We start from the raw sequence: 450,306 nt of genomic DNA, 5'->3' as shown, positions 1-450,306 counted from the left end.
CTCGGCACCATCGAACCCGCCATCGGTTACTTCGCAAGAGGTAAAAACCTTCGCGCCGTTCTCCATCGCCTGACGCAGGTAAACATGGGGCGCGGACCACGGATCAATGAGACTTTCGCCGGGGACATGGACCGCCCCCAAAGCGTTCCGACTGAGGTTTGGTTCCCGTGCGCGCAAGGTTTCCGCGTCGACCAGTTCGACATCAGTCACACCGTTGAGATGCGCTTTGGCCTTGATGCTTTCGAGGTTGCGCAATTCGTCTTGGGTCCACGCAACGACATAGGCCCCCGCATTGTCCTGCACCAATCCCAAGCTGTCGCGAATGGTCTGGTATTCCGCATATCCGTCACGAATACAGGCCAGTTCCAACGAGCCTTCGGGGGCATCAAAGCCGGTGTGCAAAATCGCGCTGTTTGCCTTACTGGCACCGTCCAGAATGTCGGTACTTTTTTCCAGCACTGCGATGCGCGCACCTTCCAAGGTGAACCTTCGCGCCACTGCGCAGCCAACCACACCTGCACCGACCACCACCACATCAAACAGTGATTGATCCAAGTTTGCGCCAAAATTTCCTGATGATCGCTGTTGATGTATTGACAATCCGTGACCAATTATTGACCGTTTGCTGACCACTTTTGTAGATTTTGTGACCACGTTAGTCAATATCATCGGAAAACTATGAAAAAGCACAAAAGGCAGGCCAAGCTGATCGAATTGGTCAGAAAGCGGGAGGAAGTGTCAGTCGAAGAGCTGGCACGGCTTCTTGAGGCATCGCGTGAAACTGTGCGCCGTGATCTGACACAGCTGTCCGATCGGGGCAAAATCCAAAAGGTGCATGGCGGCGCGACCCTGCCCCGCGCCCTTGGTGAAGGGCATTTCCAACAGCGAATGTCTGAAAACGTCGACGCCAAAATGAAAATCGCGAAACTGGCCGCCGGGATATTCAAGCCGGGCGAGACGTTGTTGTTGGACACCGGCTCGACCACGTTATTTCTGGCCGAGGAACTGGCCAAGTCCGCAGGGCTGACAATCGTTACGAACTCTACCGAAATTGCCCGCACCATTAGCAAAGGAAATAGCGGCAACCGCGTGTTTTTGTTGGGGGGCGAGTTTAGCGCGGCCAACAACCAGACACTTGGGGCGATGGCGACAGCGCAGCTTCGTGCATTTCGTGCCCATCACGCTGTCTTGACCGTTGGCGCAATGGATGCGCGAACTGGGGCGATGGATTTCAATTTTGACGAAGCACAGGTAGCGCGGGTAATGATCGAGCAGTCAAACGAGGTCACCGTGCTTGCCGATGCTTCCAAATTCGAGGCATTGGCATCGTTTGAAGTGTGTCCGCTGTCCTCGATCCATCGTATCGTTAGCGACGGCCCCGTCCCGAATGACATCCGCGAGGGACTTGTTGCCGCTGGCAAGCAAGCCGTGATCCTCGAATGAGCCGCCCTGTGACCTCCAAACTCCTAGACCAATCCGATGGGCCAGCCTTCGAGGTGATCAACCGAAGCGGCCAGAGCCCCGTTGTGCTGGTCTGCGAACATGCTGCCAATCGCGTGCCGGCTGGGTTAGACAACCTAGGCCTGACCGAAGAACAACTTGAGGCGCATGTGGCATGGGACCCCGGGGCTTCGGCGTTGGCCAGACGACTTAGCGACACGTTCGACGCACCTTTGGTCGAAGCGCGGTTCTCGCGTCTGGTTTACGACTGCAACCGCTCCCCCGACGCCCCCAGTGCAATGCCTGCAGATACCGAATTCTGCACGATCCCTGGCAATGCACATGTCACCGAAGCCGACCGCGCGGCGCGCACCAAAGACATATACGAGCCGTTCCACGCGGCGGTTGCCAAGGTTCTTGCTGAGACACCCGCGCCCGTTCTGGTGACCATCCACAGTTTCACCCCCGTTTTCCACGGCAAGACCCGTGACGTCGAAATCGGACTCCTGCATGCCGAGGACACCCGTTTGGCGCATGCGATGATGCCAACGCTTGAAAGCTCTGCTTACGACGCCCGTTACAACGCGCCCTATGGGCCGGAAGATGGCGTGTTGCACAGTATCGAAAAGCACTTGTCGGATCGGCGGCTTCCTTATGTAATGATAGAAGTCCGCAATGATCTTCTCGCGACTGACGCTGGCCTGTCCGACATTGCCACCCTACTCACACGAAGCCTCACTCATGCGCTCTCGAGCATGGGTGTTCCCCATTCCCTAGCCAATCCGGATGTATCTGATGCCAAATAAATTAACCTTCGACGCACTCAAAAAACAAGTGAAAGCCGGAGAGATCGACACGATCCTTGTCTGTCTGGTCGATATGCAAGGGCGCTTGATGGGCAAGCGCTTTCTAGCCCAGCATTTCGTCGACAGTGCGTATGAGGAGACCCATTGCTGCAACTATCTGCTGGCGACCGATCTGGAGATGGCGACGCCGGACGGCTACGCCTCCACCAGCTGGCAGTCGGGCTATGGCGACTATGTGATGAAGCCGGACTTGGAAACCTTACGCCCCGTGCCTTGGCTTGAGGGAACGGCGATGGTGTTGTGTGACGTCCTTGATCACCACACGCATGAGGCTGTTCCGCATTCCCCACGCGCCGTGTTGAAAAAGCAGCTCGAGCGTTTGGACGCGCTTGGATTTAGTGCGGCGATGGCGACCGAATTGGAGTTCTTCCTCTTTGAGAAAAGCTACGACGAAATCCGCAAAGGCGGCTTTCGCGACCTGACCCCGATCAGCGGCTACAACGAGGACTACCATATCTTCCAGACCACCAAGGAAGAGCATGTGATGCGGCCCATTCGCAACCACCTCTATGCGGCGGGTATCCCGATTGAGAACACGAAGGGCGAGGCCGAAGCCGGTCAGGAAGAGTTGAACATTCGATATGACGCGCCGATGAATTGCGCCGACCACCACACGATTGCCAAACACGCGATCAAGGAGATCGCTTGGCAAAATGGCCATGCGGCATCGTTTTTGCCGAAGTGGCATCAAGACCGCGTCGGCTCGTCCAGCCACATTCACCAGTCACTTTGGAAGGACGGAAAGTCCGCGTTCTACGACCCGGACGCCAAGCACGGGATGTCCGACCTGATGCGCCACTACATGGCTGGCCTGATCAAATACGCGCCGGACGTGACCTATTTCCTCGCGCCATATGTGAACAGCTACAAGCGGTTCCAGAAGGGCACCTTCGCGCCGACCGGCACCGTGTGGTCCATCGACAACCGAACCGCGGGCTTCCGGCTATGTGGCGAAAACACCAAGGCCGTGCGTGTGGAATGTCGTGTTGGCGGGTCTGACCTGAACCCGTACCTGGCCATGGCCACGCAATTGGCCGCGGGCATCGCGGGCATCGAAGAAAAGCTGGACCTGCAACCTGCGTTGACCGGTGATGCCTACGAAGACACAGGCGCAAAGCAAATACCTGCCAACCTGCGCGACGCGATGGTGACGTTGAAAGGCTCCGACATGCTGCGTGCGGCGCTTGGCGACGTGGTGGTGGATCACTATCACCGCTGCGCAGAAGTGGAACAGGAAGATTTCGAGCGCGTTGTCACCGACTATGAAATTGCGCGCGGATTTGAGAAAGCCTGAGGGGGAAGACCAGTGACCAAAACTTTAAAATGCATCTCTCCGATTGACGGATCGGTGTTCGCTGAACGCCCCGTATTGAGTGCCCCCGAGGCCGAGGCCGTCGCCCGCACCGCGCGCGACGCCCAACCCGCGTGGTCCGCACACCCCTTGCAAGACCGCATTGATCTGGTGATGGCGGGCGTCGCCGCCGTTGGCGCGATGAACGACGAGATCGTGCCAGAGCTGGCCCATCAAATGGGTCGTCCGATCCGCTATGGTGGCGAGTTCGGCGGGTTTAACGAGCGCGCCAGCCACATGGCCGAGATCGCGCAGGGCGCATTGGCAAACATCGAAGTCTCCGACGATGGCGACTTCCACCGCTATATTCGCCGCGTGCCACACGGCGTCGTTTTGGTCGTGGCCCCGTGGAACTACCCCTACATGACCGCGATCAACACCGTGGCCCCTGCCCTGATTGCGGGGAATAGTGTGGTGCTGAAGCATTCCACCCAGACCTTGCTGGTTGGCGAGCGCATGGCGGCGGCCTTCCACAGCGCTGGCGTTCCGAAAGAGGTCTTCCAAAACATCTTCGTCGACCACGTCACCACGTCGCATCTGATCGGCAATCGCAGCTTTGATTTCGTCAACTTCACCGGCTCTGTCGGTGGAGGTCAGGCCATGGAACGCGCGGCAGCGGGCACCTTTACTGGCGTCGGGCTGGAACTTGGCGGCAAGGATCCTGGCTATGTGATGGAGGACGCTGATCTGGATGCAGCGGTCGATACGTTGATCGACGGGGCGATGTTCAACTCCGGTCAGTGTTGCTGTGGGATCGAGCGGATTTATGTGGTGGAGGCCCTTTATGACCAGTTCGTCGAGAAGGCCGTATCTATCGTGAACGGATACAAGCTTGGCAATCCGCTAGACCCTGAAACCACCATCGGCCCGATGGCCCATACCCGCTTTGCAAACGAGGTGCGCGGGCAAATCGCGGAGGCAATCTCTGGCGGCGCGAAGGCGCATATTGCCCCATTCGCAGAGGATGACGGCGGCGCATATCTAACCCCGCAAATCCTGACCGAAGTGACCCATGATATGCGCGTTATGCGCGAAGAAAGCTTCGGGCCTGTTGTCGGCATCATGAAGGTTAAAGATGACGCCGAGGCGATTGCGTTGATGAATGACAGCGAGTTCGGCCTGACCGCGTCGCTTTGGACAAAAGATATTGAGCGCGCCCAACGGGTCGGTGACCAGATAGAGACGGGCACGGTGTTCATGAACCGCGCCGACTACCTTGATCCGGCATTGTGCTGGACCGGCTGCAAGAATACCGGACGCGGCGGGGGCTTGTCGGTCATAGGCTACCACAACCTGACACGTCCGAAATCCTACCATCTGAAGAAGGCACACTAAGATGAACCTGACTGGCAACTGGTCCTACCCGACCGCTATCCGTTTTGGCGCAGGGCGCATTTCCGAAATCGCTGACGCGTGCAAATCCGCTGGCATGTCCAAACCGTTGCTGGTCACGGACAAGGGGCTGGCGTCGATGGAGATCACCACGCGAACGCTTGACCATCTGGACGCGGCGGGGTTGGGGCGCGGGCTGTTTTCCGAAGTCGACCCGAACCCCACGGACAAGAACGCCGAAGCTGGCGTCGCAGTCTACCGCGAGGGCGGGTATGATGGCGTCGTAGCGTTTGGCGGCGGCTCCGGACTTGATCTGGCGAAAGTTATCGCGTTTTGGGCAGGCCAATCCCGCCCGCTGTGGGATTTCGAAGATGTCGGCGATTGGTGGACCCGCGCTGACCCCAACAAGATCGCGCCGATCGTCGCCGTTCCGACCACGGCTGGCACTGGCTCTGAAGTCGGGCGCGCCAGCGTGATCACCAATTCGGAAACCCACGAGAAGAAGATCATTTTCCATCCCAAAATGCTGCCCACTGTGGTGATCTGTGACCCTGAGCTGACGGTTGGCATGCCCAAGTTTATCACCGCAGGTACCGGCTTGGATGCCTTCGCCCATTGCGTCGAGGCCTTTAGCAGTCCGCATTACCACCCGATGAGCCAAGGGATAGCGTTGGAAGGTATGCGACTGGTGAAGGAATACCTGCCCCGCGCCTATGAAAATCCGACTGACCTAGAGGCCCGTGCGCATATGATGTCCGCCGCCGCCATGGGAGCCACTGGTTTCCAGAAGGGTCTGGGCGCCATTCACGCGCTGAGCCACCCGATTGGGGCGGTCCATCACACCCATCACGGCACGACCAACGCGGTATGCATGCCTGCGGTGCTGCAATTTAACAAAGACGCGATAGCGGCGCGGTTTGATATGGTTGCAGCCTATCTTGGAATCGCTGGCGGTTTTGACGGGTTCTGCGCCTATGTGGACGAGTTGAACGCATCGATGTCGATCCCGAAAACGCTGACGGAGCTGGGCGTCAAAAACGCGGACCTAGACCTGTTGACCGACGCCGCCTTGCGCGACCCGAGCACGGGCGGCAATCCGGTCGAGATGACGGCTGCGAACACCAAAGCGTTGTTCGAGGCCATTCTCTAGCCGCCACGTTAAAGGCGTTGGCGGCGTTCCCTGCGCCGCCAACTTCGCACTACGCCTTCACACGCTCCATTTTTGGATCATACAGCGGTGCCAAATGGACCGTACACGGAACCCGTTCGGTCGCGACCTCCAACTCGTAGTCGCCATCCATCACATAGTTCGCATCAATGGCTTCATCCGAGCGGACATAGCCGTAGCCGATTGATTTGTTGAGCGTGTAGCCAAACCCGCCGCTGCTCAGCCAGCCGACCCGCTTGCCGTTCCGGTAGATGGTTTCCCGACCGGACAGCACAATATCAGGGGCCGCGGTGAAGCCTGCGAGTATCTTCTTCACCCCATTGTCACGCTGCGCCTCGGCTGCTTTGCGCCCTTTGAAGTCGATGTTCTTTTTCAATTTCACTGCCCACGCCAAACCTGCTTCGGCGGGCGTGTGGTCGGGGCCGATATCTGCCCCCCATGCGCGGTAGCCCTTTTCCAAACGCATACTTTCAATCGTCCGGTATCCTGCGTCTCGCAACCCGAACTCCGCGCCTGCTTCCGCTAGTGCGGAATAAACCGTGGTGGCGTATTCCACCGGCAGGTGAAGCTCCCAACCCAGTTCCCCCACATAGGTGACCCGCAAAGCGTTCACCGGGCATCCGGCTATGCCGATGGTCTTTGCCGTGCCGAACTTGAACGCTTCATTCGAGACGTCCGCATTGGTGACCTTTTCAAGAATGTTGCGAGCCTTTGGACCCATGAGTGACAGCACCGCATATGCGGAGGTCACATCGACCAGTTGCGCGTTCATGCCGTCAGGGATGTTGCGAGATATCCATTCGAAATCATGGGTCGCGAAGCCGGTACCGGTGACAATGTAATACTCGTCCCGTGCCACGCGGACTGTGGTCAGGTCGCACTCTATGCCGCCACGATCGTTGAGCATTTGGGTGTAGACCAGCGAACCCACCGGCTTCTGCACGTCATTGGCCGCAATCCAGCTAAGCGCCGCCTCGGCGTCCGGCCCCTTGAGAACAAACTTGGCGAAGGAGGTCTGGTCGAACAAAACCGCAGCTTCACGGCCGGCTTTGTGCTCCTCTCCCACGACGTCGAACCAGTTCTGCCGCCCGAAGCTATAGACGTCTTTAGGCTCCATTCCCGAAGGCGCGAACCAGTTTGGCCGCTCCCATCCCAGCTTCTCGCCAAAGCAGGCCCCTTTGCCTTTCAGCGTCTCGTACAATGGTGACTTCCGGCAGGGCCTGCCGGAGCTGTGCTCCTCGAACGGCCATGCCATCGTGTAATGTTTGCCATAGGCCTCGACGGTGCGGGTGCGGACCCAATCGGTGTCGAAATGCGGGCGGCCAAAGCGGCGGATATCCACGGGCCACAGATCAAATGGAGGCTCGCCCTTGGCGACCCATTCCGCAAGCGCCATCCCTGCCCCGCCGCCAGCGGCGATGCCGTAGGCGTTGAAGCCTGCACCGACGTAGAAGTTCTTCAACTCCGGCGCTTCGCCCAGAATGAAGTTCCCGTCCGGCGTGAAGCTTTCCGGCCCGTTCACCAGTTGCTTGATGCCAGCGGTCTGCAAGGCTGGCACGCGCCCCAAAGCAAGTTCCACGATCTGCTCAAAATGGTCAAAATTGGAGTCCAGCAACGTGTAATGGAACCCTCTCGGAATGCCATTGAGCGCCCACGGGATCGGGTTCGGCTCATAGCCGCCCATAACCAATCCCCCGACCTCTTCTTTGTAATAGGTCAATCTGTCGGGGTCGCGCAGCGTCGGCAGGTCTGACGTCACGCCGTCGATCTGTTCCGTGACCATATACTGGTGCTCCATCGGAACCAGCGGCACATTCACCCCGACGGTCGCCGCGAAATCGCGGGTCCATTGGCCGCCGCACAGAATGACCTTTTCGCATTCGATGAAGCCCTTTACCGTCATCACACCTTTGATCACGCCGTCTTCAAGCTCGATCTTGGTGACCTTTGTGTCCTCGAAAATAGAGGCCCCCGCCATGCGGGCGCCTTTGGCAAGTGATAGCGTGATGTCGGACGGGTTGGCCTGACCATCGGTCGGCATGTAAGCTGCGCCGACCACATCATCGACATTCATCAAAGGCCACAAATCTAGCGCTTCTGTTGGTGTGAGCAGCTGCATCTCCAGACCGAACGAGTGTGCGGTCGTTGCCTGCCGCTTGACCTCGGTCCAGCGTTCCTCGTTACACGCAAGGCGCAGGCCACCATTCATTTTCCAGCCGGTTGCTTGGCCTGTCTCCTTCTCCAACGTGTTGTAGAGATCAACCGAATAGCCCAGCAATTGCGTAATATTGGCGTTGGACCGCAACTGCCCAACAAGCCCCGCGGCGTGGAAGGTCGTGCCGGATGTCAGTTTCTGCCTCTCCAGTAAGACAACATCGGTCCAGCCAAGTTTCGCCAGATGATACGCGGTGGAGCAGCCCACGATACCGCCCCCGATAACGACGGCCTTTGCACTGGTTGGGAAGGTGCTCATGGTGTTCCTCACATTGCTTTGAAGTCAGAGAGCGCGGCATTAAATCGCGACATGTTTTTTCGGGTGTATTCGGCGTAGTCGAAGTCGATCTCGGAGTGGATTTCCGACACCATGCTCCACATGGTTTCGCGCAGCAGGGAGGCGCATTTCATCGCCTGATAGCGATTGCGTAGCTGGTCCGTCACAGGGGTTTCGAAATAGGTTTCCAACAGCCAACTCTCTTGCCGTTGGTTCAGTTCATTGTTGGATGCGAGCCCTGCGAGATCGAACAGCGGGGAGTTGAAACCGCCATATTCCCAATCCAGCAGCCACAACCGTTTTCCATCATCTATGAAGTTGGCCGCGAGCAGATCGTTGTGACCCAGAACTATCTGAACCGGCCCGACGGACCGCTCCAGTTTGTCTGCGGTTTCCAGCAGGTCCGGCAATATTTTGGTGTAGCTTGACCGGCCATGTTTCAATGTCGCCGCATAGTCACGCAGGACATGGAAAACCCAGAATGTCAGAATGGGGCCACGCAGGAACCGGACCGCATCGGAGTGACAGGTTTTGAGCAATGGAACGATCCGTTCCAGCATCGCGTCTTGGCGTATTGCTTTCTCGTCCAATGTGCGTCCTTCGACGAAGTCCAGCACCATGATGCCGGGCTCTGTATGCACAATAGCTGGTGCGATCCCCGCCGCATGTGCCGCTGCATGCGCGGCCTGCTCGTTAAAGCGCATGATCTGGTGCAGTACGATGTCCTCACCTACACGCACCACGTAGCGCTTGCCCTGATCCCAGACCGAGACGTTGAAATTGGTGATTCCGCCACCCAAAAACTCGATCCCCTCCGCGGCGTTCCAGATGGGCAAATTCGAGACCTTGTCCAAGGCTCTTTGTTCAGCTTCGGTCATGTTGCCATCCCCATTTTAGTGCGTGCCCTGGTGGCGAAAGCGGACAATATGCGATCGGCAATGATGGCGATGAAGGCCACCGACAGCCCCGCAACAATACCTTGTCCGGTGTTGGCTTTAGTCAGGGCGATATAGACCTCCTGCCCGAGGTCACGCGTGCCGACCAATGCGGTGATCACCAGCATGGACAGCGCCAGCAAGATGGTTTGGTTCAGGCCCAGCAGCAGCTCTGGCAAAGCCATGGGCAGCTTGATCCGCCAAAGCAGCTGCCTTGGGGTGCAGCCGGACACCAGCCCGGCCTCTATGAGTTGTGGATCGACGCTGCGTACGCCATGCGCCGCGTAGCGGACAGCAGGGGCCATTGCATATAGCACCACTGCGACCATGGCCGAAAAATCGCCGACGCGGAACAGCATCACGACGGGGATGAGATACACGAAACTTGGCAGGGTTTGCAGCGTGTCGATGAACGAGCCGATGATGCGGTTTGCCCTATCGTTTTGGGCGGCAAAGATGCCCAAGGGGATACCGATTGCCGAAGCGACCAAAACCGAAACCCCGCAAAGATAGACGGTGACCATCGCTTTGTTCCAAAGGCCGACGGCCGCGATGAATGCTGTCAGCACCCCGCTGAGAAGCCCAAGTCCGATACCGCCGACCCGCCAGCCGATCAGCGTCATCACGATGATGCCCCACGCCCAAGGTATCCCTACGAAGAAGCGTTTCACGGGCAAGAGCAGGTAGGTCAGGAACACGGTTTTGACCGCCTCGAAGGCTTCGAAGAAATTGACGTTAATATAGCCGATGACGTCCGACCAGAACGTGCCGGTCGAAAGGGTCATGCTTTTGGGGTAGTCCTGAACGGCAGGGAAGATGTAGGACAGCAGGAAGGTCCCAACCGCCACGACCACCACGGTCACAAGCCAAGGATGACGCTGCGCGAAGTTCTTGGTGGTGTGGTTCGCCACCTCGTCGGGAACCCGTGTGGCGAAGGCCTGACTGAGCCGGTCCAGCGCGATTGCCATAACCACGATGGCGACGCCTGCCTCAATTCCGCCGCCGATATCCAGACGGCGCAACGCGGTCAAAACGTCATACCCAAGCCCGCCCGCGCCGATCATCGAGGCGATGATGACCATGTTCAACGACAGCATGATCACCTGATTGACCCCCACCATCAACGTGGGCGCAGCCGAGGGGATAATAACCTTCCACATCAGCTGTCGTTTGGTGCAGCCGACCATAACGCCGACGTCGTGAATTTCGCTTGGCACCCCTCTCAGGGCGACGATTGTGACGCGCACCATCGGGGGCATTGCGTAGATGATCGTTGCGACCAATGCCGCGACCGGACCGAAACCGAACAGAAACAGGATTGGCACCAAGTAGGAGAAAACCGGGACGGTCTGCATCAGGTCCAACACGGGCCTGATCATGGTTTCAAAAAGTGGCATGCGATACGCAAGTATGCCCAGCAGCAAGCCCCCGACTGCCCCGATAGGAACTGCGATCAGAACCGAGGCCAGCGTCACCATTGCGCTGTCCCATTGGCCAAAGATTGCGAGGTAGCCGAAGCATCCCGCCATCAACGCGGCCAGTTTCCAGTCGCGCGCATAGTGGCCCATTGCAACCAAAGTGACGATGACGGCAACCCAGCTAAGCGACGGCGCCACATCCACCGCATCGCTGCCCAGCCCGACTGAAAAGCCGTCGATCAGCGCGTTCCGCGCGAAGCTGTATGGCGCTTCTATCAGCGCGGATATGAACCGCGTTAAATCGCGAAAGCTGAACAGGCCGAAACTGGCATCCTCGACAAGCCATTGCATGAAGGCGCTAATATTGGCTTCCAGATGCAGTTGCGCTTGGGCGGGGTATTTGATGATCCAGCGCGCACCAAGGGCCTTGTAAAGAGGAAAGGAATAAGCCGACAGCGCCCATGTGACCGCAAAAATTGGCAGCCAGAACAGGGCCGCCTTTTGCAGGAATATGCGGCGCAACAGGTTCATTTCTTCAGTACCCGACCGACCAACACGTCAATGACAGCTTGCCTGCCAATCGTCCCGACCGCGTTGCCATCGTCATCGAGCACCCTGAACGGCATATCACTTGCCTCAAGCAGGTCCGCGACCGCTTCGATGCGCTGGCCGATGCCCACTTCGCCTGATGTTTCGATGTCGGCACCTCCGCCTGTCATCACCGCACCAACAGTGAGTACTTTCGAGCGCGACACATGGCGGGTGAATTCTTCGACGTAGTCTGTCGCGGGGTTCAGAACCAACTCTTCAGGGGTGGCGACCTGAACCACTTTGCCGTCCTTCATGACGGCGATCCGGTCAGCCAGTCGAATGGCCTCGTCAAAGTCGTGGGTGATGAAGACGATGGTTTTATGCAAAAGATTTTGCAGACGCAGGAACTCATCTTGCATCTCACGACGGATCAACGGGTCAAGCGCCGAGAACGGCTCGTCCAGAAACCACAGGTCAGGCTCGACCGCCAGGGATCGCGCGATCCCGACGCGCTGCTGCTGACCGCCTGACAGTTGACGCGGATAATATGCCTCGCGGCCCTTCAACCCAACCAGTTCTATGACCTCCCGCGCCCGCGCCTCGCGCGCAGTCCGCGGGACACCTTGCACCTCCAGCGGGAAGGCCGTGTTCTGCAGAACGGTCAAGTGTGGAAGCAAGGCGAATTGTTGAAACACCATGCCCATTTTCTTGCGGCGGATTTCAATCAGCTCGGCTTCGCTTGTGGTGAGAAGGTCTTTGCCTTCAAACAGAATCTCGCCACCCGTCGGCTCCACCAATCGCGACAAGCACCGCACAAGGGTGGACTTCCCGGACCCCGAGAGCCCCATAATCACGAAAATCTCTCCCTGCCGGATTTGCAGGTTCACCGCACGGACAGCCCCGATCAGCCCGTTGGCCTTTAGCGTATCTGAGCTGGGATTTCCGTTATGCTCGCTGTGAATACGTGATGCCTGAGAGCCATAGATTTTCCAGACGTTCTTGCAGTCCAGTATGATGGGTTTTTCCATAACATCCTCAGATGCAGGCAAATCGGACCGGGAAAGCCGGAGATATCGCGCATGATAGATTTGTCGGGTGGGCTCGTGCGCCCACCCCTTTGTCGCGGGGCTTAGTTGGCGATCCAAGTGGACCAAGCCGCCTCATTGGCCGCGAGCCAAGCATCGGTCACCTCGTCAACCGATTTGCCGTCCAGATCGACAGCTGCAACCATATCACCCATATCGTCATTATTGACCGAGAAGGCTTCGATTGCCTTGGCAGCACCCGGCCAAGTTTCGGCAACGGTTGAAGACGCAACTTTCCAGATCGGACCGGTTGGCTTGCCGCAATCATAGGCCATCGAGGTGTTCATCCCGACAGACGGATCATTATAGCACTCGGTCGAGTATTCAGGGAATTTTACGAAGCTGCCTTCATACTTGGTCGGTGCCCAGTGTGGGGCATATATCCAAAGCACGATCGGTGCCTTGCGCTGGTAGGCACTTTCAAGTTCGGCGAACAATGCGGCGTCGGTGCCTGCGTGAACCACCTCGAAATCCATACCCAAAGCTTCGACGCGTTCATCATCAAAGCCTCCCCATGTCACCGGTCCACCCAGATAGCGGCCCATCGGTGCAGTCTCGGGCGTGGCGAATTCGCTGGCACAATCGTTCAGCGCTTTCCAGTCGGGCAAGCCCGGGCAGACCTCTTCCATATAAGCCGGATACCACCATTCCTCGATGGCAATCATGCCGGTTTCGCCCATGTTGACCACCTTGCCTGTCGCCGTGGCCTCGTCCATGGCTTCGCGGCCGGTGGTTTCCCAAATTTCCATGGCAACGTGCAAATCGCCCGTCTTCAGGCCCGCAAACTGTGCAATGTAGTCGGCCTGTACATATTCGACGTTATAGCCCGCTTTGGACAATACCTTGCCCATGAGGGTCGTTGTGACCAGTTGACCGGTCCAGTCATGCATCGTCAGCTTGATCGGTTCTTGAGATTCAGCAGCAGCCAAGGCTGCGCCAGCAATGCCAAGCCCTGCGACGGCAGCCGCGCTAAAAGTGAAAATACGCATAGAATTCCCCTGTCTTGTTCGAGTTACAGACCCAGAGCCCCCCAAGAACGCTGGATTCGGTTTGTTCTTAACATCGAAGTTTCAACACTCAGCGCCACATATCAATAGTAAAACCACATTTGTGTGGTTTTTATTGTGGCTGAACCGTGTAATTTGTGGCTTTCTGTATAAATATTCTACGATTCCTGAAAGACCCGCTTATGAATGCGCCCACCTCATCCCATGCCAAAACCAGCCAAGATGCGCAGATTTCGCACCGTGCGAAGGAGATTTTGGACCTGATCACGGTGGCGGGCGGCAACATGCGGATTCAATCCATTGCGACTGCGCTGGATGTTTCCGAAGAAACGGTGCGCCGGAATCTCAAGCCCCTCTCGGAAGGAGGGTTGGTGAAGCGGGTGCACGGAGGGGTCTATCTCCAGCAAAGCTCCAGCGAGTTGAGCTTTGCACAGCGCATGGACGAAAACCCCGTCCCAAAGCAACGCATTGCAGCCCATATCGCGGGTTTAATCAGCGACGGCAGCTCGCTATTTCTCGATATCGGTTCAACGACTGCATTCATCGCAAAGGCCTTGCGCACCCACAAGGAACTGCTGGTCGTCACCAATTCTGCGGCGGTTGCCCATACATTGGCCGCGCATAACAACAACCGGGTTTTCATGCCAGGTGGGGAACTACGCGCCCATGACGGCGGCATTTTCGGGGCGCAGGCCATTGAGTTCATCCGTCCATTCCATATGGACTTTGCTGTCCTTTCGACGGCGGCGATCAACGCGACCAACGGGTTCATGCTGTTCGACCTTGAAGAAGCATATTATTCCCGCGCGATCATCGAGCGCGCTCAAACGCGGATCATTGCGGCCGATAGTTCCAAGTTCGGGCGCACGGCGCCCATCTCGATCGGACCCGCGTCCGATGTAGAGTTGTTGATTACCGATGCCGCACCACCGCCCGACATCACAAATGCAGCGCGCGGTTGGTCTACTGAAATCGTCGTCGTTGGCTAGAACATAAACAAAGGACGCACCTACATGCCCGATACTCTTGATACGCGCCTTGAAACGGTGCTCGGCATCACCGAGGACGCCGGCCGCATCTCACTCGCGCATTTCGAAGGTGCTTTGCGTATCCACACCAAAGACGATGCCAGCCCCGTTACAATCGCGGATCAGGAAACCGAGCAGTATATTCGGCGCCAACTCGAGGCCGCATTTCCCGAGGACGGGATTTTCGGCGAGGAGTTCGACAACCTGCGGCTGGACAGCAAGATCATCTGGGTGATCGACCCAATCGACGGGACCAGATCCTTCATCGCGGGTGTTCCATTGTTCGGGATGTTGTTGGCTATGGTTCAGGATGGCAGCCCTGTCCTGGGCGTCTGCCGCCTTCCCGCATTGAGCCAAGTGTTTTCAGCAGCCAAGGGCATGGGGGCGACGCGGAACGGGGTCGCCATGCAAACCTCCGGCCAGACCAAGCTGCGCGACGCGATGCTGTTCATCAACGAGGGCGAGAATATCTACGCCAACGAGCCGGATGTTTTCGAGCGCCTCACCAAAGCAGGCAAGCTGCGGCGCCTGTCTTACGACTGCCAGCCCCACGCATTGGTCGCGTCAGGGCAAATTGATGCCGTGGTCGACTACAACCTGAAGCCATATGACTACCTCGCCATGGTTCCGATCATCGAAGAAGCCGGTGGCGTGATCACCGACTGGCAAGGGGCAACCTTGGACTTCAACTCTGACGGTCGCGTCGTTTCGGCAGCGACGCCTGAGCTACACGCCGAGTTGTTGACGCTGCTCAACGCGGACTAGCCGCGAACAGCGCTCAAGTGGCCTGAAAATTCGGGCGAGGTCATCAACGCCTTGCACCGCTCGAACCGCCCGACCGAATAGGCCCAGAAGTCCTCTGCCGGATTGCCATCCGCATGTTGGATCAGCCCCCAAAGCGTCCAGAGCAGATCACACATCGCTTTGTAGATCACCATTCGCCCCATTTGCGCGGCGGTTGGCGGCGCGCCGAAATAGGCAGTCAACATTTCAACGTCTTGGGAGGCAGTCAAACCCGCCTCAACCGACAAATCGCCCAAATCCCACAGGGCGTCATTCATGCCCGAATACTCGAAATCAACGATCCACATTCTGTCGCCGTCATCCAAAAAATTCTCACAAAGCGGGTCGCAATGGCTCGGCACCAATTTCCCCGGTTTGTCCGAAAGCAACTGCTTGATCGGCTGCGCTTCGGCCACAACGGTGTGATAACCGTCCGGCAGGTTTGTGTCCTTTTGGGACAGCACGTCCAGATACTCGTCAATCATGGCGAACAATTCAAAACGGAATTGGAAGGCACTCGGTGCGTGATGTAGCTGGCGCAACGCTACCCCTGCCCTTGCGGGAGCCCCCGCACGACTTTGAAACAGATCGGGGGTCATGGTTACAATGTCTTCGATGCACTCATTGACCATGACACCACTTGCGCTGTCAGCCCATAGAACCGCAGGTGCAACACCGGCCTGATGGGCCACACGCGTGTTGTGAATCTCGACCTTGCGGTCGATGTAGTCCTCGGTCCCTTGCCCGGGAATGCGTACCACCACGCTACGACCCGCAGTCTCGACGCGATAGACAAGATTGGTCAATCCGCCCATGCGTTGGATGTCTACATCCGCGGCATCAATACCGGCAAAGCCGTCGACCTTCCGCAGCACCTCAAGAATTCGGGTTTCGTTTTCGTCTGTCATGTCTTGATCCCCCTATTCAGGCCTTCAGCCGCGTATTCTGCGGGTCATACTGTGGCCCGAATACGCGCGTGATTTTGTGTCGTTCTCCAAACACTTCCAACTCAAAATCGCGCTCTTCTGACAGATCAGACGGCAGGTAGCCAAAGATGATCGTCTTACCCACGCTATACCCGAACCCGGCACTTGTCGCGACGGATACGGTTCTGCCGTCTTTTACGATGGTTTCACCACCCGTGGTGGGCAGTTGGCTGTCGCAAACAAATGTACAAAGGTGCTTGTCAGTTCCGTTGGCCTTTTGGTGTTCAAGCACCGCGCGCCCTATAAAGTCGGATTTGGTTTTCAGATGCACCCGAAAGCCCAGCCCTGCCTCGATTGGTGTATAATCTGGAGTGATGTCGGCGCTCCAATAAAGATAGCCTTTCTCCAAGCGCAAGCTTTCAATGGCGCGATAGCCAACATCGCGAATGCCATGCGCCTGCCCTGCTTGCTTTAATGTATCGTAGACATGCCGCGCAAACTCGGTGGGGATGTGCAATTCCCAGCCCAGCTCTCCGACATATCCAATTCGTGCTGCCAGAACTGTGGCAGCCCCGACGACGATTTGCTGCGCCGTGCCGAAGGGAAACGCACCGTTCGACACGTCCTGTTCGGACACGCTTTGCAGCACATCACGGGCCTTGGGGCCGCATATATTTACGACGGCACGGGCCGAGGTCACGTCGATCAGATGAGCCGACCCATCGGTAAGCAAAGCGCGCCTGATCCAGTCGCTGTCATGCACGCCGAAGCCTGATCCGGTCACGATATAGAACCGGTCGTGCGCCGTGCGCGTGATCGTCACGTCGGCTTCAATTCCACCCTTCTTGTTGCACAGCTGCGTGTAGATGACAGCGCCCACCGGCTTATCCATGTTGGACACAGCGATGCGTTGCAAAGCTGGCAAGGCGCCTGCACCGATCAACTCGAACTTGGAGAAACTGGACTGATCTATAAGAGCAACGCCTTCGCGGACCGCCTGATGCTCTTGCGCCGCATATTGCTTCCAGCCCGGATTGATAAACGCCAGTTGGTCAACCGGATCGACCCCGTCCGGTGCAAACCAGAGCGGACGCTCCCAGCCGTTTTTAGAACCAAAGATTGCGCCGCGTTGCTGCAGCCGCTCATGAAGTGGACTTAGTCGCAGGTTACGCGCCGTTTCCGCTTCCTGTCCCGGATAGCGCATCTTGTAGTGATGGGCGTAGTGTTCGACGGCGCGGGGATACATGAATGCCTTGGTGGCGTGATGCGGGCTGAAGCGGCGCACATCCAGCGGCCAAAGATCAAGGCTGGGGCTACCGTCGAGGATCCATTCCGCGATCATCTCGCCCGCACCACCACCCGCCGCAATCCCGTAAAGGAACCCCGTCGACAGCATCAGGTTTTTCAGGTTCGGGGCCCAACCCATGACAAAGTCACCGTCTGCGGAATACGGGATCGGTCCGTTGATGACTTGGCGGATGCCCACCTCGTTGACGACCGGCGTCACCTGCCCCGCCATTTCGGCCAATGGTGCAAAGCGGTCCAGGTTGTCGGGTAAAAGCTGGCGGATGAATTCTCCGGGAATGCCCTTGTCGCCGAACGGCAAGGTGTCGTCTTCGTAGCCGCCGATGACCAATCGCCCACCGGCATCGGGCTTGTAGTAAACCAACCGCTCCGGGTCGCGCAGTGTCGGCAAGCCTTTCACCAGCTCGGGATCGGGCAAAGGCTCGGTGACAATATACTGGTGCTCCACCGCGCAGGCCGGGACGATCACGCCGAGCTTCGCCGCCAGCTCGCGGCTCCACATACCCGCGGCCAGAACGACCGTTTCCGCCTCGTAGTCGCCTTCGGTGGTCATCACTTTTGTAATGCGGTCGTCTACGATCTTAAAATCGGTAACTTTCACACCTTGCAGGATTTTCACCCCATGCATCCGCGCCCCGCTCGCGATGGCTTGGCACAGGCTGGCCGGGTCAACATGCCCGTCGGACGGGATAAACGCAGCGCCCTCCAAACCTGTCGCGTCAATATAAGGGAACAGCGCTTTCGCCTCGTCGGGCGAAATCATCTCCATTTCGAGATCGAAGCTGCGGGCCATTGTCGTCAAGCGCTTGGCTTCCAGCATCCGCTCTTTCGTTGCAGCAAGACGAAGGCTGCCGACTTTCTTCCAGTCAAACGCCATCCCCGTCTCGGCTTCCAGCTGGTCATACATCGCGACGGAGCGTTTTAGCATCCTTGTTGTATTGCGTGACGAACGTAGCTGTCCGACCAGTCCAGCGGCATGCCATGTCGCCCCTTCAGTCAGCGACGCCTTCTCTAGAAGAACCACGTCTTTCTCGCAGGACTTTGCCAAATGATACGCAATCGAGCAGCCGATGATGCCGCCACCAATGATCAGATGCTTCGCTGAATGTACCGCCATGACACGCCTGTTTTGCTAATTTCCCCTCCTATGAGGCTTCCACTCAAAGCAACATTTAGCAACATATTTTTTGCTTTTTGTTGAATTTCAGCCTTGAGGCACGATTTCGCATCCCATATTTTAGCTGAAATCTTAACACGGGCGCCCAATGTCAAAGCACGAGCAAGAAATCCTGTCCCTCGTAAACCTGCGGGGAACCATCACCGTGGTTGAGCTGGCTCAGACATTGGATGTCTCTGACCAGACGATCCGGCGGATTGTGAAGCCGATGGAAGAGCGCGGCGTGGTTCGAAAAGTCCATGGCGCGCTCATCAGTACGCAGGAAGTTATGGACCCGCCGTTCCTTGCGCGGATGAACAAGAACCGCGCGGCAAAGGTTGCGATTGCCAATTGCGTTGCCGATCTGGTGCAGGACGGGTCGTCACTGGCCATAGATACCGGCTCCACGTCAGGGTATGTTGCTCAGGCTTTGCGGCGGCGGAAAAACCTGACAATTGTGACCAACTCGGCCTATATCGCCAGCACCTTGTCGATGATCGAGGGAAACCGCGTGTTCATGGCTGGCACCCAGTTAAGAAACCATGACGGCGCAGCGTTTGACCGTGCGGCCTTTGACGTTATCGCAAGTCTCACGGTCGAGCATGCAATTCTCTCGGCCTCCTCGGTTCACCCGACACGCGGGTTTCTGGCCTTCGATCAATGTGAAATCGACATCGCACGCGCGATGATAGATATCTCTGCACGAACAGTTATGGCCGTTGATGCGACGAAGTTCTCGGCAAGCGGCTCTCTGCCCTCACTACGCATGCCGGAACTGCGCGCGGATGATGTGGTTGTTGTCGACCAATCTCCGGGAGCGGCGTTCTCGGATTTGATTGACCCAACGCAGCTGGTTGTTGCGGCAGGCCAATAGGCTACACGCGGCGACCTTTGTCATTGAACGCCATCTCGTCGTCAGCGCCCCAATCCACGCCGACCGGATCGCCCGCAACCGGAAGAGGCATCGCACCATCCTGCCTGACCGTGAAGGTCTCGGTTCCCGAATCCATACGCAGGTGAACAAGGGTCTCGGCCCCGAGCGCTTCGGTGAACACCACGTTTCCGCCCAGCTTGCCTTGCCCCGAGGGCAGCAAGGTCACATGTTCTGGCCGTATGCCGATTTTGGAGGCCCCCTTTGGCGCGTCCGGCACCAACGCCGCGTCGATGAAGTTCGTGGCGGGTGAGCCGATGAAACCGGCCACAAACTCGGTCTGCGGGTTGGAGTACACTTCTAGCGGCGCGCCGATCTGGTCGGCCACGCCACCGTTCATCACCACCATGCGGTCGGCCAGTGTCATCGCCTCCACCTGATCGTGGGTCACGTAAAGCGCGGTGATGCCAAGGCGCGATTGCAATTCCTTGATCTCAAGCCGCATCTGCACGCGCAACTTGGCGTCTAGATTGGACAACGGCTCGTCGAACAAAAACACCTTGGGCTTGCGCACAATCGCCCGCCCCATGGCAACCCGCTGGCGCTGCCCGCCGGACAACTCGCGCGGCTTGCGTTTCAGGTAGGGTTCCAGTTGCAACATCCGCGCGGCCTCGGCCACCCGCTCGGTGATCTCGTCCTTCGGAGTCTTGGCGATCTTCAGGCCGTAGGCCATGTTTTCCTCGACCGACATATGCGGGTAGAGCGCGTAGTTCTGGAACACCATGGCAATGTCGCGGTCCATCGGCTCGACCCCATTGACCTGCGCTCCGTCGATCAGGATCTCGCCAGAGGTCACGGATTCCAGCCCAGCGACCATGCGCAGAAGCGTGGACTTGCCGCAGCCGGAAGGACCGACGATGACGATGAATTCGCCATCCTCGATGTCGATATCCACGCCATGAATGACATCGGTCTTGCCGAAGGATTTCTTGATATTGTCGAGCTTGATCGTTGCCATTTATTTCTCGCTATCCACAAGTCCGCGTATGAAAAGTCGCTGCATCGAGACCACCACAATCACCGGCGGCAGCATCGCCAGAATGGAGGTCGCCATGATCACCGGCCAATCGGCATAATCGTCGCCGCTGGGGAACATTTGCTTGATGCCCATGACGATCGTGTTCATCGACGGGTCCGTGGTGATCAGCAGCGGCCACAGGTATTGGTTCCAGCCATAGATAAACAGGATCACGAACAGCGCGGCGATGTTGGTGCGGCTCATCGGCAGCAGGATGTCCCAGAAGAACCGCATCGGTCGCGCGCCATCGACGCGGGCGGCCTCTGCCAACTCGTCCGGCACGGTCATGAAGAACTGGCGGAACAGGAAGGTCGCCGTGGCCGACGCGATCAGCGGGAAGATCAGGCCGCTATAGCTGTTGAGCATCCCGAAGCCCGCGACAACCTCGTACGTCGGCACGATCCGCACCTCTACGGGCAGCATCAGCGTCAGGAAAATCAGCCAGAAGAACAGTCGCCGACCGGGGAATTTGAAATACACGATGGCGAAGGCCGAAAGCAGCGAGATCAGGATTTTTCCAAGCGCGATGCCCATGGCCATGATCAACGAGTTCATCAGCATCAGCGCCACCGGCGCGTTGATGCCGGAGGTCAGCGCCTTGGAATAGTTGGTCAGGAACTGGTCACCGGGCCAAAGCGGCATGGGCGGGCTGATGATATCCGACTGGGTCACAGTGGACGCGACAAAGGCCAGCCAGATCGGGAAGAAGATGACCAGCACCCCGATGATCAGCCCCACATGGGTGAAGTAGTGGCCGATGCCACGTTTCTCGACCATGCCCTCGTCCAGAATACGCGCCATCAGTAATGCACCCTTCGTTCGATGAACTTGAACTGCACGATGGTCAGCGCCCCCACGATCACCAGCAAGATCACCGATTGCGCAGCGGAGGAGCCAAGGTCCTGACTCACGAACCCGTCCGAGAAGACCTTATAGACCAGAATGGTCGTCGCCTGCTGCGGCCCGCCGGAGGTGATGGTGTGGATTACCCCAAAGGTTTCGAAGAACGCGTAGACTATGTTGACCACCAGCAGGAAGAAGGTGGTCGGGCTGAGAAGCGGAAACACGATGGTGCGGAACCGCGTCCAGAAGCGCGCACCGTCGATGGCGGCGGCCTCGATCACCGATTTCGGGATAGCTTGCAGCCCAGCAAGGAAGAACAGGAAGTTATAGCTTACCCGACCCCAGCTTGATGCGACGACGACAAGGCCCATGGCCTCAGCCTCGTTCAGCACGTGGTTCCAGTCATAGCCCAAGAGGCCCAGATACCATGACACCACGCCCACGCGGGTGTTGAACATGAAAAGCCAAAGCACCCCCGCCACGGCAGGGGCCACGGCGTAGGGCCATATCAGGAGCGTGCGGTAGACGCCGGAGCCTTTGATCAGCCGGTCCGCCAGCACCGCCAGATACAACGCGAAGCCCATGGACGTTACCGTGACCAACAGTGAGAAAACGGCGGTCGTCACGAAAGACGCGCGGTAGTAGGGATCGCCCAAAAGGTATTCGAAATTCCCCAGCCCAACCCACCGCATGGACAGGCCGAACGGATCAGGGATGAACAACGACTGATAAATCGCCTGCCCCGCCGGGTAGAAGAAAAACACCGCCGTGATGATGATCTGCGGCATCAGCAGGCACATCGGCAGAAGCCAGCCTTTAAAGGTGACGCGCTTTTCCATTCAGAGTATTCGCCCCTTCAATCAGTCGCAAGTGCAAGGCGCTGGAGTATGTCCAGCGCCTTGCAAATTTGGTTTAGCGGTTTGCTTGTTCAAAGCGGCGTAGTAACGCGTCGCCGCGCTCTTTGGCGCTATCAAGGGCAGTTTGCGCGTCCTTGTCACCGGCCCAAACAGCTTCCAGCTCTTCGTCGATGATCCCGCGGATCTGGTCGAAGGAGCCCAAACGCAGACCTTTGGAATTGCCGGTTGGGGCTTTTCCGGTCATCTGCATACCAGCAATCTCGGTGCCTGGGTTCGCGTCATAGAACCCTTCTGCCTTGGTCTGCTCTGCAGCTTCTGTAGTGATTGGCAGGTAACCGGTGTTCTGGTGCCATTTAGCCTGAACGTCGGAACTGGACAGGAAGGACAGGAACTGGGAGACGCCTTTGTATTCCTCGGCGTCATGGCCAGCCATGACCCAAAGAGACGACCCGCCGATGATGGTGTTTTGTGGGGCGTTGCCCGCACCTTCCCAATACGGAAGCGAGCGAATGTCAAAGTCGAACTTCGCCTCTGCCTTCACACCCGCATAGCCAGCAGAGCTTTCGGTGAACAGCGCGCATTCGCCTGCGCGGAAGTTGGCGCCGCCTTCGTTGCGTCGTCCGGTGTAGATGAACTTAGCGTCTTTGGCCCACTGCCCCATCGCTTCGATATGGGCGACCTGCACAGGCCCGTTCAGCATCAACTCTGTGTCGAGACCGGCAAAGCCGTTCTCCTTGGATGCGAACGGCACGTCATGCCATGCCGACATGTTCTCCAGATGGACCCAGCTTTGCCAAGCGGTGACCAGTGGGCAATCCTCGCCGCCGGCCTTCAGGCCGTCGAGCGCCTCGCCCACATTCTGCCATGTGGACAGGTCCATGTCAGGATCAAGGCCCGCAGCGGTGAACGCGTCGCGGTTCACATACAAAACCGGCGTAGAAGAGTTGTAAGGAAGTGACAGCATGTCGCCATCGGTGGTCGTGTAGTACCCTTTGACAGCGCCCATGTAAGCGTCGGGGTCAAACGGTGCACCGCCTTCTGCCATCACTTCGTAGACCGGGTTGATCGCACCTTTTGCCGCCATCATGGTGGCTGTGCCAACCTCGAAAACCATCAGAATATGCGGCTGCTCACCGGCGCGGAATGCAGCGATGCCCGCGTTCAAAGTCTCGGAGTAGTTGCCCTTGTGGCTGCCAACGACAACAAAGTCTGACTGGCTTGCGTTGAACTCTTCGATTTGCTCAGCAAGCAGCTCTCCTAAGCGTCCGGTGAACGCATGCCACCACTGGATTTCTGTTGCAGCATACGCGTTTGATGACAGCGCGATGGTCGACGCGAACGCGCCGAGAAGTGTTCTGATCTTCATGATGTCCTCCCAGACTCACTAATGATTTCTATTCGATACCACCAGCTTAGCGGTACGGTTGCGAGCGTGGCAAGTCTGTTGGGCCACACTGGCCTAACCCCAGCACCCGCTTGCCTCGCGCAAGCTCTAGGTCTTGAAAGTAACAGGAAAAAGACGGCTGGTCACAAATCTTGCATCCCGTCGCCTCGCCTCTTCGTAAGCGGTGCTTTCATGTCAGGTAAGCCCGAACGCGTTTGAAGGTCACTATCCCACTCAAAACCAAATCCGGCGGATTTAGCTTGTTCGTGGCTGCCGCCAGCGTGTTGCGCGTCGCTCGACCACACCGATGACGCCGTATTCAAGGACAAGCATCAACGCCACAAAGCTCAGCGCGTAAGCGAGCACGTATCCGGTTTCAAACAGCTGGAAGTATAGATGTATCTGAAAGCCGACCCCGTCACTGCGACCCAGAAATTCAACGACCAGCACGATCTTCCAGATGATCGCCAACCCATTGCGGGTGCTGGACGCGAGATACGGCCATAGCTGAGGTAGGATGACATGACGCAACCGCGTTAGCACCGACATGCGATAGGCCTGCGACATCTCTTTAAGTTTGGGGTCAAGCGCGTGCACACCTTCGCGAACGGTGACCGCAACCATCGCTGTCTTGTTCAAGGCGACCGCCGTAATGGCCGCCACTTCATTAAGCCCGATCCACAAGTAGCACAGCACGATCACCACCAATGCCGGCACATTCAGCAGCACCACCAACCACGCCCCGAACCAGCGATTAAGCGTGCCGTTCATCCCCATGGAAATGCCAATAACGATGCCAAACGCCATGGCCAGTATGAACGCTAGTAAAACGCGTCGCAGTGTGGCGAGCACATGACGGGGCAATTCGCCCGAGGCAGTTTCGCTAACAAAAATGCTCCAAACCTCACTCGGACTTGGCAACACTGTCGGGTCTGCCCCCCACCACGCGGCAACAGCCCAAAGGGCAACCAGTCCGGCAAGGGAGATCATAACCACAATGGTTTGATTTTGAGGTGACGGGCTCGACATTGCCGTCAGACTGTCACGGAAAGACCTGTGCGCCCAAGGGCTAATCAACGCGCTTATACCTTAGTCGAATAGGGAGCGCGCCCGCGCCCACCTAATCTGCAGTTATGTTGGGAGGCAAATCACTCACTGCGCTGGTTTGGGGCGCGGCCCTTTGGGTCGCTTGCGCCGTGTCGGTTATTGCGGAACCGTTGACCCGCGAAACGCTAGCGCCCTATATCGTGCCGCCCATGTCGTTGGGTGAACCGCTCAATGACCAAGGTGTCTGGCAATTGCTGAACTCTGGCGGGGCGGAAGCCGGATACGTCTTCGAGACAGAACCCATGGCCCCGCTTCCCGGCTTTTCCGGTGCCCCGATCAACATGCTGGTGGTTCTTGATCTGGACGGCCGGTTTCTGGACGTCAAACTCATCTCCCACAACGAGCCCATTTTCGTGTCGGGCCTCGGCGAAGCTCCATTTCACAAATTCTTCGAGCAGTATCGCGGGCATTCCATCTCGGACAGTTTGGTGGTCGGCACGCCATACGGCGGCGACGGAGGCGGGTCAGCCCTTGTCTATCTGGATGGGGTGACCAAGGCGACGGCCTCGGTGCGGATCGCCCATGAGAGTTTGCTGGCCGCGGCCTTGAAGGTGGCGCGCGAGAAGATGAACGGCATCTCGACCGGTCCGCCAGCTTATCCTAATCTCGAGTATTCCGAACCGCTGGACTGGGCCGCGTTGGTCGAGCAAGGCATCGCGACCCGCAAAGTGGTTACCAACGCCGAACTCAATGCTGTCTTTGAAGGTACCCTTTGGGAAGATGACGACCCGGAAGCGCAGGATGATCCCAACGGAACATATCTTGATCTTTGGATCATCGACCTCGGCCCGCCGTCCATTGCAAAGGCGGTTTTGTCCAAGGACAGCTACGAAGAACTGCGCGAGTTCATGTCGATTTCAACGACGGACGAACCCGTATTGCTGGTCGAAACTGCCCGCCATGGGCTTATCACCGAAGACTTCGTGCGAAATACGGCGCCTGACCTCATCAGCGCCGATCAGGGGGGCTTTCCCGTAGCATTCCGCGACGCCGATATCTATGTCGAGATGAACAAAGACCTGCCCGAAGACATTCAAGATGGCGCCGCGCTGATTTTGCGCACGGACCGACGCCTCGGGTTTGATCCGGCAGCTGACTGGACCCTGCAAGTCAAAGCCCTTCGGTCCCATGGCGTGTTCCAACCCGAAGTCGGATCCGTCACGTTGACCGCAACCCACACAACGCCGGAGCGGTTCTATTCGCGCCCCGAAGTCGTCAAACCCACGCCGCCTTGGGTTGACGCCTTGCGCAATCGGGCCACTGATCTGGTCATACTTTGCGTTTTTCTGGCGGGGCTGGTCGCCCTGCTAGGCCTGCGCCTCAACCGCTTGGCAGGACACAAGTTCTTCACCCCGATCCGGTTAGGCATTCTGGCCTTCGTGACGGTGTTCATTGGCTGGTGGGGACAAGGGCAGTTGTCCATCGCAACCCCAATGGCGGTTCTTCGCACTGCGAAAGACAGCGGAAGCTTCGCATTCTTGCTTTATGATCCGTTTTCTTTGGTCATCTGGGCCGTCACCATTCTTGGCTTTGTCCTCTGGGGTCGTGGGCTTTTCTGTGGCTGGCTGTGCCCATTTGGCGCGATGCAAGAATTTGCGCATCATTTGGGGCGTCTATTACGTCTGCCGCAGATCGAGCCGTCGGTGAAATGGGATCACCGTTTGAAATGGCTGAAATACGCGGTGCTGGCGGGGCTAGTTGCGATCATTTTCACCACCCCTGCCCGCCTCGACAAAGCCATTGAGGTGGAGCCGTTCAAGACCGCAATCACCACCTACTTCATCCGTGAATGGTACTACGTAGCCTACGCCGTTGGCCTTCTGCTCTTGTCGATGGTGCTGTTCAAAGGTTTCTGCCGCTACCTTTGCCCGCTTGGGGCCGTCATGGCGATTGGTGGGTTGGTCAGGGGTCGCGACTGGATTGCACGCCGCACCGAGTGTGGCTCTCCGTGCCAGCTGTGCCGCGTCAAATGCAACTACGGGGCGATCAAGAAAACTGGTGAGATCGAGTATTCAGAGTGTTTCCAGTGCCTGGACTGCGTCACGATCCACGATGACGAGACGCAATGCGTCCCGCTGATCCTCGCCGCCAAGGGACGCAAAATCGGGATGGCCGCCGAATGAAACTGACACGCCGCCGCTTTCTTACCATCTCTGCCTCCTTCGCCGCCTTCCCTGCGCATGCGAATAGCTGGCAGGGACGCGCATTCGGGGCCGATGTCAGCATCACGATCAACGGCCCGAGCGATTTGGCAAAACCAGCCCTCGCCGAAGCCCGACGAACCATTCGCGAAATTGAGCAATTGTTCAGCCTGTATGATCCAGCATCCAGCCTGTCCCGTTTGAACAACTCTGGCGCACTCGTCGATCCGGGCCGTCGCTTCCTTGCGCTCATGAGAGCCTCCGATGATGCCTACCGGATCACCGGTGGTCTGTTCGATCCAACCGTGCAGCCATTGTGGCACGCGCTTGCAGAAGGGCGCGATCTGACCGCCGCGCAGGTCGCAATCGGATGGGAGAGAGTCAGCTTCGACACTGATCGGATCACCCTTGATGCTGGCCAATCATTGACGTTCAACGGAATCGCGCAAGGCTTTGCCACTGATCTCGTCGTCGACGCACTAACGCGCAGCGGCTTGACGAATACACTGGTCAACATTGGAGAGTATCGCGGCGTCGGCGGGCCATGGAGCATCGGGTTAAGCGATCCTGATCACGGCTACTTCGGGTCACGCGCACTCTCTACGGGTGCTGTGGCGACCTCTAGCCCCTCAGCGCTTAGTCTGGGTTCGCAAGCTCATATTCTACACCCCACCGCGCGCCCTCAATGGTCGACGGTGTCGGTCGAAGCCGAGACCGCCACGATGGCCGATGCCTTGTCCACTGCGCTGGTATTGGCACCGCGTAACATGGTTGGAAGCATCGCCCGCGCCGCGGGGCTTCGTCGGGTGACACTGGTGACGTTCGACGGCGATTTGACCACGATTTAACCAGGCACGAAATAGGCCCCGCCAAGGTGGCGGGGCCTGCCAATCACTCAATGAAAATCGGGCTACGACGCAGCCGCGACTGCCCGCTTGGTCATCACTGAAACCAAATGCGCGCGATACTCTGCCGAGCCGTGCAAGTCCGCGATCAAGTCGTCGGCGCTCACGGTGAGACCATCCAAAGCACCCGCCGAGAAATCTTTCGACAGCGCCTCTTCGGCAGCGCTCCAGCGATGCACACCCTCGTTGGAGGCCCCTGTGACAGCCACCCGAACTCCATCCGCCGTTTTCGCCACGAACACACCGACCAGCGCGAAACGCGAGGCAGGCTGCACGAACTTTTGGTAGTTGGCTTTCTCGGGGATCGGAAACTTGACGGCGGTGATGATCTCACCCTCGCCCAGTGCTGTCTCGAACATGCCGACAAAATAGTCATCCGCCGCTATCTCGCGTTCATTGGTCACGATGGTCGCGCCAGACCCCAAAGCCGCCGCCGGATAACACGCAGACGGGTCATTGTTGGCAATGGAGCCGCCAATCGTGCCGCGACTGCGCACAGCCGGATCACCGATATTCGCGGCCAACTCCGACAGCGCCTTGTAGCTACCATCCGCCGCAACATCGTCGTGGGTGGTTCCACCGCCAACGGTGAGAATACCACCCGCAGAGGATATCCCCTTCATTTCAGCCACGCCAGTCAGCGAGACCAGCTTTTCTGGGCTGGCCAAGCGTTGCTTCAGCGTGGGAATCAGGGTTTGCCCGCCCCCCAACGCTTGCGCGTCTTCATTGCTCAGCGCGGCTACGGCCTCGGCCACGGTTGCGGGACGCTCTATGTCAAATGCATACATGTGCTCTCTCCTCTCAAGCGTTCTGCATGGCCGACCACACACGATGCGGGGTCATTGGCATGTCGATATGGGTGACGTTTTTGCCGCCCGATTGCAACGCGTCGATCACTGCGTTCACCACTGTCGGAGGTGAGCCAATCGCGCCCGCCTCGCCACAACCTTTCACACCCAACGGGTTATGCGTACAGGCATTCCCTTGGCTGTGATCGACGGTGTAGAAAGGCAGGTCATCTGCGCGCGGCATGACATAGTCCATGTAGGACGCGCTCAGCAACTGGCCGTTCTCGTCGTAGGTGGTGTTTTCCAACAGTGCCTGACCGATGCCTTGGCCCAAGCCGCCATGCACCTGACCGGTTACGATCATCGGGTTGATGACGTTGCCGAAATCGTCCACGGCGGTCATGCTTTCCACCGTCACCTTGCCGGTATCGGGGTCGACCTCGACCTCGCAGCAATAGGCGCCCGACGGATAGGTGAAGTTGGCCGGATCGTAGAACGCGGTCTCTTCCAAGCCCGGCTCGATATCTTCGAGCGGGAATTCATGCGGGATGTAGGCTTTAAGCGCCACCTCCCCGAAGGTCACCGATTTGTCCGTGCCAGCAACCGAGAACACACCGTCTTTCAGCTCGATGTCGCCATCGGACGCTTCCAACATGTGGGCCGCGATCTTCTTGGCTTTGTTTATGATCTTCTCGGTGGCGCGCACTACGGCGGAGCCACAGACAGCCAGCGAACGCGAGCCATAGGTGCCCATCCCGAACGGGATTTTGGAGGTATCACCATGCACGATATCGATGCTTTGCGGATCAATGCCCAGCATTTCTGCCACCACTTGCGGGAAGGCCGTCTCGTGGCCTTGGCCGTGAGAGTGAGCGCCCACCATGACGGAGAGGTTCCCGGTCGCGTTCACCCGAACAGTCGCAGCGTCATAAAGACCCACGCGAGAGCCCAGCACACCCACAAGGTTCGACGGAGCGATGCCGCAAGCCTCAATATAGGCGTTCACGCCGAAGCCGCGCAGTTTGCCCTTCTTCTCGCTCGCTTTGCGGCGGGCCTCAAAGCCGGCCATATCGGCGACCTTCTCCATCTGGTCCATCAGCGCGTCATAGTTGCCGCTGTCATATTCCAGACCCGCCGCACTCGCGAAGGGGTACTGATCCGGCTTGATGAAGTTCTTCCGGCGCAACTCAATCGGGTCCATCCCGATCTCGCGGGCCGCTTTGTCGATGACACGCTCCAGCGAGAACGTGGCTTCCGGCCGTCCCGCGCCGCGATAGGCGTCAACGGGCGCGGTGTTGGTGAAGACCGCCTTCACGTTCACATAGACGTTGGGAACGGTGTAGTTACCCGCCATCAAGGTGCCGTGCAGAAAGGTTGGCGTCGCGGTCGAGAAGTTCGACAGGTAGGCACCAACATTGGCCATGGTTTCGGTGCGGAAGGCGAGGAAGTTGCCGTCTTTATCCAGCGCCAACTCGATCTTGGTGACGTGGTCACGACCATGCGCGTCCGTCAGGAACGCTTCGGTGCGATCTGCCGTCCATTTCACAGGGCGGCCAATCTTTTTGGCCGCCGCCAGCACCAAGGCCTCTTCGCCGTAGTGGTAGATCTTGGAGCCAAAACCCCCGCCCACATCAGGTGCGATTACGGTCAGCTTATTCTCTGGAATGCCGAGCACAAACGCCGAGATCAAAAGCCGGGTCAGGTGCGGATTCTGGCTTGTGGTGTGCAGCACGTATTCGTCGTTGGCGCGGTTGTATTGCGCCATGGAACAGCGTGGCTCCATCGCGTTTGGCACCAGACGGTTGTTCACCAACTCCAGCGTCGTGACGTGATGCGCACCTTTGATGGCAGCATCCGTTGCGGCGCGGTTGTCTTCGATCCAACCCCAGTCGAAACACTGGTTGGTGCCGATCTCGTCATGCACAAAGTGGTCGGCCGCCAAAGCGTCCTTCATGTTCACAATGGCAGGCAATTCTTCAATGTCGGCCTCGATGGCCTCAACCGCGTCTTTAGCCTGTTCAATTGTTTCAGCGATAACTGCCGCATAGGCGTCACCAACGTGACGGACTTTGCCGTGCGCCAAAACTGGGCGCTTGGGCTCGTGCATCGGCGTGCCGTCGCGCGAGTTGATCAGCCATCCCGCAGGGTTGCCGCCGACCTCAACGAAGTCTTCGCCCGTGAACACCGCCAACACACCGGGCATGGCTTCCGCCGCCGAAGTGTCGATGCTTTTGATCACACCATTGGCCACGGTCGAGCGCGCAAATACCGCCGCCGTCTGGCCGAACATATTCATATCATCGCAATACTGACCGGTTCCGGTCAGGAAGCGGACGTCCTCGCGGCGGCGCGTCGGCGCGCCAATTCCACCATCTTTGGGCATGAAAATTCCTCCCTAATTATCTGTATTATTCGGCGGCGATGGCGCTGACGTCCTGTCCGGACGCGGCCATGATTGCCTTGACGATGTTGTGGTAGCCCGTGCAGCGGCAGATGTTGCCTTCAAGATACTCGCGCACCTCGGCCTCTGACGGCTTGGGGTTGTCCTTCAGCAAAGCTGCCGCAGACATCACCATGCCCGGTGTGCAGAAGCCGCATTGCAACCCGTGATGCTCTTGAAACGCCGCTTGGATCACGTTCAGTGAACCATCCGCGTTGGCCTGACCTTCGATGGTTGCCACATCAGCCCCGTCGGCTTCCGCCGCGAACATGGTGCAGGACTTCACCGGCTTGCCGTCCACATGAACAACGCAGGCCCCGCATTGCGAGGTGTCGCAGCCGATATGTGTACCGGTCAGGTGCAGGTCTTCGCGCAAGAAAGAGGACAGCAGCGTGCGCCCCTCCACCTCACCCGAGACGGACTTGCCGTTGATGGTCATCGTTACTTTGGTCATCCTATCCTCCCTTGGATATCTTTGTCTTGCAGGCGCGATCCGTCAGCTTACCAGCCGTTTGAACCAGCCCTTTTTCTTTGTCTCATCATTGCCACCTGCGGCGTCTTCCTCTTCGCCCGCGACGGGTGCGCCAACGGCGTCCTGGAAATTATTGAAGAACTGATCCGCCATCTTCTTGGCGAACCCGTCAATGATGCGAGAGCCAAGTTGCGCGAGCTTGCCGCCAACCTTGGCCTCCACCTCATAGTGCAAAATGGTGCTATCGCCCTGCGCCTCTAGACGCACATCAGCGCCACCCTTGGCAAATCCAGCGGCACCACCTTTGCCTTCGCCCGAAATCGTCATGCTCACCGGCTCGACAATCTCGCTCATCTGCACGGCACCTTTGAAGGTCGCCTTCACCGGCCCCACCTTCTGCACGACTGTCGCCTCAAAGCCTTCGTCGGCAGAGCCGGTCATTTCCTGGCATCCCGGCACGCAGGCTTTCAAAACTTCTGGGTCCAGCAATGCGGCCCATACGGTGGCCACATCAGCGTTGATTTCTCGGCTGTCACTCAAATTCATGGCAGATTCCGTTTCCTTGTTGTGGCTAATCTACGTTCACGTCCTGCCCCCGCCTATGAGACTAAGGGCGTAGAAGCGCTTGCAGCATCAGCGATCCGGGGGCTGAAAACTCAGCCCGAAACTTTCGTAAATTTTCGCGATGCGACCGTCTTGCAGCGCGTAATTGATGGCGTCATCAACAGCGTAAGACAAGGGGCGGTAGCGAAAATTCACTGCCACACCCAGCGTCCACTTGCTTACAGCGAAGCCTGCGAGAGGTGGTTGATGCACCGCAGTGCTGTCGTTTAGTCCAAATTCCAGTTGCGCCAACGGGCCCATCGCAGCCTTGGTCTGACCACCCACGAGCGCCTCCATAGCAAGTCCCATATCCGCGAAGCGCTGCACGTGATTGGCAAGCTGACCACCCGCAAAGGATGACAGGTAGAAGTCAGAAATCGAGTCGTTCTCCACTGCAACAGGATCAAACCTGAAATAGGCGGGCACCGGCTTTTCGTCAGGGTAGCTCTGTTTGTCGTAGGCAATCGCAATGGACTCGGACGCGTATTGCCCTGTGAACACCACTTGCTCTACGCGGCACTTGAAAGCGCTGTCATATGGGATCCGCATCATCACGTTGGAAATGCGTCCCCCGACGATTGGCCCCACCCAGATATTGTTGCGCAGGTCGGCTTCTAGATTTTCACCGGCGGCGACAAAATTAAACCGCGCCTCAATACCCAAATCTGCCGCAATCAATTTGGCGATCTCGACATCTACGCCTTGCGCCTTGCCAGCCTCCTCCCAACTGTAGGGTGGATAGTCTGCATAAACGGCAAAAAGCATGTGTCCTTGATCCTGCAGCACATCTAGTTCTTGCCCGACAACATCGCGCCCGACATTTTGCGGGCGCTCTTGCGGGATATAGTCTGCGCAGGGATCAGCAGCGTGGGCCTGCCCCGCCAAGAGCAAGCCCACAACCACCAGGGAGAGACGCTTTACGCCGCGCATCATTGTCAGTGCGCTGCAGACAGGCCGATGGTCAGCGTTTCCGCTGCCGATTTATAGGCATCAGTTGTGCCATCAATGAGGTTCGCCGCACGATACGCGACCGAGTCAGCAACAGGTGCGCCCGACAGGGTTTCGATACTGCCTGCGATTTCGGTCAAGCGCGCTCTGATCGCATCTGCGTCTGCGCCATTCGCATCGGTCGCATAGCCCGCCAACTGGTCACGCAATTCCTTGAGCTCGTCCGAGACCTCTTCCATCGCATCGCTGTCAGGACGGGTCTCAATATAAGTGCGGATGGCCCAGGCTGCATCCTGTCCCAGCAGTTCGCCGAATGCCGGCATTTTGGTAATGCCGTTTTGGGTATAACCAGTGCGGAACCGCTCAACGTACCATTCGTCGCCGTATTCTTCAGCCTCAAGGAACCGCAAATCCGGGGCCAAGCCACCTGAAACCACTTCCAAACCGTGGCAGCGCGCGCAGTTCTGGTTGTAACCGGAAGAGCCGATCTCGACAGCTTTCCGCCAAACCTCTTCCCCTACTTCGGAGGCGCGGTAAGGGTTTTCTGTCAACCATTCCTCACCCGTCTCCGGCAAGCCTGCGGTATCAACGGGCTGCGGGTTCACATCCCCATGTGCATAGGCCAAAGTGGTTGCCGCAAAGACGGCACCTGCAGTCAATAAACCTTTGAACGAAGTGTTGTGCATTCCTGTCCTCCCAGAACGGCGCATTTCCCTTTAACTGCTTTTATGACAGGCCCGATGCTCTGCGGTATTGGACTTTGGTTGTGGTCCGCCGGACTTCGCGACCAAAGTCTCATTCGACCGCTCGTAAGTGGCTTGTTAGCCTCAACGGTAAGGGAGGACACTTTATGCATCGGGTCATAATTCTGGCAACCGCCTTGCTTTGCGGGCAAGGCGCATCGGCTGACGTTGCGCTGAATGTTGGGTATCTCAGTGTCGAAGCGCCCCGCCCTCCGACACTGTCTAATCTCGATCCCGTTCCTGCCAACATTGGCTTGGCAGGCGCACAAACTGGTCTGCAAGACAATCTGACCACCGGCAAGTTTCTTGGCCATGGTTATCGCCTGACCGAAGTCGAAGTGGCCATTGGAGAAGACCCTTTGGAGCCCGCCCGCGATCTCCTGCAATCGACCTCATTCATTCTATTGGACGCCCCCGCCGAGACGCTCACCGCAATCGCGGATCTGCCCGAGGCGCAGGGCGCTATCTTGTTCAACACATCTGCCGGGGAGCTTTCATTGCGTGACACAGAGTGTCGTGCCAACCTTCTGCACAGCTTGCCTTCCGACGCGATGCGTACCGACGCGTTGGCGCAGTTTTTCGTCCAAAGACGCTGGGACGATCTGGTGATGATCTCTGGCAGCTATGCGCAAGACCAAGCCTATGCCGAAGCCATGCGCCGCTCTCTCAAGAAGTTCGGGATGGCGCTATCCGAAGAAAAGTCTTGGGCGTTTGATGCCGACATGCGCCGCACGGCGTCTCAGGAAATTCCTTTGTTCACGCAAGACCTCGGCGACTACGACGCCTTGATCGTGGCGGATGAGTTGCACGATTTCGGTCGCTACGTTTTGTATAACACTTGGGAGGCGCGCCCTGTTGTGGGTTCCGAAGGGTTGTCTGCCGTCACGTGGTCCCCCGTGATCGAGCAGTGGGGTGCGGCGCAACTACAAAGCCGTTTCTCCGAGGCCCACGCACGCGACATGGCTTCGCAAGACTATGCCGCTTGGGCCGCCATGCGCAGCTTGGGCGAAGCCGTGACACGCACCAATAGCGCGGACCCCGACACGCTGCGGAGCTACATTCTGTCTGACAGTTTCGAGCTTGCCGGTTTCAAAGGCCGCCCGCTCACCTATCGCGCATGGAACGGGCAACTACGCCAACCCATCGCCATCGCCCACCCGCGCGCCTTGGTGGCCCAAGCCCCGCTTGAAGGGTTTCTGCACCAAACGAACGAACTTGATTCACTGGGGCTCGATCGCCCCGAAAGCCAATGCGAGGCCTTCCAATAATGCTCCCCATCTCAAAACATGTCATCGCAGGCGGCACCGCCTTCTTGCTCTGCTCAACGACGACCCACGCCGGTGAAATCTGGGTCACGAACGAGAAAGACGATACCGTCTCGGTCATCTCAACCGAAACCTTGGAGGTCATCCAAACCTACGAAACTGGCGAGCGCCCGAGGGGGATTACATTCTCCAAGGACTTCTCACGCGTATATATATGCGCATCAGACAGTGACGCGGTGCAAGTCATGGACCCGAACACTGGCAAAATCCTTCATGACCTTCCGTCCGGCGAAGACCCGGAACAATTCGTCCTACACCCAGATGACAAACACCTCTATATCGCCAATGAAGACGACGCGATTACCACGGTGGTCGACGTAGAAAGCCGCAAGGTCGTTGCGCAAATCGACGTCGGCGTGGAGCCGGAAGGAATGGCTGTTTCCCCCGATGGCAAGGTCGCGATTACCACCTCCGAAACCACGAATATGGCGCATTGGATCGACACCGCGACCCAGCAGTTATTCGCAAATACCTTGGTCGACAGCCGCCCGCGTCACGCCGAGTTCGTCAAGGATGGCTCCGAGATGTGGGTCAGCTCGGAGATTGGTGGCACGATCACTGTTTTCGACACGGCGACGCAAACCGAGAAGGCGAAAATCAGCTTTGAGGTTCAAGGCGTTCATCCTGATCGCGTTCAACCAGTCGGCTTCGAATTTACCGAAGGCGACACACACGCCTTTGTTGCTCTCGGCCCCTCAAATCACCTCGCTGTTGTGAATGCTGCGACGTATGAGGTCGAAGATTACATCCTTGTCGGCCGCCGCGTCTGGCACATGGCCTTCAACGCCGACAGATCGCAACTGTTCACGACGAACGGCGTGTCCGGCGACGTCACCGTTGTTGACGTCGCTTCACGCAAAGCACTCAAATCCATCAAGGTTGGTCGTTTTCCTTGGGGCGCAGCGTTTCGCCCCTAGGGACCACCTTCCTGAATTTCCTCACCAACTTCGAAAGGAAACTCCATGCGCTCAGTTCTCCTGGCCCTCATCCTCGCCACCTCCGCAGTACATGCAGAAGGCTTTGGCGCAGCCGGACTGCTCTCCGGCAAGAACAAAGAAGACCTGCCACCAATTATCCTGTCATCGGGCGCACCACTATCCGATGCCCCTTGGGTTCTGAAATCCGGCACATATTACGAATTCGAGATCCAAGGTGACGGATCGCAGGAACTGGCTTTGGTCGGGCCAGAGTTCTTTCGGGCGATCTGGATCGACGAAATTGTGGTGGAAGGATTGGAAATCCGCCCTCTCGGCCTCGACAGCATCGAATTTGACGAAGCTGGTGAAATGGAAATAGGGTTCGTGGCAATCAAGCCGGGACGTTATTATCTGAAAATACCGGGGACGACTGGCGAAACCCAACGCGTTGAAATCACCATCGAATGACTGGACTGAAGGTCTCCAATCTTAGCTATCACTACGGCGCGAAGACCGCGTTGGACGAGGTGAGTTTCGAGTTGGAGAAAGGCAAGTTCTGCGCCCTGCTGGGTCCGAACGGAGCTGGAAAATCCACGCTGTTCAACTTGCTGACGCGACTGTTCGTGTCACCGAACGGGCAAATTGAGATCGCAGGTCACGATCTGTCACGATCGCCGCGCAAGGCATTGGCACAGCTTGGGATTGTCTTCCAGCAAACCACTTTGGATCTAGACCTGACAGTGCGCCAGAACCTGTCTTACTTCGCAGCGCTCCATGGCATATCCGGCGCTGACGCAACGCGCCGCATTGATGCATCACTGGACCGACTAGGCATGCTGGAACGCGCCGACGAGAAGGCCCGCACGTTAAACGGTGGCCACAAACGTCGCGCAGAAATCGCACGAGCTTTGATCCATAACCCCATGGTTTTGCTGCTTGACGAGCCAACGGTCGGCCTTGATGCCGCCGCACGGGCCTCCATCACAAGTCACGTTCATGACTTGACCGCTGACGGTACAACAATCCTTTGGGCGACCCACCTAACCGATGAAGTGCGCGATGACGATAGGCTCATTATCCTCCATCAAGCACGTATTCTGGCCGATGGAACAGCGCGTGACATAAGCGGTAAAGCCCCGCTGCAAAGCAGGTTTCTAAACCTCACCGCGGCGACAGTATGAGCCCCTACCTGACCTCCCTGCGCGCCATCGTTACCCGCGAGGCGTTGCGTTTCATCCACCAGCGCGAGCGCTTCGTTGCAGCACTTGTCCGCCCGCTCATCTGGCTGTTGGTGTTCGCCGCTGGGTTCCGCGCTGCACTTGGCCTGAGCATTATCCCGCCCTACCAGACCTACATCACCTACGAGACTTACATCGTGCCCGGATTGTGCGGAATGATCCTTCTTTTCAACGGGATGCAATCCTCTCTTAGTTTAGTTTACGACCGCGAAATGGGCTCGATGAAACTCCTTCTGACTAGCCCGTTGCCACGATGGTGGTTGTTGTTTTGCAAGCTCCTCGGCTCCACCATCATCTCGGTTCTGCAAGCCTATGCATTTCTGGCAATTGCAGCCGCTTTCGATATCACCATGCCTGCTATCGGATATGTCACGGTCCTGCCCGCGCTGGTCGTGGCAGGGGTCATGCTTGGGGCGCTTGGTCTGCTTTTGTCGAGCTTTATCAAGCAATTGGAAAACTTTGCTGGCGTGATGAACTTCGTAATATTCCCGATGTTCTTCCTCTCTTCCGCACTTTACCCACTTTGGAAAATGGCGGAGTCCTCGGAACTGCTCTACACAATTTGCGCGTTTAATCCGTTTACACACGCCGTGGAGCTAATCCGCTTCGCGCTTTATGCCAGCTTCAACGGACCTGCCTTCCTTTGGACAGTGCTCGTGACAAGCATGTTCACCGCAGCTGCGCTGTGGGGATATAACCCCGCCCGAACCGGAATAAGTCGCAGAGGCTGACCTAATCTACGACCATGACGTGGGTGAAATTCAGGCGGGGTTTGCTATTCTAGCCACAACAACTTGGGAGATGTGCAAATGAACAGACTTGTCCTCATTGCTGCTTGCCTGCTTGTTCCAGTGTCTGCCGTTTCAGGCGAAACAGCTTCGCGGACCATTGAGGGACAGCACGGAACACTGAACCCGCAAGACACGGGGATTGGCATGCTCAAGCGTAAAATCGAGCTAGGAATGACCGATACGGTAACTTGCGCGATGGGCTATTACGTCACCAAATCCGGAAGCCACGATCTTGCGCGCAAGTTCTTCAAACAATGCGCGGAGGCGGGATATACCGGTGCGATGACGTGGATGAGCCAGCTGGAAAACAACGGGCTTGGTGGTGAATACAATCCGGACGCCGCCACCGCATGGGACAAGCGCGCAGCCGATGCGGGGGATCCTGTTGGCAAATTCAACTACGGCATCGGTTTAATCCGTGGCTACGGTGTTGACCGGAATGAAGACCTTGGGCGTCAGTATGTCGACGAGGCGGCCAATGACGGGCTACAGATTGCAAAGCGGCTGCAAGGCGCGGACTATGATTTGGATGAAGTGACACCGGACGCCGACAATTGGAAATACGCGCCCTTGTTCTGAACATCGCTGATCACCTTGGCTGGCGTTCCCCCTAAAGTAACAATGCGGCCGGCGAGCTTTCGGGCTTCCTTTGCGACATGGGTAACCAGAATTGTGGTCACCTGATGCGCTGCTCTCAGAGTGGCAAACAGCTCCATCATCTCCGCAACCAGCTCGGGGTCGAGTGATACGAAGGGTTCATCCATCAACAACAAGTCTGGTTTGACAGCAAAAGCTCTGGCCAGTGACAGGCGTCGTTGCTGCCCAAGGGACAATTGCGACGGAAAATCATCTTCCCTGCCCGCAAGACCGACATCCGCCAATGCCTGATCCGCTTCAGTCACCGAGACTCCGGACGCGATGCAAATGTTGTCGCGCAAGGATCGCCACGGCAGCACGGTCGGCTCTTGAAACACCATCGCAACCACGCCTTCGACATGGCACTGACCGCGATAGTCGCGTTCCAATCCGGAAATGATCCGCAGAAGGGACGTCTTCCCGATGCCGGATGGCCCCACCAGTGCCAGCGTCTCGCCTCGCTTGACCTGAAGCGACAACTCTCCCAAAATCGGCAAGCCGCCAAAATCCAGCGAGGTGATCTGTAACTTCAAAACCGGTCTCGTTGTGTCCGGCCCTGAGGTGGTGTTGCTGGTCACCGCGCGCAGCACATCAGCTGCCGCTCTGCAAGAACGTGCCCTCGGGCAACTCTGTTGCTTTGCCCAACAAGTCTTCGCCCCCTAGCTTGACCATAAGCGCGAGCATGCGGGCTGCCGCCGCCTCGTCAACGGGACCCGCGTCCGGTATGCCCGCGCGGAAGCCCGCTTTCAGCGCCTCAAATTGGGCATCCGTCTTCGCGTTCATATTCGGGCGCAAGCGGTCCCACTCGGCGTCGTCCGCGGCCAGAATTTCCTTGGCGGCGCGCGACGCCGCAGCCATCCCGTTAACCAGATCTGGGTGATCCCGTAGCAATTCGCCTTTCACGACATAGCCCAATAGCGGCGTGTTGGGGTCGAGCCCCAGATCGCTGGCTGCATCTGCAACGTCCACCAGTTTGCGCATCCCTGCGGCTTCCATCTTCGCCATGAAGTGCCAGAAATTGATCGCGCCGGCGGTCTCGCCAGACAGCGCTGTTTTGAAGATCAGCGGTGGGGCGCCGAAGACCTGCTCGGTCTCTGCGGCCAGATCCAAACCGTAGTTCTTTTCGGCATAGGCGCGCAAAATTAGCCAGCTTTTATCCAAAGGCCCGCCCGCGATACCGATCTTGGTTCCTTTGAGGTCTGCAAGTGTTTGCGCCGTGCTGTCCTTGCCGACCAGCAAACCGCCGACCGCCTTGGAATACGGGATGAACACATAATCTTTCCCCGACGCCCTTTGCCGCGCGACCCAAAGCCAGTCGGAGACGATCACATCGGCCTCACCGCCCTGAAACGCGACTTGCGCGGCAGAGCTGCCCGCCATGCCCTGCACCTGCAGATCAAAGCCGTTCGCGGCATCCAACCCGTTTTGTTTGATCGTGTTCAACTCCCAATTCACGGTGCCAAACTTCAAAACGGCAGCCCGCAATGCCGGAGCCTCTGCCCAAGCTGCCGTCGTCAAAAGGGCCGCGACCATAGCGCCACCGAGCGATTTAAAGAATGTCATGTATGCCTCCCGTTTGTCGCAAGACTACCACTGGTCAGCCCTGCTGAAATACGACCAAAGGATAACGTGAGAACCGCCGAGAGCTTGATGCAGATCAACTTAGCGCATCCCGGACACATGCATCCCTTACACGACCTAAACAGGAGATTTGATATGGGACGCACACAATTTTTCAGCAGCCTCGCTTTTGCAGCAGGACTTGCCAGTAGCGCAGCCTTCGCCGGAACTGCCTTTGAGAACGTAAAGGTCGAAGCGGGTAAAACCCTGTTCGATGCCGAGTGTCATAGGTGCCATGCGGATAATTCATCTGACCCGTCATACGGCCCCACTCTGATCGGCATTGTTGGCAGGCATGCCGGTACTGTCGCCGATTACGAGTATTCAGAAACGCTCGCCAATGCTCCAATCGTTTGGACGCCCGCCGCCCTCAGGGCGTGGATGGAAGATAATCAAGGCTTCATGCCCGGCACGAAAATGCGTCACGTGGGCATCACCGACCGCACCGTTCAAGACTTCATATTGTCCTATTTGGCCACGCTCAAGAACTGAAGCGCCGATCAAAATCCGGCGCGGCGGCTTAAGGCTGTCCGCGCCGAGCGCCTGTGAGTCGCATCAAAACCATGATGCCGCCTCGCTGTGTCAAGGCGCTTGGGGTCTTACGACCAATGTTCAATATCTAGAAACAGTCTTTCTAAGAATACTCGCCCTCGGGTCGGTCTGCGCTCTGGATTGGTGCGCGACCTTATTGGAACGGCAAAGGGAGGAACCACAATGAACAGGTTCGTAATGGCCGTGACAGCCGCAGTTTTGGCAACAGGTGTTGCACATGCGGAAGTCACCGAAGAAATGCTTCTGAACGACACGGCGTCGACTGGCGACGTGCTAACGAACGGTATGGGGCGTCATCTGCAACGCTACTCGCCGCTGGAAACGCTCAATAAGGACAACGTCAAAAATCTGGTTCCTGCGTGGGCCTTTTCGCTTGGTGGCGAAAAACAGCGCGGGCAAGAGACACAACCGTTGGTCCACGAAGGGGTGATGTATATCACCGGATCGTATTCACGCATGTATGCGATCGACATCAAAACAGGCAAGGAAATCTGGCAGTATGACGCCCGTCTGCCTGAAGGCATCCTGCCTTGCTGTGATGTTGTGAACCGTGGGGCCGCGATCTTTGGCGACAACATTTATTTCGGTACGCTTGACGCACGGATGGTGGCGCTGAACGCGAAGACCGGCGACGTCGTCTGGAACAAAAAGATTGCCGACTACAAAGCGGGTTATAGCTACACCGCTGCGCCGCTGATCGTCAGAGGCTTGGTCATCACCGGCAACTCCGGCGGTGAATTTGGCATCGTTGGCGAAGTGCAAGCCCGCGACGCTGAAACGGGTGATCTGGTTTGGACGCGCCCCGTGATCGAAGGTCACATGGGCACCCTGAACGGTGAAGAATCTACCATGACGGGTGAGCTGAACGCGACTTGGCCCGGTGACATGTGGAAGACAGGCGGCGGGGCCACATGGCTTGGCGGATCATACGATGCCGACACGGACACTTTGGTGTTTGGTGCAGGCAACCCTGCCCCTTGGAACAGCCACCTGAGGAACGCCGGCACACCGGTTGAGGGCAACAAAGGCGACAACCTGTATGCCGCTTCCCGCATCGGCATCGACCCTGCTACGGGCGAGATCAAGTGGCACTACCAGACCACCCCACGCGAAGGCTGGGACTATGACGGCGTGAACGAAGTGGTGGCCTATACCGACCGCTCCGACAACAAGCGTTGGGCCACGGCTGACCGGAACGGCTTTTTCTATGTGCTGAACCGTGAGGACGGTAAATTTGTCTCGGCTGTGCCTTTCGTGAAAGACATCACTTGGGCGGAAGGCATCGACGACACCGGTCGCCCGATCTTCATCGAGGAGGGTCGCCCGGGCGATCCAACGGCAGCAGCCGATGGCAAGAAAGGCGAAGTTGTCTTTGCGTCTCCGTCCTTCCTTGGTGGCAAGAACTGGATGCCGATGGCGCACTCGCCCAAGACAGGGCTGTTCTATGTGCCTTCCAACGAATGGGGCATGGATATCTGGAACGAGCCGATCACCTACAAAAAGGGGGCTGCCTATCTGGGCTCCGGTTTCACCATCAAGCCGAACTACGAAGACCACATCGGCAGCTTGAAGGCCATCGACCCCGACACGGGTGAAATCAAGTGGGAGTTCAAGAACGACGCTCCTCTGTGGGGTGGTGTAATGACAACCGCAGGCGGTCTTGTTTTCACCGGTACTCCAGAGGGTAACTTCATCGCATTTGATGACGAGACAGGCGAAGAGCTTTGGTCCTTCCAGACCGGCTCCGGCATCGTTGGTCAACCAATCACGTGGGAGCAGGATGGCGAGCAATATGTCACCGTGATTTCCGGTTGGGGTGGCGCTGTTCCACTTTGGGGTGGTGAGGTCGCCAAGAAAGTGAACTACCTCAACCAAGGTGGTCTGCTATGGACATTCCGTCTGCCAGCACAGCTTGCGGCTAACTAAACCGATCAAAAAATATTGGACGCCCCCTTCTATAAAGGGGGCGTCTTTCTTTTCTTGGACTAAGACCTTTTGGTAAGTGACCGCGACCGTGTCAACGCGCTAGTCTATCCTCATGACACCACATGGCTTGCCCACATCTGATCCTATCAAGCAGCAATTGCAGCAAGGCTGGGCTTTGATCATTGACGATCATCCCCTCTTTTGCGACGCGTTGGAACTCACGCTGAAGTCGGTCGCAGATTTCAGCGAAGTGGCAACGGCCGATTGCCTTGAAGCCGCGCTTCAACGGCTCGACGGGCAAACGCCACCTTCGTTGATCCTGCTTGATCTCAACCTGCCAGACGTGAGCGGCCTTGACGGGTTGATGCGCTTAAAGCGTCGCGCCGAAAAGTCACCGGTCGTGATCGTGTCTTCTATGACTGACAACTCAATCATCAACGGTGCCATCGTCGCCGGAGCCTCGGGCTTTGTTCCAAAACATAGCCGCCGCTCGATCTTCAAAGAGGCGATAGAACACATCGCAAATGGGGGCATATACAAGCCATCCGGTTTCGTTGAAGGAAGCGCCTCCGAGGAAACGGGAGAGACCGTCTCGCGCCTTTCCTCGCTGACCAATCAACAGGCCCGTATTCTGGAGCTGATCTGCGAGGGCAAGCTCAACAAACAGATCGCCTACGACCTGTCGATTGCGGAGACCACGGTCAAAGCTCATGTCACTGCGATTATGCGCAAACTCGGCGTTCAAAGCAGAACACAAGCCGTATTAGTGGCGCAGGATGCTAAATTTGCAAGGGTCTTGCCAAGCTCTGATTGAGCACCGTATCGTCGGGCTCAGGGAGATTAATTCAGCATGTTGGTTGACGGTGGGACTGCAGACGTAACCGCATTGAACGACCGTTCTCATTCGGGCATTTTGTGTACTGCGCAAGTGCCGTGGACGAACACGTCTCCTGTGACTCAGATACACAAAGAGCTTGGTTCGACCCATTTCAGCGCAGTCGCGTTGTTCGTCAGCCCCCTTGCCGATTTCAGCTATGTGGTTGCCGAAGCCGAACAGTGTTTTCCCGATACGGATGTTCTCGCCTGTACGACGGCCGGAGAGATTGGCAACACCGGGTATGACGAAGGGCTCATTGTTGCGGTCGGCTTTCCCAAGTCAGGGTTTGCAACCAAATCCCTGCTGATTGAGGGCATTCAGGACCTGAACGCCCAACCCGTCATCGACCGTATCGCTTTGGAACGTGTTGCTTTGCAGGATCAAAATCCTGACATGGAACACGGCTTTGCCTTCCTTGTGGTCGACGGGCTGTCACTTAGCGAAGACACCTTGGCCGCGACAATCTCCCCTGCCCTGCGTGACCTGCCAATCTTTGGCGGTTCGGCTGGCGACGGGATTGATTTCAGTGAGACGCTCGTTGCCTTGAACGGCAAAATTTCCAGCAATGCGGCTGTTCTGACCTTGATGAAAAGCCGCCACAAAGCTCGTGTCTTCAGTCTTGACCACCTTGTGCCCACCGAACGGCAAATGGTGGTGACCGAAGCTGATCCGGACCGGCGTATCGTTAAGTCGATCAACGCAGAACCCGCCGCTCGTGAATACGCGCGGATTGTCGGCAAGGACCCCGAACAACTCGACCGGTTCACTTTTGCCTCGCATCCTGTCGTGGTGCGGATCGGCGGCACCCATCATGTTCGGGCAATTCAGCAGGTAAACGATGCGGGTGAATTGGTTTTCTTCTCTGCTATCGACGAAGGAATGGTTCTGACGGTCGCGAAACCGGACAACATGGTCGAACACCTTCGCCGCAAGATGGAAGAACTGTCCAAGGACGGTGTTCCTGCCAACATCATAGGGTGCGATTGCATCTTGCGGCGGATCGAGGCCGAACAAACTCAGATGAGCCGAGAGCTTTCCGATATCTTGTCCTCCTTTCGGGTAACCGGATTTTCGACCTACGGCGAACAGATTGGGCCTTTGCACGTGAACCATACGATGAGCGGCGTTGCCTTCTACCACACCGAGCCATCTTCAGAGTGACCTCAGATGTCGTTGATTAACCCCGCCGATTCAATCGAGCGCCAGAACGAGAAGCTGTTGCAGATCGCGCAGTCTCTCATGCGACGTGTGGAGCAAAAGAACGAGCAGTCCGGCCTTGCCTATCAACAGTTCGAACGCGCCGCGTTGCTGGAGACGCAAGTTCGCGAGCGCACGCGTGCGCTGGAGCGAACGCTTGATTTGCTTCAAGATTCAAACGCTCGCCTTGAGGTCGCAAATCTTGAAACGGAAACTGCGCGCGCCAACCTGACTGAAGCGATCGAAACGATCAACGAAGGGTTCGCACTCTTTGACACCGAAGATCGGCTGGTTCTCTCCAACAGTCGTTTTTGTCGCGACTTGCTGGATATCGAGGAACGGCTGGTCGCGGGACTTCCGTTTCAAGACTATGTTTCTTTGATCTCCAGCAGTCGCTTCCTTGCTCTGCCCGAGAAACAGCAGCCCCAAGAATGGGCCCAGAAACGGATGCAGCGCCACGGCGACGAGCATGTTGTGTTTAATGTCCGGCTTCTTTGGGACCGTTGGTTGCAAGTCAGCGAACACCGGACATCTCGTGGCGGCACCGTTATCTTGCAAACCGATGTGACTGACATCATCCGGCTGGAGCGTCAGGAACGCGACAAGATGCGCGACCAGCAGGCCAAGATGCTGCAAGCCACTTTGGATCATCTGAACCAGGGGGTCTGCATTTTCGACCACAACCAAATTCTTGTCGGTTGGAACAAGAAAATGGACGGTATGCTCGCCCCCCCGCGCAGGCGCGCAGCGATAGGTATGGAATTTTCCACGCTGTTGGACCGGTTACGGGATGATCTGGTTTTCCATGACGGATTTGACGCCGAACATCTCAGCAAATGGGCCAACCATTCCATCAGGCGTCGGCCCATGGCGTTCGAAGTTAGTCGTGGTGGCACTCAAATTTTCAACGTCTTCGCGCAGGAAATGCCGGATGGCGGGTTTGTGATCAGCTTCACAGACGTCACCGCAGAGCGCGAAACCGCGCGGGCGCTGTACGAGATGAACGAGTTTCTTGAACGTCGCGTTCAGGACCGCACGCAAGAACTGGGCGTTGCACTGGCAGAGGCCGAGCGGGCCAATGCCTCTAAAAGCCGGTTTGTGGCAGCGGCAAGCCACGACCTCTTGCAACCGCTTTCCGCAGCAAAACTCTTCATCTCCTCGTTGCCCGACAAGGTCGAAAATCCGGAAGCACTGGAGGTTATCGCAAAAACCGAAACCGCATTGATGGGCGCGGAACAAATCATTGAGGCCCTGCTCGACATATCAAAACTCGATGCAGGCAAGGCGGTCTTTAAAGTTCAGCCGCTCAGCCTGTCGCGCATCTTCGCCCCGCTTCGCGACGAGTTGTCTCCGCTGGCAGACAAAAAGGGTATCGAGCTTAGGATTGTAGATTGCGATTTGAGCGTGCGCAGCGATCCGGGCTATCTGCGCCGGATCGTTCAAAATCTCGTATCCAACGCGATCCGCTATACCAGCCAAGGTCGGGTACTTGTCGGTGTAAGACGCGTTGGGGAACGTGCAAAAATCGAGGTCTGGGACACCGGACGTGGCATCCCAGAAAGCGAACAGCGTACGATTTTTCAAGAGTTCCACAGGCTTGACGCCACCAATTCGGAGGCGGGGCTTGGGTTGGGTTTGGCGATTGTTGAGCGTGCCTGCAAGGGTCTGGAGCACGAGTTGAACCTATGGTCCGCACCAGGTGTCGGGAGTTGTTTTTCACTGATGGTTCCAGTCAACGATGCGAAAACGGAGCGTGCGCAACCTGAAGAAGCCCCTCAATCCCGAGACGCAAAGAACCTGCATGGCCTTTTATTCATGCTTGTTGAAAACGACCCCCAGCTGGCAAGTGCCATGTCGATGATGATCGAGGGCCATGGCGCGTCGGTTATCCATGCAAATAGCGCTGAAGAAGCGACCGCCCTGCTTCATGAAATCGAACTGATACCCGATGCGATGCTTTTGGATTACCACCTCGGCTCCGGTCGGACAGGCACCGAATTCTACGAATCTCTGTCCGCTGATTATCGGGACGTCCCAACCGCCATCGTATCAGCCAACCGCTCCAAAGAGTTGAAAGACACATGCAAACGCTTGTCGCTGCGCCTGCTTGAAAAGCCGATCAGCAAAGAGAGCCTGAGAGGCTTCCTGTCCCAAATCCCGACGGCGCGCCACGTAGAGTTTTAGGCCATTCCCGATGTCATTAGGCGTCGCGGTCCATGATCCACTTCACCTCCGGTGCTGGTAGGAAGCGCCATTTCCGAAGCGGCCCGGCCATCACGTTCAGATAGTACATTTCGAACCCATAAGGCGCGCCGCAAGGATGGTGTCCACGCGGCACCAGAACCACATCCCCATCGGCCACCGCCATCGTCTCGTCCAGTTGCCCGTCGTCAGTATAAACGCGCTGAATACCAAACCCGTTGGCCGGGTTTAGCCGGTGGTAGTAAGTCTCTTCGAGGTAGGTAATCCGTGGGAAGTCATCCTCGTCGTGGCGATGACTGGGATAGGAGGACCAGTGTCCCGCTGGCGTGAATACTTCGGTCACGAGCAAACTATCCGCGTAGTCTTCGTTCTCCATTGCTATGTTGTTGATGTGGCGTGTGTTGGTGCCTTTACCGCGCTCTGTCAGCGTGATGCCATCCGGCCCGATCCGGCGCGCTTCATGTCCGCCCTGCCCCGGTGCGGAGCAGACCGCGATGATGCACTCGGTTTCAGCCACCGCCGCCCAATCGGTTCCGTTCGGCAGGTAAAGACAATGCGGCGGCGTCTTTTCAAACACGCTCATCCGGTCCCCTAAAACGCCCCAATCACGGTCGGCGCCGTGTATCGCAGCCTTTCCTTCAACCATGACAAGGATCACCTCGCGATCACCCGTCGCTTCCGCGATGCGTTCACCGACCCGCAAACGATGAAGCGCGAACCCGACATAACGCCAGCCAGCCGATTCAGGCGTGATGTCATGCACCTTGCCGTGGGTGCCGAATGGTTTTCGCTGAAGATCCGCCATATCGGGGCTACCTTTCGTTTTGATCAAGAACCTGAACTACATCAGCGCGTGCCGACTGCCAGAAACCCTGCCTCTAACCTTGTGCCACCATATGGCGCATTAGGATAGGGCCGGGCTCAGTACACTGGCTAATAGTCTTTCTCGAAGAACACACCGATCCCCGTGTCGCCGTCACTGCTCAGGCGGCCGCGAACAGTCACTGTCGGGCTGACCTCAAGGTTGAGGTTGATCTGGCTTTCTCCGTCACTCTTGACGGTGACATCCGTGTAAATGTTGTCCGAGATATACTTGCCCGCTTTCGCTTGCGTGTTGCCGTCCGCGTCGGTTCCTATATCCAGATCGTCGACACCAAGCTTGTCGCGGAGGCCGTCGGTCAGACTAGTCCCGCTCCGCCCCGCCAGCGTCTGAACGGCCAAAGCCAATTGAACCGCCTGAAATGCCGAGATTTGCGTTACTTCCCGTCCAAACAGCAACAAGGACAGCGCTTCTTCCTCTGGCAGCTCTGGCGACGAGGTTACTGTCACTTCCGGCTCGGATGCCAAGCCCTCCAACAGAAGACCAACCGTGACGTCCTCGACCTGAGACGTCGCGGCGAACTTGATTACCGGATCAAAGTCACCGCGCAATCGCACAGACCCTTCGGTCAGGTTTAGCCGTCTTCCCAACAAATCCAGACGACCGCGGATCAAATCAAATCCACCGACGGGATTCACGTTATTGGTGGTACCTGTCAGGCCCAAAGTGCCGCCCAGTTCCGCATCTAATCCTCGTCCGCGTACGAACAGGCGGCTTGGAATGCGTAAAGTCAAATTCAGTGGAAACCCCGGGGAGCCCCTCTCTGCGGTATCGTTTTCCTTGTCCAAACCCGCAAAGCGAAGCGTTCGTCGAACATCTTGCGACGGGTTCAAGTGGCGCAGTCCTTCCAGTGCGGAATAGGAGGGGCCAAATTGCGGTATCCTGATCTCTGCTGTTTCGACGTCAATTACACCCCCAATTGCGGCTCCACCAAGCAGCGCCCCATTTACAGTCAAGCGCCCCCCAAGGGTGGTTTCAAACAAGGACGCATCGCGCAAGGTGACGCGCTGCAGGTCGGCAGCTAACTGGGCGTTGTAGGGGGATGTGAGCGAGACCGGTCCGCTCAACGTTACCCTCCCGCCGGTAGACACGCCCGCTTCAAACGACAACTGCGCCTGTCCACCAGAGAGCCGGACCTGCCCGTTGATTTGGTTTAGCGCCGTGCTTCGCGCCGGAATGGCCAAGCGGCCGTCAACAAGGCTCACTTGTCCGGATACGGATTGCAACGCCGGTGGTCCGTTCACCTGAAGATCGAACCGCGCAAGTCCGGTCAGGTTTTGCCCCGGTAGACGCGCATTGATCAATGCCAGAGGGGCCGAGCCGTTCAATGCGACGGCGACCGTCGAAAAATCCTCTGCCACACGACCGTTGGCCGCAACGGCAACGCCACCGGGACCTTGTCCTGAGGCATCAATAGCCCAGGACTGCTGCTGCTTCACCGCAGTCCCGCTGACATTTGCCGGTCCGGGAAAATCGGGGACGATCAAGCCCAGATTGGCAAGTGACACGCGGTAGTCCAGTTGCCCCGACTCCGGCCCGAAGCTTCCACTTACCTGAGCATCAATGGCCGACCCGTCGACTTCCAGACTTCGAATGAGTGTGACGCCCGCGACATCGCGCGTTGCGGATAAATCGAACCGCGTGGCCCCTCGTAACAACGGCTCGAGCGTTGGTTGACCAAACGCAATTGATTGCGTCTGACCGCTGGTCGAAAGATCGAAACTGCCTCTCAAAATGTCCGCATTTCCCGACGCTTCGAGGTTTATCCCACCAGAAAGCCCCTGCCCTGCCAGCTTGGAGAATGCCGACAGGCTTTCAACAACTGCTGTAACCGTGCCATCTACAAGAAGGTTGTCATCTTTGAAGCCCCGCACCGTGCCGCGATAATCTGCCTGCGTTCCGCCGGGCAAGGACGCGGTTGTAGCAATGGTCCAAACGTCGGCGTCTTGCGTCGCTTCAACCGTAAGGTCGGCGGCACCACTCAGCTCGGGGAGGGCTTTGGCAACATCAGGCAATTTCGCACGCAACATGGCCACGCTTCCGTCTGTCTGTAACGTGGCGCTTGCGTCTATGCTTGCGTGGTCCGTCGCTATTTTCAGAGGCTCTGCCTTCAGCCCGTTCTCGTCACGCGAAAGCCCCAAGGTCAGCTTGCCCTCACCCGATAACAATGGGTCGAGTTGGGCGATACCGGTGGCAAGGTTACGCGTTGTCCCGTCGAAATTAAGATCTAGAACACCGGTCAAAGGTTCCAGTGCCCCGGCAACGGCGAGATTCGCAGCGCCCGATAGATCAAACTGAGCAAGTCCGGCAAAACGAGACAGATCCTCGGCGATCACCTGTAGGTCAGGGATAACTTTAATAGCCTCAACGCTGTCGGTCGCATCGACCGAAAGCGCACCCGTCAGGCCATAGTCGCTGCCCGACAGGTCAATTTCACGCACACTCAGCACGCCGCTATTGGCCCACTCAAACAGGAGCCCGCCGCGCAGTCGATCCCCGACAGCTTGCGCGAGCGCCGCATCTTGTAAAGCGATGCCCTCAACCTCCAGCTGCAAGGTTCCGTCAACACTTCCGGCAACTTTTTCAATGGTGCCCGCAGCATCGAACTTGGCCAAGTCCAGCCGCAGACCGGTTTGTTCCACCCCGCTGGCGCGTCCCAGAAGTTGCCAAGCCTCACCAGCCTCGGCATCAAATGTTCCGAATAACTCAACTCGCTTAACCGACGTCGCAGGTCCGGGAAGCGGCAAGACGACGGTGACGCCTTCCGGTGGCACAATTTCACCATCCAGTTTCAGTTTATTGGGCCAGCCATCCGCACCGATTTCGGCGGATCCCTTTATTTGCATTGCAGCGGTTTGGAGGTTCAATTCATCAAGGTTGATACCGCCATCCACCGAACGGTCCCCTCGTGCTATAAGCTGGATATTGGTGCCAAGAAACTCGGCGAATTCCGGCACGAAGACCGGCGCCACGTCTCCGCTCAAATCCACTGCGAAGCCGGTGCCACCGTCGGCATCCGTTTTCAGCTCAACCACGCCTTGAAGGCGATCTTCACCATCGGTCGCAAGCAAAATATTCGCACTGAAATCAGTGACCGGATCATCGCCTTGAACCGTGAGTGTGATCGACGGGTGGCCGGGTATGTTGAGCAATTTTACCGCGATCCCGTCCGCAGGTTCAGACAGGTTCAAATCCAGTAACAGGTCGCGCGAGGTGTTGTCGAACTCAGCCGCCAGACTGAAATTCCCAGCTTGGTCCAAGCGTTCGATTTCAAGCACAGCAACCCCGGCACCGTTGGCCAAACGTGCATTTCCCGAAACGGATACTTGCGCCGCTTCCCCGAACACCCCGGCAGCGACGTTGACAGCCCCGATCTTGAGGCTGTCGACATTGACCGACACAGGCAGGTCGGGCAGCGAAAATGCCCCGCGCGCCTCTGGAGTAGGTAATGTTGTGTCTGGAGCTACCGGCTGCCTGATCAGATCAATTGTATCAACTGATATTTCGGCAATCTCGATTTGACCGCGCAACAACGCGGAACGGTTCCACGCCAGAGAAACACCGTCTGCGCTGAGCCAAACCCCTTCCGTATCGGCAACGGTAATACGCTCGACAGTCGCACGCGCACTGAGCGCACCCTCGAACCCTTCGAGCGTGACCTTCCCGCCATCGCTGGACAGCGCGTCCTCCAGCAAGCCCTGAATATAGCCGCGGTCGCTGTTTTCCTGCTGTGCGAACGCCGCAATCGGGGCAAACACAAGCAGCAAGCAAAGAAGCAGACCCCGCATCAGAATGCCTGCCCTATGCCGATATAAATTTGAACGCCATTTCCAGTGTTACCAGCAACAGGGGCAGCAACGTCCAGCCGGATCGGACCCACCGGTGTTTTGTAGCGCAGGCCCAGGCCTGCCCCCGCGTGCCAGTCACCATTGCCTAAACTGTCCGCGCCAACATATCCGGCGTCCACAAATGCAACGACTCCGATCGTGTCGGTGATCGATTGGCGCACTTCACCGGACAGGCCCGCGAAAGAGCGGCCTCCCAAAGATCCACCGGCGACAGGTGTTGCGAGTGATTGGTAGGGTTGGCCACGCACCGTACCACCACCGCCAGAGTAAAACAGAAAGTCGGGTGGCGCGTCTTGCGCTGTCACGCCGATCAACGAGCCCAGCTGCAATCTGCCAGCCAAAACCGTCCTCTTTTCAGCGCCAACCGCATAGTAACCTCGTGCATCGAAGCTCAGATGAGCCCCGCTTCGGCCCTGAACTGACTCGTAAAACGGTGTCGCCTTACCTTTCAGATATATCCCTTGGGTTGCATCCAGCCGGTCATCCCGCCCGTCATAAGTCAGCGCAATCGGGAAGCTGAACATCTGCAAGGTCCGCTTGGTATTCGGGGTGGCGTATAGGTCGGTCACGCGCGAATAACTGTACCCGATCCCAAGCTCGCCCGTCAGCCGCTCGCCGAATTCATGCGAAGCACCGATAGCCAGCTCGACCTTCTTCTCGATATAGGCTTCTTCGTCGGTGTAGTAGGTCCCGAATTCGGCAAAGAACAAGGTGTCAGGGCCATACACAGCCGGTTTTTCAAGGCGGAAGGACAACGCATAATCTATGCCGCTCGACGTTCCGCCGATCTGGGCGATCTCCGAGTCGATGCGAAACAGTTCCGCCCCACCCAGAAAGTTCCGGTGCAGCCAATACCCAGACACGGTTAGACCGTCCAAACTGGACAGCTCCAACCCGCCACCGATGCGACGTGGCTTTCGGTCGATGACGTTGATCTGCATATCAAGCGTGCCATCTTCAGATATCTCGTCGGCCTCTGTCACCTGAACCGACTTGAAAGTGCCGACTTTACGCAACCGCGCGGCAGCCTTTTTCACAGCGTCAGGGTCAAAGACCTTACCGCTCGGCAGGCCTGCGATGTTTCTGACGCGCTTCTCGCGCACGGCTGTCTCGCCAGTGACCGCGACTTTACCGAAGGTGGCCCGCCGCCCTGTCGCGATCGCTACGTCCACATCAAGCTGTGCCGTATTGTGCCGCGCCAACACCGACTGATCGGCAACCTCCGCTTTCGCGTAGCCAACTTGTCGCCAGTCTTCGACGACCTCTTTCACCGTACTGCGGACGACATCTGCAAGCGCAGGCGCGCCCGTTTTGAAACCGGACTTCAATGGGCTGGTGTCAACCAACGGACCGATATTCGCTCTCCCGAACCGGAAAGGACGTCCGGGTTCTACGCGAATTTGCACAACGTCCACGCGCGCAGGTTCACGAAATGGATCGATGAGCGCCGCCTCGCGGCCGTCCACAAGCACGCTCACGACCGATGAATAATACCCTTTTGAGTACAACACTTCGATGAGTTGGGCATATTCCGACCGTGCGGCCGTGATCACATCACCGGTCGTTACATTCCCGTCCAATGTCCTCATGACTGAATTTGCCTGCAGGCTTTGCTGCAACTCGGCGTCCGCGCTGCCGATCAACTGCACATCCACGCGCTCAAGCGCGCTCGCACTTCCGGAAAACACTATCCCGAAAATGCCAGCGGTTAAGAGACGAATTAGTTTATACTTGATCATCGACGTTGCACCCTAGACCCAGACTATCCGAGGCGCGCGCAAGCCACCATCGCTTTAGCGCATCTCGGCATCAATCGTGCTTGACCCGACCAGCCGAACACGCGCTTCTCTTTCAACGCGCGCCGCTTCTTTTTTGTTCCCAATCAATGCTGCCATTTGCGTTGGTCAAGCTGCACTTTCTCCGGTCTCTTCGCGCTTTATTTCAACCTCTGCAAGACAAAGCGCCACGGCAAACACAAGTGTGAACATGGCTCGCAAAATCTCCGCCCAACTCAACTTTTGAAATTCAGAGCAACCATGACGGAGGTTCAATACCCGCATGCCCTGTGACCGCGGCTTGCACGCACTCTTCCAGACTTCCAAATCGCACTTCGCACCCTGTCAGACCGTTAGCGTAATGGGAGTATTTCCCCGAGTTGGTCATGAGAATTTTGGTTTCAGGAGGGAACACAGGCTCCGTGATCGAGCACCAGCAAATATCGGCAATGACTTGAGCGCCAGCACACCGAAGCACGTCAACTATGCCCTCCAACACCGCGTCTTCCAACACTTTTCGACCGACTGTTACGATCATGGCAGTCTGTGGGTCACAGGTCTTTCCATGCAGAAATTCTGCGAGCTTCCGGCATTCTGAGAGCGAGGCATGAGGGCTTCCGATCGCGACAAGGTCGACCTCTGCATCGCCCGTATTGAACTCCTGCCAAACCAAAGCCAAATCGCGCGGTGTAATATCGAAAACCGCCGCGTGGGCCACGAGCGGTTGCTCACCCTCTGGCGTATGACCACGGACATGCAGCATCGGAGCCGCCGAGGTCGTGCCAAACGCCGCGCATAGTGCTTTCAGGTCATCGGAGGATGGCGAGGCATGCTCCAATCCCGTCAGAACAGGAATGCCGCTGGGCGATTTGCAACCTGCCAACCATCCCAACATCGGCCACAGGGCGTCATCATAGGTCTCGGGCAACACGACGCGCAATTCACACACAGGCGCGCGATTGGCGTCGAGATACACGCCGGTATTCGGTGCGCGACCCGTCATGGCTATGAACAAGTCCAGGTAATCCGGGTGTTTCTCGGTTCGTGCGCCGAGCACGGAATTTGCATAGATCACAGCATTCGACTCGGACCAGCCAATGGCCTCGCCCAATTGTGGCGTGTCGTCCAAAAGGTAGGGGGCGCAGGTAAAGGTCGCGCGCGCGCCCATATTCACATAGGCATCTGCAAGACGGCTGGCTTTATTGCCAAAATCAGGTACCACCCCTTGAGATGACCAATTTTTGCGGTCGACCGAAATCGCGTTGATCGTGGTGGGTATGCGGGTCTTCGCCCCCATCTTGTGCATCTTTTCTGCGAAGTCGAGATTGGCATCATGGGCAAGAATACAGCCGTCGATATGCGCGCGGCTCACATCGACAAGATCACACGCGACTTGCGACGCCGCCATCATGCACAAGACTTCCATCGCAACTTGCAGCGCTGGCCCTTCTTGACCGGTCAGCATGGCTCGGTCGGTGTCATTCAAAACCAATTCATCCAGATCAGGATGTGATAAGGCCACTGCCTGCCCGTCAAAAAACAACTCGTTCCCGCTAATTTTTGCGACGGTTGCTTTGGACAAGTCGTCGTAGACCATTGGGGAGAGCCGTAATATGGCGACCGGACGGTCGAAAAGGCGCTCGGCGATCATCGCGCCCAGTGTCAGGATGTCCTCATCTTCGCGAAACACGAGCGCGGCAGGGGCGCAGCCATTCCGGGCCAATTGCAACAAGACCCCACTGCCGCTGCACGACCCGCGCGAGCTTGGCATCAAAACAATTTTTCCGGCAAGGCAAGCTCCGTGATCGGGATGGTGAGCATCAATGATCACCCCCGTATCAGGATCGACTCCGCCCCAAAAACTCAGCCCCTCCACACAGGTCAGGACGTCCCCTTCGGCGTTGTTTTGGACAAGGATCATCGCAGTGGGTGCGTCGGGCACTTTCAACATCCTCGCTCACAGCTTTGAAGATCACTATCCCGGCGACAACCCACGAAGGCGCTCGGACCGGCGGCGTAGCATTTCTAGGACGAACAGCAGCGCGACCGAAACTGCGATCAGGATCGTTGCCACGGCTAGAATGGTCGGGCTGATTTGCTCACGCAAACCGGTGAACATTTGCCATGGCAGCGTTTTTTGTCCGGCCGAGCCCACGAAGAGAACAACCACAACCTCGTCAAACGACGTGATGAAGGCGAACAAGCCGCCCGAGACGACGCCCGGCAGGATCAATGGCATCTGCACGCGGAAGAAGGTAGTGACCGGTCCTGCGCCCATGTTGGCCGCAGCACGGGTCAGGGATTGATCGAAGCCCACCAAAGTTGCGGTCACGGTAATGATCACGAAGGGAATGCCCAACGCTGCGTGCGCAAGAACAACGCCCCAGTAGGTACCCGTCAGCGTGAAGGGCAGCTCAAGCTTTCCGTAGAACGGGATCGGGATATAGGGGTTGGAATAGAAGAAATACATGCCCGTCGCCGAGATGATCAGAGGCACAATCATCGGTGATATCAGCACCGCCATAATCGCCCGCCGGAACGGCACATGGCTTTGGGACAGACCGATGGCGGCCAAAGTCCCCAAGGATACGGACAACAGAGTTGCCACAGGTGCGATCTTCAACGAATTGCGCAAGGCCAGTTGCCAGTCGGAGTTGGTGAAGAAATCCTGATAGTGCTTCGTAGAATAGCCCGCAGGATCAAATGCCAGCATCTCTGGCGTGAAGGTAAAGAAGTTCTCTGCGTTAAACGACAGCGGGATGATCACAAGGATCGGCGCGATCAGGAAGAAGAAAATCACCCCGCAAATAACGCGGAAACTATAGTACCAGACGCGCTGGCCGGTTGATGCATATGGTGGCAATCCAGACATGTCTCAGCCCCCCAGCTTTACGTTATCAATGCCAACGATCTTGTCGTAGACCCAGTAGAGAAGCAGCACCACTGCCAGCAGTATGGATCCCAAGGCCGCCGCTAGACCCCAATTCAGAGAACTGGAAATGTGGTAGGCAATCCGGTTGGAGATGAAGACACCTTTAGTGCCCCCCACCAGTTCCGGTGTGATGTAGTAGCCAATCGACAGGATGAACACGAGAATGCACCCTGCTCCGATCCCCGGCACAGATTGCGGGAAGTAAACCCGCCAGAACGCCGTCCAGTCGGTTGCGCCCAAAGACTTGGCCGCCCGCAGGTAACTAGGCGGAATTGTCTTCATCACCGAGTAGAGCGGCAAAATCATGAACGGCAACAGGATATGCGTCATGGCGATGATCGTACCCGTCTGGTTGTTGATCAGTTGCAGTCGCCCGTCATCGGCAACGAGGCCAATCCAGACCAGAACGTCATTGATCACGCCTTGCTGTTGAAGCAGTACTTTCCATGCCGATGTCCTGACCAGCAGCGACGTCCAGAACGGCAGCAACACAAGGATCATCAGCAGGTTGGCCGTGCGATCCTTCAGGTTCGCCAGCAACCATGCAATCGGGTAGCCCAAGAGCACGCACATACCCATGATCGACAGTGACATGATCATAGTGCGAATAAACAACACAACATAGATTCTCTCGCTCTCGGGCCGCGCCTCGGCGCCATCAGGACCTTTGAGCAAATCAACGGAGTTCAGGAAGTAGCCATTGGTGTATTTTGGCGCGTAAATCTTGATGGTTTGCCAAACATCAATATCCAGCCAATTCTTGTCGACTTCCACGAATTGTTCGCGCAGCGAAACGGGCTCTACCCCCGAAACATCGACCGCAACGGGTAGTGAAGCTCCGGCGACTGCCTCGTTGTAGAGGGAGGTGTAGACAAAATCCCATGGCTCTTCTTTGGCCGGATCGTCGTTGTCGACCTCCACGATCATTTTGGCCCAAGCATCATACGTCGCCGCAGTGACAGGCACAGCGGCGCGGACGGTGTCGTCACCCATCCAAGCGGCCCACTGGCTTGGGTCGGCATAGGCGGGGTCGGCATCGCGGAAAGCATCGGCATATACGTCGGTATCGAACCGCTTTACGCGGCGACCGGACTTGCGAAACAGCGATGAAACGCCAGTGAGTTCATAATTCAAGCGACTGCCCAATCGCGTGTGGGATTTGTATTCAGTGGCAAGCGCCATATCGGTGTAGAGCGCGTTAAAAACCGCCTCGCCCGGCGCTTCTCCGCTGGAGCTGTCCCAGCTCTCAAGCGCTTGGACAGTTCGGGGCAAGGTATCCGACACGATTTCGTTTTCAACGGAGCGGAACAACATGTCAGCGATTGGCATCACGAAAGATACCAGGATGAATATCAGCAAGGGGGCGATCAGGGCCAGCGCGCGCAACTTCTGACGGCGCAGGGCGCGGTTAAGTGAGGCCTTCAGGGGCCGTCCATCTGCTGCCAAAACCTCTGTCACGTTTTCCGCCCCAGTCTTTGAAAAGTTCGTTCAAGTGAAATGGGGCGCAACACACGGTCGCGCCCCATAACAATCATTTTATTTAGACAACCATGCCTGGAATTTTGCGTCCAGATCATCACGGTAATCAGCCCACCACTCGTAGTTATACAAGAAGGTGTTCTTGGCGTTGTTTGGATCGGTTGGCATATGTGGTGCCATCTCGATACCCAAGTCAGCGTGCTTGCCGACCAGCGGTGCAGAAGACGCACGTGCAGGACCGTAAGCGATGTACTTGGACTGATCCGCCAAACGCTGTGTATCCGTTGCGAACTTGACGTAATCCAGCGCACGCGCTTCGCGCTCTGGGGTCAGGCCTGCGGGGATGATCCAGCCGTCGAGGTCGAACACCTGCGCGTCCCAAAGCATTGCAACGGGCTGCTTTTGCTCTTCGATCAAGCTGAACAGACGACCATTGTAGGTCGAGCCCATGACGACTTCTCCATCAGCCAGAAGCTGCGGCGTATCGGCACCGGCCGACCACCAGATAACATCGTCTTTGATAGTATCGAGCTTGGCAAAGGCTTGAGCCTGACCTTCTTCGGTTTCCAGAACGTCATAGACTGCGTCCTTGGCGACGCCGTCACACAGCAACGCCCATTCCATGTTGTTGATCGGACGCTTTTCGAGCGAGCGTTTGCCCGGATATGCATCGGTGTCGAAGATCGCACAGATGTCGGTAGGAGCAGTGTCACCCACAAGATCCGTGCGGTAACCAACTGTGGTCGAATAAACGATCTGCGGAATGAAGCATTCGGAGACCAGCAAGTCGCCAAAATCGTCCGAAGCTTTGGATCCGTCATCGCCATCTGCCAGTTGCGTGTCAGCGTCAATTTCCAACGCCAGACCTTCGTCGCACAGGCGGATCGCATCAGATGCAACAACATCGACCACATCCCACGTCACGTTGCCCGCTTCGTTCATCGCACGCAGCTTCGCCACGGCTTCGGCAGAGCTTTCATCGTTGATGATATTGACGCCGGTATTCTCCATATAGGGTTCGTGATAAGCTTTTTGCTGCGAGTTGGAATACGCGCCGCCCCAGCTTACGATCGTCATTTCATTGGCCATATGCCCGTCAGCAAAGGCCATTGAGGCCGTCAGCGTCAGGCAAGATGTAGCCATCAGTTTCAGTGTCGTTTTCATGTATTTCTCCCAGTGTTTGCCCGGTCTTTTGTCGAAGGTTGGAGCGTTCCGGGCGACCGCTCCACCGCATGCATCAGGCGTCGAGCGCCCGGCAATCTTCAGGCATCCAGCCAATTTCGATCGTTTGACCCGGCTTTAGACGGGCTTGATCGGGTGCGTTACGTGTCTTGATCACAAACTCGTCCGTGCCAGCGACGCGCAACCGTGTTCTGAAAATATCACCCATATATATGAACTCAAGCACTTCGGCTTTCAGCGTGTGGGCGTCGTCGTGCAAGCGATCCCGATTGAATTCCACGCGTTCGGGTCGGATCGAAACTCTCGTGCGCTCCCCGACCTTTGTGACGTTGACAGGGACAGCGTCGATGATGTCACCGCTGTCCAATTTCACAATGCAGGTATCGCCTTTGATCTCTTGAACAACGCCATCCAAGGTGTTGTTTTCACCAATGAATTGCGCGACGAAGCTGTTCTGCGGCTTCTCGTAAAGCTCGTCTGGCGGGGCCAGTTGCTGGATACGTCCGTCATCAAAAACCGCGACCCGGTCAGACATGGTCAATGCCTCGGTCTGGTCGTGGGTGACGTAAACCGTGGTGATCCCCAGCTCATGGGCAAGGTTCGTAATCTCAAACTGCAATGTTTCCCGAAGCTGCTTGTCGAGGGCGCCCAAGGGCTCGTCCATCAAGACCAGTTCCGGCTCGAACACCAAAGCACGTGACAGTGCAATCCGCTGCTGCTGACCACCCGAAAGCTGTGCGGGGCGGCGTCCTGCGAAATCGCCCATCTGGACCATGTCCAAGGCCCGCTTCACTTTCTCTTCGCGCTCGGACTTGCCGGTTTTGCGAACTTCCAGTGGAAAGGACAGGTTTTCAGCGACGGTCATATGCGGGAACAGCGCATAGTTCTGGAACACCATACCAATGCCACGCTTGTGCGGCGGGATATTGTTGATCGAAACACCATCAAGCAAAATATCCCCGTGGGTGGCTGTCTCGAACCCTGCCAACATCATTAGGCAGGTGGTTTTGCCCGATCCTGATGGGCCAAGCATTGTTAGAAATTCGCCCTTGGGCATGGACAGATTGAGGTCCTTTACGACCAAGTTTTCCCCGTCATAGCTTTTCTGAACGCGTTCAAAAGCTACGAATGCGGACTTATCTTCAACCATCGAGACCATTTCCCCCAAATGACGTCTCACGCACGACACGCGAGTTTGTCGAATTTCGGCAATCCTGTCTGCTCAAGGTCCAGAACACAACCGGAATTCCAGAGAAAGGCCGTAAAGCCTTTCCCTGAGAGCATTTTTAGCCAACGACATTAAAGTCAGGACCGTAAGGATAGCCCGTGATATTGTCGTTTCCGTCCTCGGTAATGACCAGAATATCATGCTCTCGATATCCCCCTGCCCCAGGTTGGCCATCGGCGATCGTCAGCATTGGCTCCATGGAGATTACCATGCCCGGCTCCAACACCGTGTCGATATCCTCGCGCAATTCCAGCCCAGCTTCACGGCCGTAGTAGTGTGAGAGTACGCCGAAGGAATGCCCATATCCAAATGTGCGGTATTGCAGCAAATCACGCTCCGCAAAGAAGGTGTTGATTTTCTCGGTCACCTCCGCGCAGCTTGCACCGGGCTTGAGCAGGCTCATTCCGTATTCATGGGCGGCCACGTTGGCCTCCCAAATTTTCAGGCTTGCCGGATCGACTTCTTCGACAAACAGGGTCCGCTCCAACGCAGTGTAGTAGCCCGAAATCATCGGAAAGGTGTTGAGGCTGAGGATATCCCCCCGCTCCAGCTTGCGCGATGTCACCGGATTATGAGCCCCATCGGTGTTAATCCCTGATTGGAACCACACCCAAGTGTCGCGGTACTCGGCGTCAGGAAAGCGTTTGGCAATTTCCAGTTCCATCGCATCACGGCCTGCCATGGCAACGTCGATCTCACGCACGCCCGCTTTGATGGCGTCCTTTATAGCGTAGCCGCCGACATCGGCGACATTTGCACCGGCGCGGATCAGATCAATCTCTGCCTTGGACTTGTGCATCCGCTGGATCATTGTTGCGGGTGCAATGTCTTTGGATGATTTCGGGCTCAGGAACTCATCCAGTAGCGCCTTTTGCGCAAGACTGATGTGATCCCCTTCATATCCGATGGTTTTGCCCGATCCGGTGACAGACTGAATAGCGCGCCAGTAGTTGTTCCGCTGCCAGTCGGTATAGGTGATGTTGTCGCCATACCCACGGCGCCACGGTTGTGCTGCATCAATGCCCGCGCTGAATGTCACGTTTGCGTCGGCAGTCACGACCAAGGCGTAAGGCCGCCCGAAGGAACAATACAAGAAGCCGGAATAATAGGCGATGTTGTGCATTGAGGTGAACACGCAGGCATCTACATCTTCTGCAGCCATCGTGGCGCGCAGCTTGGTCAGGCGCGCCTCGTATTCCGCATCAGCGAAAGGAAGAACTCTCTCTCCCTGGTGAAACCGGTAGCTTTGTGGACGGTCCATTTGGTACTCCTTCGTTCCGCAAACCGAGAGAGAATGAAGGAAAAGATCCTTCCTCTCCGCAGCAGCGGCTAAGCAAGATCCCGGCGTTCAGGACGAAAACTCAGGGGTGCACCATGTGCAATGACGACGCCATCGTCAGCCCAACGCCTGCAATCTGTTCAAGTTGGGGGATTCGGGCAAGATTTTTTTTCGGGTTTAGAATTCTCGATGCAGCCTCAGAATTTTTCAGGGATCAATCCCTTTTCAACACCCAATTCCTGATCTTGCGCAAGCAACCTGGCTTCGCTTGCGAATTCGAAATCCAGTTTCCACGCGCTTGCATAGCGACTGCCGTGTCGGGCATGGATTCTATCTGTCGTGCAGGATCCAGAAGGTTTTCTGAGTTGGCAAATCCCATGTGACTCTGCGACCAACCAGTTTGAAGCACTCACCTGTTCACGTTCAACGACACGCTGTGTTTTTTGGCCTCGCGCCGGAAGTTCGGCTAGGGTTTCGCGGGCTCATAATATCGACCGAATTGCTGTCTGATTTTACTCAATTTTGGATCGATGTAGGCGGTGCAAAAAGGCTTCTTGGTATTTGATCTGTAGTAATCCCGAAACTGTTCTGGCGATGGTTTGAACCCGTCAAAGGGAAGCATCATTGTGATAATGGAATAATCTAAGTCACTTTGCGAGGCAATGATATGGCACCCAACCACGTCTGCCTGGCTATCGCTATATTGTTACACCGCACTGCGATATTAGCCGTGCAGCATGATCGACAAGAAGACTGTCATTGAGACACAGGCGAGCAGTTCCTGTTCGCCGGGAAAGTCGAATTCGTCCATCATGATCAGGGTAAATAGGATAAAGGCCAAACCTCTTGGCCCGAACCAGCCCAGAAACAGTTTTCCCGCAAGGCAAGGCCGGTTCCCAATAGCGACAGCCAGATCGGCAAAATGCGCACAACAGTCAGGAACAACACGGCCAGCGGCTTCGGCCATCAGATCGCGGTTCTGGGCAAAGGCATTTGCGCGGTGTCACTTTCAGGTGCTCGAAAGAAACGATTTCGGCGAATCTAACCCTAGCCCCTTTTTGGCGAACGGATACCTCACCTATCGATTTCGCCAAGCCTGAGTGCGGCTAAGAATTCCGCGCGAGGCAATTAAGTGAAATATCCGCGCGCCAGCATTCGTATAGAAAATCATCATCCCCATCGCCGCGGCCGGAGCAATATCACCGGCGTCGTCCATGTTCAGAACCGCAATTGATGCGAGAGACGTTGTCGGTGAGTAAAGAAACACAACAGCAGAAACCGTCGTCATCGCGTTTACAAACAAGTAGATGGAAATATCAAGAATTGACGGCAGGCAGACAGGAACAGTTACCCGACCAAATAGCTTAAGCGTCGGCTGCTTGAGCGAAGCTGAAACCGATTCAAACTCCCGATCCATCTGCTGGAGCGCCGTCGTCGCCGTAAGATGCGACACAGTATAAAAGTGGGTCACCGTGCACACGACAAGGATCGCCATCGTCCCGTAGATCGCGTGCAGCGGATTGGCGGGATTGTTGAAGAAGAAAATGTAGGCAAGCCCCAGAACCATCCCGGGAATGGCCATAGGCAGCATTGCAAACATCTGAAAAATCGCGCGGCCGGTCCTAAACCCATTGGATTTCTCGACGAGGTACGCCCCGAAAAAGATTATCGCAGTACCGACAATCGCGGTAAGTAGTCCCAGTTTGATCGAGTTGTAATACGCCCCCCAACCACCGCCGTCCATGCGGTCGAATTGGTAGTTATTCAGGCTAAAGCTCAGGTCATACGGCCAAAACTTTACCAACGCGGCGAACTGGCAAACAGCAAGCATCCCAATGATGAAAATGCCAATGAGGCTCGCATAGCTGAACAGAATCCAATCGGCCTTTTTGTTTGGTTTTGGCTGATAAGGAACCGACCGGGCCGAAAGCAGCGCGACCTGCTTGCTTTGGACAAAGCGGTCAATTGCAAACGCAAGGATCGCGGGCAGAACTAGGACCACCGACACCACGGCGCCCATCTCAAAATTCTGCTGACCGATAACCTGTTTGTAGATATCCACCGCCAACACATTGAACTGTCCGCCAATGACTTTGGGCAGGCCGAAGTCGGTAATGACAAGGTTGAAAACCACGAATGCCGCCGAGACCAAACCATACCGCGCGCCGGGAATAGTCACAGTCCAGAAGGTCCGCCACGGCGTCGCACGCAGCGAGGTCGCAGCTTCGTAAAGCCGTCCGTCCGAGATCGCCAAGGCCGTCGATATAATCAGAAACGCATGTGGGAAGGTGAAGAACACTGATCCGATGACGATGCCAATCGGGCCGTAGATGCTGGCCCCGAACAGAAGTTCCTTCAGCATGCCTTGGTTGCCAAACAGATACACCAGCGCGATGCCCGGCAACAACGACGGCACCAGGATCGGGGCCATCGCTATCAGCCGAAATAACCCCTTGAAGCGCATGCAGGATCTGCTCAAAGCGAATGCAAACCAGAACGCAAGCGTCACTGTGACAATTGTGCTGATGGTGGCGATCAGAACCGAGTTCTTGATCGAATTTGAAAGCGCAGGTGTGTCGAAGTAGGATTGAAAGTTTCCGAACCCGATGGATTTGACGGGCCGAAGCTGGACGCGTCGAAAGGTATTGCTGTCCAATTCGACCCAATCAGTACTGTCAGTCAGCGTGGACCCGACCAGAAACCGGCCTTCATCGGTGGTGTTGCGGATGCGGTATTTGACGGGGCTCCGGAAGCTGAAGTCAGGAAAGAACTGGGTCACCCCAAGTCGACCGTCAGACCCTGCGATCATGTCGCTGTCTTCCAAAACCTTCAGCTGCTCATTGAGGTCGTTCAAGGAGATCGGGTTCGAAAATGTGGTCCCGGTTTCGTCACTGACCTGAACCTCGTAAGAGGACAGGTCGAATTGAAACGTCGAAAAGGATTTCGACAACATTGCATAAAGGGGGAACACCATCGTTATTAGCAGGTACAAGCCGATTACGACCATGCTGCCGCGCATGATGATGTCATCGCGAGAGAGCTTCCCCTTGATGATTGGGCCGGGGGGAAGGTTGTGCTGGGTCGCGTCGGTCATTCCACCGCCTCCGGTCGCTCAAAAGCCATCAAACGGTTCTTTGGAAGTTCCACAGTCATCGTTCCGCCCTCGGCGAGGCTAAGCCTGCGCACGGCGTTGATCGAGAAATCTGCGATTAACTCACTCTCGCCGAAACGCTTGTGTTGTAACCGGCAGCGCCAGAACGATCCGAGGAATTCCATCTCGCTCACAACGACTTCAAGGGCGTTCTCCTCGGTTTCGACCACGTCGTCAGACCCGAGTACATGCGCCTCATCTCCGTGAGGAATAACGTCTTCAGGGCGAATAGCTGCGATAATCGGGTGACCCTCAGGGAAGTTATGTGACAGGGACTTCATCGTTCCATTGCCAAAGCTAACGGCACCACTTGGACCCGCCGTCGCCGGAATCTGGTTCATTTCACCGATAAAATCGGCCACGAACAGTGTTTTGGGGGTGCTATAAATTTCGGTCGGTGTCCCAACCTGCTCTATCACACCATCTTTCATGACCACGATACGGTCGGCCATCGCAAGGGCCTCTTCCTGATCATGTGTCACCATAACTGTCGTCACACCGAGTTTGCGTTGCAGTTCCTTGATCTCGTGGCGCAGATAGACGCGTACCTTTGCATCAAGCGCTGAAAGCGGCTCATCAAGCAGCAGCAGTCCGGGGTTGGTCGCGATTGCGCGCGCCAAAGCAATCCGCTGTTGTTGCCCGCCGGACAATTGCGCCGGATATTTTTTGCTTTGGTCGGCAAGCCCTACCATCGCGAGAAGCTCGGATACGCGATCAGTTATCTCGACCTTTGATCGCCCGGTATTCTCAAGTCCGAACGCCACATTCTTTTCAATCGTCAGGTTCGGGAACAGCGCATAGGATTGAAATACAATCCCGAAATCACGTTCAGAGGGCGGGAGGTTTGAGACATCCTTGCCGCCTTGATGCACACTGCCTTTGGTCTGCAGGTCCAGTCCCGCGATAGCACGCAGCAATGTTGTCTTGCCGCAGCCCGATGGCCCCAAGAAGCAAATCAACTCACCTTCATGGATCTCAAGCGAGACGTCCTTGAGTGCGAGGAATTTTCCGAAAGCTTTCCAGAGGTTTTCAATTTTGAGATAGGGTTCTGATCCGTCAAAAGGCACGGGCAAAGATCCTTTTTGCTGAGCTAAACAAATTCCGCGAAAGGAACCTGTCGTCTGGAAAGGGGGAAGTTGAAGCTTATGGGAGCGAAGGGCGCCTTCTCTGGCACCCTTCATTAGTTAAGATCGCTTACTTAGGATCAGACTTGCCATCATAGCGGCTTGCCCATTCCTTCAAGATTGCAGCCCGATTGTTCGCTGCGAACTCGAAATCGTTGTCGATCATGGCGTCCAACAGGTTTGTTGGGAAATGCTCAACCGGTTTGGCGATGCCCGGATACGCCACAACCGCGTAACCGACATTGTACATTTCGTTGGCTTCTTTCGTGATCGTGAAGTCAACCAACTTCTGCGCGGCTTCCAGATCGTCGGTACCAGCCACGATGGCAGTGGCTTCCATATCCCAGCCCACACCTTCTGAAGGTACGATGATTTCTAGGGGCGCCCCAGCAGCTTTGGATTTTGCTCCGCGGAATGCGAAGGAAACACCGATGGGAATTTCACCCGAAGCGGCAAGTTTACAGGGTGCTGAACCAGAATGCGTATACCGCGCAATGTTCTCGTGAAGTCCGTCCATGAAGGCCCAGCCATCATCTTCACCGAAAATCTGCAACCAGCTGGACACGTCAAGAAAACCTGTGCCTGACGATGCAGGGTTGGGCATGATCACGTGGCCCTTGTATTGGGCGTCCGTAAGGTCTTTCCACGACGTTGGCGGGGTCAAGCCAAGTTTCTCTGCTTCCACGGTGTTATAGCAGACAGATGCGACCCACGCGTCCATGCCGACCCACGCAGGAGTTTCATCCTTGTCGACGAATTTCGGATCAAGCTTTTCGACGCCAGCAGGCGCATATGCTTCCAGCATCCCTTCGGATTTGAGCAGCAGCAGCGATGTTGCAGCCAGCCCCCAGACAACATCGGCCTGTGGGTTATCCCGTTCCGCCAGCAGTTTTGCGGTGATAACGCCGGTTGAATCGCGGACCCAATTGATCTTGATGTCCGGATGGCTCGCGTTGAACGTCTCCGCGTAGCGGGCCAGATCTTCGGCCTCGATCGCTGTGTAAACCGTCAATTCCGCCTCGGCGAAAGCGGCAGTGGCGCTGATCGCAAGAGCAGCGACGCTTGTCATAGTTTTTTTCAGTATAGTCATGTGTTGTATCCTCCCATCGGATTAACCGAAGACATTCTTATGTGCTTTCGGCGATATCACTTTACACTCGCAGAATTCATTAACAAGCCAAATTGATATTTCCTTTGAACGCATAGGAATTGCTTATGCATAAAGAGTGCCCGAAGCCGTGCTTTTAGAACGGAGGGCTGCGCTACCGTTCTGAGTGTTAAAATCCTTATGCTACGTTGATGTGTCAGCGGTTGGCACTTAACCATTGACCAACTTCGCACCATTTAGCCCTCCGCGCGGACTCGTTCTGATTTCGGATCGTAAGGCGTACGAAGATGAGCCGTAGCGGCACACCGTTTCCCCGCCACATCAACTTCAAATGAATGGCTCTTGATAAATTCCGCCTTCACCGGTTCGGCCGCATTGATCTCGCATAGCGCGACGGCCGCTCCCAGCGTGTGCCCGTATCCGGCGGAGCGCACCTCACCTATCTCCACGCCATCGCACAGGACCGCTTCACCGCCCCAAAGTTGAACTTCTTCATCCTTGACGACCAGCTGAATGATCCGCTTGTTAAGGTGATCGGGATCTGCCTTCGCGGCAACAAGTGCCTCCCTTCCGATGAAACCACCAGGCTTTTCGAAATCGACAGCAAAGCTGAGTCCGGCTTGCAAAGGCGTTATGTCGGGCGTCAACTCACGGCTCCAAGCGCGGAAGCCCTTTTCAAGGCGCAAGCCATCAAGCGCGTAATACCCAGCGTCAACAATGCCATGATCCTGCCCTGCCCGCTTCAAGTCTTCGTAGACCCCGACAGTGAACTCAACCGGAACAATCAACTCCCATCCAAGCTCGCCAACATATGTCATGCGGTTGGCCCAGACGGTGGCGTAGCCCAAGTCAATCTTCTGAACAGTGCCAAACGGGAATGCAGCGTTGGACAGGTTGGCCTTGGTGAGTTTTTGAAGGACTTGGCGTGATTTAGGCCCCATGACGGCCAAGACGGACCAAGCCGCCGTCACGTCAGTCAGAAAAACATGGGCATCTGCCGAGAAGTTCTTTTCGATCCAGTTAGCATCTCGGACGGCCTGCGCCGATCCGGTAATCAACAAGAACTCCTGCTCTTTTAGCCGCAAAACAGTCAGGTCGCTCTCATACCCGCCCCGTGCATTCAAAAGGCCCGTGTAAACTGTGCCGCCGATAGCCACGTCAATGTTGGCCGCGCAAATTCTGTTGAGTTCCGCGCAAGCATCCCGCCCTTGAACAAGCAGTTTGGCAAAAGAGCTTTGGTCAAACACGGCAACATCTTCGCGCGTCGCCTTGTGTTCTGCGGCCACTGCGTCATGCCAATTCTGGCGACCGAAGCTGTAATTGGTTTCAGCCGCGGTGCCCTCCGGCGCGAACCAGTTTGCCCGCTCCCAACCCATCTTGGATCCGAACACTGCATTCTTCGCAGCTAGCCGATCATAAAGTGCGGAACGGCGGAAGGGCCGTGCAGTGTCCAACTCGCGATTGGGCCATGGCATCGCATAGTGCAATCCCAGCGTTTCTTTGACGCGGTCATGAAGCCAGGTCGGGTTATTGTTGAAATCAGCAAAGCGGCGAATGTCGACGGCAAAGAGGTCCGATGTGGGCTCTCCTTGCACGATCCACTCGGCAAGGGCGCGGCCTGCCCCGCCGGCACTCGCGATCCCCATCGAGTTGAAGCCGGCTCCGACGAAGAAGTTCTTCAGTTCAGGCGCTTCGCCAAGCAGGTAGTTATTGTCAGGGGTAAAGCTTTCGGGGCCATTGTAGAATTTCCGCACGCCTGTGGTTTCCATTTCCGGAACCCGGATCAGGGCATTTTCGAGCAAAATTTCGAACTGGTCCCAATCATCCGGCAACAACGAGAATTCAAATTTGTCAGGAATACCATCCATACCCCAGGGCTTCGCCTCTGGTTCAAACCCGCCCATGACCAGCCCGCCGGTCTCTTCTTTGAAGTAAACGAAGCCATCGGGATCGCGCAAAACCGGAAGGTCGGGATTCACGCCTTTCATTGTTTCGGTCACGATATACATGTGTTCTGCCGAATGAAGGGGCACGTTTACACCGCACATCAGGCCAAGGCGGCGTGCCCATTGGCCCGCACAATTCACCACAATTTCAGCCTCGATCCGACCCTGATCTGTCTCGACGCCGGTTACCCTGCCCTCCTTCGTCAGAATATCCGTGACTTTGATCCCCTCAATCACCTTTGCGCCGCGCATTCTGGCACCTTTGGCAAGGGATTGGGTCAAATCGGTGGGGTTGGCCTTGCCATCACCGGGCATCCATATGCCACCTTTGAGGTCATCCACCTGCATGACCGGCCACTTTTCTTGTGCTTGCTGCGGAGTGAGAACGTCAACATCAACACCTTGCGCGCGGGCCGCTGCCGCCGTGCGCATCAACATCGTCATGCGATCTTCGGAACGCGCTACCGTGACTGACCCGCATTGCATCCAACCCGTTGCAAGCCCTGTCTCTGCCTCAAGGTCGGCGTAGAGTTGTGTCGAATAGCGGATCAGATTCGTCATGGCAGGTTGGCTGCGCAGTTGGCCGACCAATCCGGCGGCATGCCATGTGGTTCCGCAACTCAACTGCCCCTGTTCAAGCAGCACCACATCGTTATGGCCCATTTTTGCAAGATGATAAGCAACAGAGCACCCGACGATGCCGCCGCCCACGATTACATATTGCGCTCTTTCGGGAAGTTCAGTTTTGGCCATGCCAACTCTCCAATGCAAATTCGCTTTGCATTAGATTGCGTTACTTTGCAAAACTTGGCAAACTAAATCTACGCCTCGGAAGCGATATCAAGCCGATATCCTCGTTGCGATATCGCGCGCCGGATATCATCATCTGGCGCAATATCCGTCACGATACGTGTCGACTTCGGAGGTGCTTGAAATACTACATGCCCGACGACACCAAATTTTTGGCTATCGGCCACCATAATCGGATGTTGTGATTGGGACAGCATCAGGTGGCGCATGCTGGACGCCTCGCGGCTGAAGTCGGTCAAAAACGCTGACGGGCTAAGGCCACCCGCGCTCACGATGGCAAAATCTGCGCGGTATCGCGCGACGCTTTCCAGCGCCTCAACACCCTGTACGGCCATTTCGGTCACATCGACTTTGCCACCAATGATCACCAGCTCGGCTGTTGCTTGGGCGATCACCTCAGCAACTTTAAGATCATTGGTATAGACGATCAGGCCGCTATGATGTGTCAGGGCTTTGGCCAGGGCGAGTACGGACGACCCGTTGTCCAAGAATAGCGAAGCTCCGTTTGGAATTTGCGACGCTAGAAACTGGGCGATCAGGGACTTGCCCTGAATATTCAGCTTGGACCTGCGGGTTATGGGCAGTTCGCTGGTGCGGATCTTGGTCGCGCCGCCGCGTATCTTTTCAAGCTTTTTATGTTGGGCCAGAAGCTCGATGTCTTTGCGAACCGTTTCACGCGACACGCCAAGCTGTTCTGTCAGTGCCCGGATAGAGACCGTCGGCTTTTGGTCAAGCCGCTCAAGAATAATCGCGTGTCGCTCTGTCGCCAACATCGGTGGCTTTTCCTATCGTTCCGCTGATCAGGTGGAAAACAACAGCCTAACGCTGACGCACGTCAAGGTCATCATAGTCCTGCTCAATCAGGCGTGTTTCAAGCAGCTGGCCGCCCCTGTGAAGGAGCGGATAAGCAGCCGAGGCTATGTGGCTGTTAAAGTCACGCAACGCGCCGACGGTTTCAAGATGAATGTCGCTGGAGTCGAAACTGATCTGGACCCCTTCGCTCAGACGCTTCAAATGGCGCTTGCGACTTTTACGCTCCAGCCGCGCCATTTCCTGTTTTTCCTCCAACAGCAAGCGCGCACTTTCAAGATCATCGGAAACGAGAAGGTTAGAGGCCAGCAGCAAGTTCGCTTTGGTCCGCTCATGCATATTTGTAATTTCTGAGGCCCCGTCTTGGGAAAACCGGATGCCCTTTTCGTACATCTCTTTCGCGAGGGGGATCATGCGTTTTGCCACGATGTCCCCCGCAGTTTCCACAGCAATCGCATATTCGGTGATTTCGCGAACCCGTTTATTTTCCTGCTTGGAAAGGCCCGTGTTTTGCAGCGTCGCTGCATAGCGCCGAACATCGTCCAATGCCGTGTTCACGAAAGTATCTTGCGATAGAACCATGCGGGCCCGGTCAGGATCATACTTTGTGTAGATATCCATAACCGGAGTCACCATGGTCTCGACCAATTGGATCATGCGCAACACTTCACGCTTGAGGTTCGTGATCGCCAGATGCGGCTTGTCCAGAACGGCTTCGTCAAGCGTCGTTTTATAGAGCGGAGATTGTTCTTCTGCGGTAGGAAGGTCGTCAGGCAGAAATTTCAAAAAAGGGCGTTCCAGCCTGTGCGCAAAGATCAATACCATCAACAGAAGCGCGTTAAACAATATGTGTGTGTTGATTAACGTCTGTGCGGAGGTCTCAGATCCGAAATATTGCAAAAGGCCAAACTTGTTGATCACATACAGGGCAATCAGGGCACCGCTCCCGCGCACCGCCAAATTCGCCACTGGAACCCGCCTTGCCGCGTTTTTCATTCCCCGACTGAGCCACACAGGAATGATAGCGCTGCCCAGATTGGCACCAAGCACCAAAGACACGCCAGCAGCAACCGGGATCGCGCCAATCGAGACCAGCGTCACACACATCAAGATGACCGCTACACTCGAATGCATCAAGAAAGCCAATAAGGCCCCGACGATAAATGCCGTCAGGAAATCCGTCGCAAGATAGTCTGCAATTACTGGCAAGAAAGTGCTGTCGCGAATGGGGTCCATCGTTTCTCGAAGGTACCGGAGCGAAATCAGAATGAAGGCAATGCCAAGTATTATTCGGCCCGCTTGGCGAAGCTTGCGTTGCTCTGACTTGACAAAAAGACCGCCGCCGACCGCCAGTAGAACTGGGACCAACCACGCCAGATCGAAAGAGAACACCTGAATCAAAAGTGCTGATCCAAGGTCTGCCCCCAACACGACGGACAAGCCGACACCGAACGAAATCGCGCCGGTCGCGGAAAATCCGGCGACCAACAACGCCACCGCAGCGGAGCTTTGCAAGATAATGGCAAGCACAAGGCCCGTTGCACCGGCGCTCACACGGTTGCGGTTCTCGGTGACGACACGCTTGAAAGACGACCCAAAGGCGCGCTCAATACCGGTCCTCACCATGCGTACCGCAAACAGCAGCAGCATTGTGGCGCCCATCAACTCAACAATGAATGAGATAATGATCATTGTTAGACATTCACCCCAGCGATTGTCGCGATGCCCAGGCCCACGATTAGAGCAGCGAGCAAACGATCGCGACGGGGGCCTTCGGAGAACCAAAACACGCCCATCAGCGCAGCAAAGATTACGGATGTTTCACGCAAAGCTGAAACGACACCCAACGGGGCTTGCGTTTTTGCGTATAGAACCAGCCCGTAAGCCGCCCCAGAAACGACCCCGCCAAAAAGACCAATCGCAATGGCGCGGCCAGACATATTCTGAAGTCTCTCCCATCGGCTTGTGAAAACGAATACCACGACGAAGAGTTCGGACACGAATAACCAACCGATGTAGCCCGTCGGACTGCCCGAGACGCGGACTCCAACTCCATCCACGATGGAATAGCTTGCAATAACAACGGCGACACCGACGGATGCGACCAGCCCGGCACGGGAAATGCCAGACGTGAAAACACCTCGCGCCAAAAGCAGGATGCCTGCAGAGACCGCGAGAACACCCAGCCAAACAACCAAAGGCAGCTCTTCGCCCACCCAAATCAATGCGCCAACGGCAATCAACACGGGAGAAAGGCCACGCGCGATAGGATAAACGATGCTCAAATCTCCGGTCCGGTACGCGATGCTCAACAGCGCGTAATACCCCCAGTGAATGACCGTCGAGGCAACAATATATGGAATCGCGGCCGAGGATGGGGCTGCGCTAAACGCCAAAAGCGCAAATCCCGGGATAACATGCCCCGCAGCGACAAGGCCCAGCACGATCGTCCTGTCACCTGCGCCCTTTACGATGGCATTCCATAATGCGTGGAGAAACGCAGCGAAGATGACAATGAGGAAGATGCTCAGGCTCAAGGTTTGCAACCCTGCACCGCATTTTCGACAATGCTGAGCGCCTCGTCCAAATCATTGCGGGAAATCGTCAACGGCGGTGAAAGCGTTAGCACGTTTCCCGCGCTGATCTTGAAACTCAGACCGTTCGACAGGCAGGAATAATAGATCTGTTCAGCCAGTTCAGGCGCCGGCGTGCGGGTGTCTTTGTCTGATACGATCTCGATGCCAAACATCAAGCCTCGTCCCCTGATATCACCGACATTGGGATGGGCGCCCAAGGCTTCACGCAAACGATCTTGTGCGTGGGTGCCAAGCGTGGCGGCACATTCGACGAGCCCTTCGTCCTCGATGATATCCAGTGTCGTTAAGGCGGCCCGTGCCGTCACGGGGTTTTTCTCGTGAGTGTAGTGGCCGATCGCAAAGTCACCCGCCACATCCAGATCACGTCGCGCCACGACTGCGGCTATCGGCAAAATGCCCCCGCCAAGCGCTTTTCCAAGCGTGACAATATCAGGAATAAAGTCGTCATGCTGAAACGCAAACATCTCGCCTGTTTTGCCAAGGCCCGTCGGAATTTCATCCATGATCAGCAATGTGCCGTGACGGTGGCAGGCCTCTTGAACTGATTTCCAATATCCCGCCGGAGGCACCACAGGAACCGCGCGCATCGGCTCGGCTATGACAGCGGCCACATCCCCTTCGCGTTGCAGGACGTAGTCGACCATCTTGGCGCAGGCCAACCCGCAGTTTTCCGGCCCCGAATGACCGTAGGCGCAGTGATAGCAATGGAATGGTGCGACGTGTTCGGCACCCGGAAGCAATGGGCCGGCAATATGGCTGCGGAAAGTGGCCTCGCCACCGACCGACGCTGCACCAAACCCCGCGCCATGAAAGGAATCCCAAAAGCTCAGCGTTTTGAATCGTCCTGTTGCGGCCCGTGCCAAACGCAGAGCAACTTCATTCGCGTCAGATCCACCGGTGGTAAATAGCGTTTTGCCCAGATTTCCCGGCGTGATCTTCTCCAGCCGTTCGGCCAGCGCGACGGAGACGTCATTGGTAAAGCGCCGTGGAGAGAAGGAAAGCTGGTCCAGCTGATCCTTGATCGCGGCAACCAAACGAGGGTGACCGTAGCCGATATGATGAACTGAATTGCCATGGAAATCCATGAAGCGTCGCCCGGCCACATCTTCGATCCAGATGCCTTCCGCCTTTGCGATCGTGGAGACGCAAGGGCTGGATAGACTCTGATGAAGAAACGCGTCGGCGTCACGTTGCAACAAGCCAATGGCCGCGGCATCGGTTTCTTTCGATGACCAACCCTTGCGGGCTGCTGATGTGTTTGGCTCGCCTTCTGTGTGGATCGTCGCGGGCATTTGCGGTCCTAATAAAAAAGCAGGGCCAACGTGGCCCTGCAGTTAAGGGAGAGGTATGCCCTAGCCCGGCCAAGGCAGGGAGTATGTCTTGACGTTTGTGAAGAATTTCATCGCTTCAATCACGCCCTCCTTCACACCGTTGCCACTGTCCTTGATGCCGCCAAACGGGGACATTTCGATGCGGTAGCCCGGTTGTTCCCAAATGTTGCAAGTCCCGACGTCCAGACCGTTGATATAGGCAATCGCGCGGTTCAGGTCGTTCGTGCAAACACCTGAGGAAAGCCCGAAATCGGTCGAGTTGGAGATCGCCATGACTTCTTCGTCATTATCCGGCACCCGAACGATAGGGATGATCGGGCCGAAAGTCTCCTCCATCACCAACTCGCTATCGTGGGGGACGTGGTCCACAACAATCGGAGGCAAGAGTGCACCTCGACGCTCGGGGTGGTACAGGATTTTGGCTCCCTGCTTCTCGGCCATATAAACACGATTTTCAAAAAGTTCCGCGGCCTGCGCATGGATGACGCAACCCAGTTCCGTTTCAGGATCCTGCGGGTCGCCAAACTTGATCTTCTTGGCTTTCGCCAGCACCATGGGAACAAATTTTTCCGCAACAGATTCCTGCACAAGAATACGCTTGATCGCTGTGCACCGCTGGCCAGAGTTTCCAGTCGCGCCAGCCACCGCGATTGTCGCGGCTTTCTCAAGGTCGGCGTCGGTCAGGTCGTTGCAAACAATCAAAGGGTCATTACCGCCCAGTTCTAGCGCTTGGCGTTTATAGCCGGCTTTGCTTGCGATAATTTTGCCAACTGGCACGCCGCCGGTGAAGGTGATGATATCAATGTTTTCATTGGTGATCATCTCGTCGCCAATGTCCTGCGGCATCCCCGTGACGATCTGGAACATCTCTGGAGGCAAACCTGCCTCATAGAGAATATCCGCAAGCGCAATCGCTGTCAGTGGCGTCAGTTCGGTGGGTTTGCAGACCATGCAGTTATTGGTTGCAATGGACGGCGCAATCTTATGGCTCACCATATTAAGCGGGTGGTTGAACGGAGTGATCGCACTGATCGCCTTCACCGGCTCGCGGGTGGTGTAAATCTTGCGCTCTTTGCCATTGTGGGTCAGGTCGCAAGAGAATATCTCGCCGTCATCATTCATCGCCTGACTGGCGGCAAATTGATAAACGTCCTGCGCGCGTTTGGTCTCGTAAATTGCGTGCTGATGGCAGATGCCAAGCTCAAGCGTCAGCCACTTGGCCAGATATTCCCGCCTCTCACCAATCAGCTCACCTGCGCGTTGCAGGATTTGACTACGCTCATAACGGCTGAGCTTAGGCTTGTAATTTGCTGCAATTTCAAATGCTTTTGCAGCATGTTCAGCTTTGCCTGCCGGAACTGTGCCAATCACTTCGTCGGTGTACGGATACTTCACCTCTACAACATCATCGGTAAACACGATTTCCCCGCCGATGCGCATGCCTTCATGGCGTATGTCGATTTTGTCCGTAGTGGTCATGCTTCTACCTTTTCCATCGCTGCGGCTTGAGCCGCATAAAAGAACGCGTCGAAATTGCGCAACACAGGTGCCGACGGCAAGTCGAGTACACGGTTGCAGATAAACGGCACCTCTTGTTCTGTCAGGCCACCATGGCTGCGCAGTGGTTCGTTCAGCGCAGCAAGGTCATGGCGGTGGGCAGAAGTCCCGATTGTCATATTCTCGGTCGAGATCATCACGATGTCACCAATGCGGTCACCGGGCAATTCGAAACGGCGGACTGCTTCGGCTTTGTCCATCACTTCGAGAATTTCAGGACGGGCAGCCAAACGGGCAATGATGTCGGCTTGGTCTGTACCTTCTGGCAGATAGGCTGTGCCAAAACCGCCAAGCGCACCATGGTGCACCACATAGGGGTCGGTGATCGGCAGGATCACCCGGGCAGCGGCCTCACCGAGCCATTGATCAAGCAAATCTTGTACGTAAATGACCTGTGGGTCGCCGTTCGCGTCGTGCTTCGGCTTCATCCCGTGATCGGCAGTCACGACAATCGCGGCGCCAAGTGCGTCCAGCTCTGTCAGATACTTGTCAAACATCTCGTAGAACGATTTTGCTTCTGCTTGGTCGGGGGAATATTTGTGCTGCACATAGTCGGTGGTAGTCAGATACATCACGTCCGGCTTCCACTCTTTCAGCAGCTTCACACCCGCGGCGAAAACAAACTCGGAAAGTTCGGCGGAATAAACCTCTGGTTGTGCCATACCCAACCATTTGCTGGCGGCATCTTGGCCGTGTTCAGCCTTGGTTGACGTGTCAGACCGTTCCGCCGAGAAACACTTTGCCCGGTCGTCGTCAAACTTCAAACCAGCCCCCAAAAGGGCGCGCAGTTTGTCTTTCGCAGTCACAACGGCGACCCGCGCACCAGCTTCGTAGAACTTGCTGAAAATCGTAGGGGCCCGCAGGAAACGGACATCGTTCATCATAACTTCTTCGCCCGTCTCGGGCTCGTATAGATAGTTGCCGCAGATTCCGTGCACAGATGGCGGACGGCCGGTTGCAATCGACAGATTGTTGGGATTGGTAAAGGATGGAATAACAGAATGGGCAAGCCGATCAGTGCCTGTCTCACGCATGCGCTTCAGCGTTGGCATCAGGCCATCGGCGATGGCTTTTTCCAGATACTCTGGTTCACACCCGTCTAGACAAATTGCAATGGCACAGGTTTTGGGCGTTGCATAAGTGCGGTCATTCGCGACGACAGTTTTTGTAATTGGCATCAGTTTTTCCTTCTGCGCTATGCAGCTAGTTTTTTGCGTTCATCAAGTGCCGCTTGGGGCGGCGAGGCATCATTTACACCCATTTCAGCAAGGGCCTGCGCAGCGGCCTCGACCACCTTGCGCATGACGTGCTCGTCCATTTGGCCAATACAGCCAATGCGGAAACTATCCACAACCGTAAGTTTTCCCGGGTAGATGATAAATCCACGTTCTTTCATCAATTCATAGAATTTCTGAAACTCAAACGCAGGGCTGGCAGGGCAGAAGAATGTAACAATAATCGGGCTTAGCCAGCGGTCGGCAAGTAGGGTTTCAAAACCCAACTCACGCATTCCCTCAACCATCACGTCACGATTTCTCGTATAGCGTGCCCCGCGCCCCTTCACACTTCCCTCTTTCTCGTGGGCGTCGAGCGCCGCAAGAAAGGCTGCGACCACATGGGTCGGTGGCGTAAACCGCCATTGGCCGGTTTTTTCCATCGCGGCCCATTGAGCGTGAACATCAAGCGACAACGAATGGCTGTTACCTTTAGCAGCCTCCAGTTCATCGGTTCGCGCGATCACAAAACCGAAACCCGGAACACCTTCGATGCATTTATTGGCCGAAGACACCATTGCCGCATATTTGGTTCGCTCTACGTCCAAGGGAACTGCCCCGAAGGCAGACATGCTATCAATCAACACTTTCCGTCCGGCAGCGTGAGCAACATCTGCAATTTCCTCGACAGGGTTCAAAATCCCGGAGCTGGTTTCACAGTGAATGATCAAAACATGGGTGATCGCCGAATCATCAGCGAGGATGGCCGCAACTTCATCACCGCGTGGTGGTAGATAGTCACCCTTATCAAGCAGTTTGAATGCACGGCCGAGGCACTCCATCGTTTGAGCGGCGCGCAGACCGTAAGCACCGTTGGCCAAAACCAGCACTTTGCCGTCTTTTGGCACAAAGGATCCAAGCATTGCCTCAACACAATACGAACCTGAGCCTTGAATGGGCACACAATCGTACTCGGACTTGCCGGAACCCAGAAGCGCGAGCAACTGCGTTCGCATCTTGCGTGTCATTGCGCGAAACTCGTCATCCCAACTGCCCCAGTCGCGCAGCATGGCCTCTTTCACGGCATAAGATGTTGTCAGTGGCCCGGGCGTCAGGAGATAGGGTTCTCCGAGTCTTGGCGGCTCAATAGTCTCAGTTTCGCTAACCATTTCAAGCTCCTTGGGCAACCTTGCCTTACCCTTTGTCTAGAGGTGACCAGTCCATATGGAAAATTGTTAATTGCGATGATATCAAAAGTTGTGCTTATAGGTGAGAGTAGCAGAAAAATCTCAACTTCAAGAGGTCATCAATGCGATATAGCCAAATAAGGGCATTTCACTATGTCGCCATCAGTGGCGGGTTTTCCCGTGCTGCCGAGGCCCTGTCTTTAACCCAGCCAGCAGTGTCCGAGCAGGTCAGGAAATTGGAAGGCGATCACGATGTCTTGCTCTTCAATCGCGATCGCAAGCAAGTCACATTAACGCCAGCAGGTGAGCGGTTGTTGCTTGCGACCAAACAGTTTTTTGAAGTTGAACAACAGATTTCCGATGTACTGTCTGAAAACCGGGCAGCGCTGGACGGAACTCTTCGAATTATCGCTGATAGTGCCTTCCACCTTACCCACCGCCTAAAAGCTTTTCGATCCAAGCATCCCAAAGTGCTTGTCTCGGTTCAAACCGGTAACACTGCGGACATATTGACCGCATTGCGCAACTATGACGCCGAGATCGGTTTGGTCGGCAGCTTGAATCCCGGGCCGGACATGGAGATCACAAACCTGGGCACATCCCCAATCGTCGCCTTTGCGTCCAGAGACCTTCTGAAAAATCCGACTAATAAAATAACTATTAAGGAACTATCACAGTACCCTCTGGTTTTTCGCGAGAAGGGGTCGAAAACGCGACAGAAGCTGGAAGAGGAAGGTTTGCGCCAACGCGTCGAGCTCAAACCTGCTTTTGAAGTTGAAGGTCGTGAAGCCGTACAGGAGATCGTAGCAGCGGGCGTGGGAATTGGTTTTGTATCGGAGGCAGAATTGGGACGTGACGAGCGCCTGATAAAGTTGCAGTTAGATTGCCCGCAATTGACAATGTCCGAGTCATTAATCCACCTGAAACAGCGCAGCGACGTGCTACTGATAAGAGCGTTTATGGCTTGTTGAAACACACTTGGCTTTGGTCGCGCTACCTAACCTCAGTCCGATGACCGCATCTCTCTTATCAGGTAACGCTATTTGGACCCGTGGCCGTAACCGCATTCTTCCTGCTTGGCCTCACTTGGATCAACCCCTGCCACTACACTCGACCGCGCTGCGTCCTTAGCCTTGCGGGCCTGCACCAAGCTCACGTGGGTATAAGCCCAAATAAAAAGAAGCCGCTCCTTACCGTCTAACCCGTTCTCGAACAGCCAGTGCTTTCACCGCTAATATTGACCAATGCAAAAGCCCTTCGAGATCCGACACTTAATAAGATTCATCGCGTGGCTTTAGGTTTCTGACCAAAATATCTGACAAGGGCATGTTGGGGGATCGCGTCAAACGCTATCAAGCGACGCTGGACAACAAAGCATCGCAAAACCCTTATAAAACAGGGCTTTTCGGATGTCTTTGGAGTAATTCGGATGATAAAATGGTGCCCCCACACGGACTCGAACCGCGGACCTACTGATTACAAATCAGTTGCTCTACCAGCTGAGCTATAGGGGCACTGCGCGCGCTTATAATGCGATGGGATGTGATTTCGCAAGGCCGTAAATGCAACATTTGCCCCTTCAATTTGCTTTCGCGTTTGATTGCCTGCCGACAGGTCGATAAACAGGCGTGAACCCGCAGACATTCGCAAGGCCTCGCTCGCATGGAAATCGTTCTACACGTCGGCGCGCACAGCACGGACGAAGATAACCTTCTGAAATGCCTATATAAAAATAAGGCGGGGCTTGGGCAACGCGGGATTATCATTCCTGAACCCTCGCGCTACAGGCCGGCCATCCGTGAAACCATGCAGGCCTTGGTGGGCGATGTCGCGCCGATCGAGACGCAAGAAGCGTTGCTTGATAGCATCATGGACGAAGACCAGGCGGAACGTGTCGTCCTGAGCCACGAGAGTTTTTTTTGTGTGCCAGGACGCAGCATCGGCAATGGTGAGTTTTATCCAACAGCCAGCTTAAAGGCCGCAAGATTGCGCAACCTGTTTTCGCGTGAAGACGTGCGGTTCTGCATTGCCGTGCGCAACCCTGCCACCTTCATTCCAGCGGTGTTTGAGCGCGCCAAGGACCCCAATTTCGAGCACTTCCTCGATGGCTCTGACCCGATGGCGCTGCGATGGTCCGGCCTTATCACGCGCATCCGGTCCATGGTGCCGGACGCCCCCATTACGCTCTGGTGCAACGAGGATACCCCGTTGCTTTGGCCGCAAATCCTCAAGGCAATCGCCGGTACCGATGACGGTTTCCGGTTCGAAGGCGTTAATGATTTCCTCGGCACGATTATGGGCCGCGGCGGGTTGAACCGTTTGGAAAGTTATCTGGAAACCCACCCGCCCCAGACCGAAAACCAGCGCGAACGTATCATCGCGGCTTTCCTCGACAAGTTTGGCGCGGCTGCGTTGGAGCAGGAAATCGACCTTCCCGGCTGGACCGAGGCCTATGTAAACCAGCTGTCAGAGTTCTATGACAGGGATCTGGAATTGCTTGATGCAATGCCCGGCGTCACGTTTTTGACGCCGTAGCCCACCTACATTCCAAGCGCTTCTTTATACAGTTCCAGAACGGCCTCTTCTTCCGAGATATCCTGCGGATCACGCTTGCGCAGCGCCATTACCTTCCGCAGCACCTTGGTGTCGTAGCCTCGGCCTTTCGCCTCGGCCATCACCTCTTTTTGTGCCTCGGCGATGTCTTTTTTTTCCTGATCAAGGCGCTCGTAACGCTCCACGAATTGGCGCAGCTCATCTGCGGTGACACGGTAGGTGCTATCGACGACGGAGGTGTCAGACATTGGCGTGGTTCCTTGACGCTTGAATGGATCAGAGCCCAAGGGGATACTAAGCCCCGCCCCTGCCTTCAAGGTGCAAACGGTTGCGACATGCGCCGGAACGGGCTAGTCCACCGCCACAGACACCAAGGAGCGTATACCATGTCCAATCTGATCCCCCTCGGGGCTGTGATTACACTGATGGGTCTTCTTGGCCTGATCTGGTGCATCTACAAAGTCGCGCGCGCGCGCAAACAGGGTCTCAGCGACGAAGATTTGCGGGCCGTCATGCAAACAACCGTCGGGTTAAACCTTGGCGCGCTGCTCTTGTCGGCGGTTGGTCTGATGATGGTCGTGCTTGGAATTATCCTTGCCTGAGGTCTAGATCGAGCCTGCTTCAACCATAAAGTTGTTCGCCGTGCACATCGCCGCATCGTCGGAGGCCAGAAACAACACCATGCGCGCCACATAGATCGGGTCGATCAGGTCGGGCAGGCATTGGCGGTCGCGGTGCTTCTCGATGGATTCGGCCGTGACCCACAATTCCTTCTGTCGCTCGGTCATGATCCAGCCCGGCACGACGGTGTTTACCCGGATACGGTGATCCCCCAGATCGCGGGCCATTGTGCGGGTCAGCCCGTGCACTGCAGATTTGGCGGTCGCGTAGGCAGGGAAACCACCCCCCGCCTCCATCCAAGAGTTCGACCCCAGATTGATGATGCTGCCTTGTCCTGCCTCGATCATGCCCGGCGCCACAGCTTGGATTGCAAAGAACATGTGACGCAGGTTGTTTTGCATGCGTTCATCCCAATACTCCGGTGTCACGTCGCGCCAGTCATGGCGGTCGTCGCGGGCAGCGTTGTTGACCAGAACGTCAAACCCGCCGAGTTCCTCAGCCAATGCTTCAATCGCAGTTTGCATCGCTGATATATCGCGCAGATCGCACAAGGAATGGGACGCGCCGGTTGCTTGCGACACCTGCGCGCTTGCCACCGCATCACGGTCCAGAAAGGCCACCTTCGCTCCCTGACCGGCAAAGGCCGCGACCGTCAAAGCCCCGATCCCCGACGCGCCGCCAGTTACCAAAACGCGTTTGCCTTTGAGGCTGGGGTAAATGGCGAATTCGGACATAGGGGAACTCCTAGAGACGTTTGCTTACGACGGTCGAAATCTGACCTCACACTCCCGCGCCAAGAAAGAATATGCAACGGGCAAAGACCATCATATGGGGATCGCAGGCGTGGGTTTGATTAAGCACGGCATGGCCAACCCGATGGGCGGCGCGATGACCACTGGCGGCGACGGCCCGAGGACGACGTGCAAATCAGGTCGGTTACGTCGCCAAAGCCTAGCCAGCGTTCAGGTCGGCGAATTTCTGGCGCTCCTGCGCCAGCATCGTCAACACAGGTGCAGCGCCCCACAAAGCCGGCTCTTCGGGTTCCAACACTGACAGGCGCGATGCGATGATCGACGGCGTTGTCGCGTCGGCGTCCATCATCGGGCCGCCCCTGCTGCGCGGGTAGCCAAAACCAAGCATCATGACAACATCAATGTCGCTGGGTCGCGCCGCCACACCTTCGCCCAACAAGCGCGCACCTGCATTCACGATTGCCAGCAATATGCGGTCACGAATGTCACGATCCGAAAACTTGCGTGGGGTGATCCCTTTTTGCGCGCGGTGCTCCGCAATCAGTTTCAGCACATCGCCATTCGGCACGCCTTGGCGTTGCCCTTCGGCGTAAATGTAGTAGCCGCGTTTGGACTTCTGACCCAGCCACCCATGCTCGACCATCTTATCGGCAATCTCGACATACCGCGCATCGGGATCGCGCGGCTTGGACTGGCGACGTGCATAAGCAATGTCGAGGCCAGACAGGTCTGCCACCTGATACGGCCCCAATTGAAACCCGAATGACCGCATCGCGCCGTCGATCTGCGCCGGCGTTGCACCGTCTTCCAGCATAATATCAGCTGCGTGGCGGTAAGCTTCCAGAATGGAATTGCCGATATATCCCGCTCCGAACCCGGCATGAACCCGCGCCCGCACCGGCGTTTTTCCCAAAGCCCGCACAAACCCCTGCGCCGTCATCACAGACTGCGCAGAAGCGGCGTCATGCACCCCGACCTCAACCAACTTGTTGACTTGCGCCGGTGCAAAGAAATGCAGCCCGACTATGTCTGCGGGACGCCCGCTCGCCTCGGCGAGGGCAGCAAGGTCCAGATAGGAGGTGTTCGTGGCAATTACCGCGTCAGGCCTCGCCAGCGCGCCAATCTCTGCCAACATTTGCGCTTTGAGGTCGAAGTCTTCCGCAATGGCCTCAACAATCAAATCCGCCTCGCCCAACGTGTCGAGCTTGTTGGTCAGTTGTAAATGCGTCAGGGCAGCAGCACCTTGCGCCTCCGACAACCGCCCCTTGGCGACGGAGCGCTCGTAATACGCGCCAATGCGCTCCAGCGCCGCGTTCACACCGCTCTCACCCTGCTCGACCAAAGTGACAGTAAACCCGCTTTGCAGCGCCGCGATGGCGATACCTGATCCCATCATCCCGCCGCCGACGATTGCCACACGGTCTACCTGCGCTGGCTTGGCCTCAGTTGCTTCGGGGAACTTCGCGGCGGCGCGCTCTGCGAAAAATGCGTGACGCAGGCCTTCGCTTTCACGCGACGCGATGCAGTCCTCGAACGCGGATCGCTCCACCTCCAAACCCGTCTCCATCGGCAGCAGCAAAGCGGCTTCGACGCAATCGACAATCTTGTGCGGTGCGAGCGCGTTTACGCCCAATTCCATCGTGACCTGTTCACGTCGCGCCGCGACCGACGCCATATATCCCACACCATCGACAAGATGCGTCCTATTGGCGCTGGTCGGTCGCGTCACAGCGACGGAGCGGGCATAGGCCACGGCTTCCGTGCGCAAGTCATTGTCGGTGACAAGGTCTATCAACCCCATCTCTACGGCAATACCCGCGCCGACCTGATTGCCCGTAAGCATCATATCAAGCGCCAGTTCCGGTCCGATCAGTCTGGGCAGCCGCTGCGTACCCCCGGCCCCGGGAAGGATGCCAAGGTGAATTTCCGGCAATCCCATTCGGGCAGATTTCGCTGCAATGCGGTAATGCGCAGCCATCGCAAGCTCCAGCCCGCCACCCAGCGCGGTTCCTTGAATTGCCGCCACCACAGGTTTCTGCGCCCGCTCGATAAGGTTGCACAACTGCCCCAAAGACGGCTCTTGCGGTGCCATATCGAATTCGCGGATGTCCGCCCCCACCGGAAATGTGCGTCCATTGGCGGCAATCACAACCGCGTCGGTTTTGTCATGCGCCACTGCAGCATTTAACGCAGCCGCAATCCCGCGGCGTACAGCAACCCCAAGCGCGTTGACCGGCGGGTTCTCGATCACAATAAGCGCGACATTGCCTTGGCGCTCGAGCCGGACGGGGTGTTTTGGGGCCTGTTTCATATGGCTTTTTCGCTTGGTTCATGGGCGATGTCTACTGCCTGTTTGATCAGCACCGGTATCGCAGCCGCGTATTTTTGTGCGGCCTCGGGATTTGAGGCATTGCCCCCCTGCGCCCGCGCCACGACACCTTGCAAAATGGCGGCCAGACGGAAGTAGCTGAACACCAGATAAAACGGCCAGTTTGCGGGTGGAGCGATCCCGCGCTTGTCACAATATCGCGCTACATAGGCGCGCTCCGATGGCAGGCTCAAGCTTTCGCGGTCCAGTCCGCCCAACCCGCGCATTCCGCCCTCATAGGGCAAACGCCATTGCATGCATTGATACGCCAAATCCGCCAGCGGGTGCCCCAAGGTGGACAATTCCCAGTCCAGCAAGGCGATCACCTCCGGCGCATCTTGCGCGAACATCATGTTGTCCAACCGGTAGTCCCCATGCACCAATGCCACCTGCCCGTCATCATCGGGCAAATGCAGCTCCAACCATGCCATGATGCCTGTCATCCCGCGATCCGGTGTATCGACCGAGGCAAGGTATTGCCGCGACCAACGATCAATCTGCCGCGCAAAGTAATTCCCCGGCTTGCCGAAACTGCTCAAGCCCACGTCAGCGACATCGACGCTATGTAATGCCGCCAGCGTATCGGCCATTGCGTCATATATCGCGCCACGTTCGTCCGAAGTCGCCTCAGGCAAGCTCGGGTCCCAGAAAATGCGGCCCTCCAGATATTCCATCACAAAGAAGGCGCGCCCCAACGGGGACGCCTCGTCAGTCGCCATGTGCAGCATCTTCGGCACGGGAACAGGGGTCTGGGCCAAACCCGCCATGACTTCGAACTCCCGCTCGACCAGATGCGCGGATTTCAGCAAAACGCCCGGAGGTTTTGACCGCAGCACAAAGCTGCCCGTGTCGGTAATCATTTTGTAGGTCGGGTTCGATTGACCAGTCCCGAATTTTTCAAGGCGTTTGATATCCCCTAACTCCGGCATCTGCGCGGCAAGGTAGGGGTTCAAGCTGGCAATCATTAAATCTGTGGTCCCGCCCATATGCCGACATTACCCCGCTTTGCGCGATTGACAAGCGCCGCTCTGCCGCCGACCCTCTGCACAAATCTCAGGAGGCACATTATGGATTTAGGGATCAGCGCCAGACTGCGCCCCATCCGCGACGCGGTGATCGAAATGGTACGCGATGACATCGCGCCCCTTGATGCCAAGTATTTCTCTGAAGTCGAGGTCGGCAATCGCTGGGAATTCACCCCACGCCAAAGCGAGATCATCGAAGGGTTGAAAGCCAAGGCCAAGGCGGCGGGCCTGTGGAACCTGTGGTCGCCCGTCACAGGCCACGCGCTCTCAACCGTCGAATACGCCTATCTGGCCGAGGAAATGGGCAAAGCCCACCTTGCCCCCGAAACCTTTAATTGCAACGCCCCCGACACTGGCAACATGGAAGTGTTCGAGAAATACGGCTCCGACGCCATGAAGGCGCAGTGGCTGAAGCCGCTGCTGGCGGGGGATATCCGCTCCGCCTACCTCATGACCGAACCTGATGTGGCCTCCTCCGATGCGACCAACATCGCGCTGTCCTGTGTGCGCGACGGTGACGACTACGTGCTCAACGGCGATAAGTGGTGGGCAACGGGTGCGGGCGATCCCCGCTGTGCAGTTTACATCGTTATGGTGCGAACGTCCCACGACGGACCGAAGCACCAACGGCACTCGATGATCGTTATGCCCTCCGACACGCCCGGCATCGAAAAACTCCGCGCGATGGAGGTCTACGGCGATGACGAGGCCCCGCACGGCCATATGCATATTCGCTTCACCGATGTCCGCGTCCCTGCCGAAAACATGCTGTTGGGCGAAGGGCGCGGTTTCGAAATTTCGCAAGGTCGTCTTGGCCCCGGCCGCATCCACCACTGCATGCGTGCCATCGGCATGGCCGAAAAAGCGCTGGAGCTGATGATCCGCCGCTCGCTATCGCGCGAGGCCTTCGGCAAACCGCTGGCGCAGCTTGGCGGCAACTACGACTATATCGCCAATGCGCGCATGCAGATCGAACAGGCTCGCCTGCTCTGCCTCAAGGCCGCATGGATGATGGACCAAGGCGACGCCCGCGCCGCCGCGCCGTGGATCAGCCAGATCAAGGTCGAGGCGCCGCGTATTGCGTTGGAAATCACCGACCAAGCCGTGCAAATGTTTGGCGCGCAGGGTATTTCCCAAGACACCCCCCTCGCCCGCCAATGGGCACATCTACGCACGCTGCGCCTTGCCGACGGTCCCGACGCTGTACATCGCCGTCAAGTCGCCCGCGCCGAGCTTCGCAAATATACGCAGGAGAAAGTCTGATGACCGAACTTCGCTACACGGCCAAAGACACCGAGTGCATAGGCTACGTCGCCCGCCCCGAAGGCGCAGGCCCGCACCCCGTCGTGATCGTCACCCCCGCCTATCACGGTCTTGATGATTTCGCCCGCAGCAAGGCGGACTGGCTGGCAAGCTTGGGCTATATCGGCTTCGCCGTGGACTATTACGGCGAGGGCCGCACCGCCCACGACGACGCGCAAGCCTCGGAGATGATGCATGTCCTGCAAGCCGACCGCGCAACGCTCTTGATGCGGATGCAAGCCGCGCTGGACACCGCTCGCGCCCTGCCGGACGCAGACAAATCGAACATTGCGGCCATCGGCTTCTGTTTCGGCGGCAAGGCGGTGCTGGACCTCGCCCGCTCCGGTGCCACACTCGCGGGCGTCGTCCCGTTCCACGGCATCTTCGACGCGCCGCCATCCGGCTGTTCCAAGATGAACACCTCCGTTCTGGTGCTTCACGGCTGGGACGACCCGCTCGCCACGCCGGATCAGGCAGTGGGTCTTGCCAAAGAACTCACCAAGCATTGCGACGACTGGCAGATGCTGGCCTTCGGCCATACCAGCCACGCCTTCACCAATCCGGCCGCGCAAAGCCCCGAAGCAGGCATGGCCTATGCACGCTCCTCAAACGACCGCGCCTTCGCCGCATTGCAAGCCTTCCTCGAAGAACGCTTCGCACAAAGCTAGACGCGCGCCTCAACCCGAAGTAACTGGTAGCCATGGACATTCGCACACTCTCCCCCGACTTCGCAGTAACACCTCAAATCCACATCTCGGACATCGAGGCGATCAAAGCCGAAGGCTTCACTCATATCATCTGCAATCGCCCCTCGGCCGAAAGCGCCCCTGGCGACAAGCCCGACGATATCGAGGAGGTCGTGTTAGCCGCTGGTTTGACTTTTTGCGACAATCCCGTGGTTATGGGGCAGCTTACAATGGACAATGTCGAAGCACAGAAAGCTGACGGCAAAGCGCTCGCCTATTGCGCTTCCGGCACGCGCTCCGCCATCGTCTGGGCCTTGGCAGAGGCGGGCAAACAACCCACTGCCGACATTCTGGATGCGCTGGACAAGGCAGGCTTCCCGATGCCGCAGCTTGGCCCCCAGATCGACGCACTCGCGAAAGACTAGCACATGGATGATCCGCAACACCGCTGGCACGATATGGGCGGCGACGCCGCTGGTCCCGTCCCCATGGATGGCCACGACTTTGCCATCTGGGAAAAGCGCGTCGATGCGCTGGTAATCCTTGGGCAGCAGCGCGGCCATTTCACCGTCGACGGGTTGCGTCGCGCTTTGGAGGACATGGGCGAGCAGGCGTTCGAGAGCATGACCTATTACGAGCGTTGGGTCACATCCCTCAATCAAAACCTGATCGAGGCGGGCGTCTACTCACTGGAAGAACTCGGCACCAAGATGGAAGAGGTCAAAGCCCGCGGTGATACCTACGGCGCGGTGCAGTCGTGACCCTGTCACCAGGCACCAAGGTCCGCATCAAGACCATGGCCCCCTTGGGCCACATCCGCACGCCACATTACCTGCGCGGCAAAACCGGCGTTGTGGAGCGTGTCCTCGGACCGTTCAAGAATCCCGAACAACTGGCCTACATGGTCCCTGCCCCAACGCGCACCCTCTACCGTGTGCGCTTCGAGATGGGTCATATCTGGCCCGACGCCGAAGCCCCGCAAGACACGCTGGACGCCGAAATCTACGAGCATTGGATCGACCAAGATGCCCCATGATCATCACGACCATGACCACCTGTCCCCCTCCGGCCACCCGTATCGCAAGGACAATGACGGACAGCTGACCTATTGGCAGACCATGGAAATCGCCATCCGCGAGCTAATGGTCGAAAAGGGCGAACTGACCCCTGCGCAAATCCAAGCGCAGATCGACGCGATGGACGCCCGCTCCCCCGCCAACGGAGCCGCCGTGGTCGCCCGCGCATGGACCGATCCCGAATTCAAGCAACGCTTGCTGGAAAACGGTTCCGACGCCGCCCGCGAAATGGGCTTCGACATTGGCCCAATGCATCTGGTGGCAGTCGAGAACACGTCAGACACCCACAACCTGATCGTTTGCACGCTCTGCTCCTGCTATCCGCGCAATCTGCTTGGCCTGCCGCCTGACTGGTACAAGACCCGCGAGTACCGCTCCCGCGCGGTGCGCGAACCACGTGCGGTGCTGCGCGAGTTTGGTGTCGAGCTACCCGCCGACATGACTCTACGCGTCCACGACAGCACCGCCGACATGCGCTACATCGTGCTGCCCGCGCGCCCCGAAGGCACCGAAAACCTGACCGCCGAGGACCTCGCCAAGCTGGTCACCCGCGACAGCATGATCGGCACCGGACTGCCTAAAGCGCCCTGATGGCGGAAAACAACGTCGCGCGGGGCATCGCCTTGATGATCGCGGCCACCCTCATGTTCACCCTGATGGATGTCTGCGCCAAGGCGCTCTCCACCCGCGTGGACACGGTGCAAACGCTTTGGGCACGCTACACGGTGCAGATGGTGGTCGTCGCGCTCATCGTTTTGCCGCGACTGCGCTCGGTGGTCCATACGCAGCGCCTTGGCCTGCAAGTGTTTCGCGCCTTTGCACTGCTCGCCACCACGGGATTTTTCTTCTTCGGTTTCAAGAAGATGTCGCTTATCGAGACCACGGCCCTCATGCAAATCAGTCCTATTTTCATCATGGTCGGCGCGGCGGTGTTCCTTGGCGAAACTTTCGGCTTTCGCCGTGCAGCGGCGGCGGCGGTTGCCCTTCTCGGCGCGATGATTGTTCTGCGCCCCGGCACGGATGCCTTCACCCCCTATGCGCTGCTGACGCTCTGCGGCACCATCTGCTATTCCAGCTACGCGCTCGCCACCCGCTATGCGGGGCGGGGCGAGGATGTCTGGACGTCGCTTTTCTACACCGGCACCGTCGCCACGCTGGTTCTGTGCGTCATGGTCCCGTTCTTCTGGCAACCACTGGAGGCCTCCGACCTGCCCTACATGCTTGGCGTCGGCCTGCTTGGCACCATGGGCCAATTGCTGCTGATCCGCGCGTTGTCCATGGCCCCCGCGTCGCTCCTTGCACCGTTCACCTATGTGGCATTGATTTTTTCAACCGTCTGGGGCGTGGTGTTCTTCGACAATTACCCCGACGGCCCCGTCTATATCGGGGCGCTTGTTATCGTCGGGGCCGGGCTTTATGTCTGGCACCGTGAAACACGGGTTAAAACCAGCTAACACATGGCATTAGGCAACACAGCAACAGCGCGCCGCGGCGTGGGCGAATTCGTCTCCTATCTGGCCATTCGAGGCGTGATCGGCATTGCACTCGCTGTGCCCTATCGCTGGCGGGTGCCACTGGCGGGCTGGATCGTGTCGCGCATCGTGGCCCCCTTGGCGGGCTATTCCAAACGGGTGCGCGAGAACCTCGCCTATGTCTGCCCCGACATGCCGCAAGCCGAGGTGGACCGCCTCGCCCGCGCAGTCCCCGACAATGCTGGCCGCACGCTGATCGAGATATATTCCGGCAAAGGCTTCACCGACCGTTTCAAACACGCGCCCCTTACTGGAGAAGGAGTGGCGGCGCTTCGCCAAGCGCATGCAGACGGGCGACCCGTCGTCCTCGTCACCGGACATTTCGGAAATTACGATGCCCCGCGCGCGGCGCTGATTGCAGCAGGGTTCAACGTCGGCGCGCTCTACCGTGAAATGAACAACGGGTTCTTTAACCCGCATTACGTCGCCGCGATCAGCAAGGTCGGCACGCCGGTCTTCCCGCGAGGGCGTCAGGGATTGGCAGGATTAATCAAATTCCTGCGGGGCGGCGGCATGGCAGGCTTTCTGGTCGACCAGTACATGTGGGACGGGGAGGATTTAACCTTCTTCGGCAAGCCCGCCCCGACGGCCTTGTCCGCCGCGGATCTGGCCTTGAAATACAAGGCTTTGGTCATTCCCGTTTACGGAATACGCCAACCGAACGGTCTGGATTTCGAGGTGGTTTGTGAAGCGCCCATCCCCCATTCGACACCCGTTGAGATGACGCAGGCGCTCAACGATTCACTGGAGGCATTGGTGCGCAAACACATGGATCAGTGGTTCTGGATTCACCGCCGCTGGAAGCCCGAGCAAGCAGAGCTGCGTCACTCGATTCTCGCCGCAGCCAAGATGGGGCCGGACGATCCGTCCTGAATAAGAACCACCGCCGGGTGATCCCCCGGTGCGTCCGCCTGCATGTTCAGGTCTGCATCACCATTCCAGTCGCCGACCGAAACCATGCTTTCCACCACATTATGGTAGGTCACATCCTTGCCCGCGTTCTCGCCGGAGCGGATGCTAACAACCCGTTCGCGCATGTAGCGCACGACCTGAACCAGCATGTCGCTTGGCAGGTCCCCGATCCGTCGGGCTGAAATTTGCAAAACGCCAGAGCCGTCACGGCTTAGCTTCAACGAAACCATCTCCGGCGCATTCTTGTGCTGGTCAATGAATTTGGCCAGTTGCATGGCCTTGGTGCCAACGATCTGATCCGTTCCACCAATGACCATCTGGGGCGTGTAGATCATCGTACTTTTGGCCGCACGGGCATAGCCGCGCTGTCGCGCCGTATGTGCGGGGTCGGCAAATTCATCAACCCAGCCAAGGTAGTCCCAATAATCCACATGCAGGCTCAACGCGATGACGTCTTCGCGGTCTGCCAACTCGCCCAATATCGCATCAGCCGGCGGGCAGGACGAGCAGCCTTGCGACGTGAACAGCTCTACCACCACAGGTCCACCGGCAAGGGCTGGCGTGGCGCTGGCCAAGGTTAATGAGGCAAGTGCGGCGGCGGTTAGGCGTTTGATCATATCAATCTCGGATTTCCATATGCGACGTCTTCCTATCTAGGCTGTCACTCCATCGCGCGCCAATCAAGCCTTTGCGAGCAGTGTGTCAGAGCCATCGCCGTGTGGCTTGCATATAAGTCTCGGCCTCGGCCCCGAACACCGCCCGAAGGGAGGCTTCCTCCGGCACAATGAAACGCTTGTTTATGATCATAACGAAAAGCGGGATCAGGATCAGGCACAAAACTTGCCCCCGCCCCACCACGGCGGCGGCCAGAATAATTGCCATGCCCACATAGATGGGATTGCGCGATAGCTGGTACGGTCCTTCAACGATCAGGTTTTGGGGCGTGTGATGTGGCTCGATTGTGGTCTTGCGCAGCCAGAACCAAACCGCCGACCACGCGATCAACACCAGTCCAATGGCGATCCCGCCCCAACTCACAACTTCAAGCAGGGGCGCATCGACGCGCCATGGCAAAAAGCGCGCGGCAACCCAGTTCACACCCATAAACAACAGCAGCCAAATCGGCGGTAGGTCGGGGAAATTCTTCATGCCTTGATACTGCCTTTAGCGCGGCTCGAAAGGAACCCTTGCCACATAAAAAAGGCCCGCCGCGATGATCTCGCGGCGGGCCGAATTTTCAACTCAGATGGTTAGGACACAGCCAAGTCACGCAGCACGTAGTGCAAAACGCCACCATGCTCGATGTATTCCTTTTCGATGGCTGTATCGATCCGGCATTTCAGCGTGATGTTTTTAACCGTGCCATCCGCCATGGTGATCTCGCAAGGCACGTCGGATAGCGGCTTCAGATCGCCTTCAAGGCCAGTGATATTCACTGTTTCCTCGCCGGTCAGACCAAGCGATTTGCGGCTGTCGCCACCGGTGAACTCGAACGGGATCACACCCATACCAACAAGGTTGGAGCGGTGAATACGCTCGAAGCTTTCCGCAATGACGGCTTTGACGCCCAAAAGTGCGGTGCCTTTGGCAGCCCAGTCACGCGAGGAACCAGCGCCGTATTGCTCGCCCCCGAAGACAACCAGCGGTGTCCCTTGCTCTTGGTACGCCATCGCCGCGTCAAAGATCGACGCTTGCTCGCCGTCCGGCCCTTTGGTGTAGCCACCTTCGACCCCGTCCAGCATCTCGTTCTTGATGCGGATGTTGGCGAACGTGCCGCGCATCATGATCTCGTGGTTACCACGGCGCGAGCCGTAAGAGTTGAACTCGCGTGGGGCCACTTGACGCTCGATCAGGTACTGACCCGCAGGGCTGCTTTGCGCAAACGAGCCCGCAGGGGAGATGTGGTCGGTCGTGATCATGTCGCCCAGAACGGCCAGAACTTTGGCCCCTTCCACGTCCGCGATCACGCCCGGCTCTGCCGACATGTCTTGGAAATAGGGCGGGTTCTGCACATAGGTGGACGTCGCAGGCCAGTCATAGGTCAGGCTGTCCGTCGTCTCCACGCCCTGCCACTTTTCGTCGCCTTTGAACACGTCCGCATATTTTTCGCGGAACGCTTCGCGGGTGACGGTTTGCTCGACCAGATCGGCGACTTCCTTTGAGGTTGGCCAGATGTCCTTCAGGTAGACGTCATTGCCATCCTTGTCTTGGCCCAACGGATCTTTGGCGATGTCGATATTCATGTCGCCAGCCAGGGCATAGGCCACAACCAGCGGAGGCGAGGCGAGGTAGTTCGCGCGCACGTCGGGACTGATGCGCCCTTCGAAGTTGCGGTTGCCTGACAATACGGAAGTGGCGATCAGGTCGCCCTCGTTGACGGCTTCGGACAGTTCCGGCGCAATGGGGCCAGAGTTGCCGATACAGGTGGTGCAGCCGTAGCCCACAAGATTGAAGCCGATGGCATCCAGATCCTCTTGCAGGTTTGCGGCTTCCAGGTAGGCCGAAACCACCTGAGAGCCGGGCGCCAGCGAGGTTTTCACCCAAGGCTTGCGGGTCAGACCCAGCGCACGCGCCTTGCGTGCCACAAGCCCTGCCCCGATCATCACATAAGGGTTCGAGGTGTTGGTGCAGGATGTGATCGACGCGATCACGATGGAGCCGTCATGCAATCTGTAATCCTGACCTTTAACGGCATGGGATTTGTGATGACCAACATCACCCGGAATGTGCGTCGGAGCCGGTTGTCCGCCCTCGCCCGTCCATTCTTTTTTCTCGTCTGTCGGCGCACTTTTCTCGGGGCGCTGACCTTTGATGTACTCGCCAAAGGCTTTTGCGGCTTGATCAAGCGAGATGTAGTCCTGCGGGCGTTTCGGGCCAGAGATGGCCGGAACGATGGTGCCCATATCAAGGCTTAGCGTATCGGTGTAGATCGGGGCATAATCCGCACCTCGCCAGAAGCCGTTCTCTTTGGCATAGGCTTCAACCAGCGCGATGGTCTCTTCCTCGCGGCCGGTATTGGTGAGGTAGCGCAGCGTCTCGTCATCAATCGGGAAGAAGCCACAGGTCGCACCGTATTCCGGTGCCATGTTGGCGATCGTCGCACGGTCTGCCAGTGGCAGATTGTCGAGGCCCTTGCCGTAGAATTCCACGAACTTACCAACCACGCCCTTCTCGCGCAGCATCTCTACCACTTTCAGCACGAGGTCAGTGCCGGTGGTGCCTTCGACCATGGCCCCTGTCAACTCGAAGCCCACAACTTCAGGGATCAGCATGGAAATCGGCTGGCCCAGCATCGCGGCCTCGGCCTCAATGCCGCCAACGCCCCAGCCCAGAACAGCAGCCCCGTTAACCATGGTGGTGTGAGAGTCGGTGCCGACAAGCGTATCAGGATAGGCCACCATCTCGCCACTTTGGTCCTTGTCCGACCAAACGGTCTTGGACAGATACTCAAGGTTCACCTGGTGACAGATGCCGGTGCCGGGCGGCACAACGCGGAAGTTGTTAAACGCGGACTGACCCCATTTCAGGAAGGTATAGCGCTCCATGTTGCGCTCGTATTCACGGTCGACGTTCATCTGGAACGCGCGCGGGTTGCCAAACTCGTCAATCATGACCGAGTGGTCGATAACCAGATCAACAGGGTTCAGCGGGTTGATTTTTTCAGGATCACCCCCAAGGTTTTTCAACCCGTCGCGCATCGCAGCCAGATCGACCACGGCAGGCACGCCGGTGAAGTCTTGCAGCAGGATGCGGGCGGGACGGTAAGCGATTTCCTTGGGGTTCTTGCCGCCTTGCTTGGCCCAGTCCGAGAACGCCTTGATGTCGTCGACATGAACCGTTTTCCCATCTTCAAACCGCAGCATGTTTTCCAGCACCACTTTCAGCGCGGCGGGCAGTTTGGAGAAGTCGCCCAAGCCAGCTTCTTCAGCCGCCTTGATCGAATAATAAGCGAAGGTTTTGCCACCGGCACTTAAGCTGCGGCGGGTCTTGGCGGTGTCTTGTCCGACGACGATAGGCATAGCTGGGACTCCCGTTTGGATATGGAAAGTGAATTCTGGAGCGGTCATGCCCCAAGTTTTACAGGCGATCAAGGGGGCATAACACCCTTCTACCACTTTTTGTATACTATTGCATACATTTTTACCTGTTTTCGCCACGCAACCGATGCGCTAGGCGTGTTTCGATGAATTTTGGTGTCGAAAATCTGGCCTGCCGACGTGGCGAGGTAACAGTGCTCACTGGCGTAACTTTCGAAGTCGCAGCGGGTGAGGCGCTGATCTTACGTGCGCCCAATGGTGCGGGCAAGACTACACTGCTGCGCTGTTTGGCGGGCCTGACACCACCCGTTTCTGGCGTGCTCAATTTCTCGATCGAGGATGTCGCCTACGCCGCCCATGCGGACGGGTTAAAGGCGCAACTAAGTGTCGAAGAAAATCTGCAATTCTGGGCCGATATCTTCGGCACCCACAATATAACCCCCGCCGTTGAAACCTTCGATCTGGAAAGCCTGCTCACGCGCCGCGCCCAAGATCTCTCCGCCGGTCAAAAACGTCGCCTGTCACTGTCGCGCCTGATGCTCACAAGACGCTCAATCTGGGCGCTGGATGAACCCACGGTCTCGCTCGACACTGAAAACGTCGCCCGCTTCGCCGCCGCCATCACCGCGCATCTGGCACAGGGTGGTTCCGCCATCTTGGCCACCCATATCGACCTCGGCTTGCCCTCCGCGCGCACGCTCGACCTCTCGCCTTACCGCGCAATCCTGCAAGACACCCCTTCTGATGATCCCTTTCTGGACGAGGCGTTCCTATGATCGCCCTCCTCCGCCGCGACCTGAGACTCGCCATCCGCGCGGGCGGTGGCTTCGGCCTTGGCCTCGCCTTTTTCCTGATCCTCGTGGTGCTGGTGCCCTTCGGCGTCGGGCCAAACTCCGACATCCTGTCCCGCATCGCCCCCGGCATCCTGTGGGTTGGCGCGCTGTTGTCCTGCCTGCTGTCGCTCGACCGCATCTTCCAGCTTGACTACGAGGATGGAACGCTCGACCTGCTCGCCACAGCACCCCTGCCGCTGGAGGCCGCTGCAACACTCAAGGCGTTGTCCCACTGGCTGACCACCGGACTACCATTGACTATCGCCGCCCCATTCCTTGGCGTTTTGCTCAGCATGCCAAGCGGCGCAACCCTCTGGTTGGTGGCCTCTCTCGCTATCGGCACCCCCGCCCTTTCCATGCTCGGCACCTTCGGCGCGGCGCTGACCGTAGGCCTGAAACGCGGCGGGTTGCTGGTCTCTTTGCTGGTGCTACCGCTCTATATGCCGACGCTGATTTTCGGCGCCGAGGCCGTGCGCCGCGGGGCCGAGGGCTTGCCCGCCACCACCGCCCTGCTCCTGCTTGCGGCTATCACTGCGGGCTGTGCGGCGTTGCTGCCCTTCGCCTCCGCCGCCGCCCTTCGGATGAACCTGCGCTAGAACACGCGCGAATGTGACATTTGGCCCGCCGCAAATCCCATTGCCCCGCGCGAAAGCATCCCATAACAGTAGCCCATGTCGATCTGGGAATACGCAAATCCGACCCGCTTCATGCAGACATCTGGCAAGCTATTGCCAACGGTGGCTGTGTTGTCTTTGCTGTGTCTGGTCATTGGCCTGATCTGGGGGTTCTTCTTTACCCCGGACGACTACCGCCAAGGCTCCACCGTCAAGATCATCTATTTGCATGTGCCCAGCGCGCTGATGGCAATCAACGCGTGGCTGATGATGCTGGTCACCTCGCTGATCTGGCTGATCCGTCGCCACCATGTCTCCGCCCTTGCCGCCAAGGCTGCGGCACCGATTGGCCTGACCATGACACTTATCGCATTGATCACCGGTGCGATCTGGGGCCAACCGATGTGGGGTACCTATTGGGCATGGGACCCGCGCCTGACGTCGTTCCTGATCTTGTTCCTGTTCTACCTTGGCTACATGGCGCTTTGGGCCGCGATCGAGAATCCCGACACCGCCGCCGACCTCACCTCGGTCCTGTGCCTCGTCGGCTCCGTTTTCGCGCTGCTGTCACGCTACGCGGTCAATTTCTGGAACCAAGGCTTGCACCAAGGCGCGTCCCTGTCGCTGGATAAGGAGGAAAACGTCGCCGACGTCTTCTACCTGCCGCTGCTCGTTTCAATCGCCGGATTCGTGCTTTTGTTCCTTGCGCTGGTCTTGCTGCGCACCCGCACCGAAATCCGTATCCGCCGCGCGGGCGCCTTGATCGCGCGCGAGCGCCTTAGCTAACCGCAGCCCTCTAAAGGACGCATCATGCCCGATCTTGGAAAATACGCCGACACCGTGCTGTCCGCCTATGCCATCACCATCGTGATCCTGATCGGCCTTGTCGCACTGTCCGTCTGGCAATCGCGTCGCGCGCGCGCCCGCCTCGCCGAGATCGAGGCACGCCGCGATGCTGCGAAATCCCGTTGATTTCATCTCAATAGATATATCTGATCTGATCTGACCAATACCGCTCCATCCGGTGCAGCGAATGATTGATGGTATCAATCCCGTCATTGCCGAGGATGCCGTTTTCTTCCAGACCAATCGCGTGCCGTTCGAACAGATCGGTCACATGCTGGCGCACCTCGCGGCCCTTTTCGGTCAGGCGCACGCGCACCGAACGCCGGTCAATCTCGCAGCGCTGATGGTGCATATAGCCCATCTCCACCAGCTTCTTGAGGTTGTAGGACACGTTCGATCCCTGGTAGTAGCCGCGCGATTTCAACTCGCCTGCGGTCACTTCGTTCTCGCCGATGTTAAACAGAAGCAGCGCTTGGACCGAATTGATGTCGAGGACACCCAACCGCTCAAACTCGTCCTTGATCACGTCCAGCAGAAGCCTGTGTAACCGCTCTACCAAGGCAAGGCTTTCCAGATATCCGGTCATAAACATGCGAGCCTGTGGGCTGGCGACGGGGTTGTGCATACTCATATTTTGTTCTCCGACTGCGGGTGCTCGCATAGCCGGAATAGTCGGAGAATCACCAATAAACGGTTAAATGCGGGAAAATCTTCGCTAAAAGATCTTCGATCCCTTAACCGCTTGCTCAATCAGCCCTGCGAACCGCTCCGGTGCTGCTGCCTGCCCCGAGGCCCATTGGTACATGTCGTGGTCGCTCTCGCTCAGCATCTCGTCATAAAGCGCCAGATCGGCATCCGACAGCCCGTCAAGCCCATGCGTAGCAAAGCCGCCAAGGATCAAATCCATCTCCTTGATGCCGCGCCGCATGGACCGAAGCTTCAGCCGCCGCAGCTTCGTCTCACGCGGCTCGCCTTCGGGACCAAGCTCCTTCATTCCGGCGTCCGCAACAGGGTGCCCAGACGCTTCTCCAGCCGCCCCAGATGATCCGCCAGCCGCGCGAATTCCGCCTTGGTCCGGCGCATTTCCAAAAGCACATCCTTGACGTCACCCGACAATTCCACCTCACCCACAGGCGCGTCCAGACCGTCCCCCTCGCCGGTCAACAGCCAGCGCATGGAGACATTCATCATCCCCGCCATCATCGACAAACGGTTCGCGCGCGGTTCGTCCACGTCGTCTTCCCAGCCGCGGACCGTCTTCAGCTTCACACCCAACTTCTTGGCAAAATCTTCCTGCGTCAGCCCCTGCGCGTCGCGCGCGGCTGCGACCCGATCCCCGAATGTGGCGTTATCGTTGCTGAAATAGGTGTCTTGGTCGTCCATTTCCGGCTCCTTGCAAGGGCGTTATCGCTTGATTGCGTTCGGGCCTATCCGTAAGACCCTCTTGTCCATTGTTCAACCTGACGAGGCGTCACATGTCCTTCCTTTCCGAGACTCTTTCCCGCGTAAAACCGTCACCGACCATTGCCGTGACCCAGAAAGCCGCAGAGCTGAAACGCGCAGGCAAGGACGTGATCGGCCTTGGCGCGGGCGAGCCGGATTTCGACACGCCCCAGAACATCAAGGACGCCGCCGTGCAGGCCATCGCCGACGGCAAGACAAAATACACCGCCCCCGACGGCATCCCCGAGCTGAAAGAGGCGATCTGCGCCAAGTTCAAGCGCGACAACGGGCTGGACTATACCCCCGCCCAGGTTTCGGTCGGCACTGGCGGCAAGCAGATCCTCTACAACGCGCTGATGGCGACCCTGAACGAGGGCGACGAGGTCGTGATCCCCGCCCCCTATTGGGTCAGCTATCCCGACATGGTGCTGCTGGCGGGCGGCACCCCCGTGATCGCCGAAGCGTCCCTTCAGACCAATTTCAAGCTGACCGCCGACCAGCTTGAGGCCGCGATCACCGACAAGACCAAATGGCTGATCTTCAACTCGCCGTCGAACCCCACCGGCGCGGGCTATTCGTGGGACGAGCTGAAAGAGCTGACCGATGTGCTCATGCGCCACCCCCATGTCTGGGTCATGTCCGACGACATGTATGAACACCTCGCCTATGACGACTTCAAGTTCTGCACCCCCGCGCAGGTGGAGCCCGCCCTCTACGACCGCACGCTGACGGTCAACGGGGTCTCCAAAGCCTACGCCATGACCGGCTGGCGCATCGGCTATGCCGCTGGCCCCGAAAAGCTGATCGGGGCTATGCGCAAGGTGCAGTCGCAATCCACCTCCAACCCCTGCTCCATCAGCCAGTGGGCGGCGGTCGAGGCGCTGAACGGCACGCAGGACTTCCTTGCCCCCAACAACGAGACCTTCGTGCGCCGCCGCAACATGGTCGTCGAAATGCTGAACGCCGCCGAAGGCATCACCTGCCCGACGCCGGAGGGCGCGTTCTACGTCTACCCCTCCATCGCGGAATGCATCGGCAAGACCACCGCCGCAGGCACCAAAATCGAGGATGACGAAACCTTCGCCACCGCCCTGCTGGAAGAACACGGCGTCGCAGTCGTCTTCGGCGCGGCCTTCGGCCTAAGTCCCAACTTCCGCGTCAGCTACGCGACCTCGGACGAGAACCTCAAAGAGGCCTGCACCCGCATCCAGACCTTCTGCGCGGCGCTTAAGTAGCCATTTCCAAGACCGCGCCACACCCGGCGCGGTCTCGTCTCCAGCTTGAAGCTATGCAAGTTGTTTGGCCCGCATTTTATCTAGATTTTCTACAAACTCCTTTGCACTCAACCCCTTAACAATGGAACGCGAGAACAGCGCTTGTTGGGTTTCAGGTGCAAGCCCGTCTTTGGGGGGATCGCGGTCCAAATTGGTCGGGAATGAATATCCTTCCGCAGTCGCAGCAATTGCAGCCTCTAGGGCTAAAACGCCCAATGTACTGTTCTGGTGTGCGGCCAGCGCATGGGGATACAGCAATTTGCACATCTTATCGCGGTCTACCGTTTCCATGGCACGCCCGAACGCAGACGACACCTGCAACAAGTTGGCCATCCGGTGAACATCACTGCTCGTATTTGCGCCGGCTGCATGAAAGAGCGCAGGGTTGAAAAATAAAGCATCCCCTTTCGCCAGCGGCAATTGAATGTAACGCTCCTCAAACAGCGCCCTAAAATCGTCCCGTCGCCACGCGGCATAACCTGCGCGGTAAAGTTGCGAGAACGGCAAGAGCTTTGTCGGGCCACTTTCAACCGGCATGTCACAATGTGCGACGGCACCTTGCAACGTCAAAGCAGGTGAAAGGTCGTGAACATGCGCAGGATATTCCGCACTAATCTCGGCCGTTTGAAAGCCGAGGTGATAGTCTCTGTGGGCTTGCTGCGCCGCACCGCCGGGATGAACCAGATTGATCTGGGCTGTCATCTGATAATTCGGACCAAGCCATGCCTCGCACGCCGTAGTGATAGATGTATTAGCGAAATATCGTAAAAATACATCCGGAGCCTCTTCGCACAGCTTTTGCAAAGAATTCCATATCCTGTCATTGGACCCCGACGCCGCGAAATGGTCACCTCCGCCGCCGCTTGCCAGTTTTTCTGATGCAATGATCTGCTCGTAGATCGCAGTGGCCTCGTCCAGGACGACAGTGTCGGCGTAAGCCTCGCGCAGAACCAGAACACCCGCGCCCGCCTGAAGGACGCGCGCCCATTCGGCCATAATTGTCCGACGCCGTTCTTTGTCCTCAAGCGATGGACGCAATCTGGACATGTCATAAATCGGGACATTCTTTTGGATGTCGTCGGCGTTCGGAACCGTTGACGCGTCCGCAGTTTGATCGATGAGCGCAGTGAATGCGTTCAGATCACATGCCGCACTATCAAAAAACCCTGCATCAGTTTCGATCTCGTGCTTCATTAAATTTCTCCCTCTGTCGCGCTCATTATGCAGAAACGAGCCTTGATTGGTTCTGCAAAAAACATCAGAAACACATCAAATGACACATCGGTTTCCAATTAAAGAAGTTGCCAGACAGTCGGGACTCAGCACCGCGACAATTGACCGTGCGCTAAACAATCGCGCGAATGTCAGCCCGCAAACCAAGGCACGTGTTGCTGCAGCCATTTCAGAACTTGAAGGACAAGAGGCACAATTGGCCGCCCGCGGGCGACGTCTGTTTTTTGATTTTGTGATCGAAGCGCCAACGCGCTTTAGCCGTGAAGTACAGCAAGCCGCAGAACAGGCGTTACCACGTATTGGGAGCGCCGTGTGCCGTCCAAGGTTCCAAGCGCAAGAGGTTATGAACGAAGACGATGTCACCGCGGCTTTGTCGCGCATCGCCAAACGTGGCAGCCATGGCGTGTGCATCAAAGCGCGTGATCTGCCGATGATCAGAGCGGCAGTGGATCAATTGATCGCATCAGGCATTCCTGTGGTCACGTTGGTTACTGACCTGACCACGACGAAGCGCCTTGCCTATGTCGGCCTTGATAATCAAAGCGCAGGGCGCACGGCGGCCTATCTGATTGCGAAAACAGTCGGCGACAGTGAAGGAACAGTCCTGACCTCAAGAAGCAATGATCGGTTCTTGGGGGAGGAAGAGCGAGAAGTGGCGTTCAAGGCGACTCTGACACGACTGTGTCCAAACCTGCGCATCATAGATGCAAGTGGCGGCAGCGGCGTGTATTTTGAAACATCGCGCATCACGCAGAGTATTGTCGCAGGTCTGGACCAGATACGTGCCGTGTATTCGATGGGCGGCGGCAATTCGGCGATTTTGAATGCCCTCGAACAGAACGGGTCACTGCCTGATGTTTATGTGGCCCACGATCTGGATCACGACAACAGACGGTTAATCGAAGATGGCCGTCTCAGTTTTGTACTGCACCATGACCTTCGCGTGGATCTACAGAACGTGTTCCAAGCCTTCTTGCATCATCACAAGCTCACGCTCGTTCCGCTTTGCAACACGATGTCTCCTATTCATGTCGTTACGCCCGAAAATATTCCACCCCAAAACAAACGTCTCTAGACGCGGACATTGCGCAAGGTCAGGCGCGCATATCTTGCAGCTGACCAAGTATATTTTGATAGTTGTCAACGCCCTGCGCACCAGTCACCAAATGCTGGCGATCAAAGACCATCGCCGGAACACCGCTGATGCCTTGTTGTGCCCAGAACGCCTGTTCTTGGCGAACTTTGGCTGCAAACCGTTGATCGACAAGCACAGCAGCGGCCTCTGCCGGATCCAAACCAATCTCAGCGGCGATATCAACCAACACCGCGTCATCAGACAGGTTGCGCCCATCGGTGAAATGCGCCGCAAAAAGGGCCTGTTTCAGGTCGTGCATACGGTCTTGTGTTTTCGCCCAATGCAGCAACTGATGCGTTTTGAATGTGTTGTGCATCCGAAATCCGTCTTCAAATCGGAATGCAAAACCAAGCTCTTCACCGCGCGCCGACATATTCGCCTGGTTCGCATCTGATTGTTCCCGCGTCGTTCCGTATTTTTCAACCAGATGCTCTCGCATATCCTGGCCCGTTGCGGGCATGTTTGGGTTAAGCTCGAACGGATGCCAATGGATTTCATGATCCACGCCTCTCGATTCCAAAGCAATGGCAAGTTGGCGGTAGCCGATGACGCACCAAGGGCACATCACATCGGAAACGATGTCGATACGAAGTGGTGTGTTTTGATCCGTCATGGTTTTTTCCGTTCGAAATATGCGTTGCAGGCAGGTGTTACGACTTTGCAGCTTCCAGCAAAGTGGTCGCCGATAGCCGACCAAAACCATTGGCCGCCTTTGGGCTGGCACCCGTAATCAGGCGGCGGTCGACGTGACATGAACTATCCGCTTTGGTGTTTATGATCTGTGCGCCGAAGCCGGTCAATTTCTCGCAAACCCACCATGGCATCGGCCCGGGCAAATACCCGATCATTGGGGTTTGTTTGTCCACTGAATCCGGGAACACAGTCATTTTGTAGCCCGCATATAGAAAACCCTCATCATTCTTTGCAGCCAAAAGCGCAGCAGGTCCATGGCATAGCGCGAGAGTGAACAAGTCATTCCTATCGGCCCAATGCAGCACTTCGCCAACATCAGTATTGTCTGGCAGCCCGAGCATAGCACCATGGCCTCCGGGAATAAAAACAGCAGCATAAGACACCGTATCGTCCATCGTGTTCGCAACAAAATCTGCGAGACTGCCGGGGTTTGCAAAGGCATCTGCGTAATCGCGAAATAGCCCTTTCACGTCTGCATCATACGCAGGCATTGCCCATTCCTCGATCGCGACAGGTGCGCCGGTGGGCGTTACAATATCAATTTCAAACCCCGCGTTCATAAGGTGAAACATAGGCAGGCCCATCTCGACGGGATGGTTGCCCGTCTAGAACTTTTTGCCGTTGGCCATCATCATATCGCGTTCTTCGGTGCAGATCATTAGCACACGGTTTCTGTCACCCGTATAAGGTTCGGCATAAGCCCCACCGTCGTAATCCGTGGTGGGCGACGTTCCCAACTTTATCGCTAATGGTGAAGGGCTGAATGCGCCGTCGGTTGTGGGTGTCGGTGTCGCGCGGAACAGTTTGCGTAGAATACCCAAATCAGTTGACCTCCGTGACGATTCTGTCGCGGGATTTGCGGACTTTTTCCATTGGAAGCAACCAGTCGCCAGTCTCGGCGCGATAGCCCAAAGGCATCAACACAACCGACCGTTGACCGCGCTCTTTCAAACCAAGGATCGTGTCTACGGTATCGGGATCAAAGCCTTCCATTGGTGTGCTGTCGCGTGTTGGCGACCGGTGGAGCGTACTTGTCGTGATCTCTTTGGCCGAATACGGGACGCTGCGGTTCAATGAGCTCAAGCGCAATCTTGGTATCTCGCAACGGATGCTTAGCCTGACCTTGAAAGAGTTAGAACGCGACGGTCTTGTTAACCGAACCTATCACCCAACAATCCCGCCGAAAGTCGAATACAACCTCACTAAAATGGGTCAGTCATTCAGAGAGCCGGTGAGTGCCTTGGGCTATTGGGCACTGGAAAACCTGTCCAGGATCGATGCCGCCCGCGAAACCTATGACGAGGCCAGCGTAAACTAGGTACCCATCCGAAGAGCCATGATCGCGTCAAAGAATGCAGACACCGGCGCAACTGTAGCGCGTTCACTCTTCGTCTGCGTTGGGTAGGTTTACCCACCACCTGACTTTGCGGTTGCAGTGAAAGTCTGGGCCGCCGAAAGCCCAACTTGTGAATTCACTTTCGTTCGGCGCACGTCCGTCAATTACACTAGCTTTGACAAGTTTCATTGATGACCGTCTGGACAGGTCATTCGCCGTACGCGGCCGTGACGATAATCTCGACCTTCAATGTATCCCGCGCAAGGCGGGCCTCTCCGCAGGCGCGGGCCGGTGCGTTTCCGGCTGGCACCCATGCGTCCCACACTGCGTTCATCTCATCGAAATCTGCCATGTCCGACAGCCAGATAATTGCCTGCAAGATGCGGTCGGGCGATGATCCCGCCTTCACCAGCAATGCCTCAACGCGCGACAAGCAGTCTTTCGTTTGCTCCGTTACAGTCGCGCCCTCACCGACCTGTCCGCATAGGTAGGCAACGCCGTTATGCTTAACGACTTTGCTCATGCGCTGCGCGGTATCAATACGTTCAACCATGTAAATCCTCGCTTGTTTCCGATGCCGCCATTGCGGCAATTTCACCCAATGTCACAGGTTTGATTGGCGGGCGAATACGGTAGTGGCCGGTGATGTCAGGGGCAGTTCCGTGCGCGTCGGACAATATCTGCGTCACTGTAAGTCCACAGTAGCGCCCTTGACACGGACCCATCCCCGCCCGCCCGAAGGCTTTGGTCTGGTTTGGCCCGAGGCATCCCAGATCAGCTGAACGCCTGATGTCACCGGCGGTCACCTCTTCGCAGCGGCAGATGATGGTCGTATCTTGCGGGGAAAGCGCACCCGCATAAGCGGGATAGGCGGTGTCGATAAAGGCGCGCGCGGCGCGCTCTTTGCTCAGTCCCGCCCTGAGCGGTTGCGCTGCTGTATCGCGCTCCGATTGAGTGAGTGTCTCAAGCTCGTGCGCGATTGCCAGTGCTGCAATTTCGCCTGCAAAGGCTGCAGCCTTTGCTCCTCCAATTCCGGCTCCGTCACCGGCGATGAAAACTCTGGGAACGTCCGTGCGCCCCCAATCGTCGCAGTCCGGCACGAAACAGGCTTGGAGATTGTCCCAGTGATGGCGAACGTCGACGGATCGTGCCGTTTGCGTATTCGGCACAACGCCGTGATGCAGCAAAACAGTATCGCAGGCGATGCGCTGCGTCTTGCCACCACTGCTGAAGGTTACAGCCTGCGCAAACTGATCACCCTCGATGGCGATATCAGTCGCAGCCGCGTAGCGCGGAATCCTCCCACGGCGCAAATCCCAAAGCATCTTTTGCCCCTTGAGAAGATAACGCCAACCACGCAACGCACCGCCAAGATGCCGGAGGGATCCAATAAAATCCTGACGCGTCTGGGTTTCGACCAGCGCGAGCGGCGGAACACCAGCCCGCACCATTTGCGATGCGATCAGGTAAAGCAGCGGTCCGGACCCGACCAACACAGCACGCTCGCAGGCAACACCAGATTGTTTGAGAAGGATTTGCGCCGCGCCTGCAGTCATGACGCCCGGCAAGGTCCATCCGGGCAAAGGCATCGGCCGCTCCAGCGCGCCGGTGGCGAGCAAAATACGTTTGGCACAGGCAACCGCCCCGATACCCGCTTGCGTGTAGGACACCTGTGATCCGTCTTCGATCTGCCAGACGACGGCCCCTTTCAGGTGGGTGATGTTCTCGTGGTCAAGGCGCTGCGTCAGTTTTTGCCCATCGGTAAAGTCCTTGCCGAGGATATTACCGCGCAGGGCGCTGACACGCTCCACGTCACGGTATATTTGCCCGCCCGCGGCAGGCTGTTCGTCGAGTATCAAGACCGTAAGGCCGCAATCTGCCGCGCGTCGGGCAGCGGACATCCCTGCAGGGCCAGCACCGACAATGATCAGATCGGCTTCACGCATTGCGGTCCCCTTTTGCGGATGGCATTTTGATTTCCATACCCGCTGTCACGGCCAGCATGCAGGCCTGCTGCGTCACGCCGTCGATTTCCACCAAACAGTCAAAGCAAGCGCCCATCATGCAAAACGGCCCTCGTGGTGCGCCTGAAACCGGTGTTTGACGAAACGGCATGATGCCAGCGACCAAAAGAGCTGCTGCAAGGTTCTCCCCGGTGGGCAGACGCAAATCCTGTGTGCCAAAACGAACGTCGACCAGAGCCGCATCCGGCGCGGGGGTTAACTCGCGGAAACTAGAATCGGGCTTCACTGAACATCTCCAAATCCGGGGCTTCGTCCGCTGCTTCCAACCAGTGCGGCAGGAAAAGGGCATGGGCAGCCGCAAGCGTGATGCCGCTGTGACAAGTCACAAGATAGGCACCGGGCATTTCGGTGCTTTGTTGATAAATCGGCAAGCCATCGGGCGATAATATCCGCAGCGCGCCCCAACTGCGCACAAGTTGTGCCTTGGCCAAGGCAGGAAAGGCTTCAATGGCTTCTGCGGCCAGACCAGACAGACCCGGCTGGGTTACGCCATCGTCCAGTCCGACCTCCTCATTGGTCGCCCCAATCTGGATGCCGCCTTCGTCGACCTGACGCGCAATCAGCGAGGGGCGGTTGATGAGCTTTGGCATCTTCTCTGTAATCAATACCTGCCCGCGTTGCGGCCTGATTGGCGCTTTGAACCCCAATTTTGGTCCAAGCGACATGGCACCCAGTCCGGCGGACAACACGGTTTTCCGCGCGCGTATTTCGGTTCCGTCGGCGCAGGTAATGTTGAAAAGATCAGTCTTGGTGACATCCGTCACCTGTTTGCCATTCAGAATGACCCCGCCCAGCCGACGCACATCATCGGACAACGCACGCAACAGCTTCAGCGGATTTGCGTGACCGTCCTGATGGTGCAGGATCGCGCCTGCCACTTTGGGGCCGATGGCCGGTTCTTCGCGCCGAAGCGCGTTGTGGCCAAGCACCTCGTAAGGATAATCGCCACCAAGTTCGGCTTTCAGCCTTTCATACTTAGCGACCATGTCCTCGAGGCTCTGTTCAGAGAAATGGAAATCATACCCGCCGCGTTGTTCAAGGCCGAGGTCAAACCCAGTTGCATCTGACAGCTCTGCTGCAAAGTCTGACCATGCGGCCGCTGAACGTTGCGACCATCTGGCATAACCCGGCGCGCCCATGCCCTTGCCTTGCACCCAGACCAGACCGAAATTGCCCCGACTGGCACGGAACGATCCATCGTCGCCGTCCAGAACGGTGACCCGCAACCCGCGCTTGAGCAAGCCCCAGGCCGTTGACAGGCCGACAATCCCGCCTCCGATAATGGCATAGTCTGATGTCATGAAAATTCTCTCGGGCGTGTCGGGGCGACATTTGATGCCGCCCCGATAGTTACAATTACTTCGCCGCAGCTGCAACTTGGTCCAGGATCGCCTGACCCCAATCCACACCAACGTCTTCCAGAACAACAGGCCAGACTTCAGCGCGAACTTTTGATGCCATCGCGGCAAGATCGTCCTCGGACAGCTCGGCAACGGTTGCGCCAAGATCGTCAATCAAACGCTGTTCGTTGCGTGCTTGATCGTCCTCAGCCACGGTCCAGCGCGTGGCCTCGAATGATGCGGCCTCCTCTTTGAGAGTGGCCTGATCTTCGTCGGAAAGAGCAGCAAAGCTTTCGTTGGAAATGATCATATACCAGACTTCAAAGTGGGTGTTGGCCGGAACATAAGTTGTCGTCACATCGCGGAAGGATGCGTAGTAGCCTTCGGCACCCGAACCGATCACACCGTCAACAACGCCCGTTTGCACGGCAGTGAAGGCTTCGGAAAACGGGATCGGGGACGGGATGTAGCCCAATGCTTCGCCCAACAACTGGAACGCTTTGATGCCCGGTACGCGCACTTTGATGCCATTTGGCTCGGTGCTGGCCGGATTGGGGTTCTCAACGTTAAGTGCGATCCCGCCAAAGTAGACAGGATAAGCCGCAAGCACGGTGATATCCTGCTCGGCATACAATCCGTTCATCACTTCGCGGACTGCACCGCCCGGCCCGTAGATCGTTTGAGCCTGCGCCCAAGTCGCCGCAAGATACGGGAACGAGGAAATCTGCATGCGCCGGTCTGCGGCAGCGGCAGCTGGCTGCGTCGCCATATCAAGCGCGCCAACGCTGATACGTTCCTGCACGGCAGTGTAGTCACCAAGCGCAGATGCCGGGAACAGTTGAATATCGATCTCGCCGCCCGTTGCCTCGGCAACCGATGCGGCAAAGGTGCGCAGTTCAACGTCGATAGTCGTGTCCTGTGGGCGCACGTGGCTCATCTTGAGGGTTTCGGCGATTGCTGGTGAAACCGCCATCAGGGTTGCCAGCGCAGTTGCGAGAAGTTTCGTTTTCATGGGTTTTCCTCCTTGTTAGGTGTCGTTTGGTAGTCAGGTGAATGCCGGTGATTAGTAGCCAAAGAGGCGTGGCAAGAAGAGAGACAGGTCAGGCCAGAACGAGGTCAGAAAAACGACGGGGACATAGCCGGTCACGATCAGGAACATCGCGGGCGGAATGACTTTCGTGACTTTAACCTTTCCGATCCGCGCGCCGAGATACAGGATCGAGGCATAAGGCGGTGTCACACCGCCCATCGCGGTGTTGACGCCCATAATCGCGGCAAACTGTACCGGCGTAATCCCGATGGCAGTCATCAGGGGCAGCAGAAGCGGCGCAATCAGGATAATCGCCGTGATGTCGTTGACGACCATGCCAACCAGAAACAAAAGGATGTTGATGAAGATCAGCAGCACGATCTTGTTTTCTGTGATGGCAAAAATGCTTGATACAATCTGCTGGGGGATGCTCTCGTAGACGAACATCTGGCTCAGGATCATGGAAAAGAGGATCATGAACATAATCGCGCCCACCGCCGTGGCGGCCTCTTTGCCCGCTTCAAAAAAGTTCGACAGACGCAGACCCTTGTAGATCAGAAACCCGACCGGCACCGAATAGATCACGGCAACGGCGGCCGCTTCTGTCGGCGTCATGATCCCGCCATAGATACCGCCAAGAATGATGATCGGCATCAACAAGGCTGGAAACGCATGGACGCCGCGTTTGGCGACTTCTGACGAAAGTTCGCTGAAGGTTGGTTTGTCATCGAGAATGAGGTTGAACTTGCGGCTCATCCAGAGGTTCATCACTGAAAAGCTGAACATGATCAGCAGACCCGGGCCGAGGGTGGCAAGAAAGCAGGCCAAAATCGAGGTGTCGGTGACCCAGCCATAGACGATCATCGTTACGGAAGGCGGGATCAAAAGCCCAAGGATCGACGAGTTTGCAATCAGCGCCGTTGCGTATTCCCGCGGATATCCGCGTTTCTCCATTTCAGGGATCAGAATGGGGCCGATGGCGGCAATTCCCGTCAGGCCCGACCCCGATATGGCACCAATGACCGCACAACTCACAGCCGCAACCACGCCGAGGCCGCCACGGATATGGCCGACAAAGGCGTTCACGAACCGCAAAAGCGACGCGGCAATCCCGCTCTCGGCCATGATCGTGCCTGCCAACACGAACAGCGGAATGGCAAGGAGGATCGGGTTGCCCAGCTGCTGGACGCCCCATAGCATCATGCCTTTCATGGTCACATCACCGATGAAATACATCACCATCAGCGCCGCGCCAAAGCAGTAGGGCAGCGGCACGCCGAGCGTCAGCGTAATCACCAGAATGGCAATGGCGAGGAGTGCAATCTCAATCATGCGACTGTTCCGTTCTTCAGGCTGAGGATGTGTTTGACGAGATGCCAAGCGGTGTAAGCCATCATCAATGTGACCCCTACTACCAGTGCTACGTCCGAGTAGAATGTGGGGATGTAGAGCGTCGGGCTCTCGCGCCAGACCCGCCAGGCATATTGGGTATAGTCCCAGGCCCAGCTGAGTATCCACAGACCCACGATCAGGCTGATCACCTCGCCGACGATGGCGAGTATTGTATGTGCCCGCTCGGATGAGATGAAAATCTCCAAGACGTTGGCGCGAATGTGAGAGTTTTCTCGCGACGCGTTGATCGCCCCGAAAATGTAAAGCCAGATCGTTGGATACAGCATCGTTTCCTCAAGTCCCATGACCGGGATCTGAAGAACGTAGCGCGTGATCACCTGAAAGAACTGACCCAGTGCCACGAAACAGATAAGCGATGTAAGCAAGATAGCCGCGAAACGATCCATGGTGCCCCCCACATGAATTTCAGTTGACGTCACATCACCGATCTCTTGCTATAAATTCAAATCGAAAATATCACTGAATCCATAACAAGGATTTATGGCATGCTTCCCAACTTAACGCTGCGGCAACTTGATACCTTTCGCGAAGTGATGCGAAGCGGTTCGATTTCAGAAGCAAGCCGCACCCTGCTCCGAACCCAACCGGCAGTCAGCACAATGATTGCGAACATTGAAAAAGAGCTTGGTTTCAAGCTGTTCGTTCGTGAGCATGGACGGCTTACTCCCTCACCGGAGGCCTTCTACCTGCTCGAAGAAACCGAAGAGGTGCTCGACCGGATGGGGCGCACAGTGCAGACAATGGCAGAGTTCGGCACGCTTGACCGGGGCCACCTGAGAATCGCATGCCACCCCGCCGCGTCCGGATTTTTTATGCCAAGAACGCTTGCTTCTTTTCTGAAAGGACGACCAAACGTCAAGGTGGACCTTATGATGCGTGCGTCTCACGTCGTTGAGGATCTGATTGCCTCGCAGCAATTCGACATCGCTCTTGCGGAAACCCCTCAAGAGCGTGGATCAATAGACATTGAAGTATTTGAGCCCAAATGCGTGATTGCCATCTCCGAGCACGACCCGCTTGCTGCAAAGGATGTTCTGACCCCAAACGACCTGCGCGATTACCCCATTGCGACCCTGTTCGCAGACCATCCCGTAACGATTGCAACCAATGATGCCTTTGCCCAGTCGGGCACTCCGTTAAACCGACGGTTCGTGCTGCGGACATTCCTTCCGGCGCTTGAACTGGTCGGCGCCAATCTCTGTGCTGCGGTCGTCGACCGCATTACGGCACTAACCAGCCCGGTTGAAGGGGTCGTATTTCGCGAATTTGATCCCTCGATCATCAGTAGCGTGGCGATACTTGTCCCTGCGCACCGTCCCCCATCCGTAATGACGAACGCTTTTCGGGACCATTTGCGTGAACAGTTAAGCCAAATCGAAAGCCACATCGTAGGAAACCAGCATGGATTACAGAGCTGACCCGTCCAACTACCGCAGCGAATGTCCGGTTCTGAGACGGTGTTAGATTGTGGACTTCTCGTTCTAAGAAAACGTTCCTAGTACGCATCACAGCTACATAAACAAGCAAACGTTGTTTCTTACCAAGGCATGTTCCCGAAATATGCTCTTCTTGCGACGACATCATGAGCCATGGTTGCCAGGGTCGTAAGATCGAACACTGGCAACTGCAATTCTTGCTGGAGCCGTGCGGCGTAAGGCGGCATGTCCGTACACTCCAGAACCAATGAACGAATGTTCGGCGCGTGGGTCATCAGCTTGCGTGCGGCTTCCATGATCTCTGCCTCTATCAGGTCGGTGTCCATCGCAGTTCGTTGGTACTCCAAGATAACTTCGGCGAATTCGGTGCTGTCCTCCATGCCCTGAACAACTACCGGAATATTGTCAGCGCCGATGGCTTTGAAATGGGCATCAGTGAGAGCCGAGGCATCCGCCGTCAAAATGCCGACGGGGCCGGATGCGCCTGTCATGTGGAAGGCCAATGGCACTTGGATCAGGCTGGAGGCAAAGACGGGGATGTCTACGGCGGCAGCAAGCTCTTGTTGGAACAGGGCCAAAAATCCGCAACTGCCGGTGATCGCGCGGACCCCTTCACGCTCAAGTTTTCTCGCGCCTTCCAAAAAGGGTTCTAACAGGTCTGGCGTCGGATTGTTCAGCAAGTCGGGCACTGTGACGCCGTCGATCATCTCGTAGAGAACGGGGAATGGCAGGCTGGAAGGGTTCTTTATGTGGCCGGGCGGTTTCGGGAAATAGCTCTCTAAGCACAAGACGCCGATGGTTGCGCCGCATATGTTTTGTCCGCCTTGGTAAAGGGTCATGATGTGTGCTTTCGGGTTAGAACCTGAGCGGTTCAAATGGGGAGAGGTCTGTGTTTGGGGCGACGCCTGCGACGAGATCGGCGATCAACTCGCCGGTTTTTGGGGCCATCATCAGTCCGTAATGCGAGTGGCCGAAGGCGGCATAGAGACCGGGGTGGTTTTTGATTTGCCCAAGTGCGGGGAGGCTGTCGGGGAAGGACGGACGACGGCCCATCCATGTGGTCATCGCGCCGGTGTTTAGGTCGGGCAGCATCGCGTGGGCCTGCTTGGCCAGCAGCTTTTCCTTGCGCGGGTCGGCGGGGGCATCGATGGCGGCGAACTCGGATGAGCCTGCGACGCGGATACCGTCGAGCATGGAACTGGCGACGATCTTGGCGTCCACATCCATGACGGAATTGTTGAGCGTGACATCGGGGTTGGCGAATGCGACATGGTAGCCGCGCTCGGCGGCGAGTGGCATTTTGAGGCCAAGGGGTTTGAGTAGATCGGCGCTCCAGACGCCCGCGGCGAGGATAAGTTTGTAGGCTCTGATCATGCCGGTGGAGGTGGTCAATTGCCAGCCCGTATCGTCTCTTTGCAGGGCCGTGATTTCAGCACGAATGATTTCTGCACCTTGAGCGAGGGCCTTTTGGGCCAGAATTTCCGCGATTTGGCCCGGAGCGCGTGCGCGCGCTTGGCCTTTGATCAGGACCGCCGCCTTGAAGTCGGGAGAGAGGGCGGGTTCTACCTGCTTGATTTGGTCGCGGCCGATAAGTTCAAGCTCCGCGCCTTTTTCCCGGCGGATCTGGAAGCCGAGGTCACGCAGGCTGGCACTGTCTGCATTGCGGAATGCATGCACATACCAGCTGTCGGCTACGAGGTTTTCATGGCCTGTGCCCTCAAGATGGCGGCGGTAGAGCATCACGGAGGGTTGGCAGAGGACCTCCATCGCGTCGGATGCGGCGCGGGCGGAGGCCTCGCCGGAATGGGATAGAAAGCGCAATCCCCATGGGATCATCTTGGGCCAGAAGCTTGGTCTGACGGACAAGGGCCCATCCGCGCTAAGCAGCATCTTGGGGATGGATTTCCAGATGCCCGGCATGGCTTGCGGGATGATGGACCAAGGCGAGATGACACCGGCATTCCCGAAAGAGGCTTCCTGCCCGGGCGCGCCGCGGTCGATCAACCGGACCTTCACGCCGCGTTCCTGCAGGGACAAAGCGCAGCAGATGCCGACGATGCCAGCCCCGATGATGGTGACGGGCTCCTCCACTTCAGGCAGGGGTCGGCGTGGACCGACGGGCGAGCATTTGCGTGATAATCACGGGTGATGCGATGATCAGCGCGACCATGTCAGCGGCCAGCGACGGAGCCACGAAGACCAAGCCTGCAACGGCCATCAGGATGCGTGACAGTGTTCCCATCGGGGCAAACCAATAGCCCACCACAGCTGTCGATAGCGCAATAACGCCCGCGATACAGCTGGTAGCGGTGTAGCTGAACTCCCAGATATCGAAGCCGGTGGAGGAGACGAATAAAAGCACCGGCGCGTAGACGAACGCCATTGGGGCCACAACTTTGCCGAGCCCGAGCGAGAAGGCCGAGAGCCCTGTTCTGAACGGGTTCGAATTTGCAATCGCGGCGGCGGCATAGGCCGAGGTACAGACCGGCGGTGTGATTTCGGACACGACGCCGTAATAGAGCACGAACATGTGGCTGGCGATGGGTGGCACGCCAAGCTGCGCAAGTGCCGGCTGCGCGACGGAGACCAGCATGATGTAGAGCGCTGTGGTCGGGATACCCGCCCCCATCAGGATACACGCAATCGCGATGAAGACGAGCGAGATGAACAGTTGCAGATCCTGCACCGTGAACCACTCGACCAAACCGCCAAGCGACAGGAAGCCGAACATATCTGAGGCCAGATTGCCCGCACCTTGCGTGACCATGAAGCCGATGCGAAAGCCGATGCCTGTTGTGTTGATGACGCCAACAACGATGCCGACGGCGGCGGAGGCTGCGCCCACAGCCAGCGCATATTTCACACCAAGTTCCATCGCTGCAGACATTTCAGGGATCTTGATACGGTCCTGCGGGTTGAGCGTGGCGATGGCCGACCCCGCACAAAGGATCACGGTCATGGACAAATCGAACCCGCCGCCAGAGAATTTCCATAGGACAAAGGCAATAAAGGCAGCAGAATAGATCAGTGTCGGCGGTTCGCGCAGGCGCGACATGCCTGCGACGACAGCCAGCGAGATTCCGCAGAAGGCCGACATGAACGGTGTGTAGCCAGAAAAAAGAACCACGAGCAGGCCGATCAAAGGCACGATATTGGCCCATCCTTCAGCCCAGACGGATTTGAAGTGCGGCAGTTGTTCCTTGGTCAGACCTTTCAGGTCCAGCTTGCGGGCCATCAGGTGAACAACGGTGAACACGCCCACATAGTGCAGCAGTGCGGGGAAGATCGCGGCGATGACGATGGTGGTGTAAGGCAGCTCAAGGAACTCCGCCATGATAAAGGCGGCGGCGCCCATGATCGGGGGCGTGATCTGGCCCCCTGCCGAAGATGCAGCCTCCACCCCGCCTGCGAAATGGCCGGGATAGCCCAAGCGTTTCATGTTGGGGATGGTCAGCGCTCCGGTTGAAACCGTGTTGGCAACCGATGAGCCCGAGATCGTGCCGAAGAAGGCGGACGAGACGACGGAGACCTTGGCAGGCCCGCCGGTATAACGGCCTGCGAGGATCGTGGCGTTGTCGATAAACAGCTGCCCCAGCCCTGTGCGTTGCGCGATGACGCCGAACAGGACGAAGTGGAACACGATTGTGCTGACGACCCAGAGAGTGACCCCGAAGATGCCCTCTTGCGGGAAATACATCGATGAGACGAAGGTTTTGAAATTCACGCCGGGATGTTTGAGCAATCCGGGGAAATACTGACCAAACAAGGCGTAGCTGATGAACAGACAGATGATCAGCGGCAAGACCCAGCCCAAGGTGCGCCGCGCAATGTCGAGAACCAGTACGATGATGATGACGCCGAAGAAGACGTCATAGCTGTTGGGATTGCCCATCCGGAAGGTCTGTTCTTCGATGCCCAGCATCGGCACGCCGCGCCATGCAAAGCCCACATACAGCGCCGAGGCGACACCGAGGATCATGAAGACAAGGTCGTAGATCGGTATATTGCCGATGCGCAGCGCGCTTGCCTTCATCGCAAACAGGCTTTTCGCCCCGACAATGGGAAAGAACGCATAGGTGAGGATGAACAGGCCGGTCAGGTGCCAGCCCATATGCCAGTGATCTGCGGGCAGGCCAAAGCCTGCGGTGATGTAATGGTAGATTGCGAAGCTCAACGCGACGGCGCGCAGGATCATTCCCGTGGTGGGGCCAACGGCGCGGGTAGCGGAGCCTTCGTCGTATTTTTCTTCAATCGCGGCAAGCTCTTCGGCGGTCAGCTCATGGGTCTCGGTCTGGTTGGTGTTCGACATGACAGATGCCCCCTTGGCGCGCGTGCAGTTGGAGAATGGGGTGCCCCACGCTTGAGGGGGCACCGCCGGTCCTAGTGACCAGTTTGGTCAGTGAGACTTACTTCAGAAGGCCAGCTTCTTTGTAGAACTTCTCTGCACCCGGATGTAGAGGCACGCCCAAGGCGGCGACGCCGTCAAGCGCGGTTTCTGCCGTGATCTGCTTGCCTTTGGCATGGCCGTTATCGAGCAGTTTGCGGGTGTTGTCGTTCCACAGCGCCTTTGTCAGACCGTAGACCAGCTCTTCCGACAGATCGGACGACACGACCAACATTGCCGACACGGCTGGGGTCATGATGTCCTCGTCAACGCCCTCATAGACGCCGCCCGGAATTTTGGACGGGATGTAGGCGGGGACGATCTCGTTGATCTTGGCAAGGTCGGCTTCGCTGAAGGAATGCAAGCTCATGCCCTTGGTGGAAGACAGTTGCACCATGGCGGCCACAGGCCAGCCTGCGGCATAGAAATACGCATCAATCTGACCATCTGCCAGACGTTCTGCGGACTGGCTGTTGTTGAGTTCTGCTTCTTCCATGTTGTCACGGGTCACACCCCAGGCTTCGAGCATTTGCAGCACGGCGACTTGCGTGCCGGACCCTGCTTGCGCGATGCCGACACGTTTGCCCGCCAGATCACCAAGGTCATTGATGGATGCGCCTGCGGGCATGACGAGGTGAAGGTCCTCGGGGTAAAGGTTTGCGACAATGCGTAGTTTGGGATGCTCTTTGCCTTCAAACTTGCCTTCGCCCAGATACATCGATCGGGTGACGTCAGCGGCGGCAAGTCCAGCTTCCAACTCGCCATTTTGAACGGCTGCGTTGTTGAATACGGAGGCTGTGGTCGATTGCGCAATCGCGATCAGACCGGGCACGCCGCACTGGCCGCCGTCATCGCAGGCCCGCGAACCGGGAGGGGCGGAGATGCCGTTGGCGATGGTGCCGCCGATGGGGAAATAGGTGCCGCCTGCACCGCCGGTGCCGATGCGGAAAAAGGTCGGGTCTTGTGCGACCGCTGGCACTGCCAACGCGCCGGCCAATGCGATGCCCGCTAAGGTTTTGATCATATTCATTGTCTTCTCCCAGTTGATGAATTCAAGATTCGGTTCAGCCGAATTTTGTTTCCATCAGGTTATGGAAAAATCACATAAAGACAAATTTGTTATATTTCACAAAAGGAAAGTTTTCCTTATACATCTCGTATGAACTTTACCCAACTCACCGTCTTTCGCGAGGTGATGGAGTCCGGCTCCATCTCTCAGACCGCCAAGAAACTGGGGCGCACCCAGCCAGCGATCAGCCACGCAATCAAAAACCTGGAACAAAGCTTAGGGCTGTCCTTGTTTGAGCGGCGCGGCAGGCGCTTGGTGCCAGTTCCTGAGGCGCAATACCTTCTCGTCGAAGCGACCATGGTACTTGATCGGCTGTCGACCATTTCGGGCACGATGAAGGGACTGAGGTCAGCGGAGACAGGAAGCTTGAACGTGGCGGTGATGCCCGGTCCGTCCGCATTCATTTTCCCCAAATTTATCAGCAATAACATCGGGGAAGATGCCAATTTTCAGACGACCATTTCTTCGAGAAGTTCTCCGCAGATACGAGAGTTGGCCAGTACGCAAAGCATCGACTTCGGCTTTTCAGATTTCGATGGGCAAGAAGGGAAGCTGCCGCAATACAGATCGGAAACCATTAGCTCGGATTGCTTTTGCGTTTTGCATCGGGATCACCCGCTCGCCCAGGCTGATGCTGTCACCATTGCGGATCTGGATGGTGAATCCATAGGGACGCTGCACGGCAATCATCCTTTCCCGCGCAAGCTGGCGCTGGCATTCGAGCAGGAAAACGCTTCATATGTGTCCCCTATTGAAGCGCAGTTCTTCCTGCCTCTGATACCATTCATAAGTCTTGGACATTGCTGTGCGATCGTGGATCCGCTGACTGTAGTGACAGAGCGAGAGTTGGATATTTCCAGGGGTCAGGTCGTCGTTGTGCCTTTTGACGCGCCCATACGATATGAATATGCAACTTTGACACCGCTGTATCGCCCTCTTTCGCAATTGGCGACACGGGTGAAGGAAAGCTGGATGGAGAGCCTTTTCACGATGATAGACGACATCGGCGCACGCGCGGAACTCGGGGTTCCGTAAACTGACGCCTTGCGCCTTAGGGTATCCCGTTAGCGGCCTATATCGGCCCCCTCACCGCTTCCTCCCCAACCGCACCAGCGCAATCGCCGCCACGGCGGCCACAACCACCGCTGTCAGCAAGCCTCCCCAATCAGCGGCCAGAGTCGCCAAGGCTTCCAGATTTGACCCGAACGCATACCCGAGCGTCACATATGCGCTGACCCAGATGGCCTCGCCCAGCGCATCGAGAATGGTAAACGACAAACGCCCGTATCCGGCGGCACCTGCCGCGAAATTCACCCACGGCCCCAAGGGCGCTACGGCCCACGTGCTGAAAAACACCGCCACGCCGCCCCAGTTGCCGACAGCGTCCTGCGCCCGTGCATACAGCGCCGCGCGCCTTGGCTTGGCCTCCAGCCGCTTGGTCAGCCAGCTTCCGCCCCACCGGCCCATCTGGAATCCCGTCTGGTCCCCTGCCAATGCCGACACATAGGCGACCGAGATGACCTGCCACAGTACCAGATCCCCTGCGGCGGCAAATGCGCCCCCCGCCAGCATCACGGCAGAGGTCGGGACAGGCACAGCGAGGCAGGAGAAATAGGCCGACAAGGCGACGATTACCAAGCCCCATCTGGCAACAAGCTCAAAGAAGAATTCGGTCATGGGTGCTTGGCCTGATGCGCTGCAATAGCCGCCTCCAAGATCGCGATGATCTCCTCGACGTCGACGCCCCGCGCCTCGGCAATTTCTTCCAGCGAGGTGCGCGGCGTCCCGCCCTCGATCCTGTCACCCAGCGCGTCCGAGACAACTTTCGGCGGTACTTGCCACGAGCGCACAACATAGCGCGGCGACATCCATCCATCTATGGGCTGAAACTGATTGGCCTCGTCTTGCCAGAATATAAAGGACGCTACCGCGCGAAAGCCGAACACCCCGATGAAGGCCAGCGCGATACAAAGCACCCCGATCAAGGCGTAGCGCAGAAGTTTCGTGCCGTGATCCGGTTCAGCCTGATCCTTACCCATCACCCGCGTCGCTCCTCTGGCCGCTATTGTCAGCGCCAGCAAAGCAGAGCCTTGGTCAAACTTCCAGTGCCGCACCTGCGGCCAATCTTCGCTGATGGTGCGGGTGGGGTGTCGCCGCTGCTTGTCCTGCGGCAATCACCGTCGCAAGATATCTCCCAAACCAAAGCGGAGGCCCCCATGTCCGACTACGAAACCCGTTTCGACGCCGCCCTGTCAGAGCTTGAGGTCGCCGGCATCTGGCGCTCCAACGCCCAGCCGCCCTACGTTTGGGTCATGCGCAGCGTGGGGCTGCACCCGCGCCTGCCCCACTATCTTCCCTTCTGGCGGGCGGCCTTGGGCCAAGGCCTGTTCTTCGGCGCATTCTGGGGTCTCATCATGTACGCCACCACTTGGGGGCCACAAAACATGCCCATGGGCGTCATGCTTGTCTCCTCGGTGATCGCGGGCGCCTTCTTCGGGCTGTTTATGGCGTTGTATTACAAGCACTGCCGACGCCGCTATAACCTGTCGGATTGGAAGGACCTGCATAGCGCGCCCAAGGGGGAATTTGCCGGGTAAATCCCTGTTTCCTCAATGCCCTGCCCTGTGTTAGCGTCCCCCAAACCAAAACAAGACGGGTCAAACCGAGCATATGTCAGCCGAGCTTCCAGAGTTTTATTTTCGCGTTCGTGAGAACGGGGCCACCGTGTTTCGGGTGGATACCGAGAACCGCCAGCGGCGCATCGAGATGTCCGAAATCGCCGTCGTCAATATCCGCAATGGCCAGATCAAGCCCCATGGTGACCACGAGATCAGCGCCGAGGAGCTCGAGGTCATCGAGGACTGGATGGACGAGCGGACAACCGTCCTCGCCACTCGCGAAATCGACGATATCTACCGCGCCATCGACTATCTCAACCTGACCACCCACTGGGCGCAAACCCGCGCCGAGGAGGACCAATTGGACGAGGTCACCGACGCGCTGCTGCTGGCCATGCACGATCTGCGCACGGTGCTGGTCCGCAAGAAAGCCGACCGGCTGCTGAAGGAAGACTAGCCGCCCTTCCCCCAAAAAACCCGCCTGTCGCAAGCCCGCCTCGGCAATCCGCCGCCGTACCGGACCGCGCACCGTAGCATCGGCCAATCACCGCTGGCGTGGTCCGCCTTTGATCGCAAGGATTGGCTCAAAACGCGTCGCAGCCCCCGTGGCCGTTTCCCCACGCTCCTTCCTGCGTCATGACCTCGGTCGAGGCAGATCGCAACTCAAGGAGACACACCATGGCAATTGCCACAGATCTCGAGCGCTACATGCTCGACCTGATCAACGACGAGCGCACGTCCCGCGGCCTCGACACCCTGCAACTGGAGCAAAACCTGAACGCTTCGGCCGATGCGCATTCCGAATGGATGCTGGAGGCCGACGTGTTCTCACATACCGGCGCGGGCGGCTCGTCCGCCACGCAACGTATCGAGGCCGCCGGTTTTGATCTCGACGGCAGCTGGCAGACGGCGGAAAACATCGCCATCCAGTCCGAGCGCGGCGACCCCGGATACGAGGACGACGTGGCACAGCTGCATGAAAACCTAATGGACAGCCCCGGCCACCGCGCCAATCTGCTGGACCCTGATCTGGACTATATCGGCATCGGAATTGATGTCGGTGACTTTGACTACGGCAGTGGCGAATACAATTCGGTGATCGTGACCCAGAACTTCGGCTCCACGCAAGGCGAGGTCGATCTGGACACAGGCAGCGCGCCCGCCCCAGAGCCAACCCCTGAGCCAACGCCAGAACCGACACCGGAGCCAACACCAGAACCGACACCGGAGCCGGAACCAACACCGGAACCAACGCCGGACCCCGAACCGACACCGGAGCCGGAACCTGAACCCGCGCCAGACCCGGCCCCCGCACCTCCCGCCGACCCCTCCGGCGGCTTTAACCTGGACGAGCTGCTCGCCAGCCTAGAGAACGGCGATTTTTTCCAGTTCGCCTTCGACTGCGATCCTGATACAGGCAAACGGGCGGATGAAACGATCGCACAGCTGGACACGGAATTTGCAGGCACACCTGCAACGAACTGGTTCGACATGGCGGCTTTCGATATCGGCGGCGCGCAAACCATGCTCGACACCTTCGACTTCAGCTTCGACTTTATCTAGATCAACGAGGGGGCAGGCGCAGACCAGCGGCTGCCCCTCCCGCTAGGCGGCCTTCAGTTCGGCATACCGCCGCGCAAAGCGCCACCACAGCGCGCCCGCCGCAAACATCAACCCGATCACCAAACCAAGCCAGACGCCGACGCCGCCATAGCCCAAACTCACCCCCAGCACGTAGCTCGCCGGAATGCCCAAGCCCCAATAGCTCAGCGCCGCCGCATACATCGGCCAGCGGGTGTCCTGTATGCCGCGCAACAAGCCCAGCGCCATCACCTGCCCCGCGTCGACCAGTTGGAACAGTGCCGCAACGGCCAGCAAGCCGGCACCAATGGTCAGAATGGCGGTGCGGTCAGGGCTGTCGGGGTCAAGGAAGCCCGTCATTAACAGCTCCGGCACCGTCAGGAAGGCGATGGTTGCCAAGACCACGGCCCCCATCGACAGGATCACCACGGCGCGGGCGCCCAAGGCCAGCCCGTCCCAATCCTTGCGTCCCAAGGCACGCCCCGCGCGCACGGTGGCCGCTTGGCTCAGCCCCACATGGACCATAAAAGTCGCGGCGGTGATTTGCAGCGCAATGCCATGTGCCGCCAAAGGCAAGGTGCCAATCAGCCCGATGATCAGGGCCGAGGCCGAGAACATCCCGCTCTCTGCCAGATTGGTCAGCCCGATGGGCCAGCCCAGACGGAACACTTCGCGAAATGCTTCGGGGTCCGGTCGCCAGATGCGCTGGAACAACACATGCTCCCGCGTCGCCGATCCGCGCACCACGTAGACGCCCAGCACCGCCAGCGTCACCACCTGCGAAATCACCGAGGCAATCGCGGCCCCGCGCAGCCCGAGTTCCGGCATCCCCAAATTGCCGAAAATTAGCGCGTAATTCACCAGCACGTTCAAAAACACGGCCATAATGGTGACCCACAGAACAACGCCGGTGCGCTCCAACGCGGCAAGGTAGCTCTTGATCACCATGACCAACAGGGCCGGAAACAACCCGAACCCTGCGATCCTCAGATAGTTCTGCGACAGCGCCGACAATTCGGGATCCTGCCCCAAGGCCCGCAACAACGGGTCTGACCAGATCATCAACGGCAGGAACGCCAGCGCATAAAGCGACGACAGCCAAAGCCCCATGCGGGTGACGCGGCGGATACGGGTGCCATTCTCCGATGCTGCAGCCTCTGCCACCATCGGCATCACGGCGAAGGAGAAGCCCGCGCCCATTATGAACACCACGAAAAAGAACGACGTCGCCAGCACGCTCGCCGCCAGCGCGGTCACGTCATACCACCCCAGCATGATCGTATCGACCATATGCACGGCAAATTGGGCCAGATGGGACCCGACCAGGGGCAGTCCCAAAATCAGGACGGCGCGGAGATGCTGCGGAAATGTCATCCGTCCAGCCTTAGAAGCAAGACCGCGAAGGGGCAATCCAAATAGCGCGAAGCTGCCATTTCTGGCGGCCTGAAATGCCATACCGATGTCGTGTTTCGGTCAAGCTGCGGCTCCAATCAGGCGCCAAATCACGTAAAGTTAACTTCAAACCGGGCTGTTTCATCGTGGCCCGCCTCGCAAATGCGAAACCAGTAACAAGAGCAGTGTTAAAAATGACCGAACAGTTAAGTAAGCAGCCCCCGCGCCGCACGATCTCCCGCTTCCTGCGTGATACCTCCGGCGCGGTGGTTGTCGATTGGATCCTCCTGACCGCCGCAATCGCGGGCATCAGCATGGCCGTGGCCACCACCATCAACACAGGGATGGAAAACGCCTCCACCGACATCAAACGCTGCATGAAAATTCAGGGCAAGATGTGGACCCGTGACAATGGCGACGATTACGCCAGACGGATGAAGCGCATCAAGAACCGCTGTAGCAAACTGTAACGGACAAGGGCGCGAAACCGCCCTTCCCCCTCCTCCGTCACTCTGCCATAATCACGCTCAAACCAACAAAAACGAGCAGCGGTATGAGCGACCTTCTTTCCAGTGGGCCAGATGACTACAACGCCTCCTCCATCGAGGTGCTGGAGGGGCTGGAGCCCGTCCGCAAACGTCCCGGCATGTATATCGGCGGCACCGACGAGCGCGCGCTGCACCATCTGGTGGCGGAAGTCCTCGACAACTCCATGGACGAGGCCGTCGCCGGGCACGCCAACCGCATCGAAGTCACGCTGAACGCCGACTACTCCGTCACGATCAGCGACAACGGGCGCGGTATCCCGATTGATCCGCACCCCAAGTTCCCCGACAAATCCGCCCTCGAAGTCATCCTCTGCACGCTCCACGCAGGCGGCAAGTTCTCCGGCAAGGCCTACCAGACCTCCGGCGGTCTGCACGGCGTCGGCGCCTCCGTGGTCAATGCGCTCAGCGACAGCATGGTCGTCCAGGTCGCCCGCAACAAGGAGCTGTTCGAGCAACGCTTCTCCCGTGGTCTGCCCCTTGGCCCCATCGAAAAAATCGGCCCCACCCAGAACCGCCGCGGCACCACGGTGACCTTCCACGCCGACGCCGAAATCTTCGGCAACCACCGCTTCAAGCCCGCCCGCCTGTTCAAGTCCATCCGCTCCAAGGCCTATCTGTTCTCCGGCGTGGAAATCCGCTGGAAAACGGAAATCGACGACGGCGAGACCCCCGCCACCGCCACCTTCCACTTCCCCGGTGGCCTGTCGGATTACCTTAAGGAAACGCTCGGCAAATCCACCACCTATGCCGACACCGCCTTCGCAGGCACCGTCGACTTCAACGAAAAGTTCAACGCCGCGGGCAAGGTCGAGTGGGCGATCAACTGGACCCCCGCCCGCGACGGCTTCATCCAGAGCTACTGTAACACCGTCCCCACGCCCGAGGGCGGCACCCATGTCACCGGCTTCTGGGCCGCGATCCTCAAGGGCATCAAGGCGTATGGCGAGCTGACCAACAATAAGAAGGCCGCGCAGATCACCCGCGACGACCTGATGTCCGGCGGCTGTGCGCTGGTGTCGTGCTTCATCGCCGACCCCGCTTTCGTCGGCCAGACCAAGGACCGCCTGTCCACCGAGGCCGCCGCCAAATATTGCGAGGCCGCCGTCCGCGACCACTTCGACAACTGGCTCGCCTCCGACACCAAATCCGCCGGTGCCATCCTAGATTTCCTCGTGCTCAGGGCCGAGGAACGCCTGCGCCGCAAGCAGGAGAAGGAAACCTCCCGCAAATCCGCCACCAAGAAGCTGCGCCTGCCCGGCAAACTCACCGACTGCACCAGCAAAACCCGCGAAGGCACCGAGCTGTTCATCGTCGAGGGCGACTCGGCGGGCGGCTCCGCCAAGGGCGCGCGCAACCGCGTCACGCAGGCGCTGTTGCCGCTCAAGGGCAAAATCCTCAACGTGCTGGGGGCCGCTTCCGGCAAGCTGCACTCGAACTCCGAGATCAACGATTTATGCGAAGCTTTGGGCGTCGGCATGGGCACCAAGTTCAACGTCGAGGATTTGCGCTACGACAAGATCATCATCATGACCGATGCCGATGTCGACGGCGCGCATATCGCGTCGCTGCTGATGACCTTCTTCTTCATCCAGATGCGCCCGCTGATCGACCAGGGCCACCTCTACCTCGCCTGCCCGCCGCTCTATCGCCTGACCCAAGGCCCCAAACGGCTCTACGTCGCTGATGATGTCGCGAAGGAAGCCGCTATGGCGAAGGGCTTGGGCGGCAAGGGAAAAATCGACGTGCAGCGCTTCAAGGGTCTGGGCGAGATGGATGCGAAGGATCTGAAAGAAACCACAATGGACCCCGCCTCCCGCGTCCTCATCCGCGTCACCGTGCAAGAGGACGAGCCGGGCGAGACCGGCGACCTGGTCGAACGCCTGATGGGCAAAAAACCGGAACTGCGGTTCGAGTATATCCAGCAGAACGCCAAGTTTGTTGAGGATGTGGATGTATGATAATTTACTTGAGACAAAATTTCTGTAGCGAATTAAAGCATATAGGCAGGCCCTAGAATTGGTAAGAATAACAGCCGTTGATTGTACATTCTCTGGAAACTTCGGCAATTCCCTGCCCGCCTTCTGTTCGAATTGCGGACCAACTTCAATTTCTGTTCCTTTTTCAGGGGAAGGCATTGAGAGCATATCATTGAGCAACACCACTCATTCGTGCCAGAAGTGTGGTCAATTGCTTAGAGTAAAAGATGCCTACTATGAGTTCAGAGAACGGGTTGTTGAGACCCTGTCGCAAGCTAAGATCACACGACAACAGGCGAGGCGCTTTGCACTAAAGGCAGACAAGTACACAGATATTTCTACTCTAGAGTTTCAAAGTCAATTCATCAATCCAGCTTTCGCTGAATTAACGAGAGCCGCAAAATCAGAAAAAGACACAAAAACTGCAATTGAAATAATCAAGGATGTTGCCAAAATTTGTGTATTGATTGCTGGAACAGCTGCGGCAGTGGGAGGCGGGCTCATCACAGCTGATGATGTCTGGGATCGATACCAGAAAGATGAACTATTTGAGCCTCATCCGGAGACCCCACTAGATCAAGTTAAAGACAGTTTCCAAGAAAAAACCGAAGAAGAATCCAACCACTCCGAGCAACAGGAAATTCCTAGAAGTGGCGAAAGCGGCACAGAAGTGTAACATCAAAATTCCTGATTTTCAGCTTGCGCTATCTAGCACATGTTGGCCTGTGTTGCGACATCTCACATTCTCAGGCCGCTCGCTTAACCAACCTGTAAGGTGGGTGGTTCCGAGCCAACGGCGAGGGTTCACCCACCACGCCGCCAATCAAACACCGCCTCCCCGCGCTCTCCAGTCGGTGGGTGAACCCCTCCGGCTTTGCCGTCGGGTACCACCCACCCTACATGCTCGGCCCCGACCACCCCGCGCGCGATGTCGCGGTGGATCGACGAATACGGCCACTCCGCCGCCCGCACCACATATCCGTGCTTCACTGGATTGATCCAACAATACTCCACATGCGCGCGGTAATCGGCCTCGTCGCGGATGCAATGCTCCCAAAACCGCCGCTGCCACACCTTGCCCTCTTGGCGCATGACCTTCGATCTCGATCGTAGGGTGGGGTTCCACCCCACCACTCCACCACCATTACCTGCGCCACCGGTGGGTTGAAAACCCACCCTACCAACCGCCCGTGTAAACCGCCCCTTGATCGCGCCCCACCGCGTCGAAAAATCCGCGTCCCCTTCCGGCAATGTCCACACCGCATGCAAATGATCTGGCAACACCACCATCGCATCCACTTTGAACGGACGCTCCGCCCGCGTCTGGCGCACCGCGTCGCGCAACACATCGACATGCTCCACCAACAACCGCCCACGGCGGTCGGCGAGGTTCACTGTAAAGAAATAGCTGGCCCCTTTGGACCACAAGCGGCGGTAATTCGGCATGGGGGGCACATTGCCCCAAACCGGTTAAGCAAGAGTAACCCCTACTCCTGTACCCCTTCCAAATACCCCACCAGATCAATCACCGGCTGGCTGGTCATGATCATCACCCCGTCCTCGCCGCGGATGGTCTCGCCACGGCCCTCGAAGAACTGCCCAAAAACCGGCATCGGGCTGCCATGCGACACCAGCGGGTCCCGCCCGTCGATCCGGCTGATCGCACGGACACGCGGAAAGACCCCGTCATTCTCGGACGCAAGCCGGGTCAGGTCCGTCGGCTGGATCACCAAGACCGAGTTCATCGGCCCGCCCCCCTTCGCGTCCACCCCGTGGCAGGTGGCGCAGTATTGCATGAACAGGTCGCCACCCGCCTCCACGTCCTGTGCTGCGGCGGTGAGTGGGGCCAGAATTGCGACGGCCAAAGCGATGGATCGGATCATGATGTGCACTCCTCTGCTGACACGTCCAAGTCTACAGGGCGACCGCCCCTCACGCCTTGATATGCGTCAACCGCGCTTCAATGCCCGACGCAAAGCCGACGCTTTGCCGACCGTTTGCAGACCGCAAAAATCACTCCGTTTGAAGGCTTCGCAGATACTCCGCCACCAGCAGCAACGGCTCCGGCACAGGCGTCATCACCCCGTCCAGTTCGATCTGGTCCATCGGCCCCGAAAAGAAGCTGCCAAACTCCGGCATCGCCGTCTCGAACGCCGGATTCCGGTGGAAACCGTCAATGGTGCTCAACACCCGCTCCATAGGGAAAACGCCTTTGTTACGGGCACTTAAGGTCGTCAGGTTCGCTGGCTTGCGCTCCAGACCCGACGCCACCCAGCCCGATCCGGTGCCATCCGCGCCATGACACGCCGTGCAATTATCCGCAAACAACTGCGCCCCTGTGGGCGGCTCCTGCGTGCATCCTGCCAACAGGCCAAGTGCCAGTAAATAAACAATTTTCATCTGCGCCTCCATTCGTTTTGCGGTAAGACTAACAGCTTCAACGCCCCTCGTCTTGCGCCAAGTCAAACCCTCTTGCCCTAGTCGCGAAGACTTGCCACTGTGCGCCATGCGCACGCTAATTCTCCTTGCTTTCCTGAGCCTTACCGCCTGCGGTCGCCCCCTGTCCGAGGCCGAGATGCGCTTCGCGGCCGAATTCCACGGTCCCGATCTCGACACCTCCAAAGTGCGCATCCGTCAGGCCCCTGTCCTGAAGCTTTATAACGCCACCTACCCGACCCCGCCCCGCACCACCTGTGCGCAGAAAATCCTGCCGCCAGTGACCGAGCCGACCATCACCAGCGCCCCGGGCGCCACAGTTTTATTCAATACAATCAACGTGAACCCGGACTACATTGCCCGAGACTACCTGCCCGCCTACCCGGACGCGGCCTTGCTTCTGGCGTCGATGTTTCTGGCCCATGAGTTGGTCCATGTCTGGCAATGGCAAAACCGCGCGGCCACCGGCTACCACCCGCTCAAAGCCGCGCAGGAACACCAAAGCCACCCCGACCCCTACCTGTTCGAGCTGTCCAACACCGCAGAGTTTCTCGATTTCGGCTACGAGCAACAAGGTGCTATCGCCGCAGAATACGTCTGCTGCGCCGCCCTCGCCCCCAAGGCCCCACGCACCACGCGGCTGGAGCGGCTAATGCAACCCCATTTCGACCTTGCCGCCATGACAACCCGCCTCGACAACGCCAAGATGGTGCTACCATGGAAAGGGGTAGAGTTGGACGGCATCTGCGATTAGCCTGAACAACTGGAGGGATTCTTGATGAACACATACGATTTGTCCGGCCGCGTAGCCGTAGTCACCGGCGGCGCTCAAGGTATCGGGCTGGCTGTGACCGAACGCCTTCAGGCCTCAGGTGCAAAGGTTGCGGTCTGGGACATGCAGGACGCGACCTCCGGTGACTTCAATACCATATGCGACATCTCGGATATGGCATCAGTCAAAGCCGCACTCACCTCCACGGAAGTCGCGCTTGGGCCTGTCGACATTCTGGTCAATTCCGCAGGCATTGCAGGCCCAAACGCCCCGATCCAAGACTATGACGACGACGCATGGGCACAGATCGTCGCCATCAACCTGACCGGCACATACAACACCAACAAGGCGGTGCTGCCGGGCATGCAGGCCCGCGACTATGGCCGCATCCTAAACATCGCCTCGATTGCGGGCAAGGAAGGCAACCCGAACGCCTGCGCATATTCGGCGTCCAAGGCGGGCGTCATTGGCTTCACCAAATCCGCAGGCAAGGAAAACGCAGGCCACAACATCGCAGTGAACTGCCTGACGCCCGCCGCTGCCCGTACGCCGATCTTCGACCAGATGAGCGAGGAGCATATCGGCTACATGCTTTCCAAAATTCCCCGCGCGCGGTTCCTGGAGGTCGAGGAAGCTGCCAGCATGATCGCGTGGATCGTCTCCGCCGAGAACTCGTTTACCACTGGTGCTGTGTTTGATCTGTCCGGCGGTCGGGCGACATATTGAGCGCAACCCCACGGACCATTGTCAGCATCATCGGCTATTCGCTTGTTGCACTCTTAATTGTGGTTGGCGGATCTGTAGCTATCCTTTCGAAATTCGAGCCGCAAAAATCCGTTATGTACCAAACAGTTAAAATCACAGCACGCGGTCCCTCGAGCGTGAACGACGCCTCTGCGGCGAGAAGTGAACCAATTATCGAAATACGGCTGGCAGATGGACAAACGCGCCACCTGCCCAGCCTGTATTACGCCATACACTCCGAGCTTGAGATCGCCTGTCTCAACATTAGCAAAGGCCGGTTCAGCGGCGCTCAAAAGCTGGCACTGGTGCCGATAGAGATGTGCAAGCCGAGGTGACATGACCCAACTCAGAAAGCTGCATTTTTTGCCCCACTGCACCAATAATGCCCGCTTGCCCCGCTATCGCGCCCATGTTTCACTTTGGCACAAATATTCCCGCCGGAGGCTCCGCCCGTGAGCAACACATCCTACGCCCTGATCATGCTCGCCGCGGGTATCGGCATCCCCGTGCTCGCAGCACTGAACGCCAGTTTGGGGCGCACTATCGGCGCACCTGCGGCGGCGTCTGTCGTGCTGTTCGCGGTGGCGTTAATTAGCGCGCTTGTGGTGGTTCTGATCACCGGTCCTGCGGCGATTGCCAGTGTCGCCAGCGCTCCCAAGCACCTCCTGTTCGCAGGTGTGCTTATCGCATTCTACGTGTTGACCATCACCTATATCGCGCCGCATTTCGGCATCGGTAACGCGGTGTTCTTTGTGCTACTGGGCCAGCTCATCTCTGCTGCGCTAATCGACCATTTCGGCTTGTTCGGCGCGCTCCAAACGCCACTCACGCTGACGCGGGCGACAGGTATCGCCGTTATGGCAGCCGGCGTTTTCCTGACCCAGATAACAGGCCGTGCCTAAGCGAGCTGTGACAGCTTGCTCCAAAGCTCGTCTGCGACCTGAACAACCGTCGCTTCCGCGCGCGATGCGCCAGGGATACGCGCGCCGGACTGCTCTGCAACCGCGTCGACCACACCTGCCACGCGCGCATCGAAGGCATCCGTGTAAGTACCCGGATCGAGCAACAGGTAGAACTGCCCCAACCCGTGCGGCGGGCCATCCGCCAGCTTCAATCCGCCTACATCCAGCGAGTTGACAGAGCCTGTCATGGCCGCGGCCATCACCTCGCCCATCAGACCAAAACCCCACCCCTTATAGCCGCCCGCAGAGACCAGAGCGCCTTCCAGCGCGGCTTCCGGATCGGTGGTCGGCTGGCCCTCCGCGTCCACAGCCCAGCCCAAAGGAATGCTCTCCCCTGCGGCCTTGGCCATGGTGATTTTACCCAAAGCCACAGCGGAAGTGGAAAAGTCGAAATGCATCGCCGGCGCGTCCTGCCCCGGCACCGTCATGGCCATCGGATTGGTGCCGATCACCGCTTTGTTGCCCCCCGGAGGGGCCACAACGGGCGACGCATTGGTGAAACCGATCCCCACCAGCCCATGTGCCGCGATCTGCTCGGTAAAATACCCCAGCGAGGTGCAGGTATGAGCGTGGGCGACCGCCAGCGATGCGGTGCCGTTTTCCTTGGCCGCCGCAATGGCCTCTGGCAACGCGCGGGCAAAGGCCGCTTGCGCAAAACCGAATTTCGCATCCGCCTTGACCGATGCAGGGCGCGGGCGTGTGACCACAGGCTCCACATCACCTTTTACGCGGCCGGAGGCCAGTTGCAGACAGTAGCTTTCCAGATAGTAGAGGCCACAAATGACGTTGCCGGTCTCCTCGGCGCGGCGCACCGCGCGGGCGACTTCCGCCGCCACCCAAGGGGCCGCCCCGTGACGGGTCAGGGCCGCGACACTTAGGGTTTCAATCTCGTCAAGTGTCACTGCAGCCATTATCTATCCCGCCTTTTCTTCCAGCATCATCCATTCTTCTTCGGCGGCGTCGAGGACAGCCTGCCGCTCCACCAGCGCATCCGTGGCCTTTTGGAACTTGGCCGGATGGTCGGTGAACAGGTTCGGATCAGACAGGAACTCGACCAGTTTGGCAATCTCTGCCTCCAAACGTTCCATTTCGGCAGGCAAGGCTTCCAAGCGGTGCTTCTCGGTGAAGGACAGCCCACCGTCGGATTTCTTTTCCTCGGCTGCCTTACGCCCCTTTTCTCGGCGCGTCTGCACGGGCTTGTCGGACAGGACCGTGTCGTCCCCGCCTTCGATGGCCTGCGATTTGTAGTCTGACCAGCCGCCCGCATAGACGGTCGCTTTGCCATCTTTCAGCGCCACAGTGGTTGAAGCGACGCGGTCCAGAAAGTCACGGTCGTGGCTGACCAGAATGACCGTGCCGTCATAATCGCCGATCAGCTCCTGCAACAGGTCCAGCGTCTCGATGTCCAGATCGTTGGTCGGCTCGTCGAGGATCAGCAGGTTGCTTTCCCGCGCCATGATCCGCGCCAGCAGCAGGCGGGCTTTCTCGCCGCCCGACAGGGATTTTACCGGCGCGCGGGCCTGTGCTTCGTCGAACAGGAATTCCTTGAGGTAGCCCACCACATGCTTGGGCGTGCCGCGCACCATGATGTGGTCGCCCTGCCCGCGCACGCGGGTGGTCGGGTCTTCGGTCAGCGACGCCCACAAGGTCGCCTCGGGGTCCAGCGCCGCGCGGTTCTGGTCGAACACCGCCATTTCCAGATTGGTGCCGATCTTTACCGTGCCGGAGTCGGGGGAGATTTCGCCGGTCATCAGCTTAAGCAAAGACGTCTTCCCCGCCCCGTTCGGCCCGACCAAAGCGATGCGGTCGCCACGGTTCACCTTCAGCGAGAAGTTCTTGACGATGGTCTTGTCATCTAAGGACAGCGACACGTCCTCCATCACGAACACCTGCTTGCCGGATTTCGGCCCCGCCTCCAATGCCATCGCGGCAGAGCCTTGCCGTTGAATCTGGCTGGCGCGTTCCGCCCGCAAATCCTGCAACGCCCGCACGCGGCCCTGATTACGCTTGCGTCGCGCCGAGATGCCCTCGACGGCCCAGCGGGCCTCGGCCTTGATCTTGCGGTTCAGCTTGTGGCGTTGCTGGTCTTCCTCTTCCCACATCTTGTCGCGCCATTCCTCGAAACGGTCAAACCCCGTTTCCTGACGGCGCACCTGCCCGCGATCCACCCACAGGGTCGCGCGGGTCAGCGCGCGCAGGAAGGCGCGGTCGTGCGAGATCAGGATAAATGCAGCGCGGGTCGAGGACAGGTGCGATTCCAGCCAGGCAATCGCCTCGATATCCAGATGGTTGGTCGGCTCGTCCAGCAGCATCAACTCCGGCGCTTCGGCCAGCAGCTTCGCCAAGGCGGCACGACGACGCTCCCCGCCAGAGGCCGCGGACACTTCGGCCTCAAGATTCAGCTTCAACCCTTCAGCCGCGCTCAAAAGCTTGTATTCCTCGCTTGGGTCCATCTCGCTCAATGCGAAATCGCCCAACGTCGCAAAGCCCGTCAAATCAGGGTGTTGCTGCATGTAGCCGGTGGTCACGCCCGGAGCGAGGAACCGTGCACCCGCATCAGGCTCGATCAGACCGCCCATGACCTTCATCAAGGTCGACTTGCCCGAGCCGTTGCGGCCCACAAGGGCCACGCGGTCACCGGGCTGAACCACGAGGCTCAGGTCTGAAAACAAGGGATCACCGCCGAAGGTCAGCGATATATCGGTGAGTTGTAAATAAGGTGTACGTGCCATGGGACCACCCGCTACGGCGTCGCGGCAATGGCGTCAACACATCACCCTGCGATGGCACGTAAAAGCTTCTTGCGGGCGGGGGGAATCGCGCTGATTTCCAGCCCCGTAAAGACATGCAGGGTGTTCAGGTCGCGATCGACCACCGCATGATCGCTGCCCCAGCCACCCATCATCAGGTAGGTGCGCAACAAGGGCGGCATCGCACTCATCGCGGCCTTCAGGTCAGGTCGCATCAACCGCAGCTTGCGGGCAAACGGAAACACGAAAGGCGCTTTGACCCGCGGCAACCAGCGTTTGGGGGCCAAGTGGCGGTCTTTTAGCAACGAAAACGCGTCCAGATAGGCCACCTCCGAGGTTCCTTTGAAGGATGAGCAGCCGAAAAGCATCTCCACCCCTGCCTCGTCCACATATTTGGTCAGCGCCCCCCACGCGACGCGCAGGATGTCGGGATCGGCATGGTCCGGGTGCACGCAAAACCGGCCCATTTCGACCATCGCACCTTCGAATTTTGCCAGTTTGGACAGGCCGTAATGCTGGGCGGAATAGCTCTGCTCGATGGCGCGTCCGTTATCCAGTGGCATCAGGCGGAAGCAGCAGACCAGCGTATTGCTCGACACGTCTTCAACCAGCATGTGCAAACACTGGTCGTCAAAATCGTCGGCATCAAGTCCGGCGGGCGCGTTGCGAAACACCAGCGCGCGCAGACGTTGGGTTGCGTCGACATCGGCGGGGCCTTCCGCAAAGCGGGCGACATAGCGGCCTTTGCTCAGCAACGGCATATCTATCGACCTCCGGCACCAGTGACCCCATTGGTGAGGCCACTTTCTTCCAATTACCTAAGTATCATACAAGCACTTACGCAAGGACGCGTCGGTCTGGAAGGCCGGTTAGGGCAGGATTAGTTGTCGCCCAGCGCCTCACCCAAGTCGATCCGGCCGAAGTTGCGGATGATCTGGCGAATGAAGGTCACATCGCGCACCGTGGTTTCGGTGACGCGGCGCGACAGCGTAACGACACGACCGTCTTCCAGCCCGAACCGTTCCACATTTTGCAGCACATCATCACCGCTAAAGCGCAAGGCGACGACCTGACGATCAATTTCCTGAGGCTTCTTGTAGGCGTAGTGGCGCATTTTGCTGCCCACATAGAACCAGTCACCACCGCGTAAGACACCGGACGAGGACGGCTTGCCAACAAGCTCTTCAACGGTTCCGCGTGTGTCGACGCCGACAGTCAGCGACTGCAGGTCCTCTTCAATCGGGATATACCCGTGATTGCGGATGATCTCGGAGCAGCCTGCCACGACCAGCAGTACCGTCGCTGCGACCAGCTTCACCAGCCGCGAGGCCTGCTTGTTCTCACCGTGCCGCATGCGCGACCCCCGTTTTTTGTTCGTGTCTTGCTCTACTCGGGCCCAAAGGCTTAGAGAAGGACTTACAGAAGGACGCGCAAGTGATCAAGAAAGATAGCTCTCCTATGGCTAAGACAACTCTCCTACGGCTCGCAGACCTGCCCAGCCGCAAAGCCACCCAGATCAGTTACATCCCCGATACCGACGCGATGGCGCAGTTGGCCGAGGAGATGGACCTGAGCGCCCTGCGCAAAATGCGGCTGGAAGGAACGCTCCAGCCGCTTGGTAACAAGGACTGGCGTCTGGAGGCCCGTTTTGGTGCAACGGTCGTGCAACCCTGCGTTGTAACGCTGGAGCCTGTGACCACACGCATTGAGGAGCCGGTGTTGCGCCAGTACCTGTCTGACTGGCAGCCCCCGACAGATGCGGAGGCCGAAATGGATGGCGACGACGTCTCCGAGCCGCTGCCGGACGCGATCGACATCGCAGAAGTCGCGGCCGAGGCCCTTGCGCTGGCCGTTCCGCGCTACCCACGCATTGACGGCGCGAAACTTGCCCAAACTGATTTCACCGAACCCGGTGCGGAAGCAATGACTGACGAAGATGTGAAGCCTTTTGCGGGTCTTGCCTCGCTGAAAGCCAAGCTGGAAAACCCAGACAAACACTAGTCCCGCACATAAGCGTCGCGAATCTCTTGCCAAACGCAACGGAATGGGTATTTTCCGCGCTTCTTGAGATTATGGCTCTGGACGTGCCGCGCCTGAGGCGTTAGACGCCCACGGAACGCCGTCGACAGACGCTACATTGACACACGGGCCAACGATGGCCCCTTAAACACCAAAGGTTGAGACATGGCCGTCCAGCAGAATAAAGTATCCAAGTCGCGCCGCAACAATCGCCGCGCCCATGACGCGCTGGTGGCTGCGAACCCGAACGAGTGCAGCAACTGCGGTGAGCTGAAACGCCCACACCACGTTTGCCCGTCTTGCGGCCACTATGCAGAGCGCGAAGTTGTCGCTCTGGCGAACGAAGTCGATCTGGACGACGACGCCGCTTAAGCCTAGGCTGCGTCGCAACAATAATGCGGCAAACAGGCAGGCTTCCGGTGAGTTCAACTGACACAGTCATTTCTATTGACGCTATGGGCGGGGACTTGGGCCCCGCCGTTGTCGTTGAGGGTATGGCAAAGTCTGCCGCAATAAACCCCGATCTTCGCTTCATCGTGCACGGCGACAGCGCCGAGCTGGAGAAACACATCGCAAAACGCGGCATCACGGACCGCTGCGATATTCGCCACACCGATGATGTGGTCACCATGCATGAGAAGCCGTCCCATGTGATGCGGCACGGCAAGAACACGTCAATGTGGTCGGCCATCGACGCCGTGCGCGCGGGTGACGCCACTGTCTGTGTCAGCTGCGGAAATACCGGCGCGCTGATGGCGGTCTCCATGATCCGGCTGCGCAAGGTGGCAGGTGTAAACCGCCCCGCCATTGCCTGCCTCTGGCCGTCGCGCAATCCCTCCGGCTTCAACGTGATGCTTGACGTCGGCGCCGATATACGCGCCGATCAGGATGATTTGCTACAATACGCCCTTATGGGTCTCAGCTACGCCCGCAACGGCTTCGGCCTCGCCCGCCCGCGCATCGGGCTGCTGAATGTGGGCACCGAGGAGCATAAAGGCCGCGCAGAACTTAAGGTCGCCCACGAGATGATCGAGGCCGCGGCAAAGTACAATGACTTCGAATATGTCGGCTTCATCGAAGGTGGCGACATCCCGTCTGACCGCGTCGATGTGATCGTGACCGACGGATTTACCGGCAACGTCGCCCTTAAAACCGCCGAAGGCACGGCGAGCCTGATTTCCGGCAGGATGCGTGAGTCGTTCCAGCATTCGGTCTTCTCGCGCTTCGCGGCCTTGCTCGCTTATCCGGCCTTGCAGCGGCTCAAAAAACGTATCGACCCGCGTCAGGCGAATGGCGGGGTGTTTTTGGGCCTCAACGGCACCGTGGTAAAATCCCACGGGTCGGCGGATGCCACTGGCGTATCGGCGGCGATCAAACTGGCGGTGCAGCTGGCTCAATCAGGTTTTGGTGAGAAGCTGGCGGCGCGGGTTGCATCCATTACCGAAGCGGGTCAATCTTCAGAACCGGCTTTGAAAACGCCGGATGCGACAAAGGGCAAATCCAACACATGAGCATGATCCGGTCCGTTTTGCGTGGCATGGGCCACGCCCTGCCCGAACGCGTCGTCGAAAACGCCGAGTTTGAAACTTGGATGGAAACCAGCGACGCGTGGATCAAGTCCCGATCTGGCATTGAGCGCCGTCACTTCGCTGCCGAAGGGCAAACCACCTCCGATCTGGCCACCGAAGCCGCGCGCGCAGCGCTTGCAGATGCGGGCATGGACCCCGAAACGCTGGACGCGATCGTCGTCGCCACCTCGACCCCCGACACAACTTTTCCCTCTGTCGCGACCATGGTCCAAGGTAATCTTGGCATGAAAAGCGGCTTTGCCTTCGATGTGCAAGCCGTCTGCGCGGGCTTCGTCTTTGCCATGTCCAACGCCGACGCGCTGATCAAATCCGGTCAGGCCAAGCGGGTGCTGGTCATCGGTGCGGAGACCTTCTCGCGCATCATGAACTGGGAAGACCGGACCACTTGCGTTCTGTTCGGCGACGGTGCCGGTGCCGTGGTTCTGGAAGCCGTAGAGGGTGATGGGACCCCGCAAGATGCAGGCATCCTCGCCACTGACCTGAACTCTGACGGAACCTACCGCGACCTGCTTTATGTCGATGGCGGCGTCTCCAAGACCCAGACCACCGGCGTATTGGTGATGCAAGGCAAGGAAGTCTTCCGCCACGCCGTCGAGAAGCTCGCGAAAACCGCCGAAACCGCGCTTGGGAAAGCCGGATTGAGCGACGCGGATGTCGATTGGGTCGTGCCACACCAAGCCAATTTGCGCATCATCAAGGCGACTGCCACCAAGATGAATATCCCCATGGATCAGGTCGTCGTGACCGTTCAGGACCACGGAAACACCTCTGCCGCATCGATTCCCCTTGCCCTGTCGGTGGCCAAGTCCGAAGGCAAATTTGCACCGGGACAGTTGCTTGTAATGGAGGCGATTGGTGGCGGATTGGCATGGGGTGCCGTGGTTTTGCGCCTCTGAACGGGGAAAACCCGCCTAAAGCGCGCATAAAGGGTGCAATACAAGCCCTTGATATTGACTCGGAAATTCCCCCAAGCCTATCGTCTTGAAAACAACGACAAGGGGGACGACATGACTGCCAAAACATTGACCCGCATGGATTTAAGCGAAGCCGTGTTCCGAGAGGTCGGCCTATCGCGCAATGAAAGCGCCGATTTGGTCGAAAGTGTGCTCAAGCACATGTCAGACGCGCTTGTCACCGGACAGCAGGTTAAAATTTCGTCTTTTGGCACATTCTCGGTCCGTGAAAAGTCCGCAAGGGTCGGCCGCAACCCCAAGACGGGCGAAGAGGTTCCGATCCATCCCCGCCGCGTGCTGACATTTCGTCCGTCGCATTTGATGAAAGATCGCGTGGCCTCTGGCAACAAGTCCTGACCCGCCGATAAGGGAGGTCTGATTTTATGGCGACCAAAGCCCGCGATGCGTTCCGCACCATTTCAGAAGTGGCAGACTGGCTAGATGTGCCGGCTCATGTGCTGCGCTTTTGGGAAAGCAAGTTCAGCCAGATCAAACCCGTAAAGCGCGCAGGTGGCCGCCGCTACTACCGCCCTGACGACATGCTGCTGATTGGCGGCATCAAGAAGCTGCTGCATGACGACGGCATGACCATTCGCGGCGTGCAAAAAATGCTCAAAGAAGACGGCATCAAGGTTGTTGCAGCGCTGTCGCCCTCCCTTGATAGCGTTGACGAGGCGGCCTCTCCACGCACCGCACAACGCAAAGCCGCCGTTCCGGATGTCGAGGACGCGGTGGAGGAGACACCGGCCGAGGAAACACTTCCCGCCGAAGATCAAGAGGCCGTCGCCGCTTGGGACGCCGATGCGAAAGAGGAAACTCCGGCTTCGCAAGAGCGCGCGCCGCTAGATATTGAGCCACCCGCCGAGCAGGACGTACCGGAAGATGCACCGGAGGCCCCGTTCATCGACGTGGAAGAAGAACCGCAGTTCGGCGGCGACAATATCGTTGAGCTTCCACCGCGCACCGATCCGGAACCGGAGCCTGAAGTCGCAGCCGCGCCAGAGCCAGAGCCAGAGCCAGAGCCAGAGCCAGAGCCAGAGCCAGAGCCAGAGCCAGAGCCAGAGCCAGAGCCAGAGCCAGAGCCAGAGCCAGAAAATGCCGCCGCGACGCCCGACGCGCAACCGCAAGTCGAGCCGGAAGAGCCTCACCCAGAGGCCGAAGAAGAGCCTGTCGCCGACAAAGAGCCCACACCAGAGGTGGCCGCGCGGGAGAAAACCCTTCCGCCCCCCGCCGACGCGGCCCCGCCTCCCGAGCCAACGCAGGAAGGCTTCCAGCTTTCCGACGCGCAATTGGCGGCGCAAGCACTCAAACGCAAGCTGCGCGGCACGCCTGCGCAAAAGCTAAGCGCACAGGGGCTTGCACCGCATGTTGCCCGCCTGCAAGCGCTGCGCGACCGGCTTGCCCGCGATCTGTCCGGCCAATAGGCCGCTGTGCGCCGCGATGTTTCCTCCGGCTCCGCAATATTCTGGCCAAAGCCCTTGCCACCGCTTGGAATTTGGCTATGACATGACGCCATTAGTCGGGCTATGGCGCAGCCTGGTAGCGCGTCCGTCTGGGGGACGGAAGGTCGCAGGTTCGAGTCCTGCTAGCCCGACCAATAACAAAACGCCCGTGTGCTCAAGCGCCGGGCGTTTCGTGTATCCAGGGGGAAGATAGTGGTTGATTTCAATCGTGGCGTGCTCGCCGATCACCAAATGCAAGCAATGGTCGAGTCCGGTGCGATTACCGCCGAGGAGCCGATCAGCGACGGCCAGATCCAGCCCGCATCCCTTGATTTGCGCCTTGGCACCCATGCCTACCGGGTCCGCGCCTCTTTCCTGACGGGCCGTGACCATCCGGTGGAGCGTCGCCTTCATGATTTCACCATGCACAAGATTGACCTGACCAACGGGGCCGTATTGGAAAAGGGCTGCGTCTATGTCGTCCCGCTGCTCGAACACTTGGCTCTGGCCGAGGATATGTCCGCCGCCGCTTCCGCCAAGTCCTCCATCGGGCGTCTGGACCTTCTGACCCGTGTAATTACCGATTATGGCGTGGAATTCGACCGCGTCCCTGCGGGCTATATCGGGCCGCTTTATGCGGAAATCTGCCCGCGTTCCTTCTCGGTCGTGGCGCGCACGGGCCAAATGCTCAACCAAATCATCTTCCGCGTCGGTAAAACCGTCATGGACGACGACGAACTTCGCAGGTTGCACGCAACCTCCCCCATCGTCTCGGGCGAGGCGGTGATCTCTGACGGTCTCGGCTTCTCGGTCGATCTGAAGCCCGAACGCGGTGATCTGGTCGGCTACCGCGCCAAGCCGCATACAGGCGTGATCGACCTAGACAAGCTGGGCCACTATGATCCGTCGGACTACTGGGAGGAGCTGCGCACCGATGAGGGCCGCATCATCCTTGATCCCGGTGCATTCTATATCCTCGTCAGCCAGCAAAGCATTGTTATTCCACCGAATTGTGCCGCTGAAATGGCTCCCTACCTTGCAATGGTTGGCGAGTTTCGCGTGCATTACGCGGGCTTCTTCGACCCCGGTTTCGGCTATTCCGCCGCAGGTGGAACAGGCTCGCGCGGGGTGCTGGAAGTGCGCTGTCATGAGGCCCCTTTCGTTTTGGAGCACGGTCAAACCGTGGGCCGTTTGGTTTACGAACATATGTCCGAGGTGCCGACGCAGCTCTATGGCACCGACATCAAGTCGAATTACCAAGGCCAAGGCCTAAAACTGTCGAAGCACTTCAAGACGCCAGCATAACGCAACACGGGCAGCCCGTTAGAGCCGCCCGTGGAAATAAATCGGTGTCAGACTAGGGCCAAGAAAACCCTATTTCATCGAGTTGAAGCCAACCATGTTGCCCTCGGTGTCTTGGCACAGGGTAATCCAGCCGAACTCTCCGATGGAAAACTTCGGTCGGATGACCACTCCTCCGGCTTCAGCGACCCGCGTTTCTTGCACTGCGGTGTCTTCCACCATGAAATAGACGATCGTGCCTCCGACGCCCGGCGAGGCGTATTCAGCCTTGGTCAAAGCGCCACCGGCCCCGTAAGCCCCCATATCGGCAGGAAAGCTCATCATCTGTGACTGACCTGTGGGATCATCCATTTTTTCAAGCGTCTGGCCCAATACGGTTTCGTAAAAAGCCACGGCACGGTCCAAGTCGTCCACGTAGATATCAAACCATCCGACTGCGTTCATTTTAGACATCTTCAACTCCATTATTTGTCGATCATGTCCTTGATCTAACAAAGCCGAGTTGCCGCGTATTGTAGATATCAGACATCAAACTTTCGGGAGTACTTTCCTGGCGTGTAGCCTGTAGCCTTCCGAAATGAATGGATAAAATGCGACTGGTCCGCATAAGACCACGTGTCCTTGCCGTTCAATGCCTGCTGTAATCGCAGAATCTTGAGGAAGTCATGCGGAGCAAATCCGGTGGTCCGTTTCAGCGTTCGCTGTAGTTGTCGCGTCGACAGGTCCGAAAGCTCGGCCATGTCTGCTACTGTGTGAATGTCGTCGAGATGCTGGAATACCTTCTCGGTAACGGGGTTTGGCGCAACCAGCTTGGCGTCAATCAAAGCCTCGACAAGCTGCGACAAGATCGCTTGCTGGTCGACAAAACCGCAATCCGACAGGTCACGGTTAATGTCGAGCAGGGGCAAATCTCCCGCATAGGGCGCGTCCACCATTCCGTGAGAGACCTGCGCCTCATCGCCCTGCCAAACACCAGGCAAGAAGCGGATGTTTACGAAGTGGAACCGCTTGCCCAAGTTGAACTCTTCGGACTCGGCGCGCAGCTTCGATACCCCCGCGACTTTTCGATCTAACTGGTCGAAAACGATATAGGCACAGGCATCCGGCAACGCATGAAAACGGTAGTCTGCAAGCAGTGTACCATCCGTCTTAAGCTCCAGAAAACGGTGAACAATTCCACGCAAGTGGCTTGGTGGCTCTGCCTCGACAAACTGCACTTCCGGCACAGCTTTGTCTTTGCCGTTTCCTTTGGGATCGTACATGAGGCTGTTTTAAAACCGCCCGATCCGGCGGCTCATCCGCACCGCTTGCTTGGCGCGTTTGGTTTGCTGTCCGGCCGCTTGGCGTTGCTCGGGCGTCAAATCCTTGCCGCCTTTCCCGCGTTTGGCAGCCACGTCGATGCCCTTGTTGATCCCCAAATTGACCATGCGGCGCATGACCATCCGGATCACCATGTTTATTATCTGGTTCATCTCGCCTCTCCTGCGTTGCCCCTTATAAATAGGGCTTAATCCTCGAAAAGCTCGTTCTGGCCTTCCGGGCTTTCATCTTCGTCGTCCACGTCGTCGCTGCCCATCGCGGCACCGGGCAGAGGTCGGTTGTCCAGCAATCCGGCAGACCGCAGCTCTTTCAGCCCCGGCAGATCGCGGGCATTTTCCAGACCGAAATGGTCTAGGAAGCCTTGCGTCACCACGAAGGTCACGGGCCGCCCCGGTGTCATGCGACGACGCCCGAACCGGATCCATTCCATCTCAATCAACTGGTCCACAGTGCCACGCGACACGGACACACCGCGAATTTCTTCGATTTCGGCGCGGGTGACGGGCTGGTGATAGGCCACAATCGCCAAAGTCTCGATCGCCGCGCGCGACAGTTTACGCGTCTCGACGGTCTCTTTCTGCATCAAAAAGCCCAGATCGCCCGCCGTACGTATCGCCCAAGCGTCGCCCACGCGCACCAGATGCACGCCACGCCCTTCATAGCGCTTCTTGAGGTAAACCAGTGCTTCCGCAGGGTCCGCCCCATGGGGCATACGGTCGGACAATTCCCTGATCGTCACAGGCTCGACCGAGGCAAACAAAATTGCCTCCACCATCCGCTCCTGCTCGCCCATGGGCGGGGCTTCGAACAGGGATTCTTCTTGTTCTTCAGACATCTAACTGCCCTTCTTGCGAATTTGTATGGGGGCGAAGGCGTCGCCCTGCCGCAGTTCAAGTTGCCCCTGCTTGACCATCTCAAGCGAGGCTGCAAAGGTCGCAGCCGTCGCGGAGCGGCGCTTCACCGGGTCCGTCTCCCAGCCATCCGGCAGCCACGAATTCAGATCCGACCAGTCACCCGCATAGCCGATCAGGCTGCGCATCCGGTCCAAAGCCTGTTCCATGGTGAACACTTTCTCGCGGTCCATCACAAAGGGGCGGAACTCATCCTTGGTCTTAATCCGCGCATAGCCTTGCATCAGGTCGAGCAACGTCGCCGTATAGGTCACCTTGCGCACCCGCGTGACGTCTTCGGGCAGGCCACGGGCAAAGAAATCACGCCCCAACTGGTCGCGCGCCATCAGCTTGGCCGATGCCTCGCGCATCGCGCTCAAGCGCTCTAGCTGGAAAGCCAGATGCGCCGCAAGCTCTTCCCCCGACGGTCCTTCTTCTGACGGATCAGGGGGCAACAACAGGCGGGATTTCAGGAAGGCCAGCCATGCCGCCATCACCAGATAATCCGCAGCAAGTTCCAACCGCAGCGCCTTGGCGCGTTCGATAAAGACCAGATATTGCTCGGCCAATTGCAAGATCGAGACCTTGCGCAGATCGACTTTCTGCGTCCGCGATAGGGTCAAAAGCAGGTCCAGCGGGCCTTCAAACCCGTCGACATCGACGATCAACGCCTCGGCGGCCAAGCGCGCTTCGACAGTGCCCTCGTCCCACTCTATTCCGGTCTGGTCCTGCTCGCTCATGCGCTACCTTGCAACTAGGGTGCGAAACTCCGCTTCAAGCGCCGAAATGTCAATATCTGTTGGGGTTTTGCGATAGGCGATTGCCCGCGTTGCGCGCGTGACCATCGCGTCCGTCATCGGTCCGCATACATCCGCGACAGCCTGCATTTCCGCCATCTTCCCGTTGCAATGCAGCGCAATATCGCAGCCCGCATCCAGCGAGGCCCGCGCCCGCTCCGCCACCGTGCCAGACAGCGCTTCCATGGAGATGTCATCGGTCATGATCAGATTGTCGAACCCGATATTTTCGCGGATCATCTTCATCGCCTTGGGAGAGGTCGTCGCGGGCAGATCATCAATGCACGGGAAAACGATATGCGCTGTCATCCCCATCGCCATATGGGTCAGCCGTTTGAATGGCGCGAAGTCCAGCGCGTCGAGCTCGTCGCGCGAAACATCGACCCGTGGCAAATCCTTATGCCCGTCAACCACCGCACGGCCATAGCCAGGAATATGTTTGAGCACCGGAAGCACGCCGCCGTCCAACAAGCCCTGCTCGGTCGCAAGACACATCTCCACCACCGTATCGACGTCCGAGCCATAGCACCGGTTGCGCAGCACAGGGTGGCTTTCGGGCCAGATCACATCTGCCAACGGCGCACAGTTCACGTCGATCCCGACCTCGAACAGCTCCTCGGCAATCATCCGGTTGCGCAGATACATTGCGCGCGCGGCGTTCGGTCCGGCCATGTCCATCTGGTCCAAGGCCGGTGGATATTCCCGCCATTCCGGCGCCCGCATCCGCTGAACGCGCCCGCCCTCCTGATCGATCAAGACCGGAGCATTCCAGCCCACAGCATCCCGCAAATCCGCCGTAAGCGCCGATAATTGGTCGCGATTTTCCACATTTCGGGCAAAAAGGATAAATCCCCAAGGGTTTGCGCTTGCAAAAAAGCGACGTTCCGCGTCCGAGAGCTTCACCCCCTCGCAGCCAAAAATGTATGCGCCTGAGGGCATTGCTTGAACCTCTTAAACTAGGCTCGCTTCGTGCACTTGCACAAACCGAACAAAGGACCGTTTAACGGGCCAGTACGGGGATACACGCGGCTTTTCCGGCCACAAGGACCGCACAAAAGCGGCGCGAGGCGTTCAGATCGTCGAAACCGACCGCGCGAAGGCGGTAGAATTTCCGCCCACCAGAGGTGGCTTCCTGAATGACCCGCGACTTGCCGTCGATATAGTTCTCGAACCGCGCAGCGATTTTATCCCATTCGGCGCGTGCGGTTTCCGCGTCGTCAAACGCGCCCAACTGCACCAGTCGTGTTCCCGATACGATGCTCGCCGGATCGACGTCTTCCGTCGCTCCGCCACCCACTGCCGATACGGCGGAGGCGACGGCAGCCTGCGCTTGCAACGCTGCCAAATCAACTTTCGGCTTTCGGGCTGGCACGGGAGAGCGGCTCACACCCGGAACTTTCGGGTCAAGAATGGGGCGCGCAAGGTTCAGCGCGGCCTTGTCTTCGGCAGGGGCCGTACTTTCCAGCGGCTCCACGCCGTCGGCCATTCGGTCCGCCAGCGCCAAAGCGGAGGCCACATCATCATCGTCGCGCAGCTCGCCGTTCAGCGACACCATCGTGCCTACGGCTTCTTCCACGACGCCTTCGGCTTCGACTTCAATTTCGCTCGGTGAGGCAACAATCGCGTCTTCCTGCGTCAAATCAATCGGCTCTGGCGCAAGGATCACTTGCGGTGTCGGCCCTTCGGCCTCGCCTTCGGATTGCACAGAATTTACAGCCAAACCAGTATGTTGCGCCAATTGACCACCGGGATCAGCGGGTTGCACACGGGCCGGTCCTTCCAGCGCGCGGATCACAGGCACATCGGTGACGTCGCGCACGGTCAATTGATAGCCCCAAACGGCCAACCCAAGCACCAACACCACGGAGCTGCCAGCGCCCACAAGGTTCATCATACGCGAAAAACCCCCTTGTTGCGGGGTCGCAGGCGCCTCAAACGCGCCGAATTCCATATCTGCCATACTCGCCTCTCCGCCCCCGAATTGGTTTCGGGTGGTCTGTCTTTAAGCCTGCTCGTGGCTCCTGGACCGGGCGCGGATCATTAGACGTCAGCGCATCTCTTCGGCAGGAGCCACGCCTAGAATACCAAGACCTGCGGAAATAACAATCGCCGTGGCACGTGCGAGGGCAATTTTTGGCAAACTCGCGCTTTCACTGTCCTGCAAAAAGCGCAGTTCCGGTACATCGTTGCCCCGGTTCCACAGCGCATGCAGCTCTCCGGCCAGCTCATAAAGGTAGAACGCGATGCGATGCGGCTCGTTCGTGCGGGCCGCGATCTCCACCAAACGCGGCCATTCCGCCAGCTTCGTCGCCAGCTTCAGCTCCGCCTCGTGGGTGTTGCCCGACAGGTCCACCTTGGCCAGCACCGCATCAGAGGTACCCCAGCCTTCAGCCTGCGCCTTGCGCAGCACCGAACACACCCGCGCATGGGCATATTGCACGTAGAAAACCGGGTTATCCTTGGACTGTTCCAGCACCTTGGCAAAGTCGAAATCCAAGGGGGCATCCTGCTTACGGGTCAGCATCACGAAGCGCGTCACATCCGCACCGACCAGATCGACCACATCGCGCAAGGTCACAAAGGTCCCTGCCCGTTTCGACATCTTGAACGGCTCGCCATTTTTGAACAAGCGCACCAGTTGCGTCAGCTTGATATCCAACGGCACGCGGCCATCCGACAGTGCCGAGACCGCCGCTTTCATCCGCTTCACATAGCCGCCATGATCTGCGCCGAACACGTCGATCAGCTCGTCAAACCCGCGCTGCACCTTGTCGTAGTGATAGGCGATATCCGGTGCGAAATAGGTCCATGCTCCGTCAGATTTCTGGATCGGGCGATCCACGTCATCGCCATGCGCAGTGGAGCGGAACAGCATCTGTTCGCGCGGCTCCCAATCTTCCGGCACCTTGCCTTTGGGCGGCTCCAGCGTGCCACGGTAAATAAGGTCTTTGCCTTTAAGATCAGCAATCGCCGCCTCGATCTGGCCAGTGCCGTAAAGCGATTTTTCCGAGTAAAACACGTCCATCTCGACGCCCAAAGACGCCAAATCGGCACGGATCAGCTCCATCATCGCGTCCGTGGAAAATTCGCGCACGTCGTCTAGCCAGACGTCTTCCCCTTCGCCCACATACGCATCGCCAACCTTGGCTTTCAACGCCTCGCCCACTGCCACCAGATAGTCACCGGGATAAGTCCCATCCTCAAACGCCACGTCTTGTCCATGCGCTTCCAGATAGCGCAGATAGACAGACCGCGCCAAAACATCGACCTGCGCGCCACCGTCGTTGATGTAATACTCGCGGGTCACATCGTAGCCCGCATAGTCCAGCAGCGAGGCCAGCGCGTCCCCGAACACAGCACCACGGGTGTGGCCCACATGCAAAGGCCCCGTCGGGTTGGCCGAGACATATTCCACGTTCACCTTCCGGCCCGCCCCCATGTCGGAGCGCCCGAAATCCGTCCCCGTCTCGAGTGCACCCTGAACCACGCCCGACCAAACACCCGTTTCCAAACGCAAGTTCAAGAACCCCGGTCCGGCCACTTCGGCCAAGGCCACACGGGCGTCAGCCATCAGCTTGGCCGCCAAAGCCTCCGCAATCTCTCGCGGGTTTTTCTTGGCAGGTTTCGCCAACACCATCGCCGCATTGGTCGCCATGTCGCCATGCGCCGCGTCACGCGGCGGCTCGACCGCCACATTGGCAAAGTCCAGCCCCTCGGGCAACGTGCCCGCTGCCACCATCGCGTCAAGCGATGCAATCACAACAGCACGAATATCGGAAAACAGGTTCATCATCTCACCTCATCAGTCCCGCGCGGTTTACCATGCCCAGATGCACGGTCCACCCCCATCATTGCTTCAAAAATACCTCGGGGGTTTGGGGGCAGCGCCCCCATCAAAACTTCAAGCGCGCGCAGCGCCCATTCTTGCTACCCGCGTTCCACCACATAACTGTCCGCCGCAACGCCGCCAATCAGCCGCTCGTGCTCCTGCAACGCAAAGCGGTCCGTCATCCCCGCAATGTAATCCGCCACAATCCGCGCCAACGCGGTCTCGTCATCCGCGTCTTCCACATCCTTGCGCCACTGTTTGGGCAGCAGGTCCGTTTGCGTCATGAACAGCGGGAACAGCTCATCGACCACTTGGGTCACCTGCACGCGCATTTCCACCACGGCAGGGGCGCGGTACATGCGGGTGAACAAGAACGCACGGATCACTTTTAGCTGGGTCCAAACTTCCGGCGAGAACTGCACCATAGCGCGCCCGGCTCCGCGAATATCAGACACCGATGTCGGCCCCAACTCCTCCAACCGCGCTTTCGCCACGGCGATCACATCCTCGACCAATACACCAAAGAACCGGCGCAGCGCCTCATGGCGGCGGCGGTAGTAATTCAACCCCGGATACAGCGCATCCACCCGCGCAAAGCACGGTCCAACCAGCGGCAGCTCTGCCAATTCATCCGTCGAGAACAGTTCGGCTCGCAACCCGTCATGGAGGTCGTGGTTGTTATACGCGATGTCATCCGCCAAAGCCGCCACTTGCGCCTCGGCGCTGGCATAGCTGCCCAGTTCCAGATCGTGGCGCGCGGAGTATTCAGTCAGCGCAAACGGCAATTTGCCGGTTACCGGCCCGTTATGCTTCGCGATCCCCTCCAGCGTCTCCCATGTCAGGTTCAGCCCGTCCCATTCGGCATAGTGACGCTCCAGCGAAGTCACAATCTTCAGCGCCTGCGCGTTGTGATCAAAGCCACCATAGGGCGCCATCAACGCATCCAGCGCCTCCTCGCCGGTATGCCCGAACGGTGTGTGGCCCAGATCATGCGCCAAGGCGACAGCCTCGGTCAGCTCCTCGTTCAGCCCCAGCACCCCCGCAATCGTCCGCGCCACCTGCGCCACTTCGATCGAATGGGTCAGCCGCGTGCGGAAATAGTCCCCCTCATGCTCGATAAACACTTGGGTTTTGTGCTTCAGACGCCGGAACGCGCTGGCGTGAATAATCCGGTCCCGGTCGCGCTGGAAGCAGGACCGGAACGTGCTTTCATCCTCCGGATAAAGCCGTCCGCGGCTTTCACTTGGATGGCAGGCAAAGGGGGCGAGCATTGCGGTGTCCTCGTTCTTCTTTTCGCCTATGTCCTACACCACCGTGCCCCCCGTGACGAGAGCGCGCACCCCGTTGCGGATCGCCGCAGCCAAGCCCATATATGAGGGGCGAACAGGACTACCTTACCCCTGCCCGAAAGGACACGAGACCATGTTCACCGTTGAGACCCTTGCCCCCGACCTTCTGAAAATTGAAATTGGTGGAAAGATCACCGCCGAGGAAATGTCGAGCGGCCTTGATACCTTGCTACCATTGACCTCCGCCATGGCCGACGGCCGGATGCTGGCGCTATACCACGACATCGAATTTCCTGAAGCCGGCGCGATCCTTGAAGAAATGAAACGACTGCCCCAGTTGTTCGCCGTGATCGGCAAGGTAAAAAAGGTGGCCCTTGTGTCAGACCAGAAATGGATCCGCGACATGGCGATGCTGGAAGGCAAGATCATTCCTGGCATGACCATCCGCAGCTTCGAGTTCAAGGACCGCGCGCAGGCCGAAGCCTATCTTGACATGGCCGACACCTCTGCCTCCGACGATGACGACACCGAGAATTTTCCGGTCTGACGCCTGAACGTCTTGAGATACCCCGTCGCTCGCCTTACCTTCTAGACAAACGCGCACTCATATAGGATGCGAGCGATGGAACTCACCCTGCCCCCCAAAGTCACTGACCGCGCTTTCGAGCGGTTGGCCGAAATCGGTGCGTCCGGTCAAGGCCAGGCCCTGCGCGTCGCCGTAGATGGTGGCGGTTGTTCGGGTTTTCAGTATGACATCAAGCTCGACACGCCCGCCGAGGACGATCTGATCCTGTCCAAAGACGGGGAAACGGTGGTGGTGGATTCCGTGTCGCTGCCCTTCCTGTCCAATGCAGTTATCGACTTCTCGGAAGAGTTGATCGGTGCGCGCTTCGTGATCGAAAACCCCAACGCCACATCATCTTGCGGCTGCGGTACGTCTTTTTCGATGTAGCCAAACACAAAAAAGGGGCGCCGCTTTTCAGCGCGCCCCGACCTGCCGGCATTTCCCAGAAATTACATCTCGCGTTTGTACTCTTCCAACGCCGCGTCCCAAGCCGGAGAATTCTCCAGAATTTCGGGGTCAAACGGGATGAAATAGAGCCCCTGTATGGCTCCTCGCGAAGCCTGCACGTCCTCGGATTCCGGGACTCCGCAGGCTGTCAGCGCCAACATTGCGCCCAGTACCAGAACTACTCTCATTGTCTGCCTCATGCAGTGTATTGTTTTTGTTTATTATTTGGTTCTTTTGTAGAAACAAAACACAGCAATGGGGCGCAATTATGTCATTGCCCCCGAATCAGTAGATCCGATGTGTCCTTTCAGCCACAGAAAACCGGGCCGAAAGGCTATGGATTGTCGCCCTAGCGCAGGTTGGACCGCAACAGCGACCGCTCAAGCGACGCGCGGGTGACTTGCACTTCTGAAGGCACACGCACTTTGGTGATCGTCACAACTTGCGAGCCGTCCGCGCGCGTCACAGTTTCCACATAGGTCACTGTTTTGGCGCTTGCTGCACCGGCCAGTGCCAAAGCGGCAACCGCAGCGAGGGGTATCAGACGTTTCATAGCGTTAACCTTCTCAAACTTGTTAACGCCATGCCTGACCCGCAATCGCGGCACCAATGCGGCACGTCAGCGGCGTGGACGCGGTCATTTAGCGGTCAAGATCGGCCACTTTCCTGCAATGTGAATAAAAATCGGCCACGCCGGTGCACCCAGACGTGGCCGTATAGGGGTCTCCCGCAGCTTGACCTGTCAGGCGACTTTCGTCTCCGCTGCTTGCGTCACAGCCTCTGGTGTCTCGTTCGCCGATGTCGCATCACCCTCCGGCGCAGGCAAGGCCAGCGCTTCATCGGGCATATGCTCCGGCAGGTGCAGGGTGATATGGCCGCTTTCAGGATCAAGCGTCACGCTTGGCTTGACCGGCAATGCGTCGATTGCCTCGTTCAACTCGGACACAATGCGTTCGAAGCTTTGACGTTGGGTTTCCACCACAGCATCTTTATCGCGGCCCCGAAACAAAAACTTGAACATTGCGTCTCCCACTTCGCGATTGATCGATTCATCACGATCTATACCGGTTTTGTCCGGTCTCTACAGCGGGGAAAACGCCTGCCCTTGGCGCAATTCCGCCTCTTGCCCCCCAGCACGCCATGCGTGATACCTTTTGCACACGAAGGGGGCCACTTTATGAAAATCGCCACGTTCAACATCAACGGGATCAAGGCACGCATCAATGCGCTGACCGACTGGCTGGCGGAAACTCAGCCCGACGTCGCCCTGCTGCAAGAGATCAAAACCGTCGATGAAGGCTTCCCCCGCCAGCATTTCGAGGACATGGGCTATAATGTCGAAACCCACGGCATGAAAAGCTTCAACGGGGTGGCCATCCTGTCCAAGCTGCCCTTGGAGGACGTGACCCGCGGCCTTCCCGGCGACGACAGTGACGAACAAGCCCGCTGGATCGAGGCGACAGTCATGGGCGATCAACATGCGGTGCGCCTATGTGGCCTGTACCTGCCCAACGGCAACCCCCGCCCGGGTCCGAAATTCGACTACAAGCTCGCATGGATGGAGCGGATGTATACCCGCGCCCAAAAACTCATGGCAGACGAGATGCCCGCGATGATGGCAGGGGATTACAATATCATCCCGCAAGCCATCGACGCCGCCCGCCCCGAGGCATGGCGCGAGGATGCCTTATTCCACCCCGACAGCCGTGCCGCCTATCGCCGGATACTGAACCTCGGCTTCACCGAGGCCTTCCGCACCCGCAACCCTGCGCCAGAGCAATACAGCTTCTGGGACTATCAAGCGGGGGCTTGGAACAAAAACGACGGCATCCGCATCGACCACCTGTTGTTGACCCCACAAGCGGCAGACTTGCTGAAGGATTGCCAGATCGACAAGGAATATCGCGGGCGCGAAAAGCCGTCAGATCACGTACCCGTCTGGGTGGAGCTTGCCGCCTAAAAGGCGCTCCACGCGGCCAAGCCGACCACCGCCAGCATCGCCAAGGCCATGCCGACATTGATCACCCGCTGCGTGCGCGGAGGCAGGGCCATACGTTTGACGGCGCTCCCCGCCCAAAGCCACACGAAGTGGATCCCCAACCAGATCACGTTGATGATCGCAAACTTCGCGGCCACCTCCAGCCCGTAGGCATCGGGGAAAATCGGGAAGCCGGAAAATAGCGTGGTGTTGACCACGTAAGCCTTCGGGTTCACCGCCTGTAGCAGCAATCCGTCGCGGACGCCGGGCTGTCGGCGCGCTGGTGAAAAGGCGATGTTGGAGCCCGCCAAGGCGATCCGCGCCGCCAGATACAGCAAATAGCAGGTCGACGCGCCCAGCAGGACCAGCCGGATCGTGGGGTTCGCCAACACCAACGCCCCCAGCCCGCTGACGACCGCCAACGCCACAAGGTTTCCACCGATGAAAAGCCCTGTGAGGTAGCGCAGACCGGACTTGAACCCGAACGCCGCCCCCACGCCCGCCAAAGACAACACGCCCGGTCCGGGGGTGCTGATCAGCAGGAAAATGGCCAAAGCGAAATTCAGCATCCAAGACCCGTAAAGAAAAACCGCCGAAACCTTGCGGCACCGGCGGCGTTTGCAGTGTGATTGTGATCAGACCTGATCACGTATCGCGGTGGACTTTTTCGCGGCGCTCGTGACGCTCTTGCGCCTCAAGGCTCATGGTTGCCACCGGACGCGCATCAAGACGCTTCAGCGAAATGGGCTCGCCGGTCTCGCTGCAATATCCGTATTCACCTTCGTCAATGCGGCGCAACGCGGCATCAATCTTGGAGATCAGTTTGCGCTCCCGATCACGGGTACGCAGCTCCAACGCCATATCTGTTTCTTCCGACGCACGGTCCGCGACGTCCGGAATGTTGCGTGTACCGTCCTTCATGCCTTCGATGGTTTGGGCGGTCTCTTCCATAATGGAAGCCTTCCAATCCAGCAGCTTGCGACGGAAATACTCGGTCTGACGGTCGTTCATGAACGGCTCGTCTTCTGCCGGGCGATAATCATCGGGTAGAAATGCTTCGGCTTTCATCCCAGTTCCTCACTCTAACTCAGTCCGTGTTCTCAAGTCCGACTCAAAAACACGTCATGCTTTAACTTCCCTGCGTCCTCGTAACCGAAGCTCCCCCCCTTGTCACGCATATAAGGACCGTTAAAAGACCCTTAGCACGATCAATTATACGTTAATCAACTCCACGTCACAGAGGCTTGTTTTGTTTATGGATTCCACGACGCCCCCTACCCGCCCGCTGAAGTTCACAGGCACCAAGAGTTACGTGGCAACCGATGATCTGACCGTTGCCGTCAACGCCGCCGTCACACTGGAGCGCCCGTTGCTGGTCAAGGGCGAACCCGGCACTGGTAAGACAGAGCTTGCCCGTCAGGTCTCCGACGCGCTCGGGCTGGAGATGATCGAGTGGCACATCAAGTCTACCACAAAAGCGCAGCAAGGTCTGTATGAATACGATGCCGTCTCCCGCCTGCGCGACAGCCAGTTGGGCGACGAGAAAGTCCATGATGTCGCCAATTACATCAAGCGCGGAAAGCTCTGGCAAGCCTTTGAACGTGAAGAGAAATGTGTCCTGCTGATCGACGAGATCGACAAGGCCGATATCGAGTTCCCGAACGACCTGCTGCAAGAACTCGACCGGATGGAATTCCATGTCTACGAGACAGGCGAGACGGTCAAAGCCCGACAACGCCCCATCGTCATAATTACCTCCAACAATGAAAAAGAACTGCCCGACGCCTTCCTGCGCCGCTGCTTTTTCCACTACATCCGCTTCCCCGATATCGACACCATGCGGGCCATCGTCGACGTCCACTTCCCCGGCCTTAAGCCCGCCCTGCTAACCGCCGCGCTGACCCAATTCTACGAAATCCGCGAGACCAACGGATTGAAGAAGAAACCGTCGACCTCCGAGGTGCTGGATTGGTTAAAATTGTTGCTGGCAGAGGACTTGTCCGCCGAAGACCTCGCCAAAAAAGGCACATCCGCACTGCCGCGTCTGCACGGGGCCTTGTTGAAGAACGAGCAGGACGTCCACCTTTTCGAAAGGCTGGCCTTTCTGGCACGGGGTCAACGCTAACGCGCCAACCACCGAAACAGTCGCCTGCAAAATGCCTAAATCGTCCCCAACTCGCGCCTTAATGAATCGGTTAACAGATCGGTAATCGAGCAATAAGGCGGGACAAGTCCGTGAAGAGCAATTCAGTGCGCCCATCGCGGGCCGAAATTATTGACCCTGTTTTCGCGTCAATGCACAGCCCTCGGCGGCATTGTGTCCACAGGGCCACGATAACCGACCTTTGCATTAATTTCGCACCAGATCGCGAAAACGCGGGTATAACGCTCTAATGCGCCGCTTAGCTATTCCGATTCTGTGCCTCATGGCCGCCTGTGTACCCTCGACGAAGAACGAGGTCCCCGGCCGTAATTCACCCGTTGCAACGGCCCTGCCGCCGATGAAAACCTTTGCCACCCAACGCGGTGGCGGTGTGAACAGGCCGAATTCGCAAATCGCACAGGATTTTCTGGACCTGACGTTCCAAATGGAAAGCGGTCGCCCGCTGCCATGGCTCACCAAGTTCGAAGGCCCGATCAAAGTCGCCGTCACCGGACAGGCCCCCGGCTCGCTTGAGGGTGATCTTGCCCGCTTGCTCGCACGGTTGCGCTCCGAGGCTGGTATCAACATCTCGCGCGCTGCGCGTGGCGAAGATGCCCAGATCATCATCGAGGCCATTCCGCGCAAGACCTTGCAAAAAGCCGTCCCTCAAGCCGCGTGCTTTGTGGTGCCGAACGTCTCCGGCTGGTCCGAGTTCAAGCGCAATCGTGGCAACGGCAAAACCGATTGGACCCGCCTGTCCAACCGCAAAAAAGCGACCGTCATCATTCCAAACGATGTGTCCCCGCAGGAAGTGCGCGACTGCTTGCACGAGGAAATTTCGCAGGCCCTCGGCCCGCTGAACGATTTGTACCGCTTGCCCGACAGCATCTTCAACGATGACAACTTCCACACCATCCTGACCGGCTTCGACATGCTGATCCTGCGTGCCTACTATTCGCCGGAATTGCGCAACGGCATGACACGCGGCCAAGTGGCCCGCGCTCTGCCGGCTGTCCTGAGCCGACTGAATCCGCGCGGCAACCGCGCCAGCAATGCAGGGGCTAATCGCACGCCCAAGCAATGGAACGACGCCATCACCTCGGCGCTGGCCATGCGCACATCGCAATCACAACGCGCGGCCTCCGCCGCCAAGGCGGTGAAAATCGCCCAAGCGCAGGGCTGGAAAGACAACCGCCTCGCGTTTTCCTTGTTCGTGCAAGGCCGTGTCACATTGGGCTCCAAGCCGGAAACCGCGATTTCCGCCTTTGTGCAGTCCGGCAATATCTACAAACAACTCTACGGTGCCTCCGTCCACGCCGCCCATGTCAACACCCAAATGGCCGCTTTCGCGCTGTCCTCCGGCCAGCTTGAGGTGGCGATCCGTCTCACCGACGAAGGCATCCCCGCTGCACGCAACTCATCGAACGCAGCGTTGCTGGCGACGCTTCTGATGATCAAAGCCGAGGCGCTTCAAGCCGCTGGCCGCGACGAAGAGGCCCGCCGCGTCAGGCTCGACAGTCTGGGTTGGGGCCGCTATGGCTTCGGCTCGGAACGCAATGTGCGGGCGCGGCTCAATGAGATCAAAGCATTGGCCCCCCGCCGGGTACGGAGCTAGGCACTAAATGGCCCCTCTCATCGGTATGCTTCTGGGCGCGCTTCTTGGCGCGGTCGTGGCAAAACGCAAAGGCGGCAACCGCCTCGACATGGCGCAATATGCGGGCGGTTTCGCGATCATCTTCGGGCTGATCGGGCTGTTCATCGCCATCTATCTGGCCCGCGCCGCCGTCGCAGCCTGATGTTTCTGCCCTTCTTCGACAACCTGCGGGCGGCCAAAATCCCCGTCAGCTTGCGCGAATATCTGGCCTTCCTTGAAGGTATGCAGGCGGGTCTCGTCACCTATGACATCGACGGGTTCTACTACCTCGCCCGCACGGTGATGGTGAAGGACGAGCGGCATCTGGACCGCTTCGATCGCGCTTTCGCGCATACATTCCAAGGGCTTGAAAAGATCAGCCCCGAGGACGTGCTGGAGGCGATGGACCTCCCCGAAGACTGGCTGCGCAAGATGGCCGAAAAGCACCTTAGCGAAGAAGAACGCGCGGAAATCGAAGCCTTGGGCGGTTTCGACAAGCTGATGGAGACGCTGAAAAAGCGTCTGGAAGAACAAAAAGGCCGCCACCAAGGCGGCAACAAATGGATCGGTACCGCTGGCACCTCCCCCTTCGGCGCCTATGGCTACAACCCCGAAGGCATCCGCATCGGCCAAGACGGTTCCCGCCACCAGCGCGCGGTCAAGGTCTGGGACAAACGCGAGTTCCGCAATCTTGACGATACGATCGAACTTGGCACCCGCAACATCAAAGTCGCCCTGAAACGCTTGCGCAAATGGGCGCGCGATGGCGCGGCCGAGGAGCTGGACCTGAACGGCACGATCCAAGCCACTGCCGAACACGGATATCTCGACGTCAAAACTCGCCCCGAACGGCGCAACGCCGTCAAAGTCCTGCTGTTTCTCGATATCGGCGGCTCCATGGACCCGCATATCCGCGTTGTAGAAGAGTTGTTCAGTGCCGCGCGCACCGAGTTCAAGCACATGGAGCATTTCTACTTCCACAACTGCCTCTATGAAGGTGTGTGGAAAGACAATTCCCGCCGCTGGAACGAGCAAATTCCGACCCACGAAATCCTGCGTACCTACGGTTCCGATTACAAATGCATCTTCGTCGGGGATGCCTCCATGTCGCCTTACGAGATCGCCTATCCCGGTGGCGCGAACGAGCATATGAACGCGGAGGCCGGACAAGTCTGGCTGGAACGCGCCCGCGACCAATGGCCAAGCCACCTGTGGATCAACCCGCTGGAACAACGCTTCTGGCGCTACACCCAGTCAATCACGATGATCCAAGCCATCTTCGGCGCGGACCGCATGGTGCCGATGACCCTGCAAGGTATTGAGGCAGGCATGAAAGCCCTTACCCGCGGCTGAAAGCCAAGCACCGTTCAGTGCAACGGAGTTGGCTGGTGAATAATAAGTGACCCCTCATCGTGGAGTTTGGAGCAAAGAGGTCGAGGTTGTAGGCTCGGGCTTCAGTTAAAGTCCGCTATGCGGGACAAAGTGTGAATTCGCTGCGGCTGCGCCAAGGTCCGCTTACAGAAACACCAATCAGTCAGTCAGGGTTATTATCCATGGTAATTCGAGCGATAAAATCATTGATGGACTATTGTCCGCAGCATCTGTCGATATTTTTGCTCTGCTAAATCGACCTGAAGCACCGTAAACAACGCCTCTTCTCGATTGGTCTTGTCCTGTGATCCGACCTGAAGCTTTTCTACACGCAGATTTGGAACGTCTGCCGTAGTATCCTGCAGCCAAGCCAGTGAGGCGCGCCATTTGTCGTCGTTTTTGTAGGAGATGTAGACATCAACGTGCTTTCGGCCTGCGATCATATCGCCGCCGGTCTTTACACCGTTCTTGACTTGATTTTGGGATAAGTCGAACTCCGAGCAAGTTCGCAGAAAGACCTGTTCAAGTATCTCTCGGGCTTCTGAATCCTTTGGACCAAATACTTTTGTTGCTGCACTCGGTGAAACACTCCGCAGCCGTTCTTCAATCAATTGAATGAGATCTTCGCGCTGCACCTCATCAATGCCCTGAAACCGTTCGACATTCTCATGAAACCGCAAAAGAGCCTTCGGGTCGGATAGCGAAGAGATACGCTCTTTGGCAACCGCTACCTGTTTGTCAATTTGTTTCTTTTCTGAAGTCAATTCAATTCTCCCAACAACCGGCGCGAGATCGTAGATCGTCATATGCAAGGGAGCAACCAGATAGCTTATGTAGCAGTTAATGCACATTCGCCGCAGCGCAGAAACAAGGTACAGGTCGGGCTCAAAGCAGACACTCCGCACAAAAAAGCCCCCCCGTTTCCGGAGGGGCCTTTGGCCTTGGGAGAAGAGCATCAGTGAACTTAGTAGTTAACGCGCTCGGCGGCCGAGTCGTTGCTCAGTGCGAAGAAGGACAGCAAGTCGGAGCTTGTGCGGGTTGCTTGACCAGCTGTCACGTCCACGGTGCTTTCAACAGCGGAGTCGTTGGCCTGAGCGCCAGCCAGTTGCGCTTGGAATACATCGCCGGTTGATGTGTCGGAGATTACGCGCTCGGCGGCAGAATTGTTACCCAGAGCGAAGAATGCGGCGGCGTCTGTCACTTGAGCAGCGAATGCAGGAGCAGATACGGACAGGGCGATGACGGTTGCGATGACAGTTTTCATTTTAAGTTCTCTCTTTTGTTTGTTTTCAGGCTGTTGACCGATATGTGTGTTGGCGTGTCGCCGTTTGATGAGACCAATATGGGGCATACAGATCGGCGCTTCAACGCAACTATTATCGCATTTTGGTGATCTATCGTGCGTTTGCGCACACACTTCAGCTCCCATCCGCGCACCACGTAACGCCCCCGTGAGAAGCGGATCACAGAGTGTGAGATCACTGAAATATCCGGTGGAATCGTGATTCCGTCTTGGGCCTTGCCTGCATGTGTCCCACGCCCCATATCAAAGGGTATGCTGAAGCTGACCCCGATCCTGATCGCCATCATCTACGCTTTGGTGATGTATAAATTCTCCGCGTGGAACACCGCGCGGACGCTGGATCAGCAATCCTCGCTGCTCAATGATCCAGAATTGGACCTGCTCAACCTTGATATGGCCGGTGCGTTGGACCTGCCCAAGATCAAGGTCCATATCTACGAGATCGAGCCGATCAACGGCCTTGCCGCCCCTGATGGGCGCATCTTCATTACCCGTGGGTTTTTCAACAAGTATAAAGACGGCTCTGTTAGTGCCGCCGAAATGGCCTCGGTCATCGCGCATGAGCTGGGTCACGTCGCCTTGGGCCATTCCCGTCGCCGGATGATCGACTTCTCTGGCCAGAACGCCATTCGCGTTGCTTTGGCCACCGTTCTGGGCCGCTTCCTGCCCGGCATCGGGGTCTGGATCGCCAATATGCTCACCACCATGCTCGCCGCCCGCCTGTCGCGCAGCGACGAATATGAAGCCGACGCCTATGCCTCCGCCCTGCTCACCAAGGCGGGCATCGGCACAGCACCGCAAAAATCGCTGTTTCTGAAACTGGACAAGCTGACGGGCAGTCTTGGCGCGGGAACGCCTGCGTGGCTCCTGAGCCATCCGAAAACCGCAGAGCGCATCGCCGCCATCGAGGCGCGCGAGGCCAAGTGGGGCGTGACCGAAACCTAGCTGATCGCCTTGCCCAGTCGCGGCAACCGCGCGCGCTTCATCAAGGCACGCAACTCCAGCGCTTCCCCCGACATATCGCACGCAACTTTATGGACGCCTCGCACCACCTGTTCGACGGCTTCCGGCGTCTCGAACCACAGCTCCATCATGAACTCGTCGGGGCTGAGGCGTTTCAAGCCCTCAAACGCCAGTGTCTGGCGTGGAAAGTCTTTGGCGTTCATCGTCACGATCACATCCGCTGATCCGGCAATCGCAGCAGCCAAAACATGAATGTCGTTCTCGTCCGGCAAATGCAGCCGCGCCATGTCACCATCCCGCGGGCGCACACAGGCATTTGGGAACTGCGCTTTCAGCACCGCCACCTCACCCCGCGCTTGCACTTCGGCCTCCGGCCCCAGCTTGACCGTCGCCCGCGCCCATTCCTCCAGAATACGCTCGGACCACAAGGCCTCGTACAAACCCAACCCCGCGCAACCCACCAGCACTTCGCGAAGTACGGTGGGGTAAATCACGCAGGCATCAAGCAGCGCGCGCATCAGTCGAGACGCAGGAAGATGGCCTTGAGATATCCGCTTTCCGCCAAGGCGGGATGCAGCGGGTGGTCTGCACCGGCAGAGCCTGTGTGGATGATCTGCGCCTGACGTCCCGCCTTACCGACGCCACGCAGTGACGCTTGGCGGAACTTGGTCAGGTCCGCCGCGTGGGAACAGGAGCACAGCACCAGATACCCGCCCGGCTTCACCAGCTTCGCCGCCATCGAGCCGACGCGGCTATACGCCGTCAGCCCGTTCGACAAAGCTTGCTTGTTGGGTGCAAAGGCCGGCGGGTCGGCGACGACTAAATCGAACAACTCGCCTTCGCTGGCCAGCGCTTCCATCACCTTGAACGCATCGCCCTTGCGGGTCGTAAATTTGTCTGCCACGCCAGAGGCTTGTGCGCCTTTTTCGGCCAGTGCCAAGGCAGGCTCCGAGCCGTCAACCGCCAAAGCAGAGGACGCCCCCGCCGCCAAAGCCGCCAGCGAGAAGCCCCCCACATGGGAGAACACGTCCAGTACGCTCCCGCCGCGTGGCAGCTTTGCCGCCCATGCGTGGTTGTCGCGCTGGTCAAAGAACAGGCCGGTTTTCTGGCCATCCACCACATCCGCCATATAGGTGGCACCGTTCATCGGGACGTCGATCAGCCCTTCATGAGCGCCGACCAAGGTTGTCGACACGTCGTCCAACCCTTCCAGCCCGCGCGCTCGGCCCGCAGCATTCTTGATAACCGTGGAAGCACCCGTGACATCGACCAAAGCCGCGGCCAAACCTTCGCAGGCCGTCTCGGCCCACGCGGCGTTCGGTTGCAACACCAGTACGTCGCCAAAGCGGTCGACGATCACACCCGGCAACCCGTCGGCCTCGGCGTGGATCAGGCGGTAGAACGGCGCGTCATACAGATGTTCGCGCAGCGCCAAGGCTCGGCGCACGCGGGTGACCAGCCAGTCCTGATCCAGCACGGCGGCAGGGTCGCGGTCCATGACGCGGCAGATGATCTTGGAGTCGTTGTTGATGGTGACCACGGCGATTGGCTCGCGGTCGCTATCCTCCAGCACAGCCAGCGATCCGGCCTCAAGGCGGCGGGCGCGGCGGTCGGTGACCAGCTCGTCTGAATAAACCCAAGGGGCGCCGCCACGGATGGTCAGGGCGTTGGCCTTCGGCTTCAGGCGGATAACAGGATAGGGTGAGGCGGAAAAAGGGGAGGATGTCATATCCTCCCCTTAGTCGGTATTTTCGTCAGGCGAAAGCCCGACTGTGCGTCGTGCTGTTACTGAGTGGCGCCGCTATTGACGTCCAGCGGTGCAACCGCGGCCTGTGCAACAACGCGCATTTCCTGCCCGCCATTGAAGGCTTGGCGCATCAGGCTGGCCAAATGGGTCTGGATACGCACCTTCTGGGTCTGGCCACGACGCTCTGCTTCAAAAGCTTGGTCGCCGCCGAAAGCCTTCAGGGCAATTTCCATTTCAATCGGGCCATGCAATGCAACGCCGGTCGCCGCATCAACCACGGTCAGGGTGTAGATGATGTTGTGAACACCACCGATTGAAACACGGGTCTTTTCCGACAGCGAGTGGAAGCGGCTTAACTCGATGTCGAAAAACACCGGGCGGTCGCCCTTAAGATGGGTCAGGCCGCTGGTCAGACCATCATCAAGAATCTTCGCGACTTGGGCGCGGCGGTCCCCATACGGGTCTTCACGCCAGACAATGTCTGCGATCGGGTAGTAGCGGTTGGCCTCCGAGACCTTCAGGTCCCCCGAAACGTTCACCCGCACATCGGCCAAACGCCAGTCGGCGCTGCGGGCGGTCAATTCAGCCGCCACAACCGGGGCAACATCAGGCGTGTTACGTGTTGCAGTCTCGGAAATCGGGCCGGAGGAAGCGCAAGCGCTCAATCCAACGGCAACAGCAAGTCCGGCGATCAGCTTCGTAAACTTCATGTTCTCAACCTTTCCGGCGCTCCGTCATCGGGCGCGTGTTGCTTAAGATTGAGTAAATATGGCTTTGAAATCAGGCTAAAATGAGAAAATCCCGGTCCGCTTTGATGGCGGAACCGGGATTTTTGGCACTCGGCGGCGGCCCAATTCAGGGCCAAATTGCCGGAATTAGGCGGTTTTGGCAGTGGCAGGCACAGATGTGGAGAACTTCGATGCAATCCACGCGCGGGCAGATGCCATAAGCTGTGCGGTGTATTCAGCGCGCAATTTGCGGGCTTCAAGTTCGATGGCGTGCATGTCGATCGGGGCGTCGTTGAGATGTGTCATAACAATTTCCTTTGGTTCGTTTGTTGACCTACAGATAGGTCAGCCCCCGCCCCAAGACATCACCCAAAGGCGAAATGCCGCCATGCAGCATTTGCATAGCGACCCCTTAAACCTTTGACCTTAGGTCATTCCTTTCGCATCTCCGCAACAGCCGCCTTCGCGCCTGCCAGCATCCATGAATGCTCCGACCCCATCACGAACATAGTGAAGCCGTAGCTTTCCCACGCCTTGGCCGCAGCGGCGTTCGGCACCCAAGTGACAAACCCCACGCCCGCACGCCGCGCTGCGTCCCCGACGCGCTGCATAGCGTCCTTGACCTTGTCATTGTCCACCGAGGTCTCGCCATAGCTCACCGTCAGGTCGGCCGGCCCGATGAACACAGCGTCCACCCCTTGTGCTCCGGCGATGCCGTCAATCTCGTCGACGGCCTCCGGCTCCTCGATCTGCACAATCACCACCGTCTCCGATTTCGACTGCTCCAGAATGTCGCCCATCGGTCGCGTCGCATAGCCCGCCCAACGGGTCGAGCCTGCAAAGCCGCGCCCGCCATGACCGAACCGCGCCGCCTTGGCGACCGCGCGGGCCTTCTCGGGGCTGTCTACATGGGGCACCACAATGCCCACAGCGCCTGCGTCCATCGCCTTCAGAATGTCATCCGCCCCGCCCGATGTCACCCGCACCAGCGTTGGCAGATCGAGCGCCCGCGCCACCGCAAGGCAGGCATCCATACGCATCCGGTCCCATGCCGCATGTTCGGCATCCAGACAGATGAAATCGAGACCCGATTTTGCCAAAACCTCGACAATCTCTACCGAGGGCGTTTTCACAAAAGTCCCCAGCAGCCGTTCTCCCGACTGCATCCGAGCCTTGAACCCTGCAAACCCCATGCCGTGATGCTCCCCGTTATCCATCACATTCATAAGAGCGCGAAAATCCGGCGCTGGCAACCGGACCTGTCGCTGCTAGGGTGAGGTCTATGAAAATGCTGCTCTGCCCACCCGCGGTCGCGCCGGAGACCGCCACATGACCTCTTTGCCGCAAAAGCTGTTCAACGGCTTTGCCCGATATATCGAGAAACCGCTGCTGGCGCATATTGCGAACCAGACCACGCTGGCCCGCGTGCTGGACGCTCTGGCCGTCACCGGCATGCGCCCGCTGCGTGGCACCAAATGCGCCTTCTTGCAAACCCCGAATTTCCGCATCCGCCGGATGATCCCCCGCGCCGCGCAGGGCAATCTTATGCTCTATTTTCACGGCGGTGGCTTCACCGTCGGCTCGTCCTACACCCATCGCTGGCTCGCCGCCCGCATCGCCGCGGGCATCGGGGCGGAGGCGTGGTTGCCCGACTACCGCCTCGCGCCTGCGCATCCCTACCCCGCAGCCCCCGACGATTGCATCACCGCCTACAAGCTGGCCCTGACCTGTTTCCCGCCCGAGCGGATCGTGCTGGGTGGTGACAGCGCGGGCGGCACGCTGGTGCTCAACACGGTAACCCGCCTCGCGGCCCTCGGCCTGCCCCAACCCGCAGCGCTTGCATTGCTGTCGCCGCTCACCGATCTGGCGCATACCAACCCAAGCCGCACGGCGTTCCGCGACACCGACATGCTGTTGCCGCATAAATGGGTCACACGCTGCATGCCCGCCTATCTGGCGGGCCGCGACCCGAAAGACCCCGACATTTCCCCCGCCTATGCCGATCTGTCCATGGCGCCGCCGGCAGCGCTGCACGTGGCGACCGGGGAGGTGCTTTACGACGACGCCGCCCAATTGGCTGAAATCCTGCCGGATGTCGACTTTCACACATGGACCAATGTGCCCCATGTCTGGCAGCTTGCGGCAGGCTGGACCACAGAGGCCGACGCATCGATCGGGCAGCTGGCCGAAAAGCTCCGCACGCACCTGCCAGAACATCCCGTGCAGCCCGAGAATTGACGCCACGTCCCGCTTGCGCGATCCCCGATCCCGCCGCCAAAGTGACGCGAACGTCATCCTGCCGGAGCCCCCTCGCATGACCACTCATCTCGACACCCTGACCGCCCTGCTGCATGAAAAAGCCAAAGGCGCCATCAAAGGTACCGCCAAGCTGGTCATCACCGATCAAGGCTCTGTGTTGCTGACGGAAGACGGTGCCGTGCAATCAGACGCAGAGGCGGATGTGACCCTGAAGGCCAGCGAGCAGGTGTTCCGTGCCATTCTGGACGGCAGTCAAAATCCTATCACTGCGGTGATGACGGGGAAGCTGAAGGTTGATGGCAACCAGATGCGCGCCTTGAAGGTCAGCGAAATCCTGACGTCCTGACGCTAGGCCGACTTCAAAATTTGTGGCCGCTCGCCTGCGGCCCATTGCGCCGCCGCCTCCCCGAAGGCCTTGAACAACGGCCTGGAAACCGGATCTTGCGCCGCGCGGTATTCAGGGTGCCACTGCACCGACAGGCTGAACCCCGGCGCGTCCTTGATATAGATCGCTTCCGGTGTGCCGTCCGGCGCGAACCCGTCAATCACCACCCGCTCGCCCGCGGCCTTGATGCCTTGGCCATGCAGGGTGTTGGTCATCACCTCGCGCGCGCCCAGCAATTTGTGAAACGGCCCGCCTTCGGAGAAGGTCACCGCGTGGCGCAGCTCGAATTTTTCTTCCAATGTCCCGTCGGGCGGCATGCGGTGGTTCATCCGCCCCGGCAGATCGCGAATTTCAGGATATAGCGTGCCGCCCATGGCCACATTGACCTCTTGAAAGCCGCGACACACGCCAAAAATCGGCTGCCCCCGTTCGATGCAGGCCCGGATCAGCGGCAGCGCGATGCGGTCACGCGACCGGTCAAACGCGCCATGCGCCTCGGTCTCCGCCTCGCCATATTCTTCGGGATGCACATTCGGGCGACCGCCAGTGAACAAAAAGCCGTCGCAGGTATCCAGCAGGTCTTGGACCTCAATCAGCGAAGGACAGGAGGGGACAATCACCGGCACCGCGCGCGACACTTCGGCAATCGCCTGACAGTTCATGCTGCCAGCCGCATGGGCGGGATATTGATCGTTGATCAGATACGAGTTGCCAATAATACCAATGACCGGACGCACCATAAACCTTAAACTCCGCTGACTGCTCGAAGTATATCTACTCCAAGTTTCAAGGCATGAATAGCCACTCACACGCACAGCCGGCCTGCAGAAATCCAAAGCAGACTCACGAGCCCCCATCATTGCTTCACAAATACCTCGGGGTGTGGGGCAGCGCCCCACAAAAATCACGAGTGTGGGGCAGCGCCCCGCAAAAATCGGGGGTGCGGGGGCAGCGCCCCCGCGGATCGGCACGCCGCAGGCGTGGCGAAATCAGCTGGCTTTCAGCTCCAGACGCCGCGCATGCAGCACCGGCTCGGTATAGCCCGACGGCTGGACACGCCCCTTGAACACCAGATCACAGCAGGCCTGAAACGCGATCCCGTCAAAGCCCGGTGCCATCGGAGTATAGCTCGCATCGCCCGCGTTCTGTCCGTCCACCACAGCGGCCATCTTCTTCATCGCACCCATCACCGCCTCTTCCGAGACGACACCATGCAGCAACCAGTTGGCCAGCGCCTGCGAAGAAATCCGGCAAGTGGCGCGGTCTTCCATCAGGCCCACATCGTTGATGTCCGGCACCTTGGAGCAGCCCACGCCCTGATCAATCCAGCGCACCACATAGCCAAGGATGCCTTGGGCGTTGTTCTCGACCTCGCGCATAACCTGCTCGTCATTCCACATCTGGTAGGTCGCCAGCGGAATGTCGAGGATCGTCTCCACATGCGCGCGCCGCCCGCCTGCCTTCAGCTTTTCCTGCACCGCAAACACATCGACCTTGTGGTAATGCAGCGCGTGCAGGGTCGCGGCGGTCGGCGACGGCACCCATGCGCAGTTGGCACCGGCTTTGGGGTGCTCGATCTTCTGCTCCAGCATCGCGGCCATCTGGTCGGGGATCGCCCACATGCCTTTGCCAATCTGGGCGCGGCCCGACAGGCCGCATTCCAGACCGATATCGACATTGCGGTTCTCGTAGCCGCCGATCCACGCCTTGCGCTTGATGAAGTCCTTGCGCGAGAATGCCCCCGCCTCCATCGAGGTGTGGATCTCGTCGCCGGTGCGATCAAGGAAGCCGGTGTTGATGAACGCCACGCGCGATTTGGCGGCAAAGATGCACTGCTTGAGGTTGACCGACGTGCGGCGCTCCTCGTCCATGATGCCCAGTTTCACGGTGTTGGCAGGAAGCCCGAGGATGTCCTCCACGCGGGTGAAAATCTCGTCGGCGAAAGCCACCTCTTCCGGCCCGTGCATCTTCGGCTTCACCACATAGACCGACCCTTTGACGGAGTTCCGCAGACCTTCGGTCTTTTGCAAATCATGCATGGCGATCAGCGTCGTCACCATCGCATCCATCAACCCCTCGTAGACCTCGCCGCCGTCACGGTCGAGCACGGCGGGGTTGGTCATCAGGTGGCCCACATTGCGCACCAGCATCAGTGCGCGGCCCTTGACCACCAACTCGCCGCCGTCCGGCGCGGTGTAGGTCATGTCATCGCGCAGCTTGCGGGTGATGGTCTTGCCGCCCTTCTCCACGCTTTCCTGCAAGTCACCCTGCATCAAGCCCAGCCAGTTGGAATAGGCCTGCACCTTGTCCTCGGCATCCACACAGGCCACGGAATCTTCGCAATCCATAATAGCCGACATAGCGCTTTCCAGCCGCACATCGGCAAGGCCCGCCTGATCATGCTTGCCGATGAAATGCGAACGGTCAAAAACCAGCTCCACATGCAACCCGTGGTTGCACAGCAGCACCGCGTCGGGGTTGCCCGCATCGCCCTTGTAGCCGACGAATTTCGACGGGTCCGCCAGCGGTTTGCCATCGGCCATCAACGCGCCGTCGCGCACTTCGTAGATTTTCACGTCAGCGTGGCTGGTGCCTTCCAGCGGGAAGGCCTCATCCAGAAACACCCGAACACGGGCCACCACACGAGAGCCGCGGCCCTTGTCGTAGCCACCTTTCGGCGGCAGCGTTCCCATGGCGTCCGTGCCGTAGAACCCGTCATAGAGGCTGCCCCAGCGGGCATTGGCGGCGTTCAGCGCGTAGCGGGCGTTGGTGATCGGCACCACCAGTTGCGGACCGGGCACCGAGGCGATCTCGGGATCGACATTCGCGGTGTCGATCTGGAACTCTCCGCCCTCGGGCAGCAGATACCCGATCTTGCTCAGGAACGCCTTATAGGCCGCGTGGTCATGCGGCTGGTCGCGGTTGGCGATGTGCCACGCGTCAATCTGCGTTTGCAGCGACTCGCGTTTGTCCAGCAGCGCTGCGTTTTTGGGCCCCAGCTCATGCGCCAGTTCAGAGAATCCTTTCCAGAAATCATCCGCCGCAACGCCTGTGCCGGGCAGTGCTTTGGTTTCCACGAAGTCGGCCAGAAGGCTGTCTACCTGCAAACCGTGCTTATCTTGACGCGTGGCGGAGGTCTTGGTCATCTCGGGGTCCCTTTCGATGGGCGGGGGCGTGTCTGAATACAATCGTATGCTGTCTAGAAAAAAAGTTTCCGATAGGCAACACGCTTGGGTGCAAACACCCGCCGGTTTCAGTCCTTGGCGTTGCGGCACCGCTCGGAGCAATAGCGCACCTCGTCCCAGACCTGCGCCCATTTCTTGCGCCACGCGAACGGCTTGCCGCATGTCGCGCAAATCTTCGTAGGCAGGTCTGATTTCTTTCGCATTCTAGCCATATCCCACACCGTGGCAGCAAAAAACCGGCCTGCCAATGGCAGACCGGTCCCGCGTTGCGTCGATAGCCGAGGGGACTATTCGGTCGCAACCACGGAAGCGTCTCCGGTGCGCCCGTCGATTTGAACCTCGGCACCCTGCGGCTCGCCGCCCTGGTACACGGTCCAGCCGATCAACGCGGCAAGCAGAACACCCGCAAAGACAAGGACGCCCGCGATGCCGGTCAGCGGCCCTTTGTGCTGGCGCTGCTGCTTCTCCAGATTTGTATTTGGTGAGGACATTGTCGCTCTCCTTCCAATATGGCTATCGGGCGCGCAATCCGGTTGCGTGGCCCGCTTCACAAACCTAACGTGCCAGCGCGACATAAGTTCCCTGATTTGTCGAACGGAGCCCCCATGAAAGACGCCAGCCCTGCCAACGCCCCTTTGGAAATCTTCCTCAGCGACTACACCCCACCTGCCTATCTGGTCGACACGGTCGAGCTGGTGTTCAAGCTACACCCCACCGCCACGCGGGTGATCTCGAAGATCGCGTTTCGACCCAATCCAGATGCGACGGACCGGACGTTTTACCTGCATGGCGAGCAGCTTAAACTGATTTCCGCTACCATCGACGGCACCGACGCGAACGCCAAGGTTACCGACCTAGGCCTGACCGCGCAGGCTCCAAACGCGCCGTTTGTCTTCGAGGCGGAGGTGGAAATCAGCCCGCAGACCAACACCGCGCTGGAGGGGCTTTATATGTCGAATGGCATGTATTGCACCCAATGCGAGGCCGAGGGTTTCCGCAAGATCACCTACTATCCTGACCGCCCCGACGTGATGGGCGTCTTCACCGTGACCATCGAAGGTGACGAGGTGGTAAAGCTGTCCAACGGCAACGACCTTGGCGGCGGCAAATGGCACGACCCATGGCCCAAACCCGCCTACCTGTTCGCGCTGGTCGCAGGCGATCTGGTCAACCACCCTGACACGTTCACCACAATGTCGGGGAAAGAGGTCGAATTGAACATCTGGGTCCGTCCGGGCGACCTGAACAAATGCGCTTTCGGCATGGACGCGCTGAAACGATCCATGAAGTGGGACGAGGAGGTCTATGGCCGCGAATATGACCTCGATCTGTTCAATATCGTCGCCGTGGACGACTTCAACATGGGAGCGATGGAAAACAAGGGCTTGAACATTTTCAACTCTTCCGCCGTTCTGGCCAGCCCTGAGACCTCCACAGATGCAAATTTCGAACGTATCGAAGCAATCATCGCCCATGAGTATTTCCACAACTGGACCGGCAACCGCATCACTTGCCGCGACTGGTTCCAGCTGTGCCTGAAGGAAGGTCTGACCGTCTATCGTGACAGCCAGTTCACCGCCGACGAACGCTCCCCCGCCGTCAAGCGTATCGAGGACGTGATCGCTCTGCGCGCGCGGCAATTCCGCGAGGATAACGGACCATTGGCGCATCCGGTGCGCCCCGAGAGCTTCGTCGAGATCAACAACTTCTACACCGCCACCGTCTACGAAAAAGGCGCCGAAGTCATCGGCATGCTCAAGACCCTGATCGGGGATGACGCTTATTATAAAGGGTGCGATCTGTATTTCACCCGCCATGACGGGCAGGCCTGCACAATCGAGGACTGGCTGGCCTGTTTCGAGGAGGTCACAGGCCGCGATTTGACCCAGTTCAAGCTGTGGTATTCCCAAGCAGGCACGCCGCGCGTGGCGGTAAAAGAGGCTTGGAAAGACGGCACTTACACGCTGACCTTCACGCAGCACACGCCCCCCACACCGGGGCAGGACACTAAGGACCCCAAGGTGATCCCGATCGCCGTGGGCCTGCTGAACGACGCGGGCGAGGAGGTCCACGCGACCCGCATCTGCGAGATGACGGACGTGGTCCACGCCTTCCGCTTTACTGGCCTAGACACCATGCCGATCCCGTCGATCAATCGCGGCTTCTCCGCCCCAATCATTCTGGAGCAGGACCAAGACAACGCCACCCGCGCCTTCCTGCTGGCCCATGACACCGACCCGTTCAACAAATGGGAGGCAGGCCGTGCGCTGGCCCGCGACGTGATGATCCGCATGGTGACCGAGGACGCGACGCCGGACCAAGCCTATCTGGACGCGCTGCTCGCTGTCGCCCGAGACGACACGCTGGACCCCGCGTTCAAGGCGCTGGCCTTCTCGCTGCCGTCGGGCGACGACATCGCGCAAGCCTTGTTCGACGGCGGCATGACGCCGGACCCGACCAAGATTTACCTGACAGCCCAGACCCTGAGCCAATCCATCGCGCAGGCCATGCAAGACACCCTGCCCCGCATCTATGCGGAGATGCAGGTGGACGGCCCGTTCGATGCGGGTGCAAAGGCCGCAGGCAAACGCGCGTGGGGCAATGTGGCTTTGTCGCTGCTGTCGCGCTTGGACGGCGGCGCGCAGGCCCGCGCGCAGTTCGACAGCGCGGACAACATGACCCAGCAACTGTCCGCACTCGGGGCGTTGCTGCGCGCGGAGGTCGGTGAAGAGGCATCGAACGCCTTCTACACCCAATGGAAAGACGACCGCTTGGTCATCGACAAATGGTTCGCCATGCAGGTGGGTTACGCCAAGCTGGACGCCGCCCCCGCTGTGGCGGCAAGCCTGACCACGCATCCGGACTTTGCGCTGACCAACCCCAACCGCTTCCGCGCGGTCTTTGGCGCGCTGGCGGGCAACACGGCGGGGTTCCACTCGCCCGACGGCTCCGGCTACGCGCTGCTGGCGGACTGGCTGATCAAGCTGGACGCGATGAACCCGCAAACCGCCGCGCGTATGTCCACGGCCTTCGAGACGTGGACGCGCTATGACGCGGACCGGCAGGCAATGATGCGCGAGGCGCTGGAGCGGATGAAAGCCGCCCCGAACCTCAGTGGCGATCTGTTGGAAATGGTGACCCGAATTTTGAACGCATAGCAGTCATAGTTCAGCCAAAATCCACGCTATAACTGGCGCAAATCAATAACGGGTCGAGACCTATGCCTATTCTTATCGCCATCATCGGGGCCTTGGGCGCCGCCGCCTACTGGTACTTCCGCATGCGTGACATCGGCGTGGCCGGTCGCGATTTGGTCAATGTTGCCAACGACGTGCGCCTCGCCGCGCGCCGCTTTGGCTTCAAACGCAACGCCAATGTGCACCCCGCCGAAAGCATCGAGGACCCGAAGGTCGCCATTGGCGCGCTCGCGGTTGCCTTTCTAGAGCTCGACGACCTGCCCTCGCAAGAGGCCCGGATCGCCATGACCCGCGAATTGCAGCAAGCCACCAACGTCACCCTTGAGGACGCGGAGGAGTTGGCAATCCTTGGCCGCTGGATGATGAGCGAATGTGGCGGGCCGGAGCAAACCGTGACGCGCCTGTCCAAAAAGCTCTACAAACTGGGCGGTAGCGAGCACCTCGCGCCGCTGATGCAGGTCCTCAACGCGATTGGCACTTCTGGCAACGGCACCTTGTCGGAGCGCCAACGCAGTGCGCTCGACGATATAAAATACGCCTTCAAACTCTGATCATACCTGACACTGAGTCGCGACAGGCATACCCTAAGCGACTGAAACCGCCCACTATCAGGGACGTGCATCCCGCCGCGATCCATGACATGCTGCGCCGCAGCACAATTCACGGATGGAACACCCCATGTCAGGCTCAGTGATCACGATTGCCCAACAAAAGGGCGGCAGCGGCAAAACCACGCTAACCGCAAATCTGGCCGTGGCTTTCACCAAGCTCGGCAAGCGGGTGGCGATCATCGACACCGACCCGCAAGGCAGCCTTGGCCGCTGGTTCATGGCACGCCGCGACGTGATGGAGGATCCGGGGATGGAGTTCTCGACCGCCTCCGCGTGGGGGATCGAATACGAAATTGGCAAGATGCTCGGTGATGCCGACATCGTGCTGGTGGACACACCGCCCAAGGCCGACAGCGACCTGCGCCCTGCCCTGCGCAAGGCGGCATTAACCCTTGTGCCGGTGGCGACCAGCCATGTGGACCTGTGGGCGACCGAAGGGGTGCTGGATCTGTGCCGCCGCGAAGGCACGCCCGCGCTGATGGTGCTGAACCGCACGCGGGCTGGCACGCGGCTGGGCCGTGACATCGCCGAAGCCGCCGCGAAGATCGACGCAGGTTTGGCCACGGCGAGCCTTGCCAACAGGGTCGCCTATGCCGAAACTTTCGGGCAAGGCCGCGCCGTGCAGGACGCGGCACCGAACAATCCCGCAGCACTTGAAGTGGCCGCCTTGGCCAAAGAAGTGCTGGCGCAGCTGTCCTAACCGAAAGCATCCAGTGGTAGTCTGCCCAAAGCTTTAAACTTGCCTGCGCCGCCATAAATCCGCCAGAGTTCGGCTGTTGAACCCGTCCAACACCGCAATCAAGGAGATGCCCCAATGGCTCGCAAAACCAAAACCGTTCTGATCACTGGCGCAAGTTCCGGCATCGGGGCAGCCACTGCCGTTCTGGCCTCCAAAAGCGGCTATGACGTAGGCATACAATACAACAGCGATCTGAAGGGCGCGCAGCTGGTCGCGCAGATGTGCGAGCAGGAAGGCGCGATCACCCACATGTTTCAAGGCGATGTGTCGGTCGAGGCCGACGTGGAGCGCATCTTCGAAGAGTTCGACGCGGCCTTCCCGCAGATGGACGCGCTGGTGAACAACGCAGGCATCGTCGACAAGCCGCAGCGGGTGGAGGAAATGTCCTACGAGCGTTTGCGCCGGATGGTCGACGTCAACCTGATCGGGGCAATGATGGTGGCCCAACAGGGCGTTTTGCGCATGTCCAAAGCCTTTGGCGGCGATGGGGGCGTGATCGTCAATACCAGCTCTGCCGCGGCGCGACTGGGATCGGCGGGTCAATATGTGGACTATGCTGCGACCAAGGCCGGCATCGACATCTTTACCAAAGGCTTAAGCGACGAGGTGGCAGCGGACGGTGTGCGCGTGGTGGCGATCCGCCCCGGCCTGATCGAGACCGCGATCCACGCCAAGGGCGGCCTGCCCGACCGCTGCGACGACCTTGCTGACACCGTGCCGATGAAACGCTCCGGCGAGGCCGAGGAATGCGCCCATGCGATCTTGTTCTTGATGGGGGAAGGTGCCAGCTACATCACTGGCACAACGTTGGACATTTCGGGCGGGCGCTAAATCGACGGCGTGCCTAGTCTGTGGTCGCCAGCGGACGTGCGGCAGGCTTGATGTCGACAAGCCGCTTTTCGAGCGGCAAACGCTGGGTAATTTCGCGCGGACGCGGGATCGGCTTGGTGTCGCTCAGCAGCTTGCAGTATTTCTGCTTACGCAGCCACGACGCCATTTCATTGCGCTTGCCCGCTTTGATCATCGGGCCCCAATCAGCCGCCACGCCCCCCAAACGGCCATTGGCCTTGCGGGCCACGGCATTGTCGCGGACCACCGTGTGGGCCATGATCCGCACCGCGCAGCTGAGATTGTCGGAGCCGTTCTTCAACGCCTCCCCCGAGCCGACGCGGCATTTATAGCCGCGCGCCGTGCCGGGTAAAATCTGGGTCAGCCCGTACCAGAGGCCCCCGCCGCCCACCGCGCGGGGCTTCCATGTGCTTTCATGCTTGGCCAGCGCGCTGAGAAACCCGTTCCAGAACGCCGCGCGCTTGTCCAAACCGTTGGCTTCGTAGCTCGGACACCAGTCGGCCATGTCGCGGGGCACCATTGTTAGAAGCGGCAGGCCGTGGCCCTTCAACGCCTCCAACGTGGTGCGGGTCCACAGCCGGCCTTCGGGGCGGAAGTCCCAGCGGGCACGGGGTATGTGGTCTTTACGGGGGATAGGCCGCACGATATCGGGCGATGCAACCGTCAACGACGCGGGCACGACATTGTCGGCGCCCGAATTTGGGGTACCTTGATCCTGAGCAAATGCGGATCCTGCCGCGAAACAGGCGGCGATTATAAGTGCGTGGCAGCGCATGGCGATTATGACAATCAGAGATAAGGAACGCTGACAACAACATTGTAGGTTCCGCCCCCTAACTGTCTCCAATCTCGCAACAATCCGCTGAATTTCGCGGGACTACACACCTGTTAAGCCGATTCAGGGGCTTGGACGCGACTTCAACAAAGCAGGCCGATACGCCTTTGTCACCTTGCCCGACCCTTGGAATTTCACTAGAACGCGGACGACCTAATGGAGACCCCCATGCTTGATTTGACCTACGAGACCCCGAAGCCCAAAGTGATTGCTGGCGCCAAGCAGGATTGGGAGCTGGTGATTGGCCTTGAGGTGCACGCGCAGGTGTCCTCCAACGCCAAGCTGTTCTCGGGGGCGTCGACCAAATTCGGAGCGGAGCCGAACTCCAACGTGGCCTTTGTGGACGCAGGCATGCCCGGCATGTTGCCGGTTATCAACGAGGAATGCGTCGCCCAAGCCGTGCGCACCGGCCTTGGATTAAAAGCAAAAATTAACCTTTATTCGGCCTTCGACCGGAAGAACTATTTCTACCCTGACTTGCCGCAAGGCTACCAAATTTCGCAGCTGTACCACCCCATCGTAGGCGTCGGCGAAGTGCTGGTTGAAATGGGCTCCGGCGTTGCGCGCACCGTGCGCATCGAGCGTATCCATCTGGAGCAGGACGCGGGCAAATCCATCCACGACATGGACCCGACGATGTCTTTCGTGGACCTGAACCGCACCGGTGTCGCGCTAATGGAGATCGTCTCCATGCCCGATATCCGTGGGCCGGAAGAAGCCGCCGCCTATGTCTCCAAACTGCGCCAGATCATGCGCTATCTGGGGACATGTGACGGGAACATGCAAAACGGCTCCATGCGCGCCGATGTGAACGTGTCGATCTGTGCGCCGGGGCAATACGAGAAGTACCAAGAGAGCGGCGATTTTTCCCATCTGGGGACGCGGTGCGAGATCAAGAACATGAACTCGCTGCGGTTTATCCAACAGGCGATTGAGGTCGAGGCGAAGCGCCAGATCGCCATCGTTGAGGGTGGCGGCACGGTGAGCCAAGAGACCCGTTTGTATGATCCCGACAAGGGCGAGACGCGGTCGATGCGCTCCAAGGAAGAGGCGCATGACTACCGCTACTTCCCCGACCCCGACCTGCTGCCGTTGGAGATCGAGCAAGCTTGGGTTGACGATCTGAAAGCCCATTTGCCGGAACTGCCCGACGAAAAGCGCCTGCGCTTTATGGAGGAGTTCGGCCTGTCGGATTACGATTCAGGCGTGCTGACAGCGGATACCGCTGATGCGGCTTACTTCGAGGAAGTAGCCAAAGGTCGCGACGGCAAAATAGCCGCGAACTGGGTGATTAACGAGCTGTTTGGGCGTCTGAAAAAGGACGACGACAAGGCGATTGGGGACAGCCCCGTTTCCCCCGCCCAGCTGGGTGGCATCATCGACCTGATCGCGTCGGATGCCATCTCCGGCAAGATCGCCAAGGACCTGTTCGAGATCGTTTACTCTGAGGGTGGCGACCCCTCTGAGATCGTCGAGGCCCGCGGCATGAAGCAGGTCACGGACCTCGGCCCGATCGAGGCCGCTCTGGACGAAATCATCGCCGCCAACCCCGCGCAGGTGGAGAAGGTGAAAGAGAACCCCAAACTGGCAGGCTGGTTTGTCGGTCAGGTGATGAAGGCGACGGGTGGCAAGGCCAACCCGAAAGCGGTGAACGAGTTGGTGGCGAAGAAGCTGGCTGGGTAGCGAGTTTTAGCGCATGAAAACTAGTCATCCGACAACGATGTCGGGCGGCTGGTTTGACGGCTAATTGTATTTATCTGCAAGCCTACCCCTACCATCAAAGCCAATGCGCAGTTATTTGACCTTGATCTGACCTTTCATCTTGGGGTGGATTTTGCAGAAATAACCGAACGAACCGGACGAAGCGAAAGTAACCGTGCTTTGTGCGTTCCGCGCCAGACGACCAGTATCGAAGGCACCCTTTTTTGCTGTGGCCGTATGAGGCGCACCGTCTTTGTTGATAAAAGTTACGCGGTCGCCCGCCGCGATGGTCAGATTGGCAGGTTGAAAGGCGAATCCACTGATAGTGACAACATGGTCAGCTGCATTTGCGATGGTTGTCGAAGCCAACAGAGCGCCAGCAATAAGAATTGATCTAAAAGTCATGGCAAAGTCCTTTGATGAATTGTGCCAGCATTACGCAAGCAGCAAACCTAAAAGATGAGACGAGCGCCTCAATAGCACTATACCTGAACATCAAAGAATATTCCCAAGCCTTCAAAAAAAGTAGGACTTCGTATTTGAGGCTTTGCGCGTTCAGGTCTTTGGGTCGGCTCATTGCCCATCACTTGGTGTCCGGAGGGATCCAGTCGCAGCTTTAGCAACTTTCATTCGGAGCCATACAGGTATCCGACGCACCTCCACCCACCAACGGCTGGGATGCCGTGGCGGGGGAAAGCGTCTCGCATATTAAGTTAGCGAAATGGTGGCGTCACCGAAGTCAGACGGCCATGATCCATGCGGTTCCCCCAAAAGGTTTCCCTTCCGGCGGCCATTGTTTCGCGAAACGCAAGCAGCCCGAACGGACTGCCGCATGTTTCTGATGTCTTGAGTGCGGAGGGTGTCACCCCGCCGCGCGGTACCGAGGGCAGGATTTAGCCGCAAGGCGTTAGCAATCTGGAAAGACAGCGCGCGCAGCCCGGGGAACGTTTCATTCACACTTGTTTCACTCGCTTTCACACACGCCCTTCGTGCATGATGCTTCTACAGTAGTAACGAGTAACCTTTTTCCCCGGAGCCCCACCGTCATGGACCCAGCGATGCTGTATCAAGTTATCGGAGTATGTGGTTTCATCGCCTATATGACGGGATTTGCGGGGCTCCAACTGGGCTGGCTGGACGGCAATGGATGCGCTTATTGCGTGAGCAATATTATCGGTGCGTCCTTGGTGTTGGTCAGCCTGTATCACGCGTTCAACCTTGCCTCCGCGTTGATTCAGGTGGCTTGGATCGTCCTTGGACTGCTTGGCCTTTATCGCAGGCGGCTTGCCGTGGCGTCCGCGCACCAGTTGGGCTGACAGCGCGGCTTTCGCTGGACTCGGATGCAGGGCTTTTGTAACACAAAGCCTTCTGCTGCAGGGGGTATAAGCGATGCCAAATTTTGAATACCAAGTTGTTCCGGCGCCGCGCAAGGGCAAGTCCGCGCGTAAAATTCGTGGCTCCGAAGCCAAGTTTGCCAACACGATCAGTGAGTTGATGAACGAAATGGCGGCAGAGGGCTGGGAATACCAGCGCGCCGAGACCCTGCCCTGCGAAGAGCGTCAGGGCTTTACCGGCAAGACCATCAAATACCATTCGATGCTGATTTTCCGCCGTGAAATGTCCGCAGAAGAAGTCATCGCAGACGCGCCCGCGGCCGCGGTGGTTGCTGCGCCTGTGGTCGAAAAGGTCGTTGAGACCCCGGTCGAGAACGCCCGTCCAGAGCCGGTTCTAAGCCGCACGGAAGGACCCGCCTCCGAAGGGTTCATGAGCGAGACCGAGACCGAGACGCCGTCCGAGGATCGCAAGGGCGTCGCCGCCGAGTAAGTTTCGCGGAAATCAGCCCGAGATATCCAAAGCCAGCGCATGAATGCGCCCGATCAGTTCGGGCCCTAACGCCGCGTGCACCGCACGGTGCCGTTGCAAACGCGACATGTCGGCGAATGCAGGCGCGCGGATGGCCACGTTGAAATGGCTCTCGCCCCCCTCGCGGTATCCGCCATGCCCACGGTGACTTTCGCTGTCATCGACCACCTCTAGATGCGTCGGCGCGAAGGCTGTGCGCAGTTTGTCGTCAATCTGCTGAGTTATTCCCATATTTTTTCCAATCTGCCCTTCACCTCGCTGCTCAAAACCCTAAAGTGTCTTCTCCGAGTCTAAAAGGTTAAGTCATGGCCCGTCCTCCGTTTGATCCGTTTGAATTCGATATTTCCGCTAAAACCGACAAAGCTCGTCGCGCCAAAGGGCGTCGGGGTATGTCAGGTGCCGTGGAGACATCCCAGCGGACCTGCGAGGCACCGGACTGTCAGGAGCCCGGCAAATACCGTGCACCGAAATCGCCGGATGTGCTGGATGATTTCTATTGGTTCTGCCAAGCGCATGTCCGCGAATACAACCTGAAGTGGAATTTCTTCGAGACCCACACGCAAGAAGAGATGGAGCGCCAGATGTCCTCAGACAAGGTCTGGGAACGCCCGACCAAGCCGATGAAAAAAGGCGAGGAGCAACGCGCGTGGTCGCGCCTTGGCGTCGATGATCCGATGGCCGTGCTGGGCGAAAACGCCACCCGCAACCCGGGCCGCAACCCCAATGGCGCAGGGCGCAAGCTGCCCGCGATTGAACGCAAGGCGCTGGAGATTCTGGAAGGCACTGTTCACATGAGCAAACCCGACCTGCGCAAGAAATACAAAAGCCTGATCAAAGAGCTGCACCCCGACATGAATGGTGGCAACCGCACCGACGAGGAGCAGTTGCAGCAGGTTGTCTGGGCATGGGACCAGCTCAAAGACAGCCGCAACTTCTCGGGTTGATAAAACGCGGCGTCGGGTCGTCTGTGAATTCAGATCCGGCGCGGGCCTTCCCCTTGCCCTTCCCCGCGATATGTTGCATCCCGATGGGGTTATTCTGAGGGAACGAAAATATGGCCGACGGCAGCATGGATTTGAACGCGAAACCAACCGAGGATATCTCGGTTCGCGAAGTTTTTGGCATCGACAGCGACATGAAGGTCAAAGGCTTTGCCGACCGGACGGACCGCGTGCCGGAGCATGACAGCACCTACAAGTTCGACCGCGACACCACCCTCGCGATCCTTGCGGGCTTCACCCATAACCGCCGCGTGATGATCCAGGGCTATCACGGCACGGGCAAATCCACCCATATCGAGCAAGTCGCCTCGCGGCTGAACTGGCCATGTGTGCGGGTGAACCTCGACAGCCATATTTCGCGCATCGACCTGATCGGTAAGGACGCGATCAAGCTGAAAGACGGCGTGCAAGTGACTGAATTCCAAGAAGGCATTCTGCCTTGGGCGCTGCGCACCCCGACCGCCATCGTGTTCGACGAATACGACGCGGGCCGCGCTGACGTGATGTTTGTGATCCAGCGCGTGCTGGAAGTGGACGGCAAGCTGACGCTGCTGGATCAGAACAAAGTGATCAACCCGCACCCCTATTTCCGCCTGTTCGCCACCGCCAACACGGTCGGCCTGGGCGACACGACGGGGCTGTATCACGGCACCCAGCAGATTAACCAAGGCCAGATGGACCGTTGGTCGCTGGTCACCACGCTGAACTACCTGAGCCATGACGCGGAGGCCGCGATCGTGCTGGCCAAGAACCCGTATTACAACACCGAAGAACGCCGCAAAATCGTGGGCCAGATGGTCACCGTGGCCGACCTGACCCGCACCGCGTTCATGAATGGCGACCTGTCGACGCTGATGTCGCCACGGACCGTCATCGCATGGGCGCAAAACGCGTTGATCTTCAACGACGTGGGCTACGCCTTCCGCCTGAGTTTCCTGAACAAATGCGACGAGCTGGAGCGCGAAACCGTGGCCGAGTTCTACCAGCGCTGCTTTGACGAGGAGCTTCCGGAGAGCGCTGCGAGTGTGAGCCTTGGCTAACAACGACAACCCCGCCGACCCGTTCAAGAAGGCGCTGGCTGAGGCGACGAAGACGCTCGCCAACGATCCTGATCTGGGTGTGGCCTTTTCGGTCGACCCTCCGGGGATGACCAACGATCAGGTGCGCCTGCCACAGGTCACACGGCGGATGACGAAGGCCGAAGTGCTGCTGGCGCGCGGCACGGCGGATGCATTCGCGCTGCGCCGCCGCTTCCACAACGACACCACAGCCAACCGCTATCTGCCGCAAGGCAACATGGCGCGGGAACTTTACGACGCGATGGAAACCGCCCGCTGCGAGGCGATGGGCGCACGCACCATGCCCGGCACCGCAGGCAATATCGACGCCAAAATCGGCGCAGAGGCGGAACGCAAGGGCTACGGGCAAATCACCGAAGCCGGCCAGGCGCCGCTGTCTGTCGCGGCGGGCTATCTGATCCGCCACTTGGCAACAGGGCGCGAGTTACCAGCAGATGCCGCCAACGTGATGAACCTGTGGAAGGACTTCATCGAAGGCGCCGCAGGCGGGACGCTGGAAAACCTGCAAGACGTTCTGTCCGATCAGACCAGTTTTGCCAAATTTGCACGCCAGATCATCGACGATCTGGGCTATGGCGACCAGCTGGGCGACGATCCTGACGACATCAACGAGGATCAGGAAGACGAAGCCTCCGAGGACCAGCAGGAGCAGGACGAGAACGACGACGCGAACCCCGATAAGGAGGACAACTCCGAGGATCAGGACGCGTCGGCCGAGCAGTCGCAAGAGCAGCAGGACGACGCCTCTCAGGCGACGGTGCAACTTGACGACATGGCCGATGCCGAAATGGGCGACGAGGCGGAACTGCCCGAGGGCGAGGCCCCGATGGACCCGCCGCCCCCCGCGCCGCATTCCGACGCGGACCCGAATTACACGGTCTATGCCACAGAACATGACGAGGAAATCCGCGCCGAGGAGCTGGCAGAACCCGCCGAGCTGGAACGCCTGCGCGCCTATCTCGACCAGCAGCTGGAGCCTTTGAAAGGCGCAGTGTCGCGGCTCGCCAACAAGCTGCAACGCCGCTTGCAGGCGCAGCAAAACCGCTCGTGGGAGTTCGATCTGGAGGAAGGCATCCTTGATGCAGGCCGCCTCGCCCGTGTGGTCGCCAACCCGACGACGCCGCTCAGCTTCAAGCAGGAAAAGGATATGGAGTTCCGTGACACCTGCGTGACCCTGCTCATTGACAATTCCGGCTCGATGCGCGGCCGCCCGATCTCCATCGCGGCGATCTGCGCCGACGTGCTGGCCCGCACGCTGGAGCGCTGCCAGGTGAAGACCGAAATCCTCGGCTTCACCACCCGCGCGTGGAAAGGCGGCCTTAGCCGCGAAGGCTGGCTGGCCGATGGACGCCCGCAGCAACCGGGCCGCTTGAACGATCTGCGCCACATTATCTACAAATCCGCCGACGCCCCGTGGCGCCGGTCGCGCGACAATCTGGGCCTGATGATGAAAGAGGGCTTGCTGAAAGAGAACATCGACGGCGAGGCGCTGGAATGGGCGCATAAGCGCATGATCGGCCGCCCCGAGGCGCGCAAAATCCTGATGGTGATCTCCGACGGCGCGCCTGTCGACGATTCAACTTTGTCGGTTAACCCCGCGAATTATCTGGAAAAACACCTGCGCGACGTGATCGCCATGGTGGAAAAACGCAAAGCGGTGGAGCTGATCGCGGTCGGTATCGGCCATGACGTGACCCGCTATTATGAACGCGCGGTGACGATTACCGATGTCGAACAACTGGCTGGTGCGATGACCGAACAGCTGGCTGCGCTGTTTGACAGCGACCCGCGCGCCCGCGCACGTGTCATGGGCATCAAACGCGCCAGCTAATCCCCTATCATTGCTTTAAAAATACCTCGGAGGGGTCCGGGGAGGCAGCGCCTCCCCGGCGTGGCGACGCGCCAAAGGCGCGGCGCAAACCCTTGCTTTCCACTTGCACCAAGCCCCGTTTCCCAACACCCTCTTTCCAAACCAAATCGAAAGCTTCCCATGTTCCAACGCTTTGACGATACCACCTCCCCCGACCAAGGCCCTCCGCGCTTGAAAGCTTTGCGGGAAATCATGGAAAAGGACGGCTATGACGCTTTCATCGTTCCCCGCGTCGATGTGCATCAGGGCGAATACGTCTCCGAGCGCGACGCGCGGCTCTCATGGCTCACGGGCTTCACCGGCTCCGCCGGTTTCTGCGTGGTTCTGCGCGACAAGGCCGGGATATTCGTCGACGGGCGCTACCGCGTTCAGGTTAAAAATCAGGTGGATACGACCCTTTTCACCCCCGTCGATTGGCCAGAACATCAGCTTGGCCCATGGTTGGCCGACAATCTAGAAGCGCATGCTCAAGTGGTATACGACCCGTGGCTGCATAGCATAGCTGACATCGAGCAGCTTGACGCAACTATGGCCAAAGCGGGCATCACATTGGTCGCAACCGACAATCTAATTGACGAGGTTTGGCACGACCAACCTGCCCCGCCGCAGGGCAAGATCGAATTCCAACCGATTGAATTGTCCGGTGAAAAATGCGGCGATAAACGCGCACGGATCGCCAAGGTTTTGAAGGAGCAGGGGCAAAGAGCCGCCGTTCTGACCCTGCCAGATTCCATTTGCTGGCTGCTGAATATTCGCGGCACTGACATCCCGCGCAATCCCGTGGTCCATGCCTTCGCGCTGCTACATGACACTGGCAAGGTGGATCTGTTCGTTGACCCCGCCAAAACTGATCACCTGCCGCCAGACCCCCACATCACACAACATCCGCCGGAAGCCTTTGAACACGCTTTGGGCGCGTTGGAAGGTCCTGTGCGTGTAGACAAATCCACAGCGCCCATGGCGGTCAAATGGGTTCTCGAGGCTGAGGGCGAGCAGATCGAAATCGTTTACGCAGACGACCCGTGCATTCTGCCCAAGGCCTGCAAGAACCCCACGGAAATCGAAGGCGCTCGGACCGCCCATATCCGTGACGCCCATGCGATGGTGAATTTTCTGGCATGGCTGGACGAGCAACAGCCGGGCTTGACGGAAATCGACGTCGTGACCGCGTTGGAAAGTTTCCGTGCCGAGACCAACGCGCTGCGCGACATCAGCTTCGAGACGATTGCCGGGGCTGGGCCGAACGGGGCCATTGTGCATTACCGCTGCACCAAAAGCACCAACCGCGCGCTCCAAGACGGAGAGCTTCTGCTGGTCGACAGTGGCGGGCAATATGTGGACGGCACCACCGACATCACCCGCACGGTGGTCATGGGCAGCCCAACACGGGAGCAACAAGAGTGCTACACGCTGGTGTTGCAAGGCATGATCGCCCTGTCGATGGCACGGTTTCCGCGCGGGTTGGCCGGGCGCGATATTGACGCGCTGGCCCGCGCGCCCTTATGGCGGCACGGGTTGGACTATGACCACGGCACAGGCCACGGCGTCGGCTCTTATCTGAGCGTCCATGAGGGTCCGGCCCGCATCAGCCGCCTCTCGGATGTCGCACTTCAACCCGGCATGATCCTGTCGAACGAGCCTGGCTATTACCGCGAAGGAGCCTTTGGCATCCGCATCGAGAATCTGATCGTCGTGCAAGAGGCACCCCAGATCGGCGACAAGCGCGACCAGTTGAGCTTCGAGACCCTGACATGGGTGCCGCTGGATCGCCGTCTGATCGCGGTGGATATGCTGTCACCGCCCGAGCGGGATTGGATTGACGGGTATCACGCGACAATTGCTGAAAAACTAAGCGTTCAGGGCAAGGCCCGCGACTGGTTGGAGGTTGCGACACAGCCGCTGTAACGTCACGGCTTTCCAAAGCGCCATGAACATGCAATGTTCCGCGATCAGCAGATAATGACCGTTCACAGAGGGGCTTTCAACATGGCCAACCAGATCAAATTGCGTAATGCACCCGGTAAATACTCCATCCGCGCAGCAGGAGCCGTGCTGGGTGAAAGCAGCAATGTGATTGAACTGTCAGAGGGTGATCTGACTCCGGTCCTCTATGTGCCGCGTGCCGATCTGGCTATGGCGTTTTTCGACAAGACAGACACCAGCAGCCACTGCCCGCATAAGGGCGACGCCACCTATTATACGCTGGAAGCCAAAAGCGGCCCGATCCCTGATGCGGCATGGTCCTATGAGGCCCCGAAAGCAGGGCTTGAAGACATCGCGGGGCATTTGGCGTTCTACACAGACAAGGTCACCGTCGAAGAGGTCTAGGCGCGCCGGACTTTCGCGGAAAGTCTGGACCCATATCCTCGGCGAGGATTTGGCGGCGGCGTCAGGAATGCTCCTCGGCCGATGTGGCGGCCAAGGCGCGGTTATATTGCTTTAACGCATCCATCTGAAACAGAGCGCCCAGAATTGTGGGCGGCTTGCCTTCTTCGCCCATCGTGGCGACGGGGATGAAGACATCATTGTTGCGCTCGAAAAGCGGCATGGCGTCTTCCAGCGTCGCGTTGGGGTCGATGTAGATGCCTTGCTCGATCATTGCCCAAATATCGTCTTCGGCGGCTGCGTGCAGATGATCCTCGTCGCGCATGACGTTGCGCACCCGAAACATCGACAGCAAGTAAGCTTGAGGCCCTGCGGCCAAGTGGACATCGCGCCGCTCCAGCTGCGTGAGGAAGAACGACCTATCGACCAGACGGCTGGCCAAGGCCGTCGACAATGATACCGCGACCATCACGGCGAGGCCCGTTTGCCAATCCCCCGTCAGCTCGAATACGATCAGAGTTGTCGATATCGGCGCACCCAGCACCGCCGCGGCGACCGCGCCCATACCGGCCAGCGCATAGAGCGTCTCGGAGCCGGACACGTTCGGGAACACGCTTGTCGCGATCCCGCCGAATGCCAGCCCCGTCAACGCCCCGACCATCAGTGACGGCGAGAACACCCCGCCCCCCATCCGGCCCGCCATGGTGATAGCCACGGCGGCCACTTTGAGGATCGTAAAGATGATCGCCTCGAACAGCAGCAACTCGCCGGTGAGCGCGGCGGAGGTGGTGCCATAGCCCACACCGATGATATGCGGGAACCAGATCGCCATCACGCCCAACAGCCCACCGGCACAGGCGGGGCGCAACCAACGGGGCATTTTGGTGAGAGTTTGGACATGGTTGCCCACGTCCTCGGCCCAGAAAATCGCCCGCATCAGTGCGACGGCGACAAGGCCACACACAAGGCCCAGCATCAGGAAGGCGGGCAGCTCAACATAGAAATCGAGGGTGGTGTTCACCGGAAGAATGAATTCGGTCACATCGCCAAAGGCCAGACGATTGATCACCGTACCCGCGACCGAGGCGATAACGATGGGCGCAAATGCGTGCACGGCGAAGTGGCGCAAGACCACCTCTAGCGCAAACAGCGCACCCGCGATGGGCGCGTTGAACGAGGCGGAAACGGCGGCGGCAACGGCACAGCCCAGCAAGTCGCGGCCGGTGATGCCATTGGCCTTGATCAGCCCGCAGACCCAGCTTGAAATAACGGCGGCAAGGTGGACAACCGGCCCCTCCCGACCGGTCGAGCCCCCCGTACTCAGCGTGATGATCGACGCGGCGGCGGAGGCCAGCCCTGCGCGCTTTTCCACCCGCCCGTCATAGAGCGCCGATCCTTCGATCACGTCGGCCACGGTGCGAACCCGCCCGTCATCGGTGAATAGATGCAGTATCCAGCCCGTCAACAACCCGCCCAGAATGGGGATCAGGACGATCCAGTACCAATCCACATCGGTGACGAATTCCTGCAAGGCGCGGACGTCTTTGGAGTTGTAAACCACGCCCTGGATGATCGAAATGCCCTTGCGAAACAGCAGGGCAGCTAGGCCCGCCGCGATCCCGACAAGCAGGGCGATGAACCAGAATTGCAGCTGAGAAGGGCCTCTGTGGCGCAGAACATGGAATGCGCGGCGCAGCTCGCTGAGGCCGGTCGTGACTTGGTCGCGGAGAAAGCCGCGATCTTCGTCGTTTTGTGGTGGTTGCTCGGCCATAAATCCCCGACGCCTCGCGCTGCGTTCATTCCGTCTTAGGACAATGGATGGAGAGGGTCTAGGGCGCTAGACTTTCAACAAGGATCGTGCGGCGTCCTTGGCGGCATCGGTCACGGTGTCCCCCGACACCATGCGGGCAATCTCGTTGATGCGGGCGGCCTCGTCGAGCGGGATGACGGTGGAGAAAGTCTGCTCGTCGCGCACCTGCTTTTCAACGCGCCAGTGATGCCCACCCAATGCAGCCACTTGCGGTGAGTGGGTGACGACCAGCACTTGTGCGCCATCTGCCAGCGATTTCAGGCGGCGGCCTACGGCGTCGGCCGTCGCGCCACCGACGCCACGGTCAATCTCGTCAAAAATCATGGTGACACCTTCGGCGGTGCCGGACAGGCAGACCTTAAGGGCCAGCAGGAAGCGCGACAGCTCGCCGCCGGAGGCGATTTTGTTAAGCGGGCCGGAGGGTGCACCGGGGTTGGTGGCGACAGTGAAGGACACATCGTCTTGGCCTTCCGGCCCAGCAGTTTCGGGGGTGACGTCGGTTTTGAACACCGCGCGCTCCATCTTTAGCGGGGCGAGTTCCGCCCCCATCGCCTTGTCCAGCTTGGCGGCGGCGGATTGGCGGGCTTTGGTGACGCGGTCGGCTTCTTCCTGATAGGTCGCAGTCGCATCGTCTAGCGCTTTGCGCAGGTCCGCCAGCTCCACCGCGCCCCCGTCGAGCGCGGCAAGGCGGATGCGCAGACCTGCGGCGAACTCTGCCAGATCATCGGCCAACACGTCATGTTTGCGGGCAAGGCCGCGCAGGGCGAAGAGCTGCTCCTCGACCTGCTCCAACTCCATCGGATCGAATTGCAAGCGCTCCAGCACGGCTTCGACCACTTGCTGGGCGTCGCTAAGCTCATTGACCGTGCGCTCCAACGCAGACAGCGCGCTGTCCAGTTGGCCTTCCGCCTGATCGGCTACGCCGTCGAGCCAGCGGGCGGCGTCGTTGACCAGTCCCTCCGCCCCGTTTAGGCCAAGCCCTTGCAATGCCTTGGCAATATCGTCGCGGATACGCTCGCCCGCCTGCATCTGGCGGCGTTTTACGTCAAGTTCGGCCTCTTGGCCCGGCTGCGGGTCAATGGCGTCCAGCTCGGCCACCGCGTGGCGCAGGAATTCTTCCTCGGCGCGGATCTCGTCCAGCGCTTTCTGGGCGCGCTTCAACTCGCGTTTGGCGGCGGTGAGCGCCTGCCAGCGTGTGCCAAGTTTGGACAGGTCCAGACCCGCGAAACTGTCGAGCATTTCGCGGTGGGCCTTGGGGTTCAGGATACCGCGGTCGTCGTGCTGACCGTGTAATTCGACCAGCGTTTCGGACAAGCTGCGGAGCAATTCGCCAGATGTCCGGCGGTCGTTGATATAGGCTTGCTTGCGCCCGTCAGGATAGTTGGTGCGGCGTAGAATCAATTCGCCGTCATGCTCGAACCCTGCGTCTTCCAACACGACCCAAGCGGCATGGCCCGACGGCAAATCGAACTGCGCAGTCACTTCGCCCTTCTCGGCCCCTGCCCGCACCAGCTCCGCGCGACCGCGCCAGCCAAGGACAAACCCGAGTGAATCCAATAGGATAGACTTACCCGCACCGGTCTCGCCGGTGAGCACGTTGAGACCGGGCTGGAACTCTAGCTCCAGCCGGTCGATGATCAACATGTCGCGAATTTCAAGCGTGCGCAGCATCTACACCACCTGTGGGGCGAGGATGACCCCGCCGCCCGTTACAACCACTTGCCGCGGATTACCTGACGATAGATGTCCTGCAACCAGCCTTTGCCCGCCGCCTCCGGCTCCAGACCACGCCCTTGGAGCAGGTTGTAGCTGTCCTGATAGAAGCCCGTGGACTGGAAGTTGTGGCCCAGAATGGCCCCAGCGGTTTGCGCTTCGTCGGTCAGACCCAGCGACAGGTAGGATTCCACCAGACGGTGCAGCGCCTCTGCGGTGTGGGTTGTGGTTTGGAACTCCTCGACCACCACGCGGAAGCGGTTGATGGCAGACGCATAATGGCCGCGCTTGAGGTAATAGCGCCCGATTTCCATTTCCTTGGAAGCCAGATGGTCAAATGCCAGGTCGAACTTCAAAATCGAGGATTTGGCGTATTCGCTTTCGGGGTAGCGCTCGATCACCGTGCGCAGGGCTTGCAAGGCTTGGAACGTCAAACCTTGGTCGCGGCCCACTTGGTCAATTTGGTCGTAATAGCTGATCGCCAGCAGATATTGCGCATAGGCGGCATCTTCGTCGGCGGGATAAAAGTCGAGAAAGCGTTGGGCGCTGGCGCGGGAGTTTTCGTAGTCACGGTCTGCGTGGTACGAGAAGGCTTGCATGATCAGCGCGCGCTTGGCCCATTCGGAATAGGGGTACAAACGCTCCACCTCGCCAAAAAGGCGCACGGCTTCGTCAATATCGCCGTCTTCCAGCTGGAATTCGGCGCGCTTGTAGATTTCTTCGGGTCCGAAGGTCTCGAGTGGCGCTTCTGCCTTGGAGCCCCAAAAGTTAGCCAAAAATCCGTCTCCGCCGCGATTACCGCATGCAGATAGGCTTGATGCCAGCGCGAGCGCTGTGACTGTTCTTAGGATAATCCCGCTGCGCCCTGTCATTGACCGCCAACCTCATTGCTTGACCGTCCCGGTATCCGGTTCACGGCCTCTTTGGGCTGGTCTAACACATCTCTTTGCAGGGCAAAACGCCTTTATGATGGTTTAGGCAACCAGTGCCAGATCGGCCTTACGTACGCCAACACCGGGCAGACGTGCCGCCTGCTCGGGCGTGCAAGGCACAAAACGGTAGGATGACGGGTTGGCAAACAGCTTGCGCAGCAGTTTGTTGGTCATCGCGTGACCCGCTCTCACACCTGTATAACGGCCCAAAATCGGCGCGCCGGCCAAGGCCAGATCGCCCAAAGCGTCCAGCATTTTATGGCGAACAGCCTCGTCCACGTGGCGCAGGCCACCCGGGCTGAGAACGTCGTCTCCATCCACAACCACGGCATTGTGATATGTGCCACCAAGGGCCAAGCCGTTGTCATGCATCATGTCGATATCTGCTTTGCGGCAGAATGTGCGGCTATCGGACAGCTCGCGCACGAATGTACCGTTGCGCATATCCAACGCCATGTGCTGGCGACCGATTGCAGCATCGGGGAATTCAATGTGGAAGTCGATTTCGAGACCGCCCGCAGGGGTCAACATCGCCATAGCGCCGTTTTCCTCAACCATCACAGGGGAGAGGACTTCGATCGCATAAAGCCGCGCCGCTTGCTTGCGCGCGCCCACTTCGACGATGGCCCGAACGAAATCAGCGGAGCAGCCGTCCATGATTGGAACTTCGGGACCGTCCAGCTCGATCAGTGCGTTGTGGATGCCGCAGCCTGCCAGCGCTGCCATGATATGTTCGACGGTGGATACGCCCACGCCATCATCATTGGTCAATTCGCTGCAAAGAGGTTTAGCGCCCACGGCGGAATAGATCGCACGCACCATGTTGTCTGCATCCGACACGTCGGTGCGTTTGAACCAGATGCCAAAACGGGCAGCCGCAGGATGCACATCCATGCGAACCGGCTTGCCGGAATGAAGGCCCACGCCCTCAAAGCTGATCGTCTGTGTCAAAGTGGCTTGCACGCAAGGCCCCCGATAAAGCCGTTACTTGGGCTTCGTTGTTTCTGCTCAATCCATCAAGACGCATTGGTCTGTCCGGGTTGAGTGTAAAATATGGGGTTGGAGGGCGTGTCACAACTCACTCTTTATGACCGTTTGCAACATAACTGTCATATTTCGCTGCAACGCGGCAAGTGTGTTGAAATATAAAGGTAAAAACAATGAAGGCCGGGCAGAGCCCGGCCTTTTGACGTTGCGTTACAACGTTTGTTTTAGTTGGCCTGACGGCGCAGGAAGGCAGGAATTTCGATCTTTTCCTGCTCTGGATCGGCCTTGGCTTGCTGCGGCTGAGACGCCGGAGCTTGCGACAATTGTGGCTGCTGACGCTGTGGCGCGGAGCCGTGGTGTCCTTCGCCTTCCGCAGCACCCGTCATGCGACCGATCAGCGAATTGATCCCGAAGCGTGGCTTCTCCGCATGCGTTTCTGCAACTTCGGGCTGGTGCTGTTGGTTCTGCTGATGGTCGTGACCGGGGTTGCGACCGACGGCGGCGCGCAAACGCTGCATTGCTTCCGGTGTTGGTGTGCCCGGCTGTTGGCGCGATTGGAACACCGGTTGTGCTGGCTCTGCTTCGGCAACGGGCTGGAAGGCTGGCTGCGGTGCAGGTGTATAGACCGGCTGAGGCAGACCATCTTCGGTTTCCGTGTCGTCCTGCTCGATCTCTTCGAACAAGGAAGGCTCTGGCGCTTCGGTGGCGGTCTGCTGATAGGATGGTGCGGCAGGGGCCGCTGCAACTTCAGTTTCCGGCATTGGCTGCGGGGCAGGTTCGGCGCGATCCAAAGTCAGCGGTGCCGCCAAAGAGCGGCGCGCAACTGGGTGGGACAGCAATTCTTCGGAGGCTTCGATACCTGTCGCCACGACGGAGACGCGCATTTTGCCGTCCATAGTGGTGTCCAGCGTGGAGCCGACGATGATGTTCGCCTCTGGGTCCACTTCCTCGCGGATACGGTTCGCGGCTTCGTCCAGTTCGAACAAAGTCAGGTCGTGACCGCCGGTGATGTTGATCAGCACACCTTTGGCACCGCGGAGCGATATTTCGTCCAGCAGCGGGTTGGCGATGGCTTTCTCGGCGGCTTGAACGGCGCGATCTTCGCCCTCTGCCTCGCCGGTGCCCATCATGGCTTTGCCCATCTCGTCCATCACGGCGCGCACGTCGGCGAAGTCGAGGTTGATCAGGCCAGGACGCACCATCAGATCGGTGACGCCTTTGACACCTTGGTACAGCACGTCATCGGCCATGGAGAACGCCTCGGTGAAGGTCGTTTTCTCGTTGGCGAGACGGAACAGGTTCTGGTTTGGAATGATGATAAGCGTGTCGACAACTTTCTGAAGGGCTTCAACGCCTTCTTCAGCTTGCTTCATGCGCTTGCCGCCCTCGAACTGGAACGGCTTGGTGACGACGCCAACGGTCAGAACGCCAAGCTCGCGGGCTGCTTGTGCGATGATCGGCGCAGCGCCCGTCCCCGTGCCACCGCCCATACCGGCGGTGATGAAGCACATGTGAGCGCCTGCAAGGTGGTCGACGATTTCTTCGATGGTCTCTTCGGCGGCGGCGGCACCGACCGAGGGGCGCGCGCCTGCGCCCAGACCTTCAGTAACTTTCACACCCATCTGGATCTTCGCGGGGGCCTTGCCTTGTTGCAGGGCTTGCGCGTCGGTGTTGGCGACCACGAACTCGACACCATCAAGCTCTTTCTCGATCATGTTATTCACGGCGTTACCGCCTGCCCCGCCGACACCGAATACGGTGATGCGTGGTTTGAGATCTGCTTGTTCTGGCATCCGAAGATTAAGTGTCATGTGCTGGTCCGCCCGCTTAGAATAAAGGTGTATGTACTTTTCACGAATGAGCCATTGCGGCCCTTATGGTTATGCCCCGTTTCGGCAAATCCTATCGACACTCTCACCATAGGTCACGTGAAAAAGGCAATTTTGCCACAAAATATGGCAATTTCCGGTCCATTTTCGGCAGCATTTCGCTTAGTTGGCTATATCTCGCGGAAACCGAGACCGCAGACACAAGACAAAGCAAGAACACTCCATGCGCAAGCTATTTGCATGGAATCAGTCTCGGGTTCTGGGGGCCAACTGCTCGGCCTATGGTCTGCCTCTATTGGGCACTGCATTCAGGCTATCAAATCGTGATGCGCCTGTCACCAGCAGAAGCGATCTGTCTTGTCGGAATTTACGGGCAACCAAAAGGCACGAAGGTGCTGGCCATCCCCTCGCTCATGGTCATGACGGTGAGCATATCGGCCAGTTCCAATTCTTTGACCGATTGCGGACAAAGGCGAATTTGCTCGGTGCAGCCACTTGCGATGAACCGTGCGTTCCCGTCGGTGAAGCTGTCGCTTATCCCGTCGGAGCCGAGCATCACCCGCGCATCTTCGAACGCTGCGCGGTAAAGCTCACACTTCTTATCGCCCCACGCGTCAGCTGATGCGGGTGTCCCTGACAATATAAGTGCGACGGCGAGCCGGAGCATCTCGACGGATTACCAGTTGTCCTTGAACCACTTCACCGCGCGCTTCAGCGAGCGGGCGGGATAGCCTTCCACCGGAATGTCGAAATCCCACCATTCGTCTTGCGGATGCGCTGCGAAGAGACATGTGCCAACGGCGGAGGCAAATCCCGGTCCAGTGACCGATTGGGGCAGCCCCTGAACCCGAAGCGGGCGACCAAGGCGAACCTGTTGGCCAAGGATGCGCGATGCCAAGCCGTCGAGGCCCGGAAGCTGGGACGCGCCGCCGGTCAGCACGATGCGCTGGCTTGGCAAATGCTCGAACCCTGCGGCGTCGAGACGGACGCGGACCTCTTCCAGAATTTCCTCCATGCGTGGACGCATGACGCCGATCACCTCGGCGCGGCTGACGGTGCGGCGGTCATGCTCCCAATCTCCGGTATCAGAGCTGAGGTCGATCATGTCGCGGTCATCCATACCAGTGGCCTGCACCCCGCCGTAGAACGTCTTAATCCGCTCGGCTGTCGGCATGGGAACCTGCAAACCTTGGGAGATGTCGGAGGTTACGTGATCGCCACCCATGCGCACGGTGTCAGCGTAGATCATGTGCTTCTTGATGAAGATCGAAATCCCCGTGGAGCCGCCGCCGAGATCGATACAGGCCGCGCCAAGTTCCTGCTCGTCCTCGACCAGCGAAGAAATACCGGCGGCGTAGCTGGAAGACGCGATGCCCGCCAGTTCCAGATCGCAGCGCTTTATACAATAGAGCAGATTTTCGATGGGGGCGCGATCGACCGACAGCATGTGCATGTCGACGGACAGCGCATTGCCCGCCTGCCCGCGTGGATCACCAAGGCCGGACCGGTGGTCGACGGCGAAGTTCACCGGTTGGGCGTGCAGGATTTCGCGGTTCTCGCCGTAATCGGGAATGTCGCAGGACGACAGAACGCGGGCGATACAATTGTCGCTGACGGCGCCGTCATGCAGATCAACGCTACCTGCCAGACCGTAAGAGCGGGGCTTGGCCCCTGCAAAACACGCGATGACGTGGTCGACCCGAACGCCTGCCATCTTTTGTGCTGCTTGCACGGCGGTGCGAATGGCGCGTTCGGTTTCGTGCATGGCATCGATTTCGCCAAACCGCACACCCCGCGACCGGGTGGTCGCCGCCCCGATGACGCGGAAAGAGGACTGCCCCGCCATGGAGCCGATGCCGTCGCTGTCGCGGAAACTGTCAGGGCCGTCAAAACGCAGAACCAGACAGGCGATCTTGGAGGAGCCCACATCCAGCACGGCGATCACGCCCCGCTGCATGGCAGCTTGACGCTTGTTTCTCATGGCGCGTTGAGATTGATAAAGATCGGTCATGGGACGTTTGTCTCTCGTTATCAGTTGTTGTTCACTTTGATGCCCTGCATTTCGCGCATGGAGGCAAGCGCGTCAGAGGTCATACGCAGTGTCGGACGGTCGGGGTTGCGGATGTCGATATGGGTCACGTCGCGCTTGAGCAGGTCTTGCGCCTCGTTCAACGCCAGCACGCGATCAAGGGCAAGCTCGGGCTGCTTGGGTGGCAGCATGATACGCTGCGCACGGTCGAGGACCAGATCCCAGCGACGCTCGGAAATGCGCACGACACCGATCACACGGTCGCGGATCGGGGCGGCGGTTTCGAGCAAGGCAAGCGCTTCGGCGACGGCTGTGTTCGCGCCCTCGCCCGCAATCAATGGCAGGTCAGGACGCGCGGCGCGGCTTTGCAACGCGGATACGCGGTGGCCACCGATGTCGAGCAGTTCCAACCCGTCCGACCCACGCCAGACGACAGCTGGCACGCGCTCTTCCACATTGATCTGCAACAGGCCCCCTGCCCGCACGCGCACATCTACGCGCTTGACGGCATCAAGGCTTTCGACCTGTTTGCGCATGGCTTCAAGATCAAGATCAAAACTGGACAGCGGCAGGTCCACCGGCATGACTTCGCGGATCGCGCTGTTGAGACCAGCCGACGCGCCGTCGATGGCCATCAGTTTGACCATGAACTCGGGACGCTCCTCAACGGAGCGACGGATTTCAGTGTATTTGTCGGTGATCGCCTGCTGACGCTTCGCATCAGAGAAATAGAGGCCAAGGGATGCCACAACCAAGAACGAAGGCATTCCGACGCGCACGATTTTGCGGAAGGACGGCGTCAGCCACAGGCGTTCCATGCGATAGGACCAGCGGCTTGGGGCCGGATCGCTGTTCGCGTGCTTTTTGGACAGCGGGTTCAACGATCGCATGAGGCGTCCTCCACCATCCATTTGCACAGCTCGGCCATGGACATTCCGGTTTTCAGCGCCTGTTCGGGCGTCAGCGATGTCGGCGTCATACCAGGCTGGGTGTTGGTTTCCAGCAGGATCAGACCGGCGACCCCTTTGCTTTCGTCCCAACGAAAGTCGGTGCGGCTCACGCCGCGGCAGCCCAGCACGTTGTGGGCGCGCAAGGCATAGTCCATGCAAAGTGCGGTGATTTCTTCGGGGATGTTGGCGGGAACCACATGGCGCGAGCCGCCTTCGGCGTATTTCGCTTCGTAGTCGTACCATCCATCCGTCAGGATATCGGTCACGATCAAGGCGCGGCCACCAACCACAGAGGTTGTCAATTCGCGACCGGGCGCGAAGGCCTCGACCATCACGGTGTCGGGCATATCGTCGGAGAGTTTCGGCGGGCTGTTGGCCCCCTCTTTGACCAGATAGACGCCAACGGAGGAACCTTCGTTATAAGGCTTCACCACGTAAGGCGCGGGCAACACATGCGCGGACATCACGTCGGCCTTGGAGGCCAGCACGCTATAGACAACGGGTAAGCCTGCCTCGCGGTAAATCTGCTTGGTGCGCTCTTTGTCCATGGCGGTGGCCGAGGCCAGCACGCCGGAATGGGTGTAGGGAATACGCATCCATTCGAGCAGGCCTTGGACGCAACCGTCTTCGCCCCAGCGACCGTGGAGCGCATTGAAAACCACATCGGGTTGGAGATCAGACAGGCGTGCAGCCAGATCCGGACCTGCGTCCAGCTCTGTCACCTCATAGCCCGCCTCGCGCAACGCGGTGGCGCAATCGCGCCCGGATGACAGCGAAACCTCCCGCTCTACGGAGGGGCCGCCCATCAGTACCACCACTTTGCGAATTGTCCTGCTCGACATATCCGCCTCAAATGCCCCTTTTTGGGGCTTATTTTGTGTATGGGGCCTTTGTGACCCCTATATTTGGTTAGTCCCTGCTCAGGTTAGCGTTTACCTACCCGAAGCACCTCCCATTGTAGCTCTATTCCACTGTGTTTGAGAACCCTTTTCCGCACCAGCTCGCCCAAATCTTCCAACTCTGCTGCTGTGGCGCCCCCTGTGTTGATCAGGAAGTTGGGATGCTTCTCGCTCATCTGAGCGCCGCCAAGGGTTTGGCCGCGCAGGCCCGCCTCGTCTATGACCTTCCATGCTTTGAGCTCGTGGGTGTCGTCGTCGCGACCTGTCGAGGAAAATCCGGCGGGGTTACGAAAGGTGCTGCCAGCGGTGCGGTCCTTGGTGGGTTGGGTCGCGTCGCGCTTGGCTAGCTGGTCGGTCATGCGTTGGTGCAATGTGTCGGAGTCGCCTTTCGGGGCCTCCAGCGTCACCTCGGTGATCACCATACCGTCGGGCAGGTCGGAGGAGCGGTAGGCGAAGTTGAGGTCGTCTGCTGTCAGGGTGATCGTTTCGCCGTTGCGGGTAATGGCGGTCGCTTCGACAAAAACATCAGCAATATAAGAGCCATAGCAGCCTGCGTTCATCCGGACCGCGCCGCCGATGGCGCCCGGAATGGTGCGCAGGAAGGTCAGATCAAGCCCCTGATCGGCGGCCTTGCGGGCAACGTGGGCGTCCAGCGCGGCCGGGCCGCAGATCACGCGCGTGCCGTCGAATGTGATGCCGTTGAAGCCGCGCCCGAGGCGGATCACCACGGCGTCAAGCCCGCCGTCGCGCACGATCAGGTTGGAGCCGACGCCCATGGGAAAGACGGGAATGGACGGGTCTAGGTCACGCAGGAAGGTGGCCAGATCGTCGTGGTCTGCGGGCTGGAATAGCGCCATGGCGGGGCCGCCGACGCGCAGCCATGTGAGGTCCGCGAGGGGGCGATCCGGCGTCAGCGTGCCGCGAGGGGTGGGGAAATTGGTCATGGATTCCGTGCTAGGGAAACGCCGGCAAATGGGCAAGAGGAAAGGCCAAAATGGCAGTCTGCAAAGCGTCGGCAAAGCGTCGGACTTATGTCGGGCATCGGGTCGACCGCAGATTTGTCCTTAAAGCACAGTTCGGGCGTGGCCTATGCGCGGTAGGGACAATGGGGAATTTAAACCGATGGATGGTAATGTGGGACTAAGTCGCCTGCCCCCTATCGCAAGCCAAGGGCCGTTTTTCAACTGCACCTTTTGCATGAAGACGCGACTCAATCACCGTCAGTCTGCGGCTTCATTCGCGCCAAGGTGACAGATGTGTCGGGCGTGTTATGCTGGCTGCGAAGGAGCTTGGCATGGAATTTGAAGCTGTAAGCGCGACCAGAATGATCGCCCTGATGTTGGTTGGCGGTGCTTTTGCGTTTGCAGGGCTATATATGATGCTGCGTCCGAGACCTGAGGGCGCGGCGAAAATTGAACTGTTTGGGTTAAAATTCGAAAGCTCGTCCGCAGGGTTGTTGGTGTTCTTGGTTGGGGCGGCGTTTTTGTCAGTCACGTTATTTGTTCCAGAACGTCAAACGGTATCGACCCAAGTTGACATTGTGCCAGTCGCAGGCGACTCAAAGGACGCGCCTGAGCCAGTTGCGCCTGAGGAATCCAATCAGGTATCTGAAATAGCGGTCTTGGAAGAATCCGAGCCAAATGATGGCATTCGTGATGCTGATCCGCTGCAAATTGGTCAAGTTGTGGCTGGAAGATTCAAGAACCAAGCTCGCGACGTGGATTGGTACAGCGTATCTTTTGACAGTGGCAATATTGCGCAACATGAAATCAAACTCCGGCACGTAAACGGCAACAGTGTCGCCGTCACGGTATATGATTTGCGCGAGCAAGAGATTGGTCGAATTTCGACGAATTCTGGCGTAGCTTATCTTCCGTTGAAAGATCAAACGACCTCTAAGATTTTCTTGAAGGTCACCGGAGCAATCGGTGGTTGGAACACCGATACTTACGAAGTCTCAGTTGAACTCAAATAGCCGTTTCGTTGGAAAGAAAGCCACAACTTGAACAGCGTGCTGCTTCGGTAAAGACGGGTTCAAGCGGGCCATTTGAACGCAGAGATTTCCTAAACGGAGAGTTGAGCTACCCCAGACTCGCGCGGCGGTGTGAACCCCGCCCTACTCCGCAGGTTCGCCGATTGTTTTGCTGCGCATCCAGCGGCCGAGGTAGCGGACGGGCCAGCGTAGGAGCGAGACACCTGCGGCAAGGCAGATCAAGCCGATCAGGGGGCCATTCTCAAATGTGACCCAGCCGAGCAATGGCACGCCGATGGCGATCAGAGCGTAAGCCCTGCGCCACAGATTGTCGTTCGAGGGAAGCATTGCCGCCACGTTCGCCGCAATAACCCAGATGAAGGCTGCTACCAGTGAAATGTTCATGCCAACCCCGCCAAACCTTTAAGAAAACACGTCTCGACTGGCCCTATAGTGACGCCAGGGCATTCAAGTTGAAAGTCAGTCATTTCCCACCTTTTCCAGCCAATCGCGCGGGAAGGGCGTTGGCCCAAGCGCTGATCGTGCCTGCGCCCAAAAGCACCACCATGTCGCCTTCGCGGGCTTGTTCGCGGACGAGGCGCAACAGGTCGTCTTCATCAATCACGGCGCGGGCGTGGCGGTGGCCGTGGCGCAGGAGGCCTGCGACCAGATCGTCGCGGGAGGCGCCCTCGATGGGCTCCTCGCCTGCGGCGAAGATATCGGCGATGCCGACGACGTCGGCGTCGTTGAAGCAAGAACAGAAGTCATCGAACAGCGAGTGCAGCCGCGAGTAGCGGTGCGGCTGGTGGATGGCGATGACGCGACCTTCGGTGGCCTGGCGGGCGGCCTTAAGGACAGCGGCGATTTCCACGGGGTGGTGGCCGTAATCGTCGATGATGGTGACGCCGTCGACCTCACCCACCTTGGTGAAGCGGCGGTTTACGCCGCCGAAACTGGCCAGCGCCTCTTTGATTTCGTCGGCCTTCATGCCCAGGTGGCGGGCGACGGCCACGGCGGAGAGCGCGTTGGAGACGTTGTGATCGCCGGGCATGGGCAAGCTGCAGTCTTTGATCACGATACCGTCGTTTTGCAGCGCGATGTCGAAATGCGCGACGCCTGCCTTGTAGGTCAGGTTGACCGCGCGGACGTCAGCTTGGGCGTTGAAGCCGAAGGTGACGACGCGGCGGTCGGTAATTTTGCCGACCAGCGTTTGCACCTCGGGGTGGTCGGTGCAGCAGACGGCGAGGCCGTAGAACGGGATGTTGGAGACGAAGTCGAGAAAGCCTTGGCGGAGTTTGTCGAAGTCGCCCCAATGCTCCATATGCTCGGGGTCGATATTGGTGACGATGCCGATGGTGGCGGGGAGGCGGTTGAAGGTGCCGTCGCTCTCGTCGGCCTCGACCACCATCCACTCGCCCTGCCCTACACGGGCGTTGGAGCCGTAGGCGTGGATGATGCCGCCGTTGATGACGGTGGGGTCGATGCCGCCTGCGTCCAGCAGGGCCGCAACCATGGTGGTCGTCGTGGTCTTTCCGTGGGTGCCTGCGACGGCGATGTTGGATTTCAGGCGCATCAGCTCGGCCAGCATTTCGGCGCGGCGGACGACGGGCAGGCCTTTGAGGCGGGCTTCGTCCAGCTCGGCATTGCCGGGTTTAATGGCGGAGGAAATGACGACGACGTCGGCGTTCTCAAGGTTTTCGGCGCTTTGGCCTTCGAAGATCGTGGCGCCCAGCTTTGCCAGCCGGTCGGTGATCTTGGAGGTCTTCATGTCGGAGCCTTGGACCGTATAGCCCAAGTTCAGAAGCACCTCGGCGATACCGGACATTCCGATGCCGCCGATGCCGACGAAGTGAATGGCCCCAAGCTCGAGGGGGAGTTTTGTAGCTGCTGCGTTCATGGGCTCTTCTTTGCGAGAGTTTCTACGATGTCTACCAGCCGTTCCGTTGCGTCAGGGCGGGAGACGGACAATGCCGCGAGCACCATTTGCAGCGCCCCTTCGGGATAGGTGAGGACGGTTTCGATGCTGGCGGCCAAGGTGTCGGCTGTCAGCTTGCTTTCGGGGATCATGATCGCCGCGCCTGCGTCGACCAGCCCGCGCGCATTTGCGGTTTGGTGGTCGGCGGTTGCTGCGGCAAAGGGGATCAGGATGGACGGACGGCCGATGACGGAGATATCGGCGACAGAGGATGCACCTGCGCGGGAGATCACCAACTGCGCCTCGGCGAAGCGGGCGGGGACGTCTTGGAAAAAGGGTTGCACATCAGCGTCGATACCGGCTTCGGCGTAGGTTTGCTGTGCGGTTGCGGCGTCCTCGTCGCGGGCTTGGTGGGAGATGCGCAGGTTGGCCTTGAGCCCGTCGGGAAGCTGCGCGATGGCAGTCGGCACCACATCCGACAGGATGCGCGCGCCTTGGGAGCCGCCGACGACGACGATGCTCATCGGGTAGTCACCGGGGGAAATATAGGGGGCCTCGGCCCGGTCCAGCACCGCCCCGCGCACGGGGTTGCCGGTGAAGATGCCGTCGACACCTTCGGGCAGTGCGGTCGGCCAAGTGCCACAGGCCACCGCGTCGACGCGGGTGGCAAACACCTGATTGACGCGGCCCAACACGCCGTTTTGTTCGTGGATCGCACGCGGCAACCGCATGAGATAGGCGGCTGAAATGGCAGGAAAGCTGGGATAGCCGCCGAAGCCTATGACGACCGTGGGGCGGTCGCGGCGGAACCCCATCATCGCAGAGAGAACACCAGAGGCCAGCTTGAACGGGGCGGTGAGTTTTCCGGCGAGGCCGCCACGTGCGAAGGTGGCAGATTTGACCTGCTCGATCTGGACAGAGTGAGGAAAGCCGCCCGTGTAGCGCGCACCGCGCGCATCGGTGGACAGCTTCACGCGCCAACCTCTTGCCAGCATCGCCTCGGCCAAGGCCTGAGCCGGGAACATATGCCCGCCCGTGCCGCCCGCAGCGATGACCAGAAGTGGCGCGCCAGACATTATTGCCCCCTGCGGCGCAGAAGGATGTCGCGCATCTCGTCTTGCGGGCGCTGGCGCGTGAAGGCCAGAAGCATTCCAAGGGCGATGCCCCCCGCAATCAGCGACGAGCCACCGTTGGAAACGAACGGCAGCGTCATGCCCTTGGCAGGCAGCAAACGCACGGCGACGCCCATGTTGATCACCGCCTGCATGGCGAACATGGCGACGAGGCCGGTGCCAGCGAGGCGGATGAACGGATCACGCTCTTTCATCAAACGGTGCAAGCAGCGCACGGAGAAGATCGCATAGAGCGCGATGATCGCCAGCACCATGACGAGGCCGTATTCCTCGGCGGCGACGGCGATGATGAAGTCGGTATGCGCATCCGGCAGAGACCATTTCACCGAGCCCTCGCCCACGCCCACACCGAAATAGCCGCCTTCGCGGATGGCGTTGGTGGCGTAGCCAAGCTGGGTGGTGGGGTCGACTTCGGCGCTGAGGAAGCCGTCAATGCGGCGGGCGAAGTGTTCCGACATGGAATAGGCGGTTACGCCCGCGAATGTCACAAGACCGGCCATGCCGATCAGCAGGATCATGGGCGCACCGGCCACGAAATAGACGACGCCCCAGCCGAACAGCACCAGACAGGCCTGCCCGAAATCGGGCTGCATGGCGAGGAACCCCACGACCACCAGCGTCAGGATGAAGGAATAGAGCTTGCCGGGCGGGCCGTTGATTTCCTGACTGCCGGCGATCAGCCATGCGGAGGTGACGATGAATACCGGTTTGAGGAACTCTGACGGCTGGAAAGAGCCGAAGCCCATCGAATACCAGCGCGTGGCGCCTTTGCCAAAATCGGTGCCGAAGACCGGCAACAGCATCAGCGCGACCAATGTGACCATGAAGAACAGCGTGGCGAGGCGGCGGACCATATGGGTCGACATCATCGACACCGCGATCATCACACACATGGCCACGCAGCCGAAGAAGGCCTGACGGGATACGTAGTGGAACGGGTCGAGCCCGTTCTTTTCGGCCAAAGGCGGCGACGCCGCGAGACCCAACAAAAGTCCGATACCAAACAGCGCGAAAACGCAGGTCATCGACCAGCGATCCAAAGTCCGCCACCATTTGGGTAAAATTGGCTCGCCTGGATGCACCAGAGCGGTGCCATACACCATCTCAGTCATGAGAATTACCGCCTTAACTACCTCGATCGCCCGATTGTTCGGGTCTATACGCGGACTCTAACGGGAAATTGCCGTGCAATCCAGTCTCTAGTTGGTGCTATGTTCGGCGTAAATCGGCTTGGAGGGCGGGAAATGAGCAATGATGTGATGGTGAGCTGCCAATGCGGCGCGTTTCAGGCGCGATTGCGCGGGGCAGATGCGACGAATGGCAACCACGGGTTGTGCTATTGTACCGACTGTCAGGCCTTCGCGCGCCATCTTGGTCAGTTTGGCGTGGCTACCGATGCGAAGGGCGGGACGGAGATTTACCAGACCCAGCCCGCACGGGTGGAATTTCTGGCGGGCAAGGACCAACTGGCGCTGCTGCAACTTGCGCCGAAGGGGCTATATCGCTGGTACGCCAAGTGCTGCAACACGCCCATTTGCAACATGGTGGGCAATCCGAAATTCAGCTTTGCGGGGTTTCTGGTGGCCAATGTTGTCGAGCCGGAGGCGCTTGGGCCAATCCGGTTCCGCTACAAGTCCGAGCATGCGTTGGAGCCTGTGTCTGAGCCGTCCGGCAGCATGATCGGCTTCATCGCCCGCACCGTCCGCGCGATTGCAGCGGAGCGGCTTTCAGGGCGCTGGAAGAAGACGCCGTTCTTTGGCGAGGACGGACGGGCGATCGTGAAGCCGTATGTGTTGAGCGAGGCGGAGCGGGAGAAGGCTTACGTGATTTGACGTGCTCGTTTGAATATATCCGTTCGTAGAGAAGGTCGGCTTTGAGCCCAAAGTACCGGTTACTGCATCACACATGAACGACCGCTTTCGGCAGATGGCTATCCAACGACCTTGATAGGTGAGATATGCCGGCCATGAGTCAGCTCGCTTGCGGAATTGACCAACGCGTCGGCGTCGATCCGAAAGTGCCGATATAGGTCAGCGATCGAGCCCGTTTGCCCGAAATGCTCGACCCCGTGCGAGATCGTTTGATGCCCCCACACGCCGCCAAGCCATGACAGCGTCGCGGGATGGCCGTCGATGACAGTGATCAGGACGCAGTTGCGTGGTAAGCCTTGCAGCACAGTTTCAATGTGCGAGGTGGCGGCCTTGTTGCCGTTTGCCCGCGCCCTTTGTGCCGCCGTCCAACCTGCGTTCAAGCGGTCAGCCGATGTCACAGCAAGGACGCCGACATCGCGGCGGCCTTCCCCGATCAGGCCCGCTGCTTTGATGGCTTCGGGGGCGACAGCGCCTTGGTATGCAATGACAACTTCGCAGTTGGGACCGGGTTCGCGCAGCCAGTATGCGCCGTCGATTGCGCCTTGTCGAAACGCGTCATCGACGCGCTTGCCAGGCTGTTCGATCGGGTTGGTGGTCAGGCGCAGATAAACTGACCCGCCTGTTTCATCGCGCAGCCATGTCCGCTCGTCGGGGTCACTTTCGCCGTCCTTTTGGAGATAGTTGAACGACCATTCCATGATCACGGCTAATTCGTCCGCAAAGGCAGGTTCGAACGCGGCGAGGCCGTCTTGGGACATGCCGATCAACGGGGATGCGATGGATTGGTGCGCGCCGCCTTCATAAGACAACGTGACGCCCGATGGCGTGCCGACAATCATAAATCGTGCGTCTTGGTAGCAGGCGTAATTCAGGGCGTCCAAACCGCGAGACACGAAGGGATCATAAACGGTGCCGATCGGAATAAGGCGTTTGCCGAACATCGAATGCGACAGGCCAGCCGCCGCCAAAAGCAGGAACAGGTTCATCTCTGCGATGCCCAGTTCGATGTGTTGGCCCTCTGGCGTGAACTCCCATTTCGCGGTCGACGGGATGTTTTCTGTTTTGAACGTGTCCTCCTGATGGTCACGTGCAAACAATTTGCGACGGTTCACCCATGGGCCAAGGTTGGTTGTGCCGGTCACGTCAGGCGATGTTGTTACGATGCGTTCGGCGAGCGTGCTGTCGCCTTTGGACAGGGCGTCGAGGATCTTGCCAAACGCCATTTGCGTCGAGATTTCGCGATCTGACGTCAGTTCGATCGTTGGGACGTCAATGACATCGTCTTTAAAGCGACGCGGGCCTTTGGCAAAGAAGGGTGTCTTTTCCAGCTTGGCTTGAAACGCGGCAGGGTCGGCAATTGTTGCGAATTTGTCCCACTCCTGGCCCTGCGCCACGCCCATGTGATCCTGCCATTCAGCCATCTGGGTCTTGTTCATCAGGCCGCCGTGGTTGTCCTTGTGGCCTGCAATCGGCGTGCCCCAACCTTTGATGGTATAAGCCAGAAAACAAACGGGGCGGTCGTGATCGATAGACGCGAATGTGTCGGCCATCGTTTGCACACAGTTGCCGCCTAGATTTTCCATCAATTCGGCAAGCTCTGCATCGCTGCGCCGTTCAATCAATGCCGTGACATCGCCCTGATCACCAAGCGCATCCATCAGGCGCGCGCGCCAAACGGCACCGCCCATGAACGTCAGCGCGGAGTACAATTGGTTCGGGCAGTCATCAATCCATTGGCGCAGTTTGTCGCCGCCGGTTTCCTCGAAGGCCGCACGTTGCAAATGGCCGTATTTGACACGGACAACATCCCAACCGAAGGCGTCAAAAATTTGCTCGACCCGCTTGAACAGGCCTTCGCGCACAACGCCATCAAGTGATTGACGGTTGTAGTCGATGATCCACCAGCAGTTGCGCAGGTCGTTCTTCCAGCCCTCTTGCAGGGCTTCGTAGATGTTGCCTTCGTCCAGTTCTGCGTCGCCCACCAGCGCAATCATGCGACCCAAGTCCCGATCAGAGCCCCAAGATTTGGCTTGGATGTAGTCCTGCACAATTGACGCAAACGAGGTGACTGCAACGCCCAGACCAACCGAGCCCGTCGAAAAATCGACGTCGTCGATATCTTTGGTGCGCGATGGGTAACTCTGCACGCCGCCATAGCCGCGAAAGTTCTCCATTTTTTCGCGCGTCTGATTGCCCATGAGATACTGGATCGCGTGGAAAATCGGGGACGCATGCGGCTTGACCGCGACCCTGTCTTCTGGCCGCAAGGTTTGGAAATAGAGTGCCGTCATGATCGACACCATCGACGCAGATGATGCCTGATGCCCTCCGACCTTGATACCGTCCGCCTTGGGGCGAATGTGATTGGCATTGTGGATCATCCAGTGGGACAGCCACAAAAGACGTTGTTCAATGGTCTTGAGATGCGTGGACATATCGACGTTTCCTTAGGCTGCGGTCTTGATCGAAGACTTGGGCAAAGCTTGCGCAAGATCGGCAAGCAAGTCATCCACGCCTTCAAGGCCAACCGACAGACGCACAAGGCCTACGCTGATGCCATGTTCGGCCAGTTCTTCAGTCGTATAGGTTGAATGTGTCATGCTTGCAGGATGTTGGACCAAAGTCTCGGCGTCGCCGAGCGAAACCGCGCGCGAGATCAGGTTCAGCCTGTTCATCATGTCAATGCCAGCCTGTTTGCCGCCCGTCAGTTCAAAGGCAATCATACCGCCAAACTGGGACATCTGCTGTTGGGCCAGATCGTGTTGCTCAAAGCTCTCCAGTCCCGGGTACCATACCTTTTGAACGGCGGCGGAGGCTTCAAGCATCTGCGCGACCGTTGCTGCACTGCTGCAGTGACGGTCCATGCGTAGCTCAAGCGTTTTGAGGCCGCGCAAGATCAACATCGCATTGAACGGCGCAATCACCGCACCGGTCATATCCTTCATCCCTTGAAGTCGGATGTCCTCGACCATTTCCGCAGACCCCACCAGAAGGCCCGCCACGACATCGCCGTGGCCGCCAAGATATTTCGTTGCAGAATGTAGAACGACGTCGGCGCCAAGTTTGATCGGTTGGGTCAGATATGGCGTGGCGTATGTGTTATCGACAACCACATGTGCGCCGCCAGCATGGGCAATGTCAGCAACAGCGGCGATATCGACCAAGCGCATGTTTGGGTTGGCGGGCGTTTCAAAATAAACGACTTTTGTTTTGTCGGAAATCGCCGCCTTAAGGTTCTCTGCCTGCGTCAAGTCAACATGAGTGACCGTGACCCCAAACTTGGCCAAACCGTGGTGCATGAATGAAAACGTGCAGCCATATAGCGTCTTGTCCAAGATTATTTCGTCCCCCGGCGCGAGCAGCGTCCACAAGGTCGCCGTAATCGCCCCCATGCCCGAGGCCAATGCAAGCCCAGCCTCGGCCCCTTCAAGCACTGCGATACGACGCTCAAGCAAATCGCTCGTCGGGTTCGAGATGCGCGAATAGATGTGCCCGGCTTGCTCCCCTGCGAACATATTTCCACCAGCTTCTGCCGTTTCAAAAACAAAGGTCGATGTCAGATGCAACGGCGGCGTCAAAGCCCCTTCGTTGTTCATAGGGTTATATCCATGATGGATTGCCATCGTTGAAAAGCTGTTTGGGTGATTGCGCATGTCGAGTCTCCGCGAGTGTTTCCAGAGTAAATTAGGACAGATCCACGGCTTGCGGATTGCTATTGATGCCTCATATTGGTAAAAAATTAGCAGATTATGCCAGTGAGGCTCAAAAATGGACGCCAAAGATCGCCAAATCATCCGGGCACTGCAACGCAACAGCCGGATGACGAATCAAGATCTCGCCGCAGAGGTAAACCTGTCGCCGTCACCCTGCCTGCGTCGTGTGAAGCTGCTTGAGCAAAGCGGCGCACTCATGGGGTACACGGCTGACATCGATGCCGAAGCCTATGGTTTGCCCGTGACCGTCTTCGTGCGGGTCAGCCTGACAGGACATACCGAGAAAGTCGTTCAGCAGTTTGAGAAACAAGTCAGCCGCTTGGATCAGGTGCTTGAATGTTTTGTGATGACCGGCACGTCCGATTACCTATTGCGGGTGGTCGTCGCGGACCTCGCCGGTTACGAGAAATTCGTGCGTAAGTGCTTGCACCCTATTGGCAGTATCGGATCAATCGACAGCAGCTTTGTTTACGGGGTGGTCAAGAAAACTGGCGTATTTCCAATTGTTGATTGACGCGAAGCTTAGCTTTTCGTGAAACGGGAAAAATTGAAAGCCGACCTTGGCAAGTCCGAAGGCAATGACTTCTTTGTCCTACACAGCAGACCTTAGCTAGCATTTATTCTGCGCTTTGACCTCAGGTTGTTAACTCGACCTCTACCTGCGCGATGAAGTCCTCGCCGCGGCGCTCGAAGCTGTCGTATTGGTCGAAGCTGGCAGCGGCGGGTGCCAGCAGGACTGTGTCACCCTTGACTGCATCCGCGGCGGCGCGGGCGACGGCGGTGGCCATGTCGGTGCAGACCTCGTGGGGCAGATCGCCCAGTTGCATGGCGAAACTCGCGGCCTCGCGACCGATCACATAGGCCTTGGTGACGCCGCCCAAGTGGGGCAACAGACCTCCCAAGCCGCCCTCTTTCTCCAACCCGCCGCAGATCCAGCGGATGTTGGTGAAGGCCTGCAACGCCTTGGCGGCGCTGTCGACATTGGTGGCTTTGCTGTCGTTGACGAATTTCACACCGTCCCTCTCGCCCACCAGTTGCGAGCGGTGCGGCAGGCCTGCAAAGCTGTGGAACGCGGCCTCGATCACGCGGGGGGCGAGGCCCACGGTGCGGCAGGCGGCGTAGGCGGCGCAGGCGTTTTGGTGGTTGTGGGCGCCGGGCAATCCAGGCACCGCGCGTAGGTCGATGGAGGCCATTTGCTTGCCCTTGCGCCATTCGGCGAGGAAGCCCTTTTTGGCGAAGACGTTCCAGCCGTCACCGGTCAGCTTGCGCCCGCTGGAGACGCGGATCACGCGGTCGTCGGTAACGCCTCCGGCCATCTGGTTGGCGAGATATTGCCCCTCGTCCTCGTCCACGCCGATGATGCAACGGTCGGGGCCACCTTCGGAGAACAGGCGGCGTTTGGCGGCGAAGTAGCCACCCATGCCGTGGTGGCGGTCCAGATGGTCGGGGGAGAGGTTGGTGAAGACCGCGACGTCCGGCGTCAGGGATCGGGCGAGGTCGGTTTGGTAGCTGGAAAGCTCCAGCACCACGACTTCGCCGTCTATGGCGGGGTCCATGTCCAGCACCCCGCGCCCGATATTGCCCGCAAGCTGGGTGGGGCGTTGGGCGTGTTCAAGGATGTGGTGGATCAACGCGGAGGTGGTGGATTTCCCGTTGGAGCCGGTGACGGCGATGATTTTGGGGATACGCTCGAAATTGTCCCACTCGGAGGTGGCGAAGGAGCGGAAGAACAGCGAGATGTCGTTGTCGACGGGGACGCCCGCGTCCCACGCGGCGCGCACGACCTTGTTGGGTTCGGGATAAAGATGCGGGATGCCGGGGGAGACGATGAGTGTGGCGACGCCTTCAAACGCGCCTTGTTTGGAGAGGTCGCGGATGGTGAAGCCTTCCGCCTGCGCTGCGTCGCGGGCCTTCTCATTGTCGTCCCATGCGGCCACCTCTGCACCGCCTGCGCGCAGGGCGCGTGCGGCGGACAGGCCGGAGCGGCCAATTCCCAGAACGGCGACAGTTGCGCCGGAATATCCTTGAACGGGGATCATGTGGCAGCCCCTTGCAGGTTGTCAGTGTGATAATAGGGGCCGTTGAAGGCCAATTCGAGCGAGAAGGCGCAAGGCTGGTCAACAATGGCTTTCAGCCCTGACGACAAATCCCCCAGCAATGCGGTCATGAAATCCGGGTCGCGATGCGCCTTGGGCAGCATCGTGATGTTGATGATCACATGGGTGTGGAGGAAGTCGCTGATTTGGAAGGCGCGGGATTTGACCGCCCCTGCCCCGCTGTCATGGTTGGCAATCGTGGCCTCGATCAACGCCATCATGGCTTGCGTGTCGAGCGTCATGTCGGCGGAATATTTGATCTCGGCATGGGGCATGGGGCTACCAGTCTATCTGTTTGCGGTCGCGGAAGAAGCCGCCTGTGGGGCCGGTGTCCGGCAAGGTGGCGAGCCAGATTGCGGTCTCTGCCCCCTCCTCCGGCGAACGGGTCGCGCTGGCACCACCCATGCGGGTTTTCACCCAACCGGGACACATGGCGTTGATTTTGACGGTCGCGGGCAGGTCTTGTGCCGCGCGCATCGTCAGGGCGTTGAGGCCTGCCTTGGCGACCGCGTAAGCCCCGCCACCGCCGAGCCCTTCGGCAAAACTGCCCCAGCCTGAAGACACGTTAACGATGCGCCCGTAGCTGCGGAGCTTCATGCCGGGAAGCGCTGTGCGGATCAGCTCGTAGGGGGCTTGCAGCATGGTTTGCATGCTCCGCTCGAAATTGGTGCCATCGTCGAAGAGCGGCACATCTTCGAGGATACCCGCATTGTTCACCAGCACGTCGACATGGCTGACCCAAGGACGCGCCTCGTTAATGGATGTCGGATCAGCCAAGTCCAGACGCTTGAACTCAACGCCAAGCTCCGCCGCAGCGGCTTGCCCCTGATCCGGATCGCGAGCGCCAATAATGACGCGCAGCCCCGCATCGCGCAGGCCCGCGGCAATCGCCTTGCCGATACCGCGGTTCCCGCCGGTGACGAGCGCGCGCTTCACCGGACTTTCAAGGTCGCGAGGCCGATCATCGCGAGGATCAGCGAGATGATCCAGAAGCGGATGACGATCTGCGGCTCGGCCCAGCCCTTCTTTTCGAAGTGGTGGTGGATCGGGGCCATCAGGAAGACCCGCTTGCCGGTTTTCTTGAAGTAGAGAACCTGAATGATAACCGAGAGGGTTTCGACCACGAAGAGGCCGCCGACGATGCCCATGACCAGCTCGTGCTTGGTCAGAACGGCGATGGTGCCAAGCGCGCCGCCCAAGGCGAGGCTGCCAGTGTCGCCCATGAAGACCGCCGCCGGAGGGGCGTTATACCACAGGAAACCGAGACCGCCGCCGATGAGGCCCGCCATGAAGATCAGCAACTCGCCGGTGCCAGGGACGTAGTGCAGACCCAGATATTCGGTGAAGTCGACGCGGCCAACAGCATAGGCGATAACGCCCAAAGTGGCAGCCGCGATCATCACCGGCATGATGGCGAGGCCGTCGAGGCCGTCGGTCAGGTTGACGGAATTGGCCGCCCCCACGATCACGAACATCGCGAAGGGGATGAACATGAAGCCTAAATTGACCAGAGTGTCCTTGAAGACAGGCAGCGCCAGTTGGTTGACCAGTGCGTCAGGGTGCATGATCGTCGCGAAATAGCCCGCGATGCCCGCAATGATGAAACCGATTAACAGGCGAATGCGCGCGGACAGCCCTGCATGGGAATTGGAGGTAACCTTGGCGTAGTCATCGACAAAACCGATTGCGCCGAAGCCGACGGTCACCGCAAGCACGATCCACACGAAGCCGTTGTCGAGCCGCGCCCAGAGCAGCGTCGAGAAGATCAACGCACCGAGGATCAGCACCCCGCCCATGGTGGGGGTGCCTTGCTTGGTCAGAATGTGGCTTTCGGGGCCATCATCGCGGATTGGCTGGCCGTTGCGCTGCTTGCGCTTGAGCAGATTGATCAGGGGACGGCCAAACAGGAAGCCGAATATCAGCGCTGTGAAGAACGCCCCACCCGCACGAAAAGTGATGTAGCGAAATAGGTTAAAGAAATCGCCGCCATCTGAAAATGCGGTGAGCCAATACAACATGTAGCGGTGTCCCTCTTAGTTATCTGCTACGGATTGGCCCAAATTTGTGATGGCGTCAACGATCAGTGCCATTTTCATCGACAAAGATCCCTTTGCCATGACTACATCACCTGCTTTCACCAAGGCCAGCGGGCTGTCGGCCAGCTCGGCGCTGGTGGCGGCCCACAGACCTTGCTTTGAGGTCGGCAGCGCCTCGTAGAGATGCTTCATCAGCGGTCCGATGCAATGAACCTGCTGTATTTCCTCCATCGCGGGGTGGGAGGCGAAGCCCGCGTGAAGCGCGTTTTCGGTCGGGCCAAGCTCTTTCATGTCGCCCAGAATGGCAACGCGGCGACCAGCTGGCGCGGGCGGCATCGCGACGGCCAGCACGTCGAGCGCAGCCCCCACGGACGCAGGATTGGCGTTGTAGGCGTCATCGAACAGGTCAATCCCCTGCTCGGGCATTTGCGCATCCAGATGGATGAAGCGGCGCTGACCGCGACCGGAGGGCGGGGCCCAGTCCCCAAGTGCCACCGCCGCGCGCCCCAAATCGGCCCCCGCCGCCGAGGTTGCTGCGAGACAGGCCAGTCCGTTCATCGCAAAATGCCGACCGGGGGCGCCCAGCTTGAACACCAACGCATCACCGTTATTGCTGGCGCGGCACACGGTGGAGGCATCGCCGGAGGTCGCCTCGAGAAGGTGCCAATCCGCGCCGTTGCTTTCGCCGAAGGTTTGGCAGTTGGAAGGCGCAAGCGAGAGGAGCAGGTCAGTCGTGGGCAGGTCCGCGTTGATGATGGCGGTGCCGCCGTCTTCCAAGCCTTCGAAGATCGCGGCCTTCTCGCGGGCGATGTCTTCGACGGAGGCGAAGGCCTCAAGATGCGCGGGGGCGACGATGGTGATCACTGCCACATGCGGGCGGGCCATCTTGGTCAGCGGTGCGATTTCGCCTGCGTGGTTCATACCGATTTCGATCACAGCGAAGTCGGTATCTTTCGGCATCCGCGCCAAGGTCAGCGGCACACCCCAGTGGTTGTTGTAGCTTTTCTCGGCGGCATGCACGTGGCCTTGGCCGGTCAACGCGGTGCGCAGCATTTCCTTGGTGGAGGTCTTGCCGACAGAGCCGGTGACGCCGATGACGCGTGCGGAGGTGCGGGCGCGGGCGGCGCGGCCAAGGGCTTCGAGACCGGTTAAGACATCGTCAACGACGAGCAGGGGAGCGTCCGCAGGCAGGCCGTCGGGGATGCGGGAGACCAGCGCGCAGGCGGCCCCGTTCGCCAAGGCTTGCGCCACAAAGTCATGCCCGTCGCGCACATCCTTGAGGGCCACGAACATGTCACCGGCTTGCAGCGTGCGCGTGTCGATGGACACGCCTGTGGCTTTCCAAGGCGTCGCGGAGGTGCCGCCTGTTGCCGCGATGGCTTCGTCTGACGTCCAGAGCGTCATAGCTGCCCCTCCAACGCGGCGACGGCCACGCTTGCTTGTTCCACATCGTCAAAGGGCAGCACGTCGTCGCCCACCGTTTGGCCCGTCTCGTGGCCTTTGCCCGCGATGAGCAGCGTATCGCCCGGCCCGAGCGCGTCGACGCCGCGCAGGATCGCCTCGGCGCGGTCGCCCACTTCGGTGGCGCTTGGGACGGCGTCCATGATGGCCGCACGGATCGAGGCCGGATCTTCGGTGCGCGGGTTATCGTCGGTGACGAACACCACGTCGGCATTGTCGCGCGCGGCGGCGCCCATCAGCGGGCGCTTGCTTTTGTCGCGGTCGCCGCCTGCGCCGAAGACCACCACCAAACGGCCCATGACATGCGGGCGCATCGCCTTGAGCGCGGTCGCAAGCGCGTCGGGTGTGTGGGCGTAGTCGACGAAAACCGCAGCCCCGTTGGCGCGGGTCGCGGCTTTTTGCATGCGGCCCCTGACCGTGGTGAGCATCGGCAGGGTTTGGAACACATCGGCAGGTTTCGCCCCTGCCCCGATCGCCAAACCAGCGGCAACCATGACGTTGGAGGCTTGGAAGCCACCGATCAGATCGAGGCGGGCCTGATGGACCTCGCCGCCGAAAGAAAAGCGCAGGTCCTGACCTGTTGCATCGAAGCGTTGACCAAGGAGTTGCAGATCGCAATTGTCAGACGCACCGACCCGCAGCAGACGGTGGCCGCGTTCGTTTGCGATGGCGGCCATTTCCGCACCTTTGGGATCGTCCATATTGATCACCGCCACGCCATCCTGCGCCAGAACGCGGCGGAACAGGCCCGCTTTGGCGTTGAAATAGTCTTGGAAGGTGGCGTGGTAGTCGAGGTGATCTTGGGTGAAGTTCGTAAATGCGGCAGCCACCAGATGCACCCCGTCAAGGCGGCGCTGCTCCAACCCGTGGGACGATGCTTCCATCGCGGCGTGGGTGACGCCTTGACCTGCCATTTCCGACAGCAGTTTGTGCAGTGTAATCGGCTCCGGCGTGGTGTGGGTCATGGGTGCTGTGAACACGCCTTCTACGCCAGCGGTGCCGAAGTTCACGGCCTCCAGCCCCAGTTCCAGCCAGATTTGGCGGGTGAAGCTGGCGACGGAGGTTTTTCCATTGGTGCCTGTCACGGCGACCATGGTGCCGGGTTGCGCGCCGAACCAAAGCGCTGCGGCATAGGCGAGCGCTTGGCGGGGGTCTTCGGTGACGATGAGGGCGGCGTTCGAGGCACCGACCTCGTCCTCGGCGATTGAAGCGCCTTCGGGATCGGTCAGGATCGCGGCGGCGTCCATGCGCAAGGCGTATTGGATGAACTCTGCGCCGTGCATGTTGGAGCCGGGCAAGGCCGCGAACAAATGACCCGGCTTGACCAGACGACTGTCCACCGACAGGCCTGTCACTTCGGCCTCGGCCCCACCTTGGGCTGTGAGCCCCAATTCATTCAGGCTTGCGCGTGTGCGTGCCATACTGCCCCCCGGGTTGTCGTCCCAGTACGGCCTTCGGGCTACTCGGACGCCGTGTTTACGACTTTGCTCAATTCACCGCGATCAAGCTCTGGCCGCAAGCCCAAAAGGGGTGCAGTACGCCGGATCATTTCAGCGGCGACTGGAACAGCGGTCCAACCCGCCGTGCGGCGCGGCTTTTTGCCGGAGTTTTCAGAGGGCTCATCAAGGGTGACGATCAGCACATATTTCGGGTCGCTCATCGGGAAAGCGGAGGCGAATGTCGCGATGACCTTGTCTTTGTAATAGCCGCCTTTTGGCTTGGGCTTGTCCGCAGTGCCGGTTTTGCCGCCAACCTCATAACCCGGAACGCGCGCAAACGAGGCCGTGCCGCGCTTCACGACTTCACGCAGCATGGTGCGGGCTTGGGCCGAAGTGCGTTCGGAGATCACGCGCGGGCCTTTTTCGACGGTCTGCTGCTTGAGGAGCGTTGGCTTCACCAAGGTGCCACCGTTGACCATGGTCGAATATGCAGCGGCCAGATGCAGTGGGCTCGCAGCCATGCCGTGCCCGTAAGACACTGTCATCGTGTGAATATCTGCCCATTTCTTGGGCAAGAGCGGCTTTGCACCATTTGCCTCGACCAGCTCCACAGGAGTGGAATCAAAGAAGCCCAGTGACTTTAGGAACTCTTTCTGACGCTTCGCGCCAATGTCGAGGGCCATGCGTGCGGTGCCGATATTCGAAGACTTCACGATGATGTCGGTCACACTGAGTTGCGGGCCATAATTGTGGAAGTCGCGGATGCGGAAGCGGCCCTTTTGCATCGGACCTTTGGTATTGATCATGGTGTTCGGGTTCACCAAGCCAATATCCAGCGCCTGCGCTGCGGCGAAGATTTTAAAGGTGGAGCCAAGTTCATACACACCTTGCACCGCGCGGTTGAACAGCGGGCTGTCGGACGGATCGCCCTTGATCAGGCCATTGGGGCGGGTGTTGGGGTCGAAGTCCGGCAGGGAAATCATCGAAATGACCTCGCCAGTGTGGACGTCCATCAGGATGCTTGTGGCGCCTTTGGCGTTCATCAGCTTCATGCCGCCTTCCAGCACCTGACGTGACGCGGCCTGAATGGTCATATCGAGCGACAAACGCAGGGGCGCGCCATCCATGGCGGGGTCGCGCAGATAATTGTCGAACGCCTTTTCTACGCCAGCGGTGCCGATAACTTCGGCGGAATGAACACCCTCGCGCCCGAAACTTGCACCACCCAGCACATGTGCTGCGAGTTTGCCGTTTGGATAGAGACGCATCTCGCGCGGGCCAAACAACAAGCCGGGGTCACCGATATCGTGCACGGCCTGCATTTGCTCGGGGCTGAGTTTCTTCTTGATCCACAGGAACTTGCGGCTGCCGCTGAAATCCTTGTTCAACCGCTCCAAGTTCAAATCGGGGAAAATCGCGACCAGCTCTTTGGCGGCGCGTTTCGGCTCGATCATCAGATGTGGTTGGGCGTAGAGCGAATTGGTGATCAGGTTGGTCGCCAGTACGCGGCCATTTCTATCTACAATATCAGAGCGTTGCGCGACGATGTTCGCGCCAGACGTGGAGGCGCGGGGTTCAACCGCCTCCGACGACGCCAGCACGGTCATCCGTGCCCCGACCATTGTGAAGGCGAGAACGAAGAACACGCCCACGAACAGCAGACGGCTTTCGGCGCGTTGGCGCATCTTGTCGCGCATTTCCTCGTGGCGCAGGCGGATATTCTCGCGCTCGATGCGGTCGGGGTTTTCGCCCTTCTGTCTTGCTTGCAGAATTCGCGCCAAAGGGCGCAGCGGGGTGCGGATCATGGGTACTGCTCTCCGTCCTCGGCCAAATAGTTGCCGCGCACATCGACAGCGCCGTTGATCTCGTTGATGTCCAACTCGACTTCAGGGGCCGGGAAGGTGACCTGCGCCACATCGCCGAACTGATCTGGGGTGATGGGCAGCAATTCGAGATCGGGGAAGTTCAGGTCTGCCAAATCGCGCAGGCGTTCGGGGCGGTTCAGATAGGCCCATTCGGCGGCCAGCACCGAAAGCGTTTCACGAGACGAGCCGATTTCGCGTTGCAGGCCGGATGCCGTGCGCAGCGCATCCTGCGTTTCGTAGTTTTCGTAGTAAGCCCAATATCCAAGGCCCATGACCGCGAGGGCCGATACGGTGTAAAATAGTCCACGCATTACAATAGCTCCTGTCCTGTCAGTTTGGGCAGGCCCAAGCCCGCCCTCCCCTTATCTGCTGCGGGGGCGTCTGTGCGCCGCCCTACTCTTAGCTTGGCCGAGCGCGAGCGCGGGTTGCGCGCCAGCTCGTCCTTGTCAGCCGTCACCGCTTTGCGGGTGATCAGCTCGAATGTCGGGGCGTCGGCCAGCTGCTCGGGGGCATGGCGTGACCCGCCGCCCGTGCGACCTGCGCGGGCTTGGAGGTATTTTTTAACGATGCGGTCTTCGAGCGAGTGGAAGGTCACGACGGCTAGTTCTCCACCGGGCTTAAGCGCACGCTCTGCGGCCTCCAAGCCGCTGATAAGTTGACCAAATTCATCGTTCACCGCGATGCGGATAGCTTGGAAGCTACGGGTCGCGGGATGACTTTTACTAGGGTTGCCTTTGGGCAAAACGCTTTCGATGACCTCGACCAGTTTGGCGGTTGTGGTAATGGGCCGTGCCGCGATAATCGCCTTGGCGATACGACGCGAGGCGCGTTCTTCGCCGTATTGGAACAGGATGTCCGCCAGCAGGGCTTCGGAGCCTTCGTTGACCAGATCAGCGGCGCTGAGGCCGTCTTGGCCCATGCGCATATCCAGCGGCCCGTCGCGCAAGAAAGAGAAGCCGCGCTCGGCTTGATCAAGCTGCATGGAGGAGACGCCGAGGTCCAGCACCACGCCATCGACAAGCTCGCCCGCAAGGGTGTCGAGTTCGGAGAATGTGCCGCGTTTGAGGATGAGGTCGGGGTAGCCGCCTGCCCATGTGGCGGCCATCTCGAAGACCAGCGGGTCGCGGTCGATTGCGATGACTTTGGCCCCCTTGTCGAGGAATGCTTTTGTATAGCCGCCCGCGCCGAAGGTGCCGTCGACCCAGACACCCTGTGGGGTCACATTATCAAGGATAGCATCAATGAGGACCGGCAGGTGCGGCGCATCAGGGTTGGTCTCACGCGGCACTTTAGCAGACATGGGCCTACTCCGCAGCGGATGGCTCTGGAGCCATCTCCAACAATTCTAGAGGATCAAAGTCGTCGCCCTGCTCGACGAGCCAGTCTTCGATGTCGGAGTTCCGCGCTTCAAACGCATCTGGTGCCCAGATCTGGAAGGTATCGCCCATCGCGACGAACTTCGCTTCGCCCTTGAGGCCGATTTTCTCACGCAGTTTCGCGGGCAGCACAAGGCGGCCTGTGTCGTCGGTTTGCGTGGGTAGGGATTGTGCGTTGAACAGATGCTCCAGCGCGCGACGGGGCTTGGAGCCACGTGGCAGGCGAGCGATCTTCTCGTCGACCTCTTTGATGGCCTCTTGCGTATAGGCCTCAAGATAATTTTGAGATTTGCCACCATAAACGATGACGACGTTGGGGCTTAAACCTTCGGTCCAGTCGGGGTCGGAGGCCTCCAGAACACGGCGAAACAGGGCCGGGATAGACACCCTGCCCTTGCTGTCCACCTTGTGGACGCCTTCACCTCTGAACCGTTGTGCCACTGTCCGCGCCACCCTTTTACAAACTCGGGCCCTTAAACGGAAAACGGCAAGTTGATCTGCTGCCACTGATCAACCTGCCGCCCTCGTTCCCGTCTAGGGAGATGTTTGACCCGCGCCACCTGGGGGGATGTCTGCTCGCGCAGGGCCAAACGTAGTTAGATAAAGTCGGTGCCTGTATGAAACCATTTGGTCGCCTTGGGGTTCTTAGTCGCCCCTTGTTTTTAGTTGCCGTCTTTATCGTAGAAACTTTGTGCCATGGGACCACATGGTAATCAATGGGTTTTTACGGGAACTGGTGGGAAAAGAGGTTGGCGCGATCCACACAAGCAGTAGATTTTCCACGAATTTTAGCTTCACTGGTGAGTGAGGCGATCGACACCACTAGATGTAGTGCCATATTTTTTTGAAACTTTTTCCCACAATTTCCCATGAATCCGTGATTTTTCGGCGAATTCCCATGCCGATCCCATGAAATCCCATCCGAATCACCGCCTTTTGAGCCGATTTTGATTCGCAAAGCAAGTTATCCACAGGCGATGCGCGAAAACCCGCGCGATATTGCCATCGCGCGGGTCTGTAGGGCCTCAAAGCGGGCTGTTTAGGGCTTTATCACCAGATGCGGCACACCATCGGACCGCTTGCCGGTGCTTATCCCGTGAGAGTCGACCGTCGCGTTTATCCGTTGGCGAAACGACGAGAAGCTGTCGAACGTGACAACATCCACCGCCTCGTCCAGATGCAGCGTTATCCGGTAGCGCCCGCCTGTCACGGCAGACAGCGACAGGATGCGCCCCGAGCAGGGTTGGTCCAAGTAACGCCCGCGCACGAAATCGCCCACAGCCCAAGGCGGGCGGTGGTTGGAGAGCGCCGAGGCGCGGGCTTGGAGGGTGTTCCAGTCGCGCAATCCCATTTGCTGAGCCAAAAGCTCCAGCGACTGGGAGTGAGAGACGGGAGTATTCAAAACGGCCATTTGCGTTCGTAAGCGCTTGGCTTGGGCCTTCAGGTCTTCGACCGAGGGCATTGGGTCAGGAGTGGTCATGAGATCACCTTATACAAGATGACGCGGTTTCGGCTTGATGGAGCCCGCATTGCCATCACCCTGCGCGTCAGTTGCAGATGTGATCTTGGTCGGTACAGGATTTCACCAAAGGCCAAGCCTTGCGGGCGGCGGGCATCCTGCTGCCCTGCCGCTTCCTACGCCGCCCTGCCCGCCTTGGTCAAGCCATGCCGCCTTTGACCAACCCCTCGGCCAATTTGGCGTAGGCTTGCGCCACGGGACCGTCACCTGCGGCAATTGGCGTGCCGCTGTCGCCGGACAGGCGCACGTCTATATCAAGGGGGATTTCACCAAGAAACGGCAGGCCCATCTTCTCGGCCTCGGCCCTCACGCCGCCATGGCCAAAGATATGCGCCTCTGTCCCGCAGGTGGGACATATATACATAGACATGTTTTCCACGAGCCCCAGCACCGGGGTTTTGAGCGTGTTAAACATATCAATGGCTTTCTTCGCATCCAGCAGCGCGACATCCTGCGGGGTGGAGACGACGATAGCGCCGGTCAGCTCCGACTTGGTGCAGAGCGTTAGCTGCACGTCGCCGGTGCCGGGGGGAAGGTCGACGATGAGCACGTCCAACTCGCCCCACTCCACCTGACCCAGCATCTGCTGCAACGCGCCCATCAACATGGGACCGCGCCAAACGATGGCTTTGTCAGGGTCCATCATCAGGCCAATGGACATCATGGTGACCCCGTGGGCTTTCAGGGGAATGATGGTTTTACCGTCGGGGGACGCGGGGCGTTTGCTGACGCCCATCATGCGCGGCTGGGAGGGGCCGTATATGTCGGCATCCAACAGGCCCACTTTGCGGCCTTGTTTGGCCAGTGCCACGGCGAGGTTCGAGGACAAGGTGGATTTGCCCACGCCGCCCTTACCGGAGGCGACCGCAAGAATGCGCGCCACACCTTTGGGCTTGGTCGGGCCGGCTTGTGGTTCGGGATGTTTGCCGACCTTCAACGACGGTGGTTTCTTGTCAGAGTGCGCGGTGAGCAGGACCGATGCGCCTTGGACACCGTCCATACGCTCCACGATCTGTTGGGCCGCGGCGCGCAAAGGCTCCAAGTGTTTGGCCACCTCAGGTGCGGCCTCGATCACGAAACGCACAGTGCCATTGTCGACCGCCAAAGCCCGGATCATATCTTTGGCGACGACGTCTTCGCCGTCCGGAAGCTTCAACACACGGAGGGCGTCAAGAATTGAGTCGCGGGTCACGGTCATGGAGGCTTCCTGTCTTCGATCAAATTTCGTCCCTGTCTAAGTGAGCGCACATGCCGCGAAGGGCAACCCCGCACGCCAATCCGTCGCAAATGTTTTCAGCCCGCCCATTTGTAGAGCATCCCGATGAAAGCGATGACAGCGGTAACAGGCTTCACAAAAACGTCATAATTTGACTGACGTAAGGTAACAAAAACAATGCGTTAAGCCATGCGTTCGCTGCATAGCGGCATTGTAAATCTATCTATTGTTGCAGCGCAGCAATTCACTAGATTGAGGTCAACAGAGACGAGGGCGTCAGATCGCTGACAGAGAAACCCTGGACTGAAAGGTAGATGAAAATGGCTTACACAACGAGCATCCGCACCGCGCCGACCCTGATTGAACGTCTGGTCGCATTCAAAAACGATTTGGCAGAACGCCACACGAAACACCGCCTGTACCGCCAAACTCTGGATGAGTTGCAAGCGCTGAGCAATCGCGAATTGGCTGATTTGGGCCTGTGCCGCGGTAACCTGAAAGCAATCGCACACGACGCGGCTTTCAAGAATTGAGTTTGCGTTCCCGGCTTTCCTCCTCCCTTAAGCCGGATTCGCTTTAGTGGCGGCACCTTCCTCCTCCCTTAGGTGCCGCTACTAACCAGATCGGAGCAACTTCACCTCCTCCCGAGGTTGCCCGAAATACGGCGATGATCTTCCTCCTCCCTGATCGGAGCCGCACATAAGAACGGTGATGCATCCTCCCTGCATCACCGTTTTTTTTGTGTCTGCGGTGGTGGTGTTTTGAGGGCAAGACCTTCTCGGCAACCTAAATTCGCTCGCCATTCTTGAAATCATGGCCCACAAAGCGTCTGAATTGACCTTACCGCTGGGCCGACTGCTCCAAGATTATCCGCCATGACTTATGAACTTCTCACCGCGCTGATCGTTTTCGCCTTCGTCTCCTCGGCCACACCGGGGCCGAACAACCTTATGCTGATGGCGTCAGGCGCAAATTTCGGCTTTCGCCGGAGTGTTCCCCACATGCTGGGGATCAGCGTTGGATTCATGCTTATGGTGTTTCTGGTCGGCATCGGGTTGGTGCAGGTGTTCGACCTTTATCCGCTCAGTCACACGATCCTGAAGGTCGCCTCGGTCGCCTATATGTCTTGGCTTGCGTGGAAAATCGCCAACGCCGCGCCGCCAAAACAGGGCGAGGCTGGAGGAACGCCGATGACATTTCTTCAGGCCGCTGCGTTCCAGTGGGTGAATCCAAAAGCATGGGCGATGGCGTTGACGGCTGTCACGGTCTACGCCCCTACGCAATCGGTGGCTGCGGTCGCCCTGGTTGCGGCAATCTTTGGCGCGGTCAACGCTCCGTCGGTGTCGGTATGGACAGTTATGGGGCAACAAATGCGCCGTATTTTGACAAACCCGATGCGATTACGCGTCTTCAACTGGGTGATGGCGGCCTTATTGATGGCGTCGCTCTATCCGCTGCTGAGCCAAACCGCCGTCTAGAACGGCACATCGCCCGCGCTGTCAGCGGAAACGAGGAACTTGCCGACCACTTTCTTGTCGCCAGCCTTGTCGAAGGAAACGTCCAGCTTGTCGCCTTCCACGGCCATGATCTCGCCATAGCCGAACTTCTGGTGGAACACCCGCTCGCCCACGATGAAGGACGACACGGCTTGCGCATCAATCACCATGTTCTTGCTTTCGCGCGGCTGCGACATGCCGCGACTAGATTGGCGTTCTTGCAACCGTCGCCAGCCGGGGGAGTTGTAGACATTGGCCTTCGCGGCCGCCTCGTGCAGGTCACTGCCACCCAGCGCATCCATCATATCGCCAACAGTGCTTGCCTGATGACCATAGAGACCGGGTGGCGTTAGGATTTCAACATGGCGTTCGGGCAGCTCGTCCACGAAGCGGGACGGCAAAGCACTTTGCCATTGGCCATAGACGCGGCGGTTGCCTGCGAAGGAAATTGTGCACAGCTCTTCTGCCCGCGTGATGCCGACATAGGCAAGGCGGCGCTCCTCCTCCAAGCCTTTGAGGCCGGATTCGTCCATGGAGCGTTGTGACGGGAACAGCCCGTCCTCCCAGCCCGGCAGAAACACGGCGGGGAATTCCAAGCCTTTGGCGGCGTGCAAGGTCATGATCGAGACCTTCTCGGTCGCGTCTTCGCTGTCATTGTCCATGACCAGCGCGATGTGTTCCAAGAAGCCTTGAAGGTTCTCGAACTGCTCCAATGCCTTGACCAGTTCCTTAAGGTTGTCGAGGCGACCGGGGGCTTCGGGGGTTTTGTCGTTTTGCCACATCTCGGTGTAGCCGGATTCCTCAAGCGCCATTTCGGCGATCTCGATATGGGACATGTCCCCGATCCGCGCCGCTGCGCCCCAGCGGTCCAGCCCGTCGACCAGCTTGGCCAGCTCAACCGCGCCTTTGCCGCCGAGGCCCTTGGCTTCAAGCAGCAGACGTGCGCCGTCGAGCAAGGACACGCCGTTGCTGCGCGCCATCACTTGGATTTTCTGCACGGCTTTGTCGCCAAGACCGCGTTTGGGCGTGTTCACGATCCGCTCGAACGCGAGGTCGTCTGCAGGGCTGGTGATCAGCCGGAAATAAGCCATGGCATCGCGGACTTCCAAACGCTCGTAAAAGCGTGGTCCGCCGATGACGCGGTACGGCAGACCGATCGTCAGGAACCGGTCCTCAAAGCTGCGCATCTGGTGCGAAGCGCGCACGAGGATCGCCATTTGGTTGAGGCCGATGGGCTTCATTCCACGGGTGCCGCTTTGCATGGCCTCAATCTCGTCACCGATCCAGCGGGCCTCTTCCTCGCCGTCCCAATGGCCGATCAGGCGGACCTTTTCGCCGCCCTTGGCCTCGGTAAACAGGGTCTTGCCCAGCCGCCCCTTGTTGCCAGCGATGATACCGGAAGCGGCACCAAGGATATGCTCGGTCGAGCGATAGTTTTGTTCGAGTTTGACAATTTTTGCGCCCTCGAAGTCCTTTTCGAAGCGCAAAATGTTGCCCACCTCGGCCCCGCGCCAGCCGTAGATTGACTGGTCGTCGTCGCCCACACAGCAGATATTCTTGTGCGATGCGGCCAGCAAACGCAGCCACATGTATTGGGCGACGTTAGTATCCTGATATTCGTCCACCAGTATATAGCGGAACCAGCGTTGGTATTGATCAAGCACATCAGGGTGCTTTTGAAAGATCGTCACCATGTGAAGCAGCAGGTCGCCGAAATCGCAGGCGTTCAGCGTGCGCAGGCGCTCCTGATACTGGGCGTAGATCTTGCCGCCCAGATTGTTGTAGGCCCCTGCCTCCGATGCGGGCAATGCATCCGGTGTCCACGCACGGTTTTTCCAGCTGTCGATCAGCCCTGCCAGCATCCGTGCGGGCCAGCGTTTGTCATCGACGCCTTCGGCAACAATCAACTGCTTGAGCAATCTGATTTGGTCATCGGTATCGAGGATGGTGAAGTTTGATTTCAGTCCGACCAGTTCGGCATGGCGGCGCAGTTGCTTCACGCAGATCGAGTGGAAGGTGCCAAGCCATGGCACACCTTCTACCGCTTCGCCCAGCAACGCACCAACGCGGATCTTCATCTCCCGCGCGGCTTTGTTAGTGAAGGTCACCGCCAGCACTTCGTTGGGCCGCGCAGAGCCTGTCGTTAACAGATGCGCGATGCGCGCGGTCAGGGCCTTGGTTTTGCCCGTGCCAGCGCCTGCAAGCATCAGGACGGGGCCGTCCAGCGTCTCGACCGCTTCGCGTTGCGCGGGGTTCAACCCATCCAGATATGGAGCCGCACGTGCACCCATCGCAGCCCCCATCGCGCGTTGGGACAGGGGCAAGCTGGCGGCCTCGAAGGCATCTTCGTCGTTAAAACTGCTCATGGCGCGCAAGATAGCGCGAACCCAACTATAGGGAAAGAGGTGTTCTTATTTCGTTCTGCGTTTTGTTGAAAGCACCTGTGACGGCTCAAGCTGCTTCGGGCTTAAAGTCCAAAGACGCGCCATTGATACAATGCAGCATTGCGCCCTCAATGATGAGCAAGTGCCCCAGATGGCTGCCACAACGGCGGCAATGTACCTCAGTAAATGCGGCGTCTTCGGCCATGGCGCCATATTCCGGCACTGGTCCATCGATCGCGGTGAGAACTGAATCCGACTGCGAGTGTTCAAAGAAGACCCAGCCTTTGTCCAGGATCACCTTGAAGCTAGCGTCATAGTTGTGCAGATCGCAGCCTTTGCAGTGATATGTGCCTGCGCGTGTTTCCTCCCATAACGGGCTGGATTTTCGGGCCTCGGTGAAGCCTTCGCGCATCACGGCGTAGCTCTGCTCCCCCAGTCGGGTATACCATTCGTCGATGGTCCGCACGACCTCGTACTTGAAGTCCGACGCACTTCCTGCTGCGACGCTGGCCGATGCGGGTGAGTTTGCTACAGTGAATGCCGCGGCACCGGTGCTGGCGAAAAAACCGCGGCGGGTAAGGTTATGAGCTGCGTGTTGTGTCATGGGGAAGCCTTTCGGGGTTGTCTGCGGTACATGCGCGTTTTGGCGTTGCCTCAGAATGATTTCGGGCGGGTGACGTCTCCGAAGCCCGCCCGAAATGGTCATCGCGTTATGCGGAGTTAGTTTCCCGCGGACGCTTCAATTTCGGCGGACATTTCTGCCGCGCTGTTGCTATCGCCGAACAGCTGGATGTTCTTCAGAATGCGTTGGCGAGTAACCGTGTCGGAATCAAAGAACGTCTGGCGTTCTGCAGCGCTCATATTCCCCAGCGCTAGACGCACACGGGCGGCTGTCGTGTCACCCATGGAGGTTTCGCGGACGATTGTTTCGGCAGCGGAGGCGTTGCTCATTGCGAACAATTCAGCGGCCGAGGTATCGGCAAGGGATGGGGCTGCCATGGCCAATGTCGCGGCGGCGGCTGTGAGAAAGAGTTTCATGATCGTTATCTCCGAATTATGCAGGGTTTGGCCCAGACCCGGTCTGGACATCCGCGGAGGCTCAGGTGTTCATCGTTTCTGTGTCCTAGAGTTCCACCCTTTAAATCCTAGGCACACCCGGCTTGCGCGATAGGGCCGCCCGTCCTGATTTACTTGCAGATCGTCCAAAGCGACGCGCATCGTCGCGCAAACGTGTAGGGTTTGACGCCAACGTGTTTGAGGGGCTTTTTTCCGTCGCGCCAACGTGTTGCAGGTCGCACCGACGTGTATAGCGCGTGATCAACTTCTTCGAGATCAAGGGAGTATGAGCCAAGAATCCCCAGAACTCCTTGATCTGATGCGTGTTCGGAGCACCGCCTGTGTTGGTGAGCATCTGACTTTTCCTTGGAGCGTCCGCATGGACCAAGGCGCCGACACGGCGCGTTTTTTGCTGGTTTTAGAAGGGCGCAGCAGGCTCAACGTTGAAGGTGTGAAGAAGGACATTCAGCTCTTTGCGGGGGACATTGCGATACTCCCGCGCGGGGACGCCCATATCTATTCCGACATGCCGGAACACGATTTCAATGGCGGAGACGTGCCGCATAGGGATGCGCATATATTCAGCGGTCATTTCCAGTTTTCCGACATAACGCCCCCTGCGATCATTTCGCGCCTTCCAAACATTCTGGTCGAACGCAGCAGCGACGGGCACCGTGCGCAAAAGCTCGACCTGTTGGTGCAACTCATCAACGTGGAACTCGGCAGGCCTTCAGACCCGCTGCCAGGCACGTTGAGCCGTCTAACGGAGGTTTTGTGTCTTCAAGCGATGCATAAATGGATGCAGCAGACCATCACCCATGACGAGGCTTTGCAGGCTTTGGCCAACCCACGCATCAAAAAGGTCATCGATTGCATCCATTCCGAACCGGCGGCGGCTTGGTCGGTAGAGAGCCTTGCGAAAGTTTACGGGCAGTCACGCACCGCCTTCGCAGCGCATTTCAAGTTCGCAACGGGGCATTCGCCGATCAACTACGTAAGACAATGTCGCATCAGGCAAGCGTGCAAGATGCTGCAAGATACGTTCTTGTCGGTGGGCGAGGTCGCGTATAATTCCGGCTATGCCGACACCAACGCATTTAACCGCGCGTTTCGGCGCGAGGTTGGCGCCTCGCCCGGAGCCTATCGTCGGATGCCACGTGCGTAGCTAACGTTGCTCCGTGCGCCAGTTCGGGTGAATCCACGGCTCGGAATTGTCTGCTGGAAGTGGGTCACGACCAAGGATGTGATCGGCGGCCTTTTCCCCCACCATGATCGACGGCGCGTTCAGATTGCCATTGGTGATCCGCGGGAAGATTGAGCTGTCTGCGAGGCGCAAACCGTCGACACCAATTACCCGACAGTCCGGATCGACCACCGCCATCGCGTCATTGCTGCGGCCCATGCGGGCGGTGCCACAAGGGTGATACGCGCTTTCGGCATGCTCCGCGATGAAGGCGTCGATTTGCGCGTCTGTCCGGACACCCTCACCGGGCTGGATTTCATGACGGGTGAACTCGGCGAATGCGTCTTGCCCGAAAATCTCACGCGTCAGACGTATGCAGGTGCGGAAGTCCTCCCAGTCATCGGGATGGGACATGTAGTTGAATTCGATTTTCGGCGCTTCCGCCGGATCGGCAGAGCGCAGCGTCACTTGCCCGCGCGACTTGGACCTCATGGGGCCGACATGGGCCTGATAGCCATGCCCTTCTGCCGCCGCCTGCCCGTCATAGCGCACGGCGATGGGCAGGAAGTGGAACTGGATGTCAGGATAACGCACGCCCGCCTTGGAGCGAATAAAGCCGCCAGATTCGAACTGGTTGGAGGCCCCGAGGCCCAGCTTTGCCAACAGCCATTGTGTACCGACCCAGCCTTTGCCGGGAATGTTCCAATAGCGATACAAGCTAACCGGCTTGGAGGCCGCCATTTGCAGGTAGATTTCCAGATGGTCTTGCAGGTTTTGGCCAACGCCCGGACGATCCGCGACGACCTCGATCCCGTGGTCACGCAAGTGTTGCGCGGGGCCGATACCGGACAACATGAGCAGTTTCGGGCTGTTGATGGATGACGCGGCAAGGATGACCTCTTTGCCTGCGGATATGATTTCCGCTTTGCCACCACGAAGGACCTCGACGCCCGTCGCGCGGCCACCCTCGATGATCACTTTTTGGGCCAAGGCCTGAACAAGTGTGCAATTTTCACGCTTCAGAGCGGGTCGCAAATAAGCGTTCGCCGCCGACCAACGCCGCCCGTTCTTGATTGTGGCATCAAACGGCCCGACGCCCTCTTGCTGCTTGCCGTTGTAATCAGGCGTGACTTGGTATCCGGCCTGCTTGCCTGCTTTAATAAATGCTTTCGTTAGCGGGTTCTTGCCCGGCCCGCGTGTCACATTCAACGGGCCGGTCTTGCCGCGCCAGTCGTGGTCACCGCCGCGTCCACCATCCGACCAGTTTTCCATACGTTTGTAGTAGGGCAGCACATGGGCATAGGACCAACCGTCCGCCCCCTGCTCTGCCCAGTGGTCGAAATCGCCCGCGTGGCCGCGCACGTAAACCATACCGTTGATTGAAGACGACCCGCCAACGACCTTGCCGCGTGGTGTTACCAACTCGCGGTTGTTGAGATGCGGTTCGGGTTCGGAATGGTAGCCCCAATCATAGCGCGACATGTTCATCGGGTAGCTGAGCGCGCCGGGCATCTGGATGAACGGCCCCCAGTCGGTGCCGCCATGCTCGATCACCAGCACAGACTTCCCTGCTTCCGCCAAACGGTAAGCCATGGCACATCCCGCAGAGCCGGCGCCGACGATGACGTAATCCGCTTGCATTAGAACTGCGCCTCGACCGGAGTCATGGCGACATAGACGGTTTTGACTTCCGTATAGTGATTGATTGCCTCTTTGGAGTTTTCCCGTCCAACGCCCGATGCCTTGGAGCCCCCGAACGGGGCCTCCACGGGTGCAAGGTTGTAGGTGTTGATGTAGCAGGTGCCCGCCTCGAAGCCAGCAACCACGCGGTGCGCGCGGGTCAAATCGTTGGTGAAAACGCCCGCTGCGAGACCGAACTCGGTGTCATTGGCGCGCGCCATGACCTCCTCCTCGGTATCAAAATCGAACACTGCCATGACCGGACCGAAGATTTCTTCGCGCGCGATGGTCATATCGTCGGTGACATCTGCAAAGACGGTTGGTTCGATGAAGAAGCCGTCACGTTCAGCCATCTTGCCGCCCGCCACCAGGGTTGCGCCTTCATCTGTGCCCTTGTTGATGTAACCCAACACAATATTCATCTGGTCGGCGGATACCATCGGGCCGAAATTCGTGGCCTCGTCCAGCGGGTCGCCCATCACCGCCCCTTGCAGCCGTTCTTTGAGACGTTTCAGAAAAGCCGCCTTGATATCCTTTTGAACGAACACGCGAGTGCCGTTGGAGCAGACCTGCCCTGACGAATAGAAGTTGCCGAGGATCGCGCCGGACACCGCGTTGTCGATGTCAGCATCCTCGAACACGATCAGGGGAGACTTGCCGCCTAATTCCATCGTGACATGCTTCATCCGTTCTGCGGCTGCGGCATAGACTTTGCGGCCTGTCGGGACGGAGCCCGTCAGCGACACCTTGGCGACCCGCGGGTCGGTGACCAGCGACGCCCCGACGGCTCCACGACCTTGAACGACGTTGTAGACGCCTGCGGGCAAGCCCGCTTCGTGCAGGATTTCAGCGACTTTCAAAGCACATAACGGGGTCGTCTCGGACGGTTTAAACACCATGGAGTTGCCGCAGGCCAATGCAGGCGCACCCTTCCAGCAGGCGATTTGCGTGGGGTAATTCCATGCCCCGATGCCCACACATACGCCCAAAGGCTCGCGGATGGTGTAAACCCAATCTTGACCCAGTTGGATATGCTCCCCGGTCAAGGTTGCGGCCAAACCGCCGAAATATTCCAGCGCATCCGCACCGGAAGTTGCATCAGCGACCAGCGTTTCTTGCAGGGGTTTGCCCGTATCGAGGGTTTCCAGAATGGACAGTTCGCGGTTGCGGTCGCGGATGATGTCGGCGGCACGGCGCAGGATGCGGCCCCGTTCGGTTCCGGTCATTGCCGCCCAGATTTTCTGGCCTGCATGCGCAGCACTCAGCGCTTGATCGATGATCGCGGGCGTCGCCTCGTGCAGGGTTGCGATTACCTTCCCCGTTGCGGGATAGATGCATTCGATTGCCGCACCTTCGGTGTCTTCGACATAAGCGCCGTTGATGAAGTGGCTGGCAGTGGGTTGTGCGTTTTGCATGGGGTCAGGGCTCCTGCAGAGTGATCTTTGAAATGGGTTTATTCGCCCCGGGGAAAGCGCTGGCTTTCCTCGAGAATGTTGAGGTCCATGTGGTTGCGCATATAGCGCTCGGACGCTTTTTGCAGGGGTTGGTAATCCCATGGGTAGTAGCCGCCTTTGCGCAGCGCCTCGTAAACCACCCAGCGGCCCGCTTGGCTGTGGCGCACGGCGGCGTCATAGGCATCCAGATCCCAGCGGGCCTCGGCCTTGGCTTGCAGGGACGCGAGCGTGCCAGCATGTGCCGGATCAGCGGCAAGGTCGGTTAACTCTTGCGGGTCCGCCTCAAGGTCGAACAACTGGTCGGGGTCCAAAGCGCAGCGATTGTATTTCCATTTGCCGTATCTCAACGACACCAGCGGCGCGTAGCTGGCCTCGGCGGCATATTCCATGGCGACGGGGGCGTCGCGCCCCTCACCCTTGCCCAAGGGAGCTATGGACTGGCCGTCGGTCCACGGCATGACCTCGGACATATCGACCCCCGCGAGGTCGCATAGCGTCGGGCAAAAATCGATATTGGAGACAGGGTCGGTCACCAGGCCCGCCTTCATTTCCGGCGATGACACCATGAACGGCACGCGCGACGAGCCTTCATAGAAGCTCATCTTGAACCACAACCCACGCTCTCCCAGCATATCGCCATGGTCCGAGACGAAGAGGATCGTTGCCTCCTGATGTGTGGCTTCCAGCGCCTCCATCACCTCGCCGATTTTGTCGTCGAGATAGGAGATGTTGGCAAAATACGCACGGCGGGCGCGACGAATGTGGTCTTCTGTGATGTTGAAGTTATCGCGATCATTGGCGTCGAGGATGCGCTTGGAATGGGCGTCCTGCTCCTCGTAGGGGATCGGGCCGACGTCGGGCATCAAATGCTCGCAATCCTCGTAGAGGTCCCAGTATTTCTTGCGGGCCACGTAAGGGTCATGCGGGTGGGTGAAGCTGGCCATCAGGCACCAAGGACGTGCGTCCTTACCGCGCGCCAGATCGTAAATTTTGCGGGTCGCGTGGTAGGCAACCTCGTCATCGTATTCCATCTGGTTGGAAATTTCCGCAACGCCAGCCCCCGTGACAGAGCCCATGTTGTGATACCACCACTCTATCCGCTCACCGGGTTTGCGGTAGTCCGGCGTCCAGCCAAAATCGGCGGGGTAGATATCGGTGGTCAGGCGTTCCTCGAACCCGTGCAACTGGTCAGGGCCGACGAAGTGCATCTTGCCCGACAGGCATGTCTGATAGCCCGCGCGACGCAGGTGGTGCGCGAAGGTCGGAATGGCTGAGGAGAACTCCGCCGCGTTGTCATAGACCCCCGTGCGAGACGGCAACTGGCCGGACATAAAGCTTGCCCGCCCCGGCGCGCACAATGGCGATGCTGTATAGGCGCTTTTGAAACGGGTGGATTTGGCAGCCAACTTCTTGAGGTTCGGCGCGTGCAGCCAATCGGCAGGGCCGTCGGGAAAGAAAGTACCGTTAAGTTGATCAACCATGAAGATCAGGAAATTGGGCTGGGTCATTGCTCGTCCTCAAGATGGGGGGCGGTGAACGCAAGGATCGTGGCGGCGGGGTCGCGAGAGATGGGCGCGCCAAGGGCCGCGCGAATATAGAGCCCGTCGATCAGGGCCGCGATAGCGTCGGCAAGTTCTTCCGGTTGGCGGGCAATCGGGCGCAAAGCATGGATCAGGTTGGAGCGCAGACGGCGCTGGTACACCCGCAAGAGACGCATCGCATCAGGACTGCTATGGGCTTTGACGTAGAAGTTGAGCCAAGCACTGATGACTTCGGGATCAAAACAGGACCGCGCGAAACTCGCTTCGACCAGCGCCTTGAGACGGTCGCGCGGCGTGTTGGCCAAACTCAGACGGCTGTGCACTTCAACAGCAAAGCCCGCAAGGATATGGCGCATGGCGGCAAGAAATATCTGGTCCTTGTTGCCGAAGTAATGATGCGCCAAAGCCGACGACATTCCCGCCCGCTTCGAGATTGCACTGACAGTTACGTCAAGCGATCCTGCCGCCCCGATTTCGGCAATCGCGGCGGTAACAAGAGCCTCGCGGCGTATAGGTTCCATTCCAAGCTTGGGCATACATCCACGCTTGCTGGTTTTTAATTGACTCGTCAATCAATAAAAATTTCGCATATCAGGACTAGACCTTCGTCGCCGGAACAGGCGGCGTGGTTGCGCGTTTCAGCATGGCCTCTCGCCAAGTTATGAAACTGACCGCGGCAAGGATGATAAGCCCGCCGAAAATGACCCAGCCGTCAATTGCCTCATCGAACACAAGCGCTCCAAGCAAGACCGCCCAAAACAGCTGTAGGAATGTCACCGGTTGCGTCACCGTTACCGGAGCGGCCTGAAACGCCAATGTCATCGTGTAATGTCCGGCTGTGGCAAAGCAGGCCAGCAAGAACATCCAGCCCAGTTGCTCCAATGTCGGGGTCACCCAGACCATTGCGGCCAACGGGGCCAAGCCGATGGTTACGGTGATTGAAAGCATACCGACGACGACTGCAGGGCTGACCTCATCGGCCATAACCTTGGCCGATAGGTAGGAGCCCGCAAACATCACCGCGGTTATGAGCATTGCGAAGTGGCCGGGAGACAACTCCCGAAAACCCGGACGCAGGATGACCATGGCACCAACAAGCGCCGCGACGACCGCCAGTATCCGGCGCAAGGCCAGCTTTTCACCCAAGAAAAATGCTGCACCGATGGTGACATAAACAGGTGCCAAGTAGTTCATCGCGGTCACTTCGGCGATAGAGATTTGGGTCATCGCGTAGAACCACAAAGTTACGCCAAGCGTGTGCACCACCCCGCGAAAGCCGAACAGTTTTAACGCACGCGGGGTCAGTTTCGCCCTGCGGATCGGGCCAATCATCGGGATCAGGAAGACCAGCCCTAGAAGATACCGAAGGAACGCCGCCTCAGCCGCAGGAAGATCGGAGCCCACGAATTTCACGATCGCCGTCACCGCCACGAACATCACGCCCGTGACCAGCATCCAGATAACGCCCGCAACGGGCCTGTTTTGAGTTTGTGCCATTGCGCCACCTGAAACCTGTGCGCAGGCGAGTGCAAGCCCTATCCGTTGAAGATCAGGCTGATCGCAATCGTCCACATGGTAGCCCCGACCAGCCCGTCGAGTACCCGCCACGCCTTGGGACGGGCGAAGAGCGGCGCAAGCAGGCGTGCCCCGAAGCCCAGCAAAATAAAGAACACGAAGGACCCGGCTATTGCCCCTGCCCCGAACACCGTGCGCTGCTCGCCGTATTGCGCAGCAATGGAGCCGAGCAGGATCACCGTATCAAGATAGACATGCGGGTTGAGCCATGTCAGCGCCAACAAGGTTGCGGCCACCTTGCGCCAGTCGCTGCGGGCGCGGCCCTCTACGTTGAGAGCCTCTGTGCTGGTGAGAGCGGACCGGAACGCCATCGCGCCGTAGGCCAGCAAAAACAAGGCCCCGCCATATCGCATGATCGGGCCAAGCCACGGCATTTGCGCATTCAGGACGCCGAAGCTGGTCACCCCGATGGCAATGAGCAGCGCGTCCGACGTTGCACAAATGAAGACACACAGGGCGACATGCTCGCGTCGCAAGCCTTGGCGCAGAACAAACGCGTTTTGTGCACCGATTGCCATAATCAGCGAAAAGCTAAGGAGGAGACCGGATAAAAAGATGCTCATATTCAAGACCTTGCGAATTGACTGCGCGCTCTGCTTAACGACAACTCCAAAAAGAAACTAGCTAATCTTCCTAAAGACTGATTAGAATTTCTAATGCACGACTATAATCAACTTGAAGCCTTATGTGCCGTCATCAGAACCGGCAGCTTTGACGCCGCCGCTGCGCAGCTTGGCGTGACGCAATCTGCGGTTTCGCAACGCATCAAACAGCTGGAGGAACGGGTCGGAACCGTTCTGGTGAAGCGCGGACAGCCGTGCACAGGGACGAATGCGGGCAGGCAGCTGGCGACCCACACCGATCAGGTGCGGCTTATGGAAAAAGCGCTGGAGTTCGGATTGCCGTCGTCCGAGACGCGGACCCCGCTGCGCATCGCGGTAAACGCCGACAGCCTTGCAACATGGTTGCTGCCGGCCTTGGCGGAGCATGACGACTACCTTTTCGACTTGATCGTCGATGACCAAGATCACAGCGCGGACTGGTTGCGCGCGGGCGAGGTCGCAGCAGCAGTCACCGGCCATCCTGGCCCCGTGCAAGGGTGCGACAGCCATGCCCTTGGTGCGATGCGCTATTTTGCGACGGCCTCGCCGGATTATATGGCCCGCCACATGCCCGATGGACCAACCGCTGAGGCCTTGGAGCGCGCACCGGCGATGACCTTCAATGACAAGGACCGACTCCAATCAGATTGGGCGAACATCATCGCCGGACGCACAGTAATCTTGCCAAAACACCGTCTTGCCTCGTCGCACGGGTTTGTCGTCGCCGCCTGTCTGGGCTTGGGCTGGGGGATGAACCCCGATAGTCTGAGCCGCTCTCAACTGGACGCTGGAACGCTTGTGGAGGTGGCACCAAACGCACCTATGGACGTCCCGCTCTTCTGGCAGGTATCCCGATTGACGGCGGAACCATTGCGCCTGCTCAGCCGCTCCGTGATGCGGCACGCACGGCAAGCGCTGATCCAAACCTGACCCACGAAAAAGGGCGCAGCCATTGGCCACGCCCCAGTCAGTAACCGTGCCGCGCCGCAGGCGCGTCCGTTAGGTCAAAGCTGCGACATGACTTCGTCGCTGGCTTCGAAATTGGCCGTGACGTTCTGGATGTCGTCGTCATCCTCAAGCGCGTCGATCAGCTTCATCAGCTTGGTCATGCCTTCCAGATCCAGCTCGGTGGTGGTGGTCGGCTGCCAGATCAGCTTGGTCGAGTCGCTTTCGCCCAACTCGGCCTCCAGCGCCGTGGATACCGTGTTCAGATCCGTATCCGCACAGATAATCACGTGACCGTCTTCGGAGGAATCGACATCCTCGGCACCGGCCTCGATCGCAGCCATCATCACTGTATCGGCGTCACCCACGGAGGCCGGATAGATCACCTGCCCCTTGCGGTCGAACATGAAGCCCACGGAGCCCGTCTCGCCCAGATTTCCACCGTTCTTGGTAAAGGTCGAGCGCACGGTCGACGCGGTGCGGTTTTTGTTATCTGTCATCGTCTCGACGATGACAGCCACGCCACCGGGGCCGTAGCCCTCGTAGCGGATTTCGTCATAGTTTTCAGCGTCGCCGCCCTGCGACTTCTTGATCGCGCGGTCGATCACGTCCTTGGGGACAGATTGCGACTTGGCCTCTTTCACCGCCAGACGCAGGCGCGGATTTTTGTCGGGGTCGGGATCGCCCATCTTGGCTGCCACGGTAATTTCCTTGGCGAGTTTCGAGAACAGCTTCGAGCGCAACTTATCCTGACGCCCTTTGCGGTGCTGGATGTTTGCCCATTTTGAGTGGCCGGCCATGGGTCTCTCCCCTTACATGCGGTATCGGGCTGCTTTTATGCAAGCGGCCTGCAATCTGCAAGATGTCGCCGCCCATTCCCGCTTCCGGCCCGCGTGAAAGGCCGATAACATGGTCCAATGACACAGGATCAAATTACGCTTTTCGCCCTCTTCGGACTTGTTTTCGCGCTGCTTCTCTGGGGCCGCTGGCGTTACGACGTGATTGCGTTCTCTGCCCTGATGGCGGGCGTCGTGCTAGGTGTCGTCGAGACCAAGAACGCCTTCGACGGGTTCGGCCATCCGGCGACACTGGTGGTCGCGCTGGTGCTGGTCGTCTCGGCTGGTTTGGTGCGATCCGGCGCGGTCTTCCTGATCACTCGTACCTTGGTAGATAGCGCCCGCTCGCTCGGCGCACATATCGCGCTGATGGGGCTGATCGGAGGGGTGCTCTCAGCCTTTATGAACAACGTGGCGGCCTTGGCCTTGCTGATGCCTGTGGACATACAAACCGCACGCAAAGCAGGGCGCGGTCCGGGGCTGTCTTTGATGCCATTGTCTTTTGCCACCATCCTTGGCGGCATGGCGACGCTGATTGGCACCCCGCCCAACATCATCATCGCCTCGATCCGCGAGGACATGTTGGGGGAGCCGTTCAAGATGTTCGACTTCGCGCCAGTTGGCAGCGTGACGGCGATTGCCGGTCTGATTTTTGTCGCGTTGATCGGTTGGCGGTTAATCCCGCAAGGCGAAGACGAAGGGCGGCGCGGCAACCCGATGGACGACTACGCGGCGTATATCGCGGAATTGACCGTGCCCGAGGACTCGAAACTGATCGGCAAGCGACTGGGCGAACTGCTAGAGGATTCGGAGAAAGCGGACGTGGCGATCCTTGGCCTCGTGCGCGACGGGAAGCGGCGTTACGGCACTGCGCAAAACGCGGGCCTGCGGGCTGGCGACGCCTTGGTGCTGGAAGCCACGCCCGATGCGTTGGACGAATTCCGCTCGGCCCTGTCGCTCGACTTCGCCGATGCCAAGCGCGAGGAGCATCTGCGTGCGGATGGCGACGGTCTGAAAGTCATCGAGGTTGTGGTCACCGAGCAAAGCCGCATCAACGGCAAGACCGCGCAAAGCATTGGTTTGGCATGGCGGCAACGCTCTGTCCTGATGGGCATTTCGCGCCGCGGCAAAAACATCAAAAAAGAGGTTCGCAAAACGGTGGTAGAGACCGGCGATATCCTCCTTATTCTTGTTCCGCAAGATAACGCCAATGACGTCACCGAATGGCTTGGGTGCCTGCCGCTTGCAGCGCGCGGGTTGGCAGTCACCGAAGACAAGAAGACGTGGTTGGCAATTGGACTTTTCGCGGCAGCAGTCGCCGCCGCATCAGTCGGGATTATCTACCTACCCGTGGCTTTAGGTATAGTTGTGGTGGCCTATGTTCTGGCGCGCATCGTGCCATTATCTGAGCTTTACACACATATTGAATGGCCCGTCGTAGTGCTGCTCGGGTCAATGATCCCGTTGGGCGCGGCGTTGGAAAGCTCCGGCGGGACGGAGCTTATCGCAGGGGCGCTTGTTGAGCTGACCGGCGGCATGCCCCCATGGGCCGTTCTGACGATCCTGATGGTGGTGACAATGACCCTATCGGACGTTCTGAATAACACCGCCACCGCAATCGTCGCCGCCCCCATCGGTATCACCATGGCGCAGACCATGGGTGTCAATCCCGACCCTTTCCTGATGGCCGTGGCCGTGGCCGCGTCTTGTGCGTTCCTGACCCCGATTGGCCATAAGAACAACACGTTGATCCTGGGCCCGGGCGGCTACAGCTTCGGGGATTACTGGCGCATGGGGCTACCACTGGAGATTCTGGTGGTTGCGGTGTCGATCCCCGCAATCCTGACGTTTTGGCCGCTGTAAAGTCGCTGGCCGCGCTTTAGAAGCCAGCGCTGCTCTCGAAGCGATAGGATTGGCCAATCGCGTCGGTAACAGTGACGACCGCCAAAGGTCTGAATGGCACGACTGTCTCGTCGATAATCGTCGGGCCGATTACTTCTTGCAGAACGACCCGTCCGGGCAATGTGCCAGCTGCCAACACCACTTCGTAGGTGTATGGGTAAGGGCATTCTGCGAGCGTTCCCGTCCAGCCATTGGCACGACCGGCAGCGCCCGCGGCCCCCAGACATTGGGTGGTGTCATCCATGCCAACCAGCACCGCATCCGCCTCCAGCGCGACCAGCACGGGCCGCGTTTGACGCTCGGGCTGAGGTGCAGGGGTTTCGAAAGGTTGGCCGCGATCAAAGAACATATCACGCAGGAATTCGCATCCGGACACCGAGAACGCCATAACGGCAATCAGACTACAGGTTGTGGCGCGCATAGGTCCTCCGCGAGTGTTACTTATCCACAGCTTACACTGCTCTCCATGGGCATGGAATGCCCAAAGCTGGTGCTGGGCAAATTGAGTAGCTCAGAGCGGCCAGATCATCGGGATAACAAATGATGCCAGCAACCCGATTGACAGGTTGAGCGGAATACCCACCCGCATGAAATCTGTGAACCGGTACCCGCCGGGGCCGTAAACCAGCATGTTGGTCTGGTATCCAATCGGCGTGGCGAAACTTGCCGATGCCGCAACCATAACCGCCACAACCAGAGGCCGTGCGTCCAGCCCCATCGCAGTGGCCAACCCGATTGCGATGGGTGTCACGACCACGGCAACGGCGTTGTTGGATACCAGCTCGGTCAGCACAGACGTGAGAAGGTATATCCCCCACACCACAAAGAAAGGCGGCAGGTTCATCATCCACGGGGCGAGCGCCTCTACGATCAAAGTGACCGCGCCCGAGGCCTCGAGAGCTGCACCAATGGCGAGCATGGAAAAGATCAACGCCAGCAGACGCCCGTCCACATGGGAAAAGGCTTCATCCGCGTCGATGCAGCGTGTTAGCAGGACGATGGCGACCGCGAGGATGGACAACAGGAAGATCGGGGCAACGCCGAAACCTGCCAGCGCCACCAATGCCAGCAGCGCCACAATGGCAATCGGCGCGTGAGAGCGGCGGAACGCACGGGCGGACGGGTGAGAGACGTCAACCAGCTCCATATCATTTGCAAGCCGCGATATGTCTTCCTGCGCGCCCTCAAGAAGTAGGGTGTCCCCGACCCTGACGATCAAATCATCCAACTGACGCCCGATGTTCTGGTTTCTGCGATGCACGGCCAGCGGATACACCCCGTAGCGACGGCGCAAACGCATGGAGCCGAGCGACCGGCCGACCATTTTGCAACCCGGAGTGATCAGCACCTCGACAGTTGAGGTTTCGACCGCGGACAGTTGGTCCACGCGCTTCAGCTCTTTGTTGTTTTGCAGGGATAACAGCTCTGTCATTTCGGTGCGCAGAACCACGCGGTCACCCGTTTGCAAGGTCACGTCTTTCAAGTTGCGGCGCAAAGAGGTGTCACCGCGCACAACGTCGACCAGCCGCACACCTTCGCGTTTGAACAGCTGGACATCCAGAACTTCGCGCCCGAGCAGGTTGCTCTCTGGTGGAATTGCAGCCTCGGTGAAGAACTTCATCTTGGAGCGATCAGAGAGCATCATCGCCATGCTGTCACGGTCCGGCAAGAGCCGTGGGGCGATGAAGCGCAGATAGAACATCCCCCATGCCACCAGCACGATGCCAAGGGGTGTCACTTCGAAAATCGTGAACGCGGCAAGGCCGTTCGCCCGCGCTACACCATCCACAAGAAGGTTGGTCGATGTCCCGATCAGCGTAAGCGTGCCACCCAATATTGCGGCATAGGACAAAGGGATCAGCAATTTGGACGCAGAGACCCCGAGGGTGCGCGACAGTTGCACAAAAACTGGGATCATCACGACCACAACAGGCGTATTCGATACGATCGCAGAGGAAATCACCACAAAGGCAAACATCCCCGCCAGAGCGAAGGCAGGTCGCTTTGCGGCGTTACGGTCCGCGATCCGTGTGAACCAGTCGAGCGCCCCTGTCCGCACCAGCGACCCCATGATGATAAACATCGCAGCGATGGTCCATGGCGCGGGGTTTGACAGAACTGACAGGGCCGCTTGATACGGCAGCACGCCCGTCGCAAGCAGGACAGAGGCTCCGCCGATGGCGACAACCTCCGTCGGATATGTTTCGCGCACGAACAGCGCAAACATGCCGACGACGACAAGCAAGGCCAGCACGGCACGCGCATTTTGGGACAAATCTAGAAGTTCCATCAGGACTCCGTTGGTTCAATATCCAAGGGCGGGCGTGGTTGAACCAGCGCCAGCCCAATGAGAAGTATAGCGAAGGCAGCCCAGACCCAAAGCGAATACCGCTCGCCCAAGAGCCACATGGCCCAAACGACACCGAAAGCCGTCACCAGATAGCTGACCTGTACCGCAAAAACAGGACCCGCGCGCCCGACAAGCCAAACATAAGACGAATAGACCCCCGCATGGATCACTGCGGACCCGATCAGCGCCCACTCTGCCAGGCCATAAGGGCGTCCAAACGGGTCGATGAACTGCCCATACCAAACGGCCAATGGCCCCGAGATGAGCGCTGCAATCGCGCTCGCACCGAAAAGAAGCTTCAACGGGTCCAGCCCCGCAATGCCCCAACGGGCGACGTAATTGCCCTCCATCGCGTAGAACAGCGGCGCGATGAGGGCGATGGGGATGTAGACGACCATTGCGCGGTCGGGCAAACTTGCCTCGGGCAAGACGATCAACAACACGCCACACAGCCCCAATGCCAAGCCCGTCAGCCGAGACCACGCGAAGTTTTCATTTCCCAACAAAACCGCGACCGGAAACGCCATCATTGGCACTAGAGACAGCAAAATCGAAACCAACCCTGACGGCAAGTAAACCAGCGCAGTGTATGACGCGGCACCGGGCAGCACGGTACCGACCAAGGCAATCACCAAGCACGCCCAAAGCTGCGCCCTGTTCAAGAGCAGCGGCTTGCCGCGTAGCAAGCACAGCAGTCCCAAAATCGCACCGGAGATTACGGCCTGCCAGAATACCAGACCGAACAGGCGATACCCGCCTTCCACGGCGAGCTTACCCAGCGGTTGCGTGAGCCCCCAGCCTGCCCCCATGACAATCAACGCCCCAAAGAGGCTGTTACGCTCGTTCATCAGAGGTGCGTGCTCACGCGGGGCCGGCCTGTGCCAGTCGTCCGCCTTGACGCACCATCTCGATACGGGTTGCGGCACCGGTACGATCATCGGTTTCCACGTAAAGGCCGGAGAGTGTCGCCTCCTCCATTGCGGGGGTAAACCGCCCCTTCACCATACCGGTCACAAAGCGTCGCATGGGCTCGGCTTTTTCCATTCCGATCACCGACCGATAATCGCCACACATACCGGCATCCGACAGATAGGCACAGCCTTCGGGCATGATCATGGCGTCAGCGGTCGGCACATGGGTATGCGTTCCCACGCAGACACTGGCCCGCCCGTCGCACCAATGACCCATAGCCATTTTCTCGGATGTGGCTTCGCAATGAATATCCACGAGTGACGCCTGAACCATCCCGCCGCGCGGATGGGTTTTGAGAACTTGTTCCAGCTTCCCGAAAGGATCCTCGAACGGGCGCTTCATGAACACCTGCCCCAGAACCTGCGTCACCAGAATTTTACGGCCCCGACCGGCTTCGAATATGCCATGCCCACGCCCCGGAGCATCTTTGGCGAAATTGATCGGGCGAATGATGCGCGGCTCTTTTTCGATGAACTGCAACATATCGCGCTGGTCAAAGGCGTGGTCGCCCAAGGTCAGACAATCTGCACCTGCGTCGAGCAAAATCTTGGCATGGGCCGCAGTCAGCCCAGCGCCGGAACTGGCGTTTTCGCCGTTGACCACGACAAAATCCAACGCCCAATCCGCCCGCAATTTGGGCAACCTATCCACGATGGCAGCGCGCCCAGCGCGCCCCATTACATCCCCGAGAAACAAAATTTTCATGCGAGAGACCTAGGGCCATTGCCTGCGAGGTGCAACACACCCTCGTCCGTCACGATGGCGTCCAGCGGTTGATCGGTCGGCTCCAGCGGAATGTCGTCGGCTTCCTGAGCCGCGAACGCATAGCCGATGGCGAAAACCTTGCCGCGGGCGCGCAGCCCTTCGAGGGTCCGGTCGTAAAACCCGCCACCATAGCCCAAACGCCCACCGTTGCGGTTAAATGCGACGAGCGGAACAATCAGAACTTGCGGCACGACGACTTCCGCCGTGGTCGGAATGAAAGTGCCAAACCCGCCGTCTTTCATATCGCAACCCGGCTCCCAGCGGTGAAATTCCAGCGGATGGCCTTTGGACTTGATAACAGGCACACAAACCGGCCCCCACGCAGCCATTGCCGCCATCACCGGAACAGGGTCCACTTCGGTGCGGATCGGCAAATAGCCGGACAGCGCGCTGCCCTTGTGGGGCAAAATTGTCTCCAGAAGGTTGGTTATCGCAGCGGCGTCGCGTTCCGGCGATTTTGCTGCGCTGCGACGTGCGAAGGCGGCTTGGCGCGCGGTGGCTTTGGCTTGGCTAAGATCATCCATAGGGTTGTTGTTGCCTGACGCTGCCCTCTTGGCAAGTCCCTGTCGACACGCCTATCGTGCCGCCATGAACCTTTTAAGATTAGATCACCTCGCCCTCGCGGCTGAAACCTTGGATGCGGGCCGCACGCATGTCGAGGAAGCGTTTGGCGTTGACCTCGCGACACGCGGAGAGCATCCGCAAATGGGAACGCATAACCATCTGCTCTCGCTCGGGCCAGAGATCTATTTCGAGGCGATCGCCATCAATCCGGATGCCGAAGCGCCGAACCGGCCAAGGTGGTTCAACCTTGATAATTTCCGAGGCCCGCCGCGTCTGACGAATTGGATATTGGCCACCGACGACCTTGATGCGGCCTTGGCTGCGCTTCCAGACGGGTTCGGGCGACCAATTTCGCTGCAACGAGGGGATTTTCGCTGGTCCATGGCTGTGCCAGACGACGGCATCTTGCCGTGGAGTGGCTGGGGGCCTGCGCTGATCCAATGGCATGGCGATTTGCATCCGGCACCATTGTTGCCCGATCAGGGCATCAGATTGGGCGGGGTCGTGTTACATCATCCGCAGGCTGCGGAGATGGCGGAAACTCTCGCCCCGCTATTGCCGCGCGACACCTTGTTGTTTCAAGAGGCGGAGACACCAAGCTTTTCTGCCAGTTTCGACACGCCACAGGGACGGCGCGTTTTGACATGACCTTGATCCGCGCGGCGCGGCCAGAGGATGCCAAGGGAATATTGTCCGTTCTCAATCCGATCATTTCTGAAACCACGATTACGTTCTCCCCCACCCAAGTGACGGAAGCCGAATTATGCGCTGCGTTGGCTGATCATCAACGACGGACTGATCCTTATCTTGTGGCGGATATGGATGGGGTTATTGCCGGTTATGCAAAATACGGCCCGTTTCGCGCGGGCGACGGGTATGCGCGCACAGCCGAGCTCACGATCCACCTCTCCCCGACTGTGCGCGGGCAAGGACTTGGACGGCGGTTGTTCAACGCGTTGCACGATCACGCAGGTGGCGCTGACATTCACAGCCTGATCGCAGGCATCTCCGCAGAGAACGCGCCGGCAATCGCATTTCATGGCAAGTTGGGGTTTGAGAAAGTGGGGCTGATCCCTCAGGCGGGCTATAAATTCGGGCGCTTCATCGACCTTGTGCTGATGCAGAAATTTGTCTGACAAGCTGAACCGAATAGTTTAGCCTATTGCCCATGTCAGTTTGGACCCGCATATCAAACGCGCTCTCGGCGCTAGCCGCTGGTGAAAGCCTCTCGGATGTTTTCGCGCATCTTCGAACCCCGCCCGAACGGCGCGTGGGATTTACCATTGCGGTGATTGCACTTGGGGCCAAAATGGCAAAGGCCGACGGTCGCGTCACACGCGACGAAGTTGCAGCCTTTCGCGAAGTGTTCACAATTGCACCAGAGGACGAGGCACAGGCCGCCAAGCTTTTCAATCTGGCGCGTCAGGACGTGGCGGGATTTGACGATTACGCCCGCAAGATTGCGACGATGTTCGAGGACAATCACTCGACCTTGTATGATTTGATGGAAGGTCTGTTCCACATCGCCGTCGCGGATGGCAGCTACCACCCGTTGGAAGACGAGTTTTTGCTGAGTGTGGCGGCCATATTCAAGATTACCGAGCCGGAATTCCGCTGCCTACGGGCGCGGTTTGTGGCTGATGCGACGCCCGACCCCTACGCAGTGCTGGAGGCGACGCCGGAAATGGCCTTGGAGGACGTCCGCAAGCGCTGGCGGCAACTGGTCAAGGACACCCACCCGGATGTGATGGCCGCACGAGGGGTGCCCCATGAAGCGGTTAAGATGGCGGAAAAACGCCTTATCCGCATCAACGCCGCGTGGGCCGAAATTTTGGCAGAGCGCGAGCCTGTTGCATGAGGATTGCAACCTATAACGTCGAATGGTTCACCTATCTGTTCGACGACGCAAACAACCTGATCCAGGACGGCACATGGTCGTCGCGCTACAACGTCACCAAAGCCATGCAAGCACAGGCGCTAGGGCTTGTGTTTCAATCAATCGACGCTGACGCGATTATGGTGATCGAGGCCCCCGACACGTCGCCTAGCCGTTCGGGTCGCGTTGCGCTGGAAAACTTTGCTGAGCATTTTGGACTGCGCACCACGAAAGCGCTAATCGGCTACGACAACGACACCCAGCAGGAAATCGCCCTGCTCTATGATCCGAACGTCGTAAGCGCGGTCCATGACCCGCGACAAAGCGAGGCTGCTCCGCATTTTGACAACACGTTCCGGATGGATCTCGATATTGATGCAAAAATGGATGACGTGGTGTTCTCCAAGCCTCCACTGGAAGTCGCGTTTACCACCAAGAGTGGCGCCGAGCTTCGGTTGATCGGCGCGCATTTGAAGTCAAAGGCGCCGCACGGGGCACGAAACGAAGCGGATGCCATGCGCATATCCATCGCGAACCGGCGCAAGCAATTGGCGCAATGTATATGGTTGCGCGCGCGGGTGACCGAGCATCTGACGGCTGGTGACTCGGTGATTGTTCTGGGCGACTTCAACGACGGCCCCGGATTGGACGGCTACGAGAAGCTGTTTGGGCGTTCGGGTGTGGAGATTGTATTGGGCCAATCCGACGACCCGAGGCAAACGCTGTTTGACCCGCACGCACAGGAGATCATGACCCACCCTTTCGGTGCGCGCCCAACCACGTCGCGCTTCTATGTGCGGCCAGAGAAGCGCTATCTGAATGCCATGCTGGACTACATCATGGTGTCGTCTGATTTGGCTGCCAAGTCACCAAAATGGCATATCTGGCATCCGTTTGATGATCCCGAATGCTGGAACGCGCCAGAACTGCGAGAAGCGTTGCTTATCGCTTCGGACCATTTTCCGGTCACGCTGGACATTGATCTCTAGGGTTTGAATTGTTGCGGGATTGCCCCCATATTCGGGGGATGAAACAGCTTTTATTGATATGCAGTCTGGCACTTTCATCGCTTCCCGCGGCGGCCCAAGAGAAGTCGCCTCCATTCGGGTTAGGTGACCTCGCGCCGTTGGCCGAGAACTTCAGAGAGCTGTTTGAGGGCTTCGCAGACGACATGATGCCCTTGATGGAGCAATTGGCCGACAAAATGTCTGACCTGAATGCCTATGAAGCCCCAGAGGTCCTGCCAAACGGCGATATACTCATCCGTAAAAAACCCAAGACAGAAGACGATCCTGACGCCGAACCCAAGGTCAATCCGGATGGCAGCATCGATCTATGATAATATTTTTTGCGCTTGGTCTGAATTTCTCTCTTGCAGCCCACGCGCACCGTCGCTAAATCACGGCTCACCAACGGATGCGGGCGTAGCTCAGGGGTAGAGCATAACCTTGCCAAGGTTAGGGTCGAGAGTTCGAATCTCTTCGCCCGCTCCAATTGGTCTCAAGAAAAAGCCTTGGCTCACGCCGAGGCTTTTCTGCTTTCTGGGGTATTTGGTGCGTTTACGCGGCCAAAACATGCGCCAGCGTTCCGGAAATACTTTGACGTGCCGATTGCCCGTACTGCGCCGGATTCGAGCGTAGCTCAGGGAAAACTGCGAACATTTCTTCGCGGGCTGCGTCATGCAAGCCAGGCAAACTGAAATCACCGGGCTGATAGCTTTCGCTGGCGATTCCGTTGGCCGTGATGATTTGGTGGCGATCAAACATCAGATGATAGTAACTCACGCGCCCACTGGCCAACTGACGCACATTTACGCCGTCCACCAAATGCCGCGCGGCGACGAGAACCTCCTCCTGACCGAAGTAGAGCTGCGCCAAAGAGCCAGCGCGCACAATCCGGTGTTGCGGCGACACTCGAAGCGGCAACCTGTTCTCCATAACACCAGCTGCAATTTCGATAGGTGCATGTCGCGCACTGGCGTACATATCACGACTGCTGATCCACCGGATGGGTTGCGGGCCCTCATCCCGGGTCAGCACTAGGTCACCGCTTCGAAGTGTCTCCACCGCCCGCGGTCCATTTGGTGTCTCGATCAGCGTCCCATCACAATAACAGATGGGGGAAGCGTCGAAGGTCACGAATGCGCTGTCGGTGTTTCCGTCTGTATCGGCCACCGTGTAGCTGAACGAAGTTAAACCGGTCTGACCGCCCGTGTTCACAAGCGTAATCGTCCCGTTCGGGTTCAGTGTAATCGCCTGCCCTGATGGCAGCGTCACCGTCTGGCCGGAAACCACGTTCACACCGTTGATTTGCGTGATTGTCAGCGCCTGTGAAGTTGGATCAGTATCATTTGCCAGAATATCGACTGTCTTGGGATTGCTACCCCATGTCTCGATTCCTGTATCATCTGTGGCAATCGGATCTGTGTCCGTCGCGCCGGGCACATTGTTTGATGCGATGACGATAGCACTATCATAGGACGAGTCTCCGACATCCGCGATGCCGATCATCAAGGTCTGCGCCACACCGGGCGTGACGGGAATATCGAGCGACAGGGTTACCGTGAAGCCGTCCATCTCGGTTGCGTAAGCGCCACCCGAATTATTGACGTACAGGTTGGGGTTTGCACTATCGAATTGGCCGTTGCCCGGGTTCGGGTCGTTGTTCTGGTTTCCGTTCGACGGGTTATAGGTGCCAGCATCGTTGATGCCATTTACTGAAATCTCGCCGGATCCGACCGATATCGGCTGGGTCACACCATTCAGCTGAACCAACGCAATATCATTGAAGTTCGAGTAGACGTATTCGTTGTATTCCTCTGAATAGAAACGAAATTCTATATTGATTGATGTTTGCCCGGGCTCCGGAGTGAAGTTAATCTCCAGAAATGATGCGTCAAAAGTGGATTGACCTGCCGCAGCATTAAAAGCCGCGTTTCCGTCTATGCCAGCGGTGTCCGCCGTCGTGCCCCCACCTGTGTTGTTTGCACCCGAAGCATTGGCAAAGGTCGATACATTCCCCGTAGAAAATATGACACCCGTGTCAGAAGGCAGAACGCCCGGGTTCGTGGTGCCGCCGTCAGTGTAGATCGCGGAAGACCCAGTCGCACCAGAATAGGTCGCAGAGTTTATCGTAAACCCCGCGCCCAAAATCTCCGACGCCATTGCAACGGCGCTGGCGGATGTGTTTGCTGTCAACGCAGCCATACAGGCATGCCTCTTCCTAAAACCTGTTCTGGATCAATCGTCTGGAGATGTTGGAAATGTGGCGAAGTGCGGGAAATTTTGCGGTTTAGCCCTCAGACCCAGAGTTCCTTTTCAAGTAGCTCGCTACATCTGCGGCGTCCCGTTGTCGGCGGCGGCACAGCATTTTCGCGACATCTGCCTGCTCGCAGCCTGCGCCCCCCCTTGGCCTGCTCGACCGCCCTGCGTATAAGGCAGCCAGTTGCCTGAAGGAGAACCCCATGCGGTCCGCTAAAATCACTCGTAGCACGGCTGAGACGAATATCTCTGTCGAGATCAATCTTGATGGCTCTGGCGTATATGACAACCAGACCGGTGTGGGCTTCTTTGACCATATGCTGGACCAACTGGCCCGCCACGCGCTGATCGACATGAAAATCCGCGCCAAGGGTGACCTGCATATCGACGACCACCACACCGTCGAGGACACGGGGATTGCACTGGGTCAGGCACTGGCTGAGGCATTGGGCGACAAGCGTGGTATCCGCCGGTACGGCGAATGTCACCTTGCGATGGACGATGCTCAGGTGCGCTGCGCATTGGACTTATCCGCCCGCCCATTCCTGATCTGTAACCTGGACATTCCGACCCAGAAGATCGGCGCTTTCGATACCGAACTGGTGCGCGAGTTCTTTCAGGCGTTTTCAACCCATGGTGGCATTACGCTCCACATTGACCGGCTGCATGGCTTCAACAGCCATCACATCGTGGAAGCGGCGTTCAAAGCTGTGGCGCGCGCGTTGCGCGATGCGCTCGAGACCGATCCGCGCAAATCCGACGCCATACCGTCCACCAAGGGCACACTTTGATGGCGCAACACCGTACCGCCAAAGCCTTTTGATCCTTATCGGAGCATCCCCATGCTGACCGTTCTCGTCGACTATGACAGTGGCAATCTGCACTCCGCAGAAAAATCCTTTCAACGCATGTCTGCGGATGTCGGTGGCGGTGACGTCATCGTGTCGTCCAAGCCCGAAGATGTTGTGCGGGCGGACCGGATCGTGTTGCCCGGTGATGGAGCCTTCCCCGCCTGCCGGAATGCCCTCACCCGTGACCGCGCGGCCTTGTTCGAGGCGATCGTTGCGTCGGTCATAGTCAAGGGCCGCCCGTTCATGGGCATTTGCGTCGGAATGCAAATGATGGCGAGCTGGGGTCGCGAATATGAAGACACCAAAGGGTTTGACTGGATCGAAGGCGAAATCGCCAAAATCACCCCGGCCGACCCGTCGCTGAAGGTCCCGCATATGGGATGGAATGACTTGGTTTTAGATGGCTCCAACCCCAAGCATCCCGTACTGGACGGCATAAATACCGGCGACCACGCCTATTTCGTCCACTCCTACAGCTTTCGTGTCACTGATCCGGCCCATCGGTTGGCGCATGTGGATTACGGGGGAGATATTACCGCCGTTGTTGGCCGCGACAATATGATTGGAATGCAGTTCCACCCTGAAAAGAGCCAGCAGACAGGCCTTCGGATGATCGCCAACTTCCTGAACTGGAAACCGTAAGCGACTACCAGTTCATCAACAGCAGCGGGACTCCTTTGGCGTTGCTGTCTGATAGTATTTGCATCCACCCGTCCGGCCCAGACAGAGGTATCGCAACTGCGACCGGCGAACAGCCAGCCGCAAGGAATCCGACACATATCAATGTAAAACACAACTTCATCGAAATCTCCTGACATCAGGCCACATGTTGACCTGTTGGAGACTTTCAGGTGCAGAAGATAACAACTCCTGAATTAGGCACGAAAAAAGGCCGGAGATTCCTCCCCGACCTTCGGCAACTTTGGTAAAAACCGTTTACTTGATACGTGTCCAAGTCTGCTTGGAACACAGCAGACCACCAGCAATACAACCTGCGAGTTTCAAGCTGCTGCCGCCGAGGTCGATCTTGCCATAGTAGATTTTGTTATTGGACGGGCGCCAAACCTTGCCTTCGTACTTGCCACCGCCAAGCGGCTTCATGGAACGCACAATTTGTTTGCCAAGATTTGGTGACTTGTATTCACCAGACGCGTTAAACGTCCGCGAGATGGTGCCGCACACGGCAGAGCCGCATTTCTTCATGGTGACATGGGCATAAGCGCCGTCATCCACTTGTGTTTTCCAGACGCCTTCTGCCGGATCAGCCAGTGCCTGACCTGCAAATGCAACGACAAACGCAGCTGCGAATTTAAGTGTTTTCATTATTTCCTCCCTGTTCTGCCGACCATGGTGCGAAAATCAGGGCGCAAATCAAGCGTGACGTTGGGGCGCGGATGTGGAATAGACCGCGCAAATCCGGAATAAACGAAGGCGAGACGCTATGATCCTTTACCCCGCAATCGACCTCAAAGATGGCAATTGTGTACGTCTATACAAAGGCGAAATGGAGCAAGCGACGGTCTTCAATGACAATCCCGCCGCGCAAGCCATGGCCTTCGTGGAGGCCGGTTGCGAATGGCTTCATCTCGTTGACCTGAATGGCGCATTTGCCGGGGAGCCGGTGAATGGTGCAGCCGTCGACGCGATATTGGCGCAAACCAAAGTTCCCGCCCAGCTTGGCGGCGGCATTCGGGACATGGCCACAATTGAACGCTGGTTAGATAAGGGGCTCGCCCGTGTGATCCTTGGCACCGTGGCCGTTGAAAACCCCGACTTAGTACGCGAGGCTGCCCGCGCCTTTCCCGGCCAAGTGGCTATTGGTCTGGATGCGCGCAATGGCATGGTTGCCACCCGTGGGTGGGCCGAAGAGACCGATATTGAGGTCACCGCGTTGGCACAGCAGTTTGAGGACGCGGGCGTCGCAGCCTTGATCTATACTGACATCAACCGCGACGGCGCGATGCAGGGCCCGAATGTCGAGGCAACAGCGGCCTTGGCCCATGCGGTCTCCATTCCTGTCATCGCATCCGGAGGCGTCTCCTCGCTGGACGATCTGCGCGCGCTCAAGGCCACGGGGGCGCCGTTGAACGGCGCGATCTCGGGTCGCGCCTTGTATGACGGAGCCATCGACCTGAAAGAGGCGCTGGACCTGTTGAAAGCCTAAACTGCTACTTCACAGCCGCTCCTGTGAGCTTGCCCAATGCACCCTGCATCGTTTTCACGAACGGGGCGTCCTCGGGTATATTCAGGTCACCGAACGTATCTGCCGGATCCTCATAGACCAACACAGAGCCACCATTGGCCTCGTGCACAGCGATCTTCAGCGGCAAATACAATGACGCGCGGATATCCGCATTCATTGCGGGCGTCCCAAGCTTGGGGTTGCCGAAGATCAGAACTTGAGCTGCCGGCATTTGCAAATCAACACCCGTCGCCCCTGCTTGATGATCGACACGCGCGAAAACGGTCGCACCTGCGTTACCCACGGCGGCTTCCAAGGCATCCATGGTTTCAGCCACCGGCTTGCTGGATTTGACGGTGATCAGGTCGGCAGATGCAGGCATGGCTACACTCGCAAGTAGGGCCATCGACAAAGCTATTTGGCGCATGGTGGGACTCCTTTTCAAATTATGTGAACAGAACACGACACCTTGGGATCAAACGCCAATCACATCGCTGGCATCGGCAAGGGATTGCCGTTAAACCATGCTCGCAAACCGGAGCTACGTTCATGCTAAAAACCCGCATCATTCCCTGTCTCGACGTCAAAGACGGCCGTGTGGTCAAGGGCGTCAACTTCGTAGACCTGATCGACGCCGGTGATCCCGTCGAAGCTGCTAAGGCATATGACGCAGCAGGCGCGGATGAACTTTGTTTTCTCGACATCAACGCGACTCATGAAAACCGTGGCACCATGTTCGACGTTGTCACCCGCACCGCCGAAGCCTGCTACATTCCATTGACCGTAGGCGGTGGCGTGCGCACCCATGAAGATGTGCGCAAACTGCTGCTGGCGGGGGCCGACAAGGTCAGCTTCAACTCGGCTGCCGTTGCCAATCCCGATGTCGTCGCCGAAGCCGCTGACCGCTTTGGGTCTCAGTGCATCGTCGTGGCCATTGATGCCAAAACTGTATCCCCGGGAAAGTGGGAGATTTTTACCCATGGAGGGCGGAAATCCACAGGCATTGATGCCGTAGAATTTGCCAAGACTGTTGTTGCCAGGGGTGCTGGAGAAATCCTGCTGACCTCGATGGACCGCGACGGAACGCGCGCGGGGTTTAACCTGCCTTTGACGCGGGCCATTGCCGATGCAGTGGCCGTCCCGGTGATCGCCTCCGGTGGAGTGGGAACATTGGATCACTTGGTGGAAGGGGTGACTAAAGGACATGCGGACGCAGTTTTGGCCGCGTCGATTTTCCACTTCGGGGATTTCACCATTGCAGAAGCAAAGGCCCATATGGCGAAGGCCGGGCTGAACATGAGGTTGGGTGCATGACACTGGAAGAATTGGAAGCCATCATCGCATCTCGCAAAGACGCGGACCCGAATAGTTCTTGGACTGCCAAGCTGCTTGAAAAAGGCCCAGAGAAATGCGCCGAGAAGTTCGGTGAGGAAGCGATCGAAGCGATCATCGCCGCAGCGAAGAACGACCGCGACAACCTTACGTCAGAAGCCGCAGATGTTCTGTATCACCTGTTGGTCATGCTGGCTGCGCGCGGCGTTGCCATCGCGGATGTTATGGCGATCCTCGAAGCCCGCACGCAGCAATCCGGCATCGCGGAAAAGGCGTCCCGCAGCTAAGTTCTTACCTCATCCAAAGCTTGGCGCGTTTGATCTGGTTTCGAATGGCCTGTTCGCGTCGCGGCAGTTTCTCGCGGTCGAACATTTCGCGGACTTTGTGGCCTTTTCGCTGATACACCATGCGCCTGATCGGCTCATATTGCTTCAGCACCTTCTTGAGTTTGTTGGGAGCCGCAGCCTCTTCCAGAATGCGTACCACCTCGTCGCGCTCGCGCGCATAAAGAAGCGGCAAAACGCGGTAGTGACAGGTCACTTCATGGTCCATCATGTCAGACACCTCTGGCACACGCCCGCCGCCAAAGGAATGAATGGTCAATGGCAATGCCACCTGATCCAGCCATGGCTTCATTTCCTGGCAAACAAGCTCTTCCGGCGGCTCGTCGCGGATCAAGCGTGCGTATTCCAAGAAGCGATCGCCGAATTCCTTCGGACACCGGAAATAGAAGAACCCGGCATTGAAATAGAGATAGCGGCGCCAGTATTCGTCCGGATAGCTGGTATCGAGCGAGCTTTCAAAATCGAGCCCGAATTTGTCATAGAGCGAGCCCCAGATCTGGTTATAGCCGGGCCCGTATAATTCCTGCTGTGGCCACGTGTTTTCCCGCTTCATCGACGCGGTGGGACGGTCAAAGTCAAACGGCACCTTGCTCAGGTCGCCGGTGATTAGGGTGTCGGTGTCCAGAAATAGAAATGGCTCACCTTCAGGCAAGACCTGCAAGGCTTCGATCTTGTTGCCATATGGGTAACCGCACCCGAATATCTGATTTTCAAATGGCACGATTTCCGCGCCCAGCGCGACAAGCGCTTCGCGAACATCATTATTCGCCATCCGAGGGTCAGCGTCCCAGCGGTGATTGTTTTGTGGCTCCGCGATGATCACCCGTCCCTTGAAGTCAGGGTTGGTGTGTCGCAGTGTCGCCACTTGTAACAACGCCTCAAATTGCAACCTGCCGCCCTGCCCCACCATCATGATGTTGAAGCTCTGGGTCTTCGGCTTGGCGGGTACCTTTGTCTTTTTGGGCTTCGGCTTTGCCGTTTTGGTTTTGGGTTTGCTGCTCTTGGCCATGTCGTCACTTCTTTTTACTTGCACTCAGCATAGGCCCAAAGCGATGGCACCGGAAGCCATACAGCATCAGGACCGTGAAAAGTTTGCGTATGGTGCACAACTCGCGCGATACTGCGCGAAAGCCCCAACTTGGAGACGCCAGCATGCGCGCCTTTCTCATCGCCTTAATATTCTTGATGCCCCTTCCCGTTTCCGCGCAAAACTTCACAACCTCTGCGGGCGTAAAGCCCATTCTGGAGTTGATCCGCCCACAATGGATCGCCATCCGGCCCTATGAAGGACAGGACTTGCTCTACATGTCGACTCTGCTGACCTATCGCTGCGGGATCGAGCAAATCCGCTTTGCTTATAACGGAGGGGAGTTGCAAGTTTGGGAGGGTGAACCGTGCTATCGGGGCGAAGCCTCCCCGATGGCGTTAAAGATGGAAACACACCTTCCTTACGCAGTCGCGCCGCTCGATAGCCTGCAAACCGTGACGATTAACCTGCTATTTGACGATGGCACGACGTTGGAGCACAGTTATTTGCGCAAAGATGTGCAAATAAACTGACCGACGCGGCTAACAATCGGTCGTGGCCTTCTGCGACAGTTTACAAGAGGTTAAGTGGTGGTGGCCCAGTCTCAATCGAACACGTCTCTACTCAAAAACTTCCTGCCAACATGGGAAATTGCAGGTTAATTATGAAATCCCACGTATTGAGGCCGTAATTGGCTGAGTTTTTTCATGGGGGACAGGCACATCATCTGACATTTGAAGATACTGGTGCAGGGACGTAAAAAACATGTGAACGGCTCGAGGACGCAAATCAGGCAACGAGTCCAAAACTGAGGAAGCTTGTCTCGTCGCAGCCGAACGAGGTCGTGAACAACGGTGAAATCCGCACTGCGAGATAGTCTTGTCGTAAAATACGTTGGCAGATCCGGATGAAGCCTAGCTACTCGCGTCAGAGCATCTCACCATGGGGAGCGGCGTGAACTATCTGTAGAGGGAGGCGGAATTTATCTTATGTAACGCATGTTTTGTTTTCTGTATTTGGCTGGGAGTATTTTCCGCGACTGAACAAAAAATTCATAATTTTACAAAGAAACCGATCGTCAAAGCGCCACTAATCTCTTTGCACTCTCAATTTGGTCCCTGCACCGAACTGTCTGGCTTTTGAGCGCATTCAAGGAAAACCCTCAGCTTACAATCTTTGCAAATGTCATCGTCAGCGGCTGCAACGGCGGCCGCAATAGCCTCGGCTTTGTTGTTGTGAATATTACTGGCTCCAAGCTCGTCGAAGACATGCAATCGCTTCAGGATGGTTAAACTGGGGGCATTCGTCGTGAAAATATGAAAATCAGCACCCGCCTTTCGGGCCCGTCTGATTTCTTTCAGCAAAAGCCCTGCTCCGGACAGGTCGATTTTCCACAGACCCTTCAGCCCCATGAGCTTGGTCTTGGGGACCCGGTTTCCGCCCTCGACCCTGCGGAACTGTTGCTCCACATTTTCGACTGATGCGAAGAACAATGGGCCGTCCACCCGTATGACGGAAATTTGCGGGCATTCGGGCAGGTTATACCTTGCCGCATTTTTGAACACCCGCCTGCCATTCACGTCCGTCGGTGCCCCCACCGCGACGATCGGATGCGCGCTGTCATACAGAAACACGCAAAGCGACGTGATCACACCAACAACGATTGCCAAATCCAACTCGGTAAAGATGCCGGTTAGAAAGGTCGCCGCCAGGATCGCGGTTTCGCTTCTGTTGGATGTCAGGACGTGGCGGATCTCTGCGAAATTTATCAGGCGGTAGGACACGAAAAGGATAACACCGGCCATGGCAGGGACCGGCACGAACTCGAGGTATGGGGCCAAGACCCAAAGCAGGATCACCAGAAACCCTGCCGCAAAGATCGTCGAGACCGGCGTCTGCGCCCCCGCATCCGCGTTCAGGCCGGAGCGCGTGAACGAGCCGGAGCCTGCATAGCATTGGAAAAAGGAGCCGACGGCATTGGACAAGCCTTGCCCGACCATCTCTTGGCTGGAATCGTAGGGCTCGTCGCGGCGAAGTGCGAAGGATCGCCCGATAGAAATTGCCTCGAGCAAGCCGACAAAGGCCACCGTCGCGGCGGCGGGCAGAAGCTCGGCGATCAGACCCAAAGACAAGTTGGGTGCGCCAAGGGTCGGGATGATGGACTGAAGCGGGGCGAACATCGCCACGCCTTTGTCCGATGCGCCTAGAAGATAGGCCACCCCGGCCCCAATCGCGAGAGCAATGATGTAGGATGGCACCTTCTTGCTGAACTGTGACAACACCATAAGAGACAGGACCGTGGCGCCCGAGATAATCAGCGCCGTTGCGTTGACCTGACCAAAATGAGCCGCGACATGGATTAGCCGCTCGAAAACGCCGCCGCCGCCGCCTTCAATCCCCAATGCGCCACCGATCTGGCTGGCGGCAATTAACAGCGCCGCGGCGGCCGTAAACCCGATCAGCACGGAATGGGAAATGAACGAGATCAGCCCGCCCATTTTGAAAACGCCGGCAATGATCTGTATCGCCCCGACCATGAAAGTCAGGGTTAACACCATCGCAATGTATGTCTGGCTACCGGGGGCTGCGAATTGCGACATGGAGGCAAAAATGACCGCCGAAATCGCAGTGGTGGGGCCGGACACCATTATCATGGACGAGCCCCAAACTCCCGCGATCAACGCCACGAACACGGCGGTAAACAGCCCGAATTCCGGTGGCAGTCCGGCAATGATCGCAAACGCCACCCCTTGCGGCAAAACGATTGCCGCGTTGGTCACGCCAGCGATTGCGTCAGCCTTCAGGGTGCTTGTGCTGACCTGCGCAAACCACGGGCGGACCGGGTTCAGCGAGGACAGCAATGCGGTCAGTCGATGGTGCATTCGAAAATCCTGAGCGCTCGCGGTTGGTTTACCTTTCTAGCGTCGTATCCGAGACAGCGTTACTCTTTTTTCACGACGTCAGCCGCCGCAAGCGCTGTCCGAAAGTCTTCCTCGGTGGCAAATCCGATCACCACTCCGGCTTTCGCTTCACTCAGATCAACCCCGCGGGCTTCGATCTGGGCGTTGGACATTGTAGTGCGTTGGCTGGTGCGGCGGCTCCATTGGAACAGCAGGTCTTCCAGCCGGCGACACTCGCCTGCGAAGTCGGGATTGCCCCCCAAATCGTCGAGTTCATCCGGGTCGGCGTTCAGGTCGAACAGCATCGGGCGGAAGCCTTCGGAAAAGATGTATTTCCAGCGCCCGTCAAACAACATGGTCAGCTTCGCATCCGCAACATCGACACCCAACCGGCGACGCGCCTGCCGGAAAGAGTAGTCATATTCCGAGATGACAAAGTCCTTCACGGTCTCACGCTCGCCATGCAGCAACGGCAAGAGCGAGCGCCCCTCAATGATATGATCGACTTGGGGGCCGTCGAAGTAATCCAGAATGGTCGGCACCACATCAATCGCCTCGACCAGTGAGGTCGATACCGTGCCGCGCGTGGGGTCGGCCTCTTTACTTGGATCGACGACGATCAATGGAATACGGGAAGACGGGTCGTGGAAAAGCTCCTTTTCCCCCAGCCAGTGGTCCCCCAGATAGTCGCCGTGGTCCGAGGTGAACACGATCATCGTGCTGTCGGTCAGTCCTTGGGCATCAAGGAATTTCATCAACTCGCCCATCTGGTCGTCGATCTGCTTGATCAGACCCATATAGGCGCCGATAACTTTCGTGCGGGTCGTTTCATTCGTGAAGGCCTTCGACACACGTTCCTCCATGAACGCGCCGAATACCGGATGGGGATCTTCGCGCTCCGCTTCACTGCGTACAACGGGCATATGCGTCTCAGTGGGGTACATGTCGTGGTAGGGCGCGGGTACAATGTAGGGCCAGTGCGGCTTGATATAACTCAGATGAAGGCACCACGGGCTGTCACCGGCTTCCCGGATAAATTCCATGGCCCGGCGGGTGATATAGGGCGTTTCGCTGTCCTCGTCCGGTGCGCGCGCGGCTATGTCGGAGTTGTCCAGAAACCACCCGCTGAGGATGTTTCCGTCGTCGTCCTCGCCGCTATTGGCCACACTGTCCCAAGGGTTTTCATCCTCCCAGCCGCGCTGCTTCATATAGTCGTCGTAGTTCTTGTTGCGCGTGCCGTAGTTGGAATTCGGGTGCAGCCCGTCGTCACGCTCGTAGGGCTCAAAGCCACATTCCGACACCAGCGCGCCGATCTGGCTGTCCGGGGCCAACCCCAGACGTTTCATGCCCTCCACGTCAGCGGCCATATGTGTTTTGCCGCAAAGTGCCGTGCGAACTCCCAGCGGGCGCAAGTGATCGCCCAGCGTCATCTCGCCAACTTTCAAGGGAACATTGTTCCACGTCGAGCCGTGAGAGCTGACATAGCGTCCAGTATAAAACGACATCCGGGACGGGCCGCAAATCGTTGATTGAACATATGCGCGATCAAAGCGAACGCCACGTTGTGCCAGTGCATCTATGTTGGGCGTATGCAAATCAGGATGGCCCGCGCAGGACAGATAGTCCCACCGGAGCTGATCACACATTATGAAAAGCACATTCTTCGTCATGATTTTCCCTAGGATTTGTAAGCGAATTTGGGTCATTGGTCGGGGTCACACAGACCCCGACCAATATTGTTTAGGCGCGCGCAGCGTCCGGAATGTCGACGCCAAGCTCTGTCAACGCACGTAGTGCGCCGGGGTGGAGCGGAAGGTTGATGTCTTGAACAGCAGCAGCAGGTGTTACCGCTTTCAACCAAGGTGAACTATCTCCCGCTTCTGCAACACCAGCATAAAACGCTTTGGTCATCTGATAGATCATGTCTTCGTCGGCTTTCTCATTGGACACAATCCCGACAGTGACACCTAGTGTTGTCACATCAGACTCATTGAGCTGGTTTTCACCATAAGCACCCGCAGGTAGAACTGCCGCACTGAAACCTGGGCGGCCCACCAGCTTTTGCACCGCCTCTGTCTCAAGCTTGTCTGCCGGAATACCCAAGAAACGGATCTGGTTTGTTACTGCGATCTGGGTCAGTGCCGGGCTTGGGGCGTTGGTCGGGTTGCAATAAACGTCCAGATTGCCGTCCTGAAAGGCTGCTGCTGCTGCGTCCCATCCCAACTTAACTGCTTCGTAATCCGTACCTTCTTCAAAACCGGCCACTGCTTTGAAAAGCCGCTCCATGGTGGCATAGGCTGCACCACCGGGGGGACCAAGGAAGACGCGTTTGCCTTTGATTTGGTCGATAGATGTAATGCCGGACGATCCGTATACCGCAATGTGGTAAACACCCATTGGGAAGTTCAGCACGGTGCGCAACTTTTTGACCAGCTCCGGGGCTTGATCAATCTTGGCAAACATCGCCGCCTTGTTGCGCATCAACGCGTGAATGGCAGGGGAAGACATACAAAAATCGCTTCGCCCCATGGCCACTTCCAGCACATGGCGGGTGGCAGCACCCGTCGCGTTAAGCTGGATTTCATAGTCCGGCAGCGACTTGTTTATGATATTTGCGAAGGTCGTCATCACAAGGTTCGGGCTGGTGCCCCGTCCAAGCGTCGACATACGCAACAGCTCCTTGGCGAATGCCATTTTTGGCAGCGCGGCAAGGGCGGCTGCCCCGACCGTTGTCCCAAGAAACCCACGGCGTGTTAGGTTCGTGTCAGTCATGAAAAAATCCTCCTCTGGATCATGAATTTTCTGGGATCAGGAAGTTTCCAAACCTGACCAAGTAAAACAGTGCAATGGTGGCAGCGACAGCGACCCACGAGACCCAAGGTCCGAAGAATAAGAGCGCCATCGCAAGAGCAAGCCCTACGGGTACGTAGCGTTTTTTCCCTTTGGCCGGGTAGCAAGCCCGCGAGATCAGCAGCACTGCAAGCGTAACAAACAGAATGGACTGTGCTGAATCCTTCAGGTCATATCCCGTGCCCAAAAGCATTGCGGGTTGGTAGATGAACGCGAATGGGATCACGAAGCCCGGCAAGGCCAGACGCGAGGCCTCGACCGCGGTGCGCATCGCGCCTGCCCCCGCAATGGGTGCCGCGGCGAAGGCCGCGAGTGCGACCGGCGGCGTGACCGCCGACAGAACGCCGAAATACAGAACAAACATGTGGGTGTGAATGATCGGCACGCCAAGTTTCTGCAGCGCCGGTCCCATCACGAGAACAATGATAAGATAAGCTGGCACCGTCGGCATACCCATGCCCAGCAACAGGCAGGCAAGGGCCATAAGCAGCAGCGATACGACCAACTGCCCCTCGGCATAGCTGGCAACAAGCGACGCGAACCGCAATCCAACGCCGGTCAGGTTCAAGATGCCGATGATGATGCCCACTGCACCAACAATCACCACCAGTTGGGCCGAGATCATTCCGGCAGAGCGGACGAATTTTAGCCACGACGATATGTTGGTGAGCAAATCGGGTTTCAACGCGAACCCAAGGACGGCCGCAAAGGCGACACCAATAAAGCCGGAATAGGCGGGTGACGAGCCCCCAACCATGGCGACGACGATGGCCGTAAGCGAGATCATGAACACAATAATCTGAGCGACTTCACGCCACGCAAAATTCAACTTCGGCTGCTCCGCGGTTTCAAGGTCCATGTCCCGCGCGGCGCTGGAGATCGACATGAACAGCCCAGCATAATACAGGATTGCGGGAATGGTCGCGGCGGCACAGATCGTCAGATAAGGCTGGCCCGTGACGTCCGCCATGATGAAGGCCACCGCCCCCATAATCGGCGGCGTGATTTGCCCGCCACTTGACGCGGCGGCTTCCACCGCGCCCGCGAAATGCGGCTTGAAGCCTCGCTTCTTAATCAAGGGGATCGTGATCACACCCGTTCCGACGACGTTGGCAACCGCGCTTCCTGAAATTGTGCCGAACAACCCGCTTGCGACCGTGGCCGCAGCGGCAGGCCCGGACCGCACGCGACCCGTGGCGGCCAGCGCGAGTTTTACCAGCACCAGATCAATTGTCAGCAGCTCCAGAACCGCGCCAAAGATGATGAAGATGAGGATGGTCGAGACAACGGTTGCCATAGGCCGACCGAACACACCATCAAAGGAAAACCACAGCACTTGCACCAGTTCTTCCGAGGTCATCCCCGCATGGCGCATGAATCCGGGCGCAAGATGCCCGAAAGCGCCGTAAATCAGAACGATGGCCGCGACCGCCGCCATGACCATTCCCACCGACCGGCGCGTCAGCTCGATCACGGCAATCAGGCCCAACAGACCCAGCCAGATATCCGCTGATGTCAGGAAATACAGCCCGGTTTCAATCTCGGATGCTGCTCGAAAATACTGATAGACCGCGACACTAAGGCAGGCCGCGACGACCAATGCCAGCAGCTTCCCTATGGGGCTTTCGCTTCGCTCGATTTGCGACAGCAGGATCAACAGTCCGCCGACCAGCAACATGCCCACGCGAAGATAGGATTCGCTGAACACACCAAAAACAGAGACGTAAAAAACCACGACGATGATCAAACTAGCCAACGCCAGATTCAATCCGTTCACGGACGAGGAAAGCCTGTTTGGCATCGTGTTCTCCCTATTTAACGCTGTCTGGCGGCTGCGGTGTCGTTAGGGTTCGCCACATATCATCGTTTTATTTATGCTAGACATTGATTGGTTTCTGGTCGAACTTTCGTTTCACTAGGTGGAACGAAGATGGCCAAATTAAATCGCTCTGTCGAGCGCAGCATGAAGATCGTCGAAGCCATTTCGGTTAATGGCGTAAGCTCATTAGCCTTTTTGGCGGACCGAACTGATCTGCCCAAAGCCACTATATTGCGGATTTGTGCAACGCTGGTCAGCCAAAGGTGGCTGTCCCAAAGCCGTAGCGATGGCAGGTACCGGATTGGCCCCGGATTTCCGCACTTGGGCGGTGAGCCGGATTCGATTGGCGCGCTGATTGAAGCGGGCAAGGCAGAGATCGTCGAACTATCCGAACACACCGGTCATGGCGTGGATTTGGCGGCCTCCATAGGAGACGGGCGCGTGGAGATCGTCGACACAACACGACAATTTTCTCGTCACGGTATTTTCCCCGACTGCATCGGATACCGCCCCTCGCCGTTTCGATCCGCCTTGGGAAGCGCTTTTCTCGGCGCACTGGAGGCGAACGACATCGCCAGATTTTCAGCCGAGTTATCTCGGCACACTAGCGGGAAGGATCGGGAGGCGACATTGAGCTTCCCGCAGAAACTTAGGGATATGCGAAAGAATGGCTATGCCGCCCGGGAGGCGGGGTATTGGGGGCGTGCGGTCGACTATGGCGGGATTCCCCGCGCGATCGGCGTTGCTATTCGGGCAGATAGTCGGGTCGTCGGTGCAATAAATCTGGTTTGGCTTGCCGAACGGTCTAGCGTGGAAGCCGTAGCTGGCGCGCATCTTGAGCGCCTCAGCCTCGCCGCCAAGACAATCGGGGACAACCTAGCGGCGGGCGCCGAAGGCCTTACCTCACCAACGTGATGAACAGCCGCGCACCGACGGGCTGTTCAGCAACTATGCCCCGTTAGACCCAAGGAAAGACCTCGCCTTTTCCCTGCTCTCGTAGATGTGGGTGCGCGCATCGGGGAAAACCTCACCCAGTTTCATCCGCATGAAAGCCGAGCCAGAGTAACGCGATACGTTTCGGTAAAAGCGCTCTGTCAGGCCGTTCACCATCTCGGCCCAGTTGCTTTCGAGCACCTCATCAATGCGAAATCCATCGTAGTTGACGACAACATCGACCGGTTTGCCATATGCGACACAGGCTTCCGACACCAGACGTTCAACAAGTTTGATCTCGTCGAGCGTGCGGATGCGCATTTTCTCGAAGTTAAGGAACAGCAGACCTAGATTAGGATCAATCGCAATGCGGTCCGGCAGATCGAGATGCAGAAGATCGGTGCGCAAGTCCATCTCGCCATTACGGAAGATGCGAGCGTCCATGAGGCTTACTTCATTCACAATCGGGCGCACGTCCATGAGACCCAAAATATCGCGATCAAGATCAATCCCGGGGGCGATTTCTTTCAACTCCAAACCATTTGTCGTCAGCTCGAATACGCAGCGTTCCGTTACATAAAGAACCGGTTGCCCAAGCCGTGCGGCACGCGCGCCCGAGAACGAGATCTGCTCCACATGGTCAAGGAACTTGCGTGCCCGCCCCTCTTTGCGGATCTCGACCCCGCCTTCGCCAATATGCACATCCAGCCCCTGCGCCGTGAAGGTGCCTGCGAACACCACCGCGCGGGCGTTCTGGCTGATGTTGATAAATCCGCCCGCCCCCGCAAGCCGAGGCCCGAACCGCGACACGTTCACGTTGCCCACGGCATCCGCCTGCGCGAGGCCAAGGCAGGCCATATCAAGGCCACCGCCATCATAGAAATCAAACTGGTTGTTCTGCGGGATCACCGCGTCCGTATTGACCGCCGCGCCAAAATCCAGCCCCGAGGCGGGTTGTCCACCGATCACACCCGGCTCCGCCGTCAGGGTCAGATGCTCCAACAGGCCCTCTTCAGCCGCGACCGAGGCGACCCCTTCGGGCATCCCGATGCCCAGATTGACCACGCCGTTGACCGGCAACTCGAACGCACAGCGACGGGCGATCACCTTGCGGGCATCCAGCGGCAAGGCAGGGATTTCGCCCGCAGGTGGGCTGATGCGGTTGGTAAAGGCTTGGCTGAAGGCCGTGCTGTAGGTTTGCAGGTGGTTTTCAGGCTTGGAGACGACAATGGCATCTACAAGAATGCCCGGAATATGGACGTCCCGCGCAGGCAGTGACCCCGCCCGCGCCACGCGTTCAACCTGAACGATGACCACGCCGCCCGCATTATGGACGGCCATGGCCTGCGCAAGGTTGTCGATGGTCAGGGCTTCGCGCTCCATCGTGACATTGCCTGCCTCGTCGGCGGTGGTGCCGCGCAGCAGCGCCACGGTCAGGTTATGCGACGGGTAGAACAGGATTTCTTCGCCACCGATCTCCATCAGCTCGACCTGAGGGTCCATAGAGATGGAGTTGATCGCCCCCCCACCCTGTCGCGGGTCAACAAAAGTTTCCAGACCCACCTTCGACAACATCCCCGGCTTGCCCGCTGCAATATCGCGGTAAAGCTGGCTGATCACGCCTTGGGGCAGGTTCCAGCCCTCGATCTTACCCTCGGTGGCCAGCTTCGCGACTTTCGGGATCAGACCCCAATGGCCGCCGACGACACGTTTCAGCAGTCCCTCATGGCCCAGCCGGTTCAGTCCACGATCCTTGCCGTCGCCCTGCCCTGCGGCAAAAACCAGCGACAGGTCGCGCGGATGATCCGTTTCCAGAAATCGGGCCTCAATGGCAGCGAGCAATTCATCAGGCACACCAATCCCGACAAAGCCGGACGTGGTGACGGTATCGCCGTCTTTAACCAAAGCTGCGGCCTCAGCGGCGGAAACGACCTTGCCAGCCCTCATGTTGCTGTCCCGGTGATGTTCATGACCACGTTTGCGCGTGCTTGCGCAAACCCGCGCTCCAGCCCCAGCCCAATGCCAGAGGTCGAACCTGTTATCACTGCCGTTTTGCCAGTCAGGTCAGTCATGAATCCGTTTCCTCAAGTTGTGAACATTTGACGTGCTGCGGCGCGCGAGTGTCGTATTGATGTCGCCTCACCCAAGCAGATCACTACGTGCCTCAATATCCATGGGCGGACGATTCGCAGCTTCAGGGTGCTTGTCCAACGCATCATGCAGACGCTCCATCAAGACGTATAACTGATGCCTGTCGGCCTCGGAGAACTCGCCTAAGATATTCTCCTCAAACGAGCGGGCCTCGCGGGTGATGCCCTTCAGCACGTCAAATCCTGCCTCGGTCAATTCGATCTCAACCAACCGCTGATCTTGCTCACTTGCGGTTTTGGCAACCAGCCCAGTGTCCTCCAGCTTGGACACGGCCCGACTGACCGTAGGCTTTTCAAAATTAACGCATTTGTGGATTTCGCGAACCGACATCTTTTCGCGTCGTGCCACATGCACAAGCACTCTCCATTCGGGGATCGAAAGACCGTAGCGGTCACCGTAAACCTTCGACAGCAGCTTGCTGATACGGGACGACAGAATGGCAAGCTGATAAGGCAGAAAATATGATAGGTTAAAATCGTCGGATTTCATGGCGGCACAAGTTCCGGACTTTTCGTTTCATAAGAAATGATATTGACATTATTGCTTCATGCAAGGAAAACGTTTCCAATGAAACGATTTCGCTTACCTTACGGCAGGCGACAGCCAACAGCAACTGACCCGTAGCGTATGATCCGGGTCAATCCAAAGCAGGAGAATCACCCATGGCCAAAGCATTCGCATCTCAAGGAGACATGGGTGAGAAGAACATCAGCTTCACAGAAGTAGGCGACGGGCTTTGGGCCTTTACCGCTGAAGGTGACCCCAACAGCGGTGTGATCATCGGCGACGATTCTGTGATGATCGTGGAAGCACAGGCCACCCCACGGCTGGCAAACAAAGTGATCGAAAAGGTGCGCGAGATCACCGATAAGCCGATCAGCCATGTGGCTTTGACCCACTATCACGCCGTGCGTGTGCTGGGCGCGTCGGCCTTTGGTGCGGACCAGATCATCATGGGCGACACCGCCCGTGCCATGGTCGTGGAGCGTGGTCAAGAAGACTGGGACAGCGAGTTTCAACGCTTCCCGCGCCTGTTTGAAGGCCACGAAAGCATCCCCGGCCTGACATGGCCGACCACCACATTCAGCGACAGCATGACCGTCTATCTGGGCAACCGCCGCGTTGATCTGATGCATCTGGGCCGGGCACATACGGCGGGTGATATCGTCATTCACGTCCCCGACGAGAACGTCATGTTTACCGGCGATATCGTGGAATACCATTCCGCCTGCTATTGCGGCGATGGCCATTTCGGCGACTGGGGCCATACGCTCGACAACATCGCATCCTTCGATGTGGACGCGATTGCGCCGGGGCGCGGTGACGCGCTGGTCGGCAAAGACATGGTCAACGCGGCGCTGGAAAACACACGCGATTTCGTTGAAAGCACCTATTTTCCGGCCGCGCGTGTCGCCGCCAAAGGCGGCAGCCTGAAAGACGCATGGGACGCGGTGCGCGAAGTCTGCGATCCGAAATTCAAGGACTATGCGATCTACGAGCACTGCCTGCCGTTCAACGTTGCGCGCGCTTACGACGAAGCGCGCGGGATTGACACGCCGCGCATCTGGACGGCGCAGCGCGATCTGGAGATGTGGGACGCATTGCAGGGCTAAAACGCCCCAAGGGAGGATGCATTACTATGTTTGACGACCGATATACTTTGGCCTTCAAGGCCTATCCTTATGAGCGCTCGTCCGATCAGGATCAGGAGGCGCCAGTACGTCATCCCGTTGTCGTCATGGGCGGCGGCCCGGTGGGCATCGCCACGGCTCTTGATCTGGGGCGGCAGGGCATTCCGGTGCTGGTGCTGGACGACCACGAAGGCGTCGGAATGGGCAGTCGGGCGATTTGTTTTGCCAAGCGCAGCCTTGAGATCGCGGACCGCTACGGATGCGGTGACGAGATGCTGGATAAGGGCGTTGTCTGGAACGTCGGCAAGGTGTTTCATCAGGACCGACAGGTGTTTGAATTCAACCTTCTGCCCGAGGAAGGCCACAAATTCCCCGCCTTCATCAACATGCAGCAGCCCTATTTCGAGCAGTTCATGATTGAACGGGCCCGCGCGTTGCAGGCCGAAGGAGCGCCCATCCAAATCCGCGGCAAGAACCGCGTTGATACGGTGCAGGTCAAGGACGATCACGTCGTTTTGACAGTCATGACCCCCGACGGCCCCTACACGCTTGAGGCTGACTGGCTGATTGGCTGCGACGGGGCAGCCTCTCCGCTGCGGCGGATGTTGGGTCTGGATTTCACCGGACGGGTGTTTCAGGACAGCTTCCTGATTGCCGACATCAAGATGAAGGGCAACACCAAGTTCCCGACCGAGCGTTGGTTCTGGTTCGATCCGCCCTTCAAGTCGGGGGCGTCTACCTTGCTGCACAAGCAGCCCGATGACGTTTGGCGCATTGATTTCCAAATCGGCTGGGACGTCGATCGCGCCGAAGAGATGAAAGAAGAAAACATCCGCGCACGGCTGGATGCGATGCTGGGACCAGATGTCGAATACGAGATGGTCTGGTCCTCGATCTACACCTTTCAGTGCAAACGGATGGAGCATTTCCGCTCTGGCCCTGTCCTGTTCGCCGGAGACGCGGCACATCAGGTGTCACCTTTCGGGGCACGCGGCGCAAATTCGGGCATGCAGGATGCCGACAATCTGGGTTGGAAACTGGGATTGGTCATCAAGGGCAAGGCACCTGAAACGCTGCTGGACAGCTATGACACAGAGCGGGTCTACGGCGCGGACGAGAACATCCTGAACTCCACGCGCTCCACCGATTTCATCACGCCGAAATCCGAGATCAGCCACATCTTCCGTGACGCTGTTCTGACCCTCAGCGAACATCATGAATTCGCCCGTCCCCTGGTCAACTCTGGCCGACTGAGCGTGCCTTGCACCTATGATGGTTCGGCGCTGAACTCTGCCGATGCACTGGCTGGACCCGCCCGCACACGCCCCGGATCCCCCTGCCCTGATGCCCCGTTGGGTGACGGGTTCCTGTTGTGCCATTTGGGAAATGATTTCACCCTGCTGACGATTGACGCAGACGCGCCGGACACTCTGGAAGAAGACGGCATCACCATCCGCCGCGTCGCGGTATCAGCCAAAGACGATGCGTCCGGTCAACTGGCCGCGCGCTATCTGGGTGACGCTGGCTCCGCCGTTTATCTGATCCGTCCGGATCAGCATGTCGCCGCGCGCTGGACCAGCTTCGACGAGGCATCAGTCCGGCAAGCCCTGCGCCGCGCGACCGGAAAGGACAACTGATATGAGCACTCTGAACCTCAAAGCGAATATCGACCGGCCAGATGATTTTTATGAGGCGCTACTGAACGCTCATGACGGGATGTCCAAAACCCAAAGCGATGCCTTCAATGCGCGGCTCATATTGATACTCGCCAATCATATTGGCGACCGCGAGGTGCTCAACGAAGCCCTCGCAAAAGCCGCAGAATAAAAAAACTTCAAGGGAGAACTACACTAATGACAATCAAGAACAAAATGCTCGCGCTGCTTGCTGGGGCCGCTTTCGCGACCACCAGCTTTGCAACACTCGCCTCTGCCGAAACCCAACTGGCCCTTTCAAGCTGGCTGCCCCCGCGGCATCCAATCGTGGTGGGCGCGATCAAGCCTTGGGCCAAACAGGTCGAGGAAGTCACCGAAGGCCGCGTTACCGTGCGGGTTCTGGCAAAGCCAATGGGGCCACCCCCCTCTCACTACGATATGGCCGCCGACGGGATCGCCGACATAACTTATGGCCTGCACTCTTTCACTACCGACGACCGGTTCAGCCGCTCCCGCATCGGCCAGTTCTCGTTCATCGGGGACGATGCTGTATCTGGGTCGAAGGCGTTCTGGAACGTTTATTCCGGACCACTTGAAGCCCAGAAAGAGCACGAAGGCGTCAAGTTGCTGGGCCTGTTCGTTCATGGGCCGGGCATCTTTCACAATAACGCGCGCAAGATCGAAAAAACCGAAGACTTTGCCGGACTGAAAGTTCGTGTGCCCGGCGGTTATGTATCGGAATTGCTGACCGATCTGGGAGCCACGACGCTCTTCATGTCCTCGACTGAGGTCTACGAGAAGCTGTCGCGCGGCGTGATTGACGGCGTTACATTTACCTACGAAGCGTTGACCGCGTTCAAACTGACCGACGACATCAAATACTCCATGCGGGTTCCCGGCGGGATCTATAACACCACATGGTTCATGGTGATGAACGAAGGCAAGTGGAACGAGATTTCCGAAGAGGACCGCGCCGCGATTGACGCCATCTCCGGCGAAGCGTTTGCCGAACTTGTGGGCACCGCGTGGAATGATGCCGATACCAAAGCGCTGGACGCGATCGACGCCGCTGGCATCGAAGTTTATGACGCACCCGACGCGGTTCTTGCCAACATCAAGACGCTCGCTGCCAAGCACGAAGCGGCATGGGCCGAAGCGATCAGTGGTGACGGCTATGACGGCGTCGCGGCGCTCGCAGATATGCGTAAGCAATCCGGCGTGGACTACTAAGCAATGGAAAAGCTGCGACACCGGTTTCCAAACCAGCCCCCTCAGGACGGGGGGCTGGATATCGGCCTTTTGCTGAACCGGACTCTTGGGGTCGGTGCCGCGGTTATTCTGCTTGTGCTCGCCCTTATCACCTGCATCGACGTGATCGGGCGCTACTTCCTTGACGCCCCGCTCTCAGGCGCTTTCGAGATGACGGAGTTGCTGCTTGCGGCCCTCGTCTTCATGGCCCTGCCCCTGACCACGGAACGCAACGAGCATGTCGAGGTTGATCTGCTAAACATGGCGCTTAGCCCACGGTCCCAGCGGTGGTTGTCGGCCTTTGCCGGACTGTTCTCGGCGGCTTTGCTGGCGACATTCTCATGGCGGCTATTCACCCACGCCTACCACTCTGCATTAGACGGGGCGGTGACCAACGCACTGGAAATCCCCCTCGCGCCCTTTGGCTACTTGGCGGGCGCAGCCTGCCTGTTATCGGCATTTATCGCGTTCCTGCGCGGGGTGCAGCCGCCTTTCGACCATCCCGGTGACGAGGATCATTTAGAGGGCGCACCATGACTGAATCACTGATCGGTTTTGCCGTTTTACTTGCGCTCATCTTGCTGCGGGTTCCGATTGCCTTCGCAATGTCGGCCGTCGGCGGCATCGGGTTTGCCTTATTACGCGGGTGGGAGCCTGCTTGGGCAATGACAGGCCAAGTGGCCTTTGATACCGCGCTCTCCTACAGCCTGTCGGTTATTCCACTGTTCATCTTCATGGGCAACATTCTGGCCGGATCAGGTGTGGCACAGGGCCTGTTCGCGGGGGCTAACCGCCTGTTTGGCCGAATGCGCGGAGGGCTGGCCATGGCGTCCGTGTTTTCCTGCGGCGGCTTTTCTGCGGTCTGCGGATCGTCGCTCGCCACTGCCGCAACCATGTCCAAGGTCGCCATGCCGTCCATGCGGCGCTTCGGGTATGACGACAAACTTGCCACCGGGTCGATTGCGGCTGGCGGCACGCTGGGCATCCTGATCCCGCCCAGCGTCATCCTCATCATCTACGGCCTGCTGACCGAAACCAACATCGCCAAGCTGTTCATTGCGGGCATCATCCCCGGAATAATCGGGGTTGCGCTCTATCTGGGTGCGGTGATGGTAGCCGTGCGGCTGAACCCCGCGCTGGCCCCCAAGCAAGCTGACCCCGAACCCCTCACCCGGACCGATATGATTGGCCTGTTCAGCGTTCTGGGCCTGTTCCTGTTTATCATGGTCGGCATCTATGGCGGGTTCTTTACCCCGACCGAGGCGGCGGGTATGGGTGCCGGTGCATCCGTCGTGATCGCGGCTGTATTGCGCACTATGTCGTGGCGCGAATTCTTTGACGCCACGATGGACAGTGTCAGGGCCACAGCGATGATCTTTGCCATCATCATCGGTGCCGAGCTGTTTACGAACTTCATCAACTTTGCAGGTCTGCCCGACGCGTTAGCCGGGTTCGTCGTCGACAACGAACTTCCCGTCTGGGCGGTTATCGCCTTTATCATCGTGGTCTACATGGTCCTTGGCTGCGTGCTGGAAAGCCTGTCGATGATCCTGCTGACAGTGCCGGTGTTCTATCCACTGATGTTTGAGCTGCAATTCGCCAACGAGCTGCTGCTGGACCCTGAAAACGCGCTGATCTGGTTTGCCATTGTCGTGGTTGTCGCCACCGAGATCAGTTTGATCACGCCACCTGTCGGCATGAATGTTTTTGTGCTGAAGGGCGTTTTGAAAGACGTCTCGCTGGGCACGATCTTTAGAGGTGTGTTTCCGTTTTGGGTCGCTGACATTTTGCGTTTGACCCTGCTGATCCTCGTCCCCTCGCTGTCGCTGTGGCTGGTCGGGGCAATGTAGACCCGCGCGGCCAAGTGGTCGCGCCCTAAATCTCAACCTATCTGTCTGCTCGGAAAGGAAAATCAAATGAAAATCGAACAAATTCATCATGTTGCCTACCGTTGTAACGATGCCAAAGAAACCGTCGAATGGTACGGCAAGATGCTGAACATGGACTTTATTCTGGCGATTGCCGAGGACAAGGTTCCATCCACCCATGAGCCGGACCCCTATATGCACCTGTTTCTGGATGCGGGAAACGGCAACGTGCTGGCCTTCTTTGAATTGCCGACAAAGCCGAAAATGGGCCGCGATCCCAACACGCCGGTCTGGGTGCAGCACATCGCCTTCAAGGTGAAAGACCGCGATACCTTGATCGAATTCAAAGAGCATCTTGAGGCCAATGGCGTCGAGGTTCTGGGCATCACCGACCACTCGCTGTTCCACTCGATCTACTTCTTCGATCCCAGCGGTCACCGCGTCGAGCTGGCCTGCCCCGATCCCGAAGAGGAAGCAATGCTGGCGCGTATGGACGAAGTGAAATGGGATATGCTGGAAGAATGGTCGCAGACCAAGAAAGCCCCCAAGCACGCGGACTGGTTGCACGCCAAAGAGCTTGAGAAAGATACCTGAGCATTCGCAACCGCACTGAAGATCGCTTCGGTGCGGCGCATCACACATACGAGGAGACCCGCCAATGAAAGACGCAGTTACCAGCCCCTTAGTCCAAGCTGATGGCTCCCTGACCAATCCCGGTTACATGCCCGGGTTCGGCAATGATTTCGAGACCGAGGCCCTGCCCGGCGCTCTGCCCCAAGGCATGAACAGCCCGCAGAAGTGCAACTATGGTCTCTATGGCGAGCAGTTGTCCGGCACCGCCTTTACCGATGTTCGGCCTGAGCGGACGTGGTGCTACCGCATCCGTCCGTCCGTGAAACATAGCCACCGCTATGAGAAGGTCGACCTGCCGCATTTCCGTTCCGCCCCGGACATTCACCCCGATGTCACATCGCTTGGCCAGTACCGGTGGGATCCGATCCCGCACACAGATGAGCCGCTGACATGGCTGACAGGCATGCGCACCATGACAACGGCGGGTGACGTGAACACTCAAGTCGGCATGGCGTCTCACGTCTATCTGGTGACAGAGTCCATGCAGGACGAATACTTCTTCTCTGCCGACAGCGAAATGCTGGTGGTGCCGCAAGAAGGCCGCCTGCGCTTTGCAACCGAGCTGGGGATCATTGACCTTGAACCCAAAGAAATCGCCATTATTCCGCGCGGCCTTGTTTACCGCGTCGAGGTGCTTGATGGGCCTGCGCGCGGCTTCGTGTGCGAAAATTACGGTCAAAAGTTTGAGCTTCCGGGCCGTGGTCCTATTGGTGCCAACTGCATGGCGAACCCACGCGATTTCAAGGCACCCGTAGCGGCGTATGAGGACCGCGAAGTGCCGTCGACCGTCACAGTGAAATGGTGTGGCCAATTCCACGAGACCAAGATCGGGCAAAGCCCTCTCGACGTTGTGGCGTGGCACGGCAACTACGCGCCCTATAAGTACGATCTGCGGAACTATTGTCCCGTCGGCGCGATTCTGTTTGACCACCCTGACCCCTCCATCTTCACCGTTCTGACTGCCCCTTCAGGCCAGCCCGGCACGGCGAATATCGACTTTGTGCTGTTCCGCGAACGCTGGATGGTCATGGAAGATACGTTCCGCCCCCCATGGTATCACAAGAACATCATGTCCGAGATGATGGGCAACATTTACGGCGAGTATGACGCGAAACCGCAGGGCTTTGTTCCCGGTGGCGTGAGCCTGCACAACATGATGCTGCCCCATGGTCCTGACCGTGAAGCGTTCGAGAAAGCGTCCAACGCCAACCTTGGCCCCGACAAGCTGGACAACACTATGTCCTTCATGTTCGAGACCCGCTTCCCGCAGCAATTGACCCAATTCGCGGGCAAAGAAGCGCCGCTTCAGGATGACTACATTGATTGCTGGGCGGACATGGAGAAGAAGTTCGACGGCACGCCGGGCAAGAAGTAGCGACAATGTTGACGCTTTATTCTTACTGGCGCTCCACCACATCCTACCGGGTGCGGGTGGCGCTGAACCTTAAGGGTCTGGCCTATGACACGGTGCCAGTGAACCTTGTGGCGGGCGAGCAGCGTGAACCAGACTACGTCGCAAAGAACCCCGTCAAAGGGGTTCCGACGCTTGTGCTGGACGACGGCACGGTGTTGACCCAATCGCTGGCAATACTGGACTATCTGGACCACCTCGTCCCTGACCCTGCCCTGTTGCCAAGTGACCCGTTGCTGCGGGCACGGGTGCAGGCGGCGGCGCAGGTCATTGCGACGGATATCCATCCGGTGAACAACCTCAAGGTCGTTGGCCACCTGAAGTCCGAATACGGGCTGACGGCGGATCAAGGCACCGAGTGGATGCGCCACTGGATGACCGAAGGTTTCCACGCCTATCAGGCGCTATTGCCTGACCGCAACTGGTTCAGCTTTTCGGACACCCCGCTGCTGTGTGACATCTGCCTAGTCGCCCAGCTTTATAACGCACACCGCTGGCGGGTCGACATGACGCCCTTCGCCCGACTGCTCGAAATAGAAGAACACGCCATGAAACTGCCGGCTTTCGAGGCTGCACGCCCCGAAAACCAGCCAGACGCTACCTGAAGGAATTCATATGACACAGCTACTCCGCTCTTGGGTCGAGACCGCCAATTCGGCAGATACCGACTTTCCGCTCAACAACCTGCCTTACGGGGCCTTTCGCGTCGGCGGCGGGGATCTGCACGCAGGCGTGGCCATTGGCGATCAAATCCTTGACGTAACAGTCCTGGAAAAGGCCGGTCTGTTGGACCTGCCCGAAAGCGGCGTGTTTGCCCGTGGCACATGGAACGACTTCATGGCCTTGGGGCAAGATGTCTGGGACAGCTTCCGCACGTTCCTGACAGACGCCCTAAGCGAAGGCGCTGCACAGAAGTCCGACCTTGAAGGCCACCTTGTCGCCATGACTAAGGCGACGCTGGAAATGCCGTTCACCGTCACCGAATTCACCGACTTCTACGCAGGTCGCCATCACGCCTTCAACGTAGGCTCGCTGTTCCGCGATCCGGCCAATGCCCTGCCGCCCAACTGGCTGCATATCCCGATTGGCTATAACGGTCGCGCCTCCTCCGTCGTGGTCAGCGGCACGGATGTGACCCGTCCCAACGGCCAGCTGAAATCCCCTGATATGGACATGCCGGTCTTCGAGGCGTCCAAGCGCTTTGATCTGGAACTTGAGATGGGCGCCATCGTCGGCAAGCCGTCAAAAGGCCGCGTCAGCGTGCAGGAAGCCGACGACATGATCTTCGGCTATGTGTTGCTCAACGATTGGTCCGCGCGCGACATTCAGGCATGGGAATACCAGCCGCTCGGCCCGTTTCAGGCCAAGGCGACCGCCACCACAATCAGCCCGTGGATCGTGACGAAACCGGCGCTAGAGCCCTTCCGCGCCTCAACCCCGCCGCGCGAGAAAGAGCTGCTGCCCTATCTCAAAGAACCCGGCCCGATGCTCTATGACATCGATCTGGAGGTGGGCCTCGCCCCCGACGGCAAGGCCGAGACGATCCTGTCGCGCACCAATTACAACGTGATGTATTATTCTGCCGCGCAGCAGTTGACCCACCACACCACCAGCGGTTGCCCGATGCGGGTTGGCGATTTGTTGGGGTCGGGCACGATTTCGGGGCCGGAAAAGGACAACCGTGGCAGCCTGCTGGAACTCAGCTGGGGCGGCAAGGAACCCCTGACGCTGGACACCGGCGAGACCCGCACCTTCCTCGATGACGGCGACACCTTGACCCTGCGCGGCGTGGCCAAAGGCGACGGATACCGCATCGGCTTCGGCGACTGCGCAGGCACGTTGCGGCCAGCGCCCGCTTTGGACTAAACAAAAAGATCGCCGCAGTTTTCACACCTGCGGCGATCATCCACGGTTTTTCAAATCCGCATACGCGGCACGTCATGCGGATCAAGCCGGAGTTCGATCAAAATCGGACCTTTGCGACCCTCTAGCGCCGTCAGCGCGGCTTCAAGGTCTGCGTTCGAATGCACCTCAAGCCCTTCTCCACCCAGCGATTTGGCGATCTCCGCGAAGGAGGGCCAGTGGAATTCCGTCAGGCTCGGGTCCATCTTCCGGTCAAGAAACTGGATATGCTCCGCGCCGTAAGCAGAGTCGTTTGCGACGATAACCACCAGATCAAGCCCAAGGCGCACGGCGGTGTTGAACTCGTTGATACCGCCCATCATGAACCCGCCATCACCGCTAAAGACCACCACGGGCCTGTCCGGCGCGGCAACGCCCGCGCCGATGGCTTCCGCCAATCCAAGCCCGATGGAGCCAAAGTTCGCCGTAACCACAAAGCTGTGCGGATCAGGGGCGGAAATGCGGCACCACACTTCGGTCATGAATCGCCCGCCGTCGGTGACTAGGACACGGTCACCCGGCAGGGCCTTTTCCAGCCGTTCCAGCGCTTGGACATAGTTCACAAAGCCGTCGGCTGTCTTGTTCGCCCCCGCAGGATGCGCCGTCAGCACCTCGATATCCAATTCGCGGGTGAAGCCGCTTGCTGGGATTTCTGCCTCATCCAGCCAGTACAGAATGGTCTCGGCGGTCAGGCCCGCATCGGCCACAAGTGCCGCGTCGGGATGCAGCCCGCCGCCGATGGCGGTCGGGTTCACGTCCACCTGCACGACGCGCTTGTCCTTCATCAGCTTGCCGCGATCGGTGGTGAAGTCGTGCAGTCCGGTGCCGAAACACACAATGCAATCCGACTGGGCAATCAGGTCATACGCCGCGGGCGTGGACAGCGTGCCGAAAATGTCGATGTTGTAGGGATGATCGTTGAACAACCCCTTTGCCTTCAACGTCGTGGCCAGCGGCGCTTCCAGCCGGTCGGCCAGCCGGATCAGCTGGTCGCGCGCCGTGATCGCCCCGCCACCGGCCAAAATCAGCGGACGCCGCGCCGAGGCGATCATGCCGATGGCCTCGTCCAGAATGTCGCCCTCCGCCACGCCACCCGGCGCGGTGAAAACGTCGAGCACATGCGGGGTGTGGTCCATCTCCTCCCACATGAAGTCGGCGGGCATGTTCAGCACGATGGGGCGGCGTTCGACCTGCGCGCGGTAGAAGGCGCGCGCGACGTCCATGCCGACGGTGTCGGGGGCGCGCAATTGCTCGAACCCCGCGCCGGTTGCCTTGACCACCTCACGTTGGTCGATGCCTTGCAGATGGCGCGGGTTGGCCACGGGCGTATCGCCCGCAAGAAGCACAATCGGGATATGCCCCCGCACGCCTTCCGTCAGCGCAGTCATGCAGTTGGTCAGCCCCGGGCCGTGGGTCACCGTGGCAACGCCGGTCTTCCCCGTGACATGGGCATAGGCCAGCGCCATCAGCACCGAGCTGCCCTCATGCGCGGACGGGACAAACCGCCCCTCGCAGTCGCGCACGAAGCTGTCCACCATGAACAGGTTGGCGTCGCCCATCAGGCCGAACATCGTATCAACCCCGTGATCGCGGGCACATCGGGCAATCGCTTTGTAGACGTGCATTTTACCAGTCATCTGGGGTTCACTCCTGTCGCGGTTTCATCCTTAATAGCCTAAAACTCTGGTGCGCGGTGCACAATCCGCGAGTGCGGCCAGACTAGTTTTGATACCGAAGTAGACCGCGCGCTGACGGCTACCTGCTGCGTAGTGCAAGACACCCACAGGAGACATCCCATGAGCTGGAACCCGACCCAAAACCCCGAATGCCCTGTATCGGACACCAACAGCATTGAAACGCTGATTATCCCCCGCGCCCGCGATCTGGGCGGGTTCGAGGTGCGTCGTGCCCTGCCCTCGCCCGACCGGCAGATGGTCGGCCCGTTCATTTTCTTTGACCAGATGGGCCCCGCCGAATTCATCAACGAAGGCGGGATCGACGTGCGACCGCATCCTCATATTGGCCTTGGCACTGTGACCTATCTGTATGACGGCGAGTTCGAGCACCGCGACAGCCTTGGCACCCACCAGATGATCTACCCCGGCGAAGTGAACTGGATGACCGCCGGTCGCGGCGTCACCCATTCCGAACGCACCAGCGAAGATACCCGCGCGGGGCGCAGCAAGCTGTTTGGCATCCAGACATGGATCGCCCTGCCCGAAGACCGCGAAGAGATGGAGCCCGATTTCGAGCACCACAAAGAAGCCGCCCTGCCCGTCATCACAGACACTGGCATGACGGCCCGGCTGATCCTCGGCAATGCGTACGGCGAAACAAGCCCCGTCACCATGCAATCCGAGACGTTCTATCTAGATGTCGTGCTGGATGCGGGCAAATCGTTCCCCTTGCCCGACAACCACGAAGATCGCGGCGTCTACGTCACCGAAGGCAGCATCGAAGTGGCTGGCGACGTGTTTGAGGCAGGCCGGATGATGGTCTTCCGCCCGGGCGACAAAATGACCCTCAAGGCTGGTCCTCAAGGCGCACGTCTGATGGCGCTTGGCGGCGCAACGTTGAACGAAAAACGCTACATTTGGTGGAACTTTGTGTCATCGTCCAAGGACCGGATCGAACAGGCCAAAGAGGACTGGAACGCGGCGGATTGGGCAAATGGGCCGTTCAAGCTTCCCCCCGGCGATGACGCCGAATTCATCGAGATCGACCCGGCAATGAACAGAACAAAACCCAAGGAATGGACGTAATAGCATGATGAAACTGGTTCGCCTTTTGGCTATTGGATTGACCGCAATCACGGCCCCTGCGGGCGCGGACACAACGCTGTCACTGGCTTTTGAGCTCGACGACACGGATAGCGTGACATCTGTCATCTACGATTGCGGTGATGGTGATGCGTTTACCGTTCAATATGTGAACGCAGGTGCCAATGCGCTGGCGTTGATGGAAGTGGGCGACGAGGACCGCGTTTTCGTCAATGTCGTGGCGGCATCCGGCGCGCGTTATGTGTCTGGGGCTCTTGTCTGGTGGTCAAAAGGCGATATGGCCACTTTGGAAAACGAGCTGTCGGATGGCAGCACACGGACCTGTCAGACGCAATAAACCCCGCCAACAGGCGGAGGCGGGGGTGTCGATAATCAAAAGGCCGGCGGCGGACGTGTGCCGCCAGCCTTTTACTTAGTCGGCAAGATCGAAGAACAGGAATTCGGCGTCCTGACCGGCATCGAAGGTCAAAGTTCCACCGCCCTCAATCGCCAGCCCGTCCCCTTTGGACAGGGCCACGCCGTTCACTTGCAACGACCCGTCAGCAACCTGAACCCAACCTTTGCGGCCTGCGCCCAGATCGGTGGTGATCGACTGATCGCCCCCTAACGTGGCCGCATAAACGCTCGCGTCCGCTTGCGTGGTCATCGACCCGTCGCGCCCGTCGCGCGACAGGAACAATTTCAGCGTGCCGCTCTTGTCCGCGTCCGACAGATCAATGGTGTCATAGGCGGGCTTGGTGTTCTGTTCCTCGGGCATCAGCCACACTTGCAAGAACCGCATCTCATCGGTTTGCGATGGGTTGAACTCGGAATGGGTCACACCGGACCCCGCGCTCATATATTGCACCCCGCCTGCGCCCACGATGGAGCCGTTGCCCATGGAGTCCTTGTGCTCCAGCGCGCCGCCCATGACGTAGGAAAAGATTTCGGCGTTCTGATGGGGGTGTTGCCCGAACCCTTTGCCACCCGCGACAAGATCGTCATTGATGGCACGAAGGTTGCCAAAACCCATGTGCTTTGGGTCATAGTATTCGCCAAAGCTGAAGCTATGGGCGGATTTCAACCAGCCAAAATCGGCCTTGCCGCGCTCAGCTGCGGGGCAACGTGTTAGCGTCTGTTGAATCGTCATTTTGATTATCCTTCTAACGTGTGTCTAAGTCAGCTGGATGGCGACTTGCCCGCGAGCGCACGGGACGTCTCAACCAGTTGCGTGACCGTTGTTTTCAGCAGGTTCGTATGTGGCTCGGACGCGAGCGCACCGTTTTCGTCAAACGCGCTCAGCCCGTTCGATACAGCGACCTGACTGGGCACGACGGTGACGCCGATATTGCCAAGCATCATCCGCAAGGGCACGAGACCGCGCAAACCACCCAAAGCACCGGGGGCAACGGCCCCAAGGGCGGCAACCTTGCCGCGATACGCCCAAAGGGGTGGTTCGTTTTCGGTGTGAGGCCGTGAAATCCAGTCCAGCGCGTTTTTCAGCAGGGGCGAGATCGAGCTGTTGTATTCCGGCGAGGCAATGAAGAACCCGTCGTGGTCCACAAACAGCTGCTTCAGACGCTTTGCGTTCTCCGGCAGGCCCGTGGCCTCTTCAATATCGCCGTTGTAAATCGGCATATCAAAATCGGCGAGGTCAATCAGGGTGACCTGTGCACCGGCCTCCTTTGCGGTGCCCGCAGCCAAGGCTGCGAGCTTTCTGTTGGTGGATGCTTTGCGGGCACTGCCAGCGAACATGAGAAGTTTGGTCATGATTTTGGCTTTCTTGTCATTACGAGTGTGTCCGGTCTCAGGCCTTTAAAGCCTGCGGAATGAACCCGTCGATGACCGGCAGTTTGCGCAGCGCGAATGCTCCACCGCCCTGAAGGGCGACTACGGTCGCAAGCGCGACAAGCAGCAACGGGAATTCCCAACCGCCATTTGGCGCGCTGAACAGCCAGCCGTTGCCAGCATGCGCCCAGACCGAGCCGATCAACAACGGCAAGGAGAGCAATGCCGCCAATCGGGTGTAGAGACCCAGAATGATGGCGGTACCGCCTACAAGTTCGGCGAAGATGGTCAGATAAGCTGCCATGGCTGGCAGGCCAAGGCTCTCGAAATAGCCAACGGTGCCGGGGATTGTGAATACAATCAGCTTCAAAAGGCCGTGGGCCAAAAGGACGCCGCCCAAGGAAACGCGGGTGACGAATGCGCCGTAGTTCATATCAGTATGCTGTGTCATGGTCTTGCTCCAGATGTGTGTGTCGTTGTTCTGGACCCTATATTGCATGCAGCTCAATAATTGATAATACTAGTATTTAGAAGATGACTCATTCCATTAGGTTGATAATAAAGATGGACCACATATCCCGCATTGGCGTCTTTATTGCCGTAGTCAAAGCCGCAAGCTTTGCCGGCGCCGCCCAGTCTTTGGGTTTTACCAGTTCTGCAGTCTCAAAGCAGATCCAGAACCTTGAGCAGGATTTGCAGGTCAAACTGCTGAACCGCACGACGCGGAATGTGTCGGTCACCGAAGAAGGCGCGATTTATTACGAGCGCGCCGCCCGCGCGTTGGAGGATTTGCAAGAGGCCGAAGAGGAAATCAATGAACTGAGATCTCATCCGCGTGGGCCGCTAAAGGTCAGTTTTCCACAAAGCCTCGGCAGCAAGTATTTCAGCGAAGCTATCGGGTCTTTCGCCGCGCAGTATCCAGAAGTCGAACTAGACGTCAGCCTCGATGAACGCTTCGTCGATATCACGGCTGAAGGCTTTGATCTTGCCGTGCGGATCGGATCGCTCAAGGACACGTCGTTGATTGCGCGGCGTATGGCGGCTTGTCCGTTCATTTTGTGCGCAAGTGCGGGTTACCTTGAAACAAACGGCACTCCGCAAACACCGAAAGACCTCGTCGACCACAATGTCCTCGCCTTTTCTGGGAATAGTGGGGTACATGAATGGCGTTACTGCGACCGTTCTGGCCGAACTGGTCAGATCAACTTGCATGGGGCATTCAGGTCGGATTCTGGAGATATCTTGTGCAGCGCTGCGGTTCAGGGCGTTGGCATTGCGGTTCTTCCGATCTTCTATGTTGCCGAGCACCTCAAAAATCAAAACCTACAAGTTGTTTTGCCTAGATACGTCACGTCGCCAGAACGTGACATCTACGCAGTGTTCCAGCCAAATCGTTTCCAATCCGCGCGTTTGCGACTATTTGTCGACCACTTGGTCGAGGTTTCCAAACGACTTCCATGGGAAATTTAACTACTGGCAATGGAGGACCAGTGATCGTTGAGAAAGACTGAGTGGTGGGCGACCCTGGAATCGAACCAGGCGTGCGTCTCCGCGAGGGAGTTACAGTCCCCTGCCACACCTTGCGGCCTGTCGCCCACTGGGGCGCTGGATATTAGTCATCTACTGCCCCGTCAACATGAAAACACGCCGCCGCTTGCGCTTTTCTCCATCAGATGATCTAGACCACGTTATGAAGCAGAAAAAACCCACTTGGGTCGTCCAGAAAGAGCGCGACCGCCGCGCAGCAGCAGCCGAGACCGTTTGGCTGTTCGGTATCCACGCCGTGCGCGACGCGCTGTCCAACCCGATGCGCGACCGTTTGCGCCTTGTAGTGACTAAGAACGCGGCAGACCGTTTGGCCGAAGATATTGCAAAATCCGGTATGGAGCCGGAGATCAGCGACCCACGTAAATTTGCGGCACCGATTGATCCGCAATCTGTCCACCAAGGGGCTGCACTTGAGGTCAAACCTCTGGACTGGGGAAACCTCTCGGGGCTATGTGCGCCGCGCGGTCAGAACTCGCGTGTAGTCTTACTGGACCGCGTGACCGATCCTCACAATGTCGGTGCCATCCTGCGATCCGCCGAAGTTTTCGGAGCTCGTGCCGTCATCGCACCACACCGTCATTCCGCACCCGAAACAGGCGCCTTGGCCAAAACCGCGTCAGGCGCGCTTGAGCGGCAACCCTATTTGCGCATCAAGAATCTTGCCACCACGATGGAGGCCCTGCGCGAGATGGGTTACCTATTGGTCGGGCTAGATGCGACAGGCGACACCACGCTGGAAGACATTCCGCAAGACCAGCCGATTGCCCTTGTTCTTGGTGCCGAAGGTCCGGGCTTGCGCGACAAAACCAAGGAAACCTGCGACAGATTGGCCAGAATCGATCCAGCGGGAGAGTTTGGCTCGCTCAATGTCTCGAATGCGGCGGCGGTCTCCCTATATGCAGTGGGACGCCCGATCTAAGAGGACCAATGCGCACCAATATCAAGATTGCCACCTGTTGTTATTGCGGTCGTCGTACGATGTTGAAGCCTACTGCGCGTGGTGGCCACGAATTGGCTTGTGGAAGTTGTGGCGCGCCCTTGCACGAGATGAAGTGGCTAAAAGCACCAGCGCGCAAGCAGCCGAAAACTTCTCCGTTGCTTCAATCCACGGCGTTCAAGCGGTCCCGCAAACGAAAACCTCGCAAGCCGCTATGGCGTCGCGCCTTGGAAGAAGTTTGGGACGAGGTCGAGGATATCTTCGACTAGTTCACGTTTTTGTAAGAACTCTGGAAAACCGAAGCCAGACACCCCACCTTTTATTCATGGGCACAGCAACGGAACTGCGTGCCCAATTACACTGTCCCTCGTTCCGTGACTGCGCCCGTGGCCCCCCCGCCATGGGCGCCTTTTTTTGGCTTGTCTGACACCCGTTCGGGTTTCATAAATCAGCCATGGAATATACTGACGCCCATCTCAGCCAGATACTGCAAACCACCAAGGTTATTGCTTGCGTCGGGGTTTCGACCAACCCCGTGCGCCCCAGTTATTATGTCGCCCGCTATCTGACGCTGAAAGGCTATACCGTGATTGGTGTGAACCCCGGACACGCTGGGAAAATGCTGTTCGGCCAGACGATTGCGGCGAGTTTGTCAGACATCCCGCACACCGCGCAAGTTGACATGGTCGACATTTTCCGAAGACCCGACGCCGTCCCTGCTATCGTGGACGAGGCGCTCGACGTATTGCCCCAACTCAGAACCATCTGGATGCAAATCGGGGTTACTCACCCGGAGGCCACTGAACAGGCCAAGGCCGCCGGAAAAGTCGTCATTCAGGACCGTTGCCCGAAAATCGAATATCAGCGGCTCTTTGGGGAGCTCCGTATGGGCGGGTTCAATACCGGCGTCATCTCTTCGAAATTGTAAGCGGGCTAGCCTGCAAACACGCCTGACAGATCACGGAATCCTTTGATCTCGATCGGATTTCCGGACGGATCGCGGAAGAACATTGTCCATTGCTCCCCCGGCTCGCCTTCAAACCTCACTGATGGGGCCAGAACCCAATCGGTGCCCGCGTCTTCCAACCGGTCGGCCAAGCCACGCCAGTCGTCATAGCCAAGGACCAACCCCAGATGCGGCATAGGCACCATGTGATCCCCGACCTTTCCCGTCAGGTCGTTGGCAAAGGGCTGGCCAAGATGCAGCGAGAGTTGGTGTCCGAAGAAATCAAAATCCACCCACGTGTCTGTCGACCGTCCTTCGGCGCAGCCTAGAAGCGCGCCATAGAATGCGCGGGCCTCATCAAGGTCGGTTACGTGATAGGCGAGATGAAATGGCGTCAACATGATGATGATTTACATACCATTGTAGCAGGTCTGCCAACCCACTAGTGTCCACAACAACAAATTTTCTCAGGGAGACACAAATGTCTGACACAGCAAACTACGGCTTCGACACACTGCAAATCCATGCGGGCGCCCGCCCGGATCCTGCAACCGGTGCGCGCCAGACGCCAATCTATCAAACCACCGCTTATGTGTTCCGCGACGCTGAGCACGCGGCGGCGTTGTTTAACCTGCAAGAGGTTGGCTACATCTACTCCCGCCTGACCAACCCGACAGTTGCCGTTTTGCAAGAGCGTATCGCGACCCTTGAAGGCGGCGTTGGCGCGGTCTGCTGCTCGTCCGGTCACGCGGCACAAATCATGGCGCTGTTCCCGCTGATGCAACCGGGCTGCAATATTGTGGTCTCGACGCGTTTGTATGGCGGCTCCGTCACGCAGTTCTCGCAGACGATCAAACGATTTGGCTGGAGCGCCAAGTTCGTGGACATTGACGACCTTGATGCGGTCAAGGCCGCCGTGGACGATAACACCCGCGCGATCTTCGGCGAGGCCATCGCCAACCCCGGCGGCCATGTTATGGATGTGCGCGCCGTCGCAGACATTGCTGACGAGGCTGGCGTTCCGCTGATCATCGACAACACCACAGCCACGCCTTACCTGTGCAACCCGATCAAACTGGGCGCGACTTTAGTTGTCCACTCGACGACCAAATACCTGACAGGCAACGGGACCGTCACGGGCGGCTGTGTCGTCGACAGCGGCAAATTCGACTGGACGGCATCGGACAAATTCCCCTCCCTTTCCCAGCCAGAACCCGCTTATCACGGCCTCAAGTTTGCGGAGACTTTCGGACCGCTCGCCTTCACCTTCCACGGTATTGCCATCGGGCTTCGTGACTTGGGCATGACCATGAACCCGCAGGCCGCGCATTACACCTTGATGGGGATCGAGACGCTTTCCTTGCGTATGGAGCGCCATGTCTTCAACGCCGAGAAGATCGCCGAGTGGCTCGAGAACGATCCACGGGTTGATGCAGTGACCTATGCGGGCCTGAAGTCATCGCCCTACCATGCGCTGGCTAAGAAGGTTTGCCCAAAAGGGGCGAGCGGCTTGTTCACCTTCGCGGTCAAAGGCGGGTACGATGCCTGCGTCAAGCTCGTGGACAGCCTCGAGATTTTCTCTCACGTGGCGAACTTGGGCGACACGCGCTCCTTGATCATCCACTCGGCCTCCACAACCCACCGTCAACTGTCCGAAGAGCAGCAAGCTGCGGCAGGGGCTGCGGCAAACATGGTGCGGGTCTCAATCGGCACCGAGAACGTCGAAGACCTTATCGCTGATCTTGATCAGGCATTGGCAAAAGCAACGGCCTGATACGTTTCCGCCCCTGCGTCGTGCGCGCGGGGGCGGTTTAACTTTCTTCCGCCTCCAATGTGATATATCCTTGGGCTATCAGGGCTTTTGCCACTGATGCCGCAGGATAACTGACGAGATGGCTCGCGTCGTATGACACCAAATTTTGCCCTCAACCTATCAGAGGACGGTATCGTCCTTCTGCACCGCCACCCTTCCGGTGCCGGCTGGGTTAAGGTTGGTGAGGCTAATTTGGACAGTGCCGATCTTGGATCTGCCCTTTCCAGCTTGCGCGACAAGGCGGAAGCAATTGAAGGGCCTGGGTTTTCCACAAAGCTGATATTGCCACCCTCGCAGCTGCTTTACGCGACAATCACCGTAGAAGGTGACGTCACGGCCAGCGTTGAGGAGGCCTTGGAAGAGCGCACGCCCTATACTGTGGCGCAACTCAACTACGACATTTCCGGTGAGGCCCCCGATGTTCAGGTCGTTGCTGTTGCCCGTGAAACGCTAGAAGAGGCCGAGGGATTTCTTGCCCCATATGGCTTTAACGCGGTGGGCTTCACAGCCCTTCCCGATCCGGCCCATTTTGATGGCGCGCCGAACCTTGGATCGCTTCCGTCTGCCGGCGAAGGAAACACCGCGGCAGACGATGACCCGATAAAGGTTCTGTCACCCGAGGACATTGCGGTGCTTGAGGCACCAAGTGCTGAACCGGAGTCTGATGTTGCAGCCGCGCCAGAGCCAGAGCCAGAGCCAGAGCCAGAGCCAGAGCCAGAGCCAGAGCCAGAGCCAGAGCCAGAGCCAGAGCCAGAGCCAGAGCCAGAGCCAGAGCCAGAGCCAGAGCCAGAGCCAGAGCCAGAGAATGAAACGGTTGAACTTGCACTTGGCAAGCCCTCAAGCGAAAAACTCGACGATGCGCTTCCAGACGAAGTCCCAGCCGTTCCTGAAGACCCGGTCGCTGTATCCACTGACGAACCTGCATTGCCCGTGACGCCGCCCGCGGCGTTTTCATCGCGCCGCAATCCTGTTTTAGGATCAGCAACAGGCTCTGAAGGTGATCTTGTCACGTCGCGCGCACCACGCATTGCCATCCCGACCGATGATCTGCGAAAAGCGCCTGCACCCAAAAAGCCGCCGAAGGTGGAACCCCGCATCAAAACCGGCGAGGCGGTAAAGAAAAAGGCACCTCCTCCGATTGTGCCGCCATCCGTCGCCCCCCCCGCCAAGGCGAAGCCTGCAAAAACGGCGCCATCGCGATTGGGGCAAGGCGTTGCGGCATTACGCACGAGAGCGAAAAACGCGGCGAAACGCAGCACGACAGAAAAACCAGCCAAGGTCGTGGAAGTCCGCGAAGTTGCCGAGACGCTCATCTCCAAGCCTGACCCGATTGCGGAACTTGCCGCGCGGCAGGCCGCTGGAAAACCACGTTTCCTTGGATTGATCCTGACGGGAATTCTGATTCTGGTTTTGCTGCTTTTCGCTGCGTTTTCTTCGTACCTGCTACCCGATAATGCCGTCACACGGTTCTTTGGAGGCGACGCGCCGCAGAACGCACAAATCGACCCCGATCCGGCGCAACCACAAAGCTCAACGATTGAAGATGAGGAGCGCCTGGCGTCCCTTCCGAACCAACCCGAAGGAAGTGTCTTTTCGATCCCTTCGGAAGAGGAAATTGCCGAGTCAGAAACACCGGAACCTGAAATCCTCGCCCTTCCATCGATGACGCAAACCGAGGCTGAAACTGCCTATGCGGTCTCTGGCATCTGGCAGATGGCGCCTGATTTGCGAACTGCAATTGTGCGCGAGGATCTGGACGAGCTTTATGAAAGCTCTCTAGACCCTGATCTGGCCTTCGAGGATGCACCGGCCTTGGCCAGTTTCGATGCGACGGCACAGGCGTTGGAATTCGACATTCCCGCCTCACCACCGGCCGCCTCCATTCTGTTCAGCTTGGACTCGCGCGGTCTTGTTCGACCATCGCCGGAAGGAACTGAGAACCCTGATGGCATCTTGGTCTTCTCTGGCAAGCCACCGGTTGTTCCCCGTCAACGTCCAGTCGGGTTAGCGCCTGAAACACCCGCCGGTGAAATAGAAGTTATTGAACAGGCCGCTCCTGTCTCAGTCGACAATCCTCTCGCTGGTTTCAAGCCAACGCAACGGCCGGGCGATTTACAAGAGCGGTTTGAGCGTGCGACCCAAGGGGGCCGATCCCGTGCGGAGCTTGCAACAATTCGTCCCCAGATCCGTCCCGAGTTACCACAGGCCAAAGCCCGCGCAGACGCCATCGCCCGCGCGCTGGCAGAAGCTGCAACCGATGCTCAGGACGCAGAAGCGCGCGCTGCTGCAGAAGCCGCCGCTCAGGCAGAATTGGATCGGCCCACCGCTCAAGCCGTCGCGCGATCACTTCGCCCTAACAGCCGTCCACGCAATTTTGCCCGTGTTGTAGCTCGAGCGCGGAAGGTGCCCTCGGAAGAGCGCAATCCAGCGGCCACGGCCTCAACAGCCGCGATTTCGCGCGGGAATGGACCAGCAGTCGCACGGAACAGCCGCGCAGCGCCCACTGGCAACACCCGCGCGTCAGTCGCGCGGGCTGCGACCGACAACAACGCAATTTCGCTTGGAAAAGTGGCCTTGGTCGGTGTGTTCGGGACATCGTCCAACCGTCGCGCATTGGTTCGCATGCCCAATGGCCGGTTCAAAAAAGTGGGTGTTGGCGACAGGGTCGACGGAGGCCGCGTCGCGGCCATCGGTGAAGGTCAGCTAAAATATACCAAAGGCGGGCGCACGCTGACGCTGCAAATGCCGAAGGGCTAAACGAGCAGAACGGCGGCCAGTCCAAGGAAAGCGAAGAAGCCAACCACATCCGTCACCGTCGTCACAAACGCGCCGGAGGCGAGTGCCGGGTCGATGCCAAGCTTTTCCAAGCCCACCGGAATAAGAATACCCGCCAAAGCCGCCACAACCAAGTTTATCACCATCGCAACCGCGATCACGGCCCCAAGCAACGGCGTGCCGAACCAAATGATACCAACGACCCCCATGATCACCGCAAAGATGATCCCATTAACCAAACCTGCGACGGCTTCACGCCGGACCACACGCCACATGTTCGAGCCTGTCAGGTCCTTCGTCGCAATCGCGCGCACGGCAACGGTCAGCGACTGCGTGCCAGCGTTGCCGCCCATGGAAGCCACGATCGGCATCAGAACGGCCAAAGCGACGATCTGCGTCAGCACCGCTTCGAATTGGGAAATCACCATGCTGGCCAAAATCGCGGTGAACAGGTTTACACCAAGCCAAGGTAGCCGCTGCCGCACGGTCTCCAGCGTCCTGTCCGACAGGCTTTCCTCACCGCTCACACCCGCTAGGCGCAAAATATCTTCTTCGGCCTCGTCGTCCAAAACGATCATGGCGTCGTCAATCGTAATGACGCCGACCAGCCTGTCATCTTCGTCGACAACAGGGGCCGAAATCAGGTGATACTGGTTGAAGGCATAAGCCACATCTTCTTCCGGCTGGGTCACCGGGATCGTCCGAAAGCTGTCTTCCATGATTGCTTTCAGCGCAACCGCGCGCGGGCTGCCTAGCAGCTTGCCCAGTGTCACGTAGCCGGTTGGATGGTAGCCCGGGTCGACCAGAATTATGTGATAAAATTGGTCCGGCAGATCGTCTTCGCGGCGCAGGAAATCAATGGCCTGCCCCACATTCCAGTGCTCGGGTGCCACGACCAGCTCGCGCTGCATCAGGCGACCGGCCGAGTATTCAGGATAGCTCAGAGCGCGTTCGACAGCGACGCGGTCAACGTCCTCCAGCGCCCCTAGAATGCGTTCCTGCTGGTCATCTTCCATGTCCTCGACAAGGTCGACGACGTCGTCTGACTCCATGTCCCGAACAGCTTCGGACAGCACCCCGTCTGAAAGGTAGCCGATGACTTCTTCGCGCAGGTTTTCATCAAGTTCTGACAAGACCTCGCCGTCGATACCCATCGACCAAAGACCCAGAAGCGCGCGCCGCTCACCGGAGCTGATTTGCTCCAAAAGGTCGGCAATGTCAGCAGGGTGGAGCGGGTCCAGCGCTGCGTCGATGGCGTTGGCATCCATCGCCTCAATCGCAGCATACACGGCCGAAATGACCGAGCGTTCCAGCTTGTATCCACTTTCGGTGACCTCGGGCATCTCTGTCAGATCATCGACCATGATGTGAATCCTGTGGCTAATACTGCGATCAGGTCTTCATAACTAAGGCAACGTCCAAGCAACAGCCGCAATCTTCAATTCACTTCCGAGATGGAGCGCGTTACCAAAATAGGTATGGGCAAACCGACACATATCCTACTGGGCCAGATCCTGAGTTTTTCTGACGACCCGTTTCTGACACCCCTCCATGATGCCGTGAACTTTGAACGCCGGGGCGCGGTTGTTATTGGTGATGGCAGAATACTTGCGGTCGGTCCGGCTGAGGAAATCTCACGACCCGTAGATGCCAAAGTGACAGACTACGGTGACGGGTTGATTATGGCTGGTTTCGTCGATGCACATCTGCACTATCCGCAAACCGGCATCATCGCGAGCTGGGGCAAACGCCTCATCGACTGGCTCAACAGCTACACTTTCCCCGAAGAGGCTCGGCTGGCTGATCCGAACTACGCCCGAGAAATCGCAAAACGCTATTTCGATCTGGCCTTGGCAAACGGGACGACGACATCGCTGAGTTACGCAACGATCCATCCATCCAGCGTCGACGCCTATTTCACCGAAGCCCAATCGCGCGGGCTGCGTGCGCTGGCTGGCAAGACCTGCATGGACCGCAATGCGCCCGACAACCTGCGTGACACGGCGCAAAGCGCCTATGACAACAGCAAGTTGCTGCTTGAAAAATGGTACGGTGTCGAACGTCTCGGTTATGTCATCACGCCCCGCTTTTCCCCCACTTCGACACCCGAACAACTGTCTGCCCTCGGTGCCCTGTGGGCAGAGCATCCTGAATGCCTGATGCAAACTCATATCTCGGAGCAGCATGAAGAAATCGCGTGGGTTTCGGAGTTGTTTCCCGATGCCCGCGACTATCTAGACACCTATGAATCCCACGGACTTCTAGGGGAGCGCGCGGTCTTCGGTCACGCGATCCACCTGACCGAACGCGAACAATCCCGTATTAAAGAAGTCGGTGCAGGGCTGGTGCATTGCCCGACATCGAACACGTTTATCGGATCAGGCATTTTCGAGACGGCGCGAATGAAGGCCGAGGGGCAACGCGTTGGGTTGGCAACGGATACCGGTGGCGGATCCTCGTTTTCAATGTTACGCACCATGGCGGCGGCCTATGAGTTGAGCCAGTTGAAAGGTCAGCCGTTACACCCCGCCCAATTGATGTGGCTGGCCACATGCGGGTCTGCGGATGTGCTGCACCTCAGCGATAAAATCGGCAATCTTGCGGTTGGAATGGAGGCTGATTTGGTCGTGCTGGACCTATCTTCCACGCTTGCAATTGCGCAGCGTAGTCAGCGCGCAGAAGATATCTGGGAGGCCGTTTTCCCGACAATCATGATGGGCGATGACCGAGCGACAAAAGCGGTCTGGGTTGGCGGATCGCTCGTGCGTTAAGCCGTTTTCGGACAAACGCGTCGAGATGGTTTTCTCAGCAACCGGCTCGTCCGAAAACCAGAACCCAATAGTCACCCGCAGCCCGTGCGGCCCCGTATTCACTAGGCTTTGACGAAAGGTTATTGCGGCGATGCCCGGGGCTGTCCATCCAACCTTGCATAACCTGCTCAGGCGTTTTCCAACCTTGGGCGATATTCTCAGCCACATAGCAATAGCGGTAACCTTGGGCGCGAACCCTTTGGGATGGCGCGGATTTGTCGGACCCTATATGGTCGAAGAACCCACTCCGAGACATGTCCTGAGCATGCGCACGTGCGGCAGCGGCAAGTTTCGGGTTCGGGCTTAAAGCTGGAAGGCCGTTCTTTACCCGTTCTGCGTTCAATAAGGCCCCCACATCAGCACGCGAGACCGCATTCGCATCTGAGGTGACAGTCGTGGCTACGGCTGGGGATGACGCGACAGGATCATCTGGGGTGCACGCTGTCAGAAACGCGATTGCTATCGCGGTCGTTCCGAACATTCTGAGCATATTCTACACCCTTTTAGATCACATTCTCTCTGCCAGCTTTTGTGCCAGAACATTTTGTTTTGCCACCGTAGCAGCAAGGTCGAAATTCTCAAACTGGCCATCGCGGATAATTTCGCGACCCTCGACGATCAGATCACGGACGCGCGTCGGACCTGCAAGCAGCAACGCAGCCGGATCCCATGAGCCCGCGCTTTCCACACCTGAAACGTCCCAAATCGCAATATCCGCACGGTATCCGGTGCGGATTTGCCCGCACTCCGCCCCGCGGCCAAGGACCTGCGCACCACCACGTGTGGCAATTTCCAAGGCCTCGCGTGCCGACATGGCATCTGCCCCGCGCGCGACCCGTTGCAACAACATGGCCTGACGGGCCTCACCGATCAGGTTGCCAGCATCGTTGGACGCAGAGCCATCAACGCCCAGCCCGACCCGAACGCCCGCATCGCGCATATTGCGAACCGGAGCGATGCCAGAACCAAGGCGGCAGTTGGAGCATGGGCAATGCGCAACACCAGTGCGGGTGCGCGCGAATAGATCAATCTCCGCGCTGTCGAGTTTCACACAATGTGCATGCCAGACATCTTCGCCAACCCACCCAAGGTCTTCGGCGTATTGCCCCGGGCGGCATCCAAATTTCTCGAGGCTGTAGGCAATGTCCTCGTCATTTTCCGCCAAATGGGTATGCAGCATCACGCCCTTGTCGCGGGCCAGAAGGGCTGCATCACGCATCAACTCGCGGCTCACCGAGAAGGGTGAACACGGTGCAAGACCGACCCGCACCATGGCCTCTGGCCGCGGATCATGGAACCGGTCGACCACGCGAATGCTGTCCTCCAGAATAGAGCGTTCCGCTTCGACCAGCGTGTCGGGGGGCAGGCCGCCGTCACTTTCGCCAATGCTCATCGCACCACGTGTCGGATGGAAGCGAAGCCCGACTTCAAGAGCAGCCGCGATTGTATCATCCAAGGTCGACCCGTTCGGAAACAAATACAGATGATCAGATGTCATGGTGCAACCCGACAAGGCCAGTTCTGCCAGTCCGGCTTGAGCGGAGGTGAACATTTCCTGAGGCCCGAAACACGACCAGATCGGGTAAAGCGTTTGCAGCCACCCGAACAACAACGCGTCCTGACCGCCTGGCACGGCGCGGGTCAGGGTCTGGTAGAGATGGTGATGCGTATTCACCAAACCCGGGGTGACAACGCAACCATCGGCAGTAATTGTTCGCCCAACGGTCGTAAGCCCCTGCCCAGTTTCAACGATTTCACCATTTCGGATCAACACATCTGCGCCGCGCAACTCGCGACGCGCATCATCCATTGTCAGGATTGTATGGGCGTTCTTGATCAGCAATTCAGACATAGTTGGTTAACACCTTAAGCGCCTTGGCATGGAGCTCGGAATTGGCCGCGGCGATCACCTGACCGCCCTGATCGGCGGGCCCACCTTGCCAATTGGTCACGACTCCTCCGGCGGCCTCGACCACGCCAAGCGGTCCTTGAATATCGTAAGTGGCCAGCCCCGCTTCGACCACCAAATCGATTTGCCCGATTGCAAGCAGCGCATAGGCGTAGCAATCCATGCCATAACGCGCCAGTTGGCATTGCCCTGAGAGGTCCTGAAATGCCTTTGCATCGGACGCGGTTCCGACCTCGGGGAATGTCGTGAATATCGTCGCCTGCTGAAGTTCGTTGACCGCCGAGGTTTGCAAAATGCCCGTCCCATGGGGGCCGGAAAATTGTGCCTGCCCAAGCCCGCCAATAAAGCGTTCTCCGATATAGGGCTGATCAACCAATCCCAAGACGACGCGTTTCCCGTCGTGCAAACCAATCAATGTGCCCCAGGTCGGAGTGCCGGAAATGTATCCTCGCGTCCCGTCGATCGGGTCGAGCACCCAGGTTAATCCTGATGTGCTGGCCTTGTTGCCCAACTCTTCGCCTAAAATTCCGTCGTCGGGGCGCTCCGCCTCGATCAGTTGGCGCATGGCCTGTTCTGCGGCGCGGTCAGCAACCGTCACAGGGTCGAAACCGTCGGTGAGCTTGCTAGATGTCTGCAAGCCGCCACCACGGAAATAGCGCAGGGTCTCGTTGCGCGCGGCGTCAGCCAGCTTGTGTGCAAGAGCCGCTAGCTCAATTTGTAACGTCTCGTTCATTCCGGCCCCGTGCTGCGTAGCTTTTTGATGCTACCCTTGTCGCTTGGCTCGGCAACGGGATCAAGCGTGTATCAAGATGACGCTGATACTGGCACCCGAAGGCCAGCTGCCATTTCGCGCAACCTGCGACGTTCGTCGTCCGGCATTGTGCGGTAGAACTGAATTAGGGTCTCAGCCTCCAGAAGCTCATCCGGCAAACCGTCGCGATGCCCTTCAAGCCCTTGGAAAAAGTAGGCAATAGGCACCTCCAGCACCTGCGCGATATCCCAAAGGCGCGAAGCCGACACGCGGTTGGCACCGGATTCGTATTTCTGGATTTGCTGGAACCGAATTCCCAGCGCGTTTGCCAATTCGCCTTGCGTCATGCCCAGCATCCAACGCCGATGGCGCAAGCGCTTGCCCACGTGGATATCAACCGAATGCGCCATGTCGCACCTCCTCTGAATTACTCGCCCCAGTCTGAACCCCAGTGTGCAAATAAACGATTAATTTTAGGGAATGTGTCCGCTCCAGATTTCCGATGGCCTCCGGCACACAGCCCCGCTAGGTTCTGCGGAATCGAACACAGGAGCCCCCGATGCGCGCATTTCAGGTCACAGAATTTGCTACCCCTCCGGTTTTGCAGGACATCCCGAAGCCCAAAGCCGGCCAAGGTGAGGTCTTGTTGAAAATTGAGGCTTGTGGCTTGAATTTTGCCGACTTGCTGATGGTGAAAGGAACCTATCAGGAACGCCCGCCCCTGCCCTTTACCTTGGGCATGGAAGTTTCCGGAACCGTTGTGGCCCAAGGCGAAGGCGTCACCTCACCCGCGATTGGTGATCGTGTGGCAGTTTTCGGCGGCAATGGTGGCTTGGCAGAGTTCGGGACGTTTCCAGCTAACCTTTGCGTAATTTTGCCTGACGAGATGCCATTTGAACATGCGGCGGCGTTTCAAGTCGCGTATTCCACTTCCCACGTCGCCCTCGACTACCGTGCGCAGCTTCAACCGGGCGAAACGCTTCTGGTGCTTGGGGCGGCCGGTGGTGTCGGGCTAACGGCCGTGGAGTTGGGCAAATTGATGGGGGCTAAAGTCATTGCTGCGGCCCGTGGAGAAGACAAGTTGGACGTCTGCCGCCAAGCAGGTGCGGACCATGTGATCGACACAGGATCAGAGGATTTGCGCGAAGCCGTCAAATCATTGGGTGGCGCCGATGTGGTCTATGATCCGGTCGGTGGTGACTTGTTCACAGCCGCGCTGCGGGCCTGCAAGCCGGAGGCACGGGTCCTGACCATCGGCTTTGCATCTGGCACTGTTCCACAGATTGCAGCCAACCACCTGTTGGTGAAAAATATCAACGTCATCGGCTTTTACTGGGGCGGGTATTTGCGTTTCAAACCACAGGTTTTAACCGATAGCTTGAAGCAGCTGTCGCTGTGGTACGCACAGGGCAAGCTTCATCCGCATATCAGTCACACTCTGCCTCTGGATCAGGCAAGCGAAGGACTTGAGCTGCTTCGCTCGCGTCGTTCTACCGGTAAAGTTGTGATTACGCCCTGAGTTGTATGGTTTCCTGCGGGGACCATTCCGATAGGTAGGCTTGGCGGATCATATCGCGCAGCGTTGTCAAAATCGGGTCATCATCCGCCTGAAGATACAGCACGATGCGCGATTGCCCCGGATCAGGAAGCACACCGTCATGCGCTATGGGCCCCGTTTGGCGTGGATAGACACCCTTGATCGCAGCGTGAATGGCCAGATCAGCGCTGACCACCGCCTCTACCGCATTATCGAGGTCGGAATCCACGACCATGTCCCAATCAATCTCGGCGTCATCCAGTCGTTTCAGGACGCCAGACCGGAAAATACAGTTCTTACAAAAAGCAACGGGCAACGGGCGTTGCTTCCAAGCAGAGCCACCTGTCGCTCCGATCCAGACCAAGGGCAATGTGACCAAAGCCTCGCCACCCGGTCCGGGATGTTCCTCGGTTGTCAGGATAACATCGCATTCACCACGCCCGAACATTTCGCGCAGGCGTTTGGTTGGCGCTGACACCATCCGCATCCGCACGCGCGGAAAATCTGCCGCGAAGGCGCGCAGGATTGGTGGAATGTAGGGATAGATGATGTCGTGCGGCACGCCGAGGACGATTTCGCCCTCATACTCTTTTGCGGTAAGGCGTGTGTAGATCTCGTCATTCAACGCAAGCATTCGGCGCGCATAGCTCAGCAATTGCTCACCCTGCGCGGTAAGTGAAACGGAGCGGTTAGAGCGGTCGAGTAACGAGACATCAAGAGCCTCCTCTAGGCGCTTGAGCTGCATGGAAACAGCCGATTGCGTCAGGTGCAGGTAACCCGCGGCTTTTGTGACTCCGCCGCTATCTGCAACAGCGACAAAGGATCGAAGGGAGGTGATGTCCAGATTCCGCGCCATATCAATTCCTGTGATGTGTTATCTCAAAACCATTCATTTTCCATATGAACCACAGCATGGCATATAGATCAATATAAATGATCCAAAATCGGATTTTCATCACACATAACGAAGGCTAGACCCATGACCGACTTCACATGCACCACCGCGCACACGCGTCCCGCACATCGCAAAACTGGCCTGATGGGGTATGTTGACCTCTACAGACAGCGCCGCGCTCTGGCGGCACTTGATGACAGCCGGCTTGCGGATATCGGTTTGAGCCGCCGTGAAGCAGACGCCGAAGCACGTCGCCCTGTTTGGGACGCGCCTGCTTACTGGAAATAAGTATCAGATCTTCGGTTGCCCGCCACGTATCAGTGACGGGTTTCAATCATCGCGTAGAGGCGCCGGATCATCTGACTGGCCGTTCTTTCGAACAAGGCTGGAAGGACAGCATGTACCAACGCGGCCCCAGCCGCCGCAAAAAGCAGCCCCGCAAACCGCAGCGCGAAGCGCATATGTCCGAAGTAACTTTCCCCGACCGAGGCGGGATGTGACCGCATGGCGCTGAAGAATGATTGCTTTTGCGAAACTTGGGTGCTGTCGGACATCGGCCTCTCCTAGGTTGATTTCAGCCAGTCTAGTTGCATCGCTTGGGTATGATCATCTCAAATATCATTGCATATTTGCCAATTATTGAGATATTATCCCATTTATGACTGATAATATAGACGAAACAGACCGCTCCATCCTGCGTCTTCTGCAAAAAGATGCCACTCTCAGCGTCGATGCGCTGGCAGAAAGCGTCCACCTGTCGCGCAATGCATGTTGGCGGCGCGTCAAACGGCTGGAGGAAACTGGCGTGCTTCGTGCGCGCGTAGCTTTGGTCGATCCGGCAAAACTGGGGGTGGGGCAGTTGGTCTTCATCCTGATGCGCGCGGCGGATCACAGCCCCGACTGGCTCAAGGCGTTTGATCGTGCCGTCCAGACCCTGCCCGAGATCACCGGTGCCCACCGGATGAGCGGGGATCTGGATTACGTGCTTAGGGTTCAGGTCGCGGATGTCCCAGATTACGACAGATTTTATAAGCGGTTGATTTCAATGGTTCCGGTCCACGATATCTCGGCCAGCTTCGTTATGGAAAACCTTAAAGACTCTACGGCGGTGCCTATTTGAGGGACCAACAATTATTTGTGACCAAAATACTGCGGAATAGCTTGAAAACAGGGGCCACCTGCCCCACTTTAAGGACATAACCTGCCGGACTATGTCTGGCTCTGTATCAACCTGCCTGAAAGGGAGTGTTTTCATGGCTGAATATGAGACGATGGGGACTGTCGGCACAGGTAGCCGCGCAAACGCCGCCATCGACGCGGGCCTCAAAGCCCATATGAGCAAAATCTACGGCCTGATGTCGATCGCGATGCTGATCACTGGTGGCGTAGCTTTTGCTGTCGGCACCAACGAAGCTTTGTTGGCTGCCATCTTCGGCACGCCCCTTCGCTGGGTCGTAATGTTCGCACCGCTGGTAGTGGTGTTTGCATTTGGTGCAATGATTAATCGCCTGTCCGCAGGCGCAGCACAGCTTGTGTTTTGGGGCTTCTCCGCCCTGATGGGGCTGTCGATCAGCTACATCTTCGCAATCTATACTGGCATTTCAATCGCGCAGACCTTTATGGTCACCGCCATTGCCTTCGCGGGCCTTAGCCTGTGGGGATACACCACCAAGAAAGACATCTCCGCATGGGGGTCCTTCCTGATCATGGGTGTGATTGGTCTGATCTTGGCGTCAATCGTCAACATCTTCCTGGCGTCCTCTGCGGTACAATTCGCGATCTCCAGCATCGGTGTGCTGATTTTCGCAGGCCTGACTGCATATGACACGCAGCGCCTGAAGAACGAATACATCCAGATGTCCAGCTACGGTGAAAGCGAGTGGCTTGCCAAATCCGCGATCATGGGTGCGCTGAGCCTCTATCTGAACTTCTTGAACATGTTCATGTTCCTGCTTCAGTTCATGGGTGGTCGCGAGTAATCGCTTCCCCATTCTAAATCGAAAAGGGCCAGCATTTTGCTGGCCCTTTTTTGTTCAATTTTGTTTATGCAATCTAACTACAGGTCAGCGCATAGACCGTCTGGGTGCCGATATTGAACGGCCCCGCCGCCTTCGAACAGCCCGTCAATTGCGGTAGAGCGGCCTCAAGCGATGGTCCCGTTGACGCGCTCATTCGCCCGGACGTGCGGTTGAAAACTGCGTAGGAGGCGCTTCCGACATCGACTTGTGCCACTTCCATAGACTGGCCAGCCAATGTGACGCGTGTTCCCGTTCCTGCATTCTGCGCAGCAACAGATGCGTTCGCCTGATGGGAACTTCCAGCAACGCCGGATGCCCCTGCAAAATTCGCCGTGATGAATTCGCCGGTGCGCGACGATGCGGTCCCCTGACGCAGAACACCATCACTTGAAGCCGCGCCAGCCGCTATGCGCTGCTGCTCTGTGTAAACAGAATAACCGCTCGGTGCTGGAAAGACCCCGGGTTCGCCACGTAGCGCTCGGGCGCGATACTCTGTGGCGGAGCTTGGCGCAAAGCGAGCCCCCTGCGCCCAATCCCCATGGACGCCACGCGCCTCTGTACAAGCCGCAAGTCCAAGCACTGACAGTAGTAATAGTTTATTCACGTCAAACACCCCCAATATGTTGTGGGCAGGGTAATGGTGCTGCCTGAGTCCATCAAGGGAAAACCCAGTAAAAACTTCAGCTCATTGGAACGGAATAGGTTCGCGCGCCCTATAAGAGAGAATTCTATCGGTCCCCCAAACACTTATTAGGCACTAGCGATGCAAAACCTATGCCCGAAAAGCAAAAAACCGCGCTCGGAGGCGCGGCTTCTTCAGTCTTTCAAGCAGGTAAGATCTTACTTGATCTTGCCTTCTTTGTATTCGACATGCTTGCGCGCAACTGGGTCGTATTTGCGCACTACCATCTTCTCGGTCATGGTGCGGGCGTTCTTCTTGGTCACATAAAAGTGGCCCGTGCCAGCGGACGAGTTCAGGCGGATTTTGATCGTGGTTGGCTTCGCCATCTCACTTCTCCTCTGGGTCGGGCACGCAGAAAAAGAGCGCCCGGAAATTCGGTTGAAGCCGCCTTTTACGCGGTTGGTAGCCCGAGTCAACCGCGAAAGCGGGTCTGGTCATTCGCACTTGCAAAACGTAGGTGCAAAGTCATGATTGAGGCAGAATTACCCACAAAGGAAGCCCCAATGCGCCTCTTACCACTCATCACGCTCCTCCTCACCGCCCTGCCCGTCTCAGCACAAGACGCCGCAGACGCATTCGCACCAGAAGCCGCATCTGCGCAAACCACCAAAGACAGCGGCGCCCCTGTCGCAGCGTCCGAATGGATGGTGACAGCTGCAAATCCGCTGGCAGTACGCGCTGGTGCGCGGGTTTTGTCAGAAGGTGGCACCGCGGCTGACGCCATGATCGCCGTTCAGTCGGTTCTGGGTCTGGTCGAGCCTCAAAGCTCCGGTCTAGGCGGCGGGGCTTTCCTTGTCTGGTATGACGGCGCATCGGGAGAAATGACGACACTGGACGGGCGGGAAACTGCACCAATGGCGGCCACGCCGCGGCTGTTCCAAGACGAGTCCGGAGAACCTCTTAAGTTCTTCGATGCAGTTGTTGGCGGCCTATCGGTTGGTACTCCGGGCACGCCAGCGTTGATGGAGAAGGCACATGCCAAATGGGGGCGTTCGGACTGGCCCATGCTGTTTGCGGAAGCCATCAAACTGGCTGAAGACGGCTTCGCAGTGTCCCCACGCCTCGCGGCGCTGGTGGACTCGGATCAAGAACGGTTGGCGCGGTTCCAACGTACAGCCTCATATTTCGTACCGGAAGGCACGCCTTTGGTCGAGGGCAGTACACTCAAGAACCTTCCCTATGCTAAAACCCTGCGCGCAATCGCGACCGGAGGGGCCAAGGCGTTTTACACAGGGCCGATTGCGCAAGGCATTGTCGACACTGTAGTCAACGCACAAGGCAATCCGGGCGTTCTGTCGATGACCGATCTGTCCATCTACAAGGTCAAGGAGCGTGCCCCTGTTTGCGCCACTTATCGCGCCCATGACGTCTGCGGCATGGGGCCGCCCTCGTCGGGGGCTCTGACGGTTGGTCAAATACTTGGCATGCTCGACGGCTTTGACCTCGCCACATTGGGCAAAGACAGCCCAGAGGCGTGGCGGCTTATTGGTGATGCCTCGCGCCTCGCCTTTGCCGATCGCGGGCGATACATGGCGGATAGCGATTTTGTCCCGATGCCGACAAAAGGATTGGTTGATAGCACCTATCTGACATCACGCGCAGGCCTTCTGACAACTGATAAGGCGCTGAGCGAAGTGACCCCTGGCGAGCCGCCCTTTGACCACGCCCTTTTGTGGGCCGATGACGAAAGCATCGAACTGCCGTCGACCTCGCATATCTCTATCGTGGACAAGTATGGCAACGCGCTCAGCATGACGACGACCATCGAGAACGGCTTCGGCTCCCGATTAATGGCACCCGGAGGATTTTTGCTAAACAACGAGCTGACCGATTTTTCCTTTAAAACACACTCTGACGGCGTCCCCATCGCCAATCGGGTGGAGCCCGGAAAACGGCCCCGTTCGTCTATGGCGCCAACAATCGTGCTGAAAGATGGCAAGCCTGTTCTCGTCGTCGGCTCCCCCGGCGGATCACGGATCATCGGCTATGTGGCCAAGACCATTATTGCGCATCTGGATTGGGGGTTAGACCCACAAGCCGCGATTGCATTGCCGCATTTGGTGAACCGCTTCGGGACCTATGATCTGGAGGAAGACACCACGGCCACCCAATTCGGCGAACCGCTAACGGCCATGGGATTCGAGACCGGTGCGCGCGCCTTGACCTCCGGACTTCATGCCATCGCCGTGACGCCGAACGGGCTGCTCGGTGGTGCTGACCCAAGACGCGAAGGGATCGCTTTGGGGGATTAATGGTGTTTGGGGGATTAGTAGTGAAGGACTGAAATCAAATCCGCTGGTGGGACCCGAATTTAAGGTCGAAGCCTCCGGCGGGAATATTTTTGCCAAGATGAAATTATAGGGCTGGCTTCGGACGCAGCGGCGCGATCGGTCAGGAAAATATGCGCGGAGGGCCTGTAAGCCGGATTCTGTCCAAGGGGTTGCCCCCTCTGGATGACCATTCATCTTTGGCCACGGTTACCCGCGACCCTCTAGCTGCCAACCCGAACCTGCTGGGGACAAAGCATCCCCGGAGGCAAGCCTCCACGCGGTTCCTATTTGGCATTGCTCCCGGTGGGGCTTGCCGTGCCACCCCTGTTGCCAGCGGCGCGGTGGGCTCTTACCCCACCGTTTCACCCTCACCCCCGCATGCGAGGGCAGTTTCTTTTCTGTGGCGCTTTCCGTCGGATTGCTCCGCCCGGGCGTTACCCGGCACCGTTGCCTTGTGGAGTCCGGACTTTCCTCGAACCCGAAGGCCCGCGGTCATCCGGCCCTCCGCGCAGTGCCTCGCCTACGCGCCCGCTGCCATCCGGTCAATCCCGAACTCGCGCGCCAGCGCTTTTACCATCGCCACGTCGCGCGTTGTGACAGGTCCTTCAGCCGTTGGATTGAACCGAAGCCGGAAGCTTGCCAATACGGTTTCAGGGTCCACATCATCGGGATAGCCGAATGCGATCGCAGCGCTGGTGAACTGGGCCAAGTCGGCATCTGCGGGTTCCAGCGGCGTCGGCCAAATGGCCAAGCCCTGCCGCGCCAGCCGCTGCCAGTCGAACCTGCGGCCCGGGTCAATCTTACGCCCCGGGGCAAAATCCGAATGAGCTATTACACCAGCGGCCGGAATATGCCATCGGGTCATAATTCCGCGTAACAGAAGTTCCAGATTGTCGAACAGCGGTGCCGAGAAGGGTGTAAAGCCCGTGTTTGAGAGCTCGATCCCGATGGATCGGGAGTTCACATCCCCCCGCCCCTGCCACGTTCCGGCCCCCGCGTGCCATGCGCGCGCGCGCTCGTCCACCATATGGACAACCTGACCGTCCTTGCGGATCAGGTAATGCGCCGAAACTTCGTTGTCGGGATTGCACAGCGTTCGACATGCCGCATCGCAGCTTTCCATCGCCGTGTAATGCAGCACGATAAGCTCAGGCGTAGCACCGCCCTTGCGCGCGCCGAAATTGGGCGAGGGTCGCCAGTCCGGCGTCACCAAACTAGCCTTTATTTACAAGGCCGCGGAATTTCGCTGGATTCCATCCGCAGGCGTAGCCGTCGCCGTCAGGATCCACGCCCAACTTGTCTTTCTGCGGGCCACCTGCCTTCAGGAAAGCATCTTGCGCCAACTCGACCGAGCTGAAGCCTGCACACGCTTTGGCAGCTTTGCTCGCGGAGAATACAGAGCGGCGATAAACCTTCTGGCCAACGGGATGGCTGGTTTGCAGGGCAAACTCGACCGGAGTTGGAGCACCACCACCCGGGCGGCTGGGGACGGCCTTCGGCGCAATAACTTGGTATTGCGCGCTTTGGGCCTTGCGGCGCTCGGCGTCGCTTTCAATGCTTTGACGGCTGGAGACTGCCTGAAAGTCCTGCTCGTCAGAAATTGACGGGTTGTTCAAATCCGGAACGGGCGCGTTAGGCGAGGTATTCTGGATGCCCGCGGGCACACTCTCGCCACGAGCTTGCTGGCTAGAAGATCCCCGCACTGCGGCTACCGCGTCGCTAGCCGTTTGCTGTCCCGGTGTCGGCGCGGTTGTTTGCCTGCCGGAGCGCTGAGCGCGAAGCTCCGCGTCGCGCGCCTGCTTTTGCGACCGATAGGTGTCGTAGTCGTCGAAACCGACACCGGCCCCGCTATCAGGCACAGTCGGGCCACACGCCACCAATCCTGCCACGACAAACACTGCATACAAACCACGCATAACAAGCCTCACTTCTCTAAGTTGCTTGGAAGATTACCACCATTTGGCAGGCTTCGCCACAAAACCGGCTGCCCGCTCCAGCGCATAGGCTGTGTTGAGCAAATCGCCCTCTTCCCAAGGACGCCCGATCAGTTGCAACCCCAACGGAAGCCCTTGTTTATCAAGGCCAGCAGGAACTGCGATGCCCGGAAGGCCCGCCAAGTTGACTGTGACTGTAAAGACATCGTTGAGATACATTTGCACCGGATCAGCATTCGCCATCTCGCCTAGGCCGAAAGCCGCCGACGGGGTTGCTGGCGTCAGGATCGCGTCAACGCCTTCGGCGAAGACGTCCTCGAAATCTTTCTTGATCAAAGAGCGCACCTTGCGGGCGCGGTTGTAATAGGCGTCGTAGAAACCGGCGCTCAGCACGTAGGTGCCGATCATCACGCGGCGCTGCACTTCGGGGCCGAAGCCCTCAGCGCGGGTCTTTTCATACATCTCGGTGATGCCGTCGCCATGGCCAATCTTCGCGCGATGGCCAAAGCGCACGCCGTCATAGCGCGCAAGGTTGGACGAGGCTTCTGCCGGAGCCACCACATAGTAAGCTGGCAGGGCGTATTTGGTGTGCGGCAAGGATATGTCGATGATCTCTGCACCCGCGTCTTTCAGCATCGCCGTGCCGTCAGCCCATAGCTGCTCGATCTCGGGCGGCATACCTTCCATCCGGTATTCCTTCGGGATGCCGATCTTCTTGCCGCGAATGTCGCCTGTCAAAGCGGCCTCGAAATCCGGTACAGCCAGTTCGGCACTGGTCGAATCTTTCGGGTCATGCCCCGCCATAGCGCCCAGCATGATCGCCGCGTCACGCACCGATTTGGTCATCGGCCCGGCTTGGTCCAGCGAAGAGGCGAAGGCGACAACGCCCCAGCGCGAGCAGCGTCCGTAGGTCGGTTTCAGGCCCGTGATGCCAACAAAAGCCGCAGGCTGACGGATTGAGCCACCCGTATCCGTTCCGGTCGCAGCCAAACACAAATCGGCCGCAACAGCGGACGCGGAGCCACCGGACGAGCCGCCGGGCGTCAACGGTGCATCGTCATTGCCACGGCGCCACGGGTTGACCACATCGCCATATACGGACATCTCGTTGGACGACCCCATGGCGAATTCGTCCATGTTCAGCTTGCCCAGCATGACAGAGCCCGCATCCCACAATTGCTGTGTGATGGTGCTTTCATACTCCGGCTTAAACCCTTCCAAAATACGTGACGCAGCTTGTGACGGCACGCCCTTGGTGCAGAACAAATCCTTGATACCCAACGGGATACCGCACATATCCGGCGCATCACCCGATTTGATCCGCGTATCAGCAGCTGCGGCTTGCGCGCGGGCAATATCGGGCGTGTTGTGCACAAAGGCGCTCAACGCGCCCGCATCTTCGATAGCGCCCAGACAGGCTTCGGTCAGCTCCATAGAAGTAACATCACCCTTGCGCAGCGCGTCGCGGGCTTCGGCGATACCGAGTTTATTAAGATCAGCCATTATTCCACCACCTTCGGCACTGCAAAAAAGCCTTCCCGCGCGTCGGGTGCATTGGCCAACACAGCCTTTTGCTGACTGCCATCCGTCACCACGTCCTCGCGGCGTTTCAGGCGCTGCGGCGTCACGGAGGTCATAGGCTCGACACCCTCTACATCCACCTCGTTAAGCTGCTCCATGAAGGCAATGATGCCATTCAGCTCGTCGGCGAGCTTTGGCAATTCTTCTTGCGGCACCGCAATACGGGCCAGCTTTGCCACTCGGGCGGCGGTTGCTGTGTCGATGGACATGAAGGTCTCCTTGCCAAACTTGCCCCCGTTTAACGTCGCACTTGGCTGGCTTCAAGCGTCAGAGTCGCGGGGCGAGGGCCGTCATACGAGTGAGCTGATCTAAACTAGATGTGCTGACGAAGTTATTCAGTGGCCTTCTGACCTGCGTTGCAGTCGCGCCTTACCGCCGCGCAGCGAAAAACTCGGTCAACAGCGCCTCGCACGCCTTGGCATCAATGCCGTCATAAATCTCTGGGCTATGGTGGGATTGCGGATGGGAAAACACCTTTGCACCATGGGCCGTGCCACCCGATTTCGGATCGGATGCGCCATAGTAGATGCGCGCGATCCGTGCCGCTGCGATCACACCAGCACACATCGCACAAGGCTCTAGCGTCACATAGAGGTCGCACCCAACCAGCCTCTCCGAGCCTAAATGCGCGCATGCCTCGCGGATTGCCAACATTTCAGCGTGGGCTGACGGGTCGTTCAATTCCCGCGTGCGGTTGCCCGCTTTCGCCAGCACTTCGCCCGTCGCTGACACAATGGCCGCACCCACGGGCACTTCGCCGCGCTCGGCTGCCAGTCGCGCTTCTTCAAGCGCCAAATCCATATGCGAGGTGAATACCATGATCCCCGATACCCCCTTCACAAGCTCCCGCCAAGGGCGTAGGCCCTGCTCTATGAGCAACGAGACACCCAAGGGCGACCGCATCGCCAAAGTTCTGGCCCGCGCGGGCATCGCCTCGCGTCGTGCATCCGAAGCGATGATCGAAGCCGGTCGCGTCACTGTGAATGGCAAGCAGATTCTGTCCCCTGCCCTCAACGTGACCGATGCGGATGAGATTGTTGTTGACGGCAAACCCCTTGCCGCGCCCGAGCCGACACGCCTTTGGCGCTATTACAAACCCATCGGGCTGGTGACCTCCGAATCCGACGAAAAAGGCCGCGACACGGTCTTTGAAGCGTTGAAAGATACCTTGCCGCGCGTCGTCAGCGTCGGGCGTCTCGATATCAATTCCGAAGGACTGCTGCTGCTTACCAATGATGGCGCGATCAAACGCCAGTTGGAGCTGCCGTCTACTGGCTGGTTGCGCAGATACCGCGTTCGCGTGAATGGCACGCCCGAGGACAGCACGCTTGAGCCGCTGCGTCGGGGCGTGGTCTCTGAAGGTGAAAAGTTCCAGCCGATGGAGGTCACACTCGACCGCCAGCAAGGGGCTAACGCCTGGCTTACTGTCGGCATCCGCGAAGGTAAGAACCGTGAAATCCGGCGCGCGATGGGCGAGGTCGGCCTGAAGGTGAACCGCCTGATCCGCGTCAGCTATGGTCCGTTCCGCTTGAACGAGTTGAAGCCGGGGGAAGTCGAAGAGGTCAAAGGCCGCGTCTTGCGCGAGCAGCTTGGTCTGCGCGAAGACAACGAAAAGCCGATGTTGAAGAAAAAGACGCCGCAAAAGCGTCGCCGCCTGTAACGCGCCGAGCCTTGCCCCCTGAGGCATGTGCTGTATTTGATAGCTCCGACACAAAAATAAACTGCGGGGGGCATTATTCATGGCCGACCTTTTCACCATAGAAAACTTCTTCAACCTGCTGATGCTGTGCTTTTTGCAAGCGGTGCTGGGCTTCGACAACTTGCTCTACATCTCGATCGAGAGCCAACGCGCGCCCGTGGCGCATCAGAAGGCGGTGCGGTTCTGGGGCATCATCCTCGCCGTGGTTTTGCGCATCGTCTTGCTGTTTGCGATGGTCGAACTCCTCGGCTCGCTCACAGAACCCTTCTATGTCTTCGCGTGGGAAGGCATCCTGACTGGTGGTGTGAACTTCGCGACCTGTGTTTTCGTCTTCGGCGGGATGTTCATCATGTATACGGCCGTCAAAGAGATCAGCCATATGCTGTCCGTGGAGCATTTGGGCAATGACGTCGAAGCCAAGTCGGGCAAGTCTGCGGTAAAGGTCGTCGGCCTTATCATCTTCATGAATTTGATCTTCAGCTTTGACTCGGTCCTCTCGGCCATTGCAATTACCGAAGTCTTCCCCGTGCTTGCCGCAGCAATCCTGATCTCTGGTCTTGCCATGCTGTTGCTTGCTGACGGCGTGACGGCGTTCCTGCAAAAAAACCGGATGTACGAGGTCTTGGGCCTGTTCATTTTGCTGATCGTCGGCGTTGTCTTGTTAGGCGAGGCAGGCGTCGCAGCGGCGCATGCTACCCATAATGACGATCTGGCGCTGCATGTTTTCGGCTACCCGATCATTCCGATGTCCAAATCCACCTTCTACTTCTCGGTTGTTGTGTTGTTCGTCGTGGAATTCATTCAGTCGGGTTACGCCAAAAAGCTGGCAGCCGAACGTGCCAGCACGCAAACAAGCGGTCACTGAACTTCTGGTAAGTTGCGCGGCAAGTGCCTATGTTTGCCGTGCACGATTTCTCTAGAACGGCCATCGGGGGTGGTATGTCTGCCAGCGCACTTCAAAAAATCGCATATGTGTTGCTCTTGGCACTCGTGGCCATGGCGTCGGCGGGCGCGATCTGATGGCGCAGAAATTCGGCGGGCAGTTTAGTCCGGACGGGACCGGTCCGACCGCGCCCAAAACCTCCCCATTGAGTGGCAAGCAACCTGCCAAGGGACGGACCCGCGCCAATTTGCTATTCCTCGTGGCCTTGCCCATCCTTTTCACCTCCATCGGTGACGGTGCCCGCGACATGGCCGTAGCCATCGGTGCGTTCGCCCTTATGGCGCTTGGGGCTTGGCTGACCCGCGAAGGCATTGACGCGCAAAACGCCTATGAAGCGCGGACCATTGCCCGTCGCCCTGCCATTCCGCGTAAGATTTTTGGCGCGATCGCCCTCGGGTTGGGTGTTGGCGTTGCCACACTTGATACCAGCCTGATGGATGGCGTCCTTTACGGCATCATCGCCGTAATCTTGCATTTGGCATCGTTCGGGCTGGACCCGATGCGGGACAAAGCACTCGAAGGCGTGGACACGTTCCAGACCGACCGCGTCGCGCGTGCCGTCGACGAGGCCGAGCGCCACCTGCGCGCGATGACCGACGCGATCGCAACAGCGGGCGACCGCACCATGATCGCCCGTGTCGAGCAATTCCAAGCCACCGCGCGGTCCTTCTTCCGCACGGTGGAAAACGATCCACGCGACCTGACTACCGCGCGCCGCTATCTGGGCGTGTATTTGCTGGGGGCCAAAGATGCGACGATCAAGTTTTCCAAGCTATACGCCCAAGGCCGCGACCCGTCCGTAAAAGCGGACTACACCTCGCTTCTTGACGACCTTGAGGCAAATTTCACCGCGAAAAATCAGGCGCTTCTGTCGGATAATCGCACCGATCTAGATATTGAAATCGACGTGCTGCGCGACCGTTTGCAGCGCGAAGGCATCCGCCTGAACGAAGGGGAATAACTTATGTCCGATACTGTCCGCCAAAAGGCTGAACAATCCACCCAAGCTCTGGCAGAGCTGACGGCGGTGGTGCTTAAAGAGCCCTCAACCGATCTTGTGCCATTGGCAAAAGCCGAAGCACCTGTTGCCGCCGAAATTCGCCGTCGCATGGACGAGATTGACATGACCGACACGAACTCCATCGTGTCGTTCGGGTCGGGTGCGCAAGCCGGCTTGCAAGAGATCAGCCAATCGATGCTGGCCGACGTGAAGAACAAAGACGTTGGCCCCGCTGGCGGCAGCTTGCGCGACATCGTCACCACCATTCGCGGGTTCTCGATCTCCGAGATGGACATGCGCCGCGAGCGCTCTTGGTGGGAAAAGCTGCTGGGCCGCGCGGCACCTGCTGCAAAATTCATGGCGCGCTATGAAACCGTTCAGGGCCAGATCGACAAGATCACCAACAATTTGCTGTCGCATGAACATACGCTGCTCAAGGACATCAAGTCACTCGACGTGTTGTATGACCGCACTTTGGATTTCTATGACGAACTGGCGCTCTACATTACCGCCGGAGAGGAAAAGATCGCAGAGCTCGACAGCAAAGATATTCCGGCCAAAGAAGCCGCTGTGAAAAAGGCCAAAGAAAACGATCAAGTCATGGTGGCCCAAGAATTGCGCGATTTGCGTGCGGCCCGCGACGATCTGGAACGGCGCGTTCACGATCTGAAGCTGACCCGTCAAGTAACCATGCAATCGCTGCCGTCCATTCGCTTGGTGCAGGAAAACGACAAGTCGCTGGTTACCAAGATCAATTCCACCCTCGTGAACACCGTGCCACTTTGGGAAACTCAACTGGCACAGGCACTGACGATCCAGCGCTCCTCCGAGGCTGCCGCCGCCGTGCGGGACGCGAACGATCTAACCAACGAGCTGCTGACTGCCAACGCCGAAAACCTGCGCACGGCCAACAAGGCGGTTCGTGAGGAAATGGAACGCGGCGTGTTCGATATCGAAGCAGTCAAACAAGCCAACGCGGATCTTATCGGGACCATCGAGGAAAGCCTGCAAATCGCCGACGAAGGCAAGCGCAAACGTGCCGAGGCCGAAGTGGAGTTGCAACGCATGGAAGGGGAGCTTCGCGATACGCTTGCATCCGCCTCCGCACGGGGCACCGCGTCGGGCCACAATATCGGCTCGTCCACAGGCTGATTGATGCGGGCTTCGCTCCATATCGCACTTGCAGGGCTGATGGCGGTGACGCTGTCAGCCTGCGACGCACCTGTGTCCAGCCCGCGCCCGGAGCAGCGCGTGGCCCCTGCCCCGAAGCCAGCCCCCAAACTGGTCGAGCCTTCCGAGCGGTCGAAAGAGTTGTCGGCCTATTATGCCCAAGTCCAACGCAGTTTGCTTTCGCAAGGTTTGCTGCGCACGGATGGCGGCGGCATCGACACGCCGTTCTCCAAGCGCCAATTGGTGAATAACTTCATACAGATCGGGGTTTTCAACGAGTTCACCCTTGTTGACGGGCTCTACACGAACCAGCGGTCGGAAGGCCGCGTTCAAAGGTGGGAAAAGCCGATCAACATCTCGATGCAGTTCGGCCCCGCTGTTCCCCAAAGCATCCGAACCAAAGACCAGCAAACCGTCGCAAATTATGCCCGTCGCCTTTCGAGAGTGTCCGGTGCAAAGGTTGGCGTGACACGCGGCAAAGGCAATTTCCACGTGGCTGTCCTGACCATCGACGAAATCGAAGCGTTCGGCCCTCAACTCATGAAGCTGATCCCCGGATTGGACGCTGGCATTGCGCGGCAGATCACCAGCATGCCGCGCCCCATCTATTGCGCCGTTTATGCCTTCTCGGATGCGGACACGCCTAACAGCTTCCATTCTGCTGTGGCCATCGTGCGCGCCGAGCATCCCGATCTTTTGCGTCAAAGCTGCTATCACGAGGAAATCGCCCAAGGACTGGGCCTTAGCAACGATAGCCCTGCCGCGCGACCTTCCATTTTCAACGATGACGACGAATTCGCGCTGCTGACGCGCCACGACGAAATCTTGCTCCAGATATTGTATGACCAGCGGCTTCCGCTTGGAACATCCCCCGCCCGCGCCCGCCCGATCGTTGAAGTAATCGCGTCGGAGCTGTTGGGCGGTGAAAGCTAACCCGAAGACCAATTAGTGAGGACCACATGGGTATTTTTGATTTTCTGACCGGCGAGTTTATCGACGTCATTCATTGGGTTGATCACACCCGCGATACCATGGTCTCCCGCTTCGAGCGTGAAGGTCACGAGATCAAATATGGCGCAAAGCTGACCGTACGCGAGGGGCAGGCAGCGGTGTTCGTGCATGAAGGCCAGCTGGCCGACGTGTTCACGCCGGGGCTGTATATGCTCGAGACGAACAACATGCCGATCCTCACGACGCTGAACCACTGGGATCACGGCTTCAAATCGCCGTTCAAATCCGAGATATACTTCGTCAACACCACCCGTTTCAACGACCTGAAATGGGGCACCAAAAACCCGATCATGCTGCGCGATCCCGAATTCGGCCCCCTGCGCATCCGCGCCTTCGGCACCTATTCCGTCCGCATCACCGACCCTGCCGTCTTCCTGCGCGAGATCGTCGGCACTGACGGTGAATTCACCATGGACGAGATCAGCTTCCAGATCCGCAACATCATCGTGCAAGAGTTCTCCCGCGCGATTGCATCTTCCGGCATTCCCGCGCTGGACATGGCTGCAAATACTGGTGATCTGGGCAAGCTCATCGCAGCGGCCATCTCGCCGATTGTTGCGCAATACGGCCTGACGATCCCGGAATTCTACATCGAAAACATATCACTACCGCCAGCGGTTGAGGCCGCTTTGGACAAACGCTCCTCCATGGGCATTGCGGGCGATTTGGGCAAGTTCACCCAGTATTCCGCCGCCGAAGCCATGACCGCTGCTGCCTCGAATACGAGTGCCGCCGGCGGTGGCATGGGTGCAGGTATCGGCGCGGGTCTCGGTATGGCGATGGCAGGCCAGATGGGCCATGGCGGGCCTTGGGGTCAAGCGGCACAAGCCGCACCAGCCACCCACGCCGCCCCGCCCCCGCCACCGGTCGAACATGTCTGGCACATCGCAGAAGCTGGCGAGACCAAGGGACCGTATTCCAAGGCGGCCATGGGACGTATGGCAGCGGATGGCGCATTGCAGCGCGAAACACTTGTTTGGACAGCAGGCCAGGACGGATGGATGCCCGCCGAGGATGTGCAGGAACTTGCGCAGCTTTTCACAGTTCTGCCGCCTCCGCCGCCGCAAGCCTGATGATCGATTTGGCGGCGGGACGAACACCCTGCCACCTGATCCATCGCATTGCCATTAACGCTGAACCTGCGGACATACCCACGTCATGAGCGATAACCCACTCGACAAGACAGCTCCGGAAATCGAGCACAGGTTTCCGTGCGACACCTGCGGTTCCGACTTGCGGTTCGATCCGGATGACAACGCGCTCAAGTGCGACCATTGCGGCAATGTGGAGCCCATGCTGGAAGCGGTCCAGTCCAACATCCGCGAATTGGATTTCCAATCGGCAATTCGCGGCACGCTTCAAGATTCCGAACTGGAGGAGACGCGCGTCTCCAGCTGCCCCAACTGCGGGGCGCAGGTCGAGTTTGACCCCGACAGCCATGCTGCAGAGTGCCCGTTTTGTGCCACCCCCGTCGTCACTGACACCGGAACACATCGCCACATCAAGCCTCGTGCCGTACTGCCGTTCGAGATCGCAGAGCGGGACGCGCAACAGGCCATGGTCGATTGGCTGGGCAAGCGTTGGTTTGCTCCGAACGGTTTGCAGGAATACGCCAAGAAGGGCCGCAAGCTTAGCGGTATCTACGTGCCATTCTGGACGTATGACGCGGACACCAAGACCAGCTACACCGGTCAGCGTGGCAAAATTTATTATGAAACCCGCACCGTGATGCGCGATGGCAAACGCCACCAGCAGCGCGTCGCCAAAACACATTGGTCTGCAGTTGGTGGGCGCGTGGCGCGGTTCTTTGACGATGTGTTGGTTCTGGCCTCGACCTCTCTGCCAAAAAGCTACACCGACGCGTTGGCGCCTTGGAAGCTGTCCCAGCTTGCCCCTTACACGCCCGAATATCTCGCCGGATTTCGGGCCGAGGGCTACACCGTCGACCTGGAAACCGGGTTTCTGGAGGCACGCGCCAAGATGGACGCGATGATTACCCGCGACATCCGCTTCGACATCGGTGGCGACAAGCAGCGCATCACCTCGGCCAACACCACCGTCAAGGACGTGACCTTCAAGCATATTTTGCTGCCCGTCTGGATGGCCGCCTACAAGTATCGCGGCAAGACGTATCGCTTTGTCGTCAACGGTCAGACTGGTACTGTAAAAGGCGAACGCCCATACTCTTCCGCCAAAATTGCGATTGCGGTCATCATTGGCTTGCTGGTGGCTTTGGCTGTTGGGTATGGAATGGCCCTGAACCAATAACCCAAGGTGGCAATAATGATCCTGTGCTGCGGCGAAGCCCTTATCGACATGTTGCCCCGCGTCTCCCAAGAGGGAGAGCTGGCTTTCGCCCCCTATGCGGGCGGTGCTGTCTACAATACCTCCATCGCCTTGGGACGTCTGGGCGCTGCCCCTGGGTTCTTCTGTGGTCTGTCTACCGACTTGTTTGGCGAGATGCTGGAAACCAAGTTAAGTGAGGCAGGCGTTTCCTCAGATCTGGCGTTCCGGTCCGCGCGACCGACGACACTGGCCTTCGTGCGCCTAACCGATGGCCACGCCACCTATACCTTTTACGACGAGAACAGCGCCTTGCGGGTGATGACCGAGGCCGATTTGCCGGTCTTGCCCGCTGACATCACGGCCCTGTTCTTCGGTGGCATCTCGTTGGTCGGGGAGCCGTGCGGTTCCGCCTACGAGGCGCTGATGGCCCGCGAGGCTCCGTCCCGTGTGACCATGATCGACCCGAATATCCGCCCGTCCTTCATTACCGACCGAGACGCCTATGTCACGCGCATCAAATCGATGATGGCGATTTCGGATGTCGTAAAGCTAAGCGACGAAGATCTGCACTGGCTGGAAGGCGAAGGCGATCTGGACAGCCTCGCTGCCGATCTTATCGCACGCGGCACCAAGGTTGTTTTGATCACCCAAGGCTCCGAAGGCTCGATTGGCTACACGCCTGAACACCGCGTTGCTGTTCCCGCACTTAAAGTTGACGTTGTCGACACGGTTGGCGCGGGCGACACTTTCAACGCGGGCTTTCTTGCAGGGCTACAGCAAGAAGGCGCATTGGATAAAGCAACGCTCGCCGCCTTGCCTGCGGACACGCTTCGTACGGCAATGGCCATGGGCAGCAAAACTGCCGCAATTACGGTGTCGCGCGCGGGCGCAAACCCGCCTTGGGCGTATGAGTTGTGAGGGCGCTCGTCCAACGGGTTTCGCGCGCGTCGGTTTCCGTTGACGGCGAACAGGTCGGGGCGTGTGGCGCAGGCCTGTTGATTTTAATCTGTGCAATGGCAGACGACGCACCTGATCAGACCGCTAAGCTGGCCTCCAAAATATCCAAACTGCGAATCTTCAAGGATGATGCCGGCAAGATGAACCGATCCTTGGTGGACATCGGAGGCTCCGCGCTTGTCGTCAGCCAGTTCACATTGGCAGCGGACACGCGCAGTGGGAACCGCCCGGGCTTTTCGGCCGCTGCCCGCCCGGACGAAGGGCGCGCACTTTACGAGAAGTTTGCAAAAGATTTAGCGGCCTGTGGTGTCGCGGTAGAAACTGGTGAATTTGGCGCAGACATGGCGGTCAGCTTGGTAAATGACGGTCCCGTCACGATCTGGCTGGATGACGCGCAATAGGCCCATTGGCGGCGCGCGATCTAGCGCGTAGGTTCTCAATATCAGGGAGGACAACACCATGACCAACAGGCGCCCTATCGGTGGGCTTTCGCATGTTTCCGGCGTAGCCGATACGCCGCTGCTTGATCTGACTATTCCGGCCCTGCTTGCCCGAACCGCCAAGCGCTTGCCTGACCACGAAGCTTGTATCTTTCCCAAGCAAAACATCCGCTGGACCTATGCGGAGTTTGCCCAGCAGGTGGACCGTCTTGCGGCGGGTTTTCTCGATCTCGGCCTTGGCAAGGGTGACCGCGTCGGCATCTGGTCGCCGAACCGTGTCGAGTGGTTACTGACACAGTTTGCCACTGCGCGCATCGGAGCCATTCTGGTATGCATCAATCCGGCCTACCGCCAGTCAGAGCTTTCCTATGCGCTGGACAAAGTCGGCTGCTCGGCTCTTGTCACCGCCCAAAATTTCAAATCGTCGGACTACATTGCAATGATCCGCGCGGTCGATCCAAAGCCGGACACTCTGCGCCACCTCATTGCCATGGGGGACGCGCCGGACGGGTTTCTGGCGTTCGACGACATCTTGTCCGATGATACCGAACGGCTCGACGCGATTTCGGCAACGCTCGCCCCCCATGACACGATTAATATTCAGTACACCTCGGGCACGACGGGGCACCCGAAGGGCACCTGCCTGACGCACCACAACATCGTGAACAACGCCTATTTCACCACCGCCACCATGGCCTTCACCAAGGCTGACCGGCTTTGCATTCCGGTACCGTTCTACCATTGCTTCGGCATGGTGATGGGCACGCTTGGCTGTGTGGCCCATGGGGCAACCATGGTGATCCCCGGTGAGGGGTTCGAGCCGCGCGATACGTTGCAAGCCGTGCATGACGAGAAGTGCACAGCACTTTTCGGCGTACCCACCATGTTCGTCAACGAGATGGCTTTGCCGGAATTTGACACGTTTGACCTGAGCCACCTGCGGACGGGGATCATGGCGGGCGCGCCCTGTCCGCGCGAGATTATGAAAAAGGTGCAACGCGACATGCACATGACCGGTGTGACCATCGCTTACGGAATGACGGAGACCTCGCCCGTATCGTTCCAGTCCGGCCTTGATGATCCGCTGGACAAGCGCGTCGGCACCGTGGGGCGCATCCATCCTCATGTGGAAGTAAAGATCGTGGACGAGAACGGGCAAACAGTGAAAGTCGGAACGCAGGGCGAGTTGCTGACACGCGGGTATTCGGTGATGCAGGGATACTGGGGCGAAGACGCACAGACCTCCAGCGTCATTCGCGACGGCTGGATGCATACCGGCGATCTGGCAACCATGGATGATGAGGGCTACGTGATGATTACTGGGCGGGTCAAAGACATGATCTGCCGTGGTGGAGAAAACATCTATCCACGCGAAATAGAGGAGTTCCTGTTCACCCACCCCGACGTGTCTCAAGTGCAGGTGTTCGGCATCCCCGATGACACCTATGGCGAGGTGGTCTGCGCGTGGCTCGTATTGCGTGACGGAGCCCAAACGACCCACGATGACATTCGCGCCTTTTGCAAAGGCCAGATTGCCCACTACAAGTTGCCGACCCATATTCGATTCAAGGACGAGCTTCCAATGACGGTCACAGGTAAACCCCAAAAATTCATCATGCGGGATGCCATGGTGGCAGATCTCGGCAAGGCTTCTGCCCCATGACGAAAAGAGACGCTTTTGAAATTGGTGGTGTCTCTATCGACGCTGGAACCCGCAAGACGGTGAACCTGCCGATATCGACCTTGTCGGATCATACACCCGTCACCATGTCCGTGCATGTGATCCACGGGAAAAGGCAGGGACCGACGATGTTTGTGTCGGCGGGCATTCATGGCGACGAGGTGATTGGCGTCGAAATCTTGCGCCGCCTTTTACGCACAAAATCACTGGGTTCCCTGCGGGGTACCTTGCTGGTGGTTCCGATTGTGAACGCTTTCGGCTTCCACAACCATTCGCGGTATCTACCGGACCGACGCGATTTGAACCGCTGTTTTCCCGGCACGCCCACCGGATCATTGGCGTCACGCCTTGCGCATGACTTCATGAGACATGTTGTCGAGCGGTGTAGTTTTGGCATTGATCTGCACTCTGCCGCCATTCACCGCACCAACCTGCCGCAAATCAGGGTCTCCGGTACCTCCCGCAAGAAAATGGAACTCGCTGACGCGTTCGGAGCACCAGTTATCCTGACCTCCGCGCTGCGCGACGGGTCACTGCGTGCAGCGGCGCGGGATCGCGGAATTGACGTGCTGCTTTATGAGGCCGGCGAAGGTCTGCGATTTGACGAGATGTATGTGCGGGCCGGTGTCGCGGGTATCCTGCGGGTGATGGCCACGCGCGAGATGTTGCCGCGTAAGGCGGTGACCCCGGCCAAGGCCAACTCCATTCTGTGCAAGTCATCGAAGTGGGTGCGAGCACCCGCAGGCGGACTTTTACGTGCGTTCAAAAGCGAAGGGGATGTGGTCGAAGATGGAGAGTTGCTTGCGGCGGTCTCTGACCCGTTCGGCGAAAACGAAGTGGAGTTGTTCGCATCCTTCGACGGGATCATCATCGGTCGCGCGGTGATGCCTATCGTGAATGAAGGCGACGCGATTTATCACATCGCGGAGGTCGTCTCCAATGCCCGTGCGGAAACCGCCGTAGAGGATTTGTCCGTGCAATTGGAAGAAGACCCGTTGTTCGATGAAGACGAGATTATCTAGGCATCGTTAACGATATGCGTGGCGTTGACCGCGCTTTGCATCACCACCTGTGCGTTGGGCAGGTCGTTCAATTCAGCTTTCGTTAACGCTTCCGCTTCTGAATAGCCGTGGTCGCGCCAGCGTTGCAGCAGACGCTCGCGCAGCATTTCGGGCGGCACATCAAGGAAAATGCCGACGTCCCAAAGCTTGTGCAGCTGGTTCCACGGGGCGCTGTCCAATAGCAGATAGTTGCCCTCCACGATCACCGTTTTGCAGTCGGCTTTTACCTCGCCGCCATCCGGCACTACGCAATCGCGGATGCGGTCGAACGTCGGGTAGGACACCGTGGCAGGTTCTCGCAGCGCTTTGACGAGGTCCACGAACCCCAGCGCGTCGAAGGTTTGTGGCGCACCCTTGCGACCCAACAGGCCACGTTCCGACAATACATCATTGTCGAGGTGAAAGCCGTCCATCGGCACCACTGCAGCGTCTGGCAGGATGTCCGCCAGTTGCTCGGCCAGTGTCGACTTGCCACTGGCAGGAGGGCCAGCGACCGCAATCAGGTGGCGGCGCGATTTTGTGGGCAGGCCGTTTATCAGTGTCAGAACCTCCGGCGGAACAGAGTGTGTCACGCGGCCTCCGTTTGTGCAGGAGCCTCCTTCGCGCCGGTCATGAAGGCCACCGCGTCGGACATGGTGTAGTCTTTGGGGTTGATCACACAAAGACGTTTGCCAAGGCGGTGGACATGGATACGGTCCGCGACCTCGAAGACATGCGGCATATTGTGGCTGATCAGGATGATCGGGATGCCGCGCGACTTCACGTCCTGAATAAGTTCCAACACCTTGCGGCTTTCCTTCACGCCCAAGGCGGCGGTCGGCTCGTCAAGAATGATGACCTTGGAGCCGAAAGCCGCAGCACGGGCCACGGCGACGCCTTGGCGCTGGCCACCTGACAGGGTTTCGACCGCTTGGTTGATGTTTTGAATCGTCATCAGCCCAAGCTCGGTCAGCTTCTCGCGAGCAAGACGCTCCATCTTCGCGCGGTCGAGCTGGCGGAGCCATTTGCCCATGAAACCCGGTTTGCGTAACTCGCGCCCCATGAACATATTGTCGGCAATCGACAAGGCAGGAGACATGGCGAGGGTCTGGTAGACCGTCTCGATCCCCGCCTCGCGCGCTTGGATGGGGGAGGTGAAGTGGATTTTCTGGCCTTCCAAGAAAACCTCTCCCTCGTCCGGCACAACCGCGCCGGAGACCGCCTTGATCAGCGAGGATTTGCCCGCGCCGTTATCGCCGATCACCGCCAGAATTTCGCCCGGCATCAGGTCGAAGTCGCAGTGGTCGAGTGCGGTGACCTTGCCATAGCGTTTGACGAGGCCGCGTCCTTTGAGAATAGGTTCCATTACGCTGCCACCTTTCTGATCCATTGGTCCACGGCCACAGCCGCAATGATGAGCACGCCAATCAGCAGATAGGTCCACTGCGCGTCGGCGCCCATGAGGCGCAGGCCGAGGGTGAAGACCCCCACAATCAACGCGCCGAAGAACGTGCCGAGGATGGAGCCACGCCCGCCAAAGAGCGAGATACCCCCAATCACCACGGCGGTGATCGATTCGATGTTGAGAAGCTGGCCAGAGGTTGGCGAGACCGACCCGATGCGCCCGATCAAAGCCCAGCCAGCGAAGGCGCAGATCAGCCCCGCGACGGCGTAAACGGAAATGATCGTGCCTTTGACGTTCACGCCGGATAGTTCGGCCGCTTCCGCGTCGTCACCTACAGCGTAGACATGGCGCCCCCAAGCGGTGTGACGCAGCACATAGGCCAGAACGAGAACCAGCAGCACCATGAACAGCACGCCCACGGTGAAGACAGCGCCGCCGACACTGAACTTCGCGCCCAGCAATTGCAGCATCGCGGCGTTTTCCGCGATCTCCTGAGACCGAATGGTCTCGTTGGCGGAATAGAGGAAGTTGGCGGCCAACACGATTTGCCACATGCCCAGCGTCACGATGAAAGGCGGCAGTTTCATGGCCGCGATCAGCCAACCGTTCACAGCACCAATGGCAGTGCCGAAAAGCAGGCCGCAGATGATGGAGACCTCGACCGGCAGGCCGTATCGGAAGGTAAACTGTCCCATTACCACGGAAGAGATCACCGCGATGGCCCCGACGCTCAGGTCGATACCCGCGGTCAGGATCACCAGCGACTGCGCTGCGGCGACGATGCCGACGATCTGCACCTGCTGAAGGATCAGCGTCAGCGCGAAGGGCGAGAAGAACTTGGAGCCGAGCAAAAGCCCGAAGACCACGATTGACGCCACAAGGACGATCAGCGGCACCAAGGCCGGATTGACGTGTAGCCAGTGCTGGACGGTGCCCAGAAAGCCCCGGTTGGGTTGCACGAATTTGGCGACCCCGTCATCTGCTGTGTCTGCGCTCGACATCGTTCCCTCCCGTTGAAGACGAAGGGGCGGGATGACCCGCCCCCCTGTTTTAGCTTAGCCGTTCGGACGTTAACCCCAGCATAGCTCCATGCCTTTGGCGACGTCGATGCTTTCGACACCTTCGGCAGGCTTATCGGTGACCAGTGACACGCCTGTGTCGAAGAAGTCCTTACCGGGGGTCAGTGCTGGCTTGGTGCCATCCTTGGCCCAAGCGGCAATCGCCTCGACGCCCTTGGACGCCATCAGCAGCGGATATTGCTGCGAGGTAGCACCGATCACGCCGTCCTTGACGTTCTGCACTCCGGGGCAACCGCCATCGACCGACACGATCAGCACGTCGTTTTCACGACCAAACGCTTTTAGCGCTTCATATGCACCTGCGGCGGCAGGTTCGTTGATCGTATAGACCACGTTAACTTCAGGGTCTTTCGCCAAGAGATTTTCCATCGCCTTGCGGCCACCCTCTTCATTGCCTGCGGTCACGTCATTGCCGACGATACGTGGGTCGGTTTCGTCGCCCCATTTGTTCGGGTCGCCCAGATCAATGCCGAAGCCTTGCAGGAACCCTTGGTCGCGCAGCACGCCAACAGTGGGCTGAGATACTCCCAGATCAAGCATGGCGATTTTGGCGTTTGCAGCGTCATCACCGAGTGTCGCAGCAGCCCATTTGCCAATCAATTCACCAGCAAGGAAATTATCAGTTGCGAATGTCGCGTCTGCGGCATCAATCGGGGAAAGAGGGGTGTCGAGCGCGATCACGACGAGGCCGGCATCACGGGCTTGCTTCACTGACGACACGATGGAGGATGTGTCGGATGCGGTCAGCAGGATGCCCTTGGCACCGTCGGCGATGCAGGTCTCGATGGCTGCAACCTGCGTTTCGTGATCCCCATCGACCTTACCGGCGAAGGACTTCAGCGTCATGCCAAGTTCTGCTGCTTTGGCTTCAGCGCCTTCCTTCATCTTGACGAAGAACGGGTTGGTGTCGGTTTTGGTGATCAGGCAAGCAGTGACCGCGTGGCCGTCTGCAAATGCCGCACCGGACAGAGTGGTCAGCGCAACAGCCGAGGTAGCGAGTAGTTTTTTCATGGTGTCCTCCCAGACATGTTGTGATCCGTCATACGGATCAGAACCCCGCCCTACCGGCGGAACTGACGCTAAGGAAACTCGATTCGCATTCTAGGGTCAATAAATAAATAAACTTGATTTATTAATTTAGCATGCGATGTTTTCTAATGAGATCGTAGAGGATAGGGTCCCACGCAAATGGACGGGTCCAAAATCAGATCGCTCAGCGGCGGCGCAAACCAAAGCGGTTTGCGCAACCACAATGAACGCCTTTTGCTGTCAATGTTGCAGCGTGGCGGAGCTATGCCCGGAAGTGATCTGGCAAGGATTGCGGGGCTATCACCGCAAACAGTTTCTGTCATTCTGCGAAAGCTGGAAAAGGACGGATTGCTCGCCCGCGGCGCACCTGTGCGCGGGAAGGTTGGCAAGCCCTCAGTTCCGATGACACTGGCCCCTGACGGGGTGTTCTCCCTTGGTGTAAACATCGGTCGACGCAGCGCCAAAGTTGTTCTGATGGACTTCACCGGCGTCATTCGCGCAGATGTGTCGACGACTTTCTCATATCCCCTGCCCGCAGAAATATTTGCGTTTATCCGCAGCGGACTGGACGAGATGACATCGACCCTCACCCCTGATCTTCAACAACGACTATGCGGTATCGGCATCGCCGCCCCGTTCGAATTGTGGAACTGGCACGAGATGGTCGGCGCGTCCGCGGAGGAATTTGCGCTGTGGAAAGGGGTGAGCTTTCAAGATGAAATCGCCTTGTTCAGTGATCTTCCCGTGCATGTCGTTAACGACGCGACCGCCGCCTGTCGTGCGGAACATGTCTACGGGCGCGGCAAAGAGTTTCGCGACTATGCCTACTTCTTTGTTGCTGCATTCGTCGGGGGCGGTATCGTTTTGAACCACTCCGTTTTCGAAGGTCATCAGGGAAATGCTGGCGCTTTGGGATCTTTGCGCAGTGTCGGGCCGAACGGCGAAAGCCGCCAACTCATCGACATCGCCTCGATCCATCTGCTCGAAGCACGTTTGTCTGAAGTGGGTCTGGACCCCAGCGGGCTTTGGGAAAGCGACGACTGGTCGCCTTACGCCCGCTATGTCGAGCCTTGGATTCGGCAAACGGCGCAAGAGCTTGCCAAGGCCGCCCTGTCCACCTGCGCGGTAATTGATTTTGAAGCGATCATGATCGACGGAGGGTTGCCACAGGACGTCAAGGAAACGCTTGTGGCCCGAACACGACGCTATCTGTTGAACCAAGATACACGCGGGCTGATTACTCCGCAGGTCGAAGCCGGAACCATTGGCAGACAAGCCCGCGAGCTTGGGGCCGCGTGCAGCCCTATTTTCTCGCAGTACCTTCTCAACACCAACTCCGGTCTGACATTGTAACTTCTCCATTGTTTTGATCAGTTGCCGCTTACATCGCACGCTAAACGGTCTATCCTGCGAAGAAATTCAGACAACAGTAGGAGCACCTCATGTCTCGCAGCATCGACCTGAACTCCGATCTTGGAGAGAGTTTCGGCCCGTGGACCATGGGCGACGACGCCGCCATGCTGTCAATCGTATCGAGCGCCAATATCGCGTGTGGCGGTCACGCAAGCGACCCCGAGACGATGTACGAAACGCTGTGCCTTGCCCGTGACAACGGCGTCACTGTCGGCGCGCATCCCGGCTATAATGATCGCGAAGGGTTCGGGCGCCGGATCATTCCGATGCCCACAGTCGAGATCGGCCGCATGGTTGCGGCGCAGATCGGCGCGTTGCAGGCACTCGCCAAGATGGCAGGTACCAAGGTCACCTATGTGAAACCTCATGGCGCGCTTGGCAATCTTGCTGCGGCGGATCGCGGCGTGGCGGATGCGATTGTGAGCGCAGTGGCTCAGATTGATCCAGAGCTCTCCATCCTTGCGATTTCCGGCATGCAGCTGGAGCAAGCCGCGCGCAGTGCTAAGATGGAAGTGTATTCTGAAATATTCGCTGACAGGGGGTATCTGTCCAACGGCCAGCTCGTCCCGCGCGGGCAAGACGGGGCGATGATCCACGATCCGGATGAGGCCGCGGAGCGTCTGATTGCTTTTCTCGAGACAGGATTAATGCCCGTCATTGATGGTGATCCAATCGCCCTCGACGCGCAGTCTATCTGCGTTCATGGCGATAGTGCCGGTGCTGTTGCCATGGCCGGTGCAATTCGCAAACGCCTCTCTGCGGCGGGCATCACGATTTCCGGCTTCGCACAAGGATGAACGCGCCGCAGTTCAAACCGGTGGCTGACCATGCCATCTTGGTAGATTTCGCCTCTGAAATAAGCGACGACGTTAATCGTATGGTCATCGCGCTGGATCACGCGATCACCACGGCACAAATCAAGGGACTGCAAGAGGTTGTCCCCGCGTTGGTGAACCTCCTTGTGGTTTTTGACCCACTGGAAACCGATCACGTTCAGGTCGAGAAGGATGTTCGTTCCCTACTCCCCGTGGCACCCGCCAGCGATGCGCAGGCCACGCATCACACGCTCGACATATGCTACGAGGCTGACTTTTCACCCGACCTTGCAGCCGTCGCCAAAGCCTGTGGCATGAGCGAAGACGCCGTCATTCAGGCCCATAGCTCCGCGCGTTACCGCGTTGGCATGTACGGGTTTGCACCGGGATACGCGTATCTGGCTGGCGTGCCTGAGGCGATCCAGGTTCCCCGCAAAACCGCTCCTGTGCGTGACATCCCCGCCGGCAGCGTGATGATCGCCGGACCGCAATGCCTTGCGACCACCATCGTCATGCCAACCGGCTGGTCAATCATCGGCCACACGCCCGCAAAGATCATGACCGGCAATCCGGACCGCCCGTTTCTGTTCGACGTTGGGGACACCGTTTCGTTCAACCGCGTCCGACGCGAGGCCCTATGATTAGCGCGCTCCTACGAGTCATTCATGCAGGCCCCTTGGTCTCCATCCAAGATGGCGGGCGCGACGGGCATATGCGGTTCGGGGTGTCTGCTTCAGGACCGATGGACCGCACCAGCTTTGCCATTGCGAATACCGCGCTTGGCCAGCCCGAGGGCGCGACCGGACTAGAGGTATCGCTTGGCGGGCTGGTTCTAGAATGCAAACAAGGTGCGGTAAGTATTGCTGTCGCCGGTGGCGGGTTTTCCGTCGATTGCGCCGGCGTCAAAACGACCGCTTGGACAGTGCAGACGTTACACGAGGGCGAAAAGCTTACAATCAGAGGTGGCGCGTGGGGGAGTTGGACTTACCTCACCTTTGCAGGCGATCTGAAGGCGAGCAAATGGCTTGGGCACACGGCGACACATTCAATGTCGGGGTTTGGCGGCGGCGCGCTGCGATCCGGTCAAGACATCGAGATTGAAGATGCCCAAATCCGCAACGATCGCACGGGCGACATCCCCTGCCCCGCCTTTGCCCAACCCGATGGGCAGGCGCGCGTTGTGGTCGGACCGCAGGACCAACACTTTGCACCGTCTTCGGTCGCAACATTTCTGAACACCCCCTATAAGCTCACCGATGCATTTGACCGTATGGGCGTACGTCTTAATGGCCCTCAACTAAAGCTTAACGAAGCCCTTTCCATCCCGTCAGAGCCAATCCTGCGCGGCTCTGTGCAGGTGGCGGGTGATGGCGTTCCCACAGTGCTGCTTGCGGATCACCAGACGACAGGCGGCTATCCGAAGATTGCGACCGTCATCTCGTCCGACCTCGATCGGTTGTCTCAAATGCGGGCACATGACAGCGTTGCATTTACCGCGGTCAGCCCTGAAGACGCGATCTCCATCGTGCGTGCAGAGGCCCGTCAAAGACGCGCCTATCTCGATGAGCTTGCCAAACCCCGTCCAAGCCTGAACGAACGGCTTCTGCGCGAAAACCTAATTGGCGGTGTGATCAGCGGCGCTGAGGACTAGTCACAAAAAAAGGCGCGGGATTTGAAGCCCGCGCCCTTTGAAACTCATCGGCAATACGATCAAATCATGATCGTGTAGATGCCCAAGAAAATAATCGCCGACAGGATCGCTGCGGCGGGAACCGTGATGATCCAAGCCGCGATAATGGTCATGAAGTGCGACCGGCGAACCAATTTGCGGCGTCGACGTTCTTCCGTCGCCATGGCAGGACGGTCAGGCATAGCGAGCCGTGCCTTCTTGATGCGCCGCTCGGCATCCCATTCGCGGAAGAAGCCCACGCCAAACACGCCGCCAACAGCGATATGGGTCGAGCTCACCGGAAGGCCCAGCCAGCTGGCCACAATCACGGTGATCGCAGCAGACAACGCCACGCAATAGGCCCGCATCGGGTTCAGCTTGGTGATTTGGCTGCCCACCATGCGGATCAGTTTGGGGCCGAATAGAAACAACCCGAACGAGATACCAAAAGCACCGATCACCATGACCCAGATCGGGATACTGATCGCATGGGTGAAATCACCGGACTGCGACGCCTGCACAATCGCGGCCAAGGGACCAACCGCATTGGCCACATCGTTCGCACCATGCGCAAAGCTCAACAATGCAGCCGATACAACCAAGGGAATGCCGAACAGAACTTTCAGCGACTTGTTGCGGTTTTCCAGCCCTTCGGACTGCTTGCGAATTGTAGGGATCATGATGGCCCATGTCGCGACACCAATCGCGGCACCGATCAGCAACGCGGTAGACATGTCGATCTTTATGATCTTCTTGATGCCTTTGAGCGCCAGATACGCAGCGAAGGCCCCGGCCATGATACCGACCAGAATCGGCACCCATTTGCGGGCTGCCGCGATTTTATCGTCCTGATAGATGATGCGCGATTTGATTAGCCATAAAAAACCAGCGGCCACGAGGCCACCCAGAACTGGTGAGATAACCCAGCTGGCGGCGATAGCACCCATCGTTGACCAGCTCACGGCGGCAAGTCCTGCCGAGGCAATACCTGCCCCCATAACCCCGCCAACAACCGAGTGGGTCGTCGACACAGGCGCGCCCACCCATGTCGCGAGGTTCACCCAAAGTGCCGCCGACAATAACGCGGCGAGCATCGCCCACATAAACGTCTGCGCGTCGCCCATACTTTCAGGCGCGATGATGCCTTTCGCAATAGTTGAAACAACGTCACCGCCTGCCAGCAAGGCTCCTGCGCTCTCGAAGACCACGGCGATGGCAATGGCCCCGCCCATGGTCAACGCATTCGCGCCAACCGCAGGACCCATATTGTTGGCCACATCATTGGCCCCAATATTCAGAGCCATATAGGCCCCGAAACACGCAGCGATAACGACGATAAGCGAGTCGTTGGCTTGATCAAAGATCATCGCCGCAGCCAAGCCGGCCAGCACAATGAACACGAAGGCGATACTTGGCCCCACGATAGGCCTGGAGACGTAACTGGTCGCCATCTCAAGGTTGGAATAGCGCGCCAGGTCCCGATCCAGCGTTTCAAGATGGCGCGGATCGCCCTGTTGTTGGTCTGACATGAATCGTCCCCTGAATTTGTCGGGGGAGTAGTCTCTCAAAGCGGTTCTAAAATCAACCGCTCGAATGACCGCGCTGCAGATCAGCTATAAATGTCACAGCGTGCGGAATATCGACTTGAGTTCACTCTCCCGAACAAGACCCGCCGCATCGGACGGGCTGACCCATTTGCGGCGACGCTCTTGGGCTTCCGGGAAGTCTTCCACCAGATTTTCCACTTCGACGGAGTAGACCAGCGTTTCTACAGCAACAGGCAAGCCGCTGCGCAGGGTCTTGTCGTAGGTGTAGGTGCCAATGGATTCGGTCTCCAAGTGCCCGTCAGACACGCCGGCTTCTTCCCACGCTTCTTGCATGGCCGCTTCGGGAGAGCTCAAACCGCGAATGGGCCACCCTTTCGGGATAATCCAACGTCCGGTGTCGCGGCTGGTCACGAGCAACACTTCGCGATCATCTCCGCGATCACGGTAGCACAAAGCTGCCACTTGCAAACGCTTCGGGCGTTGCAACATCGGGGACAAATAACTGTCCCAGACCCCACGGAGATGTCTGACCATAATGAAACCGCTCAAGATATTATTTTTGTTGTTCGGCATAACATATTGATGAATTGACCAAATTGCAAATTTGCCCCGAAAATATCTGATCAAACGACCCTGAACGGGACGAAGGATTTTGCTGTTCGCGCCATCCGTGCGCGGAGCTGCCGGTCGCGCCTTCAAGGTTTGAAAATTGAATTTCGTGTAGCTGGCGCAAAAATCGGATAGGTAGCCTAATGGACCAACCCCTGCCGATTCCCCTCGACAATTTGATTGTCTGTACGCATTGCGATGCGGCCTTTACGCTTGAGCGCCCCGAGGTCGGTCAAAGGGCCGTGTGCGCGCGCTGCGGGACTGTGTTGATCACCCCGCGCCGCAAGGCAGGGTTGCAGATTATTGCTGTATCCGTCGCAATTACAATCTTGATTATTGCCGCCACAGTTTTCCCGTTTCTGTCGATTTCGGCGGCGGGCGCGACGAACTCGGTCTCGATCCTCGATGCCGCACTTGCCTTTAGTGACGGGCCTTTGGTGGCGCTTGCGCTGACCACGGCGGCGTTGATTATCTTCGTGCCCTTGGCGCGGGTTCTGCTCACCATTTACGTCCTTGTGCCGATTGTACTGGACCGCCCCCCTGCGCGCAGGTCAACTCAGGCCTTCCGCTTGGCCGAAGCCTTGCGCCCGTGGTCGATGGCAGAAATCTTTGTGCTGGGCTGCGCCGTTGCATTGATCAAGATCAGCGATTTGGCGGATGTCGCGTTCGGCCCCGCGTTTTGGATGTTTTCGGGGCTGGTCGTCCTAGTTGTGGTTCAAGACAATTTCTTATGTAGATGGTCGGTATGGAAGTCGCTGGACAAAACTCAAACATCGTAAGCGCGCGCGATCTCGGGGTGGTTGCCTGCACGCGGTGCACGCAGGTCTGGCCCGCGGGCACGCAGATATGTAGCCGCTGCGGCAGCACAATTGTCGCGCGCGACCGCTTGAGTTTGCAGCGGGTGTGGGCGCTTTGGCTGGTTGGACTGATGTGCTACGTGCCTGCCAATATGTACCCGATGCTGCAAACCCGCACCTTGCTTAGCGTGCAGGAAGACACAATCGTCGGCGGTGCGGTCGAGCTGATCCATCACGGGGCGGTGGGCATTGCCCTGATCATCCTGATTGCAAGTGTCGTCATCCCCATAGGCAAATTTATGGCGATTGCCTTTCTTGCCATATCGGTCAAACGCCCCTCCAGCGTGTCCAATCACCATCGTCAGGTGCTGTATGAGGTGGTCGAATATATCGGGCGCTGGTCGATGATTGATATTTTTGTAGTTGCGATCATGTCGTCGCTCGTCCAGTTAAATACTCTCGCTGCGGTCAATCCGGGCCGTGCCAGCTTGTTTTTTGCGCTCTCGGTGATTTTTACGATGCTATCGGCACAGGCCTTCGACAGCCGCATGATCTGGGACGTACGTGCCAGACAAGAGGAAATGACGACAGATGAGTAAGACGCCAACACCCGTGTCCATCGAACCGGCACGCAAGTCGTTCTTCGCGAATGCCTCCTTCGTCTGGATCATCCCCATTTTGGCCTTGGCCATTGCCCTTGGCGTCGCGTGGCAATCCTATACCGACCGCGGCCCGCTCATCGAGATCGAGTTCGAGAATGGCGCCGGCATCGCAAAACGTGAGACCGAGCTGCGCTTTAGGGATGTGGCCGTTGGTGTTGTAGAAGACGTCAAGTTCGCGTCGAACCTGTCCGGCGTCGTGGCCCTTGTACGAATAGACAAGGACATTGCACCGTTTGTGGATGTGGGGGCCAGTTTCTGGGTGGTCCAACCGGAGTTGAGCGCACAAGGCGTAAGTGGTCTCGATACGGTTTTGACTGGTGTCTACATCGAAGGCACCTGGGATGGCGATATCGGCCCCGCGCAATCCAAATTCAAAGGCCTGAAAGACACCCCGCTGTATCGCTATGGTAAAGAGGGGCTCGAAATCACCTTGCGCACTACGGCGGGTGGCAACTTGACCGACAACAGCCCTATCACGTTTCGCGGGATCGAAGTCGGGCGCGTGGGCAAGGCGCATATTTCGCAGCAAGGCAGCTTTGCCGTCGCGGAAGCAATTATCTATCACCCCCATAGCCGCCTGATCTCTGACAGGACGCGGTTCTGGGACACCTCCGGATTCACCTTTTCGGTCGGCCCAGGCGGCGCGGAAATCGACTTCTCGTCCTTCGCCACACTTGTCAGCGGTGGCCTGACCTTCGAGACCTTCGTTTCCAGCGGTGGGCGTGTGTCTGACGGCAAGTCCTTCGAAGTGTTTGCCGACGAAGAGTCAGCGCGTGACAGCGTGTTCAACGCCTCGGAAGCAGAACCGCTTCAAATGCGCGTGGTGTTCGACGAAAGCATCTCCGGTCTTGCCGTGGACGCGCCCGTCGAGTTGAGCGGCTTTCCGATTGGCCGGGTGACCGGCGTGTCAGGCGTCATTGACGCAGATGCGTTCGGTGATGAACGTGTGCGGCTGAACGCGCTGATCGACATCCAGCCCGCGCGGCTTGGTTTGACCGACGAGGTCACACCAGAGGCAGCGTTGCAGTTTCTGTCACGTCGCATCGAGGAAGGTCTGCGTGCGCGGCTTGCGTCCGCCAGCCTTCTTGCGGGTGGCCTGAAGATCGAGTTGGTCGATACCGAGAATGTATCCTCATATGTCGTGCAATCCGGTGAAGGCATAATCCCGATCATTCCTAGCACCAGCAATGACATCTCCGACGTCACAGCAACGGTCGCGGGCGTGGTTTCACGCATCAACAACCTGCCGATTGAAGAGTTGCTCAACAGCGCCATCCAGTTCCTGAACAGTGCCGACGCGCTGATTTCCAACGAAGACCTTCGCGAGACGCCGAAAGCTGTACGCGCCTTGCTGGGTGATGTGCGTGATATCGTCGGGTCGGATGATGTGCAAAACATCCCCGTCAAACTCAACGGGGCGCTTGGTCGGTTTGAAACCTTGTTGGCGCAGTTGGAAGAGGAAAAATTCACCACCCAACTCGTCGCGGCGGTCAATGCGGCGGCGGCGGCGGCAAACGGCGTGAACGCCTCGGTCGAAGGGGTCCCCGCACTTGTCACGCAGCTGCAAGCCGTTGCCGCGAAGGCGGAAAGCCTGCCTCTGGATGCTTTGACCGAGCAACTTACGTCCCTTACAACTTCGGCGGATGCAATCTTGGGCACCGACGCGGCGAAGAAGCTACCGGAAGACCTCGGCTCTGCATTAAACGAAATAAACGCGACCTTGCGGGAATTGCGTGAAGGCGGTGCCGTCACGAACATAAACGCGACGCTGGATTCAACGCGCAAAGCAGCCGATGCTGTCGCCATTTCCACGCAGGATTTGCCGGCATTGGTCGAACGGGTGCAGCAGGTGCTAAACCAAGCCAATCAAACGATTGCAGGGTATAACAAGGGCGAAGTGCTAAGCCGTGATGCCCAGAGCGCGTTGCGAGACATTTCTAAAGCAGCCGAGGCGATGACATCACTAGCACGCATGCTGGAACGCAACCCAGGCTCACTTTTACGGGGAAGATAATTATGACTGGACTAAAGCCGATCCTTGTCGGGACCGCTTTCGCGCTTGCTGCCTGCGGGGCGACGCCCGACCTTTATCCGGTCACCCCGCCGCAAGTTGAGCAAAAGCAACGTATCGCCTTTCGTGCGGTCGAGGTGCGCGACGTCTCGTTACCGGCCTATGCCGGTGCCAACGAGATCGCCATCGAGGATCTAGACGGCAAGCTTGTGACTGACTCGGCCATTCTATGGGCCGACAGCCCCGAGCGGGCGGTTGCCTTGGAGTTGACCCGCAATCTTGCGCGTCTGACCGGTGCGCGTATTGCCTCCGAGCCATGGCCGTTCGAAGCCTTTCCGGATGCCCGTTTGGAGGTTCGTTTTGAAAGCCTCATCGCCGGTGCGAACGGTCAGTTCCGTGCGTCCGGTCAGTTTTTCGTTGGCGTTCCGGATGGTGGGCGCGAACGCTCTGGCCTGTTTGAGCTTGCGGTACCGTTTGACCCGTTGGGTGGACCGCAGGCTATCGCCGCAGCGCGGGGTCAGGTGATCCTTGATCTTGCGGTCTATATCGCACGCAACGGGTTGCGGTAGCCGCCCCCTTTGGCAGATCTTTGCACAACCGCGTTCGCTTCGCGATTAGCGCCGGGCGCTGAAATTCCAACGGAGAAATTACGGTATGAAAGATGTTCGGATCATCGTGACCGGTGGGACTATCGACAAAGTCCATGACCCTGCCTCCGAGGCGCTGGCGTTCTCGAAGGACAAGGCCACTCATATCCCGGAAATTCTATCCCTCGCCCGCTGCCATTTCCCGACCGTTCAGCTGCTGATGCTGAAGGACAGTCTCGACTTCGATGACGACGATCGAACTGCAATCGTAGAAGCCATCCTTGCAACACCTGAGCCCGCAATTGTGGTCACCCACGGCACCGGAACAATGAGCCAGAGCGCAAGGTGGATATCGGAGCGTGTTTCAGGAAAAACCATCGTACTCACAGGCGCAATGCGCCCGCATTCTCTGAGTTTTTCTGACGGGCCATTTAACATGGGCGGTGCGATCATCGCCGCTCAAGTGATGCAAAACGGGGTTTATGGTGTGATGAACGGCCGCGTTTTCGAGGCTGCCGCCTTGACCAAGAACACCGAACAGGGGCGCTTTGACGTCTGACGTTTTCGACGTCTGGTGGTTGACCGTCACGCAGCGCGGGAACCGGAAGCCACCTTCGGACGTTCGGGTGCTCTATCGCAATTTCACGGGGATTTCTGGAACGCATTTCTGAAAAATCCAACGTAAAGAAACGTTACGTCTGAATGTTCAGCTCAAACTGAAGACCCTTGACGTATAAGCAAAGCGCGCTCTAATCGAGTGTTAAAGAAGGATTTCGATCCATGTATGATACCAGAATTGCTTAAACGAGTTTGTAAGCAACACAACAATTTAGGTATTCACCGAAGCTCCTCAACAGACCCGCTCAGAACACACCAGCAGTTTGCTGCTCGGAAGGATTAAACCATGACCAACACGGCCCAAGACGCAAAAGCGCTGGAGTTCCAGGATGACGAGGGCGCGTCCCGTTCCACTTGGATTGCAACGGCCCTAGTGGTGGTTATCGTAGCCTGGATGGGCAGCGGTTTCATTTTCCCGTCCACTGAGCCAACCGCCGCTCCAAAGCGAGAGGCGCCCAAGCCGATTGCGGTCGCCGTCAAACCTTCCGTCGCAGAAAGCGTGACCCAGTACTACCAAGCCGAAGGCCAAGCGATACCCGACCGCGACACCGAGTTGCGTGCAGAGGTTTCCGGTGACGTCGCCGAAGTGCTCGTCACGAAAGGCCAGAATGTAGAGGCTGGTGCCATCATCGCCCGACTGGATGCGACCACAAACAAGGCCGAGATCAATCGCGCGAACGAAGAACTCGCCCGCGCCCAACGTGAATTCGATAACGCCGAAGCGTTGCTGCAACGGGGCGTTGCGACCGCTGATCGCGTCGCGCAGGCACGTGCCGCGTTGGCATCGGCGCAAGCGCAGGTCGCTGACGCGCTGGAGGCCTCCAAAAACCTTGTGATCACCGCCCCGTTCGATGGCCGGATCGAAACACTGGATCTAGACCCCGGCGAGTTTGTATCCGCAGGCTCGGCAATCGGGCGCATGGTGGACAACACGCCACTGACCGTTACGATACAGGTCCCGCAGCAATCCCTAACCCGCATCAAAAACGGCCAATCCGCGACGGTTAAGTTCATTACCGGGGAAGAGCGCAGCGGCACGGTTTCCTTCGTCGGCACTTCCGCTTCCTCGCAGACGCGTACCTTCCTTGCCGAAATTGAAGTGCCAAACGAAGACGGTGCAATCCCTGCTGGCATTTCTGCCAACGTCCAAATACCCACCGGAGAGGTTACCGCCCATTTCCTGTCACCGTCAATCGTGTCGCTTAGTGAACGCGGGGAGCTTGGTGTGAAAACCGTAGCCGAAGACATGACCGTCGAATTCCATCCCATCCAGGTTGTCCGCGCTCAAATCGAGGGCATCTGGGTCACGGGTCTGCCTGACAAGGCCGACGTCATTACAGTGGGACAAGGGTTCGTTAGCGAGGGCGAAACCGTTAATCCACGGCCTGAGGAACCAACCCGATGAACGCGATTATCAACGCCGCGTTCTCACGCGCGCGGGTCGTGGTCATGGCATTGGTGATGGTACTGACCGTGGGCGCCTATGCCTATGTATCCATTCCAAAGGAAGCCAACCCCGAGGTTCCGCTGCCGCTGTTCTATGTCTCAACCGGGCTGGATGGTATCAGCCCCAGCGACGCGGAACGCTTGTTGTTGGAACCGTTAGAGACCGAATTCGCCTCCATCAGCGGGCTTGAAAGTCTCAAGTCGGAAGCCTCCGAAGGCTTCGCCAGCATTCAGTTGGAGTTCAGCCCCGGCTTTGACAGTGAGAGCGCGCTGGACAAAGTGCGCGAAGCTGCTGACCGCGCCGAAGGCGACCTGCCCGACGACGCCTATGACGTTAAGATCACAGAAATAAACACGGCTCTATTCCCGATTATCACAGCGATCCTGTCCGGTCCGGTTCCGGAGCGCACGCTCAACAATCTTGCAGAAACGCTGCAAGAAGAAATCGAAGGTCTCAGCGGCGTTCTGGAGGTTGATATCGGCGGACAGCGGTTCGAGTTTCTGGAAGTCCTGATCGACCCCACCGTTTTCCAAACCTACAACCTGTCCTTTGACGAGTTGATCGGCCAGATCCAACGCAACAACCGCCTGATTGCCGCTGGCGCAATCGAGACCGGCGCAGGCCGTATCGTGTTGAAGGTCCCGGGCCTCATCGAAGGGCTGGAGGACGTAATGTCCATGCCCGTCTTGGTGCGTGGCAATACCGTCGTCACCTTTGGCGATGTCGCCACCATCCGGCGCACGTTTGAAGACCCGACGTCCTTCGCGCGGATCAACGGGCAGCCTGCGCTCGCTCTGGAAGTGAAGAAACGCTCCGGCGCGAATATCATCGACACCGTTGCCGAAGTTCAGACGCTTGTGGACCGCTTGAGCGCGGATTGGCCCGAGAATGTTGAAGTCACCTACCTTCAAGACCAAAGCAAACAGGTCAAAGACCTGCTGAGCGATTTGGAAGCTAACGTGATAGCCGCCGTGATCCTTGTGATGATCGTCATCGTTCTCGCCCTCGGGTTGCGGTCTGCGATTCTTGTTGGTCTGGCAATTCCCGGTGCGTTTCTTGCTGGTGTCATTGCGCTATGGACAATGGGCTACACGATGAACATCGTCGTCTTGTTCTCGCTCATCCTTGTGGTCGGTATGCTTGTGGATGGTGCGATCGTAACCACCGAACTCGCCGACCGGCGCTTGCAAGAAGGCGCGTCCGCCAAGGAGGCCTATGCCTTCGCCGCCAAACGCATGTCATGGCCGATCATCGCATCCACGGCGACCACCCTCAGTGTGTTCTTCCCCCTGCTCTTCTGGTCGGGGATGGTGGGTGAGTTCATGAAGTTTCTGCCAATCACAGTGATCCTGACATTGTTCGCATCGCTGTTCATGGCATTGGTTTTTATTCCTGTCGTCGGCGGCCTGATCGGCAAACGCCAGCCTCAAACCGCAACGGCAAAAGCCGCACTACATGCGGCGGAATTTGGTGACCCGCGCGATATCAGAGGCGCCACTGGCGCATATATAAAAATCTTGGAATGGGCGATCCTGCGCCCTCTGACAACACTGCTATTGGCGCTGGCTTTGCTATTGGGCGGATTCAGCCTTTACGGTCAATTCGGCAAGGGCATCAGCTTCTTCCCGTCAGTTGAGCCTGACTTCATGCAAGTCCAGGTGCGCGCACGCGATAACTTTTCGATTTTCGAGCGCGACGCCTTGGTGCGCGCCGTCGAAGAACGCATTCTGGGCTATGACGAGATTGCCAGCATTTACGCCCGCTCCACCATGAGCGCAGGTCAGGGCGATGAGGAAACAATCGGCACGCTGCAACTTGAACTGACGGCATGGGACACCCGCCGCCCAGCCGCCGAAATCGGCGTCGACATTCGCAACAGCGTTGCCGATATCGCGGGTATCGACGTGCAGGTTCAAACCGAAAGCGGCGGCCCGTCTACGGGCAAGCCGATCAATCTGCAAATCACCGCCCGCAGCCCCGAGACGCAAACTATTGCGGTCGAACAAATTCGTGCCTTGATGGACAAGCAGGGTGGCTTCACCGATGTCACCGACACGCGGCCCCTGCCGGGCGTAGAGGTGTCGATCCTTGTCAATCGCGCCGAAGCCGCGCGTTTTGGCGCAGATGTCAGCCTTCTGGGGCAAGCTGTGCAACTGCTTACACAAGGGATTACCATCGCCGATTACCGGCCTGACGATGTCGACGGGTCTTTGGATATTCGCGTGCGCTTCCCACGAGAGGAGCGCTCTCTTGCCGAGCTTGGCAACTTGCGCGTTCCGACATCGGCTGGTCTTGTCCCGATTTCGAATTTCGTGACCTTCGAGCCATCGGAGCGCACGGGCGTCATCCGCCGCATCGACGAAAAGCGCGTTACCACGATAGAGGCCAACGTCGCGCCGGACGTTTTGGTCAATGATCAGGTGCGCGCGTTGACGGCATCGCTAGAAGCCGCGGACCTTCCCGAGGGCGTAAAATTCAGCTTTGCAGGTGAGGCAGAAGACCAGGCAGAAAGCATGGCGTTCCTGATCGGTGCGTTTATCTCGGCCATCTTCTTGATGTTTGTTATTCTTGTTTTGCAGTTCAACAGCTTTTTCCAAGCCTTCGTGGTGATGAGCGCAATCGTTTTTTCGATCGCTGGCGTTTTGCTGGGTCTGATCATTACCGGCCGTCCCTTCGGCGTCGTGATGGGCGGTATCGGGGTCATCGCGCTGGCGGGGATTGTTGTGAACAACAACATCGTGCTGATCGACACCTACAACGACCTAAAAGCGTCCGGGCAGTCCCCCTTGGAAGCGGCTTTGCGCACGGGGGCGCAGCGCTTGCGTCCAGTGATCCTGACATCCGTGACGACCGCTCTGGGCCTCATGCCGATGGTTATTGGCGTAAACCTGAATTTCTTTACCAGAAACATCGTGTACGGAGCGCCCTCGACCCAATGGTGGACAGAACTGTCCTCCGCCATTGCGGGAGGGCTGGTTATCGCCACCATACTCACTCTGGTGGTAACGCCTGCGATGTTGATGCTGGGCGAGCGCAAGCGACGTATCGGAGTTGAAACACTATCTGACTAAAGGCGCGGTACTCTTGATCAGGCGGATAATCGCTTTCGTGCTCTTGCGAATCCTGACCAGCTTTGTGCAAGTTACATAATTGATCCTTTCTGGAGTTCCCGTGTCCCTTTTCATTATCGTTGCACTTCCCTTCTTAGGCGCACTTTTGCCGGGCCTCATGAATTCCGCGGGGCGTTCAGCCTGTGCAGGCGTCACCTTTGCCGTCTCACTGGCCGCCTTCATAGGTTTGCTGACAAATTTGCCCATGGTTCTGGCCGGAGAAGTCGTGACGGCACGGGTCGACTGGATACCGTCGCTTGGGTTGAACTTCACGTTGATGCTGGACGGGCTTGGGTTTTTCTTTGCGCTGTTAATCTTGGGAATAGGCCTGTTGATTATCGCTTATGCGCGGAACTATCTCAGCCGCGATGACAATATGGGCGAGTTCTTCACCTATCTTCTGCTGTTCCAAGGCGCGATGGTCGGCATCGTTCTGAGCGACAACATCCTGCTTTTGTTGGTTTTCTGGGAACTGACATCGCTGTCATCATTCCTGCTCATCGGCTATTGGAAGCACCTGCCCGAGGGTCGGCAAGGCGCGCGAATGGCTTTGACCGTCACGGGCATGGGCGGTCTGGCGATGATTGGTGGCATGCTGATTTTGGGCCAGATCGTCGGCAGCTACGACCTGAGTGTGATCCTTGAGAACCGTGACCTTATTCAGGCCGACCCGCTTTATGTCCCGGCTTTGATCCTGATATTGCTGGGCTGCTTCACCAAATCGGCCCAGTTCCCGTTCCATTTCTGGTTGCCGCACGCTATGGCCGCACCGACGCCGGTATCGGCGTATCTGCACTCGGCGACGATGGTGAAGGCAGGGATATTCCTGATGGCGCGGATGTGGCCCGTCCTTTCCGGCACGCCCGAATGGTTCATGATTGTCACCACCGCCGGATTGGTCACCATGGTGCTGGGCGCGCTGATCGCGCTGTTCAAGCATGATTTGAAGGCGCTTCTGGCCTTCTCGACGGTCAGCCACCTTGGTCTGATCACCATGCTATTGGGCACAGGCACCGCTTTTGGCGCGATGGCTGCGGTGTTCCACATCCTCAACCACGCGACCTTCAAAGCCGCACTTTTTATGTCAGCCGGGATCATCGACCACGAAGCCCATACCCGCGACATTCGCCGCCTCGGGGGCTTGCGAAAGCTGATGCCTGTCACATTCATGATCGCGTCCCTTGCGGCGCTGTCGATGGCGGGTATTCCGCTGCTCAACGGGTTCTTGTCAAAAGAAATGATGCTGGAAGAGGCAAACCACACTGTGCTGTTTGGAATACCTTGGCTGGTTCCCGCACTGGCGACATTCGGATCGCTTCTGTCCGCGGCCTACTGTTTCCGGTTGATCGGGCATGTGTTCTTGGGTCCGGTGCGTGATGACTACCCCGCCAAGCCCCATGATCCGGAGGCAGGCCTTTGGATGCCACCCGCGATTTTGGTGGTGCTGGTCGTGGTAATCGGTGTTGCGCCTTTCCTGGCCGAGCCTTTCGTGAAACTGGTCACCGCATCCGTTCTTGGTGACGCGACAGAGGTGCCAAAGGCTTACTTCAAAATCTGGCACGGGCTAGTTCCGGCCCTCTTCATGTCGATGATAGCCGTTGTCGGCGGCTTACTGATGATCGCCGTTTTCACCCCCGCCCTGCGCCTTTGGGACACCACCCCAAGACCCGAAGCCAAGGCAATCTTCGATACCGTTATCAATGCTGTCGTCAGGGGGTCTCAACAAGTCATTCTGCCTTTGCACAACGGTGCGTTTACGCGCTATGCGGCTGTCGCCGCCGTGACGATACTCGCTGCGGGTTTCCACGCCTGGAGTACCGGATCAGTCGGGACTGCCACCCGCATGGTGCAGCCTGCCGATCCGGTCCTCATCGCGGGTTGGTTGATGTTGGTCGCGGCGACCTGCGGTATGGTGTTGATGCACCGCAATCGTTTTTTGTCGCTGATCCTGATTGGCATCGTCGGGCTGATGGTCTCTGTCGGGTTCGTCTTCTTTAGCGCGCCCGATCTGGCCATGACCCAGTTTACTGTCGAGGTCGTCACGATCATCTTGATGCTGCTGGCGCTCAACTTCTTGCCCAACCGCACCCCGATTGAAAGCTCGGTTCTGCGCCGCGTGCGCGATGCGGGGCTGGCAATTGCGGGCGGGCTGGCGACCTTTGCGCTGGCTTATTACTATCTTTTGCGCGACGCGGTCGGCACCCCGATTTCGGAGTTTCACCTGGCCAACTCCTACAAAGGCGGCGGTGGGACCAATGTGGTCAACGTGATCCTCGTCGATTTTCGGGGGTTTGACACATATGGCGAAATCATCGTTCTGGGTATCGCTGCGCTTCTGATCTATGCGCTGACGGAAACCTTGCTTGGTGGCCCCGTGCGTGCGCGGCTTCTGAACCGCTTGCCCGATCAGCCCCGCGCTGGCGACGTGCATCCGATGATGATGGTGGTCCTGACCCGCGTGATCATGCCGGTGGTACTCTTGGTCGGGTTCTACATCTTCTGGCGCGGACACAACGAGCCGGGAGGCGGCTTTATCGCGGGTCTCATCGTCTCGATTGGTGTCGTGATGCAATACATGGCCAGCGGTTTTGCGTGGACTTCGGCACGGCTGCGCTACCCCTATCATGGCGTGATCGGTGCAGGTGTGTTGATTGCCGGTTTTACCGGCATCGGCTCATGGTTTGTCGGTAAGCCCTTCCTGACGTCGGACTTCACCTATGTCCGTATCCCGCCCTTTGAGAAGTTCGAACTGGCGACAGCAGCGCTCTTTGATCTTGGCGTGTTTCTGGCGGTTGTCGGTGCCGTAATGCTATCGCTGGAAAGTTTCTCGCGCCTTGCGCGGCGCGCGCATGTGCCTGACAGCGAGCACCCGATGGACATCGACCCCTCGCGGGAAAATCCACTCCAGATTGGCGCGAAACCTGCACAGGAGGGGAGCTGACATGGAATTTCTGGTTGCCTCCGCCATTGGTGTAATGACTGCTGGTGGCATCTATTTGATGCTTCGCCTGCGGACCTTTCCGGTGATCTTGGGAATATCGCTGCTGACCTATGCTGTGAACGTGTTCCTGTTCTCTTCCGGCCGCCTGACCGTCGGCGCACCTCCTATCCTCAGCGATGGAGTGTCCGTCTATACCGATCCACTGCCACAGGCTTTGGTGCTGACCGCCATCGTCATTTCCTTTGGGATGACCGCCGTCGTGGTGATGATCGGACTTGGCGCGTTTTTAGGGTCCGACGATGACCATGTCGACGATCCAATCGACGACGCCGACGACAAGGCGGAGGGTACATCATGAATCATTGGATCATCGCCCCCATCGTCCTGCCCGCTTTGCTTGCACCGTTTATTGTATTGGCGGCGCGGTATCACATCGGCATCCAGCGGACCCTGTCGATTGCTGGCGTACTGGCCCTGATCGGCATAGCAGCCGGGTTGGCCTTTCAGGTGTCCGACGGCACCATTGTGCTTTACCAGCTCAGCGATTGGGCCGCTCCTTTCGGTATCGTGCTGGTGGCCGACCGGCTGTCGACGCTGATGATTCTCCTGACAGCAGTGCTGGCGCTTTTCGTGCTGCTGTATGCGATTGGCTCTGGCTGGGATAACCGCGGGCGACATTTCCACGCGCTGTTCCAGTTCCAGCTGATGGGCATCATGGGCGCGTTCCTGACCGGAGACCTCTTCAACCTCTTCGTCTTTTTCGAAGTGTTGCTGATCGCGTCTTACGGCCTGATGATCCACGCAGGTGGCAACGAAAGATTGCGCGCCGGTGTCCAGTACGTGCTGTTCAACCTTATCGGTTCGACGCTCTTTCTGTTTGCGCTTGGCTCGATCTATGCCGAAACCGGCACGTTGAACATGGCCGATCTGGCCAATCGCGTCGCTATGATCGGCCCCGAGGACACTGTAGGCATCCGCATAGCCGCCGTTCTTTTGCTGCTGGTCTTTGCAATCAAAGCGGCCCTCGTACCGCTGCATTTCTGGCTGCCGTCAAGCTATGCCGAGGCACCCGCCCCCGTGGCCGCGCTTTTTGCCATCATGACGAAGGTCGGGGCTTACGCAATCATCCGCGTCTACACGATGATTTTTCCGCCGGATTTAGACGTCACCGCAGGTTTGCACGACCTTTGGTTGCTCCCCGCGGCGCTGTTGTCGCTGGCCATCGGGATGGTGGGCGTGCTGGCTGCCAAGCGGCTGGACCGGCTTATCGCTTTCTCCGTGATCGGATCCATGGGCATGGTGATGGTGTCGATTTCACTGTTCACGCCGGAGGGCATCGCGGCTGCGCTCTACTACATTGTGCATTCAACATTGGCAGGCGCGGTCCTGTTTCTAATCTCGGACCTTGTGCGCACCGGCCGCGCCGATCTGAACCTGACGCCGCAGCCCCCCGTCGTAGGCAACGCTCTGACCGCTGGGTTATTTTTCACAGGCGCGATTGCGATGGCGGGCCTGCCGCCATTGTCGGGGTTCCTGGGTAAGCTGCTTATCTTGAATGCTGCCTACGACGCCGATCTCATGGTCTGGATCTGGGTGATCGTTTTGACGTCGAGCTTGATCAGCATCGTCGGTTTTGCGCGTGCGGGCAGCGTTCTGTTCTGGAAAGCACACAGTATCGAGGCGCTTGAAGACGCCCCTGTCCATCAGCGTCCGGCAGCCCTGTCATATGTCGCGGTTGGCGGGCTTATCTCACTGCTGGTGGCGCACACGGTCTTTGCGGGGCAGATGCATACCTATACCACAACCATGGCCTCACAGCTTTTCGCTCCAGAGCCCTACATCTCGACTGTGATAGAAACGCCGGGCAAGCTGAGCATACCATCCAAGGAGGACCACTGATATGGCGCGCGCATTCTATTGGCTGCTCCCGCATCCGCTGCTGACACTTCTCCTTGTTGTGGTGTGGACACTTCTGCAAAACGAGTTCTCCGCGGGAATGATCGTCTTTGGCGTCATCCTCGGGATTATCATCCCGTGGGGAACATCGGTTTGGTGGCCTGACACCCCCAAAGGGTTCCGGTTGGGCAAGATGACGACTTACAGCATCATGGTGCTGTGGGACATTGTGGTCGCAAATGTGCAGGTCGCTTGGATCGTCCTGAGCGTCCCGAATTCGAAGCTGAAACCGGCTTGGATCGTTGTGCCACTCGAGTTGCGTCAACCCGAGGCCATTACCGTGTTGGCCGGAACCATCACGCTGACACCCGGCACCGTTTCGGCGGACCTGTCAGAGCACGGGAACAGTCTTCTGGTGCATGTATTGCATACCGACGACCCTGATGCCGTTCGCGACGATATCATCTCGCGATACCAAAACCGCCTGAAGGAGATTTTCAAATGACCCTAGCCCTAGGAATTCTCGACATGGCATCGGTCGTCGCCTTTGTCGCCCTCGCACTTGGGCAGTTGCTCTCCATGGTGCGGCTGGTTTTGGGGCCAACTCCGGGGGACCGAATCCTTGCCCTTGATACGATGGTCATCAACGCATTGGGCCTGATCATCGTTCTTGGCATTCACCTAGGCGTTCAAATCTACTTCGAGGTTGCCTTGCTTGTCGCGATGCTCGGGTTTGTTTCCACGGTCGCGCTGGCGCGCTTCTTGTTGCGGGGGGACATCATCGAATGAGCGGTGAAATCATTGGAACTTACGCGACCGCAATAAGCCTGCTTATCGGGTCCGCATTCATCATCGTGGGTGTCATCGGGCTTTTGAAGTTCAACGACCCCATGACCCGCCTTCATGCCCCGACAAAGGTTGGAACTGTCGGGATCGGCATGCTGCTATTGGCCTCGATGATCCATTCGTTCGTCTTGGGCGAAACGTCGGTGCATGAAATTCTGATCATGGCCTTCTTGTTCGTGACAGCCCCGATATCTGCGCATTTCATCGCGAAGGTCAGCATGCACACCCGAACTTGCGCAACGCCACCATCGCCGCCACGCGATGACACATGGTCAACGCTAAGCGTGCCGGAACAAGAGTTGCAGGCTGAAGAATGATCAGTTTCACCAGTGTCTGATTCCCAGTAGCAGACCAAAGAACCGGGACCGATTACGGCCATAAGGTTTTCTGACAATCGCAAAATAAGGGATTTAAAGTGGTGCCCAGGGGCGGATTTGAACCACCGACACGAGGATTTTCAATCCACTGCTCTACCCCTGAGCTACCCGGGCACCGGGTGTTCGCATAGGGTGATTACCTGCGAACGTGGGCCTATTTAGGCTAGTGATTTGGTGCTGTCCATAGCCTAGTTCACGAAAAGTACAAACTCCGGCGCATCAGGCCGTTAGTGAGGCTTCGAGCCATCACCGGCTGGACCACCTAACGCGATCTCACCCAGTTTTTTCTCCAGCTCTTCCATCAACTCTTCATCATCGACCGGGTCTTCGCTGGGAAGCGCATAAGCGCCCGTCATCCAGCGACCCAGATCAATATCAGCGCAGCGCTTCGAGCAGAACGGGCGGAATTTCTCGACGGTTTCCTTGGAACAAATGGGACAACTCATTGGGCCAGTCCTTTCGGTAGCGGCAGACGTTCGCGTTTGCGCTGCAACTCGTAATGGCCCAATGGCGTCCAGCCAACCAGCGAGGTTTCAATCGGATCGCCACGGAACGCGCTGCGCAAAGACGTTTCAAATTGCTTGCGGTCCTTCTTGGCCATGGGCGCAAGATCGAGGGTGATCTGCCCCCCCAATCCGCGCAGTCGCAACATCCGCGGCAAAGCCTTCGCAACGGCCAAATTTGCCTTCAGCCCAGCAGCGGGTGAAAAGTCGCCGCCAGTGTTTACATCCACGGCGACCAGTGCGCGGGTCGGCTCGATGAACATGGACGCCTGGCCAAGTGGCACCTCTTCACGGTCAAGCAGCGCCAAGGCGTCCAACACGCCATGGGCCTCGAAGCCTTCAACGGTCTGGTCTGAATGCGGCCAGTCACGCCATGCCAGATCATGCGGCCCTTGCGCGTCGACCAGCAGCTCAGGCTCACCCTCGATATCCGCCAAAACCGCATCCGCAAGATCGAGTAGGCTGTCAGCTTCCTCGGCGATATCATCGGCATCCAGACCAACCGCGCCAGTGCGCAGAATAACCCCATGTCCGGCCTCAGGTGCCCGAGAGCGGTGCAAGGCTTCTAACAGCGTCTCGCGCACGTCTTCATCGCGGACTTGGCGTGAGACGTTCAGCCCTTTCGCGCCGGGTGTCACGATCACGCTGCGGCCTTTGAAAATCAGCCTGTCGGTGACAGGTACTGCCTTGTGAGGCTCGGCGTAGGAAGTCACCTGCACCAGCATCGTTGTGCCGGGCTTCAAGCCCTGTGCACCGCGAAACAAGGCTGCTTGTCTGTCGGGCAAGGTCATCATCATGCCACCCTGACCTTTAAGCGGGCGGTCGGCCACAGCGCGGTAAATCGCGCCCGGTGCAGGCGGGGCATCATCATCCGGCGCAATCAGCAAATCATCCAGAACGCCGTCCACCATGCGTGCGGCGGCTTCGCGGCCAGCCAGTTCGCCCAAGACAATCAAAGTACCCTTCATCGCACGGCCTCATATCCTGCGGTTTTCAACAACTGAGCGGCCTCCGCCACGGGAAGTCCCATGACCCCCGTATACGAGCCCTGTATCCACGGGATGAACGCACCAGCAGGTCCTTGGATTGCGTAGCCTCCCGCCTTTCCCTGCCAGTCGTCGGTGGCAAGATAGGCGTTCAACTCTTCATCCGAGAGGTTTTTCATCTTGACCGCGGTCACCACGTCAGCGGTCCAAATCCGGTCGCCACGTTTCACCGCCATTGCGGTAATTACGCGATGTCTACGACCTGACAGCGACAGCAAGAACTGCGCGGCCTCGCCAGCATCGGCGGGTTTGCCCAAGATACGGCGTCCCAACGCGACGGTCGTGTCGGCGCATAAGGCCACCTCGTCATCCGCAAGCACCAATGCTTCTGCCTTGCTGCGGGCAATGCGGCGGCAGTAATCGCGCGGCTTCTCGGCGGGCAGCGGGTCTTCGTCTATATCAGGGGGGCGAATGTCGTCCGGGGTGATCCCCAGAGTCGCCAAAAACTCCAGCCGCCTTGGCGAGCCGGAGCCGAGCACGAGCCTCAACCCGGCTTCCCGGGTCAGAGCGGTCACTTGAAGCGGTAGTTGATCCGACCCTTGGTCAGATCATAGGGGGTCATCTCGACCTGCACCTTGTCGCCTGCCAGAACACGGATGCGGTTCTTGCGCATCTTGCCTGCCGTGTGCGCGATGATCGTATGGCCGTTTTCCAGCTCGACCAGGAACGTCGCGTTAGGCAGGAGTTCCTTCACGACGCCGGGGAATTCGAGCAGTTCTTCCTTGGCCATGTTCACTCCGTTGTTATGCCCACCAAAGTGCGGACGTGGCACTAAATGCGCCGGGACTTGGGGGTTTTCAAGGGTTAAGTGGGTTTGGCCATCGCGTCACACCGGATTTATCGGTGTTTCTGGTGCGCTTAGGCCTCATCAAGCGCTGTGGGCGCCCCGAAACGCGTCAAAATCCGGTCTTTTATCTGATCACGGGCCATGCGGTATGAATTCAACTTTTCCTCACGGCCCTCTCCCAATCCTGTCGGGTCCAGAATAGGCCAATACTCGACGGCCAAGTGATAGACCCGTGTCAACTCCAGTGCTTGGCGCTGCGATGCGGGGCTTAGTGCGACGATCAGATCAAATCCTGATAGGTCGTCTCCCCATTCCTGCATTTCCTCGAACGATCGAGTGCGGTGGCGGGACAGCTCGATACCCATCTCGTGGCAAACGGCCACGGTGAAGCCATCAATGTCGAGGTCGTTCTTCACGCCAGCAGACTGGATGTAGATGTCTGTGCCGTAGAATTTCTTCATCAACCCTTCGGCCATAGGTGATCGGACAGCGTTGTGATCGCAGCAGAACAGAACCGATTGTGGTTGCTCCTCCGCCATTTCCTCAGCCTCCGAAGTGCAAAACACAAATGAGAGTGAAGAGCCGCCGCGCAGTATCGGTGTCGACCTGAGCCTTGCCCTCCAACCGGTCCTCAAGAACGCGAGCACCCTCGTTGTGAATACCGCGCCGCGCCATATCAATCGTTTCGATCTGGCTTGGCGGCAGCTTCTTGACGGCGTCAAAGTAGCTTTCGCAAATCTGGAAGTAGTCCTTCACCACCTGACGAAACGGCCCGAGCGACAAATGGAACTCCGCCGCCTTGTCGCCGCCTTCGGTGTGCAGATCAAAGACCAGTCGACGCTCTCGAATGGACAGGTCCAGCTTATACGGCCCGTCCGGTGCGCCGTCCTGCGGTAGGTCGAACAGATTGTCTTCAATCAGGTCGAAAATAGCGACTTTGCGCTCTTGCTCGATCTCCGCTGTGGGTGTCGGCAAGCCGCTGTCGTCGATGGTGACTTCGCAAAGTTTACTCATTCTTCATTTAACCTATTCAATCTTGCGCGGACGGACAATCCATGGGCTTCCAAGCCTTCGGCTATGGCCAAGGTCTCTGCCGCAGGGCCAATGGCTTTGAGGGCTTCCGGCGTCATGCGGGCTAGCGTCGTACGCTTCACAAAATCCATCACCGACAGTCCTGACGAAAACCGCGCTGATCGTGCGGTTGGAAGTACATGGTTCGGCCCACCGATATAGTCCCCGATGGCTTCAGGCGTATATGCGCCAATAAAGATGGCTCCTGCGTGGCGCACCCGTGCAGCGAGATCTTCGGCGTTTTCACAAGCAATTTCAAGATGTTCCGGCGCAATCCTGTCGGACAGAACCAGCGCCTCGTCCATGTCGCGCACAACAATCACCGCGCCGTAGTCGCGCCAGCTTGGTCCGGCAATCGCTCGACGCTCCAGCGTTTCCAGCCGTGCCTCGACTGCTTTAACGACCTCCAAGCCGAAAGCCGCGTCGTCGGTGATCAGAATACTTTGTGCGCTTTCGTCATGTTCGGCTTGCGACAACAAATCTACCGCCACCCAATCAGGGTCGTTGTCTTTGTCTGCGATTACCAAAATCTCGGACGGCCCCGCGATCATATCAATGCCGACGCGTCCAAATACGCGACGCTTGGCGGCGGCGACAAATGCATTGCCCGGTCCGGTGATCTTGTCCACCGCAGTGATTGTCTCCGTGCCGTAAGCCAGCGCCGCAATCGCCTGAGCGCCGCCAATGCGGTAGACAGTCTCGACGCCAGACAAGCGCGCCGCCAGCAGCACCAACGGGTTCGCAACCCCGTCCGGTGTGGGGGCGCAGATCACCAGCCGTTCCACCCCCGCTACCTGCGCTGGAATGGCGTTCATCAACACCGATGACGGATAGCTCGCCAGTCCGCCCGGAACATACAACCCCGCGGCCTCGACCGGCGTCCAGCGCCAGCCAAGCCTCTCGCCATGGGGGCCGTCCCACGCTTCGTCTTGGGGCATCTGGCGGTCGTGATAGGCGCGGATGCGCTCGGCGGCCAGCGCAAGTGCTGCGCGCTCCTCAGCCGGAACTTTCGCGATTTCAGCGTCCATTTCCTCGCGCGAAAACGCCAGCGTCTCAGGCGTCAACTCCATCCGGTCGTATTTGGAGGTCAACTCGATAACCGCCTCGTCACCGCGTGATTGCACATCGGCGATTATCCCTGCAACGACAGCGTCCACATCGGGGCTGTCTTCACGCTTCATCGTCAGAAGCCGGGCAAATTGAGTGTCGAATTCAGCGTCAGAGCTGTTGAGAAACATAGGCATGTCGCCTCCTTACCGCGCAGGCGCGGAAGGCTCAACGATCCAAAGCGCGTACCATCAATAAATCGTCGCACTCTTCACCGTCGATGATCACGGATCGTGGAATTCGGCCCACTTGTTCGAAGCCGTTGCGGATGTAAAACCGCTGGGCGCGCGGGTTTTTTGCCCAGACGTAGAGTTCCAGTTGCAGCACACCCATCTGTCTGGCCTTCTCCGCCAGCGCATCCATCAGCGCCTGCGCTGCACCCTGCCCTTGACTGGCCGTGCTCACATAGAACGGGCCGATCATTGCGCGGTGCCGTGCCGAGGCAAAGCCGTTCTGCGCCAGCCCCGCAAGGCCGATCAACGTCTCGCCCGCAAAGGCGCCCATTATCTTGCCGCTATCAAGAATCCGCGCCACCTCGTCCGGACTCGTATCACGAACTTCATCGAGCGACCTCAGAAACGCAGTTGGGTAGTTGGTAACCCCTTCAATGTGCAGCGCTTGAAACGCCTCCGCATCCGCACTGGTGAGCGTCCGGACTTTCACTCCGGGTGCTTCGGGGCTTTGCGGGAAGGGGCGATGTAGGGGCGCGTGACGTCTTGCAGCGTGATGTTCACGCATTCCGCGTCCAGTGCAATCGCGCCATCACCCGCGAGTGTCAGCTCGAAGCGCCCTGCGCCATCCTCACCCGCCATCCACGCGATGGACAGCAAGGACAGCACCATTTCAGGGTCGGACCGGTCCAAGCCGCTAGACGACACCTTGGTCACGTCATCAAAGGCCAGTACCGCACGTACACGTTCAAAATCCCGCCCGCGCCGTTCGGCGGCAGGCAAATCTTCCCAACGGAAGCGGTTCAACAACACTGCAAAGCGACGTTGCGTAGGCTTCCAAGCCATCTCGCTCACCGGAAAGACCGCGTCCTGCGCAAGCGACGAGATCACCGTGACGTCATCCGCGTCCTCCGCCGTCAGGCGAAGGGACCGCTCGGCGCCGTCCTCGAAACTCGCGTCACGGCTCATTCAGGCACCCGTTTGATCAACGCGCCCACGCCACCCAGTTTCTGCTCGATCCGCTCATATCCACGGTCAAGGTGGTAAACACGGCCGACGGTCGTCTCCCCCTCGGCGGCCAGACCGGCCAGAATAAGCGAAACCGAAGCCCGCAGGTCGGTCGCCATCACCGGCGCGCCATTCATTTTCTGAACACCCGTCACCGTGGCATGACCGCCCTGAACGTCAATTTTGGCTCCCATGCGGATCAGTTCCGGCGCGTGCATGAAGCGGTTCTCGAAGATCGTCTCGTGCAGTTTCGACGTGCCGTCGGCAAGGCACAGCGCCGCCATCATCTGCGCCTGCAGGTCGGTCGGGAAGCCCGGGAAGGGCTCGGTCTCGACGTCGACAGGCTTCAGCCGGTCGCCATTGTGGGACACCTTCAAGCCACGGGCGGTTTCGGTGACCACAACGCCCGTTGCTTCCAGCTTGTTGCAAAACGCGTCCACCAAGTCACGGCGGCCGCCGATCAATTCGACCTCGCCCCCCGCAATGGCAGGCGCGATCATGAACGTGCCCAATTCAATGCGGTCGGCGATCACTTCGTGGGTCGCGCCGTGCAGCCGGTCGACGCCTTCAATGGTAATCTCGGACGTGCCCGCACCGGAAATCTTGGCCCCCATGGCGCTCAGGCATTTGCACAAATCAACAGTATCCGGCTCGCGCGCCGCGTTCTTGATGACCGTGGTGCCTTTCGCCAGCGTCGCGGCAGTGATCGCGTTCTCCGTGCCGCCCACGGTGACGAATGGGAACTCTATCACGGCACCCGTCAGCCCGTTCGGGGCAGAGCAATGTACGTAGCCTTCGTCCAGCGTGATCGTGGCCCCCAGCTTTTCCAACGCCATCAGGTGCAAATCCACCTTGCGCGCGCCAATGGCGCAGCCGCCGGGCAGCGACACCGTCGCCTCGCCTTCGCGGGCAACCAGCGGACCCAGAACGTTGAACGACGCGCGCAGCTTGCGTACCATTTCGTATTCGGCTTTGCGGTTGGTGATTTCACCGGCAGACAACACCATGACGTTGCCCCCGTTCAACAGCGCCACTTCGCAGCCAAGGGATTCCAGCAGTTCCGACAATGTCCCGATGTCGGACAGGCGCGGCACGTTGGTCAGCGTCAGCGGCTCGTCGCTCAGAAGTGCGGCGGTCATCAGTTTCAGGCAGGTGTTCTTTGCCCCGGAGATCGCAATCTCCCCCTTCAACGGACCGTTGCCCGTGACGATGATCTTATCCATATTTTACTGCCCTTTTGACTCGTTTTTGCCCGTCTCGTCGGGGGATTTTCGCGCACGCGCCTGCTGCTTCCTGCGTCCCATATTGGCCTTCAACGCCGCCTTCAACCGCGCTTCGCGCGCTTGTGCGCTGTTTGGCGGCTTTGGCGGGTTATTCGGGGACATCTTGTCGCTCATGGGACCGTCTTAACCTAGGGCGGTAAAAGGGTCCAGATTAGGGTTGCACCGAGTAGAGTTTCACCCTAATACCCCGCCCACACGCAAGTGTAGATGCTGTGGTAGCTCAGTGGCAGAGCACACCCTTGGTAAGGGTGAGGTCGAGAGTTCAATCCTCTCTCACAGCACCATCTTCCCAAGCCAGACTTTTATCGCCCTCAGATGGCATCCGGCGCGCAAACTTTTCTGCAAAGTTTGATATCGCGCAAAAACAACCGTGTCGATTTCCGTCATTGCAGGGTCATGGAACATATAGACACCCTCAAGGCTCACGGCCTCTTTGATGCGCGCGTGCCGCGCTACACTTCGTATCCGACGGCTGCGGTCTTCACCACGGATGTACGCGATGATTTCCAAGCGCAATCGCTTGGCTCTCTTGATCCCGATGTGCCGGTGTCTGTCTATCTCCACATCCCGTTTTGCGAGCGGCTTTGCTGGTTTTGCGCCTGCCACACACAAGGCACCGTGACCCTCAGCCCTGTCGAAAGCTATGTCGGGACGCTGGAAGCCGAGCTGGAGTTGCTGCGTGCGACCCTGCCCAAGGGCATACGCATGGGGCGGCTGCACTGGGGTGGCGGAACGCCCACCATTTTGCCACCGCACCTGATCCACCGCCTGGCGAAAGCCGTGCGCGATGTCTTTCCACCCGCCGAGGACTTTGAGTTCTCGGTCGAGATTGATCCGACCATGGTGGACCGTGCCAAGATTGACGCGCTAGCCGCCGAGGGTATGACCCGCGCCTCCATCGGCATTCAGGACTTCGACCCGCTGGTCCAAGCCGCCATCGGGCGCGAGCAACCGTTCGAAGTCACCCGTGCCTGCGTCGACGATCTGCGCGCGGCGGGGATCACCTCGCTCAACACCGATCTGGTTTACGGGCTTCCGCACCAAACCGAGGCGCGCATTTCCGACACCATCGACAAGGTCCTGACCTTCGCGCCGGACCGCGTGGCGCTGTTCGGCTATGCCCATGTTCCTTGGGTATCGAAGCGGCAAAAGCTGATTGACGAGGACGCCTTGCCCGACGATCTGGCCCGCTATCATCTTGCGCAGCTTGCGGCGGAACGGTTCGAGGGCGCCGGCCTTCCCGCCGTGGGTATCGACCATTTCGCCCGCCCCGGTGACGAGCTGGACACGGCCCGCCGCACGGGCCGTTTGCGCCGCAACTTCCAAGGCTACACCGCTGACACCTGCCAGACGCTGATCGGGCTTGGCGCGTCGTCCATATCGCGTTTTCCCAACGGCTATATCCAGAACGCCCCCGCTACGGCGGCCTACATCCAGCGCACCACGGCAGGCCAGCTTGCAGGTACACGCGGATACGAGATGAATTTCGACGATCAAATCCGCGCCCGCGCAATCGAGCGCGTGATGTGTGATTTCAGGTTGGACATCGCGGACCTGCAAGAAGAGTTTGGCCCGCAAGTGGCGAATATCGCACCGCTTTTACCGCAGGTCGCCGCCAAGTTTGACGGGCTGGTATCGCTGCAAAACCAATGTCTCGAGATCAAACCCGAAGGCCGCGCGCTGACCCGCATTATCGCAAGTTGCTTTGATGCGCATGTTCCAGAAGGTGTGCGTTACTCCCGCGCGTCCTAGAGCGCGGGCACGCCGATCACCACCGGATGCAGCCACAATAGCGTTACGAATGCCACGACGCCTGCGCCGAGGCGCACCACCAGTTCCAGCCAAGAGCGCGGGCGGTAGAAGCGCGGGGCTGCGCGGGTCGCATCGCGCAACGCCTGCCACCGTTCCGCGCCCATAACGCGCCGTTTGCGCCTGTCGATCAACAGGCGTCCGATGACCGCAAAGCCTCCAAGCGTGCCAAACATGATCACATGGGCAAGGTCACCGTTTGGCAGCAAATGCAACCCTGCCCAAAGGGCCAGCGCCAGCAAAACCGGATGGCGGGACCATCTGACAACGCCCGCTTTGGCCGGATCAAATTCATCATTCCGCGCCCCGCCAAAAGAAAACGGGTTAGGCCTTCCAAGCGACAGCGCTAGGATCAAACACACCGCCAGCATGCCCAGATGAACCGCGTGGCGATGCCACGACATTTGTGACCACAACACTTCAAACGGCGCTTGCCCTGTAGCCCAGATCAGCAAGGCCAGCATGGCAACCGATAGCGCAGAATAGGCCATTCCGAACCCCGCCGCGCCAATCCGCGCGACGATCCGCGACTTCACTGCGGGGCGCACGGGGATCGAATGAGTCATGAAGAACGCCACAAAAACAGCGGCAAAGGCTGTCCAGCTCATGGGCTCAGGTACCGTCTTTGCGGCGCAGCAATAGCGGCCCGTAGGCCACGACGAAGCCGCCAAAGGCGACGATCCACAGCAAGCCCGAGATATGATAGAACACCGGCTCTCCTCCGGCGAATACCCGCGCGGCGACCGACCCGAACAGCGCGAGATAGATAACCAGCGTCCCACCGCCCGCATGCAAGCTCTGCCCGGTATGTCCCAGCGTCGCACGGGTCATCACCGCCAAGGTCATGGCCCCAATCGCGCCCGCCATCCACAGATGTTGCGCTGATTGCGTCAGCTCAAGATCAGGCAGCACAATCGCCAGCCCGATGACAATCGCGCCCAGCGGAATGAAGGCATAAGCGACATGCAGCACCCAGACCAAGGCCTCACCGCCGGTGTGATGCCCTTTCCAGCGCACCATCCGCACCAGATGCAGCACGCCCAAAGCCAGCAAAGCGACACCAGTGATCCCACTTTCAGGACGCAAAACCCAAAGGAGCAATCCCGCGACACTGCCTAGCAAGACACCCTTGTCGAACATTTGCATCGGCGGGATCGGTCGCGCGTCCTTGTTCTCTCGGGCCAGCCAGTTGCGGGTAAAGGACGGCACGATGCGCCCGCCGATCACCGCGATCATCATCACTCCGGTGCCAACGCCCAGCCGCAGGCCGACGCCCTGCGCCGCAACTTCGCCTTGCGCGGCTTCGATGTGAAACAGCAGGTTCGCCAAGGTGAAGACCGCAAGCAGGCCCAGCACCATCAGGTTACGCCAGTTCTTTCCGGCGACAATCTCGCGTAGGATCACCGCGCCAAGGATAACGGGGAATGCCAGATCAATCGTAGGGGCGACTCCAGACGGTAGCAACTCCGAGAACAGCACCGCCACACGTCCCGCCAGCCATATCCCGAACATCGCCGCCAGCGGCCAGCCAACCAAAGGCAGGCGTCCGGTCCAATTCGGAACCGCCGTCAACAAGAACCCTGCCAGCACCGCGCCCAGATAGCCGAACAGGAACGCATGCGCGTGCCAGGAGACGGGATCGAATCGCGTGGGCAACGTCACCGCACCAGACAATGCGGGTATCCACAGCAGCATCGCGAAACAGACCCAAACCGCCCCGAACAAAAAGAACGGGCGGAAGCCGAAACTGAACAGCGCCGGACCTTGCCACGCGCGCATCTGCTCTGCGGATGAAGTTGCCATGTCGTGTTCCTTAGTCTGCGCTGCGGGCGTCTGCCGTATCCATAAGATAGCGGATATGGCGGGCGAAATACCATGTGGCGGGAATGCCAATCACACAACCAATCGCGATCGACCAGAAGGCCGTCAGAACGGGCCCACTGATCCAGCTGAAGATCAGAGAGGCGAAAAACACGTTCACCGCCATGGCCCCTGCCCCGAACGGGTAAAGGACCACCGCGATACGCGCAACAGACCAGCCCTTATCGGTCATCTGCGAGAGACCAGTCTGTGCACCAGATACAGCGCCGCGATTAAGCCCAGACTGCCCAAGGCGAACCAGAACTCTGCCGTGGCAGATTGCGCCTGCGGGATCGGGCGGTCAAATGAACTGGCCCAAACAGGCATCGTCATCAGGAAAAAGAGGGGGGCAAGGATACGCATGTCAAACCTCCTGCGTGAGTGTGCGGTAAATGTCGGGCAAGGCCCGCGTAAGACGTTCAGGGTTGGGCAACAACGCGAAGCCACCACGCCCGAAGATGCGGGCAAACCAGTCCTGCCCGTCCTCGTCGATAATAACGCCGAACAGGTTCTGCCCCGCGCGACGGGCTTCCTTGACGGCCATATGGCTGTCTTCGATGCCGTGCTGGCCCTCGTAGTGGTCAAGATCGTTCGGCTTGCCATCGGTCAGCACGATCAGCAGCTTTCGCGCGCTCGGCTCCTCGGCCAGTTGCGCGCTAACGTGACGGATGGCGGCCCCCAGTCGCGTGTAGTGGCCGGGTTTCAATGCACCGATATTGTTGGTCACCTCGGCGTTCATCGGGGCCTCGAACCCTTTGCAACGGGTCAGGAAAACGCGGTCGCGACGCAGAGATGAAAAGCCCCAGATGCCCAACCTGTCCCCCGCCGCGTCGATGCCGGCGGCCAGCGACGCCATGGCCTCTCGGGCAACCTCGATCACCGAGGTGTCGCCAATCGCGGCTTCAGTCGAGCGCGACGTGTCGATAAGAAACGCCACGGACAGATCGCGTTCAACCTGCCGCGCGCTTTGCCAGATCCGGTCGGAGCCGCGTCCGGTGGCCAGTAGATCAGCGCGCGCCGTTAACAGCGCGTCAAGGTCCAGCTCCGTGCCATCCACCTGCCGCGGTTGCAGAATGCGGCGCGGGCGCAGGGCTTCAAACTGGCGGCGCACCTCGCGGATGCGGCGCTCGTTGGGACGGTAGATGGACGCCGGATCAGGCTGTGCAGGGGCATCCAGCACACGGCAATGACCGTCCATATAGCTGCGGCTGCGGTGGTTCCATTCGGGGTAGATGTGCTTGCCCGCGAGCGCTTCGTGATCCGCGTCCGACGGCGACAGGTCCAGATGCAGCCGCAAGCGCGTCGCGGCTTTGCGGTCATGCTTGGACAAGACAATCTCGTCCTGATCATCCGCCGCCTTCTGGGCGTTCTCGTCGTCGTCATCATCCACGCTGCGGTTGATGTTCATCGACTCGACCCAAGACAGGATCGACTCGAAACGGTGGATGATGAAGCTATCCTTGCGGTTTTGCTGCTCCTGATCCTTGCGGCTGCCAAGCTTTCGCGTGGTGGTCGCGGCATTGGGTGGCGGGGCGGCGGGGTCTGCGTGTTCCTCGCTCGCGGCGGCCCCTGAACCGGCGGGCGAAAACCGCAGCCAGATCGGTACCGGCGCGAACGGCATGTAGCCGCGCGGGGTGTCTTTGCTCACCATGACGGGCGTCCCGCCACAAAGCTGGTCACGCAGGGCGGTCTCGATGATGCCTTCTTGTGCGGGGCGCGTCACGTCGGGCCTGTTGGCCGCGCAATGCTGAACCATTTCAGCATAGGCGTCGCTCAACCCCGGACAGGCCGCGTAGGCCTGATCGGCGGCGGTGGCATTGGCGCGAATTTGGGCGCAATCCGATGCGGCCCCCTCGCCCGACAGATCAAGCGCCGACACATCCGTTACGGCGGCCAGAGCCGTCAGCCAGAAATAGGCGGCACGATTCAGCCGCGCCTCTGGGAAATCCGCGATGACCGGTGGTAGCGCCAAGCGCTCCCCGTCAAAGCCCGCGATCCATTCGCGGTCGCGTTCGGCCCCCAGCTTGCGGCGCAGCGGCCGACGGTGACGGGCAAGCGTTGCAGGGGCTTCACCCAGTTCAACGCCCGCGGCACCACCCAAGGCGCGAAACAGCACCGCAAGGCTGGGCCGAACCGAGGCGAGTGTAACACCCGCCTCGGGGTATGAAATATGCGCCCCGATCCCGCTGGCCATGTCATGCCACAGGTTGCCGACCGTTTCTTCGGGTTCCATGAGATCGAGGAGCTTCATTGCACTTATCCGTAGATCGTGGAGATCAGATCACGCAAAGCCAGACCCACATCCGGCTCGTCGCTCAGAGGCTCGATAATCGCCGCCTCAAGGGCTTGGTCCACCCCCATGCCGCTGGCCATCAAGGTGGCTGCGTAGATCAACAGGCGGGTGGAAACCCCCTCCTCCAAATCCATGCCGGACAACGCGCGGATATGGCCGGCAAGCCGTACCAACGGGGCCACGCGCCCGGCATCCAGCCCGCTTTCCTGCGCGACAACAGCAATCTCGATCTCAGGGGTCGGGAAGTCGAACGACGCTGACAAGAACCGCTGGCGCGTCGACGGCTTCAGCCGCTTCAGCACGTTCTGGTAGCCGGGGTTATAGGACGCCACCAACATGAAGCCCTTGGGCGCCACCAGTTCCTCGCCCGTCCGGTCGATCATCAGCGTGCGCCGCGTATCGGTCAACGGGTGCAAGACCACGGTGACGTCCTTGCGGGCCTCCACCACCTCATCGAGGTAGCAGATGCCGCCTTCACGCACCGCGCGGGTCAGCGGGCCGTCGACCCAGACCGTCTCCCCGCCTTTCAACAGGTAGCGCCCGATCAGGTCGGCTGCCGACAGGTCGTCATGGCAGGCCACCGTGTAAAGCGGCTTGCCCAACTTGGCGGCCATATGCTCGACAAAGCGGGTTTTGCCGCAGCCGGTCGGCCCCTTCAAAAGAAGGGGCAAACCATTTTCATACGCCGTTTCGAACAGCTCACATTCGCGCGCCGTCGCGTGATAGAACGGCAGGTGTGGTGTTGTCTGCATGTTCATCATCTACTCCCCCGCAACAGGGTTGGCCGAGCCGGGCGTGATAACTTCACGCTTACGGACAACCAGCATGGCGTAGATGAACAGAATGGCACCAGCGACGACCGCCACCCCTGCGCCAAAGCGCATCAGGTAGAAGATCGACAGCGCGTCCTGCACGTCCATGTAATAGTCGCCCACCACACGCTGCATATGCGTCTGGATGGTGCCGGCAAAGGTCAGCACGAAGGTCATGAACGCCATGCCACCCGTCATCAACCAGAACGACGCCATGTTGAGCACTTGGTTATAAGGCTCACGGTTGCGCAGCATCGGCATTGCATAGGTGAACATCGCCAGGTTCAGCGCCACATACGCCCCGTAGAAGGACAAGTGACCATGCGCGGCGGTGATCTGCGTGCCATGAGAGTAGAAGTTTACCCCGTGCAGCGTGTGCAGAAAGCCCCAGACACCGGCGCCGAAGAAGGCAACCGTGCTGGACCCCAGCGACCACAAAAGTGCCGCCTTGTTGGGGTGGTTCTTGCGGCCCTTCCAGACCATGACGAAGGCAAAGCTCATCATCAGGAAGAACGGGATCACCTCGAAGGTCGAGAAGATGGACCCGATCCACTGCCAGTAGCCCGGCAAGCCGATCCAATAGAAGTGGTGCCCGGTGCCAAGGATGCCCGAGAACAGTGCCGTGGCGACGATGACATAGAGCCATTTTTCCACGACCTCCCGGTCCACGCCGGTCAGCTTCAACAGCAAGAAGGCGAGGATTGCGGCCATGACCAGCTCCCACGTGGCTTCCACCCACAGGTGAACCACGAACCACCAGTACATCTTGTCGAGCGACAGGTTGTCGGGGTTGATGAAGGCGAAAATCCATAGCAATGACAGCAGCCACAGGCCCATCAGCAGTACGTTGGTGATCGCGGTTTTCTTACCCGCCAGCACCGTCATGGAAATGTTGAACAGGAAGATCAGCGCCGCGACGAGGATGCCGAACTTGACCCAGAGCGGTTGCTCAAGAAATTCGCGCCCGCCGTGGATGCCCACAAGGTAGGAGCCGACCGCGCCCAGCGTGCCGACCATCAGGATGATCAGTTGCAGGTAAGCCAACTTGACCGAGTAGATTTCCCGCTCTGATTCCTCTGGCACAAGGAAATAGGCCGCACCAAAGAAGCCCAGCAGCAGCCAGACGATAAGCGCGTTGGTGTGGATCATGCGGATGATGTTGAAGGGCAACAGCTCCGACAGGAAGTTGGGCGAGACGTAGATCCAGCCGGCGAGCAGCCCACCGATCACCTGAATTCCGAACAGCGCCATGGCGCAGACGAAATAGGCCATCGCGACTTTTTGAGATTGATATTTCATGATGTTGTCTCCTTAACCCGCGTCATTGGGCGGCCAGCCCTGCGTGTCGGTCTGATCGGCCCAGCGAAGGAATTCGGACAAGCCGCGCATCTCTTCTTCGGTGATCTCGAAAAGCGGCATCTGGCGACGCCCCTCGATGCCCGATGGTTGGGAACTCATCCAGCCGTCCAATGTCTCGTAGGCAGCTTCTGGGTCTTCTTGCACGTCCCAGCGGGTCATGACGTTGCCAAGCTCGGGCGCGAAGTATGCACCCTCGCCATGTAGTGAGTGGCAGTTGATGCAGGAGTGGCGCTCCCACACATGTTTGCCAAGCGCCACCTCTTCGGTCAGCGGCATGCCGGCGGTCGATACTTCTACCACGTATTTGTGGCTTTGAACGGTCAACGCAATGAAGATAACCACGAAGAATAATGATCCCCCGTAGAAGATATTGCGCGCCCGCGATTTGGTAAGAAACTCAGCCATTCTCGGGCCTCCTCTTGCTTCGGGATGGCTCGGACTTAACCCGCACCGAAAACACAGAGTTTGCGCCAGAGCAAAGTTTCAAGCGGAAGGGATGGTATCAAAAGGGTGAAAGGACATGCGATGCCTCACAGGAAATTCGACGACCCTGACCTGCCCTTGCAGGACTTGATGAGTCGCTGGCCCCAAACTATCGAGGTCTTCCTGCGCCATAAAATGCTGTGCGTGGGGTGCATGATCGCCCCGTTTCACGCCGTTATGGATGCCTGCATCGAATACCATCTGGATTACGACACGTTCATCGACGAGCTGCGTGCGGTCATAGAAACCGGCGTCTAGATCAAGCGTGCCGCGTTAGGGCTGGCTCAGAACCACCAGCGCGTGGGCGTCGCAGACCATGATGCGTTTGCGCTGGCTTTTCACCAGCCCCTGCTTTTCCCAACCGCTTAGAAGACGGCTCACCGTATGCAATGTAGTGCCAGTCATCTCCGACAGGTCCTGACGGGTGATCGGAAAGTCGATCTCTATTCCGCCCGGAACCTTGCGGCCACTTTGGTTGATCAGCCGAACCAGCGCGTTGGCAACCCGTTGCTCAACATGCTGTGTCGCAAGCTCCATGATCCGCTCGCTCATCTCTTCAAGCCGCTTGCCGACAACTGCGTAAGTCTCGGTCGAAAAGCCTTCATACTCGGCGGCAAAGCTGTCCCATAACCGTGTCGGCCAACTCAGAACAATCGATTCCGCTGCCGCAACTGCCGTTGCGGGGTAGTCGGTTCGGCCAAGTGCGCGCGCGATGCCCAGCAGCTGCCCGGGCGGGATATGAAGCGCGGTGATGCGCTCTCCGGTCGGGGACAGGCGGACCACCCGAACATATCCGTCCAACAACAGATAGAACCGCTCCGCAGGCGCACCTTCGTCGAAAATGGCAGCTCCCTCCTCGACACGCCGTGTCGTGGCTTGATCCAGAATCGCCCTGATTTGCCGCGATTCCAGCTTGGAGAACGGTGGCAAAAACGTCAGCAGGCTTTCATCAAGCAGCGGTTGGGTTTTTCTGGCAAGAGAATCCGACATATCCTCTCATGACACAGCCGTCGCGCGGCTGCCACACATCTCGTCGATGTATCTTGGCCCCTCTCAAAGAAACACCCGCCCCGCATTCACTGCGAGACGGGTGCTTTTGGATCACTCATTTTGGGGAGGCAGCGCTAGTCCACCCATTCCCACGGACGGGTGAAGGAGCCGAGCACATGGCTCACAGCTTCGGTATTAACGTCGCCGCGCTTCGCAACTTTCGCCACCAAACCGCGCTTCTTGTCTTCAACGACCGACACGACCTCCGCCGCTACATCGGCTTTCTTCAACGCTTCGTTATAAATGCGCGTGATCGCCATCTTGCGCAGTTCCGGCTTGAAAATCTTGCCGACCGCTGTTTTCGGCAGCTCGTCCATTAGCTCGATGTATTTCGGATGGGCCGCGCGCTCGTGCACCTTCTCTTTGGCGAAGGTCATAAGATCGTCGACGGTCGCTTTGCCGCCATCAACAAGCTCCACATAGACGCAAGGAATTTCACCAGCATGGGCATCGGGCTGCCCGATTGCCCCGGCAAAGCCGACATCCGGATGTCCGGCCAAGGCTTCCTCGATTTCGGCAGGGTCAATGTTGTGACCGCCGCGAATGATCAAATCCTTGGCGCGGCCTGTGATCCACAAATAGCCATCCGCATCCAAACGCCCCAGATCACCGGTGCGCAGATATTTGTCGTCATAATACAGATCCACGTTCTTATCGGCTTCGGTATAGGTGTGGCCTACGTAAACGCCGGGGTTATTTAGGCAAATCTCGCCGATCTCGTCCACGTCGCAGACTGATCCGTCGGTAACACGGCGGATGGTGATATCTGTGTATGGGAACGGAATACCGATGGAGCCGACTTTCTTCTCGCCCGAGGGCGGGTTGATCGACACAAGGCAGGTCGCCTCGGTCAGACCATAACCTTCAACGATGGTCACCCCGCAGGCTTTCTCGAAGCGGTTGTACAGTTCCACTGGCAACGGGGACGAACCGGAGAACGCGATATTCAGGCTGGAGATATCCGCATCAACAGGCCGCTGCATTAACGCGGAAATCGCCGTCGGCACCGTGATCATGAAGGTCACTTTGTACCGCTCGATCAGCTTCCAGAAGTTGTCGAAAACACCCTCCCCACGGTAGCCCTGCGGGGTCGGAAAGATCACATGCGCACCGGAGGCAATTACAGCCATTAGCACCACATGGGATGCAAACACGTGGAACAAAGGTAGCGGACACATAAGTACGTCTTTTTCGGTGAACAGAAGCTTGCGCCCCAGCCAGCCGTTATAAACCACGCCCGAATATTTATGCTGCGCCACTTTCGGCATGCCTGTCGTACCGCCGGTGTGGAAGTAGAAGGCCACGCGGTCGCCGGCGCTATCCTCAAACGCAAGCGACGTGGGCTGCTTGCTCAGCTCGGTGCAAAAGTCGAGCACCTTGGCATGGTGCACCGCATGAACCTTGGGCCGGATAAACGGCACAATGAATTTCTTCAGACCCGTCAGGTAGCGCAGCAGGTCGATTTCCAGCACATGCTTTACATTCGGCGCATGACCAACCGCTTCCGCGACTTTCTGGGCCAGGTCCGTTTTAGGGAAAGCCTTCAGCGTCACCACGACCTTGGCGTTTGTCTCGCGCAGGATGGCGCTGATCTGCTCGGGTTCCAGCAGCGGGTTGATCGGGTTCACGATCCCCGCGATGGAGCCGCCCAGCAACGTATATGCAGTCTCCGACGCGTTGGGCAGCACATAGGCAACCACATCGTTCTCGCCCACGCCCAAGGAGCGGAACAGGTTGGCCGCCTGACAACATTTGCCGTGCAACTCGTCCCAAGTAAGCGTTTCGTTCTTGTCCGTAGGTCCCGAGGTCAGTTGATACGAGAACGCATTGCGCGACCCGAATTTGTCCTTCGTTGCAGTCAGGAACTGATACATCGTGCGTGGCAGGTCACGATCTTCCCAAGCGCTTTCAGCTTGAATCGCGTCCCGATCCGCCTTTGTGGCGAAGTTTCCCATATTTTCCTCCCTTGGCGGTCCGTTATCGAACCATTCTTTTGTTGGGATTAAACGTAAAGGGAATGCGGCGGCGCGCAAGTCTGACGCTACGCTAAAATGCGAAAAGGGGCCAAATCGGCCCCCAATCTATACATATTTCGAGTGGCTTAGCCTTGCGGGATGCGCAGAACCTGACCCGGATAGATTTTGTCGGGATGGGTCAGCATCGGTTTGTTGGCTTCGAAGATCTCTTCGTAGCGTGCGCCGTTGCCCAAAGTCTTGGCGGAGATACCCCAAAGGGTGTCGCCTTTCTTGACCGTGTGGAACACAGGATCGCCACCGGCCACCTCGTCCTCAACTTCGGCCACGCCTTCTACGTTGCCCACGGCCAGAATGATCTTTTCCTTGATCTCCTGACTTACGGCGTCACCGGTCACTTTGACCTTGTCGCCCTCCACCGAGATGTCCAGACCAGAGGCATCCAGCCCCAGATCAGCGATTTCCTTTTGCAAGGTAGCCGCATCCGGCTCAGCCGCTTCAGCGGCCCCGAACAGCGATTTACCAGCGTCTTTTACAAAGCTCCAAAGCCCCATGTCGTATCTCCCTTTGATGACATATTAGGTTGCCAAAGACGATGATCGCCCCGGCGCCATTTGGCAAGCGGCGAGTTGCGGGGAATTATTCCGACTTGTGCCCGCCTAGTGTTTTTGGAGCTTTGCCCGTGAGTAATGCGTGAAACGCTAATTTGCCGCAAGACAGCCACAATTTTTTGGATAACCTTAGTTAACGAACTGTTAACAAGACGAGGATCTTACTATGAAATTTATGATTTGTGTCGCCACATTCGCGCTGTCCATTTCGTCTGTTCAGGCTGGGCTGTTCTCCGCCCCCGAGACCAGCCCCGAGGCCAGCATAGGCTCCTCCACAGTGAGCCACGGCGGTGGGTGCCGCAAAGACTCGCCACAAGGTCAATGCTGCCACGCAGGCTCGAAACCCTACCACTGCCATTAGCCGGCTGACGTCATATCGCGGGGAACTATTCTGCCGCAATACCAGCGGTAAATTGCAGCTTCGCCAAACGCGCATATAGCCCGTCTTGGGCGACCAGCGCGTCATGTGTACCCGTGGCCACAATGCGGCCCTCGTCGAACACCACGATCCGGTCTGCCTTCTTCACGGTGGCCAGACGGTGCGCCACAACAAGGGTGGTGCGGTCACGGCTCAGGCGGTCGACGGCCTTTTGCACCAAGGCCTCGCTTTCCGCGTCCAACGCCGAGGTCGCCTCATCCAGCAACAGGATTGGCGCGTCACGCAGGATGGCGCGCGCGATGGCAATCCGTTGCTTTTGTCCGCCCGACAGCATCACGCCACGCTCGCCCACATAGGTGTTATACCCGTCGGGTAGCTTGCTCAGGAACTCATGCGCTGCGGCGGCTTTCGCGGCCTCTTGCACTTCGGCATCCGTCGCATCGGGGCGGCCAAATCGGATATTCTCAAGGGCGGAGGCCGCAAAAATCACCGGATCTTGAGGCACCAAAGCTATGAAGCGGCGGAAGTCCTCGCGCGTCATGTCACGCAGGTCGCGGCCATCCAAGCGGATCGCGCCGGTGGTCGGGTCATAAAAGCGCAGCAGCAGTTGAATGATCGTGGTTTTGCCAGCGCCCGATGGCCCGACAAGGGCAATCGTCTCGCCCGCAGCCACGTCCAAGGACACGCCGTCAAGCGCCGCAATATCGGGTCGCGCAGGGTAGCGGAAGGTCACGTTGTCGAACTGGACCGCACCACTGAGCCGCTCGACGGCGGCTGGGTTCTCGGGGTCTTTCACCGTGTCTTCGGCGGATAGCAATTCAATCAGCCGTTCCGTCGCCCCGGCAGCGCGTTGCAGCTCGCTCCAAATTTCGGACAGCGCAGCCACGCCCCCCGCCACCATGATCGCATAGATCAGGAATTGAACCAGTTCACCGGCAGTCATGATGTCCGCGCGCACGTCCCGCGCGCCGATCCAAAGCACGCCGACAACACCCGTGAACACGAGGAAGATCACAATCACCGTCATCACCGCGCGGGTGCCGATGCGTTTGCGCGCGGCCTCGAACGCGGCTTCCGTGAAGCCTGCAAATTTCACCCGCGACGGGGCTTCGTTGGTAAACGCTTGCACCGTTTGCACCGACAAAAGCGCCTCGGACGCGTTGCCGGAGGATGCCGCGATCTGGTCCTGGTTTTCGCGCGACAAGACCCGCAAACGGCGGCCCAAAACGATGATCGGCACAATCACGGCAGGGACAATCAGCAAAACCAGCGACGTCAGCTTGGCCGATGTCAGCAGCATTAAGATCAAACCACCGATTAAAATCAACACGTTACGCAACGCGATGGACACGGACGAGCCGATCACCGACAAGATCAACGTGGTGTCGGTGGTAATCCGCGATAAAACCTCACCGGTCATGACGCGTTCGAAAAACTCCGGCCCCATGCCGATGGTTTTGTCGAACACGGCACGACGGATGTCGGCCACCACGCGCTCGCCCAATCGGGTCACAAGGTAGTAACGGAACCCTGTCCCGACGGCGAGCAATGCGGCCACGGCCAAGGCCGCGCCAAAATACTGGTCCAGCAAGGCGGCCTCGTCGGTGCCGAACCCGTCGACCACGCGGCGCACCGCAAGTGGCAGAACCAGCGACACACAGGCCGTGAGCGTCAACGCCATGAGCGCTGCAATCATCAAAGACAGGTATGGCTTCATGAACGGCCATAGGGCCCCCAGCGCGCCAATCCGCTTGGATTTTTCGCGCTCTGCTTCGCTGCCTAGTGCCTTTGCCATGGTGCCTCCGGTTATCGTCGGCATGGCTTACCGGAGGGGGGGAACAGCCGCAAGCGCCCAGAGGCCGCATGCAACGTGGCGTTTGGGCGCGCTGGAAGGTATGACGCGAGCGATACCGGACATAGGGGGTCCCGACATCTCTCTGGACAATTCAAGATGAGCGTCTTGGGCCTTGGCCTTGATCGCAAGCGTGGGCTTCGCGGTCACTTTCACAAATGGTCAGGCCGCCACTGAAATGGCCTCCGACCTCCCCGTCATCCTGATCACCCGCCTTGTGTCCATCGCCCGGCTGGCGGCCCTGATGATCCTGCGCCACCTGCCGTTCAACCCCGGCCGCAGCGCCATGCCTGTGCTGATCGCGATGGGGTGCCTCGATGGTGTCGCGTTGATGGCGGTGTTGTCGGCGGACGGGTTGCCCAACGCGCAATATGCAGCCGTCGCGGCAGCGGTCTTCGGCTTGCTAACTATCGTCATGGCATGGGCTTTCCTGCGCGAACGGATGGGGCCTACCCAGTGGGCCGGATGCCTCGTGGCCTTCACAGGGATTGGCTATCTGGCGCTCTGATCCTCGTCGAAGGCCAGCAATGATATCTTGCGCCGCGCCCGCATTTTCGAGGGCGTCATGCCGTATTCATCCTTCACCGCCTTGGACAGCGTATTGACCGAGCCGAACCCCGTCGCCACGGCAATATCTACCATAGGCATCAGGGTTTCCTCGATCATCGTCCGCGCCCGTTTGGCCCGCAGTTTTTTGTAGAACCGCGCGGGGCTGTCATTGAACACCTTGCGAAACACCCGTTCCAGATGGCGGGTCGACAAGCCGACCTGCGCGGTCAGCTCCGCCATTGGCATGGGCTCGGCAATGGTATCCTCCATCAGCCGGATCGCTTGCGTCACATGGATGTCGAACAGACCCTCGTTGTCGGCGATGTCCTTGGGTTGCTCCGCGTCGCTCTTGCGGATCGTGTGCAGCAGCAACCGGTTGCCAAGCTCGGCCACATGCGGGGCTTGAAGCTCTGACGCGATCAGGCCGATGACCAGTTCCGCCGTTGCCCCGACGCCCGCAGCGGTGACGATACCGTCGCTATTCTCCGAAAACCGCGTGGTTAGATTTGGGTGGTAGCCGCTTTCTTCCAATGCGGCGATGTCGCGCCAATGGGTCGTCACACCGCCCGCAGGCTGCGTCGTGGATATGATATAGACCGTGGCCGCATCCGATAAAAGCACCACCAGCCGCGCCTGACGCTGCATGGCCCGCGCCCGCGCCAGCCATGCGGGCTTGTCGTCCTGACGCCCGCCTACGACGATCATCACGTCGGAAAAGCCGTAGTTCATAATCGCAGGTTCTGCACGGACCATCATGCCAGACATCCCCTTTACCAGACCTGCCGCGTCCGACACATACCGCCACGAGAACCATTGATCCGCCAACGTCTCGTTGGCCTGCGACAGGGTGTGAGTGACTGCCGCCAACTCCAACTCGGAAAAGCCACCCGTAACGAACAGCTCGAACGAACGACGTCGGGATGCTCCCGCGCCGCTGGACGCTGAAAGAACGGGCGGTTGTGCTGCCATGAGCCGTCAAGTCCTTCACGGATAAGGTAGCATGTATCTAAGACGTTTCGCGTACCCGCATCAACCATGGTGCTGGACGACAGCGCCCGGATAAGTTCAATTGGCGCAAGATAACTCCACCAAAGGACATACATCATGAGAGGCGCAGACCTTCTGGTAAAAACGCTGGCCGCCGCAGGCGTCACGCGCATCTTTTCGCTGTCGGGCAATCAGATCATGCCGGTCTATGACGCCTGCTTTGATGCAGGGATCGAGATCATCCACACCCGTCACGAGGCCGCCGCCGTGTTCATGGCCGAAGCCTATGCGCAACTCACTGGCACCGTCGGCGTCGCCATGGTCACCGCAGGCGCGGGCGCTGCGAACGCTCTGGGTCCGCTGTTCACGGCGTCCGAGTCGGAAACCCCCGTTCTGCTGCTCACCGGCGACTCGCCCCTTGGCCAGGACGGCAGGGGCGCATTTCAGGAGCTTGATCAGGTGCCGATGACCACCCCCGTCACCAAGCTGTCCTTCCGACCCACCCGCGCGGCGGATTTCGGCACCGACACCGCCCGCGCGTTGCGCGCAGCGCTTTCCGGCAGGTCCGGCCCGGTACATATGGCTCTGCCATTCGATCTGGTCGACGCCGATGCTACGGGCGGTGAGATCCCTTCGGCGCTCGGCAAAGAACCGATGCCTCTGTCCGACGCCGACGTCCAGACCATCACGCAGGCCATCGCCAAGACGAAACGCCCGCTGGTCTTATGCGGCCCCGCCATGAATGACACCCGCAACCCCGGCAAGCTCGCCGCGTTGCAGGATGCGTTGGGCGCGCCCGTGATCGCGATGGAAAGCCCGCGCGGGCTGAAAGACCCAGCCTTGGGTGACGTCGGCAAAGCCTTGGCGCAGGCCGACCTGATCGTGACCTTGGGCAAGCGCATCGACTTCACGCTGGGGTTCGGCGGCACAAACGTGGTCGACGCGGCTTGCGACTGGATCACCGTCCAGCCCTGCCCCAACGAGCGCGACCGCGCCCACCGCAACCTCGGCACACGCCTCCAAGCCTGTTTCCCCGCCGATCCGCGCGACAGTATCGAGGCGCTCACAGCAGCAGGCCAGGGTGGCCATGACACATGGCGCGAACAGGTCGCAATCAACCTCACCGCCCGCAGCTTCAAAGAGGGCGACACCGTGCCGTCCGGCAAGATCACCCCCGCCCAGCTTTGCGCCGCCGTGCAACGGCAACTCGACAAGGCCGAGCGCTCGGTGATGATCTGCGATGGCGGTGAGTTCGGCCAATGGGCGCAAGCCGCCACGAAGGCCGACCTCCGCGTCACCAACGGCATCTCCGGCGCTATCGGCGGCGGGCTGTGCTACGGGATCGGTGCCAAAGCCGCCCACCCTGACGCCACTGTTTTCGCCCTGATGGGCGACGGCACTGTGGGCTTCCACTTCGCCGAATTCGAGACAGCCGCCCGTGCGGGCCTGCCCTATATCGTGGTCATCGGCAACGACGAGCGCTGGAACGCCGAGCACCAAATCCAGCTGCGCGACTACGGCCCCGACCGCCTGATCGGCTGCGAACTCAGCGGTGCCCGCTACGACGCGGCGGCGAAAGGCTTGGGCGCGCATGGTGAATACGTCACGGATCTGGCCGAGCTAGACGCAGCCCTCGACCGCGCGGTGCAAAGCGGCAAACCCGCCTGCGTCAACGTCCAGATCGAGGGCCTGCCCGCCCCCAGCGGGACGGCGCACTAGTCCAGCTTGAAGCCCTTGGCCCTGATGAAAGCGCCGAAATCTGCCCGCTCCTGCAGGCTGTATTGGCGGGCCTTATCCATCGACCACGTGTAACCGTCACTGGTGCCGTAAAGCTCCGCACTGCGCTGCGTGCGGTACGGTTGCACTTGCGCGCGGTGGGCATCGTACGCTGCCAAATCCCGCGCGGGGTCTTCGCTGAACCGGTCCACATGCACCGTCGCCCGCAAGGGCAATCGCGGGCTGATCTGCCCCTCTCGCGCAGGATACCCCAGCGCCAAGGCCGCCACCGGAAACACATGGTCCGGCAGGCCCAGCAAATCGCTCGCCTCCTGCGCGTGGTTGCGGATGGTGCTGATCGGGCAGCAGCCCAAGCCAGCCGCCTCCGCCGCGATCACGAGGCTCCCCAAAGCGATCCCCGCATCCACGCTGGCGTTGAAAAACGCGTCCAGATGGTCGTTGGCGAAGTCCAGCCCGTGCATCGCATGCAGCTGCCGTTGGCGGCGGTTGTTGGCGCAGATCACCACCAAGCTCGGCACATCCGCTATCCAAGCTTGCGCCGAGACCAGCTCCACCAGCCGCGCCTTCACCTCCGCATCCTCGACAATCACGATGTCGCGCTGTTGCAGGTCGCTTTTCGACGGGGACGTTAGCGCCACAGCACTCAGCGCTTTCAGTACCTCCAACGGAACCGGCTCGGGCAGGAACGCGCGACATGACGCCCGCCCCGCGATCCCTCGCAACACAGGGTTGTCCTGCAATTCCTCTGGCACGTCAGGGGCATCGATGAACCGAGCGGCCAGAACGTCGGACAGCCTGTTAGTCATGGTGCTTCAAAACCGCCTGCACCGCCGGACGCGCCTCCATTCTTGCGCGATGCGCCAAAATCTTCGGAAACGCGCTGTCATCCACGCCGTCCCCCTTTAGCCACCGCGCCACCAAGAACAGATACGGATCGCAAACCGTATACTGCTCGCCCATCACCCACGGTCCTTGCAGGTAGTGCGTCTCGATCAGAGCCGCACATTCCGTCATGTTTGACGCCACCTTCGCACGCATCGCCTCATGCGAGGCCGCATCATCCGACCACCGCGCCCCGCGGTGTTTATGCGCATGCGCGACATGCACAGTCGCCGCCAGATACAGGTTGAACTCTTGCGCCTTTGCGAAGCCGAACGGCGTTTCGGGGATCAACTTAGCCGCCCCGAACACCTGTCCGATATAGGCCAGCAGCGCCGGCGTTTCGGTCAGCACGCCCTCCGGCGTGACCAGAGCCGGCACGCGGCCCTTGGGGTTAATAGCCAGATAGTCCGAGTGAAGCTGGTCCTTGTTGCCAAAGTCCAGCAGGCGCAGATCATACTCCGCCCCTGCCTCCTCCAATGCGATATGAACCGGCAAGGCGGCGGTCCCCTTGGCATAGTAGAGCGTCAACATCCCCGTTCCTCCCCTGACATTGCCATCCGACAATAGCGGCGACGCGCGGTTTGGAAAGGTGCAACCGATGTAATTATAACTTACAGAATGGGTAAGTCATTATTCCTTTATGTTAGCAAAACCTGCATCTATATTTGCGATGCGTCGGTAAATCCAAGGGGGAGCAACGCTTTGCCAAAAGAGCAGCAGATGTCCGTATCCGTCTGGCGTGGCGGGGCTGCAGGGGCTTATCAGTCCTTCGATGTGAAGATGGAGGACAACCAGACCGTCCTCGACGTCGTCGCGTGGATCCAGCAATACGCCGACCCCACGCTCAGCTACCGTTACGCCTGCCGCGTCGGCATGTGCGGCTCTTGCGCGATGATGGTGAACGGCGTGCCGCGCTGGACCTGCCGCACTCACGTTAAAAAGGTGCTGAAAGACGGCCATATGGAAATTGGCCCCCTTCGTAACCTGCCCGTTATCAAGGACTTGGCCACCGACATGGACTCGTTCTTCAACAAATGGGTCGCCGCCGAAGGCCTGCACCACCCGACCCAGACCCGCCACGACCCGATCGAGGCCATCGACCCCGCCAGCGCCGCGCGCGTCGAAGCCAATGCAGGGATCGAGTGCATCAACTGCTCCGTCTGCTACGCCGCTTGCGACACGGTCGCGGGCAACCCCGACTACCTTGGCCCCGCCGCCCTACAACGGGCGTGGAGCGTCTACAATGACAGCAAGGACTCCGACAAGCAGGCGATCCTTGACGCGGTCTCCGGCGTCGGTGGCTGCCACAACTGCCACAGTCAGGGCAGTTGCGCGGTGCATTGCCCCAATGAGCTGAACCCGATGAACGCCATCGCGGGCCTGAAACGCGAAACCGCCCGCAACTTCTTCAAGAGGCGCACATGACGCTGAAGCTCTACATGGCGCAGCGCATCTCGGCGCTGATCATGGCGCCGCTGGTGCTGATGCATATCGCGGTGATGATCTACGCCATCCAAGGCGGGCTATCAGCAGCGGAAATCCTTGGCCGCACCCAAGGCAGCATCCTGTGGTTCGCGTTCTACGGCACTTTCGTCGTCGCCGTGTCCATCCACGCGGCCTTAGGCCTGCGCACGGTGCTGTCGGAATGGGCAGGCTTGCGCGGCACCGCTTTGAACGCGGTCGCATGGGCCGTCCTCGCCCTGCTCCTGATCCTCGGGATGCAGGCCGTCTATGGGGTGACGGCAACATGATACACGGATACCGCACCCACACGCTCTGGATCGCGTTCCTGCTGCACCGCATCTCCGGTGTGGCTTTGGCGCTGTTTCTACCCGCGCATTTCTGGGTGCTGTCCTACGCGCTCAACGCGCCGCAAAAACTGGACGGGTTCCTGCACTGGGCGGAAACCCCCATCGTCAAGTTCGCAGAATTCGGCCTCGTGTTCCTGCTCTCTGTCCACATGCTCGGCGGGCTCCGCCTGATGGCGCTGGAGTTCCTGCCATGGACGTCGGGCCAGAAAACCGCCGCCGCCAGCGCCGTCGCCGCGTCGACATTCCTTGCGGGCATTTTCCTTCTGAGGGCCATCTGATGCAGATCGAGAGACACGACACCGACATCCTGATCCTCGGCACCGGCGGCGCGGGTATGTTCGCCGCGCTGCACGCCCAGCAAAGCGCACCGGCAGGCACCAAAATCACCATCGCCGTCAAAGGCCTGATCGGCAAATGCGGCTGCACCCGCATGGTGCAAGGCGGCTACAACGTCGCCCTTGGCGGCGGCGACACGGTCGAGCGGCATTTCATGGACACCATCCAAGGCGGCAAATGGCTGCCCAATCAGGACATGGCGTGGAAGCTGTGCGAGCAGGCCGTGGTGCGCATCCGCGAGCTGGAAAACGAAATCGGCTGCTTCTTCGACCGCAACCCCGACGGCTCTCTGCACCAGAAGGCGTTTGCGGGCCAGACTGCCGACCGCACGGTGCATAAGGGCGACCTGACGGGCATTGAGATCATCAATCGGTTGATGGAACAAGTCCTGTCCCGCCCCGTCGAGAAACTGCAAGAGCACCGCGCCATCGGGTTGATCCCGACCAAGGACGGCTCCGCGCTTGCGGGCGTTTTGATGATCGACATGCGCAGCGGCAAGTTCCGCTTCGTGCGCGCCAAGACCGTGCTGATGGGCACCGGCGGCGGCCCGACCATGTACAAGTATCACACACCCTCGGGCGACAAAACGATGGACGGGCTAGCAATGGCCCTGCGCGTCGGCCTGCCGCTCCGCGACATGGAAATGGTGCAGTTTCACCCCACGGGACTTCTGGCGGGCGATCACACCAAGATGACCGGCACAGTGCTGGAGGAAGGCCTGCGCGGCGCGGGCGGGCAATTGCTCAATGGCGCGGAAAACCGCTTCATGTTCGACTATGACGCCAAGGGCGAACGCGCCACCCGCGACGTGGTCAGCCGTGGCATCTTCGCCGAAATGCGCAAGTCGAACACGACAACGCCCAATGGCGGCGTATACATCTCCATGTCCCATCTTGGCCCTGAAAACGTACGCGCCAAATTCCCCGGCATGGTCAAGCGCTGCGCCGATTCAGGCTTCGATCTGGCCGCCGGGCTGGTCGAGGTCGTGCCCACAGCGCATTACTTCATGGGCGGCGTCGTGGTCGACCCCGACACCCGCACCGCGTTGGAAGGTCTCTATGTGGCGGGCGAAGACGCGGGCGGCGCCCACGGCTCCAACCGTTTGGGCGGCAACGGGGTGGCGAACTCCACCGTCTATGGCGGCGTCGCGGGCGACGTGATGGGCATGGATATTCGTAACATGGGCGCGTTGCGCGATCCTGACGAGGCTGTATTGGACGCTGAAATCGCCCGCGCGCTGCGCCCGCTGCAAAACAAGATCGCCCCGATCCAGCCACTGCGCGACAAGCTGCAAGAAGCCATGTGGGAAGACGTCGGCGTCATGCGCACCGAAACGGGGATGGAGCGCGGTCTGACCCGCATCGCCGACATTCAGGCCGAATTGCTAGAAGCAGGCGTCGCAGGCGACAACCTCGCCTTCAACCTGACATGGCACGACTGGCTGAACCTCGCGTCGCTGTGCGAAATTTCCGAGGTCATCACCAAAGCAGGCCTCGCCCGCGAAAACTCCCGAGGCGCACATTACCGCGAGGACTTCCCCGAGAGCGGCGCGATGGAAAGCAGCTATTTCACCGTCGCCCGCCAAACAGGCGACACCCTCGACGTCACCCGCGAGGACGTCCAGTTCACCATCGTCAAGCCGGGCCAGACCATCCTGCCCGAAGGCGAACCCGTCTCATTAGTGGAGGCCGCAGAATGATCCCCATCGACATCATCCAGAAAACCGCCGAGACCCTGATGGACAAGGCGGCAATCGAAATCCCGCAAGACTATTTGGACGGCCTCAAAGCCAGCGCCGCAGTCGAGGACGGCGACCTTTCCTCCTTCGTGTTGCAGGCCATGCTGGAAAATTACGAGGCCGCCAAGGAAGACCGCCGCGCCATGTGTGGCGACACCGGCACCCCGCGCTGGTATGTCAAAATGGGCAACGAGACGCAGATCGAAGGCGGGCCGATTGCCCTTGAACAAGCCCTCCGCCGCGCCACGGCGAATGCCACCAACGGCGTGCCTTTGCGCCCCAACCGCGTGCATCCGCTTTGGCGGACGGATCACAACAACAACGTCGGCATCGGCGCGCCGGAGATCGAGTATGGCTACGAGCCGGGCGGCGAATGGATCGACCTGATCACCGTCCATAAAGGCGGGCTGTTCGGCACCGATTACCGGATGCTGTTCCCCTCCGACGGGATCGAGGGGATCAAGCGGTTCTACCTCGACAGCCTCGTGGCCTTCGGCAAACGCGGCCTTGCCTGCCAGCCTGCCATCATCGGCATCGGTCTTGGCGGCTGCAAGGACACCTGCATGGTCTTGGGCAAACGCGCCGCCTGCCTGCGCACAGTGGGCAGCGAGAATTCCGACCCGAAAATCGCGGAGCTGGAGCGGGAATTCAAGGAACTGGGCAACTCCATCGGCATGGGCGCCATGGGCTTCGTCGGCAAATCCATGGTCGTCGATTGCAACATCGAGGTGGGTTATTGCCATACCGGCGGCATGCAAATGTCCGTCCACGCCTTCTGCCTGTCATCGCGCCGCGCCGTGGCGCGGGTGTTCGCGGACGGGCGGGTGGAATACCGCACCGACCCCGACTGGTTCACCGACTATCAACGCCGTGAAACCGTCGAATGGGACGCCCCCGCGATGGAGGCGGCGGAATGACCCAGCCCCTGTCGGGCATAAGAATTGTCGACCTCACCCATGTGCTGGCGGGGCCTTATGCGACGGGCCAACTGGCGCTGATGGGCGCTGAGGTCATCCGCATAGAGCGTCCCGGCGGCGACGACTTCGTGCGCACACACGGCGGCACGCAGGCGATGCGCGACGCAGGGTTGGGCGCGTCGTTCCTAAGCCAGAACTCCGGTAAGAAATCCGTGGTGCTGGACCTCAAAGACAAGGCCGGACTGGACGCCGCTTTGTCGCTGGTGGCCGAGGCAGACGTCTTGGTGCAAAACTTCCGCCCCGGCGTCGCCGACCGCCTTGGCCTTGGCTTTGACGCCACCACGCGGCGCAAGCCAGACCTGATCCATGCCAGCCTGTCGGGCTACGGCCCCGACGGCCCCCTCGCCTCCCGTCCTGCCTATGACCATATCCTGCAAGGCGTTAGTGGCTTGATGGCGATGACAGGAAGCCCTGAAAGTGGCCCCCTGCGCGTCGGCATTCCCATTGTGGACTATGTCGCGGGGCAATCGCTGGTTGCAGCCATTCTGGCGGCGCTCCTGCAACGCGCCAAACAGCCGCTGAAGCCGCAGGAGCTGCATGTCTCCATGCTCGACGCGATGACCAATCTCATGGGCGCCTATGCGATCAACCACCAGACCACCGGCGCTTTGCGGGGGCTCGACGGTAACCGCGCATTCTCGGATTCGCCGTTTTCCGGCAGGTTCGACTGTGCCGAAGGCCAGCTTGTCATCACCGCCAACACGCCCGCGCAAACGCGCCGCTTGTGCCTCGCGCTCGGTCGCCCCGAACTAGCGCAGTCAGACCCCGAAACCGTCACGAAAACGCTCACACAAATCTTCGCCACGCAGCCCGCCAGCCACTGGGACACCGTGCTGGCGGAGGCCGATGTCCCCGCTGGTCCGGTCCTCAGCTTGGGCGAAACACTGGCGCATCCGCAGATGCAAAACTCCCCCTGTTGGCATGAGCTCCCCGTGCCGGAACTGGACCAGACCGTCCGCGCCCCCGGCCTCAGTTTCCGCGCCCCTTGGGCGCCCACACAGCTTCACCCCGCGCCCACCTTCGGGCGCGACACGGACGAAATTACATCACCGGAGGCCGCCCAATGAGCCCGCGTAAAACCCGCCTGAGCACCACGCCCACGCAAGAGGCGCTTGACGATCTGCAACTTGGCGACATCGTCTATCTGGACGGGCTGATGTATACCGGACGCGAAGGCGTCTACAAACGCGCACTGGAGGAAAAAGCCAACATCCCCATGGAGTTGCCCCGCGACTCGGCGGCTAATTTCCACTGCTCCCCCGCTGCGCGGATCAACCCTGATGGCAGCTTCGAGATGGGGGCCGTCACCGCCACCGCGTCCTTCCGCTTCGCCAAATGGTTGCCGGAATGGATGGAGAAGACCGGCGCGAAGCTGATCATCGGCAAGGGCGGCATGACGTCCAAGGACTACAAGTCCTATTTCGTCCCCAACGGCGCGATCTACCTGTCCACCGTCGGCTACGGCACCGGCGCATTGCTGGGGCGCGGGGTCGAGAAGGTGGAGGCCGTGCATTGGAACGAGGAACTAGGCCTCGCCCAAGCCATGTGGGTCATCAAGTGCAACAATATGGGGCCGTTCATCGTGGCCTCTGACAAAAACGGCGACTGCCTGTTCGAGCGCGAAAACGCCAAAATCGCCGAGAACCTGCACCGCGTCTACGAAGGCACCCGTCCCGCAACGCTCAAGCGCTATGGCGAGACGGACGACCGCAGCGACGAAGTTATCTAGGCGTGCGCTTCCAGCGCCAACGTCTGGAATTGCGCCAATTCTTCGGGCAGGTTTTCAACGCCCAAACCCGGCGCGTGTGCAATGTCGAACATGCCACCCTCCACCAATGCGCCACCAAACGCGTCGCGCAGCGGGTTGGGGTTCACGTCGACCTCCAAAAGCCCGTCGCCGCCAACCGCCGCCAGCAAATGCCCGGACGCAATCAGCCCGATGCCGCCGCCCAGAAAATGCGGGCAGTAGCGCAGGCCCGCGTCACGAACCTTGCGAGCGACGGCGGCACAGCCGCCGAGCCCGCCCCATTTGACGATGTCGGGCTGGATCACCGACAGATGCCGCGTGGCGATTGCGGCGTCGAAATCCGCATGGCCGGTGATGTTTTCGCCGCCTGCCAGCGGGGTGTTGAAAGTGTCCGCCAAAGCCGCCCAGCCCTCTGCGGGAAGGTCCGCACGGATAGGCTCTTCCAGCCAACCCAGCCCAACGGCGTCGATCCGGCCTGCAAGAGCCAACGCGTCCGCCACCGACCACGCCTGATTGACGTCGGCCATGAGCGCTTCGCCACCCTGCAAACTGCCAGACAGGTCGCGCAACTGGTCCATATCATCCGCGCCGAAACCGATCTTCACTTTGAACGCGTCATGCCCCGCCGCTCGGGCGCGGGCGATCAACTCGGGCGCCGCGCCTATGGCGATGCCGCTCGCATAGGTCGGCACGGTGCTTGCCGCATCCGCATTCAGAAACCGCGCCACCGAGACTCCCTCCCGCCGCGAGAACATATCGTGCAGCGCAATATCCAGCCCCGCAATCACCTGAGCGAACGGCCCCCATTCGCCCGATTGCAACGCGCGGATATGGGTCTGCGTAGTGAGGCGCTCGAACAAGTCGCCCGCCTGCGCCACTATCGCCCCAACCACCAAATCGCAAATATCGCGCACCAGAAGCTGCGCACGGTGTTCGGCGGCGGCAGCGGGCCAGTTGGCGAAGATCTCTCCCCAGCCGAAGCAGCCGTCCTGATCGGTCAGTTTCACAAACACCGCCGGACGGTCCCGCATCACGCCGAATGACGTCGCCACCGGCACCTTCACCGGCACGCGGTAGCAAAACACCTCGACCCGTTCGATCACATGCGCCATCTAAAGCACCTCCCGCACCATCAGGACCAACCCCGACACCAGCATCATCGCAATCAACAAGCGGCGGAACTGGTCGTCGGTCAGGCGTTTGAACACGGATATCCCGATCTGCGCGAAGATCATCGTCACCGGTAAGGCCATCGCGATATAGGTCAGCGTTTGGCCCGTGTAGGTGCCATTGATCGCAAAAACCAAAGCCGTGACGCCCAGCACGATCACGTTGAAGGGTTGCAGCACCGCACGCGTCTCGGATTTGGGCCACGGGCGCATCGCGCACCACATCGTAGGCAACGCACCCGACAGCGACGCCGCCCCGCCCAATACGCCCCCGGCAAACCCGACAAGCATGTCGATCGCGGGTGTCGGGCGCTCCAGCTTCGGCAAGGACGAACGCAGGGTGAAAAACCCGCCATAGAGGATCAGAAATCCCGCGATGATCAGTTTTAGTATTCCGGGTTCCAGCACCGACAAGGCCGCCACACCCAAAGGCACGCCGACCAGTGCGGGCAGCGCGAAGCGGGCCAACCTGCGCGGTTGGTCCATGATCGAGGCGCGCACCAGCCACACGCCCTGCAACCCTGCGATGACCGACATGATCACCACGACCGACACCGCCTGCGCGGGGGGCATGATCTGCAACCAGAAGCCCAAGGCGAACAGCGCGGTGCCGAAGCCCGCCAGCCCGTTGATAAAGCCGCCGGATGCCGCCCCAAGGGCGAGGATGACGAAGAAATCCAAAGTCATGATCCTATCCCGCCCCTCGTGGAAACGGATCGAACCGCCCCACCGCAACCGCGTTTAACAACTCTGCCTCAACCTCTTGCAGCACGCGCAGTTTCACCGTGTTGGCCAGCGACATCAGTCCCAATTCCCGCACCGGCGCGTCGTCACCCAGCGGGATGTGTTTCAACGGCAGCGGGTTCGGCGGTTGCACACTCCGGCGCGGCACAATCGAGACGCCCAGATCGGCATGCACCATGCTGGAGATGATCTCGAGGTTTTCCAGCTCCATGGTGTCCTTCACCGTGATGTTCTTTTCTTGCAGCCAGTTGTCGATAAAGTCGCTCAACAACGCCTTGCGGGTGAAGCGGATGTAGGGCTGCGTCGCCAGTATCTCGAACGGGTCGTCCGAGGTGACGTTGACCGACGCCAGCAGCTCCATCGGCTCCTGACTGATCGGCGCCCAGCGCATATTATGCGGGATCACATGCGGCTTGGTGATCACGGCGGCGTCCAAGACCCCGCGTTCCAGATCAATCAACAGTTCTTTGGTTTGACCCGGCGTGACGCCAATATGAAGGTCGGGAAAGCGCGCCTTGATCGAGGTGATAGCGAAAGGGATCAGGCTTGTCAGCCCCGTCGGCACGCTGCCCAGCGACAGGTTGCCCCGCAACCCGTCATCGCCCAGAACCGAAGGCAGCAGGTTGTCATAGGCCGCCACAATTTCACGGGCGCGGGTGACGATAGCGCGCCCGACCGGGGTAAGCTCGGGCGTTCGGCGCGTGCGATCAAACAGAGTGATACCCCACCCTTCCTCTAGTGCTTTCATCTGCTGGCTGACGGCGGCATGGGTGACGAACACCGCTTCGCCAGCCGCGCTGAAGGTGCCGTTTTCCTCGACGGCAATTAACGTGCGGAGCATTCGGATGGACATGGATGACGGGCTTTATGTTAGCTTGGCTTTCGGTAATTGTAATCAATTGCCGCTTTATACAAGAATGACTTACCAATAACATTTGTCAAGGATCGACGCTGCCCTTAGCATGTCGATAACATAGGCTGCACACTCATCAGCCAGAAGTTTTTGGGAGGAAACTATGAAATTTGCGAAATTCAGCGCCGTGAGCGCAATGGTAATCGGCCTTGCCACGGCTGCATCCGCCGCGGACTACCCCGAGCGGCCGATCAATATGGTCATCCCTTACGGCGCAGGCGGGGCCACCGACATCTCGGCGCGCACGATTGCGGAGCCTTTGGGCAAAGCTGTGGGCCAATCGCTGATCATGGCGAATGTCACTGGTGCTGGTGGGGCGACAGGCTCCGTCGCAGTGAAAAACGCCAAGGCAGACGGCTACACCATGCTGTTCGCACGGGTCGGTTCACACTCGGTCAACCCTGCGATGAAGGCGACCCTGCCCTACACGCTGGACGATTTCCGCTTCGTGACGGTCTACGAAATCAACCCGTTTGCCTGCGCGGTCGAGGCCAATTCCGACATCAATTCGATGGATGACCTGATCGCCAAGGTGGCCGAGGGTGGCGTCAGCTACTCCTCCTCCGGCGTCGGGTCCGGTCTACACTTGGCGGGCGCTATGGTGCTCGACGAGTTTGGCGTCGAAGACCCGCTCAACGCGGCGACACACATCCCGCAAAAAGGCGGTGGCGCGGCTGTCACGGCTGTGTTGAACGGCACGGCCACCTTCTTGTGCACCAACTCCTCGGCCCTCGCCAGCTTCGTGGCCAACGGCCAGATGAAGCCTTTGATGGTCACCACAAAGGAACCAGTGGTTGGCTTCGACGCACCGACAGCCGCTGATCTGGGCAAGCCAGCGCTGCACCAGCTTGTGGGCTGGACTGGCATCGCAGGCCCTGCCGACATCTCTGACGAGGTCGCCGGAAAATGGGGCGAGTGGATGGCTGCTGCCGCGGGTGACGAGGAATTCGTATCCTCGATGGAAGCCCGTGGCTCGATCATCGACGTGATGAGCCCCGAGGACGCCAACGCGTTCATTCAGGAGCAATACAACACATTCCGCGCGCTGGTCGATAAACTGGGTATGCGGATCGAAGGCTAAGATCTAACGTATGAACGGCGCGCGGGGTTTAACCTTTGCGCGCCGTTTCTCTATCCAGCGAGGCCCGTTCATGCAAAACCTCCACCGGCAAACGCTCATCGGACTATTCGCGGTCGTCGCGGGCCTGTTCCTGATGATTGTGGCAATTCCGAACTGGGTGTCCTCGCCTAGCAATGTGCGTAACATCATCCTGTCGCCGGTGTTCTGGCCCTATACCTTGTCCGCCCTCACCATCGTCATCGGTTTGGGGCTGACAATTACGGGGCATTTCTCGTCCGAAGACATGTCCCAAGAGAAAGCCGAAATCCCCGGCGGATACGGTCGCCTCGCCATCATGGCCGTGGTCATGGTGATCTACATGTTCGGCCTTCCGCGCCTTGGCATGGTCTGGACCTCTATGCTGGCCTTCGTGACCACCGCCTTCCTAGTCCGCACCTCGCATCCTAAAACCGCGCTCATCTGCGCGATCTGCGTGCCACTGGTGCTTTATGTGTTCTTCGCCCATATCGCCAGCGTCGCGATCCCGCAAGGCAACTTCGTGAGGCTGCCATGAGCTTTGTCGACAGCATCCTCGCAGGCCTGTCCCTCGTCGGCAATTTCGAGGCGTTTCTGGCGCTGTTCGCAGGTGTCGCCATCGGCACCATTGCAGGCGCAATCCCCGGCATGTCCGCCACCATGGCCGTGGCGCTGACCCTGCCGTTTACCTTTTCCATGCAGCCGATCATCGCCATTCTGCTGCTGCTGGGCGTCTACAAGGGCGGCATTTTCGGCGGCTCCATCCCCGCGATCCTGATCAAGACCCCCGGCACCCCCGCCTCCAGCGCCACTGTGCTGGACGGCTATCCGCTGGCAGAGAAAGGCCAGGCGGGCAAGGCGCTCGGCATGGCCCTTTGGGCGTCCTGCACCGCCGATCTGATCTCCAACCTCGCGCTGATCCTGTTCGCGGGCTGGCTCGCATCCTTCGCGCTGAACTTCGGACCGCCGGAATTCTTCACCCTGATCCTGTTCTCGCTCACCATCATCGCCGGTGTCTCTGGTGCCAGCCTGTTACGCGGGGCGCTGTCGGCGATGCTGGGGCTGCTGCTGGCAACGGTCGGCCTCGATCTGGTCTACGGCACCAACCGCTTCACTTTCGGCGATCCCAGCATGATGGGCGGCCTCAACTTCATCGCAGTCCTCATCGGGCTTTTCGCTATCCCCGAGGTGCTGGCCATGGTCTGGGACCCGAAGCCGCACAAAGGCCAGACCCGCAGTCTGGGCGACAACAAGGTCACCTTCGGGGAATACAAGCGTTGCTTCAAATCCATCGTGCGCGGCAGCTTCATCGGGGTGTTCCTCGGCTCCATCCCCGGCATCGGCGCGGCCCCGTCCGCCTTCCTGTCCTATAGCGAGGCGCGGCGCAAATCGCCCAACCGTGACAACTTTGGCAAGGGCGAGCTAGAAGGGGTCGCCGCCTCCGAGGCCGGTAATAACGGCGTCGCAGGGGCCACCCTGATCCCGCTTCTGGCGCTTGGCGTGCCGGGCGACGTGATCACCGCCATCATCATCGGCGCGTTCATGGTCCACGGGCTGCAACCGGGGCCCATGATGTTCATCCTCAATGTCGACATCATCTACGGGTTGTTCATCGGCCTGATCGTCAGCTCCGTCTTCCTGTTCTTCATCGGCTCCATCGCCATTCGCGGGTTCAAATACGTGGCCGACATCCCGCGCGGAGTTCTCTTCCCCGGCGTGCTGGTGCTGTGCGTCTACGGGGTGTTCGCGGTAAACAACAACATCTTCGATGTGGGCGTCATGTTCGTGATGGGCTGGGTCGGCTTCCTGATGATGCGCAACGACATCCCCGCCGCGCCCTTCCTGATCGCCTTCATCCTCGGCCCGCTGCTGGAAGACAACTTCCGCCAAGCGATGCTTATGTCCGGCAGCTCCCCCGCGATCCTGTTCCGCGGGCCGATCACATGGTTCTTCTGGGGTCTGACGGTGCTGACTGTCATCGCCATCATCCGCGCAGGCATCCGCGCCACGCGGAACCTGAAGCGGCGGGCCTAGGACGCGGCCCTGACCAGCGACAGCAATCTGGGCCGCCACCGCCCCGCCTGCGCGTCGTCGCGGGTCAGCATCACCAGATCGCGTGTCAGCCCTTGCAACGCGCCCTCCACCACATGCACCCGCGTGTCCGTGTAGCGGCGGATGTCAGGCAAGGGCAAAACGGTGTAGCCGACGCCTTCCTTGACGCATTCCATGCAGGCCTCGATGCTGTCCAGCACCAGCGTGTTTTGCGGCGGCACCCCCGCCCCCAATGATGCGGCGATCAGTTTGCCGATCCCTGTGCTGGGGCGGAAATGGATGAACGGCACCTGCTGCGAAAGCTGCACCGCATCCAGTTCAGCCAGTGCAACAGGCACCGCCAACGCCATCGGCTCCGACGCGATCAGCTCCACATGCAACCCCCGCGCCCCGCCCTCGACCCGCGTGACAATCGCGGCGTCGAGCTGCCCCAACGACACTTGCTCGGTCAGCGCCTCTGACAGGTTGGAGCTGTATCGAAAGCTCGCCCTCTTCTCCCGCTCCGCCGCTAAGGTCACGAATTTCGGCAGGATGCGGGCGCTGGCGGACTGGATGAAGCCAAGTTGAAACGACCCGCTCAAGCCGGCCCCTGCATTGGCCAGATCGTGCAAATCGGCCACGCCGGTGATGACCCCCTTCGCCTGTTCCGCCACCTGCCGCCCCAAGGGCGTCAGCCGTGGCGGGCGGAAGCTGCGGTCGAACAGTTCCGCGTCCAATTCCGCCTCCAGCGCTTTCATCTGCATACTCAGCGCCGACAGCGTCATATTCTGCAACTGCGCCGCCTCGCTAAAGGACTGCACCTGCAAAATTCTAACCAAGGTCTCCAGCGCACGGGTTTGCATTATTTCAATTTACCTGAACTTACACTTCATTCTTATTAGATTGTTTTGGAAAAGCATAGACTTCACAATCGCGCTATGAAACACACCTCTTCCTCCGAGTCCTACCGTGCCATCGCGCGGGACTTAGCCGCCAAATTCGCCCCCCGTGCGGCGAAATGGGATCAAGAGCGCAGCTATTGCTGGGACAACATTAAAGACCTGACAAGCGCAGGCCTGATGGGCATGACCCTGTCCACGCGGTATGGCGGTCAGGGCGCTTCATGGCTGGACACCGTGATCGTGGTCGAGGAACTGGCGAAAGCCTGCACGCTCAGCGCACGCATTGTGGTCGAGGCCAATATGGGCGGCATCAGCGCGATCATGGCCTACGGGACCGAGGCGCAAAAAGAATTCGTCGCGCCTTACGTGCTGGCAGGCGACAAGCCCGCCATCTGCATCAGCGAGCCTGACGCAGGCAGCGCCGCCACCCAGATGACCACCACCGCGCGGCGCGTAGATGGGGGTTATGTGCTGAACGGCACCAAGCACTGGATCACCGGCGGCGGGGTCTCCAAGCTGCATCTGGTCTTTGCCCGCGTGCTGGACGAGGACGGAGAAGATCAAGGCATCGGCGGCTTCATCATGTGCCAAGACCCCGAGAACGGCATGGACCATGACGGCTTCACCGTCGTCAGCCGCGAACGCACCATGGGGCTGTGCGGCATGCCGGAGACGACGCTGGAATTCAAAGACGTGTTCATCGAAGACGCCCATGTGCTGCGCCCGCCCTCCGGCTTCAAGCGCGGCTTTGCCGATCTGATGAACGCCTATAACAGCCAGCGCGTGGGTGCTGGCACCATCGCCATGGGCGTCGCCGCAGGCGCGCTGGACCACGCCAAACGCTACCTGCTGGAGCGCGAACAATTCGGCCGCCCGCTGGCGGAATTTCAAGGCTTGCAATGGATGCTGGCGGATATGGACGCATCTGTCCACGCGTCGCGCCTGATGCTGCACGAGGCCGCGCAATCGCGTGGCCCCAACGGGTCCCCCTTCCCCGACATCGCTATGGCGGCGCGGGCAAAGCTGTTCGCCTCCGAGGCGGCGATCAAGGTGGTCAATGATGCTTTGCAAATGTTTGGCGCACGGGGTTACGGCAGCGAGGAGCCGCTGGAGCGGATGTACCGCGACGTGCGCATGTTCACCATCGGCGGCGGCACCGCGCAGATCCTGCGCACGCAAGTCGCAGGTAGCATCTTGGGCATCCGCACGCCGCAAACGCGCGGCGGTTACTGAGCCTGCTTGATGATGGGATAGGCGGCGCGAAACTTAACGTAGGCCGCATCATACTCCGCCTGCAATGCACGATCCGGCTGGATCACTTCGCTGATTTCCGGTGTGGTCATGATCTGATCGAGTGAAGCCCCTGTCGCCGCCATCCCCAACCGTGCGGCCCCAAGCGCCGCACCGAACTCACCGCCCGCAGGCAAGGCCAGCGGTACGCCCAAAACGGTCGCGATCAAGCGCAACCAATAGCGCGAGCCGGTGCCGCCGCCGATAGCGATCAACTGCTCCAGTTCAGCCCCCGTGGCTTTCAACGCCTCGAAACTGTCACGCAGCCCGAACGCCACGCCTTCCAGCACCGCGCGGGTCATATCATCGCGCGTGGTTCCTGCGGACAGCCCCGTAAAACTGCCGCGAATTTCCGCGTCATTATGCGGTGTGCGCTCGCCCGACAGGTAGGGCAGGAAGCATACCGAACCTGGCTTTTGCAGCTCCTCGCCCAAGTCCGCCGTCAACTCTTTCGGGGAGGTGTCGGTGATCCGCGCCAACCAGTTCAGGCTGTCGGTTGCCGACAGCATCACGCCCATCTGATACCAGCGATCCGGCACCGCGTGACAGAAGGTGTGCAACGCAGTGTCCGGCGCAGGGCGGTAGCCGTCCCGCGCGGCCAGCACCACGCCGGAGGTGCCAAGGGACACGAACCCCTGCCCTTCGTCCATCGCGCCGATCCCGCAAGCGGCGGCGGCGTTGTCGCCAGCACCGCCCGCAATCGTCACGTCCGACACACCCCATTTCGACGCCAGGTCATCGCGCAACAAACCAGCAGGTTCCGACCCTTCGACCAGCCTGGGCATCTGGTCGCGGCGCATGTGGCTGACATCCAGCAGGTGGTCCGACCAGTCACGCTTGCCCACATCCAGCCAAGCGGTGCCCGCACTGTCGGACATGTCGGCCACGTAGTCACCGGTCAGGTAGTGGTTGAGGTAGGCCGCGGGCAGCAGCACGCGGGCGGTCTTAGCGAAAACCTCCGGCTCGTGGGTGCGGACCCAGTCGAGCTTGGGGGCGGTGAAGCCCGGAAAGACGATATTGCCGGACAGCGCTCGCACCTTGTCGGTGCCGTCCAGCCGCGCGGCCTCCGCCGACGCGCGCGTGTCGTTCCATAAAATGCACGGGCGCAGCACGGAGCCCGCATCGTCCAGCAAGGTCGCGCCGTGCATATGCCCCGCAACGCCGATACCTTTAAGCGCGGCAAACTCGGGGTGGGCAGATCGCAACTCGTCCATCGCAACGTCAAGGGCGGCAATCCAGTCGGCGGGGTCTTGCTCGGACCAGCCGGAATGGGGATGCGCCACCTCGTAGTGGTGCTCGGCGGCTCCGATCATTTGCCCGTCGGCGGCGACCAGCAAAGCACGCAGCCCCGAAGTGCCAAGATCAATTCCAAGATACGTCATATCGCCGCCCTTCCGTTACCGCTCACCCGCCATGCCGATGCATCTTTGTAGAGGTTTTGAACGATCAATCAACGGCAACGGCACCGCAAATTATGCAGTGTTATAAGGCGGTTCGCATCTGTGGGGAATTCTGGAGCGGGTAGCGGGAATCGAACCCGCACCTTAAGCTTGGAAGGCTCTTATGATACCATTTCACCATACCCGCTCAGAGGTTTTAGGCTATATTTTATGGGCTGATGGGCGTCAAGCGCGGAATACCCGATCAGAGCGGTGACAGGCTTCAAAAATCGAAGGAAGCGTCGCATCGTACATGCCTTGAACGTGATTGACCCAGATCAATGCCGCGGGTGCAATTTCTTTATATTCATTAAATTGAATTTATAGCGGAGCGAGTCGTTTTCCGCCGCCAGAGGTCTGATCATGTCCGTTTCCACAACAGCTGCGAGCCAGACGCGGCTCGCCAACTTTCCCATCACCTTTTTCGCCATTGGCATGGGCATGATGGGCTTCACCCTTGCCATGCGGGCGGCTGAAACGATCTTCGCCCGAAGCCACACCCTGTCGCAGGCCGTGCTGGTCTTCTCGGTCCTTTTGCTGATCGCGATCTCTGCGGGCTACATCGCTAAAGCCCTGCGCCACTCCGCCGAGGTGGCGGCGGACTGGCACCATCCGGTGAAGATCGCCTTCTTCCCTGCGATCTCTATCTCGCTGCTGTTGCTCGCCACGGCGCTGGTGGAAACCGCGCCTGCACTGGCGGAGCCTTTGTGGCTGTTCGGGACCGGCTTGCAAGGCGTGCTTGCGCTGTCGGTTTTGTCCGCGTGGATCGGTCACCGGTCGTTCCAGACGGGGATGATGACACCTGCATGGTTCATCCCCGCGGTGGGCAACGTCATCGTGCCGCTGGCGGGGACCAAGCTGGGGTATGTGGAACTGTCATGGCTGTTCTTCTCCGGCGGGCTGATCTTCTGGATCATCCTGCTGACCTTGGTGATGAACCGCCTGATGTTTCACGACCCGATGCCGGGAAAAATGGTGCCGACGCTGATGATCCTCGTGGCACCCCCTGCAGTGGCCTTCACCGCGTGGATGGGTCTGGAAGGCGAGGTCGGGCCATTCGGGCAGGTCTTGCTAAACGCCGGTTACATCTTCGCCCTGCTTGTCGCCACGCAGGCATCCAAACTGCGGAACCTGCCCTTCGCGCTGTCATGGTGGGCGCTGTCCTTCCCCATCGCGGCGCTGTCCATCGCGAGTTTCGGCTACGCCCATGCGGCGGGCTCCGACGCCCATCGCTGGATCGGCGCAGGTCTTCTGGCGCTGTTGGTGGTCGTCATCTTCGGGCTGATCTGGCGTACGGCCATGGCGGTCCGCGCGGGTGCAATCTGCGTCCCTGAATAAAGGTTTCTCAACGCATCAAAGGAGTATCCAAATGCGTATTTCCAAATTCCTCACCGCATCCGCGCTTGCCTTGGGGCTGGCCACGTCGGCCCAGGCGGATGACCCGAACAAGCTGATCACCATCCTGACCGCCCCCGAACCACAGACCCAACTGATGGCCATGGTCCTGACCATGAACGCCATGGCCGCAGGTTCGTCAGCCGAGGTGCTGCTTTGCGGTCCTGCGGGTGACATCGCGCTGAAGGACGCGCCTGCGTCCGCCACGACAGGCCAGCCGCCGAAAGACGTCAGCCCGCAAGGCCTGATGAAAATGCTGATGGAGAAACAGGGGCTGAAAGTTCAGGTCTGCGCGATCTATCTGCCCGGAAAGAGGGTTGATGCCTCCGTATTGCTGGACGGCGTCACCGCCGCTGCCCCGGACGCGATGGGGGCCGCAATTGTTGGCGACGACACCACCGTGATGAGCTTCTAGAGACAGCCACACACACCCGTGTGCCCATGTGGCACACGGGCATTTTCAGGGGAGACGACCATGACCGACCTACATGACCTGCACAGCTCGCGCCGCGCCTTTCTGGGCCTTATCGCGGGGGGATTGGCAACGGCAGCGGCAGTGCAGCCCGCGCCAGCCGCCAAGCTCCCGACCAAGGCCCGCATCGTGATGATCGGCGCGGGTGCTGCCGGGACGTCACTGGTCAACCGGTTGATGGACCGGCTGGACGGCGCAGACATAACCATCCTCGACCCCAGTGCGGTGCATCTGTACCAGCCCGGTTTGTCGCTGGTCGCCGCAGGGCTCAAGCCCGCGTCCTACACGCAGTCGAAAACCACCCAATGGCTGCCCAAAGGGATCACGCATATCGCAGAGGCTGCCGCCGCCATCGACCCGATTGCCAAAACAGTGGACACGACCGGCGGCACAACAGTGCCGTATGACTTCCTTGTCGTGGCACCCGGCCTTGTGCTGGACCATGACGCCATCGAAGGCTTCTCGTTGGATCTGGTTGGCACCAATGGCATCGGCGCGCTGTATGCGGGGCCGCAATACGCCGCCAAGACATGGGAGGCCGCGTCGAAGTTTGCAGAAGACGGCGGCGTGGGCATCTTCACCCGACCCGCTACGGAAATGAAATGCGCGGGTGCGCCGCTCAAGCATACGTTCCTGATCGAGGACATCGCCACACGCACCGCAGGCGCAGGCAAGCACCAGATGCACTACGCGGCCCATGACGGCGCGCTGTTCGGGGTGCCGATTGTGTCCGAGAAGGTGCGGATGCTGTTCACCGATCGCGGCATCACCCCGCATTACAGCCATGTGCTGAAAGCCGTTGATCCGGGCAAGAAACGCGCCACCTTCGCCACGCCGGAGGGCGACACAGAGATGGCTTATGACTACCTGCATGTCATTCCGCCGCAGCGCGCGCCGGAGGTGATCCGCCAGTCGGGCCTAAGCTGGGCCGACAAGTGGACCGATCAGGGTTGGGTCGAGGTGGACAAGCATTCGCTGCGCCATCTGCGTTACCCCGAAATCTTCGCCTTGGGCGACGTGGCTGGCGTGCCGAAAGGCAAAACCGCGGCCTCGGTGAAGTGGCAGGTGCCGGTGGTCGAGGACCACCTGATCGCTGCCATCGAGGGGCGCGAAGGCAGTGCCAGCTATAACGGCTATACGTCCTGCCCGCTGATCACCCGTGTGGGTCGCGCGATGCTGGTGGAGTTCGACTACAACAACAACCTGACCCCGTCCTTCCCCGGCATGATCGCACCGCTGGAGGAGCTGTGGATCAGCTGGCTGATGAAGGAGGTGGCGCTGAAAGCCACCTATAACGCAATGCTGCGCGGCAAAGCCTGAGGAGGACGCCCCATGGAACAACTGACATTCGAAACCATGTTCGCCGTGTTCGAGGAAATCTTCGGGCGCGGCCTGTTTTGGGCAATGGTCGTGGCGGCGGTCGTCGTCACGCTGGCCTATCTTTACGTGCTGATCCGTGATCGGGAATTATCGATGCGCAAATTCCTGTGGGCGCAGCTGTCGATGCCGTTCGGTGCGGTGCTTGCGGTGGTGTTCGTGCAGGCCATGACCCATTCAGGCCTGCGCGACATTGGCGGGCCGGTCGACGTCATCGTGCTGCTGGGGATTGCGGCAATGGGAGCGGTCGGGTCTGCGATCCTCGTCTATACCGCGCAATCTCTGGTGCGCAAAGCACCGGAGCAGTGACGGGTAAACTCAGCCCTAAGGCTGCGGCTTAAGACCTAGACATTCCGGACCTTCATGCGCTTGCCTTCCAGCGAGGAATCCATCAGCGCCTCGATCAACGCATGGGTCTTCAGCGCCGCGCGGCCTGTCACAAGGGGTGGGCGGCCCGCGTCCAAGGCTTGCACGAAGTCATCGAGCACGCCTTGATGCCACGCATGGGTGAAGGCCATCGGGTCGGCCCCGCCGCCGGTCTCGGCGTTTTCGCCGAACGTCTCGTGGCGACCATCCTGCCAGTGAATATGCAGCTCCCCAGATTGCAAACGCGCCGAGGCATCGGCGCAATGGAGCGTAATGCTTTCCGCCGTCCCCGGGAACGCCGCTGTGGTGGCGGTCAGCATGCCCACCGCGCCGTTCGCAAAGTCTAGCCCTGCGGCCACGACATCTTCGGCCTCCATTTTGTGCAACTTGGTCGTGCGCGCCAGCGCCTGTACCTGTGACACGGGGCCGGTAAGCGACAGCGCCAGATCAAGCGTATGGATCGCCTGCGTGATCAGCACCCCGCCGCCATCTTGCGCAATCGTGCCGCGACCGGGGGTGCTGTAATAGTCCTGATCGCGCCACCAAGGCACGTCTATCTGGACCATCGCCAACGGCCCAAACGCGCCCTCTGCCATGAGCTGGGTCAGCTTCTGTGACGCCTCCCGCATACGGTGTTGAAAGACGATGCCAAGCGGCACGCCCGAGGCTTCGCAACGCTCCACAAGGGCCGTCGCGGCGGTCAAACCGCGCTCGACAGGCTTTTCCATCAAGATAGGTTTGCCCGCCTGCACCAGTGCCGAGACGATTTCTGTGCGGGCATTGGGCGGCGTGGCGACAATGGCAAAATCAAGGTCGGGATCGGTGCAGGCTTCGGCCAGCGTGACCGCCCGCAATCCATGCGTTTCGGCAAAGGCGGCGGCGCGCTCTGGCCTGCGGGCGCAGACGGCGGCCAAGCGGGCATGCGAGGACGCCTCCAGCGCCAGACGATGTGTGTCCGACACCATGCCCACCCCGAACAATACGGCGTTTTTCATGTGATCCTCCCAGTCGGGTGGACCGTGCGCCAAACCTTGATACGGGTCAACGCCACAAGCCCCCGAGCTGGTATGAAACCATCGAGGGTGGGCAAAAATGCTCTATTCGGAAGTAGTAAGGGTGGCGGCGCCGCCGAAGCGTGGTGTGCTGCCGGACAGGGTTTTACCCCCGCATCCCGTCCGGCTTTTGGCCGGATATGTATCGCGCGATTTGATCGGGTGCCCCGCTGCCCATGCTGGTCGCGGCCGGCTGGCGGGATCCTGATTAACCACTCTTGTGACGTCGAGAGATGTTCTACGCCCCTCCCGTTGAGACTACATTAACCATGCGTGCGTTGCTACACGCCGGGCGGCGTGCGCAGCACCGCGCGCTTGCGCGTGCGCACCCAGATCAACAGGCCGGAGCCGATGATGATCGCCGCCCCGATCAGCGTCGCGGCATCGGGGATATGGCCCCAGATCAGGTAGCTGGAAATCGACAGAAACAGCAGGAAGAAATAGGCGTAAGGCATCAGCGTGTTGGCCGTGGCGAAGCGGTGGGCGCGGGTCAGAAGCTCGTGGCCCGCCCAGCCGAAAACCCCCAACAGGACCAGCAACACCCAATCCAGTGTCGTCGTCGGGTTGGTCCATGTCCAGATCGCCGTGGGCAGCAAAACCACCGTGCCGAACAGCCCCATATAGAACTGCATGATCTCGGTCGACACCACCCCCGACAGCTTGCGCGTCAGGATCGAATACAGCGCCATCGCCAGCGCGTTGTTGAGCGACAATAGCATGGCCCAGTGGAACTCCGTCCCGAAGGGCCGCATCACCACCAGCACGCCGACAAAGCCCAGAACGATACCGAAGATGCGCCATGGCCCCGCCCGCTCGCCCAGCAAGGGCCGGCCCAGCAGACACACCAGAATGGGCGAAGTGAACATGATCGACGCCGTGACGGTTAGCGGCAGGTAGAGCAGCGCGATGAAGTTCAACGCGGTCGACGAGGTCAGCAGATAGGCGCGGAACAACACCAGCCCCAGACGGTCGGTTTTGAAGCGCTCGACATCCATGCCGCCGCGCGCCACGGCCCAAGTGGAGATGACGAAATGCCCGACATAGCGCATGAAGGCCAGTTGCAACGCAGGCAGCCCCGCCAGCACCAGCCACTTCACCGAGGTGTCGATCATCGAGAAAAATAGCCACGCCGCCAGCATCATCCCGATGCCAAGGGTTGCCCGATCTTCCAGCGCAGGAACGGCGACGCGGCTCATGTGTTACGACTTCAGCTTGGCAGCGTAGAAGTCCACCATCTGGGACACCATGTCCTCTCCGCGACCTTCGTCGCGCGCCGTTTCCAACGCGGTCAGGGTGCTTTTCGACATGATCGAATCCACGCCCGCATCATCCGCCATCTTGGCGTAATACCCCACATCCTTTGCCGCGTTTTTGATCGCGAAGGCCAATTGGTTCGGGTCGTTATCCACCCCATAGGCCTTGACGAAATCCATCATGCCGGAATGCAGCGGCCCCGCGCTCATCACGTCATAGAGCCCCTTGCGGTCAACGCCCTGAACATCCGCCATGGCAAACGCCTCGGCCATCGCGTTGGCGACGGTCATCCCAAAGAAGTTGTTGATCAGCTTGATCGTATGGCCGGACCCAAGCGCGCCCAGATGGAAGACGTTTTCGCCCAGATCATCCAGCACAGGCTTGACGTTGTCGAACGCCGCCTTGTCGCCCGCGCACATGATATTCAGCAAACCGTCTTTGGCGTGCGACGGCGTGCGGCCCAGCGGCGCGTCCAGATAGGCGCCACCTGCGGCCGCAACCTCTTCGCCCAAGGCTTTGGTCGAGGCAGGCAGCGAGGTGCCGAAATCAAGTACCACCGCGCCGGGTTTCAGCCCGGCGATCACGCCGTCCGCACCATGCATCCGGCCTTCGACCTGATCCGACGTTCCCATGCACAGCATGACGATGTCGCAAGCTTCGGCCACCTCCCGTGCGTTCGCGGCCTCGGTCGCGCCGCGGGCAAGTGCCTGATCCAGATAGGTGCGGTCGCGGTTGCCCAAGACCACCAGATCGTGGCCCTTGTCCTGCAACCGCCCCACCATTGCGCCACCCATCAGGCCAAGGCCGATAAATCCGATTTTGCTCATCTGTTCACTCCAGTTTCATTTAATATCAGCGCCGCGCCTTGGCGGCCTATCTCGTCGCTGCATTTGGCCCCTGCCCCGTTGCCGCCTGTGCAAACCACAAGGCGGTCGGACAATCGCGCGATCTCCGGCAGCCGGTCCTGCGTCCAAGAGGTCACGCAGGCCTCCATGCTTACAGCTAGTATGTCAAGCTCCGGCATCAGAGTGCGGATCATCGCGTGCAGGTGGTCGCGGACCTGCGCGTTGCCGCCCCCTTGGAACCAGTCGCGGATATCTGTCGCTGTGACCAAGGGTACATCTTCCGGATCGCCCCCCAGTTTGATGTAGAGCTTCCCGTCCGGGTAGCGGATTGGCGGCAAAAGATACGGGTCCTCCGGCGTGTCATAGACCAGCGTCGGCATGGCACTCAACCGTGCGGCCTCCGCCTCGCTGACCTCAAAGAACGCAACTGTACGCGCGTAGACCTCCAGCTTTGGCGGGCGCGCCAGAACCGTGTCTGTGTTGTAGCCGGCGGCGACCAGAACTTGGTCGAAGCGGTGGCGGCCCTGATCGGTGGTCACCTCCACATGATCGCCGTGCTCGTCCAGCCCGGTGACAGTTTCCTCCACCAGTTTGGCGTTGAAAGATTGCGCCGCCTTGGTCTGGGCCGCGACCAGATTGCGCGGGCTGACATGGCCCGCGCGCGTCGGTTCGTGATAGCCGGTGAAGTGGTCGGGGAAGCGGAAGAACGGGAACCGTTGAGCCAGCTCTTGGTGGTCCAGAACATCACATGGGACATTGTGCTTCAGGCGGCCCACATCGACGCGGGCCATGAACGCCTTGCCCCCCGCCATCACCGCGCCGATCTCCGTGTAGAAGCGGATACCGCTCTGGCGTTCGATCTCGGCATACCGGTCAATCGCCGCCGTCGAGACCCCGACCCAGTACTCATCCAGCGCGTTCTTGCGGGTGATCCGACCCTCGTCATAATGCGAGCCGAACACGCCTTGGTGGCTGCGCTTGTCGCGCGGCTCGGGCGGGCCAATCAGGGTTACGTCGTGGCCCGCCATCGCCAGATGCCGCGCCGCTGCCGCACCCCAAAGCCCCCGACCGATGACGGCTATGCTCACTTGGCCACCTCGAAGGATCGCGCGTGAAGGCGTTTCTGGATTTCGTAAATGGTGAAATTGTCGGTGGGCAGCGGCGCGGGGATGCGCGCGCCAATGCTTTGGACACGCGGCTCCAGCGTCGGGTCGCCGCAGAGCATCCGGTCGTTATACTCCTTTATGTCGCTCCAGCGGGTCAGCGAGCCCATGATCGGGAACGCATCCGCCGCCATCATCTCGTAGAACAGCAGGCGGCGGTCCTGCGTGGATTTGTTGAGCGACGAGCCATGCACGATCCGCCCGTGATGGATCGACACCGAGCCCGCAGGCCCCTTCAACTCCACCGCGTCCTTCATGTCGAAGCCGCAGGCGGCAAGGTCGATCGCGCCTGCAAATACCCCGTCGACATGGTGGTCATAGATCTTGTGTTTGTGTGATCCCGGAAAGACCATCAGCGGGCCGTTCTCGCTGTCCATGTCGTCAAGGATCACCGCAATCGCCAGCACGTCGTCATTTGTATGCGGGTAGAAGGCAAAGTCCTGATGCCATTCCACCGCCGCGCCGAAGCCAGCCGATTTCATGTTCAGCTTGGTCGTGTGCAACCGCAAATCCGGCCCGATCAGGTCGCGGGCGGGGGCGAGGATCAGATCGGAATACATCAAGTCGCGCATCACCTTGTTATGGGTATGCGGCTGCTTGATGCGCCTGACGCGGGGGTTTTCCGGTGTGTGGCTGTCCTCCAGATCAATCTGGTCGGTGCTCTCGGTCAGGCTTTTGGCCTGTTCCTGATACTTGGCAATTTCCGCATGCAGGTCGGCCATGATATCGTCCGGAATGCGCTTTTCAAGGATCAGATAGCCTTCCTTGTCGTAGAAGTCCTTTTGCGCTTGGGTCAGGGTCTCGAAACTCATGTCGTGTCCTCTCTAGGCGGTTGAACGGGATGGCGCGGGCGGGTGGGCCGAGGCCGCAGGCGAGGTCACCCGTGCGCGATCAGGCGCGACCGCCGCTGCAATCGCCAGCGTCACCTCAAGCGTCTTGCGCCCTTCCAGCGCGCGAACCAGAGGCGCTGCTTCTCCAGCACAGACCTTCGCAAAATGCGCCAGCTGCGCCACCAGCGGCACGTTGGGGCTGACGCCATGTTCCGCGCGTTGAGGCTTTTGCGACCAGTCCGCCGCCCCCGACCAGACAGTGAGCGACGGAAAGGCGATGGCGCCTTCGGTGCCGCAAATGCGCAGGTAGTCCTCACCGGTCGTAGCGATGTTGGGGTTCTCCCCCGTCCCTGCCTCGAAACTGTAGGGTGACGCGGTGGTGTCGGCAAAACTGATGCTTGCCGCCAGCCCGCCTTCGAACCCCAGAAGCGCTGCACCGCTTTCCACCCGCGCCGCCCCGCGCTGAGTGTTCGAACCTATGCCTTGCACCGAGGTTACCTCACCAAAAAGATGGCGCAGCAGGTCGACCTCGTGGACGAGGTTTATCAGAACGGGCGAGCCGTCCGGCCCCGCCCGCCATGGCACCTCGAAATAAGGATCAGGCTTCTTCAGCGCCCAGATCATTGATGCCAGCACCGGCGTGCCAATCGCACCCGCGTCAAGCAGCGCCTTTAGCTTGGCCACGGCGGCGTGGTGGCGGCGATGGTGGCCCACCAAGGTCTGCACCCCTGCCCGCTCCGCCGCCGCGACGATGCGGTCAGCGGCGTTCAGCGAATGGGCCACGGGCTTTTCGATGAGCATATGCCACCCCCGCGCCGCCGCAGCTTCGGCGTGGTCGGCGTGCAGATGCGAGGGCGTGGCGATCAGGATAGCATCGGCCCCAACATCCACCGCGTCTATGCTATCGAAATGCGGCACATGGCTTTGCGTCAGTTGCGGGTCGATGACGCCGACCACCTCGATCTGCGGCATCTCCAGCGCATGTGCCAGATGTCGCGCTCCGATCAGACCTATGCCTGCAACCAGCAGCCGCATTACATGACCGCGCCGATCTGCCATGGGACGAACTCGAAGTCGCCCAGACCCTGCGCCTCGGACTTGGAGACCTCGCCCGACGCCACGCGCAGGATCAGCTCGTATATCTCGCGGCCTTTTTCCTCCAGTGACACGCCAGCGGTCAGCATGTCGCCTGCGTTCACGTCCATGTCGTCGGTCATGCGTTTATACATCTCGGTATTGGTGGACACTTTGATAGTCGGGCTGGGCTTGGACCCAAACGCCGACCCGCGCCCGGTGGTGAACACCACCACCTGACAGCCCCCCGCGATTTGTCCCGTGACGGAGGCCGGATCGTAGCCGGGGCTGTCCATGAAGGTGAACCCCTTGGCGGTTATAGGCTCCGCGTATTTATAGACGCCGGTCAGAGGCGAGGTGCCGCCCTTAGCTGCCGCCCCCAGCGACTTTTCCAGAATGGTGGTCAGTCCACCCTTCTTGTTGCCGGGGCTGGGGTTGTTGTCCATGGAGCCCTTGTTGCGCTCGGTGTAATCCTTCCACCACTCGATCAGGCCGATGAGTTTTTGCCCCACTTCCGGCGAGACCGCGCGGCGGGTCAGCAAATGTTCGGCACCGTAAATCTCGGGCGTTTCCGCCAGCACGCCGGTGCCGCTTTGGGCCGCGAGCAGGTCGCAAGCGTAGCCCAAAGCCGGATTGGCCGTGACGCCGGACCACGCATCCGAGCCGCCGCATTGCAGGGCGACCTTCAATTCCGAGGCGGGGCATTCCGTACGCGTCGCCTGATTGGCAATGGGCAGCATCGCCTCGACTTTCTTGATGCCCAGCTCAATGGTCTTTTGCAGGCCCGCGACGCCTTGGATGTTCATCACCTGAAACGTCTCCGATTGCTTCAGCCCGTAGGCGTCCAGCAGCCAATCGATCTGGTTCATCTCGCAGCCCAAGCCGACCATCAGCACGCCCGCATGGTTTGGGTGGCGGGCGTAGCCCCACATGACGCGTTGCAGTGCCTCGAACCCGTCGCCGTCGCCCGCCATGCCGCAGCCGGTGCCATGCACGAAGGCGCAGACGCCATCGACGTTGGGATAATCCGCCAGCCGCTCCGGCGTGAAGTGATCCGCGATGCGCCGCGCGGCGGTTGCCGAGCAGTTCACCGAGGTGACGATTGCAATGTAGTTGCGCGTCCCGACGCTGCCATTGTCGCGGCGGTAGCCCATGAAGGTGTCGCCCGTCGCAGGCGTAACGGGGCGCATGTCGGTGCCGAATTCGTAGTTCTGCGCGGTCGGCACGAAGTCGCAATTCTGCGTGTGGACGTGATCGCCCGCCGCGATGTCTTGCGATGCCACGCCGATCATCTGCGCGTATTTGCGGATCTGCGCGCCCTTGGCGATGGCGCGGGTGGCGATCTTGTGGCCCGACGGGATCAGGCCGGTGGTTGTCACATCTTCGACGGAGGCTCCGGCCTCCAAGGCACGGGTGGCGGTGACGACATTGTCGTCTGCATCTAGGCGAATGGTGTCTTTCATTGGGTCTACTTTCAAGCGCAATAGGGCGCGTCGGAGGTCCAGCGGTGAATGTCGATATGAGGCTCGGCAGAAAGGCGTGCGCGGGCGTCTTGCCACATGCTGCGCCATGCCTTCCAGTCGTGCAACTCGGTTTCAGGCCGCGCGCGGGAGCGGGCTATGAAATCGGGGAAATGGCTGCGGCCGGTGGGCTGGCCGGTCTTGTTGAAGCGCAGGTCGAACGACCAGCGGATGCCTTGCGAAGTGTTCGGCAAAGATGCGTGCGGGACCAGCGGGTGGAACAGAACCGCCCCGCCGGAGGGCACAGGCAACGGCACGGCACCGTCTTCGTCGATGAACTGATCCGCGATGGCGGTTTGCTTTTTCGGGCAATGAGGCAGGATGTCTTGCGGGCCGTTGAAAGGCTGCACTTTCAGGCAGCCGTTTTCCACGGTGGCGTCGGTGACGGCAAGCCAGACGGTGACCATCTCGGTCTGGTCTGCCTCCTCCAAGGCCACCGCGCGGTCCTGATGCCAGTCGGTGGAGGTGATATGCGCGCGCACCTCGTCAGCCTTGAGGTCGGTCGCGGGGGGCTTGATGCGCACGTGCTGGATCGGGTTGGAGGTGATCTCCGGCCCGATCAAATCCTCGACCATATCAAGCAGGCGGGGATGCGTGGCCATCTCGAACACGGCGGGGCCGAAATGCATGGGCGTATCTGCCGCGATGCGGTCACCCGGCAGCGATATGTCCATCGGTTGGAACCAGTCGCGGCCCGCGCGGTAGGCGGTGATAAGCTTTTCCTCGAAGCTGGTCGCCGCGGGCAGATCCCAGCCCGCATAGAGGTCATCCAGCAATGCTGCATATTCCGCCCGCACGCGCCCCAGCACATCTTGCGGCACCACATCGGGGACGACCAGATAGCCGTCCCGATTGAACGCGGCGATCTGGTCTGTACTGAGCATGGGCCCCTCCTACGGCAACAGGACTGAGACGATGGGTGGCCAGATCAGCAGCACCGACAGCGCGGCCATCTGGATGCAGATGAACGGCAGGAAGCCTTTGAAGATGTCGGTCAGCGAGATGTGCGCCGGAGCCACCGATTTCAGGTAGAACGCGGCGGGGCCGAAGGGCGGCGACAGGAAGCTGACCTGCATGTTCATACAGAACACCACGCCGAACCAGATCGAAAGGTGGCGCGGGTTCAGCTCTCCGAAGATGCCGATATCCTCGATGGGCAAGCGCTGCACGATGGGCAGGAAGACGGGGATAATCAGCAGCACGATGCCGACCCAGTCCATGAACGCGCCCATGAACAACAAGATCAGCATCATCAGCAGGATGATACCCATGCTTGGTAGATCGGAGCCGACCACGAGGTCCGCCACGAAGACCGGACCACCCGCGATTGTATAGGCCCCTGCCAGGGCCGCAGCACCGATTGTCACCCAGATGATCGTACCAGTGGATTTCAGCGTCCGCATCAGCGAGTCCCAGACCAGATCGAACGACGCCTCGCCGCGCAGGGCGGACATGACCAGCACGGCAACTGCGCCCATGCCAGCGGCTTCTGTGATGCCCGTGATACCCATGTAGATGGAGCCCAGAACCACGCCGATGATGATGATCGGCGGCACGAGGCCCTTGCCCATTTTCCAGCCCAGGCGCGATCGCTCGCGACCGAAGACGAAGTAGCTCAGCACCAGCGTTATCAGAACCGCGCCGCCGAACCATGGCGCGTAGTCCATGGTGCCGAAGCGGATATCCGCACCCGTGTTGCCCGCGTTCTGGCCGGAGAATTCGAAGAACAAAACGCGCAGCAAGAAGAAGGCAGAGAAGCCCGACACGAGGCGCGACAGGAAGGCGAGAAACAGCATCAGCTTTTCGCGACCTCGCGGCTCGCCCGCAACGGTCTCCGGCAATGGCGCGTCTTCCGGCTTCAGCTGCGTGCGGATGATGATGTAGATGATGATGAACGACGCCAGCATGAAGCCCGGCAGGAAGGACGCGGTGAATAGCGCCTTGATCGAGGTTTCGGTAATCAAGCCGTAAATGATGAGAACGATGGAGGGCGGGATCATGGTGCCGAGGCAACCCGACGCGCAGATCGTGCCGATGGCAAGGTTCTGGTTGTAGCCCAAGCGCAGCATTTGCGGCAGCGCAATCAGGCCCAGCAGGACAACTTCACCGCCGATGATGCCGGACATGGCGGCCATGATCACGGCCATGATCGACGTGACGATGGCGATGCCGCCACGGGTGCGGTTCAGCCAGACGTTGAGCGACGAATACATGTCCTTGGCAATGCCGGAGCGTTCCAGCAAGGACGCCATGAAGATGAACAGCGGGATGGATATGAGGACGTAGTCCGTTAAGAGCCCGTATATTTTCTGCGCCAGAATATTCAGCGGCCCCGAGCCGGGCCTGCCTGTCAGCATGCCCTCCCCGAAGGTGAAGGGGTTGGCGAGCAGAGTGGGCTCGAACTTCATCACCAACACCAGTGCGGCGAGGATTGCAGAGGCGAAGCCGAGCGGCATGCCGATGGCCAGCAGGACCATCAGGCCCAGCATCAGGACCAGAGAGATTGTGCCGATATCCATTAGTCTTGCCCCGCCTTTGTGTGTTGTACCGCGCTGCGGGTGACGTCCATGTCCCCGATACCGTCGGCGCCGACGGCTTTTTTCAAGCGCTCGATTTCATCCGCGTCGATGTCATCGGCGGCGGAGTGCATCACCGGCTCGGCGTTCCAGTCCGAGAACAGGTTGACCACTGCCTGAACTGCCACCAATGCCACCACGATCAGCACCATGGGTTTCAGCGTCGCGGGAATCGGCGGATCGAAAGCCGTGCCAAACGTTTCCCAGCGCATGAATTTGGTGAATGCCTCGCCGTAGCCGCCATAGATCAGGAAGAAGGTGAAAGTGACGATCAGCAGGGTTGAGATCACGTCGCAAACCCGTTGCAGGCCGCGGGGCATCATATCGTAGAGCAGGAAAATGCGGATATGGCTGCGCTGCTGCATCGCGTAGAGCCCTGCGCACAGGAACACAAAACCCGCGAGCCAGAGCGACAGCTCATTGGCCCACAGCGTCGGGGCCTCGAATACGTAGCGCAGCACCACCTCGAACATCATCACCGAGGTGAGCAGCACGACCAGCATCATGGTCACCCGACCGATGAAGACCGAGGAGCGGTCCGCGGCGCGCCAGCTTTCGAACTCCATCGGGGCGCGGCGCACCGTGCGTGCGCCGAAGACGAACAGGATCGGCACCGAAATCAACGCGATCCAGTCGATGATGTCGGCGTTGGGTGTCAGCGGGGTGTGCAGATTGGGGGTCAGGTCCAGCGAGGCATAGAGCGCAGAAAGCTGATCGTTCGGGCCGCCAAAGTCGAGAATGAAGGCAGGCATGTGCCATGTCAGCCACGCGGCCGCCGCGATGAAGGCCAAGGGCATGACCCATTCGATCAGGCTGCCGGATTTCGGGTGTTGTGTCGCGTCGCTCATCTGCCCCCCTATCGTTTTTGGAAACGGACCCCCTTGCCACGCCGTTGGAATGACGCGGATTGGAGACTTTGATTGTAATGATCAAACGTCAGGCCAAAATGTGAGGGAGGTCGCGGCACGCGCGACCTCCCACAAGGTTTTGGTCTTACTCGGACACAAGGCCCAGCTGGGTAAGGTAGCCCATGTGGCTCTCTACCAGCGCCTTGGCTTCCGGTGTGGTCGCAAACTCGGGCCATGTGGCTTGAGCCGCCTTGCGGAACTCAGCCATGTCTTCGTCACCCCAACGCGACAGGGTCACACCATTGGCGCGCAGTTCCGATGCGGATTCGGCGTTCAGCTTTTCGAAGGTCAGCGCGGTGCGCAGAGCCAGCGATTCCATGGCAACCTTCATGATGCGCTGATGTGCTTCCGGCATGGCGTCGAATACCGCCTTGTTACAGGCAAGGTGGTCGGACGGCATGGAGTGGAAGCCCGGGAAGTTGGCATATTTGGCAATGTCATACAGGCCCATGGACTTGTTGTTTGCCAGACCGGATGCGTCCGCACCGTCGATGATACCGGTTTCCAGCGCGGTGAAAATCTCGGTGAAGTCCATCACGATGGGCGATGCGCCCAGCTTCTCGAAGATCTTGGTTTCCATGCCGGGAGGGGAGCGGAACTTCCAGTTCTTGAAGTCCGCGACCTTGGCGATTGGCTTGGTCGAGGCAAAGCTTTCCTGACCGTAAATCCACCAGCCGATCAGCTCCATGTCATATTTGTTATAAAGCTGCGCTGCTGCTTCCAGACCGCCACCGTAATACAGCCAGGACAGCTGCTGGTAAGGCGTGTCGTAGCCGCCCATGATGTCGCCCACGAACTGGAAGGCAGGGTTCTTACCGGTCTGGTAAGCGCCGCCTGTCATGTCGCAATCCAGAATGCCGGAAGCGGCGGCGTCAAAGGTTTCCACCGACTTCACAACGGAGGAGGCGTAGAACATCTCGACGTCGATGGCGCCGCCGGACATGGCTTTGATGTTTTCCACATATTCGGTCGCTAGCTTGCCCGAAATCGATTCCGGAGCGTAGTGCGTTTGGATGCGGAGCTTGGTGGTCGCGTGGCCGTCAGCGACCGCGCCGGTGGCAAGCAGAGCCAAAGCCGCGACTGAACTCGCGGCGGTGTTCAAAATCTTCATGGTGTCCTCCCAGACGAATATACTGTTTTCGCATTTCAGATCAGGCGGAGGCCTCCCCCCAATGTTGACCCTGCGTCCGATGACCCTAGCAACCGAATCTGGCGCTGCCAACAAATATTCTAATTTTTCACTAATTTTGAAATTTCATTGCAATTTCAAAATTATTTGGGATAGCTTTGTAGTCAGCCCGACCGCACAACTGGCATTCGCCGCAAAGCTGCGCTAGATCGGCCCCGAGCAGGAGAGCATTGATGACCAACACCGCGACAGTCCCGAAAATGGATACGCCTGCGATCTATGACGACCTTCATAGAAAACTGGTCACCGCGCAATTCGACCATGGCGAGAAGCTGAAATCCGAAGAGCTGCGCCACCTCTATGGCTGCTCGGCCAACACCATCCGCGAGGTGCTGTTCCGGCTGTCCACCGCGGGGCTTGTGGCCTTCGAGGAACAACGCGGCTTTCGCGCCCGACGCACCTCACGCGAGCGCCAGCATGACCTGACGCAGTTCCGCATTTTGCTGGAGCAGGAAGGCGCAAGCCTGTCGATGAAACACGGCGACATCGAATGGGAAGCGCGGCTTTCGGCGGCGCATCACAAACTGAGCCATATCGAGGGCAAGGTCCGTCGCACAGGCTCAGTCGAGAATGTACTGCCGCTTTGGTCGAGCGCCGAATGGGAATTCCATGACACGTTGATTTCGGCCTGCAATTCGCCACTGCTGCGCGAGACCTACAAAACGATCTACGACCAGTTCCGCCAGCAGCTGGTGTCCCGCGCCAGCAATTACGGCTACTATGTCGACAATATCGAGGAGCATCGCGCGATCCTAGAAGCCGCCCTTGCCCGCGATGAGGCGCTTTGCCGCCAGCACATCCATGACCACCTTGCGCGCAACATGATCAGCTAAGGCTGACCGCGCCTAGGTTAGTCGTTTCAGGTCGTCATCGAGATAGACCTGAATGATCTCCTTGAAGCTGCTTTCCGCCTTGAAGCCCAACGCAAGCGCGCGCTCCGGCGCGAAGTTGCGCGGCCAGCCTTCGACGATTTTCTGGATCACCGGATCGGGCTGTGGCTTGATCAGTTTCACCATGTCATTGCCAGCAATGTCGCGCAGCGCCTCGATTTGTTCGGCCACGGTGCAGCTGACGCCCGGCAGGTTCAGGGCGCGGCGATTCTGTAGCAGATCGGTGTCGAGGGTTGCGGCGTGGGTCAGAAAGCCGGTCGCGGAGCGTGGGCTGGCGTGCCAGTGGCGCGTCGTGTCGGCGACCGGCAGAATGGCCTCCTGCCTGTTCAGCGGCTCGCGGATGATGCCCGAAAAGAACGACGACGCGGCGGCGTTGGGTTTGCCGGGGCGCACGCAGATGGTGGGCAAGCGGATGGAGATGCCGTCGATGAAGCCCTTGCGGGAAAAGTCAGAGATCAGCGTCTCGCAGATCGACTTTTGCGCGCCGTAGCTGGTTTGCGGGGCGGACAGGAAGTCGTCGCTGATTTTGTCGGGATACGGCCCGCCGAACACCGCGATGGAGGACGTGAAAACGATGCGCGGGCGGTAACTGGGGTCGGCCTCATGCTCCGCACGCAGCGCTTCGAGCAGCGCCCAGGTCGGGTGCATGTTGATGGCCCAGCCTTTGGCGAAATCGGCCTCGGCCTCCCCCGACACGATGGAGGCGAGGTGGAAAATGACGTCCGGTTTGGTTTTGGCTAGAGCTTCGAGCGTGCCTACATCGGCGATGGAGCCGTTGATCTGAGTGGCACCGGCGATGGGGTCCGGTGGGAACGCAATGTCGTGCAGGGTGATGTCGACCTGTTGGCCGTTCAATCCGTTTGCCACAATGTGACGGGCCAGTTTCTGGCCGACCATGCCGCCGCCACCGAGGATGAGGGTCCTCATGCTGTCACCCCGTTGCGCTTTAACAGTTCGAGATAGAGGCCGGAGTGATCCTTGTCGGCGCCGTCCATGTTCTCGACGAAATCAGCGAAGCGGTCACGGGTCATCTCGGAGACTGGGAGTTTCAGGCCCAGCTGGCCGCTCTCGTTCAGCAGGTTGTCGAGGTCCTTGAGCTGGAATTTGGACAGACCGCCGGGGGCGAAGTTGCCCTCGGTCATCCGCGCGCCATGCTGTTGCAGGATGGTGCTGTCGGCGAAGCCGCCTTTGAGTGCCGCGCGGACGGCGGCAGGGTCGGCGCCGCCCTTTTGAACGAGCAACATCGCCTCGGCCACTGCCGCAATGGTGACGGCGACGATCGCCTGATTGGCGAGCTTGGCGAGCTGTCCGGAACCGGTGGGGCCGACATGGACGGGGCGTCCCATTGCGTTGAGCACAGGCTCGGCGCGGGCGAACGCGTCCGCATCGCCGCCTGCCATGATGGCGAGCGTGCCCGCCTCCGCGCCTTTGGTGCCGCCGGACACGGGCGCATCAAGGTGTTGGAAGCCTAGGCCCGACAGATGCGCGGCTTGCGCGCGGGCCTCTTCCGGCTTGGCGGATGACATGTCGATCCAGAGCGCTCCTGCCTTCATCGCGCCGGTTACGGCGGAATCGTTGACGAGGCTGCCGACAACGATCCCGTCAGCAAGCATGGAGATCACAATGTCCGCATTCTCGACAGCTTCCGGCACCGTGTCGTGCACAGTTGCGCCGGCCTCGGACAGCGGTTCCGCCTTGCTACGGGACCGGTTCCAGACCGCAAGTGGGAACCCCGCCTTGGCGATGTTTCGCGACATGGGCGCCCCCATGAGACCGGTGCCGAGAAGAGTGATTTTCTGGTTTTGCATGAATGTCCCCGTGGAAGCCCTGTTTTTGCTGTTTGCGGTAACAGTAGGGCATGGTGTCGGGCGTGAAAAGCATTGAAGCCCGCTAAATTTGGTTCTAGGCATTGACGTATGACGCAGGGTTATCTGCCTGACTGCCGCGTCGATTTACAGCAAGAATTGGGGGATTTTTCGTGGAACGTCAGAGACTTGCGGGAAAGCGCGTAATCGTCACTGCGGCGGCGCAGGGTATCGGACGCGCCTCGGCGCTGGCGATGGCCGACGAGGGGGCGAAGGTGTTTGCCACCGATGTGAATGCGGATGCGCTGGCGGATTTGATACATGACAACGTGGAAACTTTCGTGCTGGATGTGCGTGACGGGGTATCGGTGAAAGACGGCGTGGCGCGGGCTAATCCGGACGTGTTGTTCAACTGCGCGGGGTTCGTGCACCACGGGACCGTTCTGGACGCGACGGACGCGGAATGGGACTTTGCGTTCGACCTGAACGTGCGGGCCATGTGGCGGATGATTCAGGCGGCGCTGCCGGGGATGCTGGAGCGGGGCGGTGGTTCGATCGTGAACATGTCGAGTGCATGCTCGTCGATTATCGGTGCGCCGAACCGGTTCATTTATGGCACCACAAAAGCGGCGGTGATCGGGATGACAAAATCGGTGGCGGTGGACTACATCACCAAGGGAATCCGCTGCAATTGCATCTGCCCCGGCACGGTGGAAAGCCCGTCGCTTGAAGACCGCTTGCACGCATTGGGCAAGCAGGTCGGCGGCTATGAAGAAGCGAAGAAACAGTTCGTGGCGCGCCAGCCAATGGGGCGGATCGCGACGGCGGACGAGATCGCGGCTCTGGTGGTGTATCTGGCCAGCGACGAGAGCGGGTTCACGACGGGTCAGCCGCATATCATCGACGGCGGGTGGTCCGGCTAGGGTCCGGAATTTGAGTATTTTTGACCAAATGGAAACAAGGGTGTTGCTCTGAGCGGCGCGCGTTAACCTTAACGGGATGTGAAGATGGCGGATAAGTCGAAGCTGAGATCGCAGAAGTGGTTTAACAACCCTGACAATCAGGAAATGACCGCTTTGTATTTGGAGCGGTATCTGAACTACGGGCTGACCCGCGAGGAGTTGCAATCGGGCAAGCCGATTATCGGGATTGCGCAGACAGGGTCCGATTTGTCGCCTTGCAACCGCCACCATATCGAGCTGACCAAGCGGGTGCGCGACGGGGTGATTGCGGCGGGCGGCACGGTGATCGAGATACCTGTGCATCCCATTCAGGAGACCGGCAAGCGGCCCACCGCGATGCTGGACCGGAACCTTGCCTATCTGTCCTTGGTGGAGACGTTGTTCGGCTACCCGATTGACGGCGTCGTGCTGAATATCGGCTGCGACAAGACCACCCCTGCCCTGCTGATGGCGGCGGCAACCGTGAACATACCTGCGATTGCCCTGAGCGTGGGCCCGATGCTGAACGGCTGGTTCAATGGCGAGCGCACGGGCTCCGGCACCATCGTATGGAAGGCCCGTGAGATGCAGGCGGCGGGGGAGATCGACGATGACGGGTTCATGGATCTGGTGGCGTCCTCGACGCCGTCTGTGGGCTATTGTAACACTATGGGGACGGCGACCACGATGAACTCTCTGGCGGAGGCTTTGGGGATGCAATTGCCCGGCTCTGCCGCCATCCCCGCGCCCTATCGCGAGCGGGGGCAGATCAGCTACCACACCGGTCAACGCATTGTGGAAATGGTGCATGAGGACTTAAGGCCATCTGACATCATGACGCGGGAAGCCTTTGAAAACGCTATCGTTATCAACTCGGCCATTGGCGGGTCTACCAATGCGCCGATCCATTTGAACGGGGTGGCTAAACACTTAGGCATCGAGCTAACCAATGACGACTGGCAGGGCATCGGGCATAAGGTGCCGTTGCTGGTGAACTTGCAACCGGCGGGCAAGTATCTGGGCGAGGATTATCACCGCGCGGGCGGCGTGCCTGCGGTAATCGGCGAGTTGTTGAAGGCGGGGCTGCTGCCTCATCCGGATGCGGTGACCGCCAATGGCAAGACCATGGCGGAGAATTGCGACGGGGTGCTGACGGGCAATGACGACGTGATCTATTCGATTGACGCGCCGATGTTGAAGGATGCGGGCTTCATCAACCTCAAGGGCAACTTGTTCGACAGCGCGATCATGAAGACCAGCGTGATTTCCGAGGAATTTCGAACGCGATATTTGTCGAATCCAGATGATCCTGAGGCCTTCGAGGGGCGTGCCATTGTGTTCGACGGGCCGGAGGATTTCCATCACAAGATCGACGACGAGAGCCTTGGCGTTGACGAGCATTGCATCCTGATCATGCGCGGCGCGGGGCCGAAAGGATATCCGGGCGGTGCGGAGGTGGTGAATATGCGGCCACCGGCATACCTGTTGAAGAAAGGTATCCACGCCCTGCCCTGTGTCGGTGACGGGCGGCAATCGGGAACGTCGGGGTCGCCGTCGATCCTGAACGCATCGCCCGAGGCGGCGGATGGTGGCGGATTGGCCTTGGTTAAAACCGGTGACGGTGTGCGGATTGATCTGCGTAAATGCACGGCTGATATGCTGGTGGATGATGCCGAGTTAAAGCGCCGCGCGGAGAAGCTGGTGAACGGCTCCATCGAGGTGCCGGACAGCCAGACCCCGTGGCAGGAGATTTTCCGCGCCATGGTGCGTCCGTTCTCGGAGGGGATGACGCTGGAAGGTGCCACCAAATACCAAGACATTGCGCGCAAATATATGCCGCGCGACAACCATTAAGGGAGATGTGAGATGAAACTGGTTCGATACGGAAAAAAAGGCGAAGAAAAACCCGGCATGATTGACGCTGATGGCGTGCTTCGTGATCTGAGCGATCATGTGAAGGATATCGACGGCGCGCATCTGGGTGACGCGGTGTTGCATGCGTTGAGCGAAGTGAAACCTGACCACCTGCCCGAGGTGAAAGGCAACCCGCGCCTTGGGGCCTGCGTCGGCAATATTGGCAAGTTTCTGTGCATCGGGCTGAATTACTCGGACCACGCGGCGGAAACGGGCGCTGCGATCCCCGAACATCCGATCCTGTTTTTCAAGGCGAATTCTGCCATCGTGGGGCCGAATGACGACGTCATAATGCCCCGCGGCTCCACCCATACGGATTGGGAGGTCGAGCTGGGTGTTGTCATTGGCAAGAAGTGCAAATACGTCTCCGAGGCCGACGCCTTGGACTATGTCGCAGGCTACTGCGTGATCAATGACGTCTCCGAGCGGCACTTCCAAACACAACTGACCGGCCAATGGACCAAGGGCAAATCCTGCGACACGTTCGGGCCGACCGGCCCGTGGCTTGTCACCAAGGACGAAGTTGGCGACGTGCAAAACCTTGCGATGTCGTTGGACGTGAACGGCAAGCGCATGCAGACTGGTAACACGAACACGATGATCTTCACCGTGGCGCAGATCATCGAGCATTTGTCTGGCCTGATGACCCTGTATCCAGGCGATGTGATCACCACCGGCACCCCTCCGGGTGTGGGAATGGGGATCAAGCCGGAGCCGGTTTACCTTAAGAAAGGTGACGTGATGGAGCTGACGATTGAAGGCCTTGGGACGCAGCGCCAGACTGTGGGCGAAGACACATGAGCAATCCCGGCCTTTTGAAGATTGGCGGCGCGACTGAAGAGATGATGTCGCGCCTTACGCCGGAATTCACCATACACGAGCTTTCCGAAATTTCAGATTTGGATGCGTGGGCAAGGGAACACGGGGCCTCTGTCGAGGCGGTGATGACCAATGGCCATGACGGGGTTCCGCCTGCGGTTATGGCGGCATTGCCAAACCTGAAGGCTGTGTCCGGTTATGGCGTCGGCTATGACGCGGTGGACACCGATGCCTGCGTGGCGCGGGGGATTAAAGTCTCGCACACGCCGAATGTGCTGAATGGCGAGGTGGCCAATACCACCCTGCTGTTGCTGCTCGCGGGCTTGCGGAACTTCCGCCATGACGAAGCATGGGCGCGGTCGGGCGATTGGGAGGCCAAGGGCAACGCTCCTTTGTCCAACTCGCCCGATGGCAAGACCATCGGGATTTTGGGGCTGGGGCGCATCGGGCAGGAGATTGCCGACCGCTTGTCGGTGTTCAACCCGACCATCGTGTACCACACACGGACCAAGAAAGACGTGCCGTATACCTATTACGCCGATCTGGTGGAGATGGCGAAAGCTTGCGACGTGTTGGTGTGCATCACGCCTGGTGGGCCGTCGACCAGCAAGATCGTGAACAAAGATGTGTTGGAAGCTCTGGGGCCAAAGGGCATGTTGATCAACGTCTCGCGCGGCTCTGTCGTAGACGAGGACGCCTTGATTGCGGCCTTGGACAGCGGCAAGCTGGGGCTGGCGGGCTTGGACGTGTTCGAGCGGGAGCCGCATATTCCTGACGCGTTGAAGGCATCGGATCGCACGGTGCTGTTGCCGCATGTCGGCTCCGCCACGCATGAGACACGTGCGGCCATGGGCGCGCTGACGGTGGACAACTTGCTGCAATGGAAAGCAGACGGCTCGTTGAAGACGCCAGTGCCGGAATGCGCGCATCTATGAAAATCGCCTCGGTCCAGACGCGGCTTTTTAATGTGCCACTGGACGAGGTGCTGGTGGATGCCAAGCATGGCGACCACCATTTTTTCCAACTGATCACCGCGACGGTGCGGCTGGAAGATGGCTCCGAGGGGACGGGCTATACCTATACCGGCGGAAAAGGCGGCACCGCGATTGCCGCGATGATCCGCGACGACCTGACCCCGTTTCTGGTTGGCCAAGATGCAAGCGACGTTGAGGCGTTGAATGACGCCATGCAGTGGCATGTGCATTACGTGGCGCGGGGTGGGATCGCCTCTTTTGCCATTTCTGCGGTGGATATTGCGCTGTGGGATTTGCGGGGCAAGGCGCTTGGCGAGCCATTGTGGAAAATGGCAGGCGGCGCGTCGGATAGATGCCGGGCCTATGGCGGCGGAATTGATCTGGGGTTTGCTTTACCCAAGCTGCTGGACAGCTTGCAGGCGTTTCTGGATCGCGGGTTGAACGGGGTGAAGATCAAGATCGGGCAGCCGACCTTGGCCGAGGATATTGAACGCATCGCTGCTGTGCGGAAGATGATCGGGCCGGATGTGGCTTTTGCGGTGGACGCCAATTATTCGATGAGCGTCGATCAGGCGATCAAGGCGGCGAATGCGTTCAAGCCGTTTGACCTGATGTGGTTCGAAGAGCCGACCATCCCCGACGACTACAAAGGTTTTGGCCGCATCGCTGAAGCGACCGGCATGCCGCTTGCGATGGGAGAGAACCTTCATACGATTCACGAGTTCGAATATGCGGTGGCCGATGCCAAATTGACCTATCTGCAACCTGACGCGTCGAACTGCGGCGGGATCACCGGATGGCTGCAAGTGGCCGCACTGTGCCACGAGAACGGGATCTCCCCCTGCTCGCACGGGATGCAGGAACTGCATGTAAGCCTTGTGGCGGCCCAGCCCAATGCGGGCTGGATCGAGATGCACTCGTTCCCGATCGAGCGCTACACAACTCGGCCGGTTGTGATCGAAGAGCACATGGCGGTGGCACCGAACACCGCAGGGACCGGAGTGGTTTTCGACTGGGACCAACTGACCCCGTTTGAGCAAAAGTGAACGACGGCGCTGCGATCTGACACCGCAAGGGCCCGTCGTTGTCCCTGATTTGGCAACGCGCTGTTTCCATATCCGGCCTCTGATGCCCCAGAATTGCCTAATTCTTTTTGCATTAACTATTCCCAGATATTTGGCGTGAAAACCGCCTTGAAGTAACCCGTGAGGACTTGAACGATGCGTAAATTAGTAATGAGCTGCGCCGCATGTGCGCTTGCACTGACTGCTGGCATTGCCGGCGCAACCGGACTGGACGGCGAAGGTTCTTCCGGCCTCGGTGCACAGATGGACGAGCGCCGTGTTGATATCAAAGGCGGCGTTTTCTTTCCTCCGATGATTTTGGCGAGCGCTGGTGAAGTGATCACCATCCGCAACGAAGAAGACGTAGTGCATGACGCCACGGCGATTGACGGCAGCTGGACAACCGGACCGATCCAGCCCGGTGCCGTTGCTGAAGTCACTGTCGGTGCAGACATGATCTTGTGCTTCAAATCGACCTATAACGAAGAATACAAGGGTGCGTTCGGCTCCGTAGAGACCGGCGAAGCTCCTGAGTGTTTCGAGCTGTCCGGCGCTGGCGATGGCAGCAACGACGGCCAGAACTAATCAAGTCTGATTGGTTTAACCGCTCTGGAATTAGAAAAGGCCCTGCCGGAAACGGCGGGGCCTTTTGCATTTCTGCGCGCTCATCGCGGAAGTAATGCATAAGAAAGGCCGCGCGGTCGTCCCCGCGCGGCCTCCGTTTAGAAGTTACTTCTTGACGATGCGCCCGTCCGTATACGGTGCCACAGGGCCGTTGGCCGCCATGTATTCCGCCAACACGTCCGCCACGTCAGGCCCGAAATCATAGGCATTATCCGCTGTGGTGAACATGCTGAAGCCATCACCCCCGCCGCGCACGAAGTTGTTGGAGACCAGCTTGTAGGTCGCCGCAGGATCAATCGCGACCCATGCGTCACCATCCTTCACCGATACATCCTGAATGCGCCCCTCGTTCGGGGCCACGGATGGGTCCCAGCTGAATTGCAGCCCTGCCACTTGTGGGAAGCGACCTTTGACCTCCTCAACCTGACTCACACCATTTTCCAATGCGTCGATGACCGTTTGGCCCGACACCTCGAATGTCGACAGCGTGTTCTGGAACGGCAGCACGGTCAGCACCTCGCCCATCGTCACTTCGCCTGCGTCGATCGAGGAGCGGATACCGCCGGAGTTGGCGATGGCGATGGTGACACCCTGGTTCTTTACGCGAGCCAGCATGGCGTCGGCGATCAGGTTGCCCATCGAGCATTCCTCGACACGGCAGACGTCGCGATCACCGTTGAGGGTATCAGCGGCCTCGGCAACGACCTTGTTGCGGATTTCATCCAGCGGCGCGGCCAATTCACCGATGCGGGACAGAATGGTCGTGTCTTCGACCACCTGACCGTCGATCAGGATCGGCTCGCCTTTGGCTTCGGTGATTTTGCCGTCATCGTCGAAGGTGACGTTCAGCTCGCCCAAGAATTTGCCGTAAGCGTAGGCTTGTACGATGGCTGTATCATTCACCATCACTGGATAGATGTCGACCGCACGTTCTTGGGTGTTGGACAGCAGCGTGTTGGAGTGGCCGCCAACGATGACGTCGACGCCGGTGGTGTTGGCTGCGACCAGCTTGTCGACCACGAAACCGGAGTGGCTCAGCACGATGATCTTGTTCACGCCCTCGGCGGTCAGCTTGTCGACCTCACCCTGCACCGCTTCGGAAGGATCGGTGAAAATGATATTTTTGCCGGGGGACGCCAAATCGGGCGTGTCCTGCGGTGTCAGGCCGATCAGGCCGATTTTCTCGCCGCCGCGCTCGATGGTGGTGGATTTCATCAGCTTGTCGGCCAGCGCAGGCTCTCCCGAGACGTCCGCGTTGGACATCAGAACCGGGAAGCCCACCGAATCCATGAAGCCGGCCAGCACTTCGGGGCCGTCGTCGAATTCGTGGTTGCCGACGGTCATGCCGTCATATTCGAGGCCGTTCATCATCTCGGCCGCGACCTTGCCTTTATAGTAGGTATAAAACAGCGTGCCTTGGAACTGGTCGCCGCCATCCACAAGGATGGAGTTGTTGGAGCGCGACCGCGCGTCCTTCACGGCATTGACCAAACGGGCCCAACCACCGAAGCACTTGCCCTCGGTATTGTCCTCGGCAGAGCAGCCGGAATCGTATTTGCTGATCGGCTCGAACCGCGCGTGGAAGTCGTTGGTGTGCAGGATGGTCAGCGAGTAGTCGGCTGCAGCAATCCCTGATGTCAGGGTCAGGGCTGCAGCACTGGTGAGAAGGGTCTTAAGCATTTGGATGGTCCCCCAATTGGATATCTGCCGATAGAGTGGCGCTATTAATTGCCGGAGTCAAAGCCCCGTCGCGAGTTGGCGTAACGTCACCTTATGACAGGTCTATGACTTGACCAGAACTTGGGCAGCAGGCATGTGAACCGCATGCTTATTTACAAGATCATGACCGCCGACGCGTGGTCCGAATTTCAGACGAAAGGCCGCTTTACCGGCGCGCCGATTGACCTGACGGACGGTTACATCCATTTCTCCACCGCCCGACAGGCGCAAGAAACCGCTGCCAAGCATTTTGCGGGACAGAAGGATTTGTGGCTGGTGTGGGGGGAGGCCCCCGCCGACGCCGCGTTGAAATGGGAAGTGTCGCGAGGCGGAGCCGAGTTCCCGCATTTGTATCGCGACTGGTTGTTGTCCGAAGTGTCCGGCAACGCGCCGCTGCCATGGACTGGCACCGCACATGTGTTCCCAGAGGGAATGGCATGAAGGTTTTAGAACGGATTGCCCTTGCGGGAATGCATTGCGTGGCCCCTGAAAGGGCGCATGGTCTGGCTGTGCAATCACTAAAGATGGGATTGGGGTTCGGGCGAGGGCCGGTCTCCTCGCCCCGCCTGAGCACGTCATTGGCCGGAATGAATCTGGCAAACCCCGTTGGTTTGGCCGCTGGCTTTGACAAGAATGCCGAAGTGGTTGGCCCCTTGGCGCAGGCAGGCTTCGGCTTTCTGGAAGTCGGCGCCGCGACCCCGCGCCCGCAACCGGGCAACCCTAAGCCGCGCCTGTTCCGGCTGACCGAGGACCAAGCGGCGATCAACCGTTTCGGGTTCAACAACGAGGGCATGGAGGTGATCGCGGAGCGGCTTGCGTCGCGTGTTGTCGGTGTGCCTGTGGGGTTGAATCTCGGGGCCAACAAGGACAGCGCGGACCGCGCGCAGGACTTCGCCACCGTACTGCGCCGCTGCGGGCCGCATGTGGATTTCGCCACGGTCAACGTGTCGTCGCCCAACACCGAGAAGCTACGCGATCTGCAAGGGCGTGCGGCGTTGTCGGCGTTGCTGGCAGGTGTGATGGAGGCACGGGCCGAGCTGCGCACCCCCATTCCGGTGTTCCTGAAGATCGCGCCTGATCTGGACGACGACGCCCTGAGCGAGATTGCCGAGGTTGCCGTTGAGACGGGCCTTGCGGGGATCATCGCGACCAACACGACCTTATCGCGCGATGGGCTGAAGTCGCCTCATAAAGTAGAGGCGGGCGGGCTGTCCGGCCAGCCTGTGTTTGAGAAAAGCACCCGCGTTCTGGCGCGGCTGTCGGAGTTGCTGGACGGCGCGATGCCGTTGGTGGGCGTGGGTGGGGTCGGCTCTGCCGAGCAAGCCTATGCCAAGATCCGCGTGGGCGCATCGGCTGTGCAAATCTATACCGCCATGGTCTATGGCGGGCTGTCTTTGGCGGGCGAAATTGCGCAAGGCTTGGATCAATTGCTGGAACGCGACGGCTATGCGCATGTCGCGGACGCGGTTGGCACGGGGCGTGGCGACTGGCTTTAGGCGGCCTCCGCCTCCAGTGCAGGGTAACGCAGTCCCAACGTTACCGCGCGGGCGACGAACAGGACCAGCAGGCTGAGCCACAGGCCATGGTTGCCGAAGGCGGGCATCAGCACCGCCAGCGCCGCGCAATAGACCGCGAAAGAGATCGCCATCATGTTGCGCATATCGCGGGTGCGCGTGGCCCCTATGAAAATGCCGTCCAGCATATAGGCCGCCACCCCCAACACCGGGGCCACGATCATGTAAGAAAGATAGTTGCGTGCTTCGGCCTGAACCTCGGGGGCGGTGGTCATGATATCAATAACCTGCGGGCCGAGCAGGGCGAAAGAAACGCTTAAAAGCACCGTAACAATCACCCCCCAAACCGAGGTCAGATAGGCGCTGCGCCGCAAGCGTGACCGATTGCGCGCACCCAGCGCTTGACCGACCAACGCCTCCGCCGCGAAGGCGAAACCGTCTAGCGCATAGGCTGTGATGTGAAGGAACTGCAACAGTATCTGGTTGGCCGCCAGCGTGACGTCGCCAAAACGCGCACCGAAGAACAGGAACGAGATGAACGCAGCCTGTAACAGTACAGAGCGGAGCAGGATATCCGAGTTCACCGAGGCCATACGCCTGAGCCGCACGCGATCGAACACGCGGGGCCAGTCTTTCCACGCAGGGGTTTGGAACGCATCACGGCAAAGCCACAGGCCAAGGCCCAGACCTGTCCACTCTGCTATGAACGTCGCGACGGCCACGCCCTCCACACCCCAGCCCAGTTGCAGCACGAAGACTAAATCAAGCGCGATGTTGAGCCCGTTCATCCAAAGCTGCATGACCAGCACTGCGCGGGTACGCTCCAGCGCGATGAGCCAACCGGTGATGCCGAAAAGCGCAATCGCGGCGGGGGCGGAAAAGATGCGGATGCCCATATAGTCACGGGCGAGGCTCTCGACCTCGGCACTGGCAGGGGACAGCTGGAACGCGCCCCAGAACAGCGGAATTTGCAATACCATGATGGCAAGGCCTGCGGCGATACCGATCATCAAGGAGCGCGACAGCATGGCCGAGACCTCGCCCGCCTGCCCTGCCCCGTGCGCCTGCGCGGTAAGCCCAGCCGTTCCCATGCGCAGAAAACCGAACAGCCAGTAGAACCCCGACAGGATGATCGCGCCAATGCCAACCGCCCCGATGGGGGCGGCAAGACCCAGCTGGCCTACGACACCCGTATCCACCGCGCCCAAAATGGGGACGGTGGCGTTGGAGATCACGATGGGAAGGGCGATTTTGAGGACGCGCCCGTGAGTCAGGCTGTTAGCCATCGTCGCGGGTGGGCATCAGAAAATGCCCTGTGGCCTGCGCGAATATACGGTCGTGATTGTCCTGCCAAGCCTCCACATGCACCGAAGCGTAGCGTCTGCCGGAGCGGTTCACCCGCGCCCGAGCATAGGCATCACGCGGAAGCCCTGTGCGCAGATAGTCCACGGTGAAGTCGATGGTTTTGGGCATTGGCGGCAGGGTGTCGCCGGCCAGCTTGCCCTCCTCCATGTCGGCCCATTGCGACGACCATGTCAGCTCGATGATCGAGGTGATTTCCAGAAAGGCCGCCGTAACGCCGCCATGGATCGCGGGCAGCAGCGGGTTGCCGATCAGGTCTTCGCGGTAGGGCAGCACGGCGGTGAGCTCATCACCGCGACGGTCGAACTGGACGCCGAGATACTGGATATATGGCACGCTTTCGACGAGACCGCGCAGGGCGGCATCGCGGCGGGTTTTGATGACCTGAACGGGTTCGGGTTTCCGCATGGCTCAGGCCCCTTTCGCGCGCTGGAAGGTGAACGCGCCTGTCGCCGCCGCCACTGGGTTGTCGTCATCGTCATCCAGCGCCGTCGCCCGCACAAAGGCGACCGAGCGCGTGACGTGGTAGCACTCGGCCCGTGCGCGGATACGCTGGCCGGGCGTCGCGGCGCGCATGTAGTCGATGCGCAGATCAATCGTTGCCGTTCCCACCGGCGCGTCGCCATGAGACATCACCGCAGCCCCGCCGCAGGTGTCCATCAACGCGGACACCGCGCCACCATGGATCACACCCGTTGCAGGGTTGCCGACGAGACGTTCGTCATAGGGCATGGAGATTATGGCAATGCCATCGCCGATTTCCTCAAGGCGCATCCCCAAGGCGCGGGAATGGGGGATCGCTTCGATGAACTGGCGGGCAAGCTTAATGCGGTCGTTTTGTGTGATCATGCCGTCATCTGTGGCAGCTTTCTTTGCCGTGGCCAAGCCGTGCGATGTCCGCTTTAATCTTTTTTACGTCGTATCAGCGGCTGGATTGGCGCACGAACCTATGCGAGGATATGGTATGCGCAGCTTGTTTAACGAGACAGGGAATCTTCGATGACTTCAGACAATCGCCTCACCTTTAAGGAAATGTGTGCGAAGTTTGACGTGACGCCACGTACATTGCGCTACTACGAGTATATTGAACTGCTGAGCCCCGAGCGCGACGGGCGTTCGCGTTTTTATCACCCCCGCGAAGTGGCCCGGATGAAGCTTATTATGCGGGGCCGGAAATTCGGATTCTCGCTGGAAGACATCCGCCAATGGCTGGATATGTATAACTCGGACCCGCAAAACCGCGCCCAGATGGAAGCCATGATCGCGTTCGCCGACGGGCAAATGGAAGAGTTGCAGAACCGCAGGCAGCAGATTGAGGAGGCGATTTCCGAGTTGCAGGCTTTGCGCGATCAGGTTGCCAAAGGACTTTAGTGTCGGGCACCCGACACTGGGGTTTAGAGCGACAATTGGCCGGCTTTGGGAGCAATGGCGGGGAATGAAACGCGCCCGCTCCCCTTATTTTTATAGGTTTTACGGGGAATTCCGAGATCCGCGCATCACATTTCAAAGCGCTTTGGCCTTCAGAAAGTTGCGCGAAAACCTGCCTTACCTTTCCTGACATTACGTCAACGCAGTTCTGACGCCACGTTACATTTACGTTAACGTCAACAATGCTTGTAAGGTGGCCCCACGTTCAACATGTCCATCACATCGAAACTGTAAAGTGGAGGACATCCAAATGTCTGAGGATACTATGACCATTCGGGAAATGTGCGATGCATACGGGGTTACCCCCCGCACCTTGCGTTTCTACGAAGCCAAAGAGCTGCTGTTCCCTATTCGGGAGGGCCAACGCCGCCTTTTCACCAAAAGCGACCGCGCCCGCCTGAAACTGATCTTGCGCGGCAAGCGTTTCGGATTTTCCCTTGAAGAAATCCGTCAACTTCTGGACCTTTATAATATCGGCGACCAGCAAGCGACTCAACTGGCTCTGACATATGATATCGGCAAGAAGCGCTTGTCAGACATGATCAAACAGCGCGACGAGTTGAACGAAGCCATTGAAGACCTGACCGCCCAGTTGAACTGGGGCGAAAAGATGATCGCCTCGCTTCACATGCCAAAAGCGGCCAACAGCTAACCCCGATTTTCAATTTCGCAGAGAGACTCACATGCCCAGCTACACCGCTCCAGTAAAAGACATGCAATTCGTCCTGCACGACGTCCTGAAAGTGACCGAACAGGACATCCCCGGATATGACGAATTGGAGGCCGATTTCACCTCCGCCATTCTGGAAGAGGCGGGCAAAATCTCGTCCGAAGTGTTGCAGCCGCTGAACGTGGTGGGCGACAAAGAGGGCTGCGTATTGGAAAACGGGGTCGTCCGCACGCCTACAGGTTTCAAGGAAGCCTTCGAGCAGATGAAAGAAGGCGGCTGGACCGCGTTGGATTGCGACCCTGAATATGGCGGGCAAGGCATGCCGTATATTATGGGGACTGCGGTCGGCGAAATGATGGTCTCGGCCAACATGGCGTTTAACATGTATCAGGGCCTGACCCACGGTGCCTATTCCGCTATCCACGCCCATGGCACGGACGAGCAGAAAGCCAAGTATCTACCCAAGATGGTCAGCTGCGAATGGACCGGCACCATGAACCTGACGGAGCCGCATTGCGGCACCGATCTGGGCCTGATGCGCACCAAAGCCGCCCCACAAGAGGATGGCAGCTACAAGATTACCGGCCAGAAAATCTTCATCTCGGCAGGCGAGCATGACATGGCCGACAACATCATCCATCTGGTGCTGGCCAAGATCGAAGGCGGCCCCGAGGGCATTAAAGGCGTGTCGCTGTTTATCGTGCCGAAGTTCATGGTGAACGACGACAATTCGGTCGGCGCGCGCAATGGCGTGTCGGTGGGGTCCATCGAGGAAAAGATGGGCATCCACGGCAACTCCACCTGCGTGATGAATTACGACGAGGCCACCGGTTATCTGCTGGGGACCGAGCACAAAGGCATGCGTGCCATGTTCACCATGATGAACGAAGCGCGTCTGGGTGTGGGGCTGCAAGGCTACGCGCAAGCCGCCGTCGCTTACGAGAACGCCGTGATCTACGCCAATGACCGCCTGCAAGGGCGTGCCGTCACCGGTGCGGAAAACCCTGACGGGCCAGCCGATCCGCTGATCGTGCATCCGGATATTCGCCGCAACCTGATGGACCAGAAGTCCTTTGTGGAAGGAGCCCGCGCCTTCACCTTCTGGGGCGCGCATCTGATCGACCGCCATGTGCGTGGTGGCGACGAGGCGGCTGACGGCCTCATCTCGCTGCTGACACCCGTTATCAAGGGCTTCCAGACCGACAAGGGCTTCGAGTATGCAGTTGCGGCGCAGCAAGTCTATGGCGGCCACGGCTATATCGAAGAATGGGGCATGTCCCAATTCGCCCGCGATGCCCGGATTGCGATGATCTATGAAGGTGCCAACGGCGTTCAGGCGCTGGACCTTGTGGGCCGCAAGCTGGCGCAGGATGGCGGCAAGCATGTGATGGCGTTCTTTGACTTGGTGAAGAGTTTCATCAAGGAAAACGGCGGCAATGAAGAGTTTGACAAAGCCTTCCTTGAGCCTCTGAAAACCGCGTCCAAGGATTTGCAAGCCGCAGGTATGTATTTCATGCAAAACGGCATGAAGAACCCGAACCATGCCTTGGCCGGCTCGTATGATTTCATGCACATGTTCGGCCATGTCTGCCTTGGCTTGATGTGGGCGAAGATGGGCAAAGCCGCGATGGACGCACTTGAAGGCGGCGCATCTGACACCGAGTTCTACGAGACCAAGATCGCGACGGGTAAATACTACATGGCCCGCCAACTGCCTGCGACGGGAATGCATCTGGCCCGCATCGAGAGCGGAGCGGATACGGTTATGGCGCTCGACGCGGCGAATTTCTAAGGTGGTGGCGGGGTGAACCCCGCCCTACCCTTTTTTCGGAGACGCCAATGCCCAAACGCCTGAAACTGACCCGCCGTGTAAATCTTGCCATGACCGAAGACGCGTGGCGCAAGTTGAAGAAATTCAGCGCAGAGGCGGGATTGGACGAAGGGGAAGCCTTGTCGTTTCTGTTCGAGAATTTCAGCAGCGTGACGGATGAGAGCAACCTCACCCATCGCCTGCGGATTTTCAATTCCGAGCTGGAGGCGCGGAAAAAGTAACGGCGCGCGGTTTGCAAGGTTGGATGCCTCCGGCGGGAATATTTCTGCCAAGATGAAGTCACAAGGGTTAAGGGAGATCCGGCGATGACAGCGAAACTTTATTGCTTTGGCGAAAGCGGCAACGCCTACAAGGCGGCGCTGACTATGGAGCTGGCCGGCTTCGACTACGAGCAGGTCTTTGTGGACTTTTTTAAAGGCGAGGCCCGCACCGACGCGTTCAAGGCAATCAACCGCATGGGCGAAGTGCCTGTGCTGGTCGACGGCGATTTGACCCTGACCCAATCGGGTGTGATCCAGCAATATGTCGTCGACCAGACAGGCAAGCTGGGCGGCGCAGCGGCGGACAAATACGAGGTGCTGCGGTGGGTGCTGTGGGACAACCACAAGCTGTCCTCGCAAGCAGGGATGACGCGGTTCCTGATGCACTTCCTGCCAGAAGACAAACGCCCCCGTGACGTGATCGCCTTCATGCAAGGCCGCTTGAAAACGGCCTATGCGGTGCTGGACGCTCAATTGGCGGGGCGCGACTGGGTGGCAGGTGATAGCCTGACCGTCGCGGACCTGTCTTGCTGCGGTTATCTGTTTTATGATGAGCCGTTCGGGTTCGACCGCGCCGAGTGGCCTAATATCGACGCATGGTTGACGCGTATCAGTGAAACGCCGGGCTGGAAGCACCCCTATGATTTGATGCAACGGGCGTTGCCTGCATGACAACAAGTGCCAACATTTTGCTGGATATCCCTCGCCTTGGCCGCAATTATGCGGGCCAAGAGACGGAGAAGTCATGTTCAGCAAAATGGCCCTTGGCGGCATCTGGGCCTACCAGCAATACCTGTCGCCAAGCAAAGGCTTCCGCTGCGCGTACGCGGTGCGCCATGGTGGCACCGGCTGTTCGGGCTACGCCAAGTATGCGATCCGCGATCTTGGGCTCTGGCGGGCGCTGCCGGCCATCCGCCAGCGTTTTCGTGACTGCCGCACAGCACATCTGGCCATCAAGGCGGATTGCGTCTGCAACGAGGCCCCGCTGGACGAAGACGAGCGCGCCGAACTGGAGCGCCGCCGCCGCGACGACAGATGGTACAACAAATGCGACTGCTGTAGCGCTGGCGCCTGTGAATGTGGCTCCGCCCCGCTTGGCTGTTTGGGTCGCGCAGGTGCAAGTAAAGCCGCAGCCAGTAAGGGCTGCGATATCAACCCGTGTGACGGGGATATCGGGTTCGGCGGCTGCGACTGCGCGTCCTGCGACTGTGGGGGCTGCTCCTGCGGCTAGGGCTGCGCCATGATCCTCGCGGCGTTCATCATCGGCATGACACTTTGCGGTGTCACCCTTGCGCTGATCCGCGCGGAGGACACGTTCGACAAGTTTGGCTCTGCCGCTGCGATGTTTTCCGCGTGGTGCGCCTTTGGCATGTTGCTAATGGCAGGTGTTTACGGCTTGGGGCTGGTTTTGCCCGCAATTGCAGGCGGCATCGTGCTGGCGCTGCGTACTCAGAAATTCGGCCAACGGCTTGGTGCCTTGGCCTCGTATAAACTCCCGTTCGGGGTTGGGGCGCTGGTTTGCAGCGTTCTGGCCTGGATCGGGGTCCTGAATCTAATGGAGGAAATTCCCTATGGCTGAAGCCTATATTTATGACGCCGTGCGCTCGCCCCGCGGCAAAGGCCGTAAAGACGGCAGCTTGCACGAGGTGACCGCGGCACGTCTGTCCGCGAACATCCTGAACGCAATCAAGGACCGCAACGGCCTTGAGGGCCACGCCGTCGAGGACGTGATCTGGGGCAACGCCACCCAAGTGATGGAGCAAGGCGGCTGCCTTGCGCGGACCGCCGTTCTGGCGTCCGAGCTGGATCAGCGCATCCCCGGCCTGTCGATCAACCGCTTCTGCGCGTCGGGCATGGAAGCTGTGAACCTCGCCGCAAACCAGATCAAGGGCGGCGCGGGCGACGGCTACATCGCAGGCGGCGTGGAGATGATGGGCCGCGTGGCCATGGGCTCTGACGGGGCGGCAATTGCCGTGGACCCGTCGATTGCCATGGACACCTATTTCGTGCCGCAGGGCATCTCGGCCGACATTATCGCCACCGAGTATGGCTTCAGCCGCGACGAGGCAGACAAACTGGCGGTGGAATCGCAGAAGCGCGCGAAGGCCGCTTGGGACGACAACCGTTTCGCCAAGTCGATCATCACCATCCGCGACCAGAACGGTTTGGAAATCCTCAGCACTGACGAGTACATGCGGCCTCAGACCGACATGCAAAGCCTTGGCGGTTTGAACCCTGCATTCCAGGCCATGGGCGAGGTGATGCCGGGCTTCGACAAGGTCGCGCTGATGAAATACCCGCATCTGGAGAAGATCAACCACATCCACCATGCGGGCAACTCGTCCGGCATCGTGGACGGCTCGGCGGCTGTGCTGATCGGCTCCAAGGAGTTCGGCGAGGCCCACGGGCTGAAGCCGCGCGCGCGCATCCGTGCGACAGCCAAGATCGGCACTGACCCGACCATCATGCTGACCGGCCCGGTTCCGGTAACCGAGCATATCATGAAGCAATCGGGCATGAGCATCTCCGACATTGACCTGTTCGAGGTCAACGAGGCGTTTGCCTCCGTTGTGCTGCGTTTCATGCAGGCCTTTGATGTGGATGACAGCAAGGTCAATGTGAACGGCGGTTCAATTGCGATGGGTCACCCGCTGGGGGCGACCGGCGCGATCATCATTGGCACGTTGCTGGACGAGCTGGAACGCAGCGACAAAGAGGTGGGTCTTGCCACGCTTTGCGTTGCCTCCGGCATGGGTGCCGCCACCATCATCGAACGCGTTTGAGGATTAGGGATATGACTGACTTCACTATGAAAACAGACGCCGACGGCGTCGCGACAATCACCTGGGACACCGTTGGCAAGTCCATGAACGTGATGAACCAGCAAGGGTTTTACGACCTTGATGCGCTGGTTGATCAGGCACTGGCAGATGATGCCGTCAAGGGCATCATCATCACATCCGGCAAGCCGGACAGCTTTGCGGGCGGCATGGACCTCAACATCATCGCCAAGATGAAGGAAAGCGCGGGCGACGACCCTGCCCGCGGCCTGATGGACGGGCTGATGGCAACCCATGCTGTCTTACGCAAAATCGAGCGCGGCGGCATGGACGATAAGAACAAGGGCGGCAAGCCGATTGCCTGCGCCATGCAGGGCACCGGCCTTGGCATCGGGTTCGAGATTCCGCTGGCCTGCCACCGCATCTTTGTGGCCGACAATCCGAAGGCCAAGATCGGCCTGCCGGAAATCATGGTCGGCATCTTCCCCGGCATGGGCGGCACCACCCGTGTGACTCGCATGTTGGGCGCGATGGGGGCCTCGCCGTTCCTGTTGGAAGGTAAGCTGTCGAACCCGCAGAAGGCCAAGGCCGCTGGTCTGGTCCACGAAGTTGTGCCAGCTGACGAGTTGCTGTCCGCCGCGAAAGAGTGGGTTTTGTCTTCGCCCTCCATCGTTAAACCATGGGACGAAAAGGGCTACAAAATGCCCGGCGGCGCGCCGTACCACCCTGCGGGCTTCATGACCTTCGTTGGTGCATCCGCCATGGTCAATGGCAACACCAAGGGCGTCTACCCTGCTGCAAAAGCGCTGCTGTCGGCAGTCTATGAAGGCGCGATGGTGCCGTTTGATACCGCGCTGAAGATCGAGGCCCGCTGGTTTACTAATGTGCTGCTGAACCCGAGCTCCGCCAACATGATCCGGACGCTCTTCATCAACAAGGAAGCACTGGAAAAAGGCGCTGTGCGCCCTGACGTGGCAGACGAGAAAGTTAAAAAGGTCGGCATCATCGGTGCAGGCATGATGGGCGCTGGCATTGCGCTGGTGTCTGCCATGGCTGGTATCGAAGTGGTGCTGATCGACGCCAAGCAGGAATCTGCGGACAAGGGCAAAGCCTACACCGCTGACTACATGGACAAAGGCATCGCGCGCAAGAAAGCGACGCCCGAGAAGAAAGAGGCCGCACTGGCCCTGATCACTGCGACCACCGATTACGCCGCCCTCAAGGGCTGCGATCTGATCGTGGAAGCGGTGTTCGAGGACGTCGGTGTCAAAGCCGAGGTTACCAAGAAGGTGCAGGATGTTGTTGGTCCTGACTGCATCTTTGCAACCAACACTTCGACCCTACCGATCACCGAGTTGGCGAAGGCGTCCGAGAGCGCCGAGAACTTTATCGGCATCCACTTCTTCTCGCCTGTCGAGAAGATGATGCTGGTCGAGATCATCAAAGGCAAGGGCACTGGCGACCGTGCGGTGGCGAAAGCGTTGGACTTCACCCGCCAGATCCGCAAAACGCCGATTGTGGTCAATGATGCGCGCTTCTTCTACGCCAACCGCTGCATCATCCCCTATATCAACGAGGGCATCCGCATGGTCAAAGAAGGCGTGAAGCCTGCCTTGATCGAAAACGCGGCGAAGCTGGTCGGCATGCCGTTGGGCCCGCTGCAACTGGTGGACGAGACCTCCATCGACTTGGGGGTGAAGATCGCAAAGGCCACCAAAGCCGCTATGGGCGACGCCTATGACGACGCAGTGGACGAGTTGCTGTTCTGGATGGCGGACGAAGGCCGCTTGGGCCGCAAAACCAACGCAGGCTTCTACGAGTATGATGCCAAAGGCAAACGCCAGTTGCTGTGGGATGGCCTTGAGGCCAAGTATCCCGTGGCAGATGAACAGCCTGATCTGACCGAGGTCCAAAACCGGCTTTTGTTCGCACAGGTTCTGGAGGCTGTGCGTGCCATCGAGGAAGACGTGTTGATGGACATCCGCGAGGGTGACGTGGGTGCGATCCTAGGCTGGGGCTTCGCGCCTTGGTCCGGCGGGCCACTGTCATGGCTCGACATGGTCGGCACACCGTGGGCGGCGGAAACCACTAACGCGCTGGCTGACAAGTTCGGCGAGCGGTTCAAAGCGCCTGATCTGCTGGAAGATATGGCGAAGAAGAACCAAAGCTTTTACGGGCGGTTTGATCCCGCGAAAGCAGCCTGACCCGAAAACGAGAAAGCCCGGCCTAGTGCCGGGCTTTTTTCTTGAGCGGGACCAATTTCTTCAAGAGAAACTCTGGATCGTTCTAAATCCAGCCTGCAGCCACAGGGCGGGCGCGGGTTTTACGGTCGCTCTCGCCCATGTTGCGCGTCAGAAGGCGGGACTGACGGTCGTTGAGCGGAGTGAAACGCAGCAACCCGTTTGGTGCTGGCAGGTCGATAAATACACCGCCTTCGACAACCAAAGTCTCGGCCCCTTCGAAGCGGATCGTGACATGGGTCAACTCCCCCTTCACACGGGCGCGGGCAATGCCGCGATAGCCGATGAGGTTTTCTGCCCGAACGGTCACGCAGGCTTCGCCGAACAAAACGCCTGCGGCGTCATCTTCGATGACAAGGCGCGTGTCCGGAGACACCATCATCGCATGGTCGTTGCCAATTGCACCCTCAGGCACCAGTAACGGCCATTGGCCTGCATTTGCCTTGGCCGAGGCCAGCGACAAGGTCGCAACTTCGATATCGGCAATCACCTGTTCGCCGTTTTCGGCGGTCAGAACCTTATCCCCGACCGAGAGGTCTTCGACACGCGCCCAGCGATGGCGGGTTGCGATCTTGGTTCCTGCGAAAATGCCCGCACTCGGGGCGGTCGAGAGGACCAATGGCTCTACTTTGGAGGCCTTACGGCTAGATTTGAAAAACATGTCCCACACCTGTCAGTTCATTTCTGATTGAGGTGAAGATGCGCCCCGCTCACGTCAGAGGTTGGACCTCAAAAAGGTCATTTTGGGGCGAATTGTGTCCGAATTGGGAACAGTCAGAACCGATAGTCGAAGCGCGCGATGTCCGGCGCGGCAATCTCGGTCATCAAATCACGGTCGGCGGAACTATAGGCATCTTTATACGCCCCGCGCTCCGACCGGTTGTCATGCGGGAACGCACCAAGCCTGCAGCCGATCAACGTTTCCAGCTTTGGCAAGTCTTCGTCGAGATGCTCCAGGCGAACGAATAACGCGCAGTGTTCTTCCCCCTTTGCCGTCGTGACATAGGAGCTGTAGGGCGAGGCCCGCAGCGACACGACGGTTTGCGGGTGATTCAAGAACGGGCTGAAGTCCAAGTCCTGCGCCAAGTGCACCGCTGGATGGTCGAATGATTGTGTTCGTAGCCAGTGGTAGTAGCTGACGACGCGATCCCACGGATTGCGGACCATGGTAAACACGTTTGCCGCCTCGATCCGGCTTTCCGGCACCAGACCTACAATATCGCGCAAGGTCGCGTGCTTCCAAAGCCGCCCGGCGGCTTGCACATCCTTCAACCGCCGCCGCCGCTTTACCGCTTTGGGCGTGTCGCCCAACATGATGTCATCGGCCTTGGCTTTGGCTTCCAATGCCAGCGCCATTGACGTGCCGCCTGTCTTCGGGATGTGTACGAAAATGTAGTTTCGTCCGGGGGAAATTATCATGCGGCCCAATCAATTGTCATACAATTTACCATACCGCGCAGAATTCTACTTCCCAAGTGCATTCGGCTTCGGCACTCTTGTCCCTTAGAGTTACGTGCAACGGGGGAAATGACAATGGGTTGGATGTCGGACGAAACCGGGCTTGAGAAACGTGACGCAAATTACGTTCCCTTGACGCCCCTTTCCCACCTGAACCGCGCACGCGCAGTGTTTCCGGATCGCGAAGCCATCGTCTATGGCACGACCCGCCACAGCTACGCGGAGTATCACGCGCGAGTTTCCCGTCTGGCATCGGCACTGGCAAAGCGCGGGATTACGCCGGGTGACGTGGTCTCGACCGTCATCCCCAACCTGCCTGCACAGGCCGAGGCACATTTCGGTGTGCCTGCCTGTGGCGCTGTCCTCAACACGATCAACACCCGCCTTGACGCCGGAACTGTCGCCTACATCTTTGATCATGGCGCCGCGAAGATCGTGCTGTGCGACACGCAGTTTCTGCCAATGGTCGAGGCCGCGAAGGCCGCCTGCGATGGGGACGGGCCGAGAATTATCGAGGTGCCGGATGATCAGGCGGACTACCCCGCGACAGGTCGTTTTCCAACCTATGAAGAGCTGCTGGCCGAAGGGGATCCGACCGCCCCGTGGCACATGCCCGAGGACGAGTGGGAAAGCCTTGCGCTGAACTACACATCCGGCACCACAGGGCGGCCCAAGGGCGTCGTGTATCACCATCGTGGCGCATATCTGATGACCATGGGTACCGTGATCTCTTGGCGGATGCAGCTTTACCCGAAGTTTCTGGCCATTGTGCCGCTGTTTCATTGCAACGGGTGGAACCACACATGGATGATGCCGGTCTTGGGCGGCACCGTGCATTGCTGTCGAGATGTGACTGCCAAAGCGATTTACAGTGCTATTGCGGATGAAGGCGTCACCCATTTCGGCGGCGCGCCGATTGTGTTGAACATGATTGTGAATGCGCCGGAGGCGGAGCGGAAGTCGTTTGACCATCTGGTCGAGGTCTTTACGGCGGGCGCTCCCCCTGCCCCGACCACGCTGGCGGCAATCGAAGCACTTGGCTTCAATGTGACCCATGTCTACGGCCTGACCGAAACCTACGGCCACATCACCGAATGCCTTTGGAACCCCGATTGGGACACCCAGCCGGATGCCGACAAAGCCGCGCTCAAATCCCGCCAGGGTCTGCCGATGCCGATGATGGAATATGTGACGGTTGTTGATGACCAAAACGAGCAGGTGCCGATGGATAAGACCACCCAAGGCGAAATTGTCATGCGCGGGAATTCGGTGATGAAAGGGTACTACAAAAACCCTGCAGCCACCGAGGAGGCCTTTGCGGGGGGGCATTTCCATTCCGGCGACATCGCCATTCAGCACGCTGATGGCCATATCCAAATCGCGGATCGCGCCAAGGATATCATTATTTCGGGTGGTGAAAACGTCTCGTCGGTGGAAGTTGAAAGCGTGTTGATGTCCCATCCGGCTGTTTCGCTTTGCGCGGTGGTGGCCAAACCCGACGACAAATGGGGCGAGGTTCCTTGCGCTTTCGTTGAGTTGAAACCCGGAGGGACGGCATCCGAGGCTGATCTGATCACGCATGTGCGTGCGCAACTGGCAGGCTTCAAGACACCCAAGCAGGTCCTGTTTCAAGACCTGCCCAAGACCTCTACGGGCAAAATCCAGAAATTCGAGCTGCGTCATTTGGCAAAGTCACTGTAACCAGCGACGTGGCGCGCGTGAAAAGACCGAGCGCGCCGTTCAAACACGTTGAGCAAGAATCACTTTCAAGCTATCGTTTCCCCACACAATAAAAAAAGAGCAGGCAGCCGCGTAAAATGACGGCGTTGAAAGAGTATGATCGTCTGGAGTCGACAGGGATCTGGCGCGAAAGCCCGGACGCCCAGCGTCGTGACGTTCTGATTTCCTTCGGCGATGCCACTCTGATCATCCGTGACAAGACCGACACCGCGCTGGCCCATTGGTCCTTGCCTGCAATTGAGCGTCTGAACCCCGGTGCGCGGCCCGCGCTGTTCCGCCCCGGTCCCGACGCGGGCGAGGAGTTGGAACTTGAAGACGGCACACTCATCGACGCAATCGAGAAGGTCCGGCGGACCGTTGCGCGACGACGCCCGCATCGCGGCCGCCTCCGGCTTTATATCTTTACAGGATTGGTTGCCGCCATTGGCGCGCTTGGCTTCTTCTGGCTGCCGGGCGCGTTGGTGCGCCACACGGTGACAGTCGTGCCAGAGAGCAAGAGGCTTGCCATTGGGACCGCGCTTCTGGGGCACATGACCCGACTTACCGGAGACACCTGCCGCTCCAACCTTGGCACCGCCGCCTTAGCACGACTGAAAGCGCGGGTCTTGGGAGACGGGCTGCGCAAAGCATATGTGGTGCCATCTGGGCCGGAGGGTTCATTGTCGCTGCCCGGCGGGTTGCTGCTTTTGAACCGCACGGTCGTCGAGGATCATGATGCGGCGGATGTTGCAGCGGGCTACATGCTTGCGGCCAGCGAGCAGGCCCGCATGGTTGATCCGATGGAGCTATTGTTGAAAGAAGCCGGAGGAGCCGCGACGTTGCATTTGCTGACCAGTGGTCAGATTGAGGATGACGTGCTGCGCGACTACGCCGAGACGCTTCTGTCGACCGAGCCGCCTGCGCTCAACACCGATGTGCTGCTCGACCGGTTTGCCACTGCGAAAGTTGCGGCCAGCCCTTACGCGTATGCAGTAGATGTCACTGGCGAGAGCACAATTGATTTGATCGAAGCCGACCCATATCGCGGAATTGAAGCGCCGCGACTTATCTCGGACGGAGATTGGATCAGCCTTCAGGAAATCTGCGCGGAATAGCCCGCGACGCCGGCTTAGAAGATGCCGAGTATCCGTTTTTGCTTGGCCGTAGCGCGCTTTCCGGTCGACGGGTCGATCAGATACTGTGGCACCGTGTTGGACCACACCAAGCTCATCTGCGCCTTACCGGATGTTGTGCCCACACCGCGCAACGGGTTCAAGCGGTCATCGTCCCAGGCCCTCTTGTAGCCCTTGGGAACGGGCATCCGCGCCTCTGCTATTCTGCGGTTCGCGCCTTTCGGGCCAATTCTTTGACCCTGAATATGCTGGTTGTTGCTTTGGGGCGAGACTTCCTCGCGGACAACACTGCGAGACCCGCCGCTTTGCGGACCGCAACGCGCCCCGTCATTGATGAACTGCGAGCTGAACTCGCTGGCACCGCAGCGATAAACGACCCTTGGTTGGACAGTGCCGCGCTTCGGGTTGACCTGCGTGCGCACAGCGCGGGGTTGGGCTTGCGGCGCAGGCGCAGGTGCCACTCTGCGGACCACGCGGGTTTGAGCCTTTGGCACCGCTTTGCGCACGACGCGGGTTTGCGCCTTCGGTGCGGCCTTGCGCACGACGCGCGTCGTTGCCTTGGCAGGTGTAGGGATGACCTTGGTCGTTCTTTTAACGATCTTAGCACCAGCAGGGATGCGTGGAGCTGTCGCCTGACGGACCGCTGCTTTCGGGGCCGCTGGCGCAGCAGTGCGAAGGCTCGGTTGCTGACCACAGACAACTTTGCGAGACCGCGTCACGCGCGGAACCCATGTCACGTTCCCGCTGTAGCCCGCGCGAATATAAACGCAGCCGCGGCTGTCGACATATTGCTTGCCTTTAAAGGAAGCGGGCGGTGTCTCTGCCGGGCCGTTATCACGGCGCAAATTTTGTGCATCAGCACCAATGAGCCCCATGCTCAGCGCCAGTATCGACACGGAAAGCAGTCGCAGAAGTCGCATATCAGTCCCCACTAAATATAGTGGTCACAATGCAACAGCGACACTACCAAGTAAAGTCGGAAACTACCTTATTTTGTGCCAAACATACGGTCACCCGCATCCCCTAGCCCAGGGACAATATATCCATTGTCATTCAAGTGACTATCCACTGAAGCTGTCACAATCGGTACATCCGGATGTGCTTCCTTCATGCGGGCGATGCCTTCAGGCGCGGCCAGCAAGCATAAGAATCGGATGTTTGTCGCCCCTGCTTTTTTTAGCAAATCTATCGCCGCCACGGACGAGTTTCCGGTCGCCAGCATCGGGTCCACGGCGATCACCATCCGCTCGTCCATAAATTCCGGCACCTTGAAATAGTACTGCACGGGCTGAAGCGTTTCTTCGTCACGATAGAGGCCCACGAACCCGACACGGGCGCTTGGGATCAACTCCAACATCCCGTCGAGCAAGCCGTTGCCCGCCCGCAGGATGGAAATCAAAGCCAGTTTGCGGCCTGCCAATGTGGGCGCGTCCATCTCCTCCATCGGGGTTTCGATGCGTTTGGTTTCCATTTCCAGATTGCGCGTGACCTCATAGGCCAGAAACTGGCTGATCTCGCGCAGCAATTGCCGGAACACTGCTGTGGGGGTGTCCTTCTCGCGCATCAAGGTCAGTTTGTGCTGCACCAAAGGGTGATCCACGACGGTTAGGTGAGGGATATCGGTCATGAGGCTGGCTCCAGTGCTTTGAGTAATTTATCGCGGGTCGCGGCGTCGCAGAATGCCGCGTTTGCAGCGGTGACGTTCACCGCGCGAATTGTTTCGTCCTCCCAGCCGAAATGATGACCCAACAGGTCATATTCCTCGCTAAGAGTGGTGTGGAAAAAAGGCGGATCGTCCGTTGATACCGTCACCGGTACACCGCGCTCACGCAGCTTTTCGATCGGGTGCGAGCGCCAGTCGGCGTAAACGCCAAGCGCCACATTCGAGCCGGGGCAGACCTCCAGCACGATCTGGTGTTCTGCCAGATGATCGACCAATGCCGGATCGTCAATGGCCTGAACGCCGTGGCCAACACGCTCCACCTTGAGGTCACGCACAGCCTGCCAGACGCTTTCCGCACCGCCCCACTCACCCGCATGGGTCGTCAGACGAAGGCCCGCCTCGCGGGCCATGTCGAAACTGTAGGCGAAATCGCCCTGCGCGCCTTGCATCTCGTCCCCGCCCATGCCGAAACCGGTGATGAAATCACCTGCCGTTTCGCGGGCGCAAATGGCTGCGGTCTTGGCCTGATCCGGCCCGAAATGGCGAATACAGGTGATGATGCCGCGCATCTCGATCTGGGGAAGTTTGGCAGCGGCTTCCTGCATGGCGTGCATATATTCGCGCCACGCGCCGACATCGCCTCCACCGCAAAAGTCGGGGGACAGGAAAGCCTCGGTATAGATCACGCCCTGCTCTATCGACTGCTCCAGCACTGCGGTGGTCAGGCGGCCAAAATCCTCGGGGCCGGTGAGCACGGTGCATGCGGCCTCGTAAACACTGAGGAACTGCTTGAAGTTCTCGAAGCGGTAGGAACCGTCGTGATTGAACACACCTTCCAGGTTGGTGCCCTTCTCTTGCGCCAATCCACGGATGAACGCAGGTGGAGCAGCACCTTCGATATGCAAATGCAGCTCGATTTTTGGAATGCTCATAGGAAACTCCGCCCCGGACCGCGCTCTGACAGCCCCAAATGATCCGCAACGGATGCGGCAACGTCCACGAACATGACCTGCCCGATATCTTTCGTTCCAACTCCAGCAGCAACAACGGGCACTTGCTCGCGGGTATGTTCGGTGCCCTCCCATGTCGGATCGTTGCCGTGATCCGCGGTGAACAGCATCAAATCACCTGTCCGCAGCTTGGCCAGAATAGGGCCGATGGCAGCATCAAACCATTCCAGATGCGCCGCGTAGCCTTCGGGGTCGCGGCGGTGGCCATAGAGGCTGTCGAATTCCACGAAATTTGCGAAGACCAGAGCACCGTCAGGTGCCTCATCGACCAAGTCTGACAGATGGCCCATGAGCACATCGTCGAACCCTTTGCGGTTTTCGTCGACACCGCGACCAGAGAAGATGTCCCCGATCTTACCGATGCCATAGGTCGCGCGACCGTCGGCCTTGGCCCAATCCAGCAGCGTCGGTGACGGAACCTCCATTGCGTAGTCGTGGCGGTTCTTGGTGCGCTCGAAGCTGGCAGCATCCGCACCAACGAAAGGCCGCGCGATGACGCGCCCCACATTCATCGCGTGCAGGATTGGTGCCATGTGCTGGCAAAGTTGCTGTAACCGATCAAGGCCAAAGCTTTCTTCATGTGCTGCGATCTGGAACACGCTGTCGGCTGAGGTATAGCAAATCGGCTTGCCCGTTCGCATATGCTCCTCGCCCAAGCGTTCGATGATTGCCGTACCAGAGGCATGACAATCGCCCAAGATACCGTCCGTGCCACAAAACTTGGCGACTTCCGCGCTGATCTTTTGGGGGAAACTTGGGGTTGTATCAGGAAAGTAGTGCCAGTCCCAAGGAACCGGAACGCCGGACAGTTCCCAATGGCCCGAGGGCGTATCCTTGCCCAGCGACACTTCGCGTGCAACGCCGTGCAGGCCTTCGGGCTTCACATCGGAAATCCCAACAGCCTGCCCCAACCCCAACCGCATCAGGTTTGGCATTTTCAACCCGACGCGTTCGTGGATATGCAGCAACGTATTGGCGCCTTCATCTCCGAAGCTGGCCGCGTCAGGGGCATGGCCGCAGCCAGCCGAATCCAGAACGACAAGAAAGGCACGGCTCATACTGCCACCCGATCAACGAACAATTCCGGCGCTGCAACTTTCGCCGCCCCGATCTGGAAAGCTTTGCGCACGGCGCGTTCCGCTTTCGCGGCGGCTTCCTCGGTGGCGGCATGGACCATCGCAAGGGGCGTGGTTTTGTCGACGGCATCACCGATGCGTTTGAACGCGGATAAACCAACCGACGGATCGATCTTGTCCATCTCGCGACGACGCCCGCCACCAAGTTCAACCACTGCCAAGCCCAAGGCCCGCGTATCAACCGCACGGATATGACCGGTTGCAAGCGGCAGGACCTCTCGCACGATATTGGCTTCCGGCAAGCAGAAGCGCCAGCTTTGGTCGAAATCCGTGGGGCCGCCCAGATAGGCGACCATGCGGCAAAACTGCTCCATCGCAGCGCCGGATGTGATGGCATCGTTGAGCATGACCCAAGCTGCCTCGGCGTCGACCTTCATGTGCTTGTTGTTGCCCAGAAGCTCTGCCCCTAAAGCGAGCGCTACTTCCCGCAATCGTTTTTGTCCGGTACCGCTGAGGGCTTCCATCACAGCGCGAATTTCAACGGCATTGCCCGCAGCGGTTGCCAATGGCTGCGACATGTCGGTGATCAGGGCGGTTGTCGGGCAGCCCGCACCCGAGGCAACCTCTACCAACGAGTATGCCAGCCGTTTGGCTTGTGCCGCGTCTTGCAGGATTGCACCGTTGCCGGTCTTCACATCCAGCACCAACCCTTGCAGGCCCGCCGCCAGCTTCTTGGCGAGGATCGAGGCAGTGATCAGGTCTATACTGTCCACCGTCGCAGTCACGTCACGGATCGCGTAAAGGCGACGGTCGGCGGGGGCAACCTGCCCCGAGGCACCAACGATGGCACACCCAATCTCACGGACAACATGTTGCAACTTCGATGTGCTGACGTTGCTGGTATAGCCCGGAATGGCCTCCAACTTGTCGAGCGTTCCACCCGTGTGCCCCAAGCCCCTCCCCGACACCATCGGAACGTAGGCACCACACACCGCCAAGGCGGGGGCCAAGACCATCGAGACCGGATCACCGACGCCGCCTGTTGAATGCTTGTCAAGCACCGGGCCAGGAAGCTTCCAGCGCAACACCTCGCCGCTGTCACGCATGCCTTCGGTCAAGCCCACGCGCCCGTCCGCCCCAAGACCTTCCATCGCTACGGCCATTGCGAAAGCACCTGCTTGCGCGTCACTCACGCCAGATTGCTCGGCCAAGGCCTTGCCGAACCAACGGCATTCCGCCGCGCTGACGGGCTGGCGGGTCCGAATTTTGCCTATGATCTGTGCCGCGTCCATAATTATGCCATATGCCCCGCGTCAAACGCGCCGGGCAGCAAGGCAGCCACGGTGGTGTGTTCGAGCGTTCCCGCCGTGGTGGCCAGCGTCACCCGCACGTCACCTGCGGCAAACTCGGCCAGCTTTTGGCGACAGCCGCCACAGGGCGGCACAGGGGTCGGAGATCCGGCGACGACGCAAACCTCCGCGATCTCGCGCTCGCCTGCCGCGACCATGGCGGCGATGGCTCCGGCTTCGGCACAGGTGCCTTCGGGAAAGGCGACATTTTCGACATTGCAACCGACAAAGACCGATCCGGATTTCGTGCGCAGCGCTGCTCCGACCTGAAATTTGGAATACGGCGCGTGCGCGTTCTCGCGAACAGACAGCGCGTGTGGCAGCAAATCAGACATGAATGTCCCCCAAGACGTTTCAGCCGATAGTGAAGCGCGCGGCGCGGAGTTTCAATGCCTCGGTTACGGGGAAAAGCACGGGGTCGGTTAAATTTTCGAAAAGTATGGATTGCGGGCGAGGTTACCCCCGCCCGTGCAGCATCAAGACCCGTGCGGGTAGCCCAAGGTTTTCAGCGCCTCTGCAATCTCGTCAAGGATCGCCGGATCGTCGATCGTTGCGGGCATTTTGAAATCCTTGCCGTCGGCAATCGCCACCATCGTGGCGCGCAAAATCTTGCCGGACCGCGTTTTTGGCAGCCGGTCGACCACGCAAGCCAGCTTGAACGCGGCCACAGGGCCGATCTGGTCGCGGACGCGCTTTACGACCTCTTTGACGATCTCGTCATGGGGACGGTTCACCCCGTTGCTGAGGCAGAGGAAGCCCATGGGCAACTGGCCCTTCAACTCGTCGCTGACACCGATAACGGCGCATTCAGCAACGTCAGGATGACCCGCCAGAACCTCCTCCATGCCGCCCGTGGACAGACGGTGGCCCGCCACGTTGATCACGTCATCGGTGCGCGCCATGATGTAGAGATAGCCGTCCTTGTCGATCATGCCCGCATCGCCCGTTTCGTAGTAGCCTGGGAAGTGAGTGAGGTAGCTTTTGATGAAGCGCTCCTCGGCGTTCCACAGGTTCGGCAACGTGCCCGGTGGCAAGGGCAGCTTGATTGCAATCGCACCCAGCTCACCCGCCTTCATCTGATGCCCGCCCTCGTCGAGGATCTGCACATCGTAGCCCGGCATCGCCACGGTGGGAGAGCCGATTTTGACTTTCATCGGCTCGATACCCATCGGGTTGCCCGCGATGGTGTAGCCGGTTTCTGTCTGCCACCAGTGGTCGATGATCGGTTTTTTGAGATGCTCCTGCATCCATTCGATGGTGTCGGGATCGGCCCGCTCGCCTGCCAGATACACGGTCTTCAGGCAGGACAAGTCGTATTTCTTGATGAAATCGCCATCCGGATCGACACGCTTCACCGCGCGGAAAGCGGTCGGGGCGGTGAAGAAGCTTTTGACCTTATGCTCCTGAATGACCCGCCAGAACGTGCCCGCATCAGGGGTGCCGACCGGCTTGCCCTCAAATACCACGGTGGTGTTCCCGTGGATCAGCGGCGCATAGCAAATGTAGCTGTGGCCGACGACCCAGCCCACGTCAGAGGCGGCCCAGAACACTTCGCCCGGCTCCACGTCGTAGATGTTCTTCATCGTCCAGTTCAGCGCCACCAGATGCCCCGCGGTTGCGCGGATCACGCCTTTGGGCTGGCCCGTGGTGCCGGAGGTGTAAAGGATATAGGCTGGGTGGTCGCCCGAGACGGGGACGCAGTCGGCAGGCTCCACGCCGAACTGGAAGGCGTGCCAGTCATAATCGCGGCCCTCGATAAGTTCGGCGACTTCCTGCTCGCGCTGGAAGATCACGCAGAAATCGGGCTTGTGCTTGGACAGTTCAATTGCGCCGTCTAGCAGCGGCTTGTAATGCACCACCCGACCCGGCTCGATCCCGCAGGAGCCTGCGATGATCGCCTTGGGTGTCGCGTCGTCGATGCGCACGGCCAGCTCATTGGCCGCGAACCCGCCGAACACGACGGAATGGATTGCGCCGAGCCGCGCACACGCCAGCATGGCTTCAAGCGCTTCGGGAACCATTGGCATGTAGATGATTACACGATCACCTGCCTCGATGCCCTTGGCCTTTAGAGCACCCGCGAGGGACGCCACACGGGTTTGCAGCTCGGCATAGGTGATTTCATGCTTGGTATGGGTGACGGGGCTGTCGTAGATGATGGCCACACGGTCACCGTTCCCGGCTTCGACATGACGGTCCACGGCATTGTAGCAGGTGTTGACCTGAGCATCCTTGAACCACTCGTAAAGGGGGGCATTGTCCGAGAAGAGCGCCTTGGACGGGGGCTTTACCCAATCAATGGCATCCGCCTGCTCCATCCAGAACCCTTCCGGATCATCAAGCGAGCGTTTGTAGATTTCGGCATAGTTCATTTGGGGTCCCTCCTCATTCTTGATGCGACTTAAGCGTCAGAACGAGAAGGGTGCAAGTAACACTATGCCACAGTTTGCGCTATCAGCTGTAAAGCCGCTGCACGCCGAAACTGTCGTGAATCTCGTTTGCAGTGGCTTGGCCGATGCCCAGAGCGGTTGCCAGTTCGTGCAGATACTTGGCCTCTTCGCGGTTATCCGGCTCGATGGACATCACAGACATGGAGTAAACCTGCGTCTCCAAACCTTCGGGTGTGTCATTGGCGATTGCCGCGGCATCAACCGGCTCGCTCATGGCTTTGCGCACGAATGCCATGTCGGCCTCGGTGGCGTCCTCGCCGATGGTGGCCATCAGGGTTTCTCGCTCGGTTTGGTCAATTTCTCCGTCACAGCGTGCCGCCATGACCATCGCGCGGATCATCAGACCTGCGGTGTCTTCTTCGTCAGGCTCTTCAACGGGATTATCCTGACTTAGCAGGTCTTCCAGCGAGCCGCCGGAGCCACCGCGTGCCGAAGCCAGCCCGCCAAGCAATCCGCCGATACCGCCAAGGCCTCCTGCCAAACCACCCGTGCCGCCAGAAGCGCCACCTGTAAGGCCGCCCAACATGCCGCCGAGGCCGCCAGAGCCACCGGCCCCACCCGCCATTCCACCAAGTATTCCACCCAAGCCGCCAGTGCTGGCAGTGCCATCGGCAGACGCGCTGCTACCGCCGCCTTTCAGGCTGTCCATAACCTTACCGATACCTCCGGCCTGTTGAACCTTTTGCATCCCCTTGGCGACAGCAAAACCGATGGCAACTTTGGTGACCATATTCATCAATGACATAGTGTGTTCTCCGTATTGGCAGCAGGCCGCCGCAACGGGGCCCTTCCCTTAAGAGAATGGGGGCGTCACACCCATACGTCTAGGGGGAAAGTCAGACCAGTTCCGGCTCACGTCCCAAACGTGTGGCCAGTGGGGCAACGGTCAGCCCTTGTACGATGATCGAAAAAATCACGACCACGTAAGTCGCCGTCAGGATCAGCGGTTTCCATTCGTTGTCGGGCAGTGACAGCGCCAGAGCGACGGAAATACCGCCTTTCAGGCCTCCCCAAGTCATAATCGGGATCACGCCTTTCGAGAATTCACGGAACGGGCGCAGCAGCAGGATCGGGACAGAAACGGCTACGAGCCTCGCAAACAGAGCCAACCCGATGGAAAGAACCCCTGCCACCATCCCGTCCATCGAGAATGCGACCGCAAAGACCTCGACCCCGATGAGCAGGAACAAGACCGCATTCAAAATCTCGTCAATCAGCTTCCAGAACCCGTCGACATAGCGGCGGGTAATCTCGGACATGCCGTATTTCGCGCCGACATCCCCGATCAAAAGCCCCGCACAAACAGCCATTACAGGACCAGAGAGGTGCAGATAGACCGCCAGCGAATAGCCGCCAAAGGCCAGCGCGAGGGTGATCAGAACTTCAAGGGAGTAGTCGTCGATATGGCGCATCACACGGAAGGTCAGCCATCCCAGAACAACGCCAAGCAACGCGCCGCCCACGGCTTCTTGCAAAAACAACTGGGCTGCTGCCATCAATCCGCCGCCGCCATGCGCCTCGCCATGTGCATCCACGGCCGGAAATGCGACACCGACCAACACCAAGAAGACCACGTAGCCGACGCCGTCATTGAAAAGGCTTTCGCCTGCGATCTTGGTTTCCATGCTTTTCTTCAGGTTGGCTTGGCGCAGAACGCCCAGCACAGCCACAGGGTCGGTCGGTGATATCAACGCCCCAAACACCAGTGCGATCATTATCGGCATGCCGGTGATCCACGAAAAGCCGAAGCCCGCGACAACTGTGGACAACCCGACCCCAAGCGTTGCCATCAGGGCGACAACCCGCCATTCGCTGCGCAAATCGGCCAGCTTCACATGCAAAGCGCCCGCAAACAGCAGCAGCCCGAGCATGCCTTCGAGCAGAGCCTCCGAAAAATCGATGGACTTTACGACCGAGCGAACTTCGTTGGCCACACCCAGTTGCGGTGCAAGAAAATCGACAGCCATGACTCCCAACGAAGCCAACAACGCCACGATCAAGATGCCAATTGAGGATGGGAGTTTGAGAACCAGATAGTTCACCGTGCCGAAAACCGCCGCCAATACCAGCAGCAGCGATGCGATTTGCAGAATGTCCATATGGTGCTCCGTCTCACTGTCCGAGTGCCTGGCCCTCTCGCGGGGCGATTTCGGCCAACTTATCTTATTCCGCACCTCAAGCCAGCCGCAATCGCATTGGACCTGCGAGAACAGGCGCGTCTGCCCTTCGATTGACAGAAGCCGAAGAAAACGCCAAGGCCGTAGCAACCCCTTTGGAGCCAGCATGCCGCCCAAAACTCATATCGACACGTTCGGAGCGGTCTCTCTCGTGGGGCTCGCCCTGTTGCTTGCCATCAATCAGGTGGTGATCAAGGTGGCCAACGACGCATTCCAACCCGTCTTCTTTGCAGGAGCACGATCGGCGGGGGCCGTTTTCTGCATCCTGCTTTGGATGAAGTGGCGAGGGGTGAAGTTGGTCTTGCCCCGCACGGTGGTGCCATCCGCGCTGCTGATCGGAGTCGTTTTCTCGGTCGAGTTTCTGTTGCTCTTCACGGCGTTGGACCTGACGACGGTGTCACGCGCCTCGGTGATCTTTTACTCCATGCCGCTTTGGTTGGCCCTGTCCGCCCATTTCCTCATTCCCGGAGACAGGCTTACCCCGCGAAAGACTTTGGGACTTGTTCTTGCCTTTACTGGTGTCGCGTGGGCCATACTTGATCGCAGTGACGGTGGCGAAGCGTCGCTGCTGGGTGATCTGTGCGCGTTGGGTGCGGCGATGGGTTGGGCGGCGACCGCGTTACTGGTCAAAGCAACTCCGCTTAGAACCGTGCGTCCTGAAGTACAGCTGTTTTACCAAGTCGCTGTTTCTGCGGTGGTGCTGCTTGCGGTGGCACCGCTATTCGGCCCGCTGTTCCGAGATCCGCACCCTATCCACTATCTGGCGCTGGCGTTTCAGATAGTGGTGGTCGTGACCTTCGGCTTTATTTTCTGGCTTTGGCTCATATCGATCTACCCCGCGTCGGGCGTGGCAAGCTTTTCGTTTCTGTCACCGGTGCTGTCAGTGCTACTGGGCTGGCTCTTGCTGGACGAAATGGTCGGCGTCTCGGTTCTTGGTGCGCTCGCCTTGGTGGCCGCCGGCATCGTGTTGATCAACCGCACGCCAAAAGTTCAGGTGCCACAGAACGTCTGACGCACCATTTGTTGTTGGGTGGGTGCAGCTTCCAAGTCGCCAAACTCGGAGCTATCGGCAAACGGGTTTTCCAAAGCGGCATTCAGTCGGTGGAAAGGTGCATGATCGCCTTGCAAACCTGCTTGGATCGCCTCTTCAACACGATGGTTGCGCGGGATGATCGCCGGGTTGGCCGTGCGCATGATCGTGGTGTCTCCGCCGTCCCAGTCACGCTCCCATTCATCGAAACTGGTCGGGTCCACGAACTCGTCGCGGGCGCCCTGTCCGCGCGACATAGCACGAAAGACGCGCGTGAAATCAGCTTGGTTATCCGCCATGCGGGTGAGCAGGTCTTGCACCAGCGTCACTTGCGCATCACCACCAATCTTGTATCCGATCTTGGCGAAGAACACGCGTTTCCATGCCTTTGTGTAATGATCCCCGAACGTGGCCAGCGCGTCTTGCGCCGCGGCGATAGCCTTGTCCTTGTCGCTGTCAATAAACGGCAACACGCACGAGGCCAGTTGAGCAAGGTTCCAGACCAAGACCTCGGGCTGGCCCTGATAGACGTAGCGCCCGCCTTGGTCGATGGACGAAAACACTGTGGCGGGGTGATAGGCATCCATGAAAGCGCAAGGGCCGTAGTCTATCGTCAGGCCACCCACATGGGTGTTGTCGGTGTTCATTACCCCGTGGATGAAACCTAGCCCCATCCATTTGGCGACCAGTTCGGCTTGTGAGGCGATCACGGCGTTCAGGAACCCAAGTCCGTCACCTTCGGCAACATGCGGGTAATGGCGGCCGATCGCGTGGTTCAACAACAGATCAAGCGCCTCATGGTCTTGGCGCGCGGCAAAGTATTGGAATGTGCCGACACGAATATGCGACCCCGCCGCCCGCGTCAGGATCGCGCCCGGTTGCAGGGTTTCGCGTATGACTGTTTCACCCGTGCTTACTGCCGCCAAGGCCCGTGTCGTCGGCACGCCGAGTGCATTCATAGCCTCGCTGACGATATACTCGCGCATCACAGGACCGAGCCCTGCCCGCCCGTCACCCATCCTTGAGTAAGGCGTGGGACCGGAGCCCTTCAGCTGGATGTCCCAGCGGGCGCCATCCGGCCCCACGACTTCGCCCAGCACATTGGCGCGCCCGTCTCCAAGCTGCGGTGACCAGCCACCGAACTGGTGGCCGGCATAGGCTTGAGCCAACGGCTCTGCCCCATCCGGCATAGCGTTGCCAGCCAGCATCGCGAGTCCCGCGTCAGAGCGGAGCCACTCCAGATCCAATCCCATCTGGTCGGCAAGGCCATCGTTCAACGCAATTAAGGAAGGTGCCGCGACAGGTGTCGGGGGCATCTTGGTATAAAACCTGTCCGGCAATCGGGCGTAGGAGTTGTCAAACTTCGGGGAGGTCAAAGCCGCGCAATCCGCTCGTTCAACAGGGCAAAGAACCCTTCCGCATCCACATCGCCCATGAACATCGCGTTGGGTGTGCGGTCAGTCACGCCCCACCAGTCGGCGACGGTCATGCCAAGAGTCAGTTCGGACGTTGTTTCAATCTCGACATTGACGTGACGCCCCGAGAACAAGTCCGGCTTCAGCAGATAGGCAATCACGCAGGGGTCATGCAGTGGCGCGCCCTCGGAGCCGTATTTCTCCTTGTCGAACCGCTCGAAAAAATCGGTCCATTCGGCCACCATGCGACCAGCTTCATTGCCAAACTTACGAAACGCCTCGACACGCACGCGGTTGGTCAGCGCTTTGTGGGTCACGTCCAGCGGCATGACGACAATCGGCACACCGGATGCAAAGACTATCTTGGCGGCCTCGGGGTCGACATAGATGTTGAACTCGGCCGCTGGGGTGATGTTGCCCACCTGAAAATAGGCACCACCCATCAGCACAATTTCCTGAACTTTCCCAATGATGTCCGGCGCGCGCTCGAATGCCGTCGCAATGTTGGTCAGCGGGCCAAGCGGGCACAGCGTGACAGTTCCGGCGGGCTCCGCGCGCAGGGTGTCGATGATGAAGTCGACGGCATGCTGATCCTGCAGAGGCATCGTCGGGTCTGGCATCACCGGACCATCGAGGCCGGTTTTACCGTGCACATGCTCTGCCGTGACCAGCTTGCGGGCTATTGGTGCGTCGCAGCCCGAAAACACCTTGGTGTCGGGCTTGCCGGCCAACTCGCAAACGATACGTGTGTTCTTCTGGGTCAGCGGGAGCGGAACGTTGCCTGCAACCGCCGTGACGCCAAGCACGTCCAACTCCTCGGGAGAGGCTAGAGCCAATAGAATTGCAACGGCATCATCCTGCCCCGGATCGGTGTCGATGATGATCTTGCGCGGAATGCTCACAACGGTCTCACTTTCAGCTTCGTCAATCTGTTATGCAACCGCTCCACCACCTCGAACCGGAACCCGTGGAACGAGAACACTTGCCCTCTGGTGGGAATGGATTGCGCCTCGTGGATCACCAGACCCGCGACGGTGTTGGCTTCTTCGTCCGGCAGCGACCAGTCCGCCATGCGGTTCAAGTCGCGGATGGTCATGGCTCCTTCGACCAGATAACTTCCATCTGTTTCCGGCTTCAACGCCTCAACCTCGGCCACGTCGAATTCGTCGGTAATCTCACCCACAATTTCTTCAAGGATATCCTCAAGGGTAATTAGACCCTGTAACGCGCCATATTCATCTACGACCAATGCGAAATGGGTATGTAGGCGCAAAAACTGACGCATCTGGTCGTCGAGGGCTGTCGTTTCCGGTACGAAGTACGGCTTACGAACGACATCCATGATGTCAAAATTGCTTAAGCTTCGAGTAGCCCTGTCTTGGCCGCGCAGTGTCTTGTCCACCGCGCGCAGCAAATCTTTGGCGTGCACAACGCCCACTATGTTTTCCTGCTCGTTGCGGTAGACAGGAAGGCGGGTATGAGGGCTGCGCAAGCATTGGCTGATAATAGCCTCTGGCGCATCTTCGGCGTTGATCATCTCGATTTCCGACCTGTGAAGCATGATCTCCTCCACATCCCGCTCGTTCAGGTCCAGCGCACCCAGCAGACGGTCACGCTGTTCTTTATGAACGACACCCTCCTCATGGCCGAGCGCCAACGCTCCCGCGATTTCCTCGTGGACTGACAAGATATGGCTATCGGGATCAGTTTCGACGCCGATCAGTTTCAGCATGCCGCGCACCAGAGCCCGAACGGCGGTTACCATTGGGGCGAAGACCAAGACCACGATCGATATAGGCCCTGACACTTTGGCAGCTGCCGTCTCGGAATTGGTAATCGCGTAAGTCTTGGGCAGCACTTCGGCGAAGACGAGTACCAATAGCGTCATGACCAGCGTAGCCCAAGCCACGCCACTTTCGCCAAAAATCTTTGTAAACAAGGCAGTTGCCAAAGACGCCGCGAGAATGTTCACGAGATTGTTGCCCAGCAAGACCGAGCCGATCAGCCGCTCGTTATCCTCGGTAATCTTCAGCGCGCGCACAGCCCCTGGCGACCCTTTGTCGGCCTGACTGCGCAGTTTGCCGCGTGACGCAGCCGTCAGCGCTGTCTCGGAGCCAGAAAAGAACGCCGACAACAAAAGCAGCACCACAATGCCACCTGACGTCACCCAGAAAGCGGTATCAAAGATCGTCGAAGTGTCGTCCATTCTGGTTTTCGGTCCTGTAGAAGAAAGCTAAGTGAGTGTTATGGGGTGCCAAGCCCCCTGCTTCAAGGGAAACCGCTATGCCCAATATCCGCGATCTAGGCGAACTGACCGGCGAAGTCATACTGTTTGGTGGCGTTTATTCCAACCTGCAAGCCTTGGACGCGTTGATTGAGATTGTGTCAGCGCGCGGCAGTCAGGTGTTCCATTTGAACGGGTACTATCCGGCACAGCGTGGATCAACGCCGGCGTCATCGGGATGGCGCCGCATGATGGCAGACCTGAGACCCGCTATGCCGTTCTGTCCGAGGACGGAGTGCGCTTCCACGCGTTAAGGTATGACGCTGAAGCGGCAGCGCAAGCAATGGAACAGGCTGGACTTGTGCAAGGGTACGAGGCCGCGCTGAGGTCCGGCACCTGGCCCAGCGAGGACATCCTGCCCGCAGCATTTAGGCGTTAAATGCCTAACCGTTTGCCAACGGGTGATGCTCCATCACCAGCTCTTTCAAACGCTCGTCCAGTACATGCGTGTAAATCTCGGTTGTTGAGATATCTGCATGCCCGAGCAGGGTCTGAATGGCCCGCAGATCAGCGCCATTGGCAAGCAGATGGGTGGCAAAAGCGTGGCGCAACGTATGCGGGGTCACCTTTGACGGGTCCACCCCGCCCGTGACGGCAAGTTCCTTGATCAGCATATAGAAGCGGTGGCGGGTCAGGTGGCCTGATTTGCCACGCGACGGGAACAGGAATTTGGACGCAGGCTTGCCCTTGGATTGGGCAGCGGCATCCATCTCGTCGCGCGTCTCAATCCAGACAGCCACCGCATCGCGCGCCGACGCGGCAAGCGGAACCATGCGTTCCTTGCCTCCTTTGCCCCTGACCAGCAACATCCTCGGATCACCGCGCGCCGCTGATACCGGCAAGGTCACCAGCTCGGTTACGCGCATGCCCGTCGCATATAGCAGCTCCATCAGACAGGTATTTCGCAACCGGTCTTCCTGACTGCGAGCCGAGGTCTGTGCAGCACCTAGCAAGCGGTCGACTTCCTCGACGCTCAACGTCTTGGGCAGCGACTTCTTGCGCCCCGGCCCTTTGATCTGGATCGCGGGGTTGCCCTCGCGCCAGCCCTCTTCATAGGCGAAACGATAAAGCTGTTTGACCGCAGACAGGCGCCGTGCACGGGTGGATTGGGCGAGCCCCTGATCATCGCAATGAATGAGATAATCTTCGACATCCGCCCGCGATGCGGTCTCGAAAGACGGGCCGCGGTCGTTCAGCCATGCCGCGAAGTCGATCAGGTCACGCCCATAGGCCAAAAGCGTGTTCTCCGACGCGTCCAGTTCGGCGGCTTGAGCGTCCAGAAACGTCTCGATCCAGCGCGACATGGCGGGTGGCAAACTCAACTGCGCGGCCGGGTTATCAATGCATAGAGCGCCATGCGGCGTGCGATGTCGGCAAAGCCCAGATGCCGAAGCGTGCGAAGCCCGTTCTCCAAGGCCAGCGGGTCGGCGCTTGCCCCGTCTTCCATCATTTTGACGGCTTTCAATGTTGCCAGCCCAAGATTGCCGTTCTTGATCATGGGTTCCAGATCACTCGCAGGCCCTGCAGCCGTGAAAGCCGCGGCGACCGCCCCTTCCAAGGCGTCCAGATTGCCGGATTGCGCCACTTCACCAATCGTCGCCACGTCCCCCCGCGCAACAGCGCGCCATAATGCTGGCGTGTCAGCGGAGATCGTATCGGAATTGGCAGCAGCCTCGTAAGCGGGCGACAGCAGCGCCAGCCGCGTCGCGTCGTCGCGGACGGTGTCGAGCAGCGGCAACCCTAACAGCGCCTCCCCGAACATGCTGGCTAAGGCAGGTTCCAGCCCCGCGCGTCGCATCGCGCGCACCGCTTCGGGCAATTGCGCGGCCACCGCGTTCGGATCACGAGCCCTCAACGCTGCCTCAAACGCTTGAACCGCGTCCACGCGATCCCAAACGCCACCAGACGCCGCAGGTTGACGCTCCGTGTAGATGGCCAAAAGGCGCGACGGCAAAATCGCCCCGGTACGCGCCAGCCGCTCAGCCGCCGTGATCCGGGGTTTCCAACCGCCGTTTTCAGACAGCGCGGCAAAGGCAAAGGCATTGGGCAGTGCAGAAAGCGACAGAGGCTCGCCAATGGCTTCATGCATCCGGAAATTGAGAGGCGTGACACGGTTGGGTGTCGGCAGCGGGGCTTCCCGCTCAAACAATTCGGGATCAAGGAACCGCGCCATCAGCGCATCTTCCGCAGGCGTCATCACATCGAGCGCCTTGGCGGTGTTGAGCGTCAGGTTTGCTGCGTCCCAATCGCCAGCCCGCGCCATGCAAAAGATGCGCGCGGGATATGTCGGCGACAAATCCGGCTGACGTAGCATCCGCGTGCAAGCTGCGTCCTCTTCCCCCGTCAACAAGCTGACATCGAACCAACGCTGGAACAACGCCGCGGTCCCCGGATCGGCACGATCCAACAAAGCTTTTGCCTGATCCAACGCGCCCAAGGCCAGCAGCTCGTCCACCCGCGCGCGGAACAAGATGTCGTCATTGCTGCTGTCGATGGGCGGTGCAAGCTCTGCCAGAAGCAGACGACGCATCAGCTCTGCCAAAGGCGGGGGCAGATCGGGTCGCAAGTCACTTAACGCAGCCGCGAGGGTGTTGGAGCTGGTTGTTCCCCAAAACCGCGGGGGAATTCCTGTAACAGAGCTTGGCACCAACCCCACCGCGTCACGGCTGGGCGCCCCCAAAGTCGTCGTCACGACCGAAGCGGGCGTCGCAGTGCGCGCCACGTCATCTACGGCTTTGGCTTGCGGAAAATTCGGCGGCGCTACGGTTTTCGGGGCCTCGACCACATTCGACAGCCAGCCGATTGCGGACAGCGGCTCTTCGGCGCGCGCCCGCTCAAGCGGCATCGCAAGAAAACTCAAAACAGCAAAGGCTACGGCAAAATTACTAATTGGCATCCAGAGTGACCGGTTGATTCACCTCGACCCGACTTGGAGTTAGGTCGCCCAAATAGGCATAGCCGATGATCCCGACAATTCCTACCACGATCAGGAAAATCAAAGCTTTTAAAAGCCGTATCACGCTGCATCTGCCTTTTGTCTGGGGCGACTTTTGTTGTCGCCCTTTGCGCCTGTTAATTGATTCATATATGGCTTTTTCGGCAAGTTCACTCCATTCAGAGCAGAAATAAGTAAATTGAGCGAGAGAATGCCACCCAAAGCCATGACCCTGACACGTCCCTTGGTCCTTGTGGGCATGATGGGTGCCGGAAAAACGGCCATTGGCGGAGCTGTGGCCCGCAAGTTGGGCGTGCCGTTTCTGGACAGTGACGAAGAGCTGGTGCGTGCGGCCAACCGCTCGATCGCCGAGATTTTCGAACGCGACGGCGAAGCTTTTTTCCGCGCACGGGAGACCGAAGTGATCTCGCGCCTACTGGACGGCGAGCCGGCAGTGCTGTCCACAGGTGGCGGCGCGTTCCTGAGCGAGGCCAACCGCGCATTAATCGACGAGAAGGCAGTGTCGGTCTGGCTGCGCGCCGAATTGTCCCTGCTATGGTCCCGCGTTCGGCATAAAACCACCCGGCCTTTGCTGCGCACGGCCGACCCGTTCGCCACGCTCACCGAAATCTACGAGGCGCGAAATCCAATCTACGCGCAGGCGCAACTGAGCGTCGAAGCCCGCCCCGAATACTCCATTGACGACATGGCAGAGCAAGTCATCACAACATTGCACAACGCAAACCTCCTGAAAGAAGCCAACACGTGACACATCCGCACGAGACCGTTCACGTCGCCTTGGGCGACCGTAGTTACCGCATCGAGATTGGTCACGGGGTGCTGGCAAACTCCGGCGCATGGATTTCCCCTCTGCTGAGTCGCCCTCGTGTGGCCGTCGTCACCGATAGCACGGTCGGCCCGCTTCATCTGGACAGCTTGCGCGACGGGTTGGCCGTCGAGGGGATAGAGATGACGCATCTCACCCTGCCCGCCGGCGAGGCGACAAAATGCTGGCGCTACCTCTCTGAGACCGTCGAGTGGCTGCTGGAGCAAAAAGTAGAGCGCGGCGATATGGTCGTCGCCTTCGGAGGGGGCGTCATTGGTGATCTGGTCGGATTCGCCGCCGCTATTCTGCGTAGGGGTGTGCGGTTTGTGCAAATTCCCACGTCCCTGCTGGCGCAGGTGGACAGTTCTGTCGGCGGAAAAACGGCGATCAACTCGCCGCATGGCAAAAACCTGATCGGGTCGTTTCACCAGCCGTCTTTGGTCCTGGCCGATGTCGCCGTCCTTGGCACCTTAACCGGGCGCGATTTTCTTGCGGGATATGGCGAGGTGGTGAAATACGGGCTGTTGGGGGACGCGTCGTTCTTTGAGTGGCTTGAGATCAACGCCCCGACGCTGGCCGCCGGAGACGTCGCCAAGCGTATCGAAGCTGTCCGCTGGTCCTGTCAGATGAAAGCCGACATTGTCGCGCGGGACGAAACCGAACAAGGCGACCGCGCCTTGCTCAATCTCGGCCACACCTTCGGTCACGCATTGGAGGCCGCAACGGGGTATTCGGATCGCTTGCTCCACGGAGAGGGTGTTGCCATCGGCTGTGCGCTGGCTTTCGAGGTCTCGTCGCGCCTTGGCCTGTGTTCGCAAGAAGACCCCAGCCGCGTCCGCGCGCATCTCAAGGCGATGGGCATGAAAACAGACCTGAGCGATATTGAAGGCGACCTGCCGGATGCCGACGGGCTATTGGCGCTTATGGGGCAAGACAAGAAGGTCACGCAAGGCACGCTGAACTACATCATGGCGCGTGGCATTGGCGAGGCCTTCGTCACATCCGATGTCGACACCGATACCGTGCGTCGCGTGTTACACGAAGCGCTCACCTAGCCCTATCATTGCTTCAAAAATACCTCGGGGGTGTGGGGGCTGGCCCCCACAAATCAGCTGCCTAAAATCACACGCACGTAATTGCGTGTTTCACGATACGGCGGCACACCACCATGCTTTTCAACAGCGCCCGGCCCTGCGTTATAGGCGGCAAGCGCTAAACGCCAGCTTCCGAACTTGCGGTACATCAGCTTGAGATACCGCGCCCCACCCTCAAGGTTCTGTTTCGGGTCACGCGGGTTCACCCGCAGCTTGCGCGCCGTTCCGGGCATCAATTGCGCCAGACCGATCGCGCCCGCATGGGAAACCGCGTGAGGTTTCCAGCCGCTTTCCTGCTGCACAAGCCGCAGGAACAAATCCGTAGGAATTCCATGCTTGCGCGCAGCACTTTTCGCGTCTTCAAGGTAGACGCCTTTATACGAGCCGCGATAGCGTGGAATCGCCGTGGAGACGCCGTAGGAAATCTTCTTTGTCCCCGGCTGCAATTTTGTGGAGGCTTTGTATTGCGACGACAAACGTCCGTCGAGGAGCCGGGCTTGCGAGCTGAAAATCTTTGACCGGTTGCTGGTCGAGCCTGATGACGCGAGCCCCTCGGCCACTGCAACCTGTGGGAATGACGGCACCATTACAGAGAATGCCGCCAATGCTACCAAGAGCTTACGCATTTACACCAATCCCGTCACCGCATTAAACTGTGCGCAATATAGTCGAATAATCGACATTCGCCACCCCCTGCGCAAATATGCGCCTACCATAGAGTGTGGTTGTAAGTCTCCCATTAACCAAATACCGACGATATAAGAGCACCAAAGCAAGATTCGGGAGACGCACGCACATGGCCGGTTCAGTTAACAAAGTCATTCTTATCGGCAACCTCGGGCGCGATCCCGAAGTCCGCACGTTCCAAAACGGTGGCAAGGTATGCAACCTGCGGATTGCCACATCCGAGACGTGGAAAGACAAAAACACCGGCGAGCGTCGTGAGAAAACCGAGTGGCACTCGGTGGCGATCTTTCAGGAAGGTCTGGTTCGCATCGCCGAGCAATACCTGAAAAAAGGCTCCAAAGTTTATATTGAAGGTGCCTTGCAAACCCGCAAATGGCAGGACCAAAGCGGTGCTGACCGCTACTCCACCGAAGTGGTGCTCCAAGGATATGGCGGCAACCTGACCATGCTCGACGGCCCTAGTGGCGGCGGCGGCGGTGGTGGCAACTACGGCGGTGGTGGCGGCGGCGGAAGCTACGGCGGCGACCCTATGGGTGGCGGCTATGACAGCGGTCCATCTGGCGGTGGCGGTGGCCAATCCAGCCCGTCGAGCGATATCGACGACGAAATCCCGTTTTAGATCATTAAGAACAATCATTAAAAAGGGGCCCGTCGGGCCCCTTTTTTTCATGTCTTGGACTTACTTTCCGGCCGCTTGCGCCACAGCAAAACGGTTCCCAAGAGCAGCACCAGAAAAATCGCACCCGGGACAAGCACGAAAAGTTGCAAGTCCTCCCCCGACATTTGCCAAGGCATCTTTGTGCGGCACTTTCCGCTGGTCGAGAACGCGCAAGCCATGGCCGAGACATACATGTACCCGAAGACCCACAACCCGCCAAAGCAGGCTGTGAGAACGGTCATGGTCACGGCCATCACACGCTTTAGTCGACCCGCTTGCATCTACGCCGCGGCGGAAGACGGGCCTTGGCCCCGACGACGGCGATTGCGCTTGCGCTTTGGCGCGCCACCGGATGGGGCCTCGCCACCTGCCGCTTTTGGCTTCCCTTGGCCGCGACGTCCGCCGCCACCACCACCGGGACGGCCACCGCCACGGTTACCGCCACCACCGCGCGCGGGCTTTTTCTCTTCTTCATGTGGCGCCCAGCGGCGGCCACCCGCGACAGGAATGGTGATCTTCAACATCTTCTCGATGTCTTTCAATTCACCCATTTCGTCCGGCGCACAGAAGGCGATTGCCTCTCCTTCACGGCCCGCACGCGCGGTCCGGCCAATGCGGTGCACGTAGCTTTCAGGGACGTTTGGCAGATCGTAGTTATACACGAAGCCCACCCCCGGAATGTCGATGCCACGGGCCGCCACGTCGGTGGCCACCAAGACCCGCAGCTGACCGGACTTGAACTGCGCCAACGAGCGGTCACGATGGTTTTGCGACTTGTTGCCATGGATGGAACCTGCGGCGAAGCCCTTGCTATCAAGCAGCTTCATCAGCTTTTCGGCACCATGCTTGGTGCGGCAGAAAACCAGCGCAAGATCGTCACGGTGCTTGTCCATCAACTCGATCAGCAGATCGTTCTTCGCGGCTTTGGCGATGTAGTGAACCGATTGAGTGATCTTGTCAGCAGTCTTGCCCGGCGCGGCGACTTGCACGCGGCGCGGATGGTCAAGATAGGTCGCGGCCAGCTCTTCCATCAGCTTCGGCATGGTGGCCGAGAAACACAGCGTCTGGCGCTCTTTGGGAAGCAGCGGTGCAATCTGGCGCAGGGCATGGATGAAGCCCATGTCCAGCATTTGGTCGGCTTCATCAAGCACCAGATACTTCGCATCGCCCAACACCACAGCTTTTTGCTGCAGCAGGTCGATCAGGCGACCCGGCGTCGCGACCAGAATATCTGTGCCGCGCTCAAGCGCCTTCTTTTGCGGGTTAATCGACACACCGCCGACCACCATGTTGATCTTCAGGTGGCCACCACCTTGGAACATTTTCAGGTTGTCGCAGATTTGCTTGGCAAGCTCGCGGGTCGGCGCAAGGATCAGGCCGCGCACGGTGCGCGGGGCCGGCTTGGTGCCAACTTTGATCAGGTTGTGGATCATCGGCAGCCCGAAAGCTGCGGTCTTGCCGGTGCCGGTTTGGGCCAGCCCCATAACGTCGCGGCCGGTCAGGATAATCGGGATCGCTTCTTCTTGGATCGGGGTCGGGTTCGTAATGCCGTTCTCTGTAAGTTTCTCGGCAATTTTCGGGGAGATCCCCAAAGCTTCAAATTTGTTCAAGTCATGTCCTCTCGTGACATGTGGGCCCCACGCCTGAATCGGCGGTGAGGTCGCGTTAAAATGGTCGTGGAGGCGTTTCCTCCACCGGACCCATTCGCGTGAATATCGGGAACGTGTGTGCTGCGGCGGTGCAGTGCTTTGCTGGATTTGCAAAGCTCACGCGGCACCATAAGTGCGCAGGCTTGAGGGGCAAATGCGCCCTGAGGGACGATAAGTCAAGCCTTAGGCGCTATTTGGGCTGGAGGCTTGGCGGTGCCGTGCCTAAAATGCATGGTAACGACGAAGGGGGCCACGACCTATGGGAAAATCCATCATCAGCCGCTCGGCAGAACGCGGGCTGCGCATGACCGGACAGCGCCGTGTGATTGCGCAAGTGCTGGAGGAAGCGGACGACCACCCCGACGTGGAAGAACTCCATGCACGCGCGTCGGCTTTGGACGCGGGAATTTCGATCGCCACAGTGTACCGAACGGTAAAGTTGTTTGAGGAAGCCGGACTGTTGGAACGACTGGAATTCGGCGACGGGCGCGCGCGCTATGAAGACGCAGAGCGTGACCATCATGACCACCTCATCGACATGCAAACCGGTGAGGTGATCGAGTTTGTCGACCCCGAGATCGAAGAACTTCAAGAGAGGATTGCCAAACGCCTAGGCTACAAATTGAAGGGACACCGCTTGGAACTTTACGGAGTCAAAGACACATGAGCGAGCGACCCACTCAAGAGCAACTGATGGAAATTGTTGAGCCTTTTCAGAGAGGTGAGCTTGAAGCTGCGCTGTCGAAAGCTCAAGAGCTGGATCAGGACTTTCCGGATTTTCCCATCACGCAAAACCTCACAGGTCTGATCCTGAAGGAGATGGGGCGCTTGGAAGACGCGCTTGTGCCACTGCGTGCTGCGGTCAAGCAACGCCCGGACTACGCCGAAGCGCAAAACAACCTGGGCATCGTGTTGAGTGATTTGGGGCACTTCAAAGACGCCGCCAAGCATTATCTGGCGGCGATTGACCAGAAGCCCGACTATGTAGAAGCGCTCAATAATCTGGGCTGCCTGATGAAAGACATGGATCGCAATGCGGATGCGTTGGCCCTGTTTGATCGCGCGATTGCAATTGCACCCGATTACGTTGAAGCGGTGTGCAACAAGGGTGACGTGTTGATGCATCTTGGGGATCGGGAGGCGGCGGCGACGTGCTTTCGGCGCAGTTTGGAACTGAACCCCGGATTTGTTGTCGCCCACCAAAACCTTGCCGAATGTCGGCGCTACACTGCGGGTGATCCCCATATCAAAGAAATGGAAGCGCTTTTGACCACCGGCGGATTGGAGGCCGAGGCGGAGATGCGTCTGAATTTCGCGTTGGGCAAAGCCTATGACGACATTGGCGAATATGACCGCGCATTCAAACATTTCGACGCCGCCAACCATGCGCGGGGCGCAGTGACGCCTTACGACGCGACCGCCGATCAAAAGCTATTCAAACGCATAAAAGGGATATTCTCGGAATCCGTGCCCGAACTTTCGGTTCCGGTTGCCAGACGTCGGCCAATCTTCGTTTTGGGCATGCCCCGCTCCGGCACATCGCTGACCGAACAAATTCTGGCAAGTCATTCGAAGGTCTATGGTGCTGGAGAATTGGGGCTTTTAAACAATGTGTTGGGCCGCACCAACGCATTGAACCAGCCGATGAGCGAAGCGTTGCTGCGAGAAATCCGTGCGGGATATTTAGGCGGGCTGGCCGACGCCGAGACGGATTCATCAGTGATCACCGATAAGCTTCCGCTGAACTTCCGCTGGATCGGATTCATTCTTAAAGCCCTGCCGGAAGCCAAAGTGATCCATTGTACGCGGGACGCGCGGGCAGTTTGCTGGTCGATCTATCGACACAGCTTTGTGACATCGGGCAATGACTACCGTTACTCGCAGGAGAATATCGCGCAATTTTATCATCTGTATCAGGATCTTATGTCATTCTGGCACGAACGTTTTCCCGGTCGAGTTCTGGATATGGATTATGAGCTTTTGACTGAAAATCAGGAACGCGAAACCCGGCGCATTCTGGATTTTGCCGGTCTCGAGTGGGAAGATAACTGTTTGAGTTTCCACAAGACCAAGCGCGCTGTTCAAACGGCCTCCACAGGTCAGGTTCGGCAAGAAATGTATCAAGGAAGCTCGGAGGCATGGCGGAACTACGAAGCCCATCTGGGTCCGCTTTTGGCAGGCTTGGGTGCGCGCACCGATCAGTCTTGAATAGCTCGCTCTAACCACCTTGCTAAAGATTGTTGACGTTCGGATCTTTCGCAAGCCATTGCGGGTGCAGCCATAGCAGCACTCAAGGTTAGCGCTAACAGAGTCTCACTTGCTCTAGACACAGTGCGCCTTTATACCCTGCCCAAACGGCAACCTGACCTTAAGGACTCCCCTGCTATGAGCACAATTATTGACATTCACGCCCGTGAAATTCTCGACAGTCGGGGCAACCCGACCGTGGAGGTCGACGTCACACTGGAAGACGGAACAATGGGACGGGCTGCGGTTCCAAGCGGGGCATCGACAGGCGCATACGAAGCCGTCGAAAAACGCGATGGTGACAAAGCCCGCTACATGGGCAAGGGGGTGTTGGACGCAGTTGCCGCTGTGAACGGCGAGTTGGCAGAAAATCTGCTGGGTGAAGACGGGCTGGATCAGGTTGGCCTCGACGAGCTGATGATTGAGCTGGACGGCACCGACAACAAAAGCCGTCTGGGTGCCAATGCGATTCTGGGCATCTCCATGGCGACCGCGAAAGCTGCCGCAGATTACACATCGCAGCCGCTGTTCCGCTATATCGGCGGCACCTCGGCGCGCGTTTTGCCGGTGCCGATGATGAACATCATCAACGGCGGCGAGCACGCAGATAACCCGATCGACATCCAAGAATTCATGATCATGCCAGTCGCTGCAGAGAATATCCGCGAGGCCGTGCGCATGGGCTCCGAAGTATTCCACACGTTGAAAAAAGAGCTGTCCGCAGGCGGTTATTCCACCAGTATCGGCGATGAGGGTGGATTTGCACCAGCGATTTCGTCGTCTCGTGAAGCGTTGGATTTCATTCTGAAAGCCGTGGAAAAAGCCGGCTACAAACCGGGCGAGGATATCTATCTCGCGCTGGATTGCGCCGCGACAGAGTATTACCGCGACGGCAAATACGACATGAAAGGTGAAGGCAAGGTCCTGACATCCGACGAGAACGTGTCCTATCTGGCGGCCCTGGTGGACGATTATCCGATCATCTCGATCGAGGACGGCATGAGCGAAGACGACTGGGACGGCTGGGCCGCCCTGACCGCCGTTCTGGGCGACAAGGTTCAACTGGTGGGCGACGATCTTTTCGTGACCAACCCCGCCCGCCTTGCCGAAGGCATCGAGCGCGGCTCAGCCAACTCGATGCTGGTGAAAGTAAACCAGATCGGGACGCTGACAGAGACGTTGAAAGCCGTCGAAATGGCGCACCGCGCGGGCTTCACAAATGTGATGTCGCATCGCTCCGGCGAGACCGAGGACGCGACGATTGCCGACCTGGCCGTGGCAACCAACTGTGGCCAGATCAAAACCGGCTCGCTGTCGCGCTCGGACCGTTTGGCAAAATACAACCAGCTGATCCGTATCGACGAAATGCTGGGTGAGACGGCGGAATATGCCGGGCGCTCGATCTTGAAGGGATGAGTGCCAGCCGCGCATTACTGACCCATGCGTGGCAGATGATCATAGCAAAACCAAGCGTAACACTACGCTTGGTTTTGGTGCCATGGGCGATCAGCACAATCGCTTTGCTCGGCTTTAACTACGCGGAGTATGGCTATCTTGCAGGGGATATCTTCTACGATCCAGATGCACCCCTGCCCGAGGATAACATCAACTTTCTATGGTACTTCGCGAGCTTCATAATTTCGATTTTGGGCTGGATCTGGCTTGCCGTGGGCTGGCATAGGTATGTGCTGGAGGGCGAAGAACCTTCGGGATGGTTGCCACGTTTGGATGGCCGTCGAATCGCGCGATACCTGGGCAAAGCCATTCTTACAGGGCTGCCGGTGGTTCCGATTTTGATCGTTGCTTTGATTGTGGCTGTTGGGTCAGGAGGCGATGAATTTTTTGGTGCAAACCCTGAAAATGCCTTCACGCGGAGCCGCCTTCTGTTCGGCTTCATCGTTGGCGCGCTGGTCAGCTATGTGACATTTCGATTCGGCCCTGTCCTACCTGCGGCGGCAATGGATCAACCCATGAAGTTGGGCGATGCGTGGCGATTGACCGCCCCTCTTGCCGGAGTGCTGGTGAACCTCGCAATCATCACATCGCTGCTTTATCTTCCTTTCAGCAGCATTGCCGACGCGTTTGCGCAAAGTAACCTGCTCTATCTTGTGTTCACCGCTGCATCGGACGTGGTCTCGTTGCTGACGCTCAGTATATTCACTGTGCTGTATGGCCACTTGGTACAAGGGCGGGAGGTTTCAAATCTGACATCGCCCATTCGCCACAAAAGGTAACCAGATGAGTGACGCTGACACCCTGATCAAACACCTAGACCTTCAACCCCACCCCGAAGGCGGCTGGTATCGCCAGACATGGGTCGCAGATGGTGACGGGAGGCCCTCCGGCACGTGCATATATTTCCTGCTCAAACAGGGTGAGCGGAGTCATTGGCACCGCGTGGATGCGGGTGAGATATGGCACTTTTACGCGGGCACGCCGCTGGTTTTGTCGATATCTCCAAGTCACACGGGACCCGCCACCGACCACATTTTAGGGCCCGATTTCGAAGCAGGACAGCGACCACAAATCGTTGTTGAGGCTGGCGAATGGCAAGCGGCCTCTGCACCCAATGGGTGGGCCCTAGTCGGCTGCACCGTGTCGCCAGGGTTTACGTTTGACGGGTTCGAGCTGGCCGCGCCCGGCTTTGACATCCCTAGGGGTGACTGACCGTTCCACCACCGACATTTGCACCCACACCCGTCGTGCTGGGGCAACTGGTGGGCAACCCGCGCGCCACCCGCACGGCGAGGTAGGCAAAGGCCTGCGCCTCCAGCATATCGCCGTCGAGACCGTGATCGTCGATGTCGTCAATTTGCAGCCCTGTCAGGGCTTTAAGGCGCGCCATGATATGGGTGTTCCGCCGTCCGCCGCCGCAGACCAGAATTCGGGTGGGTTTCTTCGGCATATGCTCCATCGCACGAGCGACAGCAGCGGCGCAGCATTCGCTCAGCGTCGCGGCGGCATCGGCGTCGGCAAGGTCTGCTACGTCATGCGACAATTGCGTGAAGTCGTCACGGTCCAGCGACTTGGGTGGTATTTTATGGAAGTAGGCCTGATTCAGAAATTTCTCGACGATCTGCGCATTGGCTGTGCCTTTTCCCGCAAGACCCCCGTCTCGGTCATAGGACTTGTTCA

455 protein-coding genes, 7 tRNA genes, 1 other RNA gene and 2 pseudogenes (2 of these 465 cut by a window edge) are annotated in these 450,306 nt (G+C 58.8%); 205 read left to right on the top strand and 260 right to left on the bottom strand.

Features of this window, described 5'->3' with window-relative positions; all coding sequences use genetic code 11:
• Positions 1-555, bottom strand: partial view of an NAD(P)/FAD-dependent oxidoreductase gene (locus BDE40_RS03385; protein WP_246030345.1) — the beginning only. Its footprint begins 834 nt before the window's first position; only the first 555 of its 1,389 coding nucleotides appear in the window; the start codon lies at positions 553-555; its stop codon lies beyond the left edge, outside the window.
• A 123-nt stretch (positions 556-678) separates the two neighbouring features.
• On the opposite strand from BDE40_RS03385, the gene BDE40_RS03380 reads away from it, so the two are divergent.
• Genes BDE40_RS03380 through BDE40_RS03360 form a run of 5 tightly spaced genes read left to right on the top strand, consistent with a single transcriptional unit; the run spans position 679 to position 6,139 of the window.
• Positions 679-1,443, top strand: a complete 765-nt coding sequence (locus BDE40_RS03380) for a DeoR/GlpR family DNA-binding transcription regulator (protein WP_134012825.1) — start codon at positions 679-681, stop codon at positions 1,441-1,443.
• Positions 1,440-2,246, top strand: a complete 807-nt coding sequence (locus tag BDE40_RS03375) for an N-formylglutamate amidohydrolase (RefSeq protein WP_134012823.1) — start codon at positions 1,440-1,442, stop codon at positions 2,244-2,246. The genes BDE40_RS03380 and BDE40_RS03375 overlap by 4 nt, the downstream gene beginning before the upstream one ends.
• Positions 2,236-3,600, top strand: coding sequence for a glutamine synthetase family protein (locus BDE40_RS03370; RefSeq protein WP_134012821.1), 1,365 nt, complete (start codon positions 2,236-2,238; stop codon positions 3,598-3,600). Before BDE40_RS03375 ends, BDE40_RS03370 begins: the two co-directional genes overlap by 11 nt.
• 12 nt (positions 3,601-3,612) lie before the next feature.
• Positions 3,613-4,992 carry an aldehyde dehydrogenase family protein gene (locus BDE40_RS03365; protein ID WP_134012819.1) on the top strand — a complete coding sequence of 460 codons (1,380 nt, stop codon included), beginning with the start codon at positions 3,613-3,615 and terminating at the stop codon, positions 4,990-4,992.
• A gap of 1 nt (position 4,993) precedes the next feature.
• On the top strand, positions 4,994-6,139 hold the full coding sequence (locus tag BDE40_RS03360; protein WP_134012817.1) for an iron-containing alcohol dehydrogenase: 1,146 nt from the start codon (positions 4,994-4,996) through the stop codon (positions 6,137-6,139).
• Between the two features lie 49 nt (positions 6,140-6,188).
• On the opposite strand, the gene BDE40_RS03355 is transcribed toward BDE40_RS03360, so the two are convergent.
• The 5 genes from BDE40_RS03355 to BDE40_RS03335 form a co-directional block, all read right to left on the bottom strand.
• On the bottom strand, positions 6,189-8,630 hold the full coding sequence (locus tag BDE40_RS03355) for a GcvT family protein (protein WP_134012815.1): 2,442 nt from the start codon (positions 8,628-8,630) through the stop codon (positions 6,189-6,191).
• An 8-nt stretch (positions 8,631-8,638) separates the two neighbouring features.
• Positions 8,639-9,526: a phosphotransferase gene (locus BDE40_RS03350; RefSeq protein ID WP_134012813.1), complete on the bottom strand. Its 888-nt coding sequence runs from the start codon at positions 9,524-9,526 to the stop codon at positions 8,639-8,641.
• Positions 9,523-11,532, bottom strand: coding sequence for an ABC transporter permease (locus BDE40_RS03345; RefSeq protein WP_134012811.1), 2,010 nt, complete (start codon positions 11,530-11,532; stop codon positions 9,523-9,525). Before BDE40_RS03345 ends, BDE40_RS03350 begins: the two co-directional genes overlap by 4 nt.
• Complete coding sequence (locus BDE40_RS03340; RefSeq protein ID WP_134012809.1) at positions 11,529-12,560, bottom strand: quaternary amine ABC transporter ATP-binding protein; 1,032 nt, start codon at positions 12,558-12,560, stop codon at positions 11,529-11,531. The genes BDE40_RS03345 and BDE40_RS03340 overlap by 4 nt, the downstream gene beginning before the upstream one ends.
• A gap of 101 nt (positions 12,561-12,661) precedes the next feature.
• On the bottom strand, positions 12,662-13,606 hold the full coding sequence (locus tag BDE40_RS03335) for an ABC transporter substrate-binding protein (protein WP_134012807.1): 945 nt from the start codon (positions 13,604-13,606) through the stop codon (positions 12,662-12,664).
• Positions 13,607-13,806: 200 nt separating this feature from the next.
• Here BDE40_RS03335 and BDE40_RS03330 point away from each other — a divergent pair, with 200 nt between their 5' ends.
• Positions 13,807-14,613, top strand: coding sequence for a DeoR/GlpR family DNA-binding transcription regulator (locus BDE40_RS03330; protein ID WP_134012805.1), 807 nt, complete (start codon positions 13,807-13,809; stop codon positions 14,611-14,613).
• 24 nt (positions 14,614-14,637) lie between these two features.
• Positions 14,638-15,417 carry an inositol monophosphatase family protein gene (locus BDE40_RS03325; protein ID WP_134012803.1) on the top strand — a complete coding sequence of 260 codons (780 nt, stop codon included), beginning with the start codon at positions 14,638-14,640 and terminating at the stop codon, positions 15,415-15,417.
• Here the strand turns inward: BDE40_RS03325 and BDE40_RS03320 are convergent.
• A complete protein-coding gene (locus BDE40_RS03320; RefSeq protein ID WP_134012801.1) occupies positions 15,414-16,343 on the bottom strand; it encodes a choline/ethanolamine kinase family protein in 930 nt (309 codons plus the stop codon). The two genes, BDE40_RS03325 and BDE40_RS03320, sit on opposite strands and share 4 nt — an antisense overlap.
• A 16-nt stretch (positions 16,344-16,359) precedes the next feature.
• Entirely contained in the window at positions 16,360-18,783 is a 2,424-nt protein-coding gene (locus tag BDE40_RS03315; RefSeq protein WP_134012799.1) for a GcvT family protein, read from the bottom strand.
• Positions 18,784-18,931: 148 nt separating this feature from the next.
• On the opposite strand from BDE40_RS03315, the gene BDE40_RS03310 reads away from it, so the two are divergent.
• The gene (locus tag BDE40_RS03310) at positions 18,932-19,696 is read left to right on the top strand and encodes a DeoR/GlpR family DNA-binding transcription regulator (protein WP_134012797.1); all 765 of its coding nucleotides are present in this window, start codon (positions 18,932-18,934) and stop codon (positions 19,694-19,696) included.
• Between the two features lies 1 nt (position 19,697).
• On the opposite strand, the gene BDE40_RS03305 is transcribed toward BDE40_RS03310, so the two are convergent.
• From BDE40_RS03305 to BDE40_RS03285, 5 genes are all read right to left on the bottom strand, one after another.
• Entirely contained in the window at positions 19,698-20,711 is a 1,014-nt protein-coding gene (locus tag BDE40_RS03305) for an ABC transporter ATP-binding protein (RefSeq protein WP_134012795.1), read from the bottom strand.
• Positions 20,712-21,548 (bottom strand): sn-glycerol-3-phosphate ABC transporter permease UgpE, encoded by an 837-nt coding sequence (ugpE, locus tag BDE40_RS03300; RefSeq protein WP_073141659.1) that lies wholly within the window; start codon positions 21,546-21,548, stop codon positions 20,712-20,714. It lies immediately after the preceding gene.
• 23 nt (positions 21,549-21,571) lie between these two features.
• Positions 21,572-22,453, bottom strand: coding sequence for a sn-glycerol-3-phosphate ABC transporter permease UgpA (gene ugpA / locus BDE40_RS03295; protein ID WP_073140805.1), 882 nt, complete (start codon positions 22,451-22,453; stop codon positions 21,572-21,574).
• 73 nt (positions 22,454-22,526) lie between these two features.
• Positions 22,527-23,837, bottom strand: a complete 1,311-nt coding sequence (gene ugpB / locus BDE40_RS03290; protein WP_134012793.1) for a sn-glycerol-3-phosphate ABC transporter substrate-binding protein UgpB — start codon at positions 23,835-23,837, stop codon at positions 22,527-22,529.
• Positions 23,838-24,110: 273 nt separating this feature from the next.
• Positions 24,111-24,884 carry an ABC transporter permease gene (locus BDE40_RS03285; protein WP_134012791.1) on the bottom strand — a complete coding sequence of 258 codons (774 nt, stop codon included), beginning with the start codon at positions 24,882-24,884 and terminating at the stop codon, positions 24,111-24,113.
• Between the two features lie 104 nt (positions 24,885-24,988).
• Between BDE40_RS03285 and BDE40_RS03280 the strand changes: the two genes are divergently transcribed.
• Entirely contained in the window at positions 24,989-27,085 is a 2,097-nt protein-coding gene (locus BDE40_RS03280) for a 4Fe-4S binding protein (protein WP_134012789.1), read from the top strand.
• Positions 27,082-27,951, top strand: coding sequence for an FAD:protein FMN transferase (locus tag BDE40_RS03275; protein WP_134012787.1), 870 nt, complete (start codon positions 27,082-27,084; stop codon positions 27,949-27,951). Before BDE40_RS03280 ends, BDE40_RS03275 begins: the two co-directional genes overlap by 4 nt.
• 62 nt (positions 27,952-28,013) lie before the next feature.
• On the opposite strand, the gene BDE40_RS03270 is transcribed toward BDE40_RS03275, so the two are convergent.
• The 6 genes from BDE40_RS03270 to pedF all read right to left on the bottom strand — a co-directional run bounded on the left by BDE40_RS03270 (position 28,014) and on the right by pedF (position 33,945).
• Positions 28,014-28,796: an FAD binding domain-containing protein gene (locus BDE40_RS03270; RefSeq protein ID WP_134012785.1), complete on the bottom strand. Its 783-nt coding sequence runs from the start codon at positions 28,794-28,796 to the stop codon at positions 28,014-28,016.
• A gap of 13 nt (positions 28,797-28,809) precedes the next feature.
• Positions 28,810-31,179: a xanthine dehydrogenase family protein molybdopterin-binding subunit gene (locus BDE40_RS03265; RefSeq protein WP_134012783.1), complete on the bottom strand. Its 2,370-nt coding sequence runs from the start codon at positions 31,177-31,179 to the stop codon at positions 28,810-28,812.
• Between the two features lie 25 nt (positions 31,180-31,204).
• Positions 31,205-31,690 carry a (2Fe-2S)-binding protein gene (locus BDE40_RS03260; RefSeq protein WP_134012782.1) on the bottom strand — a complete coding sequence of 162 codons (486 nt, stop codon included), beginning with the start codon at positions 31,688-31,690 and terminating at the stop codon, positions 31,205-31,207.
• A gap of 42 nt (positions 31,691-31,732) precedes the next feature.
• Positions 31,733-32,254 carry an SRPBCC family protein gene (locus BDE40_RS03255; RefSeq protein WP_073140790.1) on the bottom strand — a complete coding sequence of 174 codons (522 nt, stop codon included), beginning with the start codon at positions 32,252-32,254 and terminating at the stop codon, positions 31,733-31,735.
• An 87-nt stretch (positions 32,255-32,341) separates the two neighbouring features.
• A complete protein-coding gene (locus BDE40_RS03250) occupies positions 32,342-33,241 on the bottom strand; it encodes a substrate-binding periplasmic protein (protein WP_342774994.1) in 900 nt (299 codons plus the stop codon).
• Positions 33,242-33,246: 5 nt separating this feature from the next.
• Positions 33,247-33,945 carry a cytochrome c-550 PedF gene (gene pedF / locus BDE40_RS03245; RefSeq protein WP_134012778.1) on the bottom strand — a complete coding sequence of 233 codons (699 nt, stop codon included), beginning with the start codon at positions 33,943-33,945 and terminating at the stop codon, positions 33,247-33,249.
• A gap of 164 nt (positions 33,946-34,109) precedes the next feature.
• On the opposite strand from pedF, the gene BDE40_RS03240 reads away from it, so the two are divergent.
• From BDE40_RS03240 to BDE40_RS03215, 6 genes are all read left to right on the top strand, one after another.
• On the top strand, positions 34,110-35,270 hold the full coding sequence (locus BDE40_RS03240) for an ABC transporter substrate-binding protein (RefSeq protein ID WP_134012776.1): 1,161 nt from the start codon (positions 34,110-34,112) through the stop codon (positions 35,268-35,270).
• Complete coding sequence (locus BDE40_RS03235; RefSeq protein WP_134012774.1) at positions 35,270-36,244, top strand: YVTN family beta-propeller repeat protein; 975 nt, start codon at positions 35,270-35,272, stop codon at positions 36,242-36,244. Before BDE40_RS03240 ends, BDE40_RS03235 begins: the two co-directional genes overlap by 1 nt.
• A 45-nt stretch (positions 36,245-36,289) precedes the next feature.
• Complete coding sequence (locus BDE40_RS03230) at positions 36,290-36,712, top strand: cupredoxin domain-containing protein (protein WP_134012772.1); 423 nt, start codon at positions 36,290-36,292, stop codon at positions 36,710-36,712.
• Positions 36,709-37,425, top strand: a complete 717-nt coding sequence (locus BDE40_RS03225) for an ABC transporter ATP-binding protein (protein WP_134012770.1) — start codon at positions 36,709-36,711, stop codon at positions 37,423-37,425. Before BDE40_RS03230 ends, BDE40_RS03225 begins: the two co-directional genes overlap by 4 nt.
• Complete coding sequence (locus tag BDE40_RS03220) at positions 37,422-38,213, top strand: ABC transporter permease (protein WP_134012768.1); 792 nt, start codon at positions 37,422-37,424, stop codon at positions 38,211-38,213. Before BDE40_RS03225 ends, BDE40_RS03220 begins: the two co-directional genes overlap by 4 nt.
• A gap of 78 nt (positions 38,214-38,291) precedes the next feature.
• Positions 38,292-38,852: a tetratricopeptide repeat protein gene (locus BDE40_RS03215; RefSeq protein WP_246030344.1), complete on the top strand. Its 561-nt coding sequence runs from the start codon at positions 38,292-38,294 to the stop codon at positions 38,850-38,852.
• On the opposite strand, the gene BDE40_RS03210 is transcribed toward BDE40_RS03215, so the two are convergent.
• Complete coding sequence (locus tag BDE40_RS03210; protein ID WP_134012766.1) at positions 38,792-39,487, bottom strand: ABC transporter ATP-binding protein; 696 nt, start codon at positions 39,485-39,487, stop codon at positions 38,792-38,794. The two genes, BDE40_RS03215 and BDE40_RS03210, sit on opposite strands and share 61 nt — an antisense overlap.
• A 13-nt stretch (positions 39,488-39,500) precedes the next feature.
• Entirely contained in the window at positions 39,501-40,472 is a 972-nt protein-coding gene (locus tag BDE40_RS03205; protein WP_134012764.1) for an ABC transporter substrate-binding protein, read from the bottom strand.
• Positions 40,473-40,625: 153 nt separating this feature from the next.
• On the opposite strand from BDE40_RS03205, the gene BDE40_RS03200 reads away from it, so the two are divergent.
• The 5 genes from BDE40_RS03200 (at position 40,626) to BDE40_RS03180 (ending at position 47,265) form a co-directional block, all read left to right on the top strand.
• Positions 40,626-41,021, top strand: a complete 396-nt coding sequence (locus BDE40_RS03200; RefSeq protein ID WP_134012762.1) for a c-type cytochrome — start codon at positions 40,626-40,628, stop codon at positions 41,019-41,021.
• 222 nt (positions 41,022-41,243) lie between these two features.
• The gene (locus BDE40_RS03195; RefSeq protein WP_134012760.1) at positions 41,244-43,007 is read left to right on the top strand and encodes a PQQ-dependent methanol/ethanol family dehydrogenase; all 1,764 of its coding nucleotides are present in this window, start codon (positions 41,244-41,246) and stop codon (positions 43,005-43,007) included.
• 112 nt (positions 43,008-43,119) lie between these two features.
• On the top strand, positions 43,120-43,821 hold the full coding sequence (locus tag BDE40_RS03190; protein WP_134012758.1) for a response regulator: 702 nt from the start codon (positions 43,120-43,122) through the stop codon (positions 43,819-43,821).
• A gap of 138 nt (positions 43,822-43,959) precedes the next feature.
• Positions 43,960-45,045: an FIST N-terminal domain-containing protein gene (locus tag BDE40_RS03185; protein WP_246030343.1), complete on the top strand. Its 1,086-nt coding sequence runs from the start codon at positions 43,960-43,962 to the stop codon at positions 45,043-45,045.
• Between the two features lie 6 nt (positions 45,046-45,051).
• The gene (locus BDE40_RS03180; RefSeq protein ID WP_134012754.1) at positions 45,052-47,265 is read left to right on the top strand and encodes a hybrid sensor histidine kinase/response regulator; all 2,214 of its coding nucleotides are present in this window, start codon (positions 45,052-45,054) and stop codon (positions 47,263-47,265) included.
• Positions 47,266-47,281: 16 nt separating this feature from the next.
• Here BDE40_RS03180 and iolB read toward each other — a convergent pair whose 3' ends face one another.
• The 21 genes from iolB to BDE40_RS03075 all read right to left on the bottom strand — a co-directional run bounded on the left by iolB (position 47,282) and on the right by BDE40_RS03075 (position 78,703).
• Positions 47,282-48,088, bottom strand: coding sequence for a 5-deoxy-glucuronate isomerase (gene iolB / locus BDE40_RS03175; RefSeq protein WP_134012752.1), 807 nt, complete (start codon positions 48,086-48,088; stop codon positions 47,282-47,284).
• Positions 48,089-48,216: 128 nt separating this feature from the next.
• Positions 48,217-51,951, bottom strand: coding sequence for a translocation/assembly module TamB domain-containing protein (locus BDE40_RS03170; RefSeq protein ID WP_134012750.1), 3,735 nt, complete (start codon positions 51,949-51,951; stop codon positions 48,217-48,219).
• Positions 51,951-53,750, bottom strand: coding sequence for an autotransporter assembly complex protein TamA (locus BDE40_RS03165; RefSeq protein WP_134012748.1), 1,800 nt, complete (start codon positions 53,748-53,750; stop codon positions 51,951-51,953). The genes BDE40_RS03170 and BDE40_RS03165 overlap by 1 nt, the downstream gene beginning before the upstream one ends.
• A 286-nt stretch (positions 53,751-54,036) precedes the next feature.
• Positions 54,037-55,728, bottom strand: coding sequence for a cis-3-hydroxy-L-proline dehydratase (lhpI, locus tag BDE40_RS03160; RefSeq protein WP_342774993.1), 1,692 nt, complete (start codon positions 55,726-55,728; stop codon positions 54,037-54,039).
• 33 nt (positions 55,729-55,761) lie between these two features.
• On the bottom strand, positions 55,762-56,658 hold the full coding sequence (locus BDE40_RS03155) for an ABC transporter permease (protein ID WP_134012744.1): 897 nt from the start codon (positions 56,656-56,658) through the stop codon (positions 55,762-55,764).
• Between the two features lie 3 nt (positions 56,659-56,661).
• Positions 56,662-58,176 carry an ABC transporter permease gene (locus BDE40_RS03150; protein ID WP_134012742.1) on the bottom strand — a complete coding sequence of 505 codons (1,515 nt, stop codon included), beginning with the start codon at positions 58,174-58,176 and terminating at the stop codon, positions 56,662-56,664.
• A 78-nt stretch (positions 58,177-58,254) separates the two neighbouring features.
• Positions 58,255-59,361: an extracellular solute-binding protein gene (locus tag BDE40_RS03145; RefSeq protein ID WP_134012740.1), complete on the bottom strand. Its 1,107-nt coding sequence runs from the start codon at positions 59,359-59,361 to the stop codon at positions 58,255-58,257.
• Between the two features lie 73 nt (positions 59,362-59,434).
• On the bottom strand, positions 59,435-60,529 hold the full coding sequence (locus BDE40_RS03140; protein ID WP_134013749.1) for an ABC transporter ATP-binding protein: 1,095 nt from the start codon (positions 60,527-60,529) through the stop codon (positions 59,435-59,437).
• Between the two features lie 136 nt (positions 60,530-60,665).
• A complete protein-coding gene (locus BDE40_RS03135) occupies positions 60,666-61,868 on the bottom strand; it encodes a M24 family metallopeptidase (RefSeq protein WP_134012738.1) in 1,203 nt (400 codons plus the stop codon).
• Positions 61,869-62,610: 742 nt separating this feature from the next.
• On the bottom strand, positions 62,611-62,853 hold the full coding sequence (locus tag BDE40_RS03130; RefSeq protein WP_246030342.1) for a hypothetical protein: 243 nt from the start codon (positions 62,851-62,853) through the stop codon (positions 62,611-62,613).
• A gap of 111 nt (positions 62,854-62,964) precedes the next feature.
• Positions 62,965-64,980 (bottom strand): putative 2-aminoethylphosphonate ABC transporter permease subunit, encoded by a 2,016-nt coding sequence (locus BDE40_RS03125; protein ID WP_134012736.1) that lies wholly within the window; start codon positions 64,978-64,980, stop codon positions 62,965-62,967.
• Complete coding sequence (locus tag BDE40_RS03120; RefSeq protein WP_246030341.1) at positions 64,977-66,104, bottom strand: putative 2-aminoethylphosphonate ABC transporter ATP-binding protein; 1,128 nt, start codon at positions 66,102-66,104, stop codon at positions 64,977-64,979. The genes BDE40_RS03125 and BDE40_RS03120 overlap by 4 nt, the downstream gene beginning before the upstream one ends.
• Before the next feature lie 127 nt (positions 66,105-66,231).
• The gene (locus BDE40_RS03115; protein ID WP_134012732.1) at positions 66,232-67,251 is read right to left on the bottom strand and encodes a putative 2-aminoethylphosphonate ABC transporter substrate-binding protein; all 1,020 of its coding nucleotides are present in this window, start codon (positions 67,249-67,251) and stop codon (positions 66,232-66,234) included.
• Positions 67,252-67,505: 254 nt separating this feature from the next.
• Positions 67,506-69,968: a GcvT family protein gene (locus BDE40_RS03110; protein ID WP_134012730.1), complete on the bottom strand. Its 2,463-nt coding sequence runs from the start codon at positions 69,966-69,968 to the stop codon at positions 67,506-67,508.
• A gap of 68 nt (positions 69,969-70,036) precedes the next feature.
• Positions 70,037-70,798: a DeoR/GlpR family DNA-binding transcription regulator gene (locus tag BDE40_RS03105; protein WP_134012728.1), complete on the bottom strand. Its 762-nt coding sequence runs from the start codon at positions 70,796-70,798 to the stop codon at positions 70,037-70,039.
• A 46-nt stretch (positions 70,799-70,844) separates the two neighbouring features.
• The gene (locus tag BDE40_RS03100; protein ID WP_134012726.1) at positions 70,845-72,527 is read right to left on the bottom strand and encodes a Na/Pi cotransporter family protein; all 1,683 of its coding nucleotides are present in this window, start codon (positions 72,525-72,527) and stop codon (positions 70,845-70,847) included.
• 2 nt (positions 72,528-72,529) lie between these two features.
• Complete coding sequence (locus BDE40_RS03095) at positions 72,530-73,372, bottom strand: DMT family transporter (protein WP_134012724.1); 843 nt, start codon at positions 73,370-73,372, stop codon at positions 72,530-72,532.
• A complete protein-coding gene (gene pbfA, locus BDE40_RS03090) occupies positions 73,369-74,724 on the bottom strand; it encodes a (R)-1-hydroxy-2-aminoethylphosphonate ammonia-lyase (protein ID WP_134012722.1) in 1,356 nt (451 codons plus the stop codon). The genes BDE40_RS03095 and pbfA overlap by 4 nt, the downstream gene beginning before the upstream one ends.
• A gap of 60 nt (positions 74,725-74,784) precedes the next feature.
• Entirely contained in the window at positions 74,785-76,242 is a 1,458-nt protein-coding gene (gene phnY / locus BDE40_RS03085; protein ID WP_134012720.1) for a phosphonoacetaldehyde dehydrogenase, read from the bottom strand.
• A complete protein-coding gene (gene phnA / locus BDE40_RS03080; protein WP_134012718.1) occupies positions 76,239-77,498 on the bottom strand; it encodes a phosphonoacetate hydrolase in 1,260 nt (419 codons plus the stop codon). The genes phnY and phnA overlap by 4 nt, the downstream gene beginning before the upstream one ends.
• Before the next feature lie 17 nt (positions 77,499-77,515).
• Complete coding sequence (locus BDE40_RS03075; protein ID WP_134012716.1) at positions 77,516-78,703, bottom strand: 2-aminoethylphosphonate--pyruvate transaminase; 1,188 nt, start codon at positions 78,701-78,703, stop codon at positions 77,516-77,518.
• 140 nt (positions 78,704-78,843) lie between these two features.
• Between BDE40_RS03075 and BDE40_RS03070 the strand changes: the two genes are divergently transcribed.
• Positions 78,844-79,692, top strand: coding sequence for a LysR substrate-binding domain-containing protein (locus BDE40_RS03070; protein WP_134012714.1), 849 nt, complete (start codon positions 78,844-78,846; stop codon positions 79,690-79,692).
• 68 nt (positions 79,693-79,760) lie between these two features.
• Here BDE40_RS03070 and BDE40_RS18550 read toward each other — a convergent pair whose 3' ends face one another.
• On the bottom strand, positions 79,761-79,895 hold the full coding sequence (locus BDE40_RS18550; protein ID WP_425462390.1) for an integrase arm-type DNA-binding domain-containing protein: 135 nt from the start codon (positions 79,893-79,895) through the stop codon (positions 79,761-79,763).
• A gap of 264 nt (positions 79,896-80,159) precedes the next feature.
• Positions 80,160-80,235, bottom strand: a tRNA-Thr gene (locus BDE40_RS03065).
• 148 nt (positions 80,236-80,383) lie between these two features.
• On the opposite strand from BDE40_RS03065, the gene BDE40_RS03060 reads away from it, so the two are divergent.
• Positions 80,384-81,256: a hypothetical protein gene (locus BDE40_RS03060; protein ID WP_134012712.1), complete on the top strand. Its 873-nt coding sequence runs from the start codon at positions 80,384-80,386 to the stop codon at positions 81,254-81,256.
• 5 nt (positions 81,257-81,261) lie between these two features.
• On the opposite strand, the gene BDE40_RS03055 is transcribed toward BDE40_RS03060, so the two are convergent.
• Positions 81,262-81,522 carry a DUF2312 domain-containing protein gene (locus BDE40_RS03055; RefSeq protein WP_073140719.1) on the bottom strand — a complete coding sequence of 87 codons (261 nt, stop codon included), beginning with the start codon at positions 81,520-81,522 and terminating at the stop codon, positions 81,262-81,264.
• A gap of 138 nt (positions 81,523-81,660) precedes the next feature.
• On the opposite strand from BDE40_RS03055, the gene BDE40_RS03050 reads away from it, so the two are divergent.
• Positions 81,661-81,876 carry a hypothetical protein gene (locus BDE40_RS03050; protein ID WP_134012710.1) on the top strand — a complete coding sequence of 72 codons (216 nt, stop codon included), beginning with the start codon at positions 81,661-81,663 and terminating at the stop codon, positions 81,874-81,876.
• Positions 81,877-81,879: 3 nt separating this feature from the next.
• Here the strand turns inward: BDE40_RS03050 and BDE40_RS03045 are convergent, their stop codons facing one another.
• From BDE40_RS03045 to BDE40_RS03035, 3 genes are all read right to left on the bottom strand, one after another.
• Positions 81,880-82,629 (bottom strand): SDR family NAD(P)-dependent oxidoreductase, encoded by a 750-nt coding sequence (locus tag BDE40_RS03045; protein ID WP_134012708.1) that lies wholly within the window; start codon positions 82,627-82,629, stop codon positions 81,880-81,882.
• 217 nt (positions 82,630-82,846) lie between these two features.
• Positions 82,847-84,958 (bottom strand): FAD-dependent oxidoreductase, encoded by a 2,112-nt coding sequence (locus BDE40_RS03040; protein WP_134012706.1) that lies wholly within the window; start codon positions 84,956-84,958, stop codon positions 82,847-82,849.
• Positions 84,955-86,001: a phosphotransferase family protein gene (locus tag BDE40_RS03035; RefSeq protein WP_134012704.1), complete on the bottom strand. Its 1,047-nt coding sequence runs from the start codon at positions 85,999-86,001 to the stop codon at positions 84,955-84,957. The genes BDE40_RS03040 and BDE40_RS03035 overlap by 4 nt, the downstream gene beginning before the upstream one ends.
• An 81-nt stretch (positions 86,002-86,082) precedes the next feature.
• On the opposite strand from BDE40_RS03035, the gene BDE40_RS03030 reads away from it, so the two are divergent.
• The 8 genes from BDE40_RS03030 to BDE40_RS02995 are packed head-to-tail and all read left to right on the top strand — an operon-like array spanning position 86,083 to position 91,509.
• The gene (locus BDE40_RS03030; RefSeq protein WP_134012702.1) at positions 86,083-87,303 is read left to right on the top strand and encodes an acyl-CoA dehydrogenase family protein; all 1,221 of its coding nucleotides are present in this window, start codon (positions 86,083-86,085) and stop codon (positions 87,301-87,303) included.
• A complete protein-coding gene (locus BDE40_RS03025; protein ID WP_134012700.1) occupies positions 87,303-88,010 on the top strand; it encodes a dienelactone hydrolase family protein in 708 nt (235 codons plus the stop codon). Before BDE40_RS03030 ends, BDE40_RS03025 begins: the two co-directional genes overlap by 1 nt.
• Before the next feature lie 32 nt (positions 88,011-88,042).
• Positions 88,043-88,453, top strand: a complete 411-nt coding sequence (locus BDE40_RS03020) for a protein tyrosine phosphatase family protein (RefSeq protein ID WP_134012698.1) — start codon at positions 88,043-88,045, stop codon at positions 88,451-88,453.
• A gap of 3 nt (positions 88,454-88,456) precedes the next feature.
• Positions 88,457-88,789 (top strand): SH3-like domain-containing protein, encoded by a 333-nt coding sequence (locus BDE40_RS18475; RefSeq protein WP_281275420.1) that lies wholly within the window; start codon positions 88,457-88,459, stop codon positions 88,787-88,789.
• Positions 88,786-89,064 carry an SH3-like domain-containing protein gene (locus BDE40_RS18470; protein ID WP_134012696.1) on the top strand — a complete coding sequence of 93 codons (279 nt, stop codon included), beginning with the start codon at positions 88,786-88,788 and terminating at the stop codon, positions 89,062-89,064. Before BDE40_RS18475 ends, BDE40_RS18470 begins: the two co-directional genes overlap by 4 nt.
• Positions 89,054-89,695, top strand: coding sequence for a nitrile hydratase subunit alpha (gene nthA, locus BDE40_RS03005; RefSeq protein WP_134012694.1), 642 nt, complete (start codon positions 89,054-89,056; stop codon positions 89,693-89,695). Before BDE40_RS18470 ends, nthA begins: the two co-directional genes overlap by 11 nt.
• Positions 89,695-90,558: a DMT family transporter gene (locus BDE40_RS03000; RefSeq protein ID WP_134012692.1), complete on the top strand. Its 864-nt coding sequence runs from the start codon at positions 89,695-89,697 to the stop codon at positions 90,556-90,558. Before nthA ends, BDE40_RS03000 begins: the two co-directional genes overlap by 1 nt.
• Positions 90,559-90,561: 3 nt before the next feature.
• Entirely contained in the window at positions 90,562-91,509 is a 948-nt protein-coding gene (locus tag BDE40_RS02995) for a lysophospholipid acyltransferase family protein (RefSeq protein WP_134012690.1), read from the top strand.
• Here the strand turns inward: BDE40_RS02995 and BDE40_RS02990 are convergent.
• The 3 genes from BDE40_RS02990 to acnA all read right to left on the bottom strand — a co-directional run bounded on the left by BDE40_RS02990 (position 91,461) and on the right by acnA (position 95,567).
• Positions 91,461-92,165 (bottom strand): DUF1223 domain-containing protein, encoded by a 705-nt coding sequence (locus BDE40_RS02990; protein WP_134012688.1) that lies wholly within the window; start codon positions 92,163-92,165, stop codon positions 91,461-91,463. The genes BDE40_RS02995 and BDE40_RS02990 overlap by 49 nt on opposite strands.
• 85 nt (positions 92,166-92,250) lie before the next feature.
• A complete protein-coding gene (locus tag BDE40_RS02985) occupies positions 92,251-92,697 on the bottom strand; it encodes a methyltransferase family protein (RefSeq protein WP_134012686.1) in 447 nt (148 codons plus the stop codon).
• Between the two features lie 101 nt (positions 92,698-92,798).
• Positions 92,799-95,567 (bottom strand): aconitate hydratase AcnA, encoded by a 2,769-nt coding sequence (gene acnA / locus BDE40_RS02980; protein WP_134012684.1) that lies wholly within the window; start codon positions 95,565-95,567, stop codon positions 92,799-92,801.
• Between the two features lie 164 nt (positions 95,568-95,731).
• Between acnA and ccmA the strand changes: the two genes are divergently transcribed.
• From ccmA to ccmD, 4 genes are all read left to right on the top strand, one after another.
• Entirely contained in the window at positions 95,732-96,361 is a 630-nt protein-coding gene (ccmA, locus tag BDE40_RS02975) for a heme ABC exporter ATP-binding protein CcmA (protein WP_134012682.1), read from the top strand.
• Positions 96,358-97,014 carry a heme exporter protein CcmB gene (gene ccmB / locus BDE40_RS02970; RefSeq protein ID WP_134012680.1) on the top strand — a complete coding sequence of 219 codons (657 nt, stop codon included), beginning with the start codon at positions 96,358-96,360 and terminating at the stop codon, positions 97,012-97,014. The genes ccmA and ccmB overlap by 4 nt, the downstream gene beginning before the upstream one ends.
• 75 nt (positions 97,015-97,089) lie before the next feature.
• Positions 97,090-97,818, top strand: a complete 729-nt coding sequence (locus BDE40_RS02965) for a heme ABC transporter permease (RefSeq protein ID WP_134012678.1) — start codon at positions 97,090-97,092, stop codon at positions 97,816-97,818.
• Positions 97,819-97,842: 24 nt separating this feature from the next.
• Positions 97,843-98,004, top strand: a complete 162-nt coding sequence (gene ccmD, locus BDE40_RS02960; protein WP_425462386.1) for a heme exporter protein CcmD — start codon at positions 97,843-97,845, stop codon at positions 98,002-98,004.
• 7 nt (positions 98,005-98,011) lie between these two features.
• Here the strand turns inward: ccmD and BDE40_RS02955 are convergent, their stop codons facing one another.
• The 3 genes from BDE40_RS02955 to BDE40_RS02945 form a co-directional block, all read right to left on the bottom strand.
• Positions 98,012-98,509, bottom strand: coding sequence for a MarR family winged helix-turn-helix transcriptional regulator (locus BDE40_RS02955; protein ID WP_073140641.1), 498 nt, complete (start codon positions 98,507-98,509; stop codon positions 98,012-98,014).
• A gap of 84 nt (positions 98,510-98,593) precedes the next feature.
• Complete coding sequence (locus tag BDE40_RS02950; protein ID WP_134012674.1) at positions 98,594-98,872, bottom strand: succinate dehydrogenase assembly factor 2; 279 nt, start codon at positions 98,870-98,872, stop codon at positions 98,594-98,596.
• Entirely contained in the window at positions 98,869-99,261 is a 393-nt protein-coding gene (locus tag BDE40_RS02945) for a helix-turn-helix domain-containing protein (RefSeq protein WP_134012672.1), read from the bottom strand. The genes BDE40_RS02950 and BDE40_RS02945 overlap by 4 nt, the downstream gene beginning before the upstream one ends.
• Before the next feature lie 92 nt (positions 99,262-99,353).
• Between BDE40_RS02945 and BDE40_RS02940 the strand changes: the two genes are divergently transcribed.
• Positions 99,354-100,556, top strand: a complete 1,203-nt coding sequence (locus BDE40_RS02940) for a pyridoxal phosphate-dependent aminotransferase (protein WP_134012670.1) — start codon at positions 99,354-99,356, stop codon at positions 100,554-100,556.
• Positions 100,557-100,607: 51 nt separating this feature from the next.
• On the opposite strand, the gene BDE40_RS02935 is transcribed toward BDE40_RS02940, so the two are convergent.
• On the bottom strand, positions 100,608-101,789 hold the full coding sequence (locus tag BDE40_RS02935) for a phytanoyl-CoA dioxygenase family protein (RefSeq protein ID WP_134012668.1): 1,182 nt from the start codon (positions 101,787-101,789) through the stop codon (positions 100,608-100,610).
• A 79-nt stretch (positions 101,790-101,868) separates the two neighbouring features.
• Here BDE40_RS02935 and BDE40_RS02930 point away from each other — a divergent pair, with 79 nt between their 5' ends.
• On the top strand, positions 101,869-102,903 hold the full coding sequence (locus tag BDE40_RS02930) for a LacI family DNA-binding transcriptional regulator (protein ID WP_134013747.1): 1,035 nt from the start codon (positions 101,869-101,871) through the stop codon (positions 102,901-102,903).
• Positions 102,904-102,922: 19 nt separating this feature from the next.
• On the opposite strand, the gene BDE40_RS02925 is transcribed toward BDE40_RS02930, so the two are convergent.
• From BDE40_RS02925 to BDE40_RS02915, 4 genes and pseudogenes are all read right to left on the bottom strand, one after another.
• Positions 102,923-103,576: a DsbA family oxidoreductase gene (locus tag BDE40_RS02925; protein WP_134013746.1), complete on the bottom strand. Its 654-nt coding sequence runs from the start codon at positions 103,574-103,576 to the stop codon at positions 102,923-102,925.
• Positions 103,577-103,613: 37 nt separating this feature from the next.
• Positions 103,614-104,228, bottom strand: coding sequence for a DJ-1/PfpI family protein (locus BDE40_RS02920; protein WP_246030340.1), 615 nt, complete (start codon positions 104,226-104,228; stop codon positions 103,614-103,616).
• A 33-nt stretch (positions 104,229-104,261) separates the two neighbouring features.
• Complete coding sequence (locus BDE40_RS18325) at positions 104,262-104,477, bottom strand: type 1 glutamine amidotransferase family protein (RefSeq protein WP_246030339.1); 216 nt, start codon at positions 104,475-104,477, stop codon at positions 104,262-104,264.
• 1 nt (position 104,478) lies between these two features.
• A pseudogene (locus BDE40_RS02915) lies at positions 104,479-104,661 on the bottom strand (NAD(P)H-dependent oxidoreductase); the annotation flags it as partial.
• Here BDE40_RS02915 and BDE40_RS02910 point away from each other — a divergent pair.
• Positions 104,618-104,974 (top strand): winged helix-turn-helix transcriptional regulator, encoded by a 357-nt coding sequence (locus BDE40_RS02910; RefSeq protein WP_425462385.1) that lies wholly within the window; start codon positions 104,618-104,620, stop codon positions 104,972-104,974. The pseudogene BDE40_RS02915 and the gene BDE40_RS02910 sit on opposite strands and share 44 nt — an antisense overlap.
• Positions 104,975-105,200: 226 nt before the next feature.
• Here BDE40_RS02910 and BDE40_RS02905 read toward each other — a convergent pair whose 3' ends face one another.
• From BDE40_RS02905 to BDE40_RS02875, 7 genes are read right to left on the bottom strand one after another with little or no spacing between them, the layout of a single operon-like run.
• Complete coding sequence (locus tag BDE40_RS02905) at positions 105,201-105,545, bottom strand: RidA family protein (protein WP_134012664.1); 345 nt, start codon at positions 105,543-105,545, stop codon at positions 105,201-105,203.
• Positions 105,538-106,938, bottom strand: a complete 1,401-nt coding sequence (locus BDE40_RS02900; protein WP_134012662.1) for an NAD(P)/FAD-dependent oxidoreductase — start codon at positions 106,936-106,938, stop codon at positions 105,538-105,540. Before BDE40_RS02900 ends, BDE40_RS02905 begins: the two co-directional genes overlap by 8 nt.
• A complete protein-coding gene (locus tag BDE40_RS02895; protein ID WP_246030338.1) occupies positions 106,931-107,242 on the bottom strand; it encodes a (2Fe-2S)-binding protein in 312 nt (103 codons plus the stop codon). Before BDE40_RS02895 ends, BDE40_RS02900 begins: the two co-directional genes overlap by 8 nt.
• A complete protein-coding gene (locus BDE40_RS02890; protein WP_134012658.1) occupies positions 107,226-108,317 on the bottom strand; it encodes an NAD(P)/FAD-dependent oxidoreductase in 1,092 nt (363 codons plus the stop codon). Before BDE40_RS02890 ends, BDE40_RS02895 begins: the two co-directional genes overlap by 17 nt.
• 55 nt (positions 108,318-108,372) lie before the next feature.
• Positions 108,373-109,368: a TRAP transporter substrate-binding protein DctP gene (dctP, locus tag BDE40_RS02885; protein WP_134012656.1), complete on the bottom strand. Its 996-nt coding sequence runs from the start codon at positions 109,366-109,368 to the stop codon at positions 108,373-108,375.
• Positions 109,369-109,419: 51 nt separating this feature from the next.
• A complete protein-coding gene (locus tag BDE40_RS02880) occupies positions 109,420-110,718 on the bottom strand; it encodes a TRAP transporter large permease (protein ID WP_134012654.1) in 1,299 nt (432 codons plus the stop codon).
• Entirely contained in the window at positions 110,715-111,185 is a 471-nt protein-coding gene (locus tag BDE40_RS02875; RefSeq protein WP_134012652.1) for a TRAP transporter small permease, read from the bottom strand. The genes BDE40_RS02880 and BDE40_RS02875 overlap by 4 nt, the downstream gene beginning before the upstream one ends.
• A gap of 99 nt (positions 111,186-111,284) precedes the next feature.
• Between BDE40_RS02875 and BDE40_RS02870 the strand changes: the two genes are divergently transcribed.
• Positions 111,285-112,217 (top strand): LysR substrate-binding domain-containing protein, encoded by a 933-nt coding sequence (locus tag BDE40_RS02870; protein ID WP_134012650.1) that lies wholly within the window; start codon positions 111,285-111,287, stop codon positions 112,215-112,217.
• Between the two features lie 119 nt (positions 112,218-112,336).
• Here BDE40_RS02870 and BDE40_RS02865 read toward each other — a convergent pair whose 3' ends face one another.
• The 4 genes from BDE40_RS02865 to BDE40_RS02850 form a co-directional block, all read right to left on the bottom strand.
• Positions 112,337-113,074 carry an aspartate/glutamate racemase family protein gene (locus BDE40_RS02865; RefSeq protein ID WP_134012648.1) on the bottom strand — a complete coding sequence of 246 codons (738 nt, stop codon included), beginning with the start codon at positions 113,072-113,074 and terminating at the stop codon, positions 112,337-112,339.
• Positions 113,075-113,090: 16 nt separating this feature from the next.
• Positions 113,091-114,326, bottom strand: a complete 1,236-nt coding sequence (locus tag BDE40_RS02860) for an NAD(P)/FAD-dependent oxidoreductase (RefSeq protein WP_134012646.1) — start codon at positions 114,324-114,326, stop codon at positions 113,091-113,093.
• Position 114,327: 1 nt separating this feature from the next.
• Positions 114,328-116,544: a TRAP transporter permease gene (locus BDE40_RS02855; RefSeq protein ID WP_134012644.1), complete on the bottom strand. Its 2,217-nt coding sequence runs from the start codon at positions 116,542-116,544 to the stop codon at positions 114,328-114,330.
• Positions 116,545-116,641: 97 nt separating this feature from the next.
• Positions 116,642-117,649 (bottom strand): TAXI family TRAP transporter solute-binding subunit, encoded by a 1,008-nt coding sequence (locus BDE40_RS02850; protein ID WP_134012642.1) that lies wholly within the window; start codon positions 117,647-117,649, stop codon positions 116,642-116,644.
• A gap of 129 nt (positions 117,650-117,778) precedes the next feature.
• Between BDE40_RS02850 and BDE40_RS02845 the strand changes: the two genes are divergently transcribed.
• On the top strand, positions 117,779-118,723 hold the full coding sequence (locus BDE40_RS02845; protein ID WP_134012640.1) for a LysR family transcriptional regulator: 945 nt from the start codon (positions 117,779-117,781) through the stop codon (positions 118,721-118,723).
• Positions 118,724-118,774: 51 nt separating this feature from the next.
• Here BDE40_RS02845 and BDE40_RS02840 read toward each other — a convergent pair whose 3' ends face one another.
• Both BDE40_RS02840 and BDE40_RS02835 read right to left on the bottom strand, forming a co-directional pair.
• Positions 118,775-119,365 (bottom strand): DedA family protein, encoded by a 591-nt coding sequence (locus BDE40_RS02840; protein WP_134012638.1) that lies wholly within the window; start codon positions 119,363-119,365, stop codon positions 118,775-118,777.
• On the bottom strand, positions 119,362-119,862 hold the full coding sequence (locus tag BDE40_RS02835) for a hypothetical protein (RefSeq protein WP_134012636.1): 501 nt from the start codon (positions 119,860-119,862) through the stop codon (positions 119,362-119,364). The genes BDE40_RS02840 and BDE40_RS02835 overlap by 4 nt, the downstream gene beginning before the upstream one ends.
• 42 nt (positions 119,863-119,904) lie before the next feature.
• Here BDE40_RS02835 and BDE40_RS02830 point away from each other — a divergent pair, with 42 nt between their 5' ends.
• The 3 genes from BDE40_RS02830 (at position 119,905) to BDE40_RS18275 (ending at position 121,869) form a co-directional block, all read left to right on the top strand.
• Positions 119,905-120,285, top strand: a complete 381-nt coding sequence (locus BDE40_RS02830; protein ID WP_134012634.1) for a DUF6404 family protein — start codon at positions 119,905-119,907, stop codon at positions 120,283-120,285.
• A gap of 73 nt (positions 120,286-120,358) precedes the next feature.
• On the top strand, positions 120,359-120,763 hold the full coding sequence (locus BDE40_RS02825) for a hypothetical protein (RefSeq protein ID WP_134012632.1): 405 nt from the start codon (positions 120,359-120,361) through the stop codon (positions 120,761-120,763).
• 221 nt (positions 120,764-120,984) lie between these two features.
• Positions 120,985-121,869, top strand: a complete 885-nt coding sequence (locus BDE40_RS18275; RefSeq protein ID WP_211342394.1) for a CAP domain-containing protein — start codon at positions 120,985-120,987, stop codon at positions 121,867-121,869.
• Positions 121,870-121,911: 42 nt separating this feature from the next.
• Here the strand turns inward: BDE40_RS18275 and BDE40_RS02815 are convergent, their stop codons facing one another.
• Entirely contained in the window at positions 121,912-123,261 is a 1,350-nt protein-coding gene (locus tag BDE40_RS02815) for an MATE family efflux transporter (protein ID WP_134012630.1), read from the bottom strand.
• Positions 123,262-123,473: 212 nt separating this feature from the next.
• Between BDE40_RS02815 and BDE40_RS18270 the strand changes: the two genes are divergently transcribed.
• The 3 genes from BDE40_RS18270 (at position 123,474) to BDE40_RS02800 (ending at position 126,479) form a co-directional block, all read left to right on the top strand.
• On the top strand, positions 123,474-123,749 hold the full coding sequence (locus BDE40_RS18270) for a Flp family type IVb pilin (protein ID WP_211342393.1): 276 nt from the start codon (positions 123,474-123,476) through the stop codon (positions 123,747-123,749).
• 83 nt (positions 123,750-123,832) lie between these two features.
• Positions 123,833-125,785 (top strand): DNA topoisomerase IV subunit B, encoded by a 1,953-nt coding sequence (gene parE / locus BDE40_RS02805; protein WP_134012628.1) that lies wholly within the window; start codon positions 123,833-123,835, stop codon positions 125,783-125,785.
• A 190-nt stretch (positions 125,786-125,975) separates the two neighbouring features.
• Positions 125,976-126,479 (top strand): hypothetical protein, encoded by a 504-nt coding sequence (locus BDE40_RS02800; protein ID WP_134012626.1) that lies wholly within the window; start codon positions 125,976-125,978, stop codon positions 126,477-126,479.
• 128 nt (positions 126,480-126,607) lie between these two features.
• Here the strand turns inward: BDE40_RS02800 and BDE40_RS02795 are convergent, their stop codons facing one another.
• From BDE40_RS02795 to BDE40_RS02785, 3 genes are all read right to left on the bottom strand, one after another.
• Positions 126,608-127,249 (bottom strand): REP-associated tyrosine transposase, encoded by a 642-nt coding sequence (locus BDE40_RS02795; protein ID WP_246030337.1) that lies wholly within the window; start codon positions 127,247-127,249, stop codon positions 126,608-126,610.
• A gap of 41 nt (positions 127,250-127,290) precedes the next feature.
• Complete coding sequence (locus BDE40_RS02790) at positions 127,291-127,686, bottom strand: cytochrome c (RefSeq protein WP_211342392.1); 396 nt, start codon at positions 127,684-127,686, stop codon at positions 127,291-127,293.
• Positions 127,687-127,816: 130 nt separating this feature from the next.
• A complete protein-coding gene (locus BDE40_RS02785; protein WP_162848016.1) occupies positions 127,817-128,203 on the bottom strand; it encodes a c-type cytochrome in 387 nt (128 codons plus the stop codon).
• A 106-nt stretch (positions 128,204-128,309) separates the two neighbouring features.
• Between BDE40_RS02785 and BDE40_RS02780 the strand changes: the two genes are divergently transcribed.
• The 4 genes from BDE40_RS02780 (at position 128,310) to BDE40_RS02765 (ending at position 130,657) form a co-directional block, all read left to right on the top strand.
• Entirely contained in the window at positions 128,310-128,993 is a 684-nt protein-coding gene (locus tag BDE40_RS02780; protein WP_134012622.1) for a hypothetical protein, read from the top strand.
• Positions 128,994-129,017: 24 nt separating this feature from the next.
• The gene (locus tag BDE40_RS02775) at positions 129,018-129,737 is read left to right on the top strand and encodes an SDR family NAD(P)-dependent oxidoreductase (protein WP_134012620.1); all 720 of its coding nucleotides are present in this window, start codon (positions 129,018-129,020) and stop codon (positions 129,735-129,737) included.
• Entirely contained in the window at positions 129,734-130,090 is a 357-nt protein-coding gene (locus BDE40_RS02770) for a hypothetical protein (protein ID WP_134012618.1), read from the top strand. The genes BDE40_RS02775 and BDE40_RS02770 overlap by 4 nt, the downstream gene beginning before the upstream one ends.
• A gap of 144 nt (positions 130,091-130,234) precedes the next feature.
• On the top strand, positions 130,235-130,657 hold the full coding sequence (locus BDE40_RS02765; protein ID WP_134013744.1) for a DMT family transporter: 423 nt from the start codon (positions 130,235-130,237) through the stop codon (positions 130,655-130,657).
• Here BDE40_RS02765 and BDE40_RS02760 read toward each other — a convergent pair.
• From BDE40_RS02760 to BDE40_RS02745, 4 genes are all read right to left on the bottom strand, one after another.
• Positions 130,654-131,628: an Ldh family oxidoreductase gene (locus tag BDE40_RS02760; protein WP_134012616.1), complete on the bottom strand. Its 975-nt coding sequence runs from the start codon at positions 131,626-131,628 to the stop codon at positions 130,654-130,656. The two genes, BDE40_RS02765 and BDE40_RS02760, sit on opposite strands and share 4 nt — an antisense overlap.
• 3 nt (positions 131,629-131,631) lie before the next feature.
• Entirely contained in the window at positions 131,632-133,449 is a 1,818-nt protein-coding gene (locus BDE40_RS02755; protein ID WP_134012614.1) for an ABC-F family ATP-binding cassette domain-containing protein, read from the bottom strand.
• 41 nt (positions 133,450-133,490) lie between these two features.
• Positions 133,491-134,228 (bottom strand): GNAT family N-acetyltransferase, encoded by a 738-nt coding sequence (locus tag BDE40_RS02750; protein ID WP_134012611.1) that lies wholly within the window; start codon positions 134,226-134,228, stop codon positions 133,491-133,493.
• A 119-nt stretch (positions 134,229-134,347) separates the two neighbouring features.
• Entirely contained in the window at positions 134,348-134,821 is a 474-nt protein-coding gene (locus tag BDE40_RS02745) for an outer membrane protein assembly factor BamE (protein ID WP_134012609.1), read from the bottom strand.
• 104 nt (positions 134,822-134,925) lie between these two features.
• On the opposite strand from BDE40_RS02745, the gene BDE40_RS02740 reads away from it, so the two are divergent.
• The 8 genes from BDE40_RS02740 (at position 134,926) to BDE40_RS02705 (ending at position 140,775) form a co-directional block, all read left to right on the top strand.
• A complete protein-coding gene (locus BDE40_RS02740) occupies positions 134,926-135,468 on the top strand; it encodes a YceD family protein (protein ID WP_134012607.1) in 543 nt (180 codons plus the stop codon).
• A 183-nt stretch (positions 135,469-135,651) separates the two neighbouring features.
• Positions 135,652-135,858: a 50S ribosomal protein L32 gene (gene rpmF, locus BDE40_RS02735; protein WP_073140558.1), complete on the top strand. Its 207-nt coding sequence runs from the start codon at positions 135,652-135,654 to the stop codon at positions 135,856-135,858.
• Positions 135,859-135,881: 23 nt separating this feature from the next.
• Positions 135,882-136,997 (top strand): phosphate acyltransferase PlsX, encoded by a 1,116-nt coding sequence (gene plsX / locus BDE40_RS02730; protein WP_134012605.1) that lies wholly within the window; start codon positions 135,882-135,884, stop codon positions 136,995-136,997.
• 2 nt (positions 136,998-136,999) lie between these two features.
• Positions 137,000-137,971 carry a beta-ketoacyl-ACP synthase III gene (locus tag BDE40_RS02725; protein ID WP_134012603.1) on the top strand — a complete coding sequence of 324 codons (972 nt, stop codon included), beginning with the start codon at positions 137,000-137,002 and terminating at the stop codon, positions 137,969-137,971.
• Between the two features lie 111 nt (positions 137,972-138,082).
• Entirely contained in the window at positions 138,083-138,385 is a 303-nt protein-coding gene (ihfA, locus tag BDE40_RS02720; RefSeq protein ID WP_073141637.1) for an integration host factor subunit alpha, read from the top strand.
• Between the two features lie 26 nt (positions 138,386-138,411).
• The gene (locus BDE40_RS02715; RefSeq protein ID WP_134012601.1) at positions 138,412-139,452 is read left to right on the top strand and encodes a MerR family transcriptional regulator; all 1,041 of its coding nucleotides are present in this window, start codon (positions 138,412-138,414) and stop codon (positions 139,450-139,452) included.
• A gap of 96 nt (positions 139,453-139,548) precedes the next feature.
• Positions 139,549-139,625: transfer RNA gene (locus BDE40_RS02710), tRNA-Pro, on the top strand.
• Positions 139,626-139,683: 58 nt separating this feature from the next.
• Positions 139,684-140,775: a 2'-deoxycytidine 5'-triphosphate deaminase gene (locus tag BDE40_RS02705; RefSeq protein ID WP_281275419.1), complete on the top strand. Its 1,092-nt coding sequence runs from the start codon at positions 139,684-139,686 to the stop codon at positions 140,773-140,775.
• 69 nt (positions 140,776-140,844) lie between these two features.
• On the opposite strand, the gene BDE40_RS02700 is transcribed toward BDE40_RS02705, so the two are convergent.
• The 9 genes from BDE40_RS02700 to BDE40_RS02660 all read right to left on the bottom strand — a co-directional run bounded on the left by BDE40_RS02700 (position 140,845) and on the right by BDE40_RS02660 (position 148,879).
• On the bottom strand, positions 140,845-141,225 hold the full coding sequence (locus tag BDE40_RS02700) for a VOC family protein (protein WP_134012599.1): 381 nt from the start codon (positions 141,223-141,225) through the stop codon (positions 140,845-140,847).
• Positions 141,226-141,293: 68 nt separating this feature from the next.
• Complete coding sequence (locus tag BDE40_RS02695) at positions 141,294-142,034, bottom strand: helix-turn-helix domain-containing protein (protein ID WP_134012597.1); 741 nt, start codon at positions 142,032-142,034, stop codon at positions 141,294-141,296.
• A gap of 9 nt (positions 142,035-142,043) precedes the next feature.
• Positions 142,044-142,244 carry a hypothetical protein gene (locus BDE40_RS02690; RefSeq protein WP_134012595.1) on the bottom strand — a complete coding sequence of 67 codons (201 nt, stop codon included), beginning with the start codon at positions 142,242-142,244 and terminating at the stop codon, positions 142,044-142,046.
• A 35-nt stretch (positions 142,245-142,279) separates the two neighbouring features.
• On the bottom strand, positions 142,280-142,927 hold the full coding sequence (scpB, locus tag BDE40_RS02685; protein WP_134012593.1) for an SMC-Scp complex subunit ScpB: 648 nt from the start codon (positions 142,925-142,927) through the stop codon (positions 142,280-142,282).
• Positions 142,928-143,722: a segregation and condensation protein A gene (locus BDE40_RS02680; protein ID WP_134012591.1), complete on the bottom strand. Its 795-nt coding sequence runs from the start codon at positions 143,720-143,722 to the stop codon at positions 142,928-142,930.
• Positions 143,723-143,725: 3 nt separating this feature from the next.
• A complete protein-coding gene (locus BDE40_RS02675; RefSeq protein ID WP_134012589.1) occupies positions 143,726-144,718 on the bottom strand; it encodes a glycoside hydrolase family 3 N-terminal domain-containing protein in 993 nt (330 codons plus the stop codon).
• A 61-nt stretch (positions 144,719-144,779) separates the two neighbouring features.
• Positions 144,780-145,739 carry an SPOR domain-containing protein gene (locus BDE40_RS02670; RefSeq protein WP_134012587.1) on the bottom strand — a complete coding sequence of 320 codons (960 nt, stop codon included), beginning with the start codon at positions 145,737-145,739 and terminating at the stop codon, positions 144,780-144,782.
• An 87-nt stretch (positions 145,740-145,826) separates the two neighbouring features.
• Positions 145,827-147,569, bottom strand: coding sequence for an arginine--tRNA ligase (gene argS / locus BDE40_RS02665; RefSeq protein WP_134013742.1), 1,743 nt, complete (start codon positions 147,567-147,569; stop codon positions 145,827-145,829).
• 137 nt (positions 147,570-147,706) lie between these two features.
• The gene (locus BDE40_RS02660) at positions 147,707-148,879 is read right to left on the bottom strand and encodes a deoxyguanosinetriphosphate triphosphohydrolase (RefSeq protein ID WP_134012585.1); all 1,173 of its coding nucleotides are present in this window, start codon (positions 148,877-148,879) and stop codon (positions 147,707-147,709) included.
• 151 nt (positions 148,880-149,030) lie between these two features.
• Between BDE40_RS02660 and BDE40_RS02655 the strand changes: the two genes are divergently transcribed.
• Positions 149,031-149,444, top strand: a complete 414-nt coding sequence (locus BDE40_RS02655) for a SpoIIAA family protein (RefSeq protein ID WP_162848015.1) — start codon at positions 149,031-149,033, stop codon at positions 149,442-149,444.
• A 75-nt stretch (positions 149,445-149,519) separates the two neighbouring features.
• On the top strand, positions 149,520-149,849 hold the full coding sequence (locus BDE40_RS02650; RefSeq protein WP_073146154.1) for a HesB/IscA family protein: 330 nt from the start codon (positions 149,520-149,522) through the stop codon (positions 149,847-149,849).
• 62 nt (positions 149,850-149,911) lie between these two features.
• Here BDE40_RS02650 and BDE40_RS02645 read toward each other — a convergent pair whose 3' ends face one another.
• From BDE40_RS02645 to BDE40_RS02635, 3 genes are all read right to left on the bottom strand, one after another.
• Positions 149,912-150,097: a hypothetical protein gene (locus tag BDE40_RS02645; RefSeq protein WP_073146155.1), complete on the bottom strand. Its 186-nt coding sequence runs from the start codon at positions 150,095-150,097 to the stop codon at positions 149,912-149,914.
• A 161-nt stretch (positions 150,098-150,258) separates the two neighbouring features.
• The gene (locus BDE40_RS02640; protein ID WP_073146156.1) at positions 150,259-150,462 is read right to left on the bottom strand and encodes a hypothetical protein; all 204 of its coding nucleotides are present in this window, start codon (positions 150,460-150,462) and stop codon (positions 150,259-150,261) included.
• A 189-nt stretch (positions 150,463-150,651) separates the two neighbouring features.
• On the bottom strand, positions 150,652-150,930 hold the full coding sequence (locus tag BDE40_RS02635) for a hypothetical protein (RefSeq protein ID WP_134012581.1): 279 nt from the start codon (positions 150,928-150,930) through the stop codon (positions 150,652-150,654).
• Between the two features lie 156 nt (positions 150,931-151,086).
• Here BDE40_RS02635 and xth point away from each other — a divergent pair, with 156 nt between their 5' ends.
• Entirely contained in the window at positions 151,087-151,869 is a 783-nt protein-coding gene (gene xth / locus BDE40_RS02630) for an exodeoxyribonuclease III (protein ID WP_134012579.1), read from the top strand.
• On the opposite strand, the gene BDE40_RS02625 is transcribed toward xth, so the two are convergent.
• Both BDE40_RS02625 and dksA read right to left on the bottom strand, forming a co-directional pair.
• Complete coding sequence (locus tag BDE40_RS02625; protein WP_134012577.1) at positions 151,866-152,456, bottom strand: LysE family translocator; 591 nt, start codon at positions 152,454-152,456, stop codon at positions 151,866-151,868. The genes xth and BDE40_RS02625 overlap by 4 nt on opposite strands.
• 76 nt (positions 152,457-152,532) lie before the next feature.
• Positions 152,533-152,955: an RNA polymerase-binding protein DksA gene (gene dksA, locus BDE40_RS02620; protein ID WP_073146160.1), complete on the bottom strand. Its 423-nt coding sequence runs from the start codon at positions 152,953-152,955 to the stop codon at positions 152,533-152,535.
• A gap of 217 nt (positions 152,956-153,172) precedes the next feature.
• Between dksA and BDE40_RS02615 the strand changes: the two genes are divergently transcribed.
• From BDE40_RS02615 to BDE40_RS02605, 4 genes are all read left to right on the top strand, one after another.
• On the top strand, positions 153,173-154,012 hold the full coding sequence (locus BDE40_RS02615; protein ID WP_134013741.1) for an AAA family ATPase: 840 nt from the start codon (positions 153,173-153,175) through the stop codon (positions 154,010-154,012).
• A gap of 376 nt (positions 154,013-154,388) precedes the next feature.
• Positions 154,389-155,645, top strand: coding sequence for a DUF2927 domain-containing protein (locus tag BDE40_RS02610; protein WP_342774992.1), 1,257 nt, complete (start codon positions 154,389-154,391; stop codon positions 155,643-155,645).
• Positions 155,646-155,652: 7 nt separating this feature from the next.
• Positions 155,653-155,826, top strand: coding sequence for a hypothetical protein (locus BDE40_RS18160; protein WP_162848014.1), 174 nt, complete (start codon positions 155,653-155,655; stop codon positions 155,824-155,826).
• Positions 155,826-157,016 (top strand): vWA domain-containing protein, encoded by a 1,191-nt coding sequence (locus BDE40_RS02605; protein WP_134012574.1) that lies wholly within the window; start codon positions 155,826-155,828, stop codon positions 157,014-157,016. The genes BDE40_RS18160 and BDE40_RS02605 overlap by 1 nt, the downstream gene beginning before the upstream one ends.
• A gap of 221 nt (positions 157,017-157,237) precedes the next feature.
• Here the strand turns inward: BDE40_RS02605 and BDE40_RS02600 are convergent, their stop codons facing one another.
• Positions 157,238-157,840, bottom strand: coding sequence for a hypothetical protein (locus BDE40_RS02600; RefSeq protein WP_134012572.1), 603 nt, complete (start codon positions 157,838-157,840; stop codon positions 157,238-157,240).
• A 158-nt stretch (positions 157,841-157,998) separates the two neighbouring features.
• Positions 157,999-158,298, bottom strand: a complete 300-nt coding sequence (locus BDE40_RS02595; RefSeq protein ID WP_134012570.1) for a hypothetical protein — start codon at positions 158,296-158,298, stop codon at positions 157,999-158,001.
• Positions 158,299-158,589: 291 nt separating this feature from the next.
• On the opposite strand from BDE40_RS02595, the gene BDE40_RS02590 reads away from it, so the two are divergent.
• Positions 158,590-159,282: a M48 family metallopeptidase gene (locus BDE40_RS02590; protein WP_134012569.1), complete on the top strand. Its 693-nt coding sequence runs from the start codon at positions 158,590-158,592 to the stop codon at positions 159,280-159,282.
• On the opposite strand, the gene BDE40_RS02585 is transcribed toward BDE40_RS02590, so the two are convergent.
• The 5 genes from BDE40_RS02585 to BDE40_RS02570 form a co-directional block, all read right to left on the bottom strand.
• Positions 159,279-159,818, bottom strand: a complete 540-nt coding sequence (locus tag BDE40_RS02585; protein WP_134012567.1) for an RSP_2648 family PIN domain-containing protein — start codon at positions 159,816-159,818, stop codon at positions 159,279-159,281. The two genes, BDE40_RS02590 and BDE40_RS02585, sit on opposite strands and share 4 nt — an antisense overlap.
• Complete coding sequence (locus BDE40_RS02580; RefSeq protein WP_134012564.1) at positions 159,818-161,029, bottom strand: RSP_2647 family RNA methyltransferase; 1,212 nt, start codon at positions 161,027-161,029, stop codon at positions 159,818-159,820. Before BDE40_RS02580 ends, BDE40_RS02585 begins: the two co-directional genes overlap by 1 nt.
• A gap of 56 nt (positions 161,030-161,085) precedes the next feature.
• The gene (locus BDE40_RS02575) at positions 161,086-161,757 is read right to left on the bottom strand and encodes a DUF6778 family protein (protein ID WP_134012562.1); all 672 of its coding nucleotides are present in this window, start codon (positions 161,755-161,757) and stop codon (positions 161,086-161,088) included.
• 165 nt (positions 161,758-161,922) lie between these two features.
• On the bottom strand, positions 161,923-162,081 hold the full coding sequence (locus BDE40_RS18155; RefSeq protein ID WP_162848013.1) for an RSP_7527 family protein: 159 nt from the start codon (positions 162,079-162,081) through the stop codon (positions 161,923-161,925).
• A 125-nt stretch (positions 162,082-162,206) separates the two neighbouring features.
• Complete coding sequence (locus tag BDE40_RS02570; protein WP_246030336.1) at positions 162,207-162,992, bottom strand: HpcH/HpaI aldolase family protein; 786 nt, start codon at positions 162,990-162,992, stop codon at positions 162,207-162,209.
• Between the two features lie 112 nt (positions 162,993-163,104).
• On the opposite strand from BDE40_RS02570, the gene BDE40_RS02565 reads away from it, so the two are divergent.
• Together BDE40_RS02565 and BDE40_RS02560 are read left to right on the top strand one after the other, a co-directional pair.
• Positions 163,105-164,013 (top strand): alpha/beta hydrolase fold domain-containing protein, encoded by a 909-nt coding sequence (locus tag BDE40_RS02565; protein WP_134012560.1) that lies wholly within the window; start codon positions 163,105-163,107, stop codon positions 164,011-164,013.
• A gap of 76 nt (positions 164,014-164,089) precedes the next feature.
• The gene (locus BDE40_RS02560; RefSeq protein WP_134012559.1) at positions 164,090-164,380 is read left to right on the top strand and encodes an SCP2 sterol-binding domain-containing protein; all 291 of its coding nucleotides are present in this window, start codon (positions 164,090-164,092) and stop codon (positions 164,378-164,380) included.
• A 2-nt stretch (positions 164,381-164,382) separates the two neighbouring features.
• Here BDE40_RS02560 and BDE40_RS02555 read toward each other — a convergent pair whose 3' ends face one another.
• The 4 genes from BDE40_RS02555 to BDE40_RS02540 form a co-directional block, all read right to left on the bottom strand.
• On the bottom strand, positions 164,383-165,159 hold the full coding sequence (locus BDE40_RS02555; RefSeq protein ID WP_134012557.1) for a gamma-glutamyl-gamma-aminobutyrate hydrolase family protein: 777 nt from the start codon (positions 165,157-165,159) through the stop codon (positions 164,383-164,385).
• A 249-nt stretch (positions 165,160-165,408) separates the two neighbouring features.
• Positions 165,409-167,565, bottom strand: a complete 2,157-nt coding sequence (locus tag BDE40_RS02550; RefSeq protein ID WP_134012555.1) for a malate synthase G — start codon at positions 167,563-167,565, stop codon at positions 165,409-165,411.
• A 107-nt stretch (positions 167,566-167,672) separates the two neighbouring features.
• The gene (locus BDE40_RS02545) at positions 167,673-167,816 is read right to left on the bottom strand and encodes a DUF2256 domain-containing protein (protein WP_134012553.1); all 144 of its coding nucleotides are present in this window, start codon (positions 167,814-167,816) and stop codon (positions 167,673-167,675) included.
• 75 nt (positions 167,817-167,891) lie between these two features.
• Positions 167,892-168,095 carry a hypothetical protein gene (locus tag BDE40_RS02540; protein ID WP_134012551.1) on the bottom strand — a complete coding sequence of 68 codons (204 nt, stop codon included), beginning with the start codon at positions 168,093-168,095 and terminating at the stop codon, positions 167,892-167,894.
• Positions 168,096-168,209: 114 nt separating this feature from the next.
• Between BDE40_RS02540 and pepN the strand changes: the two genes are divergently transcribed.
• From pepN to BDE40_RS02520, 4 genes are all read left to right on the top strand, one after another.
• Positions 168,210-170,762 (top strand): aminopeptidase N, encoded by a 2,553-nt coding sequence (gene pepN, locus BDE40_RS02535; RefSeq protein WP_134012549.1) that lies wholly within the window; start codon positions 168,210-168,212, stop codon positions 170,760-170,762.
• A 62-nt stretch (positions 170,763-170,824) separates the two neighbouring features.
• Complete coding sequence (locus tag BDE40_RS02530; protein ID WP_246030335.1) at positions 170,825-171,352, top strand: hypothetical protein; 528 nt, start codon at positions 170,825-170,827, stop codon at positions 171,350-171,352.
• A 127-nt stretch (positions 171,353-171,479) separates the two neighbouring features.
• Positions 171,480-172,112 (top strand): ParA family partition ATPase, encoded by a 633-nt coding sequence (gene parA, locus BDE40_RS02525; RefSeq protein ID WP_134012547.1) that lies wholly within the window; start codon positions 171,480-171,482, stop codon positions 172,110-172,112.
• Between the two features lie 114 nt (positions 172,113-172,226).
• A complete protein-coding gene (locus BDE40_RS02520) occupies positions 172,227-172,982 on the top strand; it encodes an SDR family oxidoreductase (protein ID WP_134012545.1) in 756 nt (251 codons plus the stop codon).
• Between the two features lie 13 nt (positions 172,983-172,995).
• Here the strand turns inward: BDE40_RS02520 and BDE40_RS02515 are convergent, their stop codons facing one another.
• Positions 172,996-173,643 carry a transglycosylase SLT domain-containing protein gene (locus tag BDE40_RS02515; RefSeq protein WP_246030334.1) on the bottom strand — a complete coding sequence of 216 codons (648 nt, stop codon included), beginning with the start codon at positions 173,641-173,643 and terminating at the stop codon, positions 172,996-172,998.
• 360 nt (positions 173,644-174,003) lie between these two features.
• Between BDE40_RS02515 and gatB the strand changes: the two genes are divergently transcribed.
• Positions 174,004-175,518 (top strand): Asp-tRNA(Asn)/Glu-tRNA(Gln) amidotransferase subunit GatB, encoded by a 1,515-nt coding sequence (gene gatB, locus BDE40_RS02510; RefSeq protein ID WP_134012541.1) that lies wholly within the window; start codon positions 174,004-174,006, stop codon positions 175,516-175,518.
• Between the two features lie 111 nt (positions 175,519-175,629).
• Here the strand turns inward: gatB and BDE40_RS02505 are convergent, their stop codons facing one another.
• The gene (locus BDE40_RS02505) at positions 175,630-175,941 is read right to left on the bottom strand and encodes a cupredoxin domain-containing protein (RefSeq protein WP_134012539.1); all 312 of its coding nucleotides are present in this window, start codon (positions 175,939-175,941) and stop codon (positions 175,630-175,632) included.
• A 653-nt stretch (positions 175,942-176,594) separates the two neighbouring features.
• Between BDE40_RS02505 and BDE40_RS02500 the strand changes: the two genes are divergently transcribed.
• Positions 176,595-176,852 (top strand): CBU_0592 family membrane protein, encoded by a 258-nt coding sequence (locus tag BDE40_RS02500; RefSeq protein WP_134012537.1) that lies wholly within the window; start codon positions 176,595-176,597, stop codon positions 176,850-176,852.
• A gap of 73 nt (positions 176,853-176,925) precedes the next feature.
• Positions 176,926-177,360: a DUF4177 domain-containing protein gene (locus BDE40_RS02495; protein WP_134012535.1), complete on the top strand. Its 435-nt coding sequence runs from the start codon at positions 176,926-176,928 to the stop codon at positions 177,358-177,360.
• A 12-nt stretch (positions 177,361-177,372) separates the two neighbouring features.
• On the opposite strand, the gene BDE40_RS02490 is transcribed toward BDE40_RS02495, so the two are convergent.
• Positions 177,373-177,630 (bottom strand): BolA family protein, encoded by a 258-nt coding sequence (locus BDE40_RS02490; RefSeq protein WP_134012533.1) that lies wholly within the window; start codon positions 177,628-177,630, stop codon positions 177,373-177,375.
• Between the two features lie 74 nt (positions 177,631-177,704).
• On the opposite strand from BDE40_RS02490, the gene BDE40_RS02485 reads away from it, so the two are divergent.
• The 5 genes from BDE40_RS02485 (at position 177,705) to BDE40_RS02465 (ending at position 183,677) form a co-directional block, all read left to right on the top strand.
• Positions 177,705-178,343 carry a J domain-containing protein gene (locus tag BDE40_RS02485; RefSeq protein WP_134012531.1) on the top strand — a complete coding sequence of 213 codons (639 nt, stop codon included), beginning with the start codon at positions 177,705-177,707 and terminating at the stop codon, positions 178,341-178,343.
• 110 nt (positions 178,344-178,453) lie between these two features.
• A complete protein-coding gene (cobS, locus tag BDE40_RS02480; protein ID WP_134012529.1) occupies positions 178,454-179,440 on the top strand; it encodes a cobaltochelatase subunit CobS in 987 nt (328 codons plus the stop codon).
• On the top strand, positions 179,433-181,310 hold the full coding sequence (cobT, locus tag BDE40_RS02475) for a cobaltochelatase subunit CobT (protein WP_134012527.1): 1,878 nt from the start codon (positions 179,433-179,435) through the stop codon (positions 181,308-181,310). The genes cobS and cobT overlap by 8 nt, the downstream gene beginning before the upstream one ends.
• A 159-nt stretch (positions 181,311-181,469) precedes the next feature.
• Positions 181,470-183,254 carry an aminopeptidase P family protein gene (locus BDE40_RS02470; protein WP_134012525.1) on the top strand — a complete coding sequence of 595 codons (1,785 nt, stop codon included), beginning with the start codon at positions 181,470-181,472 and terminating at the stop codon, positions 183,252-183,254.
• An 81-nt stretch (positions 183,255-183,335) separates the two neighbouring features.
• Positions 183,336-183,677 (top strand): DUF427 domain-containing protein, encoded by a 342-nt coding sequence (locus BDE40_RS02465; RefSeq protein ID WP_134012523.1) that lies wholly within the window; start codon positions 183,336-183,338, stop codon positions 183,675-183,677.
• Between the two features lie 61 nt (positions 183,678-183,738).
• Here the strand turns inward: BDE40_RS02465 and BDE40_RS02460 are convergent, their stop codons facing one another.
• From BDE40_RS02460 to murB, 10 genes are all read right to left on the bottom strand, one after another.
• Complete coding sequence (locus BDE40_RS02460) at positions 183,739-185,445, bottom strand: chloride channel protein (RefSeq protein ID WP_134012521.1); 1,707 nt, start codon at positions 185,443-185,445, stop codon at positions 183,739-183,741.
• 66 nt (positions 185,446-185,511) lie between these two features.
• Positions 185,512-187,155, bottom strand: a complete 1,644-nt coding sequence (recN, locus tag BDE40_RS02455; RefSeq protein WP_134012519.1) for a DNA repair protein RecN — start codon at positions 187,153-187,155, stop codon at positions 185,512-185,514.
• 38 nt (positions 187,156-187,193) lie between these two features.
• Entirely contained in the window at positions 187,194-188,069 is an 876-nt protein-coding gene (locus BDE40_RS02450) for an outer membrane protein assembly factor BamD (protein ID WP_073146193.1), read from the bottom strand.
• 102 nt (positions 188,070-188,171) lie between these two features.
• Positions 188,172-189,092: a UDP-3-O-acyl-N-acetylglucosamine deacetylase gene (lpxC, locus tag BDE40_RS02445; RefSeq protein ID WP_134012517.1), complete on the bottom strand. Its 921-nt coding sequence runs from the start codon at positions 189,090-189,092 to the stop codon at positions 188,172-188,174.
• A gap of 248 nt (positions 189,093-189,340) precedes the next feature.
• Positions 189,341-190,927, bottom strand: coding sequence for a cell division protein FtsZ (gene ftsZ, locus BDE40_RS02440; RefSeq protein ID WP_134012515.1), 1,587 nt, complete (start codon positions 190,925-190,927; stop codon positions 189,341-189,343).
• Positions 190,928-191,312: 385 nt separating this feature from the next.
• A complete protein-coding gene (locus tag BDE40_RS02435; RefSeq protein WP_134012513.1) occupies positions 191,313-191,612 on the bottom strand; it encodes a hypothetical protein in 300 nt (99 codons plus the stop codon).
• Positions 191,613-191,621: 9 nt separating this feature from the next.
• Positions 191,622-192,956 carry a cell division protein FtsA gene (gene ftsA, locus BDE40_RS02430; RefSeq protein WP_134012512.1) on the bottom strand — a complete coding sequence of 445 codons (1,335 nt, stop codon included), beginning with the start codon at positions 192,954-192,956 and terminating at the stop codon, positions 191,622-191,624.
• A 20-nt stretch (positions 192,957-192,976) separates the two neighbouring features.
• Entirely contained in the window at positions 192,977-193,864 is an 888-nt protein-coding gene (locus BDE40_RS02425) for a cell division protein FtsQ/DivIB (protein ID WP_134012510.1), read from the bottom strand.
• Positions 193,852-194,766, bottom strand: a complete 915-nt coding sequence (locus BDE40_RS02420) for a D-alanine--D-alanine ligase (RefSeq protein ID WP_211342391.1) — start codon at positions 194,764-194,766, stop codon at positions 193,852-193,854. The genes BDE40_RS02425 and BDE40_RS02420 overlap by 13 nt, the downstream gene beginning before the upstream one ends.
• Before the next feature lie 83 nt (positions 194,767-194,849).
• Positions 194,850-195,767, bottom strand: coding sequence for a UDP-N-acetylmuramate dehydrogenase (gene murB / locus BDE40_RS02415; RefSeq protein ID WP_134012508.1), 918 nt, complete (start codon positions 195,765-195,767; stop codon positions 194,850-194,852).
• Positions 195,768-196,117: 350 nt separating this feature from the next.
• Between murB and BDE40_RS02410 the strand changes: the two genes are divergently transcribed.
• Complete coding sequence (locus BDE40_RS02410) at positions 196,118-196,798, top strand: NADH-ubiquinone oxidoreductase chain 4L (RefSeq protein WP_134012505.1); 681 nt, start codon at positions 196,118-196,120, stop codon at positions 196,796-196,798.
• A gap of 141 nt (positions 196,799-196,939) precedes the next feature.
• Here BDE40_RS02410 and BDE40_RS02405 read toward each other — a convergent pair whose 3' ends face one another.
• From BDE40_RS02405 to BDE40_RS02390, 4 genes are all read right to left on the bottom strand, one after another.
• Positions 196,940-197,200 carry a DUF2484 family protein gene (locus BDE40_RS02405; protein ID WP_134012503.1) on the bottom strand — a complete coding sequence of 87 codons (261 nt, stop codon included), beginning with the start codon at positions 197,198-197,200 and terminating at the stop codon, positions 196,940-196,942.
• 79 nt (positions 197,201-197,279) lie between these two features.
• Positions 197,280-198,692: a UDP-N-acetylmuramate--L-alanine ligase gene (gene murC, locus BDE40_RS02400; RefSeq protein ID WP_134012501.1), complete on the bottom strand. Its 1,413-nt coding sequence runs from the start codon at positions 198,690-198,692 to the stop codon at positions 197,280-197,282.
• On the bottom strand, positions 198,689-199,786 hold the full coding sequence (locus BDE40_RS02395) for a UDP-N-acetylglucosamine--N-acetylmuramyl-(pentapeptide) pyrophosphoryl-undecaprenol N-acetylglucosamine transferase (protein WP_134012499.1): 1,098 nt from the start codon (positions 199,784-199,786) through the stop codon (positions 198,689-198,691). Before BDE40_RS02395 ends, murC begins: the two co-directional genes overlap by 4 nt.
• Positions 199,786-200,955 carry an FtsW/RodA/SpoVE family cell cycle protein gene (locus BDE40_RS02390; RefSeq protein WP_134012497.1) on the bottom strand — a complete coding sequence of 390 codons (1,170 nt, stop codon included), beginning with the start codon at positions 200,953-200,955 and terminating at the stop codon, positions 199,786-199,788. Before BDE40_RS02390 ends, BDE40_RS02395 begins: the two co-directional genes overlap by 1 nt.
• Before the next feature lie 132 nt (positions 200,956-201,087).
• Between BDE40_RS02390 and BDE40_RS02385 the strand changes: the two genes are divergently transcribed.
• Positions 201,088-201,675: a DUF6151 family protein gene (locus tag BDE40_RS02385; protein WP_134012495.1), complete on the top strand. Its 588-nt coding sequence runs from the start codon at positions 201,088-201,090 to the stop codon at positions 201,673-201,675.
• A gap of 98 nt (positions 201,676-201,773) precedes the next feature.
• On the opposite strand, the gene BDE40_RS02380 is transcribed toward BDE40_RS02385, so the two are convergent.
• Entirely contained in the window at positions 201,774-204,149 is a 2,376-nt protein-coding gene (locus BDE40_RS02380; protein ID WP_134012493.1) for a 1-deoxy-D-xylulose-5-phosphate synthase N-terminal domain-containing protein, read from the bottom strand.
• Between the two features lie 12 nt (positions 204,150-204,161).
• Complete coding sequence (locus tag BDE40_RS02375; protein WP_134012491.1) at positions 204,162-205,367, bottom strand: methionine gamma-lyase; 1,206 nt, start codon at positions 205,365-205,367, stop codon at positions 204,162-204,164.
• Between the two features lie 115 nt (positions 205,368-205,482).
• Between BDE40_RS02375 and BDE40_RS02370 the strand changes: the two genes are divergently transcribed.
• Entirely contained in the window at positions 205,483-205,941 is a 459-nt protein-coding gene (locus tag BDE40_RS02370; protein ID WP_134012489.1) for an Lrp/AsnC family transcriptional regulator, read from the top strand.
• 121 nt (positions 205,942-206,062) lie between these two features.
• Here BDE40_RS02370 and murD read toward each other — a convergent pair whose 3' ends face one another.
• The 12 genes from murD to BDE40_RS02310 all read right to left on the bottom strand — a co-directional run bounded on the left by murD (position 206,063) and on the right by BDE40_RS02310 (position 218,417).
• Entirely contained in the window at positions 206,063-207,466 is a 1,404-nt protein-coding gene (gene murD, locus BDE40_RS02365) for a UDP-N-acetylmuramoyl-L-alanine--D-glutamate ligase (protein WP_134012487.1), read from the bottom strand.
• Entirely contained in the window at positions 207,463-207,798 is a 336-nt protein-coding gene (locus BDE40_RS02360) for a hypothetical protein (protein ID WP_134012486.1), read from the bottom strand. Before BDE40_RS02360 ends, murD begins: the two co-directional genes overlap by 4 nt.
• 4 nt (positions 207,799-207,802) lie before the next feature.
• Entirely contained in the window at positions 207,803-208,459 is a 657-nt protein-coding gene (locus tag BDE40_RS02355) for an SDR family NAD(P)-dependent oxidoreductase (RefSeq protein WP_134012484.1), read from the bottom strand.
• The gene (mraY, locus tag BDE40_RS02350; RefSeq protein WP_134012482.1) at positions 208,456-209,541 is read right to left on the bottom strand and encodes a phospho-N-acetylmuramoyl-pentapeptide-transferase; all 1,086 of its coding nucleotides are present in this window, start codon (positions 209,539-209,541) and stop codon (positions 208,456-208,458) included. Before mraY ends, BDE40_RS02355 begins: the two co-directional genes overlap by 4 nt.
• Before the next feature lie 15 nt (positions 209,542-209,556).
• Positions 209,557-210,963 (bottom strand): UDP-N-acetylmuramoyl-tripeptide--D-alanyl-D-alanine ligase, encoded by a 1,407-nt coding sequence (locus BDE40_RS02345; RefSeq protein WP_134012480.1) that lies wholly within the window; start codon positions 210,961-210,963, stop codon positions 209,557-209,559.
• On the bottom strand, positions 210,960-212,441 hold the full coding sequence (locus BDE40_RS02340; protein ID WP_134012478.1) for a UDP-N-acetylmuramoyl-L-alanyl-D-glutamate--2,6-diaminopimelate ligase: 1,482 nt from the start codon (positions 212,439-212,441) through the stop codon (positions 210,960-210,962). The genes BDE40_RS02345 and BDE40_RS02340 overlap by 4 nt, the downstream gene beginning before the upstream one ends.
• A 38-nt stretch (positions 212,442-212,479) precedes the next feature.
• A complete protein-coding gene (locus tag BDE40_RS02335) occupies positions 212,480-214,264 on the bottom strand; it encodes a peptidoglycan D,D-transpeptidase FtsI family protein (RefSeq protein WP_134012476.1) in 1,785 nt (594 codons plus the stop codon).
• Entirely contained in the window at positions 214,261-214,635 is a 375-nt protein-coding gene (gene ftsL / locus BDE40_RS02330; protein WP_073146243.1) for a cell division protein FtsL, read from the bottom strand. Before ftsL ends, BDE40_RS02335 begins: the two co-directional genes overlap by 4 nt.
• Entirely contained in the window at positions 214,635-215,624 is a 990-nt protein-coding gene (rsmH, locus tag BDE40_RS02325) for a 16S rRNA (cytosine(1402)-N(4))-methyltransferase RsmH (RefSeq protein WP_134012474.1), read from the bottom strand. Before rsmH ends, ftsL begins: the two co-directional genes overlap by 1 nt.
• Before the next feature lie 4 nt (positions 215,625-215,628).
• Complete coding sequence (gene mraZ / locus BDE40_RS02320; RefSeq protein ID WP_134012472.1) at positions 215,629-216,141, bottom strand: division/cell wall cluster transcriptional repressor MraZ; 513 nt, start codon at positions 216,139-216,141, stop codon at positions 215,629-215,631.
• 598 nt (positions 216,142-216,739) lie between these two features.
• Complete coding sequence (locus BDE40_RS02315) at positions 216,740-217,180, bottom strand: glyoxalase superfamily protein (protein WP_134012470.1); 441 nt, start codon at positions 217,178-217,180, stop codon at positions 216,740-216,742.
• A 178-nt stretch (positions 217,181-217,358) separates the two neighbouring features.
• A complete protein-coding gene (locus BDE40_RS02310; RefSeq protein WP_134012468.1) occupies positions 217,359-218,417 on the bottom strand; it encodes an Mrp/NBP35 family ATP-binding protein in 1,059 nt (352 codons plus the stop codon).
• Positions 218,418-218,755: 338 nt separating this feature from the next.
• On the opposite strand from BDE40_RS02310, the gene BDE40_RS02305 reads away from it, so the two are divergent.
• Complete coding sequence (locus BDE40_RS02305) at positions 218,756-218,968, top strand: DUF1127 domain-containing protein (RefSeq protein WP_134012466.1); 213 nt, start codon at positions 218,756-218,758, stop codon at positions 218,966-218,968.
• A gap of 342 nt (positions 218,969-219,310) precedes the next feature.
• Positions 219,311-219,913, top strand: a complete 603-nt coding sequence (locus BDE40_RS02300) for a LysE family translocator (protein WP_134012464.1) — start codon at positions 219,311-219,313, stop codon at positions 219,911-219,913.
• Here the strand turns inward: BDE40_RS02300 and BDE40_RS02295 are convergent.
• The 3 genes from BDE40_RS02295 to BDE40_RS02285 form a co-directional block, all read right to left on the bottom strand.
• Entirely contained in the window at positions 219,910-222,297 is a 2,388-nt protein-coding gene (locus tag BDE40_RS02295; protein WP_134012462.1) for an ATP-dependent helicase, read from the bottom strand. The genes BDE40_RS02300 and BDE40_RS02295 overlap by 4 nt on opposite strands.
• A gap of 85 nt (positions 222,298-222,382) precedes the next feature.
• Positions 222,383-222,919 (bottom strand): peptide-methionine (R)-S-oxide reductase, encoded by a 537-nt coding sequence (locus BDE40_RS02290; RefSeq protein WP_162848012.1) that lies wholly within the window; start codon positions 222,917-222,919, stop codon positions 222,383-222,385.
• Positions 222,920-223,035: 116 nt separating this feature from the next.
• The gene (locus tag BDE40_RS02285) at positions 223,036-223,353 is read right to left on the bottom strand and encodes a hypothetical protein (RefSeq protein WP_134012458.1); all 318 of its coding nucleotides are present in this window, start codon (positions 223,351-223,353) and stop codon (positions 223,036-223,038) included.
• A gap of 304 nt (positions 223,354-223,657) precedes the next feature.
• Between BDE40_RS02285 and BDE40_RS02280 the strand changes: the two genes are divergently transcribed.
• Positions 223,658-224,536 carry a helix-turn-helix transcriptional regulator gene (locus BDE40_RS02280; protein WP_134012456.1) on the top strand — a complete coding sequence of 293 codons (879 nt, stop codon included), beginning with the start codon at positions 223,658-223,660 and terminating at the stop codon, positions 224,534-224,536.
• Here BDE40_RS02280 and betA read toward each other — a convergent pair whose 3' ends face one another.
• From betA to BDE40_RS02250, 6 genes are all read right to left on the bottom strand, one after another.
• Positions 224,537-226,195 carry a choline dehydrogenase gene (gene betA / locus BDE40_RS02275; protein ID WP_134012454.1) on the bottom strand — a complete coding sequence of 553 codons (1,659 nt, stop codon included), beginning with the start codon at positions 226,193-226,195 and terminating at the stop codon, positions 224,537-224,539. It abuts the gene before it with no gap.
• A complete protein-coding gene (gene betB / locus BDE40_RS02270) occupies positions 226,195-227,649 on the bottom strand; it encodes a betaine-aldehyde dehydrogenase (RefSeq protein WP_134012452.1) in 1,455 nt (484 codons plus the stop codon). The genes betA and betB overlap by 1 nt, the downstream gene beginning before the upstream one ends.
• 38 nt (positions 227,650-227,687) lie before the next feature.
• Positions 227,688-229,196 (bottom strand): choline-sulfatase, encoded by a 1,509-nt coding sequence (betC, locus tag BDE40_RS02265; protein ID WP_134012449.1) that lies wholly within the window; start codon positions 229,194-229,196, stop codon positions 227,688-227,690.
• Entirely contained in the window at positions 229,193-229,765 is a 573-nt protein-coding gene (betI, locus tag BDE40_RS02260; RefSeq protein WP_134012447.1) for a choline-binding transcriptional repressor BetI, read from the bottom strand. The genes betC and betI overlap by 4 nt, the downstream gene beginning before the upstream one ends.
• A gap of 61 nt (positions 229,766-229,826) precedes the next feature.
• Entirely contained in the window at positions 229,827-230,726 is a 900-nt protein-coding gene (locus BDE40_RS02255) for a DMT family transporter (protein ID WP_134012444.1), read from the bottom strand.
• 38 nt (positions 230,727-230,764) lie between these two features.
• Positions 230,765-231,367 carry a LysE/ArgO family amino acid transporter gene (locus BDE40_RS02250; protein ID WP_134012442.1) on the bottom strand — a complete coding sequence of 201 codons (603 nt, stop codon included), beginning with the start codon at positions 231,365-231,367 and terminating at the stop codon, positions 230,765-230,767.
• 93 nt (positions 231,368-231,460) lie between these two features.
• On the opposite strand from BDE40_RS02250, the gene BDE40_RS02245 reads away from it, so the two are divergent.
• Positions 231,461-232,336, top strand: a complete 876-nt coding sequence (locus tag BDE40_RS02245) for a LysR family transcriptional regulator ArgP (RefSeq protein ID WP_134012440.1) — start codon at positions 231,461-231,463, stop codon at positions 232,334-232,336.
• A gap of 74 nt (positions 232,337-232,410) precedes the next feature.
• Here the strand turns inward: BDE40_RS02245 and BDE40_RS02240 are convergent, their stop codons facing one another.
• The gene (locus BDE40_RS02240; RefSeq protein WP_073146280.1) at positions 232,411-233,151 is read right to left on the bottom strand and encodes a YebC/PmpR family DNA-binding transcriptional regulator; all 741 of its coding nucleotides are present in this window, start codon (positions 233,149-233,151) and stop codon (positions 232,411-232,413) included.
• A 117-nt stretch (positions 233,152-233,268) separates the two neighbouring features.
• Between BDE40_RS02240 and BDE40_RS02235 the strand changes: the two genes are divergently transcribed.
• Positions 233,269-235,050, top strand: coding sequence for an SLC13 family permease (locus tag BDE40_RS02235; RefSeq protein ID WP_134012438.1), 1,782 nt, complete (start codon positions 233,269-233,271; stop codon positions 235,048-235,050).
• Between the two features lie 16 nt (positions 235,051-235,066).
• On the opposite strand, the gene BDE40_RS02230 is transcribed toward BDE40_RS02235, so the two are convergent.
• The 5 genes from BDE40_RS02230 to BDE40_RS02210 all read right to left on the bottom strand — a co-directional run bounded on the left by BDE40_RS02230 (position 235,067) and on the right by BDE40_RS02210 (position 239,700).
• On the bottom strand, positions 235,067-235,510 hold the full coding sequence (locus BDE40_RS02230) for a hypothetical protein (protein WP_073146285.1): 444 nt from the start codon (positions 235,508-235,510) through the stop codon (positions 235,067-235,069).
• A 90-nt stretch (positions 235,511-235,600) separates the two neighbouring features.
• Positions 235,601-237,379: an SLC13 family permease gene (locus tag BDE40_RS02225; protein WP_134012436.1), complete on the bottom strand. Its 1,779-nt coding sequence runs from the start codon at positions 237,377-237,379 to the stop codon at positions 235,601-235,603.
• Positions 237,379-238,287 (bottom strand): DMT family transporter, encoded by a 909-nt coding sequence (locus BDE40_RS02220; protein ID WP_134012434.1) that lies wholly within the window; start codon positions 238,285-238,287, stop codon positions 237,379-237,381. Before BDE40_RS02220 ends, BDE40_RS02225 begins: the two co-directional genes overlap by 1 nt.
• A 13-nt stretch (positions 238,288-238,300) precedes the next feature.
• On the bottom strand, positions 238,301-239,116 hold the full coding sequence (locus BDE40_RS02215) for a TIGR00282 family metallophosphoesterase (RefSeq protein ID WP_134012432.1): 816 nt from the start codon (positions 239,114-239,116) through the stop codon (positions 238,301-238,303).
• Positions 239,113-239,700 carry a 5-formyltetrahydrofolate cyclo-ligase gene (locus BDE40_RS02210; RefSeq protein WP_134012430.1) on the bottom strand — a complete coding sequence of 196 codons (588 nt, stop codon included), beginning with the start codon at positions 239,698-239,700 and terminating at the stop codon, positions 239,113-239,115. Before BDE40_RS02210 ends, BDE40_RS02215 begins: the two co-directional genes overlap by 4 nt.
• A 64-nt stretch (positions 239,701-239,764) precedes the next feature.
• Here BDE40_RS02210 and BDE40_RS02205 point away from each other — a divergent pair, with 64 nt between their 5' ends.
• The 6 genes from BDE40_RS02205 (at position 239,765) to BDE40_RS02180 (ending at position 243,109) form a co-directional block, all read left to right on the top strand.
• On the top strand, positions 239,765-240,388 hold the full coding sequence (locus tag BDE40_RS02205; protein WP_134012428.1) for a VOC family protein: 624 nt from the start codon (positions 239,765-239,767) through the stop codon (positions 240,386-240,388).
• A complete protein-coding gene (locus BDE40_RS02200; RefSeq protein ID WP_246030333.1) occupies positions 240,385-240,876 on the top strand; it encodes a GNAT family N-acetyltransferase in 492 nt (163 codons plus the stop codon). The genes BDE40_RS02205 and BDE40_RS02200 overlap by 4 nt, the downstream gene beginning before the upstream one ends.
• Positions 240,877-240,908: 32 nt before the next feature.
• On the top strand, positions 240,909-241,598 hold the full coding sequence (locus BDE40_RS02195; protein ID WP_134012426.1) for a molecular chaperone DjiA: 690 nt from the start codon (positions 240,909-240,911) through the stop codon (positions 241,596-241,598).
• Positions 241,595-242,605 (top strand): endonuclease/exonuclease/phosphatase family protein, encoded by a 1,011-nt coding sequence (locus BDE40_RS02190; RefSeq protein WP_134012424.1) that lies wholly within the window; start codon positions 241,595-241,597, stop codon positions 242,603-242,605. The genes BDE40_RS02195 and BDE40_RS02190 overlap by 4 nt, the downstream gene beginning before the upstream one ends.
• Before the next feature lie 38 nt (positions 242,606-242,643).
• On the top strand, positions 242,644-242,955 hold the full coding sequence (locus BDE40_RS02185) for a hypothetical protein (protein WP_134012422.1): 312 nt from the start codon (positions 242,644-242,646) through the stop codon (positions 242,953-242,955).
• 79 nt (positions 242,956-243,034) lie between these two features.
• Positions 243,035-243,109: transfer RNA gene (locus tag BDE40_RS02180), tRNA-Gly, on the top strand.
• Between the two features lie 66 nt (positions 243,110-243,175).
• Here the strand turns inward: BDE40_RS02180 and BDE40_RS02175 are convergent.
• Positions 243,176-244,822, bottom strand: coding sequence for a Hint domain-containing protein (locus BDE40_RS02175; protein WP_134012420.1), 1,647 nt, complete (start codon positions 244,820-244,822; stop codon positions 243,176-243,178).
• Between the two features lie 257 nt (positions 244,823-245,079).
• On the opposite strand from BDE40_RS02175, the gene hisB reads away from it, so the two are divergent.
• Positions 245,080-245,667 (top strand): imidazoleglycerol-phosphate dehydratase HisB, encoded by a 588-nt coding sequence (gene hisB, locus BDE40_RS02170; protein WP_134012418.1) that lies wholly within the window; start codon positions 245,080-245,082, stop codon positions 245,665-245,667.
• A 51-nt stretch (positions 245,668-245,718) separates the two neighbouring features.
• Positions 245,719-246,369, top strand: a complete 651-nt coding sequence (gene hisH, locus BDE40_RS02165; RefSeq protein WP_134012416.1) for an imidazole glycerol phosphate synthase subunit HisH — start codon at positions 245,719-245,721, stop codon at positions 246,367-246,369.
• Positions 246,370-246,663: 294 nt separating this feature from the next.
• On the opposite strand, the gene BDE40_RS02160 is transcribed toward hisH, so the two are convergent.
• On the bottom strand, positions 246,664-247,050 hold the full coding sequence (locus BDE40_RS02160) for a DUF2147 domain-containing protein (protein WP_134012414.1): 387 nt from the start codon (positions 247,048-247,050) through the stop codon (positions 246,664-246,666).
• 118 nt (positions 247,051-247,168) lie between these two features.
• Between BDE40_RS02160 and hisA the strand changes: the two genes are divergently transcribed.
• Entirely contained in the window at positions 247,169-247,891 is a 723-nt protein-coding gene (gene hisA / locus BDE40_RS02155) for a 1-(5-phosphoribosyl)-5-[(5-phosphoribosylamino)methylideneamino]imidazole-4-carboxamide isomerase (RefSeq protein WP_134012412.1), read from the top strand.
• A 4-nt stretch (positions 247,892-247,895) separates the two neighbouring features.
• Here the strand turns inward: hisA and BDE40_RS02150 are convergent, their stop codons facing one another.
• Positions 247,896-248,336: a DUF302 domain-containing protein gene (locus BDE40_RS02150; RefSeq protein ID WP_134012410.1), complete on the bottom strand. Its 441-nt coding sequence runs from the start codon at positions 248,334-248,336 to the stop codon at positions 247,896-247,898.
• Between the two features lie 122 nt (positions 248,337-248,458).
• Between BDE40_RS02150 and hisF the strand changes: the two genes are divergently transcribed.
• Both hisF and BDE40_RS02140 read left to right on the top strand, forming a co-directional pair.
• Entirely contained in the window at positions 248,459-249,223 is a 765-nt protein-coding gene (gene hisF, locus BDE40_RS02145; RefSeq protein WP_134012408.1) for an imidazole glycerol phosphate synthase subunit HisF, read from the top strand.
• Complete coding sequence (locus BDE40_RS02140) at positions 249,220-249,528, top strand: phosphoribosyl-ATP diphosphatase (protein WP_134012406.1); 309 nt, start codon at positions 249,220-249,222, stop codon at positions 249,526-249,528. The genes hisF and BDE40_RS02140 overlap by 4 nt, the downstream gene beginning before the upstream one ends.
• Positions 249,529-249,532: 4 nt before the next feature.
• Here the strand turns inward: BDE40_RS02140 and BDE40_RS02135 are convergent, their stop codons facing one another.
• On the bottom strand, positions 249,533-250,594 hold the full coding sequence (locus BDE40_RS02135; RefSeq protein WP_425462384.1) for a hypothetical protein: 1,062 nt from the start codon (positions 250,592-250,594) through the stop codon (positions 249,533-249,535).
• Between the two features lie 143 nt (positions 250,595-250,737).
• Here BDE40_RS02135 and BDE40_RS02130 point away from each other — a divergent pair, with 143 nt between their 5' ends.
• Complete coding sequence (locus tag BDE40_RS02130) at positions 250,738-251,145, top strand: hypothetical protein (protein WP_134012404.1); 408 nt, start codon at positions 250,738-250,740, stop codon at positions 251,143-251,145.
• 573 nt (positions 251,146-251,718) lie between these two features.
• Here BDE40_RS02130 and BDE40_RS02125 read toward each other — a convergent pair.
• The 4 genes from BDE40_RS02125 to BDE40_RS02110 all read right to left on the bottom strand — a co-directional run bounded on the left by BDE40_RS02125 (position 251,719) and on the right by BDE40_RS02110 (position 258,163).
• Entirely contained in the window at positions 251,719-253,494 is a 1,776-nt protein-coding gene (locus BDE40_RS02125; RefSeq protein WP_134012402.1) for a SulP family inorganic anion transporter, read from the bottom strand.
• A gap of 59 nt (positions 253,495-253,553) precedes the next feature.
• Positions 253,554-255,182, bottom strand: coding sequence for an alkaline phosphatase family protein (locus BDE40_RS02120; protein ID WP_134012400.1), 1,629 nt, complete (start codon positions 255,180-255,182; stop codon positions 253,554-253,556).
• 70 nt (positions 255,183-255,252) lie between these two features.
• A complete protein-coding gene (locus BDE40_RS02115) occupies positions 255,253-256,284 on the bottom strand; it encodes a TAXI family TRAP transporter solute-binding subunit (protein WP_134012398.1) in 1,032 nt (343 codons plus the stop codon).
• Positions 256,285-256,303: 19 nt separating this feature from the next.
• On the bottom strand, positions 256,304-258,163 hold the full coding sequence (locus tag BDE40_RS02110) for a TRAP transporter permease (protein ID WP_134012396.1): 1,860 nt from the start codon (positions 258,161-258,163) through the stop codon (positions 256,304-256,306).
• Positions 258,164-258,292: 129 nt separating this feature from the next.
• Between BDE40_RS02110 and BDE40_RS02105 the strand changes: the two genes are divergently transcribed.
• On the top strand, positions 258,293-259,096 hold the full coding sequence (locus BDE40_RS02105; RefSeq protein WP_134012394.1) for an IclR family transcriptional regulator: 804 nt from the start codon (positions 258,293-258,295) through the stop codon (positions 259,094-259,096).
• A gap of 33 nt (positions 259,097-259,129) precedes the next feature.
• Here the strand turns inward: BDE40_RS02105 and BDE40_RS02100 are convergent, their stop codons facing one another.
• The 3 genes and pseudogenes from BDE40_RS02100 to BDE40_RS02090 form a co-directional block, all read right to left on the bottom strand.
• Complete coding sequence (locus tag BDE40_RS02100) at positions 259,130-261,061, bottom strand: acyl CoA:acetate/3-ketoacid CoA transferase (RefSeq protein WP_134012392.1); 1,932 nt, start codon at positions 261,059-261,061, stop codon at positions 259,130-259,132.
• Positions 261,062-261,078: 17 nt separating this feature from the next.
• Positions 261,079-261,186: pseudogene (locus BDE40_RS02095) on the bottom strand (3-hydroxybutyrate dehydrogenase); the annotation flags it as partial.
• Positions 261,187-261,253: 67 nt separating this feature from the next.
• Positions 261,254-261,754 (bottom strand): MarR family winged helix-turn-helix transcriptional regulator, encoded by a 501-nt coding sequence (locus BDE40_RS02090; protein ID WP_134012390.1) that lies wholly within the window; start codon positions 261,752-261,754, stop codon positions 261,254-261,256.
• A 173-nt stretch (positions 261,755-261,927) separates the two neighbouring features.
• Here BDE40_RS02090 and BDE40_RS02085 point away from each other — a divergent pair, with 173 nt between their 5' ends.
• The 10 genes from BDE40_RS02085 to fahA all read left to right on the top strand — a co-directional run bounded on the left by BDE40_RS02085 (position 261,928) and on the right by fahA (position 271,577).
• Entirely contained in the window at positions 261,928-262,878 is a 951-nt protein-coding gene (locus BDE40_RS02085; protein ID WP_134012388.1) for an MBL fold metallo-hydrolase, read from the top strand.
• Between the two features lie 26 nt (positions 262,879-262,904).
• The gene (locus tag BDE40_RS02080; RefSeq protein ID WP_134012386.1) at positions 262,905-264,533 is read left to right on the top strand and encodes an FAD-dependent oxidoreductase; all 1,629 of its coding nucleotides are present in this window, start codon (positions 262,905-262,907) and stop codon (positions 264,531-264,533) included.
• A 1-nt stretch (position 264,534) separates the two neighbouring features.
• Positions 264,535-264,723, top strand: a complete 189-nt coding sequence (locus BDE40_RS02075) for a DUF2783 domain-containing protein (RefSeq protein WP_134012384.1) — start codon at positions 264,535-264,537, stop codon at positions 264,721-264,723.
• Positions 264,724-264,749: 26 nt separating this feature from the next.
• Entirely contained in the window at positions 264,750-265,781 is a 1,032-nt protein-coding gene (locus BDE40_RS02070) for a TRAP transporter substrate-binding protein (protein WP_134012382.1), read from the top strand.
• A gap of 3 nt (positions 265,782-265,784) precedes the next feature.
• Entirely contained in the window at positions 265,785-266,336 is a 552-nt protein-coding gene (locus BDE40_RS02065; protein ID WP_134012379.1) for a TRAP transporter small permease, read from the top strand.
• The gene (locus BDE40_RS02060) at positions 266,333-267,649 is read left to right on the top strand and encodes a TRAP transporter large permease (protein ID WP_134012377.1); all 1,317 of its coding nucleotides are present in this window, start codon (positions 266,333-266,335) and stop codon (positions 267,647-267,649) included. Before BDE40_RS02065 ends, BDE40_RS02060 begins: the two co-directional genes overlap by 4 nt.
• A 66-nt stretch (positions 267,650-267,715) precedes the next feature.
• Entirely contained in the window at positions 267,716-268,261 is a 546-nt protein-coding gene (locus tag BDE40_RS02055) for a VOC family protein (RefSeq protein WP_134012375.1), read from the top strand.
• Between the two features lie 64 nt (positions 268,262-268,325).
• Positions 268,326-269,675 (top strand): homogentisate 1,2-dioxygenase, encoded by a 1,350-nt coding sequence (hmgA, locus tag BDE40_RS02050; protein WP_134012373.1) that lies wholly within the window; start codon positions 268,326-268,328, stop codon positions 269,673-269,675.
• 5 nt (positions 269,676-269,680) lie between these two features.
• Positions 269,681-270,316, top strand: a complete 636-nt coding sequence (maiA, locus tag BDE40_RS02045) for a maleylacetoacetate isomerase (protein ID WP_134012371.1) — start codon at positions 269,681-269,683, stop codon at positions 270,314-270,316.
• Between the two features lie 10 nt (positions 270,317-270,326).
• Entirely contained in the window at positions 270,327-271,577 is a 1,251-nt protein-coding gene (gene fahA / locus BDE40_RS02040) for a fumarylacetoacetase (protein WP_134012369.1), read from the top strand.
• Between the two features lie 50 nt (positions 271,578-271,627).
• Here the strand turns inward: fahA and BDE40_RS02035 are convergent, their stop codons facing one another.
• The gene (locus BDE40_RS02035) at positions 271,628-273,250 is read right to left on the bottom strand and encodes a thiamine pyrophosphate-binding protein (protein ID WP_134012367.1); all 1,623 of its coding nucleotides are present in this window, start codon (positions 273,248-273,250) and stop codon (positions 271,628-271,630) included.
• Between the two features lie 159 nt (positions 273,251-273,409).
• Between BDE40_RS02035 and BDE40_RS02030 the strand changes: the two genes are divergently transcribed.
• Both BDE40_RS02030 and BDE40_RS02025 read left to right on the top strand, forming a co-directional pair.
• On the top strand, positions 273,410-274,375 hold the full coding sequence (locus BDE40_RS02030) for a pirin family protein (RefSeq protein ID WP_134012365.1): 966 nt from the start codon (positions 273,410-273,412) through the stop codon (positions 274,373-274,375).
• 4 nt (positions 274,376-274,379) lie between these two features.
• On the top strand, positions 274,380-274,730 hold the full coding sequence (locus tag BDE40_RS02025; protein WP_134012363.1) for an MliC family protein: 351 nt from the start codon (positions 274,380-274,382) through the stop codon (positions 274,728-274,730).
• Between the two features lie 75 nt (positions 274,731-274,805).
• Here BDE40_RS02025 and BDE40_RS02020 read toward each other — a convergent pair whose 3' ends face one another.
• The 3 genes from BDE40_RS02020 to BDE40_RS02010 are packed head-to-tail and all read right to left on the bottom strand — an operon-like array spanning position 274,806 to position 276,611.
• Positions 274,806-275,522 carry a pirin family protein gene (locus tag BDE40_RS02020; protein ID WP_134012361.1) on the bottom strand — a complete coding sequence of 239 codons (717 nt, stop codon included), beginning with the start codon at positions 275,520-275,522 and terminating at the stop codon, positions 274,806-274,808.
• Positions 275,523-275,551: 29 nt separating this feature from the next.
• Positions 275,552-276,142: an NADPH-dependent FMN reductase gene (locus tag BDE40_RS02015; protein ID WP_211342390.1), complete on the bottom strand. Its 591-nt coding sequence runs from the start codon at positions 276,140-276,142 to the stop codon at positions 275,552-275,554.
• Positions 276,143-276,179: 37 nt separating this feature from the next.
• Positions 276,180-276,611 carry a DoxX family protein gene (locus BDE40_RS02010; protein ID WP_134012357.1) on the bottom strand — a complete coding sequence of 144 codons (432 nt, stop codon included), beginning with the start codon at positions 276,609-276,611 and terminating at the stop codon, positions 276,180-276,182.
• 113 nt (positions 276,612-276,724) lie between these two features.
• Between BDE40_RS02010 and BDE40_RS02005 the strand changes: the two genes are divergently transcribed.
• On the top strand, positions 276,725-277,630 hold the full coding sequence (locus BDE40_RS02005; protein WP_162848011.1) for a LysR family transcriptional regulator: 906 nt from the start codon (positions 276,725-276,727) through the stop codon (positions 277,628-277,630).
• Between the two features lie 42 nt (positions 277,631-277,672).
• On the opposite strand, the gene BDE40_RS18150 is transcribed toward BDE40_RS02005, so the two are convergent.
• Positions 277,673-277,756: transfer RNA gene (locus tag BDE40_RS18150), tRNA-Tyr, on the bottom strand.
• Positions 277,757-277,850: 94 nt separating this feature from the next.
• Between BDE40_RS18150 and rlmB the strand changes: the two genes are divergently transcribed.
• The 3 genes from rlmB to BDE40_RS01990 all read left to right on the top strand — a co-directional run bounded on the left by rlmB (position 277,851) and on the right by BDE40_RS01990 (position 279,573).
• Positions 277,851-278,627, top strand: coding sequence for a 23S rRNA (guanosine(2251)-2'-O)-methyltransferase RlmB (rlmB, locus tag BDE40_RS02000; protein ID WP_134012353.1), 777 nt, complete (start codon positions 277,851-277,853; stop codon positions 278,625-278,627).
• Between the two features lie 59 nt (positions 278,628-278,686).
• Positions 278,687-278,914: a hypothetical protein gene (locus BDE40_RS01995; protein ID WP_246030331.1), complete on the top strand. Its 228-nt coding sequence runs from the start codon at positions 278,687-278,689 to the stop codon at positions 278,912-278,914.
• 185 nt (positions 278,915-279,099) lie between these two features.
• Positions 279,100-279,573, top strand: a complete 474-nt coding sequence (locus tag BDE40_RS01990; protein ID WP_134012349.1) for a CoA-binding protein — start codon at positions 279,100-279,102, stop codon at positions 279,571-279,573.
• 5 nt (positions 279,574-279,578) lie between these two features.
• On the opposite strand, the gene BDE40_RS01985 is transcribed toward BDE40_RS01990, so the two are convergent.
• Positions 279,579-279,992 carry a VOC family protein gene (locus BDE40_RS01985; protein WP_134012343.1) on the bottom strand — a complete coding sequence of 138 codons (414 nt, stop codon included), beginning with the start codon at positions 279,990-279,992 and terminating at the stop codon, positions 279,579-279,581.
• Positions 279,993-280,072: 80 nt separating this feature from the next.
• Here BDE40_RS01985 and BDE40_RS01980 point away from each other — a divergent pair, with 80 nt between their 5' ends.
• Positions 280,073-281,365: an O-acetylhomoserine aminocarboxypropyltransferase/cysteine synthase family protein gene (locus BDE40_RS01980; protein WP_134012341.1), complete on the top strand. Its 1,293-nt coding sequence runs from the start codon at positions 280,073-280,075 to the stop codon at positions 281,363-281,365.
• Positions 281,366-281,497: 132 nt separating this feature from the next.
• Entirely contained in the window at positions 281,498-284,161 is a 2,664-nt protein-coding gene (locus tag BDE40_RS01975) for a hypothetical protein (RefSeq protein ID WP_134012339.1), read from the top strand.
• On the opposite strand, the gene mgtE is transcribed toward BDE40_RS01975, so the two are convergent.
• Complete coding sequence (mgtE, locus tag BDE40_RS01970) at positions 284,158-285,543, bottom strand: magnesium transporter (protein WP_134012337.1); 1,386 nt, start codon at positions 285,541-285,543, stop codon at positions 284,158-284,160. The two genes, BDE40_RS01975 and mgtE, sit on opposite strands and share 4 nt — an antisense overlap.
• Positions 285,544-285,657: 114 nt before the next feature.
• Between mgtE and guaD the strand changes: the two genes are divergently transcribed.
• Positions 285,658-286,950 carry a guanine deaminase gene (gene guaD, locus BDE40_RS01965; RefSeq protein ID WP_134012335.1) on the top strand — a complete coding sequence of 431 codons (1,293 nt, stop codon included), beginning with the start codon at positions 285,658-285,660 and terminating at the stop codon, positions 286,948-286,950.
• Positions 286,951-286,984: 34 nt separating this feature from the next.
• Here guaD and BDE40_RS01960 read toward each other — a convergent pair whose 3' ends face one another.
• The 4 genes from BDE40_RS01960 to BDE40_RS01945 all read right to left on the bottom strand — a co-directional run bounded on the left by BDE40_RS01960 (position 286,985) and on the right by BDE40_RS01945 (position 290,059).
• On the bottom strand, positions 286,985-287,479 hold the full coding sequence (locus BDE40_RS01960; protein WP_246030330.1) for a CAP domain-containing protein: 495 nt from the start codon (positions 287,477-287,479) through the stop codon (positions 286,985-286,987).
• A gap of 18 nt (positions 287,480-287,497) precedes the next feature.
• Positions 287,498-288,841, bottom strand: coding sequence for an 8-oxoguanine deaminase (locus BDE40_RS01955; protein WP_134012333.1), 1,344 nt, complete (start codon positions 288,839-288,841; stop codon positions 287,498-287,500).
• Positions 288,834-289,631, bottom strand: a complete 798-nt coding sequence (gene hisN, locus BDE40_RS01950) for a histidinol-phosphatase (protein ID WP_134012331.1) — start codon at positions 289,629-289,631, stop codon at positions 288,834-288,836. The genes BDE40_RS01955 and hisN overlap by 8 nt, the downstream gene beginning before the upstream one ends.
• A 71-nt stretch (positions 289,632-289,702) precedes the next feature.
• The gene (locus tag BDE40_RS01945) at positions 289,703-290,059 is read right to left on the bottom strand and encodes a helix-turn-helix domain-containing protein (protein ID WP_134012329.1); all 357 of its coding nucleotides are present in this window, start codon (positions 290,057-290,059) and stop codon (positions 289,703-289,705) included.
• Positions 290,060-290,208: 149 nt separating this feature from the next.
• On the opposite strand from BDE40_RS01945, the gene BDE40_RS01940 reads away from it, so the two are divergent.
• Positions 290,209-291,168 (top strand): NADPH:quinone oxidoreductase family protein, encoded by a 960-nt coding sequence (locus BDE40_RS01940; protein WP_134012327.1) that lies wholly within the window; start codon positions 290,209-290,211, stop codon positions 291,166-291,168.
• Here the strand turns inward: BDE40_RS01940 and BDE40_RS01935 are convergent.
• Entirely contained in the window at positions 291,158-292,042 is an 885-nt protein-coding gene (locus tag BDE40_RS01935; RefSeq protein ID WP_134012325.1) for a LysR family transcriptional regulator, read from the bottom strand. The genes BDE40_RS01940 and BDE40_RS01935 overlap by 11 nt on opposite strands.
• Before the next feature lie 123 nt (positions 292,043-292,165).
• Here BDE40_RS01935 and BDE40_RS01930 point away from each other — a divergent pair, with 123 nt between their 5' ends.
• Positions 292,166-292,369, top strand: coding sequence for a DUF1127 domain-containing protein (locus tag BDE40_RS01930; RefSeq protein ID WP_134012323.1), 204 nt, complete (start codon positions 292,166-292,168; stop codon positions 292,367-292,369).
• Positions 292,370-292,398: 29 nt separating this feature from the next.
• Here BDE40_RS01930 and BDE40_RS01925 read toward each other — a convergent pair whose 3' ends face one another.
• Entirely contained in the window at positions 292,399-292,635 is a 237-nt protein-coding gene (locus BDE40_RS01925; protein WP_134012322.1) for a DUF6356 family protein, read from the bottom strand.
• Between the two features lie 104 nt (positions 292,636-292,739).
• Between BDE40_RS01925 and BDE40_RS01920 the strand changes: the two genes are divergently transcribed.
• Together BDE40_RS01920 and BDE40_RS01915 are read left to right on the top strand one after the other, a co-directional pair.
• Entirely contained in the window at positions 292,740-293,201 is a 462-nt protein-coding gene (locus BDE40_RS01920) for an Lrp/AsnC family transcriptional regulator (RefSeq protein ID WP_134012320.1), read from the top strand.
• 133 nt (positions 293,202-293,334) lie between these two features.
• Positions 293,335-294,060: a Bax inhibitor-1/YccA family protein gene (locus tag BDE40_RS01915; protein WP_134012318.1), complete on the top strand. Its 726-nt coding sequence runs from the start codon at positions 293,335-293,337 to the stop codon at positions 294,058-294,060.
• Positions 294,061-294,133: 73 nt separating this feature from the next.
• Here the strand turns inward: BDE40_RS01915 and BDE40_RS01910 are convergent, their stop codons facing one another.
• Both BDE40_RS01910 and rpmG read right to left on the bottom strand, forming a co-directional pair.
• Complete coding sequence (locus BDE40_RS01910; RefSeq protein ID WP_134012316.1) at positions 294,134-294,703, bottom strand: hypothetical protein; 570 nt, start codon at positions 294,701-294,703, stop codon at positions 294,134-294,136.
• 236 nt (positions 294,704-294,939) lie between these two features.
• Positions 294,940-295,107, bottom strand: a complete 168-nt coding sequence (gene rpmG, locus BDE40_RS01905; protein ID WP_011454349.1) for a 50S ribosomal protein L33 — start codon at positions 295,105-295,107, stop codon at positions 294,940-294,942.
• A 177-nt stretch (positions 295,108-295,284) separates the two neighbouring features.
• On the opposite strand from rpmG, the gene ggt reads away from it, so the two are divergent.
• A complete protein-coding gene (ggt, locus tag BDE40_RS01900) occupies positions 295,285-297,033 on the top strand; it encodes a gamma-glutamyltransferase (RefSeq protein WP_134012314.1) in 1,749 nt (582 codons plus the stop codon).
• A 149-nt stretch (positions 297,034-297,182) separates the two neighbouring features.
• Here the strand turns inward: ggt and rnpB are convergent.
• From rnpB to BDE40_RS01870, 6 genes are all read right to left on the bottom strand, one after another.
• An RNA gene (gene rnpB, locus BDE40_RS01895) (RNase P RNA component class A) lies at positions 297,183-297,559 on the bottom strand.
• 12 nt (positions 297,560-297,571) lie between these two features.
• Positions 297,572-298,261: an N-acetylmuramoyl-L-alanine amidase gene (locus tag BDE40_RS01890; protein ID WP_246030329.1), complete on the bottom strand. Its 690-nt coding sequence runs from the start codon at positions 298,259-298,261 to the stop codon at positions 297,572-297,574.
• 4 nt (positions 298,262-298,265) lie between these two features.
• Positions 298,266-298,967 (bottom strand): hypothetical protein, encoded by a 702-nt coding sequence (locus tag BDE40_RS01885; protein ID WP_134012312.1) that lies wholly within the window; start codon positions 298,965-298,967, stop codon positions 298,266-298,268.
• A 33-nt stretch (positions 298,968-299,000) separates the two neighbouring features.
• Positions 299,001-300,488, bottom strand: coding sequence for an Asp-tRNA(Asn)/Glu-tRNA(Gln) amidotransferase subunit GatA (gene gatA / locus BDE40_RS01880; RefSeq protein ID WP_134012310.1), 1,488 nt, complete (start codon positions 300,486-300,488; stop codon positions 299,001-299,003).
• Positions 300,488-300,775, bottom strand: coding sequence for an Asp-tRNA(Asn)/Glu-tRNA(Gln) amidotransferase subunit GatC (gatC, locus tag BDE40_RS01875; protein ID WP_134012308.1), 288 nt, complete (start codon positions 300,773-300,775; stop codon positions 300,488-300,490). Before gatC ends, gatA begins: the two co-directional genes overlap by 1 nt.
• A gap of 160 nt (positions 300,776-300,935) precedes the next feature.
• On the bottom strand, positions 300,936-301,385 hold the full coding sequence (locus BDE40_RS01870; protein ID WP_134012306.1) for a nucleoside deaminase: 450 nt from the start codon (positions 301,383-301,385) through the stop codon (positions 300,936-300,938).
• Between the two features lie 52 nt (positions 301,386-301,437).
• Here BDE40_RS01870 and BDE40_RS01865 point away from each other — a divergent pair, with 52 nt between their 5' ends.
• The 11 genes from BDE40_RS01865 (at position 301,438) to BDE40_RS01815 (ending at position 312,775) form a co-directional block, all read left to right on the top strand.
• The gene (locus BDE40_RS01865; protein WP_134012304.1) at positions 301,438-302,226 is read left to right on the top strand and encodes a pseudouridine synthase; all 789 of its coding nucleotides are present in this window, start codon (positions 301,438-301,440) and stop codon (positions 302,224-302,226) included.
• A gap of 79 nt (positions 302,227-302,305) precedes the next feature.
• Entirely contained in the window at positions 302,306-303,130 is an 825-nt protein-coding gene (locus BDE40_RS01860) for a TerC family protein (protein ID WP_134012302.1), read from the top strand.
• 154 nt (positions 303,131-303,284) lie between these two features.
• Entirely contained in the window at positions 303,285-304,169 is an 885-nt protein-coding gene (locus tag BDE40_RS01855) for a 5-bromo-4-chloroindolyl phosphate hydrolysis family protein (RefSeq protein ID WP_134012300.1), read from the top strand.
• A gap of 3 nt (positions 304,170-304,172) precedes the next feature.
• Positions 304,173-305,360: a toxic anion resistance protein gene (locus BDE40_RS01850; protein WP_134012298.1), complete on the top strand. Its 1,188-nt coding sequence runs from the start codon at positions 304,173-304,175 to the stop codon at positions 305,358-305,360.
• Positions 305,361-305,363: 3 nt separating this feature from the next.
• On the top strand, positions 305,364-306,311 hold the full coding sequence (locus BDE40_RS01845) for a DUF2927 domain-containing protein (protein ID WP_134012296.1): 948 nt from the start codon (positions 305,364-305,366) through the stop codon (positions 306,309-306,311).
• Positions 306,312-306,337: 26 nt separating this feature from the next.
• The gene (locus BDE40_RS01840) at positions 306,338-307,462 is read left to right on the top strand and encodes an SPFH domain-containing protein (protein ID WP_134012294.1); all 1,125 of its coding nucleotides are present in this window, start codon (positions 306,338-306,340) and stop codon (positions 307,460-307,462) included.
• Positions 307,463-307,547: 85 nt separating this feature from the next.
• On the top strand, positions 307,548-308,657 hold the full coding sequence (locus BDE40_RS01835) for a TFIIB-type zinc ribbon-containing protein (RefSeq protein WP_134012292.1): 1,110 nt from the start codon (positions 307,548-307,550) through the stop codon (positions 308,655-308,657).
• Between the two features lie 15 nt (positions 308,658-308,672).
• On the top strand, positions 308,673-309,593 hold the full coding sequence (locus BDE40_RS01830) for a carbohydrate kinase family protein (RefSeq protein ID WP_134012290.1): 921 nt from the start codon (positions 308,673-308,675) through the stop codon (positions 309,591-309,593).
• Positions 309,590-310,033 carry a D-aminoacyl-tRNA deacylase gene (gene dtd / locus BDE40_RS01825; protein ID WP_134012289.1) on the top strand — a complete coding sequence of 148 codons (444 nt, stop codon included), beginning with the start codon at positions 309,590-309,592 and terminating at the stop codon, positions 310,031-310,033. The genes BDE40_RS01830 and dtd overlap by 4 nt, the downstream gene beginning before the upstream one ends.
• 58 nt (positions 310,034-310,091) lie before the next feature.
• Positions 310,092-311,735 carry an AMP-binding protein gene (locus BDE40_RS01820; RefSeq protein WP_134012287.1) on the top strand — a complete coding sequence of 548 codons (1,644 nt, stop codon included), beginning with the start codon at positions 310,092-310,094 and terminating at the stop codon, positions 311,733-311,735.
• Complete coding sequence (locus tag BDE40_RS01815) at positions 311,732-312,775, top strand: succinylglutamate desuccinylase/aspartoacylase family protein (protein ID WP_134012285.1); 1,044 nt, start codon at positions 311,732-311,734, stop codon at positions 312,773-312,775. The genes BDE40_RS01820 and BDE40_RS01815 overlap by 4 nt, the downstream gene beginning before the upstream one ends.
• On the opposite strand, the gene BDE40_RS01810 is transcribed toward BDE40_RS01815, so the two are convergent.
• From BDE40_RS01810 to BDE40_RS01795, 4 genes are all read right to left on the bottom strand, one after another.
• On the bottom strand, positions 312,772-313,386 hold the full coding sequence (locus BDE40_RS01810; protein ID WP_134012283.1) for an AAA family ATPase: 615 nt from the start codon (positions 313,384-313,386) through the stop codon (positions 312,772-312,774). The genes BDE40_RS01815 and BDE40_RS01810 overlap by 4 nt on opposite strands.
• Entirely contained in the window at positions 313,383-314,159 is a 777-nt protein-coding gene (locus BDE40_RS01805) for an ATP-binding cassette domain-containing protein (protein WP_021101677.1), read from the bottom strand. Before BDE40_RS01805 ends, BDE40_RS01810 begins: the two co-directional genes overlap by 4 nt.
• Positions 314,159-315,199, bottom strand: a complete 1,041-nt coding sequence (locus BDE40_RS01800) for an ABC transporter permease (RefSeq protein WP_134012281.1) — start codon at positions 315,197-315,199, stop codon at positions 314,159-314,161. The genes BDE40_RS01805 and BDE40_RS01800 overlap by 1 nt, the downstream gene beginning before the upstream one ends.
• 69 nt (positions 315,200-315,268) lie before the next feature.
• On the bottom strand, positions 315,269-316,288 hold the full coding sequence (locus BDE40_RS01795; protein ID WP_134012279.1) for a sugar ABC transporter substrate-binding protein: 1,020 nt from the start codon (positions 316,286-316,288) through the stop codon (positions 315,269-315,271).
• A 177-nt stretch (positions 316,289-316,465) separates the two neighbouring features.
• On the opposite strand from BDE40_RS01795, the gene BDE40_RS01790 reads away from it, so the two are divergent.
• The 4 genes from BDE40_RS01790 (at position 316,466) to BDE40_RS01775 (ending at position 320,185) form a co-directional block, all read left to right on the top strand.
• Positions 316,466-317,659, top strand: coding sequence for an ROK family transcriptional regulator (locus BDE40_RS01790; protein ID WP_134012277.1), 1,194 nt, complete (start codon positions 316,466-316,468; stop codon positions 317,657-317,659).
• Positions 317,660-317,748: 89 nt separating this feature from the next.
• The gene (locus BDE40_RS01785; RefSeq protein WP_134012275.1) at positions 317,749-318,516 is read left to right on the top strand and encodes a LamB/YcsF family protein; all 768 of its coding nucleotides are present in this window, start codon (positions 317,749-317,751) and stop codon (positions 318,514-318,516) included.
• A 20-nt stretch (positions 318,517-318,536) separates the two neighbouring features.
• Positions 318,537-319,175 (top strand): 5-oxoprolinase subunit PxpB, encoded by a 639-nt coding sequence (gene pxpB / locus BDE40_RS01780; RefSeq protein WP_246030328.1) that lies wholly within the window; start codon positions 318,537-318,539, stop codon positions 319,173-319,175.
• A complete protein-coding gene (locus BDE40_RS01775; RefSeq protein ID WP_134012271.1) occupies positions 319,172-320,185 on the top strand; it encodes a 5-oxoprolinase subunit C family protein in 1,014 nt (337 codons plus the stop codon). Before pxpB ends, BDE40_RS01775 begins: the two co-directional genes overlap by 4 nt.
• 59 nt (positions 320,186-320,244) lie before the next feature.
• Here BDE40_RS01775 and BDE40_RS01770 read toward each other — a convergent pair whose 3' ends face one another.
• Together BDE40_RS01770 and BDE40_RS01765 are read right to left on the bottom strand one after the other, a co-directional pair.
• Positions 320,245-321,732: an inorganic phosphate transporter gene (locus tag BDE40_RS01770; protein ID WP_134012269.1), complete on the bottom strand. Its 1,488-nt coding sequence runs from the start codon at positions 321,730-321,732 to the stop codon at positions 320,245-320,247.
• Between the two features lie 93 nt (positions 321,733-321,825).
• Positions 321,826-322,284: an NUDIX hydrolase gene (locus tag BDE40_RS01765; protein WP_134012267.1), complete on the bottom strand. Its 459-nt coding sequence runs from the start codon at positions 322,282-322,284 to the stop codon at positions 321,826-321,828.
• A gap of 218 nt (positions 322,285-322,502) precedes the next feature.
• Here BDE40_RS01765 and BDE40_RS01760 point away from each other — a divergent pair, with 218 nt between their 5' ends.
• From BDE40_RS01760 to mnhG, 13 genes are all read left to right on the top strand, one after another.
• Positions 322,503-323,138, top strand: a complete 636-nt coding sequence (locus BDE40_RS01760) for a paraquat-inducible protein A (RefSeq protein ID WP_134012265.1) — start codon at positions 322,503-322,505, stop codon at positions 323,136-323,138.
• Entirely contained in the window at positions 323,096-323,755 is a 660-nt protein-coding gene (locus BDE40_RS01755) for a paraquat-inducible protein A (protein WP_425462383.1), read from the top strand. Before BDE40_RS01760 ends, BDE40_RS01755 begins: the two co-directional genes overlap by 43 nt.
• A complete protein-coding gene (locus tag BDE40_RS01750) occupies positions 323,748-325,832 on the top strand; it encodes a PqiB family protein (RefSeq protein ID WP_134012261.1) in 2,085 nt (694 codons plus the stop codon). Before BDE40_RS01755 ends, BDE40_RS01750 begins: the two co-directional genes overlap by 8 nt.
• Before the next feature lie 2 nt (positions 325,833-325,834).
• Entirely contained in the window at positions 325,835-326,398 is a 564-nt protein-coding gene (locus BDE40_RS01745) for a PqiC family protein (RefSeq protein WP_134012259.1), read from the top strand.
• An 85-nt stretch (positions 326,399-326,483) separates the two neighbouring features.
• Entirely contained in the window at positions 326,484-326,975 is a 492-nt protein-coding gene (locus BDE40_RS01740) for an asparaginase domain-containing protein (RefSeq protein WP_134012257.1), read from the top strand.
• Between the two features lie 345 nt (positions 326,976-327,320).
• Positions 327,321-328,439 (top strand): efflux RND transporter periplasmic adaptor subunit, encoded by a 1,119-nt coding sequence (locus BDE40_RS01735; RefSeq protein ID WP_134012255.1) that lies wholly within the window; start codon positions 327,321-327,323, stop codon positions 328,437-328,439.
• The gene (locus BDE40_RS01730; protein WP_134012253.1) at positions 328,436-331,552 is read left to right on the top strand and encodes an efflux RND transporter permease subunit; all 3,117 of its coding nucleotides are present in this window, start codon (positions 328,436-328,438) and stop codon (positions 331,550-331,552) included. The genes BDE40_RS01735 and BDE40_RS01730 overlap by 4 nt, the downstream gene beginning before the upstream one ends.
• A gap of 100 nt (positions 331,553-331,652) precedes the next feature.
• On the top strand, positions 331,653-334,532 hold the full coding sequence (locus tag BDE40_RS01725; RefSeq protein WP_134012251.1) for a monovalent cation/H+ antiporter subunit A: 2,880 nt from the start codon (positions 331,653-331,655) through the stop codon (positions 334,530-334,532).
• 1 nt (position 334,533) lies between these two features.
• A complete protein-coding gene (locus tag BDE40_RS01720) occupies positions 334,534-334,890 on the top strand; it encodes a Na+/H+ antiporter subunit C (protein WP_134012249.1) in 357 nt (118 codons plus the stop codon).
• The gene (locus tag BDE40_RS01715; protein WP_134012246.1) at positions 334,887-336,431 is read left to right on the top strand and encodes a monovalent cation/H+ antiporter subunit D; all 1,545 of its coding nucleotides are present in this window, start codon (positions 334,887-334,889) and stop codon (positions 336,429-336,431) included. The genes BDE40_RS01720 and BDE40_RS01715 overlap by 4 nt, the downstream gene beginning before the upstream one ends.
• Before the next feature lies 1 nt (position 336,432).
• Positions 336,433-336,933: a Na+/H+ antiporter subunit E gene (locus BDE40_RS01710; protein ID WP_134012244.1), complete on the top strand. Its 501-nt coding sequence runs from the start codon at positions 336,433-336,435 to the stop codon at positions 336,931-336,933.
• Positions 336,930-337,217, top strand: coding sequence for a K+/H+ antiporter subunit F (locus BDE40_RS01705; RefSeq protein WP_134012242.1), 288 nt, complete (start codon positions 336,930-336,932; stop codon positions 337,215-337,217). Before BDE40_RS01710 ends, BDE40_RS01705 begins: the two co-directional genes overlap by 4 nt.
• Positions 337,214-337,591: a monovalent cation/H(+) antiporter subunit G gene (gene mnhG, locus BDE40_RS01700; RefSeq protein ID WP_134012240.1), complete on the top strand. Its 378-nt coding sequence runs from the start codon at positions 337,214-337,216 to the stop codon at positions 337,589-337,591. The genes BDE40_RS01705 and mnhG overlap by 4 nt, the downstream gene beginning before the upstream one ends.
• A 99-nt stretch (positions 337,592-337,690) precedes the next feature.
• On the opposite strand, the gene BDE40_RS01695 is transcribed toward mnhG, so the two are convergent.
• The 12 genes from BDE40_RS01695 to BDE40_RS18145 form a co-directional block, all read right to left on the bottom strand.
• Positions 337,691-337,765: transfer RNA gene (locus BDE40_RS01695), tRNA-Phe, on the bottom strand.
• Positions 337,766-337,878: 113 nt separating this feature from the next.
• A complete protein-coding gene (locus BDE40_RS01690) occupies positions 337,879-338,097 on the bottom strand; it encodes a DNA gyrase inhibitor YacG (RefSeq protein WP_134012238.1) in 219 nt (72 codons plus the stop codon).
• Positions 338,094-339,122 carry a ribonuclease E/G gene (locus tag BDE40_RS01685; protein WP_134012236.1) on the bottom strand — a complete coding sequence of 343 codons (1,029 nt, stop codon included), beginning with the start codon at positions 339,120-339,122 and terminating at the stop codon, positions 338,094-338,096. The genes BDE40_RS01690 and BDE40_RS01685 overlap by 4 nt, the downstream gene beginning before the upstream one ends.
• Positions 339,119-339,688 carry a Maf family protein gene (locus tag BDE40_RS01680; RefSeq protein ID WP_134013733.1) on the bottom strand — a complete coding sequence of 190 codons (570 nt, stop codon included), beginning with the start codon at positions 339,686-339,688 and terminating at the stop codon, positions 339,119-339,121. Before BDE40_RS01680 ends, BDE40_RS01685 begins: the two co-directional genes overlap by 4 nt.
• 23 nt (positions 339,689-339,711) lie before the next feature.
• On the bottom strand, positions 339,712-339,930 hold the full coding sequence (infA, locus tag BDE40_RS01675; RefSeq protein ID WP_008186030.1) for a translation initiation factor IF-1: 219 nt from the start codon (positions 339,928-339,930) through the stop codon (positions 339,712-339,714).
• 128 nt (positions 339,931-340,058) lie between these two features.
• On the bottom strand, positions 340,059-340,526 hold the full coding sequence (locus tag BDE40_RS01670) for an arsenate-mycothiol transferase ArsC (protein ID WP_134012234.1): 468 nt from the start codon (positions 340,524-340,526) through the stop codon (positions 340,059-340,061).
• A gap of 4 nt (positions 340,527-340,530) precedes the next feature.
• Positions 340,531-341,001: a UPF0262 family protein gene (locus tag BDE40_RS01665; RefSeq protein WP_134012232.1), complete on the bottom strand. Its 471-nt coding sequence runs from the start codon at positions 340,999-341,001 to the stop codon at positions 340,531-340,533.
• On the bottom strand, positions 340,998-342,302 hold the full coding sequence (gene hisD / locus BDE40_RS01660; RefSeq protein WP_134012230.1) for a histidinol dehydrogenase: 1,305 nt from the start codon (positions 342,300-342,302) through the stop codon (positions 340,998-341,000). Before hisD ends, BDE40_RS01665 begins: the two co-directional genes overlap by 4 nt.
• A gap of 31 nt (positions 342,303-342,333) precedes the next feature.
• On the bottom strand, positions 342,334-342,903 hold the full coding sequence (locus BDE40_RS01655; protein WP_134012228.1) for a GNAT family N-acetyltransferase: 570 nt from the start codon (positions 342,901-342,903) through the stop codon (positions 342,334-342,336).
• Positions 342,825-343,304, bottom strand: a complete 480-nt coding sequence (locus BDE40_RS01650) for a DUF2948 family protein (RefSeq protein WP_134012226.1) — start codon at positions 343,302-343,304, stop codon at positions 342,825-342,827. Before BDE40_RS01650 ends, BDE40_RS01655 begins: the two co-directional genes overlap by 79 nt.
• Entirely contained in the window at positions 343,301-344,566 is a 1,266-nt protein-coding gene (murA, locus tag BDE40_RS01645) for a UDP-N-acetylglucosamine 1-carboxyvinyltransferase (RefSeq protein ID WP_134012224.1), read from the bottom strand. Before murA ends, BDE40_RS01650 begins: the two co-directional genes overlap by 4 nt.
• A gap of 3 nt (positions 344,567-344,569) precedes the next feature.
• The gene (locus tag BDE40_RS18145) at positions 344,570-344,740 is read right to left on the bottom strand and encodes a hypothetical protein (protein ID WP_162848010.1); all 171 of its coding nucleotides are present in this window, start codon (positions 344,738-344,740) and stop codon (positions 344,570-344,572) included.
• 95 nt (positions 344,741-344,835) lie between these two features.
• Here BDE40_RS18145 and BDE40_RS01640 point away from each other — a divergent pair.
• Both BDE40_RS01640 and hemN read left to right on the top strand, forming a co-directional pair.
• Positions 344,836-344,910 (top strand) — tRNA-Thr (locus BDE40_RS01640).
• A 112-nt stretch (positions 344,911-345,022) separates the two neighbouring features.
• The gene (gene hemN / locus BDE40_RS01635; RefSeq protein WP_134012222.1) at positions 345,023-346,378 is read left to right on the top strand and encodes an oxygen-independent coproporphyrinogen III oxidase; all 1,356 of its coding nucleotides are present in this window, start codon (positions 345,023-345,025) and stop codon (positions 346,376-346,378) included.
• Here the strand turns inward: hemN and BDE40_RS01630 are convergent.
• The 8 genes from BDE40_RS01630 to BDE40_RS01595 are packed head-to-tail and all read right to left on the bottom strand — an operon-like array spanning position 346,375 to position 353,164.
• A complete protein-coding gene (locus BDE40_RS01630) occupies positions 346,375-347,043 on the bottom strand; it encodes an NnrU family protein (RefSeq protein ID WP_134012220.1) in 669 nt (222 codons plus the stop codon). The genes hemN and BDE40_RS01630 overlap by 4 nt on opposite strands.
• A gap of 4 nt (positions 347,044-347,047) precedes the next feature.
• Entirely contained in the window at positions 347,048-348,238 is a 1,191-nt protein-coding gene (locus BDE40_RS01625; protein ID WP_134012218.1) for an NnrS family protein, read from the bottom strand.
• Positions 348,239-348,248: 10 nt separating this feature from the next.
• The gene (locus BDE40_RS01620) at positions 348,249-348,488 is read right to left on the bottom strand and encodes an NnrT protein (RefSeq protein ID WP_134012216.1); all 240 of its coding nucleotides are present in this window, start codon (positions 348,486-348,488) and stop codon (positions 348,249-348,251) included.
• A complete protein-coding gene (locus BDE40_RS01615) occupies positions 348,485-348,658 on the bottom strand; it encodes a protein NnrT (protein WP_134012214.1) in 174 nt (57 codons plus the stop codon). Before BDE40_RS01615 ends, BDE40_RS01620 begins: the two co-directional genes overlap by 4 nt.
• A 1-nt stretch (position 348,659) precedes the next feature.
• Positions 348,660-350,546, bottom strand: coding sequence for a nitric oxide reductase activation protein NorD (locus BDE40_RS01610; RefSeq protein ID WP_134012212.1), 1,887 nt, complete (start codon positions 350,544-350,546; stop codon positions 348,660-348,662).
• Positions 350,547-350,551: 5 nt separating this feature from the next.
• Positions 350,552-351,346 (bottom strand): CbbQ/NirQ/NorQ/GpvN family protein, encoded by a 795-nt coding sequence (locus tag BDE40_RS01605; protein ID WP_134012210.1) that lies wholly within the window; start codon positions 351,344-351,346, stop codon positions 350,552-350,554.
• Positions 351,347-351,349: 3 nt separating this feature from the next.
• Positions 351,350-352,699, bottom strand: coding sequence for a cbb3-type cytochrome c oxidase subunit I (locus BDE40_RS01600; protein ID WP_134012208.1), 1,350 nt, complete (start codon positions 352,697-352,699; stop codon positions 351,350-351,352).
• A 12-nt stretch (positions 352,700-352,711) separates the two neighbouring features.
• On the bottom strand, positions 352,712-353,164 hold the full coding sequence (locus BDE40_RS01595) for a c-type cytochrome (RefSeq protein ID WP_134012206.1): 453 nt from the start codon (positions 353,162-353,164) through the stop codon (positions 352,712-352,714).
• A 120-nt stretch (positions 353,165-353,284) separates the two neighbouring features.
• On the opposite strand from BDE40_RS01595, the gene BDE40_RS01590 reads away from it, so the two are divergent.
• A complete protein-coding gene (locus BDE40_RS01590) occupies positions 353,285-353,500 on the top strand; it encodes a DUF1858 domain-containing protein (protein ID WP_134012204.1) in 216 nt (71 codons plus the stop codon).
• A 15-nt stretch (positions 353,501-353,515) separates the two neighbouring features.
• On the opposite strand, the gene BDE40_RS01585 is transcribed toward BDE40_RS01590, so the two are convergent.
• From BDE40_RS01585 to lysM, 3 genes are all read right to left on the bottom strand, one after another.
• A complete protein-coding gene (locus tag BDE40_RS01585) occupies positions 353,516-354,232 on the bottom strand; it encodes a Crp/Fnr family transcriptional regulator (RefSeq protein WP_134012201.1) in 717 nt (238 codons plus the stop codon).
• 134 nt (positions 354,233-354,366) lie between these two features.
• On the bottom strand, positions 354,367-356,247 hold the full coding sequence (locus BDE40_RS01580) for an acyl-CoA synthetase (protein ID WP_134012199.1): 1,881 nt from the start codon (positions 356,245-356,247) through the stop codon (positions 354,367-354,369).
• Positions 356,248-356,393: 146 nt separating this feature from the next.
• Positions 356,394-356,819, bottom strand: coding sequence for a peptidoglycan-binding protein LysM (lysM, locus tag BDE40_RS01575; protein ID WP_134012197.1), 426 nt, complete (start codon positions 356,817-356,819; stop codon positions 356,394-356,396).
• Between the two features lie 223 nt (positions 356,820-357,042).
• Here lysM and BDE40_RS01570 point away from each other — a divergent pair, with 223 nt between their 5' ends.
• Positions 357,043-357,237: a hypothetical protein gene (locus BDE40_RS01570; RefSeq protein ID WP_134012195.1), complete on the top strand. Its 195-nt coding sequence runs from the start codon at positions 357,043-357,045 to the stop codon at positions 357,235-357,237.
• 25 nt (positions 357,238-357,262) lie between these two features.
• Here BDE40_RS01570 and BDE40_RS01565 read toward each other — a convergent pair whose 3' ends face one another.
• Positions 357,263-359,050: an ABC transporter transmembrane domain-containing protein gene (locus BDE40_RS01565; RefSeq protein ID WP_134012193.1), complete on the bottom strand. Its 1,788-nt coding sequence runs from the start codon at positions 359,048-359,050 to the stop codon at positions 357,263-357,265.
• 172 nt (positions 359,051-359,222) lie between these two features.
• Between BDE40_RS01565 and BDE40_RS01560 the strand changes: the two genes are divergently transcribed.
• Positions 359,223-359,615: an EamA family transporter gene (locus tag BDE40_RS01560; RefSeq protein WP_134012191.1), complete on the top strand. Its 393-nt coding sequence runs from the start codon at positions 359,223-359,225 to the stop codon at positions 359,613-359,615.
• Here the strand turns inward: BDE40_RS01560 and BDE40_RS01555 are convergent.
• Positions 359,600-360,625 carry a GlxA family transcriptional regulator gene (locus BDE40_RS01555; protein WP_134012189.1) on the bottom strand — a complete coding sequence of 342 codons (1,026 nt, stop codon included), beginning with the start codon at positions 360,623-360,625 and terminating at the stop codon, positions 359,600-359,602. The two genes, BDE40_RS01560 and BDE40_RS01555, sit on opposite strands and share 16 nt — an antisense overlap.
• A 135-nt stretch (positions 360,626-360,760) precedes the next feature.
• On the opposite strand from BDE40_RS01555, the gene BDE40_RS01550 reads away from it, so the two are divergent.
• The gene (locus tag BDE40_RS01550; protein WP_134012187.1) at positions 360,761-362,362 is read left to right on the top strand and encodes a thiamine pyrophosphate-binding protein; all 1,602 of its coding nucleotides are present in this window, start codon (positions 360,761-360,763) and stop codon (positions 362,360-362,362) included.
• Here BDE40_RS01550 and BDE40_RS01545 read toward each other — a convergent pair.
• Both BDE40_RS01545 and BDE40_RS01540 read right to left on the bottom strand, forming a co-directional pair.
• Complete coding sequence (locus BDE40_RS01545) at positions 362,359-363,186, bottom strand: nitroreductase family protein (RefSeq protein WP_134012185.1); 828 nt, start codon at positions 363,184-363,186, stop codon at positions 362,359-362,361. The genes BDE40_RS01550 and BDE40_RS01545 overlap by 4 nt on opposite strands.
• Positions 363,179-363,793 (bottom strand): glutathione S-transferase family protein, encoded by a 615-nt coding sequence (locus BDE40_RS01540; RefSeq protein ID WP_134012183.1) that lies wholly within the window; start codon positions 363,791-363,793, stop codon positions 363,179-363,181. Before BDE40_RS01540 ends, BDE40_RS01545 begins: the two co-directional genes overlap by 8 nt.
• 189 nt (positions 363,794-363,982) lie before the next feature.
• Here BDE40_RS01540 and BDE40_RS01535 point away from each other — a divergent pair, with 189 nt between their 5' ends.
• Genes BDE40_RS01535 through BDE40_RS01505 form a run of 7 tightly spaced genes read left to right on the top strand, consistent with a single transcriptional unit; the run spans position 363,983 to position 369,853 of the window.
• The gene (locus tag BDE40_RS01535) at positions 363,983-364,687 is read left to right on the top strand and encodes a succinate dehydrogenase/fumarate reductase iron-sulfur subunit (RefSeq protein WP_134012181.1); all 705 of its coding nucleotides are present in this window, start codon (positions 363,983-363,985) and stop codon (positions 364,685-364,687) included.
• Positions 364,684-365,013 carry a succinate dehydrogenase gene (locus BDE40_RS01530; protein ID WP_134012179.1) on the top strand — a complete coding sequence of 110 codons (330 nt, stop codon included), beginning with the start codon at positions 364,684-364,686 and terminating at the stop codon, positions 365,011-365,013. Before BDE40_RS01535 ends, BDE40_RS01530 begins: the two co-directional genes overlap by 4 nt.
• Positions 365,010-365,351 (top strand): succinate dehydrogenase, cytochrome b556 subunit, encoded by a 342-nt coding sequence (sdhC, locus tag BDE40_RS01525; RefSeq protein ID WP_134012177.1) that lies wholly within the window; start codon positions 365,010-365,012, stop codon positions 365,349-365,351. The genes BDE40_RS01530 and sdhC overlap by 4 nt, the downstream gene beginning before the upstream one ends.
• Positions 365,351-367,108 (top strand): L-aspartate oxidase, encoded by a 1,758-nt coding sequence (locus BDE40_RS01520; protein ID WP_134012175.1) that lies wholly within the window; start codon positions 365,351-365,353, stop codon positions 367,106-367,108. The genes sdhC and BDE40_RS01520 overlap by 1 nt, the downstream gene beginning before the upstream one ends.
• The gene (locus tag BDE40_RS01515; RefSeq protein ID WP_134012173.1) at positions 367,105-368,064 is read left to right on the top strand and encodes a fumarate hydratase; all 960 of its coding nucleotides are present in this window, start codon (positions 367,105-367,107) and stop codon (positions 368,062-368,064) included. The genes BDE40_RS01520 and BDE40_RS01515 overlap by 4 nt, the downstream gene beginning before the upstream one ends.
• Positions 368,061-369,191 (top strand): CaiB/BaiF CoA transferase family protein, encoded by a 1,131-nt coding sequence (locus BDE40_RS01510; protein WP_162848008.1) that lies wholly within the window; start codon positions 368,061-368,063, stop codon positions 369,189-369,191. The genes BDE40_RS01515 and BDE40_RS01510 overlap by 4 nt, the downstream gene beginning before the upstream one ends.
• Positions 369,188-369,853, top strand: a complete 666-nt coding sequence (locus BDE40_RS01505; RefSeq protein WP_134012169.1) for a fumarate hydratase C-terminal domain-containing protein — start codon at positions 369,188-369,190, stop codon at positions 369,851-369,853. Before BDE40_RS01510 ends, BDE40_RS01505 begins: the two co-directional genes overlap by 4 nt.
• Here the strand turns inward: BDE40_RS01505 and BDE40_RS01500 are convergent.
• The 3 genes from BDE40_RS01500 to BDE40_RS01490 are packed head-to-tail and all read right to left on the bottom strand — an operon-like array spanning position 369,850 to position 372,637.
• Positions 369,850-370,983, bottom strand: coding sequence for a mandelate racemase/muconate lactonizing enzyme family protein (locus BDE40_RS01500; RefSeq protein ID WP_134012167.1), 1,134 nt, complete (start codon positions 370,981-370,983; stop codon positions 369,850-369,852). The two genes, BDE40_RS01505 and BDE40_RS01500, sit on opposite strands and share 4 nt — an antisense overlap.
• Entirely contained in the window at positions 370,984-371,727 is a 744-nt protein-coding gene (locus BDE40_RS01495) for a sulfite exporter TauE/SafE family protein (RefSeq protein ID WP_134012165.1), read from the bottom strand. It abuts the gene before it with no gap.
• Between the two features lie 4 nt (positions 371,728-371,731).
• Positions 371,732-372,637 carry a LysR family transcriptional regulator gene (locus tag BDE40_RS01490; RefSeq protein WP_134012163.1) on the bottom strand — a complete coding sequence of 302 codons (906 nt, stop codon included), beginning with the start codon at positions 372,635-372,637 and terminating at the stop codon, positions 371,732-371,734.
• A 163-nt stretch (positions 372,638-372,800) separates the two neighbouring features.
• On the opposite strand from BDE40_RS01490, the gene BDE40_RS01485 reads away from it, so the two are divergent.
• From BDE40_RS01485 to BDE40_RS01475, 3 genes are all read left to right on the top strand, one after another.
• Positions 372,801-373,778 carry a Bug family tripartite tricarboxylate transporter substrate binding protein gene (locus BDE40_RS01485; RefSeq protein WP_134012161.1) on the top strand — a complete coding sequence of 326 codons (978 nt, stop codon included), beginning with the start codon at positions 372,801-372,803 and terminating at the stop codon, positions 373,776-373,778.
• A 70-nt stretch (positions 373,779-373,848) separates the two neighbouring features.
• Complete coding sequence (locus BDE40_RS01480; RefSeq protein WP_134012159.1) at positions 373,849-374,331, top strand: tripartite tricarboxylate transporter TctB family protein; 483 nt, start codon at positions 373,849-373,851, stop codon at positions 374,329-374,331.
• Positions 374,328-375,827 carry a tripartite tricarboxylate transporter permease gene (locus tag BDE40_RS01475; RefSeq protein ID WP_134012157.1) on the top strand — a complete coding sequence of 500 codons (1,500 nt, stop codon included), beginning with the start codon at positions 374,328-374,330 and terminating at the stop codon, positions 375,825-375,827. Before BDE40_RS01480 ends, BDE40_RS01475 begins: the two co-directional genes overlap by 4 nt.
• Here the strand turns inward: BDE40_RS01475 and BDE40_RS01470 are convergent.
• Entirely contained in the window at positions 375,824-376,687 is an 864-nt protein-coding gene (locus BDE40_RS01470) for a LysR family transcriptional regulator (protein ID WP_134012155.1), read from the bottom strand. The two genes, BDE40_RS01475 and BDE40_RS01470, sit on opposite strands and share 4 nt — an antisense overlap.
• 75 nt (positions 376,688-376,762) lie before the next feature.
• Between BDE40_RS01470 and acdA the strand changes: the two genes are divergently transcribed.
• A complete protein-coding gene (acdA, locus tag BDE40_RS01465; RefSeq protein WP_134012153.1) occupies positions 376,763-377,959 on the top strand; it encodes a 3-sulfinopropanoyl-CoA desulfinase in 1,197 nt (398 codons plus the stop codon).
• Here acdA and xylB read toward each other — a convergent pair.
• Positions 377,953-379,398 (bottom strand): xylulokinase, encoded by a 1,446-nt coding sequence (gene xylB, locus BDE40_RS01460; protein ID WP_134012152.1) that lies wholly within the window; start codon positions 379,396-379,398, stop codon positions 377,953-377,955. The two genes, acdA and xylB, sit on opposite strands and share 7 nt — an antisense overlap.
• A 131-nt stretch (positions 379,399-379,529) precedes the next feature.
• A tRNA-Gly gene (locus tag BDE40_RS01455) sits at positions 379,530-379,603 on the bottom strand.
• Between the two features lie 215 nt (positions 379,604-379,818).
• Here BDE40_RS01455 and BDE40_RS01450 point away from each other — a divergent pair.
• The 4 genes from BDE40_RS01450 to BDE40_RS01435 are packed head-to-tail and all read left to right on the top strand — an operon-like array spanning position 379,819 to position 383,008.
• Complete coding sequence (locus BDE40_RS01450) at positions 379,819-380,793, top strand: SLAC1 anion channel family protein (RefSeq protein ID WP_134012151.1); 975 nt, start codon at positions 379,819-379,821, stop codon at positions 380,791-380,793.
• Between the two features lie 31 nt (positions 380,794-380,824).
• Positions 380,825-381,265: a hypothetical protein gene (locus tag BDE40_RS01445; protein WP_342774991.1), complete on the top strand. Its 441-nt coding sequence runs from the start codon at positions 380,825-380,827 to the stop codon at positions 381,263-381,265.
• A gap of 60 nt (positions 381,266-381,325) precedes the next feature.
• Positions 381,326-382,642, top strand: a complete 1,317-nt coding sequence (locus BDE40_RS01440) for an NAD(P)/FAD-dependent oxidoreductase (RefSeq protein ID WP_134012149.1) — start codon at positions 381,326-381,328, stop codon at positions 382,640-382,642.
• Positions 382,643-382,654: 12 nt separating this feature from the next.
• Entirely contained in the window at positions 382,655-383,008 is a 354-nt protein-coding gene (locus BDE40_RS01435) for a DUF5368 domain-containing protein (RefSeq protein ID WP_134012148.1), read from the top strand.
• 35 nt (positions 383,009-383,043) lie between these two features.
• On the opposite strand, the gene BDE40_RS01430 is transcribed toward BDE40_RS01435, so the two are convergent.
• The 11 genes from BDE40_RS01430 to BDE40_RS01380 form a co-directional block, all read right to left on the bottom strand.
• Complete coding sequence (locus tag BDE40_RS01430; RefSeq protein WP_134012147.1) at positions 383,044-384,060, bottom strand: Gfo/Idh/MocA family protein; 1,017 nt, start codon at positions 384,058-384,060, stop codon at positions 383,044-383,046.
• Positions 384,061-384,398: 338 nt separating this feature from the next.
• Positions 384,399-385,313 (bottom strand): DMT family transporter, encoded by a 915-nt coding sequence (locus BDE40_RS01425; protein WP_134012145.1) that lies wholly within the window; start codon positions 385,311-385,313, stop codon positions 384,399-384,401.
• Positions 385,314-385,316: 3 nt separating this feature from the next.
• Positions 385,317-386,198: an NAD(P)-dependent oxidoreductase gene (locus BDE40_RS01420; RefSeq protein ID WP_134012144.1), complete on the bottom strand. Its 882-nt coding sequence runs from the start codon at positions 386,196-386,198 to the stop codon at positions 385,317-385,319.
• Complete coding sequence (locus tag BDE40_RS01415) at positions 386,195-387,304, bottom strand: NAD(P)/FAD-dependent oxidoreductase (RefSeq protein ID WP_134012143.1); 1,110 nt, start codon at positions 387,302-387,304, stop codon at positions 386,195-386,197. The genes BDE40_RS01420 and BDE40_RS01415 overlap by 4 nt, the downstream gene beginning before the upstream one ends.
• The gene (locus BDE40_RS01410) at positions 387,301-388,191 is read right to left on the bottom strand and encodes a phytanoyl-CoA dioxygenase family protein (RefSeq protein WP_134012141.1); all 891 of its coding nucleotides are present in this window, start codon (positions 388,189-388,191) and stop codon (positions 387,301-387,303) included. The genes BDE40_RS01415 and BDE40_RS01410 overlap by 4 nt, the downstream gene beginning before the upstream one ends.
• Positions 388,192-388,203: 12 nt before the next feature.
• A complete protein-coding gene (locus BDE40_RS01405) occupies positions 388,204-389,244 on the bottom strand; it encodes a Gfo/Idh/MocA family protein (RefSeq protein ID WP_246030327.1) in 1,041 nt (346 codons plus the stop codon).
• On the bottom strand, positions 389,244-390,746 hold the full coding sequence (locus tag BDE40_RS01400; protein ID WP_134012137.1) for a UxaA family hydrolase: 1,503 nt from the start codon (positions 390,744-390,746) through the stop codon (positions 389,244-389,246). Before BDE40_RS01400 ends, BDE40_RS01405 begins: the two co-directional genes overlap by 1 nt.
• Positions 390,747-390,757: 11 nt before the next feature.
• Entirely contained in the window at positions 390,758-391,687 is a 930-nt protein-coding gene (locus tag BDE40_RS01395; protein WP_134012135.1) for a phytanoyl-CoA dioxygenase family protein, read from the bottom strand.
• A 9-nt stretch (positions 391,688-391,696) separates the two neighbouring features.
• Positions 391,697-393,322 carry a TRAP transporter large permease gene (locus BDE40_RS01390; RefSeq protein ID WP_134012134.1) on the bottom strand — a complete coding sequence of 542 codons (1,626 nt, stop codon included), beginning with the start codon at positions 393,320-393,322 and terminating at the stop codon, positions 391,697-391,699.
• Positions 393,322-394,227 (bottom strand): TRAP transporter small permease subunit, encoded by a 906-nt coding sequence (locus tag BDE40_RS01385; protein ID WP_246030326.1) that lies wholly within the window; start codon positions 394,225-394,227, stop codon positions 393,322-393,324. The genes BDE40_RS01390 and BDE40_RS01385 overlap by 1 nt, the downstream gene beginning before the upstream one ends.
• A gap of 145 nt (positions 394,228-394,372) precedes the next feature.
• Positions 394,373-395,398 carry a TRAP transporter substrate-binding protein gene (locus BDE40_RS01380; RefSeq protein WP_134012132.1) on the bottom strand — a complete coding sequence of 342 codons (1,026 nt, stop codon included), beginning with the start codon at positions 395,396-395,398 and terminating at the stop codon, positions 394,373-394,375.
• A gap of 251 nt (positions 395,399-395,649) precedes the next feature.
• On the opposite strand from BDE40_RS01380, the gene BDE40_RS01375 reads away from it, so the two are divergent.
• Complete coding sequence (locus BDE40_RS01375; protein ID WP_246030325.1) at positions 395,650-396,309, top strand: GntR family transcriptional regulator; 660 nt, start codon at positions 395,650-395,652, stop codon at positions 396,307-396,309.
• A 12-nt stretch (positions 396,310-396,321) separates the two neighbouring features.
• Here the strand turns inward: BDE40_RS01375 and denD are convergent, their stop codons facing one another.
• A complete protein-coding gene (gene denD / locus BDE40_RS01370; RefSeq protein WP_134012130.1) occupies positions 396,322-397,293 on the bottom strand; it encodes a D-erythronate dehydrogenase in 972 nt (323 codons plus the stop codon).
• The gene (locus tag BDE40_RS01365; protein ID WP_134012128.1) at positions 397,290-398,276 is read right to left on the bottom strand and encodes an NAD(P)-dependent oxidoreductase; all 987 of its coding nucleotides are present in this window, start codon (positions 398,274-398,276) and stop codon (positions 397,290-397,292) included. Before BDE40_RS01365 ends, denD begins: the two co-directional genes overlap by 4 nt.
• A 68-nt stretch (positions 398,277-398,344) precedes the next feature.
• On the opposite strand from BDE40_RS01365, the gene BDE40_RS01360 reads away from it, so the two are divergent.
• From BDE40_RS01360 to BDE40_RS01335, 6 genes are all read left to right on the top strand, one after another.
• Positions 398,345-399,094 carry an SDR family oxidoreductase gene (locus tag BDE40_RS01360; protein ID WP_134012126.1) on the top strand — a complete coding sequence of 250 codons (750 nt, stop codon included), beginning with the start codon at positions 398,345-398,347 and terminating at the stop codon, positions 399,092-399,094.
• Positions 399,095-399,178: 84 nt separating this feature from the next.
• A complete protein-coding gene (locus BDE40_RS01355) occupies positions 399,179-400,966 on the top strand; it encodes an IlvD/Edd family dehydratase (RefSeq protein ID WP_134012124.1) in 1,788 nt (595 codons plus the stop codon).
• 12 nt (positions 400,967-400,978) lie between these two features.
• Entirely contained in the window at positions 400,979-401,827 is an 849-nt protein-coding gene (locus BDE40_RS01350) for a fumarylacetoacetate hydrolase family protein (RefSeq protein ID WP_134012122.1), read from the top strand.
• Positions 401,824-402,780: a 2-hydroxyacid dehydrogenase gene (locus tag BDE40_RS01345; protein WP_134012120.1), complete on the top strand. Its 957-nt coding sequence runs from the start codon at positions 401,824-401,826 to the stop codon at positions 402,778-402,780. The genes BDE40_RS01350 and BDE40_RS01345 overlap by 4 nt, the downstream gene beginning before the upstream one ends.
• Positions 402,777-403,865 (top strand): mandelate racemase/muconate lactonizing enzyme family protein, encoded by a 1,089-nt coding sequence (locus BDE40_RS01340; RefSeq protein ID WP_134012118.1) that lies wholly within the window; start codon positions 402,777-402,779, stop codon positions 403,863-403,865. Before BDE40_RS01345 ends, BDE40_RS01340 begins: the two co-directional genes overlap by 4 nt.
• A 174-nt stretch (positions 403,866-404,039) precedes the next feature.
• Positions 404,040-404,468 (top strand): cupredoxin domain-containing protein, encoded by a 429-nt coding sequence (locus tag BDE40_RS01335; protein WP_134012116.1) that lies wholly within the window; start codon positions 404,040-404,042, stop codon positions 404,466-404,468.
• Positions 404,469-404,612: 144 nt separating this feature from the next.
• Here BDE40_RS01335 and BDE40_RS01330 read toward each other — a convergent pair whose 3' ends face one another.
• Positions 404,613-406,187 carry a bifunctional metallophosphatase/5'-nucleotidase gene (locus BDE40_RS01330; protein ID WP_134012114.1) on the bottom strand — a complete coding sequence of 525 codons (1,575 nt, stop codon included), beginning with the start codon at positions 406,185-406,187 and terminating at the stop codon, positions 404,613-404,615.
• Positions 406,188-406,331: 144 nt separating this feature from the next.
• Here BDE40_RS01330 and BDE40_RS01325 point away from each other — a divergent pair, with 144 nt between their 5' ends.
• Entirely contained in the window at positions 406,332-406,667 is a 336-nt protein-coding gene (locus BDE40_RS01325) for a DUF952 domain-containing protein (RefSeq protein ID WP_134012112.1), read from the top strand.
• A complete protein-coding gene (locus BDE40_RS01320; protein ID WP_134012110.1) occupies positions 406,664-407,722 on the top strand; it encodes a quinone-dependent dihydroorotate dehydrogenase in 1,059 nt (352 codons plus the stop codon). Before BDE40_RS01325 ends, BDE40_RS01320 begins: the two co-directional genes overlap by 4 nt.
• On the opposite strand, the gene BDE40_RS01315 is transcribed toward BDE40_RS01320, so the two are convergent.
• From BDE40_RS01315 to BDE40_RS01305, 3 genes are read right to left on the bottom strand one after another with little or no spacing between them, the layout of a single operon-like run.
• Entirely contained in the window at positions 407,719-409,026 is a 1,308-nt protein-coding gene (locus BDE40_RS01315; protein WP_134012108.1) for an MATE family efflux transporter, read from the bottom strand. The two genes, BDE40_RS01320 and BDE40_RS01315, sit on opposite strands and share 4 nt — an antisense overlap.
• Positions 409,019-409,510 (bottom strand): PaaI family thioesterase, encoded by a 492-nt coding sequence (locus BDE40_RS01310; protein WP_134012106.1) that lies wholly within the window; start codon positions 409,508-409,510, stop codon positions 409,019-409,021. Before BDE40_RS01310 ends, BDE40_RS01315 begins: the two co-directional genes overlap by 8 nt.
• 3 nt (positions 409,511-409,513) lie before the next feature.
• Positions 409,514-409,951 (bottom strand): PaaI family thioesterase, encoded by a 438-nt coding sequence (locus BDE40_RS01305; protein WP_134012104.1) that lies wholly within the window; start codon positions 409,949-409,951, stop codon positions 409,514-409,516.
• 150 nt (positions 409,952-410,101) lie between these two features.
• Here BDE40_RS01305 and BDE40_RS01300 point away from each other — a divergent pair, with 150 nt between their 5' ends.
• From BDE40_RS01300 to BDE40_RS01260, 9 genes are all read left to right on the top strand, one after another.
• Complete coding sequence (locus BDE40_RS01300; RefSeq protein ID WP_134012102.1) at positions 410,102-410,473, top strand: MerR family transcriptional regulator; 372 nt, start codon at positions 410,102-410,104, stop codon at positions 410,471-410,473.
• 307 nt (positions 410,474-410,780) lie between these two features.
• Positions 410,781-411,182 (top strand): MerR family transcriptional regulator, encoded by a 402-nt coding sequence (locus tag BDE40_RS01295; protein WP_073143551.1) that lies wholly within the window; start codon positions 410,781-410,783, stop codon positions 411,180-411,182.
• Between the two features lie 31 nt (positions 411,183-411,213).
• Positions 411,214-412,992, top strand: coding sequence for an acyl-CoA dehydrogenase C-terminal domain-containing protein (locus BDE40_RS01290; RefSeq protein WP_134012100.1), 1,779 nt, complete (start codon positions 411,214-411,216; stop codon positions 412,990-412,992).
• A 47-nt stretch (positions 412,993-413,039) separates the two neighbouring features.
• Positions 413,040-413,252 carry a hypothetical protein gene (locus BDE40_RS01285; protein WP_073143546.1) on the top strand — a complete coding sequence of 71 codons (213 nt, stop codon included), beginning with the start codon at positions 413,040-413,042 and terminating at the stop codon, positions 413,250-413,252.
• 84 nt (positions 413,253-413,336) lie between these two features.
• A complete protein-coding gene (locus tag BDE40_RS01280) occupies positions 413,337-413,963 on the top strand; it encodes a glutathione S-transferase family protein (RefSeq protein ID WP_134012098.1) in 627 nt (208 codons plus the stop codon).
• A gap of 73 nt (positions 413,964-414,036) precedes the next feature.
• A complete protein-coding gene (gene yidD, locus BDE40_RS01275) occupies positions 414,037-414,522 on the top strand; it encodes a membrane protein insertion efficiency factor YidD (RefSeq protein WP_134012096.1) in 486 nt (161 codons plus the stop codon).
• Between the two features lie 9 nt (positions 414,523-414,531).
• Entirely contained in the window at positions 414,532-414,870 is a 339-nt protein-coding gene (locus BDE40_RS01270; RefSeq protein WP_134012094.1) for a hypothetical protein, read from the top strand.
• Positions 414,863-416,074: an acetyl-CoA C-acetyltransferase gene (locus BDE40_RS01265; protein WP_134012092.1), complete on the top strand. Its 1,212-nt coding sequence runs from the start codon at positions 414,863-414,865 to the stop codon at positions 416,072-416,074. The genes BDE40_RS01270 and BDE40_RS01265 overlap by 8 nt, the downstream gene beginning before the upstream one ends.
• An 11-nt stretch (positions 416,075-416,085) precedes the next feature.
• Entirely contained in the window at positions 416,086-418,275 is a 2,190-nt protein-coding gene (locus tag BDE40_RS01260) for a 3-hydroxyacyl-CoA dehydrogenase NAD-binding domain-containing protein (RefSeq protein WP_134012090.1), read from the top strand.
• Between the two features lie 82 nt (positions 418,276-418,357).
• Here BDE40_RS01260 and BDE40_RS01255 read toward each other — a convergent pair whose 3' ends face one another.
• Positions 418,358-418,972 (bottom strand): Hint domain-containing protein, encoded by a 615-nt coding sequence (locus BDE40_RS01255; RefSeq protein ID WP_134012088.1) that lies wholly within the window; start codon positions 418,970-418,972, stop codon positions 418,358-418,360.
• Positions 418,973-419,085: 113 nt separating this feature from the next.
• Positions 419,086-419,730 carry a sulfotransferase family 2 domain-containing protein gene (locus BDE40_RS01250; RefSeq protein ID WP_134012086.1) on the bottom strand — a complete coding sequence of 215 codons (645 nt, stop codon included), beginning with the start codon at positions 419,728-419,730 and terminating at the stop codon, positions 419,086-419,088.
• A gap of 114 nt (positions 419,731-419,844) precedes the next feature.
• On the opposite strand from BDE40_RS01250, the gene BDE40_RS01245 reads away from it, so the two are divergent.
• Positions 419,845-421,470: an AMP-binding protein gene (locus BDE40_RS01245; protein WP_134012084.1), complete on the top strand. Its 1,626-nt coding sequence runs from the start codon at positions 419,845-419,847 to the stop codon at positions 421,468-421,470.
• A 116-nt stretch (positions 421,471-421,586) separates the two neighbouring features.
• Positions 421,587-422,603 carry a hypothetical protein gene (locus tag BDE40_RS01240; protein ID WP_134012082.1) on the top strand — a complete coding sequence of 339 codons (1,017 nt, stop codon included), beginning with the start codon at positions 421,587-421,589 and terminating at the stop codon, positions 422,601-422,603.
• A 14-nt stretch (positions 422,604-422,617) separates the two neighbouring features.
• On the opposite strand, the gene BDE40_RS01235 is transcribed toward BDE40_RS01240, so the two are convergent.
• The 9 genes from BDE40_RS01235 to BDE40_RS01195 all read right to left on the bottom strand — a co-directional run bounded on the left by BDE40_RS01235 (position 422,618) and on the right by BDE40_RS01195 (position 432,268).
• On the bottom strand, positions 422,618-423,541 hold the full coding sequence (locus tag BDE40_RS01235) for a hypothetical protein (RefSeq protein WP_134012080.1): 924 nt from the start codon (positions 423,539-423,541) through the stop codon (positions 422,618-422,620).
• A 68-nt stretch (positions 423,542-423,609) separates the two neighbouring features.
• Positions 423,610-424,248, bottom strand: a complete 639-nt coding sequence (gene upp / locus BDE40_RS01230; protein ID WP_134012078.1) for a uracil phosphoribosyltransferase — start codon at positions 424,246-424,248, stop codon at positions 423,610-423,612.
• Positions 424,245-425,216 (bottom strand): adenosine deaminase, encoded by a 972-nt coding sequence (locus BDE40_RS01225; RefSeq protein ID WP_134012076.1) that lies wholly within the window; start codon positions 425,214-425,216, stop codon positions 424,245-424,247. The genes upp and BDE40_RS01225 overlap by 4 nt, the downstream gene beginning before the upstream one ends.
• The gene (locus BDE40_RS01220) at positions 425,213-426,352 is read right to left on the bottom strand and encodes a phosphopentomutase (RefSeq protein WP_134012074.1); all 1,140 of its coding nucleotides are present in this window, start codon (positions 426,350-426,352) and stop codon (positions 425,213-425,215) included. The genes BDE40_RS01225 and BDE40_RS01220 overlap by 4 nt, the downstream gene beginning before the upstream one ends.
• The gene (locus BDE40_RS01215; RefSeq protein ID WP_134012072.1) at positions 426,349-427,662 is read right to left on the bottom strand and encodes a thymidine phosphorylase; all 1,314 of its coding nucleotides are present in this window, start codon (positions 427,660-427,662) and stop codon (positions 426,349-426,351) included. The genes BDE40_RS01220 and BDE40_RS01215 overlap by 4 nt, the downstream gene beginning before the upstream one ends.
• A gap of 2 nt (positions 427,663-427,664) precedes the next feature.
• Positions 427,665-428,054 carry a cytidine deaminase gene (locus BDE40_RS01210; RefSeq protein WP_134012070.1) on the bottom strand — a complete coding sequence of 130 codons (390 nt, stop codon included), beginning with the start codon at positions 428,052-428,054 and terminating at the stop codon, positions 427,665-427,667.
• 141 nt (positions 428,055-428,195) lie between these two features.
• Positions 428,196-430,091, bottom strand: coding sequence for a propionate-CoA ligase PrpE (gene prpE / locus BDE40_RS01205; RefSeq protein WP_134012068.1), 1,896 nt, complete (start codon positions 430,089-430,091; stop codon positions 428,196-428,198).
• An 82-nt stretch (positions 430,092-430,173) separates the two neighbouring features.
• Positions 430,174-430,914, bottom strand: a complete 741-nt coding sequence (locus tag BDE40_RS01200; RefSeq protein ID WP_134012066.1) for a DUF533 domain-containing protein — start codon at positions 430,912-430,914, stop codon at positions 430,174-430,176.
• 91 nt (positions 430,915-431,005) lie between these two features.
• Positions 431,006-432,268 carry a cation:proton antiporter gene (locus BDE40_RS01195; protein ID WP_134012064.1) on the bottom strand — a complete coding sequence of 421 codons (1,263 nt, stop codon included), beginning with the start codon at positions 432,266-432,268 and terminating at the stop codon, positions 431,006-431,008.
• A gap of 184 nt (positions 432,269-432,452) precedes the next feature.
• Here BDE40_RS01195 and BDE40_RS01190 point away from each other — a divergent pair, with 184 nt between their 5' ends.
• Positions 432,453-433,358: a DMT family transporter gene (locus tag BDE40_RS01190; RefSeq protein ID WP_134012063.1), complete on the top strand. Its 906-nt coding sequence runs from the start codon at positions 432,453-432,455 to the stop codon at positions 433,356-433,358.
• Here the strand turns inward: BDE40_RS01190 and BDE40_RS01185 are convergent.
• Genes BDE40_RS01185 through BDE40_RS01175 form a run of 3 tightly spaced genes read right to left on the bottom strand, consistent with a single transcriptional unit; the run spans position 433,337 to position 436,997 of the window.
• Positions 433,337-434,752 (bottom strand): protein adenylyltransferase SelO, encoded by a 1,416-nt coding sequence (locus BDE40_RS01185; RefSeq protein WP_134012061.1) that lies wholly within the window; start codon positions 434,750-434,752, stop codon positions 433,337-433,339. The genes BDE40_RS01190 and BDE40_RS01185 overlap by 22 nt on opposite strands.
• On the bottom strand, positions 434,749-435,693 hold the full coding sequence (locus BDE40_RS01180; RefSeq protein ID WP_134012060.1) for a nucleoside hydrolase: 945 nt from the start codon (positions 435,691-435,693) through the stop codon (positions 434,749-434,751). The genes BDE40_RS01185 and BDE40_RS01180 overlap by 4 nt, the downstream gene beginning before the upstream one ends.
• The gene (locus tag BDE40_RS01175) at positions 435,690-436,997 is read right to left on the bottom strand and encodes an HlyC/CorC family transporter (protein WP_134012058.1); all 1,308 of its coding nucleotides are present in this window, start codon (positions 436,995-436,997) and stop codon (positions 435,690-435,692) included. Before BDE40_RS01175 ends, BDE40_RS01180 begins: the two co-directional genes overlap by 4 nt.
• A 77-nt stretch (positions 436,998-437,074) precedes the next feature.
• Here BDE40_RS01175 and BDE40_RS01170 point away from each other — a divergent pair, with 77 nt between their 5' ends.
• Positions 437,075-437,329, top strand: a complete 255-nt coding sequence (locus BDE40_RS01170; protein WP_134012057.1) for a hypothetical protein — start codon at positions 437,075-437,077, stop codon at positions 437,327-437,329.
• Positions 437,330-437,458: 129 nt separating this feature from the next.
• Here BDE40_RS01170 and BDE40_RS01165 read toward each other — a convergent pair whose 3' ends face one another.
• From BDE40_RS01165 to BDE40_RS18465, 3 genes are read right to left on the bottom strand one after another with little or no spacing between them, the layout of a single operon-like run.
• Positions 437,459-438,379, bottom strand: a complete 921-nt coding sequence (locus BDE40_RS01165; protein WP_134013729.1) for a site-specific tyrosine recombinase XerD — start codon at positions 438,377-438,379, stop codon at positions 437,459-437,461.
• Between the two features lie 14 nt (positions 438,380-438,393).
• A complete protein-coding gene (locus BDE40_RS01160) occupies positions 438,394-439,935 on the bottom strand; it encodes a hypothetical protein (protein ID WP_134012055.1) in 1,542 nt (513 codons plus the stop codon).
• A gap of 25 nt (positions 439,936-439,960) precedes the next feature.
• Complete coding sequence (locus BDE40_RS18465; protein WP_281275415.1) at positions 439,961-440,095, bottom strand: hypothetical protein; 135 nt, start codon at positions 440,093-440,095, stop codon at positions 439,961-439,963.
• A 141-nt stretch (positions 440,096-440,236) separates the two neighbouring features.
• Here BDE40_RS18465 and BDE40_RS01155 point away from each other — a divergent pair, with 141 nt between their 5' ends.
• Positions 440,237-440,779 carry a shikimate kinase gene (locus BDE40_RS01155; RefSeq protein ID WP_246030322.1) on the top strand — a complete coding sequence of 181 codons (543 nt, stop codon included), beginning with the start codon at positions 440,237-440,239 and terminating at the stop codon, positions 440,777-440,779.
• Positions 440,776-441,891 (top strand): 3-dehydroquinate synthase, encoded by a 1,116-nt coding sequence (gene aroB / locus BDE40_RS01150; RefSeq protein WP_134012052.1) that lies wholly within the window; start codon positions 440,776-440,778, stop codon positions 441,889-441,891. Before BDE40_RS01155 ends, aroB begins: the two co-directional genes overlap by 4 nt.
• Positions 441,892-441,944: 53 nt before the next feature.
• On the opposite strand, the gene BDE40_RS01145 is transcribed toward aroB, so the two are convergent.
• The gene (locus BDE40_RS01145) at positions 441,945-442,556 is read right to left on the bottom strand and encodes a lytic transglycosylase domain-containing protein (protein WP_134012051.1); all 612 of its coding nucleotides are present in this window, start codon (positions 442,554-442,556) and stop codon (positions 441,945-441,947) included.
• 170 nt (positions 442,557-442,726) lie between these two features.
• Here BDE40_RS01145 and ssb point away from each other — a divergent pair, with 170 nt between their 5' ends.
• A complete protein-coding gene (ssb, locus tag BDE40_RS01140; RefSeq protein WP_134012049.1) occupies positions 442,727-443,236 on the top strand; it encodes a single-stranded DNA-binding protein in 510 nt (169 codons plus the stop codon).
• 47 nt (positions 443,237-443,283) lie between these two features.
• Here the strand turns inward: ssb and BDE40_RS01135 are convergent, their stop codons facing one another.
• Positions 443,284-443,517, bottom strand: coding sequence for a hypothetical protein (locus tag BDE40_RS01135; protein ID WP_246030321.1), 234 nt, complete (start codon positions 443,515-443,517; stop codon positions 443,284-443,286).
• A 39-nt stretch (positions 443,518-443,556) separates the two neighbouring features.
• Positions 443,557-444,885, bottom strand: coding sequence for a DEAD/DEAH box helicase (locus tag BDE40_RS01130; RefSeq protein WP_134012045.1), 1,329 nt, complete (start codon positions 444,883-444,885; stop codon positions 443,557-443,559).
• Between the two features lie 298 nt (positions 444,886-445,183).
• Between BDE40_RS01130 and BDE40_RS01125 the strand changes: the two genes are divergently transcribed.
• The 5 genes from BDE40_RS01125 (at position 445,184) to BDE40_RS01105 (ending at position 449,838) form a co-directional block, all read left to right on the top strand.
• Positions 445,184-445,591, top strand: coding sequence for a Fur family transcriptional regulator (locus BDE40_RS01125; RefSeq protein WP_073143470.1), 408 nt, complete (start codon positions 445,184-445,186; stop codon positions 445,589-445,591).
• Positions 445,588-447,132 carry a tetratricopeptide repeat-containing sulfotransferase family protein gene (locus BDE40_RS01120; RefSeq protein WP_134012043.1) on the top strand — a complete coding sequence of 515 codons (1,545 nt, stop codon included), beginning with the start codon at positions 445,588-445,590 and terminating at the stop codon, positions 447,130-447,132. The genes BDE40_RS01125 and BDE40_RS01120 overlap by 4 nt, the downstream gene beginning before the upstream one ends.
• 177 nt (positions 447,133-447,309) lie before the next feature.
• Positions 447,310-448,587 carry a phosphopyruvate hydratase gene (gene eno, locus BDE40_RS01115; RefSeq protein ID WP_134012041.1) on the top strand — a complete coding sequence of 426 codons (1,278 nt, stop codon included), beginning with the start codon at positions 447,310-447,312 and terminating at the stop codon, positions 448,585-448,587.
• A 35-nt stretch (positions 448,588-448,622) separates the two neighbouring features.
• The gene (locus tag BDE40_RS01110; protein WP_162848007.1) at positions 448,623-449,405 is read left to right on the top strand and encodes a hypothetical protein; all 783 of its coding nucleotides are present in this window, start codon (positions 448,623-448,625) and stop codon (positions 449,403-449,405) included.
• Positions 449,406-449,409: 4 nt separating this feature from the next.
• Complete coding sequence (locus BDE40_RS01105) at positions 449,410-449,838, top strand: cupin domain-containing protein (protein ID WP_134012037.1); 429 nt, start codon at positions 449,410-449,412, stop codon at positions 449,836-449,838.
• On the opposite strand, the gene BDE40_RS01100 is transcribed toward BDE40_RS01105, so the two are convergent.
• Positions 449,825-450,306, bottom strand: the final stretch of a protein-coding gene (locus BDE40_RS01100) for an anhydro-N-acetylmuramic acid kinase (protein ID WP_425462389.1). 595 nt of this gene lie beyond the right edge of the window; the window shows 482 of its 1,077 coding nt (coding positions 596-1,077); its start codon lies beyond the right edge, outside the window; it ends in the stop codon at positions 449,825-449,827. The genes BDE40_RS01105 and BDE40_RS01100 overlap by 14 nt on opposite strands.

This window comes from Litoreibacter halocynthiae (assembly GCF_004365635.1).
GTDB lineage: Bacteria > Pseudomonadota > Alphaproteobacteria > Rhodobacterales > Rhodobacteraceae > Litoreibacter > Litoreibacter halocynthiae.
Note: the sequence above shows the minus strand (reverse complement) of the source record. Positions and strands in the feature narration are given on the sequence as shown.

Coding starts and splice junctions, on each gene's coding strand:
- BDE40_RS03380 (WP_134012825.1), top strand. CDS start 679: ATGAAAAAGCACAAAAGGCAGGCCAAGCTGATCGAATTGGTCAGAAAG.
- BDE40_RS03375 (WP_134012823.1), top strand. CDS start 1,440: ATGAGCCGCCCTGTGACCTCCAAACTCCTAGACCAATCCGATGGGCCA.
- BDE40_RS03370 (WP_134012821.1), top strand. CDS start 2,236: ATGCCAAATAAATTAACCTTCGACGCACTCAAAAAACAAGTGAAAGCC.
- BDE40_RS03360 (WP_134012817.1), top strand. CDS start 4,994: ATGAACCTGACTGGCAACTGGTCCTACCCGACCGCTATCCGTTTTGGC.
- BDE40_RS03355 (WP_134012815.1), bottom strand. CDS start 8,630: ATGAGCACCTTCCCAACCAGTGCAAAGGCCGTCGTTATCGGGGGCGGT.
- BDE40_RS03350 (WP_134012813.1), bottom strand. CDS start 9,526: ATGACCGAAGCTGAACAAAGAGCCTTGGACAAGGTCTCGAATTTGCCC.
- BDE40_RS03345 (WP_134012811.1), bottom strand. CDS start 11,532: ATGAACCTGTTGCGCCGCATATTCCTGCAAAAGGCGGCCCTGTTCTGG.
- BDE40_RS03340 (WP_134012809.1), bottom strand. CDS start 12,560: ATGGAAAAACCCATCATACTGGACTGCAAGAACGTCTGGAAAATCTAT.
- BDE40_RS03335 (WP_134012807.1), bottom strand. CDS start 13,606: ATGCGTATTTTCACTTTTAGCGCGGCTGCCGTCGCAGGGCTTGGCATT.
- BDE40_RS03330 (WP_134012805.1), top strand. CDS start 13,807: ATGAATGCGCCCACCTCATCCCATGCCAAAACCAGCCAAGATGCGCAG.
- BDE40_RS03325 (WP_134012803.1), top strand. CDS start 14,638: ATGCCCGATACTCTTGATACGCGCCTTGAAACGGTGCTCGGCATCACC.
- BDE40_RS03320 (WP_134012801.1), bottom strand. CDS start 16,343: ATGACAGACGAAAACGAAACCCGAATTCTTGAGGTGCTGCGGAAGGTC.
- BDE40_RS03315 (WP_134012799.1), bottom strand. CDS start 18,783: ATGGCGGTACATTCAGCGAAGCATCTGATCATTGGTGGCGGCATCATC.
- BDE40_RS03310 (WP_134012797.1), top strand. CDS start 18,932: ATGTCAAAGCACGAGCAAGAAATCCTGTCCCTCGTAAACCTGCGGGGA.
- BDE40_RS03305 (WP_134012795.1), bottom strand. CDS start 20,711: ATGGCAACGATCAAGCTCGACAATATCAAGAAATCCTTCGGCAAGACC.
- ugpE (WP_073141659.1), bottom strand. CDS start 21,548: ATGGTCGAGAAACGTGGCATCGGCCACTACTTCACCCATGTGGGGCTG.
- ugpA (WP_073140805.1), bottom strand. CDS start 22,453: ATGGAAAAGCGCGTCACCTTTAAAGGCTGGCTTCTGCCGATGTGCCTG.
- ugpB (WP_134012793.1), bottom strand. CDS start 23,837: ATGAAGATCAGAACACTTCTCGGCGCGTTCGCGTCGACCATCGCGCTG.
- BDE40_RS03285 (WP_134012791.1), bottom strand. CDS start 24,884: ATGTCGAGCCCGTCACCTCAAAATCAAACCATTGTGGTTATGATCTCC.
- BDE40_RS03280 (WP_134012789.1), top strand. CDS start 24,989: ATGTTGGGAGGCAAATCACTCACTGCGCTGGTTTGGGGCGCGGCCCTT.
- BDE40_RS03275 (WP_134012787.1), top strand. CDS start 27,082: ATGAAACTGACACGCCGCCGCTTTCTTACCATCTCTGCCTCCTTCGCC.
- BDE40_RS03270 (WP_134012785.1), bottom strand. CDS start 28,796: ATGTATGCATTTGACATAGAGCGTCCCGCAACCGTGGCCGAGGCCGTA.
- BDE40_RS03265 (WP_134012783.1), bottom strand. CDS start 31,179: ATGCCCAAAGATGGTGGAATTGGCGCGCCGACGCGCCGCCGCGAGGAC.
- BDE40_RS03260 (WP_134012782.1), bottom strand. CDS start 31,690: ATGACCAAAGTAACGATGACCATCAACGGCAAGTCCGTCTCGGGTGAG.
- BDE40_RS03255 (WP_073140790.1), bottom strand. CDS start 32,254: ATGAATTTGAGTGACAGCCGAGAAATCAACGCTGATGTGGCCACCGTA.
- BDE40_RS03250 (WP_342774994.1), bottom strand. CDS start 33,241: ATGCGCGGCGTAAAGCGTCTCTCCCTGGTGGTTGTGGGCTTGCTCTTG.
- pedF (WP_134012778.1), bottom strand. CDS start 33,945: ATGCACAACACTTCGTTCAAAGGTTTATTGACTGCAGGTGCCGTCTTT.
- BDE40_RS03240 (WP_134012776.1), top strand. CDS start 34,110: ATGCATCGGGTCATAATTCTGGCAACCGCCTTGCTTTGCGGGCAAGGC.
- BDE40_RS03235 (WP_134012774.1), top strand. CDS start 35,270: ATGCTCCCCATCTCAAAACATGTCATCGCAGGCGGCACCGCCTTCTTG.
- BDE40_RS03230 (WP_134012772.1), top strand. CDS start 36,290: ATGCGCTCAGTTCTCCTGGCCCTCATCCTCGCCACCTCCGCAGTACAT.
- BDE40_RS03225 (WP_134012770.1), top strand. CDS start 36,709: ATGACTGGACTGAAGGTCTCCAATCTTAGCTATCACTACGGCGCGAAG.
- BDE40_RS03220 (WP_134012768.1), top strand. CDS start 37,422: ATGAGCCCCTACCTGACCTCCCTGCGCGCCATCGTTACCCGCGAGGCG.
- BDE40_RS03215 (WP_246030344.1), top strand. CDS start 38,292: ATGAACAGACTTGTCCTCATTGCTGCTTGCCTGCTTGTTCCAGTGTCT.
- BDE40_RS03205 (WP_134012764.1), bottom strand. CDS start 40,472: ATGACATTCTTTAAATCGCTCGGTGGCGCTATGGTCGCGGCCCTTTTG.
- BDE40_RS03200 (WP_134012762.1), top strand. CDS start 40,626: ATGGGACGCACACAATTTTTCAGCAGCCTCGCTTTTGCAGCAGGACTT.
- BDE40_RS03195 (WP_134012760.1), top strand. CDS start 41,244: ATGAACAGGTTCGTAATGGCCGTGACAGCCGCAGTTTTGGCAACAGGT.
- BDE40_RS03190 (WP_134012758.1), top strand. CDS start 43,120: ATGACACCACATGGCTTGCCCACATCTGATCCTATCAAGCAGCAATTG.
- BDE40_RS03180 (WP_134012754.1), top strand. CDS start 45,052: ATGTCGTTGATTAACCCCGCCGATTCAATCGAGCGCCAGAACGAGAAG.
- iolB (WP_134012752.1), bottom strand. CDS start 48,088: ATGGCGGATCTTCAGCGAAAACCATTCGGCACCCACGGCAAGGTGCAT.
- BDE40_RS03170 (WP_134012750.1), bottom strand. CDS start 51,951: ATGCGGGGTCTGCTTCTTTGCTTGCTGCTTGTGTTTGCCCCGATTGCG.
- BDE40_RS03165 (WP_134012748.1), bottom strand. CDS start 53,750: ATGATCAAGTATAAACTAATTCGTCTCTTAACCGCTGGCATTTTCGGG.
- BDE40_RS03155 (WP_134012744.1), bottom strand. CDS start 56,658: ATGTCTGGATTGCCACCATATGCATCAACCGGCCAGCGCGTCTGGTAC.
- BDE40_RS03145 (WP_134012740.1), bottom strand. CDS start 59,361: ATGAAAACGACACTGAAACTGATGGCTACATCTTGCCTGACGCTGACG.
- BDE40_RS03140 (WP_134013749.1), bottom strand. CDS start 60,529: ATGGTTGAAGATAAGTCCGCATTCGTAGCTTTTGAACGCGTTCAGAAA.
- BDE40_RS03135 (WP_134012738.1), bottom strand. CDS start 61,868: ATGGACCGTCCACAAAGCTACCGGTTTCACCAGGGAGAGAGAGTTCTT.
- BDE40_RS03130 (WP_246030342.1), bottom strand. CDS start 62,853: ATGGCCGAAGCCGCTGGCCGTGTTGTTCCTGACTGTTGTGCGCATTTT.
- BDE40_RS03125 (WP_134012736.1), bottom strand. CDS start 64,980: ATGACCGACGCGACCCAGCACAACCTTCCCCCCGGCCCAATCATCAAG.
- BDE40_RS03115 (WP_134012732.1), bottom strand. CDS start 67,251: ATGACTATACTGAAAAAAACTATGACAAGCGTCGCTGCTCTTGCGATC.
- BDE40_RS03110 (WP_134012730.1), bottom strand. CDS start 69,968: ATGGCCAAAACTGAACTTCCCGAAAGAGCGCAATATGTAATCGTGGGC.
- BDE40_RS03105 (WP_134012728.1), bottom strand. CDS start 70,798: ATGTTGGCGACAGAGCGACACGCGATTATTCTTGAGCGGCTTGACCAA.
- BDE40_RS03100 (WP_134012726.1), bottom strand. CDS start 72,527: ATGATCATTATCTCATTCATTGTTGAGTTGATGGGCGCCACAATGCTG.
- pbfA (WP_134012722.1), bottom strand. CDS start 74,724: ATGCCCGCGACGATCCACACAGAAGGCGAGCCAAACACATCAGCAGCC.
- phnY (WP_134012720.1), bottom strand. CDS start 76,242: ATGACCACTACGGACAAAATCGACATACGCCATGAAGGCATGCGCATC.
- phnA (WP_134012718.1), bottom strand. CDS start 77,498: ATGCCAATTACAAAAACTGTCGTCGCGAATGACCGCACTTATGCAACG.
- BDE40_RS03075 (WP_134012716.1), bottom strand. CDS start 78,703: ATGGTTAGCGAAACTGAGACTATTGAGCCGCCAAGACTCGGAGAACCC.
- BDE40_RS03070 (WP_134012714.1), top strand. CDS start 78,844: ATGCGATATAGCCAAATAAGGGCATTTCACTATGTCGCCATCAGTGGC.
- BDE40_RS03060 (WP_134012712.1), top strand. CDS start 80,384: ATGGAAATCGTTCTACACGTCGGCGCGCACAGCACGGACGAAGATAAC.
- BDE40_RS03055 (WP_073140719.1), bottom strand. CDS start 81,522: ATGTCTGACACCTCCGTCGTCGATAGCACCTACCGTGTCACCGCAGAT.
- BDE40_RS03050 (WP_134012710.1), top strand. CDS start 81,661: ATGTCCAATCTGATCCCCCTCGGGGCTGTGATTACACTGATGGGTCTT.
- BDE40_RS03045 (WP_134012708.1), bottom strand. CDS start 82,629: ATGTCCGAATTCGCCATTTACCCCAGCCTCAAAGGCAAACGCGTTTTG.
- BDE40_RS03040 (WP_134012706.1), bottom strand. CDS start 84,958: ATGAAACAGGCCCCAAAACACCCCGTCCGGCTCGAGCGCCAAGGCAAT.
- BDE40_RS03035 (WP_134012704.1), bottom strand. CDS start 86,001: ATGGGCGGGACCACAGATTTAATGATTGCCAGCTTGAACCCCTACCTT.
- BDE40_RS03030 (WP_134012702.1), top strand. CDS start 86,083: ATGGATTTAGGGATCAGCGCCAGACTGCGCCCCATCCGCGACGCGGTG.
- BDE40_RS03025 (WP_134012700.1), top strand. CDS start 87,303: ATGACCGAACTTCGCTACACGGCCAAAGACACCGAGTGCATAGGCTAC.
- BDE40_RS03020 (WP_134012698.1), top strand. CDS start 88,043: ATGGACATTCGCACACTCTCCCCCGACTTCGCAGTAACACCTCAAATC.
- BDE40_RS18475 (WP_281275420.1), top strand. CDS start 88,457: ATGGATGATCCGCAACACCGCTGGCACGATATGGGCGGCGACGCCGCT.
- nthA (WP_134012694.1), top strand. CDS start 89,054: ATGCCCCATGATCATCACGACCATGACCACCTGTCCCCCTCCGGCCAC.
- BDE40_RS03000 (WP_134012692.1), top strand. CDS start 89,695: ATGGCGGAAAACAACGTCGCGCGGGGCATCGCCTTGATGATCGCGGCC.
- BDE40_RS02995 (WP_134012690.1), top strand. CDS start 90,562: ATGGCATTAGGCAACACAGCAACAGCGCGCCGCGGCGTGGGCGAATTC.
- BDE40_RS02990 (WP_134012688.1), bottom strand. CDS start 92,165: ATGATCAAACGCCTAACCGCCGCCGCACTTGCCTCATTAACCTTGGCC.
- BDE40_RS02985 (WP_134012686.1), bottom strand. CDS start 92,697: ATGAAGAATTTCCCCGACCTACCGCCGATTTGGCTGCTGTTGTTTATG.
- acnA (WP_134012684.1), bottom strand. CDS start 95,567: ATGCCTATCGTCGTCGGACAAGACACCGCCAAGACCCGCCGCAGCTTA.
- ccmA (WP_134012682.1), top strand. CDS start 95,732: ATGAATTTTGGTGTCGAAAATCTGGCCTGCCGACGTGGCGAGGTAACA.
- ccmB (WP_134012680.1), top strand. CDS start 96,358: ATGATCGCCCTCCTCCGCCGCGACCTGAGACTCGCCATCCGCGCGGGC.
- BDE40_RS02965 (WP_134012678.1), top strand. CDS start 97,090: ATGTCGATCTGGGAATACGCAAATCCGACCCGCTTCATGCAGACATCT.
- ccmD (WP_425462386.1), top strand. CDS start 97,843: ATGCCCGATCTTGGAAAATACGCCGACACCGTGCTGTCCGCCTATGCC.
- BDE40_RS02955 (WP_073140641.1), bottom strand. CDS start 98,509: ATGAGTATGCACAACCCCGTCGCCAGCCCACAGGCTCGCATGTTTATG.
- BDE40_RS02950 (WP_134012674.1), bottom strand. CDS start 98,872: ATGAAGGAGCTTGGTCCCGAAGGCGAGCCGCGTGAGACGAAGCTGCGG.
- BDE40_RS02945 (WP_134012672.1), bottom strand. CDS start 99,261: ATGGACGACCAAGACACCTATTTCAGCAACGATAACGCCACATTCGGG.
- BDE40_RS02940 (WP_134012670.1), top strand. CDS start 99,354: ATGTCCTTCCTTTCCGAGACTCTTTCCCGCGTAAAACCGTCACCGACC.
- BDE40_RS02935 (WP_134012668.1), bottom strand. CDS start 101,789: ATGAAGCACGAGATCGAAACTGATGCAGGGTTTTTTGATAGTGCGGCA.
- BDE40_RS02930 (WP_134013747.1), top strand. CDS start 101,869: ATGACACATCGGTTTCCAATTAAAGAAGTTGCCAGACAGTCGGGACTC.
- BDE40_RS02925 (WP_134013746.1), bottom strand. CDS start 103,576: ATGACGGATCAAAACACACCACTTCGTATCGACATCGTTTCCGATGTG.
- BDE40_RS02920 (WP_246030340.1), bottom strand. CDS start 104,228: ATGTTTCACCTTATGAACGCGGGGTTTGAAATTGATATTGTAACGCCC.
- BDE40_RS02905 (WP_134012664.1), bottom strand. CDS start 105,545: ATGGTTGAACGTATTGATACCGCGCAGCGCATGAGCAAAGTCGTTAAG.
- BDE40_RS02900 (WP_134012662.1), bottom strand. CDS start 106,938: ATGCGTGAAGCCGATCTGATCATTGTCGGTGCTGGCCCTGCAGGGATG.
- BDE40_RS02890 (WP_134012658.1), bottom strand. CDS start 108,317: ATGACATCAGACTATGCCATTATCGGAGGCGGGATTGTCGGCCTGTCA.
- dctP (WP_134012656.1), bottom strand. CDS start 109,368: ATGAAAACGAAACTTCTCGCAACTGCGCTGGCAACCCTGATGGCGGTT.
- BDE40_RS02880 (WP_134012654.1), bottom strand. CDS start 110,718: ATGATTGAGATTGCACTCCTCGCCATTGCCATTCTGGTGATTACGCTG.
- BDE40_RS02875 (WP_134012652.1), bottom strand. CDS start 111,185: ATGGATCGTTTCGCGGCTATCTTGCTTACATCGCTTATCTGTTTCGTG.
- BDE40_RS02870 (WP_134012650.1), top strand. CDS start 111,285: ATGCTTCCCAACTTAACGCTGCGGCAACTTGATACCTTTCGCGAAGTG.
- BDE40_RS02865 (WP_134012648.1), bottom strand. CDS start 113,074: ATGACCCTTTACCAAGGCGGACAAAACATATGCGGCGCAACCATCGGC.
- BDE40_RS02855 (WP_134012644.1), bottom strand. CDS start 116,544: ATGTCGAACACCAACCAGACCGAGACCCATGAGCTGACCGCCGAAGAG.
- BDE40_RS02850 (WP_134012642.1), bottom strand. CDS start 117,649: ATGAATATGATCAAAACCTTAGCGGGCATCGCATTGGCCGGCGCGTTG.
- BDE40_RS02845 (WP_134012640.1), top strand. CDS start 117,779: ATGAACTTTACCCAACTCACCGTCTTTCGCGAGGTGATGGAGTCCGGC.
- BDE40_RS02840 (WP_134012638.1), bottom strand. CDS start 119,365: ATGACCGAATTCTTCTTTGAGCTTGTTGCCAGATGGGGCTTGGTAATC.
- BDE40_RS02830 (WP_134012634.1), top strand. CDS start 119,905: ATGTCCGACTACGAAACCCGTTTCGACGCCGCCCTGTCAGAGCTTGAG.
- BDE40_RS02825 (WP_134012632.1), top strand. CDS start 120,359: ATGTCAGCCGAGCTTCCAGAGTTTTATTTTCGCGTTCGTGAGAACGGG.
- BDE40_RS18275 (WP_211342394.1), top strand. CDS start 120,985: ATGGCAATTGCCACAGATCTCGAGCGCTACATGCTCGACCTGATCAAC.
- BDE40_RS02815 (WP_134012630.1), bottom strand. CDS start 123,261: ATGACATTTCCGCAGCATCTCCGCGCCGTCCTGATTTTGGGACTGCCC.
- BDE40_RS18270 (WP_211342393.1), top strand. CDS start 123,474: ATGACCGAACAGTTAAGTAAGCAGCCCCCGCGCCGCACGATCTCCCGC.
- parE (WP_134012628.1), top strand. CDS start 123,833: ATGAGCGACCTTCTTTCCAGTGGGCCAGATGACTACAACGCCTCCTCC.
- BDE40_RS02795 (WP_246030337.1), bottom strand. CDS start 127,249: ATGCCGAATTACCGCCGCTTGTGGTCCAAAGGGGCCAGCTATTTCTTT.
- BDE40_RS02790 (WP_211342392.1), bottom strand. CDS start 127,686: ATGATCCGATCCATCGCTTTGGCCGTCGCAATTCTGGCCCCACTCACC.
- BDE40_RS02785 (WP_162848016.1), bottom strand. CDS start 128,203: ATGAAAATTGTTTATTTACTGGCACTTGGCCTGTTGGCAGGATGCACG.
- BDE40_RS02780 (WP_134012622.1), top strand. CDS start 128,310: ATGCGCACGCTAATTCTCCTTGCTTTCCTGAGCCTTACCGCCTGCGGT.
- BDE40_RS02775 (WP_134012620.1), top strand. CDS start 129,018: ATGAACACATACGATTTGTCCGGCCGCGTAGCCGTAGTCACCGGCGGC.
- BDE40_RS02765 (WP_134013744.1), top strand. CDS start 130,235: ATGCTCGCCGCGGGTATCGGCATCCCCGTGCTCGCAGCACTGAACGCC.
- BDE40_RS02760 (WP_134012616.1), bottom strand. CDS start 131,628: ATGGCTGCAGTGACACTTGACGAGATTGAAACCCTAAGTGTCGCGGCC.
- BDE40_RS02755 (WP_134012614.1), bottom strand. CDS start 133,449: ATGGCACGTACACCTTATTTACAACTCACCGATATATCGCTGACCTTC.
- BDE40_RS02750 (WP_134012611.1), bottom strand. CDS start 134,228: ATGCCGTTGCTGAGCAAAGGCCGCTATGTCGCCCGCTTTGCGGAAGGC.
- BDE40_RS02745 (WP_134012609.1), bottom strand. CDS start 134,821: ATGCGGCACGGTGAGAACAAGCAGGCCTCGCGGCTGGTGAAGCTGGTC.
- BDE40_RS02740 (WP_134012607.1), top strand. CDS start 134,926: ATGGCTAAGACAACTCTCCTACGGCTCGCAGACCTGCCCAGCCGCAAA.
- rpmF (WP_073140558.1), top strand. CDS start 135,652: ATGGCCGTCCAGCAGAATAAAGTATCCAAGTCGCGCCGCAACAATCGC.
- plsX (WP_134012605.1), top strand. CDS start 135,882: ATGCGGCAAACAGGCAGGCTTCCGGTGAGTTCAACTGACACAGTCATT.
- BDE40_RS02725 (WP_134012603.1), top strand. CDS start 137,000: ATGATCCGGTCCGTTTTGCGTGGCATGGGCCACGCCCTGCCCGAACGC.
- ihfA (WP_073141637.1), top strand. CDS start 138,083: ATGACTGCCAAAACATTGACCCGCATGGATTTAAGCGAAGCCGTGTTC.
- BDE40_RS02715 (WP_134012601.1), top strand. CDS start 138,412: ATGGCGACCAAAGCCCGCGATGCGTTCCGCACCATTTCAGAAGTGGCA.
- BDE40_RS02700 (WP_134012599.1), bottom strand. CDS start 141,225: ATGTCTAAAATGAACGCAGTCGGATGGTTTGATATCTACGTGGACGAC.
- BDE40_RS02695 (WP_134012597.1), bottom strand. CDS start 142,034: ATGTACGATCCCAAAGGAAACGGCAAAGACAAAGCTGTGCCGGAAGTG.
- BDE40_RS02690 (WP_134012595.1), bottom strand. CDS start 142,244: ATGAACCAGATAATAAACATGGTGATCCGGATGGTCATGCGCCGCATG.
- scpB (WP_134012593.1), bottom strand. CDS start 142,927: ATGTCTGAAGAACAAGAAGAATCCCTGTTCGAAGCCCCGCCCATGGGC.
- BDE40_RS02680 (WP_134012591.1), bottom strand. CDS start 143,722: ATGAGCGAGCAGGACCAGACCGGAATAGAGTGGGACGAGGGCACTGTC.
- BDE40_RS02675 (WP_134012589.1), bottom strand. CDS start 144,718: ATGCCCTCAGGCGCATACATTTTTGGCTGCGAGGGGGTGAAGCTCTCG.
- BDE40_RS02670 (WP_134012587.1), bottom strand. CDS start 145,739: ATGGCAGATATGGAATTCGGCGCGTTTGAGGCGCCTGCGACCCCGCAA.
- argS (WP_134013742.1), bottom strand. CDS start 147,569: ATGAACCTGTTTTCCGATATTCGTGCTGTTGTGATTGCATCGCTTGAC.
- BDE40_RS02660 (WP_134012585.1), bottom strand. CDS start 148,879: ATGCTCGCCCCCTTTGCCTGCCATCCAAGTGAAAGCCGCGGACGGCTT.
- BDE40_RS02655 (WP_162848015.1), top strand. CDS start 149,031: ATGTTCACCGTTGAGACCCTTGCCCCCGACCTTCTGAAAATTGAAATT.
- BDE40_RS02650 (WP_073146154.1), top strand. CDS start 149,520: ATGGAACTCACCCTGCCCCCCAAAGTCACTGACCGCGCTTTCGAGCGG.
- BDE40_RS02645 (WP_073146155.1), bottom strand. CDS start 150,097: ATGAGAGTAGTTCTGGTACTGGGCGCAATGTTGGCGCTGACAGCCTGC.
- BDE40_RS02640 (WP_073146156.1), bottom strand. CDS start 150,462: ATGAAACGTCTGATACCCCTCGCTGCGGTTGCCGCTTTGGCACTGGCC.
- BDE40_RS02635 (WP_134012581.1), bottom strand. CDS start 150,930: ATGTTCAAGTTTTTGTTTCGGGGCCGCGATAAAGATGCTGTGGTGGAA.
- xth (WP_134012579.1), top strand. CDS start 151,087: ATGAAAATCGCCACGTTCAACATCAACGGGATCAAGGCACGCATCAAT.
- BDE40_RS02625 (WP_134012577.1), bottom strand. CDS start 152,456: ATGCTGAATTTCGCTTTGGCCATTTTCCTGCTGATCAGCACCCCCGGA.
- dksA (WP_073146160.1), bottom strand. CDS start 152,955: ATGAAAGCCGAAGCATTTCTACCCGATGATTATCGCCCGGCAGAAGAC.
- BDE40_RS02610 (WP_342774992.1), top strand. CDS start 154,389: ATGAAAACCTTTGCCACCCAACGCGGTGGCGGTGTGAACAGGCCGAAT.
- BDE40_RS18160 (WP_162848014.1), top strand. CDS start 155,653: ATGGCCCCTCTCATCGGTATGCTTCTGGGCGCGCTTCTTGGCGCGGTC.
- BDE40_RS02605 (WP_134012574.1), top strand. CDS start 155,826: ATGTTTCTGCCCTTCTTCGACAACCTGCGGGCGGCCAAAATCCCCGTC.
- BDE40_RS02600 (WP_134012572.1), bottom strand. CDS start 157,840: ATGACGATCTACGATCTCGCGCCGGTTGTTGGGAGAATTGAATTGACT.
- BDE40_RS02595 (WP_134012570.1), bottom strand. CDS start 158,298: ATGAAAACTGTCATCGCAACCGTCATCGCCCTGTCCGTATCTGCTCCT.
- BDE40_RS02590 (WP_134012569.1), top strand. CDS start 158,590: ATGCTGAAGCTGACCCCGATCCTGATCGCCATCATCTACGCTTTGGTG.
- BDE40_RS02585 (WP_134012567.1), bottom strand. CDS start 159,818: ATGCGCGCGCTGCTTGATGCCTGCGTGATTTACCCCACCGTACTTCGC.
- BDE40_RS02580 (WP_134012564.1), bottom strand. CDS start 161,029: ATGACATCCTCCCCTTTTTCCGCCTCACCCTATCCTGTTATCCGCCTG.
- BDE40_RS02575 (WP_134012562.1), bottom strand. CDS start 161,757: ATGAAGTTTACGAAGCTGATCGCCGGACTTGCTGTTGCCGTTGGATTG.
- BDE40_RS18155 (WP_162848013.1), bottom strand. CDS start 162,081: ATGACACATCTCAACGACGCCCCGATCGACATGCACGCCATCGAACTT.
- BDE40_RS02570 (WP_246030336.1), bottom strand. CDS start 162,992: ATGGATAACGGGGAGCATCACGGCATGGGGTTTGCAGGGTTCAAGGCT.
- BDE40_RS02565 (WP_134012560.1), top strand. CDS start 163,105: ATGACCTCTTTGCCGCAAAAGCTGTTCAACGGCTTTGCCCGATATATC.
- BDE40_RS02560 (WP_134012559.1), top strand. CDS start 164,090: ATGACCACTCATCTCGACACCCTGACCGCCCTGCTGCATGAAAAAGCC.
- BDE40_RS02555 (WP_134012557.1), bottom strand. CDS start 165,159: ATGGTGCGTCCGGTCATTGGTATTATTGGCAACTCGTATCTGATCAAC.
- BDE40_RS02550 (WP_134012555.1), bottom strand. CDS start 167,565: ATGACCAAGACCTCCGCCACGCGTCAAGATAAGCACGGTTTGCAGGTA.
- BDE40_RS02545 (WP_134012553.1), bottom strand. CDS start 167,816: ATGGCTAGAATGCGAAAGAAATCAGACCTGCCTACGAAGATTTGCGCG.
- BDE40_RS02540 (WP_134012551.1), bottom strand. CDS start 168,095: ATGTCCTCACCAAATACAAATCTGGAGAAGCAGCAGCGCCAGCACAAA.
- pepN (WP_134012549.1), top strand. CDS start 168,210: ATGAAAGACGCCAGCCCTGCCAACGCCCCTTTGGAAATCTTCCTCAGC.
- BDE40_RS02530 (WP_246030335.1), top strand. CDS start 170,825: ATGCCTATTCTTATCGCCATCATCGGGGCCTTGGGCGCCGCCGCCTAC.
- parA (WP_134012547.1), top strand. CDS start 171,480: ATGTCAGGCTCAGTGATCACGATTGCCCAACAAAAGGGCGGCAGCGGC.
- BDE40_RS02520 (WP_134012545.1), top strand. CDS start 172,227: ATGGCTCGCAAAACCAAAACCGTTCTGATCACTGGCGCAAGTTCCGGC.
- gatB (WP_134012541.1), top strand. CDS start 174,004: ATGCTTGATTTGACCTACGAGACCCCGAAGCCCAAAGTGATTGCTGGC.
- BDE40_RS02505 (WP_134012539.1), bottom strand. CDS start 175,941: ATGACTTTTAGATCAATTCTTATTGCTGGCGCTCTGTTGGCTTCGACA.
- BDE40_RS02500 (WP_134012537.1), top strand. CDS start 176,595: ATGCTGTATCAAGTTATCGGAGTATGTGGTTTCATCGCCTATATGACG.
- BDE40_RS02495 (WP_134012535.1), top strand. CDS start 176,926: ATGCCAAATTTTGAATACCAAGTTGTTCCGGCGCCGCGCAAGGGCAAG.
- BDE40_RS02490 (WP_134012533.1), bottom strand. CDS start 177,630: ATGGGAATAACTCAGCAGATTGACGACAAACTGCGCACAGCCTTCGCG.
- BDE40_RS02485 (WP_134012531.1), top strand. CDS start 177,705: ATGGCCCGTCCTCCGTTTGATCCGTTTGAATTCGATATTTCCGCTAAA.
- cobS (WP_134012529.1), top strand. CDS start 178,454: ATGGCCGACGGCAGCATGGATTTGAACGCGAAACCAACCGAGGATATC.
- BDE40_RS02470 (WP_134012525.1), top strand. CDS start 181,470: ATGTTCCAACGCTTTGACGATACCACCTCCCCCGACCAAGGCCCTCCG.
- BDE40_RS02465 (WP_134012523.1), top strand. CDS start 183,336: ATGGCCAACCAGATCAAATTGCGTAATGCACCCGGTAAATACTCCATC.
- BDE40_RS02460 (WP_134012521.1), bottom strand. CDS start 185,445: ATGGCCGAGCAACCACCACAAAACGACGAAGATCGCGGCTTTCTCCGC.
- recN (WP_134012519.1), bottom strand. CDS start 187,155: ATGCTGCGCACGCTTGAAATTCGCGACATGTTGATCATCGACCGGCTG.
- BDE40_RS02450 (WP_073146193.1), bottom strand. CDS start 188,069: ATGACAGGGCGCAGCGGGATTATCCTAAGAACAGTCACAGCGCTCGCG.
- ftsZ (WP_134012515.1), bottom strand. CDS start 190,927: ATGACACTTAATCTTCGGATGCCAGAACAAGCAGATCTCAAACCACGC.
- BDE40_RS02435 (WP_134012513.1), bottom strand. CDS start 191,612: ATGCTCCGGCTCGCCGTCGCACTTATATTGTCAGGGACACCCGCATCA.
- ftsA (WP_134012512.1), bottom strand. CDS start 192,956: ATGACCGATCTTTATCAATCTCAACGCGCCATGAGAAACAAGCGTCAA.
- BDE40_RS02425 (WP_134012510.1), bottom strand. CDS start 193,864: ATGCGATCGTTGAACCCGCTGTCCAAAAAGCACGCGAACAGCGATCCG.
- BDE40_RS02420 (WP_211342391.1), bottom strand. CDS start 194,766: ATGTCGAGCAGGACAATTCGCAAAGTGGTGGTACTGATGGGCGGCCCC.
- murB (WP_134012508.1), bottom strand. CDS start 195,767: ATGACCAATTTCCCCACCCCTCGCGGCACGCTGACGCCGGATCGCCCC.
- BDE40_RS02410 (WP_134012505.1), top strand. CDS start 196,118: ATGGAATTTGAAGCTGTAAGCGCGACCAGAATGATCGCCCTGATGTTG.
- BDE40_RS02405 (WP_134012503.1), bottom strand. CDS start 197,200: ATGAACATTTCACTGGTAGCAGCCTTCATCTGGGTTATTGCGGCGAAC.
- murC (WP_134012501.1), bottom strand. CDS start 198,692: ATGAACGCAGCAGCTACAAAACTCCCCCTCGAGCTTGGGGCCATTCAC.
- BDE40_RS02395 (WP_134012499.1), bottom strand. CDS start 199,786: ATGTCTGGCGCGCCACTTCTGGTCATCGCTGCGGGCGGCACGGGCGGG.
- BDE40_RS02390 (WP_134012497.1), bottom strand. CDS start 200,955: ATGACTGAGATGGTGTATGGCACCGCTCTGGTGCATCCAGGCGAGCCA.
- BDE40_RS02385 (WP_134012495.1), top strand. CDS start 201,088: ATGAGCAATGATGTGATGGTGAGCTGCCAATGCGGCGCGTTTCAGGCG.
- BDE40_RS02380 (WP_134012493.1), bottom strand. CDS start 204,149: ATGTCCACGCATCTCAAGACCATTGAACAACGTCTTTTGTGGCTGTCC.
- BDE40_RS02375 (WP_134012491.1), bottom strand. CDS start 205,367: ATGCGCAATCACCCAAACAGCTTTTCAACGATGGCAATCCATCATGGA.
- BDE40_RS02370 (WP_134012489.1), top strand. CDS start 205,483: ATGGACGCCAAAGATCGCCAAATCATCCGGGCACTGCAACGCAACAGC.
- murD (WP_134012487.1), bottom strand. CDS start 207,466: ATGATCCCCGTTCAAGGATATTCCGGCGCAACTGTCGCCGTTCTGGGA.
- BDE40_RS02360 (WP_134012486.1), bottom strand. CDS start 207,798: ATGCCCCATGCCGAGATCAAATATTCCGCCGACATGACGCTCGACACG.
- mraY (WP_134012482.1), bottom strand. CDS start 209,541: ATGTTGTATTGGCTCACCGCATTTTCAGATGGCGGCGATTTCTTTAAC.
- BDE40_RS02345 (WP_134012480.1), bottom strand. CDS start 210,963: ATGACGCTCTGGACGTCAGACGAAGCCATCGCGGCAACAGGCGGCACC.
- BDE40_RS02340 (WP_134012478.1), bottom strand. CDS start 212,441: ATGGCACGCACACGCGCAAGCCTGAATGAATTGGGGCTCACAGCCCAA.
- BDE40_RS02335 (WP_134012476.1), bottom strand. CDS start 214,264: ATGATCCGCACCCCGCTGCGCCCTTTGGCGCGAATTCTGCAAGCAAGA.
- ftsL (WP_073146243.1), bottom strand. CDS start 214,635: ATGCGTGGACTATTTTACACCGTATCGGCCCTCGCGGTCATGGGCCTT.
- rsmH (WP_134012474.1), bottom strand. CDS start 215,624: ATGTCTGCTAAAGTGCCGCGTGAGACCAACCCTGATGCGCCGCACCTG.
- BDE40_RS02315 (WP_134012470.1), bottom strand. CDS start 217,180: ATGACCACTCCTGACCCAATGCCCTCGGTCGAAGACCTGAAGGCCCAA.
- BDE40_RS02310 (WP_134012468.1), bottom strand. CDS start 218,417: ATGACCGTGACCCGCGACTCAATTCTTGACGCCCTCCGTGTGTTGAAG.
- BDE40_RS02305 (WP_134012466.1), top strand. CDS start 218,756: ATGGCTTACACAACGAGCATCCGCACCGCGCCGACCCTGATTGAACGT.
- BDE40_RS02300 (WP_134012464.1), top strand. CDS start 219,311: ATGACTTATGAACTTCTCACCGCGCTGATCGTTTTCGCCTTCGTCTCC.
- BDE40_RS02295 (WP_134012462.1), bottom strand. CDS start 222,297: ATGAGCAGTTTTAACGACGAAGATGCCTTCGAGGCCGCCAGCTTGCCC.
- BDE40_RS02290 (WP_162848012.1), bottom strand. CDS start 222,919: ATGACACAACACGCAGCTCATAACCTTACCCGCCGCGGTTTTTTCGCC.
- BDE40_RS02285 (WP_134012458.1), bottom strand. CDS start 223,353: ATGAAACTCTTTCTCACAGCCGCCGCCGCGACATTGGCCATGGCAGCC.
- BDE40_RS02280 (WP_134012456.1), top strand. CDS start 223,658: ATGAGCCAAGAATCCCCAGAACTCCTTGATCTGATGCGTGTTCGGAGC.
- betA (WP_134012454.1), bottom strand. CDS start 226,195: ATGCAAGCGGATTACGTCATCGTCGGCGCCGGCTCTGCGGGATGTGCC.
- betB (WP_134012452.1), bottom strand. CDS start 227,649: ATGCAAAACGCACAACCCACTGCCAGCCACTTCATCAACGGCGCTTAT.
- betC (WP_134012449.1), bottom strand. CDS start 229,196: ATGACCCAGCCCAATTTCCTGATCTTCATGGTTGATCAACTTAACGGT.
- betI (WP_134012447.1), bottom strand. CDS start 229,765: ATGCCCAAGCTTGGAATGGAACCTATACGCCGCGAGGCTCTTGTTACC.
- BDE40_RS02255 (WP_134012444.1), bottom strand. CDS start 230,726: ATGGCACAAACTCAAAACAGGCCCGTTGCGGGCGTTATCTGGATGCTG.
- BDE40_RS02250 (WP_134012442.1), bottom strand. CDS start 231,367: ATGAGCATCTTTTTATCCGGTCTCCTCCTTAGCTTTTCGCTGATTATG.
- BDE40_RS02245 (WP_134012440.1), top strand. CDS start 231,461: ATGCACGACTATAATCAACTTGAAGCCTTATGTGCCGTCATCAGAACC.
- BDE40_RS02240 (WP_073146280.1), bottom strand. CDS start 233,151: ATGGCCGGCCACTCAAAATGGGCAAACATCCAGCACCGCAAAGGGCGT.
- BDE40_RS02235 (WP_134012438.1), top strand. CDS start 233,269: ATGACACAGGATCAAATTACGCTTTTCGCCCTCTTCGGACTTGTTTTC.
- BDE40_RS02230 (WP_073146285.1), bottom strand. CDS start 235,510: ATGCGCGCCACAACCTGTAGTCTGATTGCCGTTATGGCGTTCTCGGTG.
- BDE40_RS02225 (WP_134012436.1), bottom strand. CDS start 237,379: ATGGAACTTCTAGATTTGTCCCAAAATGCGCGTGCCGTGCTGGCCTTG.
- BDE40_RS02220 (WP_134012434.1), bottom strand. CDS start 238,287: ATGAACGAGCGTAACAGCCTCTTTGGGGCGTTGATTGTCATGGGGGCA.
- BDE40_RS02215 (WP_134012432.1), bottom strand. CDS start 239,116: ATGAAAATTTTGTTTCTCGGGGATGTAATGGGGCGCGCTGGGCGCGCT.
- BDE40_RS02210 (WP_134012430.1), bottom strand. CDS start 239,700: ATGGATGATCTTAGCCAAGCCAAAGCCACCGCGCGCCAAGCCGCCTTC.
- BDE40_RS02205 (WP_134012428.1), top strand. CDS start 239,765: ATGAACCTTTTAAGATTAGATCACCTCGCCCTCGCGGCTGAAACCTTG.
- BDE40_RS02200 (WP_246030333.1), top strand. CDS start 240,385: ATGACCTTGATCCGCGCGGCGCGGCCAGAGGATGCCAAGGGAATATTG.
- BDE40_RS02195 (WP_134012426.1), top strand. CDS start 240,909: ATGTCAGTTTGGACCCGCATATCAAACGCGCTCTCGGCGCTAGCCGCT.
- BDE40_RS02190 (WP_134012424.1), top strand. CDS start 241,595: ATGAGGATTGCAACCTATAACGTCGAATGGTTCACCTATCTGTTCGAC.
- BDE40_RS02185 (WP_134012422.1), top strand. CDS start 242,644: ATGAAACAGCTTTTATTGATATGCAGTCTGGCACTTTCATCGCTTCCC.
- BDE40_RS02175 (WP_134012420.1), bottom strand. CDS start 244,822: ATGGCTGCGTTGACAGCAAACACATCCGCCAGCGCCGTTGCAATGGCG.
- hisB (WP_134012418.1), top strand. CDS start 245,080: ATGCGGTCCGCTAAAATCACTCGTAGCACGGCTGAGACGAATATCTCT.
- hisH (WP_134012416.1), top strand. CDS start 245,719: ATGCTGACCGTTCTCGTCGACTATGACAGTGGCAATCTGCACTCCGCA.
- BDE40_RS02160 (WP_134012414.1), bottom strand. CDS start 247,050: ATGAAAACACTTAAATTCGCAGCTGCGTTTGTCGTTGCATTTGCAGGT.
- hisA (WP_134012412.1), top strand. CDS start 247,169: ATGATCCTTTACCCCGCAATCGACCTCAAAGATGGCAATTGTGTACGT.
- BDE40_RS02150 (WP_134012410.1), bottom strand. CDS start 248,336: ATGCGCCAAATAGCTTTGTCGATGGCCCTACTTGCGAGTGTAGCCATG.
- hisF (WP_134012408.1), top strand. CDS start 248,459: ATGCTAAAAACCCGCATCATTCCCTGTCTCGACGTCAAAGACGGCCGT.
- BDE40_RS02140 (WP_134012406.1), top strand. CDS start 249,220: ATGACACTGGAAGAATTGGAAGCCATCATCGCATCTCGCAAAGACGCG.
- BDE40_RS02135 (WP_425462384.1), bottom strand. CDS start 250,594: ATGGCCAAGAGCAGCAAACCCAAAACCAAAACGGCAAAGCCGAAGCCC.
- BDE40_RS02130 (WP_134012404.1), top strand. CDS start 250,738: ATGCGCGCCTTTCTCATCGCCTTAATATTCTTGATGCCCCTTCCCGTT.
- BDE40_RS02125 (WP_134012402.1), bottom strand. CDS start 253,494: ATGCACCATCGACTGACCGCATTGCTGTCCTCGCTGAACCCGGTCCGC.
- BDE40_RS02120 (WP_134012400.1), bottom strand. CDS start 255,182: ATGACGAAGAATGTGCTTTTCATAATGTGTGATCAGCTCCGGTGGGAC.
- BDE40_RS02115 (WP_134012398.1), bottom strand. CDS start 256,284: ATGACTGACACGAACCTAACACGCCGTGGGTTTCTTGGGACAACGGTC.
- BDE40_RS02110 (WP_134012396.1), bottom strand. CDS start 258,163: ATGCCAAACAGGCTTTCCTCGTCCGTGAACGGATTGAATCTGGCGTTG.
- BDE40_RS02105 (WP_134012394.1), top strand. CDS start 258,293: ATGGCCAAATTAAATCGCTCTGTCGAGCGCAGCATGAAGATCGTCGAA.
- BDE40_RS02100 (WP_134012392.1), bottom strand. CDS start 261,061: ATGAGGGCTGGCAAGGTCGTTTCCGCCGCTGAGGCCGCAGCTTTGGTT.
- BDE40_RS02090 (WP_134012390.1), bottom strand. CDS start 261,754: ATGAAATCCGACGATTTTAACCTATCATATTTTCTGCCTTATCAGCTT.
- BDE40_RS02085 (WP_134012388.1), top strand. CDS start 261,928: ATGGCCAAAGCATTCGCATCTCAAGGAGACATGGGTGAGAAGAACATC.
- BDE40_RS02080 (WP_134012386.1), top strand. CDS start 262,905: ATGTTTGACGACCGATATACTTTGGCCTTCAAGGCCTATCCTTATGAG.
- BDE40_RS02075 (WP_134012384.1), top strand. CDS start 264,535: ATGAGCACTCTGAACCTCAAAGCGAATATCGACCGGCCAGATGATTTT.
- BDE40_RS02070 (WP_134012382.1), top strand. CDS start 264,750: ATGACAATCAAGAACAAAATGCTCGCGCTGCTTGCTGGGGCCGCTTTC.
- BDE40_RS02065 (WP_134012379.1), top strand. CDS start 265,785: ATGGAAAAGCTGCGACACCGGTTTCCAAACCAGCCCCCTCAGGACGGG.
- BDE40_RS02060 (WP_134012377.1), top strand. CDS start 266,333: ATGACTGAATCACTGATCGGTTTTGCCGTTTTACTTGCGCTCATCTTG.
- BDE40_RS02055 (WP_134012375.1), top strand. CDS start 267,716: ATGAAAATCGAACAAATTCATCATGTTGCCTACCGTTGTAACGATGCC.
- hmgA (WP_134012373.1), top strand. CDS start 268,326: ATGAAAGACGCAGTTACCAGCCCCTTAGTCCAAGCTGATGGCTCCCTG.
- maiA (WP_134012371.1), top strand. CDS start 269,681: ATGTTGACGCTTTATTCTTACTGGCGCTCCACCACATCCTACCGGGTG.
- fahA (WP_134012369.1), top strand. CDS start 270,327: ATGACACAGCTACTCCGCTCTTGGGTCGAGACCGCCAATTCGGCAGAT.
- BDE40_RS02035 (WP_134012367.1), bottom strand. CDS start 273,250: ATGACTGGTAAAATGCACGTCTACAAAGCGATTGCCCGATGTGCCCGC.
- BDE40_RS02030 (WP_134012365.1), top strand. CDS start 273,410: ATGAGCTGGAACCCGACCCAAAACCCCGAATGCCCTGTATCGGACACC.
- BDE40_RS02025 (WP_134012363.1), top strand. CDS start 274,380: ATGATGAAACTGGTTCGCCTTTTGGCTATTGGATTGACCGCAATCACG.
- BDE40_RS02020 (WP_134012361.1), bottom strand. CDS start 275,522: ATGACGATTCAACAGACGCTAACACGTTGCCCCGCAGCTGAGCGCGGC.
- BDE40_RS02015 (WP_211342390.1), bottom strand. CDS start 276,142: ATGACCAAACTTCTCATGTTCGCTGGCAGTGCCCGCAAAGCATCCACC.
- BDE40_RS02010 (WP_134012357.1), bottom strand. CDS start 276,611: ATGACACAGCATACTGATATGAACTACGGCGCATTCGTCACCCGCGTT.
- BDE40_RS02005 (WP_162848011.1), top strand. CDS start 276,725: ATGGACCACATATCCCGCATTGGCGTCTTTATTGCCGTAGTCAAAGCC.
- rlmB (WP_134012353.1), top strand. CDS start 277,851: ATGAAGCAGAAAAAACCCACTTGGGTCGTCCAGAAAGAGCGCGACCGC.
- BDE40_RS01995 (WP_246030331.1), top strand. CDS start 278,687: ATGTTGAAGCCTACTGCGCGTGGTGGCCACGAATTGGCTTGTGGAAGT.
- BDE40_RS01990 (WP_134012349.1), top strand. CDS start 279,100: ATGGAATATACTGACGCCCATCTCAGCCAGATACTGCAAACCACCAAG.
- BDE40_RS01985 (WP_134012343.1), bottom strand. CDS start 279,992: ATGTTGACGCCATTTCATCTCGCCTATCACGTAACCGACCTTGATGAG.
- BDE40_RS01980 (WP_134012341.1), top strand. CDS start 280,073: ATGTCTGACACAGCAAACTACGGCTTCGACACACTGCAAATCCATGCG.
- BDE40_RS01975 (WP_134012339.1), top strand. CDS start 281,498: ATGACACCAAATTTTGCCCTCAACCTATCAGAGGACGGTATCGTCCTT.
- mgtE (WP_134012337.1), bottom strand. CDS start 285,543: ATGGTCGATGATCTGACAGAGATGCCCGAGGTCACCGAAAGTGGATAC.
- guaD (WP_134012335.1), top strand. CDS start 285,658: ATGGGCAAACCGACACATATCCTACTGGGCCAGATCCTGAGTTTTTCT.
- BDE40_RS01960 (WP_246030330.1), bottom strand. CDS start 287,479: ATGCTCAGAATGTTCGGAACGACCGCGATAGCAATCGCGTTTCTGACA.
- BDE40_RS01955 (WP_134012333.1), bottom strand. CDS start 288,841: ATGTCTGAATTGCTGATCAAGAACGCCCATACAATCCTGACAATGGAT.
- hisN (WP_134012331.1), bottom strand. CDS start 289,631: ATGAACGAGACGTTACAAATTGAGCTAGCGGCTCTTGCACACAAGCTG.
- BDE40_RS01945 (WP_134012329.1), bottom strand. CDS start 290,059: ATGGCGCATTCGGTTGATATCCACGTGGGCAAGCGCTTGCGCCATCGG.
- BDE40_RS01940 (WP_134012327.1), top strand. CDS start 290,209: ATGCGCGCATTTCAGGTCACAGAATTTGCTACCCCTCCGGTTTTGCAG.
- BDE40_RS01935 (WP_134012325.1), bottom strand. CDS start 292,042: ATGGCGCGGAATCTGGACATCACCTCCCTTCGATCCTTTGTCGCTGTT.
- BDE40_RS01930 (WP_134012323.1), top strand. CDS start 292,166: ATGACCGACTTCACATGCACCACCGCGCACACGCGTCCCGCACATCGC.
- BDE40_RS01925 (WP_134012322.1), bottom strand. CDS start 292,635: ATGTCCGACAGCACCCAAGTTTCGCAAAAGCAATCATTCTTCAGCGCC.
- BDE40_RS01920 (WP_134012320.1), top strand. CDS start 292,740: ATGACTGATAATATAGACGAAACAGACCGCTCCATCCTGCGTCTTCTG.
- BDE40_RS01915 (WP_134012318.1), top strand. CDS start 293,335: ATGGCTGAATATGAGACGATGGGGACTGTCGGCACAGGTAGCCGCGCA.
- rpmG (WP_011454349.1), bottom strand. CDS start 295,107: ATGGCGAAGCCAACCACGATCAAAATCCGCCTGAACTCGTCCGCTGGC.
- ggt (WP_134012314.1), top strand. CDS start 295,285: ATGCGCCTCTTACCACTCATCACGCTCCTCCTCACCGCCCTGCCCGTC.
- BDE40_RS01885 (WP_134012312.1), bottom strand. CDS start 298,967: ATGCGTGGTTTGTATGCAGTGTTTGTCGTGGCAGGATTGGTGGCGTGT.
- gatA (WP_134012310.1), bottom strand. CDS start 300,488: ATGGCTGATCTTAATAAACTCGGTATCGCCGAAGCCCGCGACGCGCTG.
- gatC (WP_134012308.1), bottom strand. CDS start 300,775: ATGTCCATCGACACAGCAACCGCCGCCCGAGTGGCAAAGCTGGCCCGT.
- BDE40_RS01870 (WP_134012306.1), bottom strand. CDS start 301,385: ATGGTATTCACCTCGCATATGGATTTGGCGCTTGAAGAAGCGCGACTG.
- BDE40_RS01865 (WP_134012304.1), top strand. CDS start 301,438: ATGAGCAACGAGACACCCAAGGGCGACCGCATCGCCAAAGTTCTGGCC.
- BDE40_RS01860 (WP_134012302.1), top strand. CDS start 302,306: ATGGCCGACCTTTTCACCATAGAAAACTTCTTCAACCTGCTGATGCTG.
- BDE40_RS01855 (WP_134012300.1), top strand. CDS start 303,285: ATGGCGCAGAAATTCGGCGGGCAGTTTAGTCCGGACGGGACCGGTCCG.
- BDE40_RS01850 (WP_134012298.1), top strand. CDS start 304,173: ATGTCCGATACTGTCCGCCAAAAGGCTGAACAATCCACCCAAGCTCTG.
- BDE40_RS01845 (WP_134012296.1), top strand. CDS start 305,364: ATGCGGGCTTCGCTCCATATCGCACTTGCAGGGCTGATGGCGGTGACG.
- BDE40_RS01840 (WP_134012294.1), top strand. CDS start 306,338: ATGGGTATTTTTGATTTTCTGACCGGCGAGTTTATCGACGTCATTCAT.
- BDE40_RS01835 (WP_134012292.1), top strand. CDS start 307,548: ATGAGCGATAACCCACTCGACAAGACAGCTCCGGAAATCGAGCACAGG.
- BDE40_RS01830 (WP_134012290.1), top strand. CDS start 308,673: ATGATCCTGTGCTGCGGCGAAGCCCTTATCGACATGTTGCCCCGCGTC.
- BDE40_RS01820 (WP_134012287.1), top strand. CDS start 310,092: ATGACCAACAGGCGCCCTATCGGTGGGCTTTCGCATGTTTCCGGCGTA.
- BDE40_RS01815 (WP_134012285.1), top strand. CDS start 311,732: ATGACGAAAAGAGACGCTTTTGAAATTGGTGGTGTCTCTATCGACGCT.
- BDE40_RS01805 (WP_021101677.1), bottom strand. CDS start 314,159: ATGGAACCTATTCTCAAAGGACGCGGCCTCGTCAAACGCTATGGCAAG.
- BDE40_RS01800 (WP_134012281.1), bottom strand. CDS start 315,199: ATGTCGAGCGCAGACACAGCAGATGACGGGGTCGCCAAATTCGTGCAA.
- BDE40_RS01795 (WP_134012279.1), bottom strand. CDS start 316,288: ATGAAAAAACTACTCGCTACCTCGGCTGTTGCGCTGACCACTCTGTCC.
- BDE40_RS01790 (WP_134012277.1), top strand. CDS start 316,466: ATGGACGGGTCCAAAATCAGATCGCTCAGCGGCGGCGCAAACCAAAGC.
- BDE40_RS01785 (WP_134012275.1), top strand. CDS start 317,749: ATGTCTCGCAGCATCGACCTGAACTCCGATCTTGGAGAGAGTTTCGGC.
- BDE40_RS01775 (WP_134012271.1), top strand. CDS start 319,172: ATGATTAGCGCGCTCCTACGAGTCATTCATGCAGGCCCCTTGGTCTCC.
- BDE40_RS01770 (WP_134012269.1), bottom strand. CDS start 321,732: ATGTCAGACCAACAACAGGGCGATCCGCGCCATCTTGAAACGCTGGAT.
- BDE40_RS01765 (WP_134012267.1), bottom strand. CDS start 322,284: ATGGTCAGACATCTCCGTGGGGTCTGGGACAGTTATTTGTCCCCGATG.
- BDE40_RS01760 (WP_134012265.1), top strand. CDS start 322,503: ATGGACCAACCCCTGCCGATTCCCCTCGACAATTTGATTGTCTGTACG.
- BDE40_RS01755 (WP_425462383.1), top strand. CDS start 323,096: ATGGTCGGTATGGAAGTCGCTGGACAAAACTCAAACATCGTAAGCGCG.
- BDE40_RS01750 (WP_134012261.1), top strand. CDS start 323,748: ATGAGTAAGACGCCAACACCCGTGTCCATCGAACCGGCACGCAAGTCG.
- BDE40_RS01745 (WP_134012259.1), top strand. CDS start 325,835: ATGACTGGACTAAAGCCGATCCTTGTCGGGACCGCTTTCGCGCTTGCT.
- BDE40_RS01740 (WP_134012257.1), top strand. CDS start 326,484: ATGAAAGATGTTCGGATCATCGTGACCGGTGGGACTATCGACAAAGTC.
- BDE40_RS01735 (WP_134012255.1), top strand. CDS start 327,321: ATGACCAACACGGCCCAAGACGCAAAAGCGCTGGAGTTCCAGGATGAC.
- BDE40_RS01730 (WP_134012253.1), top strand. CDS start 328,436: ATGAACGCGATTATCAACGCCGCGTTCTCACGCGCGCGGGTCGTGGTC.
- BDE40_RS01720 (WP_134012249.1), top strand. CDS start 334,534: ATGGAATTTCTGGTTGCCTCCGCCATTGGTGTAATGACTGCTGGTGGC.
- BDE40_RS01715 (WP_134012246.1), top strand. CDS start 334,887: ATGAATCATTGGATCATCGCCCCCATCGTCCTGCCCGCTTTGCTTGCA.
- BDE40_RS01710 (WP_134012244.1), top strand. CDS start 336,433: ATGGCGCGCGCATTCTATTGGCTGCTCCCGCATCCGCTGCTGACACTT.
- BDE40_RS01705 (WP_134012242.1), top strand. CDS start 336,930: ATGACCCTAGCCCTAGGAATTCTCGACATGGCATCGGTCGTCGCCTTT.
- mnhG (WP_134012240.1), top strand. CDS start 337,214: ATGAGCGGTGAAATCATTGGAACTTACGCGACCGCAATAAGCCTGCTT.
- BDE40_RS01690 (WP_134012238.1), bottom strand. CDS start 338,097: ATGAGTTGTCCCATTTGTTCCAAGGAAACCGTCGAGAAATTCCGCCCG.
- BDE40_RS01685 (WP_134012236.1), bottom strand. CDS start 339,122: ATGAAGGGTACTTTGATTGTCTTGGGCGAACTGGCTGGCCGCGAAGCC.
- infA (WP_008186030.1), bottom strand. CDS start 339,930: ATGGCCAAGGAAGAACTGCTCGAATTCCCCGGCGTCGTGAAGGAACTC.
- BDE40_RS01670 (WP_134012234.1), bottom strand. CDS start 340,526: ATGGCGGAGGAGCAACCACAATCGGTTCTGTTCTGCTGCGATCACAAC.
- BDE40_RS01665 (WP_134012232.1), bottom strand. CDS start 341,001: ATGAGTAAACTTTGCGAAGTCACCATCGACGACAGCGGCTTGCCGACA.
- hisD (WP_134012230.1), bottom strand. CDS start 342,302: ATGCCTATGTTTCTCAACAGCTCTGACGCTGAATTCGACACTCAATTT.
- BDE40_RS01655 (WP_134012228.1), bottom strand. CDS start 342,903: ATGCGTGAACATCACGCTGCAAGACGTCACGCGCCCCTACATCGCCCC.
- BDE40_RS01650 (WP_134012226.1), bottom strand. CDS start 343,304: ATGAGCCGTGACGCGAGTTTCGAGGACGGCGCCGAGCGGTCCCTTCGC.
- murA (WP_134012224.1), bottom strand. CDS start 344,566: ATGGATAAGATCATCGTCACGGGCAACGGTCCGTTGAAGGGGGAGATT.
- BDE40_RS18145 (WP_162848010.1), bottom strand. CDS start 344,740: ATGAGCGACAAGATGTCCCCGAATAACCCGCCAAAGCCGCCAAACAGC.
- hemN (WP_134012222.1), top strand. CDS start 345,023: ATGGAACATATAGACACCCTCAAGGCTCACGGCCTCTTTGATGCGCGC.
- BDE40_RS01630 (WP_134012220.1), bottom strand. CDS start 347,043: ATGAGCTGGACAGCCTTTGCCGCTGTTTTTGTGGCGTTCTTCATGACT.
- BDE40_RS01625 (WP_134012218.1), bottom strand. CDS start 348,238: ATGGCAACTTCATCCGCAGAGCAGATGCGCGCGTGGCAAGGTCCGGCG.
- BDE40_RS01620 (WP_134012216.1), bottom strand. CDS start 348,488: ATGACCGATAAGGGCTGGTCTGTTGCGCGTATCGCGGTGGTCCTTTAC.
- BDE40_RS01615 (WP_134012214.1), bottom strand. CDS start 348,658: ATGCGTATCCTTGCCCCCCTCTTTTTCCTGATGACGATGCCTGTTTGG.
- BDE40_RS01610 (WP_134012212.1), bottom strand. CDS start 350,546: ATGAAGCTCCTCGATCTCATGGAACCCGAAGAAACGGTCGGCAACCTG.
- BDE40_RS01605 (WP_134012210.1), bottom strand. CDS start 351,346: ATGAACATGCAGACAACACCACACCTGCCGTTCTATCACGCGACGGCG.
- BDE40_RS01600 (WP_134012208.1), bottom strand. CDS start 352,699: ATGAAATATCAATCTCAAAAAGTCGCGATGGCCTATTTCGTCTGCGCC.
- BDE40_RS01595 (WP_134012206.1), bottom strand. CDS start 353,164: ATGGCTGAGTTTCTTACCAAATCGCGGGCGCGCAATATCTTCTACGGG.
- BDE40_RS01590 (WP_134012204.1), top strand. CDS start 353,285: ATGCCTCACAGGAAATTCGACGACCCTGACCTGCCCTTGCAGGACTTG.
- BDE40_RS01585 (WP_134012201.1), bottom strand. CDS start 354,232: ATGTCGGATTCTCTTGCCAGAAAAACCCAACCGCTGCTTGATGAAAGC.
- BDE40_RS01580 (WP_134012199.1), bottom strand. CDS start 356,247: ATGGGAAACTTCGCCACAAAGGCGGATCGGGACGCGATTCAAGCTGAA.
- lysM (WP_134012197.1), bottom strand. CDS start 356,819: ATGGGGCTTTGGAGCTTTGTAAAAGACGCTGGTAAATCGCTGTTCGGG.
- BDE40_RS01570 (WP_134012195.1), top strand. CDS start 357,043: ATGAAATTTATGATTTGTGTCGCCACATTCGCGCTGTCCATTTCGTCT.
- BDE40_RS01565 (WP_134012193.1), bottom strand. CDS start 359,050: ATGGCAAAGGCACTAGGCAGCGAAGCAGAGCGCGAAAAATCCAAGCGG.
- BDE40_RS01555 (WP_134012189.1), bottom strand. CDS start 360,625: ATGGCAGCACAACCGCCCGTTCTTTCAGCGTCCAGCGGCGCGGGAGCA.
- BDE40_RS01550 (WP_134012187.1), top strand. CDS start 360,761: ATGAGAGGCGCAGACCTTCTGGTAAAAACGCTGGCCGCCGCAGGCGTC.
- BDE40_RS01545 (WP_134012185.1), bottom strand. CDS start 363,186: ATGACTAACAGGCTGTCCGACGTTCTGGCCGCTCGGTTCATCGATGCC.
- BDE40_RS01540 (WP_134012183.1), bottom strand. CDS start 363,793: ATGTTGACGCTCTACTATGCCAAGGGGACCGCCGCCTTGCCGGTTCAT.
- BDE40_RS01535 (WP_134012181.1), top strand. CDS start 363,983: ATGTCCGTATCCGTCTGGCGTGGCGGGGCTGCAGGGGCTTATCAGTCC.
- BDE40_RS01530 (WP_134012179.1), top strand. CDS start 364,684: ATGACGCTGAAGCTCTACATGGCGCAGCGCATCTCGGCGCTGATCATG.
- sdhC (WP_134012177.1), top strand. CDS start 365,010: ATGATACACGGATACCGCACCCACACGCTCTGGATCGCGTTCCTGCTG.
- BDE40_RS01520 (WP_134012175.1), top strand. CDS start 365,351: ATGCAGATCGAGAGACACGACACCGACATCCTGATCCTCGGCACCGGC.
- BDE40_RS01515 (WP_134012173.1), top strand. CDS start 367,105: ATGATCCCCATCGACATCATCCAGAAAACCGCCGAGACCCTGATGGAC.
- BDE40_RS01510 (WP_162848008.1), top strand. CDS start 368,061: ATGACCCAGCCCCTGTCGGGCATAAGAATTGTCGACCTCACCCATGTG.
- BDE40_RS01505 (WP_134012169.1), top strand. CDS start 369,188: ATGAGCCCGCGTAAAACCCGCCTGAGCACCACGCCCACGCAAGAGGCG.
- BDE40_RS01500 (WP_134012167.1), bottom strand. CDS start 370,983: ATGGCGCATGTGATCGAACGGGTCGAGGTGTTTTGCTACCGCGTGCCG.
- BDE40_RS01495 (WP_134012165.1), bottom strand. CDS start 371,727: ATGACTTTGGATTTCTTCGTCATCCTCGCCCTTGGGGCGGCATCCGGC.
- BDE40_RS01490 (WP_134012163.1), bottom strand. CDS start 372,637: ATGTCCATCCGAATGCTCCGCACGTTAATTGCCGTCGAGGAAAACGGC.
- BDE40_RS01485 (WP_134012161.1), top strand. CDS start 372,801: ATGAAATTTGCGAAATTCAGCGCCGTGAGCGCAATGGTAATCGGCCTT.
- BDE40_RS01480 (WP_134012159.1), top strand. CDS start 373,849: ATGCAAAACCTCCACCGGCAAACGCTCATCGGACTATTCGCGGTCGTC.
- BDE40_RS01475 (WP_134012157.1), top strand. CDS start 374,328: ATGAGCTTTGTCGACAGCATCCTCGCAGGCCTGTCCCTCGTCGGCAAT.
- BDE40_RS01470 (WP_134012155.1), bottom strand. CDS start 376,687: ATGCAAACCCGTGCGCTGGAGACCTTGGTTAGAATTTTGCAGGTGCAG.
- acdA (WP_134012153.1), top strand. CDS start 376,763: ATGAAACACACCTCTTCCTCCGAGTCCTACCGTGCCATCGCGCGGGAC.
- xylB (WP_134012152.1), bottom strand. CDS start 379,398: ATGACGTATCTTGGAATTGATCTTGGCACTTCGGGGCTGCGTGCTTTG.
- BDE40_RS01450 (WP_134012151.1), top strand. CDS start 379,819: ATGTCCGTTTCCACAACAGCTGCGAGCCAGACGCGGCTCGCCAACTTT.
- BDE40_RS01445 (WP_342774991.1), top strand. CDS start 380,825: ATGCGTATTTCCAAATTCCTCACCGCATCCGCGCTTGCCTTGGGGCTG.
- BDE40_RS01440 (WP_134012149.1), top strand. CDS start 381,326: ATGACCGACCTACATGACCTGCACAGCTCGCGCCGCGCCTTTCTGGGC.
- BDE40_RS01435 (WP_134012148.1), top strand. CDS start 382,655: ATGGAACAACTGACATTCGAAACCATGTTCGCCGTGTTCGAGGAAATC.
- BDE40_RS01430 (WP_134012147.1), bottom strand. CDS start 384,060: ATGAAAAACGCCGTATTGTTCGGGGTGGGCATGGTGTCGGACACACAT.
- BDE40_RS01425 (WP_134012145.1), bottom strand. CDS start 385,313: ATGAGCCGCGTCGCCGTTCCTGCGCTGGAAGATCGGGCAACCCTTGGC.
- BDE40_RS01420 (WP_134012144.1), bottom strand. CDS start 386,198: ATGAGCAAAATCGGATTTATCGGCCTTGGCCTGATGGGTGGCGCAATG.
- BDE40_RS01410 (WP_134012141.1), bottom strand. CDS start 388,191: ATGAGTTTCGAGACCCTGACCCAAGCGCAAAAGGACTTCTACGACAAG.
- BDE40_RS01405 (WP_246030327.1), bottom strand. CDS start 389,244: ATGCGGCTGCTGGTTGCAGGCATAGGTCTGATCGGAGCGCGACATCTG.
- BDE40_RS01400 (WP_134012137.1), bottom strand. CDS start 390,746: ATGAAAGACACCATTCGCCTAGATGCAGACGACAATGTCGTCACCGCC.
- BDE40_RS01395 (WP_134012135.1), bottom strand. CDS start 391,687: ATGCTCAGTACAGACCAGATCGCCGCGTTCAATCGGGACGGCTATCTG.
- BDE40_RS01390 (WP_134012134.1), bottom strand. CDS start 393,322: ATGGATATCGGCACAATCTCTCTGGTCCTGATGCTGGGCCTGATGGTC.
- BDE40_RS01385 (WP_246030326.1), bottom strand. CDS start 394,227: ATGAGCGACGCGACACAACACCCGAAATCCGGCAGCCTGATCGAATGG.
- BDE40_RS01380 (WP_134012132.1), bottom strand. CDS start 395,398: ATGAAGATTTTGAACACCGCCGCGAGTTCAGTCGCGGCTTTGGCTCTG.
- BDE40_RS01375 (WP_246030325.1), top strand. CDS start 395,650: ATGACCAACACCGCGACAGTCCCGAAAATGGATACGCCTGCGATCTAT.
- denD (WP_134012130.1), bottom strand. CDS start 397,293: ATGAGGACCCTCATCCTCGGTGGCGGCGGCATGGTCGGCCAGAAACTG.
- BDE40_RS01365 (WP_134012128.1), bottom strand. CDS start 398,276: ATGCCTAGAACCAAATTTAGCGGGCTTCAATGCTTTTCACGCCCGACA.
- BDE40_RS01355 (WP_134012124.1), top strand. CDS start 399,179: ATGGCGGATAAGTCGAAGCTGAGATCGCAGAAGTGGTTTAACAACCCT.
- BDE40_RS01350 (WP_134012122.1), top strand. CDS start 400,979: ATGAAACTGGTTCGATACGGAAAAAAAGGCGAAGAAAAACCCGGCATG.
- BDE40_RS01345 (WP_134012120.1), top strand. CDS start 401,824: ATGAGCAATCCCGGCCTTTTGAAGATTGGCGGCGCGACTGAAGAGATG.
- BDE40_RS01340 (WP_134012118.1), top strand. CDS start 402,777: ATGAAAATCGCCTCGGTCCAGACGCGGCTTTTTAATGTGCCACTGGAC.
- BDE40_RS01335 (WP_134012116.1), top strand. CDS start 404,040: ATGCGTAAATTAGTAATGAGCTGCGCCGCATGTGCGCTTGCACTGACT.
- BDE40_RS01330 (WP_134012114.1), bottom strand. CDS start 406,187: ATGCTTAAGACCCTTCTCACCAGTGCTGCAGCCCTGACCCTGACATCA.
- BDE40_RS01325 (WP_134012112.1), top strand. CDS start 406,332: ATGCTTATTTACAAGATCATGACCGCCGACGCGTGGTCCGAATTTCAG.
- BDE40_RS01320 (WP_134012110.1), top strand. CDS start 406,664: ATGAAGGTTTTAGAACGGATTGCCCTTGCGGGAATGCATTGCGTGGCC.
- BDE40_RS01315 (WP_134012108.1), bottom strand. CDS start 409,026: ATGGCTAACAGCCTGACTCACGGGCGCGTCCTCAAAATCGCCCTTCCC.
- BDE40_RS01310 (WP_134012106.1), bottom strand. CDS start 409,510: ATGCGGAAACCCGAACCCGTTCAGGTCATCAAAACCCGCCGCGATGCC.
- BDE40_RS01305 (WP_134012104.1), bottom strand. CDS start 409,951: ATGATCACACAAAACGACCGCATTAAGCTTGCCCGCCAGTTCATCGAA.
- BDE40_RS01300 (WP_134012102.1), top strand. CDS start 410,102: ATGACTTCAGACAATCGCCTCACCTTTAAGGAAATGTGTGCGAAGTTT.
- BDE40_RS01295 (WP_073143551.1), top strand. CDS start 410,781: ATGTCTGAGGATACTATGACCATTCGGGAAATGTGCGATGCATACGGG.
- BDE40_RS01290 (WP_134012100.1), top strand. CDS start 411,214: ATGCCCAGCTACACCGCTCCAGTAAAAGACATGCAATTCGTCCTGCAC.
- BDE40_RS01285 (WP_073143546.1), top strand. CDS start 413,040: ATGCCCAAACGCCTGAAACTGACCCGCCGTGTAAATCTTGCCATGACC.
- BDE40_RS01280 (WP_134012098.1), top strand. CDS start 413,337: ATGACAGCGAAACTTTATTGCTTTGGCGAAAGCGGCAACGCCTACAAG.
- yidD (WP_134012096.1), top strand. CDS start 414,037: ATGTTCAGCAAAATGGCCCTTGGCGGCATCTGGGCCTACCAGCAATAC.
- BDE40_RS01270 (WP_134012094.1), top strand. CDS start 414,532: ATGATCCTCGCGGCGTTCATCATCGGCATGACACTTTGCGGTGTCACC.
- BDE40_RS01265 (WP_134012092.1), top strand. CDS start 414,863: ATGGCTGAAGCCTATATTTATGACGCCGTGCGCTCGCCCCGCGGCAAA.
- BDE40_RS01260 (WP_134012090.1), top strand. CDS start 416,086: ATGACTGACTTCACTATGAAAACAGACGCCGACGGCGTCGCGACAATC.
- BDE40_RS01255 (WP_134012088.1), bottom strand. CDS start 418,972: ATGTTTTTCAAATCTAGCCGTAAGGCCTCCAAAGTAGAGCCATTGGTC.
- BDE40_RS01250 (WP_134012086.1), bottom strand. CDS start 419,730: ATGATAATTTCCCCCGGACGAAACTACATTTTCGTACACATCCCGAAG.
- BDE40_RS01245 (WP_134012084.1), top strand. CDS start 419,845: ATGGGTTGGATGTCGGACGAAACCGGGCTTGAGAAACGTGACGCAAAT.
- BDE40_RS01240 (WP_134012082.1), top strand. CDS start 421,587: ATGACGGCGTTGAAAGAGTATGATCGTCTGGAGTCGACAGGGATCTGG.
- BDE40_RS01235 (WP_134012080.1), bottom strand. CDS start 423,541: ATGCGACTTCTGCGACTGCTTTCCGTGTCGATACTGGCGCTGAGCATG.
- upp (WP_134012078.1), bottom strand. CDS start 424,248: ATGACCGATATCCCTCACCTAACCGTCGTGGATCACCCTTTGGTGCAG.
- BDE40_RS01225 (WP_134012076.1), bottom strand. CDS start 425,216: ATGAGCATTCCAAAAATCGAGCTGCATTTGCATATCGAAGGTGCTGCT.
- BDE40_RS01220 (WP_134012074.1), bottom strand. CDS start 426,352: ATGAGCCGTGCCTTTCTTGTCGTTCTGGATTCGGCTGGCTGCGGCCAT.
- BDE40_RS01215 (WP_134012072.1), bottom strand. CDS start 427,662: ATGGACGCGGCACAGATCATAGGCAAAATTCGGACCCGCCAGCCCGTC.
- BDE40_RS01210 (WP_134012070.1), bottom strand. CDS start 428,054: ATGTCTGATTTGCTGCCACACGCGCTGTCTGTTCGCGAGAACGCGCAC.
- prpE (WP_134012068.1), bottom strand. CDS start 430,091: ATGAACTATGCCGAAATCTACAAACGCTCGCTTGATGATCCGGAAGGG.
- BDE40_RS01200 (WP_134012066.1), bottom strand. CDS start 430,914: ATGTCATTGATGAATATGGTCACCAAAGTTGCCATCGGTTTTGCTGTC.
- BDE40_RS01195 (WP_134012064.1), bottom strand. CDS start 432,268: ATGGACATTCTGCAAATCGCATCGCTGCTGCTGGTATTGGCGGCGGTT.
- BDE40_RS01190 (WP_134012063.1), top strand. CDS start 432,453: ATGCCGCCCAAAACTCATATCGACACGTTCGGAGCGGTCTCTCTCGTG.
- BDE40_RS01175 (WP_134012058.1), bottom strand. CDS start 436,997: ATGGACGACACTTCGACGATCTTTGATACCGCTTTCTGGGTGACGTCA.
- BDE40_RS01170 (WP_134012057.1), top strand. CDS start 437,075: ATGCCCAATATCCGCGATCTAGGCGAACTGACCGGCGAAGTCATACTG.
- BDE40_RS01165 (WP_134013729.1), bottom strand. CDS start 438,379: ATGTCGCGCTGGATCGAGACGTTTCTGGACGCTCAAGCCGCCGAACTG.
- BDE40_RS01155 (WP_246030322.1), top strand. CDS start 440,237: ATGACCCTGACACGTCCCTTGGTCCTTGTGGGCATGATGGGTGCCGGA.
- BDE40_RS01145 (WP_134012051.1), bottom strand. CDS start 442,556: ATGCGTAAGCTCTTGGTAGCATTGGCGGCATTCTCTGTAATGGTGCCG.
- ssb (WP_134012049.1), top strand. CDS start 442,727: ATGGCCGGTTCAGTTAACAAAGTCATTCTTATCGGCAACCTCGGGCGC.
- BDE40_RS01135 (WP_246030321.1), bottom strand. CDS start 443,517: ATGACCGTTCTCACAGCCTGCTTTGGCGGGTTGTGGGTCTTCGGGTAC.
- BDE40_RS01125 (WP_073143470.1), top strand. CDS start 445,184: ATGGGAAAATCCATCATCAGCCGCTCGGCAGAACGCGGGCTGCGCATG.
- BDE40_RS01120 (WP_134012043.1), top strand. CDS start 445,588: ATGAGCGAGCGACCCACTCAAGAGCAACTGATGGAAATTGTTGAGCCT.
- eno (WP_134012041.1), top strand. CDS start 447,310: ATGAGCACAATTATTGACATTCACGCCCGTGAAATTCTCGACAGTCGG.
- BDE40_RS01110 (WP_162848007.1), top strand. CDS start 448,623: ATGATCATAGCAAAACCAAGCGTAACACTACGCTTGGTTTTGGTGCCA.
- BDE40_RS01105 (WP_134012037.1), top strand. CDS start 449,410: ATGAGTGACGCTGACACCCTGATCAAACACCTAGACCTTCAACCCCAC.